Here is a 456,286-nt window from a genome sequence, read left to right as displayed (position 1 = left end):
GCCGGCGCCCCGCGCTGGGCGAGGAATGGTGCGTGTCCCGGAAGCTGTTTCGTTCCGACGGCACGCCGTTGCCGCATGAGCAGTCTCCGATGGCGATCGCGATCCGCGAAGCGCGACCCGTGCATGGCGAGGAGGCGATCGCCGAGCGGCCGGACGGCAGCCGGGTCGCGTTCGCCCCCTTTCCCACGCCACTGTTCGACGATGCCGGCGTCATGGTGGGCGCGGTGAACATGCTGGTGGATATCACCGACCGGAAGAAGATCGAGCGGTCCCTGCAGGAGCTCAACGACACGCTCGAGCAGCGTGTCATCGAGCGCACGCATCTGGCGGAATCGGCTTCACTGGACTTGCGCTACAGCGAGAGGAATTTTGCGTTGCTGGTGGGAAGCATCGTCGACTACGCCATCTTCATGCTGGATCCGGATGGCATCATCAGCAACTGGAATTCGGGGGCCGAGCGGATCAAGGGCTACCGCGCGGAGGAGATCGTCGGAAAGCATTTTTCGTGTTTCTACACGCCGGAGGACCGTGCCAGCGGGTTGCCGGCCAACGCTCTTGCGGTCGCCAGACGCGAGGGCCGCTACAGCGCCGAAGGGTGGCGCGTGCGCAAGGATGGCACCCGTTTCTGGGCCAGCGTGGTGCTTGATCCGATTATCGACCATGGCGAGGTGATTGGTTTCGCCAAGGTCACCCGCGATGTCACCGAGCGGATGGAGAGCGAAGCGGCGTTGATCGAAAGCGAGGGGCGGGCGCGCGGCGTGATCGACACGGCGCTGGACGGTTTCGTGCAGCTGGACGAGAGCGGTCGGGTGGTCGAATGGAATCCGAGGGCGACGGCGATGTTTGGCTGGCCGCGCGAGAAAGCCATGGGTGAGCTGTTGACGGCGCTCATCGTGGCCGACGAGGACCGCGCGCGGCTCGCTGCCAGCCTGCCGCCGAACAGACTGGCGGCCGCCACCGGAGGCAACGAGCAGATCCACGCAATCGATTTCGAAGGAATGAAGATTCCGGTCGAGCTCAGCATCAGTACGCTGGCATCGAACGGCGGGTGCCGCACCAACGTGTTCATCCGCGATCTCAGCGAGAAGATTTTCATCGAATCGCAGTTGCGCCAGTCGCAGAAAATGGAAGCCGTCGGTCAGCTGACCGGCGGCCTCGCGCATGACTTCAACAACCTGCTGCAGGGGATCATCGGTTCGCTCGACATCATTCAGCTGCGCGTGAACGAAGGCCGTGCCGAGGGCATCGGCCGGTTCGTGGACGGGGCGCTGACGTCGGCCTATCGGGCTGCGGCGATGACCCATCGCTTGCTGGCGTTCTCGCGGCAGCAGCCGCTCGATCCGCGCCCGGTTGACGTCAATCCCTTGATGATCTCGATGGAGGACCTGATACAGCGGACCATCGGCGAACAGATCAAGGTGGAGTTCGAGCCTGCCGCCGACCTGTGGCTGACCTTGTGCGATGCAAACCAGCTGGAAAGCGCGGTGTTGAACCTTTCCATCAACGCGCGCGACGCCATGCCCGAGGGCGGTCGCCTGACCATCCGCTCGCGCAATGTCGATATCGATGAAGTGAAGGCGGTCCGGTGGCAGGACGCACCGGCCGGACAGTACGTCTGCATCGAGGTCACCGACACCGGAATCGGCATGCCGCCCGAGGTGGTGGAGCGCGCGTTCGATCCGTTCTTCACGACCAAGCCGCAAGGCCAGGGCACCGGGCTGGGGCTGTCGATGGTGTACGGGTTCGGCCGGCAGTCGAATGGCCATTGCGATATTCGCAGCGCGCCAGGCAAGGGCAGCACGATCAGGTTGTACCTGCCGCGCTACATCGCGGAAGCGGGACACCGCGAAGAAGTGCCTGCACCAGCCCCGCCGGCCGCCGCCGCGGGACGAGGCGAGGTCGTGCTGGTGGTCGAGGACGAGACCGTGGTGCGCCAGGTGATTGTCGAAGTCCTGCATCAACTCGGTTATGGCGCGCTGGAAGCGGCCGACGCCGAAGCCGGGCTGGAACTGCTTCGCTCCAGCGAGCCCATCGCCCTGCTCGTATCGGACGTCGGACTGCCGGGCATGAATGGCCGCGAGCTCGCCGACGCGGCGCTTGGCCTGCGCCCCGGCCTGAGGGTTCTGCTCATGACGGGCTATGCCTCGGAAGCGGCGATGGCGAGCGGATTCGCCGCGCCAGGCATGGAGTTGATCACCAAGCCATTCGCCGTCGAGGCGCTGGCCAGGCGCATGCGCGAAATGATCGAGCTCGCTCATCGGTAGCGGGTGCCGCGCAGGCTGAACGCAGAGCCGATGGGGGCGTCCGGCGAACCCGGAAGTACAGAAAGAAAGAAGCCATCGCAAGGATGGCTTCAGACCTGCATTCGATTGGTGGGCGGTACAAGGATCGAACTTGTGACACCTGCCGTGTGAAGGCAGTGCTCTACCGCTGAGCTAACCGCCCGCCGTGAGCGCGAGATTCTAGGGGCAGCTGCGGGGCGGGTCAATGGCTGGTGCGGACTCGCCTTCCGTGCAACACACGCTGGCTGACGGTCGGCGGGCCGGGAGGCGGTGCACGTGGGTGGCTGTAAACTCGCCGTTCTTTCAATGCCAAAGCGCCCGATCATGGAATTTCTCAGCACCGAACTTGCCCAAATCATCCACGCCTTGCAGCATTTTCAGCTGACGCCCTGGAAGATCATCGGCCTGCTCGGCTCGGTGATGTTCACCAGCCGATGGTTCGTGCAGCTTTACTACACCCGCAAGCACAAGCGGGTGGTGATGCCGCTATCGTTCTGGTGGCTGTCGGTGGTGGGAAGTGCGTTGTTGCTGGCCTATTTCACCATCGGCAAGAACGATTCGGTGGGCATCATCTCGAATTTCTTCCCGGCCTTCGTCTCGATCTACAACCTGATCGTGCATCTGCGCCATCGGAAGAACAGCGTCACCGGCGATACGGTTGCGTGAGTGACCGGGCAGGCTTGTACGCCTGCCCGGAAACGCGCGGCAGAACTCATTCGGTTTCGTAGTCGAGGTTGGAAGAGAGCCAGCGTTCGGCTTCGGCCAGGGTCCATTCCTTGCGCCTGGCGTAGTCCTCGACCTGGTCCTTGCCAAGCCGGCCGACCACGAAGTACTGGCTGCCCGGGTGCGAGTAGTACCAGCCCGAGACGGCGGCGGCGGGGTACATCGAGAAGCCTTCGGTGAGTTCGATGCCGGTGTTGCGGGTGACGTCGAGCAATTTGAACAGGGTGGCCTTCTCGGTGTGTTCGGGGCAGGCGGGGTAGCCGGGGGCCGGGCGGATGCCGCGGTAGTTCTCGGCGATCAGTGCGTCGTTGTCGAGCGACTCGTCCGGTACGAAGCCCCAGAATTCCTTGCGCACGCGCTCGTGCATGTGCTCGGCGAACGCTTCGGCGAGGCGGTCGGCCAGCGCCTTGAGGATGATCGATGAGTAGTCGTCGTAGTCGGCATGGAAGCGGGCCAGATGTTCCTCGATGCCGAGGCCGGCAGTGACGGCGAAGCCGCCGATCCAGTCGGGTTTGTCGAATTCCTTCGGCGTGATGAAGTCGGCGAGGCAGAGGTTGGGGCGCTCGGGTGGCTTGTCGGCCTGCTGGCGCAGGCTGCACAGCCTGGCGAGCCGCTTGGTGCGGCTGGTGTCGGTGTAAACCTCGACGTCATCGCCGATGTTGGCGGCCGGCCACAGGCCGATCACGGCGCGGGCGGTCAGCCACTTCTCGGCGATGATCCTGTCCAGCATGGCCTGCGCATCCCTGAACAGCTCGCTGGCCTGCGGGCCGACCACGGCGTCGGTGAGGATGGCCGGGTAGTGGCCGGCCAGTTCCCACGCCTGGAAGAACGGGGTCCAGTCGATGTAGCGGCGGATGGTGGACAGGTCGTAGTCGTCGAACACGGTGACGCCGGGGCGGTTCGGCTGCGGCGGATCGTAGCTGGCCCAGTCGCAGCGGAAGCGCTGGTCGCGGGCCTTCTCCAGCGACACCAGTTTCTTGCCGGGGCCGCGGTTGCGGTGGCGTTCGCGCACGTCGGCGTACTCGAGGCGGACCTTCTCGAGGAAGTCGCCGACCAGATCCTTGCTGACCAGCGATTGCGCCACGCCGACCGCGCGCGAGGCATCCTTCACCCATACGGTGCCGGCCTTGTAGTGCGGCTCGATCTTGAGCGCGGTGTGCGCGCGCGAAGTGGTGGCGCCGCCGATCAGCAGCGGGATGTGGAAATCCTGGCGCTGCATTTCGCGCGCGACCTGGCTCATCTCCTCCAGCGACGGCGTGATGAGCCCCGAGAGGCCGATCATGTCGGCCTTCTCGGCGATCGCCGTCTCCAGGATCTTCTGCGCCGGCACCATCACGCCGAGATCGATCACCTCGAAGTTGTTGCAGCGGAGCACCACGCCGACGATGTTCTTGCCGATGTCGTGCACGTCGCCCTTGACCGTGGCCATGATGATCTTGCCGTTGTTCTTGCCCATGTCGCCGGTGCGCAGCTTCTCCGCCTCGATGTACGGCAGCAGGTAGGCCACCGCCTTCTTCATCACGCGGGCGGACTTCACCACCTGCGGCAGGAACATCTTGCCGGCGCCGAACAGGTCGCCGACCACGTTCATGCCGTCCATCAGCGGGCCTTCGATCACGTCGAGCGGGCGCGTGGACATCTGGCGCGCCTCTTCGGTGTCCTCGACCACGTACTGGTCGATGCCGTGCACCAGCGCGTGGCTGAGCCGCTCGCGCACCGGCTTCTCGCGCCAGGCCAGCGTCTCGACCACAGCTTCGCCACGCTTGCCCTTGTAGTTGTCGGCGATCTCCAGCAGCCGCTCGGTGGCGTCCTCGCGCCGATTCAGCACCACGTCCTCGACGCGCTCGCGCAGCGGCGGGTCGATGTCGTCCATGATCGTCAGCGCGCCGGCGTTGACGATGCCCATGTCCATGCCCGCCTTGATGGCGTGGTACAGGAATACCGAGTGGATCGCCTCGCGCACGACGTTGTTGCCGCGGAACGAGAACGACACGTTGGAGACGCCGCCGGAGATGTGGCAGTCGGGGAAGCGCCGCTTCAACTCGCGCGTGGCTTCGATGAAGTCCACCGCGTAGTTGTTGTGCTCCTCGATGCCGGTGGCGATGGCGAAGATGTTCGGATCGAAGATGATGTCTTCGGGCAGGAAGTCGAGTTCGGTCGTCAACAACTCATGGGCGCGCGAGCAGATCTCCACCTTGCGCTGGCAAGTGTCGGCCTGGCCCTGCTCGTCGAACGCCATCACCACGGCGGCGGCGCCATACTGCTGCACCTTGCGCGCCTGTTCGAGGAAGGCCGCCTCGCCTTCCTTCATCGAAATGGAGTTGACGATGCCCTTGCCCTGCAGGCAGCGCAGGCCGGCCTCGATCACCGTCCACTTCGACGAGTCGATCATGAACGGCACGCGGGCGATGTCGGGTTCGGACGAGATCAGGTTGACGAAGCGGGTCATCGCCGCCTCGGAGTCGATCAGGCCCTCGTCCATGTTGATGTCGATCACCTGCGCGCCATTGGCGACCTGCTGGCGGGCGACTTCGACGGCCTCGTCGTAGCGGTCTTCCTTGATCAGCTTCTTGAACTGTGCCGAGCCGGTGACGTTGGTGCGCTCGCCGACATTGATGAACAGCAGGTCGGGCGTGATGACCAGCGGTTCGAGGCCGGACAGGCGGGTGTGACGGGCCATGTTATGCAGCCTCCGCGTCGAGCGACGGCAGCGCGCGGGGTGGATGGTTGCGCACCGCTGCGGCGATCGCCCTGATGTGAGCCGGTGTGGTACCGCAACAACCACCGACCAGATTCAGCAGCCCATCGCGGGCGAAGCCGCCGATCACGGCCGCCATGTGCTCGGGTGTCTCGTCGTACTCGCCGAACGCGTTCGGCAGGCCGGCGTTCGGATGTGTGCTGACATAGCTCTCGGCGAGATTCGCCAGCGTCTGGATATGCGGGCGCAGGTCATCGGCACCGAGGGCGCAGTTGAAGCCCACCGACAACGGTCGCGCGTGACGCACGGAGTAGTAGAACGCCTCGGCGGTCTGGCCCGAAAGCGTGCGACCGGAGCGGTCGGTGATGGTGCCGGAGATCATCACCGGCAAGCGGGCGCCACGCTGGTGGAACAGCTCGCTCAGCGCGAACAGCGCGGCTTTCGCGTTCAACGTATCGAAGATCGTCTCGACCATGAGCACGTCGGCGCCACCATCGATCAGGCCGTTGGCGGATTCGGCGTAGTTCTCTGCCAGCTCCTCGAACGTGACGTTGCGGAAGCCGGGATCGTTGACGTCCGGCGACAGCGAGGCGGTGCGGCTGGTGGGGCCGAGCACCCCGATCACGAAGCGTGGGCGATCCGGTGTCTTCGCGCTCATCGCATCGCAGGCGGCGCGCGCCAGACGGGCACCTGCCAGGTTCAGCTCGTAGGCGAGGTGCTGCAGCTTGTAATCGGCCTGGCTGATGCGGGTGGAGTTGAAAGTGTTGGTTTCGATCAGGTCGGCGCCGGCTTCGAGGTAGGCATCGTGCACGCCGCGGATGATCTGCGGCATGGTCAGCGTGAGCAGGTCGTTGTTGCCCTTGAGGTCGCAGCCGCCCGGATGGGCATGGTTGTCATGAACCTGCGCATGGCCATCGTGGCCCTGCTCGAAGCGTTCGCCGCGGAAACCTTGTTCATCCAGTTCGTGCGCCTGCAGCATGGTGCCCATGCCGCCATCGAGAATCAGGATGCGCTGGCGCAGCGCCTGCTCCAGCAGGGCGACGCGATCGGGATGGAGCCAGGGCAGGGTACTCATCGGACTTCCTTTGGTAAGCGGTGCAGCGATGTTCAAGCGGGCTTGCGCGCAAGCAGGCTGATGACTTCGAAATGCGGCGCCTTGCGCTCGCGGCTGAGCCGGTTGCAGCTCATCACGTTGAGTCCGGCGGCACGCGCGTAGCTGTCAAGCTGCTCGGCGCTGAAGCCGAGATTGCGATGATCGAACGGTTCGACCGCGGCACGATGGTCGTGCTGGCCCAACGTGACGGCGAGCAGACGGCCGCCGGGGCGCAGCAGTCGCGCGGCTTCGGCCACGGCCCGGGCGGGATGCTCGGCATAGGTCAGCGCGTGCAGCATCAGCACCAGGTCGAAGCGTTGCTCGCCCAGGTCCAGCGCATGCATGTCGCCTCGACGTACCTGCACGTTGGCGAACGGCTTGAGCCGCTTGGCCGCGGCCTCGACCACACGCTCGCCGGAATCGACGCAGACGATCGCATGCGCGTGCGGCGCCAGCAGCTCGGCGGTGATGCCGTCGCCGGAAGCGATATCCAGCACGTCGCCGGTACCCAGCAGTTGCAGCAGTGAACGCGCCAGTGTTTCCCAGGTGCGGCCCGGCGAATAATGCCGCTCCATGTCGCCGGCCACGGTATCGGCCCAGCCTTCCTCGCGGGCACGGTTGGCCAGTACGCCGGGCAGGCGCGCGGTGTCTTCGCGCAGCAAGGCGTCGTCAATGCTCTCGCGCAGCGAAGCCAGAAGATTGTGCTGCGCCTCGTCGCCTTCATTGTTGGCGCGATAGTAGGCGGACACGCCGGCGCGGCGATCGCGCACCAGCCCGGCTTCCTTCAATTTCGCCAGATGGGTGGACACCCGCGGTTGCGCCAGATGCAGCACCGCGGCCAGCTCGGCCACGGTGAGTTCCTCGTGTTCCAGCAGGGCCAGCAGGCGCACGCGGGTGGGATCGGCCAGCAGCCGGAGCACGCTGGAGGCAGTCGCCAGGTCCATCGGGCATCCTTGTATCGCGATAAAGAGATAACAAGTCTGGCCTTGGTTCGCCGGGTCGTCAAGCGATGCGCAGGCCTTGATTTTCGCGGGAGGCCAGCCCGGGGGCGACGCTTTCCGCTGGCGGTGGGAAGACGCATCGCACACGAGAGCGGGCCCTCCGCGGTGTGGCGCGCATGCGGGGAGGCACGACGCCATCGGCGCCGGCCGCTAGAATAGGCGGCTGGCTGTCGCTTTCACCAGTTTGCGTCTTGATCAGCCGCCTGCACGCGGCGCCCGGGAGTAGTCCATGGATTTCCGTTTCACTGAAGACCAGTTGTCCATCCAGTCGATCGCCCGCGACTTTGCGCAGAAGCGCATCGTGCCGGTGGCGGCGGAACTGGACGCCAAGGGCGAGTTTCCGCTGGAGAACATCCGCGAGATGGGGCAGCTCGGCCTGATGGGCATCGAGGTGCCGGAAGCCTACGGCGGTGCCGGCATGGATCCGGTCGCCTACGTGCTGGCGATGATCGAGATCGCCGCGGCCGATGCCGCCACCTCGACCATCATGTCGGTCAACAATTCGCTGTTCTGCAACGGCATCCTCAAGCACGGCAACGAGGAGCAGAAGCAGAAGTATGTGCGCGCGATCGCCACCGGCGAGGCCATCGGCGCGTACGCGCTGACCGAGCCGCAGTCGGGCTCGGACGCCTCGGCCATGCACACCCGCGCCGCGAAGAACGCCAACGGCGACTGGGTGATCAATGGCAAGAAGAGCTGGATCACCTCCGGCCCCGTGGCGCGCTACATCGTGCTGTTCGCCATCTCCACGCCGGGTATTGGTGCGAAGGGCGTATCGGCTTTCATCGTCGACACCCAGCTGCCTGGCTTCCATGCCGGCAAGAGCGAGCCGAAGCTCGGTATCCGCGCATCGGCCACCTGCGAGATCGAGTTCACCGACTACGTGCTGCCGAAGGAGAACCTGCTCGGCGAGGAGGGCAAGGGTTTCTCCATCGCGATGGGCGTGCTCGACGCGGGGCGCATCGGCATCGCCTCGCAGGCCGTGGGCATCGCACGCGCCGCGTACGAGGCGACCTTGCAGTGGTCGCGCGACCGCAAGGCGTTCGGCGCACCGATCGGCACGTTTCAGATGACCCAGTCGAAGATCGCCGACATGAAATGCAAGCTGGATGCGGCGACCCTGCTGACCCTGCGCGCGGCGTGGTTGAAGGGCGAAACCGAGAAACACGGCGGCCGCTTCGGTACCGAGGCGGCGGTGGCCAAACTCACCGCGTCGGAGGCGGCGATGTGGATCAGCCACCAGGCGGTACAGATCCACGGCGGCATGGGCTACTCAAAGGAAATGCCGCTGGAGCGCTACTTCCGCGATGCCAAGATCACCGAGATCTATGAAGGCACCAGCGAGATCCAGCGGCTGGTGATCGCGCGGGCGGAGACCGGGCTGCGCTGAGCCGGAACTCTCTCCTTGGAGTACCCCGGAAGCTTCTTGACGTACATCAGCGCGACCGGGCCCAGCACCACGACAGACAGCAGCCGGATAGCGGGTCACCTGCCGCAAACTTCGTCCGCGTGGATCGGCGATTCCGATGACCTGCAGCCCCGCAGTGACTGCGGGACTGAAGGTGCCCGAGCGGATCACGCGCCACGGCGCGGATCCGAATCGAACGAGCGCATGTCATTGCCGGCCGACGGGGCCGCTGGCGTATCGCCGTCCAGCTTGTCGCCGAGCAAGCGGCGCACCACCACGTAGAACACCGGGATCAGCAGCACGCCGAGGAAGGTGGCGAACAGCATGCCGCCGATGACGCCGGTGCCGATCGCATGGCGCGCGTTTGCGCCTGCGCCGCTGGAGAAGAACAACGGGGATACGCCCAGGATGAACGCCAGCGAGGTCATCAGGATCGGCCGCAGCCGCAGCCGGGCCGCAGTGACCACCGCGTCCCGCAGGGTCTTGCCTTCCTGCTGCTGTTCCACTGCGAACTCGACGATCAGGATCGCGTTCTTGGCCGCCAGGCCGATCACCGTGATCAGGCCGATCTTGAAGTAGATGTCGTCGGGCAGGCCGCGCAGCAGGGTGAACACCACCGCGCCGAGCAGGCCCAGCGGCACCACCAGCAAGACAGCGACGGGGATCGACCAGCTTTCGTACAACGCCGCCAGCGCCAGGAACACGATCACGATCGACAGCACCATCAGCAACGTGGCCGCGTTGCCGGACAGGATTTCCTGATACGACTGGCCGGTCCAGTCGAAGCCGAAGCCCTTGGGCAGATCGTTGTTGACGATCTTCTCCATCTCGCCCATCGCTTCGCCCGAGGCGTGCCCCGGTGCCGGCGAGCCGACGATCTCGACCGCCGAATAACCGTTGTAGCGGGTCAGCGAGGGAGACGAGACGTTCCAGCGCGTGTGTACCACGTTCGACAGCGGGATCATCTGCGGCGTACTGCTGCCGGTCGGCGTCGGCCCCGGCGTGAAGATGTGCTGCAGCGCTTCCGGGCCCATGCGGTAGGGTGCATCGGCCTGCATGATGACGCGCTTGACGCGGCCGCCGTAGGTGAAGTCGTTGACGTACACCGGCGCCAGCATAAGGCCGATCGCGTTGTAGATGTCGCCCACCGACAGGCCCATCGACTGCGCCTGCACGCGGTCCACATCCAGATGCAACTGCGGTGAATCTTCCAGCGAGTTCGGACGCACGCCGGTCAGCAGCTTGTTCTGGCTGGCCTTGCCGAGCAGGGTGTTACGCGCCTGGGTGAGCGCATCGCGGCCAGCGCCGCCACGATCCTGCAGGTACATGTCGAAGCCGCCGAACTGGCCCAGGCCCTGCACCGTGGGAATGTTGGCGACGAAGATGCGCGCGTCGTGGATCTGCTGCATCTCGCCATTGGCGCGCTGGATGAACTGCGCGGCAGTCACGTCGCGCTTGGCCCAGTCCTTGAGCTTGATGAAGGCCATGCCGGCGTTCTCGCCGGAACCAATGAAACTGAAGCCGGTGACCTGCAGCACGCCTTCCACCGCGCTGTCCTTGCCCAGCACATCGCGCATCTGTTTCATCACCGCGCTGGTGCGCTGCTTGGTGGCGCCCGGCGGCAGCTGGATCACCGACAGCGCGTAACCCTGATCCTCCTCGGGCAGGAAGCTGCCGGGCAGGCGCGTGTACAGGAAGCCGCCGAGTACCGCGATCAGCACGAAGGCCAGCATCCACCGCGGCGCATGCCGCACGGCGCCGCCGACGTGGCCGGTGTAGGTATGAGTGGTCCAGGTGAACAGTTCGTTGAACTTGCGGTAGACGATGTTCTTCCTGTTTTCATGCTCCGGCTTCAGGAAGCTGGCGCACAGTGCCGGAGTGAAGGACAGCGCGAGAAACGCGGAGAAGCCCATCGACACCGCGATGGTCAGCGCGAACTGCTTGTAGATCACGCCGGTGGCGCCGGGCTGCAGCGACGACGGCACGAACACCGCCGCCAGCACCACCGTGATCGCCACCACCGCGCCGGTAATCTGGCCCATCGCCTTGCGCGTGGCATCCTTCGGGGACAGGTTTTCCTCGGTCATGATGCGTTCGACGTTCTCGATCACCACGATCGCGTCGTCCACCACGATGCCGATCGCCAGCACCATGCCGAACAGGGTCAGCTGGTTGATCGTGAAGCCGAGCACCAGCATGCCCAGGAAGGTGCCCAGCAGCGCGACCGGAATCACCAAGGTAGGGATGATGGTGGCGCGGATGTTCTGCAGGAACAGCAGCATCACCAGGAACACCAGGATGATCGCCTCGACCAGCGTGTGCACCACTTCGTTGATCGAGATGGTCACGAAGGTCGTGCTGTCATAGGGGCTGAACCAGCTCACGCCCTGTGGAAAGCTCGGCGCGAGCTCGTCCATCTTGGCGCGCACCGCGGTGGCCACGTCCAGCGCATTGGCGCCGGGCAGCAACTGGATCGCGAACGCGCCGATCGGCTTGCCGTCCCACTGGGTGTCGAAGCCGTAACCGTTCGGGCCGAAGCTGATCCGCGCCACGTCCCCCAGGGTGACGGTGGTGCCGTCGGGGTTGGCGCGCAGGATGATGCCGCCGAACTGCGCGGGGGTGGTGAAGCGTCCTTCGGTGGACACCGTGGCGCTGAAGCCATGGCCCGGCAAGGCCGGGTCGGCGCCAACCGAGCCGGCGGCGAACTGCACGTTCTGAGCCTTGATGGCCGCCAGCACCTGGCTGGCCGACAGACCGTAGCCCTGCAGCTTGTCCGGGTTCAGCCAGATCCGCATCGCGTATTCGGAACCGAACTGCTGGGTACTGCCGACGCCGGGCACGCGCGAAATCTGGTCCAGCACCTGCGAGCCGACGATGTCGTTGAGACGGTCGCGGTCGATGCCCGGATTATCCGATTTCAGCGCCACCACCATCAGGAAGCCCGCGTTGGCCTTGGCCACCACCACGCCCTGCTGGGTCACCTCGGAAGGCAGTCGCGGCGTAGCCAGCGCCACCTTGTTCTGCACCTGCACCTGGGCGATGTCCGGGTCGGTGCCGGTTTCGAAGGTCAGCGTGATGTTGGCGCGGCCGTTGGAACTGGACGACGAATTGAAGTACAGCAGATGGTCGATGCCGGTGAGCTGCTGTTCGATGACCTGGGTAACGGTTTTCTCGGTGGTGTCGGCACTGGCGCCGGGATAGCTGGCGGACACCGTCACCGATGGCGGCGCGATCGTGGGATACGACTCCACGCCCAGGTTGAGGATGGCCAGCACGCCGCCCAGCGAAATCAGGATGGCGACCACCCAGGCGAAGATCGGGCGGTCGATGAAGAAACTCGGCATGGTCTGCGCTCCGTTACTTGCCGCTCGGGGCGGAGCCCGGGGCGTTCGCCGAAGATGATCCGGCGGCGGGCGCGGCATGCCATGGGCTGGCCTTTGCCGGCGCACCGTCCTTCACGTTCTGGATGCCCGACACCACCACCTGGTCACCGGCCTGCAGGCCATCGGTCACCACCCAGTTGCCGGCGTTCATGTCGGTCGTGGTGACGTCCTTGCGCTTGACCTTGCCATCGCCGCCGACGGTCATCACATAGGCGCCTACCGTGTCGCGCTGCACCGCTGCCTGTGGAACCAGAAACACCTTGTGCTGCTGGCCGAGGCTGGCCTTCAGCGTCACGTACATGCCGGGCAGCAGGGTGTGCTTCGGGTTCGGAATCGTGGCGCGCAGGTTGACCGAACCGGTGGCCGGATTGACTGTGGTATCGGAGAAGTCCAGCACGCCAGGTTCGCCGTATGCGCTGCCATCGGGCAGGGTGACCTGCACGCTGGCCTTGTTGGTATCGGCCAGGGTGACGTTGCCGCTGCTCTGTGCGCTGCGCATCTGTTCCAGTGCGGCCACGCTCATGGTGAAGTTCACATACAGCGGATCGATCTGGTCGACGGTGGTTAGCAAGGTGGCCTCGCCGTTGCCGACCAGCGCGCCTTCGGTGACCTGCTGCTGGCCGGCGCGGCCGTCGATCGGCGAGGTCACATTGGCGTAGCCCAGGTTGATGCGGGCGGTCTGCACGTTGGCCTTGGCTGCCTGCACCGCGGCGGCCGAACTGCGCTCGGCAGCCAGCGCATTGTCCAGGTCGGACCTGGACACGTAACCCTTCGGAGCCAGTTCGCTCACGCGCCGCGCGGTGACCTTGTCGTTGGTGTAGGTCGCCTGCGCCTGCCCCAGCGCAGCCGTACTCGCGGCCAGCACCGCTTTCAGCGGGGCCGGATCGATCTGGAACAGCAGCTGGCCCTTCCTGACGTTGGTGCCTTCGTCGTAAGTGCGCTTGAGCAGCACGCCCGGCACGCGGGCACGCACGTCGGCACTGCGATAGGGCGACAGTCGGCCGACCAGATCGCGGGTCAAGGGCGAGTTTTGCGGCTGCACCTTGATCACGCCCACCTCCGGCGGCGGCATCTGGGGCGGCCCCTGTTCCTTGCCTTTGCTGCAGGCGGCCAGCGCCAGCAGGCTCAGGCACAAGAAGGGCGTGCTCAGTAACGAGGACTTCATGAAGAGCTCCAGAACTTGCTTGATCGGGGAATGGGGCTTGATCGGGAAACGGGGCGACAGGCCGCGACACAGCGCTCCGGAAACCAGATACTGCATCGCGGCCTTCGTGTCTCGTGTCATAAGTTGACCCGCGGTCAGCGGATCCGGCCGCCGGCACCCTAGTTGGGCTGCAGCGTGCGCCCGCCGCCGTCGGCCGCAGACTATACCGGGCAGTTTATATTTTAAGGCTGGCGGGAATCCAGCCATTGACAGGCTTTGCCGCGATGTGGACAGCGCCGAGGCGCTGCTGCGGCATCGAGTTTCGCGGCGACCCGTGGGCCATCACGCGCCAGGTCCGCCAGTTCTGGACGAACCCCCACCGTGCTACCTTGAAGCCAATGTCAGTCCGCGAGTCCGCGTGCACGCTTGGTAAAGGCGACGTGCTGATCCCTGGCCTTCGGCTCTGTCAATCGGAACGGGCATGCACTTCGACCTTTTTACGTTGGGCGTCATCGGCGCGGCCGTTGGCATCGCCATCTCGATCAGCTTCACCTTGCTCGGCCTGGTACTGCGCGGCCTGCCGGCGCTGCGCATCTGGGCCAGCGCGTTCTGGGTGCTGACCGCTGCCGCGCTCGCGCAGGGGTTGAACGAGAACGGCAGCCTGCTTTCCGAAGTCGTGGGCAGCGGCATGATCGCGCTGGCCAATGCGCTGATGCTGATGGGCATCGCCATTCACCTGCGCTACCCGCTGCGCTGGCGCTGGCCGATGGCGGTAGTAGGCCTGTTCCTTGCCAACCAGGTCAGCGTGTACCTGTCGCCGCCATCGCAGACCGTATCGGCATTGATGTTCGGCGCCTACAGCGTGGTGTGGGACGTGTGGATGATATGGGTGCTGCTGTGGCGCTCGCCGCGGGACATGCGCAACACCTGCGGTTTCACCGCGCTGATCTTTGCCATCGACGCGCTCTTCTACCTGCTGCGTTCGGTCGTCGTCCTGTTTCCGGAAAGATTCGCGAGTACGGCACTCGATGACCTGCTCACCACGTGGAATTACCTCTTCGGCATCCTGTCATCGTTCCTGCTGAGCACCGGGTTCACCCTGATGCTGGCCGAGCGGTTGACCCTGGACCTGGGCCGGCTCGCGCACACCGACGGCCTCACCGGCCTGCTCAATCGCGGCGCGTTGATCGCTGCGGGCCTGCGCCTGGTCGATGCGTGCCGTGCGCGCGGCCAGGCGTGCTGCGTGCTGATGTTCGACCTGGACAATTTCAAGGCGATCAATGACAGCTGGGGCCACGCCGCGGGCGACGCGGTGCTCAACCATTTCGTCGAGGTGATCCGCGGCACCGGGCTTGCGCAGGGCACCTTGTTCGCCCGCTATGGCGGCGAGGAATTCATACTGGTACTGCCCGCGATCGACCCCGCGCAGGCGGGCGCCATGGCCGAACGCATGCGTGCCGCCGTGGCGATGCAACCGGCGGTGTTCCATGGTCGTCCCATCGACATCACCACCAGCGTCGGTGGCGCCGCGGCGGTCGACGCGAACTTCGAGCAGTTGGTCAGCGCCGCCGATGTCGCGCTGTATCGGGCCAAGCGCCAGGGCCGCAATCAGGTGGCGTGGAATCCGGGCGGAACCGTAGCCTCTGTGGTCGCCTGACTGAAACTTCGCGCCTGGCCGGGTTCTCGCGTATGTTTGCGCATTCCGATAGCCAAAGGCGCGCACCATGACCGCATCGCTGGAGCAGCACCCCGAACATCTCAGGCGCAGCCTGTCGAACCGGCACCTGCAGCTGATCGCCATCGGCGGCGCGATCGGCACCGGCCTGTTCATGGGCTCGGGCAAGACGATCAGCCTGGCCGGGCCGTCGATCCTGCTGGTTTACCTGATCATCGGCGTGATGCTGTTCTTCGTGATGCGGGCGATGGGCGAGCTGCTGCTGTCCAACCTCGAGTACAAATCCTTCATCGACTTCTCCACCGACCTGCTCGGACCGTGGGCCGGCTTCTTCTGCGGCTGGACCTACTGGTTCTGCTGGATCATCACCGCGATCGCCGACGTGATCGCGATCGCCGCGTATGCGCAGTTCTGGTTTCCGGGGCTGGCGCCGTGGATTCCGGCGGTGTTGTGCGTGCTGTTGCTGCTGAGCCTGAACCTGGTGACGGTGAAGCTGTTCGGCGAGATGGAGTTCTGGTTCGCGCTGATCAAGATCATCGCGATCTGCGCGTTGATCGTGACCGGCTTCGCGCTGGTCGCGTGGGGCTTCCGCTCGCCGTCGGGGCACGTGGCTTCGTTCGCCAACCTGTGGAATGACGGCGGCGTGTTCCCGAAGGGGATGAGCGGCTTCTTCGCCGGCTTCCAGATCGCGGTGTTCGCCTTCGTCGGCATCGAGCTGGTCGGCACCACCGCCGCCGAGACGGCCGACCCGAAACGCAACCTGCCCAAGGCGATCAACTCGATCCCGGTACGCATCATCATCTTCTACGTGCTGGCCCTGGTCGCGATCATGGTGGTGACGCCGTGGCGCCTGGTGGAGCCGGGCAAGAGCCCGTTCGTGGAGTTGTTCGTGCTGGCCGGCATCCCGGCCGCGGCCAGTCTGATCAACTTCGTGGTGCTGACCTCGGCCACGTCCTCCGCCAACAGCGGCATCTTCTCCACCAGCCGCATGCTTTACGGTTTGGCCGAGGAGGAGCACGCGCCGAAGGTGTTCGCGCGGTTGTCGCGCGCGGCGGTACCGTCGCTTGGGCTGCTGTTCTCCTGCTTCTGCCTGCTGCTGGGCGCGGCGTTGATCTACCTGATCCCCGACCTGATCACCGCGTTCACCCTGATCACCACGTTGTCCGCGGTGCTGTTCATGTTCGTGTGGTCGCTGATCCTGTTCGCCTACATCGCCTACCGGCGCAAGCGCCCGCAGCTGCACGAGGAATCGATCTACAAGATGCCCGGCGGCGTGGCGATGTGCTACGCCTGCCTGGCGTTCTTCGTGTTCGTGCTGATGCTGCTGAGCCTGCAGCCGGATACCCGCTCGGCGCTGATCGCCAGCCCGGCGTGGTTCGTGCTGCTGGGCATCGGCTACCTGTGGAAGGGACGCCAGGCGCGTCGTACAGCGGTCCGGCCAGCCGGGTGATCTGCCGTCGAAGCATTCGATCAGTCGCGGTCGGGCGCGCCGAGCGGGAAATAGGCGCGGTACGGCCGCGCCTCATCGACGGCACGCGCGAATGACGGGCGCGCCAGCAGGCGCTGCCGGTACGCCGTGAGGTGGGCGTGCTCCGGCGGGATCGGGTGCGCCCAGTCGGCGTAGAACAACGCGGGCGCGGCGGCGCAATCGGCGAGGCTGAAGTCGCCGCCGGCGGCCCAACGACGCGCGGCCATCCTCTGCTCAAGCCAGGCGTAGGCGGTGTCGAGCATCCTGCGCGCCTCGGCCACGCCGAAGCCATCGCGGACGGCTTCCGGGCGCAGGCGGTCGAATACGAGCTTTTGCAGCGGCGTATGGATGTAGTTGTCGAAGAAGCGATCCAGCACCCGCGCCTCGAGCGCAGCCTCGGCGTCGACGGGGATCAGTCGGGCCGCGCCGGGATAGTGCAGATCGAGGTATTCGATGATGATGCTCGACTCGACCACCGAGCGAGCGCCGTCCCGCAGCAGGGGCATGCGTTTCAGCGGCCATAGCCGCGCGAATTCTTCGGTGGTGTCGGCGTCGTCCGGAGCGACCATGCGCCACCCGAACGGGGTGCCGCTTTCATAGAGCGCGATGAGAACCTTCTGGCAGTAGGAAGAGAACGGGTGGGCGTACAGCTCGATGGTCATCGCAGGATTGCCTGTTGGAGGAAGTCTGTTCGGGCGACGAATGGCCGCTCGGGAAATCGACATTCCCCATGCTCGACGGCCCATCGACATCAACCTGGGTATCGCAACCACGACATGCCGTGCTGCCAGCGAGCTGAGAGAGGCTTTCCATGACGTGGCTGCCGATGGGAATTCCCGCTGCGATGCTTCCGGTGGCCATGCCGGCGACGGGGTCGGGCCCCGAACGGGCGCATCGACGCGCGCCATCTCAGGCTGATGGCTGCCGGGAGATGTGCTCGACAACCTGCCGAACGCTGCGCTGGGGCCGAAGAGCGGCGGTGGAGATCCGCAGTGGATATTGACGGCCGATGCCCATACCTTCGAATGGGACAGGTTTGTTGTTGAACCGATGTGTACTACCGGAGGTTTCCATGGCAACGGGTTGGGCAGGCGACGGCGCAGTGCAGGACCAGATCGACGCCACGGTCAACGATGCCGTGCAGCGGGCGCGCCAGCAGCTGCGCAAGGGCCCCGGCCTGAAGCGCTGCGAGGAATGCGATGCGGCGATTCCGGCAGCGCGGCGCAAGGCCGTGCCGGGCGTGCGCCTGTGCGTGGCCTGTCAGGAGGTCCATGACGAGGAAGGCCGCGGCGCCGGTCTCTACAACCGCCGTGGCAGCAAGGACAGTCAGCTGCGTTGAGCGCGTTGGGCCCGAAGCACGCCACCCTTGTCGGCGAGCCTCCTGGAGGGAGTTTCAAGCTCGCCTGTTTCGAGCGGTGAGCTGATGCCTATGAGGCTGCGGTCAGCCGCGTGGCAATGCGCACCTCGCCAGTCAGCACCTTGTGGATGGGACACATATTGGCGATCTGCAGCAGGCGATCGCGCTGCTCGCCGGTCAATGCCCCATGCAGGGCGATTGCACGCGTGATGTCGTTGCCAGCCGCGGGTGTGCCATCGGGATTGAACTGAAGCTCCACGTCTACGCCGGTCAGCGGCCACTGCTTGCGTGCCGCGTACATCTGCAGCGTGATCGCTGTGCACGCGCCGAGCGCCGAAAGCAGCAGCCGGTGCGGTGACGGGCCGGTGTCGCCGCCGCCCGCATCGGACGGCTCGTCCGCCAGCCAGCGGTGCCCGAGATCGTCGGTGAAGGTGACGGCGAACGGGATGGCGCCGGTGGTGGCACGAACGGTGGGAAGAGTCATGGATGCAATCTCCGGTGGCATGCTCGTCTCCGATCATCGCCTCAATCATGGGGGCGTGCCAAACGGAGCGAACCCAGATCGCGACGTAACTTCACTTGTCGAGGCGATTGGCTGCCTGGCGCGTCGCGTCGTCCGGTCCGGTTGCCGCGCGGGCCCCGGTCACGCGGGGCCGCCTGCAGGCACAATGGGTGGAATCGACGGGCCACGCAGGGGGCGGACGATTCAGGCGCAGCCACCTGGGGCGGTGGATTTGTCTGCAGGCGGCAAGTTCGCGCTGGCATCCTTGCATGGCGGGCTGGTGTCCCGCGGTCGCCTCTCGCACAATGTCGCGGTGAAGCGGCTCGCGCAGATGTCCACCGTCGCTGGGCGACACCGGTCCCCCACGCGCTTCGTGGCACAGACAGGCTCCATCGTGGGAACATGCCAGCCGACTCAACCATGATTCGCCGTGGAGACACAGGCCATTCCGATCCCATCGAACCAACCTGAGCTGGCGCCCGGCATCAACTATTTCTTTGCCGTCCTGCCGGATGATCGGGCCAGATCCGAAATCGCTGGCGTGTGCGAGCGCTTTCGCAAATCGCATCGGGTAAGCGGCTCGCCGCTCGCTGTCGAGAGCCTGCACCTGTCGCTGTGTCCGATGGGCAATCCGGAACGATTGCGACAACCGCTGGAAAGCGCGCTGCGGGCGGCGGCGGCCGGCGTCGTTGCCGAAAGCTTCGACGCCACGCTGGATTCGGCGATGCGCTTCAGCGCCAGGGACGGGCAGTTTCCCTTCGTGCTGTGCACCGACGCTGCCACCACCGCGGCCGCGCTGAGCCTGCGCAAGGCGATCGCTGCAGAGCAACTTCGCGTGGGGCTCCAGGTGAGCGGCGTTTCCAGTTTCCTGGCGCACGTCACCCTGTTGCACGGCCACGCGGTCGATGCCGTCGAGGAATCGATTGCGCCTGTTCAATGGCATGTGCACGACTTCGTGCTGATCCGCAGCTTCTTCGGGCAGTCTCGCTACGAGGTGATCGGCCGCTGGCCGCTGGTGGCTCGGGCCGAGCCCGAGGTGCATGATCTTCTGGAGGAAATGGCCAACATGGCGGAGCTGCCCGATCCCGCTGCCGAGGATTGAGTGGCGGGAGCCACCCGGTCCTCCTTCCCAGCGGGGCCAAGCCCGTGACGCGGGCCTCAGCCGCTCGCCGATTCCACGAACGTGACCAGGTTGCCGTCCGGGTCGCTGACCGGAGCGAAACGCACGAAGTGCGTCGCCGTCTGCGGCATCACGTCAATATGGCGCCCCTGCAGATTCGCCAGAACCTCGTCGAGGTCGTCGACCAGGATGCCCACCGATGCACCGCCGGCGCGGTTGCGCCGGTCAGGTAGATCACTTCTCGGCAACACCTGGATCCGCGTGCATCTCGCGATCTGCCATTCGACGCAGGAGGGCCCCGGGCTGTGATCGGGCGCCCGCCCGAACAGGCGCGCGTACCAGGCGCGCGCCGTTGCGAAATCGGTCACGGCGACGGTGGCGAGTACCAGGGGTGCAATCATGACGGATCTCCGCGGCGATGCCCCAACTTAACTGGCGGCGGATGGCAGGCATGTGAAGGGCAGGAAGGCTTGCCGCGCGGCTGTTGCTCGCGCCGTTCCGAGCAGGGTCCCAGCCCAGTGCGGACGGCGGCCCTTGATGGCCGCCGCCCGTGCCCGACTGCTTGAACGGGAATCAGGCAATCGTCAGCGTGACGTCGATGTTGTTGCGCGTTGCATTGGAATACGGGCACACGATGTGCGCCTTCTGCACCAGCGCTTCGGCGTCGGCGCGGGGCAGGCCCGGGATCGCGATGGTCAGCTCGACCTCGATGCCGAAGCCGGTGGGGATCTGGCCGATGCCGACCTGGCCGGTAACCTGCGTATCGGCCGGCAGCTGAAGTTTCTGCTGGGCCGCCACGAACTTCATCGCGCCGAGAAAGCAGGCCGAATAGCCGGCGGCAAACAATTGCTCCGGATTGGTGCCGTTACCACCGGCGCCGCCGAGTTCCTTTGGCGTGGTCAGGCTGATGTCCAGCACATTGTCGGATGAAATGGCGCGACCATCACGACCGCCGGTCGCGGTGGCCTTGGAGCGGTACAGAACTTCTTCGATGGACATGGGTGTCTCCTGCGGGGTGGGTGGGTTGTCGAGATATATAGGCAACTATTAAATAGCACACTATGTTTATGGGTGAAGAAAATGGACCGGTCAGACGCTGCCGGACAACTTGCCGCGCAGGTCCTGCAGCTCGCTTTTCAGGTGCTTCAGCTCGCTGGGCGTGCATCGTGTGGCGCAGAACACCGATTCCTGCACTTTGCCGGCCCTTGCCTGCAATGCCTTGCCGCGCGCAGTCAGCGTGATGACTACGTGCCGCTCGTCCTCGCGCGAGCGGAGACGGGCCACCAGCCCGGCGGACTCCAGGCGCTTGAGCAACGGCGTAAGCGTGGCCGAATCCAGAAACAGCCGCGCGCCGATCTCCGACACGCTCTGGCTCTCGTCCTGCCACAACACCATCATCACCAGGTACTGCGGATAGGTGAGGCCCAACGGCTTGAGCAGCTTGCGATACACCTTGTTCATCGCCAGTCCTGCCGAGTACAGCGCAAAGCACAACTGTGCATCCAGCCTGGGTGCGGATGCCGTGGCAGTGGTCGACGACGGGCGGGAAGTGCTCATGGCTGCGCACGATACATAGCACGCTATATTGTTGCAAGCTATTTGTATCCGGACGTGTGGCAACCGTGGTGAAGCCCGTCCAGGCCGCCACGATCAGCATGGCCGCAGGCAGCCGACAAGGCCGCTGTCGCTGCACTGCCGGGTGCGGCGATCGGCACCGGGTCGGCTCGATCAGTGCGCGCCGCTGGCCATCCTCGCCTCGTACCCGGCAAGCTTGCCGTGCAGGAACGTGGCGGCATCGATGGTGCGCCCATCGTGAAACCGGATCGTGTACTGGATCCCGGATACGGACGAGCCGGTGCCGCAGCACGTGATGAAGTCCTCGGCCGTCTTCACGCGGCTGCCGGCGAAACGCAGTTTGAGACGCATGTGGTCGGCGGCGCGTTTGGCATCGTACTCGGTGCCGTTGCGGATGAAGGTCGCTCCCTGCAGCGTTGCCACTGACTCGATCAGGTAGGCGATCTTCTGCCGCTCGACATCTTGCTGGGCGGACGCCGGCAGTGCCAGCAAGGCAAGAAATATCAGTGCCGCGATCATCCTGTGCATGGATTCACTCTGCTGCCGGTGGCGGGTGCCGCCAGCGTTGGGTTGCGTGGGTCGGGTGCGCCGATCAGAGCATGTCCTCGAGCGCGCGTGGCGAGTCCGCTGCGATGGCCGATGCCGTGAGTGGCTGCCGCAGGCGGTTACGGTCACGGTGTGGCGGCCAAACGACGACACGCGACACAGCTCCCATCCGATCAGTCCAGCGGCGCCATGAGCACCAGCTTCTCCACGGGATAGCCGCGTTGTCGGGCTCGCTCCCTGATGCTTTCGAACAGCCCGCGATACATGTCGGGACGGCGCGCGAGTATCCAAAGGTATTTTCGGCTCGGGCTGCCAACCACGGCCCACTGGTAGTCGGACGCGACCTCGATCACCCAGTACTCGGCCCACGCGCGTGGCAACCAGCCCAGCCAGGCGGGTGCGAAACGCACCTTCAACACGGCGGGTTGGCCGTTGACGACTCTCGCCACGCCATCGACGGTCTGCATGCCGCTGTCGGTCTGGCAGGTATTGTGGACATGGATCGTTCCGTCCGGCATCGGCGTATAGCGGGCGGTGACGGCCCCCAGGCATTCGCGCTGAAAGAACATCGGCAGATGGGCAATCTCATGCCACTGCCCTGCATAGCGATCGAGGTCTAGCGTGCGGACCGGCTGATTGGGTAGCGTCGAGGGGTTGATGGGTGTGGAAGTGGAAGCAGCCATCACGAGGGTCATGAGCAACACGTGGAGCATGCGCGGTTCCTTGGGCGGTGGACCGGAGCAGGTGAGCCGAACGGTATCGCGGCACAGTGCCGGGGGCAATGAGCGAGCAGCGACCGGGCAGCCGAGCAACACGCCACCAACATCGCCATCACGCACTGCCGACTCGCGCGACGCTATACATGGTGAGCCTGCAATGCCGCAGGCTTCAATCCCGGAGATGATGCGTGGACAAGAATCGCGTTGAGGGTACCAAGCACGAGGTCAAGGGTGCGCTGAAGGAAGGCGTCGGCAAGGTCACCGGCAATCGCCTGAAAGAGGCGGCCGGCAACCTGGAGAAGAACGCTGGCAAGCTGCAGAAGGAAGTCGGCAAGGCCGCCGACGAGCAACGCGACGCGGACAAGCGTCGCCACTGATCGACCCAGCCCGGATCAACCGGAAAAGATGGCGCAGCGAGGGCGGCGCCATCGCTGTTTTACAGGTCGGCGTTTTCCAGCCCACACGCCGCGAGATCAATCGCGATAGAGCTTCTGGCAACATTCGCAGAAGAAACTGCGGCGGTTGGTCGTGCCGAGGTAAGCACGGGTGAGTGGAATGTCATGGCGCGGGCAGCGGCTGCGGTTGTGCACCAGCCAGTGCTTGCGCAGCACGAAGGCCCGTTTCCACTCGAGAAACTCGAACGCGTATACGCGCGCCTGCCTGACCAGCTCGCCGAGCTTGCGCGGGGGCAGGGCGCCGATGGTGGACAGCGGATGCACGCGGATCCGGTAGAGCACCTCGTTCTTCATGATGTTGCCCACGCCGGCGAACAGGTTCTGGTCAAGCAGGGCGTCACAGGCCAGCGTATCCGGCATCTTGCGCAGCCGCGCGCGGGCAAGCGCGGGATCCCACTGATCCGACATGACGTCACTGCGCCAGTCATACAGCTCGTCAAGCTCGCCCTCCAGCAGGCGCACCGAGCAACTGTAGAAATTGAGCTCGCCATTGTCGAAGCCGAGGCTGAGCCGCGGCACGGTGTCCTTGCGCTCATCGATGCGATAGCTGCCGAACATCAGCAGGTGCACGCGGATGGCAAAGCCGGGCAATTCGAGCAGCGTCTGTTTTCCGAAGCTGCGGATCGAGCTCACGCGCTGGCCGGGCAGGCGTTGCATGTCGATCTTCGCATTGCCATCGGCGCGCAGGATGGTGCGACCGGCGAAGCGCGCCGCATCGTTGCACAGGATGACGATGGAGGGTCCTTCGGGCATGGCATGTCTCCGGTTGCGGCATCACAGCGTGCGGACGGTCGCGCCCACCTGAAGTGAATGCTCGTCAATCCTGCCGTGCGCTGCGCAGGCCATCCTGCACGGTCAACGCATTGCCCGTCGCATGCCCGAGTGCGGTGTTGTCGAAAATGCACCAGCGCTGAGTCGTCTGTTGACTGGGGCGCTGCAGCCAGCGCTGGATCCGTTCCAGTACGGCGTCGGGGTAGGCGTCGTAGTACATCCGGGGCGAGCCGTGCAAACGCAGATACTGCAACGCATGATCGCCGGCCGGTACGGCAGCGCGCGGGAAGCGAGCAGGGTCGGCGGCCACGCGGGCGATGCCAAGTTCGCGCAATGCGCGGCTCGTGGCATGGCGAAACCAGCTGGCATGACGCGGCTCGCACGCCACAGGACCGGCATGCAGACGCCGCAGCAATTCCAGGAACGGCAACGCGATCGACGGCTCCCAGGCCAGGCTGGGCGGCAACTGCAGCAGCAGGCAGCCGAGTCTGTCTTCCAGTGAGCCGACCTCGTGCAGAAAGGTTTCCAGCAAAGCCCGGCAGTCCTTCAGCTTGGCCAGATGGCTTATCGTGCGCGGCATCTTGACCGCGAAACGGAACGACTCCGGTACCGACGCGGCCCAGCGGCGGTAGGTTGCCGGGCGATGCGGACGATGGAACGACGAGTTGATTTCGACGCCATTGAACACAGTGGCATAGCGTTCCAGCCGACTGCCGCCCGCACCGAACGCCGCGGCATGTGCCGAGGGAATCGACCACCCGGCGCAGCCCACATACACCCGTGGCACGGTGCGGTCGCCTGCTCCGCCGGTATCGAATCTCTTGCGTGGAGAGGCGGTGGCAGCAGGGGACATCGTTCGACTCCGGCATTCGGTCGGAACAGGGTGTCCATGTCGATGTCGGTCGGTTGTGAACCGCGCGGCGCGCAGGGGTCGCGACGGCGGTGGCAGCGAGGCCCGACTGGGCATACCATCGGCGCTCCCCGCAGCCCATCCAAGGAGATCGCGTGCCGCCGATCATTTCCGTGAACCAGCTCTGCAAGACCTACGCGTCCGGATTCCATGCGCTCAAGCAGATCGACCTGGAGATCCGCCAAGGCGAGATCTTTGCATTGCTGGGCCCCAACGGCGCCGGCAAGACCACGCTGATCAGCATCATCTGCGGCATCGTCAATCCCAGCGAAGGCACGGTGCTGGCCGATGGCCACGACGTGGTGCGCGACTATCGCGCTGCGCGCGCCAAGATCGGCCTGGTGCCGCAGGAATTGACCACCGACGCGTTCGAGACGGTATGGAACACGGTCAGCTTCAGCCGCGGCCTGTTCGGCAAGAGCGCGAACCCGGCGCACATCGAGAAGGTGCTGAAGGATCTGTCGCTGTGGAGCAAGAAGGACAGCAAGCTGATGACCCTGTCCGGTGGCATGAAGCGGCGCGTGATGATCGCCAAGGCGTTGTCGCACGAGCCGCGGATCCTGTTCCTGGACGAGCCGACCGCCGGCGTCGACGTGGAGCTGCGGCGGGACATGTGGGCGATGGTGCGTTCGCTGCGGGCGACCGGCGTCACCATCATCCTGACCACCCACTACATCGACGAGGCCGAGGAAATGGCCGACCGCATCGGAGTGATCAACAAGGGCGAGCTCATCCTGGTCGAGAACAAGGCCGAGCTGATGAACAAGCTCGGCCGCAAACAATTGACCCTGCAACTGCAGAGTCCGCTGGAAAGCGTGCCGGCCGCGCTGGCCGGCTATCCGCTGGAGTTGTCCGGCGACGGCCAGCAGCTGATCTACACATTCGACGCCCAGAGCGAACACACCGGCATCGATGTGCTGCTTCGCCGGCTCGGCGAAGCAGGCATCGACTTCAAGGACCTCAAGACCAGCCAGAGTTCGCTGGAGGACATTTTCGTGAACCTGGTGAGGGAGAGCGCATGAACATCTACGCCATCCGCGCGATCTACCTGTTCGAAATGGCGCGTACCTGGCGCACGCTGCTGCAGAGCATCGTCTCGCCGGTGATTTCCACTTCGCTCTACTTCGTGGTGTTCGGCGCGGCGATCGGGTCGCATATGAACGGAATCGATGGCATCAGCTACGGCGCCTTCATCGTGCCGGGACTGATCATGTTGTCGCTGCTCACGCAGAGCATCTCCAACGCCTCGTTCGGCATCTATTTTCCGAAGTTCGTGGGCACCATCTACGAAATCCTGTCGGCGCCGGTTTCGCCGTTCGAGATCGTTGCCGGTTATGTGGGCGCGGCGGCGAGCAAGTCGATCATCCTCGGCCTGATCATCCTGGTCACCGCACGGCTGTTTGTGCCGTTTCACATCGAACATCCGCTGTGGATGCTGGCGTTTCTGCTGCTCACCGCGCTGACCTTCAGCCTGTTCGGTTTCATCATCGGCATCTGGGCGGACAATTTCGAGAAGCTGCAGCTGGTGCCCTTGCTGATCGTGACGCCACTGACCTTTCTTGGCGGCAGCTTCTACTCGATCAACATGCTGCCGCCGTTCTGGCAGAAGGTGACCCTGTTCAATCCTGTGGTGTACCTGATCAGCGGGTTCCGCTGGAGCTTCTACGGCGTGTCCGACGTCAGCCTGGGCCTGAGCGTGGGGATGACCCTGGTGTTCCTCGCTGCCTGTCTCGCGCTGGTGTGGTGGATATTCCGCAGCGGTTATCGACTGAAGGCGTGACCCTGCCGTCGGGGAAGGGCCACCGCGCCGGGTGCTGCTCGCGTGGCGAGGGGAACGCCGGATCTGTTTCGTCAGAAGGCTGGGGAACGAGGCGGGTCCAGACGCCTGAGCGTCGTCATTGCCGCGAATGCGGGCTGACGAAAAGCGTAGTCGTCGCGACGAACCCGGGGGCGATGAACGAATGGCTCCAGGCCCAGTCCAATAGCTCGATGAATTGGCGGAACGGGAAAAGATCATGCGTGGACAATCCTCGGTAGCAGGCTGGATCGGAGCGGTGGTGGTGGTGCTGGGCGTCGTCATCGCCGGCGTATATCTGGCTCGCAGGGCGGGGCAGGCCGGAGGGCCGCCGGCGCAGGCACCGGCGGCTTCCTCCTCGGTGGCCTCCGGCGTGTCTTCCCCGACGATTCAGCACCCGATCACCCAGGCCGCTGTCGAACCCGCCAGGGTCTCGACGGTGGCGTTGCCGACGCTGGCTGACAGCGACGCCAGTGTCGCTGCAGCGCTCGCGGCCTTGGTCAAGGACAGCGATCTGCCGTCGCTGCTGGTGCGCCAGCAGGTCATCGCACGCATCGTGGCGACCATCGACGCCTTGCCGCGGCGCGGCCTGGCCAATTTCATGTCGCCGCTGCTTGCCCCCAGGGGCGCCTTGGTGGTGGACCAGGCGGGGGACACGACCGTGATCGGCGCACAGAACGGCGCGCGCTATGCACCGTACATGCGCATGCTGGATGCGGCCGATCCGCCGGCGCTGGTGGCCTGGTACGTGCACGCCTATCCGCTGTTCCAGCAGGCCTACCAGGAGCTGGGCTATCCGAAAGGCTATTTCAACGACCGCCTGATCGTGGTCATCGACAACCTGCTGGCGGCGCCGGAATCGGATAGGTCGTCCGCGTTGATCCTGTCGAAGGGCTACTACGTCTACGCCGATCCCGCTCTCGAATCGCTGTCCGCCGGACAGAAACTGCTGTTGCGCGCCGGCCCGGCCAACGAGGCGCGGATCAAGGCGAAGTTGCGGGCGATCCGCGGCGCCCTGACCGGCCAGGCATTGCCACGCGTGCCGGCTGCGGCCAGCAGTGCCGACTGAGAAGGCCGGGGAAAGCCCCGTCGGCGCCGGGTGTGCGGGATGCCCTTCGACAACCTGGGGCCTGCCGGACCTGATGCGGACGTCAGCGGTAGGCCTTGCCGTCCTTGTGCGAGTAGTCGGCGGCCTCCGGCCCCAGGTGCAGGTCGATATCGGAATAGTTGCAAGTGTCATCCGCGCAACGGGTGCCGATGTCGAGATAGACGGCCGTGACTTCACCGCGATTGATCATGTGATGGCCGTCGGGCACGTTCTTGGGGAAGGCCGCGCAATCGCCGGCGCGCAGCGGCTGCTCGCCGGCATCGGTCAGCAGGGTCAGCTCGCCGGAGAGGACATACACAAACTCCTCCTCGCGAGTGTGCCAGTGGCGCTGGCTCGACCATGAGCCCGCTGGCAAGTGCATGAGGTTTACGCCGACATCGGTCAGGCCGCCAGCGCGACCCAGCGCCTGCCGGATGCGGGCACTCACAGGCTGCCCATAAGGGGCGGGATAGTCCGAGCCCTGGCGCTCGGGCACGTTGGCGATATCGATTTTCGGCATGGCTTGCTCCAGCAGGAAGGTGGCCTTCATTGTGCCTCCGTGGCGGATCGCCATGCTGCATGCCCGATGATCGGTTTCTGAACATGCGTCGCGCTACAGTGGCGCATCGTCACTGAGTTGCAGAGGCAGCGTATGCGCTGGCTACGGTTGACCTTGCTGGCGGTTGTTTTTGCGCTGCCGATGTCGCGGGCGGGCGCAGCCGGGCCTGTTGTCCCCGGGCACACGGCCATGGTGGCGCGGCTGGCGCTTGATGGCCCGATCGGCCCGGCCGCCGCCGAGTATTTCGATGACGCCTCCCAGCGCGCGGTGGCCGATGGCGCGGTAGCGATCGTGTTGCGGCTGGATACGCCCGGTGGCCTCGACGAGTCGATGCGGCAGATCATCGCCAGCATGCTGGCGTGCAAGCTGCCGGTGCTGGTGTATGTCGCGCCCGGTGGCGCACGCGCGGCCTCGGCTGGCACCTATATCCTGTATGCGGGGCAGATCGCGGCGATGGCCCCGGCCACGCATCTGGGCGCGGCGACGCCGATCCAGCTGGGTGGTACCACGCCAATGCCGGACGCTGCCGACAAGCCGGCCGCGGCCACCTCTTCGATGGAAGGCAGGCCGGCCGAAGGCGACGATGCCGAGTCGCACAAGACGCTCAATGATTCGATCGCCTACATCCGCTCGCTGGCGCAGCTGCGGGGGCGCAACGCGCCGTGGGCCGAACAGGCAGTGCGCGGCGCGGCCACGCTGACCGCCAGCGAAGCGGCACAGCAGCACGTGATCGATTTCGTGGCGACGGACGTTGCCGATCTGCTGGCCAGGGCCGACGGTCGGCGTGTGCAGGTGAACGGCCGCACCGTGACGCTGCAGCTCAAGGGCGCGACCGTGCGCGACTACGTGCCGGGTGCACGCACGCATTTCCTGGCCGTCATCACCAATCCCACCATCGCCTACCTGTTGTTGCTAGGCGGCATCTTCGGACTGCTGCTGGAAGCGCTGCATCCCGGCGCGATGTTGCCGGGTATCGTGGGCGGCATCTGTCTGCTGGTCGGCCTATACGCGTTGCAGCTGCTGCCGGTGAACTACGCCGGGCTGGCGTTGATGGCACTGGGTGTGGCCCTGCTGGTGGCCGAAGCGGTCAATCCCGGCGTGGGTGCGCTCGGTGCCGGCGGGCTGGTTTCGTTCGTGATCGGCTCGGTGATGCTGATGAACACCGGCGTGCCGGGTTACGGCGTCGACCTCGGCGTCATCGGCGGCCTCGCCACCGGCGCGGCCGCCTTGCTGGGCTTGATCGTCTGGCTGGTACTCCGGTCGCGGCGCGCCCATCAGGTCAATGGCGACGTCGCCATGCTCATGGAGTCCGGCGAGCTGCTGGAGCCGGTGGGCGCCGGCGGCGAAGCCTGGGCGATGGTGCGCGGCGAACGCTGGCGTGTACGCTGCGAGAGTGCGTTGCCGGCCGGCGCGCGGGTGCGCGTGGTGCGGCGGCAGGGGCTGCTGCTGTGGATTGAGCCGGTGTGATGGGGGCTTCGGCCAAACGCCCTCCGCCGGTCCTCGAGAGCGCAGCGCCAGAGGTTGGACAGTGGCTTCGATGTCGGGTTCACGGGAGATGATCATGTTCGGATTTGTCGGAATACTGGTAGTCCTTGGCGTGTTGCTGCTGTTTTCCGCGGTCAAGATCCTGCCGGAGTACCAACGCGGCGTGGTGTTGACGCTGGGCCGCTACACCGGCACCAAGGGCCCGGGGCTGGTGCTGCTGATACCCGCGGTGCAGCGGATGATCCGGGTGGACTTGCGGGTGACCGTGATGGACGTGCCGCCGCAGGATGTGATCTCGCGCGACAACGTGTCGGTCCGCGTGAACGCGGTGGTTTACTTCCGGGTCGTGGAGCCGGACAAATCCGTGCTGCAGGTGGAGAACTTCCTGCAGGCCACCAGTCAGCTGGCACAGACCCGGCTGCGTTCGGTGCTCGGCCAGCACGAGCTGGACGAGATCCTGTCGCAGCGCGATTCGATCAACCACACCTTGCAGACGATCCTGGATGAGGCCACCGACCCGTGGGGCATCAAGGTCGCCAACGTCGAGATCAAGGATGTCGACCTCAACGAGACCATGGTGCGCGCGATCGCCCGCCAGGCCGAGGCCGAGCGCGAACGCCGCGCCAAGGTGATCCACGCCGAGGGCGAAATGCAGGCCGCCGAGAAGTTGCGCGATGCTGCCGCGATGCTGTCGCAGCAACCGCAGGCATTGCAGCTGCGCTACCTGCAGACGCTGGCCGACATGTCCAACAACGGCAAATCCTCGACCATCGTGTTCCCGCTGCCGCTGGACCTGATCCGGCCGTTGATGGAGGCGTTTCCGTCCAAGCGGGATTCGGGTACAACAGACTGATTTATCCGCAGGAGCGATCGCGATGGATGCAGCACGTTCACCCGGAAGCCTGGTCTGTGTGGGCCTCGGCATGACCCTGGGCTCCCACCTCGGCCCGCTGGCGCGCAGCCATATCGAACAGGCGGACGTGGTGTTCGCCGCGCTTTCCGACGGCGTGGTGGAGCTGTGGTTGAACCGGATGCACAAGGACGTGCGCAGCCTGCAGCCGTATTACCGCGAGGGCAGCTCGCGCATGAACACCTATTGGCAGATGGTCGAAGCGATGCTCACCGAGATACGCGCGGGCAAGCGGGTATGCGGCGTGTTCTACGGGCATCCCGGCGTGTTTGCCTGGGTGCCGCACAAGGCGATCGAAATCGCCCGCGACGAGGGCTACCGCGCGCACATGGAGCCGGGCGTTTCCGCCGAGGATTGCCTGTACGCCGATCTCGGCATCGACCCGGGCGCTTATGGCTGCCAGCATTTCGAGGCCAGCCAGTTGCTGTTCTACCAGCGCCGCATTGATCCAACTGCCTATTTGATCCTGTGGCAGGTCGGTGTGGTCGGGGATCAGTCGATGACCCGCTTCTCCACCAACGCGGCGTATCGCCAGGTGCTGGTCGACGTGCTGGCGCACGATTACCCGCTGCGGCACGAAGTGATCGTCTACCGCGCCGCCACGTTGCCGATCGAGCGGCCGCGTATCGACCGGATTGCGCTCGGTGCCTTGCCGCAGGCGAAAATCGGCATGGCCGAAACGGTGGTGCTGCCGCCGGCGCGCCCCCTGCAGGCCAACCCCGATATTCTGGCGCGGCTCGATGCGCTGGATCGGGCTGTGGACCTGAAGGCCCACCCCATGCACTAGCCGCGTGGGCAGGGGGCGCGCTAAGCTGCCGAAGGTGGTCCGTTAGGGGAAGCGCGACACGTCGCAGTCGCCATCCGCGGATTCGCGTCTGTGCAGAAATATCGCCGTGGGGGATGACGCAGGTGCATAACTGGTCCGCAAGCGCCCAGTCACACTGAGCCGCTGCGCGTGTCTATACATCACTTTCTTGGGGAGAGACATGTCAGACATTATCGATTTCATGGAAAGGATGGGCGGCGACGCACACCTTTCACAGGCATCCACCGACGAGTTGGCTGCGGCTTTGGCTGACAGCGGGATCACTTCAGAGCAAGGTGCGGCGTTGCTTGCCCGCGACACGCAACGGTTAGGAGAACTGCTGGGGACGAAACCTATTTGCGTTCTGATTTCCCCACCCGGTCCCGGACCAGGCGAGGCACGGCCTCTGGCGCCAGCCGAAATGCCCCCCGCGCCTCAGCCGGAGGATGCGGAGGAAGCCGAAGGTGACTGAAACAGCTGCCGAACGCCGACAACAGGGTGAACAAGCAACCTGGTCCATGGTGATTTAGTCAATGTATTCGCCACGAATATGGTTTTGGGTGCTGCTGCCGATGGCGATTGGCATAGGCGGTATCCCTAGCTATGTGATCGGCGCGAACATGTCTGTGAGCGGCGGCAGTTATTCGGAGTTACTCGATCGCGCCCAATTTCGTGTGTGCGCTACATCGCTCTCTGAGGAGTGTGTGCGGCTGTTGGGTCGGCTGAGTGGCGTCGCTAACCAACTTACGCATGAACAACAGACCCGGCTGCATTACTTGCAGGCATGGCGTGCTGCTCTCGACGGCAATTACCATCGATCAGACATGCTGATCGATGGTATTTTGAATAATTCACGTGATCCGAATTTGCGCTTCAAAACGATGATGCTTTCGGTCAACTCGCTATCGGACCAATCAAAGTTTGAAGAAGCGTTTACCCAGCTGCGACAACTTGTCGCGCTGCTGGAGAATGGAACTGATATCGCCCGGGATGTGCGCGAACAGGGCTATGGAGTTGCTTCCCGACTGTATGCAGACGCCGGTCAATTCGATCTGGCGACTTATTACGCTGAGCAAATCTTCAGGCTGAATTTGGCAAAGACTGGCTATGTTTGCGTGGACGACCATGCCCGTATTGCGGCGTTGTACGGAGATAACAAGTGGGAGAATATCGATGCGTTGATCGCCCAGGGTGTCGACGTTTGCACCAAGGAACGCAACAGCATGTTCGCCAACGGCATTCGCTATGTGGCGGCCAACCTCGATTTGCAGCGCGGACATCCTGAGCGCGCTATTGCGCTGCTAAGCCGACACCATGATGAGGTGCAACGTGACGGTTATCCGCTGCAGTTGGCACAGTTTGAGAGTTTGCTGGCCCAGTCCTACCAACAGACGGGAGATCTGGATGCTGCTCGCCACTGGGCGTTAGCCGCCGTTGGGCATGGCTCCAGCAATCAATACGCTAAATCCGCGAGCGACGCCTTCCGAATCCTTTATCTGTTGGCAAAACAAAAAGGTGATTCGGTTTCTGCGCTGAACTTCCACGAAAAATACATGGCCTCCGACAAGGGCTATCTGGACGAAATCAGTGCGAAGGCGCTGGCGTTCCAGACGGTGCAGCAGCAGGTCATGGCGAAAAAGCTCCAGTTGGATGCGCTGAACAAGCAGAACCAGATACTGCAATTGCAGCAGTCGCTCGACAAGAGCGACTCGGAAATGAGCCGGCTGTACATCATTCTGTTGTTGACGGTGCTGGCCTTCATCGCCTTCTGGACTTACCGGATCAAGCGCTCGCAATTGCGGTTCATGAAGCTGGCCCGCCGCGACGGCCTTACCGGCATCTTCAATCGGCAGCACTTTGTCAGTTCGGCCGAAATGCAGTTGCAGTACTGCAAGAAATCGGCGCGGCAAGCCTGCCTGGTGCTGATCGATCTGGACCACTTCAAGGTCGTCAACGACACGCACGGGCATGCGGTGGGCGACCGCGTACTGAAACGGGCGGTGGCGGCATGCCAGGAGCATCTGCGCTCCACCGACATTTTCGGGCGCCTGGGCGGCGAGGAATTCGGCATCGTGCTGCCCGAGTGCACGCTCGAGCAGGCGCTCAGCCGGGCCGAACAGATCCGCGTGGCGATCGCCACGGCGGCGAGCGGCGAAGATGCCCCCGGCATACCGATTTCCGCCAGCTTCGGCGTGGCCACGATTGCCCGTTCGGGTTACGAGCTGCGCAAGCTGCTGATCGATGCGGACGATGGGCTGTATCGGGCCAAGCGTGAAGGCCGCAACCGGATCAGCGTGTGCGACGACACGCAACCGCGCGAGCGAGTCGGCGGCGCGGCGACCGAGCGGGCATGAGTACAGTTCAAAGCTGAACTCGCCACCCTTATTATTGAGCGGCTGCCGACATCGCGTTACGCCCGCAAGCGCTCGCAAGTTCTTTCAAGTTGCGATGCGCATTACCCATTCCGCCATTGAATCGCTCCTGCGGCCTGCGCCGGAAATGACGGTGCGGGTGGCGCCGCAGCGTGAGTGGATGACGGCGTGTGGCCGTCCGTTGGCGGGCTGTCGGGCGAGTGATCCCCCATGCCGAGCGGCACAGGTTCGACGCCATCGATCGAGCGCACAATCGGCGACACCCTAAGCCCCACTGCGGAGATACGTCATGCGCCAGACTGTGCTTGCTGTGTTGTTGGCCCTTGTGCTTCCTACGGTTGCCTTGGCCCAGGCCCCGAATTCGCATGGCGGCGCGCTCGCTGCCGCGGTGCAGAAGGGCGTTGACGATCCGGCCCGCGCGGCCGACAAGTCGGCCGATGCCCGCCGCAAGGTGGGCCCGGTGATGACTTTTGCCGAGGTCAAGCCGGGTCAGAACATACTCGAACTGATCCCCGGCGGCGGCTATTTCACCCGTGTGTTCAGCGCGATCGTGGGCCCGCAAGGCCATGTCTACACGGTGTGGCCGAACGAGTACGCGAAGGAGGCCGAATCGGATGTGACCGCGATGCGCAAGCTCGCGGCGCAGCCGCATTACGCCAACATCAGCCTGCTTGCCCAGCCGGCGAACCAGCTGAGTGCGCCGGTGCCGGTGGATCTGGTGTTCACCTCGCAGAACTATCACGACTATCCCGACAAGTTCATGGGCAAGGTCGATCCCGCGGTGCTCAACAAGCAGGTGTTCGATGCGCTCAAGCCCGGGGGCCTGTGGGTGATCATCGACCACGTGGCGCCGGCGGGCTCCGGCATGGCCGACACCGACACGCTGCACCGGATTGATCCGGCCATCGTGAGAAAGCAGGCGGAGGCGGCCGGTTTCGTGTTCGACGGCGAGAGCAACGTGCTGCGCAACCCGCGCGATCCGCACACCATCATGGTGTTCGACAAGTCGATACGCGGCCACACCGACCAGTTCATCTACCGCTTCCGCAAGCCGGCAAAATAGGATGCCCCAGCTCAAGCCAGCCGCGCCCCTTGGCCTGCGGCGGGCTTGAGCTGCAGCGGCGATTCGGGGCACCATCAGGCATCGCGGCGGGGTTTCCGCCGAATGTGCGATATCCACAGGAGCCCCGTGAATCCCAATCATCCCGCGTCGCCAAGGCACGATCCGGCGGATGATCCGCCACCGCGGCACCCGTCCGAGCCAGGCGCCGCCGATTGCTGTGGCGAAGGCTGCGTGCGTTGCGTGTACGACCTCTACCAGGACGCGCTCGAACGCTACCAGGCCGAGCTGGCTGCCTGGCGAGCGCGTCAGCCCTGAGTTGCCGGTTTCCAGGAGGCGCCATGTGGAGTGCCGTCACCCGTGAAGTCAGCCCCGCCCTCGGCAAGTGTGAGTTGTCGTACGTCCCGCGCGAAGCGATCGACGTGGCCCGCGCCCGGACGCAGCATCGCGACTACCAGCGCACACTGGAAACGCTGGGGTGCCGCCTGCTGACCCTGCCGGCGGAAGCGGGCTTGCCCGATTCGGTCTTCGTCGAGGACGTGGCGATCGTGCTGGACGAGGTCGCGGTGCTGACCCGTCCTGGCGCATCGTCCCGTCGTGCCGAAGTGGCCAGCGTGGCCGAGGTACTGCGTCGTTATCGGCCGGTACTGGCGATCGATGCACCGGGCACGCTCGACGGCGGCGACGTGCTGCGCGTGGGTCGCACGCTTTATGTCGGCGAATCGGCGCGCAGCAATGCAGAGGGCATCGCACAGTTGCGCGAGCTGCTGGACGGCCATGGCTATGACGTACTGGCCGTGCCGACCCGCGGCTGCTTGCACCTGAAGTCCGCCGTGACCCAGCTCGCCGACGACACCCTGTTGCTGCAGCCGGCGTGGGTCGATCGTCAGCGGTTCGCTGGCTTCCGCGTGATCGAGGTCGACCCCGCCGAACCGCATGCCGCCAACGTGTTGCGCATCGGCGATGTACTGGTGATGCCGGCCAACTTTCCGCGCACGCGGCAGCGGCTTGTCGACGCCGGGCTGGACGTGACCGCCGTCGACGTTTCCGAGTTGCAGAAGGCCGAGGGTGCGGTGACCTGCTGCAGCCTGGTGTTTCGCGTGGAGGCTTGAGCCGATGGGTATCCGCTATCGCCTCGGCCACATCGGGGACGCGCCGGCCATCGGCGCGCTGGCGCGCCGCGTGACCCGGCGCTGGATCCTGCCGCAGCAACCCGCCAGCGCGGCCGGCCCGCTGCTTTACGGCATGAGCGCGAAGGCGATCCGGCAGAAGATGCAGGAGGGCCAGCGCTTTCATCTCGCCTGGCAGGATGGCGTGCGCCTGGTTGGAGTGGCGGCGATGCGCGACGACTGCCACCTGTTCCAGTTTTTCGTGAGTACGCGCCTGCATGGCCGCGGCATCGCGCGCCAGCTGTGGCAGCGCACGATGCGCGATGCGATACGCCGCGCCGGCACGCGGCATTTCACGTTGAAGGCCTCCGCCATGGCGCTGCCGGTCTACCTGCACTTCGGTTTCGTGCCAAGTGGGCCGTTGCTGGTCAGCGACACCGGCCTGGCCACCCAGCCGATGCATCTCGATCTGGCATGAATCGAACGCGCCGTCGTCCTGCATGAACGGCTCGGCGCGCGCCTGCGGCCGGGACAGCCGTGGTTTCAGTCCGGTCGGGCGGGTTGCTTGGCGGCGCCCGCCCCCGGTGGCCAGCGTGAGGACCTAGCCGGTCGCGGTGATGTCGTGGCAGAAGGCAGTGGACCCTGCGAAGGGCCTGCAGCGGCTTTGGATCGCGGATATCACGGGGAGCGGGCTACACTGCGTCAATCACTGATCCGCCTTCCAGGAAAGCCCGTGACCGATGCCATGTACGCCAGCTCCATCCCCGTCTTCAGGCAGATGCTTGGCGGCCTCGCCGCGATCCTGGCCAAGGCCGAGGCGCATGCGGCCGACAAGCACATCGAGCCGGCGGCCTTGATCCAGGCGCGTCTGTTTCCAGACATGTTTCCGCTGGCGAGGCAGGTCCAGATCGCCTGCGATTTCGCGCGGGGCGTGTCGGCACGGCTGGCAGGCGCCGAGGTACCGAAGTTCAACGACGACGAGCAGACCTTTGCGCAACTGCGCGAGCTGATAGCACGCACCATCGGCTTCATCGAGGGTTTGGCCGCGGAACAGTTCGAGGGCAGCTCGCGGCGCGACATCGTGATCCGGCAAGGTACGCCGAAGGAGCGGCGCTTCAGTGGCCAGGCCTATCTGCTCAGTTACGGATTGCCGCAGTTCTTCTTCCATGTCACCACGGCCTATGCCCTGCTGCGGCACAACGGTGTCGAGATCGGCAAGCGCGATTACATGGGCGAGTACTGAGCAGGGCCGAAGCGCATCGTGGGCGATGGCCTGGTTTGCCGCTCGCTCAGACAGGCTTCTTTTCCAGCGGAAATTGCCGTCGGAGATCCTGCTGGCAGCGCGCCAGCAAGGACGGCCCCAGGATATCCGGCCAGCTGTGACTGAGGTCGATATCCGCCGCCAGCCGATCGTGTTCGGCCAACAATTGTGCGCTCGCCAGGGTGTCGGCGACCGCGAGCGACTTGCCCAGGGGCGATCCGGCGGGGGTTGCCGAGGTCAGGCATTCAGTCATCGCATCGATCACCCGCACCGGCAACTCCCAATGCTGGCTGGCCTGCAGCGACAGCCGGGCGGCGAGTTGCGAACAGGCGCCAAGGAAGCCGGAGGAAAGCGGCGCGGCCTCGGTTTCGGCTTCGACAGGCATCAGCTGATCCAGCAGGCGCACCACCGCGCCGGTGCCGGTATGGCAAATGATTCCGGCGAGATAGGCTTCGAACGCATCGCAGCCGCTGCTGCGGCCCAACCAGGCGCAGGCGTGTGCGCAGCGTTCGGCGTGATCCCACAGGCGCTCCCCCGCAGCATGCCCCAGCGCGCCCGCGTTGGCCTGCAGGATCGGCTTCATGACGTGCTGGGTGAGCACCCGGCGCAGCCCGTCCTGACCGAGCAACACCACGGCCTGCTGCAAGCTGGTGATCGGCTGCGCCGCGCGGTAGAAGACGCTGCCAGTGACCCGCATGACCTCGCCGACCATCAGTGGATCGCGGCCCACCAGCTTGGCCAGCTCGCCGCCGGCGGCATTGTCGTTCTTCAGCGTGCGCAGCAGCTGCGGCAGCACGGTCGGCAGGCGCGGCAGGCTGCGCATGTCGAAGCGCGTGCTGAGAAGCTCCAGCCGCTTCAGCGTGGCCAGCTCGGCGGCACTGGGTTCGCTGTTTTCCGCGGGTGGCAGGCCGAGTACGAAGCGGTGAAAGCGGTCGCCGATCTCGGCCGGCGACAACACGTCTGGTGCAGGCTGTGAAAGCGGCGCCGGGGCACGCGTGATCGGCCGCGCGGCAGCGGGCGGCAAACGGCTGACCATGGCCTTGCGGCTGCGGAAAAGGCGCCGCCAGATGTTCACCACCATAGGGTCCCTTCTTGGGCGCCGATTCCGCCAGGTCAGACCTGCTACATCGGCAGCCGGCCTGAAAAATTGAGCCGCCCGCCAGATGGCGAGCGGCTCGGTTGATCTTTGTTCGGTGCCGCCGACAGCAGTGCGCAGTGGCGGCGGTATCGGTGGTTCGGGCATGGTGAAGCGATTACTTGTTCTTCTTCTTTTCCTGCTTGGCGGCCTTCTTTTCCTTCATCGTCTTGGCTGGCTTCTTCTTTTCGCTCTTCTTTGAATCGAGACCCTTGCTCATGCTGCGCTCTCCGTAAGATTAACAAGCTGCGATATGTGACGCGCAGGCAAGTCTAAGCTGTTCCACCGGCTGTTGGGCAGAGTCGGGCAGGGAAGCCGGCGACTGCCGGGTATGGCGGCTTCAGATGCGCTCGCCCGGCGCAAGGTAACGCCATTGCCCCGGCGGCAGCTTCGCCAGCGGAATGCGGCCCACGCGCAGCCGCTTCATTGCCAGCACCTTGAGGCCGACCGCCTGGCACATCGGCTCGATCTGGGTCGGCTGCAGGACCTTGAACGCGAAGCGCAGCCGCTGTTCGCTCTGCCAGCTGACCTTGATCGGCGGCATGGCGTAGTTGTTGAAGCGCAGGCCATGGTTGAGCAGGGCCAGCCCGTTCGGGATCAGCGTGCCCTCCACATCGACGACGAACTCCTGTTCGACCCGCTCGATGTCCTCGGTCAGCTTGCGCGTGACGCGCCAGTCCTGGGTGAAGATCAGCAGGCCGCTGGCATCGGTCGGCATCGGCAACGGTGTGGTCAGCCGCTGCAGGTGCCGCCTGAGCGGGCGTACGCCGGAGGGGTCCTCAGGCCATCGCGTTTCCGGCGTGACCAGCGCGCTGGCCGGATTCGGGCCAGTGCCGGCGTCGTAGCCGACCGGCTTGTGCAGCACCAGGGTGGCCGGTTCGGTGGCAATCAGTCTGGCACCGGGATCGAGCTCGACGGTTTGGGTGTCGACCATGAACTGCGGCTCTTCCACCACGACGCCGTCGACGCGCACCCAGCCGCCCTCGATGTATTGCTCGGCCTCGCGTCGCGAGCACCGGGCCAGCGCAACGACACGTTTGGCGAGGCGAACCGGTTCTGTCATCGAGGTGCCATGCAGTGAGGAGTGCCCATTGTAGGCGCCACGGGCCGGCGGCAACCGCTGGCAATCAGGGGCACCGCCCCCAGATCAGGGGCTTCCGTTATGGCGAGAGCGCGACATGATTCCGTTTTCCATCCTCGACCTGGCGCCGGTCACCGCAGGCAGCGACGCCGCACAGGCGTTCCGCAACACGCTGGATCTGGCCCGGTTGGGCGAGCGGCTTGGCTACCGGCGCTACTGGCTGGCCGAACACCACAACATGCCCGGCATCGCCAGCGCGGCGACCGCCGTGCTGATCGGCCACGTCGCCGGCGGCACCTCGACCATCCGCGTGGGTGCCGGCGGCATCATGCTGCCGAACCATGCGCCGCTGCAGGTGGCGGAGGCGTTCGGCACGCTGGCGTCGCTGTATCCGGGACGCATCGACCTGGGGCTTGGCCGTGCGCCAGGCACCGACCAGGCCACCGCGAAGGCGTTGCGCCGCTATTTCGACAGCGCCGACGCGTTTCCCCAGGACGTGCTGGAACTGCTCGCCTATTTCGAACCGGCCGTGCCCGGCCAGCAGGTGCGTGCCGTGCCCGGCGCCGGCATCGACGTGCCGGTATGGCTGCTCGGCTCCAGCCTGTTCAGCGCGAAGCTGTCGGCGCAGCTCGGCCTGCCGTTCGCATTCGCCTCGCATTTCGCGCCGGACGCGATGGACGACGCGTTGGCGCTGTATCGGCGCGACTTCCAGCCATCGGCACGGTTGCAGCAGCCGTACGCCATGCTCGGGCTCAACGTGGTCGCCGCGGACAGCGACGCCGAGGCGCGCCGTCTGTTCACCACCCAGCAGCAGAGCTTCATCAATCTGCGTCGCGGCCGGCCGGGGCTGATCCCGCCGCCGATCGACGACATCGAGTCGTACTGGACGCCGCCGGAGAAATTGATGGTGGAGCGTGCACTGGCTTGTGCGGTTATCGGTGCGGCCGACACCGTCCAGGGCGGCATCGAGGCGTTCATCGCCCGGCACAAGCCGGACGAACTGCTGATCACTGCCAACGTGTTCGAACATGCGGCGCGGCGGCATTCGTTCGAGATCGCGGCGGCGGTGCGGGATCGGTTGATGGCCGCGGGCTGACCGGTGTCTTCCGGAAAGAAACGGGGAAGGCCGCCGATCGGCCATAATGGGCGTTATTCCACGAATTGTTGAAGCTTCCCCACGCATGAAAACACCCAAGGGCCTGCAGGCACTGATCGAGGAGGGCGTGATCGATCAGGTGCTGCGACCGCTGAAGAGCGGCAAGGAAGCCTCCGTCTACGTCGTCCGCTCGGGCGAGGACATCCGTTGCGCCAAGGTCTACAAGGACATGGCGCAACGCAGTTTCCAGGCGCGCGTGCAATACCAGGAAGGCCGCAAGGTGCGCGGCAGCCGGCAGATGCGGGCGATGGGCAAGGCGACCAAGTTCGGCCGCAAGGAGGCCGAGGCCGCCTGGAAGAATGCCGAGGTCGACGCGCTGTACCAGCTCACCGCCGCCGGCGTGCGGGTGCCGAAGCCGTATGGCTATTTCAACGGCGTGCTGGTGATGGAGCTGGTCACCGACGCGGACGGCTATTCCGCGCCGCGACTCGGCGAGGTGGAACTGTCGGCGGACACCGCCCGCGAATACCACCGTTTCCTGATGCAGCAGGTGGCACGGATGCTGTGCGTGGGACTGATCCACGGCGACCTGTCCGAGTACAACGTGCTGGTGGGGCCGGAAGGCCCGGTGATCATCGACCTGCCGCAGGCGGTCAGCGCGTCGGGCAACAACGCGGCGCGCGCGATGCTGCGGCGTGATGTGGGCAACATCACCATCAGCCTGTCGCGCTTTGCGCCAGAGCTGCTGGACACGTATTACGGCGAGGAGATGTGGGCGCTGTACGAACTCGGCGAGCTGCATCCGGACAGCGAGCTCACCGGCCACTTCGAGTTCGACGAAACCATTGCCGACGTCGACAGCGTGATGCAGTCGATCATCGACGCGCGGGAAGAGGCGATCATCCGCCAGCAGGGCCGCGAAGCGGCTGCACAGGAAGACTGATCGCCGCCGCCGGTCGGGCCACTCAGTTGCCGACTTTCAGCAACTCCACTTCGAACACCAGCGACGCATTCGGCGGGATGTCGTCGCCGGCACCGCGGGCGCCGTAGCCGAGCGCCGCCGGAATCAGCAGGATGCGCTTGCCGCCTTCGCGCATGCCGGCCACGCCCTGGTCCCAGCCGGCGATCACGCTGCCCTGGCCGAGCATGAAGGAGAACGGCTCGCCGTGGTCGCGCGAGCTGTCGAACTTCGCACCGTGCTTGTCCTTGGCGCTGTCGTCGTACAGCCAGCCGGTGTAGTGCACGGTGACCTGCATGCCATCTTTGGCCTCGGTGCCGGTGCCGACTTTCTGGTCGATCGTGGTGAGCTTGTCCACGTTACCGGTGGCTTGCGCAGGTGGCGCGGCCGTCGTGCAGGCGGCGAAGGTGAATACGGCGAGCAGGGGCAGCAACCAGCGCATGGGATGACTCCGGAAATGTGGATGGACGCGGGGTGGATGAAAGCGGAATGTTGATTATCGGGTAATCCATGGCTCAGCTCGCCATCTCGGTTGCGACCATGCGCTTGACCGGATCGACGGCCACCGCCTCGGTGTCGTTCATCACTTGCAGCTGGCCATCCTGGATCAGGCACTGCAGTCGCATGCCACGCTGCAGCAGCGTGACGAGTCGCGCCACCGTCGCTGCGGGGATGTCGAGCACGGTGAGGTTTCGGTTGCGGCTCAGCGCCGCGCCGACCTTGTTCCACCAGATCTCCGCCGCGTTGCCGCCGTAGCTGATCACCACCACCTGGCGCGAGCGGCCGCAGGCCTTGCGGATGCGCGTTTCGTCCGGCTGGCCCACTTCGACCCACAGCTCGATCTCGTCGGTGTACGCCTTGCGCCACAGTGCCGGCTCGTCCTCGTCGCTGATGCCCTTGCCGAACTCCAGCCGCTCGTCCGCATACAGCGCAAACGCGAGCAGGCGCACCATCAGGCGTTCCTCGGTTTCCGACGGATGCCGCGCCAGGGTCAGTGCATGGGTGGCGTAATAATGCCGGTCCATGTCGCTGATCTGCAGTTCGACCTTGTAGATGGTGGAGTTGAGCGCCATGGGCATGCCTTGAGACAACAACCCCCCATTGTACGCCCAGTGAGTTCCGAAGCAGACGGTGTCGCCCATTAAACTGCCACCCATGAGCCCGCCCGCGACAGCTTTCGTCCGCGATCCCCACGCCAGCACCGTGCATCTGCCCCCCGCTGCCTGGGCGACCGTGCTCGATGGCCTGTGCGCGCAGTTCGGCACGGTCAGTCGCGTGCAGTGGCTGGATCGCATGGCGCGTGGACGGGTTCTGGACGGGCGAGGCTGCGCGATCACGCCAGACACGCCGTACCGGGCGGGCTTGCGCGTCCACTATTACCGCGAGGTCGTGGACGAGGTGGCGATCCCGTTCACCGAAACCGTGCTGCACGTGGACGAACATCTGGTGGTGGCGGACAAGCCGCACTTCCTGCCGGTGACGCCGGCCGGTGGGTTTGTCGAGCAGACTTTGCTGCGACGGCTGATTCGCCGACTGGACAACCCCGATCTGGTGCCGCTGCACCGGATCGACCGGCTCACCGCGGGACTGGTGCTGTTCTCGACGAACCGGAGCAGCCGGGCCGCGTATCAGGCGCTGTTCCGCGAGCGCCGGATCGACAAGCGTTACGAGGCGCTGGCGCCGGCGTTGCCGGCATTCGGGTTTCCGCTGCGGCGGCGCTCGCGCTTGGTCGCGGGCGAACCGTTCTTCCGCATGCACGAGGTGGACGGCGAACCGAACAGCGAGACGCGGGTCGACGTGATCGAGCGCGGCGAGAAGAGCTGGCGCTATGCGCTGTTTCCGGTTACTGGCAAAAAGCATCAACTGCGTGTGCACATGGCGGCGCTGGGTGCGCCGATCGTGGGTGACGCGCTGTATCCGGCGTTGGCGGAAAAGGCCGACGACGATTGCCAGCATCCGTTGAAGCTGCTGGCGCACCGCCTGGCGTTCGTCGATCCGCTGTCCGGCGAGCTACGGCGTTTCGAGAGCCGGCTGACGTTGTGATGCCTGGTGTGCCATGGCGCCGACGCGCTTGGGGTAACCATCGGCAGCCATTCCACGCTATCTTCCACCGCAGCATCCGTCCGGGGGAGAAACAAACGTGAGTGCACAGCCCATGTCCAGCGCGACGCCGCGCAACGAACTGACCATGCGTGGCGTGATCATCGGCGTCGTGATCACCGTGGTGTTTACTGCGGCCAACGTGTTCTTCGGCCTCAAGGCCGGCCTGACTTTCGCCACCTCGATACCGGCGGCGGTGATCTCGATGGCGATCCTGCGCTACTTCAAGGGCGCCACAATCCAGGAGAACAACATCGTGCAGACGGTCGCATCGGCGGCCGGCACGTTGTCGTCGATCATCTTCGTGCTGCCGGGCCTGATCCTGATCGGCTGGTGGACCGGCTTCAATTACTGGACGTCGTTCGCGATCTGCGCGCTGGGCGGCATCCTCGGCGTGATGTACTCGATCCCGCTGCGCCGCGCCCTGGTCACCAACTCCGACCTGCCGTATCCCGAAGGCGTGGCCTGTGCCGAAGTGCTGAAGGTCGGTGCCGGCGGCGGCGAGGGCGTCAGCGCGGCTGCTGCCGCCGAGTCCAATCGCGCCGGCCTGCTCGCGGTGCTGTGGGGTTCGATCGTCTCGGCGATGTTCGCGGTGGTGGTGGCAACGCGGGTGTTCGCGGGCGACGTGGTGCACTACTTCCGCGTGCGCGGCGACACCGGTGGCGTGACCGGCTTCGACTTCTTTCTCTCCTTCGCGCTGTTCGGCATCGGTCACCTGGTCGGTTTGTGGGTCGGCATCGCGATGCTGGTGGGTGCGGCAATCGGCTGGGGCTGGGGCGTCCCGCATTTTTCCGCGCTGGTGCCGGCGGTCGATTCGATCAAGGACCTGGCCAATGCCACCTGGAGCCACAAGGTCCGCTTCGTCGGCGCCGGCACCATCGGCGTGGCTGCCGTCTGGACCCTGGCCAAGCTGGTCAAGCCGGTGATCACCGGCCTGACTACCGCGATGGCGGCTTCGCGCGTGCGCGGTGCCGGCAACGCCGCCTCGCTGCCGCGTACCGAGCATGACATCCCGATCGGGCAGGTCGGCCTGATCTCGCTGGTATGCATGCTGCCGATCGGCTGGCTGATCGCCAACTTCGCGACGACCTCAGGCCATGGGCTGGGCGATCACGTGGTTGCCCTGGTGGTGGCCGGGCTGATCTTCGTGGTGTTGATGAGTTTCTTCGTGTCCGCCGTGTGCGGCTACATGGCCGGCCTGATCGGTTCCTCGAACAGTCCGTTGTCGGGCATCGGCATCATCGTGGTGATCAGCGCGGCGTTGCTGCTGGTGTTCGGCATCCGCTCGACGCTGCCGGCCGGCAGCGAGAACGCGCTGGTGGCGTTCGCCCTGTTCATCACCTCGATCGTGTTTGCCGCCGCGGCGATCGCGAACAACAACCTGCAGGACCTGAAAACCGGGCAGCTGGTCGATGCGACGCCGTCGAAACAGCAGTGGGCGCTGGTGATCGGCGTGATTGCCGGCGCGGCGATCATTCCGCCGATCCTCGACCTGCTCAATCACGCTTACGGTTTCGTCGGCGCACCAGGCCCGCAGCGTGCCAATGCGTTGCCCGCGCCGCAGGCCGGGTTGATCTCGGCGCTGGCGCAGGGCGTGATCAAGAACAACATCGACTGGAGCCTGATCGAGATCGGCGCGGCGATCGGCGTGGTGATGATCATCATCGACGAAGTGCTGCGCCGCACGACGAAGTCGGCGCACTTGTCGCCACTGGCGGTAGGCCTGGGCATCTACCTGCCGACACAGAGCACGCTGATGGTGGTGGTCGGCGCGGTGGCCGGCTGGTGGTTCGACCGCCGGGCCGACCGCACGGCGAAGAATCCCGAAGCGACCAAGCAGCTCGGTGTGCTGCTCGCTTCGGGCATGATCGTCGGCGAGGGGCTGCTCGGCGTGGTGATCGCCGCTTTCGTCGCGTTCTCCGGCAAGGACTATCCGCTCGACCTGGTCGGCGACGCCTTCGCGCACGGCCCCGCGTTGTTCATCGGCGGCGCCGCGTTCATCGTGGTGATGCTCTTGCTGTATCGCTGGGTGGGCCGGCTGGGGCAGTCGTCAGCCACGCTGTGAGCTGCCGGGCAGAGCACGGCATGCCTTCTCGGGTGCCGTGTATCGCGGTTTTCCGGCACGCGATCCTGCGATGGCGCAATACTGCGGCCGTGCCCGGGCATCGTGCCCGGCCATCTCCACAGCGAAGTGATTCCGGCCATCTGGATGCCCGGACGCGCGAACTGATCTCGCTGGCGGTGGAGGCAGCTGAATGCGCCGATACACGCCATCAGCCGGCGTGAGGGCGGCGGCCACGTACAATGCCCCTCCGTTTCACTGTTGAAGAATGACGTGACTGCTGCCGGATTCTCCGCGGCCGCGCCGGATGCGGCGCTGGCGGCCCTGTTCGTACCCCTGGAGTCGTCGGAACTGCGCCTGCCGGCCGACGGCCGCGTATTGTTTCTGCGTGCGCGCGCCGGCGTGCGGCTGCGTGAAATGGCGCAGCCCGGCTGGTTGTGTGAGCAGGGTTTCATGCCGTTCGCCGACGAGCTGGCCCGCAACGGCTTGCGCGTGGGTGAGCCGGCGGCAGATGAAGTCTTCCCGCTGGTGCTGGTGCTGCCGCCGCGCCAGCGCGACGAGGCACGTGCGTTGTTTGCCCGTGCCCTGGTGCACACGGCACCGGGCGGCACCGTGCTGGCGGCGATGCCTAATGCCGAGGGCGCGAAGTCGGGCGAGGCGGATCTGGCGAGATTGGCCGGGGCCGTGCAGCATCAGTCCAAGCACAAGTGCCGGGTGTTCTGGAGCACACCTGACGCCGCCGGCATCGATCGGGCCTTGCTGGCCGAGTGGCTGTCGCTGGATGCGCCGCGCGCGATCGTCGACGGTTACGTCAGCCGTCCCGGCCTGTTTGCGTGGAATCGTATCGATCGCGCCTCGGCGCTGCTGGCCGCGCATCTGCCGGATGATCTGCATGGCCGCGTGGCGGACCTCGGCGCCGGTTGCGGCTATCTCGCCAGCCAGGTGATCGCGCGTTGCCCCAACGTCAGCACGATCGACCTGTACGAGGCCGAGGCGCGTGCGCTGGAGCCGGCGCGGATCAATCTGGCCAGGGCGCAGCGCGAGTGCGGCCGCGAACTGGCGGTGGCAGTGCACTGGCACGATGTCACGCGCGGCCTGTCGCGGCGTTACGACGCCATCGTCAGCAATCCGCCGTTTCACCAGGGTCGTGCCGATCTGCCGGAGCTGGGCCGGGCGTTCATCGTCACCGCGGCCGAGGCGCTGCAGCCAAACGGCCGTCTATTCATCGTGGCGAACCGCCACCTGCCGTATGAGGCGATACTGGCGGCGCGTTTTCGCGACGTAAGAACGCTGGTGACGCAAGAGGGATTCAAGGTGATCGAGGCGGTTGGAGTGAAGCCATGAAACTGGTCAAGCTGATTGCGAACCTGGGCTACGGCAGCCGCAAGGATGTGACGCAATTGTTCCGCGCAGGGCGCATCACCGACGCAGATGGCGAGGTGCTGTACGCCGACGACGTGGTGGCTTACGAGACCATCCGCGTCGACGACGAGCCGCTCGATCCGCCGCCGGGCCTGGTGCTGATGATGAACAAGCCGCTAGGCGTCACCTGTTCGCGCAAGGATCCTGGCCGGGTCGTCTACGATCTGCTGCCGCCGCGCTACAGCGTGCGTTCTCCGGTGTTGTCCAGCGTGGGCCGGCTCGACCGCGATACCAGCGGCCTGCTGCTGTTCACCGACGACGGTGCCCTGCTGCACCGGATCATCTCGCCGAAGGCGCAGGTGGCCAAGGTCTACGAGGCCACGCTGGCGCAGGATCTGCGCGGCGACGAAGGCCCGTTGTTCGCCAGCGGCACGCTGATGCTGGAAACGGAGCAGGAACCGCTGGCGCCGGCCATGCTCGAAGTACTGGGGCCGCGGCATGCCCGGCTCACCGTTACCGAAGGCCGTTATCACCAGGTGCGCCGGATGTTCGCCGCCGCCGGCAACCACGTCGAGACGCTGCAGCGCATTTCGGTCGGCGGACTCACGCTGGGCGAACTGCCGCCGGGCGAATGGCGTGCGCTCGACGCCGACGAGGTCGCCTTGATCTTCAACGGCGCCGCCTGACCTGGCGCGACGCAGCTACAGCATGTGCACCGCAGTGGGAATCGTCGCGCCGAACCATTTGTGGCGTTCTTCGCGGCAGCTCGGGCTGCCCATTGCGTACTTGCGGCAGATGGTGGGGCGATCGTCGTAGATGGTGCAGCCGAAGGTGTTCGGATCGACCGCAACGCACCAGCCATCCTCGCCTTTGGCCAGGGTTTCCATGCCATGGGTGTCGCGATCGACCAGCCACGCAGGCACATGGTCTTCCGGCATCAGTACCACGGTGAGGCGGCAGCACACCGCTTCGCAAGTCGTGCATTGCACGCCGGGGTCGATGCTTTCGGCGTAGGGATCGGGGAGATTGTTCACTCGTCAGCATGACAGGGTCAGGTCTGGCACACATGAACCGTCTGCCGTGAAGACGACGTGCCTAGCCGTCGTCGTCGCGCCACAGCGCCTTCCAGCCATCGGTGCCGAGGCGTTGCAGCGTGTCGATGTTGCGCCGGTAGATGCTGTCGGTATCGCTCATTGCCTCCATGGCGCGTTCGATGCTCGATTCACGCAGCAGATGCAACGTGGGATAGGGGGATCGGTTGCTGTAGTTCTCGATCGCATCTGCTGGGCTGTCGGCGAACTGGTAATCGGGATGGAAGCTGGCCACCTGCCATTCGCCTTCCAGGCCCAGCGTCTGTACCGCCGCATCGGCGACGTCGAGAAAGTCGTTGTAGTCGAGAAAGTCGGTGAGCACGAACGGGTGGATCAGCAAGCCGGTTTCGCATTCGTCCGGCGGGAGTGCGTTCAGCGACTGCAGCTCGCCGCACAGCTCGTCGAGCAGCGCATCGGTGTCGCGCGCATGGCTCACCCGCAGGCGCAGCTTGCCCTGCACGTGCGGCGCGCGAGCGAACGGGCAGAGATTGAGCCCGATCACCGCACGCTCCAGCCAGCGAGTGGTGGCGGCGATGTACGGTGCGTCCTCGGGCAGTGCATCGGCGTTGAGGTCGCCTGGCGCGTCGTTCATGTCGGTTTCCCGTTGGCTGGCAGCGCCGACTATAGCGCCGCGCGGGTGTGCTCCCGCATGGGCCGCCGCGTGCCCGGTGTAGCATCGGTCTGTTCGATCATCGTGGGTCGCCGTGTTCAATCTTCGTTTCGACAATGCATTCGTGCGCGACCTGGCCGGCGATCCGGAGCAGGGCCCGCGGCTGCGCCAGGTCGAGGCGGCGCTGTATTCGCGCGTCGATCCGACCCCGGTGGCCGCGCCGCGGCTGCTGGCGCATTCGACCGAGATGGCAACGACGCTGGGGTTCAGCGAGGCGGATGTGGCTACGCCCGGGTTTGCCCGACTGTTCGGCGGCAATGTCCTGCTCGACGGCATGCAGCCGTATGCGGCGAATTACGGCGGGCATCAGTTCGGCCAATGGGCCGGACAACTTGGCGACGGCCGCGCGATCTCGCTGGGCGAAGTGATCAATGCCATCGGTGAGCGCTGGGAGTTGCAGTTGAAGGGTGCGGGTCTGACGCCGTACTCGCGCGGGGCAGACGGCCGCGCCGTGCTGCGTTCGTCCGTGCGCGAATTCCTGTGCAGCGAAGCGATGCATCACCTCGGCGTACCGACCACGCGGGCACTGAGCCTGGTCGGGACCGGCGAGCCGGTGCTGCGCGACATGTTCTACGACGGTCACGCGGCGCCGGAGCCGGGAGCGATCGTCTGTCGTGTGGCGCCGTCGTTCATCCGTTTCGGCAATTTTGAATTGCCTGCCTCGCGCGGCGACACCGCCTTGCTGCGGCAGCTGGCCGACTTCACCATTCGCCGCGACTATCCCGAACTGCAGGGTGAGGGCGAAGCGCTGTACGCGCAGTGGTTCGCCAAGGTGTGCGAACGCACCGCCACGCTGATCGCGCACTGGATGCGGGTGGGTTTCGTGCATGGCGTGATGAACACCGACAACATGTCTATCCTCGGCCTCACCATCGACTACGGCCCATACGGCTGGATCGACAATTACGACGCGGACTGGACGCCGAACACCACCGACGCGCAGCGCCGCCGCTATCGTTTTGGCCAACAGCCGAACGTGGCGTGGTGGAACCTCAGCCGGCTCGCCGGCGCGCTGGCCCCGCTGTTCGATGGCGTGGAGTCGCTGCAGGCCGGGCTGGATCGCTATGCCGCCACATACGCCGCTGCAGATCGTCACAACATCGCCGCCAAGCTCGGCCTGGCCGAATGCCGCGATGGCGACGTGGCGCTGATGCAATCGCTGCATGACATCATGCAGCGTGCCGAGATCGACATGACGCTGTGGTTTCGCGCACTGGCGGACGTCGACCCACACGCACCGACGCTGGCACCGATGCACGACGCGTTCTACGACGAGGCCAAGCGGCGCGAGGCGGCGCCCGCGCTGAACGACTGGCTGGCCCGCTATGTCGCTCGGCTTGCCGATGATCCGCTATCGCCGCAGCAACGTCGCTCGCGCATGCACCTGGCCAACCCCCGCTACGTGCTGCGCAATTACCTGGCCCAACAGGCGATCGATCGCGCGGAGCAGGGCGACCCCGGCGGCATTGCCGAACTGCTCGACGTGATGCGCCATCCGTACGACGATCAGCCCGGCCGCGAGGTGTTCGCGCAGAAGCGCCCGGACTGGGCGCGGCACAGGGCGGGTTGCTCGATGCTGTCGTGCAGTTCCTGAGCCAGAAAGCACAAGGCCAGCGGCGCCGGCCCGTGTACTTGAGAGGGGTGCCATCGAGGTGATTCGAACGTCCGGCCTGACTCTTGGCAGCGTAGAGCTGTACAGGACAAGTCCGGTGACAGCGCCGCTTGCAGACATCATCACCGGTAGTTGGGACAAGTTCGGTCCCGAAAAGCCCGCGAAGGCCAGGCGATCGATGGTGACCCCGGCCCGATTCGAACGGGCGACCTACGCCTTAGGAGGGCGTCGCTCTATCCAGCTGAGCTACGGGGCCAACAGGCCTTGAAGGATACCGGGGACATGGCGAAAGCGAAACCGAAGAGCAGCTTGCCAGGCGTGTATCTGCGCAAAGACGGCCGCCCGCAGTGGGAGGCTGGAATCCGTTGGGCGGATGGCGAGGGCGCGCCGGCGACCGCAGGACCGCACGCGAACCGAGCCATCAGGAGGTGGGCCTTGAGTCCGAGACTCGGTGCGACGCGCGACGCGCATCTGGACGGGATGCGCGATGACCGATGGGTGCCTGGCAGGCAGCAAGGACCGCTGATGCACCCTGGCCATCACGGTGACTGGCGCGACCTTGGCGCCGCATGAAACGCAGCGGCGGGTGGCCGGCGACAAGACGGGTACGCACTCCCCGGGACCGTCGGGGAGGATCAATCGCGCCTATTGACTGCGGCGAAATGGCGCCCCCTTTTCGTCGACTTCCTGGTCGGGGTTGCGGCGCAGCCATAGACTGCCGCCATGGGCTGGCTCGCCCTTCAGGAACCCGGCCAGCGTCTCGGCATGGCACTCGCGGGCGATCGCGCTGCCATAGACGATGCTGTAGTGCGGATTGAACGCGAGGAACGCCTGCAGCATGTATTGCTCGTTCCAGGAGAAGCCCAGCTCCACCACCCATCGCTGCGGGTAGTCGAGCGGCAGGAATATGTCGTGGAAATGGACGTACACACCCGGAGCGAGCACGGGGAGGATTTCAAGGATCAGGCGATTGACGTCGCTGCCGGTCTTGGCCACGTGCGAGGAGTCGATGAACAACACGTCGCCCTCCCTCAGCGTGGCGAAGATGGATTCGTCCACGGCTTGGGCACGCTCCTCGATCAACGCGATCGACCCCGCGGCATGGGCGCGGCGCAAGAAGGGGCGGGGGAACGGCTCCAGGCAAGTGATCGCCGCCGAGCCGCCCAGGAAACGCCGGTTGACGTCCATCATGAGCAGCGTGGAATAGCCCGACCCCACCTCAACGATCCGGCGTGGCCGGATCATCTGCAGCATGCAGAACGCCACGCGTGGATCCTGCCGCTCGAACTGCCCGTTGAAGTCATAGAAGTGGTCCAGCGCGTCATCGTCCGGCCCGCTGGTGGGGTAGTCGAAGGCACCGACCATGCTGGGAAACACGTCGCGTAGCAGCCGCTCATGCTCGGAATGATTGAGGTCTATCCCGCGTAGGTTCCTGGTCGGCGACCAGATCCGGCTGGCGTCCTTGGCTACCTCGTCGGCGTCCACGATGGGCGAGTAGAAGTGGCCATTCGGGAAGGCGGGCTGCGTCATGCAAGGGCATCCATCGCTGGGAAAGTGATGAGTATGCGATAGACCGCCAAGCGCCGCGAAGCTTGCGCCTGATCCACGCCCCCTTTGAAGGTCCTCTCGACGAGGCGTTTCTCGAGGTGCACGCCAGGTGTCCATTTGTTTCGCAGACCAGATGGCCGCCTGCGATGAACCGGCCCGGTGCCTACGCCCCGAGCCACCCGTCCGGCGCCAGGCTGGTGGCCAGCATGACCTCGTTGATGTCCTGGTGCTCGGTCCAGGACGACGCGGTGCGATGGGCCGGATGCAACCAGTACGCATGGATCGCCTGCCGCAGGGGCAGGTAGGCGTGCAGGGCGTCCAGGCGTCGGCGGGTCTGGCCGCTCGCTGGGGCGGCGATCAGTCGCTCGAGCGCGGCCAGGCCGATCGCCAACCCCAGCTCGCGGAAGCCCAGGCGCGCATCGGCCGGTGCATCGAGCGAGCGCTGGCAATGTGGCAGGCCCGCCAGCGCACTGGCGAGCAGTTGATCGAGCAGGGCGCGGTCGCCGTCGGCGCCGGCAGTCGACAGGCGGTCGAGCAGCAGCGCATCGACCAGCAGGCCGCCCAGTCCCAGCGGGTCGGTGGTGGCCAGCGGGCTGCCCTGCACCATCGCGGTGTAGTCGGCGATCGCTTCGTCCAGGGTGGGTCCGGACGTCTCGCCCAAGGCCTGTGCCGTGGCGCGCAGCGCGCGCGCGGTGAGCAGACCGTCGAGCGGATCGTGCTGGCCCATCGAAGCGACCAGGGGGCGGGCGAGGTCCGTACTCATCTTCCAGTACATGCGCCTGCCGCCGCCGTTGGTGAAGGCCCGGTGCGCGGTATCGGCCAGCTCGCGGGCCCAGCGGTTGAAGTGCGCCGCATGGCGCTCTCGCGCGCAGCGGTCGAGGGCATGCATCCAACGGGTCAGGTAGTGGAAGTACTGGCCGTCGCGCTCCCACTCCAGGCGCTCGTCGAACGGCTCGTCGGGGCAGCGTTCGGGCAGCTTCTTGCCGATGCGCAGCCCGGCGCGGACCGGGTGGTCGTCCTCCGCGTCGCCGTGCGGTCCGCGCAGCCAGCCGGTGCGGATATCGTCGGCGCGGAAATGCGCCAGCACCTCGTGCACCTGCGCGACCGTGCGTTCGGCAAGGGCTGTGTAGCGCGCGCCGTCGCCGGCTGCGGCCAGCCCCAGGAAGTTGCAGGTTGCGAACGCGTCGGTCCACAGGTAGCGCACCGCGGGTCCCGGGCCCTCGACGCCCGTGCGCCGGGCGAAGGCATCCATCAAGGCGGCCGCCAAGGTGAAGTCGGAGGTGGACATGGCGCCGGCCTGCCCGGACGTGCCCGAAAGCGGCGGCACCCACGGATTCGAGGCTGTCGACATCGGCGGCGGGCCAGGAGGGACGGGCGGCATCAACTCTGCACCATGCCGGCCGGGTCCTGCGTGCTCCGCTGTGCTGTCGCCACCAGCGCGTCGAGCGTGCCCGGGTAGTGCTCGCTGTCCATGGCCTTGGCGTCGAACGCGAACGTGGCCTGTGGCGCTTTGCCGAGTCGCTTCTGCATGTCGGCGAAAGTGTTCTGCGCGCCGCTGCCGTCCATCGTGCAGAAGAAGGAGACCTGCCGCAGGCGCGCCCCATAGTCCCGCAGGAAGCGGCGTATGGGTGACGCGGCGCCCCCAGCCCACACCGGTGTGCCCAGCAGGACCGACGCGTAGTCCTCCAGCGCGACCGTGACGGGGCCGATCGGGGGAAGGGTGCCCAGCATGCGGTCGAGCATGGCGCGCCAGACAGAGATGCGACCCCGGCCGCGTGTCTCTTCGATCACCAGTTCGTCTGCTCCAAGCCGCGACGCCAGCGCATGGCCGACGCGTGCGGTCTTTCCCGTGCGGCTGTAGTAGGCGACAAGCGTGGGGCTGGCAGGTTTCATGGCGTCACCTCGGCGGACGGGAGCGCGCATGGCCGGCGTTCGTCCGTGTGCGCCATGCTCCGGCGGGTGCGTCGCGGCATCTTGATGCAGGTCAATGGATAGGCGGATGAAAGGAAGGACACCGGGGCCGGAGCGCAGTTGCTTCAAGCAGGCGACTCGGTCCCTTCCTTTGCCGCGCGGGACGCCGAGCTCGCGGCGGGGTCTCCTGGCCAGGCGTGAAAAGGGACCTGACGGGGCGGGATTCAGCTATTCGCAGCCCGTCGACAGGCCCGAAGCGCATGGGTCGACGCGAATGCCCGAAAAGGCGGCGTGGGCTTAACGCGCCATGCCCGCCTTACTTCCCGCAAGCTCCGCCAACGCCTGTTCCGTGACGGTGCGGCGCAGTTGCTTCAGCGCGGGCGATGCCGGATCACTGCCGCCATGCAGGCAGACGTCGACGCGAGGCAAGGGTGGAAGTCCGTGACGGCCGTCCAGGCGGGCCAACGGGGGCGGGATGCCCGCGCTCGTGCGCAAGGTAATGCCAAGGCCGGCGGCGACACCTGCCCAAAGGCTCTGCAGGCTGGTCGTGACGAAGGCCGGCCGCCAGGCCATGCCGGCCTTGTCCAGTGCCTCGGTGCCGGCCTGACGAAAGAAGCACGGCGGGTGGTAGAGCGCCAGATCGATGGCCTGGCCTGATCGCAACCGGTCGCCCGCGTCCTTGCGGCCTACCCATGTCATCGGCAGTGTCGCGAGCAGTTCGGCATCGGCTCGCCGGGCATGGCCCATCGCCAGCACCAGGTCCAGCTCGCCGCGATCCAGCCGCTCCAGCAGCGTGCCGTTGCGTTCGACCGCCACGTCCACCTGCACCGCCGGATAGGCCTTCTTGAATTGCCCCAGCGCCGCCGGCAGCCAGGATTCGGCGAAATCCCCCGGCAAGCCGAACCGCACGATGCCCCCGACCGATGGGCCGTGCACCGCGTGCACCGCCTCGTCGTTGAGCGCAAGGATGCGCAGCGCATACGCATGCACCCGGTCGCCCGCTTCGGTCAACGCAACCCGGCGTCCCTGCTTGCGGAACAACGGCTGTCCCAGTTGCGCCTCCAGCTTGCGCATCTGCTGGCTGACTGCCGATTGCGAGCGGCCCACTCGCTCCGCGGCGCGGGCCAGGCTGCCCAGGCGAAGGATCGCGGCCAGGGTCCGCAAGGCATCCATGTCCAGGTTGGGTAATTGCATACTGAAGAATTTCTGATGGATAGATGGCGAATTATTCTATTTTACGAAACTGTTACAAGTCCTAGGATGCATGACGCCCGCCCCCCGAAGGCTGGCTGCTCCCGATCTGCCTACCCCAAGGAAAACAACGCATGCGCATGCATCCTGCACGAGTTCGTCTTGTCGCCACGGCGTGGCTGGTGGTTGGCCTTGCCGCGGCTACCGGCGCCCTGGCCGATGGCGTCACCGCCGCCTTCCCGCTGGCTGGCACATGGACCCTGGAGGCTGCGGACGCGCTGCATCCGGACGGCTCGCGTACCCGGGATTACGGTGAAGCACCCAAGGGTCTGCTGATGATCGACCGGCGCGGGCATTACTCGCTGCAGATATTCCGCGCCGACCGCCCACGCTTCGCCGCCGGCGCCAAGGCCGCTGGCAGCCCCGACGAATACCGGGGCGCGGTTATGGGGGCGAGCACGCACTTTGGCACGATCGACCTCGACGCCAGGCGGCACCTGCTCGTCTTCCACATCGATGGCGCCTCCTTTCCCAACTGGGAGGGCCAGCAACAGAGCCGCAGCTTCGAACTGCATGGTGACGTGCTGAGTTATCGGGTGCCGCCACGCCAGGATGGCAACGTGCCCATCTCGGTATGGCGGCGCAGCGAGGGGGCAGGTGTCGGCGACGACGCCTGACGGCGGGCCGGCGGCCCGGATGACGGCGCGGCGGCCCTGAAATGGGCGGCGCGGCTCGTTGAGCCTGGGGCCGGGGCGGCCAAGGTCCAAGTGTCCTGGCTAGCTTCTCGCAGGTGATCCGCCTTGACCGCCGCTATTGCACGGTGAAATACACCGCCTGCGGCGTGCCTGCGCGTCCGCTCGCGTCGGTGCCCTGCACGAACACGACGTGGCGGCCCGGGGCCAGTCCGGTCGTCGACAGGCGCAGGGCGGCCGGCTCGGCGGTTTCGTCGAAGCGGCCGTCGCCGGGCACCATCGCGTGGCGGGTGGCATTGGCTGCCCACGGCGTCTGGTCGAGGAACGCCGTGGCCGATCGGATCGCCTGCACGGCCTCGGTGCCATTGCGCGTGCTGAAGCGCGCGTCGTCGAGCGTCGCGTTGACCGTCACCGGCGTGCCCGCGGCGACACGCGTCGGCGACACGCTCAGCTTGGTCGTCGTCGGCCCGGACGGATACAGGTACGGCGCCCAGAGGTTGCGCGCGGCAAAGCGCAAGGCCTGCAGGTTCTTCGGGAGGGTCGAGCTTTCGAAGGTCGAGCAGCTCTCGAAGAACGCGACCCCCAGTTCAATGGTGTAGCTCGGCACGCCGAGCAGGCCGTACATCGTGTCCGTGTCGGTTCCGTCGGCGGCGTACATCCGCGACCACTGCTCGGGCATGTAGCCGTTGTACCAGGCCAGTCGCCGGCCCAGCGTCCGCAGGGCGGTGGCGTTGGGTGACGCCGCGGTGGAGTAGGACCAGGGCCACAGGACCACCCTGCTGTAGCTGTGCAGGTCGAGGAAGATGCCGCGATAGCTGCTCGGTGCGGCACTGCCCGCCGTGTCGCCGCGGCGATCGGGCAGCACGCCACCGCGATACACGCCGGTGCTGTCCGGCGCACCGGCGACGTAACGCAGAAGATCCTGCGATTCGGTTTCCGACAAGCTCCAAGGGCCGCGATACGTACCCGCACAGGCGTTGCCGCTGGAGCCGCCCGGCGTCTCGTTCCACCGGAACGAGAAATTGCGGTTGAGGTCGATGCCGTAGCTCGTCGCGCTGCAGTGGCCGTTGGTATCGTCGACGTTCTTGCGCCACGACAGTCCGCTCTCGGCCTTGACCCGGCCGTCGGGATTGGCCTGGAGGATGAGGTGGAAGCGGAAGTTGTCCAGCAGCCAGGTCGCTTCGGGATCGGTACCGTAACCGTTCACCAGGCCTTCGGCGAAGCGCGTCAGCAGCTCTGCCGGCGTGTATTCGCGCGCATGGATCGATGCGAACACCACCATCGCCGGCTTGCTGCTGAAGCCGGTCGCCCGGTTGCTCAGTTCCAGTGCGCGCATGCGGTGGCCGGTGCCGGGCGCTTCGTTTTCCAGCCAGCTCGGACCGATGTCCACGACCCGCGCCAGCGACGGGTGGGACCGCGCCAGCTGGTCCATCGTCGCGTAGGTTTCGGTGACCGTGCGGTAGCACGGGTAGCCGGAGATGGTCGAGGGGCGGACGCTCGTCCTTCCGTGGCTCCAGTAAGCGTCGGCCAGGCGCATGCGCCGCGTCGCCGGCCCGTCGATCGTCGCGTCGAAGCCGTGCAGGCGCAGCTCACGGAGTTCATCCTGGGTCGCCTCCACCCCGATCGTGTGCGTCTTCTCGTCGATGGCCACGTGCTGGAAGCGCGATGCGACCGTCTGCAGTTGCGCGCGACTGGCGTAATGCATCGTCACGAAAACCAGCGGATCGTCGATCGGGGTCGCTGCTTTCACGCCCGCCGCGGCCAGGGTACCCACCACCAGAAGTGCAAGCGCCTTGTACACGACGGACTCCTGCCTGCAGCCTTGGGCGAGCTGAAATCCTGCAACCCATCCCGGCAATGCCACGTGAAGTCGCCACGCGCGCCCGCCGGGTCAGCCGGTTCAACCCTGGTGAGGCGGACCAGCCGGCTTGATCTGGCGGCAGCATGCCGGTACCCGGCGCAGGGCGCGCGCATAAGGTGCGATGTTGCTCCGGATCACCGCCCACTCCTTGGGGGTCAGCGGCAGCTGCGGATAGGTGCGGTGGTAATAATCCGCCAGATCCGTACCGTTGTACGGCCAGTCGGACCCCGATAGGAAGTGACGCGGACCCACTCGGCGAATCAAGGCGGCCAGCGCGATTTTTTCGGCGTCCGGCGTTTTTCCGGTCCATACACCGGAAAGATCGAACCAGACCTGGCGGAAGGCCTCAGGGTTCGTCTCGATGGCATCGGCAAAGGCGCCAAGAGCCGACAGCGTGGCCTTGTCGACGCCGCCCCATCCGCCGGCATGCGCGATCTGCACGGGTGTGCCGGCTGCCGCTGGCAGTACATCCTTGATGAAGCGGCGCACGTCCGTGGCGCCGTAATCAGCGCGCTGCGTCCGCAGATGGATCAGGATCGCCCAATGATTCCTGGCTGCGGCCGCGAACACCTGGCCCAGCGCGGCAACATCCTTGTCGCGGCGCAAGTCCACGCCTGAACTGGTCAGATGCAACTTCAACCCGGCGACGGCGGCATTGCCCCTCCAGCGAGCGATTTCGGGAAGCGCCGTCGGCCGGAGCGGGTCGACGGCGATGAATGCGCGAAAGCGCGCTGGATGGCGACGAACAAGATCGACAGTCCAGTCGTTCGCCGCGTGCATCAGGCTCGCGGCGTCCGCACGCGGCGGATCGATCATCGGGCTCTCGGCAAGATATCCCGTGGACAACACGAGCGCCCGTTTGATGCCCGCCTTGTCCATCGCCGTCAGCAGGTCGGCCGGAGTGTGGGGCGTGGTAAGGGCCGGATCGCACTTTCCGAAGCGGCTTACGCTCTTGCAGAAGTCCGGCAAGAAGGCCTGGATCGCCGGTGCATTGAGATGGACGTGGTGATCCACAAGCACCGGCACAAGCCTTGGCGATGGCGGCTGGGCTCCCGCCGCGGCGAACGCTGCCGCGCACGATGCAAGACCGAAGGCCGGCAGAAAACCTTTCCGTATCCAACGCATGGGGACCCTTTTCGGCAGGTAGGCGAACGCGATGAACGGTCACCTTCCGTGACGCGCTGGCAGAGCGTAACAAAAGCCGCGCCTCGCGGATGGCGGACGGACAGGCGATGGCCGAGCCCGAAAGGCGTGATGCGGTTGAGCGGATGGAGGAGGAAGGAACTCCACGAGGAGTCAAGTCAGGAGGCGCGGAAACCGTAGCGGTGGAAGTCGCATTCCCTCGTGCCGGGTCTCCGCTCTTGACCGCTGGCGTTCAGAACGGGTGCTGCCGGTAAAATTGCTCGAGCTGCCGATAGACGTCCGGCAAGCCATCGCGCAAGGTTGCCGGTGCCTCGAAGAATTGCTCGCTGGCAACGGCAAAGAACTCGGCCGGGCTTTCAAGGGCATACGGGTCCATCGGCAAGTCGGCACCGTTGCGTTGCTCATCCTTGAGGCGATCCCACGCGTTCGAGAAGACCCGCGACCACACGCGGCGATCCATGCGCCGGTGCAACGGCGGGAAGCCGTTGGCGTCGCCGTTGAGCATGTCGAGCTTGTGTGCCATTTCGTGGATGACCACGTTGTGCCCCGGCCTCCCGCCGCCATGCAGCACCTCCGCCCACGACAGGATCACCGGCCCACGCCCCCAGGCCTCCCCGGCCATCACCGTGTGAGTCTGGTGAACCACGCCTGCGGCATCGGTCTGGGTGCGGCGCGGAATGAACGCGTCCGGATACACGATGATGCTGTGCCAACCGTCGTACCAGTCGAGGCCCAGCTTCAGGATGGGTATGCAGGCATGCGCCGCGAGCAAGACGCGATCGGCGTCGTCCAGATGCAACCCCTGGGTCGGCTCCAGCGACTTGATCTCCAGGAACAGCGTGGCCAGCACGCGCAGCGTGGCCTGGTCGGAAGCGCCCAGCCGACGCGCGGCGGGACAGCGCTGCAACGCGTCCAGCCAGAGCGATTCGGCGATCGGGTGCCGGGCAACGGTGCGCCGGATGCGCCAGTTTCTGATTTTGTCGAGCATGGCCACCTGCTGGAGGGAATCGCAAGGTCAGGAGCATCGGGGCCAATGTGCACTTTCTCAAGAAAGAAGACGGCACCGACCGGCAGGTCATGCACGCCGCTATCGGACCTCGCTTGCAGATGCCTGGTCGGACGAGCCTGTGGACGGCTGCCTGCAGCGGCAAAGGTGTTGGGGCGGATGACCCCGAACAAGGCGCGAAGCAGTCCCTGGGAAAGCGAAGCCGACTTCGTTCCGACGAAGTGGTGCTAAGTTGCACGCACCTTTTGCTATGGCTGCAGGAGTCCCGAATGTCCGTTGTCTCTTTCGCCGGGTTGCCGGCTGGTACGCGTCGTACGGCGGCGCGTCTTGTTCTGGCCGCATCGCTGGCGTTGGCCGCAGGTGCCGCGGGTGCGCAGGAGGCGCCGGGCGCCGAGGTGCCGCCGCCGCAGGACACGCCCTATCCCGGCACGATCGCGATTCATGTCGATGCCAGCGACATCCTGCAGGGCATTTTCCGCACCCACGAAACGATCCCGGTGAAGGCGGGCGCGTTGACACTGCTGTATCCGCAGTGGATTCCCGGCAGCCATTCGCCCACCGGTCCGATCGCCATGCTCGCCGGCCTCAGGCTGACCGCCAACGGCAAGCCGCTGATGTGGAAGCGCGACAAGTACGACGTGTACGCGTTCCATCTCGACGTGCCGGCGGGCGTGTCCACGATCGCTGCGGACTTCCAGTACCTGTCGCCCCGCAGCGGTGGGTTCGAGGTCACCGACCGCATGATGGACATGGCATGGAGCAATGTGGCGCTGTATCCGGCCGGCTATTTTTCGCGCGGCATCACCTTCGCGCCCAGCGTGACGCTGGCGCATGGCTGGCAGTTCGGCACCGCGCTGGAGACGAGCTCGCAGTCGGGGGACACCATCACTTTCAAGCCGGTGACCTTCAACAACTTGGTCGATTCGCCGATCTACGCCGGCCAGCACTTCAAGCGCGTGGATCTCGATCCGGGCGGCGAGGCACCGGTGCACCTGGACATCGTCGCCGACGCGCCGAAGTACCTGCAGATGACGCCCGCGCAGTTGGCGTCGCATCGCGCGCTGGTGACGCAAGCGGTGAAGCTGTTCGGCTCGCACCACTACGACCACTACGATTTCCTGTTCTCCCTGTCCGACGTGTTGGCCGGCAATGGCACCGAGCACCACCAGTCCAGCGAGGACGGCATGGAGGCCGATTACTTCACCGCCTGGAAAGACGCCGCGCCCGGGCGCGACCTGCTGGCACACGAATACGTGCATTCGTGGAACGGCAAGTTCCGCCGACCGGCCGACCTGCGGACCCCCAACTTCAACGTGCCGATGGGCGATTCGCTGCTGTGGGTGTACGAGGGGCAGACGCAGTACTGGGGTTACGTATTGACCGCACGTTCCGGCTTGTGGACGTCCGAACAGTTTCGCGACGCGCTGGCGATGGTGGCGGCCAACTACGACCGCAACCGCGAAGGTTTCCAGTGGCGCACGATCGAGGACACCACCAACGACGCGACGGCCGCGCGCCGCGCGGGCCTGCCGTATCGCAGCTGGCAGATGAGCGAGGAGTACTACAGCGCCGGACAGATGATGTGGCTGGAAGTGGACGCCAAGCTGCGCGCGCTGACGCATGACCGCAGGTCGCTGGACGATTTCGCGCGCGCGTTCTTCGGCGTCGACAACGGCAGCTACGTGACGAAAACCTATACCTTCGACGACGTGGTGGCTGCGTTGAGCGGCGTGGCGAAGTACGACTGGGCGGGTTTCCTGCACGCGCATGTCGATGCACGCAAGCCGCCGTTGCTGGACGGCATCGAGGGCAGCGGCTGGAAGCTGGTCTACACCGACAAGGAAAGCGACTACGAAAAACAGTACAACAGCCGGCCGCAATCGCCGCGTCACATGTACAACTTCGCCTGGTCGATCGGCCTGACGGTGGCCGGGCAGGGGCAGATCAACGACGTGCGCTGGGAGGGTCCGGCGTTCAAGGCCGGAGTGAGCACGGGCGCCACCATCGTCGCGGTAGACGGCCAGGACTATTCCGGCGAGGTGCTGAAACAGGCGATCACGGCGGCCAGGAGCAGCAAGGCGCCGATCACACTCCTGCTGAAGTACCAGGGCAGCTACCGCACGGTGCCGGTGGATTACCACGACGGCTTGCAGTACCCGCATCTGGTGCGCGTCGAGGGCAGGCCCGATTACCTGAGCGAGATCATTGCTGCGCGCAAGTAAGGGCGCTCGGGCCGGGAGGTTCGGATATCAGGCGGCACGCCTGGCGGCCGATGAGCAGCTAGGCGCCCCTTCCTGACACGTTCTGCTACTTCCCGCGCGCCAGCTTCTCTTCCACCGCGCTGAACGCCGAGTGCCCACCAAGCCGTTGATCCGGCATGCCGGTGGCGAACCAGACGACGCCGTTGCCATGCTCGCGATCCACCCACAGCCCTGCCTGAAGGCCGTAGGCGGAGCCGGAATGCCCGATGCGTTCGACGCCGTCGCCGAACGGATCGTCGCGACAGCCCGTGGCCGGTGTGGCCAGGGTTTGCACGGCCATGCCGTACCGGCAGAAGAAACCCCTGCCGCGGTCGTCGGTGTCTTCCTCGTAGGTCAGGCCGTTGCCGTCGCGGTATTGCCAGAGCGGATGGGTCAGCGCCTGCACGGAAGCGGGCGTCAGCAGTTGCACCCCGTCGACCCGGCCGCTGTCCAGCAGCAGGCGCCCGATGCGCGCGAGGCCATTGGCCGAGATGCGCAGACCGCCCTGCGGCGAGAACAGCGCGCCGTTCTCACCTGCGCGCCATTGCGCGAGGTCGCAGCTGCCGTCATGGGCGGGAACCACCGGGCAGCCCGGTTTGCGGCCGTGGTTGTCATCTTTCACCGGCCTGCCATCGGCCTCGTACAGCACCACCGCGCGGGCAGCGGTTGCTTCGCTGCAGGTGTCCCAGTTGAAGCATCCGTCGATGTGCAGCGGCTTCAACACCATGCGTTGCATCAACCGGTCGAAGCGCTCGCCGGTGGCCCGTTCCATCACCTGGGCCACCAGGGGGTAGTTGAGGTTGGCGTAGCGAAAGTAGGTTGCCGGCGCGTGTTGCGTGTCCCAGGCGCGTGGATCCATGAGGATCTGGCGCAGCTGTCCGCCCAGCGGCGTCTGCCAGTAGCCGGCTGCATCGGCAAGGCTGGAACGATGCGACATCAGCAGGCGCAGCGTGATGGGTGTATCGGGAAAGGCCGGGTTGCGCAGCGGCCAGCCCAGTTGCCGGGAGACGTCAGCATCCAGGTCGAGTTTCCCGGCTTCCACCAGACGCATTGCGCCGATGGCGGTGACCAGCTTGGAGATCGAGGCGATGCGTACCGGATCGTCCGCGGTGACCTCGCGTCCGGCAGCCTTGTCGGCGAAGCCGTGGACCTGGATGGACGTGACGGCGTCGCGGTCGAAGCCGACGCGGACCGTGGCGACCGGACTGCCCGCCCATGCCGTGCCGGCGAAAAGAAGCAGGCCGAGCAGACAACCGCTTCCGCCTTCGCGCATCCAGCGAGGGCTCATGGCTCTTGCCTTCGACATGGGGGCCCGCCGGGCATGTTTGGTGAGGGGCGACCCGGCCCGCGGGAGCGGCGGACCGGGCTTTCGTGCGTGGGTCAGCCGCCGCGGGTCGGGCCCGCCACCACCGGCAGCAAGACGGCGCTGTGCCCATCGGGCCCATGCTCGATCGTCACCGTGGCCTTGCGGTAGTCGGATGGTTTGGCGAAGAGAATGTTGGGTACGTAGGTCTGCGGGTTGCGGTCGTAGAGCGGGAACAGACTGGACTGGATCTGCACCATGATCCGGTGGCCGGGCTTGAACGCGTAGTTCACCGTGGGCAGGCGGAACTTGTATTCCTGCACCTCGTTCGCCGGGATCGCCGAGGGATCGGCAAAACTCTGGCGATAGCGGCCACGGAAGATGTCGAGCGAGACCGGCAGCTCGTAGCCGCCCATTTCCGGATCGGCCGGATCGCTGCCGGGGTAGACGTCGATCAGCTTGACCACGAAATCGCCGTCAGTGCCGGTGGTGCGGGCGAAGAGGTCGGCGATCGGTGCGCCCTGGACGCGCACGGTCTTGTTCAGCACCGGCGTGGTGTAGCTGAGGACGTCGGGCCGGGTTTCGGCGAAGCGCTGGTCCTGCACCAGCCAGGTGCGCCAGCGGTCGTTCTTCTGCGGAATCGGGCGCGGCAGGTAAGGCACCGGCTTGGCCGGGTCGGCGACGTAGCTGTCGCTGCCGTCGGTCGGCTGCTCGAAGCCGAGGCCCATGTCGGCCTGCAAGAAGAGCGGGGTGAGCTGCTGTTCGCTGGCCACCTTCCAGTTCGTGAAGTTGTCCCAGCGCTGCTCGACAGGGTTGTAGATCATCGCCTCAGGCAGCGGCGTGGGTAGCGGCGTGCCGCGCAGGTAGTGGTTGAACCAGGGGATCATCACGTTCTGGCGGAACTGCGCGGTGGTGTTGCCCGGCCACTTCAGCGGGCCCATGGCCCAGCCGTCGCGGTTGATCTGGCTGTGCCACCACGGGCCCATCACCAGATGGTTGTTGGCGCCGTGCCCGGCCTGCTTGAGCGCTTCCCACGCATGCACGGCGCCGTAGATGTCCTCCTGGTCCCACAGGCCTTGCAGCCACATCGTGGGCACGCTGGAGGGATGCGCGACGAGCAGCGGGTCGAGCGCCTGCAGCTGCCAGAAGGCGTCGTAGGCGGGGTGCGCGGCGAAGCGGTTCCACCAGGGCAGCTGCTTGAAGCCGTTGGCCTCGGCATAGGCACCGGCGGAACCGGCTTCGAGGAAGTTGGTGTAGTCGTCCTGGTTCTCTCGCGGGATGTTTTCGCCTTCTCCCGTCTTGCTCATCTGGCCGCTGAAGTAGTCGAGGTTGACCTGGCGCAGCGCGCCGTAGTGGTACCAGTCGTCACCCATCCAGCCGTCGATCATCGGGCTTTCCGGCGCGGCGACCTTCAGCGCGGGATGCGGGTGGAGCAGGGCCATGGCGACCGTCCAGCCGTCGTAGGAGGAGCCGATCATGCCGATGTTGCCGTTCGATTCCCGGATGTTCTTCACCAGCCAGTCCATCGTGTCCCAGGCATCGGTGGTGTCGTCGGTCTTGGTCGGGTTGAGCGGCCCCATCGGCGGGCGCGTCATGATGTACTTGCCCTCCGACTTGTATTTGCCGCGGATGTCCTGCCAGACCAGGATCGTGCTGCCATCGGCCCAGTCCTTGTCGCCCGACCACACCGCATCGGCCATGTGCGGGCTGTTGCCGGGCGCCATGCCGCTGGCGTTGTACGGCGTGCGCTCGAGTAGCATCGGCAGGTCGTGCGCGCCCTTCGGAATCAGGATCACGGTGTGCAGCTTCACGCCGTCGCGCATCGGGATCATTACGTCGCGCTTCACGTAGTCGAAGTTGCCTTGCGGCTGCTTCCAGTCGGTGGGGATGTCGGTCCCGGTCTGGATCATGTCGGGCGTGACCTTCGCCGAATGCTGGTCCGTCGGGGGCCTCGCGAACGCGGCGGCTGACAAGAGGCAGGCAAGCGAGACGAGTGCCGAGCCCAGGGTGATTCTCTTCATGTCCAGCGGGTCCTCGTGATGGTGGTCGCGTACGCAATCTACCGCGCTTGCACCCCGCGACTATGAGAGCGGCCACAAGGATTTTGCAATCCGGATGCGGGGAAAGGTGTTCGAAAAGGGGCAGGTCCTTGTCAGGAGCCTGGAGCGGCTTGCCTGGCCCGCCACGCGGCCTGACGCTGCCGGATCGCGTCGTCGGGATTGTCTCGATGATCGGCCTGCGCCAGTGTTCGCCGCCATCGGCCACGACGGGGACAGGCACCGCAGGAATGGCTATGGCCCGCCTTGATCTTTTTCCAGGCAGCGTGGCAACGCAGCCTGGCGTCCCAGCAGGAAGCGTCGTACGGCAGGATCGCTGGCGAGGCCGATCGCGATATCGAACGCGGCGCGAGCCTCGGGGTAGGCATGGATGCTGGCCAGCAACGCCGCGCGCGCTGCCCAGTAGGGCTGGTATTCGACGAGCCGACCGTCGGCGGCGAGCGCATCCACGATATCGAGCGCAACGTGTGGACCTTGCAGCTCCGCGATGGCGAGCGCGCGGTTGAGGGCGACCACCGGCGAACCGGAGAGCGCCAGCAACGCGTCGTAGATCTGCACCTCGGGCGTCCAGTCGATGCGCCCGCTGCGGCGACGTTCGACGTGCGCGGATTGCAGGGCCGCTTCAAGCTGATAACGGCCGATGCGGCCCAGCTTGCTCGCGCGCAACAGGAGCGCTTCGGCCTCGTCGATCATTGCTGCATCCCACAGCACGACGTCCTGCTCGGCCAGCGGCACGTAGCCGCCATCCGCATCGCGGCGCGCACGCCGCCGTGCCTCCGCATGCAGCATGCAGGCCAGCAGGCCCAGCGCTTCCGGTTCCTGCGGCAGCAACCCGGCCACCAGGCCGGCGAGGAACAGCGCTTCGGCCTTGAGATCGCGCCGGATCACGTCGGTGCCGCCCGGATCGCTCCAGCCTTCCGCAAAGGCGGCGTAGATCGCATCCAGCACGCCGTCAAGCCGTCCGGCCAGCTCGTCGCGCGAGGGGATGGCGAAGCGGATGCCAGCCTCGCGGATTTTATGTTTCGCCCGTCCCAGCCGTTTGCCCATGGCATCCGGCGATACGAGGAACGCTGAGCCGATGGTCTTGGCATCCAGCCCCAGCACGGTCTGCAACATCAACGGTGCGCGGACGCCGACATCGATGGCCGGATGCGCGCAGGCGAACAGCAGCGCCAGGCGTTGATCCGGAACCGCCGCGTCATCCATCGCCGTCGATGCGGCCTCGTCGAGCTCCGCCAGGATCTGCAACTGCGCAGCCACTGCTTCGCCGCTGCGGCGGCGCCGGATGCCATCGATCCCCTTGCGCCGCGCCACGGTCAGCAACCACGCCTCCGGATTCGCCGGACAGCCGTTGACTGGCCAGTCCGCCAGCGCCGCGGCAAACGCTTCGGACAACGCATCCTCGGCCGCCGCCACGTCACGCATGGCGGTGGCCAGAAAGGCGACCAGCTTGCCGTAGCTGCGCCGCGCGACGGCATCCGCGGTGCTGCGTGCCTGCGTCGCGCCGTGCAAACCTACATGCTCCAGACGGGCCGCACTTCAATCGTGCCATGGCTCGCGCCGGGGCAGCGTGCCGCCCACGCCAGCGCCGCATCCAGGTCAGGCGTATCGATCAGGTAGTAGCCGGCCAACTGCTCCTTGGAGTCCACATAGGGGCCATCCAGCACCTGCGATTTGCCGTCCGCCACATGCACCGTGGTTGCGGTCGCGCTGTTCTGCAGGCGGTTCGAGCCGACCAGCGCACCCGCCGTCTTCAGCGCCTGCGTATAGGCCCCATAGGCCGCAACGCCCTGTTCCTGTTCGGCTGGCGTCATCTGCGACCAGCCGGTTTCGTTCGAATACAGCATCAACAGGTATTGCATCGGATTCTCCGCAATGGGTGATCGGCGGGCCGTGTGCGCCGCCATTCCCATGACGCGCGGAGTCCGGCGATTTGGACAGGGCCGATGTTATCGAAAAGGGAAGGGGGCTTTGCGGCTGGCGCACGGGCGGCGGGACCGGCGCGAAGGCCATCGGCCGGAAAGGTCGCGCGAATGGCAGGCTGTCCCATCACATCCTGCCATTCGCAAAAGAGGCAGGGACATTTGCCTGGCCATGGCCCGCCTGCACGGGCCGTACGAGGACCGTCGCCGCACGATCGTTGCCCCGGCGTCTGGATGGGGTCGCGCAAGCGCTCGGGAGGGTGTGGCGCCAGCCGGGAGCTTCCTGGATGGAGGCTGCCGGAGGAACAACGGGCGGTCGTTCACGGCGCCATGGCGGAAACCTGATCTGGTAGTTCGCCGGCGCCGTGGTCATCCACGCCGAACGAGTTCGAGTTCGGTGTTGCGGCAACCGGCCAGACGTTCCTTCCGGAGCGAACCTGCGCGCCGGCAGCGCGCAGTGCCTTGCCGTTGGCGCATCAGTGCCACATCCGCTTGCCGCCCGCGGCCGCGGGGTTCATCTCGACGCTGAGGGTGAAAGTGCGCTGTTCGTCCGGCCGCATGGCGCCGACGCCCACCAGCTTGCGTGCGATCTCCTCGCCGCGTTCGTCGCGGATGGTCAGCACCATCGAGTATTCCCACGCGCCGCCGTCGACCGGGTTGCGGAAGCTGCCTTCCACACGCAGCGGCACGGACGCCGGGGTGGCGGTTGCGCTGGCCGCATCGGTGAAGTGCAGCTTGTGGCGGCAGGCGGGGCACACGACCGCACTTTCCAGGATGGTCTCCCGGCAGTGCGGACAGGTGCGCGTCGCTCCGGCCGTGCCTGGCTGCGGGTTGCTCACGGAGCGGTGCCGCCGCGTCCGTGGGTCTGGTGCGCGATGTTGCCGTCCTTCGCATCGTCCCAGCCGAATTCGGCCTGGCCGCGCATGCGCGAGCCCGCTGCCACGCTGAGCGATCCGGCCTTCAGGTCGCCGGTCAGCGCGCCGCTTTGCTGCAGATCCACGTGCGCCGCGGATTCGATGTTGCCGATCAGTTCGCCTGCGATGGTGACCTTCTCGGCGCGCACGCTGCCGGTCACCCGGGCGCCCGGTTCGATGGTGAGGTCGCCGCGCACGTTCACGTCACCCTTGAAGTTGCCGGCGATGCGCACATGGCCCTCACCCTCGATCTTGCCCTCGATGGTGATATCGGGCGCGATCAGCGATTCGGTCTTGGGTTTGGCCGGGGCGGGCGTGGGGCGAAATGCGGGTTGCACCGGCGTTTCCACCCTGGGTTTGGTTTCCGGCGTGTCGATGCGCGACAGGTCCGGCGCTTCGGGAGTTTCGTTGGTGGAGGTCTTGGCGGATTCTTTCCACAGGGCCATGGCGGGACTCCAGTTCGTTCAGACGGAGGGTCAGCCTATCCGCCAAACGGCCCGCAAAACGGGGTCGGCTTCACTTGGCCATGGAATTGCGGGATCGGGTTCAGCTCCTGTTGGCCATTCGCAATCCGCGCGAGCACTCGGCGCCGTCTCGACGATCGTGCGAATGAGCGGCAGCCTCGCCGCAGCTGGCGACTCGGGATCGCGTTGCGCCTGTCGGCGCGGCTTGGCGCAAAAAGCGCGCGGCCGCACCGAAACCGGCGAATCCTGGCAAGGATCAGCTTGGTGCGGGCGCTCGACGCGTGGGTGCATCGAATGCCGAGCGGCGTGCAACAGCGGCAAGCGCGACAAGTGGAATGGCCAGGGCGCGTTTCGATCTCGCTAAACTCGCGTGCCCGGTTCTTCGGTTTTGCCCAAGGGAGCGTCGTTACGATGAACATGCTTGATCGACCGGTCTGGGCCAGCCTGAGTACCGCGCACGCGGGTCTGTCCCTGGGCGATGACATGGCGCGGCGCTACCAGCCGGACATCAACCGCTTTGCGTCGGCGCGCGACGATAGCGATGCTGCGTTGCAGGCCCTGGCTCGTCTCGTGCCGCCGTTCGACCCGGTGTTCGTTCTGCAGGTTCCGGAGATCCATGTTCCTGCCGAGCTGGTCCCCCTCAAGGTGGCCAAGGGCGTACAGATGGTCGCCCATTCCGCGGTTGCGCCACCCGATGGCAGGCCCGAAGGCGTTGTTGCGCTGGGCGATCTGGACGCGGAGGAGATGCTGGCCCTGGCAACGCTTGCCGAACCCGGTCCCTTCCTGCGGCAGACCCATCGCATGGGCAGCTTCGTCGGCATCCGCATCGACGGCCGGCTCGTCGCCATGGCCGGCGAACGGTTTCGTTTTCCGGGCTACACCGAGCTCAGCGGCGTATGCACGCACCCCGATTTCCGCGGCCATGGATTCGCCAGACGCCTGTCCAGACATGTCGCCGCGGCCATTGCAGCGCGCGGCGAAACCGCTTTCCTGCACGCGTGGAAGAACAACCTTGCCGCGATATCGCTCTATGAGGCCCTGGGTTTCCGGTGGCGATGCGACGTGAACGTCACGGTTCTCAAGCGCCGATCGGGTGAGGACCTGCGCTGAAAAGCGCATGGCGCGTGTCGCCGGTTCCTGCCGGCGGATCGTTCCACCCCATGGGAGCGCCTTCTACTTCTTCAGCGCCTTCACCGCGTCCAGCGTCTCCTGCACATGCTTCTTCGGGCTCAGGCTTGAATAGACGTGGGTGATCCTGCCCGACGGGGCGATGACGTAGGAGGTCCGGTCCGACCAGCCTGGCTTCAGCAGCAGCAACGCGTCGTACTGCCTGGCGATCTTCGCGCCGTCATCGGCGGCAACCGGGAACTTGCCGCCGCAGTGCTCGGTTTCCTTCGAGAAATCCGCCAGCTCCGAGATGTTCCCGGCGGTGACGCCGATCACGGTGGCGTGCTGTGCCTTGAACTGGTCGATGGCCTCGGAGAACAGGTGCGCCTCGATGTTGCAACCCGACGTGTGCGCGGCGGGGAAGAAGTAGACCACCACGGGGCCTTTCTTCAGGGCGTCGGCGAGCTTGAACGTGAACGGTTGGCCGGCGAGATAGGCGGGCGCGGAAAAATCGGGTGCCTGGCTGCCTTCCTTCAATGCCGCGAATGCCGGCGATGCGAGGACGGCGGTACCGACGAGGGAGAGGGCTGCGAATTTCAACAGGGCGTTCATGGCGTGATTCCTGCGGGGAGTGACGGGGGTATCAGCAGCTTTATACGCCAGAAATCCCGGGGCGGATGCGCCAGCGCAGAACTTGGCGGGTCCACTGGCCATGGCGGTACGGCGGAACATCGCGAGGGCAGGATGCGGCTTCGCATGATGCCGTCGCGGTTCGCCCTCGGCCGTTTGCGTTCGCGCATCGGGAATCGCGCGCGAATGCGATCCTGCGGTGCGCCTCCGCCTTCCCGGCGGCCTTCAGCCTTTCCTGAGGTGGCCGATAACCCATCAACCGCCCCGGCTGCCGGAACTCCATGCGACACGCGTCTGTCCGCTCTGCCGAACTTGTTCGAGGCCGTTTCCCGCATGTCGGCCGCGACGGTGTTGGTGTCTGCCCAAGGGGGCCCTCGTGCACATGAATCACCACAAACCGCTCACGCAAAGGCCGGCCAATCGCGTTGACTGGAGCGATCCGCACCTGGAATCGCTGCTGCGCAAGACCGAAAGCTGGAAGCTCGACAACCGTGGCGTGTATCCCGAGCAGGAGGTCGAGATCCATATCGGCTGGGGCGCCGCCGTCGGCAAACCCGCCCTTCTGGTCTTGGAGCGTGACCAGGCCATGGTGCTGGCGACCGCCTTTCCGCTGCCGCAGGGCGAACACGTCCGCGTGGATACCCGACTGGGCGAGGGTATCCGCACGGTGTGGGGAGTAGTGGTCGAAGGGCGTCAAGGTCACCGCGCCGAAGATCGGGCCAATGGCATCCACGTGCACTGGCTGCACGTGCGTTGAGCCGGTTTGGTCCCCTCGTGGCGATGACATGGTCGCGCGCTTCACGGGGCGCGCACTGCCGCGCAGGGAGCGGTTGACTTGATGCGTCCATTACCTGACCATAGTCAGATAATGGACGCAGAGCATCTGCAACAGGTTCGCCGCTTCAACCGTGCGGTCACGGGACGGATCGGTGTGCTCAGTGACGACTACCTGGGCAGCGGCCGGGCGCTTGGCGAGGCGCGGCTGATCTTCGAGATCGGTCGGGGAGGCGCCGATATCCGCGACCTGCGTGTACGCCTGTCGCTGGATTCAGGATATCTCAGCCGGCTGTTGCGCTCGCTGGAGAAGCAGGGCCTGGCGACGTCGCAGCGTGCCGCGGGCGACGCACGCGTGCGGCAGGTCAGGCTGACTGCGAAAGGGCGAAAGGAGTGGGCCGCGCTCGATCGGCGTTCGCAGGATGTGGCCGTCTCGTTGCTGACGCCACTGGGCGAGCGGCAGCGGGAGCGGCTGCTTGCCGCGATGGGGGAAGTGGAACGGCTGCTGCGCGCGTCCTCGGTAGTGATCGAGCCTGCCGATCCCGGCAGTGCCGATGCCAGGTTGTGCATCGAGGGGTATTTCAGCGAATTGCAGGAGCGCTTCGAGGCGGGGTTCGATCCCACCCGCAGCATATCGGCCGATCCCGCGGAGCTCGTGCCACCAGCCGGACTGTTGCTGCTCGCGCGTCTGGACGGACAGCCGGTGGGTTGCGCTGCACTCAAGATCAGCGGACGCCGGTTCGGCGAGATCAAGCGCATGTGGGTGGCGCCGTCGGCGCGTGGGCTGGGCATCGCACAACGCCTTCTCGATGCGCTCGAAAAACACGCCGCGGATGCCGGCCTTTCGGTGCTGCGACTGGATACCAACCGCACGCTCGGCGAAGCTCGGGCACTATATGCCCGGAATGGCTACGTGGAGATCGCCCCGTACAACGCCAACCCATATGCCGACCATTGGTACGAGAAGCGCGGGCTGCGGCCGCGGAAATAGCATCAGGAGAACCCCCGCCCAGGTGGCCGCCGTAAAGCGCGGCCGCCTCGCGCGGGCACCCATTCAAGTGACGTGGCGGGCGCGGGTTCACCGGCTCGGTTGCGACGTCGGCCCGGTCTCAGCGGCGCGTGGCCAATACTCCATCCAGCGCCAGCTCTGCCCTGAAGCCGGCTTTCTCCAGCCGCCTCGCCACTTCGCGGGGAACATCCCTGCCGCTGGTGAGCTTGTTCGGGCTGCCGGTGTAATGGAACAGGCGGCCGCCGCGGCGTAGCACGCGCGCCAGCTGGTCGTAGAACGCCTGCGAATACAGTTCGCCGGCAATGCCGAAGCGCGGCGGGTCGTGCAGCAGCGCATCCATCGAAGCATCGGCGATATGGGCGATCGCCTGGGAAACATCGGCTTGGGCGAGCTGCAGGCGACCGCCGCTGACGGAGGTGTCGGGGTCCGGTGACCACGGATTGAGCGTGCGCAGCCACAGCACATCGGCGTTCTTCTCGAACGAGTGGATGCGCGCCACGCCCGCTTCCAGGCAGCAGGCCGCGAAGTAACCCAGGCCGCCGCAGGTGTCGAGCACCCGCTTGCCACGCGGTTCGATCAGCGACACCTTGCGGCGCGCATCCTCGAACGGCGACTCCTTCGACGTGGGCAGCATCTTGATGCCATCGATCTCGAAGGTGGGCGCGCCCCACTCGGTGGGTACCAGCTTGATCAGCGAACCGGCATAACGCGACACCGGCGCGAACTCGTCGCCATCCCAGTAGTGGATCGTGCGGTCCTTCAGCTTGTGCGCGTACGGATAGCGCTGGCCCCGCCACTGCCATGTCTCCGTTTCCAGCAAGGCACTGCCGTTCGAGATGCCCAAGTCGAGCGAGCCGGTCCATGCGTCCGCACCGGCATCGCGTGCGGCCAGCAGTGCTTCGGCAGTGGGGCGCGTGAGCAGGGGGCCGGCATAGTGCGACACGATGGACGATCTCCGGAAGCTCGCCGCAATGCGACGGAGGCGCGGCATCGTAGCGCACCGGCACGGCTGTTGCGGGCAACGCGGCATTTGTCCCATGTGGCGAAGAATGACCTCCGAGGTTATTGCGCAGATGGCGGTGTCCGGCAAGCATGAGCGCCCTTCATCCGTTCATCTGTCGATCCCCCGGGGAGTAAAGCCGCTGTGCGATCCGTCGTCATGTTGTGTGCATTGTTGATCTTCGGTCTGGGCCAGCCCGCGGCGGCCGCGACGAGGCCGCCCGGCGCGGGGTACTCGATCGACCATGTCCTGTTGTGGGGGCGCGGTATCGACCAGGTGAGCGCGGTCATGGCGGTGAAGCTCGGCTTCCAGGTCCGGCCTGGCCGCAACCCCGGTGGCGTGGCCAATCGCTACGTGCGGATGTCCGATGGCAGCTATCTCGAACTGCTGGGCATCACCCGGCCGGATGCCGCGATGGATCCGGGCATGCAGGCGGATCAGGCGAGCCTGCATGGCGGGCCGGGATCGCGTACGTTCGGGCTGCGTTCCACGGAACTCGACGCCACGCGCACGCTGATGCAGCAGCGCGGCCTCCAGCCGACGCCCGTGTTCGCCGCGTCGCTCGACGATCCGGACGGCGACGGCCCGTCCGCGCCGCCACGCTGGCGGCTGTTCGCGTTCGATCGCCAGCCGCTTTCGAGCAATCTGTTCTTCATCGACTACGCCAGGCTCGGCGAGACCGCCGTGCGAGTCGCGGATGATCGTGCCGCCCGCGAGCACCCCAACACGGCGCGCGAGCTGTCCGCGGTGTGGCTGCTATCGTCCGACGCCGACGCGGCCCGCGGGCAGTTCGAGCGCATGGGTTTCACCGGCGCGACGCCGGTTCGCATGGCGCGGATAGCAGCCCGCGGCTGGGCGGTGCCGGTAGGGCGCAAGCGGGTTCTCGTGCTGCAGCCGGACGGCCCGGGAATCGCTGCGGACGCCCTGCGCAAGGGTGGGCCGCAGGTGCTGGGAGCAAGCATCGGGGTGGCGGATCTGGCTCGCGCAAAACGGCAGGTCGAGCGCGGCTACGAAAGAGCGTTGCCTGCTTATCGCGGTGTGCTTGGCGATTCCTTCCTGGCCCCGACGCAGGACGACCTTGCGCTGCTGATCGAGTTTCATGCCATGTCCCGGTAATCGACGCGCATGCTCCGCCGGGAGACCTTCCCGAGCCACGTCGAGGCGACCGACGATCTGGCCCGGACACGACCCGCGAAGTGCCGGCGGACCCTGCCGCGTGCAACGCGCAGTTTGACCGCTGGTTCCCACCTGCCGGTTCCAGCCGGCATGGCCGGGCCGCAAACTGTCCGGCACTGTTCTACAGCTTGCTGTGCTCCACCTGCCGCTCGCGTTGCATCAAGGTCCATTCGGCATGTTCGGTCAGGGCCGCGTCGCCCAGCGAAAGCAGGATCTCGCGCTGCTGGACCGGATCGTCGGTGCGATCCAGCGCAGCGCGGGCGCCGGCGAAGATGCGCCGCATGAAGCGGTACTGGCGGATCAGCTCCTTGTCCGCCTTGCGGTAGGAGTAGGCCTCGCGCACGGCAGCGATGATCGACAGCACGGCCATGATCATCACCAGTGAGACCTTGGCATCCTGTGACAACGCGAGCGCGAACACAGCCAGGAAAACGCTGATCGCCACGCCGCCCCACAAGCTGATCCTGCCGATCGTTTCGGTCATGTGGTGCACGCCGGTGCGCTCGACGATCTTGCGTTCGTAGTAATGCAGTTGCCCGCACGTTCCCGGTTCGCCCACCCATTCGGCGATGACGTCGGCCAGCGCAGCCGAGGTGGCCTGCTGCGGCTGGATCGACGGATGCAGGCTCGCAGCGCGCATGACGTTGCGGATCCAGCCCAGTTCGATGTTCTGCTTCTGCAGGAAATTGTCGTGCGCGAATTCGTGATCGGCATGGGCCGAGATGCCCGCGCGCCGCCAGTACGACTGGATGCGCAGGCCCTCGGCCAGCGCGCGGTAGTCCAGGTACTTGCGGTGCCAGCCGCGATGTTGCGCAAGCAGGGCCACGGCACCGCCGCCGGCGAACAGCAGCAGGAACAGATAGATCAGAAAATCCCGGGCGGGCAGGTGCGCATAGAAGGTAAACGCGATACCCATCAGCGCGGCCAGCGTGTAAGTCAGCCGCATCGCCAGCAGCACGCGTTTCTGGAAATGCAGGGCCAGCCAGTCGGCCGCATGGAAAGTGCGGTCGATGGTCGCCGTGGCGTCCGAGCGGACGCCCGGCGAGGTGGCTTCGATGGCAGCCGCGTAGCGTTCGCAATCGGCGTTGAACTCCGCCATCCGCGCAAACATCAGGCGGAACTCCGCCGGCAGTTCGTCGCTGATGGCGGGCATGTCGGCGTTGCGCCAGCCTGCCTGCAGCGGCAGCAGGCCCGCGGCCGGCGCGCCATCGGGCCGCGCGCGCGAGCAGACGATGTGGTACAGCAGGCTTTCGTCGCCACCGCCAAGCACGTGGCGCGTGCCGCGACGGCGATCGATCACGCCGGGCAGCGTGCCGGTGAGGTGGTAGTCCACGATCTGCGCGGTGCCGCCGAGGTGATCGGATACCTTGCCATCCCAGATCGCCAGCAGGATGTGGCAATGGCTGGCGATGTATACGCCGGCCTTGGCGTACTGCCGATCGCGCGGCGTGCCTTGCGATGCGACCGCATGGTTTGCTGGATCCCCCAGGTTCGACAGCAGCACGATCTCGGCCTGGCTGCAGAGCAGGTCGAAGTTGGCGCGCACCGCGGCGTCCGTAAAGTCATCCACATACAGCTCCCGCGGGAGCGGCAGCGGTGCAATCAGGCGTGCGCCGTGATCGAGCGCTTCCTGCGCGACCAGCTGGTCGCCGCCCTCGGCCAGCGCCGAAAGCACCACCAGCGGCAGGTCGGGCAGATCGCGGCGCAGCCGGGCAAAAAAATCCCGCACGCGTTGCCGGATCGGTTCGATCTCGCACGCAGGGATGTTTCGATGGCTGGTAACACCGACAACCAGGGGCGTCATAGCGGCTTCCGGACGAAGGGGTGCCACGATGGGCAATGCAGCACCACGTGACCGCATGACCGGCCACACGCCTGCCGCGTGCCGTTCCGTGCCACCGGCCCGACCTGCCGCCGGGCTGGTGGCATGACGCGGGCGTGCCTAGCTGGGCTTGATCCGCGGTGCGGTCGTGGTACCGGGCGCGGGCGCCCGCGGCTCGAAATCCGGCTCTGGCTGCCGCCTCGGGTCGTTGCTCTGTTCTTCCTCGGTGTCCGGGGCGTCCCGGTTATCATCGCCGGTCATTGACATGATGATCTCCTGTCGTGGTGGTGGAAGTTGCGGTTCGCCGCGTCCGTACGTGTGCATGTCCGGGTACGCGGTGTGCTCGTCTGACTCCTTGACCTCCAACGCATGCAGCGTTGTCCAGGTGTTCTTGTCTGACGCTGTTCGCCATGAGTTGGCCTAGGGACGCGGATTGCCGCCCGATGCGGCCAGCAGCTCCTGCTGGAAGGCGACATTGACCGGGTAGTCGATCCGTTCGCGTTGCAATAGCTGCAGCAGCGCCGCATCGCGATACCCGCTGCTCCACAGTTGCCGGATCAGCGGTTGTGCCTCGGTCGCCCTGCCGAGCGCCAGCAGCGCGTCGACCTGCAGCGCCAGCAGGCGCGGGTCGCCACGCCCGCTTTTCACCGTCAGCATCGCGCGCAGTGCGTTCTCGCGCCGTGACTTCGCCGCTGGCGCGTCCTCCACCGCGGCGAGCGACAACCGCGCACTCGTCGTGGCCAGCAGGGTCGCGCGATCGTCCGGCTGCTGCGCGAGCAGCGGGTCCAGCACGTGCAGTGCCGCACTGGCCTGCGTGCGCGAGGCGTCTGTCAGCCCTGCGGCACGCGACTGTGCAGCCAACTCGAGCCGCGCCTCGGCAGCCTCGCGCCGCCAGCCAGCGTTGGCGGGATCCTGTTTGGTCAGCGCGGCGAAGGTCGTCAGCGCCCGCGCCGCAAGCGCGCTTGCGGTGGGCAGGTCGCCGCTCAGCCGCCGCAACCGGCCCAGTTGGGTGGCGTACAACGCCGCGTGTTCCTGGAAATCGGTGTTGCTGGGATCGACCGCCTTCAGCTGCGTGGCGATGTCGACGGCTTGCTGCAGGTCTTCCATACCGGTTTCCAGGTCTCCGGCCAGCGCCCGCGTGCGCCCCAGGATGGCGCGCACGGTCAGCATGTTGTCGCGTTGGCTGACGTCCTTGGGATCACGCGCGGCCAGCGCGGCCTCGATAGCGTCGTCGGCGGCGTAGTGCGCCACCGCGGCGGCCAGTTCGCCGCGCAACAGCGCCAGTCTGCCCAGGTTGTTGTAGGCCGAGCCCAGCGTGGCCGCCCATTCCACATGGCGCGGTTGCGCGGCGACCAGTTGCTTCATCAGCGGCAGCATGCCCTGGTACTGGGCCAGGGCTGCATCCAGTTGGCCGCGCGCTTCCAGCACGTGGCCGATGTTGTTGTCGATCGTGGCCAGCTGGAACTTGAGCTGTACCTCGTCCGGCGTCAGTCGGCGGGCGCGCTGCAGCAGGGTCTGCGCGTCAGCGAAGCTCCGCTGCGCGGCGTCCAGTTGCCCTTCGCGCCAGTGCGTCATGCCGATGAACGCCAGGACTTCGGCGCAGGCGAGCTGTCGCCGGACGTTCGCGGGCGCGGCATCGGCAAGCGGTGCCGCCAGCTTCAGGGCGGCCTGGTAAGAGGTCATCGCGGCCGACAGGTGGCCTTGGTCCAGCCGCACGCTGCCGATCCTTTCGAGGGCCTTGATGCGTTGTGCGAGCGTTTCGTCGGTGACGTCGGCAGTAGGCATCGACTGGAAATAGCTCATGGCGTGGTCGTCGACGGCTTCCATGATGTCCAGCCGCGATACCTGCGCCAGCTTGTCGTTGAGATCGCCAAGCATGAAGTCGACCAGGTCTTCGGCCTGCTTCTGCCGGCGTTCGGCGGCGTGGCTGGCAGCCACCGCGGCATTGCGCGCGATCACGGCGGCGATCGCCAGCACCGTCGTCAGCGTCATCACCGCCAGCGCGACCGTGGCCAGCGCCGCCATGCGCCGGATGCGCCGCTGCAACTCGCGCCGTTTCAAGGCGTCGAAGCCGACATCCAGCATGCCGGCGATCAGCTTCAGCTTCGCGTCCGTCTTGCCATCCTTGCCGGGCCGCACATCGGCCGCGATCGGCTCGGTGCGCGCATCGGCCAGCGCACCGTCTTCCGCGAGCGGATGACGCAATGCCGGCGCGAAACACTCCTCGGCTTCGCGCCCTGGCAGGTCGCTGGCGCCAGGCTCGCCGTCGACGATCAGGCAGAAGATGCGCTCGCTGCGGCCGAGCCGCTTGAACGCCAGCACCTCCTGGTCGACCCAGTGCGAAGTGGCCGAACGCGGCGAGCAGATCACCAGCAGGCATGCCGACAGCGCCAGCGCCTCGTTGACCTTGCGGCCTAGGTCGGTAGCGCTGGCCAGCTCGTCGCGGTCGCGAAAGACCGGCGCGAGCCGGGCAGGGGTGATGCCTGCGGCAGTGGTCTGGCCGACCAGCCGCCGGGGGACCACATAGGCTTCCAGCGACTTGTGCAACCACGTCGCCCAGGCCTTGTCCCGGTGGCTGTAGCTGATGAAGGCGCGGTAGCGGAATACCGGCGTGGCGGAGGCTTGCGTCATCACGCACTGGACTCGTGCAAGAGCCATGCAGTCCCTTGCAGGGAAGCCCGTCGCTGCATTGACGAAGCGGCAGACTCCCGCCCCCCGTCGGCTGCCTGCCGGCAGAAGATAGCACCGGGAGCGTGATGGCCGTCATTTTGAGTCCGCCATGGCGGGGTCATGCGCGCGCGGAATGTTGCCGGGTTGCCGCGAACATGCGCAAATGCATGGCCCGGCATGGCGTCACTACTGACATGAAGTTGTCAGCAGCTCCCCTCCACGCTTCCATCTTCTTCCCTGATCAGGTACGTCCATGGCTTCATCGAGCCTCACCCTTTACGTCAGCCGCGCCGCTTTCGGCTTGCCCGATGCCAGCCCGTTCGTCATCAAGACCGAGGTGCAGCTGCAGATGGCTGGCGTGGCCTACGAGCGCGCCTCGGCAATTCCGCCGCAGGCACCGAATGGCAAGCTGCCTTACGTCAACGACCATGATGAGGTGGTGAGCGATTCCACCTTCATCCGTGCGCATGTCGAGCGCAAGTACGCCGTGGATCTGGACGCGGGCCTGGATGCATGCCAGCGCGCGCAGGCCTGGATGATCGAGCGGTTGCTGGAAGACCACCTGTACTTCGCGATGGTGTGGTTCCGCTGGATCGACCCGGACAACTTCGCCAAGGGGCCGGCGCATCTTGCCGATGGCGCGCCCGAGGCCGATCGCGCACAACTGCGCAAGGACATGCAGGCGCGCAAGGTGGCTGAATTGCATGCGCAGGGCCTGGGGCGGCATTCGCCCGCGCAGATCGCCGCGCTCGGCGAGCGCTCCATTGATGCGCTGGCGCAACTGCTGGGCGACCAGCCGTACTTCATGGGCGCGTCGCCCACCGGCGTGGATGCCACCGCATTCGGCATGCTCGCCTGCGTCATCACGCCGTTCTTCGATACGCCGCTGCGCCGCGCGGTGCAGGCGCATTCCAACCTGGTCGCTTACGTGGCCCGCATGATGCAGCGCCATTACCCGCGGCATGCCTGGGACTGATGGCCGATCACGTGGGCGACAGGCGGGGCCGCTCCGGCAAGGCTGGAATCGGCCCCTTTGCGTGCCGCACCGATCGGGCGACATGCGACTGCCGACTGCCGGCGCGTCGCCCGGTCCGGCCCGCGCAACTGCGCAGGCGCGGCAGGCCGCCGGGGGCGAGGCGACTTTCGCACGCCATTCGCCAGTTCCGGCAGGCAGGGCGATGAAGGCGCTGCAGACAGGCCTGCCCGCTCTGCTCGTGCGCGCCAATGCGCAGCCGCCGACCCGTCGTTGATCAGGCGCACGGGACCGCGCATGTCGAAGTTCGGCGGGGCGAGGGTCCGGCTGCCAGGGCCAGGGGGACGAGGAGTTTCAGACGGATCATTCCCCTCATTCCCTTCATGCGCTTCGGCACAAGCTTGCTTTAGATGCGTTGGTCGACGAATGCCTCCGGATGGGCGTGTGTCGACGCTGCGCCAGTCGATCCATCGCGGCTCCGACAACGACAGGTGCCCGCCAGCCAGGCCCGGCTGGCCGCCCGATAGGGCGTTGTACGATGCGGCTCGAAAAACCTCGGCGGAACACACGATGTCGCAGCAAGCACCCCTTCCCGGCTTTGCGCCGGTGGCGGCCACGGACCGGCTGTTTCTGGCGCTCTTTCCGGATCGGGAGATCGCGGCGCAGATAGCCACGCTTGCCGCTGCCCAGTGCGCGCATCACGGCTTGCGCGGCAGGCCGCTGGCCACCGAGCGCTTCCACGTCACGCTGTTCCATCTCGGCGACTCGGCCGGGCTGCGCCAGGATGTGGTGGATGCCGCATCGAGGGCGGCCTCGCGGGTGCAGGCGGCATCATTCGAGCTGGTTTTCGACAGGGTCGCCAGCTTTGCGGGGCGACGGGACAAGTTGCCGTTCGTGCTCAAGGCTGACGGCGGCAATGCGGCGCTGCGTGCGTTCCATGCAGAGCTGGCCGGGCGGCTTCGCGAGGTCGGCCTGGCGCATTTTGCGCGTGAGAGTTTCGAGCCCCATGTCACGCTGGCGTACGACGCGCGCACGATCTCGCCCGAGGCGGTGTCGCCGGTGCGCTGGCGGGCGCGCGAGTTTGTATTGATCCACAGCTTGCTGGGGCAGTCGCGCCATGTTCCGCTGGCGCGCTGGGCGCTCGCGTGATCGGGTTGGCACGTCGGGCGGGGGGCTTGGCGCGCCGGTCGCGAGGCCGCCATCCGTCAGGCTTTGCGTCGGCGCGCGCGATGCACGACCGGCATCAAGGCCAGCACGGTGATGGTCGCAATGCCCGCGCCAGCAAGAAAAGTAGCCCGTGAACCGAAGGCGTCCCACAGCGTGCCGGCCACGGCGCTCGCCGCCAGCAGCGCCAGCCCGCTGACCAGGTTGAACACGCCGAACGCGGTGCCGCGCAGGTTCGCTGGCGCCGCGTCCGCCACCAGGGTGGCGAGCAGGCCCTGGGTCATGCCCATGTGCAAGCCCCACAACACCACGCCAAGCGCCAGGCCGCCCAGGCCGCCGACGAGCGCGAGCACCATATCCGACACCGCCAGCACGGCCACGCCAAGCGCGAGCAGCGTGCCGCGATCGAAGCGGTCGGCCAGCACGCCGACGGGATAGGACGAGAACGCATACACCACATTGAGTACCACCAGCACCAGCGGAATCAGCGCCAGGGCCAACCCCAGTTCCTGCGCGCGCAGGACCAGGAACGCCTCGCTGAAACGCGCCAGCGTGAACACGGCGGCAATCGACACCACGCCCCAGTACAACGGCGGCAGGCGCACCAGCTCGACGCGCGACAGCGGTGCGTGCACGCGCTTTTCCCGTGCCTGCGCGGGCCTGTCGTGCACGACGAACAGCACCAGCGCGAGGGCGGCGAAAGCCGGTGGCAGCGCGGCCCAGAACACCCATCGAATATTGTCGGCGGTCAGCCACATCAGGCCGATCGCCAGCGCCGGCCCGATGAACGCGCCGGCGGTGTCGAGCGATTGACGCAGGCCGAACGAGGCTCCCCGCAGCTCGCTCGGTGCGAGATCGGCGATCAGCGCATCGCGTGGCGCACCGCGAATGCCCTTGCCGATGCGATCGACGAAGCGCGCGGTGATGACCCACCCCACGGTGCCGGCGAGGGGGAACACGGGCTTGGTGAAGGCCGCCATGCCGTAACCGATCGCCACCAGCAGCTTGCGTCGTCCCAGCCAATCGGACAACACGCCGGAGAACACCTTGGTGATCGCCGCGGTGGATTCGGCGACACCCTCGATGAGCCCGACGGTCAGCGCCGAGGTGCCGAGCACGGTGACCAGGTACACCGGCAGCAGCGCATGGATCATCTCCGAGGAGGTATCCATCAGCATGGAAACAAATCCCAGCGCCCAGATGCCCCGTGGTATCCGCCGCAGCGTCGAGCGCCTTCCCGCAACGTCGTTGGCGGATTCGTCTGCGGCAAGGCTCATCGAGACTCTCCATCGCATGGTCCGGAGCTAGAAACTCCGCTTCGAGGCGGAGTTTCCGCCAAGGCGGCTGCCGGCGCACCCGCCGGGCCGTGCGAGGTTCTCCGTGCCGATCAACCCCGACGCCTGCCACTGCCGGGCCGGTTGACGAACTCCGTGCTTCCGAACGGCCTATCCTCCGCAACCGCCGCAACAGATGGATGGCAACTCCACTACCTGGTGCGGCTCTACCTGGCAGCCGGCCTGCTGCATCAGGCCAAGCAGGTCCGTCATGGGGAGGTAGGTGGCGATTCTCAAGATGAAACCATCCCGCGCCATGGCCACTACCACCGCCGGATCCGAGTCATACAGGATGTCCTCGATGGCACCCAGGTCCGGCTTTGTCCCGGACATGTCAATGTGATATTCCATCGCCCGCTCCTCAAGATGTCGCACCAGACTGGCGTCCATGCCCATCATCGCCTCGACCCTGCGTCCGCCACCTTGACCCCGGTCATCGCCGAGCCAGATGCGCAAACAGGCGGTGCCGGACGTGGCGGGTTGCTGGAGCGCTGCATTCGCTGGCCGGTCATCGCGGCGTGTCCCGGTGAAGTGGGGCGGGATGATCAGTGGATCGGGCAGCGGGCCGGAATGTGCGCGGGGAATCGGGGTGTCCCCGTCGCGAAGGCAGGACGGCTCGCCGCAGCTACCCGGACGGCGGCGTGGACGTCGAGAACATCCGCTCGACGATCGGCACCAGCGCGATGGTGAAGCGTTTGGCCTCCGGCGCGGAAAGGTGCGACCACTCCGGCTGCTGGTAATTCTGCAGCTGCGGGTAGTCCGTGAAGTGGATGCCCGGTGCGTGCGTGCGTTGCAGCAGCACATCCCAGGTCCGCGCACGGGGCAGCACCTTTTCCTCCATGGCGTGGAACGGGCCGATGCTCGGCATGCGCACGAACACCACGCTGACGCCACGCGCGCGCAGCGTGGCCACCGCTGCGGCCGCCCGCGCGATCTGCGTGTCGATGACCCGCTGCAGCCCCGCGGGCGTAGCCATTTCCGGCGGCGGCGGCGCGGTGATCATCTGCATCCAGATGCCGCGGGCCAGCGCCCGGTAGCTGGCATCGGTTTCCAATTTTGGCCACATCTGCGTGTTGCGGTCCGCCCCGGAATTGGCCAGCTTGCGTACCGCTGGTCTCGGGTGAGTGCCCGGGCGCACCGGCCACGGCTGACGTTTCAGCACCGTGTCCAGCGCAAAGTCCGGGTCGTCGAAAGCCAGGAACGGCTCGAGCAAATGTGCCGACAGCCAGTGACCCACCCGCTGCGACGGACTCTGTTTGCGCGTATAGGCCAGCACATCGCCGCGGAAGGCCTGGCCGGAAAAGAACAGGCTTGGCGCGACACCGATCAGCAGGCGCCCGGTGAAATGCGGGTCGGCGGCCAGGTCTTCCAGGATCGGCACGGGCGAGGTGCCTTCCAGCGCAAGCTGGATCGGACGTTGGCCGGTGATCTGCTGCCACTGCGGCAGCTGCACGTCGAACAACACGCGCGACGAGCCGATCAGCACGGTCTGGTTGCCTTCGCCGTGATCGATGCGCAAGCGCTGCTGCGCCCACGCGCCATTGCTGTTGCGATAGCTCGGGGCAACGCCGAATGCACGCCAGTGCCATTCCCATGCGCCCAGCGCCAGCAGCGCGAGCACTGCCGCGCCAAGCCAGATCGTTCGCCACGGCTGCGCGGGGATATCGCGTTCCGGCACCGGCTGCGCCACGCCCGGGCGATCGGAGGCAGTGAGACGAACCCGGCCCGGACGCACGCCCGCGTCGCGAGCGACGATGTCAGAACTGGAAATAGATGAAGGCATTGCCTGCCCCCTGTGCGATCACGATGGTGAAAAGCATCACGCCCAGCGCCGCCGACAACGACAAGGCCGGCGCACGTTGCAGCATCGACTCCAGCGTGCGTTCGCGCATCAGCCAGTGCGCGGTCACCAGCCCGCCCACGATCAGCGCCGTCATCACCAGATGCATCGTGGGCAGGATCGGCCCGGCCGCCGCATTGGCGCCGGCCATGCCACGCAGCACGCTCCATGCCTTGGCGAAACTGTGCGCGCGAAAAAACACCCAGGTCACGTTGATCAGTGCATAGGTGAGCAATCCGAACGCCAGCAGCATGCCGGGACCCGGGCGGTAACCGGCAAAGCGCGCACGCAGCATCCGTTCGCTCGACAGGTACACGCCGTGCAGGCCGCCCCAGACCACGAAGGTCCAGCTGGCGCCGTGCCAGAGGCCGCCGAGCAGCATGGTGGTCATCAAGGCGAGATAGGTGCGCGCGGCGCCGTGGCGGTTGCCGCCGAGGGGAATGTAGAGATAGTCGCGCAACCACGACGACAGCGTGATGTGCCAGCGGCGCCAGAAATCGGAGAAGCCGATGGCCGCGTAGGGAAAGCGGAAATTGTCCGGCATCGCAAAGCCCAGGCACATCGCCGCGCCAATGGCGGTCGTCGAGTAGCCCGCGAAGTCGCAGAAGATCTGCCCACTGAAGGCGAGCGTGCCAAACCACGCATCCAGCGCGCCGGGGATCTTGTCGCTGTCATAGATCATCTCCGCAGCCTGGGCCAGAAAGCTGTCGGCCAGCACGATCTTCTGGAACAGCCCCAGCGTCATCAGCGCCAGGCCAAAGCGCAGCTGGCTGGCGCTGGCGCGATGCGGCTGCTCGAACTGCGGCACCAGCTCGGTCGGGCGCATGATCGGGCCGGCCACCAGGTGCGGAAAGAAGGTGACGAACAGCGCATAGTCGAGAAACCGGCGCGCCGGCAGGGCCCGGCGCAGATAGACGTCCAGCGTGTAGGACAGCGTGGCAAAGGTGTAGAACGAGATGCCCACCGGCAGCACGATGTCCCAGGCCGGCGGCACGTAGTGCACGCCGAAGCCCGCCATCAGCGCGCTGAAATTGTCCAGCAGGAAATGGCCGTACTTGAAATAGCCGAGCATGCCCAGATTGGCCACTACCGACAGCAGCATCCACGCCCGCCGCACCAGCGGCCTGCGGGCGTGGACCAGCTGCTGTGCGGCGAACCAGTCGACCACGGTGGAGATCCACAGCAGGATCACGAACGGTGGGTTCCACGCCGCGTAGAACAGATAGCTGGCGATCAGCAGGTTGACTTTCTTGGTGGTCCAACGGAACGGCATCGCGTGCAGCACCAGCACCACGGCGAAGAACGCCATGAAGGTGAGGGAATTGAAAACCATCGAAGGAATCCCCGGGGTGCGCCCGTGAGAGGGCGCGCGACTTCTAGCACTTTAATAAAAGATATGCAACGTCAAAGTGGCCGATAAAGCGTGGTTTGGATCACAATTTAATCATGCGGACGCACGATACCGGCGTCGGGCCATGCTCGGGCGCCGGCGAGGTCGCCTCGAATGTCGGCATCGCGCGCTGATCGCGTTCGCGCCTGCGGCGCATTCGATGTCGTGCGAACTGCCTTGGGCCAGCGCGCCGAGCGGCCCACCTCGTTGCCGCGAAATACCTCAGCTTCGACGCCTGCCGGACAGCACAACGTGCAGGCTCCATTCGACGACATCAGCGTTCGCTGAACCATGCGCACAAGCATGGTGCAACGCCGTGCGGCTCGGGTGGATTCGCCATGGCGCGCGGCGTATCCTTTGAAGGCTTTTTACCTACCATTCTCAATCCTTGTCTCCACTGACCAGTAGATGCCATGAATGCGACCCATGCGGCGAACGAAACTTCCCTTCCGTCTGTAGTGTTGGCAGAGCTGAAAAAGGGCGGTTTCTCGCCTCATCGCCTGAGTGAGGCGCAGGCTTTCTGCAACGCGTTCTTTGCGCGCATCGATGGCAGCGACGTGACCTTGCACACACCGGTGCAATGGGCAGCACTGGTAGGCGGCCTGCTGGAATTCATGCAGCAGCGCCAGCCCGGTTGCGCGTCGATCCGCATCCTCAATGCCGTGGGCCTGCATGCCGGCCGCAGCCTGTTGCAGATCGTCACCGACGACATGCCGTTCCTGGTCGACACGGTCAGCATGATCGTGTCGGCCAAGCTGCAGATCCACGCCGTGATCCATCCGGTACTGAAGGTGAGCCGCGATGACTCGGGCAAATTGCTTGGCCTGGGCGACGAGGCGGGCAGCGCAGAATCCATCATGCATTTCGAGATCGACCGGGTGGCCGATGATGCGGAGCAGGCGCAGTTGATAGCCCAGATCGATGCGGCGCTCGACGACGTGCGTGCGGCGGTGAGCGATTGGGCGGCGATCCGCAACAAGGCGCTGGCGATCGCCAACGAATTGCCCGGGCGCACGTTGCCGATGGACGCCGCCTCGGTACGCGAAGCCAGCGAATTCCTGCGCTGGATCGCCGACGACAACTTCACCTTCCTGGGCTATCGCGAGTACGAAGTGGCCGAGGCCGATGGCGACCGCGTGCTGCGCGCGGTGGATTCGTCGGGTCTGGGCATCCTGCGCAACAACGAGCGCACGATGGCGCCGCGCTCCTTGCGCACGCTGGCTGCCAGCGTCCTGCCGCAGTCCGGCGCCACCGACGCGATCATCCTGACCAAGACCAACGCGCGGTCGCACGTGCACCGCGCCGGTTACATGGATTACATCGGCGTGCTTCAGTTCGGCGCCAACGGGCAGGCCGTGGCCGAGCAGCGCTTCCTCGGTCTGTTCTCGTCCAACGCCTATATGGCGCGTCCGCAGGACGTGCCGCTGGTACGGCACAAGGTGGAGGCCGTGCTGGCGCGCTCGGGGCTGAAGCGCGATTCGTATTCCGGCAAGTCGCTGCGCCACATCCTGGAAACGCTGCAGCGCGAGGAGCTGCTGCAAAGCAGTGAGGATGAACTGTTTGCCACCGCGATGGGCATCCTCGAACTGCGCCAGCGTGCGCGCACGCGGCTGTTCGTGCGGCGCGATCGCTACGGCCGCTTCTTCACCTGCATGGTGTTCGTGCCGCGCGACCGCTTCAACACGTCCGTGCGCGAGCGCATCGAGACCCTGCTGGGTACGGCGCTGCATGCCGAGCAGAGTGATTCCTCGGTGCTGATGGGCGAGGCCGCGCTGGCGCGGCTGACCATCGTGGTACGCCCGAAACTCGGCGACCAGCCCAGCTATGACCTGGCGGCACTGGAGCAGGGTGTGGCCAGCATCGTGCGCAACTGGCACGACGAGGTGCGCGATGCGCTGGTGCAGTTGCGCGGCGACCATGAAGGCGTGGTGCTGGCCAACCGTTACGCCAAGTCCTTGCCGGCCGGCTACGTCGAGGACGTCAGCCCGGCGGTAGCCGCCGAAGATGTCTATCAGCTGTCTTTGCTGGAAGGCGACAACGCGCTGCGCATGTCGTTCTACCATCCGCCGAAGGCGCCCGAAACATTGCGCTTCAAGGTCTACCGGTCCGGTGGCGACATCGCGCTGTCCGAGGTCTTGCCGCAACTGGAAAACCTCGGCCTGCGCGTGCTGACCGAACACGTCTACGACATTCCCGGTGAAGCGCGCCGGTCGATCCAGGACTTCGAAGTGCAGCCGGTGGGCAAGCTCACCTTCACCGTCGAGCAGGTCGGCGCGCTGTTCGAGGATGCTTTCGAGCAGATCTGGCGCGGCCATGCCGAGAACGACGGCTTCAACCGGCTGGTGCTGGCAGCCAAGCTCGGCTGGCGCCAGGTGGCGATGTTGCGCGGCTACTGCAAGTACCTGCTGCAGGCCGGCGCGACGTTCTCGCAGGCGTACATGGAGGAAACCCTCAGCCGCTATCCGGCCATCGCCGGACTGCTGGTGGAGTTGTTCCTGGCGAAGTTCGACCCTCGCCGGGAGGCACTTTCCGCCGATGAGCTGAAAGCCGCCGGCGCTACCCTGGCCACCGAGATGCAGGCACTGATTCCGGCCAACGTGCAGAGCGCGCATCCGTCGTTGATCGGGGGCCTCAGCGCGGCGCTGTCCACAACGCGCGACGAACAGATCCGCACCGTGGAGCACACCATCGGCGTGCTGCTGGAGAACGTCGCCAGCCTCGATGAAGACCGCATCCTGCGCAGCTTCGTGGCGCTGATCCGCGCCACCTTGCGCACCAGCTTCTTCCAGCGGTGGGACGGCGAGCATCGCGGTTACATCAGCTACAAGCTCGATTCGCACATGGTGCCCGAGCTGCCCAAGCCGGTGCCGTATCGCGAGATATGGGTGTGCGCACCGCGCGTCGAAGGCATCCACCTGCGCTTCGGTGCGGTGGCGCGCGGCGGCCTGCGCTGGTCCGACCGGCGCGAGGATTTCCGTACCGAGGTACTGGGTCTGGTCAAGGCGCAGATGGTGAAGAACACGGTCATCGTGCCGGTGGGCTCCAAGGGCGGATTCTTCGTCAAGAAGGCGCCGGTCGGTGGCGATCGCGACGCGCAGCTGGCCGAGGGCATCGCCTGCTATCGCCTGTTCATCAACGGCCTGCTCGACATCACCGACAACCTGGTCGATGGCAGGGTGGTCAATCCCCATGACGTGGTGCGCCACGACGCGGACGACCCGTACCTGGTGGTTGCCGCCGACAAGGGCACGGCCACGTTCTCCGACATCGCCAACGCAATTTCGATCGAACACGACTACTGGCTCGGCGATGCGTTCGCCTCCGGCGGCTCGCATGGCTACGACCACAAGGGCATGGGCATCACGGCCAAGGGCGCGTGGGAATCGGTCAAGCGGCATTTCCGTTCGCTCAACCGCGATTGCCAGAGCCAGGACTTCACCTGCGTCGGCATCGGCGACATGTCCGGCGACGTGTTCGGCAACGGCATGCTGCTGTCCGAGCACATCCGCCTGCTGGCCGCGTTCGACCATCGCCACGTGTTCCTCGATCCGAATCCGGATGCGGCGCGCACGTTCGCCGAGCGCAAGCGCCTGTTCAGCGTGCCGCGCTCGAGCTGGGACGATTACGACAAGTCGCTGATCTCGGCCGGCGGCGGCGTGTATCCGCGCAGCGCCAAGTCGATCCCGATCTCGCCGGAAGTGCGTGCCGTGCTCGGCCTGAAGCCCGACGTCGAACAGCTGGCGCCGAGCGACCTGCTCAGTGCGATCCTCAAGGCGCCGGTCGACCTGCTATGGAACGGCGGCATCGGCACTTATGTGAAGTCCTCCGCCGAAACGCATGCTGACGTGGGCGACCGCGCCAACAACGCGCTGCGCGTCAATGGCGCCGACCTGCGCTGCAAGATCGTGGGCGAGGGCGGCAACCTGGGCTTCACCCAGAAGGGCCGCATCGAGGCAGCGCAGAAGGGCGTGCTGCTGAACACCGACTTCATCGACAACTCCGCCGGCGTGGACACCTCCGACCACGAGGTGAATATCAAGATCCTGCTGAACGATGCCGTGCAGCGCGGCGAGCTGAGCTTCGACGCGCGCAACACGCAGCTCGCCGCGATGACCGACGAGGTGGGCCAACTGGTGCTGTGGGACAACTACCGGCAGAACCAGGCGATCACCCTGATGGAGCACCAGTCGGTGAGCCGCATCGGTTCGATGGCGCATTTCATCCGCACGCTGGAGGCCGAGGGCACGCTGGATCGCCAGGTCGAGAACCTGCCGTCCGAGGCCGAGCTGATCGAACGCAAGACGCGTGGGCTCGGGCTTACCCGGCCGGAGCTGGCTGTGCTGTTGTCGTACGACAAGATCCGCCTGTTCCAGCAGATGCTCGACTCGGACGTGCCGGAAGATCCGTACCTGTCCAAAGAGCTGGTGCGCTACTTCCCGGTGCCGCTGCACGAGAAGTACGCCGAGCACATGCAGCGCCATCGCCTCAAGCGCGAAATCATCGCCACCGCGGTGACCAATTCGACGATCAACCGCATGGGCGCCACCTTCATGATGCGCATGCAGGAAGATACCGGCCAGCGCCCGGCGGCGATCGCCAAGGCATATACCGCGGCGCGCGAGATCCTCGAGGCGCGCGAGCTGTGGGCGCATATCGAGGCGCTCGACAGCAAGGTCGCCGAGGATACCCAGATCGATGCGATCAAGCAGATCTGGTCGCTGCTGCGGCACATGACGCGCTGGTTGCTCAACCGCCCGGGCGGATCGCTGGACATTGCCGCCAACGTGGAGCGTTACCAGGCCGGTGTGTCGGCGCTGCGCAAGGCCTTGCCGGACGTGCTGACGCCCACCGGCAAGGGCGATTTCTCGTGCAGCCAGGAAAAATGGGAAGGTCTCGGCATGCCTGCCGAACTGGCGTTGCGGCTGGCCCGCATGCCCGAACTGCGCGCGGCGCTGGACATGGTCGAGGTGGCGCAGCAGGGCGGTCAGCCGATCGAGAAGGTCGCCGGCGTGTTCTACGAACTGGGTGAGGCGCTGGATCTGGAATGGCTGCGAGATCAGATCGAGGCGCTGCCGGTGGAGGGTCACTGGCATGCGCAGGCGCGTGGCTCGCTGCTGGACGAACTCAACCATCAGCATCGTGCGCTGGCGCTGCAGGTTCTGGCGTTGTCCGGCGATCGCAAGGACATCTCGCCGGTGCAGGCGTGGTTGCAGCGCGACGATGCCGCGCTGCAGTACACCCGCAGCATGCTGGCGGAAATCCTCACCCAGAACGCGGATTACCCGATTGCCTCGGTGGCCGTGCGCCGTCTGGCCCAGCTGGCGCAGGTGCCGGTGAGCTGAGTTCTTCGGGCTCGGTACGTTGAACCATGAGGGCGCCGGACCAGACATGGTCTTGCGCCCTCATGCTGTGTAATCTCGGCTGACTTAAGCCACGGATTCCCGCGCATGCGTTTCGCCTTCGTCGCCAGCGACACCAGCATCGCCCAGCAGGCGCGACGCAAGCTGGTGGATCGTTATGGCGACGTGCCGCCCGAACAGGCCGAGTTGATCGTGGCGCTGGGCGGCGATGGCTTCATGCTGCGCACCCTGCATGCGCGTCGGGCGCTGGAGGTGCCGGTGTATGGCATGAAGCTGGGCCAGGTCGGTTTCCTGATGAACAAGCACAAGCTCGACGGCTTGCCGGAGCGGATCGCGCGCGCGCACACCGCGTCGCTGTTTCCGCTGCAGATGCAGGTCACCGATGCGGCGGGCACCGAGCATACGGCGCTGGCATTCAACGAAGTCTCGCTGCTGCGGCAGAGCAACCAGGCCGCACATCTGGAGGTGCAGCTCAACGACACGGTGAAACTGGCTGCGCTGGTCTGCGACGGCATCATGGTCGCCACTCCGGCGGGTTCCACCGCGTACAACCTGTCCGCGCACGGCCCGATCCTGCCGCTGGACGCGAACGTGCTGGCGCTGACCCCGATCAGCCCGTTCCGGCCGCGTCGCTGGCGCGGCGCGATTCTGCCGCATCGCACCGAAGTCATTCTGCGCGTGCTCGATCCCGGCAAGCGGCCGGTCAGCGCCACCGCCGACTTTCACGAAGTACGCGACGTGCGCACGGTGGCGATCCACCAATCCGGCGGGCAGGGCGTGCGGTTGTTGTTCGATCCGGAACACAATCTGGAACAGCGCATCCTGGATGAGCAGTTCGCGGCCGAATGATCGATGCCTCACCGCATGGCCAGTGCTTCTGCCGATCACCTTTCTTCACCGCTGAACTCGAACACCCCGCCATGACCTCCCCATCGACTTCCGCGCATGATCCCGCCGCCATCAACGACAACCGCCTGGTCGTCGCGATCTCCTCCCGCGCACTGTTCGACCTGGGCGACAGCCACGCGCTGTTCGAGCGCGATGGTCTCGATGCCTACCGCGCCTTCCAGATCGACCACGAAAACGAGATCCTGCAACCCGGCGTGGCCTTCCCGCTGGTGCAGAAACTGCTCGGCCTCAACAAGCTGGCAGGCGACGTGCCGCCGGTCGAGGTGATCCTGCTGTCGCGCAACTCCGGCGACACCGGCCTGCGCATCTTCAACGCGATCCAGCACTACGGCCTGCAGATCAGCCGCGCCGCATTCACCAGCGGCGCGCCGACCTCCGACTACATCGCCCCGTTCAAGGCCGACCTGTTCCTTTCCGCCAACGCCGAAGATGTCGGCCGCGCGCTGGCCGCTGGCGTTGCCGCCGCCACGATCCTGCCCAGCACCGCACCACCGCGAGCCAGCGAGCAACTGCGCATCGCGTTCGATGGCGACGCGGTGCTGTTCGGCGACGAAGGCGAACGCGTGTCGCGCGAAGAGGGCCTGGAAGCGTTCCATCGAAACGAATCCGAACACGCCGCCGAGCCATTGTCGGTTGGCCCGTTCCGCGGCTTCCTCACCGCCTTGCATCGACTGCAAACCGCGTTCCCCGCCGAAGATTCGCCGATCCGAACCGCCCTGGTCACCGCCCGCTCCGCACCCGCGCACAAGCGCGTGATCCTGACCCTGCGCAAGTGGGGCGTACGCATCGACGAGGCGCTTTTCCTCGGCGGCCGCGACAAGGGCCCGTTCCTCGACGCGTTCGGCGCCGACATCTTCTTCGACGACTCGCCGGCCAACGTGGAGTCCGCGCGCAAGCACGTGGCGACCGGGCATGTGCCCCACGGGGTGAGCAATCGTTGACCGGCTTCGCGCAGGCCGCTTCGGGGCCTGCTCAGTGGACGTAGTTGATCGCGATGGCCGGGGTGATCGTGGTTGTCGTGTGGCGGCCGGTGATCACCCGGGTGCCGAGCAGGACACCCAGGTTGGCGCCCCAGCTGTACTCGACCGCGGGCGCAAAGCCGAACGCCTCGCTGGCGCCGGAGCTTCGACGGATGCGTGCCTCGCCGTAGCCGGGCAGCGTGACGCCGTTCACGCGGGTGCCGTGATTGCGGCGATACGTGACGTCGAGCGCCAGCACCCAGCGCCGGCTCAGGCTGTATTCCCAGGCTGCGTTGACGAAGAACGAGTTGCCGGGTCTGGCGCTGCCCCGAAAGCCGTTCGCCGTGCCGTAGACGCTGGCGTCTTCGACGTGCGCCTTGCCGGAAACGGACTGCGCCACGTTCAGGCGCATGCGCAGGATGCGGCCGTTCGCGAGCCAGAAGTATGTTTGCGTGTTGAGCTGCAGCGTGGTGGTGCTGGCACCGCTGCCGAGCCCGTCGCCGGGCCGGTCGTCCAGCCGGTCGTATTTTCCGCTCGGTAGCGTTTGCTGCAGTTGCAGCGAGATCGTCGGTAGCGGGCTGCCCTCGTGGAATTCGGTGAGCCGGTATTGCGCCTGCACGCTGACGTCGCCCAGCCCGATGCCGGAACTGTCGCCCGCGCCATCCATCCGGTTGTAGCCCAGCACGGGAATCAGGCCGACCGTCAGCCGGTCGGTGAGTCCGTAGAGCATGTAGGTCAGCGACCCGAAGCCATCCGAATGCGGTGAGGACACATCGTAGAGATAGGGCTCGATCAGGAAATGGCCGCGCGGCAAGGTCGCGGCCGAATTGGCCAGCATCGGGCCGGTCCACCACGCGTCGTCCAGCGACTGGCGCACGGGCGGCGAGGGCGGCGCGGTGTCCGGGAGTGCTGCGGGATCCGCGGTGGTCTGGGCCCATGCGGCCGGCGTCAGCAAGATGCCGGCCAGCACCCAGCGCAAGGCGCAGCATCGTCGCCTCGGCGACATGATTTTTGCCAGCGTCATCTTCATAGCGTCGTTCCCCCAGGGTTCCGCCATACGATCCGTTATTCGCATCGGCATGGCTATCCGTTTCTTGCTCAGATCCGGTGCCAGCCTTCAAACCCGGTCAGCATCGCCGCGGCAATCAACACCATGCCAACACAGCGCGTCGCCATCATCCCGGCCACCGGCCGGCTTTGCAGCCATAGCCGCGCGCGGTCGGCCATCAGGGCCACGCCGCCGTAAACGCACAGCTGGTTGATCGCGATGATCAGCCACATGACCAGGGCCTGCAGCCAGATCAGGCCGTAGTCCGGGCGCAGGAACTGCGGGAAGATCGCCAGCATGAACAGGTAGGCCTTGGGGTTGAGCAGGCTGGTCAGCATCCCCTGGCGAAAGGTCGCCGCGCGCGAGCGCGACCTGGTATCCGGGCACAGGCCCAACGGGGATGCGCTGCGCATCAGCGAGATGCCGATCCAAGCGATGTACAGCGCGCCGGCGAGCAGCAGCGCGTTGAATGCGCCGGGAATCAGTTTGATCAGCACGCTGATGCCCAAGGCCGTCATCAGCACATGGCAGACCCCACCGGCGACGATGCCGGCCACGGCGGCCAGACCGCGGCTGCGGCCACCGGCCAGCGCGCTGCCCATCACGAAGGCCATGTCCAGGCCCGGCAATACCACGATGCCGAAGACGAGGACAAAGAACAGCCACAGCTGCTCGTAATGGATCACGGCGATACCCCGGTGGTTGCGCCGGGCAGCCAGCGCAGGCGCGAGCGCGGGGTCGGATCCATCACCACGCGTTCCGGGGTGCCGCGCAGCAGTCCGCTGGCGAGCAGCGACTGTTCCGCCGCTGCCAGCCGCGGCGCAAGCCGTTGTTCCAGCGTAGCCTGGTCCTTGACCACGCCAAGCCACACCAGGAACGGACCATCCGTGCGGATCGGCAGCTGCGGAAAGTTGTTCGGCACGTCCAGCGATACCAGCACCCCGGCCGGATGCACGCCCTCGCCGTGGTAGGTGGAGAACGAGGCCTGCGCCCGCTCGGCAAATGCTTCCTCGCTGCCTTTCCTTACCGCGAAGATCTGCGCCACCACGATGCCCTGCGCACCATGGTCTTCGATCACCGGATCGACGGCCGGCAGCACCGTGATGCCCTGATCCGGGTGCAGGGGGCGCAGCAGCGACACGTTGTCGCTGTCCGGCAGGATCGCGTTGACCTTGAGCCGATGCTCCTTCCACAGCGGCCCGTAATAAAACGCCGCGTTGACGATCGGGCGTGCGTTGATGTCGTGGAAGCCGCGCAGCCAGGTGAATCGGTTCGGCTGACCGCGCTCGGTGAACTGGCCGAACACCATTGCGCCGAGCTGCTCGAAGGCTTCGGGGAAGTAGGCGTCGAAGTATTTGACGAAGTGCGCCAGCTCGCCGTCCGCCGTGACATAGCGGCGGAATTCGACGACCTGGTAATCCTTGAGGTGCTGCACGCTTTCCATCATGGGGGCCTCGTTCGCTGGTGTGCCGTGTGCCGGCAGGGCTGCGCCGAACGCGATGCCTGCGACGATGCCGGGCAGCAGTCGTTTTAAATGGTTCATGGGTATCCCTGGCCTGGACGCCGGGTGGCGCAGGCACACGCTAGAACCCATACAGGGCAAATTTCGCCCTGATTTGTCGCTACCATGGCCGCCATGGCGAAACCCACCACCCGCGTGCTGGCGGTGCTCGACCTGCTGCAGAGCCACGGCCGCATGAGCGGGCCCGAACTGGCGCGCCGGGTCGGCGTCGACGTGCGCACGCTGCGGCGCTACATCGTGATGCTGGAGGACCTCGGCATTCCGCTCACCACCGAGCGCGGCCGCCACGGTGCCTACATGCTGGTTGCCGGCTTCAGGCTGCCGCCGATGATGTTCACCAACGACGAGGCGGTGGCGCTGTCGGTGGGCATGGTGGCGGCGCGCGGGCTGGGCCTGGCCGAGGCGGCGCCGGCCGTGGAAAGCGCGCAGGCGAAACTGGCGCGGGTGATGCCGGATGGCCTGAAGCGCCACGTGCGCGCGATCGCCGATACGGTCAAGGTCGACCTGTTGCCGGCCTCGAGTACGCCCGGCAGCAACGCGGCGCTGATCGCACTGACCGGCGCGGCGCAGGCGCAGCGTAGCGTGTCCATGGGTTACGACTCCGCCGCGGGCGCCCACACCGAGCGCGAGTTCGACCCATACGGCCTGGCCTGGCGGGCGGGTGCCTGGTACGCGGTCGGCATGTGCCACCTGCGCCACGGCCTGCGTTCGTTCCGGCTGGACCGGGTCGGCGAGGTGCGCCTGCTCGATCAAGCGTTTCGCCGGCCGCCCGGTTTCGACGCCCTGGATCAGCTGCAGCGGAGCATCGCCACGATACCGCACGCCCATGCGATCGAGGTGCTGCTGCACGCAGATCTGCCGACGGCGCGCAAGGCGTTCTCGCTGGCGTTCGGCCTGCTCGAACCGGTGCCTGGCGGCGTGCTGCTGCGTACCGGCGCCGACGACCTGGGCTGGTTCGCGCGCCAGCTCGCCGGCCTGTCGTTCGGCTTCGAGATCCACGCGCCGGCGGCGTTGCGCACCGAACTTGCGCGCTGTGCCACGCGCCTGCGTGGACTGGCACGTGCGCGCCGGCGCTGACGGCGGCTTTCAGGCGTGGAACGCGCGGCTGTCCGCGGGCGCCTGTTCGCGCTCGTGCATGCCGTAGTCGCGGTCGACGCCAGCCACGCGCAGCCGGTAGTCGCTGAAAATGCCGGCGCGGCCCTGGCCCTGGGCGAGGCGATGCGCTTCCGTCCGGCGCCAGCCCGCCACCGCTTCCTCGTCGCGCCAGAACGACAGCGAGAGGATCTTCCCCGGGGTCGAGAGGCTCTGAAAGCGCTCGATCGAAAGGAAGCCGTCGATGCCGTCGAGCAACGGGCGCAGGCCGGCGGCGATATCCAGATAGTCCTGGCTGCGTCCATCGGCCGGTACGAGTTCGAAGATCACCGCGATCATGGCTGCATCTCCTGCGCGGCGTGGATGAATGCGTTCACGCTCCGGTACAGGGAGTGACGGTTGCGCTCCAGGTGCATCACGTGGCTGCCGTGGTCGATGCGCATGCGCCACTTGAGCGGGCTGGCGCCGAACCTCGCCAGGAGCGCCGTGGCGCCCGCGTCGTCCGTCACCGTGTCGTAGTCGCCGTACACCACGAAGACCGGAACCGTGATGGCCGCCGGGTCGTACGGATAGCCGCCGCCGGATGCGACCGCGTCGATGTCCGCCGCGGGACCGGCGGGAATGCGCAGCTCGCCCGGCGGGTCGCCCGCCACGTGCGGCGCCGACGCGTCGAATTCGCTGGCCCAGCGTCGCGAGACGGCCGGTTCCAGCAAGGTCAGCTCCGGCGGCAGGACATGCTTGAAACGCAGTTGTTGATAGCGTGCCTCGGCGCTGATCGTCCACCACGCTTCTTGCGCGGGGCCGGCCGGCTCGCCCGGCTTCGGCACGACCGGGCCGAACAGGGTGAGCGAGGCCAGCGCGTCGGGATGTTTCGCGGCGAACGTGGCGGCCGGAAGGGTGCCCCAGGAATGCGCGACCAGATGGATGCGGCCCATCCCGCGCGCCTTGCGCAGGTAGTCGACGGCCACGGCGATTTCCCGAGCGGCTTCCGGGGCGCGGGTCACCGGCGCGGCGTCTGCGGCCGTGTGTGCCATGGTCGCGGGGCGGCTGGATGCGCCAAAGCCGACGAAGTCCAGGCCGCAGGCGAGAAACCCCTGCTGCGCCATGAAGTCCATCCAGGAATCCCCCGGCGCGAATTCGAAGCCGAACGCCAGCATGGTCGGGAAGCTGGCGCCATGCACGAACAGTACGCCTTGACCGTTCGCCTGTGCCGGAGCCACGCAGTGCAGCGCGACCTGCTGCCCGGGGTCGTGCGCGATGGGCAGGTGGACGGTGCTTGCGGACATGGCGGAGACCAGTCCGAGTGCCAGTAGTGTGGACATGCTGCTGCCTTCGTGGGCGGGCGATGCAGGCATAGTGGCTCCGGCGCGCCAGCACATGCTTCGGCGGACGGCGAAACATCGGCGCGGACCGCTGGGGCAGCAGATGCCCCGACCGTGCCGGCTTGCGCGTCAGAGCATGCGCACGCGCTTCCACCACTGCGTGACCTGCTCCTCGCGGACGAAGGTGAACAGGCCGGCACCAAGGATGATGGCGATGCCGATCGCCATCGGCCAGTCCAGCCGATCGTGGAAAACTACATAGCCGAGCAGCACCGCCCACACCATCTGGCTGTACTGGGTCGGCGCGACGTGGTTCGCCGGCGCCTTCTGGGTAGCCAGCATCAGCAGCACGGCAGCCACGGCGGCGAGCAGGCCATAGCCGAGCAGGAGCAGCCATTGCCCGGGCTGCGGCCAGCGGAAATCGGCCAGCATCAGCGCGCCGGTGATCAGCGCCGAGCCGACCATGCCGGCGCCATACAAGGTGATGCGTTTTTCGTGCGGGCCAGCGAGGCGCAACGCGATCATCGAGATCGCGCCGGCAAGGCCGCAAATGATGGCGGCCAGGTGGCCAACGCCGAGCACGCGAAAGCCCGGCCGCAATACCACCAGCACGCCGACAAAGCCCGCCACCACCGCCGACCAGCGGCGCCAGCCGACGTGCTCCTTGAGCACCAGCACCGACAGCAGGGTGACAAAGATCGGCAGCAGGAAGATCAGCGCAAAGGCCTCGGCCATCGGCAGGGCGGTGAATGCAATCACCGCGGCGATGCTGCCGACCGCGCTGGCGACGGCACGCACCAGCCACAGGCCCTGTCGCTGCGCGAACATCACCTCACGCCAGCGGTCGCCACCGCCCTTGATGAAGGGCAGCGCGGCGAGGCCCAGCGTGGCACCGAAGAAGACTGCTTCGTAGGCGGGCAGCGAACCGCGCAGCGACTTCACGAAGGCATCGCTGAACGCGTAGGCGGCAAAGGCCATGAAGCCAAGCAGTACACCTTTGAACATGGGCTTCCGGGGAATGGTGAGAGAGGGCCGGCCCCGGCAAGTCGGTTTTGCCGCGTCCCGACCGGCTCCGGGCGCCTGTGCACTGCCGGGTCCCGCGCTACAATAACGGTTTTTACGCATCCGTCTCCGGAGCTCCCATGGCTGTCAGTCTGAATCCGCTCGATCTGTACGATGTCCGTTCTTTGCTCACCGACGAGGAACGCATGGTGCAGGACACCGTCGGCCGCTTCGTCGACGAGCGGGTGCTGCCGATCATCGGCGACTGCTTCGACCAGGCGCGTTTTCCGAAGGAACTGATCCCGGAGATCGCCGCGTTAGGCCTGCTCGGCGCCACGATTCCCGAGGAGTACGGCGGCGCCGGCATGAACGGGGTCAGCTACGGCCTGATCTGCCAGGAGCTGGAGCGCGGCGATTCCGGCCTGCGCAGCTTCGCCTCGGTACAGAGCTCGCTGTGCATGTACCCGATCTACGCCTACGGCAGTGAGGAACAGAAGAGGCAGTACCTGCCTCGGATGTCGGCCGGCGAGGTAATCGGCTGCTTCGGCCTGACCGAACCGCACGGCGGCTCCGACCCGGCCAACATGAAGACCCATGCGAAGAAGGACGGCGGCGACTGGGTCATCAACGGCGCCAAGATGTGGATCACCAACGGCAACCTGGCGCACATCGCGATCGTGTGGGCACAGACCGACGACGGCATCCAGGGCTTCGTGGTGCCGACCGACACGGCCGGCTTCAAGGCGCAGGAAATCCACAAGAAGATGAGCCTGCGCGCCTCGGTCACCAGCGCGCTGTTCTTCGACAACGTGCGCGTGCCGGACAGCGCGCGGCTACCCAACGTGAAGGGTCTGAAAGGTCCGCTGGGCTGCCTGACCCAGGCGCGCTACGGCATCACCTGGGGCCCGATCGGCGCCGCCCAGGCCTGCCTGAAGGAAGTGCTCGATTACACCAAAGAGCGCATCCTGTTCGACCGCCCGCTCGCCTCCAACCAGGCAGTGCAGCTGAAGCTGGCCGACATGGCCCGCCGCATCACCACCGCGCAGTTGCTGTCGCTGCAGTTGGGCCGGCTGAAGGATGCCGGCAAGATGCAGCCGACCCAGGTCTCGCTGGCGAAGTGGAACAACTGCCGCATGGCGATCGACATCGCGCGCCAGTGCCGCGACATCCTCGGCGGCGCCGGCATCACCACCGAGCACGGCGCGATCCGCCACGCGCTGAACCTGGAATCGGTGATCACCTATGAAGGCACCGAGACCGTGCACGAGCTGGTGGTGGGCCGCGAGCTGACCGGCATCAACGCATTCTGAGCGGAGCGTGGGGGCGCATGGACTTCGATTCGCTGCGTATCGAAACCGATCGACTGATCCTGCGTCCGCCGCGGGCGGAGGATTTCGACGCCTACGCGGCCAACATGGCCGACGCCGAGGCGGCGCAGTTCATCGGTGGCCAACAATCGCGCGCCGCCGCCTGGCGCGGTTTCCTGACCCTGGCGGGTGCCTGGTCGATCCAGGGCTTTGCGATGTTCTCGGTGATCGAGAAAAGCACGGGCCAGTGGATCGGGCGGCTCGGGCCATGGCATCCGGCCGACTGGCCCGGCACCGAGGTGGGTTGGGGCCTGGCGCGCGCCGCCTGGGGCAAGGGCTACGCGCTGGAAGGCTGCGTGGCGGCGATCGACTGGACGTTCGATCAGCTGGGCTGGGACGAGATGATCCATTCGATCGATCCCGACAATCGCGCCTCGCAGGCGCTGGCGCAGCGGCTCGGTTCGACTTGCCGCGGCGCGGGCAAGTTGCCGGCGCCGTACGAGGATTCACCGACCGAGATATGGGCACAGACGCGCGAGCAATGGCGACGTCGCCGCGCACAGCCATGAATGCATCCGTCCACGTCGACACGGCAGCGGCATTGCGCGAGGTACTCGCTGCGGCGATACCGGACCTGCATCGCCTTTGCCGCGATCCGTGGACCCTGATCGGCAGCGCCGCGGCACGCCTGGCCGGCGCCGAGGTGGCGGTGGCCGACCTCGATGTGCTGACCAGCGTGCGCGATGCGGAAACCCTGGCCGGGCACTGGCGGGCACAGCGCGATGACGCCTACGTGCCGCGCGGCGAAGAGCGCTTTCGCTCGTGTTTCGCCCGCTTCCGTTTCCGCGGGTTGCCGGTGGAAGTCATGGGCGGCCTCGAACTCTGCGGCGAGCGCGGCTGGGAACCGGTGCGGGTCGACCGGATCGTCACACTGGACGCGGAAGGCCTTGCGGTCCCGGTTCCTGCGGTGGCGGAGCAGATCCGCGTGCTGGAAAGTTTCGGACGTCCCAAGGACCTGCAGCGCGCGGCGCTGTTGAAACGCTTGAGCGAGGAGCGGCAATGATCACCATTTACGGCATGCGCGCCTCCGGCAACTGCTACAAGCTGCAACTGCTGCTGGACCAGCTGGGCCGCGACTACCGCTGGGTCGACGTGGACAGTGCACATGGCGAGACGCGCACGTCGGGTTACCTGGCGAAGAACCCGAACGGCAAGGTGCCGCTGCTGGAACTGGACGACGGCCGCCGGCTGGCCGAATCCGACGCGATTCTCTGTTACCTCGCCGAAGGCACGCCGTTCCTGCCGGACGATCGCTGGCTGCGCGCGCAGACGCTGCAGTGGCTGTTCTTCGAGCAGTACAGCCACGAGCCGTGCATCGCGGTGGCGCGCTTCATCCGCGGCTGGCTGCCGCCCGACCATCCGCGCCAGGCCGAGGTTCCGGCGCTGCTGCAGAAGGGCGCGCAGGTGCTGACGGTGATGGAGCAGCACCTGGCCGGGCGCGAGTGGTTCGTGGGCGACAGCTACGGCATCGCCGACATCGCGTTGTACGCGTATACCCATTGTGCCGGTGACGGCGGTTTCGACTTGGCCGGGTTCCCGAACATCTGCATGTGGCTCGCCCGCGTGCAGGCGCAGCCCGGCCACTCCCCGATGCAGCGTTAGAACCGCTGGCGACACCTACCTTCCACTTTGCCGAAATCGAGCCCATGCCCATTCCGTTTGCCATCAGCGCCCGCCACAAGGGTTTCAACCGTGCCGAGGTCGTCGACCAGAACTTCATCGAGTTCGTGCAGCTGTGGCAGGGCGACGTGCGCGCCGCGCCGCGCGACAGCGAGGCGGTGTTGCCGGGCAGTGCGCTGGATGCGCGCGGTTTTCGCGAACTGCTGGAATCGCAGCTGATCTCCCGCCACCTCGACCTGATGGCGCGCGTGCTGCGCGTGCAGAACAAGGTGTTCTACACGATCGGCTCCAGCGGCCACGAGGGCAACGCGATGGTGGCGCGGCTGGCCCGGCATACCGATCCGGCGTTCCTGCATTACCGCTCGGGCGGCTTCATGGCCGAGCGCTTCCGCAAGATTCCGGGGATGGATCCGGTGATGGATTCGGCACTGAGCTTCGCCGCCAGCAAGGACGATCCGGCTTCCGGCGGCCGCCACAAGGTGTGGGGCAGCAAGCCGTTGTGGGTGCTGCCGCAGACTTCGACGATCGCCTCGCACCTGCCCAAGGCGCTCGGCACCGCGGTGGCGATCGAGCAGGCGCGCCGCATCGGCCACCAGCTGCCGATTCCCGACGACAGCATCGCGATCTGCTCGTTCGGCGACGCCTCCAGCAATCACGCCACCGCGCAGACCTCGTTCAACGCCGCGGCATGGACGGCGTACCAGAAGCTGCCGGCGCCGGTGCTGTTCGTGTGCGAGGACAACGGCATCGGCATCTCGGTGAAGACGCCCAGCGGCTGGATCGCGAACAACTACCAGCATCGCTCCCATCTGGATTACTTCTTCGCCGACGGCCTCGACCTGGCCGAAGGCTACGCCCAGGTGCAGCGTGCGGTGGAACACTGCCGCACGACGCGCCGGCCGACCTTCCTGCATCTCAGGACCACCCGCGTGATGGGCCACGCCGGCACCGACTTCGAGATCGAGTGGCGCTCGATCGAGGAGTTGTTCGCGGTGGAGGCGACCGATCCGCTGCTGCGTTCGGCCGGCATCGCGCTGGAGTCGGGCCTGTACGCGAAGGATGATTTGCTGAACTTGTACGAAGCCACCCGCAAGCGTTGCTTCGCCGCCGCCGAGGATGCGGATTCGCGCCATCGGCTGACTTCGCTGGAAGACGTGATGAAGCCGCTGGCGCCGTATACCCCGGCGGCGGTGAGGGCCGAGGCCACGCGTGCGGACTACGCCGATAAGCGCCTTGCCGTGTTCGGCGGCGAGGCCAAGCTGCCGGAAAACCTGCCGCCGCGGCACATGGCGATCCAGATCGGCCAGGCCCTGCACGACCTGCTGGCGAAGTATCCCGAGGCGCTGCTGTTCGGCGAGGACGTGGCGCAGAAAGGCGGCGTGTACACCGTCACCAAGGGTCTCAACAAGGTCTTCAAGGGCAGCCGCGTGTTCAACACGCTGCTGGACGAGACGATGATCCTGGGCCTGGCCCAGGGTTACGCGAACATGGGCATGCTGCCGCTGCCGGAGATCCAGTACCTGGCGTACTTCCACAACGCCTGCGACCAGATCCGCGGCGAGGCGGCGTCGCTGCAGTTCTTCTCGAACGATCAATACCGCAACCCGATGGTGATGCGCGTTGCCTCGCTGGGCTACCAGAAAGGCTTCGGTGGGCATTTCCACAACGACAACTCGATCACCGCGCTGCGCGACATTCCCGGCCTGGTGGTCGGCTGTCCCAGCCGCGGCGACGATGCCGCGATGATGCTGCGCACGCTGATGGCGCTGGCGAAAGTGGACGGCCGCGTCTGCGCGTTCCTCGAACCGATCGCGCTGTACATGACCAAGGACCTTTACGAAGCCGGCGATGGCCAGTGGCAGTTCGACTATCCGGCGCCGGACCAGGCGATGACGCTGGGCGAGGGCCGCGTGTACGGCGAGGCAGCGAATGATCTGGTGATCTTCACCTTCGGCAACGGCGTGCCGATGGCCTTGCGCGCTGCGCGCACGATCGAGAAGGAACAGGACTGGCAGGTTCGCGTCGTCGACCTGCGTTGGCTGGCTCCGCTCAACGACGCGTTCATCGCGGCGCAGGCCCGGACGGCCAAACGCATCGTGGTGCTGGACGAAGGCCGCAAGAGTGCGGGGGTGGGCGAGGGCGTGATCACTGCCATCGTCGAGGGCGGTTGCGGCGGCACACCGCTGCAGCGGGTGGTCGGCGCCAATACGTTCACTCCCCTGGCTGGTGCGGCCCTGCTGGTGTTGCCGGGTGAGGCGGACGTGGTGGCGGCGGCACGGCAACTGGCGAAGCGCTGAAGCGCCCCAAGCAGGCCAGCGCTACTCGCGCTTTTCCACGACATGCAGATGGGCGGCCGGCGGTACGTTGGACGTCACGTTGCCTTCGCGCAGGCAGACCCGGTTGCGGCCATTGAGTTTGGCTTCGTACATGGCCTGGTCGGCGCGTTCGACCAACGACTCCAGGTCGTCGCCGTCCCGCCGGATGGCCACGCCTATGCTGACACTGAGCAGCAGCGATTCATCGCTGGCGGGAATCTCCAGCCGGTGCACGCGCCGGCAAAGGCGGGTCGCCACATGCATCGCCTGCTGCGGCTCGGTGCCGTCAAGCAGGGCGACGAACTCTTCGCCACCGTAGCGACCCAGCAGGTCGGACGGCCGCAGCTCCGCGGCGAGCGCCCTGGCCACGGCCACCAGCGCACGGTCGCCGGTGTTGTGGCCCTGCCGATCATTGAGCAGCTTGAAGTGATCCAGATCCAGGAAAAGCAAGGCGATCGGATGCGGCGATCCGTTGGCCAGCAGCGCGCTGGCCCGCTCGGTCCAGGCGCGGCGATTGAGCACGCTGGTGAGCGCGTCATGGTCGGCCAGCACGCGTACGATGTCGCGGTCGTGGCGCAGGATGAGGGCGCGGTCGACCAGGCCCAGCGACAAGGCGATCGCTTCGAAAGCGCCGCCGGCGAGGCTGGCATCGTTGAGCCAGTCCAGCTCCGGCAGTGCGCCGCTGACCTGGGCGCTGGTCGCGGCGGTAAGCAGCAACAGCGGTGTCCATCCGATCAGGAAGAACCACGCCTGACGCGAGCCGCGCGCGACGGCGACGATGGCGGCAACCAGCAGCAGCATGGCACCGATCATCAGCAACGGGTTGATCAGGATCTGCGACACCTCCACCAGCAACGCGATGTGGCTGCAGCGCATCAGCACCAGCTGGATCATGCCGACGGCCAGCGCCGTTATCGGCACCCGCAACAGTGGCGCGTAATGTTGCAACTCGCAGAACCGCGTCATGAACAACGACGCGAACGCGACCGACAACGCGACGGCGGCCGGGCCGGCAATCGCGGCGACGCCGGTGAACCAGTCCCACCCCAGTGGATGGAAGATGAAGCCGGTCTGGATGGACTGGATCAACGCGTAGCAAAGAATGTAGCCGCCGTACCAGGCATAAGTGACGTCGCGCAGCATCACCGCGAAGCACAACGCCATCAGCACCATGGCCAGCATCACCGCGAAACATGCACTGGCAAAGGCCAGCCAGGACGCATCGTGCTGCAGGTAGCCGCTCAAGGATTCGATCTGGAAACGCACCGGCCCGCTGAGTGTCGGTGACGGCTCGAAGCGCAGCAGGATCGGTGCCGATGCGGGCTGTGTCGCCGGCACCCGCCATGCCAGCCGGCCATGGCCGTGAAGCGCCTCGCTGAAGTCGTCGAGCGCCAGCGGCTGGATGCCGTTCGCCGTCACTACGCTGACCGTACCCAGCGGCGGCGGATAGATCGTCAGCACGCGTTCCTGGTTGCTCCACGGCGGCTGCGGCATGATGACGACCCAGCTGCCACCCCCGCCGAGCGGGAATCGCTGCAACAGCGACGGGTCGAAGTTTCTCAGCAGCCCGGCGCGGCTGTCGTCCAGCACGACTTGCGCGGTGTCGCCCGCGCGCACCTCTCGCCATCCACCATTCAGCGGCGTGGCGGCCTGGCATACGGCCATGCCAAGCAGCCCCAGCAGGCCGAGCACAGGGCCTAGCCGTGGCCGCCTGCGGCGACCTCGTGCCGGCATTGTGATCAGCCTCTCCATTTGCATCACCCCTTTGTGTCAACCTCATGCGAGGTTGCGAATGAAATCTGCGCGCACTTCCCGGATCACCCGTACCCGGCTCGCGTGCCGGCCAGCCGTGCTGATCGCGCTTGGGTTCCACTGTCCGCCGACGCGTACGGCGCCATGGCAATAGCCGAACCTGCATCACTCGCTGGGTTCATGTCAAGCACGCAGCGTGCCAGCATGATGGCTGGAGAGGCAAGGCGCGGCCGTGCCCACCCAGGTGCAGCCGGAGCGCGCGGCAACGTCGCTGCGTCACGATCGATCTGGCCGGCAGTGGGCAATCCGGACGCTCAGGGTCACTTCGCTGCACGGGCGCCCATGGGTGACGACGCAACGACGACGGCAGCGCGGCCCGAGCGCCGGATGCCACGCCTGATCGGGTCGATCGCGTCGCATGCAGTAACGACCGTGCCAGGATGCCTGGTCGTGTCATCCGGGCCTGCGGGCGCCCAGCAGGACCAGGATTTCCTGGGCACTGCGGATGCGCTCGGTGGCGCCGGGCAAGTCGAGGATCACCTTCAGCTTGTCCTGGCCATCCAGCTTGTATACGCGGGGCAGTTGCTGGATCAGCCTGATGATCGCCATGGGATCCACTTCGGGCTTCTCGCGAAACACGATGCGCCCGCCGCTGGCGCCGAAGTCCAGCTTGCGGATGCCCAGCGGAGTCGCCATCAGTTTCAGGCTGGCCACCGCGAACAGCTGTTTGGTGCTGTCCGGAAGCAGACCGAACCTGTCGATCATCTCCACCTGCAGGTCGCGCAGGTCGTCTTCGGTACGCGCGCTGGCGATGCGTTTGTACAGGGTCAGGCGCGCATGCACGTCGCCGAGATAGTCGTCGGGGATCAGCGCGGGCAGGTGGAGTTCGACCTCGGTTTCGTGTTCGCTGCTGAGGTCGAAATCGGGGATCTTGCCGGATTTCAGCGCGCGCACAGCGCGGTCCAGCAGCTCGGTGTACAGGCCGAAACCGATCTCCTGGATCTGGCCGGATTGTTCGTCGCCGAGCAGCTCGCCGGCACCGCGGATCTCCAGGTCGTGGGTGGCGAGCGTGAAGCCGGCGCCGAGTTCTTCCAGCGAAGCGAGAGCTTCGAGGCGCTTCTGCGCGTCGGCGGTGATCGACTTGCGATCGGGCACGATGAGGTACGCGTAGGCACGATGATGGGAGCGGCCGACGCGGCCACGCAGTTGATGCAACTGCGCCAGCCCGAAACGATCGGCGCGGTCGATGATGATGGTGTTGGCGGTGGGGATGTCGATGCCGGTTTCGATGATGGTGGTGCACACCAGCACGTTGAAGCGCTGGCGATGGAAGTCCGCCATGACGCCTTCCAGCTCCCGTTCCGGCATCTGGCCGTGGGCGATGCGGATGCGCGCCTCGGGCACCAGTTCCTCCAGTTCGCGCACGGTGCGTTCGATGCTCTGCACCTCGTTGTGCAGGAAGTACACCTGGCCGCCGCGCGACAGCTCGCGCTGCAGCGCCTCGCGGATCGTGGCGGGGTCCCACGTCGATACGAAGGTGCGCACGGCTGAGCGGTGGGCCGGCGGGGTGGCGATCAGCGACAGGTCGCGCAGGCCGGCCATGGCCATGTTCAGCGTGCGCGGGATCGGCGTGGCGGTCATCGTCAGCAGGTCGACCTCGGCGCGCAGCTTCTTCAGCTGCTCCTTCTGGCGCACGCCGAAGCGCTGTTCCTCGTCGACGATGACCAGGCCGAGATTCTTGAACTTGACGTCCGGCTGCAGCAACTTGTGGGTGCCCACGATCACGTCGATCTGGCCGTCGGCCAGGCGCTTCAGCGCCTCGTTCACTTCCTTGGTGGACTTGAAGCGCGACAGTACGTCGACCCGCACCGGCCAGTCGGCGAAGCGATCGGCGAAGTTGCGGTAGTGCTGCTGCGCGAGCAGGGTGGTCGGCACCAGCACGGCAACCTGCTTGCCGGCGGTGGCGGTGGCAAACGCGGCGCGCAATGCCACCTCGGTCTTGCCGAAGCCGACATCGCCGCAGATCACCCGGTCCATCGCGCGCGGTGCAGCAAGGTCGCCAAGCACGGCCTCGATCGCGGTTTCCTGGTCGGGCGTCTCCTCGAACGGAAACGTGCTGCCGAATTCCTCCACCAGTTGACGATCGATCGGCATCGATTCCCCGCCGCGCGCCTCGCGCTGGGCGTAGATCGCCAGCAGCTCCGCGGCGACATCGCGCACCTTCTCGGCGGCCTTCCGGCGGGCGCGTTCCCACGCGTCGCCGCCAAGCGAGTGCAGCGGCGCGAGCTCTGGCGCGGTGCCGCTGTACCGGCTGACCAGGCCCAGTTGCGACACCGGCACGTAGAGCTTGTCGCCCTTGGCGTATTCGATGGTGAGGAACTCGCCATCCATGCCGCCCACGTCCATCGAAATCAGGCCCTGGTAGCGCCCCACGCCATGATCGACATGCACGATCGGTGCGCCGAGGGTGAGCTCGGTGAGATCGCGGATGATGCTTTCCGGATCGCGCGCGGTGCCGCGGCGGCGCTTGCGGTCGCGTTCGCTGCGCACGCGCTCGCCGTACAGCTCGCGCTCGGTAAGTACGGTGATCGCGGGTCGGGTGAGTGCGAAGCCCTGTTCCAGTCCGGCGATGGTGATGGCGAAACGCTGTGCATCCGCGGCGAGGAACGTGGTCCAGTCGTCCACGTTGTCGGGCTTCATGCCGCCGCCGGCGAGCGTCTCGATCAACGCCTCGCGCCGTCCGGCCGAATCTGCCGCAACCAGCACGCGACCGGGATAGCTGGCGAGGAAATGCCTGAGCGACGTGCCCGGCTCCTCGCCCTTGCGGTTGAGCGGCAGTTCCGGTGCCGGCTGCGTGCCGGTGTCCATGGCGTGCTCGTGACCGGCATCGACCACTTCCACTCGCAGCTGCTTGTTCAGTCGCTCGCGCAATTGCTCCGGCGGCAGGTACAGCTCGGCCGGTGGGAGCACCGGGCGTTCGATGTCGTGCGCACGCTGGTCGTAGCGTTCGGCCGTCTGCGTCCAGAACTGGTCGGCGGCCTCGCCAGCCCCCTCGCCGAGCACGAACAGCGCGTCATCGGCGAGGTAGTCGAACAGCGTCGCGGTCTGTTGGAAAAACAGCGGCAGGTAGTACTCGATGCCGCCCGGTGTGACGCCTTCCTTCATGTCCTGGTACAGCGGGCAGCGGCGCACATCGATGGGAAAGCGCTCACGCAGGCTGCTGCGGAAGTCCTTCGCGGCCTCCTCGGTCAACGGGAACTCGCGCGCGGGCAGCAGTTCGATCTTCTCCACCTGCTGCTGCGAGCGCTGGGTTTCCGGATCGAAGCTGCGGATCGATTCCACTTCGTCGTCGAACAACTCGATGCGGTACGGCTCGGCGGTGCCCATCGGAAAGATGTCGAGCAGCGCGCCACGCACCGCGAAGTCGCCGGGCTCGGCCACCTGGGGCACATGGCGATAGCCGGACGCCTCCAGCCGGCGCTGTTCGGCTGCGAGATCGAGCTTCTGACGTTTGGCCAGCACCAGTCCGGAGCCGGTGATGTGCGAGCGCGGCGCGATCCGCTGCATCAACGTGGCCACCGGCACCACCAGCACGCCACGCGTCACCCCGGGCAGCTGATACAGCGTGGCAATGCGTTGCGAAACGATCTCCGGGTGCGGACTGAAGGCGTCGTAGGGCAGCGTTTCCCAGTCGGGAAAATGCAGCACCGGCAGGTTGCCGGCGAAGATCTTCAGCTCCGCTTCCAGCGCCTGCGCGCGCAGGGTGTCGCGGGTTACCGCCACCAGCAGGCCATCGTGCGTGCGCGCCGCCTCGGCGATCAGCAGCGCCCGCGCGGAGCCGTGCGGGGTCGTCCAGTAGCGGCGTTGCTTCGGGGTGGTCGGGAGCGGCGGGTGCTTGATCAGGCTGGACATAGGTACGCGTGTTCAGGGCGCAGCCGTCGAGCCGCGCCGGGGAAAGCGGGCAAGTGTAACGCGATGGACCAGCCGGGCCGGGGCCGCTTCGTGCGCCCTGGCGATCAGAGCTTCAGCGTGATCAGCGCAGTGCCTGGTTCGTCGGGTACCATCCGCTGGCTGAAGCCCAGCTCGCGGCACAGATCCAGCATCGGCCGGTTCTCCTGCAGCACATAACCCCACAGCTCGGCGAGGCCCCGGCGACGGCTGTCGTCCACCAGTCGCTGCATCAGCAACGCGCCCAGGCCCAGGCGGCTCCAGTCGCGTTCCACCAGTACCGAGAACTCGGCACTGTCGGTGGTTTCGTCGACGTAGATCCGGCCCACGCCCCGCATCTCGGCCGGCTGCACCGAATCGTCCATGAGTACATAGGCCGTTTCGACCACCGGGTCGATGCAACACAACCGCTGGGCCATCGGCGCCGGCAGCTCGGACATCGCATGGAGGAAGCGGCGACGAATATCCTCCGGCGACAAGCGGGTAAAGCAACGCTGCATCGCCGCCACGTCGCCGGGCTCGATCGTGCGCAACATCAGCTCGCGAGCGTCCTGCGTACGCACCCGTTCACCACCCGCCGAGGGCGCCACGCGCGGACGAGCGAAACGCTCGCTGCTGCGTGGCGGCATCTGGGCGAATCGGGAGGGGGAGGAGAAGTCGATGGCGGGAATCATGGCAGTTCCATACTTTTGCGTATTGTGTGCAACGCAACATGAATTTGCAATGATGATGGGGACGGTCCAACCCAACTAGGCACCGTCCTGGCGCGAACCATGTTGCGGTGCGGTAAGCCCGTCGAGCCACAGACAGTCGCGAAGCCACGCCGCACAATGCGCGCTGGATTTCCACGGAGCACGGCATGATCCCTCAACGGACCCGCGGCCTCACTGCCACCCGGTTGCACGCGCTCTGCCGGCATTGGCCCGGCGTCACGCGCGACACCAAGTGGGGCATCGACATGGTGCTCAGCGTCGGCGGCAAGATGTTCGCCGTAATGCCGTCGGACGGCAGTGAAGGCGGGCGGCTGTCGTTCAAGGTGGCCGACGACCGCTTCCTCGAACTCACCGACCAGCCCGGCATCACCCCGGCGCCGTACCTGGCGCGTGCGCACTGGATCTCGATCACCGAACCGCAGCGTTTCGCCACCACGGAACTGGAGACCTTCATCCTCGACGCCTACATGCTGATCCGGGCGAAGCTGACCAAGAAAATGCAGGCGGAACTGGGGCCGCTGCCGACAGTCAAGGCAGGAAAATGAAACAGCATCTCGGCGCATTGGCGCTGCTGGTCGCCGACTACGACGAGGCGATCGCCTGGTACACCCGCGCGCTCGGCTTCGAACTGGTCGAAGACACCGACATGGGCGCCGGCAAGCGCTGGGTACTGCTGGCGCCGCCCGGTTCCCGCGAAACCCGTCTGCTGCTGGCCAAGGCCAAGGGCGAGGAGCAGGCCTCGCGCATCGGCAACCAGACCGGTGGCCGCGTGTTCCTGCTGCTCCACACCGACGACTTCCAGCGCGACTGGCAACGCATGCGCGCCGCCGGCGTGCACTTCCGCGAAGAACCGCGCCGCGAGGCCTACGGCACGGTGGCGGTGTTCGAGGATCTGTACGGCAATGGCTGGGACTTGCTGGAACTGAAGCGCTGACGCGTTACCAGATCAGGTCGTCCGGTACCTGGAACTGCTTGTAGTACTCGTCGTCCGCGTCTTTGCCGTTGCCGGCTTCGGCGCGGCCGTGATCGAGCACGATCATCGCCGCGTCGCGGGCATGCACCTTGTCAGCCGCGATGCGCGGCAGCAGCTCGTAGCCCTGGTCGTGACGCACGATCACCAGCGTGCCGCTGGCCAGCTGCGCACGCAGCGCTTCGTTCACCAGCACATCCCTGATCTTGTCGCCGTCGGTGAAGCGGTAGGCGATCTCGCCCTCGCGCTTCACCTTGTGCGCCTCGACGATCTGCCGAATCTGCGCGTGCTGTTCGCTGATGCGTACCTGTGCATTACGCTCCGCCGCCAGCGCGCGATCGCGTTCGGCCTTCTCCGCCTGCAACCGCTGCGCCTCCACCTGCTCGGCGCTCGGCGCCGTCGGTCCCTTGCCCTTGTGCTTCTTCGCCTGCTCGCGCACGACCTGCGCGGCCTTGGTCTTGTTGACCAGGCCGGCCTTGAGCAGTTGTTCCTGCAGGGGGTTGCGCATGTCGGAGCGTCAAAGGCTGGGTCGCGGGAGGGAAAGTGTATCGCCGTGGCGGACAGTTCAGTCGACTCAGTCGACGACGAAAAGCCTGGCGCCAGTATCCGTGGACGATCGATGGGGTTCGGCATGATCGGCGACCTGATAGCTCATGCCGGGTCGGAGCGTGAATTTCCGGCCGTCCTCCAGCTCGGTATGCAGCTCGCCATCGACGCACAGCAGGATATGGCCTTTGACGCACCAGTGGTCCGCCAGGTAGCCGGGGGTGTACTCGATCATCCGAACCCGCATGTTCCCGAAGTGCCGGGTCCGCCAATAGGCCAGTCCCGTTTCACCGGGATGTTCGGTGCGCTCGATGCTCGACCAGTCGGTGGTGCTGAATGGCATGTCGGAAAGCTGCATGGGAAGTCCTGTTGCCTTGAATGGTCAATGCGGATTCGCTCAATCTGCAAAATCCGGCTCGAAGAAGCTCCAGCGCACGTCGCCAAACTCCGCCTTCATGGCAGCCTCGACGGTGTTGATCGCCTCGATCAGGTGGTGGTCGCCGGCGGTGGGCTGCATGCGCGCCTTCACCGCCACCATCACGTCGGGGCCCATCTGCAGGGTGAGCAGGTTCAGCACCTCGGCCACTTCCGGGCGGCTCTTCAGGAAGGCCATCAGCTCGTCGCGGCGGCGCGGCTCCATGCCCTGGCCGATCAGCAATGCCTTGACCTCGATCGCTACCAGCACCGCCACCACGATCAGCAGCACGCCGATCGCGATGGTGCCGGCGGCGTCGAACATCAGGTTGCCGGTGAGCATGGTGGCGCCCACGGCGATCGCGGCCAGGCACAGGCCGACAAGAGCAGCGAGGTCCTCGCCGAAGATCACCAGCAGCTCGCTGGAACGCGTCTGGCGGAACCACGTCCACAGATACTGGTCGCCGCGGGCCTTGTTCACTTCCTGCAGGCAGCCGCGCATCGAGATGCCCTCGACCACGATGCCGAACACCAGCACGCCGAGCGCCAGCCACGGCCACTTCAGCGGCTCGGGGCTGGTCAGCTTGTGGATGCCTTCGTAGATCGAAAACATGCCGCCCACGCTGAACAGCAGGATGGCGACGAGGAACGACCAGAAATACAGCGCGCGGCCCCAGCCCAGCGGGAACTCGTCCGACGGCGGGCGCCTGGCCTGGCGGATGCCGAGCAGCAGCAGGCCTTGGTTGCCGCAGTCGGCGAGCGAATGCACCGCCTCGGCCATCATCGCGCCGGAACCGGTGACGAAGGCGGCGAACAGCTTGGCCACGAAGATGGCGAAGTTGGCGCCCAGCGCGAGCAGGATGGCCTTGATCGGGTTGGCGGCGTGGCCGGACATGTTCGGTTCCTTCGACAATGGCCGTGAAGTGTAAGCCACCGCAAGAAAATCCGGCCAGCACCCTTTCGCGGCATGGCAAGATGCCCGCATGAGCTACCGGGAATCCTCGCCATCGCCGTGTCTGCAAGAGTGGATTGCCGCTTATTGGGGCATCGACAGCGCGGTCGACAGCATGCTGGCCGCACAGCGGATTCTCCCGGATGGCTGCGCCGACCTGATCTGCGATTTTTCCGGCACATCGCCACGGATGCGCTGGGTCGGCACGATGACTCGCGCCATCGTGGTTGAGGCCGGCAGCCGCCAGGATCTGTTCGGCATCCGCTTCGTGCCCGGCGGATTGTTTCCGCTGCTGGGCGCGCCGCTATCGCTGCTGACCGACGACAGTGCCGAGTTTTCCGCGCTGCCAGCACAGGCGTGGCGTCCACCGCTGAACGGATGGTGCGACGATCGGGACTTTGCCGCCCGCTGTCGCCGCGCCGATACGAGTCTGATCGCCGCTCTGTCGTCGTTGCGGCTCGACAGCATGACCAGGTTGTTGCAGCGGTTGCAGGGGCGACCGGCACTGCCGTCGGCGACCGCCTTGGCCGACGAGACGGGTGTCGGCCTGCGCACCCTGCAACGACGTTTCATGGAGCATGTTGGTGTCAGTCCAAAGCAACACCTGCGCTGGCTGCGCTTCGAACGGGCGCGGCAGCTGCTGTTGCGAAGCGATCGGCGGTCGGTGGAAATCGCCATGGCGGTGGGCTACAGCGATCAGGCGCATTTCGTGCGTGAATTTCGCCGTTTCGCCGGCGTGACGCCCAGGCGCTGGCGCTGATGGGGTCCCTATCGGGTTGAACATCGTTTCAGGTCGACGCTGAAAAAAAGACTGCCAAATAGCGACCACCAGATCCGCACGCTGACGCGTTTGTTCAATACCGCCACGGCAAACTCGGACATGCTGGTTTCCCACTTGCCCAAGGAGTCCCGTCATGGCGTTACCCGTTTGCCGCAAGATCACACCCGTGTTGTACATCGAAACCATCGCGCCCAGCCTCGCGTTCTGGCGCGACCGGCTGGGCTTCGCGATCACCGCCGAGGTGCCGGGCGAGGGAGGGCCGGCGTTCGTGATCCTGGTTGGCAACGGCATCGAGTTGATGTTGCAGACCACCGCCTCGCTGGCCGCCGATCCGCATGCGGCGGGGATGTCGTGGCGGGGCGACCGCAGTTGCCTGTTCGTCGAGGTGGATGACATCGACGCGCTGGCCACGGCGCTGGACGGTTGCGAGATCGTGGCGTCGCGGCACGAAACATTTTATGGCTCGACCGAGATTGGGTATCACGAACCTGGCGGCCACTTCGTCACGTTCGCGCAGTTCGAGCGCTGAGTTCCGGGCCGGAGCGAGACCGCAAGGCGTCAGTGGATACCGACGCCCACGCCCAGGCCGAAGCGGACGTTGTTGCGGCCCTTGTTCAGTTCCTCGGTCGTCCAGACGTGCGACTGTGCCGTGGTGACCAGCGGGAACACGTAGTCGGCCTGGCCGACCTTGCCGGCGCGGCTGCCGTCGAGCTTGCCGCTGACCGTCATCAGGGCGCCGGTCGGATAATCGAGTGGTTCGGCGTAGCCGGGCAGCACTGCGACGAAGCGGCCGCTGCCGCTGTCGTTCGCCTTCGGCCGCTGCGAGGAATCCAGCGGATAGGCGAGCAGCTCGACTTCGCTGTGATCGGCCAGATTCATCACCTGCACGATGCGGCCGCCCCAGATCACGTCGCCGCCGGCAAAGCGTTCGGGGGATTGCGCCACCTGTTGCGGCGTGGCGACAACCGCGTGGGGAGTGGGCTTGTAGATGGGTGCCGGCGCGCAGGCGGCCAGGATCAGCGGAACCAGCAGGGCAGACAGGCAGAGCAGGGAGCGGGCGGCGTTGCGCATGGCGGACTCCGGTGGCGACGTGATGGGAAAACTCGGGTCGATGCTCGTTACGCTACAGCAAGCCGCGTCAGTGCGGCGTGTGCCGGCAGCCTCAGCGTCGACGCAGGGGCGGTGTGGCGGGGCGCAGCAGTCGCGATGGTGGCAGCGGACCCGGTGCAGCGGGCTCGGCACCTTCCTGCCGCAACCAGTCCAGCTTCCATTCGGCCGGGCGATCCTGCGACAACAAGCTGGCCAGCGCGCGCAGCGGTTCGCGCAGCACATCGTCGAGGTTCCAGGGGGCATTGAGGATCACCACGCCTGAACCATTGAGGCGCAAGGGCGAATCGTCCGGATGCACCAGCAGTTCGATGCGCAGCACGCGTTTCGCATCGCTGCGCTGCAGGCCGCGCAGGAACGGCTGCACCTGGCTGCGCAGCTTGATCGGATACCACACGGCGTACACGCCGGCGGGCCAGCGCTGCAGCGCTTCCTTCAGCGCCTTTTCGATCAGCTTGTATTCGGCGTCCTGCGCCTCGTAGGGCGGGTCGATCAGCACCAGTCCGCGCTTTTCCTTCGGCGGCAACAGCGCTTTCAGCGCCTCGTAGCCGTCGCGTTGGTGCACATGCACCTGCGGATTGCCGCGGAACAGGTCGCGCAACTTGGAGGCTTCCTCCGTGTGCAGCTCGCACAGCTGCGCGCTATCGTCGGGGCGCAGCAGGCGGGCCACCTGCAGCGGCGAACCGGGGTAGTGCTTCAAGCCTTGCTCGTTGCCCTCGGCACCCAGGATGCTGGCGCGCCAGCGTTGCAGCAGCGGCGGTACTTTTTCGGCCGGATGGAGGCGGCCGATGCCGTCCTTGTGCTCGCCGGTCTTTTTCGCCTCGAAGCCGTCCAGTGCATAGCTGCCGCTGCCGGCGTGGGTGTCGATGTAGCAGAACGGCGTCGGCTTGGCCTGCATCGCCTCGACCAGAGCGAGCAGCACGGTGTGTTTCAGGACATCGGCGAAATTGCCGGCGTGATAAGCGTGGCGATAATTCATGGCGTTCACGGCGGGCGGGGTAGCCAAGTATAGATGCCTCGGCAGCGGGCTCCCGGCCATGCCGTGCACGGCCACATAAACCTTTCCTGCACATCGGTCGGCGCAGGCTGCGCCTGTTGCGCGCTGCAACCGGTCGGGCAACGGCCCGACCGCCCATCAAGCGGAGCATCATCATGAAGTTCTCGCCGACAATCATCGTTGCAACGGCCGCATTCGGCCTTTGCATGGCTGTCACCACCGTCTACGCCCAGGATGCCGGAAGCATGAGCCCGGCACCGGCGTCGAGCAGCATGGGGCACATGGACCACGGCCCGATGCACAAGATGCACCACGACCGGAACGACAGCATGCACAAGATGCCCGCCTCGGTGACCTCGGTCGACGCCACCACCGGCTTGGTCGGCGTGGATGCCGGCGGCATGGCGCTGACCGTGCATTTTCCGCCGAAGTCGGTGGCCAACCTCAAGGTCGGCGACAAGATTACGCTGCATATGGGTTACACGAAGTAACCAGCCTGCTTCGATGTCTGGTCTGCCGGCGCGATCGGCAACGGCCAACCGCGCCGGGTTGGCGTGGACGCTGGTCCAGAGTTGAGCGGTGCTCCCGCAGCCCCTAAGCTGCACCGGTGAATCGAGCCTCGCGCCATGTGATGCAGCCGCTGTTCCTCCGGGTGATGGCGGCGCTGGCGTGGCTCATCCTGGTGGCAACCCCCGTGCATGGCTCCCCGCGAGCCGCCATGGGTGTCATGCCGCGTTGCGATCACGCGGTTTTCGCCGCGCACGCCATTGTCCATGACGATCACCCTGCCGCTGCGGCCGGTGCCGATGTCTGCTGTGACAAACACGATGCCGGTGGCCGGGTGCCGCACGAGGCGTGCCCATGCACCTCGCCATGCGCCAGCGCCTTGCCGGCGGCATCCATCACCGGGCTGATTCGCGTGGCCCCCGAAGCGCCGCTGGCCGCACCACGCCGCATTGATGCGCCGCGTGGTGTGCATGCCCCTCTGTTGCGACCTCCAGCGGCCTGACTTTCCGGTGTGTCGATACGTCTGGCCCCGATCGCGCCCCCGTGCGGCGGGCGGGCCGGGCAACCGTGACCGGCGTTGGCATGCAACGCCGCCTGGAGAGACCCATGAAAGCATTTTCCGCTCAAGCCACCGACTTCTCGCGGCGGCGTTTCATCCAGGGCGTTGCCTGGGGTGGCGCAGCCGTCGGCCTCGGCCTGTTGCGCCCATCGAACGCGTGGGCTTTGACCAGCCCCGGCCAACCCGTCGCACCCGGTGGCACCGATTTCGCCCTGGATATCATCGAGGCGCCGGTCAATGTCACCGGCACGGGCCGGCTGGCCACCACGATCGACGGCGGCATCCCCGGGCCGCTGCTGCGCTGGAAGGAAGGCACCACGGTGACGCTGCGCGTGACCAACCGGTTGCGCGTGCCGACCTCGATCCATTGGCACGGCATCATCCTGCCGGCCGGGATGGATGGCGTGCCCGGCATCAGTTTCGATGGCATCGCGCCCGGCGAGGCATTTGTCTACCGGTTCCAGGTGCGCCAGTCAGGCACGTACTGGTATCACTCGCACTCGGGTTACCAGGAGCAGACCGGCGTGTACGGTCCGCTGGTGATCGAGCCGGCCGGCCCGGATCGCCACCCTACCGATCGGGATTACGTCGTGATGCTCAACGACTGGACCGACGAAGATCCCGAACGGATCTACGCCAGGCTCAAGAAGCAGAGCGATTATTACAACTTCGCCCAGCCGACGGTGCCGGACTTTTTTCGCGACCTGCGCGAAAAAGGCCTCGGTCAGGCCATGGCCAAGCGCAGGATGTGGAACGAGATGCGCATGAGCCCGACCGATTTCGGCGACGTGTCCGCTCGTACCTATACCTACCTGATGAACGGTGCGGCACCGGCGGGCAACTGGACCGGCATCTTCAAACCCGGAGAGAAAATCCGGCTGCGATTCATCAATGGCTCCGCGCAGACGATTTTCGACGTGCGCATTCCGGGTTTGAAGATGACGGTGATCTCGGCTGACGGCCAGGACGTCGAGCCCGTGTCGGTCGACGAATTCCGCATCTCGGTGGCCGAAACCTATGACGTGGTCGTTGAGCCGCAGGACGAGCGCGCCTATACGCTGTTCGCCCAGTCGATCGACCGCTCGGGCTATGCCCGCGGCACCCTGGCGCCCCGCGCGGGCATGCAGGCGGAGGTGCCCAAGACCGACCCCGTGCAGTGGCTTGCCACGCAGGACATGATGGGCGCGATGGCGATGGGCGGGTCGGTCCACGGGGCCGCGCAGGCCAAGTCGGGCACGAGCGGGATGCAGGACATGCCCGGCATGGGTCATGGTGCGATGCCTGGCCGGGCCCCCGCTGCGCCGGTGGCGCACCACGCCAGAACCGAATACGGGCCGGGCGTCGACATGCACGTCGACATGCCGCGCACCAACCTCGACGATCCAGGCATCGGCCTGCGCGACAACGGCCGGCGAGTGCTGACCTACGCCGACTTGCACACCACGGGCGGCCCGATCGATGCGCGCGAACCCGGCCGCGAGATCGAGTTGCACCTGACCGGCAACATGGAGCGCTTCATCTGGTCGTTCGACGGCGTGAAGTTCTCCGACGCCAAGCCAGTGCATTTCAATACCGGCGAGCGTCTGCGCATCGTGCTGGTCAACGACACCATGATGAACCACCCGATCCACCTGCATGGCATGTGGAGCGAGCTGGAGAATCCGGACGGCCGGTTCCAGGTGCGCAAGCACACCATCAACGTGCAGCCGGCGCAGCGCATCACCTACGCCGTGTCGGCTGACAATCCCGGCCGCTGGGCCTATCACTGCCATCTGATGTATCACATGGAGGCGGGCATGTTCCGCGAGGTGGTGGTGTCATGAAGGCGCATCGCCATGACGCCTCGTTCGCTCCGCCGCGTTCCGCGTGGCTGATCGCACTGCTGCTGGCATTGCCGCTGACGGCATCGGCCCAAGGCGTACCTGCCTCGTCGAGCAGCACGGCGCCGATGGACATGAATGCCATGCCGGGCATGGCAGCACCGGCCCGGGTCGGCATGGCCACAAGGCGGGCAGCGAAAGCGCCGGGCGCGGAGGCGAAGAAGCACGCGCCTGCCGGATCGACCTCACCGCCCCATGAAATGAAGCGCATGAGCGACATGGATCATGATTCGATGCCTGGCATGGACCACGCCGCCATGCCAGGCATGAACCATGACGCCGGGCGAAACATGGGTTCGATGCCAGGCATGACCATGGCGCCGATGCAGGTTGGCGGTGCGCCGGCCGATGCACGCAGTGACGACTACTCCGACGGCGTCGCGGGTAGCTCCGTGCACGGGTTGCACATGCACGGCAGTGCGCCGTTAGGCATGCTGCTGATTGACCAGCTCGAAGCGTTCCACGGCCGCGATGCCAACGGCCAGAGCTGGGAAGGCGAAGGTTGGTACGGCAACGACGAGAACAAGTTGTGGGTCCGAAGCGAAGGCGTCCGCAGCAGCCGCGGCAGGCTCGAAGACGGTGACCTCGAAGCATTCTGGAACCACAACGTGGCCGCGTTCTGGAGCACCCAACTGGGCTTGCGCCACGATGTCGGATTCGGGCCGTCGCGCCAGTGGGCCGCGCTCGGCATCCAGGGCCTGGCGCCGTACTGGTTCGACATCGAGGCGACTGCGTACGTCGGTCCCTCCGGGCGTGCCGCGGCACGCCTGCGTGCCGGTTACGAGATGCTGTTCACCCAGCGGCTTATCCTGCGGCCGGAGCTGGAGGTCAATCTGCATGGCAAGTCCGACCCGGCGCGCGGTGTCGGCAGCGGCCTCGCGGATGCGAAGCTGGGGTTGCGTCTGCGTTATGAGATCCGGCGGGAATTCGCGCCGTACATCGGCGTAGTCTGGACGCGCCGCTTCGCCGCCACGGCAGACTTCGTCCGCGATGGGCGCCGGGCCGTCTTCGACCAACAATGGGTGGCCGGCGTCCGCATCTGGTTTTGAGGAAAGGTCATGAAACGATTCATCGTCACCCTCGTGATTCTCTGCGTCACCGTCATCGCCGTTGTCGGCGCTTTCGTCGAGTCCGGCGTCTACAACATCGGCGCCGACGACCACCACAGCAGGCCCGTCTACGCACTGATGCAGACCCTGCGTGAGCGCTCGATCGCGCATCACGCGCGGGACATCAAGGTCCCGAACCTCGACGATCAGCAGTTGATCCTCAAAGGTGCCGGTCAGTACGCGGCGATGTGCACCGGCTGCCACCTCAAGCCGGGCATGGCCGATTCCGAGATCCGCCCGGGTCTTTACCCGCAGCCGCCGAATCTGTCGCGGCTGCAGATCGAGCCGCGCGAGGCATTCTGGGTCATCAAACACGGCATCAAGATGAGCGCGATGCCGGCGTGGGGTGCCAGCCATGACGACGCCACGATCTGGAGCATGGTGGCGTTCCTGCAGAAGTTGCCCGGCCTGACGCCGGCGCAGTACGAGGACATCGTCGCCAGGGCGCCACCGGACGAAGACATGGACATGCACGATGACAAGCACGGCGAGGAGCACCCCGCGCACAACGCCGACCCGGAAAAAGCACAGCCATGATCGCGCTGCCGCCGGGATTGCCCTCGAAGCCGGGCCGTGCGATGGCCCTGTCGAGTACGGCACCGTGAATCGGCCACCGCTATCGCCGGAGTCGTGCGCCGCCGAGTGTGCCTCCGTCGCGTCGATCGAGGCGTTCAACAGCGCATGCTTCTGCATGGCGGTCGACCCCCGGGCGCTGCATGCATCCCTTGACGCCGTGCTTGCCGAGCACGGGCTGCCGGCGCTGGCCGAATCGCACCCGCATCTGTTCTCGGCGCTGCCTGTCTACGTGTCGCGTCGGCAGATCCGCCAGATGGCCGAAGTGGTCGCCGCTGTCGAGCAGGCGACCGCGTTGCCGGTCTACCAATCGGCCGTGCTGGCATGGGCACCGGAAATCGCCCGGTTCGATCCGGGCTCGCCGGGTGGGTTGCTGGGACTGGACTTCCATCTGGGCACGGACGGTCCGCGGCTGATCGAGATCAACACCAATCCGGGCGGCGTATTGCTCAGCGCGCTGCTCGCGCAGGCGCAACGCGTGTGCCTGCCCAGGACGACCCAGCCGCCTACCGACGCAGCGCAGGTGGAAGACGCGGTGCAACGATGCATGCTGACCGAGTGGCGGTTGCAACGTGGCTCCGCGCCGATGGGCTTCGTCGCCATCGTCGACGAGTCGCCGAAACAACAATATCTCTACGCGGAATTCGTGCTGTTCCGCGAGCTTTTTCGCCGGCATGGATACCACGCCGAGGTTTGCGCGCCCGAAGCACTGCGGTTCGAACGCGGTCACCTGTGGCTGGGCGACAGCCGGGTCGACCTGGTCTACAACCGGCTGACCGACTTCGCATTGCAGCAGCCGGCGCACGCCGTCGTGCGCGCGGCTTATCTGGCGGGCGCCGTGGCCGTCAGCCCGCATCCGCGCGCGCATGCGCTGTACGCGGACAAACGCAATCTGAGCTTGCTCGGCAACCGCGATTTCCTGGAATCGGCTGGGGCAAGCCCGACTTCGACAGCGATCTTGAGCGCGGCCGTCCCGGAGACTCGCCTGCTTGCGGCGCAGAACCGCGACAGCATGTGGGCCGAGCGGCGCCACTATTTCTTCAAGCCGGCCGCGGGTTTCGGCAGCAAGGCCTCCTACCGCGGCGACAAGCTTACGCGGCGGGTGTGGGACGAGATCGCCGGCGCGAACTATGTGGCGCAGAGGCTCGTCGCACCCAGCGAACGCCTTGCCGCAGCCAATGCGGCCGCCTTCAAGGTCGATATCCGCTGCTATGCCTACCGTGGCGAGGTATTGCTCTACGCCGCGCGCATCTATCAGGGCCAGACCACCAACTTCCGGACTCCCGGTGGCGGGTTTGCTCCGGTGTTGACGGGCAGGGACGATTGAGCGTGCCGGGCCGGCCGCCGACCCGGCCGCGCTTTTGCGGTCAATCCACCATGCTGTGGCTTTCGGCGGTGCCGAGCAGTTCGGGTTGCTTCGTGCCGCGCTGCCCCTGGTTCAGCAGCGGATGCACGAATACTGCTGCAAGGATCACCACCACGCCGGCGTAGAACCAGCGGTCCAGCTGGTGCTGTTCGCCCAGCAGCAGGATCGCCAGCACGATCGCATAGACCGGTTCCAGGTTGGTCACCATCTGCGTGCCGAACGCGCTCAGGTGGCGCAACGCCACCAGCGCCAGCGCAAACGGCAGCAGGGTGCAGCCGAACGACAGCGCCAGCAGCAGCAATGCGTCATGCAGGTTCGGCAGGACGAAAGCCGGGCCGGTGTGCGGCAGCAGCGGTGCCAGCGCGGTGAGGAAGATCGTGCCGGTACCCAGCTCGATGCAGGTCACCGTAAGCGGATCGCCGTGTTCGACCAGGCGCTTGTTGAGCGAGCCGAACAGCGCCACGAACAGGGCCGACAGCACGCCCACCGCAATGCCGGGACGCATGTCATGCGGTACGCCGCCGACCACCATCATCACGCCCGGCACCACCGCCGCGCCGATCAGGAGTTCGCGCGTATCGAACCTGCGCCGGGCTATCCACGGCTCGATGAAAGCCAGGAACACCGGCCCCAGCGCAATGCAGGTTGCACCGACAGAGGCGTTGGACAACTTGATCGCCGCATAGAAGCTCAGCCAGTGCAGCGACACCAGCACGCCGATGCCGGCGTACGCCAGCAGCAGCCGCGGCGGCATTGCGCGCAACCCGCGCCAGACCTTCGGCATCAAAAGCAGGGCAGCTACCACCAGCAGCATGCGCCACCACACCAGCGGCAGCGCCGGCAGCGTGATCAACTTGCCGAGGATTGCGGTGAAGCCCCACAACAACACGCAGAAGTGAATCTGCAGACGGGCCTGGTTGACGGGTTGCATGGGGATTCGCGCGAAAAGGATGGCGGCATTCTAGCGCCGGCATCCGTTGCCCAGAGCGTGCCGCATCGCTACTTCTTTCGTGGCGGGGCCGAGCGGTTGGGTGGAGGCGTGTTGCCGGGGCTATTGCGCAACTGTTGCAGCACATCGCGGCAGGTGTTGTCGCCATCCTTGTCATGGCTGGGCGCGATCAGCGCGAGCAGCGCGACCGGCGCGGCCACCGTAGCGAGCGCGACCGCGCCGGCGCCACGGGCCAGCAACGGGCCTTTCTGCACGCCTACGTCCGGGTTCTTCAGCGTGCCCCTGACGTACAGCGGCGAGCGCAGCGAGAACACGCGGAAGCCCTTGGTATGCGGCTGTACGTCCAGGTCGAGCTTCTCGGTGGCTAGGTTGATCGTGCCGTTCACGTTGATCACGGCATCGCCGGTGTCGAACACGAACAGCTGCATGTCGAACACCCCGTCGTTGGCGGTCATGGCGGTGGCGGCGCAGTTGATCTTCACCGTCTTGTCGCCGAACAGCTTGCCGATGATGATGTTGCCCACGTTGAGTCCGGCGGTTTCCAGCAGGGTCTTGCTGATCGCGCCGTCGTTCATCAGCAGCTTCAGGTTTCCGTCGGCGCTGCCCAGCAGCGCGGCGATCGAGTTGCCGCGGGCATCGAGCTCCACGTCGCCATTGATCTCGCCGAAGCTGGTGCGCATGGACGCAAACGTGGGAAACAGCTGCTTGAGCTTCAGATGCCGCGCATCGAGCTTCAGCAGGCCATGCATGGGAGCCCGGCTGCCATCGAGGGTGAGGTGACTGCTCACCGAGCCGCCGGCGAGGCCGAAGCGCAGCGGGTCGAGATAAAGCGCGCCGTCGGTCATGACCAGATGGGTGCTGAGCGAATCGATAGGCAGCGCTTCGCCGTGCACGATGCGGGCGCCGCGGAAATTCACGTCGGCATCCATGGCCTGCCAGCGATCGGTGCGAAACGGTTCGACCGGCAGCAGCTTGTCGGCAGGTTGCGCAGTGCCGTCGCCGCGCTGCTGCCTGGCGGCGCCGGAGTCGGCGCCGACCAGCGGCGCCAGGTCGGCGAACTGCAGCAGGTTCGAATGCAGGTCGCCGGTCAGTTTGGGTCGCTTGCCGCCGGTGACGAACAACAGGCTGCCGGCCAGGTCGCTGCCGCCCACGCGACCGCTGAAGTCCCGATAGTCGAAGCGGCTTCCATGGCGGTCGAGGGTGGCTATCAGATGGCCCTCGGTGGCGTAAGGCGGCGTGTCGGGCAGGGTGATCCCGGTGATCGGATACAGCTTGGCCATGCTGGAGCCGGAGAACCACAGCCGCACGTCGAGCGCACCCAGGTGCAGAGGATCGGTCAGCGTGCCGACCATCGCGATGTGGCTGTCGCCGATGTGCACGTCGGCCTGCAACGGGAGGGGCTCGCTGGTTTGCTGCAGCGCCAGGACGGCGCCCGTCTTGCCGTGGCCATCGAGCGGGCTGCCCTGGTAGCTGCCCTGGGCGTGCCAGCCGAACTGGTAGGACGTCGTCGCGGTGGCATGGCCGATCTGTTCGCCGCGGTCGTTTCCGCCGGTGCGCCCGGCGATGATCTTCTTCGCGGCGGCGCCGGCAGTTCTGGCGGCTTGCTCGCGCGCATCGGCAGACTGCTGCGCCACGATCTGGTCGTATGGAATCGCGGCCTGCAACGGTTCCACCACGATTTTGAGTTTCACGCGCTTGACGGCATCGTCCAGCGTGATGAAGCCGCGATCGAAACCGATCGTGCCCAGGTCCAACGTCCAGGCGGAAGGCTCCAGCCCCTGCGGTCGCGTGAACGTCCACGTGGCACGCGACGCCTTGTCGCGCTCCAGGTCGACGGTGGGATGCACCAACTGCAGCGACGGCACGTCGATGCGGTGAACCAGCAGCGCCAGCGGCGACAGCCGAAAGTGCAACGCGTCCAGCCGTGCAAACTGCGGTTGCGCCGCCCAGGCAGGATTGCCGATGCTGATCGCGTTGGCGGTGAACTGCGGCCATGGCAGCAGCGACGCCAGCCAGCCGCCGCTGCGGTCGCGCTTCCAGGCCAAGGTGAGATCGCCGTTGATCGCAAAGGGCCGTCCCATGGCCTGGCTCACCTTGTCGTTGATGAAAGGCCGCAAGCGGTTCCAGTCAAACGTGGCGATCACGATCAGCAACGCCACGATCAGCACCACCGCGCTACCGGCGATCCAGCTCACTATCTTCCGACTGCGTTTCATCCTGCTGCTCCGCCAACGCTTCGAGGCACCGCCCGCGTGGCGGGTGCCGGCCTACTCATAGCCGGTGGCATGACAAGGTTATGTCTTGATGCACGGCCACTTCAGGTGGCGTACACGCCGGTGGCCGTGCCGTCGCGCGCGCCTGGCCTGCGCCGATCGAGCCGCGGGCGGGCATGGCTTGCAGCACTGAGCCGACCGGCCTGATCCGATTGCTGCGCACGTCAGGCGGCGACCCGCACGCCAGGGCACCGGCTGATGCGATACACCGCCGCGGGCGGCAGGTTGAGCAAGGCGCTGCCGACGCGTTGTGCCTGCAGGTTCAACTGCGCCAGCAGCGCGGGCGGCAGCGGGCAGCGCGGGCCATAGGTGAACTGGTAGAACATGCCGTCGCTGCGCAACTGGCGTTCGAACACGCCTCGCACGGTGGCGGCGACCTGCGGCGCCGGCATCGACAACAAGGGCAGCCCGCTGACCACCGCGCAGGCACGCTCCTCGCCGAACAGCGATTCGGTGTTTCCCAACTGCGCCGCGTCCATGCGCAGGATCGTAGCCTTCGGATAACGCCGGGCGAGCGCGTCGGCGAACTGGGGGTCGGCCTCGATCAAGGCCAGCCGGTGTGGTGGTACGCCACGCGCCAGCAACGCACGGGTCAATGCGCCGGTGCCCGGTCCCAGTTCGATCACCGGACCACCCATCTGGCTGACCTGGGCGGTCATCAGCCGCGCCAGCGCCGCCCCCGACGGCACTACGGCGCCGATGCTGCGGGGATCGCGCAGCCAGGCACGCAGAAACGCCAGGGTATCGTTCAACGCCATGACATGGCTTCCGCGGTCGGCAGGCAAGGTTGCACGGTAACCGACGCGGCTGAACCGGACGCTGACTGCGGGGCATGGACGGCCATCAATGTTTTGCAGCGGCGGGTTCGCGCTCGCGCACGGGGACGTCGATGCTGCACAGGTCGACCTTGCCGGCAGGCAAGGCGTAGAACGCGTTGCGGCCATGGCGTTTGGCGTCGATCAGCGCCGCGAAGGTGGGACTGTCGGTGCGCAGCACTTCAAGCGCAGGCCGGTTCTTGGGCGGGACGTCGGCGGCGAGCCGCACCGATTCGATGGCGATGCGCTGCGCCGGTTTCGTGTAAAAGCCCATCGGCTCGGCGCCGCGCGGCAGGCCCGACAGCAGCGACATGCCTTCGAGGACGCGGCCGGCGACCGCAAGGTTGCGATCCAGCCGGCGCGGTGCCTGGCCGATCACGGCGTACAGCGAACTGCCGCTGCCGCTTTGCGGATCGACATCGCGCGCCACACCCACCGCGCCATAGCAATGCGTCAGCCACTCCTGCCCGCTGGCAGGATCGCGCGCTGCCGGGAAACCTTCGGAAAAGCCGACTTCGGGTGCGTACACGTCGCCGTCGGGCAATGCAGTCCATGGCAGCTTTGGAGCGATCGAGCGGGTGTATTCCGGCGGCAGCGTCTTGCGGGCCTTGCCGAGCGATCGGATCTTGCTCTTGTCGCCGGTTTCGTCGTCGTTGGGGTCGCCCCACTGGGTGACGAAATTGTCCTGCACCCGGATGATCGCCAGACCGTCGAAGTAGTGCCCGCGCACCAGGGTGCGGATATTGGCCGCGTGCAGCGGCGTGAAATCCGGCGCCAGTTCGATCACCACGCGGCCCTGCGGCAACTGCATGTAGATCAGGTTCTGCGGATCGGGCGTGCGCCACTCGGCCGGTGCGGACTTGGCGAGGATTTCCTTCGCTGTGGGCGTGGCCTTGGCCTGTTCGGCGGCCAGGGCGGGAAACGCCAGCAGAGTGCTGGTCAGCGTAAGCATGGCAACGAGAGTGCGACGGAGCATGGTGTTTCCCCAGGGCAACGACATGGCAGGACAGGCAACTTAGCAGGACCGGCGCGGCATGGCACCCAACTGGAGGCATGCGCGGCTATCCGTGGCCGTGGCCGTGGGGCTGGCGGGTGCGTGGCGGGTTTGCGCATGAAGGGCGAGGCGAGCCCGTGCGCGGCGGGATGGCTGCGGCCGCAGCTGGTCATCTCGAAAACCGGGAGAATCGGATCTGGAAACAGTCCGCAGAAGGAAAGGTGACGCGCCGTGACCCCCAATGATCGAAAAATCGAAAGCGGACATCCAGCGCGCGTGGGTCCACGCCGCGTCCTGACCCCGGCGATGAAATGGCGGCCCGTTCTTGATGGCCCCTGCCTTGGCACTAGTGTGGCCAGCGCGCCGGCTTCGACGTCAAGCGGCCGCAAACTGTTCCCGATAACTCGCCGGCTGCACACGCAAGCGCCGCAGAAATACTCGCCTCATCCGTTCCTCATCACCAAATCCGCATTGATAGGCAATCTGCTTGATGGGGATATGGTTTTCTTCGAGACATCGACAAGCCGCTTCCAGACGAAGATCTTCGATCAGCTTGGCTGGGGTTCGCCCGTAACAGTCGACAAACCTGCGGGCAAACGTGCGTGGTGTCATCGCCATTTGCTCGGCGACGCGCTCAATGCTGAGATCCTCATCAAGGTGTTCAATGATCCAGCTATTTAGAGCTTCTAGTCGGGACTGAATGTTGCGTGCCCCAACACTCACCTGAGCTGCCAAGGTGCGGCTGAATTGTGCCTGGCCGCCGGGGCGATGCAGAAAGACAACGAGGTCCTTGGCAACAGCAAGGCTGAGGCGCCGATCATGATCGGTCTCCACCAGCGTCAGTGCTAGATCGATGCCAGCCGAGATACCTGCTGATGTCCAGATGTTTCCGTCATTAACGTAAATAGGATCGAGCTGCACTTGCACGGCTGGAAACTGCAAGCGCAGGTCATTGACGGATGCCCAGTGCGTAACGGCGCGACGTCCATCCAGAAGATGGGCCGCGGCCAAAATAAAGGCGCCCGTGCAAACGCTGCATATCCGCCGTACGACGGAGGATGCGCTGGCGATCCAGGCGATGAGCACATCATCTCCCATGGCTTCGGCCACCGTTACGCCGCCTCCGACAATGATCGTGTCCAGTTGGTGAAGATCGACCGACACAATCGATTGAGTCTGCATCGACACCCCGGAGGACGTCCTCACCAAGCCACCTTTCGTAGACAGATAAACGACATCGTAAAGTGCAGTGGCTTTACTCGATAGCCGATTGGCGCTGCCGAATACCTCAGCAGGCCCGGCGATGTTCAGCGCAAGCACATCGTCAAACAACACGAACGCAATGGTCTTTGGAGCAAGCATTGGTTTGGCAGGAAAGGAGGTCTGATTAGCTTTGCGCCTCAAGATGGAAGCCGTCAAGATCCATGCCGGTGCTGATTTCGGCTGTCCGAAAAACTGCTGCAGATCGTTGGCATGAGTGCAACAAAGACTCCTAGAGGATGATGCCTGTGAACTACCTATCTAGCGTTGTGGTTATGGCTGCGCTGGCCGTGACGATACCCGCACTGGCCGGCAGCACGCCGACGCTTCGTCCGGAACTTGAGCCTTTGGGCATAGCTGCGGGTACATGGCATTACCACGGTCAGGACAAGGCGGTAGCCGATCAGAAGGCGAGCCAATGGACGTGGCTTCAGGAGTGCGGATGGTCGGCGAACCGGGCCTTCATGACGTGTAGTTTCACCATGAACTCGCCTGACGGGGTCGTTAAGACGCAGTCGGTAAGCACCTACAACTATAAAGACAAAAGCTATTGGCACTACGAAATGTTTGATTCCGATGCCAGTGGTTCCGATCCATTTATTTCACGCATGACCATTGCGAACAATACGTGGATCAACTATGGCAAGTCGAACAAAAAGACCTATCGCGTCGTCTACCATTACACGTCGTCGACGCAGGTTAGCGTGCTCATAGAGCTAACCTCCGACAATGTACATTGGGTTACCGTGGCTCAGGGCGAAGGTGTCAAGACGTCTTGATTCACGAAGCATCCCGGCGGGTATGAGGTTGGCGATCGATCATGCTTTCGCTCTATCACTCTCCTGACTCACGCTCCTCCCGTTTCATATGGTTGCTGGAGGAGCTTGGCGTGGACTATCGACTTGTCTACTGCAGCATTCCCCGTCGTAGCGGCAACGGAGCACCCGATCCTTCCAACCCGCATCCGGACAAACGCGTTCCAGCTTTGGTGCACGATGGCGCATTGATAACCGAGTCGGCAGCTATAGCACTGTACCTTACGGACCTTTATCCGGAGCGGAGGCTTGGTCCGTCTCGCGGCGAGCCAAACAGAGGTGTATACCTTTCATGGCTTGCCTACTACGCGGGCGAAATTGAGCCCGCGTTCGCAGCCAAACTTTCCGGGCAAACGGACAGCGATCCCCTTGCTGCCAAGGCTTATGATCGCGTTATTGCGCGCGTGTCTTCAGCACTTAAGGCAGACGCATTTCTTCTTAATGACAGCTTCAGCGCTGCCGATGTACTTGTGTCAAGTATCTTCGAGTGGTTTCGGGACGCCGTCCCACCGTATGCTGAGCTTGATGACTGGCTTGAAAGACTTGCAGCTCGGCCAGCTGCGAGGCGAGCATTGGCAAAGGATGCTCGCCCCTCAGGCGGCTGAGCGTGTGGGAGCATCGGCAGTATGGTCTGGGGCAGAGTCCCGCATCCTGCTTCTCGTCAGCGCATCACATGAATTCCGGTGCTACGGACTTCCCGGCGCTTTTGCTGATTGCACGTACGTCGCGATAGTAGGATCAGTGGCTTAGCTAGTCGTGTTTTTGCGCGACGGCCTCATTTTGGCAAGCAAAGTGTGCGCGACATTGGCGGCGTACCAATGGCAGGGGCGGCCCATTGAGACGGACGCAACCCCATTGCTCGGGTTCACATCAAGAGGTAGGGGACCTTGAGCTAGGGTGAGCAGCTGTCGCTAGCGTTCATATTCCGCTTCACGACGAAGAGGCCACCTGTGGCGATGAGCTGACCTCAGCCCTTCGCAGCTTGCCAAGCCTGCAAGTTCTCGGGACTACAAGGGCAGATGTCGGCCATCTTGAGACAGTCGTCGCGCTTAACCAGACGGCACAAAGGTGCCATTCGAATCGGCCGCGCTCTCGATGGTCACGTCGGTCTTCTCAATCGTTGCGAATAGGTCGGTCCAGACCCGGAGCTAACCAAGCTTTTCTGATCTGCGACGGCACTCGGAACGATTGGCTGCCGGTTCACGCGCTCAGAAGTTGGCCCACGCTCAGGACACGTACAGGGCTGGGCACTTGGCTGCGTTCTGGGGGAAGCTCCTCCACCTTGAGCCAAGCGGCTGAGGCGGAGGAGCCGGCGCCTACTGCGGCGGCGAGTAGTTTGGCGGATCGCTGTCGCCCTTTTCGGCATTGGTCAGGTCGTGCTGCAGTGCCCCGCGTTCTTCTGGGTCGGTCGCCTTGGCGAGCAGCGCTTTTAGAATGGCGACATAGGCGGTTTGCTGGGCCTTCGCCGCGGGGACCGCGATGTCCGGTTTCACGCCCACGTGTTCCCAGTTCGTGTGGGTCACCGGGTTGATCGCGCGACCGTTCGGGATGAAGGCCGCGAAGCCGTGCGCGAGTTCGACCGGATCGCCGGGATTCGCGCCGCCGCCAGTGGTTTCGCCGACCAGGGTGGCGCGTTTCTGGGTCTGGAAGTCGTAAGCGCATTCTTCGCCGCCGGAGAAGGTGCGGGCGGACGTCAACACATAGACCGGCTTGGCGTAGTGCACGCTGACGCTGGGACTCGTCCAGTACTGGTGCGTGATGTTGTCGTGGCGAAAGTAGAGGTCGTTGAGGTGGCGCTCGTCACCTTCGGCGAAGAAGTGGCTGAGCAAGAAGGCCACGCTGGTCGGCTCGCCGCCACCGTTCCGGCGCAGGTCGAGGATCAGCGCATCGGTTCCCGAGAGCAGCACCATGGCTGATGCGTAGGCGGCGGAAACGATTTCCGTCGGACCGAACCGGCGGATTTCCAGATAGCCGACATTGCCCGGCAGTCGCTCGACGCGTTGGATTCCAAAACCGGAACTGGTTACATCCTGACGCACCTGTTCGATCTCGGCCTTGGCCGCAACTGCATCGTGCGATGCGGGGGCATGGAAGTCCGGGTCGAAGCCGACCCTGAAATGGCCATCCTTACCCAGTTCCTTCAGGTCATGCGTCAACGCTTCGGCGAAGGCGTTCGCGGTCGTGATTGCGGCGTAGTCGCCTTTGGCCAATTTGGCGGCGAGCGCTGCGGACAGTCGGGTCGCCACGTCAGGAAATACGTAATTGGCCTGCAACTGTTTCGTCAGGGCTTCGATGACCTGCTTGCGCTCGGTGTTGTCGATGGTCGGATTGGGCTGATGATCCTGTGCTAGGAGCGTGCCTGCGGAGCTAAGCCCCAGCAGCAGGGACAGGGTGAGGAACCGGATCTTGTTCACGAGTACTCCTTGGATTGACTACTAATAAATTAGTAGTTATGGACAAAAAAACACGGGCGACTAGTGAGCGGCGGGACCGACTTCCAGTGAGGAAACCAGCCACCCCCCTGCATGGCGTTCGCCGGAAACATGGATGTGAGCGTGGCCCTTGGGACCGGTGAGGACAAAGGAAAGGTTGGCATCGCCTTCCGCGTTGTTGGTGTCCGAGAGGTTCAGTGATCCATCCACCGCATCGGATGCGACGCCGACCGGACTGCCGAGGGTGGCGACCACTCGAGGATCTATCGCCACTGTACGCAGCAGGTCCTTGAACGCGTTCGAATCCGTGATCGATGGCGGCGGAGGCGGCAGGGCCATGGGCGGCGGCGGCGGAGGCGGCAGAGCCATGGTCGGTGGCGGCGGTGGCGCAGGCACGTCTGGCGGTGGCGGCGGGGCGCTCAAGGTCGTCACGTCACTCAGCCATGCACGCACGTTGCCATCGATGGGGCGGCTCTGCTGGTCTTCCTTGTAGACCTCGATGATGTGGCCCTGGCGATCCATGCTGATCCGGTAGTAGCGCTGCTTGTCCAGGCCATCGGCGGTGATCTCGCGGAAGTCGCCGGGAGCGAGCGCACCGTCGGTCGACGACTCGATTCTCAGATTCGGCAGCTTGTGCTTTGACACACCAATGCCGGTGGCGAGCAGGCCGCCGGTGCAGAGCAATACGATCAGGCCGGCAGGCACTCGCCAGGGCAGGCGCGAGGGTGGTCCGGACAACAGACGGGAGATGCGTTGCATGAGTGAGCCTCCATGGGCCGCAAGTACGAGATGCGGGAAAGAGAGACGTTGGCGCTCCAGTGTCGCGAGCGCCTCGGCCAAGGCAATGGCGTTCCCGCATGCATCCACTGCCAGGTCATCACAAGCGTGTTCGCGCTCGGCCCGAATGCGCCGACTCAACCACCACGCCGCCGGATGGAAGAACAACAATGATTCGGCCATGCACTGAAGTCCGTTCCACAGCCAATCCGCACGCCGGATATGCGCGAGTTCATGGGCCAGCAGCGCCTCGATCTGATCCGGCCCCAGCCGCGTCAGCATCGACACCGGCAGCCAGATCACCGGACGGAAGAAGCGGACCGTAAACGGCGAAAGCACATTGCCCGACAGACGAACCGCCACCGCACGTGCAATTCCGAGGGCCTGCTGCAGGACGAGAACACGGCGCTGCCAGACCGCCGGCAGTTCATCGAATGCCTGCCGGTCGAGCGCTCCGATCTGCCGCAAGCCGCCGAGCTGACGTACGAGCATCAGCGCCGCACCCAGCAGCCACAGCAGCGACACCCAGCCGGCAACACCATTGGATTCCTGCACGAACACGCCGGTCGTTGTGACCAGATGCGGCCTGGACAGGACTGGAACGAGTCCGATTCCCTGCGTCGTCGCCGGTTCCTCCAGGAACACCGCCATGCTGATCAACGGTGCGATCACCATGGCAAGCAGGAAGACCATCCCCACGACATGCCGAAGTGCTGCACTACGTCGTGGTAGCACGGAAAACGCTGCTGCCGCGAGCAGTGCGAACAACGCGCCCTGCCACAGCGAATTCAGCAGCGCGTTCGCGCAGGCCGGCGCAAGCGCGTATTGGGCGTTCCAGAGCGCGTCCATCGACCTTATTTCCGCTTTGCCTTGGCTTTGGCAATCAGCTTGGCGATCGCATCGAGGTCTTCGCTGCTGGCGGTGTCGTCGTCGAGCGCGCGCTGCACGAGCTTCAAGGCGGAACCGCCAAAAGCGCGCCGCGTGAGGTCTTTCAGCAGCGACGACTGCACCACCGGCTCCGGGTGTGCGGGGACGAAACGGTGGCTGCGTTCGGATTCGTCCCGACGCACCAGTCCCTTCTCGGTCATGATCGTCAGCATCTTCAGCACGGTCGTATAGGCGGTGTCCTTGCTGCGCAGAAGTTCGTCGTGAACCTCGTGCACGGTGGTCGGCGCAGCACGGCTCCAGAGCACGCGCAGGATCGCCAATTCGCCTTCGGTAGGATTGGGGCCAGACATCGACGGACACTCCATGGAAGTTTCTACTGCAACAGTAGTACTACTTGATTAGTATTATGTCAATCGACAGCGGTCCCTCAAGGAAAATTCGACGAGTTTGCAGCGGCTTTGGCAGGAACGGGCATAGAGCCCAGGCTATGGACCATCGACGAGGACAGAGACTTTGAAGACGGACCTTGGTTCAGTGCCTAGAGATTGTTTCGGGCACCGCTCTCTGTAGGTCTTCCCGCGGGGCAATGCCCGCTTTGGGTGGCGACTGCGGCCGTTCCAACTGAGCTACCTGCTGGCAAGGCCAGTTGATCGCCGAAGGCAAACGCTCCTCAGACCAGCATAGCCATTTCAGCAAAACCTAATGCCAGCGTCCGTTGCGTATGCTGACACCAATGTTTGTACAACGTGAACATACATTGGTGTCATGCCCACCAGTCACCTGCGCGCGCAGGCATGACTTCAGGCCCATGCACTAGTGTCAAGTTCGCACTATGGTTCACTCAACGCCAAGTGGCATTGCAGGTGAGCGCCGTGGACGACAGCAGCAGTCAGCTGAAGAAGTTCCAGAAGGAGCTTTCCAGCGGCACCGTATCGCTGGTGCTGCTGGCCGTGCTGGGGCAGTCGCGCCAGCCGATGTACGGCTACCAGATCGCCAAGCGGCTGGAAGAGGTGGGCGAGGGCGTGCTGGCCGGCAAGCAGAGCGCGCTGTATCCGGTGCTGCGCAACCTGGAGGGCGCCGGCCTGCTCGCCAGCGAGGTCGAGCCTTCCGTCAGCGGGCCGCCGCGCCGCTATTACCGCATCACCAAACCGGGGCGCGAGGTATTGCGCGAATGGGTCGCCGCATGGAACGCCACCCGCGATTCCGTCGATAACGTCTTGCAAGGAGGGGTGTAATGAACGCGCCACGCACCATCGTCGAATATCTTGAGCAACTGCGTGCCGCGTTGCGCGGTGCCGACCCGGCCCTCATCCAGGACGCGCTGTACGACGCCGAGGAACACCTGCGCGCCGAACTGGCCGAACAGCCCGGCCGCGGCGAGGCGCAGATGCTGGAACAGGTCGTCGGCAGCTACGGTGCGCCGGACGAAGTGGCCGAGATCTACCGCGACCAGGAGATCAGGATCCAGCGCGCGCTGCGTCCGCCGCCGCCGCCGAAGCGCCGCTCGCTGGCCGGGCGTTTCTTCGGCGTTGCCGCCGATCCGCGCACCTATGGCGCGCTGTTCTACATGCTGTTGTCGCTGGCCACCGGCATCTTCTACTTCACCTGGGCGGTGACCGGGTTGTCGCTGTCGGTGGGGCTGTCGGTGCTGATCATCGGCCTGCCGTTCATCGTGCTGTTCTTCGGCAGCGTGCGCGTGCTGTCGCTGGTGGAAGGACGCATCGTGGAGGCGATGCTCGGCATGCGCATGCCGCGCCGGCCGGTGTACCCGACCCAGGACATGGGCCTGATGAAGCGCATCGGCAGCATGTTCACCGACGTGCATACCTGGACCACTCTTTGCTACATGTGGCTGATGCTGCCGCTGGGCATCGTGTACTTCACGCTGGCCGTCACTTTGCTCAGCGTGTCGGTGGCCTTCATCGGCGCGCCGCTGGCGATGCTGTTCCAGAGCGACTGGCTGCCCGGGCTGTACGTGGGCCACCGGGTCGTCGTGGACTGGGGTTTCGGTTCACATGAACCGGGCTGGGGCGACGCGATCGCGATGTGCGTGATCGGCATCGCGCTGCTGTTCGCCACCCTGCACCTGGCGCGCGGGCTGGGCCGCCTGCACGGGCATGTCGCCAAGCACATGCTGGTGCCGCGCGCGGCGGACTGAGGGTCGCCCGGTTACCATGCATCCTTTGCCGGATCGACTGCCGATGCCCAAGACCTACGACCGCGCCTATTTCGACAAGTGGTACCGCAACCCGCGGCATGCGGTGGGGTCGCCGGCGGAGCTCAAGCGCAAGGTGGCGATGGTGGTGGCGCAGGCCGAGTATTACCTCGGCCGGCCGGTGCGCAACGTGCTCGACGTGGGCTGCGGCGAGGCGACCTGGCGCGCACCGCTGCGCGCGTTGCGGCCGGACATCGCGTATCGCGGACTGGATGCCAGCGAGTACGCGGCGGCGCGCTACGGCCGCAGCCGCAATATCGGCCTGGCGCGCTTCGGCCAGCTCGAACAGCTACGCTTCGACACCCGCTTCGACCTGATCGTATGCACCGACGTGCTGCATTACCTGAAGCCGGCGGAGATCCGCGCCGGTCTGCAGGGCATCGGCGAGATGCTCGAAGGGGTGGCGTTCCTGGAGGTGTTCACCAGCCGCGACGACGTGGCCGGCGACCACCACGGTTTCGTGTCGCGTGCGCCGGCCTGGTACCTGCGCGAATTCGGCAAGGTCGGACTGCTGCCGTGCGGTTCGCATTGCTACCTCGGGCCGCGGCTGGAACGCCACATCGCGGCGCTGGAGCGGGCGCAGCTGCCGGCCTGACCGGGTTCAGCCGGCCACGGTCTTGTGCTTGTAGCGGCACAGGTCGCGGATCACGCAGTGCGGACAGTCCGGCTTGCGTGCCTTGCACACGTAGCGGCCGTGCAGGATCAGCCAGTGGTGGGCGTCGTGCTTGAACTCGGCCGGGATCACCTTCTCCAGCTTGTCCTCGACCGCGCGCACGTCCTTGCCGGGCGCCAGCCCGGTGCGGTTGGCGACGCGGAAGATGTGCGTATCGACCGCAATGGTCGGCTCACCGAAGGCGGTGTTGAGCACCACGTTGGCAGTCTTGCGGCCGACACCGGGCAGCGTTTCCAGCGCCTCCCGACTGTGCGGCACTTCACCGTCGTGCCGCTCGATCAAGAGCCGGCACAGCGCGATCACGTTCTTCGCCTTCGCGTTGTACAGGCCGATCGTGCTGATGTAGCGCTTCAGGCCTTCCTCGCCCAGCTTGAGGATCGCCTGCGGCGTATTCGCTGCGGCATAGAGCTTCCTGGTCGCCTTGTTGACACCGACATCGGTGGCTTGCGCCGACAACACCACCGCGACCAGCAGCTCGAACGGCGTGCTGTAGACGAGCTCGGTGGTCGGGTGCGGATTCAGTTCGCGCAGGCGCGAGAACAGCTCCGCCACGTCGGCACGCTTCATGGCTTCGGCTCCTGCTGCTTCGCCTTGGCGCGGGCCAGCGCTTCCAGCACCGGGTTGCGTTGTACTGAGCCGTCGCCGACGGCTGCCTTGCGCGCCGCCAGCTCCACCTCGCGTGCGATACGAAGGCGATCGAGTCGTGCCTCGCGGCGCTGGAAATGCGCGCGCGCGGCATCGGCATGAGCCATGTCGATCTGCACTTCCGGCATCGGCAGCAGCACGATGCAGTCGACCGGGCAGGCCGGCACGCACAGTTCGCAGCCGGTGCAGTCGTCGGCAATCACCGTGTGCATCAATTTTGCCGCGCCCACGATCGCATCGACCGGGCAGGCCTGGATGCATTTGGTGCAGCCGATGCAATCGGCTTCCACGATGCGCGCCAGCGTGCGCGGCTTCTCGAAGCCGTGCTCGGGATTCAGCGGCAGCACCGGTTGCTGCAACAGTGCGGCGAGCTTCCCGATCCCCGCCGCACCGCCGGGCGGGCACTGGTTGATGGCGGCTTCGCCACGCGCGATCGCCTCGGCATACGGCCGGCAGCCGTGATAGCCGCACTGCTCGCATTGTGTCTGCGGCAACAGTGCGTCGATACGGTCGGCCAGGGTCATGGCGATATCAACGAACGGTGGCGCCCGGCTTCGCACCCTGGTCGGCGTCGAGCAGGAACAGGTCGCTGCCGCCGTCGCCGGCCGACAGGATCATGCCTTCGGACAGGCCGAAGCGCATCTTGCGCGGGGCGAGGTTGGCGATGAACACCACGTTGCGGCCGACCAGCTTTTCCGGTTCGCCGTAGGCGGCGCGGATGCCGGAGAAGATCTGTCGGATGCCCAGCGGGCCGGCATCCAGTTCGAAGCGCAGCAGTTTGTCGGAGCCGTCGACGAATTCGCAGGCATTGACCTTGCCGATGCGCAGGTCGAGCCGGGCGAAGTCGTCGATCGCGATCGTCGCTGGCGCTGCAACGGTTTCGTTGCTGGCGGTGACATTTTCGCTCATGGGTTTGCCGGGTTCCTTCGGTTTCTTGTGCTTGATCGGTGCGGCAACGGGCTCGGCGGGAGCGCCAAGTGAATCCTTCGAGGCCTCGACCATCGCCTCGATGCGCTTGGGATCGATACGGCCGAGCAAGGGCTCGAACAGGTTGATGGCGTGGCTGCGCAAGGTGGCCCGGGCATCGTCGAAGTCGGCGATCGGCGCGGCCAGAAACTGCTCGGCGGCGGCCACGGTGGCCGGCAGTATCGGCTTGAGCATGCCGGCCAGCAGGCGGAACGCGGTCAGCGCGAGCGAGCAAACCTGATGCAGCTCATCGCGCAGCTTTTCGTCCTTGGCCATCGCCCACGGCGCCTTCGCCGCGATGTGGCCGTTGACGATGTCCGCCATCAGCACGAAGCGGCGGGTGACCTCGGCGAAGTCGCCGTTGTCGTACAGCGCGTCGACGCCATCGTAGTGTTCCAGCAGGCTGTTCCACAGTGCGGTTTCCTGTGGGCCGAACTGCGGCGCCAGGCGGCCGCCGAAGAACTTGTGCACGAAGCCGGCGGTGCGGCTGGCGATGTTCACCCACTTGCCGACCAGATGCGAGTTGACGCGCTCCTCGAAGGCCTTGAGGTCGAGATCCACGTCGACCGGCGCGTCGCTGAGCATGGTGGCGAAGTAATAGCGCAGGAATTCGGGATGGAGGCCGACATCGAGATAGGTTCGGGCCTGGATGAAGGTGCCGCGCGACTTCGACATCTTGGCGCCGTTCACGGTCAGGTAGCCGTTCACGTGCAGCGCGGTGGGGGTGCGCAAGCCGGCGCCGTGCAGCATCGCCGGCCAGAACAGACCGTGGAAGTTGATGATGTCCTTGCCGATGAAGTGATGCATCTCGGCGCCGCTGTCCTCGGCGAGGAAGTCGTCGAACTTCAGGTGGGTCCTGTCGCAGAGGGCCTTGAAGCTGGCCAGGTAACCGACCGGCGCGTCCAGCCATACGTAGAGGAACTTGCCCGGCGCGTCAGGGATCGGAAAGCCGAAGTAGGGCGCATCGCGCGAGATGTCCCAGTCCTTCAGGCCGGCGTCCAGCCATTCTTTCAGCTTGGCTACCACCCCACTGTTCGCCACCGGCTTGCCATGCGTGAACCTGCCGGCGAACCACTCGCGCAGCAACGCTTCGAACTTGCCCAGTTCGAAGAAGTAGTGCTCCGAATCGCGCAGCACCGGCGTGGCGCCCGACATCACCGAGTACGGATTGACCAGGTCGGTCGGCGCGTAGGTGGCGCCGCAGTGCTCGCAGTTGTCGCCGTACTGGTCTGGCGTGCCGCAGTTCGGGCAGACGCCCTTGATGTAGCGATCCGGCAGAAACATCTGCTTCTCGGGATCGAACAGCTGCTGGATGCTGCGCCGGGCGATGTAGCCGGCATCGCGCAGGCGCGTATAGATCCGCGTCGACAGCTCGCGGTTCTCTTCCGAATGGGTGGTGTGGTAGTGGTCGAATGCCACACCAAACGCGGCGAAGTCCGCCTCGTGGCCGCCGCGGATGCCGGCGATGAACACTTCGGGCGTCACGCCAGCCTTCTCCGCCGCCAGCATGATCGGCGTGCCATGCGCGTCATCGGCGCAGACGTACACCACCTGGTTGTCGCTCATCCGCTGCGCGCGCACCCAGATATCGGCCTGGATGTAGCCCAGCAGATGCCCCATGTGCAGCGGGCCATTGGCGTAGGGCAGGGCGTTGGTGACGAGGAGGCGGCGACTCATGGCGGGCAATCATTCGGGACGACTGCGCATTATGGCATGGCCGTCCAAATCGCCGCCGCGTCGATGCGCGGCGGTACGCAAGAAAAAGGCGCGCCATGGTCGGCGCGCCTTTTTCGCAACAGGGTGGCGTCGCTGCGATCAGTCCTGGCGTTCCCACACCTGGCTGCGCCCGAGCAGGGCGAAGCCGATGTAGCCGTGCACATCGAGCTTCCGGCCGCCTTCCTTGAGCGTGAGTTTCACCTTGTAGGTCTTGCCGTTCTTGGGGTCGATGATCTTGCCGCCATCCCATACGTCGTCGTCCTTCGTTACCCCCCACATGATGTTCATGCCTTCGATGGGCTGGTCCTTGCGTTCACCGTCGCATTTGGTGCATTTCGGAACCACGCCGTCACGGGCGATGTCTTCCGGCGAGCGGTTCAGCAGTTTCACGATGGTCGCTTTGTACTCGCCGTTGCTCTCGGTGATCTGCACAATCGATTTCGGCTGGTGGGTGGCGTCGTCGATGGTCTTCCAGGTGCCGGCGGGCGTGTCATTGGCCGCCAGTGCGGTGCCGGCGGCCAGCAACAGGCCGGCAGCGAGGGTGAGGCGAAAAACGTGCTTCATGGTGTTCCTCCCGTACGAAAGCGTATGGAGGCAGACTGGCGAGGATGCCTGGACGCGTCAAGCTGCATTGCGCAAACGAGCGCGGCGCAGTGGCGGCGCCATCCGACGCTGATCCAGGTCAGCGGATCGGCCATGTGGGACTGGCATAATGGCCACCCCCGCAACCACCCGAGCCGACATGACCCAGGCGAATGAAGCGCTGGTCCGCCAGATCCTTGGCGAACTGATCGACACCCACACCGGCGCAGCACTGGCCGAGTCCGTGCGCGCGGTGGGCGTGGACGGGGCGAAGGTCTCGCTGGACCTGCAGTTGGGATATCCCGCCGCCGGCGCGCTCGACAGCATGACGGCGCGCGTGCGGCAGGCGCTGGAGGCCGATCCGGCGATCGAGTCGGCCGCAGTCTCGATCACCAGCCGCGTCCACGTGCACAAGGTGCAGGGCACGCTGGGGCCTCTGCCGAACGTGAAGAACATCATCGTGGTGGCCTCGGGCAAGGGCGGCGTGGGCAAGTCGACGGTGTCGGCCAACCTGGCGCTGGCATTGCAGGCCGAGGGCGCGAAGGTCGGTGTGATGGATGCGGACATCTACGGCCCGAGCCAGCCGACCATGCTGGGTGTGCACGGCAAACCGGCCTCGCCGGACGGCAAAAGCATCACCCCGATGCAGGCGCACGGCATGCCGGTGATGTCGATCGGCTTTCTTGTCGAGGAAGACACGCCGATGATCTGGCGCGGGCCGATGGTGACCCAGGCGATGATGCAGCTGCTCACCGACACACGCTGGGAACAGCTCGATTACCTGATCGTGGACCTGCCGCCAGGCACCGGCGACATCCAGCTGACGCTGTCGCAGAAGGTGCCGGTGGCCGGCGCGGTGATCGTCACCACGCCGCAGGACATCGCCCTGCTCGATGCGCGCAAGGCGCTCAAGATGTTCGAAAAGGTCGAGGTGCCGGTGCTCGGCGTGGTGGAGAACATGGCCACCCACATCTGCTCGAACTGCGGCCGCGAGGAACACATCTTCGGCGAGGGCGGCGGCGAGCGGATGTCGGCGCAGTACGGCGTGCCGTACCTGGGTTCGCTGCCGCTGGACATCCGCATCCGCGAGCAGGCCGACAGCGGCAATCCCACGGTGGCGGCGATGCCGGATTCCGATCTGGCGGCGCGCTATCGCGAGATCGCCCGCAACGCCGCCGGCCGGCTGTCGCGGCAGCCCCGCAACAAGTCGCTGGGGCTGGGCAAGATCGTGGTGCAAGGGGCGCCGGCCGCATGACGGCAGCGGCCCGGCGCGTACTCTGCCTGTCCGGCAGCCTGCGCCGGATATCGTCGAATACCGCGGCGCTGGTGGCCGCGCAGCGGTTGGCCCCGTCGACACTGGAACTGGTGGTGTATGACGGACTGGGCGCGCTGCCGCTGTTCAATCCGGATGATGACAACGATCCGTTGGCGCCGCCCGTGCTTGCCCTGCGCGACGCCGTCGGTCGCGCCGATGCCTTGCTGATCGCCTGCCCCGAGTACGCCCACGGCGTGCCGGGTGCCTTCAAGAACCTGCTGGACTGGCTGGTCGGCAGCCTGGAATTTCCGGGCAAGCCGATCCTGCTGCTCAACACCGCGGCGCGCGGTTCGTATCATGCGCAAGAGGCGCTGGCTGAGATCCTCGCCACGATGTCCGCCCAGTTGCTGACGTCGCAACCGCTGCCCGTGGGCTTGCCCGGCGCGGGTTGCACGGCAGAACAGGTGCTGGCGAGTTCGGAGCGCTGTGCGGAATTGCGCGCAGCGCTGGCTTGCCTGACGACCGAGCTGGCTTGATTCGCGCGCATCACGCCCACGCCTTGCGCGCCGCCAGCGTAACCCACAAGCTGGCTACCAGCACCACGATCAAGGGCCACGGCAGTATCGCCGCGCCGGCCCCCTTCAACACCGCGCCGCCCAGTGCCCCCCGCCGGCGATGGCCAGGTTCCAGCCCACCACAACCAGCGACTGCCCTAGGTCGATCTGCTCGCCCGCGCGGCGCGCCACCGCGGTCTGCATCAGGGCCGACACGCCGCCGAAGCCCAACCCCCACAGCGCCACCGCGGCTACCAGCATCGCCTGCGATCGCGGCAGCAGCGCCATTGCCACCACGGCCAGCAGGAACAGCGCCATGCCGGCGGCCACCAGGGCGCGCATCCAGCGGTCGATCAAGGCACCGGTCAGCACCATGCTGACCACTGAGGTGGCGCCGAACAGCAGCAACAGGCGATCGAGCGCGGCCTGCGAACCGGATAGCGCGGTGAACGGCGCGATATAGGTGTACAGGGTGTTCTGCGCCAGCACGGCCAGCAGCATCACCGCATAAACCGCCAGCAGCCCCGGCCGTTTCAGCATGTCACGCAAGCGGCCGCTCTGCTGCTGCGGAATGCCGGGCACCCGCGGCAGCATGAGGCGCGCGCCGGGCACCAGCGCCAGGCTGAGCAGCGACATCAGCCCGAACACCCAACGCCAGCCGATGTGCTGCGCCAGCCAGGTGCCGGCCGGAATGCCGATGGTCATCGCCAGCGGAATACCCACCATCACGATGGAAATGGCGCGGCCCTGCTGCTGCGGCGCCACCATGCGGCTGGCGTAGCCGGCCACCAGCGCCCACAACAGGCCGGCGGCTACGCCATCGACGAAGCGCGCGGCCAGCATCAACGCGTACGAGTCGCTCCACACCATCACGCTGTTGGCCAGCGCGAAACCGAGCATGCTCGCCATCAGCAGCGGTCGCCGTGGCAGGTGGCTGGTGAGCTTGACCATCGGAATGGCGGTGAGCAGCGAGCCCAGCGCGTAGATTGTGGTGAGCTGGCCTACCAGCGATGCGCTGATGTCGAGGTCGCGGCTTATCGAGGGCAGCAGTCCGGCGGCGATGCATTCGGTGAGCACGGTGATGAAGGTGGCGCAGGCCAGTGCCAGCAGGCCGAGCATCGGCAGGCGTTCGCGGGTGGATTCGCCGGCAGCGCGGGGCAGGGCGTCTTCGACAGCGTTCATGGTCGCCGCTCCCGGCTGGGTGCCGTGAGGTGGGCGAAGCTCGAGTTTAGGGACACGGTGTGCTCCGTTCGTTGAGGGGGAGCCACAAGGTAGATAACGCGCATACGCGGAAAAAGACGGCTAGAGTTCTTGGCTTTCCGGATTTGGAGTTCCGTAATCCATGAGAGCAGTGGACAGCCTGAGCAGTCTGCAAACCTTCGTGCAGGTAGCGGACAACCTGAGTTTTGCTGCGGCCGCCCGAATGCAGGGCGTCTCCGCCTCGGCGGTGGGCAAGGCCATCGCGCGGCTGGAGCAGCAACTGGATGTGCGCCTGTTCCATCGCAGTACGCGCAGCGTGGCGCTCACCGCCGAGGGGCAGTTGTTCCTGACGCGCTGCCGCCGTGCGCTGGATGAGCTGGAGCAGGCCGAAGGCGAGCTGTGCAGCCGCTCCACCGAGCCGCGCGGCAACTTGCGCGTGGCCTTGCCGCTGGCGAGCGGCCTCGTGCTGTCGGTGCTGTCCGATTTTGCGCAGGCCTATCCGCAAATCCGTCTGGATCTGGATTTCGACGACCGCCTGGTCAACGTGGTGGAGGAAGGCTTCGACGTGGTGCTGCGGGTGGGCGAACCTGCCGATTCGCGCCTCAGTGCACGGCGCGTGGGCGGCTTTCGCCGACGACTGGTGGCCGCACCCGCCTATCTGGTGCGCAAGGGCGTGCCGCGTGTGCCGGCCGACCTGGTTCACCACGACTGCCTGCACTACCGCTACCCCACCAGCGGCAGGATGGAGGCTTGGCCGTTGCCGCCGGAGACGGAGATCCCGATCAGCATGGTGTGCAACGACATGGATGCCCGCGTGTGTTTCGCCATACGCGGGTGCGGCATCACCTATCTGCCCGAGCACATGGTGAGCGACGAGTTGGCCGCGGGCGAACTGGTGCCGGTGCTGGAGGAGTACACCAACGTGCGCGGCAGCTTTCATCTGTTGTGGCCGTCGGGGCGGCACATGCTGCCGAAGCTGCGCGCGTTCGTGGATTTCGTGGGGGAACGGTTGCTGGCGGAAACCGGCACTGCGAAGGTCGCGGCGTCCCGGTCTCGCGTGTCTCGCGCCGGCGCCAGGCGCACATGAGCGCCTCGGTGCAGCGCAGCGACTGGCGGCCCCCGGGCCGATCCGCTATTTTGCCGCATTCTCCTCCCGCGCCAAAGCTGGGCGGATCACGCAAGCTATGGGAGTCCGAGTGAGCATCAAACCCGACAAGTGGATCCGGCGCATGGCCGAGCAGCACGGCATGATCGAGCCGTTCGAACCCGGCCAAGTCAAGTTGCGCGATGGCCAGAAGCTGGTCTCCTACGGCACCTCGAGCTATGGCTACGACGTGCGTTGCGCCCGGGAATTCAAGATATTCACCAATATCAACTCGACCATCGTCGACCCGAAGGCGTTCGACCCGACCAGTTTCGTCGACGTCGAGGCGGATGTATGCATCATCCCGCCGAACTCGTTTGCGCTGGCGCGCACCGTCGAGTTCTTCCGCATCCCGCGCAAGGTGCTGACCATCTGCCTGGGCAAGAGCACGTACGCACGCTGCGGCATCATCGTCAACGTGACGCCGCTTGAGCCCGAATGGGAAGGCCACGTGACGCTGGAGTTCTCCAACACCACGCCGTTGCCTGCAAAAATCTACGCTAACGAAGGGGTGGCGCAGATGCTGTTTCTGGAGTCGGACGAGGAGTGCGAGACCAGCTACAAGGACCGCGGCGGCAAGTATCAGGGCCAGCAGGGCGTCACCTTGCCGCGCACCTGAATCCGCGAGCTGAACGGCGTGTGCCGGTGGCTCCGCCACACCGGCGCGCCGGCGTTACACTCCAGCCGATACCACCGAACGATTTGCAAGGAGACCCCGCATGATCCGTATTTCCCCATGGCTGACGCGCGCCACCGCTGCGCTCATGCTGGGCAGCCTGCTCGTACTCGCCGGCTGCCATCGCGGCAGCACCAAGGACGAAGCCAGCGCGGCATCGATGAAAGGGCAGTTCGATGCCACCATCAAGGCCTACAAGAGCGGCCAGTTCCTGGTCGATGGTGCCGTGCTTTCGGCGCTGGACACCGGCAGCCATTTCGCCTATCTGAAGGACCAGGGCCAGCTGCCCAAGACCGTATTGCTCGAACGCAGCGACGACTCGAAGATCCGCAAGCAGCATCTTGAATACATGGCGCGCATGCAGCTCGACTACGGCTTCACCGTGTACTACGACGACGATGGCACGCTGAAGAAGATCAACCCGGTGGCGATGAAGGCTCGCACGCTCGAGGATTATCACGCACCGGCAGCGATGCCTGACCAGCTGAAGGGCAAGGACGCCGCTGGCAGCAGCATGGAAGATCAGCAACAGCGGCAACAGCAGCAATATTGATTCCCGGCCCGCTTCGCCGGCGAAAACGCCCACGTCTCGCGACGTGGGCGTTTTTCGTTTCAGCCGGCGTTCGGACGGCCGGCGGCAAGCGCGTTGCGCAGCGGATCGATCCGTGCTTCCCGCGCAGTCGCGTCATATGGCACGGCCTTGCCATGCCCCCAGACCGGGCCTGGCCATGCGGCATCGCCCTCATTGCGGGCGACCACGTGGATGTGCAGCTGCCGCACGATGATGCCGAGCGCTGCAATGTTGAGTTTCTCGCAGGGAGCGACCCGGCGTAGCGCCGCGGCTGCGAGATTGACCTCGCGCCAGAGGGCGAGCTGACCTGCGTCGTCCAGGTCGGCGATCTCGACCAGGCCGGTCTGGCGCGGCACCAGGACCAGCCACGCGTAGCGGGCATCGTTCATCAGACGTACGTCGCATAGGGACAGCGATGCGACCGGACAGGTATCCGCAGCCAGCCGCGGATCCAGGACGAAACCGGCAATGCTCATGCGCCGGCCACGTGCCGGTCGAGGAACGCCAGCGTGCGCTGCATGGCGAGCTTGGCGCTGGACTCGTCGTAGCTCGGGCCGACATCGCGGTTGAACCCATGGCCGGCGGGATAGGTGAAGGTTTCCATCTGCGGCAGCAGTTCGCGATGCTTCGCGACCATCTCCGGCGGGATGCTGGTGTCGTACTCGCCAAAGTGGAACATCACCGGCGCCCTCGGCTGTTCATGCAGGAACGGCAGGTTGCGCGCGCCGTAGTAGCTCACCGAGGGCAGGCCCAGTCGCAACGCGGCTAGCAGCGCCACCGTGCCGCCCCAGCAATAACCGACGGTGCCGATCCTGCCGGACGACGAAATCGCTTCGGCCGCGCTGGCGACGTCCTCCAGCGCGCGCTCCAGCCCCAGTTCGTTGACCAGCTGCTTGCCCCGGGCGGAGCCGGCCCGGTCGTAGCCCAGTTCCACGCCGCTTTCCAGGTGATCGAAGAACGCCGGCGCGATCGCGGTGTAGCCATGCTCGGCAAAGCGGTCCGCGACGCTGCGGATGTGCGCGTTGACGCCGTAGATTTCCTGGATCACCACGATACCGCCCCTGGGCCTGCCCTGCGGTTGCGCCAGATAGGCACCGATGCACTGGGTGCGTGTGGTAGGGAGATTGATCTGCTGGCCCATGATGGTTTCCCGTGCTGGAAGAGGCGCAGCTTAGCGGCCCGGCCGGATTGCCGACGCTGACGTATAATCGCCTGTTTCCCCGCACGTTTCGACGGTAATCCCAACCCATGTCCCAGGCCGCACACAAGATCGGTTTCGTCAGCCTCGGCTGCCCCAAGGCGCTGGTCGATTCCGAGCGCATCCTCACCCAGTTGAAGGTCGAGGGTTACGAAATCGTGCCCAGCTACGGCGAGGCCGACGCCGTGGTGGTGAACACCTGCGGGTTCATCGACGCAGCGGTGCAGGAGTCGCTGGATTCGATCGGCACCGCGCTGAACGAGAACGGCAAGGTCATCGTCACCGGCTGCCTGGGCAAGCGCGAGGGACTGATCCGCGAGGCGTATCCCGACGTGCTGTCCATCAGCGGGCCGCAGGACTACGTCAGCGTGATGAATGCAGTGCATACCGCGCTGCCGCCGCAGCGCAACCGCTTCCTCGACATCGTGCCGGACACCGGCGTCAAGCTGACCCCGAAGCACTATGCGTATCTGAAGATTTCCGAAGGCTGCAACCACCGCTGCAGCTTCTGCATCATTCCGTCGATGCGCGGCAACCTGGTCTCGCGCCCGGTCGACGAGGTATTGCTGGAAGCCGAGCGACTGGTGAAGGGCGGCGTGAAGGAACTGCTGGTGATCTCGCAGGACACCAGCGCGTACGGAGTGGACCTGAAGTATGCCGAGCGCGAATGGCGCGGCAAGTCATACCGCACGCGCATGACCGAGCTGTGCGAAGGCCTGTCGGAACTCGGCGTGTGGACGCGGCTGCACTACGTGTATCCGTATCCGCACGTGGACGAGGTGATGCCGCTGATGGCGGAAGGGAAGATCCTGCCGTACCTGGACATCCCGTTCCAGCACGCCAGCCCTCGCATCCTCAAGTTGATGAAGCGGCCGGGCAACATCGACAAGACGCTGGAGCGCATCCAGAACTGGCGCAAGGCCGTACCCGACCTCACCATCCGCAGCACCTTCATCGTCGGCTTTCCCGGCGAGACCGACGCCGAGTTCGAGGAACTGCTCGGTTTCCTGCGTGAAGCGAAGCTCGATCGCGTCGGTGCCTTCGCCTATTCGCCGGTCGACGGCGCCAGGGCCAACGAGCTGCCTGATCCGGTCTCCGAGGAATTGAAGGAAGATCGCCTCGAACAGTTCATGGCGGTGCAGGCGGAAATCTCCGCCGCCAGGTTGCAGCAGAAGATCGGCCGCACCATTACCGTGCTGGTCGACGAGGCCGGCGCCGACGGTGCCGTGGCGCGCTCCGCGGCGGACGCGCCCGAGATCGACGGCACGGTGCTGATCGCGGACGGCCAGCAGCTGAAGCCCGGCCAGTTCGTTGAGGTCGTGGTGGAGCGCGCCAGCGAGCACGATCTGTACGCGCGTCTCGCTGGCTGATCGCAATGCGCTACCACGCGCCGCTGCGCGAGGCAGTCGATCCGGCGGTGTTCGGGCGGCAGCCGCTGGCGGCGTGGCACGACTATGCCGGCTTGCTGCAGGGCGCGGAATGGCCGTCCATCGAGGCACTCAACAACCGCATTTCCGGCGACGTGACGCAGCGCTTCGTGGCGCAGACTCCCGACCTGCTGGCCGATGGCCTGCACTACGAGCAGCGCATTGCCGAGCGTGGCGAAATCGCCACGCGTGCGGGCAACTGGCACGACCTGCTCAATGCGCTGGTGTGGCTGCGCCATCCGGCGCTGAAGCTGGCGCTGAACCAGCGCCAGATGGCCGAGATCGCCCGCGTGGGGTCGAAGCAGCGCTCGCGCGCGCAGTACGCGATGACCCATTTCGACGAGGGCGGCGTCATCGTCGAAGTGCGCGATCCGGCCTTGCTGGCGTTGTGGGACGCGCACGACTGGCATGGCCTGTTCTGGCGCCGCCGGCAGGCGTGGCTGGATGGTTCGATCCGGCTGGAGCTGTTCGGGCACGCGCTGCTGGAGCTCGCACTGAATCCGGACAAATTGCTGGTGGGCAAGGCCCTGGTATTTGCGTCACGCCGTGCTGCCGGGACGGCGCAGATGTCTGTCCTTTGTGCCGAGGCGATAGCGTCGGGGCGCCTGCTGCACGATCCGCTGGAACTGCGCCCGCTACCGCTGTCCGGGCTGCCGGGCTGGCGCGCCGACAATGAGGACGAGTCGTTCCATCGCAGCACCATCTGCTACCAGCCGCGGCGCGCAGGCCGCGAGTATCCTCCGGCGATCCTGCTGCCACATGCCTGACAGGATGACGGCCCGCGAGGTGTCATGGCGGTATTGCAGCGATCCGTTCCCGGCAAGCCTGTCGAAGATGCCCTCCGACACACGGCAGCCAGCCATGGACGTGATCCGATCCAGCGGCCGGGTCAATTCGTGCCGTCCTCGCCGTAATGCACTGCCAGCATGGAAAACTCGGCGGGCCCTCCCGGCAGCTCGGCAAGAAACTCGTCGCCGACGCGCTTCTTCAGCACCGCCCGCGCCAGCGGCGAGTCGATGCTGATCCAGCCGAGCCTGGCGTCGGTTTCGTCGGGGCCGACGATGCGGTAATGAAGGATCTCGCCGGTGTCCGCGTTCTCCAGTTCGATGCGGGCGCCAAAGAAAACCATGCCGAGATCGCCCGGTACGCCCTCGGCCACCTTGAGCGAGGGAATCCGTTTGCTGAGATAGCGTGCACGGCGATCGATTTCGCCCAGTTGCTTCTTGCGGTAGATGTACTCGGCATTTTCCGAGCGGTCGCCTTCGGCGGCCGCCGCCGCGAGCGCCTTCACCACTTCCGGCCGCAGCACGTGCCACAGGTGATCGAGTTCATGCTTGAGGCGCTCGAAACCTTCGCGGGTGATGATCGCGGTGGAGCCGGGCGAGGGTGGACGCCAGCGGCTCATGCGGGGCTGCCCAGCAGTCGTCGTTGTGCGTCGATCTCCGCGCGAAGCGGATGCTCGGGCCAGGCGGCCACGAGGCGATCGAGCAGGGCTGTCGCCTCGGCGCGCTGGTCGACATGTTCGGCGAGCTTACGGGCGGCCAGCAGGCCATAGTGCGCAGCCTGTGGGTCGCGTGGCCATTGCGCCACGAAGCAGCCGCACAGGTGCAGCGCGAGCCGGCTCATGCCCAGCCGCGCAGCCAGGTCGGCCAGTTCGCCACAGGTTCGTGGGTCGTCCGGAATGAATCCGTCATCGATGCCCCGGCATTCCTGCAGCAGGCCCAGCGCGCGGCGCGATTCGCCTTGGGCGATCAGTGCGGCGATCCAGATCTGGCCGTGTACCAGCAGGCCGTCGCGCAGGTTCTGCCGCTGGAGCAACCGGCGATAGGCCAGGTGCAGCGAAGCCGGCGCAATCCGGTCCTGCATCCGGGCGACCAGCAGCGCGGTGGCCGCGGCGGGATCGGCTGGGGCCAGTGCCTCGACTTCGGCGAGCAAGGTTTCATCGGCATCCTGGCCGCCGGCTCTGGCCAGCTTCGGCGCCTCCGGCTCCAGCCCGAAGCGTTCATGGCGCTGGTGGATCATCGCGCCCATCAGGTGGAAGGCCAGCACGATCAGGTAGGTGTAGGCGAAGGCAAACAGCGGCAACGCGAGCAGCCGCGGCAGCAGTGCGGTGCTGACCGAGGCCAGCACGATCAGCACCCCCAGCAGCAGGTTGATCGCCACGGGAATGAGATAGGCCGCGCCGAAGCTGCCGATGACGCGGGTCCAGTTGAACGGGTTGAGTGCCAGCGCCAGGTTGCCGTCGAACGCCAGCGACATGTCGATCGCGGGCAGCGCCAGTGCAGAGACGATCAGCACCGGCCACAGCAGGCGCGGAAAGAACACGATGGCGATCAGGCACAGCGCGGCGACCAGCAGATGGATCGCGGTCAACCCCCAGCCACTGGCATCGTTGCCATCGCTGCCGACGTCGGGTGGATCGGCGTAGCCATGGGCGGTATGCAGCAGGCAGTCGGCGGCGTAGCGCCAGGTGGCGGCCCACACCAGCGCACTGGCCAGTGCCCCGATGTACGACGGCAACAGGCCGACGTAATGCAGCAAGGCGATGACCACGCAGGTGGGCAGAGCCGCGCCACGCAGCGGATAGCCGAAGCCTGTTCTCAGGCGGTCGCCGAACGGCGTGTCGGCGGCGACGGTTTCAACGCGGGGCATGTCGTCGCGCGCTCAGCGCTTGCCGCCGAAGATGCCGCCCAGCACGCCGCGCAGGATCTGCCGGCCGAGCTGGCTGCCGGCAGTGCGCACCATCTGTTTGCCCATCGTCTCGATCATGCCCTGGCGCCGCTTGGTGCCGAACAGCGCGTCGTGCACGGCGCCACTCCAGCCGGCATCGGCATCCCTGGCGGGAGCGCCGGCGGCCACGGTGGCTGCATCGGCGGCCTTGTCGCTGGCGCGTTTGGCCAGCATCTCGGCGGCTGATTCGCGATTGACGGTGGTGTCGTATTTGCCGCCGACCGGCGAACGCTGGCGGATGGTGGCGCGCTCGGCGTCGGTGATCGCGCCGATGCGGCAGCATGGTGTGGTCACCAGCACCTGTTCCACCGGCGTCGGCACGCCGCCGTTGGCCAGGGTGGAAGCCAGCGCCTCGCCGACGGCGAGCCTGGTGATCGCCTCGACGACGTCGAGCTTCGGGTTGGCCACGAAGGTTTCCGCCGCCGCCCTGATCGCTTTCTGGTCGCGCGGGGTGAACGCGCGCAACGCGTGTTGGATGCGGTTGCCGAGCTGGCCCAGGATCACGCCGGGCACGTCGTCCGGATTCTGCGAACAGAAGTACACGCCGACGCCCTTGGAGCGGATCAGCCGCACCACCTGTTCCACCCGCTGCAGCAGCGCCGGCGAGGCGTCGTCGAACAGCAGGTGTGCCTCGTCGAAGAAGAACACCATCTTCGGCTGGTCGAGATCGCCCACTTCGGGCAACTGCTCGAACAGCTCGGACAGCAGCCACAGCAGGAAGGTGGAGTACAGCCGCGGCTTCATGATCAACTGGTCCGCGGCGAGCACGTTGATGATGCCGCGCCCGCTCATGTCCTGGCGCATCAGGTCGGCCAGCTCCAGCGCCGGTTCGCCGAAGAACTGCTCGGCGCCGTCGCCTTCGAGTTTCAGGACCGCGCGCTGGATCGCCGCGATGCTGGTTGTACTGATCAGACCGTACTGGGTCGAGATGGCTTTGGCATTGTCGGCGGCATACGTGAGCAGGGCGCGCAGGTCGGTCAGGTCGAGCAGCAGCCAGCCCTGGTCGTCGGCCGCCTTGAAGATCACCTCCAGCACGCCTTCCTGGGTGTCGTTCAATTCCAGCACGCGGCCGAGCAGGGTCGGGCCCATCTCGCTGATGGTGGCGCGCACCGGATGGCCCAGCTTGCCATAGATGTCCCAGAACACCACCGGATTGGCCTGAGGCTTCCAGTCGGTGAGCTTGAGCATGGCCAGGCGGGCCTTGAGCTTGTCGCCCGGCTCGCCTGCGGCCATCGCAAGGCCAGCCAGGTCGCCCTTGGCGTCAGCCAGGAAGCAAGGCACGCCAAGTCGCGAAAAGCCTTCGGCCAGCACCATCAGCGAAACGGATTTCCCGGTGCCGGTGGCGCCCGCGATCATGCCGTGGCGATTGCCGTAGTGCGTGTCGAGATTGACGCTGGCATGGTCGTTGCGGCCGATCAGGATGTCAGTCATGGCGTTCCGTCCGTTGGTGATCGGGCGATTGTAGCCAACCCGGCGCGGCTGTCCGCGATGCGCGCGCGTTGAGTCGGGGAGCCACGACCGCTATGGTGGTCGTTTTTCCGCGGGTGAAGTTTCCGATGTCGTTGTGTTCCGTTGTTCGTTCCATGCGCCCGTTGGCGCTTGCCGTGGCGTTCGGTCTGCTGGGCGCCTGCGCCAGCACAGGCAGCAGCAAGACTCCGGCGCCGGTGGACGCGCTTTACGGACAGCTCGACGAGGCCAGCAAGGGCTACGAAACGGCTTTGCAGCAGTCGCGCGAGGGCAACCTGGATGCTTCGCAACTGACGCTGACCCGATCGCTGGACCAGCTGAAGGCCGCCGCGGCCCGCTGCGGCAATACCCCGGGCTGCGATACGCAGCGGTTCTTCTCGGTCTTCGACCGGCTGCTTCGATTGAAGGACGGCGATTTCAGCGGCGACCAGGATCTCAACAGTGACGTGGATCCGGCCCAGCGCTCCCTGCCGACAGGCAAGGCCGGTGCCGCCGCGTTGCCGCAGGCGCAGCGCAGCGTGACCCTGCTGCACGGGCAGAAGCTGTCGGAGTTGATCGCGATGAACGGCCCGGTCAAGGCAGCACTGGAAATGTGGCTGACTCAATGGCGTCCGCAGTTGATGGACGCCTGGGTCAACTACCAGTTCATGCGCTACCAGATGTGGCCGCAGTACGAGAGAGCCGACCTGCCCGAGGCGTTGCTGTTCGGCATGGTGGCCAAGGAGTCCGGCGGCAAGGTGCATGCCGTGTCCCGCTCGGGTGCCGCCGGGCCGCTGCAGTTCATGTATGCCACCGGCATGCGTTTCGGCCTGGGCACCGACAATGGTTTCGACACGCGCTTCGACCCGTCGGCATCGGCCCGCGCCAATGCCGAATACCTCAACGAACAGCTGCGCAAGTTCAACAACAATCTCGAACTCACCATCGGTGCCTACAACACCGGCGAAGGACGCATGGGCCGGCTCGTCGGCGACAACAGCGCGTTGAGTTTCTACGATCCACGCATCTACAACGCGCTGCCGCAGGAAACCCGCGACTACGTGCCTTCGGTGCTGGCAGCAGCCTGGTTGTTCCTGCATCCGCAAAGCTACAACCTGCGTTTTCCCAAGGTCGACGGTGCGCCGGGCTCGATCATCCTGAAGCGGCCGGCGTCGCTGTCCGAACTGACGGTATGCCTGGGTTCGGCCGGTGGCGTGAGCGATGGCTGGTTCCGCACCTTGCGCAATCTCAATCCGAAGCTCGACCCGCAAGTGACCCAGCCGACGGGCACGCGGATGGCATTGCCGAAGAGTCTCGAGAGCGCCTACGCGTCGCGTTGCGTCGATGGTCCCTGGCCGATCCTGGCAGGTGACCTGCATCACGCGGTCATCCCCGTGGTGACGACGCCGATGGCGGCTCCGGCGGCGCCGAGCGAAAGTCGCTACAAGGTGCGCGGCGGCGATTCGCTGGTCAGCATAGTGCGCAAGCTGCATTGCTCAAGCGTGCAGGAAGTGGCCGAGATGAATGGCCTCAAGCACCATCGCATCCGCGCCGGGCAGGTATTGAAACTGCCGGCGTGCCATTGAGCGGCGTGGTTTCGATGCGGGAATGAAACGATCCGGCCGGAGCCGGAGCGGCGCGCGCGGTCGTCGGCGCGCGGTATCCGGGGCGAAGGCCCGCTGACCGGACCAGCAACGAACCTCCAGCTCAGGCGGCAGCGGTTTCGTTCATCCAGCTGTCGACGGAGCTGCCGGCATGGTGAACTTCCTTCAACTCACGCAGCAGCTGCATCAGCTGGCGATGCTGCGGCTGCAGGCTTGCGTGCGGCGAATTCTTGGTCTCGTGGTAGGCCACCGCGAGCCACAGCGCGATACCGCGCAAAACGACCTCGGGGTTGTTGGAACAGGCGCGTTCATAACCGACGTGGGTGCCGTGGCCCCAGGGCAGGTAGCGCGCTTCGGGAGGGGTGCCGTACAGATGGGGGAAGTCGCTGCGCGAAGCCTGGCCGATTTCGCGCAGGGTCAGCGTACTCAGGCGTTCCCGACTGCGCTTGGGCAGGGCCTGGATGCCGCGTTCGATGTCGCGGAATTGGCGACCGAGCTGGCGCGCCCGCATCATCGCGAAAAACGGAGTGAGTAGTTGCATGGAGATCCCTCGACGCTGGAATTCGGCAGCACGCGAGACGTACGGCGTGATGGCGAGCGTAACGAAGCGATCCGGGCAATTGCGCCTAGAACGTCACAAAATGACGCATGACGTCAGTTTTCCCGTGACTGACGTGGTGTGGTTGTGGCTTCAGCCGCCGTGCCCGAGCCGCTGCCCCACCCTCACGGCCTGCTGCGGCTGAAGCGCATCCAGGGTCGAACCCTTGGGCAGTAACAAGATCACGGTGGAGCCCATGTTGAAGCGTGCCATCTCGGCGAAGCGTTCCAAGGTGATGTTCTGGCCGACGAACGACTTGCGCCTGATCGACGAGGCGTACGGAGGGATCACCAGACCGTCCCACACCGTGGCCACCGATGAAACCAGGATCGCGCCGACCATCACCACCACGAACGGGCCGTGCTCGCCATCGAAGTGGCAGACCAGCCGCTCGTTGCGCGCGAACAGCCGCGGGATCGCCGCCACCGCGAACGGCGCCACGCTGAAAATGCGGCCGGGCACATGCACGGTTTCCTTCAGCGTGCCTTTCAGCGGCATGTGCACACGGTGGTAATCGCGCGGTGACAGGTAGACGGTGACGAAGCAGCCATCGCGGTAAGGCGCGGCCGCGGCCTGGTCGCCACCGAGCAGTTCGGCGGCGGTGTACTCCTGCCCCTTGGCCTGGAAGATGCGGCCGTCGACGATCGCGCCGGACTGACTGATGCGCCCGTCGGCAGGCGAGAGCAGGGCGGCCGGGTCGGTATCGGCGCGGCGTGCATCGGGGCGCAGCTTGCGCGTGAAGAACGCATTGAAATGCTGATAGGCGAGCGCATCGGGCTGCGCGGCCTCGGCCATGTCCACGTTGTAATTGCGCACGATGGTGGAGATCAGCCAGTTCTTCCATGGCGCGAATGTCCACCGGGTAGCCCGGTAGACGACCCGCGACAGGAGCCGATGCGGCAAGATGTACTGCAGGAATACGTTGAAAGTCATCCGCCCAGTATAAGGGGTGCCGTACGCCGCAGGCCTTATAATCGCCGGCCATTCCGTTGCACTCTGGATCGCCGTGACCGCCGAACTTGCCACCATCATCGACTTCATCCGTTATGGCGCCAGTCGCTTCTCGGCGGCGGGGCTCACCTTTGGCCACAGCCACGACAACCCGATCGACGAAGCCACGCACCTGATCCTCGCCAGCCTGCACCTGCCGCCCGATATTCCGCCGGCATATGGCGCCGGCCGACTCACCGCGGCCGAGCGCGAGCAAGTGCTGGGGTTGATCGAACGCCGCGTCAGCGAGCGTTTGCCAGTGGCCTATCTGGTCGGCGAGACCTGGTTCGCCGGACTGAAATTCAAGAGCGACCGCCGCGCGCTGGTACCTCGCTCGCCGATCGCCGAGCTGATCGAGTCGGGCTTCGCGCCGTGGCTGGACGAGCGCCACATCGAGCGCGCGCTGGACCTGTGCACGGGTTCAGGCTGCATCGGCATCGCGATGGCGGAGTACAACCCGGAGTGGCAGGTGGACATCGTCGACATCAGCGACGAGGCACTGTCGCTGGCGCGCGAGAACATCGTGTTCCAGCATGTCGAGGGCCGCGTCGAGGCGATCCGGTCGGATCTGTTCGCCGGCGTGGCCGGGCGCAAGTACGACCTGATCGTCTCCAACCCGCCGTACGTCACCGAGGACGAATACGCAGCGTTGCCGGGCGAGTATGCGCACGAACCGAAACTGGGCCTCACTTCCGGCGCCGACGGCCTGGATCTGTGCCTGCGCATGCTGGACGAGGCCGCCGACCATCTCACCGACGATGGCCTTCTGATCGTGGAAGTCGGGGAGAGCGAGCACGCGCTGGCCGCGCTGCTGCCGCAGGTGCCCTTCATCTGGATCGAGTTCAAGGTGGGACAGATGGGTGTGTTCGCACTGGAGCGGCGCGATCTGGTCGAACACGCCGCATCCATCCGGGCGGCGGCCCTGGCGCGCCGCGCCGGCTGAGGCACCCGTAGCATGGACATGAATACCCTGCGCCTGCGACTGGATGCGCTGCGACCGACCGACGCCGAGATGTTGTTCGATTATCGCAGCGACCCGGTCGTTGCCCGTTTCCAGGGCTGGCGCCCGGCCAGCGTGGCCGAAGCCGCGAATTTCATCGGGCGCCAGGCCGGCGCCTCCCTGGACAAGCCGGGTGGCTGGTTTCAGCGCGCAATCCGCCTGCGCGAGGATGGCGCACTGATCGGCGATGTCGGTATACACCTGCCCGCGGAAGCAGAGGGCTCGGTCGAATTCGGCATCAGCCTGGCGCCTGCCCATCAAGGCAGGGGCTACGCCTGCGAGGCTGTGGGCGCGGTGTTCGAACTGGTGTTCGGCGAGCTCGGCCGGCATCGCATCCATGCCTCGGTCGATCCGCGCAACCTCGCCAGCATGGCCATGCTGCGCGCGCTGGGCATGCGGCAGGAGGCCCATCACCGCGAAAGCCTGTGGCTGCACGGCGAATGGGTCGACGACGTGGTGTTCGCGCTGCTGGCCAGCGAGTGGCGTGCCGCGTCAGCGGCCCGCTGACGCGAGGATGCGTCGTCGCGCTAAGCTGTAGCGGTTTCCTTCGGACGTCCAAACCCCGTGTCCAGCAATTCCTTCGGCAAACTGTTCACCGTCACCACCTTCGGCGAAAGCCACGGGCCGGCGATCGGCTGCGTGATCGACGGCTGTCCGCCGGGACTGGCGATCGGCGCCGAGGAATTCCGCAGCGATCTCGATCGCCGCGCCACCGGCCGCAGCCGCTACACCTCGCAGCGGCATGAGGCCGACGAGGTGGAGATTCTCTCCGGCGTATACGAAGGCAGGACCACCGGCACGCCGATCGCGCTGCTGATCCGCAACACCGACCAGCGCAGCAAGGACTACGGCGACATCGCGTCGAGCTTCCGCCCCGGCCACGCCGACTACACCTACTGGCAGAAGTACGGCATCCGCGACCCGCGCGGTGGCGGACGTTCGTCGGCGCGCGAGACCACCATGCGCGTGGCTGCGGCAGTCATCGCCAAGAAGTGGCTGGCCGAGCGTCACGGCGTGCGGGTGCGTGGCTACCTGGCGCAGATCGGCGAGGTCGTGCCGGATGCGTTCGACTGGGACGCGGTGGGACAGAACCCGTTCTTCTGGCCCGATGCGGGCCAGGTACCGGCACTGGAGACTTACATCAACGCGCTGCGCAAGTCCGGCGACTCGGTCGGCGCGCGCGTCAGCGTGGTCGCCGACGGCGTGCCGCCGGGCTGGGGCGAACCGATCTACGGCAAGCTCGACGGCGACCTGGCCAGCGCGCTGATGTCGATCAACGCGGTCAAGGGCGTGGAGATCGGCGACGGTTTCGCCGCCGTCGTCCAGCACGGCAGCGAGCATCGCGATGAAATGAGCATGGACGGCTTTGCGTCCAATCACGCCGGCGGCATTCTTGGCGGCATCAGCAGCGGCCAGCCGGTGACCGCCTCGATCGTGCTCAAGCCCACCTCGAGCATCCTGATTCCCGGCCACAGCGTGAACCTGGCCGGCGAACCGACCGAGGTGGTGACCAAGGGCCGTCACGACCCCTGCGTCGGCATCCGCGCCACCCCGATCGCCGAGGCGATGATGGCGCTGGTGCTGATCGATCACGCGCTGCGCCATCGCGCACAGTGCGGCGACGTGGGCGTCGTGACGCCGCGCATTCCATGACCGGGTGCTGCCAGCGAAACCCTGCCGATGAATGACAAACCGCGCGTCTGGATTTCCCGGCCCACCTTTCCCGGCATCGTTGCCCGGCTCGAACCTCACTTCGAGGTGACGGCCGAGCCGGACGAAGTGTCGTTCAGCCGTGGCGAACTTACGGCCAGGCTGGCCGGGCAGGATGCCGCGATCGTCGGTTTGAAGGAGCGCATCGGCGCGGCGGAAATCGCCGGCGCGACACGGCTGCGCATCGTCGCCAACCTCAGCGTCGGCTACGACAACCTCGATCTGGATGCGCTGAGCGCTGCGGGCATCGCCGTCTCCAATACCGCCGACGTGCTCAACGAGAGCGTCGCCGACTACGCATGGGCGCTGATGCTGGGCGTGGCGCGGCGAATGGGCGCGGCCGAACGCTGGCTGCGTGCGGGACACTGGCATGCCACCGAGTTCAAGGCGTGGCTGGGCATGGACGTGCGTGGTCGCACGCTGGGCATTCTCGGCATGGGGCGCATCGGCCAGGCCATCGCGCGCCGTGCGGTCGGCTTCGGCATGCCGGTGCTGTACCACAACCGCTCGCCGCTGCCTGCGGCAACCGAACGCGCCTGCAACGCGCGCTACGTCGACAAGCAGCAGCTGTTGCGCGAGTCCGATTTCCTGATCCTGGTGCTGCCATTGACCACCCAGACCCGGCACGCGATCGGTGCGCCCGAGCTGGCGCTCATGAAGCCGACCGCCATTTTGCTGAACGTGGCCCGCGGCGGCATCGTGGACGACGCCGCGCTGGCCGTGGCGCTGCGCGAGCGGCGCCTGGCCGGTGCCGGGCTGGATGTGTTCGAGGGCGAACCGACGGTGCATCCGGGCCTGCTCGCACTGGACAACGTCGTGCTGAGCCCGCATATCGCCAGTGCCACGACCGAAACGCGCCGCGCCATGACCTCGGTGGCGGTCGACAATGTCCTGGCCATGTTCGGCCACGGCCCGCATGCCGGGCGCCCCCCCAATATCCTCAACCCGAACGTGCTGTGAGCGGCACGATCCCCCATCCCTGAGCAAATCACCCCATGAGTCAGAAGAGCAGTTACAAAGTCGCCATGGTCGGCGCCACCGGCGCCGTCGGGGAGGCGTTGCTGGCCATCCTCGCCGAGCGAGATTTCCCGGTCAGCGAGCTGGTGCCGCTGGCCAGCGAGCGCTCGGCCGGAGGGAAGGTCACGTTCGCCGGCCAGGAGGTCGCGGTGCAGTTGCTGGACACCTATGACTTCGAGGGCGTCGACATCGCGTTCTTCTCGGCCGGCGGCTCGGTCAGCCGCGAGCACGCGCCGCGTGCAGCGGCGGCCGGTGCGGTGGTGATCGACAACACCTCGGAGTTCCGTTACCAGGACGACATTCCGCTGGTGATCAGCGAGGTCAATCCGCACGCGATCGCGCAATACACCAACCGCGGCATCATCGCGAATCCCAACTGCTCGACCATGCAGATGCTGGTGGCGCTGGCGCCGATCCATCGGGCGGTGCAGATCGAGCGGATCAATGTGGCCACTTACCAGTCGGTATCCGGTGCTGGCCGCACCGGCATGGAGGAACTCGGCAGGCAGACCGCGGCACTGCTGAACTTCCAAAGCGTGGAGCCGGGCAAGAAATTTCCCGCGCAGATCGCGTTCAATGTGATTCCGCAGATCGATGACTTCCAGCCGAACGGCTACACGAAAGAAGAGATGAAGCTGGTGTGGGAAACCCGCAAGATCCTCGAGGACGAGTCGATCCAGGTCAATCCGACCGCGGTGCGCGTGCCGGTGTTCTATGGCCACTCCGAGGCCGTGCACATCGAAACCAGCGACAAGATCACCGCCGAACAGGCCCGCGAACTGCTGCGGCAGGCTCCGGGCGTGGTGCTGGTGGACGAGCGCAAGGCGGGCGGCTATCCGACCCCGGTGGGCGAGGCGGCCGGCACCGATGCGGTGTACGTCGGGCGCATTCGCGAGGACATCTCCCACGAACGCGGACTCGACCTGTGGATCGTGTCGGACAACATCCGCAAGGGCGCGGCGTTGAATGCCGTGCAGATCGCCGAACTGTTGATCGAGGACTATCTCTGACGATGCGCTGTCTGCAACTCATCGGTTTGGCTGGCTTTATCGTGGCCTCGGCGGTCTGGGCTCGCCCTGGCCCGTCGGAGCCGGAGCGCGTCGTGTCGGCGGCACCATTGCCGTCCGCGCTCCATCAAAGCGTCGCCAGGCACCGGGCCGAGGTACGACGGCTGGAGCGGGATCTGGCCAGGCAGGAGTCGGACAGCAAGCAGGCCAGCAGGCGCTTGCAGCAGCAGGATCAGGCCATCGCCGAACTTCAGAAACAGCTGCACGAGCTGCAGGTTGCGGCACCGGCTGACCGGCATTGAAACCGCTGTTGCGGTGAGAACACACCGCAGCAATGCATTGCAAGTATTCGCCGCAGCTATTGTTGATTGGCCTGCATATAACTAAAGTGGCACTTCGTTTGCCGCTGTAGCCGCCACGGCGGCGACATCACAAGAGTTGCGCCAGGATCGTTCGGGGGAACACGCATGAATCGTTCGTTGAAGTTGTCGATGCTGATGGCACTGGCACTGGGTACCAGCCAGGCCATCGCATTGGATCTTGGCCAGATCCAGGTCAAGTCGGCGCTGGGGCAGCCCCTGCTGGCGGAAATTCCCGTGCATCCGGCCAACCCGGCGGAACTGCAGAATCTCACCGTCCGGCTGGCCTCCAGCGAGGAATTTGCCCGCGCCGGCATCGTCGGCGGACGCACGGTCATTCCCCTGCATTTCAGCGTGGCCAACGCCGCTGGCGGAAGGGTCATTCGCATCACCAGCAGTGAGCCGGTGGACGATCCCTATCTCGACCTGCTGCTCGAAGTGAACAGCAACGCCGGCAGGAGCGTGCGCGAGTTCGCCATCCTGCTTGACCCGGCCAGCGCAGCGGCCGTCGCCGCCGCGCCGGCGCAGCGGCCGGCGGCGCCAGTGCGGCCAGCACCATCGCAGCCGGCAACGCCGCGCGTCGCCGCGGCTCCCAGGGCTGCGCCGATCAGCAACGGCCAGTACGGTCCGGTTGCGCGGGGCCAGACCCTGTCATCGATCGCCCGCAGCGCCGCACCGGCCGGGGTGGACGCCCGGCAGATGATGCTGGCGTTGAAGCAGGCCAACCCGGACGCGTTCTACCGCGACAACATCAACGCGCTGAAGAGCGGTGCGATTCTCCGTGTGCCGACCTCCGCCGAAGCGCAGGCCATGACCATCGCCGCGGCGATGGCCGAAGTGCGCCGGCAGAACAGCGACTGGCGCGCCGGAACTCCCGGCACGCCCGCGGTCGTGGCCGATACGGCAACTCGAGCATCCGCTTCCAGTGCGCCCAGCGGCACGGCCAGCGGCGCTGGTGATCGGCTAGCCCTGGTGCAGGCGAAGGACAGCAAGAACGCAGGCGGTCCGGGCAGTAGCGCCGCCAGCAAGGATGACAAGGCCGCCGCCGGCCTCCGCCAGGATCTGCTGCGCAACCAGGAAAGCCTGGCCAGCCTGCAGCAGCAGAGTACCGAGCTGAAGACCCGCCTGAAGGATATGGCGGACATCAACAGCAAGAACGAACACCTGCTGTCGCTGAAGGACAGCGAGATCGCCGACCTGCAGGCCAAGCTGGCTGCGGCGCGCAAATCCGCCGGCCTTCCGGCGGTCACGCCGGCAGCTGCGCCGGCCCCGTCCTCGGCCGCCAGCGCGCAGAAGCCCGCTGCAGCGGAAACCCGCATGGAAACCGCCACGGCCAGCACCGTGGCCATGGCGAATCCGACGCCTGCCGGCGCAACTTCCAGCGTCGTCGCCACTACCACTCCTGCGGCAGCCTCCAGCATCGCTTCCGCGGCCAGCACGTCGGCGCCGGGCGCCGCTGCAGTGGCCCCGGCGCGGGCCAAACCTGTTGCCAAGCCGGTCACCGGGGCCGCGGCGGCCGCGGCAGACGAACAGCCCTGGTACATGCAGACGTGGGCCTGGGGCGCGGGTGCCGCAGCGATCGCGCTGCTGGTGTTGCTGGCGCTGCTCGGCCGTCGCCGCAAGCCGGCTGCCGGGTCGTCGAAGAGCGCTTCCTCGCTGGCCGATCGCTTTGGCTCGGCGCCGTCGGCGGGGAAGGATCTGATCGACGGCGAGGATGTCGATCAGGAGGAGCTGCTGGACCAGCTGGCCGAGCATCCGGACGACATCGGGCTGCATCTGGAGCTGGTCACGCTGTACTACTCGCGGCGCGATGTTGAGCACTTCGAGGCGGCTGCCGAAGCGATGCATGCCCACATCACCGACCCGCAGCAGGACGAGTGGCAGGACGTGATGCACATGGGCGAGGATCTGGTGCCCGGCCATCCGCTGTTCGATCACCACGCCGAGCCGCCGGTGCACGATGAGGCCGAAGCCCATCGCGAATTCGACATCGACGACTATGCGGACGAGCGTGATGCGCCCACCGCGGTGTCGGCGATGCCGCCGCTGCCGCCGGGTGCGCCCAAGAAGGTCAGCGAGTACAACTTCAATTTCGACCTCACCAAGCCGACGGGCGCCGAGCCGCCGCATCTGCCACCGGCGGCGGACGATGCCACCGTCGTGGCACCGCTGGCCGCAGCGGCGGAGGCCAAGGCGCCACCTGCCACCGAAACAAGCTGGCATTTCGACGATGCGGAAAGCATGCACCCGGCTGACGGGCACGATGTCGAAGAATTCAACGATGATCCGATCGACACCAAGCTCGACCTTGCCCGCGCCTATCTCGACATGGGCGATGCCGACGGCGCGCGCGCCATGCTGGGCGAGGTGATGAAGGAAGGCAGCCAGATGCAGCGGGACACCGCCAAGCGCCTGCTGGACAATCTGCACTGATCGGCGTGACTCAGCCTGCAACGAAGTCGGGCCGGCCTTGCCGGCCCGACTTCGTTGCAGGCTGCTAATCTTCGTCATCTTTCATCGAGCTTTTGCACCACTTCATGCGTATCGCCCTGGGCATCGAATACGACGGCACCGATTTCTTCGGCTGGCAGCGGCTGACGCAGGGCCCCAGCGTGCAGGCCAAGCTGGAGCAGGCGTTGTCACGGGTCGCCGCGCATCCGGTCGAGGTCAGCTGTGCCGGGCGCACGGACGCCGGGGTGCATGGCCGCTGCCAGGTCGTGCACTTCGACACGGAGGCGCGCCGCGACATGCGCGGCTGGATTCTCGGCGCCTGTTCCAACTTGCCTGCCAGCGTGGCGGTACTGTGGGCGCGTCCGGTACTGGAGAGCTTCCACGCGCGCTATGCGGCGCGCAGTCGGCGCTATCGTTACCGCATCCTCAACCGCCCCGTGCGCGCGGCACTGGACGCACGCTACGTGACCTGGGAGCGCCTGCCGCTGGATGCCGAGCGCATGCATACGGCTGCGCAGGCGTTGCTTGGCGAGCACGACTTCAGCGCGTTCCGTGCGTTGTCGTGCCAGGCTGCGCACCCGCGCCGCACGATTCTCGCGGTGAGCGTGCGGCGCGAGGGCGAACAGGTCTTCGTCGACGTCGAGGCAAATGCTTTCCTGCATCACATGGTGCGCAATATCGTCGGCTCCCTGCTGATGATCGGCCGTCACGAACAATCCGTCGAATGGATGGCCGAGTTGCTGGCCGGTTGCGATCGCCAGGTGGCTGGCCCGACGGCAGCGGCTTCGGGCCTGACCTTCGTCGGGCCGCGCTACGAGGCGCACTGGGGTCTGCCGCAGGACGTCTGCCTGCCCGGGGCCGACCCATGACCCGCATCAAATGCTGCGGCATGACCCGCGTGGAGGACGCACTGCTCGCTGCGCACCTCGGCGCCGACGCCATCGGGCTGGTGTTCACCGCGCGCAGCAAACGTCAGGTGACGATTGAGCGGGCGCGGGAGATCGTCGCGGCGCTGCCGCCGCTTGTCAGCACGGTCGCGTTGTTCATGGACGACGAGGCCAGTCTGGTGCGGCAGGTTCTTGAGGAAGTGCGGCCGGACCTGCTGCAGTTCCACGGCAGCGAGAAAGACGCCTGGTGCGTGCAGTTTGGCCGTCCATTCATGAAAGCCATCGCGATGGGCGAGGGTGCCGCCGCGTTGCCGCGACTGCGCGATTATCCGCATGCCGCTGGTCTGCTGCTCGATGGCCATGGTTACGGCGAAGCGGGCGGCAGCGGAAAGGCCTTCGACTGGTCGCTGCTGCCTGCGGGGCTGGCACAGCCGGTCATGCTGGCCGGTGGCCTGAGTCCGGAAAACGTCGCCGACGCGGTGCGCGCGATACGCCCATGGGCGGTGGACGTGGCCAGCGGGGTCGAGTCGGCACCCGGCATCAAGGATCCGGACAAGCTCGCAGCTTTCATCCATGCCGTGCGGGCGACGGACGCGGCATGACGAGTACGCCGTCCGCGATCGAGGAGTACGACGATGCGAGCCAGCCCATCGGGCTTGCCGACATCGTCGGTCGCGATCGGCCACTGGTGATCCGCGGCCTGTGCCGGGACTGGCCGCTGGTGAAACTCGCCGCCCAGTCGGATACCGCGTTTGCCCGCGGGCTGGCCGCGCTCGACAACGGCACCGAGGTTGACGCGCTGCTGATGTCGCCCGGGGAAGACGGCGTCATCGGCTACAACGCCGGTTTCGACGGGTTCAATTACGAGCACCACCGCGTCTCGATCACCCAAGGCCTGAAACGGCTGGCGCAGTACAGCCGCCAGGATAATCCGCCTGGGCTGGCGATGCAGAGTGCACCGGTTTCCGCGTGCCTGCCCGGACTGCTGGACAACCACGTCATCCCGTTTCTCGATCCCGTCATCCAGCCGCGCATATGGATCGGGAACAAGGTGACCACCCCTGCCCACTTCGACGAATACCGCAATGTTGCCTGCGTGGTTTGCGGCGTGAGGCGCTTTACGCTTTTTGCGCCCGACCAGGCCCCCAACCTGTATGTGGGGCCACTGGATTTCGCGCCGACCGGCGCCGCCATCAGCATCGCCCGGCTCGACCGCCCCGACGACCAACGGTTCCCGCGACTGAAGCTGGCGCTGGCCCAGGCGCAGGTGGCCGAGTTGCAGCCGGGCGACGCGATCTACATTCCACCGATGTGGTGGCATCACGTCGAGTCGCTTCAACGGATCAATGCGCTGGTGAACTACTGGTGGAAGCCCATGCCGGCCGCCGGTTATGCGCCGGAAACCGCGATGGGATGCCTGCTGCATTGCATCCTCACGTTCAGGTCGCTGCCGCCGGCGGAGCGCGCCGCCTGGAAAGGACTGCTGGATCACTATGTCTTTGACGGGGCGGATCCCGCCGCGCACATTCCTGCCGGGCGTCGCGGCATGCTCGGCACGCTCACTCCCGAAATGGTCGCGAAACTGCGGGAGACCATTCGGCGCTATCTGTGAGGGTGCGCGCCGGCGATGTCGTTGCGTGAGTGGCCCTGTAGGCTCGGATCATGATTTCCCCGACGCCGGGATGCCGCTAAGATGGCTGCTTGCCGCAGTGCGGCATACGTTTTTTGCAGGAGCGCAACCCCGCCGTGCCTGCCTTCCGGATCGAACGAGAGCATGAGCAAGATCGTGGATTTCAACGACTACCCCGATGCACAGGGCCGCTTCGGCAACTACGGCGGCAGCTACGTTGCCGAGACCCTGATGGCACCACTGGCCGAACTGACCGAAGCGTACCTCCGCCTCCGCGATGATCCGCAATTCATCGCCGAACTCGATCGCGACCTGAAGCATTACGTCGGCCGGCCCAGCCCGATCTATCACGCCGAGCGGCTGTCGAAGCACGTCGGCGGCGCACGCATCCTGTTCAAGCGCGAGGACCTGAACCACACCGGCGCGCACAAGATCAACAATACGGTCGGCCAGGCGCTGGTCGCCAAACGCATGGGCAAGCCGCGCATCATCGCCGAGACCGGCGCCGGACAGCATGGCGTGGCCAGTGCCACGGTGGCTGCGCGACTGGGCCTGAGGTGCGTGGTCTATATGGGCGCGGTGGACATCGAGCGGCAGAAGATCAACGTCTACCGCATGAAGCTGCTCGGCGCCGAGGTGGTGCCGGTCACCTCCGGCTCGAAGACGCTGAAGGATGCGCTGAACGAGGCGATGCGCGACTGGGTCACCAACGTCGCCGACACCTTCTACATCATCGGCACGGTGGCCGGCCCGCACCCGTATCCGCTGATGGTGCGCGACTTCAACGCCATCGTGGGGCGCGAGGCGCGCGCGCAGATGCTGGAGGAATATGGCCGCCTGCCCGACGTGCTGACCGCGTGTGTTGGCGGCGGCTCCAACGCGATCGGCCTGTTCCATGCGTTCCTCAATGACGCCGATGTGCGCATCGTCGGCGCCGAGGCGGCGGGCGAGGGCATCGCGACGGGGCATCACGCCGCCTCGCTGGCCGCCGGCCGGCCCGGCGTGCTGCACGGCAACCGCACCTACGTGCTGTGCGACGACAATGGCCAGATCACCGAAACGCATTCCATCTCCGCCGGCCTCGACTATCCGGGTGTCGGCCCCGAGCACGCGTTCCTCAAGGATGCCGGGCGCGCCGAATATGTGGGCGTGACGGACGACGAGGCGATGGAGGCCTTTCATTTGCTGGCGCGCACCGAGGGCATCCTGGCCGCGCTGGAATCCAGCCATGCCGTAGCGCAGGCGATCAAGCTGGCGCGCGGCATGCCGAAGGACGGCATCGTGTTGTGCAACCTCTCCGGTCGCGGCGACAAGGACGTGCACACGATTGCCGCGCGCGAAGGGGTCGAGGTATGAGCCGGATCGACCGTCGCTTCGCCGACCTGAAAGCGGCCGGCCGCACCGGACTGATTCCGTTCGTCACGGCTGGCGATCCGTCACCGCAGCACATGGTGGCGCTGATGCACGCGCTGGTCGATGCCGGCGCCGACCTGATCGAGCTGGGCGTGCCGTTTTCCGATCCGATGGCCGACGGCCCTGTGATCCAGCACGCCAGCGAGCGGGCGATCGCGAAAGGCGTGGGGCTCAATGAAGTGCTCGGCTGGGTTGCCGCGTTTCGCCAGCGCGATGCGGATACACCGATCGTGTTGATGGGTTACCTGAATCCGGTCGAGACCCACGGCTATGCGCGCTTTGCGCGGGAAGCCGTGCACGCCGGCGTCGACGGCGTCCTGCTGGTCGATTGCCCGCTGGAGGAAGCCGCGGTCCTGCAGCCGCTGCGCGAGGCGGGCTTGCAGCAGATCCTGCTCGCCGCGCCGACTACCGCACCTGCACGTCTGGCGCAGCTGTGCGGGGCGGCCGAAGGTTTCCTGTACTATGTTTCGTTTGCCGGCATCACCGGCGCGGCACACTTGAGCACCGGCGACATCGCTGCACGAGTGGCTGATATCCGGGGTCGCGCCAAGGCGCCGGTGGCGGTGGGCTTTGGCATCCGCGATGCGGCGAGTGCGAAGGCGATTGCCGGTTTCGCCGATGCGGTGGTCATCGGCAGCGCGCTGGTGGAGCGCTTGGCCGGGGCAACGGAAGCCGAGGACATGATCGTGCGGGTACGCGGGTTTCTCGCGCCGATCCGCGCCGCGCTCGACGCGCATTGAGAACACGTGCTGCCTGAAGGTGGCGTACTCACGAACAGTCAGGATGATGCGATGAATTGGCTGCAGAAAATCATGAATCCGCGCACCCGCCCGCAAAATCCGAACGGCGGCAAGGGCTCGGTACCCGAGGGTGTGTGGGAGAAGTGCGGCGGTTGCGGCACCGTGCTGTACAAGCCGGAGCTCGAGCGCAACCTGATGGTCTGTCCGAAGTGCGGTCATCATCACTACATCAGCGCGCGCGTGCGGCTCGACGCGCTGCTCGACGAGGGCTCCGCGCAGGAGCTGTGGGCCAGCCTGGAGCCCACCGACCCATTGAAATTCCGTGATACGAAGAAGTACCGCGACCGCATCACCGCAACCCAGAAGAAGCTTGGCGAGAAGGACGCGATGGTCGCCATGAGCGGCAAGCTCAAGGGCCGCCCGCTGATGGCGGTGGCGTTCGAGTTCGCCTACATGGGTGGCTCGATGGGCTCGGTGGTCGGCGAGAAGTTCGCGCGTGCCGCCGAGCGCGCGCTGGCCGACAGGAGCGCCCTGGTGTGCTTCTCCGCCACCGGCGGCGCGCGCATGCAGGAGGCATTGTTCTCGTTGATGCAGATGGCCAAGACCTCGGCCGCGCTGGCGCGCCTGCGCGATGCCGGCGTGCCGTACATCAGCGTGCTGACCAACCCGACTACCGGTGGCGTATCCGCCAGCCTGGCGATGCTGGGCGATATCAATATCGGCGAGCCGAAGGCGCTGATCGGCTTTGCCGGCCCCCGGGTGATCGAGCAGACCGTGCGCGAGACCCTGCCTGAAGGCTTCCAGCGTTCGGAGTTCCTGGTCGACCACGGGGCGATCGACCTGATCGTCGATCGCCGCGAGATGCGCGACAAACTGGCCGACCTGTTGGGCATCCTGATGAAGACGTCGCGCGCTGCCTGATCTGGGCTTTGCAGCGAAACGATGCCGCCGTGAGGCGGCATCGTTGTTTTCATCGGAGAGTTTTCCACAGCAGTTGTGGAAGCGTTCCGGTAAAGCCTGTGGACAAGCCCCGTTTGCGGCTTGCCCATCAGGTACTTGCTACGCGCTGGTCATGGATTGCGCACGACGATTTCGTCCGTGCGCGAACCTGATCGTCGTCGACACCTTGGACTTTTCCACAGTCGTTGTGGAGTACGGCCGGTAAGGCCTGTGGACAAGTGGGCTATCTGACTGACCGCAAAGGGGCTTGTGACGGCGTGCGCAGACGCTGCCCAAGGCTGTCCCGGAGTCGGCAACTCAAATCGGCGACGAGGCGAGCCACAGCGACGCCGTACCAAGGCCGCTGCCGATGGCGATCGCTGCCGCTACGTCACTGGGATAGTGCAACCCCAGGATCACCCGCGAGGCGGCGACCAGGGTGGTGAAGGGCAGCAGCAGCGGAGCGAGCGATGGATACCACGCCAGCGCCACGATGCTGAAGCTTACTGCCTGCAGGGTATGACCCGAGGGGAAACTGAATTCATCCAGTGGCGGCACGTGGGCGGTCACGCCGGGGCAGACGCGATAGGGGCGCGGGCGGCGCGTCCAGCGCTTGAGCAGACGATAGAGCAGCAGCGCGGCGAGTCCGGTGGCGGCCATGTGCACGGCAGCGAGCAGCCCGCGGTGGCCGCCGAGCAACGCCATGACCGTCATCAGCGCGTACCAGAACATGCCATCGCCGAGTCGGCTGATGACACCGAAAAACAGGCCGACCAGTCGACGGGTTCCCCAGCGATTGGCCAGCACGCAGACACGGCCGTCCAGGGCGAACCGTGGTCCGGGCGAAAGCTCAGGCGTGGACGGCGAGGCTTGCGTGCTCATGCAGGTTTTCCTGGGCCATCTCGCGCAGCAGGGTTTCGAAATCGCGGATGACCGCGTCCGGCGAAAGTCCTGCCATCTGGACATGGGCTGCTCGGCCCATGTGCCGGATCAGACCCGGGTTGCTGGCCAGGCGAGCCGCCGCGTCGATGAATGCCTCCGCGTTGCCCGATTCGATGCAGTAGCCGTTGACGCCGTCCACGAGATGTTCGCGTGCGGCGCCTTCGGCATACGCCACCACCGGCAGGCCAGCGGCCATGGCTTCGATGATTACGTTGCCAAAGGTCTCGCTGAGGCTGGGGAACAGGAACAAGTCGGCGCTGGCGTAGTGACGTGCCAGCATCGCGCCGCGTTGCACGCCAGCAAAGATGAAATCCGGATGCGCCGCTTCCAGCGCCGCGCGTGCGGGACCGTCGCCCACCCAGACATAGCGCGCCCGGGGAACACGTTGCTGGATGGCACGGAACGCCTGGACCGTCAGTTCGAGATTCTTTTCGGGCGCCAGGCGCCCCACGTAAAGCACTACCGGCGTGGCGGCATCGACACCCCAGGCGGCGCGCATATCGTCATCGCGATGGCGCGGATGGAAGAGCTGCGTATCAACCGCGCGACGCAACAGCTGCGCATTGGATATGCCCATGTCATGCAACTCCCGTGCAAATGTTTCGGTCGGCACCAGGGTCGCCGCTGCGCGCTGATGAAAGCGGCGCAGATAGCCGCGCACCAACGGCGCAAGCAGGCCCATGCCGTAGTGATCGGCGTAATGGTCGAAGCGGGTATGAAAGCCGCTGACAAGCGGGATACCCAGTCGCCTGGCAGCACGCATCGCGGACCAGCCCAACGGACCTTCGGTGGCGACGTAGATGGCCTCGGGGCGCTGCCGCGACCAATGCCGATGCAGCGCGCGAACAGCCGGCAGGCCGAAGCGCAAGCCGGGGTAGCGGGGCAGGGCGGCACCGCGCATGTGCAGCACGTCGACGCCCGGTTCATCGTGATGGGGTTCGGCTTGCCGTGGCCGAATCAGATCCACGCTATGGCCGCGGCTGGCCAGGCCGGCGGCCAGGCTGTGCACAGTCAGTGCGACGCCATTGATTTCCGGGGGATAGGTTTCGGTGACGATGCCGATGCGCATGAGCTTACCCGTGCTGGCTTGGCCCAGCTTGGTCCGAAGGGGTTGCGGCGGCATGGCGGGTGTGTGACGTTGCAGTGACGTCGGGAAGTTCGATGGGTGGTCCTCGGACCGTGCGCGCGCCTACACTGGCGGGACCTTGTCCCAGTGGAGACTGTTGATGAAGCCCATCCTGCTCGCTCTTGCACTGACCGCATTCGCCGGCACCGCGATCGCCACCGACGCCTCTACCCTGCCGGCCACCAAGGCCGCCCCTGGCGCCGAGGTCTACATCGTTTCACCCAGTGACGGCGCCACCGTGGGGCAGCACGTGGTCGTGCGCTTCGGCCTCAAGGGCATGGGTGTGGCGCCTGCTGGCGTGGTCAAGGAAAACACAGGCCACCATCACCTGCTGGTTGACGTGAAGCAGCTGCCACTGGCCGGCCAGCCGATCGCCAAGGACGACAACCACATCCACTTCGGCGGTGGTCAGACCGAGACCACGCTCACGCTCAAGCCTGGCATGCACACCTTGCAACTGGAGCTGGGTGACGCCAATCACGTCCCGTTCGACCCGGCGGTGGTGTCGAAGAAGATCACCATCCACGTGAAGTGAGAATCGCGTAAGGAAGTCAGTGGCCGAGATAGACCGATACGCCAAGATTGCCCTGCCACTCGGCAGCGGTTCCGCCCAGGCGATGATCGAAACCCGCATCGAACTGCACGCGCGGGTTGACCATCCAGGTCAGCCCGGCGCCTGCAACGGTGCCGCTGGCCTGGCCCGTCGAATGCAGCAAGGCGGCTTCTGTGTAGAGGGTCAGGGTTCGGGTCAGCGTGAAGTTGTCGCTGAATGCCATCGTGGTGCTGTCCTGGCCGCCGCGGCGCACTTCCTCTAAATAGGCGCCCAGTGAGTTGCGCTGGTTCGCCTGCAGATTGAACTGCGCGCCGAGCAGATACTGCCGCTGGTCGCTGCGGAAATCCTTCGCACCATCGGTGAATTCGACACTGCCCAGCAAGCCCCAGCTGAAGGCCTTGCCCGCCGAGGGCAGGGCGAGTTTCAGGCCCAGCCGGGTATCGCCGTGGCCGCGGCTGCGGAAGTGGATGCCATCGGCGCTTTGTCGAAGATCATTCCATGGCGAACTGCCCAGTTGCAGCTCCACCGGGCCGCCGATGCCGAGACGCAGCAGGCTGTCGGCGCTGTACTGCGAGCTGACCGCACCCCCTCCGCTGTCGCGGCTCCAGTCCGGCAGCCCCAGTTCGATCGTCATCTCACCAGCAGCCAGTGCGAGCGGCGTGAAGCCATAGCCGGGGCGGTCGTAGCCGGGGTTGTCCGCCAGTGCCGGCAGGGCGACGCCGAACCAGGCCCACAGCAGCGCGACAAGCGAGCGGGATACGCGGCGCGCCGGTTTCGCCATGGCTCGGTTGCTGTATCGGCTAAAATCCATGACTTGCCCCCGCATCTTTTGAAGATCCCATGACCGTCCGCACCCGCTTCGCTCCCAGCCCCACCGGTTTCCTGCATATCGGCGGCGCCCGCACCGCACTCTACTGCTGGCTGGAATCGCGCCGTCGCGGCGGCGAATTCATCCTGCGCATCGAGGATACCGATCGCGAGCGCTCGACCGATGCCGCAGTGCAGGCGATTCTCGATGCCATGCACTGGCTCGGTCTGGATGCCGATGAAGGTCCGTTCTACCAGACCCGGCGGCTGGATCGTTACAAGCAGGTAGCCGATGAACTGGTTGCTGCCGGCAAGGCGTACTACGCCTACGAAAGCAAGGCCGAGATCGAGGCCATGCGCGAGGCCGCGATGGCGAAGGGCGAGAAGCCGCGCTACAACGGTTACTACCGCGACCGCAACGAGCCCTTTCGTGAAGATCCCAATCGCGTGATCCGATTCCGCAATCCGAGCGAAGGCTCGGTGGTGTTCGACGACAAGGTCAAGGGCCGCATCGAATGGGCGAACAACGAGCTGGACGATCTGGTGATCTTCCGTTCCGACGGCTGGCCGACCTACAACTTCGCCGTGGTGGTCGACGATATCGACATGGGCATCACTGAAGTTATCCGCGGCGACGACCATGTCAACAACACGCCGCGGCAGATCAACATCTATCACGCGCTGGGGGCCAAGGTGCCGGAGTTCGCGCACCTGCCGATGATCCTCGACAAGGAAGGCAAGAAGCTGTCCAAGCGCACCAGTGCGGTCAGCGTGATGGAGTATCGCGACGACGGCTACCTGCCGCATGCGCTGCTCAACTATCTGGTGCGGCTTGGCTGGTCGCATGGCGACCAGGAGATATTCTCTCGCGAAGAGATGATCGCGCTGTTCGACATCGCCGACGTCAACAAGGCCGCTTCGCGCTTCGATACGGAAAAGCTGGCGTGGCTCAATCAGCATTACCTGAAGACCGACGAACCGCAGTCGCTGGCGCCGGAGTTCGCCTGGCATCTGGCGCGTGCGGGCGTGGACACGTCGCATGGTCCGGCACCGGCCGATGTCATCGTGGCGTTGCGCGATCGCGTGCATACGTTCAAGGAAATGGTCGAGAAGGCCATGATCTGGTATGCGCCGATTGCCGAATGGGATGACAAGGCGGTCGCCAAGCATCTGAAGAACGACAGCGCGGTGGCCGTGCTCGAGGCGGCGAAGCCGCTGCTGGCCGGGTGCGAGTGGCGGCCGGAGCCGATCCATCGGGTGATCGAGCAGGTGGCTGCCACGCTCGCACTGGGCATGGGCAAGATCGCCCAGCCGCTGCGGGTGGCGATGACCGGCACGCAGGTCTCGCCGTCGATCGATCACACGATCTATCTGGCTGGCCGCGTCGAAGCGCTCAAGCGCATCGATGACGCGATCGTCATGGCACTCGGTTGATTCTCACCATGTCGCTGACGGACTGACGTCGGCATGGACGAATGGCTGGCCGGGGCTACCCAGGGCATCGACCTCGATGCGCCGGGGGCGTTCTGGCACGTCTTCTTCAACTTGTTGAATACGGTGCCGTGGGCAGCCATGTTCTGGTGGAACCTGTTGTTCGTGGCGGTCGGCGCGTTGCTGGGCCGTTGGCGAGGCCGGTTGCCGGAAGGCATCATGTGGGCAGCGGTGCTGGGTCCGATCGGCTGGATCGTGATCCTGTTGAAGCCCCGCCAGCTGCCACGCTCGAAGCCGCCGCCGTTGCCCCGTTGAGCCCCGCCGGCTCGCCAGAAGGCAGCGGTGTATGATCAAAGAGAGGTATGTCCCTTGAGCCACGACGCCACCGACAATCTGCATACGCACCCCAAGCACCACCACGATGCCAGGGGCTTTGTGCGTGCGGTGGAACATGCCAGCGAAGAGCGCGGCCTGCGGCTGACCCCGCTGCGCAAGGAAGTGTTGGAGCTCATCGCGGCCGCGCACAAACCGGTCAAGGCGTATGACCTCCTTGACCAGCTGCGCGAGAAGCACGGCAACGCTGCACCGCCTACGGTCTATCGCGCGCTCGATTTCCTCCTGGAAAACGGTTTCATCCACAAGCTGGAATCGATCAATGCATTCGTCTCCTGCCATCACCCGGCGGAGGCGCATCAGGTTCCATTCCTGATCTGCGATACCTGCTCAAGTGCGCAGGAAGTCTGCGATGAGCGGGTGGCCGAGCTGATCGAGGCGCAGGCCCGGGTGCTGGGCTTCCGGCCGCAGGCACAGACGCTGGAAGTGCACGGCACCTGCAAGCATTGCAGCAAGGCCTGAACAGCGCGTTTTCCCGGTGTGGCTTCGTCGAGTGTTATAAAGTAACATGATCGCCAACGGCATAAAGTCGCCACCTCTGGCGCCGCCGGGGCAGACTGATGGATTCCGAGCAGGCGAGCAAATCCCGCGCGTGGCGAGTGGCCGATCGCATCGGTGCGACAGCCTCGTTCCTGTGCGCGGTCCATTGCGCGCTGCTGCCCTTCGTGCTCGTGCTGTTGCCGGTCGTGGGGCTGGAGTTTCTGGCCGACCAACGCTTCGAACGTGGCTTCGTGTTGTTCGCCTGCGCGTTGGCGCTGGTGGCGCTGATCCGCGGCTTCCGCCGCCATCAGCGTCCGTTGCCGTTGCTGCTTGCGGTCCCGGGGCTGGTCTTGCTGTTGCTCGGCGTCACTTTTGCCGAAGGCTATTCGGTGATGCTGCATAGCGTGCTGGTGACCTGCGGCGGCCTGTTGCTGGCCAGCGCGCATTTCGTCAATCTGCGCCGGGACAGCAGCCACGGCGACGACCACGTGCACGGCGCGCAATGCGCGCATTGAAGGTTGCACGCATGCGGCACGTCCGGGTATCGGGTGATTGTGTAACGGCAAGCACCGTTCCTAGCATGTGCGGATGAGCATGCCAGCCACCGACCAGCACAACCATTCGCATTCACACGACCATGGCCATTCCGGCGATGCTCGCAGTCGCAAGCTGCTGTTCGCGTTTGTCCTGACTACCGCGATGATGGCTGTCGAAGTCGTCGGTGGCATGTGGTCCGGCTCGCTGGCCTTGCTGGCCGATGCCGGTCACATGATGGTCGATGCGCTGGCCCTGCTGCTGGCGGTAGTGGGTGCATGGATGGCTACCAAGCCGGCGGATGCGCGACGCAGTTACGGCTACGGGCGCATGGAAGTGCTGGTCGGCTTCGTCAATGCGCTGAGCCAGTTCTTGCTGGTCGGCTGGATCATCTATGAGGCGATCAGCCGGTTGCTGCATCCGACGCACATCCTGTCCGGAATGATGCTGCTGGTGGCGGTCGTGGGCTTGCTGGTGAACCTGCTGGTGTTGTGCACGCTGCACGGACATGCGCATGACGATGTCAACCTGGCCGGGGCGAGCCTGCATGTGCTGGGTGATCTGCTGGGTTCGCTGGCCGCGGTGCTGGCGGCGCTGGCGATCCGCTGGCTAGGCTGGCTGTGGGCCGATCCGCTGCTCTCGCTGCTGGTGTCGCTGCTGATCCTCAACAGCGCCTGGCGCCTGCTGCGCTTGTCCGCGCACATCCTGCTCGAAGGCGTGCCCGACGGCATGGACAGCGCTCAGGTGCAGGCGTCGTTGCGTGGCGCCGATCCCTCGATCCGCGACATCCACCATCTGCATGTCTGGCAGCTGGCGTCGGGTTCGCGCATGGCCACCCTGCATGCCGAACTGTACGAGGCCGCCGATAGCGCACAAGCCTTGCAGGCGATCAAGCAGATGCTGCTGGAGCGCTTCCACATCCAGCACGCGACGGTGCAGATCGACCCCGGCAAGTGCCTGGACCGGACGCAGAACTGCTCCGACCACGGTCACCCCTGACTATGGCGGGTCTGGCCAACCTGCTATGATGTCCGATCATTCATCCTACGATTCAAGGAGTTCCCATGGGTAAGGGCGATCGCAAGACCCGTCGCGGCAAGACCTACCGCGGCAGCTATGGCAATACCCGTGCGCACACCGTGTCGCCGGCGGTCGTGGGCGCCAAGCCGACCGTGACCAAGCCGGTCGCTGCAAAGAAGGCTGCGCCGAAAAAGAAATCGGCCTGAGCTTCCAGCTCGGACCGGTTCCACAAGACCCCCGCCTCGGCGGGGGTTTTTGTTGGTGGGCGCGCTCGGGCAGATGCCGGCGGCGAAGCCGCGCAACGGCGGCATCACCGGTGAGGCCGCGAGGTGAAATGCCGCTGCGTCGTGGCGGGTTTGTATCCATGCAGAACCCTGTGTATGATGCGATCCATTGTATTAATGCATTAACACATCATGAAACGTCGATCGCTGGATCCAGAGACACCTGACGAGTCCGCCGAGCTCAGTCTGTGCGAGGCATTGTTGTCCCTGAAGGACGCCAGCGAGATGGCCGCGTTCCTGCGCGACCTGTGCACGCCGGCGGAAATGGAGGTGCTGGTGGATCGCTGGCGGGTGGTGCCGTATCTGCTTGATGGCGTGTCCTACCGGGAGATCCACGAGCGCACCGCGGTGAGCATCACCACAATCGGTCGGGTGGCGCGCTATCTCAATCAGGGCAACGGCGGCTATCTTGCGGCCGCGGCACATGCCTCGCGCCGTCGCCTTCCCGGCAAGAAGGCAAGGGCATGAAGGCCCGCGATCGACTGCGCATCGCGATGCAGAAATCCGGCCGACTCACCGAGCCGGCACTCGACCTTCTCAATCGTTGCGGGCTGAGTTTCCGCCAAAGCCGCGACAAGCTGTTCTGCTTCGGCGACGGCGAGCCGGTCGACCTGCTGCTGGTGCGCGACGACGACATTCCGAGCCTGATCGCGCAGGGGGTGTGCGACCTCGGCATCGTCGGGCGCAACGTACTGAGCGAGTTCCAGCTCACCGCTGGACGCGAGGCCGAGCCACTGGCCGAACTGCGACCGCTCGGTTTCGGCCGTTGCCGGCTGTCGATCGCGGTGCCGCAGGAACTGGATTATCACGAACCGCAGCAGTTGGAGGGCCGGCGCATTGCCACGTCCTATCCGGGCCTGCTCGGCGAATGGTTGCGCGCGCATGGCGTGAATGCCGGCGTGGTGACCCTGACCGGTTCGGTCGAGATTGCGCCGAAGCTGGGTACCGCCGACGCGATCTGCGACCTGGTGCAGAGCGGTGGGACCCTGGTGGCGAACCAGTTGCGCGAAGCCGATGTGCTGCTTGAAAGCGAGGCCGTGCTGGCCGGCCCCCTGACCCTGCCGGTGGACGAGCGCGGCGACATGCTGGAGCTGCTGCTGAAGCGGCTGGACGGGGTGATCCAGGTGCGCGAATCGCGCCTGCTGCTGTTGCAGACCTCGCGGCACACGCTGGAAGCGGTCACCCGCCTGCTGCCGGGCGGCCCGCAGCCGACCCTGCTGGCGGTGGCCGGCCAGCCGGATCAGCTGATGTTGCAGGCGTTGTGCGCCGGCGAGGTGAGCTGGCGGCAACTGGAAGAGATCAAGAAGGCCGGTGCGCGCGAGATGTTCGTGCTGCCGGTGGAGAAAATGCTGGCATGAAACGCCTGGACTGGAACGCACTGGACGAAGCGGCACGCCGCGATGCGCTGGCGCGGCCCGCGCAGTCGCGCGCGGATGAATTGCGCCGCGGTGTCGAGCGGATCATCGCCGCCGTGCGCGAGCACGGCGACACGGCACTGCGCGAACTCAGCGCGAAATACGACCGCTGCACACTGGACGCGATCGAAGTGGACGAGGCCGAGTTCGCGGCGGCCGAGGCTTTTCTCGATCCGGCCCTGAAGGCGGCGATCCGCGAAGCGGCCGCACGCATCGAACTGTTCCATCGTGCGGCGGCACCGCAACCGGTGGCGGTGGATACCGCGCCCGGCGTGCGGGTGGAGCGCATGCTGCGCCCGATCAGCCGGGTCGGCCTGTACGTGCCGGCCGGCAGCGCGCCGCTGCCGTCGACCGCCCTGATGCTGGGCGTGCCGGCGCATATCGCCGGTTGCCGCGAGGTGGTGTTGTGCTCGCCGGCGCGCGTGGATGGGCGCTGCGACGAGGCGGTGCTGTATGCCGCGCGCCTTACCGGCGTGCACAAGGTGTTCAAGCTGGGCGGCGCGCAGGCGATCGCCGCGATGGCCTACGGTACCGCCAGCGTGCCGAAGTGCGACAAGCTGTTCGGTCCCGGCAATGCCTGGGTCACCGAGGCGAAGTTGCAGGTGTCGTCCGATCCGGACGGCGCCGCGATCGACATGCCGGCCGGTCCGTCGGAAGTGCTGGTGATCGCCGACGCCGGCGCGAACCCCGTGTTCGTCGCCGCCGACCTGCTGTCGCAGGCCGAGCACGGGCCGGATTCGCAGGTGATCCTGCTGAGCCCGTCCACCGAGTTGCTGGATCAGGCGGCCGCCGAGGTCGAACGCCAGTGCGCCGAATTGCCGCGCGGCGCGATCGCCCGCCAGGTGTTGGCGCAGAGCCGGCTGATTGCGGTCGACTCGCTGGCGCAGGCGGTTGAAGTAAGCAATCGCTATGCGCCCGAGCACCTGATCCTGCAGGTGGCCGCGCCGCGCGCCTTGCTCGACGGCATCGAGAGCGCCGGCTCGATCTTCCTCGGCCAGTGGACGCCCGAATCGGTGGGCGACTACTGCAGCGGCAGCAACCATGTGCTGCCGACCTACGGCTACGCACGCAGCTACAGCGGGGTGTCGGTGGCCAGCTACCAGAAGCAGATCAGCGTGCAGGAAGTCAGCGAAGAAGGCTTGCGCAATATCGGTCCGTGCACGGCGACGCTGGCGGCGGCCGAACAACTGGAGGCGCACCGCCGCGCGGTGACCTTGCGATTGGCAACATTGGAGGCAAGGTCATGAGCGTGCTCGATCTGGCGCGGCCGGAAATCCGCGCGATGCAGCCGTATTCCTCGGCGCGGATGGAGGCCAGTGGTGGCGAGGTGTTCCTCAACGCGAACGAGTCGGCGTGGGCCCCGGTGGGCGACGACGGCCTCGGCTGCAATCGCTATCCCGAGCCGCAGCCCGCGGCGCTGGTCGATGCGCTGGCTGCACTCTATGGCGTGCGGCGCGAACAGTTGCTGGTCGGCCGCGGCAGCGACGAGGCGATCGACCTGCTGGTGCGCGCGTTCTGCCGCGCCGGCCGCGATGCGATCCTGATCCAGCCGCCGACGTTCGGCATGTACGAGGTGTGCGCGCGGGTGCAGGACGCTGGCGTCGTCGAGGTGCCGCTGGCGAATGATTTCACACTGGATGTAGATGCCGTGCTGACAGCACTGACTCCGGCGGTGAAACTGGTCTTCGTCTGCACGCCGAACAATCCCACCGGCCAGCCGATGCCACGCGCCGCGGTCGAGCGGCTGGCGCAGGCACTGAGCGGTCGCGCCTTGCTGGTGGTGGACGAGGCCTATGTGGAGTTCTGCGACGCGGGCAGTGTGGCGGACCTGATCGATCGCTACGACAACCTTGCCGTGCTGCGCACCTTGTCCAAGGCCTGGGCGCTGGCCGGCGTGCGCATCGGCAGCTTGCTGGCGAACGCCGAGGTGATCGCGCTGCTGCGCCGGATCATGGCGCCGTACCCGTTGCCGCTGCCGTGCGTGGATGCGGCGCTGCTGGCGCTGTCCGGCTGGGGCCGGGCGAACGCGCGCGAGCGCATCGGCATCGTGCGCGGGCAGCGCGCGCGGATGCAGATGGCGCTGCGCCAGTTACCCGGGGTGCGCGAAGTGTTGCCGTCGCAGGCGAACTTCCTTGCCGTGCGCTTCGACGATGCCGGCGCCGCTTACCAGCGCCTGCTCGCGGCCGGTATCGTGGTGCGCGACGTGCGTCGGTATCCAAACCTTGGCGATGCGCTGCGCATCACCATCGGTACGCCGGAGGAAAATGATCGGGTGCTGGCCATATTGAACACTCCGGCCATGGATGGCCGGGGCGTTGCCGGGGAATCGGCATGAACAGGCGCAAGATACTTTTTGTCGATCGCGACGGCTGCCTGATCGAGGAGCCGGCCGACGAGCAGATCGACAGCTACGAGAAGCTGGCCCTGCTGCCGGGCGTGATCGCCGCGCTGCAGCGCTTCGTCGCGGCCGGCTACGAACTGGTGATGGTGACGAACCAGGACGGCTTGGGCACCGACAGTTTCCCCGAACCGCATTTCACCGGGCCGCACGAACTGCTGCTGCGCATCCTAGCCTCGCAAGGCATCTGCTTCCGCGAGGTGCTGATCGACCGCAGCTTCCCGCACGAAGGCCTCGACACGCGCAAGCCCGGCATCGGCCTGCTGCGGCACTACCTCGCCGACGATGGTTGGAGCCGCGCGGCGTCGGCGATGGTGGGCGATCGCGAGACGGACCTGGAGTTAGCCGCGAATCTCGGCGTGCGCGGTATTCGCGTGGGCTCGCGCGGACTCGACTGGGAGGTGCTGGCGCACCAACTGCTGGACGCGCCGCGCACGGCCACAGCGATGCGCAACACGAAGGAAACCCGCATCACGGTCAGCGTCGACCTGGATCGGGCGGCCGAGCCGAAGGTGCATACCGGGTTGGGTTTCTTCGACCACATGCTGGAGCAGATCGGCAAGCACGGCGGCTTCGCGCTGGAGCTGCAATGCGACGGTGACATCCACATCGACGAGCACCACACCATCGAGGACTGCGCGCTGGCGCTGGGTGGCGCCTTGAGGCAGGCACTCGGCGACAAGCGTGGCATCGGCCGCTACGGCTTCACCCTGCCGATGGACGAAGCGCAGGCCAGCGCAGCGCTGGACCTGTCCGGCCGGCCGTACTTCGTGTTCGAGGGCTGTTTCCCGCGCGAGCGCGTGGGCGAGGTGCCGACCGAACTGGTGCCGCATTTCTTCCGTTCGCTGTGCGAGAGCCTGGGCGCAAACCTGCATCTCAGCGTGCGCGGCGACAACGCACACCACATGGTCGAGGCCTGCTTCAAGGTGGTGGCACGCACGTTGCGCCAGGCGATTCGCCGTGAGGGCAGCGAACTGCCCAGCACCAAGGGTGCGCTTTAATGAACGTCGTCCTGGTCGACGCCGGCGGCACCAATATCGGCTCGGTGCGTTATGCGCTGCAGCGGCTGGGTGTGGATGCCGAGCTGACCGCGGACGCGGCGACGATCCGCGCCGCCGACAAGGTGGTCCTGCCCGGCGTGGGCGCGGCTGCTCCCGGCATGGCACGGCTGCGCGAGCTGGGTCTGGTCGAACTGCTGCGTTCGCTGAGCCAGCCGGTGCTCGGTGTCTGCCTGGGCATGCAGCTGTTGTGCGCGCATTCGGAGGAGGGCGATACCGAATGCCTCGGGCTGATTCCGTTGCCGGTGCGCCGTTTCGCCGAAGCCCCCGGCTTGCGCGTGCCGCACATGGGCTGGAACCGCTTGAGCGCGAAGCAGGCGCATCCCCTGCTGGCCGGGCTGGGCGACGATGAGCAGGCGTACTTCGTGCACAGTTATGCGGTGCCGGCGAGTGACTGGACCCTCGTCACCAGCGATTACGGTGGGGCGTTTTCCGCCGTGATCGCGCGCGACAACTACTACGGCATGCAATTCCATCCCGAGCGTTCCGCTGCCGTCGGCGCGAAGCTTCTCAGGAATTTCCTCGAACTATGAACTTCGACGTGATCCCCGCAATCGACCTGCGCGGCGGCCAGGTGGTGCGCCTGAAGCAGGGCGACTACGCGCAGCAGACCACGTATGCGGCCGATCCGCGCGAACTGGCGCAGCGTTATGCCGATGCCGGTGCGCGCTGGCTGCACCTCGTCGACCTGGATGGCGCACGCTCGGGCCAGCTCGATAATCTCGCGGTGATCAGGGCGATTGCCGCGGACGGCATGCAGGTCCAGGCCGGTGGTGGCGTGCGCGACGAGGCAGACTTGCAGCGCCTGTTCGATGCCGGCGTGCAGCGCGCGGTGCTGGGCAGCGTGGCGATCCGCGATCCCGGACTCGTCGCCGGCTGGCTGGACACATACGGTGCCGAACGATTGACCCTCGCGCTCGACACGCGCCGCATCGACGGCCGCTGGACCTTGCCCAGCGCCGGCTGGACCGAAACCGAGGCGCGTACGCTGGACGAGCTGGCGCCGTGGTACGCCGCGCGTGGTGCCCGTCATCTGCTGTGCACCGACATCGACCGCGACGGCATGCTGGCCGGCTTCAACCTCGGTCTCTATCGCCACCTCGCCGACAGCGTGCCGCAACTGGCGGTGCAGGCTTCCGGCGGCGTGCGTTCGCTGGACGATATCCGTGCGGCGTGCGAAGCCGGCGCACGCGGCGTGATTCTCGGTCGCGCGCTGCTGGAAGGCCGCTTCACGGTCGAGGAGGCGCTGGCATGCTGAGCCGTCGGATCATTCCCTGCCTGGACGTGCGCGACGGCAAGGTGGTCAAGGGTGTGCGTTTCCGCGATCACGTGGTGATGGGCGAGATCGTCGACCTCGCGCTGCGCTACCGTGACGAAGGCGCCGACGAGCTGGTGTTCTACGACATCACCGCCAGCCCCGAGGGGCGCAGCGTGGATCGTGGCTGGGTCGAGAAGGTTGCCCGGGTGATCGACATTCCGTTCTGCGTGGCCGGCGGCATCCGCTCGGCCGAGGAGGCGCGCGCGGTGCTGCATGCGGGCGCGGACAAGATCTCGGTGAACTCGCCGGCGCTGGAACGGCCCGGGTTGATCGACGAACTGGCCGCCGCGTTCGGCGTGCAGTGCGTGGTGGTCGGCATCGACTCGCTGCGCGATGCCGACGGCGAATGGCGCGTGCGCCAGTACACCGGCGACCCTGCGAAGGCGCAGGCCCTGCCGCGCCGCACGGTGGACTGGATGGTCGAGGCGCAACGGCGCGGCGCCGGCGAGATCGTGCTGAACTGCATGGGCAGCGACGGCGTGCGCGGCGGCTACGACCTGGAGCAGCTGGCGGCGGCGCGCGCAGTTTGCCATGTGCCGCTGGTCGCCTCCGGCGGCGCCGGTGAGCCGCGGCATTTCCGCGATGCCTTCGTCGAGGCCGACATGGACGGCGCACTGGCGGCCAGCGTGTTCCATTCGGGCGCCATCGCGATACCGCAACTCAAGCAATTTCTGCGCGGCCAGGGTGTGGCCGTTCGTCTCTAAGCACCTGGAGCCTGCCATGGCCACCGAATCCGTCACCGATGTCAGCCGCCTCGACTGGACCAAGGGCGATGGCCTGCTGCCGGCGATCGTGCAGCACTGGCAGAGCGGCGAGGTACTCATGCTCGGCTACATGAATGCTGAGGCGCTGGCGCAGACGCAGGCCAGCGGCAAGGTCACGTTCCACAGCCGCAGCAAGCAGCGGCTGTGGACCAAGGGTGAGAGCTCGGGCCACGTGCTGGCGCTGAAGTCGATCCGCATCGACTGCGACGCCGACACGTTGCTGGTCCAGGCCGAGCCGCATGGCCCGACCTGTCACCTCGGCACGTCCAGCTGCTTCGGCGAAGCCGTGCGGCCACCGCTGGGCTTCCTCGCCGAACTCGACGCGCTGGTCGCGCAGCGCCATGCCGAGCGGCCGGCAGGCAGCTACACCACGAGGCTGTTCGAAGGCGGCATGCGCCGGATCGCGCAGAAAGTCGGCGAAGAAGGCGTCGAGACGGCGTTGGCCGCCGTGGTGCAGGACGATACCGAGCTTCTCGGCGAGGCGGCGGACCTGGTGTTCCATCTCGCCGTGGCGCTGCGCGCGCGCGGGCTCGGCTTGGCCGATGTCGCCCGCGTGCTGGCCGACCGGCATGCGGGGCGTGGCTGAGTCGATCTATCGAGGCGTGGCGGTGGGCGCATTGCCAGCGGGTGTCGCCGGTTTGAATGGCAGCGTCGGCCCAGGTGTGATCCCCTTGCGCCACAGGGCGAGTTGCTTCGCAATGCCGCTGCCGATGTCGATCTGCGGTTCCGACGGCGTCAACTTGTCCTGCCGCTCCCACTGGCGGATCTGGCCGCTGGCCTGCTTGAATGCCTCGACGAAATTGTCGGTGTGGTTCAGCGCGTCGACCAACCAGGCCTTGCCGAAGTAGGTGACGTCCGAATCGCTGCCGCAGCCGAACGAGCTGCGGTCGCCGCGGGCGGCGGTGAGCACCAGGGTGCCGGGGCCGCGCAGCGGCGGCACGAAGCCGCCCGAATAGCAGGCGTTGACCACGACCACCTTCCATTTGAACGGATGCCTGGACAGGATGCTGGCCAGGTCGCTGGCGCCGAGCTGGTCCAGCGGCAGCGGGTCCATGTCGACCAGCAGGCTGTGGTCCTCGCCGCCATGGCTGGTGATGTACAGCAGCAGGATGTCCTGGTCCCGGTGCATCGTCCTGCCCAGGCCTTCGAGCGCGGTTTCCAGGTTGCTCCAGCTGGCCAGCGGCCGGCTGGTCAGGCTGGCCGGATTGTTTCCCAGCACCAGGCTATGGGTAGTGGCGCCGAAGCGTTGCGCGAACAGTTGCGCGGCGTACTCGGCTTCATTGCGGAACACGTCCTCGCCGCCATCGCCGGCGAAGGCGAGCAGGTACAGGTTCGGTTTGCCGGGCACGCGGGGACCGAGTTGCGCCAGCGCGTCGCGCATCATCCGCGGCTGCGCGTACAACACCTGTTCCGGGGTTGGAGCCTGGCTTGGCCAGCTTTCGACAGCGGCCTCGCTGTCCAGGGCCGCGTCCGGGTCCATGCTGGCGGGTGCGGGTGCGGGATGGCCAACGCGCGATGGCATCGCCGGCGGACCGGGCCACCATGTCGCCAGCAGCACTCCGGCGGCGAACGCGAGAAGGATGGTCAGGACGCTGCGCATGGGGGCCCGTGCGGCGGGCTCAGGGCGTGATCGCGTCGAAATCGCGATATACCGGGTGGCGCGGCGACCCGGGCAGGGCCTGGGGCTCGCGCACCAGCCAGCCGGTATGGAAGCCGGCCGCCTGCGCGGCGTCGAGTTCCTCCACGATATCGGACAGGAACAGGATGTGCGCAGGCTGCTCACCGATGGCCTCGGCGATGAGACGATAGGATTCGGCCTCGCGTTTCGGCCCGGTTTCGGTATCGAAGTAGCCGGCGAACAGCGGGGTCAGGTCGCCGGCTTCGCTGTAGCGGAAGAACAGCTGCTGCGCAGGTACCGAACCGGAAGAGTACACATACAGACGCAGTCCATCGGCACGCCAATCGCGCAAGCGGGCGGCGACCTCGGGGTAGATGTGGGCGCGGTAATCGCTGGCGGCATAGCCGTCCTTCCAGATCATGCCCTGAAGCGCCTTCAGCGCGGTGGACTTGCGGTCCTGGTCGATCCACTGCAGCAGCAATTCGATGAAGTCCTGGCGACTGGCTTCGACCAGTCCTGCTTCACGGGCCGTCTCGTGCAGCCAATGCTGCACATCCGGCTGCTCACCATGGGTTTCGATGAAGGCCGGCAACCGTTTGCGTGCATAGGGAAACAGCACGTCGCGCACGAAGCTGATCGAACTGGTGGTGCCTTCGATGTCGGTGACGATGGCGCGGATTTCGATCATGGCCGTTCGACCCGGCATGGCTGCATCCGCGGAAACCTTCCTGCGATATCGTCACCGGTGAACTGTGCGACCCAGCCTTCCTTGTTGGTGAACAGCCGGATTGTTATGAAATAGGGCGACTCGCTCATGTCGAACCAGTGGCGGGTGCCATCCGGTACGCCGATCAGGTCACCCTGTTCGCACAAGATGTCGTAGACCTTGCCGTCGATGTGCAGGGTGAACTGGCCGGCGCCGGCGACGAAGAAGCGCACCTCGTCCTCGCTGTGGGTGTGTTCGCCGAGGAACTTCTGCCGCAACGCGGCGCGTTCGGGATGGTCCGGGGCGAGGCTGATCACGTCGACGGCCTGATAGCCCTCCTCGTCCATCAGCCGGTCGATGTCGCGGCGATACGCCGCGATCACCTCATCCTGGCTGGCGCCCGGCGCAATCGGCTGGTTCGCCTCCCACCGTTCAAAGCGGACGCCGACCTTGGCCAGTGCATCGGCAATCGCGGCGTGTTCGTGGTGCTCCGTCAGGGGCGATTGCGGTTTTGTCTCGTCGAAGATGCGCAGGCGACTCATGATGCCCTCGACTTTCTCAGGTCCAGCTCGCAGCCGAGCAGAAATTCCAGCGCCTCCAGATGGCGCTGGGCTTCGGCCATGTCGCGGCCCCAGGTGTAGATGCCATGGCCGTCGATCAGATAGGCATGCAGCGGCTTGCCGGCGTCCAGCCACGCATCCACCTGGGCAACCAGGTCGGGCATGTGCTGGGTATTCGGGAAGACCGGGATATCCAGCGTGCTCTCGTGCGTGAGGTAGCCCGTGATCGCCTTCTGCAACTCCCAGCCTTGCAGACGGATGACGCCGTCGCCGGCGAACAATCGCGAAACCACGCTCTGCGTGCGTGAATGGGTGTGCAGTACCGCGCCCATCTGCGGCCACCGCCGGTAGATCTGCGTGTGCAGCGCAGTCTCGGCACTGGGGCGTGCGTCGGTGCCGACGGCATGGCCGTCCAGGTCGATCAGCATGATGTCTTCGCGGCCCAGCCGGCCCTTATGCCGGCCGGAAACTGTAATCGCTGCGTGGTCCGCATCGATCCGCATCGAGAAGTTGCTGCTGGTGGCCGGCGTCCAGCCGAGCGCTGCCAGTTCACGCGCGGTCTCCGCGATGGTGTCGGCGCATGCCTCGAACAAGCTGGCCGGGATCGTGCCTGGCAGGGTTTGGCTCATGGTATTTGGACGTCCAAATGAACTTCAACTATAGCACGCGCCGGCCGTGCTCCCGGCTGAAATGAGAGCCATTCGCGCCAGTCAGGAAAAAGTTGCAATGGCAGGCGTAACATTGGCGCGAGTCCAGTGCAGGGTGCGCTGGATAGATACGACGGAGGCTTGCCCATGTCGAACGAAAAAGATATCGAATCGCGTCGCCGATTCCTCAAAGTGGCCGCCGGTACTACCGTGGCCGCCGTAGTCATTGGCGGACTGCCGCGCTTTGCACGCGCCGCCGATCTGCCGGCGCTGACCGAAACTGACCCGACTGCGAAGGCGCTGGGCTACGTCGAGGACGCCAGCAAGACGTCTGATGCCAAGCACAAAGCCGGCGACAATTGCGCCAATTGCCAGTTCTACAGCGGCGGCGCCACCGGTCGTGGGCCGTGTCAGTTGTTCCCGGGCAAATCAGTGAATGCGAAAGGCTGGTGCGTATCGCATACGCCGAAGAAAGCCTGACGGGCGTCCACGGTTCGCCTGATTCAAAGGGGCCGGCACATCGCCGGCCTTTTTTTGCGCGCGCCGGCTGCGCTTGGACGAGGAGCCCAGGCTTGCTCGCAGAGAAGAGAAAGGGGGAAGGCTGCGCGCGTGGCAGACAAAAGTGCGGCCCGGCGTGTCAGGCTGAGGAGCTTACCCACCTGACGCGTCGAGCCGCGATCCGGGGCCCACTGCCAAGTGATCAACCCGCGGACTGAGGATGATACTCCCGCGATTGAGGAATGGGCGAACCTCGCGCTGATTTGTATGGGCCTGGCTCACAAAATAAGCGAAATCAAGCAGTTGCCGTCCGTTTCGTAAAATTTATGTGAGATCAACTGTATTGGCGAGTTGACGGCAGATCCGGTGAATAACCGGAAATTGGCGGTAATTCGGCGAATATTCGCCGAACCCACCATCGGATGGCCACGCTCACTCAGGAAGCGGGATGGCGCAGGTAGCTGTGTCGGCGGCCGTAGAGAAAATAGATGGCGAAGCCGAGTAGCGTCCAGACCCCGAGGATCGCCCAGTTGAACCAGTCCAGGCTGAAAAGCAGCGCGAAACAACTGCCGACTCCCGCCAGGCAGGTAAACCAGACCCAGGGCACGCGGAATGTACGCGGTAGATCCGGCATGGTGTGGCGCAGGATCAACACGCCGGCGCAGACCGCCGAAAATGCGATCAACGTGCCCATCGAGGTGAGGTTGGCGAGCAGGTCGAGCGGAAATATCGCGGCCAGCAGGGCAATCACCGTGCCGGTGATCAGCGTGTTGATGTGTGGTGTGCGATACCGCGGATGCACCTTGCCGAAGACCTTCGGCAGCATGCCGTCACGCGCCATGATCATGAAGATTCGGGGTTGCGCGATGATCATCACCAGGATGACCGAGGACAACCCGATCATGGCGCCGATCTCCACGATCAACCGCAGCCAGTCCAGCTCCGGGTGCGCTGCGACAGCCGTGACCACCGGCTCGGAGGTATCCAGCACGGTGTACGGGACCAGACCCGTCAACACGGCGGCCATCGCCAGGTAGAGCACGGTGCAGATCACCAGCGAGAACAGGATGCCGAAGGGCAGGTCGCGCTGCGGATTCTTGCATTCCTGCGCCGCGGTCGAGGTGGCTTCAAAGCCGATGTAGGCGAAGAACACCATGGCCGCGCCACGCATGATGCCGGACCAGCCGTATTTGCCGTCACCCTGCGCTTCAGGGATGAACGGATGCCAGTTTTCCGGATTCACATAGCGGTAGCCGGCGATAACCACGATCACGATCAGGCCCACCTTGACCAGCACCATCAAGGCATTCAGCCCCGACGATTCGCGTATGCCGATATAGCAGAGCCAGGTCAGCGCCATCACGATCGCCACGGCAGGCAAGTTGAACAGGTGCCCGGTCGCGACCAGATGGCCGCCGGTGAATGCCAGCGGCGCCTCGGTGAGCGCGACGGGCAGGTGTATGCCCATGTGATCGAGCAGACTGGTGAAATAGCCGGTCCAGCTGGCAGCAACCGCGGAGGCGGAGATGCCGTACTCGGCCACCATGTTCCAGCCGATGAACCATGCGGCCAGTTCGCCCAGCGAGGCGTAGGCGTACGAGTACGAACTGCCGGAAATGGGGATGAGCGTGGCGAACTCGGCGTAGCACAGCGCGCTGAAGCCGCTGCAGATCGCGGCAATGACAAATGAGATCAATACTGCCGGGCCCGCGTGTTCGGCGGCGGCTGTGCCCGTGACCACAAAAATGCCGGTGCCGATGACGGCGCCGATGCCCAGAGCGGTAATCCCCCATGGGCCCAGGGTGCGTCGCAATGCCGGGCCGTGGGCACTATCGTCGTTGCTGAAGTTGGTCTTGCGGGCGAGCAACTGCTTGAGCATGGGCTATCGTCTTTGGAAGCGGGGTATCGAGCGCCGCCAGGGCGTCACAAACGCGGCGGCCGGCGTTGTGCGCCGGCCGTCGTTTGTCAGGGAGAGTTCTGGCGAAGTTTGCTGTGTTGGTAGCCGTAGAAGCCGTAGATCAGGAAGCCGATGGCGGTCCAGCTGATCAGCAATGGCCAGCGCACCGCGAATGCCTGCCAGAACAGGATCAGGCAGGCTGCTGCACCCAGCGGACAGATGATCCATGGCAGCGGCACCCGGAATGCACGCGGCAGCTCCGGCCGGGTGCGGCGCAGCACCAGCACGCCGATGCACACCGTGGCGAAGGCCAGCAGGGTGCCCATCGAAACCAGATCGCCCAGCACGTCTACCGGAAAAAGGCCTGCCAACGTGGCGGCGATCACGCCCACAATGATGGTGCCGACGTACGGCGTGCGATGTTTTGGATGCAGGCGGCCCAGCGCCTGGGGCATCAAGCCGTCACGCGACATGGCGTAGAAGATGCGCGGCTGTCCCATCAGCATGACCAGCACTACCGAGCTGAGGCCCGCCAGTGCGGCAAACACCACCAGAATCTTCAGCGAACCCAGCACATAGCTCGCGGTGCCGCCGGCAGCGACATTGCCCAGTACATAGTTGAGTGCGGTGGCAACCGGCTCGGGGGTGTTGAGCATGCGGAACGGCGCAACACCGGTCAGCGTGGCGGCCATGGCGATGTACAACAGGGTGCAGACGAACAGCGAGCCAAGAATGCCGATCGGCATGTCGCGCTGTGGATTCTTTGCTTCACCAGCAGCGGTGGAAACCGCGTCGAAACCGATGTACGCGAAGAACACCAGCGTGGCGCCGCGGATGACGCCGCTCCAGCCGAACTTCGAGCCGCCTTCGTTGGCCGGCACGAACGGGTGCCACAGATCCGTGTTGATGTAGTTGAACATCACTACCAGGAAAAGCAGGATCACGATCACCTTGATCGCCACGATGATCGCGTTGACCGTCGCCGACTGGGTGATGCCGCGATAGCACAGCCAGCTGATCGCAGCCACGATCGCGATCGCCGGCAAGTTGATGAAGGTGCCGGTGGTGATCAGGTGGCCCGCTTCGTTGAAGGTGAACGGAGCGGAGGAGAGCGCGGCCGGCAGCGTGAAGTTCATGCCGGTCAACGAGCTGATCATGCGCAGCATTTCATTGAAGTAGCCCGACCAGCCCACAGCGACGGTTGAAGCCGCGAACAGGTATTCCAGGACCAGGTTCCAGCCGACGAACCAGGCGACCACTTCGCCCAGGGTCGCATAGGAATAGGAGTACGCGCTGCCGGAGACCGGCAGCATCGCGGCAAACTCGGCGTAGCACAGGCCTGCCAGTGCGCAGGCGAAACCCGCCATCAGGAAGCTGATCACCAGCGCAGGGCCTGCAAACTGTGCAGCCGCGGTGCCGGTCAGGACGAAGATGCCGGCGCCGATCACCGCGCCGATGCCGAGCATCACCAGGTGGCGTGCGGTCAGTACGCGTTTCAGCGTGACCTCGCCAGTGGAGCTGCCTTCGACAGGTTCGCCGGCGTCCACGCGGGGCATCGCCTCGATGGTGTGAGTGGCAAACAGACCTTTTATCATCTAGCTCCCCTTCGGTGATGTTGCCCCGTTTCCGCTCTGCGTCGGTGCTCAAGACGGGCGGGGCAATGGCGCGCCAACATAGCCCAGCATTACGGGTTGTACAAGTTTCATTCAGCCGCGGCAGAGCCGTCGCGGCTTGCTTCCACACCATGCCAACGGATATCCATGCAGCAACCCAGCAACCCCATGTTCGCGGCACTTCAGCGTTACCGTGACCAATGGCAGGGTGAGGCGGCGACCATCATCCAGTTCGAAGCATTTCTGCATACGCACGCGAATGCATTCGAACGGAGCAATACGGCAGCCCATTTCACCGGTTCATGCTGGCTGGTCAACGGCGACGGCGCGAAGGTGCTGCTGATGAACCACCGCAAGCTGGACAAGTGGCTGCAGCCGGGCGGACACGCCGACGGCGATAGTGATCTGGCGCGCGTCGCGCTGCGCGAGGCGCAGGAAGAAACCGGCGTGTCGGATCTTCACGTGGAAGGCGGGATCTTCGATCTCGACCGGCATCGCATCCCCGCGCGCGCGCATGAGCCGGAGCATTGGCATTACGACGTTCGTCATGTGGTCCGCGCACGCGGCGATGATCGTTTCGCGATCAACGGGGAATCACATGCACTGGCGTGGCGGTCCGTCGTCGAGGTGGCGAGCGACAGCAGCCTCGACGCCTCACTGCGGCGGATGGCGCAGAAATGGCTGGCGCGGGATGGCGCCCATGTTTAGCCGTACTTCGCGGGCGCCGGATTCAGATGGCCGCATGCACCGCAGGTGCGCGCCTCGCGCGAGCCGTAGAAGCGCTCGAACACGGGAGGAAAGTCGCGTTCGATGCTGTCCAGCGTGAAGTATTCCTCATACAGCTTGTGGTTGCAGCGTTCGCAGAACCACAGCAGGCCATCCCGTTCCCCTTCGACGCGGCGGCGCTCGATCACCAGCCCGATGGAGCCGGCGGCACGGTTCGGGGAATGCGGTACGCGTGGCGGCAGGTAGAAGATTTCGCCGGCGCGCAGCGGGATGTCGCGGGCCACACCATCGTCTTGCACTTTCAGCGTGATCTCGCCCTCGAGTTGATAGAAAAACTCGGGGCCTTCGTCATAGTGATAGTCGGTGCGCGCGTTCGGGCCGCCCACGATCATGATGATGAAGTCGCCGTCGACGATGCACTTGTTGCCCACCGGCGGCTTCAGCAGGTGACGGTGCTCGTCGATCCAGCGCTCGAGGTTGATGGGCGGCAGCAAGGCCATGGCGGTGGTTCCTGGAGAAGTAACGGCACCTTAGCGCCGCCGCGGTCGCAAAAAAAGCCGCGGCGGCTCAGACCTCAAGCGTCGCCAGGTCGCCCTTTTCCTCCAGCCAGGCCTTGCGGTCGCCGGCGCGTTTCTTGGCCAGCAGCATGTCCATCAGCTTGGCGGTGCCGTCGTCGTCGCCGACGGTCAGCTGCACCAGCCGGCGCGTGTCCGGGTGGATCGTCGACTCGCGCAACTGCGGCGGGTTCATCTCGCCCAGGCCCTTGAAGCGGGTGGTGCTGACCGCGCCTTTCATCTTCTCGCGCTCGATCCGCTGCAACATCGCCAGCTTCTCGCTCTCGTCGAGGCAGTAGAACACCTGCTTGCCGACATCGACCCGGAACAGCGGCGGCATCGCCACGAACACATGGCCCTCGCCGACCAGCTTCGGGAAATGGCGCAGGAACAGCGCCGCCAGCAAGGTGGCGATGTGCAGGCCGTCGGAGTCGGCATCGGCGAGGATGATCACCTTGCCATAGCGCAGGCTGGACAGGTCGTCCTTGCCGGGGTCACAGCCGATTGCCACGGCCAGATTGTGCACTTCCTCCGAGGCCAGCACCGAGGTCGATTCCACTTCCCAGGTGTTGAGGATCTTGCCGCGCAGCGGCAGGATCGCCTGGAACTCCTTGTCGCGCGCCTGCTTGGCGCTGCCGCCGGCAGAGTCGCCCTCGACCAGGAACAGTTCCGTGCGGGTGAGGTCGGTGGCGGTGCAGTCGGCCAGCTTGCCGGGCAGTTGCGGGCCCTGGGTGATCTTCTTGCGGACGATCTGCTTGGCCGCCTTCAGCCGCGCGCTGGCGCGTTCGATCGCCAGTTGGGCAATGCGCTCGCCCATCTCCACGTGCTGGTTCAACCACAGGCTGAAAGCGTCGTGGATGACGTTCTCGACCATGCCGGCGGTCTGCCGCGAGGACAGCCGCTCCTTGGTCTGGCCGGCGAACTGCGGATCCTGCAGCCGGGTCGACAGCACGAACGACAGCCGCTCCCATACGTCTTCCGGCGCCAGCTTCACGCCGCGCGGCAGCAGGTTGCGGATGTCGCAGAATTCGCGGATCGCGGTGGTCAGGCCGGTGCGCAGGCCGTTGACGTGGGTACCGCCCTGCGCGGTGGGGATCAGGTTGACGTAGCTCTCCTGCACCAGCTCGCCTTCCGGCAGCCAGGCCAGCGCCACTTCCAGGCCTTCGACGTCGCGTGCCATGCGGTGCACGAACAGCTCGTTCGGCAACGCCTCGATGCCGTCGAGTTCGCCGCGCAGGTAGTCGCGCAGGCCGTCCTCGTAGTGCCATTCGATGACCTCGCCCGAGGCCACATCGGTGAGCTTGACGTTGAGGCCGGCGCACAGCACCGCCTTGGCGCGCAGCAGGTGCTTGAGCTTGCCCAGCGAGATCTTCGGCGAGTCGAAATACTTCGCCTCCGGCCAGAAGCGCAAGGTGGTGCCGCTGCGCTTCTTCGGCACCGTGCCGATGACCTCCAGCGGACTGATCTTGTCGCCGTGGGCGAACACCATCCGATATTCGGAACCGTCGCGGCGGATCGTCACCTCGACCCGGTCGGACAGCGCGTTGACCACCGACACGCCGACGCCGTGCAAACCGCCGGAGAAGTTGTAGTTCTTGCCGCTGAATTTGCCGCCGGCGTGCAGCCGGGTCATGATCAGCTCGACGCCGGAGACGCCTTCCTCCGGGTGGATGTCCACCGGCATGCCGCGGCCATCGTCGCTCACTTCCACCGAGCCGTCGTCGTGCAGTACCACCTCGATGGTCTTCGCATGGCCGGCCAGCGCCTCGTCCACCGAGTTGTCCACCACCTCCTGCACCAGATGGTTCGGGCGGGTGGTGTCGGTATACATGCCGGGGCGGCGCTTGACCGGATCCAGGCCGGAGAGGACTTCGATGTCGGCGGCGTTGTAGCGACTGCTCATGCGTGTGTTTCGATCCGGTAAAGACGGCAAAGCATGGGGCGCGCGGGCGGGCAGGGTCAAGCCGGCCAGGGTCGATCAGCGATAACCTTGCGCCTGCAGCGAGAACAAGTGGGCGTAGTGGCCGGCCAGCGCCATCAGCTGTTCGTGGCTGCCGTGTTCCACGATGCGGCCGTCCTGGATCACGATGATCTGGTCGGCCATGCGCACGGTGGAGAAGCGGTGCGAGATCAGGATCGCGATGCGGTTGCCGGCCAGTTCGCGGAAGTGCTCGAAGATGGTCGCCTCGGCGGCGGCGTCCATCGCCGCGGTGGGTTCGTCCAGCACCAGGATGTCCGCGCGCGAACGCATGAACGCGCGCGCCAGTGCGATCTTCTGCCACTGCCCGCCGGACAGCTCGCGGCCGTCGCGGAACCACTTGCCGAGCTGGGTCTCGAAGCCGGCCGGCAGGCTGTCGATGAACTCGCTGGCCATGCCCTTGTCGCTGGCCTCGCGCCAGCGGGCTTCGTCCTCGAAGTGGCTGACGTCGCCGGCGCCCACGTTCTCGCCCACGCGCATCTGGTAGCGCGCGAAGTCCTGGAAGATCACGCCGATGCGCTGCAACAGGGTGCTTTCGTCCCAGTCGCGCAGGTCGGTGCCGTCGAGCAGGATGCGGCCGCTGTCGGGTGAGTACAGCCGGGTCAGCAGCTTGATCAGGGTGGTCTTGCCCGAACCGTTCTGGCCGACCAGGGCCAGCGATTCGCCGGGGCGGATGTGCAGGTTGATGTCGTGCAGCGTCGGTTCGCTGGCGCCGGGGTAGGTGAAACCGACATGCTCGAAGCGGATGCCGTCATCGGGCCTTGCGCCGCGTTGCGCGATACCCAGCGAAGGCGGCACCGGGGTTTCCAGGTATTCGTACAGGGTGGACAGGTACAGGTTGTCCTCGTACATGCCGCCGATCGCCGACAGCATCGCCGACACCGCTGCCTGGCCCTGGCGGAACAGCATCAGGTACATCGTCATCTGGCCCAGCGTGATGCGCGCGACCACGGTGCTGGCGGCGATCCACGCATAGGCGCCGTACAGCGTGAGCGTGCCGAGCAGGCCCAGCCCGAAGCCCCAGCTCTCGCGGCGCACGGTGAGGTCGCGGTCGTCGCTGTAGAGCTTGTCGAAGATGTCGCGGTAGCGGCCCAGCAGCAGCGGGCCGAGGCCGAACAGTTTCACTTCCTTGGCGTGGTCCTCGCGCGCCAGCACGGTTTCCAGGTACAGCTGCATGCGCGTTTCCGGCGAGCGCCAGCGGAACAGCCGGAACGCGTCGCCGGAAAACTTCGTCTCGGCGAAGAACGACGGCAGTCCGGCCAGCAACAGCACGGCCACCGCCCACGGCGAGAACTGGAACAGCAGGCTGCCGTAGCTGAGCAGCGAGATCGCGTTCTGGCCCAGCCCGAATGTGCGCGTCACCAGCGACAGCGGCCGGCTCGACGCCTCGCGGCGGGCGCGGGTGAGCTTGTCGTAGAACTCCGAATCCTCGAAGTGCGCCAGCTGCAGGGTCAGCGCCTTCTCCAGGATCATCACGTTGACGCGCTGCCCCAGTTGCGCGCGCAGCAGCGACTGGCACATCGACAGCCCGCGCTGCGCACCGGCCAACGCCGCCACCAGCACGCCTTCCAGCGCCACCCACTCGAATACCGGCCGCAACGAGGCATGGCCGCTGGCAGTCCATGACCGGCTGGCGTTCACCACCGCGTCGACGATGTGCGCGCCGACGTAGGCCACGCCAGCCGGCAGCAGGCCGGCGGTGAGCGTCAGCAAGCCCAGCGCGATCGTCAGCGCGCGGCTGGTGCTCCACACCAGTTCCAGCGCCCGACCGCTGTAACGGAACACACCCAGGAAACTGCGGGTGAGTTCGGTCGATTCGACAGGCTCGGCGGAGCGGTGGGGCGGCACGTGGGAAGAGTCTTCAGGTCATCGCGCAGCAGCGCGGAAGTCATGACATGGGGGCCGTGCCGCTTCACGCAAGACGGGCGCGTTGCCCGGGGCGAGTCAATGCAGTTCTACGTCGACGACCTGCTGCGCCGACTGGTACAGCGCCGGGAACAGTTGTTGCAGATGCGCCACCTTGGGCGCGTCGTTGATGACGATGTAGGGACTGTATGGATGCTCGCTGAAGTAGTGCTGGTGGTAAGCCTCGGCCGGATAGAACGCCTTCAGCGGAACCACCTGGGTCACGATTGGCGCCGGAAAGGCTTTCGCCGCGGTCAGCTGCGCGATATAGGAAGCCGCGATCGTCTTCTGCTCGTCGTTGCCGTAGAAGATCGCCGAGCGGTACTGGGTGCCACTGTCCGGCCCCTGCCGGTCGAGCTCGGTCGGATCCAGCGCGACCGAGAAAAACACCTGCAGCAAGGTGCCGTAGCTGACCTGTTTCGGATCGAACTGGACGCGTACCGACTCGGCGTGGCCTGTCGTGCCGCTGCTCACCTGATCGTAGCTGGCCGTGCCGGCGCTTCCGCCGGAATAGCCGGCCACCACCTTGTGCACGCCCCTGACGTGTTCGAACACTGCCTCGATGCCCCAGAAGCAGCCGCCGGCAAACACCGCCGTAGCTTCGCCATGCAGCGGCTTCACGGCATCCACGGCGGGGGCGGGCAGCTTCACACCGTCGCTCGCGGCCGCTGCCGGCGTGCATGCGGTCAGCCCTGCCAGCATCAGGGCAGCGGTGAGAGGAAGTGCGTGGAACAAGGTGCGACGGAGCATGGCGGGCCTCGCTGACGGTGGCGCGTTGTCGGGCTTGTGTCTTTACGTGGGAGCGGCCATGGCGGATGCAAGCGTGCCCGCTACGGCCGTCCCCACCCGATATTTCGCCGCCAGGCCGGCAACGGTTACCTGCGCGGGGTGCCGCGGCCGGCTAAGATGATCGGCCCGATCTCGCAGACGTGACGATGCACGACGCAATCGACCTGCCGGCGTATCTGCGGCGCATCGACCACCAGGGCGCAGTCAGCCCCGACATGCCGACGCTGCAGGCCATCGTCGCCGCCCATGTGGCGGCGATTCCGTTCGAGAACCTCAATCCATGGCTCGGTTTGCCGGTGAGCCTGGAACTGGCCGCGATCGAGCGCAAACTGGTGCGCGGGGGGGCGCGGCGGCTATTGCTTCGAGCAGAACCTGTTGCTCGAAGCTGCGTTGCGGGCGATCGGTTTCGAAGTGTCGGGTCTGATCGCGCGCGTGCTGTGGACGCAGCCGGAGAATGCGGTCACGCCACAGACCCATATGCTGCTTCGCGTCGAGTTGGCTGGCGGGAGCTGGCTGGTCGACGTCGGTTTTGGCGGGCAGACCCTGGTTGGCGTACTGCGGCTGCAGGCGGATATCGAGCAGGCAACCCTGCTGGAACCGTTCCGCCTGGTGCAGCTGGATGGCGATTGGTGCATGCAGTCGCGGGTGCGTGGACAGTGGCTGTCGCTGTATCGCTTCGGCCTGCGCCCGGTGCCGCTGGTCGATTACGTCGTGGCCAATCACTATGTGTCGACGCACCCCAACTCGAACTTCGTCAACCATTTGAATGTGGCGCGCACGACATCGACTGGCCGTCTGAGCTTGCGCGATCGCGAGTTTGCCGTACGGCGCATCGGCCTTGAACCCGAGCGTCACACGCTGGGCGGCGTTGCCGAGATCCGCGAGGTGCTGGAGAACGAATTCCTGATCCGATTGCCGGCGCACCCGCAGCTCGATCGGCGGCTGGACAGTCTGCCGGGCGACCGGCTCGGCTAGGCCTGCGCTTCCGGATCCGCCAATACGCGGATCTCCGCGTCGTCGATGGCCACCACCTGGCCCGCATGGATCTTGCAGGTCTTGCGCAATTCGGTAACGCCGTCGACCTTCACGGCGCCGGTGGCCACGATGGCCTTGCCGGCGCCGCCGCTGTCACACAGGCCCGTCAGCTTGAGCAGCATGTTGAGTTCGACGTACGTGCCTTCCAGTTCGAAATCGATGGTCTGCATGGGAGTCCTGGGAAGATGGGCCGGCTAGGGTGACACGCTTTTCAAGTAGGCAGGAGGCTGTCGTCGAACGCATGGTCGGGCATGGCGAGGAAGGCGAACCAGGGCCGGTCGTTGTCGCTGGCGAAAGTGGCCGCGTCATCCAGCACGCCCAGCAGGATAGTGAAGTCCGCTTCGGTAGCCTGGCGCAGCGCATCGGCATGCTCGAACAGCAACACGTGGCCCCAGCCAGGCATCCAGCCGAGATCGCGCAGGCAGTCGGCCAGCGCGTCCCAGTTGTGGCCGAACGTGGCCGGCAATTGCAGCGACGCCGCGAGGCGCCGCAACAATTCGTCCTTGTCGCGGCAACCGGCCAGGTCGGTGCGGCACACGTGCAATTCGTCGCGGGCGGCGGTCCGGGCAAGACGGTCGAGATCGTCGACGCCCACGAAGTACACCCCGCCTTGCGACGGCTGGGTCAGGTCGAGTTCGAAAGCGCGCTTGCTCATCGGTTCAGTACGAAACGGCGAAAGCTGCGGTAATGATCGCCGGTGTAGTAGTAGACCACCGGCGGGCTGCCCCCGGTGATGATGCGCCGCGGCCCCCGCGCGTGCGCGCCCGGTGTTTCCACGGTGTACTCGTGGTAGTAGCCGCGCGGCTGCTGCGGCAGCAGCCCCTCGTAGTTGCCGAATGTCACGCCGTCCTGGCGATACCCGAAGGGACCGCCGCGGGCGATCCTGTCCAGCGTGGCCCCGGCCTCGTTCGGAAGAAACGAAGGCAATGGCGCCGCGGCGATCGCGCTGGCGGGACGGCTGGCGGCTGGCGCGGCAGGTGGCCGCTGCTGCCACAGCACCAGGGCAAAGACCAGCGCCGCCAGCAGGATCAGGGAATTCAATCGACGCATGAGAAGGGCTGGCTTGAGTGGTTGGAGTCGAACTTGGCGCGGCCCGCGCGCAGGATTGAACCGTCGCGCCGGAGGCTGCCCTGGCGGAGATCAGCGAGCGGCAGCGTCGATGCGCTGCTGCAACGCCATGGCCGCCGCCGGGTTGCGATGCTTGGCGCTGCTGATGAAAAACACGAATACGTCGCGCGGGTTGCCCGCCAGGCGCACCGCCGCTGCGTGCGGCAGTTCGCCGATGTCTTCGCCTGCGGCCCACTGGCAGGCATGGGCCGCCCACTGATCCAGTGCGGATGGCGTGTAGCCGGTGGGGACGTCGGCGGCGCTGCGCATCAATCGCGCGTACACGAAATCGCCGGTGAGGTCGGCGATGGAGGGATAGTCAGGCGAATCGGTGAATACGGTCGGCACGCGATGCGCGCGGGCCAGCGCCACGTAGGCCTCGCAGGCGAAACCTGGATGGCGCACTTCCAGCACATGCCGCAGTGGCCGGCCGTCGAGCTCCCGCGGCAACAGTTCCAGAAAGGCGGCCAGATCATCTGCGTCGAACTGCCGCGATGGCGGCAATTGCCACAGCAGCGGGCCCAGCCGATCGCCCATTTCCGCCAGTCCACCCTGCACAAAGCTGTTGATGCCCTTGCCGGTTTCGGCCAGGCGCCTGCCTTCGGTGACGTAACGCGGCGCTTTCAGCGAGAACACGAAGCCCTCCGGCGTTTCGGCCGCCCATTTGGCATAGGTGGCCGGCTTCTGCGCGCCGTAGTAGGTGCCGTTGATCTCGATGGCGCGCAACTGCCGGCTGGCAAATTCCAGCTCGCGCCGCTGCACCCAGCCGGCCGGATAGAAGTTGTTGCGCCAGGGCGCATAGGTCCAGCCACCGATGCCGACGCGAATGCGGGACGGGGACTCTGGGGTGGCGAGCCGGTCGCCGGCTGGGGCGTGGACGGGCATGGCGTGATCCGTGGGGAAGCGACCGGTTGATCTTGCCACGTCGGCGTCGTCGCGCCGAGCAAGGGCAGGCCTCAAGACGCGCGCCGCCCGCACGGGTTGACCCGGCAACGGGAGCCAGGGGTACGCGTCGACCGGTTGATCGTGGCTTGGAGCGCATGACTTCCTGCGCTGGCCTTGGGCCCGGTTTGCCGGGATAGTTGGCGAATTGCCACCAGCGGAGCCTTCGATGTCCCAGCGTTTCCCTTTCCCGCGTCTGGCGGGTTGCTGCGCGCTGTTCGTTTTCGCCACGGCGGCATGGGCACAGCTGCCCACTGCCCTTGCCGCGCCCACGGTGTCGACCCGCGACATCGTGCAACCGGTCTTGCCGCCGCAGCTGCAGGACTTCGGCGCCTATTATGTCGACAGTGCGCGCAAGACCTTCGACGTTCCGGGCATCGCCGTGGCGATCGTCAAGGACGGCCAGGTGGTGCTGGAGCAGGGCTTCGGCCTGCGCGAGATCGGCAAGCCGGACCCGGTGGACGCGCGCACGCTGTTCGCGATCGCCTCCAACACCAAGGCGTTCACCGCCGCCGCACTGCAGCAGCTGGCGGATGCCGGCAAGGTGAAGATGGACGACCGCGTGATCGACCACCTGCCGTGGTTCCGCATGTCCGACCCGTACGTCACCCACGAGATGCGCATCCGCGACCTGCTGGCGCATCGCAGTGGTCTGTCGTTGGGTGCAGGTGATCTGCTGTACTGGCCGCCCACGTCGTACAGCACGAAGCAAGTGGTCGAGCGGCTGGCCCGTGTGCCAATCAGGAACGGCTTCCGCAGCGGCTACGCCTACGACAACATCCTGTTCGCGGTGGCTACCCTGGTGATCGAGCAGGCTTCCGGCCAGAGCTACGCCGACTACGTGCGCGAGCACCTGTTCAAGCCGGTCGGCATGGACGAGTCGCTGGTCGACATGACCTACCTGAAACCGGGCATGAACGTGGCCACCGGCCACGCCAAGGCCGACTTCAAGGACCTCAAGCCGGTGCCGCCGATGGCCTGGCTCAACGACCCCGGCGCCGGCGGCATCTACTCCAGCGTGCACGATCTGGCGAAGTGGATGAACGTGCAGCTGGCCGGCGGCGTGTTGCCGACGATGGGTGCCGACGGCAAGCTGGCGCGGCTGTTCTCCGAGGACAGCCAGCGCGAGATGTGGAGCGTGCTGACCCCGATCAAGGTCGGCAAGCCACCGATTCCGGAACTGGCGCCGCTGGTGCCGAACTTCTCCGGCTACGGCGAAAGCTGGTTCCTGTCCGACTATCTCGGCAGGAAGCTGGTCTGGCACACCGGCGGCTGGCCCGGCATGGTCTCGCGGGTGACCCTGGTGCCGGAGCTGAAGCTCGGCGTGGTGGTGCTGACCAATGCCGAATCCGGCGCCGCGTTCAACGCGGTGACCTACCGCGTCCTGGATGCGTACCTGAATCCCAAGCACAAGACTGACTGGGTCGCCGCGTACGACAAGGCGGTGAAGAAAGCCGAGGCCAAGGCCGACGACAGCCTGGCCAAGCACGATGCGGCGCGCGACAAGCGCAGCAAGCCTTCGCTGGCGCTGGCGAAGTACGCCGGCACCTACCGCGACCCGTGGTATGGCGACGTCATCGTCAGCCATGAGGGCGGCAAACTGCGCCTGCGTTTCTCGAAGACCGCGCAGCTGGTCGGCACGATGACGCCGTGGCAGCACGACACTTTCACCGTGCGCTGGGACGACCGCACGCTCAACGCCGACGCCTTCATCACCTTCAGTCTGGACGTGGACGGCCATGTCAGCGAGGTGCGCATGCAGCCGATCTCGCCGCTGACCGACTTCAGCTTCGACTTCCAGGACCTGCGCATGGTGCCGGTCGCGGACAAGCCGGATACCGACAAGCATTGAACCGGCCGGGGCCGATCGCGGCCCCGCCTTTCCACCGCCGTGATACTGGGGAATCGATATGCGTGACATGCATCGTGCAGTAGCGATCTTGCTGGCCTGCGGCCTGTTCGCCGGCGTGGCACTGGCGCGCACCGACGCGCCGGTGGCGCACAGCCAGTTCCATGTCCAACTGGGCAGTACGCTGACCCAGCCGGCGTCGGGCCGGTTGCTGCTGTTCGCCACCGACGCCAAGGCGGCCATCGCCGCGGCGAAGGACGGCAAGGTCGAAGAGGTGGATGCCAATCCGTTCGGCGCCACCCAGGCCTCGGTGGCCGCGCGCGAAGTGAGCCGGCTGGTGCCGGGGCAGGGCGTGGACATCGATGCCGATGCGCTGGCGTACCCGGCCGGCTGGTCGCAACTGCCGCCCGGCGACTACTTCGTGCAGGCCGTGCTCGACAGCAACCACGACTACAGCTACGGCGGGCGCGGTGCGGGCGATCTGGTCAGCGAGGTGGTGAAGGTGCATCTGCCAGCCGCGACGCCGCCCAGCCTGAGCCTGGACCGCGTGTTGCCCGCCCACGAGCCGTGGGATCTGCCCATGCGCTACTTCAGCGACACCACCCGCAAGCATCTCGACGAGGCCCGCCGCGCAGCCCAGCCGCTCGATTTCGTCAGCCCGGCGCTGAGCGCGTTCTGGGGACGCCCCATCCACATGCGCGGCTGGGTGCTGTTGCCGCCGGGCTATGACCGCGGCGCGAAGCAGACCTGGCCGGTGGTGTATTCCACCCACGGCTACGGCGGCAGCGCGGCATCGCTCGCCGGCAGCGCCGCGATGGTCTATGGCGCGATGGCCGAGCATCAGATGCCGCCGATGATCTGGGTGTTCCTGGACCAGTCCAGTGCCACCGGCACGCACGAATTCGCCGACTCGGTGAACAACGGCCCGTGGGGCCGGGCGCTGACCACCGAGCTGATCCCGCAGCTGGAGTCGCGTTATCGCATGGATGCGCGACCGTCGGGCCGCTTCCTCACCGGCCATTCCTCCGGCGGCTGGGCCACGCTGTGGCTGCAGACGCGCTATCCGCAGGTCTTCGGCGGCACCTGGTCGACCTCGCCCGACCCCAGCGACTTCCACGATTTCACCGGGGTGGACCTGTACGCGCCGAACGCGAACGTCTATCGCCGGGCGGACGGTTCCGCCTACCCGCTGGTGCGCGACAAGGGCAAGGTGCAGGCCAGCTTCGAGGCGTTCGCGAAGCTAGAGCGCGTGCTGGGCGAGTACGGCGGCCAGATGGCCTCGTTCGAGTGGGTGTTCTCGCCGCGCGGCGCGGATGGCCGGCCGATGCCGATGTTCGATCGCGATACCGGCGCAGTCGATCCGGCCGTGGTGGCCTACTGGCGCGACCACTACGACATCGCCCATCTCGTGCAGGTGAACTGGCCGGGGCTGAAGGCCGACCTGGACGGCAAGGTCCATGTGGTCGTGGGCACCGCCGACACGTTCTACCTCGACGGCGCCGCGCACAAGTTCAAGGCCGTGCTGGACGGCCTGGGCGCGAAGTCGGACTTCCGCTTCCTGCCAGGCAAGACGCACTTCGACCTCTACGCGCAGGGCAAGGATCGTCAGGGGCTGCTCAAGCAGATGGCGTGGGAGATGTATGCGGTGGCGCGGCCGGATTCGAAGCTGAAGCGGCGGGCCGCGGCGGCGCCGTAATCCGGCAACTGCGCAAGATCCGGACCGCGGGGCGGCGAGCGCGCATGCAGACTGCCTCACGCCTGCCACGGAGACTTGCCATGAAAAGCCGCACCCGCAACGACTACCTGCGCCGCATCGATCGTGTCGTCGCCCCGCTGCAGCAGGCGGTGCGAACGGCTGGCCTTCAGCGCTGAAGCCTCTGCCGACGACGGTACCGTGCCGCTCACCTTGGTGGGTGGTGGCCTGTGAGCCCGCCTGCGCCACGTGGGGCGCACGGATCTCTACCTGCCGGTGACGGCGTTGCCGTAGCTCGCCGGCGTCATCCGGGCTGCCACGGGTCGTAGCTGCCGAAGTACCACAGGTGGCCTTCCGGGTCGTGGCAGCTGTAGCCGGCGCCGCCGTAGTCCTTCTCGGCGTAGTCGTCGACGATCACCGCGCCGGCGGCCTTGGCCCGCTGGTAGTGCGACTTGCAGTCGCCGACGGTCACGCAGGCGCATTGCGTTTCGCGGCCGCCGATCTCGTCGGGCTGGGCGATGTGCCGGCCGAACTCGTTGTCGCGCACTTCGCCGAGCATGACCATGCCGTTGCCATAGGTCAGCTGGGCATGTTCCACGCCGCCTTGCTCGTTCTGGTAGACGGCGTGCTTCGCGAAGCCGAACGCCTTGCACAGCCAGTCGATCGCGGCGTGCGCGTCGCGGTAGCGCAGACAGGGAATGATGGTGCTGCCGGACTGGTTTGCTGCGGCCATGGCGATGACTCCGATGCAGAGGGAGGAGACAGGCTAATGTCGCGGCGCGTGGCCGTCTTGTAGATTTTCGCACCCGCTTGCCGGCGGGTCGATCCGCGGCCGGTTCAGTCCAGTGGCAGATGGTTCGGATACGGGCCACGGTGTGCCATGAAAGCCGAGGGCGAAAGGCCGGCGAAGCGGCGGAACTCGTGGCTCAGATGGGCCTGGTCGGAGAACCCGCAGTCGGCTGCGACGGCGCTCCAGTCCACGGTGGCATGCGCGTGGGCGTGCTGCACCACCGCGCGGAAACGCACCAGCCGTGCGTAGTGTTTCGGAGTCATTCCCACCTGCCGGCGAAACAGCTGCAAGAGTCGCCGCTGGGACAGGCCGGTGGCGCTGGCTATCGAAGGAATGCTGGCCAGCTGCGGCACCCGGTCGAGCATGCCCACGGCATGGTGGACCGCAGCATGCACCGTCGTCATGCGTGCGCGCCGGTGCAGCCATGCTTCCAGCAGCGCCAGCCTTTGTGCCGGTGCCGGCGTGTCCAGCAGACGCTGGCGCAGTCGATCGGTGCCCGTGCCGAACAGGTCATGCAGGTCCGTATCCCGCTCGGCCAGCCTGGTCACGTCTTCGCCGGTGAAGGCATGCACGCCGCCCTGGCGGAACACCGCGCCCATCACCCGCACCTGTTCGGCGGTGTCGATGATCTGGCTGCGCGATGACGGACCGCCCAGCACGCAGGCTGACGAGCGGGTGCATTCGCGCCCCTCGTCGTCGGCGTACACGCGGGTCTCGTCTTCGTGCAGGTTGATGATCAGCACGGCACCCGGCTGCGGCAGCACCCGCTCGAAGCGATGCGCCGCGACGGGCATGTCCCAGTCCCAGATCCGCTCGATCAGGCCATCGAGTGGTGCGGCTGGCGTGCTGCAATGAAAGCCCATCGACTTGCTCCTGACGACACGCCTGGAGTGTAGGGTCAGCAGCTCACGGGATGGCAAGTGCCGTTGGCGCGGGCATGGGTCAATCGTGATCGTCGTGGTTGTCGCCCAGCGGCGGCAGCCTGCGCAACACCATGCTCTGCGGGCTGGTCATCGGCAGCTTGGCCACGCGCAGGCGTTCGATCAGCTCGAACAGCAGGTCGCTTTTCACGGCGCCGACTTCGCGCGGGCTGTTGACGTAGGCGATGCAGTTGAACGACATCGCGCCGCCGTTGAGACTTTCCAGTTGCACGTACGGCGCCGGGATGGACAGCGTGCCCTGATGGGCGCGCAGCACTTCCAGAATCAGCTCACGCACCTTGCCTGCGTCGGTATCCAGCGGCATGGGCAGCTTGATCTGCACACGGCCTTGCGCATTGGCCAGGGTCACGTTGCGGACATTCTGGGTAATCAGCTGCGAGTTCGGCACGATCACGGTGGAGCGATCGCCCATCTGGATCTCGGTGGCGCGCACGTTGATGCGGCGGATGTCACCTTCGACGTCGCTGCTGAGGCTGACCCAGTCGCCGACCTTCACTGGCCGCTCGACCAGCAGGATCAGCCCGGAGATGAAGTTCTGCACGATCGCCTGCAGGCCGAAGCCGATGCCCACCGAGAGGGCGCTGACGATCCAGGCGATGCTCTTCAGATCCACGTGCAGCGCCGCCAGCGTCAGCACGAACACCAGCATGCCGCCGAGGTAACCGAGCAAGGTGACGATGGAATCCTGCATGCCTGCTTCCATCGTGGACTTCGGCAGCAGTTGTTCGCGCAGCCAGCGCTTGAGCGTGCGCAGCGCGAACAGGCTGGCTACCAGCACCAGCAGGGCGGTGAAGATGGTGCCCGGCTCGATCGCCAGATCGCCGAGCCTCAGGCTGCTCAAGGTTTGCCCGGCGCTGGCCAGCAGATCTTTCGGGCCGGCGCCGAACGGCGTCAGCACGGTCGCCAGCGCCAGCAGGATCAGGATCACCCGGCTTGCTCCGGCAAGCAGGATGGCCGTCTGTTCCAGCGTATGCGGGGCCAGCTGGAAGGTCGCTTGCAGACGCTGGCCGCCGCGCCCGCGGGGCGACAGCACGGCGTCGATCAGATCGGTCAGCAGCTGGATCAGCAGATACACGGACGCCACGATCACGCCGATCCACAGCATCTGCACGGCGACGAAGAACGCCAGCGCGATGTAGCCGGTGACGACGCCCAGCCAGCTGACCACCACGCCCAGCATCGCCGCGGCGGTCAGCAAGCCGACCCATATCGGCCGCTGTTCCGGCTCGACGCCGGTGATCGCCAGTTCCTTGCGCGCCTTGCGCAAGCGCAGCAGGGCCGCGCAGATCAGCCCGCTGACCACCAGCGCCATCAGCGCGCGCGTGGCGACCGTGGCGGGCAGGCTGGTGCCGATCGTGCGGCTGGTGCGCTCGAACAGCCCGAACAGCAGTGCCGATGCACCCAGCAGCCAGGGAAACGGGCGCAGCCGCTGCGCCGCCAGATCGGGCAGCGCGGGCAGCCGCCACGAGGGTCGCCGCACCGACAGCAGCGCGCGCCCCAGCCCGGTCACGTACGCGGCAAACAACACCAGCCGCACGGCCGATGCCGCCAGTGCATCGAGGTCGGGCTCGAGAATGTCGTTCCAGTTCAGGCCGACGTATACCAGTTGGGCGGCCAGTCCCGTGGTGAACAACGCGGTCAGCGCCACCGCGGTGGCCATCGCGCTACGGCGCAGATGACCGTCCGGCAAGCGCCGCGTGGCCAGCGGCAACAACAGCCTTTCCAGCAGCCAGCGGCCACCGACCAGCAGCAGCACGGCCGCGAACAGGCACCACAGCAACGGCTGCCGGTTCGGCGGCTGCCAGGCCACGATCGCGACGTCTGCATAGCGCGAGCCGAGCCGCTTCAGTCGCACCAGGTCGTCCGGAAGAGTGCGCGCCGGGTCCACCCAGAATGTGCGGCTGAACGGGGTGGCCGTACGCGAAGCCATCTTTGCCTGGAACTGGTCGTTGCGCATGCCGGTCAGTTGCGCGGCCAGCTGCAGCGCGTTCTGGCCAAGCAACTGGGCCTGCTTGATCTGCGCGTCCAGGTTGGCCTGCGCCCTGTCGAGCTGCCGGCGCTGGGCGGCCACCTCGGGCGCCTCGGCGGCGGCGCCCTTGGCGGGCGGAGGCCCCAGGACGGTGAGCTGCGCCTGCAACGCCGTCATCTGCGGCGCCAGACTGCCGGCCAGGTCGCGCGCCTGGTCCTGCACACTCAGCGCAGTGCTGCGCAGGTCGGCCAATGGCACGTCGATGTTCTTGCCCCTCAGCGCCGCCTTCACCGTATCGAGCTGGCTGCCCAGCTGATCCAGCTTCTGGGCGGGCGTGGCTGCGGGCGCGGAAGCGGCCGGTGAAGGGTCGCCACTCTGGGCGGACGACACGGAGCTGGCGAGGGTCAACAGCAGGAACAGCAGGCAACGCAGCAGGATAGGCATCCGGACATGATCGGAGCGCGGCCGCGGGCGGTCAATCGTGCGGCCGAAAATGGCTGGCTGGATGGAAGCCGACGTTCAGGCTGAGCCGTGCCGCCGGCATGGCGTCATCCCGTATTGCCGGTGCTTCCCGCACAATGGCGGCCCTGCGAGGGCTCGGAACACCCATGATCTTCCGCTGGTTCGAATCACTCATCGACGCGTTCAAGGAACCGGTCGACGACAAGCCGCCATCATCGGTATGGCGCTTCTACGCGTTCTACCTGCGCCAGGTGTGGCCGGTGTTCGCGGCGGCGATCGTACTGGGTTTCGCGGTGGCCATCGTCGAGGTGTCGCTGTTCGGCTTCATCGGCCGCATCGTCGACCTCGCCAAGGGTGTGCCGGCGGCGGACTTTTTCCGGCGACACGGCCGTGAATTGTTGTGGATGGGCTTTGTTGCCCTGATCGTGCGGCCGCTGGCGATCGGCACGCACGACTTGCTGGTGAACCAGGCGATCGTGCCAAGCCTGACCAACCGCATCCGCTGGCAGAACCATCGCTACGTGATCCGCCAGAGCCTGGGCTTCTTCCAGAACGACTACGCCGGGCGCATCGCCAACCGGATCATGCAGACCGGCAGTGCGCTGCGCGAATCGGCGGTGCAGATGGTGGATGCGATCTGGTACGTGGCCATCTATACCGGCAGCGCAGTGGTGCTGTTCGCGCAGGCGGACGCCTGGCTGGCAGCGCCGCTGGTGGCCTGGGTGTTCGCGTATGTCGGCCTGCTGGCGTTCTTCGTCCCGCGCCTCAAGCAGCGCTCGTGGCTGGCCTCCGAGGCGCGCTCGAAGCTGATGGGCCGCATCGTCGACGGCTACAGCAACGTGCTGACGCTGAAGCTGTTCGCGCATACGCGGCGCGAGGAAGCCTACGTGGCCGAGGCGATGGCCGAGCAGACCGACAAGCTGCGCCGGATGACCCGCGTCACCACCGCGCTGGATACCAGCATCACCGCGCTCAACGGCTTGCTGATCGTGGGCACGTCGGCGCTGGCGCTGTGGCTGTGGAGCGATGGCCGGATAACGGTGGGCGCGATTGCGCTGTCGACCGGGCTGGTGATCCGCATCAACAACATGTCCGGCTGGATCATGTGGGTGGTCAACGGCATCTTCGAGGACGTCGGCACCGTGCAGGACGGCATCACCACGATCTCGCAACCGCGCGCGGTGCAGGATCATGAGGGTGCGATGCCGCTGGAAGTAACCAGCGGCACGGTACGTTTCGAGCACATCCACTTCCACTACGGCAAGCAGGGCGGGGTGATCGCGGGGCTTGACCTGGACGTGCGCGCGGGCGAGAAGATCGGCGTGGTCGGCCCGTCCGGCGCGGGCAAATCCACCCTCGTCAATGTGCTGCTGCGGCTGTACGACCTCGAAGCCGGGCGCATCCTGATCGACGGCCAGGACATTGCCAGGGTTACCCAGGAGAGCCTGCGTTCTCAGATCGGGGTGGTGACCCAGGACACCTCGCTGCTGCATCGATCGATCCGCGACAATGTCCTGTATGGACGTCCGGACGCCAGCGAGGCGCAAGTCTTCGCCGCCGTGCGCAAGGCGCGCGCCGAGGAGTTCATTCCGCAGCTGATCGATGGCGAAGGCCGCGTCGGCTACGAAGCCCTGGTCGGCGAGCGCGGCGTGAAACTCTCCGGTGGCCAGCGCCAGCGCATCGCGATCGCCCGCGTGCTGCTGAAGGATGCGCCCATCCTGGTGCTCGACGAGGCCACCTCGGCACTCGACTCCGAAGCAGAAGCCGCGATCCAGGACAGCCTCGACATCCTGATGCAGGGCAAGACGGTGATCGCGATCGCGCATCGCCTGTCCACCATCGCCCGGATGGATCGGCTGGTGGTGCTGGACAAGGGCCGCATCGTGGAAAGCGGCACGCACGCCAGGCTGATCGCGCATGGCGGCCTGTACGCGCGACTGTGGCGACGGCAAACGGGCGGATTCGTGGCAGCGGAAGACGCGGTGGAGTGAGCTCCGCGCCGCCAGACAATCATCGTGAAAAATCCCAGGACAACCGCATGATCCCTTCAGTCGTGATTCGCCCGGTGCAAAGGGCTGACTTTCCTTCGTGGAAGCTGCTCTGGGGCGGCTACAACGCCTTCTACGGTCGAAGCGGGCCGACCGCGTTGCCGGATGAGATCATCCGGACGACCTGGTCGCGCTTCTTCGACGTCTACGAGCCGATGCATGCGCTCGTGGCCGAGCACGACGGCAGCCTGCTCGGGCTGGCGCACTTTCTCTATCACCGCAGCACCATCCAGCTCGGCCCGAACTGCTACATGCAGGATCTGTTTACGGTGGAGGCAGCCAGAGGCCTGGGGATCGGCCGTGCTCTCATCAACAAGGTTTACGAACAAGCTGCGCAGGCCGGCTGCGGGCGCGTCTACTGGCAGACCCATGAGACCAACACGGCAGCCATGCAGCTATACGACAAGCTGGCCGAGAAATCGGGGTTCCTCGTGTACCGGAAGCTGCTGTAGGCACGGGGTCGGCAGCGGGCGTTGCGCAAACGGCGGTGCGTGCGTCTCAGAAGCACATCCTGAGCTTGCCGATGCCCTCCCGGATCTCGCGCACACTGGCACCGCTGTAGCCGAGGAGCAGGCCGCTCCTGCCAGGCGGGTTCGCATAGCAAAGGGACAACGGCCTGGCCGAAACGCCGTGATGGGCGGCTTTTCTCGACACCGCCACGTCGTCCATGTCGGGCGGCAGCAACGCCGCCAGCTGCATGCCGGCTTCCGCACCGACGACCTCGAGCTTGTCCGCCATGTATTCGTGGATCGCTTCCAGCAGGGCCGATCGCCGTTCGAGGTAGAGCATGCGCATGCGGCGGATGTGCCGCGCAAAATGTCCCTCGCGGATGAAGTCGGTCATGACGGCCTGGTACAGGGTGGAGGAAAACGTATCGACCGCGTTGCGTGCATCGAAGAAGGCCGGCACCAGATCCTTCGGCACCACCACGTAGCCGAGGCGCAGCGCCGGAAACACGACCTTGCTGAAGGTGCCGACATAGATGACCCTGTCATCGGCGTCCAGCCCCTGCAGCGAAGCGATAGGGCGGCCGCCGAAACGGAACTCGCTGTCGTAATCGTCCTCGATGATCCAGGCCCCGCTGCGCATCGCCCAGTTCAGCAGTTGCATGCGCCGCGCCGCGCTCATGGCCGTGCCCAATGGAAACTGGTGTGAGGGTGTGACGTAGACGGCGCGGGCGCTGCGGCCGCGGCGAATGCCTTCGGCCACGTCGAGGCCTTCCTGGTCGACGGGGACTGGAATGATCCTGGCACCCACGCTCATCAGCGCCTGGCGCGCACCGGGGTAGCCGGGCTCCTCCACCCACACGCGCTCTCCGGGGTTCAGCAGCACATGCGCGCATATCTGCAAGCCCTGTTGCGAGCCGGTGGTCATCAGGATCTGCGACGCATCGCAGCGCACGGCGCGAACGGTGCTCAGATACTCCGCAATCGCCTCGCGCAATGGCATGTGCCCCATCGGGTCGCCATAGACCATCATGTCGACGGATGGTTTTCGTGCATGCCGGTTGACCAGCTTCGACCACGTAGCCGTTGGAAAATGCTCAAGCGCAGGCAAGCCGATTCGAAAAGCGCCCTGGCTGTCCAGCCATGACTGCGCCGGCTCGCGCAGCAACAGCGATCGCCGCGATATCCTGCGCGCAGCCCTGTCCCCGGGGACCTGCAGCGGCGCGTGTCGCGACTTCGGGTGTGCCGATTGCAGCGCCTCCTCGGGAATCGATCGGGCCACGCATGTGCCGGCACCGATGAAAGTCTCCAGATAGCCCTCGGCGTACAGCTGTTCATACGCGCCCAGAACCGGTATGCGCGAAATCTTCAGCTCACTGGCAAGGCTCCTGCTCGATGGCACGCGCTGGCCCGGCCGCAGCTGGCCGTCCACGATCTCCCGTCGGAACCAGTCGGACAGTTGGCGGTGCATCGGGACCGCGCTGTCGGCATCGAGCGCGATCGGCGGCAGGAAACTGGCGGAGATGCGTTGCATGCGGGTTCCTTGCGCAAAAGTGGCTATAGCGTAACTCGGCAAAGTGGATATTCCAGTAGACCACTGTGCCGTCTAACTTTCTCGCGCATCGCATATGATGCGCAGGAAGAATGAACGATGTGGCCGGTTCCGAAGGTGGTCCCGCTTCGACGGGCGATCAGCGCCCTGCTGGCGTGCATGGCGGGAGGTTTTCCGGGTCCCGTTCCGGCATGCGCCCAAGCCGTCGCGCCGGCTCCGGCAAGTACCCCCGCGCCATCCGCCGGCAACCCATCGCTGGACGATGCCTGGTGGACGGGTCCTCTGCTGGCGAACTCGGCGGGAACGCTGCCGCCGGGACATGCCCTGGTCGAACCCTATCTGTACGACAATGCCAGCGCGCATTCGCAGGGCTACGGCTCGCGCACGTACGTGCTCTACGGACTCGCCAACCGCCTCACGGTCGGGGTGATCCCGGTGTTGGGCTACAACACGGTGAGCGGCGGCGCGTCCAGTTCACGCGTGGGGCTGGGCGATTTCACCTTGCTCGCCCAATACCAGCTCACGCAGTTTCACGAAGGCAGCCGGGTGCCGACGGTCTCCATCGAAGTGCAGGAAACCTTCCCCACCGGGAAGTACGAGCGGCTCGGCGACCGACCGGCAGATGGGCTGGGCAGCGGCGCCCATGTGACCACGTTGCAGGTCAATACCCAGACCTACTTCCGGTTGGCGAACGGGCGCCTCTTGCGCATGCGCTTCGATGTGTCACAGGCGTTTTCCAGCCACGCGAATGTCGCCGACGTCAGCGTCTACGGAACCACTCCGGGATTTCGCGGAACGGCCAGGCCCGGAAGTTCCTTCGCCGCCGACCTGGCCTGGGAGTACAGCCTGACGCGCAACTGGGTGTTGGCGCTCGATCTGACCTACAGCCACAGCCGTACAACTTCGGTGATCGGCTACGTGCAGGGGGCGGACTCCAGCAGCGCGCCCGCACCAACGGAAACCCGCCTGGACTCAGGTTCCAGCACCGCGTTCGGATTTGCTCCGGCGGTGGAGTACAGCTGGAACGCCAACGTCGGTGCGATCTTCGGCGTTCGCGTGATCACCGGGCGCAACACGGTAACCACGGTCACCCCGGTCGTGGCGCTCAACATGGTCTATTGAGGGAACTGCGATGAATGCATTCAGAACCGTTCGTGTCGGCCTCCTGGCCTCGATCCTGCTCGTTGGCGCGTTTTCGCTGGAAGGATTCACCAGCCAGCCAGTCGCTGCGTCGGCGGCTAGTCGCGGCTCTGCGGATCGGGACGGGCAACACGATTTCGATTTCGAGATCGGCACCTGGAAAACCCACGTTTCGCGTCTCCAGCACCCACTGACCGGCTCCAAGACCTGGCTCGAGTACGAAGGCACCAGCGTCGTCCGCAAGATATGGGATGGCCGCGCCAACCTGATCGAGCTCGAAGTCGATGGTCGGGCAGGCCACATCGAGCTGCTGTCCCTGCGCCTGTACGACCCCGCGTCCCGCCAGTGGAGCCTCAATACCGCCAGCAGCAGGGGCGGCGGAATGGGCGTGCCGACGGTCGGCGGCTTCAAGAACGGACGCGGCGAGTTCTACGACAAGGAAACGCTGGGAGGGCGCGACATCCTGGTCCGATTTGTCATCGTGAAGGTCACGGCTGACGTGTACCGGTTCGAGCAGGCGTTCTCCGCGGATGGAGGCAAGACCTGGGAGATGAACTGGATTGCGACGGACACGCGAATCAAGGGTGGCGCCGGGCATGCAGGCTGAATTGCGCGCGTAGGCCGCAACGGCTCTCCGGTCGATTTTCCGGAGGGCGGTTCTCGCGGCCGCCGAGCAGGTACCTTGACGCGATCACTTCAGGCGTGTCAGGTGGGCCCTGAATGCGACTGCCCATGTGCGGCCGCCATCGCGGGAGTAGGAAATCTCATAGCGATCGGAGTTGGTACGGATGTCGGACCAGACTCCGCGTACCAGTACCGTGCGACCCTTATAGACAGTCGTGCCGAACAGCTCGCCGCGGCCGTCCTTGAAGCCTCCGATGGTCGGTGCCTCGATCTCTCCCGACGCGCTGTCAATGTAGGTCTGGCTCCATTGCCCGGCCTTCGAGTTGTAGACGAACAGGGACGCGCCTTCCCAATGTCCACTCGGGCCGTCGGCCTCGATTTCCTCAAGCCACGCGCGGCCACCCCAAACCGGCTGCACTGTCTTGGTGCCGTCCATGGTGACCGTGTGAGTCCCGCCATCGAACGGGTCGAGCACCTGCGTGACATGGGTATGCCAACGCCCGCGAACGAAGTCGAAATCATGGGAGCCGTCCCCAGGCGATGCGGCCCGCGCACCCAGGGACGAGCATGCAAGTGCGCCGGCAACCATGACTCCGCGTAACAGCAGTCTCCACATCATTGCGCGCCTCGTTATGGCCAACAAACCCAGGGCAGGACTTTAGGGGGAAACACGCAGCGCCAGCAGGGCCAATCGAAGGAATTCGGGGTGGTCCACTTCGCCGGGCGCGACGGCGGGAGGCCTCGACGACGAGGGAGCACAAGCCACGCAGGACGGCCCCGTCTAGATAGTGCAGCCAGCCATCCTCAGTGCTGGCTTCGCCGTCGAAGTGGCCCGCCTGATTTCCCGAAAGTGGCGTCTATGACACCGGACGCCATTGAAATAATGGATCCACGATCGATCCCTTCATGGCAATTCAGCCTGGTTACTCAATATTTCGGTGAACCCTATGATCAAGCGTGCAGGAACATGGACAACTTCGGTTCTATCGGCAGCGATCCTCTTCGCGGCGGCCGGGCCGATAAAGGCGGCCCCACGGGATGGCCAGCATGACTTCGACTTCAACTTCGGCACGTGGAAGACCCACGTGTCGCGGCTTGTGCATCCGCTGACGGGTTCGACAACCTGGACCGCATACGATGGTGTGTCCGTCGTCCGCAAGGTATGGAACGGTCGCGCCAGCCTGTTCGAACTCGAGGTGGAGGGTCCGGCCGGGCATATCGAAGGCGCCGGGCTTCGCCTGTACAACCCGCAGTCGCATCAGTGGAATCTCAACTGGGCAAACAGCAGCGTCGGCATGCTGGATGGCGCCCCCATGATTGGGGAATTCAAGGACGGGCGCGGAGAGTTCTATGGTCCGGACACCTTCGACGGACGACGTATCCTGGTGCGAAACGGCTTCTCCAACATCACGCCGGACTCGTCCCGTTTCGAGCAGGCGTTCTCCGTCGACGGAGGCAGGACGTGGGAGACAAACTGGGTCATGACCTTCACCCGCTAGAGCCGGGCAGGCGGGTGTGGAGGCGCCATCGTTGTCGGCGACGGGCCGCCCGCTGCATGGCAATTTCTTCGTGAGGGGCTGTCGCGCCGCTGTCCTCGGCACCCATCGGCACCTGCAGCGACTAGAGCACGCGACGCAACGCCTTCAGGCCCTGCTCGATCTCCTGGAGGTCAGCAGCTCCGTAGCCGAAGATCAGGCCTTCCGATGTTGGCGCGCCGGAAAAATAGCGCTCGAATGAATGCAAGTGCACGTTCATGCCCAGCAATCTGTCGGTGACGCGTTCGAGGCGCCGGGACTGCGTCGAGAACGCCGCGACATGCATTCCGTAGTGCGACTGCATCGGTGACAGTTCTTCCGGGAAATCCGACCGGAGTATCTCCCCTAGGAGATCTCGTCGCTTTCCATAAACGCCACGGAGCTTTCGCACATGCCGCGCCAGATGCCCATCCGCGATGAACCGGGCTACCGCCATTTGCGTCAACGTCGGGCAATGCCAATCCAGACAGTTCTTCGCCGTAATCAACGCCCGCATGGCCCACTGGGGCGCCACCACGAATCCCAGTCGCAATGCGGGGAGCATGCACTTGGAGAAGGTGCCGACGTAGAACACGTCATCCGCGGTGGCCGTGGATCGTAGCGCCTGCAATGGCGTGCCGTCGTAGCGGAACTCTCCGTCGTAATCGTCCTCAACGATGACGGCCCCATGCTTGCGGGCAAAGCCGAGCAGCGCCGCCCGCCGCTGCGCTGACATGGACACGCCGAAAGGAAACTGGTGCGAAGGACATACGCAGACAACCTGCACGGGGGTCGGCAGGGCGTCGACCACCAGCCCTTGCGCATCGACCGGTACGGCGACGACCTTGGCTCCGGCGGCGAGAAAGGCAGCACGCATCGGTGGGTAGCCGGGGTCTTCAACGGCAACCGTCGTAACCCCGGGGGTTACCAGTACACGGGCGAGAATATCGAAACCCTGCTGCGCGCCGGCGGTAACCAGCACATCGTCGGGCTCGCACACGACAGCGCGCGAGATGCCGATGTGCGTCGCGATAGCCGTCCGCAGGGGGAAATGTCCCTGATTGCCCTGCGGGCTCTTGAAGGCGGGAGGCTTCAACTCCATGCGCCGGAGCTGCCTGGCACTGACCCGACGAAATATTTCGAAAGGGAACAGTCGGGGATCGACCAACGCGGGCCTGAAATCCAGGAACGCGCCCGCCCCTGGCGCCTTCGCATGCCGCCCGTCGTGCCAGAAGTCGAGCGTGCGGGCGAGCTCCGGTCGCGACCACAGCGAATTCAGGCGTGGATCGGGCGTGTACGGCGCCGGAAAGCGTTCACGCGCCGGACGACGTTGCTTCGGCGCCACATATGTTCCCGACCCTTGGCGGGGCCGTACCAACCCCTCGACTGCCAGCCTTGCATAAGCCCGGGCAGCCGTGTTTCTCGATACACCGAAAAAGACAGCGGACTGGCGCTCCCCCGGAAGCCTCGACCCGGGAACCAACCGGCCGTCAAGGATGGCGTCGCGCAACTGCGCGCAGACGGATTCCGCAGATCGGCGGCTTCCCCTGGGCGGGGCGTCAAAAGCAATTTCGAACAGGCCACTCGTGCCCGGCACATCACTTGCCACGACTTTGTCCCTCCGAATCGGTTCGGCAGCGCGAGGACATGAAGAACCCATCCGGCGTTCCACGCATAACTCGGAGCGCAAGGCTTGCCCTCGCAGCCGAGGGCATAACCTTACGGTAGAACGGCGACCAGCACCCGTTTCATCTCCACCTGCACGTGAGCCTGCGCTTTGAAGCCGGCCGCAGCAGCTGCAGCCGGGCACCCGGACGGACAGCGGAAGCGGCTAGCGCCATGGCCGGAACGCTTTCTCAGGCACGGCTCGGGCGTCATCTGGCGATTCCACGGAGACTTCCCCTCTACGCCACGCGCTTGACGCCCTCGTCCTGGACTTTCCAGGCCAGCCTGCCGTTGGCGCGCAGCGACCGCAGCAAGCCTCAGAGCACACGCCTGCGGCACGCGGAAAGTGCAAGCGCCACAAGGTCACCTGTCCTACTTGCTCTGTCTGCTCTGCATCAGCGCCGTCATGTGCAGCATGAGGAACAGCGGCACCTGAAATGCCGGGATCAGCAGCAACGGCAGGGTTGCCATGGGCGCGGTGCTGATTGCTCCCGGAACCCCGCCGGCCAGTACGGCACTCACGGCGCCCATGCAGACGGCTATGAGCAGGTCCAGCATGCCGAGGACATTCCAACGGACGAACGCGGCGCTCGCGGCGAACCCAGTCTGACGTACAAGCCCGAGAACCATCCACGGCGCGGCAAAGCCGATTGCCATGTCTCCGAGCCCAGCTGTCAGGGCGAACCCGGCAGGGAGCACGTGGTTGGCGTACAGGGCGAGGAAACCGAAACCCTCCCACCGCCATGCCTGCATTCCCGTGATGAGGCGCAGATCGAGCGCAAGAATCAATTCGCGGAACGATTGCGAGAGTCGCGCGCATGCAAGGAACAGCAGCAGCGGAGCAGTGACACTTATCGCAATGGCAATGGGTGGCTTCCCTGGCAGGCCGACGAAAGCCCCGGTTGCGCCGAGCGACACAACCAGCAAGAACCAAACGGATAGAACGAGGACGACGCTTGCACGAACGCTGCGGATCCGCGCGGACGACGAGTCGGCCGGGCGCTGGAAGGCGGTGGTTTCCATGGCTTCTCCAAGTTACTTGCATTTTGCAAGTGTGAGCCCAACGTAGCATCATGACTTGTAATCTGCAAGTAACCTCTTCAGGTCCACGGAGTCCGACAGATGAGCACCCACAAGACCTTTCTGCGCTCCCCCTGTGCGGTGGCCAACTCGCTCGACGTCGTTGGCGACAAGTGGTCGCTGCTCGTGGTGCGCGACCTGCTGCACGGCAAGCACACTTACGGGGAGCTCGCGGATTCACCGGAAGGCATTCCAACGAACATCCTCGCTGATCGCCTCAAGCGCCTCGAAAGTGCCGGCATCATTGACAGGGCGCCCTATCAGGAACGTCCCATCCGGTATTCCTATTCGCTTACGCGCAAAGGAAAGGATCTGGGCGGGGTGCTGCTCGCATTCGTCCAATGGGGCAAACAGCACATCCCGGGTACGGTGGTACTGAGCACTGGCCAGGCGAGTCATGGAGCGGCTGCGTCGGCGAAGTCTTCACGCCGCCGATCCAGTTAAAAGAGGCAATACTCGGGGCCTGTCTGTCCGCCGGCCGGAACTTGGCCGTGGATCATCGATTCGACCAATGGCCTCGCGCTCGAATCTCGCCACCGGGCATTGCGTGGTCCATACCTTCTGCATGGAAGAGGCAGTCGGTACCGCCGCGGATTGATGAGCAGCAAACCTCCGCTTCTGTTCGATCTCCGCTGGCCGCGCAGATCCTCGCGGCGATTCCCGCCAGTTCTGCTTCGATCGGCAGGCGCCGATCGAGCGAGCGGTTCAATGGCCGGGTCCGGTTTTGCACATTCCCCGGGAGGCGTGCGCGCCGTCGTGGCTGGAGGCCGATGAGACGATGGCGGGCAGGGAGACGCGGGCCAGAGAAGCCGCCAAGCGGCGGCAAACCATCTCAAACGAGCAGCTCCGGGTGCGGATTGCGTCCGAACGGTGCCGCGCCTCCCAGGCGCAGCGCAGCCGCGGCATAGGCCCACAATGCCTCGGGCGGCGCGGCATGTTCGGGTGGCGAACCATCGGCATGTTGCCGTCCGGTCGTGCCCGTCTTGACGTATTTTCCGATCACCGTGGCGGTGCCGCCCGGCGCATGATCCGCGCCCGGTAGCGTCCGGCTGAATTCGCCGACCAGCAGTGTCACCACGTTGCGTTCTGGCAACGCCATGACGCGGTCGAGGAATGTGATCAGCGAAGGCGTGATGGGCGCCATGATGTCGCGCGCCAGGGTTCCCATGTCGTCGTGATGGGTATCGAACTGCCGGTCGGGCCGCCCGGTGTACGCAGGCTGCGCGAAGATCACGCCGACGCCTGCGAGGATCAGCGATTCGATACTGGCGAAGGTGGCTCGCTGGCTGTCGATGGCGGTGCTCCCGGCGGGCACGCCATAAGCGCCACGGATGCTCTCAAATGCCGCGGCCGGGAAATGCCGGTGCACGTCTTCGAACCGCATGACCCGTTCGAAGACGGTGCCGCGTTCCGCCCGAGGCGCCGCCGCGACTCCGACGGGCAGGCCGAGACTGTTGACGATGGCACAACGGGCCGCTCCGCCGGGCATGGCCGCGGCCATCTGCAGCAGCAGGCTGCGCGAGTTCTTTTCCAGCATCGCCGCCCGTGCCTCCGCATGCGGGTAGCGACCATGCCGGAAGCCGATCGAAGCCATGTGCGCCAATGCCGATGCCGGCAAGGCGCCGAGCGATCCGGCATCGACGCAAAGGCCGTTCGCCAGTACGCGGACATTGTCGGTGGTTACGCCGTAAGCTCCCCGGGAGAGGAACGAGTCCGCACTGTTGAACAGCCCCGCAGGGCCGCCATTGAGCCAGAGCACGACCAGCGTCGGCCGCTCTCTTCCGGCATGGGCCTGGGCTCGCAGGCCCAACCCGCCCAGCGCGAATGCGCCTGCCAGGGTGGCACCTGCCTTGAGCACTGTGCGCCGCGTGATGATCGGGTCGTTCATGGCTTTTTCTCTACTCGCGCCGGGGGCTCGGCACCGATGGCATGGAGCCCGTTGTCGTGGGCTGACCGTTCGCCCAGAATCAGCCTACGGTGTCCGTATAGCGAAAGGAGGCCATCCAGTGTCGCGTTCCAGACAGCAGGTGGGCCCGAAGCAGGCGTGGCCGGTGACGGCACTCGCCAAGGATTATCCGAAGGGGTGCCAGATACCGAGGCATCGCCATCGGCGCGGGCAGATCATTCATGCAGCGTCGGGCGTCATGCAGGTGACGACGCGCGAGGGAATCTGGATCGTGCCGCCGCAGCGCTCGTTGTGGGTGCCCGCAGGGATGACGCACGAGATCCGCATGGAAGGCCACGTGGCCATACGAACGCTGTACCTCGACCGTGGCAGCAGCATGTCGCTCGGTGCCCATTGCAGGGTTCTGACGGTAACCGGCCTGCTTCGCGAGCTCATGCTGGCGATGGTCCAGGCACACCGGTCCAGAGACAGGGAACGCATGCTGATGATGACGCCGTTGCTGCTGCATGAACTGCAGGGCGCCGAAGAGATGGCCATCCGTATTCCGTCGCCGTCCGATCCGCGCCTGAGGAAAGCGTGCCAGCGCATGCTGGTCGACCCGTCGCGGACGGATACGCTCGACCAGCTTGCGCAGTTTGTCGGCGCCAGCGGCCGAACGCTGGCGCGGTTGTTCGAAAGCGAGTTGAAGATGACCTTCGTGCGTTGGCGGCAACACGTGCGACTGGCCGGGGCGCTGAGCCGGATGAGTGCCGGCCACCCCATCAAGAAAGTCGCGCGCGATGCCGGTTACGCAAGCTGCAGCGCATTCAGCGCGATGTTCCACCGAATCCTCGGCGTCACGCCCACTGGCTACATGAAGCAGATGGACATTTGACTCACCGATCCCGCAGATCTTGCACCTTCAGTCCATGCGCGGCGCAATGCCGCTCGTACTCCGCCAGCTGGGTGCTGGCTGACGCGCGGGCCGTCACGATGCCGTCGGGGCCGAGGAATTCCACCGTGCCCATCACGATCACCATGGCGACCATCGGTTCGTCGCCGACAATTTTCCACCAGTCGACGTTGCCGGGCGGTTCGTAGACATAGTCGCCCGGGCCGATCAGTTCGCCGGTGCACAGCTTGCGCGTGCCTGTGAGGTTGTAGGCATGGATCTCGCCGCTGTGGCGATGCAGAGGCATCACCACTCCAGGCTCCATGCGCAGCAATTCGACGAAGCCGCGGTCGTCGGCGAAGAAGCGCAGCGGCCGCGATGACTTGCCCGGTGTCGCGGAGGGTATCCACTGCTCGCCGGCGGCGCTGCTGAATCGTGCCGGCAGGTAGTCGTGCATGCGATGGGATGGATGGGGCATGCCGAGGAACTCCTTCGATACGCGAATGGGGGCCTGGGTTCGTCTCTGCCGACGATCAGCCGGCCATTGCCGACAGGTAGCGTTCGAACGACGCGTCGACCGCCGCGCGGGCGCCGCCGATGATGTTGCGGCCCCAGGTGTATCCGAACACGTCTTCGAAGGCGCAGCCCTGCAGCCGCGCCCGCATGCCGCGCACGGCGTCGGCCTTCATCGGCATGTAGTTGGGGTAGCTGTGCATGAAGGAGACGTGGCGCCGGTCACTCACCACCTGGGGCGCGTCACCGGAGAACAGCGCACCGCCGGCGCGCGGGCCGTCCTTCCAGTGCAATACCGTGCTGCCGGGGAAATGGCCGCCGCTGCGGATCAGCGTCACGCCATCGGACAACCGGTGGGTGTCGCCGCGCCAGAACCGGATGTTCGGCGATGGCCGGCGCACCCATTCCTTGTCCGCTTCGTGGAGCAGGACCGGGATGTTTCCCAGCGCCTCGCTCCACTCCACCATCGACGAGTAGAAGTGCGGGTGCGAGATGGCGATGATGTCCACGCCGCCGCGCGCCTTGAGCACGCCGACCGCATCGTCGGAGACCAGGCTCAGGCATTCCCACAGTATGTTGCCCGCGTCCGTGGGCAGGTAAAGCGCCCGCTGGTTGATCGCAAAATCCGGCGCAAGCCCGATGCCAAGCAGGCCCGCATCCTCTTCGAACCGCAGCGTATAGCCGGACTTGAGTGCGTCATGCGTCGTCCATGTCTGTCCTTTCGGCCCGACATACTGGCGATCGTCTTCGCAAACCGGGCAGTGCATGGGTGCTGTGGGGGCATGCGCGTACTGGGTACCGCAGGTCTCGCAGATGGGCAGGGTCATGCCGGGCCTCTTCGGGTCGAGCTTTTTGCATCGGGGTGGACATCGATCTCGTTTCGAGGCGCATTCTGGAAGTAATCTGGCGCCTTGATTGATCCACTTCATGGATATTTGATGGAACCAGTTTTTCCTTTTCCCGTCGTGCTTCCGCCGCGCAGCCTGGGCATGCTCACCCAGGCGCTGCACCAGCAACTGCGCGCCGCGATCCTCGACGGGCGACTGCCCGCAGACTCGGCATTGCCCGCCACGCGACGGGTCGCCGAGGCGCTCGGCGTGGCTCGCAACACCGTGGTCACCGCCTACGATCTGCTGATTGCCGAGGGCTATCTGATCCCGCACAAGGGTGCGAAACCGGTGGTCGCCAGCCTCGTCCGTCGACGTGCGACGAAACCGTCGAAGGCCAGGGTCGACATCGAGGAATCGCGGTTCGCACCGGTCTGGCGCGGGCCATTTGTGCAAGCGTCGGCGGCGCGGGCGCTGCCGGTGCGCAGCTTCCGGCTGGGCATTCCAGACCACCGCCATTTCCCGCACGACGTCTGGCGCCGGCTGATGTCCCGTGCATTGCGCAGGAGTTCGCGCGAACCCTTTGCCTATGCGCCGTCCGAGGGCATCCCGGCGTTGCGTGAGGCGATCGCCCGGCACATCGCTTTTGCCCGCGCGGTCGCCTGCGCAGCCGACGACGTGATCGTGACCTCCGGTGCGCAGCAGGCGTTCGACCTGATCGCCCGGCTGCTGGTCACGCCGGGGCAGACGCGGGTGGCGGTGGAGGAACCCGGCTATCCGCCCGTGCGTGCCGCGTTTGCAGCCGCCGGCGCGCGACTGGTGCCGACGCCGGTGGACGACGAAGGCCTGTGCGTCGATCGACTGCCCGCGGACGTGCGCGTCATCAGCGTCACGCCATCGCATCAGTCGCCCACTGGCGTCGCGATGTCGCTGCGCCGGCGCACCGCGTTGCTGGAGTTCGCGCGGCGCCACCACGCGGTGATCGTCGAGGACGACTACGACGGTGAATTCCGCTTCGGCGGACGCCCGCTCGATGCGCTGCAAACCCTGGACTGCGACGCCCTGGTGTTCTACATCGGCACGTTTTCCAAAAGCATGTTCCCCTCGCTGCGCAAGGGCTTCGTCGTCGCGCCGGAGTGGGCCCGCAGCGGGCTGGTCACCGTCAAGCACTGCGCCGACTCCCACTGCGACACCATCACCCAGTCCGTCCTCGCCACCTTCATCCGCGACGGTCACCTGGCCCGCCACGTGCGCCACATGCGACCGATCTATGCCGAACGCCGCGAAGCACTGCTCGACGGCCTGCACCGCGGACTCGGCGAATGGCTGCAACCCATCTCTTCCGAAGCCGGCCTGCACCTCGCCGCACGCATCCGCGACCACCGGCTGGCAGCGAAAATCATGCCGACGATATTGCGCTGCGCCCCCGGCGCGGAAGCGACAGCGGACTATGCGATGACGCGCGATATCGAACCGGCAGTGACGTTCGGCTACGGCGTGATCGATGCGGGCGACATTGCGGCGGCGCTGAAGGACATGCGTCGCGCGCTTGGAAAAGGCGCCGGCCGGTAGACGCCTCGCTGGGCGCTGCTCCAGTTGCTGTCCAGAGTCCGCCTCGGCGCGCCCTACGGAGGCGGCACGGCCGGCCTGCTCAGCAAGCCAAGGGAAAGTGAGGATCGGCAGGCAGCTACAACTGCGATTCCATCGGCCGCACCAGCAGCTCGCCGAGTTTTTGCCGCCATGGCCGTCGCTGCCACATGGTCAAGGTGTAAGGCCTGGAGTGCTGCAGGTCGGCGTCCATCATGGCGGTCATCTGCCGGCCGAATTCGCGGGAGTAGATGTTGAGGCTGGCCTCGTCGTTGAGATCGAACGAACGCATGTCGAAATTGGTGGAGCCGACCGAAACCAGTTCGCCGTCCAGGATCAGCATCTTGTTGTGCATCATCGTGGGCGTGTACTCGTGGATCTCGACGCCGGCGGCGAGCAGGCGGCCCCAGCGGCGTTTGGAGGCCAGCCGTACCAGGCTGGAATCGATGTACCGGCCGGGGACGAGCAGGCGGATGCGGACGCCGCGTTCGCGGGCGGCGACCAGGGCGTCGACCATCAGACGGTCGGGGATGAAATAGGCGGCCTGCAGATCGATCGAGCGCATGGTGGCGGCAACGGCAAGCAAGTACATCAGGCGCATGCTTGCGTTGCCGCCGGCGGGAGAACTGACGAACAGATGCATGCCCTTGTCGCCGGCAGGCTTCAGGACGGGGTAGTACAGGGCGCTGTGCAACACGCGGCCGGTGGTCTTGATCCAGTTGTCCATGAAACCGGATTGCAGCTGACCAACGACCGGGCCTTCCACGCGGAAATGTATATCGCGCCAATGGTCGGGATCCTGCGCGTGGCCTTGCCACTGGTCGGCGATGCCGACGCCGCCGGTGAAGCCGATACGCCCGTCCACGATCAGCAGCTTGCGGTGGGTGCGGTTGTTGAGCCGTGCAATGCTGTACCAGCGCAACGGGTGATAGCGCTCCACCTCGACGCCAGCGTCGGTGAGTTCGTCGATCAGGCGCGCATCCATCTTCGCGCTGCCGGCCCAGTCGAGCATCACGTGTATGGCCACGCCCGCCTGACGGCGTTCCTTCAGCGCATCGGCAAAGGTCTTGCCGATCTCGCCGGACCAGTAGATGTAGGTCTCGAACGTGATGCTGCGGCTGGCGCCACGAATGGCCTCCAGCATCGCGGGGAAGATCTCGGCGCCGTTCTGCAGCACGGTGATCTCGTTGCCGGCGAGCACGGCCGGTCCAAGGATCGCATCCATCTCCAGCCGGAACTGCGGATCATCGATCGCATGACAGTGGCTTACCGGGTGGCGCACGGATTTTTCCGGGCGATGGAAGTTCATCGAGACGATCACCAGGAACGCCGTGATCGCGATGGTGGCGAGTAGCGCGATCCACATGCGTGCGGTTCCTTCGATGGGCGGTGGGTACCCGGGGAATGATCGTGACCCGGCAGTCGCGGCGGGGTGAACCGCCGGTTCGCGGAGAAACGCTTGACTCTGGACCTGGATCATGGGTCTAGACTTAAGCCATGAATACGCATGCCAACCCCCTCACTATCGGTACCGTCGCCAAGCGCGCCGGTGTGGCGATCGACACGATCCGTTACTACGAGCGCGAGGGCCTGCTGCCCGAACCGGAGCGGCGCGCGTCGGGCTATCGCAGCTATGGCGAGGGGGCGATCGCGCGGTTGCGCTTCATCCGGCGGGCCAAGGATCTGGGCTTTACGCTGGACGAAATCCGCGAGTTGCTGGCATTGTCCGCCGATCGCCAGCACGGGGTGAAGGCGGTGAAGCGGCGCGCGCAGCAGCGGCTGGTGGCGATCGAGCAGCGCATTGCCGAACTGCAGCGCGTGCGCGACGGGCTGGCACAGCTGGTGGCGTCGTGTCCCGGGCATGGCAAGCCGGAGGAATGTCCGATCCTGCGCGCCCTGGGCGATGACCGGGTGAAGTCATGAACGGGCAGGGCTCGTGCTGCGGCGGCAGCGGCAAGCCAGCCGATGGCAAGGTGATCGATCCGGTCTGCGGCATGACGGTGGATCCGCAGACCGCGAAGCATCACGCCGAGCACGATGGCCACGCGTATCACTTCTGCTCCGCGCGCTGCCGGGAGAAATTCGTGGCGGATCCGCCGGCTTGTCTGGAGGAGCGCCAGGCGCCGACGGCGCCACGCGGCACGATCTATACCTGCCCCATGCACCCGCAGATCCAGCAGGTCGGTCCCGGCCATTGCCCGCTCTGCGGCATGGCGCTGGAGCCGATGATGCCTACGCTGGACGCGGATGACGGCGGCGAGCTGGCGTCGATGACCAGGCGTTTCCGGGCGCTGCTGGCGTTGACCGTGCCGGTGTTCTTCCTGGCGATGGGGCCGCACCTTTTCGGCTGGCATATGTCCGCGCCGTGGGATGGCGTGGCGGCGTGGATCGAGGCGACGCTGGCCGGCATCGTGGTGCTGTGGGGTGGTGCGCCGTTCTTTGCGCGCGGCTGGCGTTCGCTGAAGCCGTGGAGTCCGAACATGTACACGCTGATCGCGCTGGGCACCGGCGTGGCGTGGTTGTACAGCGCGGTGGCGTTCCTGCTGCCGGGAATTTTCCCGGCCGGTTTCCGCGACATGCATGGCCGGGTCGCGGTGTATTTCGAATCGGCGGCGGTGATCGTCACCCTGGTCACGCTGGGTGACTTCCTGGAACTGCGCGCACGCCGGCGCACCGGCGCGGCGCTGAAGGCGTTGCTGGGACTGGCGCCGAAAACCGCGCGACGGATCGCCGCCGACGGCAGCGAGCGCGATGTGCCGCTGGATGACGTGCATGCCGGCAACGTGTTGCGCGTGCGCCCCGGCGAGAAGGTGCCGGTCGATGGCGTGGTACTGGAAGGCGAAAGCCATGTCGACGAGTCGATGCTCACCGGAGAGCCGATGCCGGTGGCCAAGGCAAAGGACGATCCGCTCACCGGCGGCACGGTAAACCAGGACGGCGGGCTGACCATGCGGGCGCAGAGGGTCGGCGGCGAGACGATGCTGGCGCAGATCGTGGCGCTGGTGGCGCAGGCCCAGCGCAGCCGGGCACCGCTGCAGCGCGTGGCCGATCGGGTGGCGGCGTGGTTCGTGCCTGCGGTGGTGGGCGTCGCACTGCTGGCGTTCGCGGCGTGGGCCATCCTGGGACCCGAGCCGCGGTTCACCCACGCGCTGATCGCCGCGGTGTCGGTGTTGATCATCGCCTGTCCGTGCGCCCTGGGCCTGGCCACGCCGATCTCGATCATGGTGGCCAGCGGCCGCGGTGCGCAGCACGGGGTGCTGTTCAAGGATGCCGGCGCGATCGAAGGCCTGCGCGATATCGACACCCTGGTGGTGGACAAGACCGGCACGCTGACGATGGGCAAACCGGCCTTGACCGAGCTGGTGAGTCTGAGCGGACAGCCGCGCAACCGGCTGCTGGCGCTGGCCGCCGCGCTGGAGCGGCCGAGCGAGCATCCGCTGGCGCGGGCGATCGTGAAGGTGGCGGATGGCGAAGCCGCGCCAGCGCTGGGCGTATCGGGTTTTCGTTCGCTGACCGGTCGCGGTGTGAGCGCCAGCGTGGATCGGGCCAACCTGGAGGATGAATCGCAGAGCGGCAGCGTCGCCTTGGGCAACGCAAGGCTGATGGCCGAGTTGCAGGTAGCAATCAGCGACGATGCCAACGGCCGCGCCGAGCGGTTGCGCGGACAGGGTGCCACGGTGATGTTCCTGTCCATCGACGGCGCGCTCGCTGCCTTGCTGGCGGTGGCCGATCGGATCAAGCCGGATACGCCGGCCGCGATCGCGGCGCTGCACGCAGCCGGCCTGCGCATCGTGATGCTCACCGGCGACAACGCCACCACCGCGCAGGCAGTGGCGGGCGAACTGGGCATCGACGAAGTGCATGCGGACGTGTCGCCGGCCGACAAGGCGGCGGTGGTGAACCGTCTCAAGGCCGAGGGCCGCCGCGTGGCGATGGCTGGCGACGGCATCAACGACGCGCCCGCGCTGGCTGCGGCCGACATCGGCATCGCGATGGGCAGCGGCACCGACGTGGCGATGGAGAGCGCGCAAGTGACCCTGGTCAAGGGCGAACTGGGCGCCATCGTGCGCGCGCGCAGGCTGTCGCAGGCGACCGTGCGCAACATCCGCCAGAACCTGTTCTTCGCCTTCATCTACAACGCGGTCGGCGTGCCGCTGGCGGCGGGTGTGCTGTATCCGTGGTTTGCCATCACGCTGTCGCCGATGGTCGCCGCACTGGCGATGAGCCTGAGCTCGGTGTCGGTGGTGAGCAATGCGCTGCGTTTGCGCCGGGTGCCACTGTAAGGCAGGTTGGCGCACTCTCCCGGAAAATGCAGCGTGATCGGACCACCGCAAGTCGGCGACAATAGGTGCCTGAAGCGAGTGGCACTTACGGAAGCGCGCATTCCCGCCCGCGGGCAGGACAGGGCGCTTTTCGGAAGGACCATTCGGCTCCAGCCAGTACACCAAGAAGCCAGTCCATGCCACGCAGCCTCACCGAATGGTTGACCTATCAGGAACGCGTCAACGTCCACAGCATCGAGCTGGGGCTCGATCGCGTGCGCCAGGTATGGCAGCGGATGGGCGCGCCGGCGCCTGCGCCGAGGGTGATCACGGTCGGCGGCACCAACGGCAAGGGCTCCACCGTGGCCCTGATCGAAGCCATGCTGGCGGCGGCGGGTTTGCGCGTGGGCGCGTTCACCTCGCCGCATCTGCTGGATTACAACGAACGCATACGCCTCGCCGGCGCGAACGCGGATGACGCGGCGTTGATCGCCTCGTTCGAGCGCATCGAGGCGGCACGTGCCGATACGCCGCTGACTTATTTCGAGTTCGGCACGCTGGCCGCGCTGGATCTTTTCGGGCGTGCCGGCGTCGACGTGGCCGTGCTGGAAGTGGGGCTGGGCGGGCGGCTGGACGCGGTCAACATCATCGATGCGGACGTGGCGATCGTGACCACGGTGGACCTGGATCACATGGACTGGCTCGGTCCGGATCGCGACAGCATCGGCCGCGAGAAGGCCGGCATCGCGCGAGCGGGGCAGCCGGCGATCCTGGGCGAGATGAATCCGCCGAAGGGATTGCTCGACGCGCTGGCGGCGTGCGGCGCGCAGGTCGAGCGGGCGGGGCGCGATTTTCACGTTGAACGCCACGACGACGGCTGGCGCTGGCGACACCGCGATGGCAGCGTGCTGGAACTGCCCGAGCCCGCGCTGGCCGCGCCGGTGCAGTTTGCCAATGCGGCGGCGGCGATTGCCGGCTTGCACGCGCTGCAGCTGGAAGGGCTGTCGTTCGCATCGAAGGCGGCGGTTGCCGCGATCAGCACAGGTTTGCACCAGGTGCGGGTGCCGGCGCGGCTGCAGTCGCTGGGCGGCGATCCTAGGCTGATCGTCGACGTGGGCCACAACCCGCAGGCCGCGCGTGCGCTGGCCGAATGGCTGGATGTGCAGCCGGGCCGGCGCGTGCATGCGGTTTACGGCGCGCTCTCCGACAAGGACGTGGCTGGCGTGATCGGCGCGCTCGGGTCGCGCATCGCGCACTGGCACCTGGCCGGGCTGGAGCGCGCCAGCCCGCGCGGGCTGGCGGTAACAGCGCTGGCAGCGATTTTCCGGCAGACCTTGCCGCAGGCGCCATTCGACGCGCACGACGATGTAACTGCAGCGCTGGCCGCGGCCCGCATGACGGCCCAGCCGGGCGAATGCATTCTGGCCTTCGGCTCGTTCTTTGTGGCTGCCGCGGTCGTCGCGGAACGCTCCGCCTGACCATCCGGGATGCCTTGATTCACTGGTTTCCCGGGCCCCCTGCCGTCCTCGCCAGCCCATCCGGTCCAGGGCAGGCTCAGGCCGAAGTAATGGCGCAGGCCCTTCCGGGCCGAATGCGAATCATGGCCTCCGACGCAGGCAGGTATAATCACGGCGATGCACACCGCGTTTGCAGCCTTGGAGCGAAGACTTGAATACACGCCTGCTGGGTGCCGCCGTCCTGATTGCCCTGGCGGTCCTGTTCGTGCCGATGTTCTTTTCCAGTACGCCGCCGGCTGCCGGTGGTGACCAGGCGGTAAGCCTGGCGATACCGCCAGCGCCCGATCGCGACCTGCAGACCCGCACGATGAGCCTGAACCCGGATGCCCCGGCGGGCACCTCGAGTGCCGGCGCGCCGCCGCCCCAGGCCGTGACGCCGGCTTCGGGCGATCAGCTGGCCACGGTGAATATCGGTTCAAACCGGCCGCGCGACGTGGAAACCGATCCCCAAGCCGGCAAGGCCCCGCCACCCACGACGGTGACCACCGGTTCGGGCACTTCGCCCGGCCAGCCGGTGATCGCGCAGCGATCGGCCGTGGACCCCGCCGCGACCAAACCGGCGCCGACGACAGCCGCTCCCATGAAGCCGGCGCCGGTGGCCGCGCTGCCGGCGGCCACGCCAACAACCGCAGCACCCGCCGCGGGCCATGGCAGCTACACGCTCAACCTGAGCGCCTACGCCAGCGCGGCGGGCGCGGCGAGCCTCGAACGCCGCGTGCGCGCACTCGGCTATCCGGTCGCTGGCCACACCATCACCCAGGCTGGCAAGCCGCGCACGCTGGTCATCGCAGGGCCGTTCGAGACACGGGCGGCGGCGGAAGCGGCCCGATTGAAGATCACCCAATCGATTCCCGGCGCGCCGGCACGGCTGGAACAGGACGCCAGCCACGGCGGCGCGCCGATAGCCGACCAGCCGGCCGCCTCGACTGGCGGCGCCGCCGGCAGCAAGGCCGGCGGCTGGGCGGTACAGCTGGCGGCGATGAGCAGCCAGGCCGACGCCAACGCCTTGCGCGACAAACTGCGTGCCAACGGCTTCGACGGCTTCGTCGATTCGGTGCAGGCCGGCGGCAAGAAGCTCTGGCGCGTACGCGCCGGGCCGCAGACGCAGCGCAGCGACGCGCAGCGTGTGCATGATCAGGTCAAGGCCAGGCTGGGCATCGACGGCAACGTCGTTTCGGTGCCCTGACCCCATGCCGCATACAGACCCTGCAGTCGGCCCGGGCATCACGAAACTGGTGACAGGATGAACGAAACCGATTGGGTCATCCTGGCGATCCTGGGCCTGTCGATCCTGGTCGGGTTGTGGCGCGGGCTGGTAGCCGAGCTGCTGTCGCTGGTGATCTGGGTCGCTGCCTTCTGGGTGGCCGCGTCGTTCGGATCGGCGGTGGCGGCGCAACTGGAGCACGTCATTTCGCTGCCGATCGCGCGGATCGTGCTGGGTTACGCGCTGTGTTTCATCGCCGTGCTGATTGTCGGCGCGCTGGTGCGCTTCGCCATGCGGCGGCTCATCTCGGGCACCGGCCTGTCCGGCATCGACCGCCTGTTCGGCATGCTGTTCGGTTTCGTGCGTGGTGTGTTGCTGGTCACGCTGCTGGTGTTTCTGGTTGGCCTCACCCTGTTCACCCGCGAGTCGTGGTGGCAGCAGTCCGCGCTGCTTCCCCAGTTTCAAGGCCTGGCGGCATGGCTGGGCCAGAACATACCTGCCAGCGTGCGCGACCATCTACACCCCGGCGAGGTGCTCGACCGGATCCATCCCGCGGAGGTGCTCGATCGTCTGCCCGGCTTGTCCGGCAGGCTGTCGGCCCCCATGTCGGGCGCTTCTTCGGCACCCGGCGCAGCACGCACGATCCCGGCGCCGGCCACAGCCGCCAGCGCCGCCAGCCATCCCCGGCATCCCTAGTACACGACCATCGAAGCAGGCAGCAAACCATGTGCGGAATCATCGGCATCGTCGGTACTACCGAAGTGGCATCGTCGCTCTACGACGGGCTGACCGTGCTGCAGCATCGTGGCCAGGATGCGGCCGGCATCGCCACGGTGGACGGCTCGCGGCTGCGCCTGCACAAGGGCAACGGGCTGGTGCGCGACGTGTTCAGCCAATCGGCGATGAGCGGTTTGCGCGGGCGCATCGGCATCGGCCACTGCCGTTACCCCACGGCCGGTTCGGAAGGCTCCGCCGAGGCGCAGCCGCTGTACGTGAATTCGCCCTACGGCATCGCCATCGCGCATAACGGCAATCTGGTCAACACCGAAACGCTGCGCCGCGAGATGTTCGAGGACGACCGCCGCCACATCAACACCGATTCCGACTCCGAGGTGCTGTTGAACGTGCTGGCGCACGAGCTGCAGATCCAGGACCGCATGGAACTCACCCCCGATCACCTGTTCAAGGCAGTCGCCGGCATGCATGCGCGCGCCAGCGGCGGCTATGCGTGCGTGGCGCTGGTGCTGGGTTACGGGCTGCTCGCATTCCGCGACCCGCACGGCATCCGCCCGCTGGTGCTGGGCGAGCGCGTCACCGCTGAAGGCCGCGAGTACGCCGTGGCGTCGGAGTCGGTGGCGTTCGACGTGCTCGGCTTCACGCGCGTGCGCGACATCATGCCGGGCGAGGCGGTGATCATCACCGACGACGGCCAGCTGTTCAGCCGCCGCTGCGCCGAGGGCGCGCTGCATACGCCATGCATCTTCGAGTACGTCTACCTGGCGCGGCCCGATTCGATGATCGAGGACGTCTCGGTATACAAGGCGCGCCTGCGCATGGGCGAGAAGCTGGCCGAAAAGATCATGCGCGAGCGGCCCGACCATGGCATCGACGCGGTCATTCCGATTCCCGACACCGCGCGCACCGCGGCCAGCGCGCTGGCCGGGGCGCTCGGCGTGCCGTTCCGCGAGGGCTTCGTCAAGAACCGCTACATCGGCCGCACCTTCATCATGCCGGGGCAGGGGGAGCGCGTGAAGTCGGTGCGCCGCAAGCTCAACGCGATCGACCTGGAATTCCGCAAGAAGAACGTGCTGCTGGTGGACGATTCGATCGTGCGTGGCACCACGTCCAGGCAGATCATCCAGATGGCGCGCGACGCCGGCGCAAAGAATGTCTACTTCGCCTCCGCCGCGCCGCCGGTGCGCTACCCGAACGTCTACGGCATCGACATGCCATCCACTTCCGAGCTGATCGCCGCCGGTCACACCGAGCAGGAAGTGGAAAAAATGCTCGGCGCCGACTGGCTGATCTATCAGGACCTCAAGGATCTGATCCGCGCGGTGCAGGACGGCAACGAGAACCTCAAGCAGTTCGACACGTCGTGTTTCTCCGGCGAGTACGTCACCGGCCTGGATGAGAGCTATCTGGAACAGGTGCAGATGCTGCGTTCGGACGATGCCAAGGCGGCGCGCCGCGTCTGATGGCTGGCGCCGCGCCGAGTTCCGGGCGATCCGGAGCACCTGTGACCGATCTGCACGCCGCGGCCAGGCGTTGCCTGGACGCCACCGATCCGGCCGAAAAATTGCGGCTGACCCACGCGACCTGGCAGGGCCTCCTGGCTGGCGAGCTGCGCGCCTGCGCGGCATCGCCGCCACCCGAACCGATCGGCGCGCCGGGCCGGCCGGCGAAGCCGCGACTGGTCAATGCACGCCAGGTGCCGCAACGCGGCCTCGGCAGTGCGGAGGGCCGTGCCGCGCTGGTGCACGCGGTGGCGCATATCGAGTTCAACGCCATCAACCTGGCGTGGGATGCGGTCTATCGCTACCGCGACAAGCCCGCGGCGTATTACCGCGATTGGGCCAGTTGCGCCCACGACGAGGCACGCCACTTCGCGATGTTGTCAGCCCGTCTGGCCGAGCTCGGCCACGGCTACGGCGACTTCGACGCGCACGATGGCCTGTGGGCGATGGCCGAGAAAACCGCGCATCACGACACCGCCCGCATGGCGCTGGTGCCGCGCGTGCTGGAAGCGCGCGGACTGGATGTCACGCCGGGCATGATCGAGCGCCTGCGCCACCTCGGCGACAGCGGCACGGTGGCGATCCTCGAAGTGATCCTGCGCGAGGAAGTCGCCCACGTGGCAGCGGGCACCCGCTGGTACCGGCACTGCTGCGAGCGCGATGGCCTTGAGCCGGTCGAAACATTCTTCGCGCTGTTGCGCGATTACATGGGCGTCAGCCTGCGCGGCCCCTTCAACCGGCCAGCGCGGCTGCAGGCGGGTTTCCTCGAGGAAGAACTCGAACGCCTGACGGCGATGGCGTTGCTGGCCTGAGCCGCAACGATCCGACCCGGCGTCGGAGCATTCAGGCGAGCCGGACGTCGCTGGCCGGACGCGGTTCGCGGTAGCTGGCGCCCGGATAGAAACCGCTTGCCATGATCGCCGCCAGGGCTGGCGACAGGAACCACTCCGCCAGGGCTCGACGGTTCAAGGCATCTCTTCGCCGGGTTCGGCCAAGGCGGCGAGTGCGGTCGCCACCTTGCACAGGTCTGCGACGAGTTCGGCATAGGCCTCGCGTCGGCGGTCCTCGCGCGGCATGCGCAGGATGGCGGAGGGATGCCAGGTGGCGACACCGCGCGCCCGTGCTCCCATTTCGCGCCATTGGCCACGCTCCGTGCCGATGCGAAACGCATTGCCGAACAACGTCTTCGCCGCCATTGCGCCCAGCCCGACCACCAACCGTGGCTGCACGCGCGACAGCTCCGCCGCCAGCCATTGCCGGCACGCCGCCTGCTCGGCGGCGCTCGCGCTCTTGTGCAGCTTGGCGGTACCGCGAATCTCGTACTTGAAGTGCTTGACGGTGTTGGTGAGGTAAAGCTCGTCGCGATCAAGTCCCGCTTCGGCCATCGCGCGATCGAGCAATTGGCCAGCCGGGCCGACGAACGGTTCGCCGGTCCGATCTTCTTGCGCTCCCGGCTGTTCGCCGATCAGCATCGCCACCGCGTGCGCCGGGCCTCGACCGAAGACGGTGTGCGTAGCGCCGCGCCAGAGCGGGCAGGCACGACACCCGGCAGCCTTGCGACGCAACGTCGCAAGGCTGCCGGCGGGGATCGCGTCGACGGGTTTGGCCAGTGCAATCACCGCCATCGACGATGGGCCGACGTCAACGGAACATGCCAAGCAACCACAGCACGATGACGATCAGCACGATGAGTCCCAGCCCACCCACCGGACGATAGCCCCACGAACGGCTATAGCCCCACGTCGGCAGCGCGCCGATCAGCAGAAGAACGAGGACGATGATGACCAGCAGTGAAAGCGACATATGGCTACTCCCGTGCGCGTGAGATATCCGGTTGCCGCGACCATCGTCGCGACGCCCGCACCATCGCAAGTGATGGGTGCATGAGCCGTCAATCTGTGTCCGGCGAGCTCGCGTGACGCCTGTGTGCACGACGATGACATGGCGATGCGAGACAAGGGCCGGCATGGCCCCGCCCTTTCAGCCGGCGCAAGTGGAAACTCTCGCGGCGATGATGCTTTGCCGACGCATCAATCGAGCGAAGCGCTAAGCGCAGCGGCGATGGCCGCATCGCCATTGAGCAGGTCTTCCCAGTTCAAGGTGACGCCGCGGCGGTGTCCCTTCTCGGCGAGCTTCAATCCGGAGGGGTCGATGGTCAGCGTGTAGCGACGGTCGGCAATCTGCAGTTCGCGCCGCAAGGGCCTGTCGAGTGGGGTCATGTCTGCATGCTCCGAAACACGCCGGTGCGGCGATAGGTGGAGACAAGCTAACCCGTCGATGTGAAGCCAGGGTCGGCGGGTCCACTCACGGTTACGTCGCAGAAAAGTCACATCGGGTCGGCGCCGGCCGCGGCATGCTCGGAACTCGCCACGCGAGAACCGCCATGAGCTTCGACTTGCTGCCTCTGCCAGCCGCCGGCCTGGCCAGTTCCCAGATGCCGCCACTGGGCGATCCCGAACATTCGCCGCCTGGCCCGGCGCGGCCGGGCTCTCCCGACCCGATCCGGCCTGAGCCGCCGGGGCCGCCTCCGAATCTGCCGCCGCTGGACCCGCCGCCCGACCCGGGCCGATCGGTGCCGAGGGCGCTGCGTTCCTACCGCCACGGCCGTGGTTATCGCTGCCGATGAACTTGTCGACCGAAGCGCCCACGGACGAAGGCAGGCGCCGCTGGCCGCCCGACGGCTATCTGTTGCTGGACCGCCGCGGTGATGAGCGTCCGCGGCTGGCATGTCGCTGCACGGTGGCATGCCCGCCCCACTGCAAAGGCGACTGCGGGTGCGAGGCCTGCGCGCTGGGCTGGCTGGTCTACCAGGATCAACAGGCGCTGTGGGATGAGGAGGGCAACCTCGTCAACGTGACCGAACTGGGACCGGCCTGGCAGCGCGTGGCGGACCCGCGCCAGTTGCGGCTGCGTTTTCGTGACGAATGATCCCCCTGCCGGAGTGCTGCCATGCGCGTCGATCGAAGAACCCCAACCCCCGGTTTCCAGTCATCCGTTCCGCCGGTGCTGGATGTCGACCGCGCGCGGACGCCTGCTGCGTTCGACTACGGGCGACGCCCGGGCGAAGGCATGCCGAAGCGAACAAGGTCCAGCCGGGAAGCCAAAGGTGGTGCCGGCGAAAAGCCCCCTGAAAGGGATGGAAGCGCGGATTCGCCGGAATGAACTCGTTCACCGACCGCGACCGCGATGCCGCCGACCTCTTGCCGGACGGCCCGAACGATGTCCGCGCGCAGCGGCTTGGGCGGTGAGGACGGGCTACATCAACCACTCGGCAGCGCGGCTGCCGGCACCTCCCCGCCGCCTGAACCCATCAGCGAGCTCGGCGCCGCGCACGCCATGCGCCCGGGCGCGACGCCTTCCCGCGCCCAGGACTATGCAGACACGGGGCAGGCCGCCACCGGGCCGGGCCTGCACGAGCCGGGCGGCATGAAGCCATGAGCCGGCTTTCGGTCAGACGCCGAACGGATACGTATCCGGCACGCCCTCTCTGCGTTTTTTCACTGCAAGCGGCGTCACCGCGCGGGTGTCGTCGAACCATGCGTACGCGTCGAATTGATCGGGCAGCGAGGCGCTGGAGTAGTGGCTTTGGAGTTCGGTCTGCGGCCGGTAGATGACGCCTATGAAGCGTTCCAGCCGGGGCGGCGCCAGACGCTCGCGAAGCGCGTCATGGATGCCAGGCCGCAGGTCCAGCAAAAAACGCGGCTCGCCGGCCTGGTGCATCGGGTACTCGTAGCTGTCCTCGCGCGCGGGCCGAACCTGCATCACTTCCATCGGCCCATCCCAGTCGTGGGCCGCGGCAACCGTGCCATGGTGGGTGCCGAAGCCGATCAGGGCGGCGGCTCGCCCGAATTTTTCGCGGCAGAGCTGGCCGATGTTCAGTTCGTTGCGGGCCTGGCCCATCTCGGTGGCAGCGGCGTTGCCGACATGCGAATTGTGCGCCCAGACCACCGCGCGCGAAGCCGGGCCGTGCGCATCCAGCACGTGGTTGAGCGTCTCGAACATGTGCGTGTCGCGCAGGTTCCAGCTTTGCACCGAACTCTGGTACAGCGTGCGGTAATAGCGTTCGGCGGTGGTCACCAGGCGCGCGTTCTGCGCCGCGTCCAGAAACAGCACGCCGTCCTCGCGCGCGTAATCCAGACGCTTCCTCAGCAGATCCCGCAACTGCGCCACGACGTCCTCTTCGCACGCTCCATGACGTTGCGTCTGCGCGGTCCGGCCGTAGACCGCGGGATCCTTCTGCCATGGCGTGAGGCACGCATAACGCTCGCGCGCCACCTCGGCAGCCGTGGGATCGACCCGGTCCAGATAACCGAGCACGGCCGCGACCGAGCTGGACAGGCTGTACATGTCCAGTCCGTAGAAGCCGGCCCGCCGCTGCACGGGCTGGGCGTCGTTATGCGCGCGCAGCCACTGCGTGAATGCCTGCACGTCGGTATTGCGCCACATCCAGGTGGGGAACCGCTGAAACGGCGGTTCCGCGGGCGGCGGTGCGGGCCGCTGCCGCACGTAGCGGTCGATGCTGGCCGCGTCCGGCCAATCCGCTTCCACCGCCACGATGGTGAAACCGTGCCGCTCGATCAACCGTCGCGTGATCGCCGCGCGCGCCTGGTAGAACTCGGCGGTGCCGTGGCTGGCCTCGCCCAGCAGCACCACGCGGCGGTCGGCGTAGCGGTCGAACAGGGCGCCGAACTGGGACGAGGCCGGATCGGGCAAGGGCTCGGCCGCGCGGCGGATAGCCTCCGCCAAGCTGCCGCGGCGCGGCACTGTTTTCGGCGCGGCGGGGCGTGCTGGCTGGCTGCCGTCTTCGGCCCAGCCCTGCTTGCCGATCAGCGGCACGAACATCACCGCGCCCAGGTCCTCCTCCTCATAGCGTGTGTCGTCCAGGCGAGTCAGCTTGTACAGGCGTTGACCGCCTGCCCGGTCGCCGATCGGCATGACGAGGCGTCCGCCGATGGCGAGCTGTTGCCGCCACGCTGGCGGCACCTGCGGCCCGCTGGCCGCGGCCACGATGACATCGAACGGCGCGCCGGGCGGCCAGCCCAGCGTGCCGTCGGCCGTATGCACCTCGACCCGGCTGACGCCGAGCTGCTGCAGCCGTTGCCGGGCGCTCTCCGCCAGCGATGGCACGCGCTCGATCGAGTCGACGCGCCGCGCCATCCTGGCCAGCACGGCGGCCACGTAGCCTGAGCCGGTGCCGATCTCCAGCACACTGTCATTCGGCTGGATCTCCGCCGCCTGCAGGGTCAGCGCCACGATGTACGGTTGCGAGATGGTCTGCCCGGCTTCGATCGGCAGCGCCGTGTCATCGTAGGCCAGGGCGCGCATCGCCTCGCCCACGAACGCGTGGCGCGGCACGTGGCGCATCGCCTCCAGCACGGCCTGGTCGTGAATGCCGCGATCGACGAGCTGGCGCTGCAGCATCGCGGAGCGGGCCTGCACGTAATCGCTCATCGCCGAATCCGGTCAGTGCGGCGTGGCGACGCGCGCGGCGACGTCGGCCTTCAGCGAACGCTCGTCGGTGGCTTCCAGATCGGCTTGGGCGACAATGCCGCAGATCGCGCCGTTGGCATCCACGATCGGTACGCGCCGCACCTGCTGGCCAGCCATCAGGCGGGCGCACTCTTCCAATGATGCATCGTCGGAAAGCGTCCACGCCGGAGCCGTCATGCACGATTCCACCGGGGTGTTCCGCGGGTCGCCGCCAGCGGCGACGCAGCGCACCACGATGTCGCGGTCGGTGATCACGCCCACCACCTTGAGTCCGTCGCGGGTCACCGGGATCTCGCCGACGTCCGTCTCCAGCATCAACCGCGCGGCCTCGCTGAGCATGGCATCGGGCGAACAACAGCGTGGCCGGGGCGTCATGATCTGCTGCACCTTCATGGCTTTCTCCGTGGGCCTGGCATCAGGCAACACCACCACTCTGCCGCGGCGGGCCTGAAGGAAAGGCGATCGAACTGTCAACGGCCTCCTGCGTATCCGTTTCGATCAGCTTGCGCCGGGCGCGCCAGGTCTCCGCGGTCTGCGGCTTGATGAACAGCGAGATGATTTCCGGATGCGCCACCTTGGCCTGCTTCTCGATGCGGTCGACGCAGGCTTCGATCTGTGGGGTGGTCAGCGCGTCCTCGAACTCCGCGCTCAGCGCTGCCACCACCTGGTTAGGCCCCATCTGCACGGTCAGCACGCCGTTGGCGCAGCGCACGCCCCTGTCGGCCGCCGCGATCGACAGGATGGCGTCGCTCACTGCGGGGTGGGCGTTCTCGCCGATCAGCAAGCCCTTGGTCTCGCGTGCCAGCAAGGTCGCCGACACGGCGAGCACGCCGGCGATGCCGATCGATGCCACGCCATCGAGCATGGGCAGGTCGAACAATTGCGCACCGGCCAGGCCAACCATCGCCACCAGCAGGCCCAGCAGCGCGGCGCTGTCTTCCAGCAGCACGGTGAAGGTGGTGGGATCCTTGCTCAACCGGAACGCCTCGAAGTATCCCAGTTGGCCCTTGCGCGCGCGAAACTCGCGTAGCGCGATGTACCACGAGCCACTTTCGAACAGGAACGATACGGCCACCACCAGATAGTTCACCAGCGGATGGTCGATGGGCTCCGGCTGGCGGATGTGCATCACGCCTTCATAGAACGACACGCCTGCGCCCATCGCGAGCACCAGCAGGGCCACGATGAAACTCCAGAAGTACAGCTCGCGGCCGTGACCGAATGGATGGGTGCGATCCGCCGGCATGCGGGCGCGGCGCATGCCATGAAGAAGCAGCACCTCATTGACGGTATCGACCAGCGAATGCACGCCCTCGCTGAGCATCGCCGAACTGCCCGTGAACGCGGCCGCCACGAACTTGGCGACGGCGATCAACAGGTTGCCGGCAAGCGCGGTGTAAACGACGGTGTGCGAGCCGGATTCGGACATGGCTCAAGCCTTCGCGTGAAGACGCCGACCAGGCCGCCTGAAGCGGAAATCTGGCAGGGGTGGCGTTGGTGTCCGTCTCCGCCTGCGCGGAAATGACGAGGGCAGGGGACCGCCGGTGGCGAAGGGCATCCTCAAGGCATCAGGCCGGGAATGGCCGCGCCAGGATGTTCATGCCGCCGTTCACGTCCGGGCGACGCTGCCCGGGACGGCGAGATTCGCGCGCAGGCCGGCCACCGCGGCGACGGCCCGGCTGACGGCGTCGAGCAGTTCCTGGATACCGTAGGGCATGGAAAGCAGCTCGCTTCGGGGCGGGGCCCGGTGTGGCCGGCCTTTCACGGCGTCGAACACCAGCACGGTGGCTACGGCGGGGCAGCGTTCCAGGGCGCGCCTGTACACGTCGTCGGACAGTGAGCTGCGCATGTCGGTGATCAGCACATCGATCCTGCTGGCATCGGTCAGGAGGGCGTCGGCGGCGGCGAAGCCGTGCGCGGCCAGCACCCGGTACCCGCCGCACTGCTCCAGCACTTGCCGGGTCAGGTCGAGCACGATGATGTCCTCGTCGATCAGCAGCACGGTCATGGATTTTTTCGCGGCGTGCTCCCGCGGGAGCCTACGCCGGGTCATGAATTCAATCCGCAGGCTGGGCGGGCGTCAACCATCGATGTTTCGCCGCGCAATCCGCCGCCGCCGCCGGCCGGCAACGCCTGGTGGGGAACGATGCGCCAGTGGTCTAGGCGGTAATGCCGGGTCCTGAAGCTGGCCAGTGGTGTGCCGGGCAGCGCCCTCTGGAACAACTCGCTGACGGCATCGCCCGATAGCGAGCAGCCGTTATAGCCGGTCCCGTGCACCGCGATGCATTCGGCGCCGGGAAGCGCGGACTGCCGGATGCGCCGCGCAAGCACCGCGATCGCGGGACTCTGCAGGTAGCAAAGGATTTCCGACAGCACGATGAGGTCGAAGCCTTCGCCCCAATCGCCGCCTGGCAGGTGCGCCTGCTTGAACGTGATATTGCCACGGCATGATTCGCGCGCCGCGGTCAGTGCCCGCATGCTGGTGTCCACGGCGACCACGTCGTCGCAGATGGCTGCCAGGCGTTGGGTAAGCACACCGATCGAACAGCCAAGATCGAGCGCCCTGGCGTAGCGCGGCTGTGCGAGGCTGGCGATGGTGGCTGCGTGTTTTCTCTCTTCGTAGAGGCTGCTCCTGTATCGCCACGGGTCGGCATCGCGCTCGTAGAGTCGCTCGAAGTAGTCACGGTCAAAGGTCTTCGCCGGGCCACGAACGGCCGGCGCCACCGCTACCCGACGGGAGTTTCCCGATGCGTGCATGCGCTGCCATCTCCTGTAGGAAAACGGACGATGAATCAGGCTGTATCAAGAGCCGGTGAGTTTTGCGTGTGCACCATCTGCACGGTGACGCTCGCCCGCCGTGGAGCGACGTCCCCGCGGCTATCCGGGTTTCCCCGGCAAATGTCCGCACGGCGGTCTTCACAGGCGCCATGAGACGCTCGCTTCCCGTCGCGCGACAGCGCGCGGCGCGAACGCCGCACCAGCGTGCTGCCTGCACTTCGCGCCAGGGAAGCCCATGCCCGGCCGTGACCGCAAGGATTCCGCCGGCGAGCGGTTCGCCGTGCGCGGGGCACGCCGCGCATCACGGCAGCAGCCGGCCGCGCAGTCTCAGCGCATCGAACGGGGCCTTGGCCTTGGCGTCGTTGTCGAAATAGCAGTAGACGTCGCGCGACTTGCGCGCGGACGGCGGTTGGCGACTCGCCCGATGACTGGCATCGCGCGGCTGGCTGCCCCGCATCCACGTGCGGATCCGGCGGGCCCAGTTGTCCAGCGCGGCAGCGGAGTATCCGCTGGCGTACAGCACCTGGTCGCCATGCAGCCGCAAGTAGACGAAGCCGGCGGTCACGTCCTGCAGCTTCGGCCATTTCGTGGCAGCATCAGAGATCACCAGTCCAGCCCGGTGCCTGCGCAACAGCTTGATGAAGGCCGGATCGGCGAAGCTTTCATGACGTATTTCGATCGCGTGGCGGAGACGGCGCTTGCGATCCACCGACAGCTCGCCGACATGCTTGATATGGCCGTCATGGCTCGTGGCCATCGTCGCGGCCGTTTCGCTGTCCCTGGGCAGCCGCGCCAGGAAGGCATCAAACAGCTCCTCGTCGTATTTCAGGCTGGGAGGAAATTGCCACAGGATCGGCCCGAGCTTCTCGCGCAGTTCCAGCACGCCGGAGGCGAGGAAGTTCGCCAGCGGCTTTTCCATCTCGCGCAGCCGACGCACGTGCGTGATGAACCGGGGCGCCTTGACGGCGAATACAAAGCCACGCGGTGTGTCGTGGTACCAGGCGCGCCAGCTCTCCGGTCGCTGCAGCGAATAGAACGAGCCGTTGATCTCGATGGTGTCGAGCCGGCGCGAGGCGTAGTGCAGTTCCCGCCGCTGTGCGAGACCGGCCGGGTAGAACCTGCCTCGCCAGGGCGGGTAGCGCCAGCCGGAGATCCCGATGCGCAATCTGGCCATGAAGCGCCCCGCTGCCGAGTGGCATGCGAGGTTAGCGGGCAGGCCGTCGTTCCATGATGAAGGTCAGCCTCTGCTTCCTCGCCGTCATCCCCGCGAAGGCGTGACTGACGATGAGACCGGGTTACGGGGTCGACTTCCCGGTCTCAATGCCGCGCCAGCTTCCACGCGTGCTGCGCGATGCAGTCGTTCTCGCGTGCGGGAACCACGCGGACGGCGAGGTCGCATACCAGCGGCGCGAGCTGATTCAGGATATCGGCGCGCAGCGTCAATGCGTGTTCGCCGATGCCGCCGGTGAACACCAGCAGGTCGATGCCGCCCAGCGCCACGATCATGCCGGCGATGTGCCTGGCCACGGAGCGCGTGAACTGCGCCAGGGCCAGCGCGGCCATCGGCTGCGTCGCCGATTGCGCCAGCAGCTCGCGCGCATCGGCGCTGGTGCCCGACACGCCGCTGAGCCCCGACTGTCGTTCGAACATGTCCTCCAGCGCGGCGATGCTGTAGCGGCCCTCGCGCAGCAGATAGAGCAGGATGCCGGGATCGATGTCACCCGGGCGCGTGGCCATCATCACGCCGCCCGCGGGCGTGAGCCCCATCGAAGTATCCACCGAACAGCCGTCGCGTACGGCGGTGACGCTGCAGCCGCTGCCGAGGTGGGCGATGACTATCCGGGATGGGCAGTCGCGGCCGAGTTGCCGCACGACCGACTCGCACGAGAGCCCATGGAAACCTACCCGTTCCACGCCGCCGTTGCGCAGGGCGGCGGGCAAGGGAAGCACCCGTGACACATCCGGCATGCCGTTGTGGAATACCGTATCCAGGCAGGCGATCTGGGTCGCATCGGGGAACGTCGCCATCGCGTCGACCAGGAGCCGCAACGCCGGCGGCACGTGCAACGGCGCGAACACGCTGGCCGCATCGAGCTGACGCAGCACGCTGTCGTCCACCCGCGCGTGCTGGTGCAACGAGATGCCGCCATGCACGATGCGATGGCCGATCACGGACGGCGGCGGCAGCTCGCGCATCTCGCCCAGAAGAAAGATCGCCTGCAGTGCCGAATCGGCGCGAACCGCACGCCGTTGCAGGCGGCCCCGGGGCGAATCCAGCAGGAAGACGCGCTGGTCGCCATCGCTGGTCATGCTGCCCGACACGCGCTCGACCGGCTCCGTGCCGTCGACGGTATAGAGGCCGAACTTCAGCGACGACGAACCGGCGTTGAGCGCAAGGATGCCAATGTTCCGATCAGGCATCGGCATCGCTTGCTCCGGCGTTGGCAGGCTGCCATCGCCAGTGTCGGATGTCGGGCAGGTCGACGCCGTTCTCGCTGACGTACAGCCGATGCCGCGCGATATCCGACCAATAGCGTTGCCGTGCGGTTTCGTGCTGGCTGGCCAGCCGCGGCACGCGCAGAATCGCATCGAGGGCGAGCTGGAAGCGGTCCAGATTGTTCAGCACCATCATGTCGAACGGCGTGGTGGTGGTGCCTTCCTCGCGATAGCCGCGCACGTGCAGGTTGTCGTGGTTGTGGCGGCGGTAGGTGAGCTTGTGCAACAGGCCTGGATAGCCGTGGTAGGCGAAGATGATCGGTTTGTCGCGCGTGAACAGCCGGTCGAACTCGTCGTCGTCCATCCCGTGCGGATGCCGGTCGGGCGGTTCCAGTGCCAGCAGGTCGACCACGTTGACCACGCGCAGGCGCAGATCGGGCACGTACTCGCGCAGCAGCATCACGGCGGCCAGCGTTTCCACGGTAGGCGCGTCGCCGGCGCAGGCCATGACCAGCTCCGGGTCGTCGTCGCCGGTGCCGGCCCATTCCCAGATGCCGGCGCCCGCGGTGCAATGGATCACTGCCTCCTCGATGTCCAGCCACTGCCATTCCGGTTGCTTTCCGGCCACGATCAGGTTGATGTATTGCCGGCTGCGCAGACAGTGGTCGGTGACCGACAGCAGGCAGTTCGCGTCCGGCGGCAGGTAGATGCGCACGACCTCGGATTTCTTGTTGGCCACGTGATCGATGAAGCCGGGGTCCTGGTGCGAGAAGCCGTTGTGATCCTGGTGCCATACCAGCGAGCTGAGCAGGTAGTTGAGCGATGCGATCGGTGCGCGCCACGGCACCTGGCGGGTCACCTTCAGCCACTTCGCATGCTGGTTGAACATGGAATCGATGATGTGGATGAACGCCTCGTAGCAGTTGAACAGGCCGTGGCGACCGGTCAGAAGATAGCCTTCCAACCAACCTTCGCACTGGTGCTCGCTGAGCACCTCCATCACGCGGCCATCCGGGCTGAGGTTGGTGTCGCTGTCGAGGGTCGGGTCCAGCCAGGTCTTGGCGCTTGTTTCGTATACCGCATCGAGTCGGTTGGAGGCGGTTTCGTCCGGCCCGAACAGGCGGAAGTTGGCGTGCTGCAGGTTCAGCGCCATCACTTCGCGCAGCCACTGGCCGAGCGCGCGGGTAGCCTCCGCCTTGACGGTGCCGTGGCCGGTTTGCGGGATGGCGTAACGGCGCATGTCGGGCATCACCAGCGGCTTCAGCAGGCTGCCGCCGTTGGCGTGCGGGTTTGCCCCCATGCGGCGCTGGCCGGTGGGCGCCAGCGCGGCGAACTCCTCGCGGAAATGGCCCTCGCCGTCAAACAGTTCCTCCGGCCGATAGCTGCGCAGCCATTGTTCCAGCATCTGCAGTTGCTCGGGGCGCTCCGGGTGCGGCAACGGCACCTGGTGCGCGCGCCAGGTGCCTTCCACCGGGTTTCCGTCGAGTTCCTTCGGGCCCGTCCATCCCTTGGGCGAACGCAGCACGATCATCGGCCAGCGCGGCCGCGACGCGGCGGATGCCGGCGCCTGCCGCGCCGCGCGCTGGACGCGGCGGATGCGCCGCACCGCGCGATCGAGCGCGGCGGCGAACGCGCGATGCATGGGCTTCGGATCATCGCCGGCCACGACGATCGGGTCGTAGCCATAGCCGCGGAGCAGTTGCAGCAGTTCCTTCTCCGGGATGCGCGCCAGTACGGTGGGGTTGGCGATCTTGTAGCCGTTGAGGTGGAGGATGGGCAACACCGCGCCATCGCGCACCGGGTTGAGAAACTTGTTCGAATGCCAGCCGGTGGCGACCGGCCCGGTTTCTGCCTCGCCATCGCCGACAACGCACGCCACCACCAGGTCGGGATTGTCGAAGGCGGCGCCGTACGCGTGCGACAGCGAATAGCCGAGCTCGCCACCTTCGTGGATCGAGCCGGGCGTTTCCGGCGCCACGTGGCTGGGTATGCCATACGGCCAGGAAAACTGCCGGAACAATTGCCGCATGCCCTCGCGGTTGCGCTCGATGTGCGGATAGATCTCCGTGTACGAACCTTCCAGATACGTATGCGCCACGATGCCGGGCCCGCCGTGGCCCGGGCCGATCACGTAGATCATGTTCAGGTCGAACTCGCGGATGACCCGGTTGAGATGCACGTAGATGAAGTTCAGCCCCGCCGTGGTGCCCCAGTGGCCGAGCAGGCGCTGCTTGACGTGTGCCGCACTCAGTGGCTCTTCCAGCAGCGGGTTGTCGCGCAGGTAGATCTGTCCCACCGTGAGGTAGTTGGCCGCACGCCAGTAGGCATGCATGCGGCGGAGCTGGTCTTGCGCAAGCGGGCTCATGCGGACACTCAATCCTGTGCCGGCGGCCTGGCGGCCGCGCGGCGCTCTGACGATCGACGCAGACAAGTGCAAGGCGGATGCGACGCGGCATGGACCCGGAGGCCTGGCTTGCAGCCGCCAGCGCATCACGCTAAGCCACCACAGATCATCATTTCGTGACAGGCGAACGATGGGCGGGTGATGAAGCAGGCGTCGCTGCGGCTCGATCCGCCCGTGCATGGCCACATGAAACTTGCGGAACCTTGACGCCGCGTTGATCGGGTCTCGCCGAGGCTGGCGGCTCTTCTTCCCCCCGTCAGGATTCCTTCATGGATGCCATCAAGCTGCTTACCCAGGACCACCAAGCCGTGCGCGAACTGCTCAACCAGCTTGCCGAGTCGAGCACGCGGGCCACCAAGAAGCGGACCGAACTGCTGTCCGAGATCGCCATCCAGTTGAAAGCCCACACCACAATCGAAGAGGAAATCTTCTATCCGGCGTTCAAGGCCGCGGGCGAAAAATCCGACGACGCGACGATGTACTTCGAAGCCCTGGAGGAACATCGCGCCGCCGGCGATCTGGTGTTGCCTGACCTGCTCGGTACGCCGACCGACAGCGAGAAGTTCTCCGGCCGGGCCAAGGTGCTCAAGGAGCTGGTGACGCACCACGCGGACGAGGAAGAGAAAAGCATGTTCAAGCGTGCCAAGCAGCTGATGGACGCCGCCGAGCTGAAGGAGCTCGGCAATAAAATGGAGGCACGCAAGGCGGAGTTGCTGGAACAGTTCGAGGCCGAAGCGAGCGCCGGCACTTGAGCATCGTCAAAGCGTAATGGGTGCATGGGTCGGGGCGCCCCGCAGACGGAGCGTGCGGCGCGGGTCACGTGAGCCACGCTGCCACCCGGGAGCGTCGGCGGGCCGAATGTCCGGGGTGGGCGATCGGGGCTGGGCCCTCTGGATGGCGCCTGCTGCAGCAACACGAACCCGTGGGTATGGGGCGGTCAGCAAGTTCGCCGCCAGTCAGCGCCGACCATGATGTCATTGAGCAATGGTGTTGATTGCCCGCGTGGGCATGGGCTGCCACGCGTTTCGCATGGGCTCCGGTACTCGCCGCGCAGGCTCGCGACAAGGGTGCAACCCTCAAGCCGAACGGCATTGCAGCATTTCTTCCTTGGATTCATGGCTGCCTGTCGGCGGATTCGCCCCCGATCGGGATGCGTCCGGCCGCATGCAGCTGAGGTGATTTAGATCAATACGTCTGGCTGTCTCCTGCGTAGCTTGATAAATCGCGGAAGGAGCAGGGTATCGATTTGCTGACTATGCGTCGCCGCACGCAATCACCAAGGAGAAGCCAACCATGTATTCCTATCGTCGTTTTGCTTATGTCTCGCTTGGGGTGGCACTCATCGCCCTGGGCGGCTGCACTGGTTATGTGAAAAAGGCTGATTTCGATTCGACGGTCAGCGAGCTTCGCGCCAACGACCAGAAGCAGCAGCAGGAGATCGCCGATCTCACGCAGCAAATGCAGCAGCGCTTCGCCGCCTATGACGCCAAGATCGCCCAGATGGGCGGGCGTGTGCGCGTCGACGCCATTTCGCACTTTGCCTTCAACGACGCGACCCTCCGCGACGAGGACAAACCGCTGCTGGATGATTTCGCCAAGATCGTCTCGGCGCATTACCCGCAGGCGATGGTGACGGTGGAAGGTTTCGCCGACGCAGCAGGCGGCAGGAGCTACAACATCCGACTCGGGCATGCGCGTGCCGAGGCGGTGCGTGATTACCTGGTGAAGAGCGGCGGACTGGCTGCCGACAATGTGCGCACGGTCAGCTATGGCAAGGCGGAAAACCGCCAGGTCCTCAAGGGCAAAGGGGGCGATGGCGCCGAGCCGAATCGCCGCGTGACGTTGGTGGTCGACTTTGCCGGATCGCCGGCGGCACCGTGAACACGGGGCCGTCCATGTCAATCGCATGGCGAGGAAGCCGATGACCATGGCCCAGCCGCAAACCGACGGTTTTCTTGACCGCACCGATGCCGGACAGCAACTGGCGCAGGCGCTGTCCTCGCTGCGCGGCCAGCACCCGCTGATACTGGCCATCCCGCGCGGTGGCGTACCGATCGGCAGGATCGTCGCCGACCGTCTGGACGGCGAGTTCGATGTCGTGCTGGTGCGGAAGATCGGTGCGCCTGGCAACCCCGAGTATGCGATAGGCGCCATCGATGAGACCGGGGCGGTGCTGCGGTCCGGCCATGCAGACTTCTTCGATGTGGATGACGACTACATCAAGCGCGAGGCTGCCGAGCAACTGGCCACCATTCGGGCTCGCAGGCAGAGCTACAGCCTGGGCCATGCCGCCATCGATCCGGCCGGACGCATCGCGGTCGTCGTCGACGACGGACTGGCGACGGGGGCCACGATGCGGGCAGCGCTGTTGGCGGTGCGGGCGCGCAAGCCGGCGCGGCTGGTTTGCGCCGTTCCCGTGGCGTCGCCGCGGGGCCTGCAATCGGTGGCGGATGTGGTGGATGATCTCGTCTGCCTGTCCGCGCCGGACCATTTTCGGGCGGTCGGGCAGTTCTACGCGAACTTCCCCGCGGTCGACGACAGCGAAGTGATACGCCTGCTGGTGCGTTCCCCCTCCGAATCGCCCGCGCCCGTGCTCTCCGAGGACGTCCGGATTCCCGTTGATGGCCTGTTGCTCGACGGCCACTTGCAGGTGCCGCAGGGAGCCCATGGCCTGGTCATCTTCACGCATGGCAGCGGCAGCAATCGCCGTAGCCCGCGCAATCGCCTGGTAGCCGATGCCATGCACGCGAAAGGCCTGGCGACCTTGCTGTTCGACTTGCTTGTCGAAGATGAAGCCAGCGACCTGTCCGCACGCTTCGACATCCCCAGGCTCACGGCACGGCTTGACGCCGCCATCCGATGGGCCGCGCATCATTCGCGCACGCAGTCCTTGCCGATCGGCCTGTTCGGCGCCAGTACCGGCGCGGCGGCCGCCCTGGTGCTGGCCGCGCGCTATCCGATGGCGATCAAGGCCGTCGTGTCGCGGGGTGGCCGCCCGGATCTTGCAGGACATGGCGCGCTGGCGCAGGTGCAGGCGCCCACCTTGCTCATCGTTGGCGGTGCGGATCACGAAGTCATCGCACTGAACCGCTCCGCTCTGTTGGTCCTCCCATGCCATGCCGAACTGGTGCTGGTTCCGAACGCCACGCATCTGTTCGAGGAGGAGGGTGCCATCGAGCGGGTAGCGGCACTAGCCACAAGCTGGTTCGTGCAATGGATGCCGGATCAAAGCCGCGACGTCACCGCAGGCGTGCCCTGAATCGATGAGCGGAAATCTTTCTTGAATCGTGCGCACGACGTTGACCTGGATCAAACGCGCCCCGCTTCGACTTCGTACGCTTGCCGCTGATCCCAGCTTGCCGGGAGTGGGGGCGGGGGTTCAACCGAGCGATATCGAATGACCTGTGTGGAGGATTTATTCATGGCAAACCTTACCCGTTGGAGCCCCTTGAAGGCCCTGTCACGGTTCGAGCAGGGCGCTCCGTTTGACGACTTCTTCCGTGGTTTCAGCCTGCGGCCGCAGTGGTCCGAACTCGAGGCGCCGGATGTGCGCATCGACGTTGCCGAAAACGATGGCGGCTATCGCGTCAAGGCGGAAATGCCCGGTGTGGACAAGAACGATATCGACGTCTCGATCAGCGGCAACCAGGTCGCCATCAGCGCCGAAGTGAAGCGTGAGAGCAAGAAGAAGGACGATGAGCGCGATATCTACACCGAGCGCTATTACGGACAGGTCTATCGCTCGTTCAGCCTTCCCGACGAGGTGGACAACGACAAGGCCACGGCCCATTACGAAGGCGGTGTGCTCACCCTGGAACTCCCCAAGAAGGGAAACGGCAGTGCCCGCAAATTGACGATCAGCTGATCGCCTCCCGCGCTGCCCGCTGCCCCGTGGTCATCCCGGCAGAGGGCAGCGTGAGCTTGCGACAGTCACGCGACAACACCGATGCCGAACCCTTCCCATACTGCGCTGGACGTCATGCGTAACGAAGCCATCCGGCTGGATGGCGACGAGCACGATTACGATACGCTGCTCGATGCCATCGGGGAGCGGGGCCTGGTGTTGCTCGGCGAAGCCACGCACGGCACCCAGGAGTTTTACCGGATGCGTGCCGAGCTGACCCTTCGCCTGGTGGTCGAGAAGGGGTTCGATGCGGTCGCCGTGGAGGCGGACTGGCCCGATGCCTATCGCCTGAACCTGTTCGTGCGCGGCGAAGGACACGATCAGGCCGCGCCATCCGCATTCGACGATTTCCAGCGTTTCCCGCGCTGGATGTGGCGCAACGAAGAGGTCCTGCGTTTCGTGGAGCGCCTTCGCGACATCAACTTGACACGGCAGGCCAACGATCGCGTCGGCTTTTACGGCCTCGACATGTACAGCATGTACCGGTCGGCCAACGCCGTCGTCGATTATCTTTCGACGGTGGACGAGGAGCAGGCGGCCATCGCCAGGAAGCAGTACGCGGCACTCGACCATGTTCGCGATCCGCAGCGCTATGGCTATGAGGCAGCGCTGGGCCTTCGTCCGGATTGTCGCGAGGCAGTACGGCAGCGCTTGCTGGATCTGTGGACGCTGGCCCCGGAGTATCCGGCCGCTGATGGCAGGAATGCCATGGATGCGTATTTTTTCGCCGAGCGCAACGCCCAAGTCGTGGCCAGCGCCGAAAGCTATTACCGCGCCATGTTCGGATCGAGGGCGGCGAGCTGGAACGTCCGCGACGAACACATGGTGCAGACCCTGTTCGCGCTGCAGGGACACCTGCGCGCGCTCGGCAGTGCCGGCAAGGTGGTGGTGTGGGCGCACAACTCGCATCTCGGTGACGCGCGCGCCACCGAGATGTCCCGTGGCGGCGAGTGGAACGTCGGCCAGCTGGTGCGCGAGAGGGCGGGCGCCGAGGCGGCCTTGCTGGTTGGTTTCACCACCTATACCGGCACGGTGACGGCGGCCTACGAGTGGGACGGCGAGGCCGAATGCCGCCAGGTCCGGGCGGCGAGAGCGGACAGTTACGAGGGCCTGTTCCATCGCAGCCGGCTGGACCGCTTCTATTTGCCCATGCAGGGAGAAGCGGCGCTCCTGTTGCGTGAGCCCCTGCTCGAGCGAGCCATCGGCGTGCTGTACCGTCCCGATACCGAGTACGAGAGCCACTATTTCATGGCATCGATCGCTGCGCAGTTCGATGCGGTGTTCCACCTCGATGAAACTGCGGCGGTCGAGCCGCTGGACACGGCGGCCTCACGGCTTGAAATGCAACCCGTGTAACGCGCCCGTGCAAGGGCGCTCAGTGGCGCATCAGTACCGGAATCATGGCTTTTTCCAGAACCTCCCTCGTGGCTCCGCCCAGGATCCATTCGCGGAGCCGGGCATGGCCGTAGCCACCCATCACCAGCAGATCGGCCTGGACATCGCCTGCGGCATGGAGCAGATCGCCGCCGATCGCTTCGCCGCGATCGGACAGCACATGAGTCTCCGCGATGACACCATGGCGTTGCAGGTAACCCGTCAGTTCAAACCCCGGCAGCCATTGATCCATGGGGGAAGCCCGATTTCCGCCCCGATTGAGTATGACCACCTTCGCACGGATCAGCATCGGCAGCGCCGCGTGCACGGCTCTCAGCGCTTCGGCCGAACCGTTCCAGGCGATCGCTATGCGATTGAGAACCGGTGGCTTGTCGTGCATCTCCGGCGGCACGATCAGGCAGGGTGCGCCGCCGCATCCCAGCACGATGTCGCCAATGGCCGACGACGAACCCCAGGCCAGGCTGGAGGTACGTCCGAGCACCAGCAGGTCGTGCCAGTTGCCGATCAGCTTCATGCTGTGCGGTACATCGCCATCGGCGACCTGCCAGAAAGCGTCGGTCACGCCCAGTTCGCGCGCGAGCGCCAGGAACGAGGCTTCGGCCGCGGAGGCGTCGCCCATGAGCTGGCGCGCCTCCTCGATCGATTCCAGCACAAGGTCCGGTGCGTCGTACACCGACATCGTGACGTCGGGCGACGGGCAGACGCAGACGCCCGTCACGCTTGCGCCGAACGCAGCCGCCAGGCGGATCGCATATTCCACATGCGGGAACCAGGCCTTGAAGCTTTCGGAGTAGACGACAATGTCTTTCATGGCGTATCCCCGGCGTTTCGTGGCGACTGCTCCGCATCGGCGTGCTCGCCGGAGAATCCGAGTGTCGACAGGCCTTCTTCCAGGAAATCGCTCGCCATCGACATGCCAAGCAGGTAGTCAGCCGTCCGTGCGTTGTGCGCCTCGGCGGCTTCCTCGCGAATCGACCGCCAGTCGGTTGCCGAATTGTTGTCGCGGCCGAGCCACGCCAACGCCACCAGATCGACTTGCTGATCCTCCGGCAAATCGTCGATGACCGTGTGAAGTTCCTGCAGCACGGTCGAGCTCCGGTATTCGTTCTCCTGCTCGCGCAGCACGTCGACATCCTCCGACTCCAGCGGGGAGGGATCCTCCGCCGGTTCGGCGAGCATGTCCCTGCTGTCGTACTCGCGAAGTTTGTCGATGATGAAGTGGACGATGTCGACCGGTATCGACAATGCCGGTTCGGGCGTGTCCATCGGTGGCTCGGCAACGGGCGGGGTCATGGGACTCTTCCGATTCAGGCGGCCAGGTCTGCCGTGACTTTCGGGTAGCCGACCGTCTGGACGAAGGTGATGAATTGCCTGTCAGCCAGGTTCAGGACCCGCGCCAACTTCTCCGAGTCGAACGCGCCGCGGAACACCGTGCCCAGGCCTTCGGATGCGCAAAACAGATAGACATTCTGTCCGATGAAGGCGGCATCGACCGAGGCGTACAGTCGCCGATCCTCGGTGACCACGTCCTGCATCCGCTCGCCGTGCGCCACGTAGACAAGCTCCACGGGAGCTTCGCTGACAAAATCCTGCAGCCCGGTCGTCGCCCGGATATCCGTGGCCAGATAAGGCAACAGCTCATGCTGCCCCGGGGCGTAGATCCACACGCCGTCGGCCATCGCCACATATACGTCGATGACCATGACATGTCGCCAGTAGGGTGCCGTGCGATCACCCGTTTCCGCCCGGTTGATGCCGAATGCCGCCCACAACAGGTCCGACAGCAATCGGACCGGCAGCGCACGGCTGTCGTATTCCCGCGTGGAATGCCGCAACCGCAGGGCATCGATCAGCGGCAGCCCGCCATGCGTCCGCACGGGTGGCAGTGCGCGCGCCTGCGAGAACGGTGATGCCGTATCCGGGGTTGCGCCGACCGCGCTGGCAGGTGTCACGCCTTTGTCGATCTTTTGCTTGAGTGCCATGGCCCTGACTCCCGGTGCTCGGCCGCGCCTCGCATCAACCCACTCGGATTCGCGGAAACGCAAGGGATGTTTACTACCCCATGCGACCGCACTTGTTGATGTGGCTCAATATCCCGCGCCGGGCAGTGGCGCCCGCGACCGGCTGCAGGCACGGTCCATAGACGGCGTGGTCCTTCCGGCTGCACGGGGTCTGCATCAGCGGCTGCCCCATTGATGAAGATCAAGTCGACCGATGTCGAAGCGGCGTAAACGAAGAACGCCACCTATTGCCGGGCCGGCCATCCATGTCCGCTCAAACCACAGGCTTCGAAACATTTCCCCGGCCGCGTCTCGAAGCGGGCCACTTGCGCCGACTCGGCATCGATACCGGGCATGAGCTTGTCGTCTACCTCAACAAGGACTCGCCGATCTGCCGCAGCGAGGGTTTCGGCGCGCATTCCCGCCTTGAGCTGCGCGTGGGCACGCAGCGGGTGCTGGCGACGCTGAATATCGTGCAGGACGGCTTGCTGGGCGCGGACGAGGCGGGGCTGTCCGAGTCGGCATGGCTCGCCTTGCAGCCTGGCCCCGACGAGCGCGTGATCATCGCCCATCCGCCCAGCGTGGATTCGCTGGCTTCGGTGCGGGCGAAGATCTATGGCAGGGAGCTGGATGGGCCCGCACTGCACGGGATCATCCAGGACATCGTCGGAAATCGGTATTCCTCCATCGAAATGGCCGCGTTCATCACCGCCGCCGGCGGCGATCGCCTCAGCCTCGGGGAAGTCGTCGCGCTGACGAAGGCCATGGTGCAGACCGGCGCGCAACTGCGCTGGCGGCAGCCGCTGGTGGTCGACAAGCACTGCATCGGCGGGCTCGCCGGCAACCGCACCACGCCCATCGTGGTGGCGATCGCGGCCGAACTGGGCCTCACGATACCCAAGACGTCCTCGCGTGCGATCACCTCGGCGGCGGGTACCGCCGACACCATGGCGATGCTGGCGCCCGTCGACCTGGACGAAGCGCAGATACGCCGCGTCGTGGAAACCTGCGGCGGCTGCATCGCCTGGGGCGGTGCCATGAACCTGGCTCCCGCCGACGAGAGGCTGATCCGCATCGAGCGCGCACTGGACATCGACAGTGCCGGCCAGCTGGTGGCGTCCGTGCTGTCGAAGAAGATCGCTGCGGGCTCCACCCATGTGGTGATCGACGTGCCGGTCGGGCCGACCGCCAAGGTGCGCGATCACGCGGAGGCGGAGTCGCTGGCCGCGTTGCTGCAGCAGGTCGCGGCCGCGTTCGGCCTGCAGCTGCGCGTGCTGCTCAGCGACGGCAGCCAGCCCGTGGGGCGGGGCATCGGCCCCGCGTTGGAAGCGCACGACGTGCTGGCGGTGCTGCGCAACGAACCTCATGCACCGCCCGACCTGCGCGCCCATGCCCTGGCTATCGCCGCCGCCGTACTGGAGCTGGCCGGCGTTGCGGGTGCCGATGCATCGCTGGCGATGGCGACCACCTGCCTGGAGACGGGCAGGGCATGGCAGCGCTTCCAATCCATCTGCGCCGCGCAGGGTGGCATGCGCACGCCGGGGAAAGCGGCCTACCAGCAAGCTGTTCCGGCCGCGCAGCCGGGACGCGTGACGGCGATCGACAACCGCCGCCTGTCCCGCGTCGCCAAGCTGGCCGGCGCGCCTGCCGCGCCGCTGGCCGGGCTGACGCTGGATGCGCATCTCGGCGAGACGGTGGCGGCCGGGCAGGCGCTTTTCACGCTCCACGCGCAAAGTCCCGGCGAGCTGGCTTACGCCATGGAATACGTCTCTCGCCATCCCTGCATCGTCTGCGTCGAGGCATCCGCATGAACACCCTTGATGGGAGCACGCTCTACGCCATGCCCGGCAACGAGGCCTTTGCCGAATTGCTGTCGCTGCACACGGGTTGTCAACGCCGACAGCTGCTGCTGCACCCCTTCCCGGACGGCGAGACGCTGGTGCAGATGGCGGCACCGGCTCCGGGTGGCGACGCCGTGATCGTGTGCACGCTGGATCGCCCGGATCCCAAGGCGCTGCCGCTGATGATGGCGGCAGCGACCGCGCGCGAACTGGGTGCCGCGCGCGTGGGTCTGGTCGCGCCTTACCTGGCCTACATGCGCCAGGACGCGCGCTTCCATCCCGGCGAAGCCATGTCCGCCAGAATTTTCGGCGACTGGCTGGGTCGCACCTTCGACTGGCTGGTCACGGTGGCCCCGCATCTGCATCGCCACGCGACGCTTGCCGAGGTGTATCCGCGCGCTTCGCAAGTCGTGCATGCGGCGGCGCAGCTGGCCGTCTGGATCGATGCCCATGTGAGACTGCCGCTGATCATCGGGCCGGATCGCGAAAGCACGCAGTGGGTGACCGCGGTGTCCAACCTTCTGTGCGCACCGGTCGTGGTGGCGCGCAAGGAGCGTCATGGCGATCGCGAGGTGGACATCTCCCTGCCGGAAATCGACAACTGGCGTGACCACACGCCGGTCCTGCTCGACGATATCGTCGCCAGCGGCGCGACCATGATCCAGACGCTGCGCTGCCTGCGCGGACGAACCTCATCGCCACCCGTCTGCGTGGTCGTGCATGGCCTGTTCGCCGGTGAAGCGCTCGAAGCCATGCGGGCCGAGGGAGCCGGGCTGATTGTCACCAGCAACAGCGTCGTCACCGGCACGTCGCAGATCGATATCAGCAAGCCGGTCGCCGAGGCGATGGTCAGCCTGTGTGCGACCGGCACCGCCGCGGCAGGCAGCGCGACACCGGCCTGAGCAGGGCCCATCGCTCCGGAAGCACACGTGAATCTGTTGCCTACTCGTAACGCAAGGCTTCGATCGGATTGAGGCGGGCGGCTTTTCGCGCCGGGTAGTAACCGAAGAAGATGCCGACCGCCGCCGAGAACACGAAGCCGCCGAGTACCGCGGCGGGAGACAACAGCGTCGGCCAGTGGGCCACGACCGAGATCAGTTCCGAAATCGTGATGCCCGCGACGATGCCGGCGCAGCCTCCGGTGACGCTGAGAAACACGGCTTCGACCAGAAACTGCAACAGCACGTGCAGGCGCCGGGCACCCACCGCCATGCGCAGGCCGATCTCCCGTGTCCGCTCGGTGACCGACACCAGCAGGATGTTCATGATGCCGATGCCTCCGACCACCAGCGAGATGGAGGCCACCGTCGCCAGCAGCAGGGCCATGACGTGGCTGCTGCTCTCCGCGGTCTGCTGGATCTGGCTCAGATTGCGCACGGCGAAATCGTTGACGTCGCCCGGATGGATGCGATGCCGGCGAACGAGTGTCGCGGTGACCTGGCCAAGCGCGTTCTGTACCAGCGCCTGGTTGGCCGCCTGGACGTAGATCTGGTTGACGTAGCCGGTGAGACGCGGCGTGATTGCATAGGGATTCGTCGGCGGCGGGAAATAGGGATCCCCCGAGCCGGCTGTCGAATTCGGCGCTGCCACGCCCAGGACTTTGCGTTCCGCCGTGATGAACGGAATCATCAGTACATCGTCCTGATCCTGGCCGAAGGAACTCTGCCCCTTGGCGGCGAGAAGGCCGACCACGCGCACCGGTACGCCCTTGACCAGGATCATGGCGCCCACGGGGTTCTCGACGTCGTCGAACAACTGGTGGCGGACGGTCGCACCGAGCAGCGCCACCATGGCCGCACCATCCTGTTCGCCCTGGGTGAATGCGTGCCCCGCGGCGATTTTCCAATTCGCCACCGAGGGGTAATCGGCGGAAACGCCCTGGAGGCTGGTGTTCCAGTTCCTGTCGCCGTATTGGACCTGGCCAACCTGGCGGATCAGATAAGCCACCGCGCCGACGGCGCCATCTTCGCGCCGGATCGCCATGGCATCGGACACGGTGAGCGTCGATGCGCTGCCAAAGCCGGCGCGTACGCCATTGGCCGTGACCGCGCCTGGCACGACCACCAGCATGTTCGTGCCCAGGTTCGCGATCTGTTTCCTCACCGCCTCGTTGGCGCCCTGGCCCACCGCCACCATCGCGATCAGAGCGGCCACGCCGATGAAGACGCCAAGCATGGTCAGTGCCGAGCGCAGCCGGTTGCGCCAGATCGCCTGCGCCGCTGCAGCGACGATCATCCGGGCAAAGCCGGTGCTCCATAACGTGCCACTGGCCGCGCTGCTCCGGGCGACGACATTGCGGGCGGGTAGCAGGCCGGCGGGTTCGTCCGCTCCCGCCACACGCCCGGTGGGCCGGTCGGAGACGATCCGACCGTCGCGCATCGTGATGACCCGATCGGTGAAGCCGGCGATGTCCGCTTCGTGCGTCACCACCACGACGGTGACGCCATGCTCGCGGTTGAGCGTCCGCAGCGTCTGCATGATCTCGTGCGAGGTGCGCGTGTCGAGGTTGCCGGTCGGCTCGTCGGCCAGCAGCAGGCCCGGCTCATTGATCAACGCCCGTGCGATCGCCACCCGTTGCTGCTGGCCACCCGACAATTGGCCGGGGCTGTTGCGTTCCCGTTCGCCCAGTCCGAGGTCATGCAGCATCTGCCGCGCGCGGGCCATGCGCTCGGCGTGCCTGGCCGCTCCCGCACCGGCATAGAACAACGGCAGGGCGACGTTTTCGACCGCGCTGGTGCGTGGCAGCAGGTTGAAACTCTGAAAGACGAAGCCGATGCGATCGCCGCGGATCTGCGCGAGCGCGGGTTCGGCGAGACCGGCGACATCGACGCCTTCGAAGAGATAGCGCCCGCCAGTCGGCTGGTCCAGGCAGCCAAGCAGGTTCATCAACGTCGACTTGCCCGAGCCGGAAGCGCCCACGATGGCGATGAACTCGCCCCGGTTGATGTTCAGGGAGATATCGTCCAGCGCGCGCACCTCGGTATCGCCTGTGCGATAGATGCGGCTGACATGCTGCACGGCGATGACGGACTCGGCCATGGTCGTGGTGGCGTTCATCAGGGGCTGAAACGCGGCGGCGAGCCGGCAGCCGCACGGGGTGGGCTGCGCTGCTCGCCGACAATGACCGCGTCGCCCGGCTTCAGGTCGCCGCCCAGCACCTCGGTGAAGCTGTCGTCGTCGAGACCGAGCATGACCTGGGTCGACACGGGATGCCCATTGACCAGCTTCCACACGCGCTGGGGCTTGCCGGCGCCGCCTTCTTCGGCAGGAGCGGGCGGCGCCAGGTTGCCGGGTACGAAGCGCAGCGCCTGGTCGGGGACGCGCAGCACATGCGTTCGCGCATCGGTGATGATGCGCACCGTCGCCGTCATGCCGGGCTTGAGCAGCAGCGCGGAGTTGTCGATGCCGAGCACCACATCGTAGGTGACGATGTTCTGCACCGTTTGCGGCGCCTGCCGCACCTGCACCACCGTGGCCGCGAACGTCCGGTCCGGAAAACTTTCCACGCTGAAGCTGGCCTTGTTGCCTTCCCTGATCGAGCTGATATCGCTTTCGCTGACATTGGCATCGACCTGCATCCGCGTCAGGTCGGTCGCGATCAGGAACAGGGTCGGCGTCTGGAAGCTCGCCGCCACGGTCTGGCCGATGGTGACGTTGCGGGAAACCACCGTGCCGTCGACGGGGGAGGTGATGTCGGTATAGCCGAGATTGATTTCGGCGGTATGCAGCGAGGCTGCGCGGGCGGCGATCGCCGCCCGATCCAGGGTGATCTGTGCACTGGCCCCGTCGAGCGCGCTGCGGGCCGCGTCAAGGGCGTCCTTCGAGATGTAACCGAGCTTCACCAGTGAGGTGTCGCGCGTGTAAGTGACGTTCGCGTAGGTCCGCGCGGCCTCGTCCTTGATCAGCTGCGCCCTGGCGTTGGCCAGCTCGGCACGGGCCGTATCCACGGCGGCTTGATATGGGCGGGGATCGATCTTCGCGCAGACCTGGCCTTTCCTCACCCGGGTGTTGAAATCGCAATGGAGCTCCCGGATGACGCCGGAGACATACGAGCCGACGATGATGGTCAGGACCGGATTGACGCCGCCCGTGGCGGTGACGGTCCTGGTCACCGAACCGGTCGTGACGGGCGCGGTGACATAACTCACGGTGGACGATGGCGAGAGCATCCGGTAGGCGAGGCCGGCAGCCAATACGAGCAAGGCACACACCGCTGCCACGAGCCAGCGCCGTCGATGTTTCGACGGCGGCGCGCTCGCCGATGGCGTCTTGGTCATCGCGCCCTGACCCGCCGGCGGGCTGGAGGAATCGTTGTCCATGGTGTTGCGTGACCTTCAGGACCTTGGACGCAACATTCCCCCTAATGCGCCTGACGTTCTTGATCTTCGTCAGCTGGCCGTCTTTCTTGTATCCGGACCGGTTGGAAATGCGCCCGCCAGACCTCGTTGCGATCAGGCAGCGGCCGGCCACCGCACCAGTTGACCAGGATCAAGTTCATCCGGGATTGGCGCGGGTAGTTTCCGGCACAGCGCAACGTGCCTGTAACGCATGATTTCGCTGAGGCCACCCAACCATTGAGGAGAATGCAGATGATTCGTCAAGGCGCCATGTTGCTGGCTCTTGCAACGCTTGGGTTCGCTGCGCTGCCTTCGCATCCCGTGCACGCGCAGGCTGCCGATCTCGGATGCACGATGAAATTCTCGTTGACCGAATGGTCCGTCATCTTCAAGCGGGCTCAAGGCAAGGGCGTGATCACCTGCGAGAACGGCGCTTCGAGAAATGTGGAAATTTCTGCCGTGGGCGCCGGCGCTACCGTCGGCAAATTCAAGATCGACAACGGCACCGGAAAGTTCACGCATGTCCACACGCTCGATGATGTACTCGGCAGCTATGTGGCTGGACAGGCACACATGGGGGTCGTCAAGTCAGGCACAGTCCAGCTGATGACCAAGGGCAAGGTTTCACTTGCACTGGCCGGTGCCGGCGAAGGCATCAACCTGGGCGTGGATCTGAGCAAATTCACGATCAAGGCGGCAAAGTAGCCATCACGTCGGACGTTTCGGTCGTGTTCTCCTGAATGAGGCTTTCTCCGTTTCCGGGACGCACCGCGTTGCGCGGACGGTGCGGACGGCTTGCCGCTGTTCCTTGGCTGCAGCGAGGGAGCATGCTCTTGCATACCGGTGCCGGCCATTTGAGCGCATGCGAGGCGCGAGCCGGACTCCTGCGGGCTGTCCTGACGCGTTGCTCATCGATCGCATGAAGCTCAGTGTGCGCGGAACGGTCAGCGCGCGGGTTGGCGAAGCGGCGCCGGCGGCGCAAGGCCGGCCAAATCCGCCGGCGGAGTGCCGTTGCCCTTGGAAGCGGACGCGACACCGGCCGCATTGTCGTCGGAGGTGCCCGTTCCCCCTGCCGCATCCTCGACGATTTTCACCAGGCGCTCGCCGGAAATGGTTTCATCATGCAGCAGCACGTCGGCGGCGCTTTCGAGCGCGGCGCGCTCCCTGGCAAGGATGGTACGTGCCTGCAGGAATGCCGTGTCGATCAGTTCGCGCACGGCCTTGTCGATGGCGGCGGCGGTCTGCTCGCCATATGTGCGTGGGGTCCACGCATCGGTTGGCGTACCAAGCAGGGTCGGCATGTTGTTGCCATAGCTGACCTGACCCAGCTCCGGCACCATGCCATACAGAAGCACCATGCTGCGCGCGATGGCGGTCGCCTTGGCAAGGTCGTCGGCGGCGCCGGTGGAGATCTCGCCAAGCGCCAGCGACTCGGCCGCCCGTCCGCCCAGCAGCACCGTCATCTTGTCGGCCAGTTCGGTGCGCGACATCAGGAAGCGGTCTTCGGTGGGGCGTTGAATGGTGTAGCCGAGTGCGGCGACGCCGCGCGGGATGATCGACACCTTCTGCACCTTGGCGCCGGGCAGGGCCAGTGCGACCAGCGCGTGGCCCAGTTCGTGGTACGCCACGGCGCGGCGCTCCGCGGCATTCAACACCCGGCTCTTTTTTTCCAGGCCCGCGATGATGCGCTCGATCGCCTCGGTCAGGTCGCGGCTCTGGACCGTGTTCGCGCCACGCCGCGTGGCCAGCAGAGCCGCTTCGTTGACCAGGTTGGCCAGGTCGGCCCCGGTAAAACCGATGGTGATCGCGGCGATATCGGCCAGTGCCACCGTCGGATCGAGCTTCACCTTGCGCGTGTGGATGGCGAGTATCGCCAGGCGGCCGGATTTATCCGGGCGATCGACCAGGATCTGGCGATCGAAGCGCCCGGCCCTGAGCAGGGCAGGGTCGAGGATTTCCGGTCGATTGGTGGCAGCCAGCAGCACCACGCCGCTGCTGACGTCGAAGCCGTCGAGTTCGGTCAGCAGTTGGTTGAGCGTCTGCTCTTTCTCGTCCTGGCCGCCGCTGATCGGTGCGGCGCCGCGCGCGCGCCCCAGCGCGTCCAGCTCGTCGATGAAAATGATGCAGGGTGCCTGGGCGCGCGCCCGCTCGAACAGGTCGCGCACGCGCGCGGCGCCGACGCCGACGAACAGCTCCACGAATTCCGAGCCGCTGATGGAAAAGAACGGAACCCCCGCTTCGCCCGCGACGGCACGCGCCAGCAAGGTCTTGCCGGTGCCGGGTGGTCCGACCAGCAGGATGCCCTTGGGGATATGTGCACCCAGCCGACCGTAATCCTGCGGATTCTTGAGGAATAGGATGACTTCCTTGAGCTCCTCCTTCGCCTCGTCCACGCCAGCCACGTCGGCGAAGCTGGTATGGATCGAACGCTCCACGAAGATCTTGGCCTTGTTGCGCCCGATCGCCAGCATGCCGTGTTCGCCGCGACCTTCCAGGACACGTTGCGACAGGAACATCCACAACATGGCGAGGCCGACAAAGGGAAAGGTCCATCTCAGGATGTTTTCGAGCGGGCCCGGCGGCGGTTCCTGATGAAAGTTCACCCTGGCGGCGGCCAGCTCCCGGGCGATGTCGGGGGCGACGCGCACCGTGCTGAAGTAGCGCGTGCGGCCGTTCCTGTCGGGTGTGCGGTAGCTTCCTTCCAGGGAAGTATCCGACACGGTGACGTCCGCGATCTCGCCCGCCTTCAGCGCACTTTCGAACTGGCTGTAGGAAATGCTCTGAACCTGATTGCGGGGGGCGACATAGTTCTCGACGGCGATGGTCGCCGCCACCATCAGCAGCGCATACCAGATCCACTTCCTGTAGGGCGATGGAGGTTTCGTTGCCATGGTCAGGGCACCGGGTACATGGGCGGTCGCGGCGATGGATGGCGATGGCAGCCAACCTTAGATGCGCAGTTGGTGCTCCTGCGTCTGCTCGTCCGCGATGGCTGCATTCATTTCGCGCAGGAGCACGCCCAGGGCCAGGTAGACATCATCCGCCGCCACCAGGCCTGTCAGCACGCCGTATGCGTTGACCAACGGCAATCGACGGATCGCCTTCGTGCGCATGATGGAGATGATCTCGAGCAGATGGTGATCCTTGCCACAGGTCAATGCGGGAGCGCTCATGATGTCGCCGACGACAAGCGAAGCTGCCGGGACGTCGGCGGCGACTACGCTCATCACAATGTCCCGGTCGGTCACGATGCCGACCGGGATGCGTTCGCCGTCGGGTTTCTCGATAACCACCAGCGCGCCTGCGTGGCGCGTGCGCATGAGTTTGGCCGCGTCCGTTACCGATGCACTTGCATGGATGCAGGCGACATCGAGAGTGCAGATATCGGATGCGCGCATGTCTGTCTGCTCCCTTGCTGATCCGTCGACGACCTGTTTGAAAGGGTGCCACGGGGTAGGTATTCAGGATCGCTCCACAAGCTCAACCGAGGCGCCCGCCGCCATGGCGGCGCCGGCTGCGGACCTGCGGATCCGATGGGTTTCATTTGGCGACTCGCAACGGGTGCGGATGTTGACGGAGATCAAATCGATCAAAGTCTCTGGCCGTCGAGCGAGCCGTGGAGCGCAAGCTGTCCGGCTCGATCGGCTTGCCGACAATGGCTTCCTTTCGGGTTTGGGCGAAGGGCGAGCGAAACATCGCTCATGCGGCGGTGGGCATCTCCGGACGCGCCTCGCCTGCGTCGGGTTCGCCGCAATGCTCGAGGATGGATGTGCGGGTTGCTGCCGCCAGCCGCAACGCTTCGCTCCAAGGGTCGGTCGCCGTGTCGGGGTATGCCGCCGCGGCGATCGTGACGGTGACAGCGCCCGGCTGCGGCAGCCGTTCGTCGCCGCGAAGGATCGTGCGCGTTCCCTTCAGGGCCACGGGCACGACGGGCATGTCCGCTTCAACGGCCGCGACAAACGCGCCCAGGCGGAAGTGCACCAGGCCCGGCATGTGCCTGAAGGTGCCTTCCGGAAAGAACAGCACATCGCGGGTGCTGGCCCGCACCTGCTGCACGGCCTGCGCATACGGGTCGGATCGGGCCACGAACATCACGCCGAGGCGGTTCAATGCCCAGCCCAGCACCGGCTGTGTGGCCAATTCCTGTTTCACAATGAACGTCACCGGCCTTGGCAGGGCGCACATCAACACCAGCGCATCGACATAGCTGGCGTGGTTGCAGACGAAGACGCAAGGGCGGCTGGGCGGCGCTTCGAGCTGGTTCACTCGGATCCGGATGCCGGTTGCCGCGGCCAGCATCCGCAGCAGCTGGCGCGACACGCTCCAACGCTTTGCATGAGACAAGGGCAACGCCATGCAAAGCAGTGTCGGGGCGGTCGCGATGCCGAGAACAAGCCATGCGTACGCGGCGTAGGCCAGCGTGCCGGCACGGCGGGCCGCGCGCAGCAGCCGATCGCGCTGGGAGCGGGCCGCGACGGCCAACAGACGCCACCGGTCGGGCGTATCCAGGCGGCCGGTTTCGAACGCGGACCGGCATGCCGAACGGCGCAATTTCCCGCTCGACGTTTTCAATATCGTACCGGGCGCCGCCAGTACGACATCGTCGGCCGGCGCCCCCGCGCACGCCTGCACCGCCGCGTTGACGGCCTGCTGCAGTGCCTGGCGTTGCGCCGGATCCGTCGCGCGGGTTTCGGCAACGACGACCAGGCGTTCGGTGCCCTGGCTGTGGGTGCCGAACGCCGCCACGCGGCCGCGTCGTACGCCCCGTACGTCGCCTACTGCCTGCTCGATGCCTTGCGGATGCAGGTGCTGGCCCGCGCGGATGATCACGTCCTTCACGCGGCCGGTGAGATACAGCTCGCCTTCCGAAAGGAAACCCAGGTCACCGGTATCCCGCCAGCCGTCGTGGAGAAGCTGTCGGGTAAGCGATGGGTTGCGGAAATAGCCGGCGGTGGCCGAAGGGCCTTGAAACTGGATGCGCCCTTGCCGGCCATCGGGCAAGGCGTGGTCGTATTCGTCGACGATGCGCAGCTCGTGCTCGGGCAAGGGCGCTCCGCAGGACACGAATCGCAGCGATGGCTCGCCGGGGTCGTCGGTGGCGACGGCATCGCCACTGCGAAGGAAACGATCTTGGCGAATGCGCAATACGCGGACGCCGCGCCCGGGCGGCGGAAAGGTGAGGCCCAGGCTGTTCTCGGCCAGGCCGTACACCGGAAGCAGCGCGCCCGGCGACAGGCCGAAGCGGGCGAAGCGGGCGATGAAGCGCTCCATGGTTTCCGGAAACACCGGCTCCGCGCCGCAGAAGCAGATGCGCAGGCAGCGGAGGTCCAGCTCCCCTAGCGTGTCTTCCTCGACCCGGTGCAGGCACAGTTCGCAGGCGAAGTTCGGTGCCGCCGACAAGGTGGCCCGGAAGCGGTGGATGGCGCGCAGCCATTGCTCGGGGTGCAGCAGGAACGCCTGCGGCGGCATCAGGATCAGCGGGATGCCGAAATACAGGCTGCCCAGCCATGCGCCGATCAGGCCCATGTCGTGGTAAAGCGGCAGCCAGCTGACGAAGGTGTCCGTTGCCGATGCGCCGACCAGACGGCCCATGATGCGGATATTGGCGAGCAGGTTGTCATGGGTGAGCATCACGCCTTTCGGGTCGGCGGTGCTGCCTGAGGTGTACTGCAACAGGGCCAGGTCGTCGCCACGGTGCGGTACCGGTTCGGGTTGCCCGTGCGCCTCCCGCAACGAGGCGACCGTCAGCAGACGTCCCACGCTGCCGGCGAGTGCGCCGATCGCATGGCGATGCTCGAAAAGGACGGGCGCGACCAGCATCAGGCGCGCACCGCAGTTGCGCAGGATGCCGGTCTGGCGCCGCCAGTATTCGCCCAGTTCGCTGGGTCGCAGTGGCGGATACAACGGCACCGGCACGCCACCGGCCAGCATGACCCCGAAGAAGGCGATCAGCAGGTCGGGATGGGTCGGAAACATCAAGGCCACCGGGTCGCCGGCGCGCAAGCCGGCTTGCTGCAACCCGCAGGCCGTTTCGTTCGCTGCCGCGTATAGCTCGGCGTAGCTCAGCTCGACACCGTCGCCGTCGCCGTCGCCGCCGGCAAAATGCACATGCATCCGGTCCGGGTGTCGCCGGGCATGCCATGCCAGTACCTCCGGCAGCGTGTTGGCGCCGTCGGGCGTTGCAAGAGGTTCCTGCCGCGCCGATGCAAGCGCGGTGTCCACGTCGATGGAAGCCGGCTGGGCGGAAGAGGCGGCAAGAGCACGCAACAGATCGGCGGGTGTCTGCGCCTCCATGGCAAGCCGTTCGGGGATCGTGACGTGCAGACGCTTCTCCAGGCGCGCGAGCAATTCCATGCGCGAGAGGCTGTCCAGGCCCAGGTCGCGGTCCAGCCGCGCGTCGATCCTCACGACAGGCGGGTGCGTTTCCTGCGGGCGCAATTCATGCAGCAGTCCGGCGATCTCTTCGGACACGATATGGCTTGGTGAAAGCGGCGCATCAATCATCGCGACCTCGATGAGGGGGTCGAGCGTCGCAGGAGCGCTCGCAGGCCACGGCCCATGAATAGGGCGCCGGGCCGATCTTCGTATTGACTTGGCTCAACTGCCCGACTCAACCCAGGGCGCTACCAGGGGCTGTCCTTGATGCCCAGGCGATACGAGAGCTGGTTCAGGGCTAGATCCCCCACGAAGGTCACGGCGGCGATGGCTGCCACGTCCGTTGCGCCAAGGCCGGCACAGGTCCCGGTCAGGGCCAGTGCGCCAGCCACGAAGTCGAGTTGATCGAAGGGAATCCAGCGTGTACCCGGACGGATGTGCAACATGCGCTTGATAAGGCTCTTCAGCATGTCGCCCAGCATCGCGCCGCCGCCCAGGCCGAGGCCAAGCAGCAGCCAATGCCGATAGTCGACCAGCGACCACGGCGCGTGGATCCGGGATTGCATTCCGGTCACCAGCACTCCCGTGGCAACTCCGGCCAGAACGCCGAGCACGGTCTTGTGGCTGCCGAGAAGGCGCTCGTGGACAGGTCGATTCCAGCCGCGCCAGTAGCGGGTGAAGGGCGGCGCCATGTTGGCGCAGTAGGCGGGGAGCATGAAGTAGGCGAGTTGCAGCAGGCGGACCCATGGGTCACTCATGAAGCCGTGCTCCTGACCTGTTCACCGTGTTGTTCCGCTCCGCCGGCGAGGCATCGTCGGCGGAACGCATGAACCGCCGCTTGGCCATTTCGACCAGCAGCAGGTAAGTCACCGTCGCCGCGATCAGGAACATGAAGAAGGCAGGCGGCAGCAGCACGAAGCCCAGATCGGTCGCCAGCGGCGTCGCGGGAAGAATCACGCCGATGGCGATGGCCAGCAGCACGCTGACGATCAATGCCTTGCTTGGGCGGCTTCGCAACGGATTGCCCGCGGTGCGGATGACGAACAGCACGAGCGTCTGGGTGGCGAGCGACTCGATGAACCAGCCGGTGTGAAACGCCGCTTCGGACGCATGCAGCCAGCGGAGCAGGACGTAAAAGGTCAGGAAGTCGTAGATGGAACTGATCGGCCCGATGCCGAGCATGAAGCGCCGGATGAGCGCGACACTCCAGCGGCGCGGCCGGCGCAGTTGTGCGCTGTCCACATTGTCCGTGGGGATGGTGGTCTGCGCCATGTCGTACAGGAAATTGTTCAGAAGGATCTGGGTCGGCAGCATCGGCAGGAATGGCAGGAACAGGGCGCCCGCCGCCATGCTGAACATGTTGCCGAAGTTCGAACTCGTGCCCATGAGCAGGTATTTCATGACATTCGTGAACGCTCTTCGCCCTTCGATGACGCCGGCATGCAGTGCCTTCAGGTCGCGCTCGCGCAGCACGATATCCGCCGCCTCCCTGGCGACGTCCACGGCGCTGGCGACTGAAATGCCGACATCGGCGGCATGCAGCGATGGCGCGTCGTTGATGCCGTCCCCAAGGAAACCGACCACGCAATTGCGCGCCTTGAGCGCCAGCACGATACGGTGCTTCTGTGCCGGATTGACTCTCGCGAAGATGCTGGTCCGCTCGGCCAGGATGCCGAGTGCGGTTTCCCCAAGGCCTTCGATCTCCGCGCCGGTGACCAACCGGCTGACGTCGATGCCGACCTGCGCGCAGACATGACGCGCCACGCGCTCGTTGTCTCCGGTCAGGATCTTCACCGTGATGCCGTCCTCGGCCAACGTGCGCAGACATTCCGCTACACCGGGGATGATGGGATCGGCAAACAGCACGAACCCGGCAAGCGTCAGGTCGGCCTCGTCGCTGGTGGCATAGCGCTCCTGCGATGGAACATTGCGATAGGCCACGGCCAGCACGCGCAAACCCTGTTCGCCAAACCCTTCCTGGGTGCGCATGCAGCGTTCCATGGAGGTGGCATCGATCTTCTGTACGAGGCCATCCGCCTCATACCGCGTGCATTGGGCGATCACCGACTCCGGCGCGCCCTTGACGATCAGCAGCCGCTCGTCGTTGTGCTCGACGACCACGGATAGCCGGCGCCGCTCGAAATCGAACGGAATCTCGTCCAGCTTGCGGTAGCCGCTCACCGCAAGCGTCTGGCAGCTCAGTATCGCTGCGTCGAGCGGGCTGCGGATGCCGGTCTCGAACGAGGCATTCAGATAAGCCAGCACGTGCGATCGTTCGGACGCGCCGCCGAACGGATCGACCGACGACGCCAGCGATGTCTCGTTGCTGGTCAGCGTGCCGGTCTTGTCGCTCAGGAGCACCGTCATGCTGCCGAAGTCCTCGATGGCGGCAAGATGCTTGACGATGACCCGCTGGCGCGCCATGCGCACGGCCCCGCGTGCCAGGGTGACCGTGGTGATCATCGGCATGAACTCGGGCGTGAGGCCGACGGCCAGGGCCAGCGCGAACAACATGGTCTCCAGCGGCGGGCGATGCATGGCGATGCCGATGAGCAGCACGGCAAGCAGCAGGAACACCATCGTGTACATGATCAGCCGGGAAAAACCGCTCAGCCCGCGCTCGAACTCCGTGGGCGGCGGACGCTCGGCCAACGCCTCGGCAACATCGCCAAATGCCGTCTGGCGGCCGGTGGCAAAGACGACCGCGGTTGCCGTGCCGGCGACGACCGACGTGCCGAGAAATACCAGGTGTCGCGCATCGGCGCTTCGATCCAGGCCCTCTTGCCCATCGGCCACCGCCTTTTCCACAGGCATCGACTCGCCCGTCAGCGCAGCTTGCAGTACATGCAGGTCGCGCGCGGTCATCAGGCGAGCGTCCGCGGGTACCCGGTCCCCCGCGGCGAGCCGGATCAGGTCGCCTGGCACCAGTTCCTTGCGGGGCCGTTCCTGCCAGCGTCCATCGCGGCAGACCGTGGCCATCGGCGCAATCTCGTCGCGCAGACGATTGGCCGCACGCTGGGAGCGATAGCTCAACGCGAAATTGAGGGTGACGCTGAGGATCACCATGGCCGCGATGATCGCGGCGCCGACGATATCCCCGACGAATCCGGAGACGCCGGCGGCCAGCAGCAGGATGACCACCAGGGGATTGGTGAACAGCAAGAGCAGCGCCGCAATGGGACCGCCATGGCCGACGGCGCGTGCTTCGTTCGGCCCATAACGAGCCCGTCGATCCTGGGCTTCACGTTCCGACAAACCACCTGCGGGCACGCCGGATTGCGCGTCTGCCGGCTGGCCGGGCGAATGCCGCACGGAAGGGGTGGGCAAATTGTCATCATGCATGGTGACAACGCTAAGGAAGGCGCTGAGCCAGCATATTGATACTCGTCAATACAGGCTCTGCCCCGTTTTCGCGGACAGATGAGTCAAGGCCGTCAAGGCCTGATCCCGAACCTCGAACTTCGTTGCATCGGGGGATTGTGGAAGCGTCGTCGAGCGTGGCGACTGCTTGGTGGAGTGGGGCTTCCATTCCTGCTCGCCTGCGTCCGAAGATGCGCGAATGCTTCTTGCAGGACGGTGCAGGACAAACGAAAAGGGCCACCCTGCGAAGGTGGCCCAAGTCGTTGCTTTTCTTGGTCGGGGAGACAGGATTCGAACCTGCGACTTCTACGTCCCGAACGTAGCGCTCTACCAGGCTGAGCTACACCCCGTGGGAAGCCGCGTATCTTAATCGCCGCGTGAGGGCTTGGCAACAGGTTCGATGCGCGCGATGGGGAAAGGACGGCGGAAGGCCGATGGCGTTCTGTTAATCTTGGGGGCTGCCGTCGTGCGCGCTGCCGCGCGACGGAATATTCCCACCGTCAGTAGAGGATTCCATGGCGCTTACCCCGGCCCGCACCATGCCCGGCGTGCTCGAGCTGTTGCCGCTCGACCAGATCGCATTCCAGCGCATGCTCGACGTGATCCGCCGCAACTACGAGCGTTTCGGCTTCCTTCCGGTCGAGACGCCGGTGATCGAGTACTCCGACGTGCTGCTGACCAAGACCGGCGGCGAGACCGAGCGGCAGGTGTATTTCGTGCAGTCGACCGGCGCACTGGGCAAGAGCGACGAAGGCACGCCCGAGCTGGCGCTGCGCTTCGACCTCACGGTGCCGCTGGCGCGCTACGTGGCCGAGCACGAACGCGACCTGAGCTTCCCGTTCCGTCGTTACCAGATGCAGAAGGTGTATCGCGGCGAGCGCGCCCAGCGCGGACGTTTCCGCGAGTTCTACCAGTGCGACATCGACGTGATCGGCAAGGACGCGCTGTCGGTGCGCTACGACGCCGAGATTCCGGCGGTGATCTACAGCGTGTTCCGCGAGCTGGCGATCGGGCCGTTCACCATCCAGCTCAACAACCGCAAGCTGATGCGCGGTTACTTCGAGAGCCTGGGCATCGTCGATGCCGAACAGCAGATGCTGGTGTTGCGCGAAGTGGACAAGCTGGACAAGCGCGGAGCCGATGCGGTGCGTGCCACTCTGACCGGCGAGCCGTTCGGGCTCGCTGGCGAGGCGGTGCAGAAGATCCTCGCCTTCGTGCAGGTACGCTCGACCTCGCTGCAGGACGCGTTCGACAAACTCGACGCGCTCGGCACCGGCCCGGAAGCGATGGAGCAGGGGCGCAGCGAGCTGAAGGAAGTGCTGGGCCTGATCCACGCGTTCGGCGTGCCGCAGACGCACTACGCACTGAACCTGTCGATTGCCCGCGGCCTCGACTACTACACCGGCACGGTCTACGAGACCACGCTGAACGACCACCCGCAGATCGGCTCGATCTGCTCCGGCGGCCGTTATGAAAACCTGGCCGGGCAGTACACCAGGTCGCACTTGCCGGGTGTCGGCATTTCCATCGGACTGACCCGGCTGTATTGGCAACTGCGCGATGCCGGCCTGATCAGCACCGCGACCAGCACGGTCGACGTACTGGTGACCCAGATGGATGCGGCGCAGTTGCCGGTCTACCTGGCACTGGCCAGCGAACTGCGCGGCGCCGGCATCGCCACCGAGGTGGTGCTGGAAGGCGGCAAGCTCGGCAAGCAGTTCAGATACGCCGACCGCGCCGGCATCCGTTTCGTGATCGTGCTTGGCGAGGACGAGATCGCCAGGGGCGTGGTCACGGTGAAGGACCTGCGCCGCGAGGATCAGTTCGAGGTGGCGCGCAGCGAGCTGACCAAGACGCTGCGGGTGGAGCTGGAGCAGGCTGCCGCAATGGGGTGAGGGCGGCTGGCAGGTGGGTTGTTCTTCCGGTGTGCAAACAGGTCTGGAGCAATTTTGTGAGTGAAACGATTCTTCTCGACGGCAGCAGCCTGACGCGTGCGCAGCTGGTCGCGGTGGCGCGCCGGGGCGCCTCGGTAGCGCTGGACCAGACGCAGCTGAAGCGGGTGCAGCGCGCCGCCGATTTTCTTGCCGACAAGGTGAGTTGCGGCGAACCGACCTATGGCGTCACCACCGGTTTCGGCAGCAATGCAGACAAGCTGCTGGGCGCGCATCGCGTGCGCGACGAATTGCCGGGCGGCCATCCGCAAGCACCCGAAGGCACCTTGCTGGAAGAACTGCAGCACAACCTGATCATCACGCACGCGGTCTGTGTCGGAAAGCCGTTCGGCGAGGACGTGGTGCGGGCGATGCTGCTGATCCGCATCAACACGTTGATGCGCGGTCACTCCGGTATTCGCGTGAGCACGCTCGAAGCGCTGACCGCCATGCTCAACGCCGGTGTGGTGCCGGTGGTGCCGGAGAAGGGTTCGGTCGGCGCCAGCGGCGATCTCGCACCGTTGTCGCACCTGGCGATCGTGCTGCTCGGCGGTGGCGAAGCGTTCTATCGGGGCGAGCGGATGTCAGGTGCGGAAGCGCTGCAGCATGCCGGCCTCGCGCCGATCCGGCTGTCGTTCAAGGAAGGGCTGGCGCTCAACAACGGCACTGCGCAGATGCTGGCGACCGGTGTACTGGCGCTGGACATGCTGGAGCGGTTGCTGGATACCGCCGACCTGGCTGCGGCGATGACGCTGGACGCATTCGCGGGCCGCAGCGGCGCGCTGCGGCCGGAGGTGCATGCGCTGCGTCCGCATCCCGGCCAGGTCGAAACCGCGGCGCGCGTGCGCGAGCTGTTGGCGGGTTCCACCCTGGTCGACATTCCGTATCACCTCGTGCCGCGATTCAAGTCGTGGAACGCCGAGGCGTGGAGCGAACCGGACGACCAGGCACTCAGTTTCGACATCGGCTGGGACTGGGTGCCGGCGAACCAGCGCCACGGCCGCGAGGCGTTCTACCGCCGCTTCCTGCCGTTCAAGGGCGGCAAGAAGCACCAGCCGCAGGATGCCTACAGCCTGCGCTGCATGCCGCAGGTACATGGCGCCGTGCGCGATGCGTGGGCGCAGGCGTGCCGGGTGTTCGACATCGAGCTGAACTCGGTCACCGACAATCCGCTGATCTTCCCGGACAACGACGACGCGCAGTTCATCGAGGAGCAGGTGATCTCCGCCGGCCATTTCCACGGCATGCCGCTGGCGCTGGCGATGAGTTACGTGAAGGCGGCGATCCCGGTGCTGGCGTCGATCTCCGAGCGCCGCCTCAACAAGCTGGTCGACTCGGCCACCAATGACGGGCTGCCCGCCTTTCTCACAGGCAACGAGGACGGCACCGATTCGGGCTTCATGATCGTGCAGTACACCGCCGCCGCGCTGGTCAACGACCTCGTCACGCGCGCGCATCCGGCCAGCGTGTATTCGGTGCCGACCAGCGCGAACGCCGAGGACCATGTGTCGATGGGGGCCAACGAGGCGCGCCACGTGCTGGAGATGACCGAGGATCTTTCGCATGTGCTGGCGCTGGAGTTGTACACCGCGGCGCAGGCGCTGGACTATCGTCAGGCGATGCTGAACGCGGCGAGCCGGCTGGCCCGCCGCGGCGGCTGGCGGGCGCTGGCGGCGAAGATCGGCAACGCGCCGCGCGAGGATCAGCCCCACTACGGGCAGTTCGTGGCGGAGGTGCAGCAGCTGGCCGCCGCGCTGGTCAATGCCGGCAGCTTCCATGCCGGCGACAGCGTCCGCGAAGCCCACGCGGTCCTGCGCCAGCACATTGATTTCATGCATCGCGACCGCGCGATGGACGCGGACGTACGCGCGGTCTGCGCCCTGGTGCAGCGGGACGCGTTCCGCTCCGCCGCGTGATCACCATCCACCCTGACGGAACAAGTTCATGAGCCTGATCCAGACCCCCGTTTCCTGCGGTGAGCTGATCGACAAGATCACCATCCTGGAGATCAAGTCCCGGCGCATTGCCGATGCCGCCAAACTGGCCAACGTGCGCAACGAGCTGGACCTGCTCAACGCCACCTGGGGCAACAGCACCGCCTCGCAGACAGACATCGCCGACGAGCGCGCGCGCCTGCTGGCGGTGAACGAATTGCTGTGGGATATCGAGGACAACATCCGCCTGAAGGAACGGGCGCAGGCGTTCGACCAGGAGTTCATCGAGCTTGCTCGCGCGGTGTACTTCCGCAACGACGAGCGCGCCGCGTTGAAGCGCGAGATCAATCTCAAGCTCGGCTCGCAGCTGGTCGAGGAAAAGTCATACCAGGATTACCGGGTCGTCTGACGCCCGCCCGCGGGAGCTTGCTGGCGGGTGGTGCTTCTGCCCGGGTACCGGGAGACCGGGTGCCCGGAGAAAACGCATCGCCGGAGCAGGCTCCTAGAACAACCGCATGTCTTGCGCGGCCGCTTCGTAGCGCTCGATCGTTTCGTCGACGCCGATCAGGTCCATCACGCCGGGCTTCTCGATCTTGCTGCCCCACGGAATCTCGCTGGCCGGCTTGCCGAGAAACCTGCGCGCCGCCTCGTCGTACTTGTTCACGCACCAGCGACGGTCGGAGTACGGCCCGGAGCGCTCCGGGTTGCTTGCCGCGTGCAGGCCCAGCACCTTGGTGCCGACCGCGTTGGCCATGTGCATCGGTCCGGAGTCGGGAGTCAGCAGCAACTGCGCGCGGCTGAGCACAGCCAGCAACCTCTTCAAGGTGTCCTTGCCGGTGAGGTCGAGCGGCTTGCGCTGGCAGTGCGCCAGCACCGCGTCGGCCATGGCGCGTTCGCCCGACGATGGGCCGCCGACCAATGCCACCCGCCAGCCGCGGGCCGCGGCGTGATTCATCACCGCGGCGTAGCGCTCCGGCCGCCAGTTGCGCAACGCGTGGCTGGAGGTGGGGCTGACCAGCAGGGTGGGCACATCGCCTGGCAGTTGTTCCGCTGCCCAGGCGCAGGCTTCTTCGGGGATCGGTATGTCCCAGCGCACCTGCGTCTGCCTTGTCCCCAGCGGTTCGCTGAAGCTGCCTATCGCATCCAGCACATGCTCGCCGCTGCGCGCGGGAATGCGCTCGTTGATGACCAGGCCATGCAGGTCTTTCGAGCGTGCATGGTCGTAGCCGACACGTCGATCGGCCTTGATGCCCAGGCTCAGGAGATTGGAACGCATCGCGACCTGCATCTGCAGCAGCGCATCGAAACGCCGGCCGCGCAGCGCCGCGTGCACCGCGCGCATGCCGGCCCAACCTGCGGTCTTGTCGAACGTGACGAACTCGACCCCAGGCAGGTCGTCGACCAGCCGGCGTTCGAGCTTTCCAATGATCCAGGTCAGCGACGCATGCGGCCATGCCCGCTGCAACGTGCGCACGAGCGGTACCACATGAGTGACGTCGCCAATGGCGGAAGTGCGCAGCAGGCAGATCGAGGCAGCAGCGGTCATCGGGTTCGGGGTCATGGGGCCTGGGTTAGAATCGGGGACAGTCACCGGGCATGATGATGCAGGAACGAACCCACAAGGATGCCGAAGGCGCGATTCTGTTCGACGCCGAGTTGTCGGCACAAGTCGGGCACGAATGGTTTGCGCCGGCGTACTGGCGCGAGCGGAATGCGCTGCGCACGCAGGCCGGCGGCCGCGGCGGCGTGGCGATCATCGTCACGCCCATCGGCGAATGCGTGTTGCGGCACTACCACAGGGGCGGCCTGATCGCGAAGCTGATGGGCGATCGATACCTGTGGACCGGCGCGGACCGGACCCGTCCCTTTGCCGAGTTTCGCCTGCTGGCCGAGATCACCCGGCTGGGTCTGCCGGCACCGGCCGTGGTGGCGGCACGCTATCGCCGGCATGGTCTGTTCTACAGCGCCGAACTGATCACGCGCCGTATCGCCAACGCATCGACGCTGGCCGAATGCCTGGCAGGTGGACGACTGGATGGCGAACTGGCCGAAGAAGCCGGGGCGCTGGTCGCGCGTTTTCACCGCGCCGGCATCTGGCATGCGGATCTGAACGCGCACAACGTATTGGTGGCGTCGGGCGAGCTGTACCTGATCGACTTCGATCGCGGCCGCCTGCGGCCGCCAGCGCCCGCGTGGCAGCAAGCCAATCTGCAACGTCTGCGCCGTTCGCTGCTCAAGCTCGGTGCTGCCCACCCCGATGCGGCCGCGTTCGAGAAAACCATCTGGCAACCTCTGCTCTATCGCTATCAGCGGACCTTGAACGCATGAACTGGCATCTGCATTTCCTGGGCGTGGGCGCTGCACATGCGGTGGAGCTGGGCTCCTCCGCGGTGGTGCTGGAACGCGATGACGAGCCGGTGCTGCTGATCGATTGCGGCGCCGATACGCTGGATCGCTACATGGCGGCCTACGGCGCGCCGCCGCGTGCGTTGTTCATCACGCACACGCACATGGACCATGTGGCCGGGCTGGAGCGGTTGTTCATCAGGCTGTGGTTCGATCCGGTCCTGCGTGGCCAGACGAAGGTATTCGTCCACGCCGCCCTCGTCCCATGGTTGCAGGCGAGGGTGGCCGACTACCCTGGCGCGCTGGCCGAAGGCGGCGTCAACTACTGGGAGGCGTTCCGGTTGCTGCCGTTCACGCGCGGTTTCTGGCTGGACGGACTCTGGTTCGACGTGTTCGCGACGCGCCACCATGTTCCAGGCACGTCCTATGGGCTGGCCTTGGAAGGCAGCTTCGTCTACACGGGTGACACCCGTCCGATTCCGGAAGTGCTGGCGCACCGCACCGGCGGCGACGAGGTGATTGCGCACGACTGCAGTCTGGTCGGCAATCCGTCCCACACCGGCGTCGAGGATCTCGAGCGCGAGTATCCCGATACGTTGCGCCGGCAGTTGCTGCTCTATCACTACGGCAGTGCCGCGGATGCTGCCGTGCTGGCTTCGCGCGGCTACCGTGTCGCCGGTCGAGGTGAGCGCGCGGCCTTGCCAGTCCCGGCGAAGCCTCGGGCCGATGCAGGCTGAACCCGCGCGTGCTCGCTTGCCTGCGAGGGTGCCCTGCCGCTATTCTTGTCGACTCTTCGAAAGGCTGTCTGGCCGACGAAGAGGGTTGCATTGCGGAGAGGTGTCCGAGTGGTTGAAGGAGCACGCCTGGAAAGTGTGTATACGGTAAAACGTATCGCGGGTTCGAATCCCGCTCTCTCCGCCAGTTTCTGAGCAAGTGCGACAGCTTCAGCTGGCGCAACAGCAAAACCAGCAAGCAATGACTGCTTGACGTCCATGGTGGCCCCGTCGGTCCCCCCGCGACGATAGTTCGCAAACTCCGCCAGGTCCGGAAGGAAGCAACGGTAGCGAATGATTCGGGTGCCGGGGTGTGGCTGGCGGGGCCGCCGCCATTTCGGGTGGCCGATTCCCCCTCTCCGTTTACTGACTTACCCCCGCCGACTTGGCACAATCATCCTTCGCCCCAAGGTAGTCAGGCATGTCTTATCAGGTACTCGCCCGCAAGTGGCGTCCGCGCAAGTTCGCCGAGCTGGTCGGGCAGGAACACGTGGTGCGCGCGCTCACCAATGCGCTCGAGACCGGGCGCATGCACCACGCCTACCTGTTCACCGGCACCCGTGGCGTCGGCAAGACCACCATCGCGCGCATCTTCGCCAAGTCGCTGAACTGCGAACGCGGCCAATCGGCCGATCCTTGCGGCGAGTGCTCGGTGTGCACGGCGGTGGACGAAGGGCGCTTCGTCGATCTGCTGGAGATCGACGCGGCCAGCAACACCGGCGTGGACGATGTGCGCGAAGTGATCGAGAACGCGCAGTACGCGCCGTCGCGGGGGCGCTTCAAGGTGTACCTGGTCGACGAGGTGCACATGTTGTCGAAGAACGCGTTCAACGCGCTGCTGAAGACGCTGGAAGAACCGCCGCCGCACGTGAAGTTCCTGCTGGCCACCACCGATCCGCAGAAGCTGCCGGTGACGGTGCTGTCGCGCTGCCTGAAGTTCAATCTGAAGCGCCTGCTGCCGGACCAGATTTCCGGTCAGATGCGGCACATCCTCGCTGCGGAAAACATCGCCTACGAAGACGGCGCCATCGGTGAACTCGCCCGCGCTGCCGATGGTTCGTTGCGCGACGGGCTGTCGCTGCTCGATCAGGCAATTGCCTACGGTGGCGGCGCGCTGCACGCCGACGACGTGCGCACCATGCTGGGCAGCGTAGCGCGCGGACAGGTGCTGGGCGTGCTCGACGCACTCGCCGCCGGCGATGGCGAACGGCTGCTGGCCGAATGCACGCAGATCGCCTCGTACTCGCCGGACTTCGGTGGCGTACTGGATGACATCGCCAGCGTGTTGCACCGGCTGCAGTTGATCCAGCTGATTCCCGGCTATCGGCCGGAGGAAGACAGCGACCATGACAACGCGCTGACCGCACTGGCCGAAGGAATGACGGCCGAAGACGTGCAGCTCTATTACCAGATCGCCACTTCGGGCCGGCGCGATCTGGCGCTGGCACCGGATGCGCGCACCGGCTTCGAAATGGCGCTGCTGCGCATGCTGGCGTTCCGTCCGGGTGATGCCGCAGCGGACGCGCGGGGCGGTGTTCCTGCCGCGGGGGTTCAGACGCCGGCCGTGCCATCGCGTTCCGCCACGGCAGCCGCGGGTCGATCCGCCGTGGTGCCGGAGCGGAAACCGGGCTCCCCGTCCCCTCCCAAGGCGGACGCCCCAACCCCAGCGCCCGCCATCGTTGCCCCTGTGGCGCAGGGTGTCAACGGCCTGCCGGACTGGGAGGCGCTGATCGAGCGTGCCGGCCTGCGTGGTCCATTCGGCCTGCTAGCGCAGAATGCCGTTTTGCGCGAGCGCGACGGCCAGACCCTGGTGCTCGCGCTGCAGCCGGCGCACATGAGTCTGGCGGTCGAGCCGATGGTGAGCCAGATGGAGGAGCGCATCGGCCATGCCCTGGGCGAACGCATCCGCCTGCGCTTCATCAACGGCAGCCTCGGCGCGGTCACGCAGACCCCGGCGGCGCGGGCGGCGCAGGCTCGTGACGCGGCCCAGGCCGGCGCCGAGCAGTCGATCGAGAGCGATCCGCTGGTGCAGTCCCTGAAGCGCGAGTTCGGCGCGCGGGTCGTGCCCCAATCCATCAAACCCTTTGACAACGAATCCGGAGCCGCGTGATGAGAGGACAGATTGGTCAGCTGATGCAGCAGGCACAGCGCATGCAGGAGGACATGAAGCGTGCGCAGGAAGAGATCGCCAAACTCGAAGTCACCGGCAGTGCCGGCGGCGGCCTCGTCAGCGTGGTGATGACCGGCGCGCACGAAGTGCGTCGCGTGCAGATCGACCGGCAGACGTTTGCCGACGACCCGGAGATGGCCGAGGACCTGGTCGCCGCTGCGGTCAACGATGCGGTGAACAAGGTGGCGGAAGTCAGCAAGGGCAAGCTCGGTGGCGTTACCGCCGGGATGAATCTGCCGGCTGGTTTCAAGATGCCGTTTTGAGACCGGGATGACCGGACATTCGTCTGTTGAAAGCCGGGAGGCGGGATTCGCGATGCGGGAGATCAAGAGCATGTCGTGCCCGAGGCCGGTTTCACGAATCCCGCTTTCCGTCTTCCGAAACCCGGGTGTTCGATGAGCGGCTCGCCGTTGCTCGCCGAACTCATCGAAGCGCTGCGCTGCCTGCCTGGCGTGGGCGGCAAGAGTGCACAGCGGATGGCCTTCCATTTGCTGGAGCGCGAGCGGGAGCGCGGACTGAAGCTGGCTGCCGTGATGGAGCAGGCGATGCGGCGCATCGGCCATTGCAGCCGATGCCGCAATTTCAGCGAAGAACCGTTGTGCTCGCTGTGCTCCAGTTCCAGCCGCGAACGCCAGGTGCTGTGCGTGGTGGAATCGCCGACCGACCTGGCGGCCATCGAGCAGGCCACCGGCTACCGCGGCCAGTATTTCGTGCTGATGGGGCGCTTGTCGCCGCTGGATGGTCTGGGGCCGGAGGAACTGGGGCTGGCGCAGTTGACCCAGCGCCTGGGCGAAGGCGAGATCGAGGAGCTGATCATCGCCACCAACCCCACCGTGGAAGGCGAGGCGACGGCGCACTATCTGGCGCAGCTGGCGCGTGCCGGTGGGGTGCGGCCGACCCGATTGGCTCACGGCGTGCCGTTGGGCGGCGAGCTTGAATACGTCGATCGCGGCACCCTGGCGCATGCGTTCGGCAGCCGCCAGTTGCTTGATTGATCCATCACGGGAGTGGCCATGAATGACACCATCTTCGGCAAGATAATCCGCCGCGAAATCCCTGCCGATATCGTCTACGAGAACGCCGACGTGCTGGCGTTCCGCGATCTCAATCCGCAGGCGCCCGTGCATGTGCTGTTCGTTCCGAAGCGGCCCTTGGCGACGCTCAACGATGCGGCCCCGGGCGATGCCGCGCTGCTCGGCAAGCTGCTGCTGGGGGCTGCCGAGTACGCGAAGCGGGAGGGGTTTGCCGAGCAGGGTTATCGTACGGTGATCAACTGCAACGAGGATGGCGGCCAGACCGTGTTTCACCTCCATGTGCATCTGCTGGCGGGACGCCGCCTGCACTGGCCGCCGGGCTGAGCGGAACAACCTCACCTGCGCAGAATGAAAAACGCCGGCGACGATGCCGGCGTTTTCATGGGAACTACTTCTTCGGTGCCGGCGGTGGCGGCGGCGGGCGCACGATGATCACCCTGCGCGGGCCACCCCAGTAGCCGGGGCCACCCCAGTAGCCGGGGCCACCCCAGTACGGCCCGAATCCCGGGCCCCAGAACGGATCGTAGAAGCCCGGCGGGTAGTCCACGATGATGGGGCGTTTTGGCCACAGGTAGACGACATCGGCTTCCACGCGGGGATAGGCGTAGTCGTAGTCGCCGACCTTCTGCGACACCGTGCCGTGCAGGGTGCCGGTGACGGTCAGCTCGCGACCGCGGACGAAAACTTCCGGATCGTAGAAGCCGTCGCGGCAGGCCACGAAGCGACCCTGGTTCTCGCCGGTATTGCCAAGCTTCGGACGTGCCTGGCTGTCCAGCGGTCGTGAGAGCAGATAGAAGCACGTTTGCTGGGGACCAGGCTCGGTCTTGATGATTTCGCCACCCCAGCGCACGCGCGTGCCGCCCGCGCCGCCTTGCTGGGCGCTGGTTGTCGAGACGTTGCTGTAGTTGCCTTCCAGCGGCTTGGGAATCGTCGCGCAGCCGGCCAGCAAGGCGAGTGCGGCAGCGAGCGTGAGTGGGCGGTGCAGGGACATGGGATATCTCCATCATGGGCGACGGCAACGCCGTCACGTCGGCTCTTATTTGACCACGTTGACGACCCGGAAATCCCGCACGGCACGCTGAAAGGCGTACCGGAGTTCAGGCGGCGGTTCGGCGTGGGCGTAACGCAGCTCCAGGTAGCTGTTCATCAATTTCACCAACTCGTCGCGTTGCCCCGGCAAGGCTCGCGCGGCGCGACGCATATAGTGCTGCGGACCTTCTGCCGGCCGTCGCGCAATGCCCTTGCGGGCCAGTTTCCGTTCCAGGTCGCGCAACGCCTCGCGCAAGGGATCGCGCGGCTGTCGCCGCAACAAGGCCCACGCCAACCCGATCGCGATGAACAGCACGCTGGTGATCGCCAGCAGCATGCCCAATATCGCCGTGTCGGCCTCGCCTATGCCGAACGGCGTCAGCAGCCCGCGCTGACGTAGCGCATCAAAGCCGATAACGCCTTTGTCCCACCAGCGGTTGACGATGTCCCAGCGATTGCGCAAGCCCTGCAACCAGTCGTTGCGGTACCAGGCCAGCTGATCTCCCGCCGCCGCAGCGGCGCCCAGCGACACGCGCTCGGGGCGGACCGCGCCGGTGGGGTCAATGCGCACCCATCCGCGGCCAGCCAGCCACACTTCGCTCCACGCATGCGCATCGGAATAGCGCACCAGCAGATAGTTGCCGTATTTGTTCCAGTAGCCGCCCTGGTAGCCGGTGACCACCCGTGCCGGGATGCCGGCTGCGCGCATCAGCACGGTGAAGGCCGAGGAATAGTGTTCACAGAAGCCTTCGTGGGTAGCGAACAGGAAATCGTCCACCGCGTCCCGGCCCAGCGGCGCCGGCGCCAGCGTGTAACGGAAACCACCGTCATGAAACAGGTTGAGCGCGGCTCGGACGATGGCGGCACGGTCGTCGCCATAACGCTCGCGCCATTGCGCCGCCAGCGCGAGCGTGCGTGGATTGAAACCGGCAGGCAGGCGCAGGCCCAGTCGCAGCGAACGCTCGTCCAGTGTCGGCTGCAGCCGGTATCGCCATGCCGAGCGCAGTTGATAGCTGAGCTGATCGCTCACCGGCTTGTCGGCCATTACCTCGCGATCAGGCTGCAGGCGGGCCTGCGCGGGCGCCTGCAGCGGCACATCCAGGGTGGGCAGCACGCGTTGTTGCGTAGGTTGCAGACTGATCTGGTACTGGATCGACGCGTCGACCTCGATCGGCACTGGCGCGCGCGCCCCCCCTTGGCCGGGGTCGATGTAGCGCCAGCTGCGGCCGTCGTAGTTCCACATCACATAGGCGCGGAAGTAACGCAGGTCCGCCGGTGGCGGTAGGCCCTCAAAGCTGACCCGCATGGCCGGATGGTCGTCGGTGAGCAGGTCGGTGAAATTGCCCGGCGACATGCTTTCGCTCAGACCGGTGCGCGCCTGAGCCTGCGAGGGGGCTCCCCATAGCGGAGAGTCCAGTCGGGGTACCAGCAAGAACGACAGCAAGGCCAGCGGCAGAGCCGCGGTCGACAGCGCCAGCGCGGGCAGCAGGGTGCGCGGCAGGCTGGCTGGCCGCTGCCCCGGTTCCAGCGCGCGCAAGGTGGCCAGCGCTGGCAGCAAGCCCAAGGCCACGACGGTGGTGGACACCAGTCCCTGATCGAACAACAGGGCCGTCATCAGCGCGAAACAGGCGAAGCTGATGCCGACGCGAACGTCGCGAGCGGTTTCGGTTTCCAGCAGTTTCAGGACCAGCAGGCCGACCGCCAGCGCCGCGCCGGGCTCGCGTCCGAAAATCCCGCCGTATTGGGCGATCACCGCCAGCGTCAGCAAGGCCAGCAGCGGCAGCTTGAGCCAGCGCGGTACGCGGCCGGAACGCTGGCGTCGCTGCCACCAGCGCCAGCCGAGTATCGAGGCTAGCGCGACGTCGAGCCACCACGGCAGGTGCATGGCGTGCAACCCGAGCACGAACGCCATGGTCAGGCTCAGCAGATCGAAAGCCCGGGCGTCGATCGACGGCTGCGCTGCCTTCTTTCCGGGCGGCTGCGGGCTCATGGCAGTTGTGCCAGCGCGTTCATGCAGCGCGCGTAGTGGAGGGGGCCGCTGCCGCCGGCGATCTCATGGCCGGGCAGCCACAGGCTGTAGCTGCAGCGCTGGGCCTGCGCTTCGTCCAGCCAGCGCGCGAGCCGGGCGATGCGGGCTTCGCTGTCCAGGCCGCCCAGTTGACGCCAGTCCAGCTGCCATTGCGGACGGCTTTGCGGCTGCTCGAAATCCTTCACCAGCAAGTGATCCTGGCGGGCGCTGGCTTTCCACGCGATATGCCGCTGTGGATCGCCGGCGCGGTAGTCCCGCAGTGCCGCCAGTTCATCGCCGCGATGCAGCCGCATGTGGCGCGCATCATCGGCGGGCGCAACGGGCGAGGGGCCCGAAAGTTCCGGCCGCGGCCACACCAGCACCGAATGATCGGGATGCAGCCAGCTCCACGCGCGGAACAAACCCAATGGCCAGCTGCTCCATACGCGCAGGCGCGGCAAAGCCAGCCAACCGCGCCGCGAGGTCGGCAGCGTCAGCTTGATCTGGGTGGTGGCGCGGGCTTCGGTCGCAAAGGCGACGCTGCTGTCTCCCAGATCGAGCCGGATGGCATTGCGCAGGCGGCTGGAATCAAATGCCAGGGTGAGTTCGACAGGCTGGCCGGCAACGGCGTGTCCCGCCCGAATGCGGCTCAGGCGCAACCCGTCGAGACTGCGAAATGCCACCAGCATGCTCGCCGTGCTGGACGCGCCGAGCAGGCAGGTCAGCAGCAGGGCAGCGTTGTTCGCATAGTTCAGCGCACCTACCAGCATGACCGTCAGCAACACCGAAAAGCCGATGCCGAAACCGCTCGGCACGATATAGATGCGCCGCCGATGCAGTTCGATCGGAAGACTTTCGCGGCGACGGTAACGGGTAAGCGCAGGCAGTTGGCGCTCGGCCCAACGCTGGACATGCTGAAGCAGCTCGCGCATCAATCCACCGCCACCTCGGCGAGCAGCTGTCGCGCCAGGGTGTCGCCATTGGCGCCGCGTGCGGCCAGCAGACGGTGCGCCGCCAGCGGTACGAACAAGGCCTGGATGTCCTCAGGCAGCACATGCCTGCGACCGCTGAGCAACGCCCACGCGCGCGCGGCTCCGAGCAGGGCGAGCCCGGCGCGCGGCGACAGCCCTACGCGGATGTCCGCATGGTGACGGCTGGCGGCGAGCAGGGCCTGCAGATAGTCGAGCAGCGCGGGGCTCGCCGTGACCGTCTGCGCCTGGCGGTTCAGTGCGGTCAGCGAGACCCCGTCGAGCTGCGGCGTGAGTTGCGCCAGCAGATCCCGGCGGTCGCTGCCGGTGAGCAGGGCGCGCTCGGCGTCTGCGTCGGGATAGTCCAGCGACAGCCGCAGCATGAAGCGGTCGAGCTGCGAATCAGGCAGCGGGAAGGTGCCGTTGAGGTCGAGCGGGTTCTGCGTCGCCACGACAAAAAAGGGCTGCACCAGCGCATGGGTCTGGCCGTCCACGGTGACCTGATCTTCGGCCATCGCCTCCAGCAGCGCGCTCTGTGTTTTGGGGCTGGCACGATTGATTTCGTCCGCCAGCAGCAGGCCAGTGAAGATCGGGCCCGGATGGAAACGGAACTGGCCGGTCTCGCGCTCGTACACGCTGACCCCGATGATGTCCGACGGCAGCAGGTCACTGGTGAACTGCACGCGCTGGAACTCCAGCGCGAAGGTGGACGCCAGTGCGTGCGCCAGCGTGGTCTTGCCCACGCCGGGCACGTCCTCCAGCAGCAGATGACCACCCGCGATCAGGCAGGTGAACGCCAGCTTCACCTGCCGCGGCTTGCCCAGCAGGACGCGATTGACCTGTGCCATCGCGGCATCAAGGCGTTGCTGCAGGGAACCATCGTGGGGGTGGGACATGGGGCGGATTCTTCGCAAGATGGACAAGACGCGCACTGGTTCGCCCGCGTCGAGCCAGTGTAACTGGCACTGTGCGCCTTGAACGCTTACGGCAACACGATGCCCGCATCGCGCAGCATTCGCGCCAGCGCAATCAGCGGCAACCCGATCAGCGCACTGGGATCGCGATTGTCGATCGACTCGAACAGGCTGATGCCGAGGCCCTCGCATTTGAAGCTGCCGGCACAGTCGAGCGGCCGCTCGCGTTCGATATACCGGGCGATTTCCGGCGCGGCCAGTTCACGAAAGCGCACCCTTGTATGGTCGACATGAGCATGTTGGTGGCCGTCGCGGGTATCGAGCAGGCACAACGCCGTATGAAAATGCACCTCGCGGCCGGAGCTGGCACGGAGCTGCGCGCACGCGCGTTCGGCGGTGCCGGGTTTGTCGAGCACCTGTCCGTCCAGCTCGGCCACCTGATCGGAACCGATGATCAAGCTGTTGTGCTGCCCGCGGGCAGCCGCTGCGGCCTTGGCGATGGCCAGGCGCAGGGCGCGCTCGGCAGGAGCCTCACCGGCCCGCGGCGTTTCGTCGGTGCCCGGCGCGCATTGCTCGAAATCCGGAACCAGCCGGCGCAGCAACTCGGCGCGGTAACGCGAGGTCGAGCCCAGCACGATCCGGGGTTGCACGCTGGTCGAAATCATGTGTCCGATTCGCGCCGGATGTGTTCGCGCATGGCGCTGTTGAGGTCGCGCTGAGCCTGGTTGAGCGCCTGCAACAGGGGTTGCAGGCGGTCGCGCGTGCTGCGCATCGAGCTGGCGGCTTCGTCCAGCTCCTGCTGGCTGGCCTGCGGCGAACGATCGCGGATCCACAGCCGTTGTTGCAGCAGTGCGCGCAGACCGGCATCGATGGCGTGCTGTGCATCCTGTTCGCTGGCAGCGGGCAGGTCGGGGTTGAGCGACATCACCGCGTGCGCCTGTTGCAGGCCGGACCGGCAGGTCTTGAGGTCGGCCTCCAGCCGATCGGCCAGGTCGAGCAGGGTCCGGAGGCTGCTGCCGCGCTGGAGCTGGCGTCGGCGCAGCAGCAGGGCGGTGGCCGCGAGGGCAATCAGCAGCGCCAGCAGCACGGCGGTACCGAGCGTCAGATAGGAGTTCACGGGAGCGGCTCAGGCAGCGAAGGGAACCAGTCTGCCGTATCGGGGCCGGATCAGGCAAAATGGGCGGGCTCGGGTTGCTGCGGTGTCGTGGTAGTTGACTTCAGATGGCTTCGAACCTAACATTTCGCGATTATGTCCGTGACACTGCCAGAGTCCGTGGACGCTTGGCGCATGGTCTCGGCGCGGCGTTCGTTCGAGGGAACGCTACCCATCGCGGCCATGTCACGCCTGTGCGAGGTGCTGGCGAGCACCGATGGCGGGGTGAAGTTCGAGCTGGATTTCGGGCGCGACAGCCTTGGCATCAGCTACGTCGATGTGCGCGCGCAGGCCTCGTTGAGCGTGGTCTGCCAGCGCACGCTGGAGCCGTTTGTGTTGCCGGTCGCCGTGAGCACCCGGCTCGGCCTGATCAAACTGGAGCGCGATGAGGCCGGCTTGCCGCCCGATTGCGAGCCGCTGCTGGTGGCCGAGGATGGCCGATTGAATCCGGCGGATGTGATTGAAGACGAATTGCTGTTGGCGCTGCCGCTGGTTCCGATCAATCCGGACAGCAGCCTGCCCGACGAAGTGACAGGCCAGGAGCCGGAAGATGATTCTGTCGGCGAGGGGCGTTCCGAAAGTCCGTTCGCGGTGTTGCGCGAGCTGAAGAAGTAACCACCGGCCTGGATCGTCCGATCCGGGTCATGTCGCACCAGGTCATCCAGTTTCAATCATCAAGTTTCCGTTGGAGAATTACCATGGCAGTTGCCAAGAGCCGCCGTACCCCGTCCACCCGCGGCATGCGTCGTTCGCACGACGCACTGCAGACCGTGCAGCTGTCCACCGATCCGACCAGTGGCGAAGTGCATCTGCGCCATCACGTCACCAAGGATGGCTATTATCGCGGCAAGAAAGTGATCGAGACCAAGGGTGCGGTGTCGGTCGAGGATTGATCCGGTCCGCGGATCCCCACGGATCCCGGAAGGTGATCAAGCGAGACGGCGCGGCGACGCGCCGTTTTGCGTTCAGGGCGCCGGAATAGCGACCGCCGCCTGAGCCACTGTTTTCGCTGATGGATAGTTGAATGGCCCAGATCTATGCCCGCATCATCGCCACCGGCAGCGCACTGCCCGAGCGCATCGTCACCAATGCCGATCTGGAGAAGATCGTCGACACCAGCGACGAATGGATCCGCACCCGTACCGGTATCCGACAGCGCCATATTGCCGCCGATGGCGAGACCACCGGCGATCTGGCATTTCTCGCGGCGCAACGCGCGCTCGAAGCTGCCGGCGTCAAAGCCTCCGAACTCGATCTGATCATTCTCGGCACGACCACGCCGGACATCATTTTTCCGTCCACCGCCTGCCTGGTTCAGCATCGCCTCGGCGCGAACGGCTGCGCCGCGTTCGACGTCAACGCAGCGTGTTCGGGTTTCGTCTATGCATTGGGTATCGCCGACAAGTTCATTCGCAGCGGGCAGTCCAAGAAGGTGCTGGTGATCGGCGCCGAAACACTGACCCGCATGGTCGACTGGACCGAACGCGAGAGCTGCGTGCTGTTCGGTGATGGCGCCGGTGCCGTCGTGCTGGAAGCCAGCAACGAGCCCGGCATCTACGCGACCTGCCTGCATGCCGATGGCGGCTACAAGCACCTGCTGTACAACCCGGTCGGCGTCTCGGTCGGATTCAAGGATGAGCCCAATCACGGCGTCCGCATCAACATGTCCGGCCGCGAGGTTTTCAAGGTGGCCGTGAAGACGCTCGACTCGCTGGTCGAGGAAACCCTGCAGGCCGCCGGCATGGTCGAGTCGGACATCGACTGGTTGATCCCGCACCAGGCGAACCTGCGCATCATCGAGGCAACCGCCAAGCGGCTCAAGATGTCGATGGATCGCGTTGTGGTGACTGTCGACAAGCATGCGAATACCTCGTCCGGCTCGGTCCCGCTGGCGCTCGACTATGCGGTACGTTCGGGCAAGGTGCAGCGCGGCCAGACCCTGCTGCTCGAGGCGTTCGGCGGCGGCTTCACCTGGGCGTCGGCGCTGCTCCGCTACTGATTTTTTCAGTCGGAACCTGGAAGGGCGTCGCGTCCCTGGCTCTCTGATGTCCCGAGCGTGGGGAGTTAGACGGGCCTGCTCTTCGTTTCTTTTCGATCCGGAAGAAAACCTAATGAACACCACCGCGTATCGCCTCGCTCAAGACCTCGCGTTCGTTTTCCCCGGCCAAGGCTCGCAGTCGGTCGGCATGCTGGCCGAACTGGCTGTCGCGCACGCCGAAGTGCAGGCGACGTTCGAGGAGGCCTCGCAGGGTGCCGGTATCGACTTGTGGGGTCTGACCGCACCAGGGCAGGAAGAAGAACTCAATCGCACCGAAAACACCCAGCCGGCGCTGCTGGCGGCGAGCGTGGCGGTGTGGCGGGTGTGGCAGAAGCTGGGCGGTGCGCAGCCGGCGCAGTTGTCCGGCCACAGCCTGGGCGAGTACAGCGCCCTGGTCTGCGCCGGAGCGCTGTCGCTGCATGACGCGGCGGCACTGGTGGCCGAGCGCGGCCGGCTGATGCAGGCGGCCGTGCCGGCTGGTGTCGGCGCGATGGCCGCGATCCTCGGTGGCGACGATGCGCAGATCGCCGCCGTGTGCGAGGAAGTGGCACAAGGGCAGGTGGTGTCCCCGGCCAACTTCAATTCGCCCGGCCAGCTGGTGATCGCCGGCGACGCCGACGCGGTGGATCGCGCGCTGAGCAGGCTCGCCGAACTGGGCGTGAAGAAGGCGATCAAGCTGGCCGTGTCGGTGCCTTCGCATTGCGCGCTGATGCGCGGGGCCGCCGACGAACTGGGTGGACGCATGGCGAGTATCAGTTGGCAGCTACCGTCCATGCCGGTAATACAGAACGCCGAGGCCCGTAGTTACGACAGCGTCGATGACATCCGCGCTGCCTTGCAGCGTCAGCTGTATTTGCCGGTGCGCTGGGCGGAATGCGTGCAGGCGCTGGCCGCTGGCGGCGCCGTGCGGGTGGCCGAGTGCGGCCCGGGCAAAGTCCTGACCGGCTTGATCAAGCGCATTGACAAGACCATCGAGGCGCGTGCGATCGGCATGCCGACCGACCTGGAAGCCGCACGTGCCGAATGGGCGTGAGCGTGCTTTCCCGATTGACGAATTACCGAGGAACAATTCATGAGCCACACATTGCAGGGTGAAATCGCGCTGGTTACCGGCGCCAGCCGCGGTATTGGTGCGGCGATTGCCGATGAGCTGGCAACGATGGGCGCCACCGTGATCGGCACGGCGACCAGCGAGAGCGGCGCGGCCGCCATCGGCGAGCGGCTGGCCGCGCACAGCGGCCATGGCCGCGTGCTGGATGTCACGGATGGGGCCGCCGTCGAAGCCCTGATCGACGGCATCGGCAAGGAGTTCGGCGCGATCTCGATCCTGGTCAACAACGCCGGCATCACCCGCGACCAGTTGCTTATGCGGATGCGTGAGGAAGACTGGAACATCATTCTCGACACCAACCTCAGCTCGGTCTATCGCACCTCCAAGGCGGTCATGCGCGGCATGATGAAGGCACGCAAGGGGCGCATCATATCGATCGCTTCAGTGATCGGCCTCACCGGCAACCCGGGCCAGGCCAACTACGCGGCGGCCAAGGCGGGCGTCATCGCCTTCTCCAAGTCGCTGGCACGCGAGATCGGCAGTCGCGGCATCACCGTCAACGTGGTGGCGCCGGGCTTCATCGACACGGACATGACCCGCTCGCTGCCGGAAGAGTCGAAACAGGCGCTGCTCGGTCAGATCGCGCTGGGGCGGCTTGGCGAGGTGTCCGATATCGCCAAGGCGGTCGGTTTCCTGGCTTCACCGGCGGCGGCATACATCACCGGCGAAACCCTGCATGTCAATGGCGGCATGTACATGCCGTAGGCGGTGCAGCGGCAGTTGTCGCCAGCGGACGCGTTTTAGGCGACAATTGCGTTTTCGCGCCGGTCCACCAGGGGCTGCGCCCGGGTATCACCGGCGGATCGTGGCGGCCTCGCGGTTTAGCCACTACAATGCGCCGGCCTTTTGCAGGCATTACGCCGGCACAGACAACTAATTACTCCTTGAGAGGTATGGGCAACATGAGCACCATCGAAGAGCGCGTAAAGAAAATCGTCATCGAGCAGTTGGGCGTGAAAGAGGATGAAGTCACGGCGAACGCTTCGTTCGTGGACGATCTGGGCGCAGATTCGCTGGACACAGTGGAACTGGTGATGGCGCTCGAGGAAGAGTTCGAGACGGAGATTCCGGACGAAGATGCCGAGAAGATCACCACCGTGCAGCAGGCCGTCGACTACATCAAGGCCCACTCCAAGGATTGACCGGGCTGGTGCGGGCCGATCGCAGGTTGATCGGCACGGCATCGACTGATCCGGCATGATTCGCCGCATACCGGACGGGCATCCAGCCACTGGCCAGTCCGTCGACGGAATGATTTCGAACGCTGCGCCTTTCCGGCGCAGTTTTCGTTTCTGCATTTTGTAACGTCCGACCCCGTATGGTGCGGTCGATGCCTGCCGTCACATCGGGATGCGCATCGATGGCCGGCATCGCGAAGCATTCGCCGATGGTTTGACGGAACCACGTAAGGAAGACAGCATGAGCAAGCGTCGAGTAGTAGTGACCGGCATGGGCATCATCTCGCCGGTCGGCAACGATATCGCCACCGCCTGGGAGCGTGTCCTCAAGGGCGTCAGCGGGATCGGTCCGGTCACCCATTTCGATACTTCCGCCTATTCCACGCGCATCGCCGGTCAGGTCAGCGGCTTCGATCCGGCCGAATGGATGCCGGTCAAGGACGTCAAGAAGATGGACCCGTTCATCCACTACGGCGTGGCAGCGGGTACCCAGGCGTTGCGGGATTCGGGACTGGAAGTGACCGAGGCAAACGCCCCGCGCATCGGCGTGGCGGTCGGCGCCGGCATCGGCGGTCTGTACACGATCGAAGCCACCACGCTGGAGCTGGCGGCGAAAGGCCCGCGCAGGGTTTCGCCGTTCTACGTGCCCAGCTCGATCATCAACATGGTTTCTGGCCAGCTGTCGATCATGTTCGGTCTGAAGGGACCGAATATCGCCTGCGTCACCGCCTGCACCACAGCCACCCACAACATCGGCCTGGCGATGCGCATGATCCAGTACGGCGATGCGGATGCGATGATCGCCGGGGGTACCGAGTTCGCCACCACCGGCACCGCGATGGCCGGCTTCTGCTCGGCCAAGGCGATGTCGACCCGCAACGACGACCCGGCCAGGGCCAGCCGTCCGTGGGACAAGGATCGCGACGGCTTCGTGCTGTCCGATGGTGCGGGCGTGCTGATGCTGGAAGAGTACGAGCATGCCAAGGCGCGCGGCGCCCGCATCTACGCCGAGCTGGCCGGCTTCGGCATGAGCGGCGATGCGTTTCACATGACCGCGCCCAGCGAGGGCGGCGAGGGCGCGGCGCGCTGCATGCAGAGCGCACTCAACGACGCCCAGCTTGCGCCTGCCGAGGTGCAGTACGTCAACGCGCATGGCACATCCACCCCGCTCGGCGACCTGGGCGAGGTGATGGCGGCGAAGAAGATCTTCGGCGATCACGCCTACAAGCTGGCAATGAGCTCGACCAAGTCGACCACCGGACACCTGCTGGGTGCGGCCGGCGGCGTCGAGGCCATCTTCACCATCCTCGCACTGCGCGATCAGGTGTTGCCACCAACGATCAACCTGGACGAGCCGAGCGAAGGCTGCGACCTGGACTTCGTGCCGCACACTGCACGCGAAGCAAAGGTCGATGTGGCGATTTCCAACTCGTTCGGCTTTGGCGGCACCAACGGCACGCTGGCATTCCGCCGCGTCTGAGTGTGACCTGCCATCGTCGTATTCTGGCCGGCCGGCGCGACTTGCTCGCGCCGGCCGCTTCCTTTCCGCAGCGCTATCCATGCCTGCTGGAAAGCATGGTGCGTGGCACCCCGCAATCGCGTTACGACATCCTGTTCGCATTTCCCGGGGAGCGCCTCACCCTGCACGCGGACGGCCGGCTTTGCGATGGTGCGGACAACGCACGCGCAGGCCGTTTCCTCGATGCGCTGGACGCAGCCTGGCAAGCCGAACGATTGCCGCCCGACGACGATGAGCTGCCGTTTCATGGCGGCTGGGTACTGCTGCTCGCCTACGAGCTGGCTGGCCAGGTCGAGCCGACCTTGAAGTTGCTTCCGCCATCCGTGCTGCCGGTTGCGCTGGCCCTGCGTTGTCCGGCGGCGGTGATCATCGACCACGTGCGTGACTGCACGATCCTGATGGCCGAAGCGGGCCATGAGGATCTGCTCGATGCGCTGGAGAGCGACCTCGCGGTCCCTCCCGCGCTACCGCCCTTGGCCGCACCGATCGCCTGGGAAGAGGATTCACCCCGGCGGTTCCTCGATGGCGTGACACGCATCCATGAGCATCTTTGCGCTGGCGATATCTTCCAGGTGAATCTGTCACGGGCATGGCGCGCGCGTTACGCCGAGCCACCCGTGCCGGCATCGCTGTACGCGGGGTTGCGCCTGGCCAACCCGGCCCCATTCGCCGGGCTGCTGCAGCAGCCGGACTGGGCCGTGCTCAGCTCATCGCCGGAGCGACTGATCGAAGTGCGCGGTGGCGTCGCCCAGACGCGACCCATCGCTGGCACGCGGCCGCGCCTGCCGGGCGACGACGAACCGGCGCGGATCCGCGAGCTGAGCGCGCATCCGAAGGAGCGCGCCGAGCATGTGATGCTGATCGACCTGGAGCGCAACGACCTCGGGCGCGTCTGCGTGCCGGGTACGGTTCAGGTCGATGAGCTGATGGCGGTGGAGAGTTACGCCCATGTTCACCACATTGTCTCCAATGTAAGGGGCCGCCTGCGTGTCGGGGTGACGCCCGGCGAAGTGATCGCCGCCACCTTTCCCGGCGGCACCATTACCGGTTGTCCCAAGGTGCGCTGCATGGAGATCATTGCGGCGCTGGAGGAAGCGCCACGGGGTGCCTATACCGGCGCGCTGGGTTATCTCGATCGCAACGGCGAGCTCGATTTGAACATCCTGATCCGCACCCTGACATTGGCCGGCAACGAGGTGAGCCTGCGCGCCGGTGCCGGCATCGTGGCCGATTCGGTGGCCACGAGCGAACTGGAGGAAACCCGCGCCAAGGCTCGTGGCCTGCTGCGCGCGCTGGGTGTGCCGGACTGATGTACGCGCGCATGCTGATCGATGGTGTGGCGGCGGACCACGTCTCGGCGCAGGATCGTGGCTTCGCCTACGGCGATGGCTTGTTCGAAAGCATCCGTCTGGTCGGTACGGCGGCACCGTTGTGGTCGCGCCACATGCAGCGGCTCACGGAAAGCTGCAAACGATTGTGGATACCGGTGCCTGATACGGATCAACTGGGGCGTGAGGTGCTGGCGGTCACACGCGACATGCCGCAGGCGGTGGTGCGCGTCACCGTCACCCGCGGCATCGGCGAGCGCGGTTACGCGTTGCCTGCGGCATCGCAACCGACGCGCGTCGTGGCTGCATTTCCACCGCCGCAGGCATCGGGCGACATCTACGCGCACGGCGTGCGCATGCGCGTATGCGATATTCGACTGGCCGAACAGCCGCTGCTTGCCGGCATGAAACACCTGAACCGGCTGGAGCAGGTGCTGGCCCGGGCCGAGTGGAACGATCCGGCGATCGCCGAGGGCGTACTGTGCGATAGCCATGGCCGGGTGATTTCGGCGACCATGGCCAATCTGTTTGCGGTCGTCGGCGGCGCGCTGCTGACGCCGGCGCTGGATCGTTGCGGTGTGGCAGGCGTGGCCCGCGCCGAAGTGCTGGCGGCATGTCCATGGACGCGGGTCGGTGAGCTGACGCTGGACGCGCTGCGGGACGCGAGCGAGGTTTTTCTCAGTTCGAGCGTGCGCGGCATCCTGCCGGTACGTTCACTGGATGAGCGGAATTATGTGGTGGGCGGGATCACCCACGAGTTGCAGCAGCATTGGCGCAATCTGGGATTTTCGATGGAGCAGGGCGGATGAGTGACAAACCGATGCGTCGGCGCGGGGGGGCACGTGCGCTGCTGCTGGTGGCATTGCTGGCGCTGGCCGCTGCGCTGGTCTATGGCTGGAACGACTTCAACCGCTTCAGTGGCGCACCACTGAATGTGACAGCACAGGGCGACAGCATCGACGTCAGCCGCGGCAGCAGTTTCAGGAGCATCGTCGGCGAACTGCACAGGCGCCATCTCACCGACGCCAACAGCTTGTACTGGCGGCTGCTGGCCGAGCAGATGCACGTGGCCGGCAAGCTGCACGCCGGCGAGTACGCGCTGAAAGTCGGCCTCACGCCGCGCCAGCTGCTCGCCGACATGGCCGCCGGCAAGGTGCTGCAGCGCAACTTCACCATCGTCGATGGGTGGACTTTCAGCGAGCTGCGCCAGGCCCTGGCCCGGGCGGAGAAGTTGAACCACGACAGCGCCGGCCTCGACGACGCGGCGATCATGCAGAAACTCGGTGCGCCCGGCGAGGCACCGGAAGGGCGTTTTCTACCCGAGACCTACGCCTACGTGAAAGGTGACAGTGATCTGGACATTCTCAAGCGCGCCCATGCCGCAATGGTCAGGACGCTCGCCGCGCTGTGGCCGACGCGCGCGGCGGATCTCCCGCTGGCCACGCCGTACGAGGCGCTGATCCTGGCCTCGATCGTGGAGAAGGAGACCGGTCGAGCGGATGAACGCGCACAGATCGCCGGCGTATTCATCCGGCGCCTGCAGAACCACATGTTGCTGCAGACCGATCCCAGCGTGATCTACGGCATGGGTGCGAGCTATGCCGGCAACATCCGCAAGGGCGATCTGACCGCCAACACACCGTACAACACCTATACCCGTCCGGGCCTGCCGCCGACACCGATCGCGCTGCCGGGCAAGCCGGCGCTGGAAGCGGCACTGCATCCGGCTGGCGGCAACGCGCTGTACTTCGTCGCACGAGGCGATGGCGGCCACGTGTTTGCCGCCGACCTGGCCGAACACAATCGCAATGTCGACTGCTACCAGCGGAAACACTGCCAATGAGCGCGGTGCGCGGAAAATTCATCAGCCTCGAAGGCGGCGAAGGCGCCGGCAAGAGCACCTTGCTGGCCGGCCTGCGCGACTGCATCCAGCAGCGCGGCATCGCGCTGGTGCAGACGCGCGAGCCCGGCGGCACTGCGGCGGGCGAAGCCGTGCGTGCCATCGTGCTTGATCCGGCCCAGCGTGGGCTGGCAGCCGAGACCGAATTGCTGCTCATGTTCGCCTCGCGCGCGCAACTGGTGCGCGAGGTGATCGAGCCGGCGCTGCGCGCCGGGCAATGGGTGTTATGCGATCGCTACGCCGACGCCAGCTATGCCTACCAGGGCGGCGGCCGTGGCCAACCCATGGAGCGCATCGCCGAACTGGAGCGCTGGGCTTGTGCCGGCGTGGTGCCCGACTTGACGCTGCTGCTCGACCTGCCGGTGGCGACCGGGCGCGCGCGCGCGGCGGGCCGCGGCGACGCCGACCGGATCGAGGCCGAAGCCGATGCATTCTTCGAGCGCGCGCGCGCGGTGTATCGCGAACGCGCCGTCGCCGAACCGGATCGTTTCCGGGTCATCGACGCCAGCCAGTCGCCGGCCGCGGTACTGCAGGCAGCTACGCTGGCGGTAGATGTATTGATCGGAGAATCGCCAGCATGACCTTAGTCCCGTGGCATGCCGAACACTGGGCGCGGCTGCAGGCGCGCCGCCAACGCGATGCGTTGCCGCACGCGTTGCTGCTGGTTGGAGCGGTGGGTTTGGGCAAGCGCGCATTCGCTCGACGCTTCGTGCTGGGCCTGTTGTGCAGCGAGCCTGTGGATGGCGATTCCTGCGGCCACTGCCGCAGCTGCCTGCTGTTTGCCGCAGGCACGCATCCCGATGTGATCTCCCTGACTTTTGGCGTGCGCAAGGACGGCGTGCAGCGCAGCGAGATCGTGGTCGATCAGATTCGCGAACTGTCGGCTCGATTGGCCATGAGCAGCCAGTTCGGCGGTTGGCAGGTGGCGACGATAGACCCGGCCGACGCGATGAATGCGGCCGCCGCCAACGCCTTGCTGAAAACGCTGGAGGAACCCGCCGCGCAAACGATGTTGATCCTGCTGGCCGATGCGCCCTGGCGCCTGCCGCAAACCATCCGCAGCCGCTGCCAGCGGATCGAGTTTCATTTGCCAGCCACCGCCGATGCACTGGCATGGCTGCAGGCCGGGCACGAGCCCGATCCGGCCGCCGCACTCGCCGCCGCCGGCGGCAACCCCGGCTTGGCCCAGGCATGGGCGCAGGCCGGCGCGCTCGACCGGCGGCTGGAAGTTCGCAAGGACCTGGCTGCGCTGGCGGCCGGTCGGGGCCAGCCGCTGGAAGTGGTCAAGCGATGGCTGGACAACGAGCCGGCGCAGCGACTGTGGTTCGCCGCCCAGGCGGTCGCCGACGAGGTCAAGGCCCGCTCGGCCCAGGGCGTCGGGCCGCTGGCCAGTGCCATGGATGTCGAGGCGCTCGGAGGCTGGTACAACGCCGTCAATCGCACCCGCGAAAGCTTGCGTGGGCCATTGCGCGGTGACCTTCTGCTGATCGAGTTGCTTGCGCAGTGGCACTGAACGGCAGCGCCGCGGGCTCGCCGGCGACGAGGCCCGGCGCGATGCCGGCGATTTCCGGGCAGACCCGTCTGTTGGTCGTGGCGCCGCACCCCGACGATGAAACCATTGCCACCGGCATGCTGATCCAGCAGGTTCGGGCGGCCGGTGGCGAGGTGGGGATCTTGCTGCTGACCTCGGGCGACAACAATCCCTGGCCACAACGCTGGCTGGAGCGGCGCGTCTGGATCGGTGCCGCCGACCGGCAGCGCTGGGGCCGCCGCCGTCACGGGGAGGTGCTGCAGGCGCTGCAGTGCCTCGGATTACCCATCGAGGCCCTGCAGTTTCTTGGTTGGCCCGACATGGGTGTTACCGATGTTCTGTTGCACTCGGGCGAGGCGGCGGTGGCGACCTTGGCGGGAGCGATCGATCGGTTTCGCCCGACCCTGGTCGCGCTGCCTGCGCTGGGGGATCGCCATCCCGATCACGGCTCGGCGCACGTGATCGTGCGGCTGGCCCTGGCCAGGCAGGCGAAGCCGCCACAGCAGCTGACTTACCTGGTGCACGGCCAGGCGCCGGCCAGCGGCGTCATCGAGATTTCGGGGACCCCCGAGCAGGCGGGCAGCAAGCATGCGGCCCTGGCGGCGCACCGCAGCCAGATGGCGTTGAGTGGCGCCCGCATGCGTCGCCTGGCGGCTCGACCCGAGCGTTATGTCGCCGACGCGGTCCCGTCGGAAGCAACGCCGGTGCTGCCGTGGAAGCCGCCGGCGTGGATGGAGCCATGGCTGCGGTTGAGTGTGGTCAGCGCGGCCGGAACGCTGAGCTGGCGCTGGCGCGAGGCTCCCCTCAAGCGCCACAGCGACGGTACGTGCCAACTGACTCTGCCGGTTGCGGCCGGCCCCCGTTTCGTCCGGCTGGCGTCGAGCCTGCCGGCGCTGTGGATATTCGACCATTGGGGCTGGTGCGAACTCTGAGCCGGCTCCCTGACGCTGCGCTATTGCATAGACCGGTTGACAGAGCTAGCTTCTGGCAGGGGGGATGATGCAGGCGCTGGCCCTCGGTGGCGCCATTCTTGGGACATCATCGAAACCGGTTGCGATCCAGTCCCGTGTTATCGAAGCAAGCTGCCGATGCCGCCTCGGCTGGTCAACTGAATGCAAAACCCGGATCTGAAACCGTTCGATATGCCTGCCGGGCTGGCGCCCACGTCCAGCGAGCATTTCTACGCCGCACTTTTCGACATAGGCCAGTTGCTGGTCCGCTCGCTCGATCCACCCGCGCTCTATGCGGGAGTGATCGAGGTTCTGGAACGCCGCATCGGGGCGCTGCAGGTGATGATCGGCGAGGTTGATCACGGCACCGGCTGGTTTCGGCGGATCGCTCCGGCCCATGTCGCCGCAGGCATGGAGGACATTTTTCCGGATGAGGTGCCGTTCTCGGTCGCCCGTCAGCCGTTCTGGGAGGGCATGCTGCAGCTTGAAAGCGACATCCGGCATGCGTCGGGCTTCGAGATGTGCCACCAAGCTTATGTGCGCCACGGCATCGCTTCGGCTGTTGCCGTACCGGTAATGGTGTTTGGCGAAGTGCGCGCAGGGCTGGTGATACGGTCGGCGCACGTCAGCTTCTTTTCGCCGCGGGTGATCGAGCTGCTGCAGCAGGCCGCGGCGAGCATGGGCCTGGGGCTGGAGGCACATGAGCAGCGCCGGCTGCTGCTGCAATCCGTGCGTGATGAAGCCTGCCAGCGACGCGCATTGCGCTTGCTCAGCGAGACGGTCAAGGTCGTCGCGCACAGCCCGGACGAACCCTCCTTGCTGAGCGGTGCCTGCCGCGTTGCGCGGCGCATCGGCGGCTATCAGTCCGCATGGCTCGCCCTGCTCGACAGCAGCGAAGGGCGGATGCTGCGGCTGGCCGCGCACGATGGGCCGACAGGCGGTTTCGGCGCCTGGCTCGGGCTCGATCTGTCCGATGCCGCAAATGCCGACCACCCGGCCGTCATGGCGATGGCGGCCGGGCTGCCCCAGCTCAGTCATCCATCGCCGGCGGCCCGGCCCGACTGGCCCATGGCCGATGATCTGCCATTGCCGCTCGCCTTGGTGGCGCTGCCGTTGGTGGTGGAAGGTACCGTGGTGGGTGTCTTTGTCATGGCGGCATCCGACGCGGATGCATTTGCGCCAACCGAGCTGCAGGTTTTTTCGGAGATGGCGATCGAGGTGGGGCTGGGAATCCAGATGCAGCGGGCAAAGGCCGCGCGTCTCGCCGCCGAGCAGGACCTGCGGATCAATCTGCAGCACTTTCGCACGGTCCTGTCGAATCAGTACGCGGGCATCCTGGTGATGTCCGAAGACGGCCGCGTCAGCTTCGTCAACGAGGCTTTCTGCCGCCTCTATGGCTTGGCCGAGACTCCGGCCGAACTGGAGAACATGGCCTCGGCGGCGATCTTCGAACGCGTGAAGGACGCCCTGCATGATCCGCAACGCGAATGGCAGCGGGTGCAGGACATCCTGGCCAGGAACGAGCCGGTCAAGGGCGATGAAGTTTCGCTCAGGGATGGCCGCACCTTCCTGCGCGATTTCACGCCGATCACCGTCGATGGCGCTTCGCAGGGCCGGCTGTGGCATCAGCGCGACATCACCGAACAGAAGATGCATGAGGCGAGGGTCGAGCGGCTGGCCTTCTACGACGTGGTCACCGGCTTGCCGAATCGGCGCCTGTTGTTCCAGTTGCTGGAGGAGTCGCGGACGCAGGTGATGCAACAGCGCTCCCTGATGGCCGTTGGCGTGCTCGACCTCGATCGCTTCAAGAGCGTCAACGACACGATCGGCCATGGTGGCGGCGACAGCGTGCTGCTGGAGGCCTCCACGCGAATTCTCGGCATGCTGCGCGAAGAGGACGTGCTGGCCCGCTTCGGCGGCGACGAGTTCGCCCTGGTGATCTCCGGCCTCGACAGCCGCGAACAGCTCGACGTCATCAGCCGCTGCATCCTGCAGGCTTTGCGGGCGCCGTTCCATGTAGTGGGCGAACAGCTGTACCTGTCCGCCAGCATCGGCTGGACCTTGTTCCCGCTGGACGAGTCCGATACGGAAGGCCTGATCCGGCATGCCGACCTGGCGATGTATGCGGCGAAGGAAGAGGGCAAGGACCGTGGCGCCCTGTACGAGCCGGCCATGGAACTGGAGCAGTTGCGCCTGCAGGCCATGCGCGAGCGGATCGCGCAGGCGTTGCAGCAGTCGCATCTGCAACTGCTGTTCCAGCCAATCGTGTACATCGACGGGTTGCCCGGCCTGCACGGCGTGGCCGGCATGGAGGCGCTGCTGCGCCTGGATGACACGGGCACCGGGCTGACCGAGCCGTCCGGTTTCATGCACGTGCTGGACGACCCCCAGCTGGCCCGGCCGATCGGCCGCTACGTGTTGAACGAGGCATTGAGGCGATGCCAGGGCTGGATGCGCGAAGGCGTTTCCATACCGGTCTCGATCAACATCAGCACGCGCCACCTGTTGCATCCGGCCTTCTTCACCGATATCGAGGCCGTGCTGGAAATGTATCCTGACGTGATGGACGTGGGCTTCGGCATCGAGGTGACCGAAACCGGCCCATCGATGGACCATGCCCGCGCCAAGGAGGTCATCGAGGAATGCCGTCGGCGCGGCATCCGGGTCGGGTTGGACGACTTCGGCACCGGCAGCGCCTCGCTCAGCCACATCCAGCAACTGGACATCGAGCACATCAAGCTCGATCAGAGTTTCGTGCGCGACATTCTCAGCGACGAACGCAACATGGCGATCGCGGCAGGCGTCATCACCACAGCGCGCATGCTGGCCAAGACGGTAATCGCCGAGGGCGTGGAGACCTCGGCGCAGGGCGACTTGCTGGCTTCGCTGGGATGCCACCAGTTGCAGGGGTTCTCGATCTCGCGGCCGATGCCTGCCGACGCGGTGCCGGGCTGGGTCGCCGGATGGGTTCCTCCCTCGTCGTGGGGGACGCTCGTCAACGAGCGGCAGTCGTTGTTGTCCGGGCAACCCGACGGCCGATAAGCGGTCGCGCAGTGGTGCGAGTGCGATGCAGCCATTAAGATCAGCCGAGGATCGGGCGCTTCGCGCGCTCGACAGGAGCCAGCATGAAACCCACGGTTGCCCGCCAGGGCATCATTTCACTGAAAATCAAGGACGCGGCCTCGCTGTACAACGCGTACATGCCGTTCCTGAAACACGGCGGACTGTTCGCGGCGACCGCGCAGCCGTACTCGCTCGGTGACGAAGTGGTGTTGCTGGTGACCCTCGCCGAAGAGACCGAGCGGTTGTCCGTGGTCGGCAAGGTGGTCTGGATCAGCCCGGTCGGCGCACAAGGCAATCGCACGGCCGGCATCGGCATTCATTTCAACGAATCAGGTGACGCCGAGGCTGCCCGCAGCCGGATCGAGAACATCCTCGCCGGCACACTGACCTCGGAGCGGGCCACCCAGACCATGTGAGTCCGCCGCGACGATGGTGACGGCGCTATTGCGCATCGCATCGGACGTCAAGGCTTGTTGTACCCATAGGCACTGATACAATGCCGCGGTTCGCGAGCTCGTTTCGCGAAATCTCGGGCGCTTGCGGTTTCCAACCGTCGAGCGTGGGCGAAACGCCCATGGCCTTGCGGCCTGCCGAATCGAAAGTCGCCGGACCGTGAGTTGCTGGATTCCCCGCGGTCACTGATGCGCCCCATGGCGCGGAGGTACGTTGCATCGTGCTTGCCGAATACTGGCCCGTTCTGTTGTTCATCGGCGTTGCCACCGGCCTCGGCCTGGTGTTGCTGGCAGTCGGCCTGCTGGCCGGCCCGCGTCGTCCCGAGGCGGAAAAACTTGCGCCCTACGAGTGCGGCTTCGAGGCATTCGAGGATGCCCGCATGCGCTTCGACGTGCGCTATTACCTGCTCGCCATCCTGTTCATCATCTTCGACCTGGAAATCGCTTTCCTGTTTCCGTGGGCGGTGGTGTTCCAGCAGATCGGCGTGATCGCGCTGGTCGAGATGGCGCTGTTCCTGCTGCTCCTCGTCATCGGCTTTGCCTACGTGTGGAAGAAGGGAGCACTCGAATGGGAGTGATGGATTCCGTCAGCCGGGTGATGCACAACCCGGAGCCGTTGAACCTGGTCGACGACATCCTGCTGCCGGCCGGCGACAATCCGGTGGTACAGCGCGGCTTCGCCACCACCAGCGTCGATGCGTTGATGAACTGGGCGCGTACCGGCTCGATGTGGCCGATGACGTTCGGCCTGGCCTGCTGCGCGGTGGAGATGATGCACGCCGGCATGTCGCGGCTGGACCTGGACCGCTACGGCGTGATCTTCCGGCCCAGCCCGCGCCAGTCCGACGTGATGATCGTGGCCGGCACCCTGGTCAACAAGATGGCCCCGGCGCTGCGCAAGGTTTACGACCAGATGCCCGAGCCGAAGTGGGTGATCTCGATGGGCAGTTGCGCCAACGGCGGTGGCTACTACCACTATTCCTATTCGGTGGTGCGCGGTTGCGATCGCATCGTGCCGGTGGACATCTACGTGCCGGGGTGCCCACCCACGGCCGAAGCGCTGATCCACGGCATCCTGCAGTTGCAGAAGAAAATCCGCCGCACCAGCACCATCGCGCGCTCTTGAACGGCATATTCCGAAGGCGCAGCCCATGACTGACATCCAAAAGACCTCGCTGGCCGGGCAGCTCGCTGCGCGATTCGGCGATACGCTGACCATCGCCACGCTGCGCAACGAGACCGTCGCCGAACTGGCCGCCGCCGATCTGATCGCCGTGGCCACGGCGCTGCGCGACGAGCCGGCGTTCCGCTTCAGCGAGCTGATCGACCTGTGCGGCGTCGACTACCTCGGCTACGGCCAGACCGAGTGGGATACCGAGACGGTCTCCGGCACCGGTTTCTCGCGCGGCGTGGAAGGCCAGGCACAGGGGCGTTTCGACTGGGCCGGACGCCCGCGCGGCAACGGCGAGAACCAGCCGCGCCGTTTCGCCGCGGTGATCCAGCTGCTCTCGATCGAGCACAACCGGCGCCTGCGCCTGCGCGTGTTCTGCGCCGACGACAGCCTGCCGGTGGTGCCGTCGCTGACCATGGTGTGGCCGGGCGTGAACTGGTTCGAGCGCGAGACGTTCGACCTCTACGGCATCATCTTCGACGGCCATCCCGACCTGCGCCGCATCCTCACCGACTACGGTTTCGTCGGCCATCCGTTCCGCAAGGACTTCCCGCTGATCGGCAACGTCGAGGTGCGCTACGACCCCGAGCAGAAGCGCGTGATCTATGAGCCGGTGTCGATCCAGCCGCGCGTGCTGGTGCCGCGCACCATCCGCGACGATGCCGACCTGGCGCAGGCCAAGGCCGAAGCCGCCGACCACTGGCGGGAGAATTGAGCATGCAGGAAATCCGCAACTACACGATGAACTTCGGCCCGCAGCATCCGGCCGCGCATGGCGTGCTGCGCCTGATCATGGAAATGGACGGCGAGACCATCGTCCGCGCCGATCCGCACGTGGGCCTGCTGCACCGTGGCACCGAGAAGCTGGCCGAGTCCAAGCCGTTCAACCAGTCGATCGGCTACATGGACCGGCTCGACTACGTGTCGATGATGTGCAACGAGCACGCCTACGTGCGCGCGATCGAGACCCTGCTGGGGATCGAGGCGCCGGAGCGGGCACAGTACATCCGCACCATGTTCGACGAGATCACGCGCATCCTGAACCACCTGATGTGGATCGGTTCGAACGCGCTCGACCTCGGCGCGATGGCGGTGATCCTGTATGCGTTCCGCGAGCGCGAGGAACTGATGGACGTCTACGAGGCGGTGTCGGGTGCGCGCATGCACGCCACGTACTACCGCCCGGGCGGTGTCTACCGCGACCTGCCGGCGCAGATGTCGCAGTACCGCGAGTCGCCATGGCACAAGGGCAAGGACCTGAAGCGCATCAACAGCTGGCGCGAAGGTTCGATGCTGGACTTCCTCGACGCGTTCACTGCGGACTTCCCGGCCAAGGTCGACGAGTACGAGGAACTGCTCACCAACAACCGCATCTGGAAGCAGCGCACCGTCGGCATCGGCGTGATCAGCCCCGAGCTGGCCCAGCAATGGGGCATGACCGGCGCGATGCTGCGCGGTTCCGGCGTCGAGTGGGACCTGCGCAAGAAGCAGCCATACGCGAAGTATGCCGAGATGGATTTCGACATTCCGGTGGGTGTCAACGGCGACTGCTACGACCGTTACCTGGTGCGTGTGGAAGAGATGCGCCAGTCGAACCGGATCATCCAGCAATGCGTGAAGTGGCTGCGGGCGAATCCGGGCCCGGTGATGGTGAAGAACTTCAAGGTCGCGCCGCCGTCACGGGTCGAGATGAAGGAGGACATGGAAGCCATGATCCATCACTTCAAGCTGTTCACCGAGGGCTACTGCGTGCCGGCGGGCGAAACCTACTGCGCGGTCGAGGCGCCGAAGGGCGAATTCGGCTGCTACCTGGTTTCCGACGGCGCCAACAAGCCATTCCGCGTGCATCTGCGCGCACCGGGCTTTGCCCACCTGTCGTCCATGGACACCATCGTGCGCGGCCACATGCTCGCCGACGTGGTGGCCATGATCGGTACCTATGACCTCGTGTTCGGCGAAGTCGATCGCTGAGCCCGGAGCAAACACACATGAAAGCCACCGGACATTTCGAGCAGGTCAGGAACGTCGACCCGCTCGCCGTACTCACCGAGCACACCCGCCGCCACATCGACGAATGGGTGGCCAAGTTTCCACCGGATCGCAAGCGCTCGGCGCTGATCCAGGCGCTGTTCGGCGCGCAGGAGCAGAACCATGGCTTCCTCACCGACGAACTGATCACCGCTGTCGCGAAATACCTGGACGTGCCCTCGATATGGGCGTACGAGGTGGCCAGCTTCTACTCGATGCTGGAGACCAAGCCGGTCGGCCGCAACAACGTGGCGATCTGCACCAACATCTCGTGCTGGCTCAATGGCGCCGAGGGTCTCGTACGCCACTGCGAGAAGAAGCTGGGCATCAAGCTCGGTGAAAGCACGCCGGACGGCCGCGTCTACCTGAAACGGGAAGAAGAGTGCATCGCCGCTTGCGTGTATGCGCCGGCGATGACGGTGAATGGCCATTATCACGAACATCTCACCACCGAGAAGCTCGACGCCATCCTCGACGGTCTGACCATCGACGGCCCGGCCGCGCATGGTCATGACGCAGAGGGGAGCCACTGATGGCCGTCGGACCCGCCCCGCAGGAACATCAGGTCGTCTACACCACGCTGCATTTCGACAAGCCGTGGGCGATGGACAGCTATGTGCAGATGGACGGCTACAAGGCGTGGCGAAAAATCCTCGCCGAGAAGCCCGACCCAGCCACGCTGATCGATGAGGTCAAGAGATCCAGCCTTCGCGGCCGTGGTGGCGCGGGGTTCCCGACCGGGCTGAAATGGTCGTTCATGCCCAAAGGCACGATGCAGAAGTACATCCTCTGCAATTCGGATGAATCGGAGCCAGGCACCGCGAAGGATCGCGATATTCTTCGCTACAACCCGCATGCGGTCATCGAAGGCCTGGCTATCGCGTGCTATTGCACCGGCTCCACCGTCGCCTACAACTATCTGCGTGGTGAGTTCCACCACGAGCCGTTCGAACACCTGGAAGAGGCATTGAAGGAAGCCTATGCGGCCGGCCTGCTGGGCAAGAACGTGCAGGGCAGCGGTATCGATGTGGACATCTACAACGCGCTGGGCGCCGGTGCCTACATCTGTGGCGAGGAAACCGCGCTGATGGAGTCGCTGGAGGGCAAGAAGGGCATGCCGCGCTTCAAGCCGCCATTCCCGGCGAACTTCGGCCTGTACGGCAAGCCCACTACGATCAACAACACCGAAACTTACGCCTCGGTGCCAGCGATCCTGCGCAACGGCGCGGACTGGTTCCTCAACCTCGGCAAGCCGAACAACGGCGGTCCGAAGATCTTTTCGGTTTCTGGCCACGTCAACAAGCCGGGCAATTTCGAGATACGTCTGGGTACCCCGTTCAAGGACCTGCTGGAGATGGCTGGCGGCGTGCGCAACGGTCACCGGCTCAAGGCGGTGATCCCAGGTGGCTCCTCGATGAAGGTGCTGCCGGCTGACGTCATGCTCGACAGTACGATGGACTACGACTGCCTGCAGAAGGCTGGCTCGGGCCTCGGTTCAGGTGCGGTCATCGTGATGGATGAAACCACCTGCATGGTCAGGGTCTGCCATCGCATCGCACGCTTCTATATGGTCGAATCCTGCGGCCAGTGCACGCCGTGCCGCGAAGGCACCGGCTGGATGTACCGCGTGCTGTCGCGCATCGTCGAGGGCCATGGCACCGACGAGGATCTGCATCGCCTGAAGGCAATTGCGGGTCAGATCGAGGGACACACCATCTGCGCGTTCGGCGAGGCTGCGGCCTGGCCCGTACAGGGTTTCCTGGCGCGCTTCTGGGACGAATTCGAATACTTCGTGAAACACGGCCGCTCGATGGTCGATGAGCCCCTGGCCGAATCCAACCCGGGAGTTGCCGCATGAGTGCGCAGCCCAGCAATACCGCCGCACCCGACCTGATCAGCATCGAGGTCGACGGCAAGCCCACGCAGATCCGCAAGGGCGCGATGATCATCGAGGCGGCGGACGCGATTGGCGTAGCCATCCCACGCTTCTGCTATCACCGCAAACTGCCGATCGCCGCCAACTGCCGCATGTGTCTGGTCGACGTGGAAATGGGCGGCAAGCTCATGCCCAAGCCGCAGCCGGCCTGCGCCACGCCGGTGGCCGAGGGCATGAAGGTGATGACGCGCTCGGACAAGGCGCTGAAGTTCCAGAAAGACGTAATGGAATTCCTGCTGATCAACCATCCGCTCGACTGCCCGATCTGCGATCAGGGCGGGGAGTGCGAATTGCAGGATGTGGCGCTGGGCTACGGCCGCAGCGTATCGCGCTATACCGAGCGCAAGCGCACCGTCGCCGACGAGAATATCGGGCCGCTGGTCGCCACCGAGATGACCCGCTGCATCCAGTGCACGCGGTGCGTGCGCTTCACCAGCGAGATTGCCGGCACCTACGAACTGGGCGGCATGAATCGTGGGGAGAACCTGCAGATCGGCACCTACATCGGCAAGACGGTGGAGACCGAGCTGTCCGGCAACATCATCGATGTCTGCCCGGTCGGCGCGCTCACCAACAAGCCATTCCAGTTCAAGGCCCGTGCGTGGGAACTGATCGCCAGACCGTCGATCGGGTATCACGACGCGCTCGGCTCCAACCTGTGGCTGCATACGCGCCGGGGCGAAGTGTTGCGCACGGTGCCACGCGACAACGAAGCGATCAACGAATGCTGGCTGTCCGATCGGGATCGCTACAGCCACCAGGGTCTTTACGCGACTGACCGCATCCATGCACCGGAAGTGAAGCGCAACGGCCAGTGGCAGGTGACCACTTGGGAAGATGCACTGCAGTTTGCCGGTGAAGCGCTGAGGAAGGGGCCGGGCAGCGAGCTGGGCATCCTGGTGCATCCGGCCAGCTCGAACGAGGAGGGCGACCTGCTGATGCGTCTGGCCCGTGGTCTGGGCAGCGCACACGTCGATCATCGTCTTCGTCAACTCGACTTTGCCGACAACGCCGTGGCCGGCAATTTCGCGCTGCCGGTCACCGGGGTGGCGCAGGTGAAGGCCGCGTTGCTGGTCGGCTCCGATCTGCGGCACGAGATGCCATTGCTCAACCATCGCCTGCATCAGGCGGTGAAGCAGGGCGCGAAGGTCTATGCGGTCAATCCGGCCAGCTTCGATTTCAATTACAGCTTGGCCGGCCAGTCGATCGTTGCGCCGCACGCGCTGGTCGATGCACTGCTGGCGCTGGCCAAGGCGGCGGTAGCCGCCGGCGCAGCGGCACCGGCGACGCTGTCCGATGCGATCAACGCCGTGCCGAGCGATCAGGGCGACAGCGACGCGATCGCTGCGATGAAATCGGGTAGCTCCGTGGTGATTCTGGGCGAAGCTGCGGTCACCCATCCGCATGCCTCGTGGTTGCGCGCCATCGCGCGGTTCATCGCCGATGCCACCGGTGCCGGCTACAACGAGCTGCCGGTGGGCGCGAATGCGATCGGCCTGGGCAAGCTTGGCGTGCTGCCAGGCAACGGCGGGCTGGACGCGCAGGCGATGCTGGCGCAGCCGCGCAAGAGTTACCTCCTGTATGGCGTGGAGCCGCCGCATGACTTCGCCGATGGCGGCGCCGCGCTGAAAGCCTTGCGCGCCGCGGAGCAGGTAGTGGCGTTCAGCGCCTACGCCAGCCCTGCGCTGCGCGAAGTAGCAGGCGTGATCCTGCCGATCGCGTTGCTGCCCGAGATGGATGCCACCCTGGTCAACGTCGATGGTCTGGCGCAGGGGCTGTCCGCCGGGGCCACGGCGCCCGGCCAGGCACGTCCCGGCTGGAGGGTGCTGCGTGCGCTGGGCGGCGCTCTGCAGCTGGCCGGCTTCGAGTTCGACGACCTTGCCGGCTTGCGCGATGGGATCGGCGAACGCGCTGCGGTACCACGCAGCGGCCTGGCCACTCGCACGGCTGCCGACGGCCTGAGCCGCCTTGCCACCTGGCCGATCTATCGGGGCGACGCCGTGCTGCGCCGTGCCACCGCGCTGAATGCGCATCCGCTCAATCGTGCGCCTGCCGTCCGCCTGAATGCAGCTGAGGCACAGCGGCTTGGTCTCGTCGGTGGCGCGCAGGTGCGTATCGGCGAGGTGGCTTTGCCGCTGCTGATCGATGCGGCCGTGCCCGACGGCGCGGCGTGGATCGAGGCCGCCCAGGATCTCACTGCCACGCTGCCGCCGTACGGCGCGGCCATCACCTTGAGCAGGGCATAAGCATCATGGCGGATCAACTTATCAACCAGCTGGTATGGCCAATCGTTTACATACTGTGCATCACGGTCCCGCTGATCATCGCGGTGGCGATGTTCGTGTACTGGGAGCGCAAGGTCATCGGCTGGATGCACGTGCGCCTGGGGCCAAGCAAGATCGGTCCGTTCGGCCTGCTGCAAGCCTTTGCCGACGTGGTGAAGCTGCTGATCAAGGAAGTGATCCTGCCGACCAAGGCGAACCGCTTCCTGTACTTCACGGCGCCGTTGCTGGCGTTGATCCCCGCGCTGGCGGCGTGGGCGGTGATTCCGTTCAGCAGCAAGATGGTGCTGTCGAACGCCAACGCGGGCGTGCTGTATCTGCTGGCGATGACCTCGCTCGGGGTGTACGGCATCATCATCGCGGGCTGGGCTTCCAATTCGCGCTATGCACTGCTCGGCGCGATGCGTTCGGCGGCGCAGGTGATCTCCTACGAACTGGCGATGGGCCTGTGTCTGGTCTGCGTGCTGGTACTGGCGGGCAGCCTGAATCTCACCGACATCGTCAACGCGCAGGCCGGCGGCAAGGGTCTGTTCGACTGGTTCTGGCTGCCGCTGTTGCCGGTTTTCATCATCTATTTCATCTCCGGCGTGGCCGAAACCAATCGCGCACCGTTCGACGTGGCCGAGGGCGAGTCGGAAATCGTCGCCGGTTTCCACGTGGAATATTCCGGCTCGGCCTTCGCGATCTTCTTCCTGGCTGAGTACGCCAACATGATCCTGGTCAGCTTCCTGTCCTCGATCCTGTTCCTCGGCGGCTGGCTCAGCCCGCTGCAAGGCTGGATCCATGCCGACGCACCGGCCTGGATCAACTGGATATGGACTGGCAGCTGGGTCTGGCTGTTCATCAAGGCGTTCGTGATGAGCTTCCTGTTCTTGTGGTTCCGCGCCACGTTCCCGCGCTACCGCTATGACCAGATCATGCGGCTGGGCTGGAAGGTGCTTATCCCGATCGCCATCGTCTGGGTCATGGTTGCCGGCTGCATGAAGTTCTTCGGCTGGGTCAGTATCGGCGTGGGGGCATAACCAATGAATCGCATTACCGGTTATTTCAAGAGTCTGCTGCTGATCGAGCTGTTCCAGGGCATGGGCCTGACCATGGGCTACATGTTCAAGCCGAAGTACACCGTGCGCTATCCGATGGAGCACATCCCGAAGTCGAACCGCTTCCGCGGCCTGCACGCGCTGCGCCGCTATGCAAACGGTGAAGAACGCTGCATCGCGTGCAAGCTGTGCGAAGCGGTGTGCCCGGCGTTGGCGATCACCATCGACTCGGCGCCGCGCGAGAGCGACGGACAACGCCGTACCACGCGCTACGACATCGACCTGTTCAAGTGCATCTTCTGCGGTTTCTGCGAGGAGAGCTGCCCGGTCGATTCGATCGTCGAAACCTCGATCCACGAATACCACTTCGAACACCGTGGCGAGAATGTGGTGAACAAGCAGCAGTTGCTTGCCATCGGTGATCGTTTCGAGCAGCAGATCGCCGCCGACCGTGCACAAGACGCGGCGTATCGCTGAGGCCAACGATGAATCCCCAACTGTTCCAACTCATCTGTTTCTACGCGTTCGGCTTCGTCACGGTGGCCGCCGCGCTGTCGGTGATCATGCTGAAGAACACGGTGCATGCGGTGCTGGCGTTGGTGCTCACCTTCTTCAGCGCAGCGTGCCTGTGGATGCTGATCGATGCCGAGTTCCTGGCGCTGGCGCTGATCGTGGTCTATGTCGGCGCGGTAATGGTCCTGTTCCTGTTCGTGGTGATGATGCTCGACATCGATCAGGAAAAGATGCGCGAGGGCTTCGTGAGGTTCCTGCCCGTCGGCCTGATCGTGGCCGTGGTGATGCTGGTGGAAATGCTCGGTCTGATCGGCGTGCGCGCCATGCATGCGCAGGTCATGGGCGCCAATCCGGCCACCGCCGCCGGCATGTCCAACACGGCGTGGCTGGGTCAGGCGCTATATACGAGATTCCTGCTGCCGTTCGAGATTGCCGCGCTGATCCTTACCGTGGGCGTGGTGGCGGCCGTGGCGTTGACCTTGCGCGAGCGGCGCGACGCGCGTTACGAGTCGGCCAGCCAGCAGGTCAAGGTCGATCCGCGCGATCGCATCCGCATCGTGAAGATGGACGCCGTGCGTCCGCACGAACCGACCGATTCACAGGAGTCCACGCCATGATCACGCTGGCGCATTACATCGTGTTGGGCGCGGTGCTGTTCTGCATCGCCGTCGCCGGGCTGTTCATCAATCGCAAGAACGTGATCGTGCTGCTGATGTCGATCGAGCTGATGCTGCTCGCCGTGAACATGAACTTCGTGGCGTTCTCGCGGTTTCTCGGCGACGTGTCCGGGCAGGTGTTCGTGTTCTTCATTCTCACCGTAGCCGCGGCGGAAGCCGCCATCGGCCTGGCGATCCTCGTGCTGCTGTTCCGCAATCGCAGCACGATCAATATCGCCGACATCGACAGCATGAAGGGTTGATCCGATGCAGCTTTCGACATCCATCCTGCTGACGATCGCCCTCGCGCCACTGGCCGGCTGCCTGCTGGCCGGCTTCCTGGGCAGGTTCCTCGGCCGCGCCGGTTCGCACACCGTCACCATTCTCGGAGTGGCGATTTCCTGCGCGCTGTCGTTCCACGTGCTCTACCAGCTCACCCTGGGTGGCGCCGCGACGTACAACCAGAACATCTACACCTGGTTCCAGATCGGCCACTTCAACGCCAGCGTCGGTTTCCTGGTCGACCGCCTGACCGCGATGATGTTGGTGGTGGTGAGCTTCGTATCACTGCTGGTGCACGTCTACACCATTGGCTACATGGCTGACGACGACGGCTACAAGCGGTTCTTCAGCTACATCTCGCTGTTCACCTTCTCGATGTTCATGCTGGTCATGAGCAACAACTTCATGCAGCTGTTCTTCGGCTGGGAAGCGGTGGGCCTGGTGTCGTACCTGCTGATCGGCTTCTGGTACAAGCGGCCGACCGCGATCTTCGCGAACCTGAAGGCATTCCTGGTCAATCGCGTGGGCGACTTCGGCTTCCTGCTGGGTATCGCGGCGGTGCTGTATTTCCTCGGTACGCTGGATTATGCAACCGCGTTCGGCGCGGCGCCCTCACTGGTCGGCAAGACCCTGCAGATCACCGCAGGCACGCATTGGGATGCCGCCACGGTGATCTGCATCTGCCTGTTCATCGGCGCCATGGGCAAGTCGGCGCAGGTGCCGCTGCACGTGTGGCTGCCCGACTCGATGGAGGGCCCGACCCCGATCTCCGCGCTGATCCATGCGGCCACGATGGTCACCGCCGGCATCTTCATGGTGGCGCGCATGTCACCGCTGTTCGAGCTGTCGTCGACTGCTCTCAGCTTCGTGCTGGTGATCGGTGCGACCACGGCGCTGTTCACCGGCCTGATCGGCATCGTGCAGAACGACATCAAGCGGGTGATCGCGTACTCCACGCTGTCGCAGCTGGGTTACATGACGGTGGCACTCGGCGTGTCGATGTACAGCGGCGCGGTGTTCCATCTGATGACGCACGCGTTCTTCAAGGCGCTGCTGTTCCTCGGCGCCGGCTCGGTGATCATCGCAATGCATCACGAGCAGGACATGCGCTACATGGGCGGCCTGCGCAAGTACATGCCGATCACCTGGATCACGATGTGGATCGGCTCGCTGGCGCTGGTGGCGGTGCCGTTCACCTCGGGATTCTACTCGAAGGACGCGATCATCGAGGCGGTCGGCCTGTCGCATCGCTGGGGCGCGAATTACGCCTACTTCTGCGTGATGGCCGGCGCGCTGGTGACGGGGTTGTATACGTTCCGCCAGATGTACCTCACGTTCCACGGCAAGGAGCGCTTCACCGTGGCCGAACACCACGGCCATGGCCACGATGACCACGACGGTCACGCCCACCACGAGCCCGGTGTGCTGGCGCACCCGCCGAAGGAATCGCCATGGGTGGTGACGCTGCCGCTGGTGCTGCTGGCCATCCCGTCGCTGCTGGTCGGGTTCTTCACGGTGGATCCGGTGCTGTTCGGCAACTGGTTCGGCAGCGCCATCCACGTGGATGAGGCGAACAACGTGCTGGCCGAGCTGGGCCACGAGGTCCATGGGGCCATGGCAATGGCGCTGCACGGGTTTATCCAGTTGCCGTTCCTTCTGGTGGCAATTGCGTTCGTCAGCTGCACGTACATCTATCTGTTCAATCCGGCTTTGGCCGGCCGGATCAAATCTGCGTTGAATCCGTTGTGGACGGTGCTGGACCGCAAGTACTGGGTCGACGACGTGTACTTTGCGCTGTTTGCCCGCGGCGGCGTGATGCTGGGACGCGGCTTCTGGAAAGTGGGTGAACGCGGGGCGATCGATGGCGCCATGGTCAACGGCTCGGTGGGTGTGGTGCATCGCATCGCCGCGATGATGCGTCGCCTGCAGTCTGGTTACCTCTATCACTACGCGTTCGCGATGATTCTCGGCCTGATCCTGCTGCTTGGCGGGTATTGGTTCATTGGTACCGGGCTGGCCGGGCAATAAGGAAACGGGATCCATGTTCAATCACTTGCTAAGCCTGCTGATCTGGCTACCCGTCGTCGGTGCCATCCCGGTGTTGCTTGCCGGTGCGGCACGGCCCAACCTGGTCCGCTGGCTGTCGCTGCTGGTGGCAGCGGCGACTTTCGTCGTCAGCCTGTTTCTGCTGCTGCAGTACCACCCCGATGCAGGCGGCATGCAGCTGACCGAAAGTTACCTGTGGATTGCCTCGTGGGGCGTCCATTACGGACTGGCCGTGGACGGCATCTCGGTGGCGCTGATCGTCATGACGACCTTCGTCGGCATCCTGGTGATCGCCGGCGCATGGGAAGTCATCCAGGACAGACCGCATCAGTACATGGCCGCGATGCTGATGCTGGAAGGCTTGCTGATCGGCGTGTTCTGCGCCACCGACGCGTTGCTGTTCTATGCGCTGTTCGAGGCGATCCTGATCCCCATGTTCATCCTGATCGGCATCTGGGGTGGCCCGCGGCGCGTGTATGCGACGCTGAAGTTCTTCATCTACACGTTCTTCGGCTCGGTCTTCATGCTGATCGCGCTGCTGTACCTGTACCAGAAGGCCGGCACGTTCGATCTGGCCACGCTCGCGGCGCTGCCGCTGACGATGAAGGAGCAGACTTGGGTCTTCTTCGCGTTCCTGATCGCGTTCGCGATCAAGGTGCCCATGGTGCCGGTGCATACCTGGCTGCCGGACGCCCACGTCGAAGCACCGACTGGCGGTTCGGTGGTGCTGGCGGCCGTGATGCTGAAGGTAGGCACTTACGGGATGCTGCGCTTCATCCTGCCGATCGTGCCGGACGCGGGTGCGCACTTCGCCTGGCTGATCATCGTGCTGAGCCTCATCGCGATCGTCTATATCGGCTATGTCGCGCTGGTGCAGGAGGACATGAAGAAGCTGGTGGCGTATTCGTCGGTGGCGCACATGGGCTTTGTCACCCTGGGCATCTTCATCGCGTTCGCGCTGGTGCGCGAGCAGGGCAGCACCGACATGGCTCTGCTCGGCATGCAGGGCGCGATGATCCAAATGATTTCGCACGGCTTCGTTTCCGGCGCGATGTTCACCTGCATCGGCGTGATGTACGACCGCACGCACACGCGCCAGATCAAGGATTACGGCGGCGTCATCAACGTGATGCCGTGGTTCGGCTTCTTCTACGTGCTGTTCGCGATGGCCAATTGCGGCTTGCCTGGCACCAGCGGTTTCGTGGGCGAGTTCATGGTGATCCTGGCCAGCTTCGCGGCCAATCCGTGGATTGCGCTGTTTGCAGCGTTCACGCTGGTCATCGGCGCGGCCTACACGTTGTGGCTGGTCAAGCGCGTGCTGTGGGGCGAGATCACCAATCCGCACGTCGCTGAGATGAAGGAAATCAACGGCCGCGAAACATTCGTGCTGGCCGCCTTTGCCGCCGCCGTGCTGGCGCTGGGCATATGGCCGCAGCCGCTGGTCCATCTGATGGACAGTTCGGTAGCGCAGCTGGTGCAGCAGCTCGCCATTCACAAGATTTGATCGGGATCGAACATGCCAACCTTGAATGACATCCTGATCCTTTTGCCAGAGTTCTATCTGGTGGCGGCGGCGTGCCTGCTGTTGCTGATGGACGCCTTCATGAAGCCGTCGCAGCGACCGCTGCTGCACTGGATATCCATCGTGGTGTTGCTGGTGGCCATCTATCTGGTGATTGTCGGCCAATCGGAACAGGCGATGACCGCGTTCGGCGGCATGTTCGTGCGCGACGACGTGGCCGAGATCCTCAAGGTGTTCGCGCTGGGCACCACCGCCATGGTGTTCGTCTACGCGCGTCCCTACCTGATCGACCGCAAACTGGTCAGCGGTGAGTTCTACACCCTGATGATCTTCGCGGTGATCGGCATCATGCTGCTGGTCTCGGCCGGCAACCTGGTTACCGTGTACCTGGGGCTGGAGCTGTTGTCGCTGTCCTCCTATGCGCTGGTTGCGCTGAATCGGGATGCCAAGCTGCCACCGGAGGCGGCGATCAAGTATTTCGTGCTGGGCGCGCTGGCCTCGGGCATGCTGCTGTATGGCATGTCGATGGTCTACGGTGCCTCCGGCATGGGTGGTACGCCGACGCTTGACCTGGCTCAGCTGCACAACGTGCTGAGCTACACCACGGCGCCGACCCTGCTGCTGTTCGGCCTGATCTTCATGATCGTGGGCATCGGTTTCAAACTCGGTGCGGCGCCGTTCCACATGTGGATTCCCGACGTCTACCAGGGCGCGCCGACGCCGGTCACAACCTTTATCGCCTCGGGGTCCAAGCTGGCCGCCTTCGGCATGGCATACCGCCTGCTCGATTCGGGAATGGGCGATCTGGCGCACCACTGGCAGCTGATGCTCGCGGTGCTGGCGGTGTTGTCACTGACAATCGGCAACCTCGTCGCGATCGTGCAGACCAATCTCAAACGCATGCTGGCGTATTCGACCATCTCGCACATGGGCTATCTGCTGCTGGGGCTTGCCGCGGCAGGTCCCGAAGGGTATGCCGCGGCGATGTTCTACGCGATCTGCTATGCGTTGATGGGTGTGGCCGCGTTTGGCGTCATGCTGGCGCTGAGCCGCGCGGGGTTCGAATGCGAGGAGATCGCGGACTTCAAGGGCCTCAACCAGAGGTCGCCGTGGATGGCATTCGTGATGCTGCTGGCCATGTTTTCGCTGGCCGGCGTCCCGCCACTGTTCGGCTTCTGGGCCAAGGTGCTGGTGCTCGAAGCGGCGATCCATGCGGACATGCTGTGGCTGGCCATCGTCGGCATCGTGTTTGCCATCATCGGCCTGTATTACTACCTTTACGTGATCAAGGTGATGTACTTCGATGCGCCGGTTGAGGGCAGCACGCTGCGTGTCCAGTCGGACAAGCCGCTGCGCGTGGTGCTGTCGCTGAACGCGTTGTCGTTGCTGGTGCTGGGCGTGTACTGGGGTCCGCTGCTTTCCTGGTGCCGCCGCGCGTTCGGGCTTTGATTCCTGCCCGCGTGGCCGCCGGAACACCGAGGCTCGCGCAACTTCGGCGGGAATGTGGGTGTTTTAGGCTTGCAAGAAACCGGCCACCCCGCTAAACTCTTCGGACTCTGATGCGGGGTGGAGCAGTCTGGCAGCTCGTCGGGCTCATAACCCGAAGGTCGCAGGTTCGAATCCTGCCCCCGCTACCAGATCTTTCTTGGTGCAAGAAAGCCTCCTAGTGAGGCTTTTTTGTTGGGCGCACGGATGCGTCATGCCGGATCGCGGTCAGGCGCCGGTGGCGGACGGCTCCGGACGGAGAGGAACATCGGCGGAATAAGGAAATGGGCCGTTGGAGCCCATTTTTTGTTTCCGTCGTTCAGACACGGCGACACGCGGAACGTGAACTCATGGATACAAAGGCATTGGCACAACGCTTCACCGGGGTACTGGCCGATCTGGGCCTGGAGTGCCTTGGGGTGGAGTTCAACCCTTCGCAAGGGCAGAGTACCCTGCGCATCTACCTGGACTTGCTGGACAAGAGCGCGCCCGACGGCGAACGGCGGGAGGTTGGCATCGAGGATTGCGAGACCGCCAGTCGCGAATTGTCCGCGTTGCTCGATGTTGAGGATCCGATCCCCGGCAATTACGTGCTGGAAGTTTCCTCGCCGGGCATCGATCGGCCACTGTTCACCGCCGCGCAGTTTGCGCGGGTTTGCGGGCAGGAAGTGAAGGTGGTGCTGAAGGCGCCTCTTGACGGACGGCGTCGACTGCGCGGCATGTTGAGCTCGGTGGAAGGTGAGCGGATCACGCTCGAAGCCGAGGGCAAGACCATTGAGTTCGAGCATGCGCTGGTGGAAAGCGCACGCGTGGTACCGGATTGGGTGGCGCTCGGTTATGCGCCGCAACCCAAGCCCGGTGGCAAGGCGCCTGGAAAGAAGCGGGCTGAGTGAAAATTGAATAGTGCGGCCACGGATGGCCGCTTTTGATACTGGCGTTCAGGGATGAACGCAAAAGCTAATCGATCGGACGCCACTGGGCGCCTATGGAGTTGCTGCAATGAGCAAAGAACTTTTGCTGGTCGTCGACGCGGTCGCCAATGAAAAGGGCGTGCCGGAAGAAGTGATTTTCGAGGCCATGGAGGCTGCGCTGGCCTCGGCTGCGAAGAAGCGCTATCCCGATGAAGAGCCCGACATCCGCGTATCCATCGACCAGAACACCGGCGAATACCAGACGTTTCGCCGCTGGGAGATCATTGCGGACGATGGCGAGATGGAGTCGCCGTCCTATCAGCTGCGCCTGATGGATGCGCTGGACGAGCGCGCCGACGCCGAAGTGGGCCAGTACATCGAGCAGCAGGTCGAGAACGCCGAGTTCGGCCGTATCGCCGCGCAGGCCGCCAAACAGGTGATCGTGCAGCGCGTGCGCGAAGCCGAGCGCCAGCAGGTGGTGGACGCGTTCGCCGATCGCGTGGGAGAGCTGGTCACCGGCATCGTCAAGCGCGTCGAGCGAGGCAACATCTACCTCGACCTGGGCAGCAATGCCGAGGCGTTCATCCCCCGCGACAAGACGATTCCGCGCGAATCGGCCCGCGTCGGCGACCGCGTTCGCGGTTATCTCTACGAAGTGCGTTCCGAGGCTCGGGGCCCGCAGCTGTTCGTGTCACGCGCCGCGCCGGAATTCATGATCGAGCTGTTCAAGCTGGAAGTGCCGGAAGTCGGCCAGGGCCTGGTCGAGATCAAGGGCTGCGCCCGCGATCCGGGCGACCGCGCCAAGATCGCCGTGCTGGCGCATGACAGCCGCACCGATCCGATCGGCGCGTGCATCGGCATGCGCGGTTCGCGCGTGCAGGCGGTGTCCAACGACCTCAACGGCGAGCGCGTCGACATCATCCTGTGGCACGAGAACCAGGCGCAGTTCGTCATCAATGCGATGGCGCCGGCCGAAGTGCAGTCGATCATCATGGATGAGGAAAAGCACTCGATGGACATCGCGGTGGCCGAAGACAAACTGTCCCAGGCGATCGGTCGCGGCGGCCAGAACGTGCGCCTGGCCAGCAAGCTCACCGGCTGGCAGCTCAACGTGATGACGCAGGATCAGGTCACCGCCAAGAGCGAGTCCGAGCAGGAGGCCGCGCGCCAGCTGTTCATGGACAAGCTCGAAGTGGATCAGGAGATCGCGGTCATCCTGGTGCAGGAAGGCTTTTCCAGCGTCGAGGAAATCGCCTATGTGCCCAGCGCCGAGCTGCTGGCCGTGGAAGGTTTCGACGAAGACATCGTCGAGGAGCTGCGCGCCCGCGCCCGCGATGCGCTGCTGACCGAGGCACTGGCGGTGGAGGAGGGCGTCGACGAACATCAGCCGTCCGACGAGTTGCTGGCGCTGGAAGGCATGGATGAGCCGACGGCTTATGCACTGGCCGCGCGCGAAGTGAGTACGGTCGACGATCTGGCGGATCTTGCGGTGGATGACCTGATCGATATCGAAGGGATGAACGAGGAACGCGCTGCAGCACTGATCATGGCGGCACGTGCACCGATGATCGCGCGGCTGGAGAAAGGCGGCTAACCGCGAACGGCGGCACCCTGGACGGGTGTGCCGAGAAGGGCTTTAAGAAGCCTTTCACCATGGATGGAGGTGGCGGCATGGATAATGTCGCACTGATGATAAGCGCGGGAACGGCGGAGCAAAGAACACGATGTCGGACGTCACGATCAAACAACTCGCCCAGGTGCTGGGCATGCCAGTCGACCGGTTGCTCACGCAGCTGGGCGAGGCGGGCATGAAATTCTCCGATCAGGAGCAAGTCATCAGCAGCACCGAAAAAGTGAAGCTGCTGGGCTTCCTGCGGCGCACGCATGGCAAGAGCGAAGCCGCCGCCGAGGTCGACGACAGCGCGCCACGCCAGATCACCCTCAAGCGCCGCACGGTGGGCGAGCTGAAGGTGGCCACGCCGGGCGGGCGCGGTACTGCAGGCACGGCCAAGACGGTCAACGTCGAGGTTCGTGCCAAGCGCACCTATGTCAAGCGCAGCGTGATCGCCGAGGAAGCCAGCGCCGAACCGGAGCGCGAGGACGCCGTACGCAAGTTGCAGGAGTCGCAGCAGCAGCGCGAACAGGAAGCGCAGGATCGGCTGGATGCCGAGCAGCGCCGTCACGAGGAGGCGCAGCAGCGCGCGCTCGACGAGCAGCAGCGCAAAGACGAGAAGGCACAGCGTCAGGCCCACGTGGCCCCTGCCGCCGAGCCGATCGCCGACACCCGTGCCGAGGCTGCACCGTCGGAACCGGTCGCCGAGGCGGCCGTGTCGGACCTGGTCGACGATGGCGCCGGTTCCGTGCAACGCATGGATCAGCGCGACCTTGGCATGATCCTGCCGCGCATCCATGAGCCGCGCAAACGCGAAAAACTGGTCAAGCCCGTTGTCGTGGCGCCACCTGTGGTCGCCCCGGCGAAACCGGCCGTGCGCGCGCCGTTGACGGCGGGTGCCGCTGCGCCTGCGCCGGCCGCCGCTGGCGATGCAAGCCGCGGCAAACCGAAGCATGCGCGTGAACGCAACGAGAATGCGGGCAGTGCTGGCGGCAAGGACAGTCGCGAGGGCGCCAAGCGTTTCGCTGGCGGCCAGATGCATTTGAGCGAGGCCGATCGTGCGCGTCGCTCATCCTCCAGCAGCAAGCGCGGCAAGCCCGGTCGCAGCAGCGGTCGCGAGATGATGTCCCGTGGCGGCAACCCGCCCAGCGGTCCGCACGGGTTTTCGCGCCCTACTGCTCCGGTGGTGCGCGAGGTGGTCGTCGGGGACACCAATGTCGTTGCCGAGCTGGCGCAGAAGATGGCGGTCAAGGGTTCCGAGGTGGTCAAGGCGCTGTTCAAGATGGGCGTGATGGCGACCATCAACCAGACCATCGACCATGACACCGCCGTGCTGGTGGTGGAGGAACTCGGCCATACGCCGGTTGCCGACAGCCAGAACAACGCCGAGGAGACGCTGGCGGCACACACCCAGAACGTCGAACTGGAAGGCGAGAAGATCACGCGCCCGCCGGTGGTCACGATCATGGGCCACGTCGATCACGGCAAGACCTCGTTGCTCGACTACATCCGGCGCACGAAGGTCGCTTCCGGCGAAGCGGGTGGCATCACCCAGCACATCGGCGCGTATCACGTGGATACGTCCAAGGGTGTCATCACCTTCCTGGATACCCCCGGCCATGCCGCGTTCACCTCGATGCGCGCCCGTGGCGCGCAGTCGACCGACATCGTGATCCTGGTGGTCGCCGCGGACGATGGCGTGATGCCGCAGACCGTAGAAGCGGTGAAGCATGCGCGCGCCGCCAAGGTGCCGCTGATCGTTGCGGTCAACAAGATGGACAAGGACGGCGCCAACCCGGACAACGTGAAGCAGGGTCTGGTGCAGTACGAAGTGGTGCCGGAAGACTGGGGCGGCGACGTCCAGTTCATTCCGGTGTCGGCCAAGACCGGTGCAGGCATCGAGGATCTGCTCGATGCGATCTCGGTGCAGGCCGAGGTGATGGAATTGAAGGCCGTGGCCGATGGCCGCGCCTCTGGCGTGGTGATCGAATCCAGCCTGGATCGTGGCCGTGGACCCGTGGCGACCGTGCTGGTGCAGCAGGGCACGCTGCGCAAGGGCGACTTCATCGTCTGCGGCATCGAGTACGGCCGCATGCGTGCGCTGATCGACGAAACCGGCAAGCAGGTCACCGAAGCCGGCCCGTCGATTCCGGTGCAGGTGCTTGGCCTGTCCGGCGTGCCGGAAACCGGCGACGATTTCGTCTGCGTCGAGGACGAGCGCCTGGCCCGTGAGGTTGCCCAGGAACGTGAACTCAAGCGCCGCGAAACGCGCATGGTCAGCAAGAGCAACCGGCTCGAGGACATCATCGCCAAGATGGGCCAGGGCGTGGAGCAGCAGACGCTCAACATCCTGGTCAAGGGCGACGTGCAGGGTTCGGTCGAGGCGTTGCGCGAGTCGCTGACCCAGATCGGCAACGAGCGGGTCCGGGTCAACGTGGTCTCGTCCGGCGTTGGCGGCATCAACGAATCCGACGCCACGCTGGCAGCGGCCTCGAAGGCGCTGATCATCGGCTTCAACGTGCGCGCCGATGCATCCGCGCGCAAGGTGATCGAGACGGCGGGTCTGGACGTGCGCTACTTCTCGATCATCTATGACGTGATCGATCAGGTTACCCAGGCGGCTACCGGCCTGCTTGGCATGGAAGTACGCGAGGACATCATCGGCACCGCCGAAGTCCGTGACGTGTTCCGCAGCTCCAAGTTCGGCGCGGTGGCCGGTTGCATGGTCACCGAAGGCACGGTCAAGCGCAGCAAGCCGATCCGCGTGCTGCGCGACAACGTGGTGATCTTCGAAGGCGAGCTGGAATCGCTGCGCCGCTTCAAGGAGCTGGTCGACGAAGTGCGCAACGGCATGGAATGCGGTATTGCCGTGAAGCAGTACAACGACGTCAAGCCGGGCGACCAGATCGAGTGCTTCGAACGCACCGAAGTGGCGCGGACGTTGTAGCGCCAACAACGGGAATGGGGAACAAGAGCTGAGAAGCTCCCCCATTCCCCATTCCCCATTCCCCGTTCCCCGTTCCCTTTTCTCATCTGATTTCCAGTCCTATGCCTTCCCGCGATTTCAAACGTACAGACCGCATCGGCGCCGAGTTGCGCCGCGAGCTCGGCTTGCTGGTGCATGCGGCGGTGCGCGATCACGGGCTGCCGTCGGTCAGCGTGTCGGACGTGGAGATCACCCGGGATCTGGATTGGGCCACGGTATGGGTGACCGCGATGTTGCCTGAGCAGGGCTTGCCGGCGGTGAAGGCGCTCAATGCCATCGGCCACGAGATCCGCCATTCGCTGGCGCACAGCGGCATGCGCATGCGGCGGGTGCCGGAGTTGAAGTTCAAGTACGACGACTCGGTCGACAAGGGCGAGCGCATCGAGTCGCTGCTGCGTCAGCAGGCGCGCGATCTGACGCCGCCGGGCGGCGGCAAGCAGGACTGAACGGTCACATTGGGTATCGCCGAACCGATGAGTCGTCTGCCGCGTATCCAGCACCGTGACCTGCACGGCATCGTCTTGCTCGACAAGCCGCCGGGCCTGAGTTCCAACCAGGCGCTGCAGGCCGTGCGCAAGCTGTTGCGGGCAGCCAAGGGCGGCCATACCGGTGCGCTCGACCCGCTGGCCACCGGCTTGCTGCCGTTGTGCTTCGGCGAGGCAACCAAGCTCGCGGGCAGCCTGCTCGGCGCGCGCAAGGCGTATGTTGCCGAGTGCCAGCTTGGGATCAGCACCGATACCGCCGACAGCGAAGGTGATGTCGTGCAGCGGCGCGCGGTGCCGGAACTGGACGTGGTCACCGTCGAGGCTGCGCTGGCCCGGCTGCGCGGCCGTATCCTGCAGGTGCCGCCGATGTATTCGGCGCTGAAGCAGGATGGCGAGCGTCTGTACGCGAAAGCACGGCGTGGCGAAATGGTCGACGTGCCGCCGCGTGAAGTGGACGTGCACCGGCTCGATCTGCTGTCGCGCAACGGCGACACGCTGCAGCTGCTGGTGGAATGCGGCTCCGGCACCTATGTGCGCTCACTCGCAGTGGACCTGGGCGAGAGTCTGGGTTGCGGCGCGCACCTGACCGCGTTGCGGCGCATCTGGGTCGAGCCGTTCCGGGAGCCGCGCATGGTGACGATCGACCAGCTTCAACAGGCGGCGGAGCGGGGCGACGAATGCCTGCTGGCGTGGATGATGCCGGTGTCCGCTGCGCTGTCCGACCTGCCCGTGCTGCGGCTGGATGAAGCACAAAGCATGGCGATCTCCCGCGGCCAGCAGATCGTGCTGCCAGGCCTGCTCGAGGCAGGGCGATGCGCGGCATTTTCCAGCGACGGCGCATTGCTGGCCTTGCTGGAGCCGGACGACAACGGTCGCGCGCGCATCCTGCGCGGCTTCAACCTGCCGCCGGAGTGACGAATTTTCCGCTGCGCACTTGTTGTGACACCGCTCCCATCAGTAGAATAGGCAAGTTATTTCAACGCTTTCATTCATCTAGGCGAAGCTTGTGCTTGCGTCATCGCGATGATGCAAGCACAAGCTTCGCATCGCCTTTCCAAGGAAACGTATACCCATGTCTCTTACCGCAGAACAGACCGGCAAGATCATTGCTGATTTCGGCCGTGTGCCGAACGATACCGGCTCGACCGAAGTCCAGGTGGCGCTGCTGTCCGCCCGCATCGACCATCTCACCGGCCACTTCAAGGAGCACAAGCAGGATCACCATTCCCGCCGTGGTCTGTTGAAGCTGGTCAACCAGCGCAAGCGCCTGCTCAGCTATCTGAAAGATCGCGACCTTGCGCGCTACCAGACCCTGATTGAACGCCTCGGCCTGCGCCGCTAATCCACCGGACGAGGAGTACATCAACGTGGCAAAAGTAACCAAGTCATTCCAGTACGGTAGTCACGAAGTCACGCTGGAGACGGGCGAAATTGCCCGACAGGCGTCCGGCGCGGTGATGGCCAGCATGGGCGGCACCGTGGTGCTGGTCACCGCCGTGGCGGCCACCAAGCAGAAGGAAGGTCAGGATTTCTTCCCGCTCACCGTCGACTACGTCGAGAAGTTCTACTCCGCCGGTCGAATTCCCGGCGGCTTCTTCAAGCGCGAAGGCCGCCCGACCGAGAAGGAAACGCTCACCTCGCGCCTGATCGATCGTCCGGTGCGTCCGTTGTTCCCGGAAGACTTCAAGAACGAAGTGCAGGTCATCGCCCAGGTCGTCTCGCTGAATCCGGAAGTTGATGGCGACATCGTCGCACTGCTCGGCGCCTCGGCTGCGCTGAGCCTCGCCGGTATCCCGTTCAAGGGTCCGATCGGTGCCGCCCGCATCGGTTATGCCAACGGCAAGTACCTGCTGAACCCGTCCGCGACCGAGCTGAAGACCTCCGAGCTGGACCTGGTCGTCGCTGGCACCGCCGGTGCAGTGCTGATGGTGGAGTCGGAAGCGAAGCTGCTGTCCGAAGACGTCATGCTCGGCGCGGTGATGTTCGGCCACCAGCAGATGCAGACCGCGATCCGCGCGATTGCCGAGCTGGCCGCCGAGGCAGCCAAGCCGTCGTGGGATTGGCAGGCACCGGCACGCAACGAGTCGCTGGTTGCCGCGCTCAAGGGCGCCGTCGGCAACAAGCTGGCAGAGGCATTCCAGGTGCGCGACAAGCTGCAGCGCCGCGATGCGATTTCCGCGATCAAGGCCGACGTGCTGGCTGAGCTGAAGGCGCAGGCCGAGGCAAACGCCTGGGCGTCGGGGGAGCTGTCGAAGGAGTTCGGCGAGCTCGAGTATCACACCATGCGCGACAGCGTGCTGAAGACCAAGGTGCGCATCGACGGCCGCCAGCTGGACGACGTGCGCGCCATTACCGCCCGTGTCGGCGTGCTGCCGCGCACGCACGGCTCCGCGCTGTTCACCCGCGGCGAGACGCAGGCGCTGGTCGTCATCACGCTGGGCACCACGCGCGATGCCCAGATCATCGATGCGCCGGGGGGCGAGTCGAAGGATCCGTTCCTGTTCCATTACAACTTCCCTCCGTTCTCGGTGGGTGAGGCCGGCCGTTTCGGCGCGCCGAAGCGCCGCGAGATCGGCCACGGCCGCCTCGCCAAGCGTGGCGTGCAGGCGGTCAAGCCGACGATCGAGGAATTCCCTTACGTGGTGCGCGTGGTCTCGGAGATCACCGAATCCAACGGTTCCTCGTCGATGGCCTCGGTCTGCGGTTCCTCGCTGGCGATGATGGATGCCGGCGTGCCGCTGAAGGCTCCGGTGGCCGGTATCGCCATGGGCCTGGTCAAGGAAGGCAGCGACTTCGTCGTGCTGTCGGACATCCTTGGCGACGAGGATCATCTCGGCGACATGGATTTCAAGGTGGCCGGCAGTGCCGACGGCATTTCCGCGCTGCAGATGGACATCAAGATCGACGGCATCACCGAAGAGATCATGAAGGTGGCGCTGGAACAGGCCAAACGCGGTCGTCTGCACATCCTCGGTGAAATGAGCAAGGCGCTCACCACCGCCCGCACGGAGATGAGCGAGTACGCCCCGCGCCTGATCACCATCAAGATCCACCCGGACAAGATCCGCGAAGTGATCGGCAAGGGCGGCGCCACGATCCGCTCCATCACCGAAGAAACCGGTACCACGATCGACATCAGCGACGACGGCACCATCATCGTCGGCTCGGTCAATCGCGAGGCGGGCGAAGCGGCCAAGAAGCGCATCGAGCAGATCGTTTCCGACGTCGAGCCGGGTCGCATCTACGAGGGCAAGGTCGCCAAGCTGATGGACTTCGGCGCATTCGTCACGATCATGCCGGGCAAGGACGGTCTGGTGCACGTGTCGCAGATCTCCGACGAGCGCGTCGAGAAGGTTTCCGACAAGCTCAAGGAAGGCGACATCGTCAAGGTCAAGGTGCTCGAAGTGGACAAGCAGGGCCGCATCCGGTTGTCGATGAAGGCCGTGACCGAGGACGAGCGCGCCAGCGGCGCCACTGCTTGAGTTTCCGGTAAAGCGATTCCACAAGGCCCGGCTCATGCCGGGCCTTGTGCGTCAGGGGCATGGGCGATCTTGTGCAGCACGCTTTTGCTACGATGTTCGGAACCCTGGGCGAGGACGTACCGATGGCCGATCCGGCAAATGATTTCATCAGGGATTATCAGGCGCTGGCACAGCAGTCCTGGGACGCGTGGACACGCCAGCTGCAACAGCTGCAGCCGTCGCCTGCGGCGGCAAATCCATTCTTTGCGCCGCCGCCAGCGCCCGCTTCCGGCAACGATACACTCGAGCGTACGCTGTCCGGCCTCAAAGGATATTTTGACTGGATGCAGGCCGCAGCCACAGGCGGCGCGGCGGCCCAGCCGGCTGACTGGCGCCAGCAGTTGCAGCAGATGTTCGGCGCAGCCGGCCAGCCGTTTGCGCAGGCATTTGGTGGTATCGACAGCGCCGGCGCGGAAAGCTTTGCGCATCAATGGCAATCCTGGATGCAGGCGGCGCAGCACAGCGGTTTCGGCGATCTGCCGGGCACGCATGGGCCGGTGCCGACCTTTGGCCAGAATCGCGAGCAGCAGATGCAGCAGCAGGCGATGGCTGCCGCTGCGTTGGAATCATTGCAGGCCTCGGCACGCTATCAGTCCTTGATCCAGCGTGCCAACGCGCAGGGCATGCAACGTCTGCAGGACAAGCTGGCCGAGCATGCAGAACCCGGGCGCCAGATTGATTCGTTGAAGGCGTTGTATGACCTGTGGGTGGACGCGGCGGAGGAGTCGTATGCCGAAATCGCGTTGTCCGATGAGTTTCGCGAAGCCTATGGCGAGATGGTCAACACGCAGATGCGCGTGCGCCAGATGCAGCAGCAACAAACCGAACAGATGTGCCGGCAACTCGGCATGCCGACGCGCACCGAAGTATCGAGTCTCGGGGAACGGTTGCAGGCTTTGCGCCGCGAGTTCCGTGCCAGCCGGGGGCCGGCCACCGAAGACCGCGCCGACGAAATCATGACGTTGCGCCGCGAAGTAACCGCGTTGAAGAGGCAGCTCGCCGGCCGCCCGGCGGCGAAGCAGACTGCTCGGGAGAAGCCGTCGGCTTCGGCAGTAAAGAAGGCCATTCCGAAGACGCCGGCAAAACGGGCGGGCAAGGTGGCCAGCAAGGCGGCCAGCAAGGCCAGACCCGCGACCGTCGCCAAGTCGCGGACCATCCCGCGCAAGCGCAAGTAAGGAGACGCCGCCATGTACACGCCGTTGCGCATCGATCCAAGCAAGGCCCTGGGCGATATCGCCACCTTCCAGCGCAAACTGGCCGCCGGCATGGGTCATTTGCGTGGCATGCGTGAGCCCGAGTACGCGAATACCCCGCGCGAGCTGGTCTACAGCGAAGACAAGCTGAAGGTGTGGCACTTCATCGGTCATGGCAAGGCCACCGCGAAGACACCGCTGCTGATCGTGTACGCGCTGGTCAACACGGTATGGATGACCGACCTGCAGGCCGACCGTTCGATGGTGCGCAACTTGCTGGAGCAGGGTGAGGACGTCTACCTGATCGACTGGGGCTATCCCGACGGCGCCGACCGCTGGCTGACCCTGGATGACTACATCAACGGCTACCTGGATCGTTGCGTCGATGCAGTGCGCAAACGCCACGATCTGGATGCGATCAACCTGCTCGGTATCTGCCAGGGCGGCGCGTTCTCGCTGTGCTACGCCGCACTGCACGCGGACAAGGTGAAGAACCTGATCACCATGGTCACGCCGGTGGATTTCCACACGCCCGACAACATGCTGTCGCACTGGTGCCGCAACATGGACGTGGATCTGTTCGTCGATACCATGGGCAATATTCCTGCCGACCTGATGAACTATGTCTATCTCACCTTGAAGCCGGTACGACTGAACCAGCAGAAGTACGTCGGCATGGTTGACATTCTGGACAACCCCACCGAGCTGGAGAACTTCCTGCGAATGGAACGCTGGATCTTCGATTCGCCGGATCAGGCGGGCGAGGCGTTCCGCCAGTTCATCAAGGACTTCTACCAGGGCAACAAGCTGGTCAAGGGCACCCTCGAGATCGGCGGCCGGCCGGTGGATCTGGGCATGATCACCCAGCCGGTGCTGAACATCTTCGCCGAGCAGGATCACCTGGTGCCGCCCGATGCCTCGCGTGCGCTTGGCAAACATGTCGGCACTACCGACTACACCCAGTTGGCGTTCAAGGGTGGCCACATCGGTATCTACGTTTCCGGACGCGCGCAACGCGAAGTGCCGCCGGCAATCCACGAATGGCTGGCGGAGCGGTCCCGCTGAGTTCAACGCGATGGAGGTGGGTGGCAGTTTGCTGATCATCGACGGATGACATGCAAACTGTAGGCACCCATGGCATGGGCGATGACCAGCACCCTGTTGAAGTGCGATGCCTGCCTTCGCAGGAATGGCGATGGTGGGGAAGGGCGGGTGTGCCGGCTTCTCCTGTTTTTGTCATTCCTGCGAAGACAGGGATCGCATTTCGATACGAGGCATGGTCATGGACAGGCGGCTCGCGGCCGGACAGGCCGGCGGCCACGCTTCGGCACCGTCCGGCTGCCAGACATAGAACTCGCCGGAGCGCCGTCCCTTGGTATCGCGCGCGAACAGCAGGGATTTTCCGGTCGGCGAGAATGCCGCGCCGATTTCGCTGCCGTTGACGTTCACCGTCGGCCCGAGGCTACGGCGTTCGCTCCAGCCATTCTCCCGGCGCTCGCTCTGATACAGGCCGCCATCGGCCATCACGATCAGCCGCTGGCCGTCGGGTGAGGGTAGTGGTTCGTACTCATCGCCCGGCGTGTTGATCGCCTTGCCCAGGTTCTCCACCTGCCAGTGGCCCGAGCGATCTTCGCGGGCACGCCAGATGTCGGTCTTGCCGAAACCGCCCGGGCGACCGGAACCGAAGTACAGCCAGCCGTCCGTTGCCGGGCGCGGGAACCATTCCTGGCTTCGCGAATTGACCGGTGGCGGCAACCGTCGCGGCTCGCCCCAGCTGCCCTCATCGCCGCGATCGACCTCCCAGATGTCGAGATCCTTGTGCTTCTGGCCATCGGTCGAACGGGTGGAGATGAAATACAGGCGTTTCCCATCGGAGGTGATGAAAGGGTCGGCCTCCACGCCATCGCCCGCGAAGCTGGCATCGACAGGCGTTCCCCAGCCGTCGGCGTTGCAGTGGCTGAGCATGATTCGCCAGCCGCGGAAGCTCGGTGAGCTGCGCACGAAATAGAAGTCGCCGCGTTCCAGATCGAAGGCGCCGTGCGATTCGAACAACTCCGACGCGATGCGCGGCGGTGTCCACGGCACTGCGGTAGTCGTGGCCGGCGGCTCGGTCGCCCGCACGACGATGCTCGCGCCGAACAGGCCCAGGGCGAGCGAAAGACGCCAGCCGGTTGTGCGGTTCGGGTAGCCCTTGCCGTTCGTCATGCGCGTACTCCCATGGTTTAGTCGGGGCGACTATAAGACGGTTGCAGAGCGGCCGAACGTGCCCGGACGCATGCTACGCTTTCCTTTTCCATGCATGCCGTCCGACAGCCAATGACGATTTCGCCGACGCCGACCTGCGAACACGATTCCATCCGTGCCGTGCAGTGGCAGGACGATCATTTGCGACTGCTCGATCAGCGTCTGCTGCCGGCCGACGAACGCTGGATCGATTGCCGCGATGCGGGGCAGGTCACCCAGGCGATCCGCGATCTGGTGGTGCGTGGAGCACCGGCCATCGGCATCGCTGCAGCCTGGGGCGTGGCGATGGCTGCGCGGCAGGGTGCGGCGCTGGAACCCGTGTTGGCAATGTTGCGTACCGCCCGCCCCACGGCGGTGAACTTGATGTGGGCATTGGACCGGATGAAAAAGCGCATTGCCGCCGGTGCCGATGCCGACGCACTGGTGCGCGAGGCGCAGGCCATCCAGGACGAAGACCTGGCCGCCAACTGGCGCATGGGAGAGCTGGGCGCGTCACTGATCACTGCCGGTTCGGGTGTGTTGACCCATTGCAACACGGGCTCGCTGGCCACGGCCGGTTACGGCACGGCGCTGGGCGTGATCCGTGCGGGTGTGGCGGCGGGGCTGATCGCGCGGGTCTATGCCGGCGAAACCCGGCCATGGCAGCAGGGTGCCCGGCTGACCATGTGGGAGCTGGTGCGCGACGGTATCCCGGCCAAGTTGATCGCCGATTCCGCTGCCGCGCACCTGATGAAATCCGGTGCCGTGCAATGGGTGATCGTGGGTGCCGACCGCATCGCCGCGAACGGCGATACCGCGAACAAGATCGGCACCTACCAACTGGCGATCGTCGCGAAATACCACGGCGTGAAATTCATGGTGGTGGCACCGTCCTCGACGGTCGATATGGCGACCGGCTCCGGCGAGGAAATCGAGATCGAGCTGCGCGACGCGACCGAACTGCTGAGCACGGCCGGCAAACGCACCGTGGTCGATGGTGCGCAGGCGTGGAACCCGGTGTTCGACGTGGCCCCGGCCGAACTGATCGATGCGATCGTCACCGAGCGTGGGGTGATCGAGCGACCGAACAGCATCTCGATGCAGGCGATGTTCGGTTGGTGAAAGCGCTGTTCTCGAGCCGTTTGCAAGCGTGCCCTGAACCCATCGCGTTGCCGGATTTTGCAGCCGGCAATGCAGGCTGTCCGCGCCCATCGGCGCCACGTCGTCACCTCCACTTCCGATCAAATTTTCAGCAGCCCGCGGGATGCTTTCCACGGGTAGTGAAACACTAATGCAAGTTGTTGATTTTAAACAATTAAATACTGACGTTTTGAAGCTGTTCGTGCTATACTCAGCAAGTTGATTTCGGGTCGCTTGCGCATGCGCTGGAGGCGCGGCGCCAGCGTCCTTTTTCCGTTATCAGGGAAGCCGATTCATGGCAGAACTCGCCAAAGAAATCATTCGCGTCAACATCGAAGATGAGATGCGCCAGAGCTACCTCGATTACGCCATGAGCGTGATCGTGGGCCGCGCCTTGCCGGATGTCCGCGATGGTCTGAAACCCGTGCATCGCCGCGTGCTGTTTGCGATGAACGAACTGGGCAATGTGTACAACAAGCCATACAAGAAGTCGGCCCGCGTGGTCGGCGACGTGATCGGTAAATATCATCCGCATGGCGACCAATCGGTCTATGACGCGATCGTGCGCATGGCCCAGCCTTTCTCGCTGCGCTACCTGCTGGTCGACGGCCAGGGCAACTTCGGTTCGGTCGACGGCGATAACGCCGCCGCGATGCGATATACCGAGGTGCGCATGTCGCGCCTTACCCACGAGCTGCTGGCCGACATCGACAAGGACACCGTCGACTTCGGTTTCAACTACGACGAAAGCGAGCGCGAGCCGCTGGTCCTGCCCGCCCGGATCCCGAACCTGCTGATCAACGGCTCAACCGGTATTGCCGTGGGCATGGCCACCAATATTCCGCCGCACAACCTCAACGAGGTGATTGCGGCGACGATGGCCCTGATCGATGAACCGTCGCTTGGCATCGATGAGCTGATGCACTACATCCCTGGGCCGGATTTTCCGACCTACGGCATCATCAACGGTTCGTCCGGCATCATCGAGGCGTACCGCAGCGGCCGCGGCCGCATCCTGGTGCGCGCGAAGGCCGAGGTCGAGACCGAAGCGAACGGCCGCGAGACGATCATCGTCCATGAGCTGCCTTACCAGGTGAACAAGGCGCGCTTGATCGAGAAGATCGCCGAGCTGGTCAAGGAAAAGAAGCTCGAAGGCATCAGCGAGCTGCGCGATGAATCCGACAAGGACGGCATGCGCGTCGTCATCGAGATCCGCAAGGACGCAATGGGCGACGTGGTGCTGAACAACCTGTTCCAGCAAACCCAGATGCAGGTGACGTTCGGCATCAACATGGTCGCGCTGCTGGATGGCCAGCCGAAGTTGCTGAACCTCAAGGACATCCTCGAGGCGTTCATCCGGCACCGTCGCGAGGTGGTCACCCGTCGCACCATCTTCGAGCTGCGCAAGGCGCGTGCTCGTGCGCATATCCTTGAGGGCCTCACCGTCGCACTGGCCAACATCGACGAGATGATCGAGCTGATCAAGACTTCGTCGTCGCCGGCCGAGGCGCGCGAGCGCATGACGGCACGTCGCTGGGAAGCGGGCCTGGTGCGGGCGCTGCTTTCGGCCACCGGCGCCGAGGCGTCGCGACCGGAGGAGATGGACCCGCGCGATGGCCTGAAGGAGGACGGCTACCAGCTTTCCGAAGCGCAGGCGCTGGAGATCCTGGCGATGCGTCTGCATCGCCTGACCGGCCTGGAGCAGGAAAAGCTTTCCGACGAGTACCGGCAGATTCTGGAAACCATCCGCGGCCTGATCGAGATCCTCGAAAATCCCGAACGTCTGCTCGAGGTGATCCGCAGCGAACTCGAAGCTGTCAAGGAGGAGTTCGGCGACGCCCGCCGCACCGAGATCCAGCATTCGCAGGAGGACCTCAACGTCCTCGACCTGATCGCGCCGGAAGACATGGTGGTGACCTTGTCGCATACCGGCTACATCAAGCGCCAACCGGCCAACACGTATCGCGCGCAGAAGCGCGGGGGCAAGGGACGCTCTGCTTCGGCGTTGAAGGACGAGGATGTAGTGGAGCGGTTGTGGGTGGTCAACACGCACGACACCCTGCTCGCGTTCACCAGCACCGGCCGTGTCTACTGGCTCAAGGTTTACCAGATACCCGAGGCCGGTCCCGGTGCACGTGGCAAGCCGATCATCAACCTGCTGCCGCTGGGCGAAGGCGAGAAGGTGCAGGCGGTGTTGCCGATCCGCGAGTACAGCGAGGACAGCTTCGTGTTCTTCGCCACCAGGTTCGGTACGGTCAAGAAGACCCCGCTGACCGAGTTCGCGTTCCAGTTGCAGAAGGGCAAGCTCGCCATCAAGCTGCATGACGGCGATGCGCTGGTCAACGTCGAGATGACCGATGGCAACAGCGACATCCTGCTCTTCGCGTCCAACGGCAAGGTCAACCGTTTCGACGAGAATACCGTGCGCTCGATGGGCCGCACCGCTGCCGGCGTGCGCGGCATGAAGCTGGCCAAGGGTGCGCACGTGGTGTCCCTGATCGTTGCCGCCGAGGGCGACATCCTCACTGCGACGGAACGCGGCTATGGCAAGCGCACCCAACTGGTCGAGTTCACCAAGAAGGGGCGCGGGACCCAGGGCGTGATCGGCATCCAGTGCTCGGAACGCAATGGCGCGCTGGTCGGTGCCGTGCAGGTCACCGAAGCGCACGAGTTGATGCTGATTTCCAATCAAGGCACGCTGGTGCGTACCCGTGTGGCGGAGGTCTCGCAGCTTGGTCGCAATACCCAGGGCGTCACCCTGATCCGGCTGCCTGCCGATGAAACGCTGGTCAGCGTGATGCGGCTGGAGGCCGAAGAGGACAACGGCGAGGAGGCCGAGGTCATCCATGCCAATGCACCGTCCGGTGGCGATGGCTTCGATGAGGTCGAGCCCGCCGGCGCCGGCGAATGAGCCGGACAAAAATCTGAATCGAGGACCCCGGCGATGCCGGGGTTTTTCGTTGCTGGGCCAGTGTTGCCTAACGGGCGATGGCGTCCAGCATCGCCTCGGCGCTGGAAACGCGCAGCTCGCCGGGTGCATCGACCTGCAGCAGACGTACCACACCGTCTTCCGCGTACAGCGCGAAGCGGCGCGCGCGCAGGCCCATGCCGAAGGCACTGCCGTCAAGTTCCAGCCCCAACGCGCGGGTGAAGCTGGCGTTGCCGTCGGCCAGCATGAACAGGCCTGCGGGGACGTCCTGCGAAGCAGCCCATGCCTGCATCACATAAGCATCGTTGACCGCCAGGCACATCACGCTGATGCCCCGCCGCTGAAACTCGGTGAAGTGCTTCGCGTACCCGGGCAGATGCTTGTTGGAGCAGGTCGGGGTGAACGCGCCGGGTACGCCGAACAGCAGCACTTTTCGGCTGGCGAACAAGTCACCGGTCTGAGCCGGGCGGATCTGGCCGTCGGCGATCTGGATGGCGATGTCTGGAACCGTGTCGCCGGGCTGGATGCTCATGGCTGTCTCGGATGGGGGAAGCCCTGAATGCTAATCGCGCGGTCCGGGGTTGTCGCCTTGAATCGTCCGCCAGAGCACCTATTTTCCGAACAAGCGGCGATTGGCCGCCATCCCCAACCAGAGGAGACATACGATGAATCCGGTTCGTCATGGCATCTGGAACACCAACGGCCTGCCCGAGGAAATGCGGCAGGTGTTCGATCGGTTCCTGCAGCCGGAAGACAGCGACGCATCCAACGTCGTCACCAGTCAGTGGGCACCGCGCGTGGACATTCGGGAGGACGAGCAGCGCTTTGTGATCCTGGCCGACATTCCTGGCGTGGATCCGGCCCAGATCGAGGTGAGCATGGAGAAAGGGATCCTCACCATCAAGGGGGAGCGCGAGGCCGCCAGCGCCGAGTCGAACGGCAAGTTCACCCGCGTGGAGCGTGCACGAGGGGCCTTCCATCGCCGTTTCGCACTGCCGGACAGCGCCGATGCCGATGGCATCACCGCGAACGGCAAGTTCGGTGTGCTGGAGATCGCGATACCGAAGAAGGCCCAGGCGACGCCGCGACGCATTACCATCAACGCGAGCCACTGAGACAAGGGGCGGTTGCGAGGTGTCCCGCGGCGGAGTCGATCCGCCGCGGGTTTTTGCGTGAGTCGGGAGTGGCAGGTGGAATTCAAAGACTATTACGAAATCCTGGGCGTGAAGCCGGATGCGAGCGAGGCCGAGATCAAGGCGGCGTATCGCAAGCTGGCGCGCAAGTACCATCCGGACAAGAACAAGGAAGCCGGCGCCGAGGAGAAATTCAAGGCGATCAACGAGGCGAATGAAGTGCTCAAGGACGCCGAGAAGCGGCGTTCCTATGACCAGTTGCGCGCGGGCGGCTATCGCGGCGGCGAGCAGTTTCGGCCCCCTCCGGGTTGGCAGGGCCATGGCCAGGGTTTCGGCGATGCTGGCGACGGCGACTTCAGCGATTTCTTCGAGAGCCTGTTCGGTCGCGGCGCAGCCGCGGGAGGGCAGCGCGGCCAGCCGCGGCCGCGGCGGGGCCAGGATGTTCAGGCCTCGGTGCGGATCGATCTGCAGACCGCGTTCGACGGCGGCCGTACGCGTCTGGCGTTACGCGATCCGGCCGGTGGCGAGCGCGTGCTGGACGTGAAGATTCCGGCCGGCATCAGCCCCGGGCAGGTGATCCGGCTGTCCGGGCAGGGCCAAAGCGGCATGGGCGGCGGGCCGAAGGGTGACCTCCTGCTGGAAGTAGGCATCCACGACGATCCCCGGTTTCGGCTGGAAGGCCGCAATGTGGTGCACGTGCTCCCGATCAGCCCGTGGGAAGCGGCGCTTGGAGCCACGGTGCCGGTGCCGACGCTGGCCGGCGTGGTCGATCTGCGCCTACCGGCAGGTTCGCAATCGGGGCGCAAGCTGCGCCTGAAAGGGCGCGGCATGCCGGGAACGCATCCGGGCGATCAGCTGGTGGAGCTGTCGATCCGCGTTCCGGCGGCCGATGGCGAAGATCAGCGCGCTGCTTATGAGGCGTTGCGCGAACGCTTCAAGGACTATGACCCGCGCCGTTGAATGCGCACTCCACGAACAAGAACGGCGCCTGCAGGCGCCGTTTCTTTTGAGGTCCGGAGGGGTAGATCAGCCCGGCAGGAATTCCTGCAGCGCCTTGAGCAGCTCCTCTTCCTTGATCGGTTTGGTCACATAGGCCTTGGCGCCCTGGCGCATGCCCCACACCTTGTCGGTTTCCTGATCCTTGGTGGTCACCAGGATGATCGGGATGTGCGCCGTTTCGGCATTTTTGCTGATTGTGCGGGTGGCCTGGAAACCGTTGAGGTTGGGCATCACGACATCCATCAGGATCAGGTCAGGCAATTCCTGCTTGGCCACTTCCACGCCGGCGGCGCCGTCTTCGGCGGAAAGGGTTTCATGCCCGAGTTTTTCGACGATTCTCTTGATGCCCAGCAATTGTGACGGGGAATCGTCGACGATCAGGATGCGTGCCATTAGGTGATAGTCCCCTGCGAGTTTTGTAGATTCTAAGCCGTGGTGACCTTACTTCCAAGCGCGGCCTCGTCAAACCCGGACGCGTTTTCCTCAAACGCCGCCGCCGACAAGCACCAGCGTACGCCCGAAGGAGTCGCCCGCCAGCATCCGCGTGAATGTTCCGTGCAGGTCGTCGAGGCCGATTTCGCGTGTGGCGATGCGATCCAGGTACCGTGGCTTCCAGTCGTGAGCCAGATGTCGCCAGATGCGGTCACGCAGATCGCGGGCGGTCCCTGCCGATGCGATGCCGAGCAGACTCGTGCCGCGAATGATGAAGGGCAGCACCGTGCTGCCGAAGGCGACGCCGCCGGCATTGCCGCAGATCGCCACGTTGCCGTAAGGATGAATCAGCGGCAGCAATCCGCTCAGCATGGCACCGCCGACGTTATCCAGCGCGCCGCCGAAGCGGGCCGAATCCATCGGCTTGCCGCTGAAGGCCAGCTGGCGGCGATCGATGCATTCGCTGGCGCCGAGGCCACGCAGGAAATCGAAGTGATCGGCCTTGCCGCTGATTGCATGCACTTCGTAGCCGGCGCGGCTGAAAATATCGATGGCCAGCATGCCGACGCCACCGCTGGCGCCGGTCACCGCGATCGGCCCCAGTGCCGGCCTCTGCCGATTGTCCTGCATGCGCAACAGGGCCAGCGCGGCGGTGAATCCGGCGGTGCCGATGATCATGCTCTCGCGCAGGCTCAAGGAGGCCGGCAGCGGGATTGTCCAACGCGAGTCGAGCCGCGCGTACTCGCCATAACCGCCGTCCCGCGTCTCCGACAGGCCACTGCCGGTGCACAGCACCGCGTCACCTTCCCGGAAGGCGGGATCGGTCGAGGCGACCACGTGGCCAGCCAGGTCGATGCCGCCGTTGAGCGGATAGGTGCGCAGAATCGCGCCCCTGCCGGTGCCGGCCAAGGCATCCTTGTAGTTGACCGAGGAATACGCAACCTTGACCAGCACTTCGCCGGGCGACAGCGCAGCGGTATCCATGCGCTCGATGCCGGCGCGATGGCCAGCGTCGTCGTGATGGATGCGGAAGGCGCGAAAGGCGGTCATCTCGATGTCCTGTGGCAGTTGTTCAGGCGCTGACGCTGCTGGGATCGATCCACTTGGGAATGTAGCTGCCCTGGTAGACCTGCATCCAGTCGAACAGGGCGGTCATGTCGTCGCCGAACCAGATGTTTTCACGCTGCTCGGGGCGCACGAAGTTCTCGTCGACCATGTGTTCCATCATCGTGCGCAGGTCGCGGTAGTAGCCGCGCACGTCGAGGAAGGCGCAGGGATAGCGGTGCAGGCCCAGCTGCGCCCAGGTCAGCATCTCGAACATCTCGTCCATCGTGCCGAAGCCGCCGGGCAGGGCGACGAAGGCGTCAGACAGTTCGTACATGCGCGTCTTGCGCTGGTGCATGGTGTCCACCACCACCAGTTCGCTCAGGCCCGGGTGGGCCACTTCGAGCTCGACCAGCTGGCGCGGGATGACGCCGATGACCTTGCCGCCGCCGGCCAGTACGGCGTCGGCGACCGTTCCCATCAACCCCACCTTGCCGCCACCGTAGACCAGCGCGATGCCGCGCCGGGCCATTTCCTCGCCGAAGGCGCGTGCCTGCTCAGCGTACTCCTGATGTCTGCCGATGCTGGAGCCGCAGTAGACGCAGATGGCGGTAGGTTGGGGCATGGTGCTTGCCTGGGTTGGAGGGGTTGGGCAGGAGCCCGCTGGCGGGCTCCTGCAACAAAAGACGACGGCCCGCCCATGTCGCCACGAGCGGGCCGTTGCGCATCGGCGTGACCGATCAGTTGCCCTTGTGGATCGCGCGCTTGTCGACCGACAACGCCGCCTCGTGTACGGCTTCGGACAGCGTCGGATGCGCGTGGACGATGCGTGCGAGATCCTCGGACGAGCCCTTGAACTCCATCGCCACCACGCACTCGGCGATCAGCTCGGACACGCCGGGGCCGACCATGTGCACTCCGAGGATGCGGTCGGTTTCGGCGTGGGCAATCATCTTCACCTGGCCGATGGCTTCGTTCATCGCGACGGCGCGACCGATCGCGGCGAACGGAAAGCTGCCGGTCCTGTACGGCACGCCTTCGTCCTTCAGCTGCTTCTCGGTCTTGCCGGCCCAGGCGATTTCGGGTTCGGTATAGATCACCCACGGAATCGTGTCGTAGTTGACGTGGCCAGCCTTGCCGGCAATCCACTCGGCTACCGCCATGCCTTCCTCGAAGCCCTTGTGGGCAAGCATCGGGCCGCGTACGGCATCACCGACGGCCCAGACGCCGTCCACACCGGTATGGCAATGCTCGTCCACGATGATGCGGCCGCGCTCGTCCAGCTTCACGCCGGTATCGTCGGCCAGCAGGCCGTCGGTGTAGGCACGGCGGCCCACTGCCACGAGCAGTTTGTCGACCACCAGTTCCTTCTCGCCGTCCTTGTCGGTGTAGACCAGGTGCACGCCGTCCTTCTTCACCTCGGCCTTGCCGAGCTTGGCGCCGAGCTTGATGTCCAGGCCCTGCTTCTTGAATTCACGCTGGGCGACCTTGGCGATGTCGGCGTCGGCAGTGCCGAGGAAATCAGGCAGCGCCTCGAGGATGGTCACTTGGGCGCCGAGCCGGTTCCAGACGCTGCCCAGTTCGAGGCCGATCACGCCGGCGCCGATCACGCCCAGCGTTTTCGGCACCTTGTCGATGTCCAGTGCGCCGGCATTGTCGATGATGTTCTTGCCGTCGAACTTGGCGAACGGCAGCTCGATCGGCACGGAACCGGAAGCCAGGATCACGTTGGTGGCGGAAATGGTCTGCTTCTTTCCGTCGTTGCCGGTGATCTCGACTTCATTGCCCTTGAGGAGCTTGCCTTTGCCGAAGAAGCTGACGATCTTGTTGGTCTTGAACAATTGATCGACGCCGCCGGTGAATTGCTTGACGATCTTGTCCTTGCGGCCGATGAAGGTCGCCATGTCGACCTTGGCGTTCTCCACACTGATGCCGTGGGCCGGCAGGTTGTGCGACAGGTTGAAGAACTGCTTGGACGAATCGAGCAGTGCCTTGGACGGGATGCAGCCCACATTGAGGCAGGTGCCACCCAGCGCAGCCTTGCCATCCTTGCCGACGAACGCATCGACTACGGCACTCTTCAGCCCCAGCTGCGCGGCACGAATGGCGGCGTGATAACCGGCCGGGCCGCCGCCAATGACGATGACATCGAATTTGTCGCTCATGAAAATCTTCCTTTCGGCGAGTGGGTTCACTCGCGGATATGGCGGAGAAGGGCATCAAGGCCGGAAATACGAGGAGAGAACGACGCGCCGTTGCGACTTCAGTACTTTGGGGCTCGTTCTCGATCCGCCTTGATCGCCGGGGCGATCAAGGCGGGCGCGGTCAGAGGCCAAGAAGCATGCGCTGCGGATTCTCCAGCTGGTTCTTGATGTCGACCAGGAACAGCACGGCGTCCTTGCCGTCGATGATGCGGTGGTCGTAGGAGATCGCGATGTACATCATCGGTGCGGCGATGATCTGGCCGTTCTCGACGATGGCGCGTTCCTTGATCGTGTGCATGCCGAGGATGGCGCTCTGCGGCGGGTTGACGATCGGCGTGGACAGCAGCGAACCGAAGGTGCCGCCATTGGTGATGGTGAACGTGCCGCCCTGCAGATCGTCCAGCGACAACTTGTTCGCGCGCGCCTTGGTGGCGTAGTCGGCGATGCCCTTCTCGACGTCGGCGAAGCTCATGTCCTGCACGTCGCGCAGCACCGGGGTGACCAGGCCCTTGTCGGTGGACACCGCGATCGAGATGTCCTGGTAGCCGTGGTAGATCACGTCGTTGCCATCGACCGAGGCGTTGACGTACGGATAGCGTTTGAGCGCCTCGGCGGCGGCCTTGACGAAGAAGCTCATGAAGCCGAGCTTGACGCCATGTTCCTTCTGGAACGCGTCGCCAAGTGCCTTGCGCATCTTCACCACTTCGCTCAGGTTCACTTCGTTGAACGAGGTGAGCATGGCGATCGAGTTCTTCGACTGCATCAGGCGCTCGGCAATGCGTGCACGCATGCGCGTCATCGGCACGCGTTCTTCCGGACGCGCGCCCGGGGTCGGCTTGGCGGCCGGTGCGGCAGCGGCCGGTGCGGCAGCGCCACCCTTGCCGTAGTTGACCAGGTCTTCCTTGGTCACGCGGCCGTCGCGGCCGGTGCCGGCAACCTTGGACGGGTCGATCTTCTCCTCGGTGGCCACGCGCAGGCCGGCCGGCGAGAGATCCTCGGCGCCCTTGGCGGCAGCCTTGGGCGCGGCGGCCGGTGCAGGAGCGGCCGCCGCAGCCGCAGGTGCCGGTGCGGCGGCCGCAGGAGCCGGCGCGGCGGCAGCGGCGCCTTCCTCGATGATCGCGATGATCTGCTCGCTGTTCACCGTGTCGCCGACCTGGTGGCGGATTTCCTTCAGCACGCCATCGACAGGCGCGGGGACTTCCAGCACCACCTTGTCGGTTTCCAGATCGACCAGGTTCTCGTCGCGCTTCACCGCGTCGCCGGCTTTCTTGTGCCAGGTGGCGATGGTGGCGTCGGAGACGGACTCGGGCAGGACGGGTACTTTGAGTTCGATGGACATGCTGTTTCCTTCGGTGAGGCGCTCATCCGTGAGCGCGAAAATCAAAAGCGGTCGTCCTGACCGCACTCATCAACATCATTCCGCGGATTGATCGGTACCGACCGGTGCAGCCAGCGCCTGTTCGACCAGCGCCGCCTGTTCGGCGACATGGGTGTTGTGGTGTCCCGCCGCCGGCGCCGGCGAGCGCGCGCGGCCGGCATACGAGAGGCTGTGGCTGGTTCCCGCGCAGGCCTGAAGGTGGTGGCGGATCTGGAACCAGGCACCCTGGTTCATGGGCTCTTCCTGGCACCAGATCACTTCCTTCGCGGAAGGGTACTTGTCCAGTTCGGCAGCGACTTCGACGCGCGGGAAGGGATACAGCTGCTCGACGCGCACGATCGCCACGTCCTTCAGTCCGCGCTTCTCCGCCTCCTCCAGCAGGTCGTAATAGACCTTGCCGGAACACAGCACGACGCGCTTGACCTTCTTCGGCGGCAGCGCGCGATGTTCGCCGATCACCAGCTGGAAGCTGCCGTTGGCCAGTTCGTCCAGCGTGGACACCGCCAGCTTGTGGCGCAGCAGCGACTTCGGCGTCATCACGATCAGCGGCTTGCGCGCGGCCCGCAACATCTGCCGGCGGATCATGTGGAAATCCTGCGCCGGCGTGGTCGGCACGCACACCTGCATGTTGTCGAACGCGCACAGCTGCAGGAAGCGCTCGAGGCGCGCGGAAGAGTGCTCCGGGCCCTGGCCTTCGTAGCCGTGCGGTAACAGCAGGACCAGGCCGCACAGGCGGTTCCACTTCGCTTCGCCGGAACTGATGAACTGGTCGATCACCACCTGTGCGCCGTTGGCGAAGTCGCCGAACTGGGCTTCCCAGATGTTGAGCATGTCCGGGTCGGTGGTGGAGTGGCCGTACTCGAACGCCATCACCGCCTCTTCGCTGAGCAGCGAGTCGATCACCTCGACATCGGCGCCCGCGCGGACGGTGGCCAGCGGCAGGTAGGTATGACCGTCCTTCTGGTCATGCAGCACGGCGTGGCGATGGAAGAACGTGCCGCGCCCGGAATCCTGCCCGACCAGCCGCATGTCGTGGCCGGCGTCGATCAGCGTGGCGTAGGCAAGGTTCTCGGCGAAACCCCAATCAGCCGGCAGTTCGCCAGCGGCCATCTTGCGGCGGTCGTCGTAGATCTTCGCCACGCGTGCCTGCAGGGTGATGTCGGCGGGCAAGGTGAGGATGTTGCTGGCCAGCTCCCGCAGTTTCTGTTCAGGCACGGTCGTATCGGTGGGCGTCGACAGCTTGCCGCCGATGAAACGGGCCCAATCGACATGGCCGTCGCGGACGGGGGATGCATCCAGCTCGGTCATCGGTGCGCCGGCCTCGAGCCGGTCGCGGTACGCCTCGAACTGCTTCTGCGCGTCGCCCTCGGCCAGCAGGCCTTCCTTGACCAGCTGCTGCTGGTACAGGTCGCGGGTGGTCGGACGCTTGCGGATGATCTGGTACATCACCGGCTGCGTGGCCGCCGGCTCGTCGGCCTCGTTGTGGCCGTGGCGACGATAGCAGACCAGATCGATCACCACGTCGCGGCGGAACTGCTTGCGGAAATCGTAGGCGAGGCGGGTGACCTCGATCACCGCTTCCGGGTCGTCGCCGTTCACGTGCAACACCGGCGCGTTGACCATCTTGGCCAGGTCGGTGCAATACATGGTGGAACGCGCGTCCTGCGGATTGGACGTGGTGAAGCCGACCTGGTTGTTGATGACGATGTGCAGGCTGCCGCCGATCTTGAAGCCGCGGGCCTGCGACATGTTCAGCAGTTCCATGTTGACGCCCTGGCCGGCAAAGGCGGCGTCGCCGTGGATCAGCACGGCCATCGACTGGGTGTGCGCGGTGTCGCGGCGGCGGGTCTGGCGTGCGTGCACCGAACCGCACACCACCGGGTTGACGATTTCCAGGTGCGACGGGTTGAAGGCCAGCGCGACGTGCACGCCGCCCTTGGGTGTCTTGACGTCGGCGGAGAAGCCCATGTGGTACTTCACGTCGCCCGAGTGTGCCGGGTCGTCAGGATGCTCGAACTTGCCTTCGAACTCGTCGAACAGCGTCTTCGGCGGCTTGCCCAGGATGTTGACCAGCACGTTGAGGCGGCCGCGGTGGGCCATGCCGATCACAAGCTCCTTGATGCCGTTGTCGCCGGCTTCGCGCACGACGTCGTCGATCATCGGAATCAGGCTGTCGCCGCCTTCCAGCGAGAAGCGCTTCTGGCCGACATATTTCGTGTGCAGGTAGCGTTCCAGACCTTCGGCGGCGGTGAGGCCGTCCAGCACGCGCTGCTTGCCCGCCTTGTCCAGGCTGCTCCGGCCAGCCTGTTGTTCGAGCCGGCTGTAGATCCAGTTGCGCTGCTCGTGGTTGCTGATGTGCATGAACTCGGCGCCGACCGTGCTGGCGTAGGTCTTTTGCAAGCGTGCCAACAGTTCGCGCAGTTTCAGTCGCTGGCCGCCACCGGCGTAGTTTCCGGTGTCGAATTCGGTGTCCAGGTCGGCGTCGCCCAGGCCGTGAAAGGCGAGGCCCAGATCCGGCGCGGCCATCTTCTCGGTGAGGCCGAGCGGATCGAGGTCGGCGGCGAGATGGCCGCGCGAGCGATAGGCCGTGAGCAGGCGCAGCACGCCGGCCTGCTTGCGCGCGTGTTCGTCGCTCATCGGCACGCCGGTGGCCCCGTTGTGGCGCTGTTTCTGCGCCGCCTCGATGCGCGCAATGGCCGCAACGTGGGAAACATCGCCGGATTCGCGGCCCTTGAAGGACTCGAAATAGCTGGCCCATTCGGCAGGCACCGACGAGGTGTCGGCCAACCAGGCGTCGTACAGCGATTCGACGTAGTCGGCGTTGCCGCCTGCGAGTTGGGAAGATTCGAAGAACTCGCGGATCAGGTTTGTACTCACGTCACCACCGGCAGGGAAGGGATGCTTTGCAGCCATCCGTGTGACCAAGAAAGTCGCGGTTGTGGGCTGGTTTTCAAGCCTGACAAGCCGCTCGAACGGATGACTGGGGAGAATCCGGACAATTATAGCCTTTGGCTGCTGCAACGCGGCAACCCATGGAGCCTTCGAAACTCACCGTCAGCCCGCGTTCGGACTGGCAACCCGCTAGATGCCGAGTGCCTGCAAAACACTGGCGCGCTCGGACCGCGCCCACACTTCATCGAAATGCTGCTGCAGCGGTGCCTGGCCCGCGCGATCGTGCCGGGCCGCGCGGCCCTGCGGCCGGTCAGCTTCCGGGACGAACAGATAGCCACCGGCATCGTTGAGAAGATAGGCCGAGACATAGGCGAGGTCAGCCTCTTCGACCGGCATGCGTATCTGGATCGCGCTGGGCAGGCGTTGTGACAACGCGATCAGTCGATGATCGTTGCGCAAGGCCGCTGCGGGGTCGTGCAGCAGGATGCGGATCTGGGCGCCGCGCCCGGAGATGGCAATGCGCCGCAGCTCGGCCAGTTCGGCCGCGTTGGCATAGGTGTGGTTGTCGAGCAGGGGCAGGTAGATGGCCAGCCGATGGCGTGTATCGATCAACAGTTGCCGGCGCGCGTCGGCCGTTTCGCTGCGCGAGCCAGCCGGCAGCGTGCCGATATCGCGCGATGGTTGCGGCTCGTCGGCCATCGGCGGCAATGGCAGGCGCATGGCCTGATGCACCAACCCGGCATCCTCGAATTCCATGCCATACGCGATGAAGCCTTCGCGTTCGTAGAAGCCGATCGCACTGGCCTGCGCGTCCAGCGCCACGTCGGGCCAGCCGTGCGCACGGGCACGCGCAATCAGCTCGCGCAGCAGCGCCACGCCGACGCCATGGCCGCGCCATTCCCGCAGCACCGCCATGCGGCCGATTTTATGGGCAGGCGTGAGCCGGCCGCAGCCGATCGGGCGTCCAGCTTCATCGCGCGCCAGCACATGCCAGCAGTCGCCATCGAGTCCGTCACGTTCGCGCTGCTCGGGTACGCCCTGCTCCTGGATGAACACGATGTCGCGCAGGTCGAGCAGCGCCGCGCGCTGATCTTCGCGCGACCACTCGGCCATCTCGACGTGGAAGTTCTGCAGCTTCATCGGCGGCGTGATCTTCTCGGCACGAGGTGGCCATCATTGACCAGCGCCAGCAACAGCGCGCGTTCGGCGGCTCCCGTTTTGCCGCTGGGGCGCAGCGTGCGCTGCTCGCACAGCTGTTGGGCCAGCGCGGGCGTGGCCGGGTACGCCTGGCCGCTGACATACAGCGTGCAACGGGATCGGCTGCGGCTCCAGGCCAGCCGCGCCCAGGGGTGCCGCAACAGCGCCGCGCCGGCATCGAGTTGTTTCGCCAGCGCCGTCTCGCTCAGCGGCTTCTCCAGCGGCGCGGGCACCTGCGCGTTGCGGTAGCGGGTGATGAAGCGGCCGAACCAGTCGCGCAGCATTGCGTCGTCCAGCGCTGCGGCAAACGGCAGCGCCGCTCGCAACCGCTCGATCGCGGCGCGGTCGATCTCGCCGGCGGCCTTGGCCGGTTTCAGGTCAGGATCGGCGTAGCGCCATTCTTCCGGCAGTTGCTCGGCGATGTAGTCGGCCAGGTCGCCGGTCAGTTCGGCCTGCGATGGTGCCCGCATGCCGATCGAAAACGTCATGCACGGTCCGCCGAACGCGACGCCGTCGTGTGGCACCCCGGGCGGGAGATACAGCATGTCGCCCGGCTCCAGCAGCCATTCATGAGTGGGTTCGAAGTGGGCGAGCTGCTTCAGCTCGACGTCGGGACGGAATGCCCTGGGCGCCATCGGATCGTCGTTGATGGCCCAGTGGCGCTGACCCAGGCCCTGCAGCAGAAAGACGTCGTACTGGTCGACGTGGGCGCCGACGCCGCCGCCCGGCTCGGCATAGGAAACCATGACGTCGTCGACGCGCCAGCTCGGCAGGAAGTCGAAGTGCTGCAACAGCGCGGCGACGTCCGTGTCCCATTTGTCGACATCCTGCACCAGCAGGGTCCATTGGGTGGGTGGCGTTTTCGCAAAGTCCGCTTCGCTGAGCGGACCGGAGTTGACATGCCAGCGATCGCGCTTTTCATCGTGCACGATCAGCCGGGCCAGCACGGCCGGTTCGCAGGCCAGGCCGGCCAGGTCGTCCGGTTGCAGTGGCGGCTGGAAATCGGCGAAGGCGCGGCGGATGAGCAGCGGCCGCTTCTGCCAGTAGTCGCGCAGGAACCGCGCCGGCGACATGCCCAGCGGCTGGGCGACAGAGCCGCGGACTTCAATCGGGAAAGAGGCTGGTTGGGTCATCCGCGCATTGTAGCGGCGAGCGGCGGCGCCGATGTCAGTGCCATGCCCTCGCGACATTGTTGAGCCCAAGCACCAGCACGGCGGCAGCCGCCAGCAGCGTCGCTGCCCGCGCCGGCATGCGGCGGGCAAACAACGCGCCCAGCGGGGCAGCAACCACGCCGCCGGCGATCAGGCCCAGCACGGCGGTACCGCGCGTGCTGCCCACCTGCATCAGAAAGCTGGCGCTGGCGGCGGCGCTGATCATGCACTTGGCCAGATGCACCGTGCCGATCACCGTGCGCGGCACGGCGCCGCGAGCGACCAGGGTGGTTATGGTCAGCGCGCTCCAGCCGCCGCCGGCCACCGCGTCGGCAAAACCGGCGACCAGGCCCAGCGGGCGCGTGGCGCGCGGCACGGCGTCAACGTGGACACGCTGGTGCCGGTTCCCGGGCAGCAGCAGGAACACTCCCATGCCCAGCAGGTACGGCGTCAGTGCCAGCCTCATCCATGCTGCCGGTACATGGCTGACCATGTAGGCCCCGATCACCGCGCCGACCACGCCAGGGAGCGCCAGCTTCCAGAACAGCCGTCGCCGCACATTGCCGGCGGCCAGGTGGCTGAGGCCGGAGGCACCGCAGGTGAAGGTCTCCGCGTAGTGCACGCTGGCGCTGGCTGCCGCGGGCGGCAGGCCCAGCCACAGCAGCATCGCTGCCGACACCACGCCGTAGGCCATGCCCAGCGCGCCATCGACCAGTTGGGCGCAGGCGCCCACGGCGGCGAACGTGAGGAACTCGGAGAGCGGCGGCATGGGCGGAAGGTCTCCGTGCGCGGTGCGCGATGGGCCCAGTATCGGAGGCGGCTCTCCGGCACGGAAACAAGGGCTCGGCATAAGCTCATTCCGATACCTGCTTTCCCACAGGAACCGGCATGTCTTAGTTTGGACGTCGAGAAGCTTAAACGTCCAAATGGATAACTCGTGAACTACGCCGTCGCACCGAACCTCGCCGCCCCTGGCCTGAATGCGGAAAAACTGGCCCTGCTGGCGCAGGGCATGGAAGGACTGACGGCGGCACAGCTGTACTGGGTGGCTGCCTGGAGTGCTGGCCAGGCGGCGCAGGTGCAACGCTCCGCCCCGCCGGCCCCGTCCGCTGCCGTCCCGGCCAGGGCGGCCGCGCAGCTGACCATCGTCTATGGTAGCCAGACCGGCAACGCGAAGCGCGTCGCCGAGCAGCTGGGCAGGCGATGCGAAGCCGCCGGACTGCCGATGCGCCTGTTGCGTGCCGATGCCTATCCGCAACGCGAGCTGGCGCAGGAGCGGCACCTGGTCATCGTGATCAGTACCCAGGGCGACGGCGAGCCACCGGACGATGCCCGTGGCCTGCTCGAGTTCATCACCGGCAAGCGCGCGCCGAAGCTGCCGGCCTTGCGGTTTGCCGTGCTGGGGTTGGGCGATTCGAGTTATCCGCAATTTTGCGTGATCGGCCGCCAGCTCGATGGGCGCCTCGCGGCACTGGGCGCCAAGCGTTTCGCAGCCTTCGGTGAGGCGGACGTCGAGGTCGGTGCGGTGGCTGGGCCGTGGGTGGAACAGGCGCTTGAACGCGCGCGCGAACTGCTGGAACAGCCCGGGTTGCCCACGCGCGCAACGCGGTTGCACGCGGTGGCGGACCATAGCGGGCACTCGCGCGAGCGTCCCTTCATGGCCATCGTGCTGGCCAACCAGCGCATCGTGGCGCGCGACAGCGGACGCGATGTGCGCCACGTCGAACTGTCGCTGGAGGGTTCCGGGTTGGGCTACGAACCCGGTGACGCGCTGGGCGTGTGGCCGGTCAATCCGCCGGCACTGGTGCAGCAGTGGCTGGATGCGTTGCGGCTCGATGGCACTCAGGTCGTCACGCATCAGGACCGCGCGCTGGCTTTGCGGCAATGGCTGGCGCAGGAGCGCGAGATCACGCGACTCAATCGACCCTTCATCACGGCACTGGCTGCTGCCAGCGGCGACGGCGGCCTTGCGCGCGTACTGCAGCCGGAACACGCCGCGGAGTTCGCGGCGCTGCTGGCCTCCGATCAGCCGATCGACCTGTTGCGCCGCCATCCGGCCACCTGGCAGCCGGAAGTGCTGCTGGCGGCGTTGCGACCGCTGGCACCCCGGCTGTACTCGATCGCCTCCAGTCCGAAGGCGGTGGGCGAGGAAGTGCACATCACGGTCGCCGTGGTCGGCTACGAGGCGTATGGCAGCGCGCATTGGGGCGCCGCATCCAGCCTGCTGGCCGCGACCGGCGAGGACGGCAGGCTGCCCGTCTTCATCGAACCGAACGTGCGATTCCGGCTGCCCGCCGATGGTTCGCGCGACATCATCATGATCGGCCCGGGCACAGGTGTGGCGCCGTTCCGTGGCTTTGTGCAGGAACGGCGGGAAAGTGGCGCAAGTGGCCGCAACTGGCTGTTCTTCGGCAACCGTCATTTTGCCAGCGACTTCCTCTATCAGGTGGAGTGGCAGCAGGCACTGAAGGACGGTTCGCTGGACCGCATCGACCTGGCGTTCTCCCGGGACAACGAACAACGAACCTATGTCCAGCATCGTCTGCGCGAACAGGGTGCCGAGCTGCATGCGTGGCTGAAAGCCGGCGCATACCTCTATGTCTGCGGCGATTCCAGCCACATGGCGCGCGATGTCCAGGCGGCGCTGATCGACGTGATCGCCACGCATGGCAACCATTCTCCGGACGAGGCTAAGGCCTGGCTCGGCGAACTTCTGCAACAGGGCCGCTACGCCCGCGACGTCTACTGACATGACCACCGAACTCTCGCATCTCGAACACGTCAAGGCGGCCAGCCGCTTCTTGCGCGGCGGCATCGCCGAGGGTCTGGCCGATCCGGTCACCGGCGCGATCGGCGACGACGACACCAAGCTGCTGAAGTTCCACGGCAGCTACCAGCAGGACGACCGCGACCTGCGCGAGGAGCGCCGAAAACAGAAACTGGAGCCGGCTTACGCCTTCATGCTGCGCGCGCGCCTGCCAGGCGGCGTGGTGACGCCTGCGCAGTGGCTGGTGTTCGACCGCATCGCGCGCGACTACGCCAGCGGTTCGCTGCGCATCACCACGCGGCAGACGTTCCAGTGGCACGGCATCATCAAGCGCAGGCTCAGGCCGACCATCGCGGCTATCCACGAGGCGCTGGCGACCACCATCGCCGCCTGCGGCGACGTGGTGCGCAACGTGGTGAGCACGGCCAATCCGGTGGAATCGTCAGCGCATGCCCAGGCGCATGCCTGGGCCACCCGGCTGTCCGCCGAGTTGGCGCCGAGGACGCCGGCCTACCACGAGATCTGGCTGGACGGCGGGCAACTCGTCGGCGAGGAACCTGCTGCCGAAGAGCGGGAGCCGCTGTACGGCGCCACCTACCTGCCGCGCAAGTTCAAGATCGGCCTGGCGATCCCGCCGCTCAACGACATCGACGTGTTCGCGCAAGACCTTGGACTGATCGCCATCATCGAGCAGGGCGTGCTGCACGGGTTCGACGTCGCCATCGGCGGCGGCATGGGCGCCAGCCATGGCGATGCCAGCACCTATCCACGGCTGGCCAGCGTGATCGGCTTTGTCACGCCGGAGCAGTTGTTCGCCGTGGCTGAGGCGGTGGTCGGCGTGCAGCGCGACTGGGGCGATCGCGTCGAGCGCAAGCATGCGCGGTTGAAGTACACGCTCGACCATCGCGGCCTGGACGTGTTCAAGGCAGAGCTGGAATCCCGGCTTGGCTACGCGCTGGCGCCGGCGCGCGCGTACCGCTTCGAACACAACGGCGACCGTTACGGCTGGGTCGAGGGCCACGATGGCCACTGGCACCTCACCTTGCATATCGAGTCCGGCCGGCTGGCCGACGTGGGCGAGCGACGCTGGCTCAGCGGCCTGCGCGAACTGGCGCAGGTGCACCGCGGCGACTTCCGGCTGACCTGCAACCAGAACGTGATCGTGGCGAACATCGCCACACACGAACGTGCCCGCATCGACGCCATCGTCCGCGAGTACGGGCTGGACGTTTACGAGAAGCAGGGCGGGATCCGCCGCCACGCCATCGCCTGCGTCGCGCTGCCGACCTGCGGCTTGGCCATGGCCGAGAGCGAACGCTACCTGCCGACGCTGCTGCCCAAGCTGGAGGCGCTGCTGGAGCGCCACGGCCTGGCCGATGCGCCGATCCTGCTGCGCCTGTCCGGCTGCCCCAACGGTTGCTCGCGGCCGTACCTGGGCGAGATCGCGCTGGTGGGGCGCGGGCCAGGCCGCTACGACCTTCGCCTCGGCGCCGATTTCACCGGCCAGCGGCTGAACCAGCTTCATCGCGAGAACGTGGACGAGGCAACGATCCTCGACACGCTCGATCCACTGTTCGCACGTTACGCAGCCGAACGCGGCGAGGGCGAAGGCTTCGGCGATTTCCTGGTGCGCGCCGGCATCCTCACGCCGATCCCCTCGCGACGCATCCCGGTGGAGGTGGTCGCATGAGCGCCGCGCTGGTCGAACAGGCGCCGCACGCCCCCCAGGCGCTGGCCGAGCTGAATGTCGCGCTGGCGCGGCTCACCGCCGAACAGCGTGTGGCCTGGGCGCTGGAACGGGTGCGTGGCGAACATGTGCTGTCGTCGAGCTTCGGTGCGCAGGCGGCGGTCTCGCTGCACATGGTGACGCGGCAGCGGTCGCAGTTGCCGGTGGTGCTGATCGATACCGGTTACCTGTTTCCGGAGACTTATCGCTTCGTCGACGAATTGACCGGACGGCTCGCGCTGAACCTCAAGGTCTATCGCCCGCTCATCGGCACCCGCTGGATGGAGGCGCGTCACGGCCGGCTGTGGGAGCAGGGCGTCGAGGGGCTGGATCGCTACAACCAGCTGCGCAAGGTCGAGCCGATGCAGCGTGCCTTGCGCGAGCTCGATGCCGCTGGCTGGTTCGCCGGCTTGCGTCGGAGCCAGGCGCGCAGTCGCGCCGGGATCGACTTCGTCGAACACAGAAACGGCCGCTGGAAGTTCCACCCGCTGGCCGACTGGAGCGATCGCGACGTCGGCCACTACCTCGCGCGCCATGGCCTCCCGTATCACCCGCTGTGGCATCAGGGCTACGTATCGATCGGCGACACGCACACCAGCCATCGCTGGGAGCCGGGGATGGACGCTGAGGACGCTCGCTTTTTCGGACTCAAACGCGAGTGCGGACTGCACGGCATCGCGTAGCCCGCCAACCATCGCGCCGCGACGGCCTTCCAACAGGTCGTGAAGACAACCTGTCAATGCGATCCACGGAGGGATCGCTTGCGAATCAAGCACGCAGTGGTTGATTCGTCGTGGCCGCTTCCGGGCATGTACCGGAAGCGGCGAGTTGGAAGGGCAGGACTGCCCTTTTCCAACAACCTGCAAACCCCGACTGGAATCTAGCCACCATGAGCCACACCGCGCTCGCCCCGAGCCCCGAGCTTGCTCCCGCTGAAACCCTGATTGCCCCGCACGGCGGCGTGCTGAAGGAGTTGTACCTGCCACCTGCCGAGGCAGAAGCGTTGAAACAGCGCAGTGCCCAGCTGCCCGGCGTGGATCTCGACACGCGCCAGCTGTGCGATCTGGAGTTGTTGCTGAGCGGTGCGTTCTCGCCGCTGGAAGGCTTTCTCGGCCGGCGCGACTACGACCGCGTGGTGGAAGAACTGCGCCTGGCCGACGGCACGCTGTGGCCGATCCCGATCACCCTGGACGTCGACGAGGATTTCGCCGCGCAGCTTTCCACCGGCAGCGAGGTCGCGCTGCGCGACAGCCAGGGCGTACCGCTGGCGGTGCTGGAAGTGCACGACGTCTACTGGCCCGATCGCCTGCACGAAGCGAAGCGCGTGTTCGGCAGCAGCGACCGGCAGCATCCGGGCGTGGCCGAGCTGCTCGATCGCACCAGACCGGTGGCGCTGGGCGGTCGCGTGCGCGGCATCCAGCCACCGGCCCACTACGACTTCGGGGAGCTGCGCGATACTCCGCGAAGCCTGCGCGAGTGGTTTGCGTCGCGCGGCTGGAGCCGCATCGTGGCCTTCCAGACGCGCAACCCGATGCATCGTGCCCACCGCGAGCTGACCCTACGCGCCGCACGGCAGGTCGGTGCGAAGTTATTGATCCAGCCGTCGGTGGGGCGCACCAGGCCGGGCGACGTCGACCATTACACCCGCGTGCGCTGCATCCGCGCGCTGCTGCCGCACTATCCGGCCGACAGCGTCAAGCTGTCGCTGCTGCCACTGGCGATGCGCATGGGCGGCCCGCGCGAGGCGTTGTGGCACGCGATCATCCGCAAGAACTATGGCGCCAGCCATTTCATCGTGGGCCGCGACCACGCCGGCCCCGGCAGGGATTCGAACGGACAGCCGTTCTACGGCCCGTTCGAGGCGCAGCAGTTGCTGGAGAAGCACCAGGACGAGCTGGGCATCCGGATCGTGCCATTCCCGGCGATGGTCTACGTGGCGAACCGCGACGCCTATCTGCCGTCGACCGAAGTGGCCGCGGAAGACGAAGTGCGCGACATATCCGGCACGCAGCTGCGCCAGCACTTGCACGAAGGCAGCGAGATCCCGGCCTGGTTCAGCTTTCCGGACGTGGTGAGGATCCTGCGCGAGCGCCATCCGGTACGCGCACCACGCGGGTTCGCGCTGTTCTTCACCGGATTGTCCGGCGCCGGCAAGTCGACCATTGCGCAGGCGGTGATCGCGCAGCTGCTGGAACACACCAGCCGGCCGGTGACCGTGCTGGACGGCGACGAGGTGCGCAAGCACCTGTCGCGCGGGCTGGGCTTCTCGCGCGAGGATCGCGCCGCCAATGTCACCCGCATCGGCTACGTCGCCAGCGAGATCGTGCGTCATGGCGGCATTGCGGTATGCGCGCCCATCGCGCCGTATGCCGATGCCCGTGCGCAATCCCGCGCACTGGTCGAGGCGCACGGCGACTTCGTCGAGATCCATGTCGCCACCACGCTGGAGGTATGCGAGGCGCGCGACCGCAAGGGCCTCTATGCACAGGCGCGCGCCGGCAGGATCGCCCGGTTCACCGGCATCAGCGATCCCTACGAAGCGCCCGAACAACCGGAGCTGCGCCTCGATGGCAACGCCGCCGAGCCGGCGGCGCTGGCCCGCCAGGTGCTGCTGCTGTTGCGCAACCAGGGCCTGATCGAGGGCTGAGGCCGCGGCGCCCGTCGATGGCGGGCGCCGTTCAATGACCGACCGGTCAGGCCACGTTGGGCGGCGGAACGGTTGGCCGCTCGCGCCAATGCGGCACGGCCGGCCATTCGGGCGGCTGCGTGTCGGTGGCCAGTGCGCGCGCCACCTCGCGGCGATCCAGGTGGGGTGCGAACTGCGTGATGAACTCCAGCACGTAATCGCGCAGCACGCTTTCCCGGCGCAGCACGATCCAGGTCGTGCATGGCGGAAACAGGTGATCGGCCGGCAGCGTGTCCAGGTCGGTGTCGCTGTCGAGCATGGCCATTTCGGCCAGCACGCCGATACCCAGACCGGCGCGGACATAGGTCTTGATCAGGTCGGCGTCGCCGGCGGTCATCGCGATATGCGGACGCAGGCCGATGGCCTCAAATGCCCGGCGCAGCGACGAATCGGCCTTCAGCGAGGATTCGTAGCTGACCAGCGGCAGCGCTGCCAGCTCGTCGAGCGAGGGCGGCCGACCGCTGCTCGTCAGCGGATGGCCCTGCGGCGCAACGATCGCCCGATGCCAGCTGTAGGCCGGCAGCGCGATGCCGGTGTCGGGCGGGGCGCCGGCGCTGCTGATGACCGCGAGATCGACGCGGCCGGCCTCCAGCCGCGCCAGCACCTCCGAGTCGCTGCCCGGCTGCAGGTGCACGCTGACCTGCGGGTAGCGCAGGGTCAGCGCGGCGATGGCAGCGGGCAGGGCGAAACGGGCCTGGGTATGCGTGGTGGCGATGCGCAATTCGCCGCGCGCCTCCTTGCGCAGGTTGGCCGCGATCGAGCGGATGTTGGCGGCCTCGGCGAGGATCGTGCGGGCGCGTTCGAGTACATGCCGGCCGCCGTGGGTCACCGCGTCGAGGCTCTTGCCCTTGCGCACGAACAGCTGGAAGCCCAGCTCGTCCTCAAGCTGCCGCAGTTGCTTGCTCAGGCCAGGCTGAGTGGCGTGGACGCGCTCGGCAGCCAGCGTGATGTTGAGGCCGGAGTCGGCGATGGCAATCAGGTAGCGCAACTGGATCAGCGTCATGGCGATGGGCTCGTGGGCGGTCGGGATCGTCGGGCTGAGGCGCGAGCGGAGCACGGCTACATCGCATCGAACGAGCCAGGATCATGTCTGATGCATGCGTGTGGACGGCTGAACAGATGCCGTCATGGGGCTGGTAGGAATCGATGCATTCGATCATGATCAGACGTCTATACGTCTATTTGCAGGCAAGGTCAAGAGTTGTGCCGTTCTGGCTGTCTTCCATAACGGGGCGGCATATGCACGATGGCGCAGATCATTTGTCGAGATGGATTGTGTTGCGTAGCGTGGCTTTGTCTCCACTGATCGCGAAGCCGGACCCGCCCGAATGAAGCTCTATCCGCTGTTCGCCGATCTGTCCCGCCGCGCCGTGCTTGTCGTGGGCGGCGGGCCGGTGGCCGAGCGCAGGGTCGCCGCCCTGCTCGGCGCTCAGGCGCAGGTCACGGTGAATGCGCCCGCGCTCACGCCGCAATTGCGGCATTGGGTGGCGGCGGGGCGCATCGCCCATCGCCGCGATGCGTTCCAGGAGGGTTGGCTGGATCGGGTCTGGCTGGTGGTAGCGGCCACGTCCGATATCGAGCTGAACCGGCTGATCGCCACTTTCGCCGAGCTGCGGCGCATTTTCGTCAACGTGGTCGATGATGCGGCGCTGTCGACTTTCCACGTGCCGGCGGTGGTGGACCGATCACCGCTGATCATCGCGATCTCCAGCGGTGGCGAGGCGCCGATGTTGGCGCGGCTGCTGCGCGAAAGGCTGGAGACGCTGCTCGATCATTCGCTGGGCGCGCTGGCCACATTGGCCGGGCGCCTGCGCAAGCGCATCCGTGTGCGGTATCCGGACTTGGCGGCACGGCGGCGCTTCTACCAGAGCCTGTTCGCCGGTCCAGCCGCCGCACTGCTGCGCCAGGGCCGGCCGAATGCGGCGAGGCGGGCGGCGGAAGAGGCGCTGCTGGCGGTGCCCGCAGTGTCGGCGGGGTCGGTCGTGCTGGTGGGCGCCGGCCCCGGCGATCCGGGCCTGCTGACCCTGCGGGCCCTGCGCGCGCTCAACGAGGCCGACGTGATCCTGCACGACCGGCTGGTCAGCGCCGAGGTCCTCGACCTGGCGCGCCGCGACGCCGAGCGCATCGAGGTCGGCAAGCAAGCCGGCCATCACCACACCACCCAGGACGGCATCCACGCACTGCTGCTCCAACACGCGCAGGCCGGGCGGCGCGTCGTGCGGCTGAAAGGGGGCGACCCGTTCGTGTTCGGCCGTGGCGGCGAGGAGCTCGAGTTTCTGCGCGAGCACGGGGTTCCCTATGAAGCGGTGCCCGGTATTACCGCCGCCGTGGCCTGCGCGGCGTATGCGGGCGTGCCGCTGACCCATCGCGATCACGCGCAGTCGGTACGTTTCGCCACCGCGCATTGTCAGTCCTCGCACGACACGCCGGACTGGGCCGCACTGGCGCAGGAACGGCAGACGCTGGCGTTGTACATGGGCGTGGCGGAACTGGGTGGACTGCAGGCGCGGCTGATCGAACATGGTCGTGCGCCATCGACCCCGTTCGCGTTGATCGAGAACGGCTCGCGCCCGGACCAGCGCGTCATCACCGGCACGCTGGCCAACCTGGCCGAGCGGGCGGCTTGCCATGCAGTGCGCTCGCCAGCCCTGCTGATCTTGGGCGAAGTGGCCGCGTTGGCGACGTCGCTGGCCTGGTTCGGGCAGCCGCCGCTAGGGGCCGATGTGCGCGCCATCCGCACCCTGCCGGCGGGGCATCCGATCGCTTCCGATGTGCTGGCGGCGGTCCACCGCGCCTGACGAAAATATTCACCTGCGCGGGAGCATGATCGCGCGACGGTTTCCCTCACGCCTGCCGGAGCAGCCACATGATCCACGACAGCATCCTCGACACCATAGGCAACACGCCGATCGTCAAACTCCACCGTCTCGCGCCGAAGCACGTCGAGCTATACGTGAAGGTCGAAGCGTTCAATCCGGCCGGCTCGGTGAAGGACCGGCTTGCCCTGGCGATCATCATCGACGCCGAACAGCGCGGCGCGCTGAAGCCCGGCCAGACCGTGATCGAAGCCACCTCGGGCAACACCGGCGTCGCGCTGGCCGCGATCTGCGCTGCTCGCGGCTATCCGTTCGTGGCCGTAATGGCCGAGACCTTCTCGATCGAGCGGCGCAAGCTGATCCGCGCCTACGGCGGCAAGGTGGTGCTGACGCCAGCTGCCGCGCGCGGCACCGGCATGGTGGAGAAGGCGGTGGAACTGGCGAAGAAACACGGCTGGTTCTTCACCAATCAGTTCGAGAATCCCGCCAATCCGGCGTACCACCGGCAAACCACCGCGCCGGAGATCCTGCGCGACTTCGCCGGTCGCCGGCTGGACTACTTCGTTACCGGCTGGGGCACCGGCGGCACGCTGACCGGCGTCGGCGAAGTGCTCAAGGTGGCGCGCCCGGAAGTGCAGATCATCGCCAGCGAGCCGACCGGAGCCGCGCTGCTCTCCGGCCAGGAATGGCAGCCGCACAAGATCCAGGGCTGGACGCCGGACTTCGTGCCGGCCGTGCTCAACCGCAAGGTGGTCGACCGGATCGTGCTGATCGATGACGTGCTGGCCCGCGACACCTCGCGCGAGCTGGCGCAGCAGGAAGGCATCTTCACCGGCATCTCCTCCGGCGCCACCCTGGCCGCCGCCGTGCAGGTGGCGGCCGATGCGCCGCCCGGTTCGGTCCTGCTGGCAATGCTGCCGGATACCGGCGAGCGCTACCTGTCGACCTTTCTGTTCGAGGGTGTCAACGAGGGCTCGGACGAAGTCTGAGCGCGGTCACGACTGTTCCGCGCGTTTGCGTGCGGTTCCGGATGCGCGTTTGGGCGCACTCGCTTCCCATTCCGCGATCAGCTTCCGGCCCACGCTGGCGAGTGCCTGGATCGCCGGCAGCAGTTCGCGGCCGAGCGGCGTGAGCGCGTACTCGGCCGACGGCGGCGAGGTAGCCAGCACGCGTCGCGTCACCAGTCCGCGCGATTCCAGCTCGCGCAGCCGCGCGCTCAGCACGCGCGCGGAGATGCGCGGGATGTCGTGGCGCAGCTCGCCGAAACGGCGCGGCTCGGCGCTCAGGTACCACACCACGTTCGGCGCCCACGCGCCGCGCAGCAGCGCCAGGCTTTCTGTGAGCGGGCAGGCCGGCGGTGCGGCGACCTTGCTCTTGCGTACGGGCAGGCCCATCGGAATTCCATCGGGGAGTGCGGTAACTGGAGGGATACTACATTTTTCCGCTAACCGATGGTTAGGTGGTATCCATAGGTAACCATGATGGCTAGCATGCCGGCATCGTTGTGGTGCGCAGGCATGCGGTGCCACGGCGACGGTTCTTTCCCACGTACCCATCACGGAGAAAACGCATGAAGCTCTATTATTCGGCGGGCGCCTGCTCGTTGTCGCCGCACATCGTGGCGCTGGAAGCCGGCATCGCGCTGTCGCTGGAAAAGGTCGACGGCAAGGCCAAGCGCACCGAAGGCGGCGCGGATTTCTGGCAGATCAACCCGAAGGGCTACGTGCCGGCGCTGGCGCTGGACAACGGCGAACTGCTGACCGAGGGCCCGGCGATCGTGCAATACCTGGCCGACCTCAAGCCGGCGAGCGGCCTGGCGCCCGCCAACGGCACGCTGGCGCGCTACCGCCTGCAAGAGCTGCTGGGCTATATCAACTCCGAACTGCACAAGACTTACAGCCCGCTGTTCAAGCCGGAGACGCCCGAGCCGACCCGTGCCGAGCGCAAGGCCTACCTGCTCAAGCGCTACCAGTTGATCGAAGACGTGCTGGCGAAGCAGCCGTGGCTGCTGGGCGACCATTTCACCGCAGCGGACGCCTACCTGTTCACCGTCACCAACTGGGCGAAGCACGTCGAGCTGGACCTGTCCGGCTTCCCCGCGTTGCTGGCTTTCCAGAAGCGCGTGGCCGAGCGGCCGGCGGTGCAGAAGGCGATGCAGGCAGAGGGGCTGATCAAGGCGGCGGCCTGATCGGCCATCAGCGCGAGCACAAGTGGCCGGCATCGCGAGGCGCCGGCCATTTGCGCTTCCTCCCCCTGCGGCCTCGCGGGCCATGATGGTGTTGCGACACAACCGTCAGCAGAAGGGGAAGTCTCCATGAGCAGCATGGACAACGGCTCAGACCGTCCCTCAGAGAACCTGGCCAACCATCCGGACGTCCAGACGTGTTTCGGCCGAGCGGCACGAAACGCGAGGACAACACGATGACCAGCATCGGCCCGAAAGCTCAGGGCAGAGCATCCACTTATGCCGAGACGATAAGTTCAAGCTCGCGCAGCTTCTGCTCAAGCTCGCCGATGGTGGCCCAGGGCAGGATGGGCGAATTTTTGCGTTCGTCGGGTGGATGGCTCGGAAGCGAGTCCGACCAGCCGCCACAGCCGATGAGCGGCAGTAGCGGGCGCTTGTGCAACCAGGCAAGACAGACCTCGGAAATGGTGCCTGCGCGACCGCCGACGACAAGGCACGCATCTCCCGAGAGCGCCATGAGGAGATTGCGGGCATCTCCCATGCCGCACGGCACAACGACGGTAGCCGGCCAGTCCGGTGGTGGCATCTGATCCGGTGGCACGATGCTCAGGACCAGGCCGCCGGCGGCGATGGCGCGCTCCGCCGCGACGCGCGTCGCGGGGCTGCCGCAGCCACTGACCAGGGTGATGCCGTGCTGCGCAAGCAATGCGCCTGCCTGACCAGCGAGTTCGTAGGCGGCAGAACCGGGCTCGGCGCTGCCCAACACGCAGACCTGTGGCTTTCGAATGTAGGAGGGCGGCACCGTGGTTGCCTTTGCGGCCGAGCGCTGGAGTTGAGCGGCGTCGAAGCCGTCCGCTTGGACGAACAATCAGGCGCCCCCGTCGGGGTCAGGCGTCTGAATAGACGCTTGGGCGAGTATAGCCCTGGTCGTGATGGACGATCCGTCCAGAAGTGTCGGCAGGACTTTCGACAGGACCCACCCATGGGTTCGCAAATAGGTCTTGCCGTTGACCTGCCAGGGAAGAGCGCTATCGCCCGACGGGGCAAAGACGCGCACCAGCTTGCCGGCGCGGTACTGTTCAATAATGAAGTCGATGTTCTTCAAAGTGGCGGTCCAATGACCCGGCGAACCCGGCGGGAAGTCGTATGGCCGGCGAATGCACGGATCCTCGCCGCTGAGGCGGCCATGCACCCGACGCACAACCGCGCTCAGATATCCTTCGCCAGCGCTGCGGCCAGGCCGATGTAGTTACCGGGCGTCAGGTCGAGCAATCGCTGCTTCGCCTCGGCCGGCAGGTCGAGGCCATCGATGAACTGGCGCATCGAATCCCTGGTGATGCCATGCCCCCGGGTCAGTGCCTTGAGCTGCTCGTACGGTTCGGGCAGGCCGTAGCGGCGCATTACGGTCTGCACGGCTTCGGCCAGCACCTCCCAGCTGCCGTCGAGGTCGGCGGCGATGCGTTCGGCATTGACGTTGAGTTTGCCCAGGCCCTTCTTCAGCGATTCCAGTGCGACCAGGCTGTGGCCGAACGCGGTGCCGAGCGCGCGCAGCACGGTGGAGTCGGTGAGGTCGCGCTGCCAGCGGCTGATCGGCAGCTTCTCGGCGAAGTGGCCGAGCAGGGCGTTGGCGAGGCCGAAGTTGCCCTCGGCGTTCTCGAAGTCGATCGGGTTGACCTTGTGCGGCATGGTCGATGAGCCGACTTCGCCAGCCTTCAGCGTCTGCTTGAAATAGCCCAGCGAGATGTAGCCCCAGACGTCGCGGGCCAGGTCGATGAGGATGATGTTGGCGCGGCGCACCGCATCGCAGTATTCGGCGACGCCGTCGTGCGGTTCGATCTGGGTGGTGTAGGGGTTGTAGCCGAGCCCGAGGCTTTCCACGAAGCGCTGCGAGAACGCGCGCCAGTCCACTTCGGGATAGGTGATGACGTGGGCGTTGTAGTTGCCGACGGCGCCGTTGATCTTGCCGGAGATTTCGACCGCGGCGATCTGCTTGCGCTGGCGCTGCAGGCGCGCCACGACGTTGGCGATCTCCTTGCCCAAGGTGCTGGGCGACGCGGTCTGGCCGTGAGTGCGCGAGAGCAGCGGCAGCACGGCGTTGGCATGGGCCAGCTCACGCAGTTGGGCAATCACCGCGTCGAACTGCGGCAGCAGCACCTGTTTGCGCGCGTCGCGCAGCATCAGTGCGTAGGACAGGTTGTTGATGTCCTCGCTGGTGCAGGCGAAGTGCACGAATTCCTTGGCCTGCGCCAGGCTGGCATCGGCGCCGATCTTTTCCTTGATGAAGTACTCGACCGCCTTCACGTCGTGATTGGTGGTCGCCTCGATCGCCTTGATCCGCTCGCCGTCGACCACGCTGAAGTTCGCCGCGATGGCTTTCAGCGTATGGATCTGGGCTGCGCTGAAGGCGGGCAGTTCGGCGATCTTCGGATCGGCGGCCAGTGCCAGCAGCCATTCGATTTCCACGTGCACGCGACGGTGCATCAGGCCGTACTCGCTGAAGATCGGGCGCAGCGCTTCGACTTTGCCGGCATAGCGGCCGTCCAGTGGTGACAGGGCGGTCAGGGCATGAGAGGGCATCGGGGCATTCCAGCGGGGTGAAACAAGCATTTTACATGCGCGGGCTTTCCCTGTTTCGACCGCCTTGTCGCGCCACCGCCGGGTAGCGGCCTATAGTTGGGAATCTCCAACTGCAGGAATCCGATCATGAGTGGTTTTCGCACCGAGCACGACAGCATGGGCGAGTTGCGGGTGCCAGCCGATGCGCTGTACGGCGCGCAAACCCAGCGCGCGATCGACAATTTCCCGATCTCCGGCCTGCATCTGCCGCGCCAGTTCATCCGTGCGCTGGGGCTGGTCAAGGCCGCGGCGGCCGAGGTCAATCTGGCGATGGGGCATCTGAAGAAGAACCAGGCCGCGGCGATCCGCAAGGCAGCGCTGGCCGTAGCGGACGGCCAGTACGACGCGCACTTTCCGATCGACATCTTCCAGACCGGTTCGGGCACCAGCACCAACATGAATGCGAACGAGGTCATCGCGCATCTGGCGGTGGAAGGCGGCACCAAGGTGCATCCCAACGATCACGTCAACTACGGGCAGAGTTCGAACGACGTGATCCCCACCGCGATCCATGTCAGCGCCACGCTGGCCACCAGCGGGGAGTTGCTGCCGGCGCTGAAGCATCTGAGGAGGGCCATCGACAAGCGGGCGCGCGAGTTGAAAAACACGCCCAAGACCGGCCGTACCCACCTGATGGACGCGATGCCGATCACCTTCGGGCAGGAACTGTCCGGCTGGTCGGCGCAGATCGGTTCGGCGATCGAGCGGATCGAGGACGCGCTGAAGCGCGTGCGGCGGTTGCCGCAGGGGGGGACCGCCGTCGGCACCGGGATCAACGCCGATCCGAAGTTCGGCCCGGCGATGGCGGCACAGCTGAAGAAGATCACCGGCGTGAAGTTTGAATCGGCCGAGAATTATTTCGAGGGCATGGCGGCACAGGATGCGGCGGTGGAACTGTCCGGCCAGCTGAAGACGCTGGCGGTTGCCTTGATGAAGATCGCCAATGATTTGCGCTGGATGAACTCCGGCCCCCTCGCCGGGCTGGGCGAGATCGAACTGCCGGCGTTGCAGCCGGGTTCGTCGATCATGCCGGGCAAGGTCAATCCGGTGATTCCCGAGGCAACCGCGATGGTGGCCGCGCAGGTGATCGGCAACGACGCATCGATCACCATCGCCGGCCAGTCCGGCAACTTCCAGCTCAACGTGATGCTGCCGCTGATCGCCTACAACCTGTTGCAGTCGATCGGGATCCTGGCCAACGTCAGCATGCTGCTGGCCGACAAGGCGATTGCGGGCTTTCAGGTCAACAAGGCGCGGGTGAATCAGGCGCTGGCGATGAATCCGATCCTGGTCACCGCGTTGAATCCGGTGATCGGCTACGAGAAGGGCGCAGCCACCGCCAAGCAGGCCTACAAGCAGCACCGGCCGATCATGGACGTGGCACTGGAAACCACCGGGCTGTCGAAAGACGAGTTGAAGAAGCTGCTCGATCCGCTGGCGCTCACCAAGGGCGGCATCCACGGCTGACCCTGAAAGACGTTCTGCAGGAGCCCGCCCGCGAGCGGGCTCCTGCATCAGGGTCAGTCGGAGAACACCGCGAAGCCTTTCTTGCCGTCCTTGTCCTTCATGTTCTTGCCGCAATCATCGACGTCCTTCTGCTGCATGGTCGCGTAGGGCCTGAATTCGGGCATCGCCGCGGCCAGCTTCTGCTGGGTGGACATCAGGTCGGGCAGACGCTGGCACAACTTGGCGGCGGCGGCCTCGATCTTGTCGGTTTGCGGCCTGATGGCCGCTTCGATGTCCTTGTCGCTTTTGCCGGTGAGCGCGCCCCATACCCCTTCCTTGGCGGCGTTGAGGCCCAGGTCAGCACCTTGTGCGCCGATGTCCATGCCGGTTTCGGCGATGCCGACGATCTGTTTGCGGTAGTCCAGCAGCAGAGTTTGCTGCGCCGGCGTGGCTGCCACCTTCTTGCCGGCGATCAGCAAATCGCCCTGAGGGGTGATCTCGGCCCGGGGGCGCGAGTCCTTGTCGCCGTGGGAACTATCGTTGATGTGAACGCTGTTGACGTCGATGTTCTTGGTGGCCAACTCCCGCTTGGCCTCCTCCATCGCCTTGCGGATTTCTCCGGAAATCCCCGACGAGGTCTTTTCGCCCGCGTCTTTCAGTGACTGCGCCGTGGTGTCAGCAACCCCTGGCTCGGAGTCGGCCTGGCTGGACTGGCTGCACGCGGCCAATGGCAGCAAGAGGGCCAGTGCGAGCGTGCCGAAAGTGATGGACTTCATGGGTGTTTCCTCTCTTCGAATTCAAGCGAATTGGCGTTCATGGGATTCGCCGTGCGGACTGCCTATGGCGCGCCTCAGGCGAAGCTTGCAACGGCATCAGTTGATCAGCAACGGGCGGAGCATGGGCCATGCGTTGTCGAGCATGCGCACCTGTGCGAGCGCGCTTGGATGCACACCATCATCCAGCAGCAGAGCGGGCTTGTCCGAAATGCCGGCCATCAGGGACGGCAGCAGCGGAACGTGCTTCCGTTGCGCAACCCGGGCGTAGACCTGCCGCAGCATGTCGGCGCGATGGTCTTTGTCCAGCTTGGCGGGAATCTCGAATCCGAGCAGGGCGACTTTCGCCCCTGAGGCCTGGGCCATATCGATCAGCCGGGTCATGTTCTGCTCCAGCGTTTGCCGATTCGCGCCGAGGATGGCGTCGTTGGCCCCGAGCTCAAGGATGATCAAGTGTGGATGATGGGTGGCGATCAAGCCAGGTAACTCCTTCAATGCATCCGTCAGGGTCTTGCCGCCGCGGCTGGCATTGACGATCGCAGGCGGAGTGGTCGTGGCGTGGTCGACGCGTTGCTGCAGCAAATTGACCCAGCCCGCTTCGGGCGGGATCCGGTGCGCCGAACTCAGGCTGTCGCCAGTCAGCAGGACCGTCTTTGACAGGTCGGAGTTGCCTGCTGCCGGAAGCGACGACGCATGCGCCAGCGAGACGATCGATGCCATGGCAAGCAGGAGAGACGACAGGAAGCGCATTGGGTATTCCTTTGGGCAGCAGGGGGCCGACGAAGCCGAGGCGGCTTCAGGGCAAAGGATGGTGAAGCAGAACGGTTTGCGATGGGCCGCGGCGGGAATGGTGGCTTCCGTTGCGGTCGGACGGATGGGCCGGTCGGCCCATCCGTCGCATCGCTCAGCTGTCGTCGCGCCAGCGGCGGAACCAGACGGCACCAGCGAGCAGCCCCAGGCCGACCACCACGCCGATCCACAGGTCAGGTGAAGCCAGCAGATGATAGGTGTTGGCCAGGTCCATGAAGCCCATGCTGGGATAGCCGTCGACGTTGCTGGAGATGGCACCGCCATGGGCGTTGAACATGCTGCCGGTGCCAGGGAAGGCGCTGAACAGGCCGCGTTGCACGATGTTTTTCCAGAACCAGGTTGCGGGCAGGTCGAACAAGCCCATGATGCCGAACCAGCTGATGATCAGGCCGCTGGCCACCGGCAAGGCAACCGCCCACAGGAAGGGCTTGTTGCGTGCCCAGGCCGAGCAAAGCAGCAGCCAGCCGATCGAGGGCAGGGCCCACAGTACGTACAGCGGGATGTAGCCGATCAGGTTGAACATGACCCGGAACGGATGCGCCAGTACCAGCAACTGCCACACATTCACGCCGTGGAAGGACAGGGTTGTCGCCAGGATCAGCAACTGCAGCATGCCGACCACGATGCCGACGATCACGGCGATGACCGGTGCCAGCACAGTGGCGCTCACTACCTTGGACAACACGGTGCTGGCGTCTGAAACCGGCAGCGACTTCCAGAACAGGATGCTGCGGTCGCGACGATCGTCGTACAGCGCGCCGAGGCAGTAGAAGAACACAACAATGCCCAGTACCACGGCCAGCAGGCCCATCGCCGAGTACATCGCCAGGTCCAGCGCGAAGCCGACCTTGCTCAGGTCGCCGGCATCCATGTCGGCAATCACCCGCTGCAGGCCGCCGCTCGCTCCGAAACGGATGCCGTGACTGGCGCCCAGGACTTCCGCGGTGATGATGCCCATGATGTTCAGCAGCAGGAACACGCCACCGGTGATGACGGGAGCCCAGAAAAAGCCGCCCCGGTGTTCCCAGAATTCGCGCTTCACAAGCCAGTAGAAGGTTTTCATGCGTAGGTTCCCTTCATGGTGGCGACGAACAGGTCGCTGATGGACGGCCGGCGGGTTTCGCCCAGCTGTTCCAGCACTGCGCGGTTCGCGCCGTCAAACAGAAAAATGCTCTTGCCGAAGACCTGGCGTTCGTCCAGCGGTTTCAGCTGGCGGGCGGCGTCGGCCTTGTCGGCATTGACCATCACTTCGATGAAGCGCTCGCCGACCGCGTCCATGTCGGCATCCAGCACGATCTTGCCGTCGCGGATGAACATCAGGTCGGTGAGGATGTGCTCGACCTCTTCCACCTGATGCGTGGTCACGATGATCGTCTTGTTCTCGTCGAAGTAGTCCTCCAGCAGGTTCTGGTAGAACTGCTTGCGGTAGAGGATGTCCAGGCCCAGCGTCGGTTCGTCGAGGATGAGCAGCTTGGCGTCGATCGCCATCACCAGCGCCAGATGCAGTTGCACGATCATGCCCTTGGACATCTGCCGCACACGCTGGTTGGGCGTGAGCTTGGTGCGCGCCAGGAACGCCTCGCACTTGGAGCGATCGAAACGCGGGTGCACGTTGGCGACGAAATCGACTACTTCCCGCACGCGGATCCAGCGCGGCAGCACGGCCACATCGGCGATGAAGCACACGTCGCCCATCAGCCTGTCGCGTTGCTTGCGCGGGTCGAAACCGAGCACGTTGAGGTCGCCGGTGAAATCCGTGAGACCGAGAATCGCCTTCAGCGCCGTGGTCTTGCCGGCACCGTTGGGGCCGATCAGGCCGACGATGCGGCCGGGCGCGATCTGGAAACTGACATTGTCCAGCGCCAGCGATGACTTGTACCGTTTGCTCAGGCCGCTGGCCGTGATCACCGCGCTCATGATTGTTCTCCCTTGGTCGACTGATCTTTGTCAGTCTGGGCCTCGCGCAGCAGCGTCTTGAGATCCAGACCCAGTCGTTGCAGCCGTGCGAACAGCACCGGCCACTCTTCGCGCAGAAACCGCTCGCGTTCGGATTTCAGCAGCGCCTCGCGAGCGCCTTCGATGACGAACATGCCCAGACCCCTCCGTTTCTCAACCAGTTGTTCGTCGACCAGTTCCTGGTACGCCTTGGATACGGTCAGTGGATTGATCTGATAATCCGCTGCCACCTGGCGTACCGACGGCAGCGGGTCGCCCTCGTTCAAGGCGCCGTCCAGGATCATCGCCACCACGCGTTGCTGCAATTGGCGATAGATCGGGACACTGTCGTTCCAGGTAATGGTCATGTTTATTCCTTGCTGATGCGGCCGAACTTGTTGCCAAACGAATAGTAGGGCATGGCCAATTGCGAACCGAGCAGGCTGAACTGGCTGGTGCCGCCGGCGTTGTCCATGCGGCCCATCGCGGGAACCGCAGTGATGCCGTTGGTCCCGACGTCGGCGAGCAGCACGGCGGCGCGCATCTCTGCGGCGCTGGGACGAACCACGACAGGAGCCAGGTTGGTGACCTTGACGGTATCGGCCTTGGGTGTTTTGTTCGCCGCTGCTGGCTGGGTGTCGACGTTGTAGTCGAGGGCGCTCAGGCTGGCAAAGGTGAGCAGGACGGCGGCGAAGCTGGCGATCAGGTTGTGCGCTTTCATGACAGGCCTCCTTGGTGACCTCGTTAAGTGGTGTTGTAGTGAACTATAACACCGAGTTTCAAGTCGTCAATAGGCAAGGCGCCATGGCGCAACATGACTGATGGCCTATGCGCCTCGGCAGGCGGCTCAACCGGCGCCGGCGCCTGGACCGGCGCATGCCGGCATCACGCCATGGCCGCTCCGCGCGCAACACGGGCTGCGGCGGGCTGTTCGTGGTGCCGACATAGGTCGACCGGAGGCAGGCATGGATCCCGATGTGTCCGGCCGGGTCGGGGTGGCTGCCGATGTCGGCAAGGACAGTGCGGCGGCCCCTGGCTTTCCCGGCCACTGCCGTTCGTCACCGCACAGCGGCAAAGTCGAAGGGCCCGCGGCACAAGCTCCATCAACACAAAGGCCGGCTGCAAAGCCGGCCCCGGTGCTGTTCCACCCTGTCAGTCAATTCCTGGCGCTATACACCTGCTTGCCGCCGACCCAGGTCTGAAGCACCTTGGTGCTCCAGATCTTGCTCGCCGGGTCCTTGAAGATGTCGTGATCGATCAGGATGAAGTCGGCCCACTTCCCCGGCTCCAGCGTACCCAGCGTCTTTTCCGCATGCTCGGCGTACGCTGCGTCGAGGGTGAACGCGCGCAGCGCTTCGGCGGGCGTCATGGCCTGGTCCGGGTACCAGCCGCCAGGTGGCTGGCCGTCATGGTCCTCGCGGGTTATCGCCGAGTACAAGCCATAAAACGGGTTGGGCGACTCCACCGGAAAATCCGAGCCGCCGGCGACGACCGTGCCCTGCTTCAGGAGCCGCTGCCAGGCATAGGCACCCTTGATCCGCCGGGCACCGATGCGGTGTTCGGCCATGTTCATGTCGGAGGTGGCATGGGTCGGCTGCATCGAGGCGATCAGCTGCAGCGGCACGAAGCGCGGGATGTCTTCCAGCGAGATGATCTGCGCATGCTCGACACGGTTGCGCAGCGCGATGCCGTCGGGATGTGTCTTGTAGGCTGCCGTGTAACTGTCGAGCACCTCGCGGTTGGCGCGGTCGCCGATCGCGTGGATGGCAACCTGATAGCCCTTGCCCAGCGCCTTGCCGATATCAGAGGTCAGCTGGTCGGGCTTCAGGAACAGCAGGCCGTGGTTATGCGGGTCATCGGAGTAGGGCGCGAGCATTGCCGCGCCGCGGCTGCCTAGCGCACCGTCGGCAAACAGCTTGACCGTGCGCACGGTGAGGAAGTCGTTGCCGTAGCCGATCAGCGGACCGTCCTTGCTGATGACATCGAAATCGTCCCCGGTGCCCAGGATCATCGCGTAGATGCGCGCGGTGAGCTTGTTCGCGTCGGCGTACTGCCGGTACAGCTGGTAGTTGGCGAGGTCGATGCCCGCGTCGGCAACACCGGTGAGGCCGACGCTGGCCATCTCGGCCAGTGCGGTATCCAGCGCCGCTGCTTTCTGTTGCGCTGTCGGCGCAGGGACCTTGCTGCCGATCAGCACCGTGGCACCGTCGACGAAGACGCCGGCGGGGTTGCCATGGCGGTCGCGCTCGATACGCCCGCCGCTGGGATCTTTCGTGGCCTTGCTGACCCCGGCCAGTTTGATGGCGGCGCTGTTGGCCCAGCTGGCATGTCCGTCAACGCGGCTCAGCCATACCGGACGATCGGGAACCGCCGCGTCCAGTTCCTTCGCGGTGGGAAAGCGGCCAAGTTTCCAGATTTCCTGATTCCAGCCGCCACCGGTGATCCACTTCGCCTCGGGATGCGCCGCGGCGTACGCCTTCAACTTCGCCAGCGCCTCGTCCAGCGACTTCGTGCCGGTGAGATCGGCCTGATTGCGCGCATAGCCCAGTTCAAGCACATGGCCGTGGGCATCGATCAGGCCTGGCAGCAAGGTGGCGCCGTGGCCATCGATCACCTTGGCGTCGCCGGCGCGCTTGGCCAGGTCGGCACTGTCGCCGATGGCAACCACCTTGCCATGGGCGATCAGCATGGCCTGAAAATGCTGCAGCCTGCCGCGGCTGTCCAGCGTATAGCCGTTGACCTGGTTCACCAGCAGATCAGCTGCCCGCGTGGTCGGCGCGAGCGCCAGCAAGGCGAGCAGCGAAAGGCACAGAGAGCGGTTCATGGGCAGGCTTCCATGGAGAACGAAAGGCCAGTGTGTCCGGCCACGATTGTTTTTTCTACCCTGCAGCCTGTCCCTGTCCCGCCTGCCTCCGCAGGAACGCGACGAACGCCGGATCCTTGCCCAGCAGATCGAGTAGGGGAAGCACGACCCGCGGCCCGTTGGCGCTGTTGGTGAAGATCACGGTTGCGGTGCCCTGGGTCGGTTCGACATAGCCGAACGTGAACAGGCCATCGTCCATGCCCGTGTGCATGAGCACGGTTTCCTGGCCAAATTTGAGTACTTCCCAGCCGAGGCCGAATCCGATGTCGGTCGGGCAGTCGTTTCGCATCGCCGGGGTGCAGATCCCGCTCTTGCGGCTCACCAGTATCCGTTCGCGTTCGCCGGCGATGGCATCATTGACGCCTTCGTGCTTCATCACACTGAGCAGGAACCGGGCGTAATCGCCGATTGTCGTGTAGAGCTGATCGGAAGCGAAGAACCGCTCGGCGATGGCCGGCTCCAGCGCCTTGCCTTCCCTGTCGGTTGGCACTGCTATACGTCCGGCAAACCACGAGCGACGGGTGTACGCGGTATCGCGCATGCCGATCGGCTCGAACACGAGGGTCTGCGCCAGCTTCTCGAACGGTATCCCCAGCTTCTTTTCGGTGAAGCGCGCCATGTACTCGAAACCTTCGCCGGAATAGCCGTAAGCCTGACCGGGCGAGCGCTCGAAGGTCAGGACGCCGCCAGTCTCGCGGCGCCAGTTGGGAAACCCCGTCTGGTGGGTGAGAGCCAGCCAGGGCGTCAACTGTTTGCGGCGTTCGTCGGTGGCGATATCGGGATCGACCCAGTACCGGTACATCGGCTCATCGAGCGAAAGGCGACCACGCGATGCAAGCCGCAGTTCGACCTCGGCAGAGACCGGTTTGGTCATCGAGGCGATGTTGTACAGCGTGCGGGTCGTGGCCGGAACGCCCGGGCTTTGCGAACCGTAGGCCACCGCCAGCACGATCTTGCCGTTTTCGATATGCGCGATTGCCACGCTGGGCACGCGTTGCTCGGCCAGAAGCCGTGGAACCGCATCGTCCAGCCGGCTCTGGATGACCGCATCGTTCCGTACCGGGTCTGCGCAGTTGACAGCCATGACTCCCGTGGTGGTCATGGCAAGCAAGCCTGCCAGCGCCATCGCCATGCTCATCGTGTTCGTCCTCGCCATGATGTTTCCTGTGGGTTGAGCGTACGTGCAGCGTCATGCACGACAGTTACTCGCTGGAGCGATGGCCGTAGCTGAGGACTCGCGTGATCTGCCAGGTTGCTCCTTGATGGCGCCACACGATGACGAAATCGGCCATGCCCTCACACGCGCCGGTCTTGAGCATGCAAAAGCGGTGCACTCCCTGTTCGATGGCGCCGAAGCCCTTGATCGGGTAGACCTTCAACGAGCCGGGAACCAGCTCGCGGCGATAATGGCCGCAGACATTCTTCGCGGTGTTCGCAATCATCGCCTTGCGCGTCCACGTCACACCGCCGTTGTCGTGATAGAACTCGATGTCGGGTGCGAAATAGCTGGCGTGCTTCTGCAGTTGCCCTGGATCGCTGCAATGGTTGAAGGCGCCGAAAACGGCAGTATCCAGAGTGGATATGGTGTCGAACAACGCATCCGTGGATGGATTCGTGGCGGGTTGCTGGCTGGCGGCGAACGCGGCGCTCCCGATGGCCAGGAAAGCGGCGGCGGCCATCAATACGGTGGCTTTGCTCATGGATATCTCCGGTTTTCATGCGAGTGGTGGACGTGGGACGAGGCCGCTGCCGCCGGCGGATCGATGCCGGCGAGGCGAGATGAATCGATGCGGCGAATCTGGTTTCGGGGAATCAGCTACGCCCTCGTGGCAGGACGTGGACTGTCGCTTGACCCAGGCTGGTAAAAACCGGCCAGCACGGCCATGGCGGCGGGCGCGACGTTCCCAGCGGCAGGCTGCTGCGCAGCATGGCGTCCGGCACCGCCGCCTTGAAGGCGCAGAAGACGATGCTGGGGACCAGCACGTGCTGTGGATTCATTTGATTCTCCATGCGGGCCCAGTCCGTGCTGTCCCGTTCACGGCCTAAGAGACGAAGCGGGACGCAGCGGTTGCAATGAGCTTGTTGCGACCGCCGAACACGGCAGCGCATCTCCTTCTCGAATGGCGGCTTCGCCATCGCGGCCATTGCGAGCCATGGCCGGCATGGCTTGGCCACCGCTGATGGCTTCCACGGCATCCATGAGGCTGCTCTCCAATCCGTGGCTGCCGGCGCTGTCGGGTCGGATGAGAGTTTCGTGCGAGCTTGAAAGCGGCCTCGCAACGAGAAACTCCGAAGCCTGCGGGGCTGCCCGTTGTCCCGGCTCGTGACAGTGGATCGGCGGCCCTCGTACTATCTATCGATTGGTTGAACTTCCTGTTTCGACCTTGGAGCAACCATGACTTCGCTCGATGGTGTCCTGCACGACCTCAACGATCTCTACTTTTTCGCCGCAGTGGTCGAGCACGGCGGTTTCTCTGCGGCCGGGCGTGCGCTCGGGGTGCCGAAATCGCGGCTGAGCAAACGCGTCGCCCAACTCGAGGAACGTCTTGGCGTGCGCTTGTTGCAGCGGACCACCCGACGTTTCGTGGTGACCGAGGTCGGCGAGCGCTTCTATACGCATTGCCGCGCCGTACTGGAGGAGGCGCAGGCAGCACAGGATGCCGTGGACGAACTGCGCGCCGAGCCACGCGGTATGGTGCGCCTGAGTTGTCCCGTCTCATTGGCGCAGACGGTGCTGGCGCATCTGCTGCCGGATTTTCTGGCGCAGTACCCGAAGATGCAGGTGCGGGTACTGTCCAGCAATCGCCGGGTTGACGTCATCGGTGAAGGCTACGACCTGGCGATCCGCGTGCGCAGCAAGCTGGACACCGATGCGAACCTGGTGATGCGCAGTTTCGGTCAGTCACGCACCAAGCTGGTGGCCAGTCCCGCGCTGCTTGACGTGCAAGGGCGCCCGACCCAACCGGATGAGCTGGCCAAGCTGCCAGCGTTGTCGATGCGCGAGCACGAGGGGGCGCAGGTGTGGGAACTGATCGATACGGACGGCAAGCAGGTCAGTGTGGAAGTGCCGGCGCGGTTGATCACGGGTGATTTCGCCGTGCTGCTGGAGGCCGCCCGCCGCGGCATGGGTGTGGCGTTGCTGCCGGAATTCGTCTGCGCGCCCGCGATCACCCGCGGCGAACTGGAAGTGGTACTGCCGGAATGGAGCGTGCCCGAAGGCACCATGCACTTCGTCTATCCCAGCCGCCGCGGCATGCTGCCGGGCGTGCGCGCACTCGTCGACTTTCTGGCCGCGCGACTGCCGGCGATGACGCTGCTGAAACATGAGCAATGCAAGTCGCGTCCGCTTGACGAGTTGCCCCGGCCATGATTGGTTCGCCGTGATGCACACGGCATCGCCGATAAGCTACGCTTGAAACTTTATGGACATCCAAACGGCCGAACGACGATGATCGAAACCAAGCTGCCGAAAGTCGGCACCACCATCTTCAGCGTGATGAGCCAGCTGGCGCTGGAAAACAAGGCTGTCAACCTGGGTCAGGGCTTTCCCGATTTCGAGCCGCCGCAGGGACTGCGCGATGCACTGACCCGCGCCATGAACGAAGGTCGAAACCAGTATGCGCCGATGCACGGCACGGCGGCGTTGCGTGAGCAGATTGTCTCGAAGGTCGCGCAGTTGTACGGCCGCAGGCTCAATGTCGATACCGACATCACGGTCACGTCCGGCGCTACCGAAGCGATCTTTGCGGCGATTGCCGCTGTCGTGCGTGCGGGCGAGGAAGTGATCGTGTTCGATCCAGCCTACGATTGCTACGAGCCGGCGATCGAGCTGCAGGGCGCACGCGCCGTGCATATCCCGTTGACCGTGCCGGCGTTCGCGATCGACTGGCAGCGCGTGCGCGACGCCGTGACGCCGAAGACGCGGATGATCCTGATCAACAGCCCGCACAATCCGTCCGGCGCCGTGCTGTCGGCGGCCGACCTCGACGAGCTGGCGGCGATCGTGCGCGGCACCGGCATCGTGGTGCTGTCCGACGAGGTGTACGAGCACATCGTGTACGACGGGGCGCAACACGAGAGCGTGTTGCGCCATCCGGAACTGGCCGAGCGCAGCATCGTGGTGTCCTCATTCGGCAAGACCTATCACTGCACCGGCTGGAAGGTCGGTTATGCCGTGGCGCCGGCCGCGCTGTCGGCCGAGTTCCGCAAGGTGCACCAGTACCTCACGTTCTGCACGTTCCATCCGGCGCAGGTGGCATTCGGCGAATTCATGGCCAGCAACCCCGAGCACTATCTGGAATTGCCGGCGTTCTACCAGGCCAAGCGCGATCGTTTCCGCGCGCTGCTGGCGCCGTCGCGCTTCAGGCTTCTCGATGTGCCCGGTGGCTATTTCCAACTGGTCGATTATTCCGCGATCCGCGACGAGGACGATCTCAGTTTCAGCAAATGGCTGGTGCAGCACGGTGGCGTGGCGGCGATCCCGTTGACGCCGTTCTACGAAAGCGCGCCAGGCACGCGCCTGTTGCGGCTGTGCTTCGCCAAGAGCGATGCCACGATGGACGCGGCAGCGGAGCGGTTATGCCAGCTATGAACATGCCAGCTTCAAATATGCATGCACTGAAGGTTTCGCTGGTGCAGGGCGCCACGCGCTGGCATGACGCGCCGGCCAATCGTGACTATTACGGCGCGTTGGTGCGCCAGGCGGTCGGCGCCGACCTGATCGTGTTGCCGGAGACGTTCCTGTCCGGCTTCAGCAACGACACGCGGGTCAGCGCCGACACCATGGACGGCGAGGGCGTGGCCTGGCTGCGCGCGCTGGCGATCGAACTGCGCGCGGTGATCTGCGGTAGCCTGGCGATCCGCGAAAACGATCTCGTCTACAACCGTCTGCTCTGGGTGCAACCGGACGGCAGCTTTGCCCAGTACGACAAGCGTCATCTGTTCCGCATGGCCGGCGAGCACACCCGCTATGGCGGTGGCAACGAGCGACTGGTGGTGGAGCTGAAGGGCTGGCGGATCCTGCCGCAGGTCTGCTACGACCTGCGCTTTCCGGTATGGCTGCGCAATCGCCGGCTGGCCTCCGCCCATGGCGGCATGGATTACGACCTCGCATTGTTTGTAGCAAACTGGCCGGCGCCGCGCCGTGGTCCGTGGCGCACGTTGCTGCGCGCGCGCGCGATCGAGAACCTCAGCTATGTGGTCGGGGTGAATCGGGTCGGTGTGGACGGCAACGAGATTCCGTATGCCGGCGACAGCGCCGTTATCGATCCGGTCGGCGAACCACTGGTCGAGCTGGGTGCGCAGGAGCAGGTGGTGACGGTCGCGCTGGACCCGGCGCCGCTGCTGGCCCACCGCGAACGCTTCCCGGCGTGGATGGACGCCGACGGGTTCTCGCTCGATCCGGGCTGATTCCCTTCATCGTGGCGACGGCGCCGGCCGGGGAACAAAAGCCGCGCTGAAGGCGGCTCGCTATGCAGCGCCCTGCGGCGACCGGAGGATCGCCAGCACCGCTTCTGGCGGCCGACCGAGGGCGGCCTTGCCGTTGGCGACCACGATGGGTCGCTCGATCAGTTTCGGATGCGCCACCATCGCGGCGATCAATGCGGCGTCACCGAGCGCGGGATCATCCAGTCCGAGCGACTGATATTCCGCCTCGCCGGCGCGCACCAGCTCGCGAGCCGTCATGCCCAGCTGTTTCAGCAACACGACCAGTTCGGCCGCACTTGGCGGAGTGTCGAGATAGTTGATCACCTCGATCGTGCCGCCGTGATCTTCCAGCAACGCCAGCGTGGCGCGCGATTTGGAACAGCGGCTGTTGTGGTAGATGCGCACCATGGTGCCCACCTTGCTCAGCGATTGCCCGAGCGATTGCCGCCACGGCCCGGCGGTCGCCCTCCGGCAGCGCCGCCGTGGCCCTGGGGCCGGGCGTTGCCATGCGGGCGATTGCCACCTTGACCCTGCGGCCGACCGGCGCCCTGCGGGCGATTGCCGCCCTGGCCTTGGGGACGCGTACCGCCAAGCCCTTGCGGCCGTGCGTTGCCATGCACGGGGCCGGCCGCCGCACGGTTGCCGCCCTGGCCTTGCGGGCGCCCGCCCGGCGCAGGACGCGAGCCTGTTGCGCGATTGCCGTTGCCCGCGGTGCCACTGCCGAAACCGCTGTAGGGACTGCCGCCCGCCGTCCGGCCTTCACCACCGGGACGTGCGCCGAACGGCTTGCCGCCGGTGGGGCGGCGATTGCCTGCCGCCCCACCGGCAGTGTTGCCACGCGGCGCGCCGGGGCGATCGCTGGTGCCGTCGCGGTTCTCGCCAGCGAACCAGGTGCGCACCGACGGCAACTCCTGACCTGGTGCCACGCGCCGGCCCTTGCCGACGCGATTGGCGCCGCCGGCACCACGTTCGGGACGAACGACGTTGCCGTTGACCTCCTTGCCCTCGCGGCGCGGTGGCTTGCGCCCACGCGTAGGCTCCTCGCGGATGCGGTCGTAGGCGCGCAGTTCGCGCGCTTCGTCCTGACCGCCTGTCCAGGCAGTACCGGCGCCGCGTTCGGGACGATATTCGGTAACGCTGCGGTTGGCACGGCGCTGATGCAATACCGGGCTCAGGGTCAGCACCGGTTGCGGCGCGCCCAGGCCGGTGGTCTGGCGCAGCTGCTTGATGGCTTCCGCATCGAGCGCCTCGCATTCGCCACGACGCAGGTTGCGTGGCAACTCGATGTTGCCGTAACGGATGCGCTTGAGGCGGCTGACCAGAAAACCTTGTGAATCCCACAGTCGGCGCACTTCGCGGTTGCGGCCCTCGCGAATCACTACGCGGAACCAGCTGTGGCTGCCGCCGCGGCTGATCACGGCGATCTCGTCGAAACGGGCAGGGCCATCTTCCAGCTCCACCCCGGCCTTCAGCCGTTCGAGGATCTCGTCGGGCACTTCGCCGTGCACGCGGCACAGGTATTCGCGTTCGAGGCCGCTCTTCGGATGCATCAGGCCATTGGCCAGCTCACCGTCGGTGGTCAGCAACAGCAGGCCGGTGGTGTTGATGTCCAGCCGGCCCACGGCGACCCAGCGCGCGCCTTTCAGGCGCGGCAGCTGTTCGAACACGGTGGGGCGGCCGTCGGGGTCGTCGCGCGTGGTCAGCACGCCCTCCGGCTTGTGGTAGATCACCACCTCGGTCTCGTCGCGGCTGTCGGTGGCGACGACGAACTGCTTGCCGTCCATGACCACGCGGTCGCCGGCTTTCACGCTCATGCCGATCTCGGCGGGCGCGCCATTGAGTTCCACTTCGCCAGCCTGGATGCGCTGTTCGAGCATGCGGCGTGAGCCCAGTCCGGCGTTGGCCAGCACTTTGTGCAGGCGCTCTTCCAGTGCTGGGGTGGCGGCGTCGACGCGCGGTTCGCGCTTCAGGGATAGAACGGATTTCTGCGGCGCAGTCATGCGCGGTACTCCTCGGTATCTTGCTCGGCGGTGTCGGGTTCGACATCCGCGGCGGGGTTCGCTGCCTCATCGGCAGTGGCTATCGGGTTCCCGATGGCGGGGCTCGAATCGGAGCCGGGCTGGTGGGACTCGGGTGAAGCGGTCGACGCCTGGGCGTCGACCGCGATGTCGGCATCTGGCGCATCTGCGGCGTCCGCGGAGGCGTGTCGATCGGTATCGCTGTCGTCGGCGGGTGCCGGCTCGACCGGATTTTCGCCGTGCGTTTCCTCGGCGCGCCGTTCCTCGTCCGGATCGATCGAAAGGTCGCGCATGATGCGGGCAGGGAACGGCTCCGGTTCGAACCGGAGTTGCGGATCTTCCATGTCGCGGATTTCCGACAGGGGCGGCAACTGGTCCAGCGATTTCAGATTGAAGTAGTCGAGGAAGGCGCGGGTGGTACCGAACAAGGCCGGCTTGCCGGGTACGTCGCGGTAGCCGACCACCCGGATCCATTCGCGCTCCTCCATCGTCTTGATGATGTTGGAGGACACCACCACGCCGCGGATCTGCTCGATCTCGGGTCGGGTGATGGGCTGGCGGTAGGCGATCAGGGCCAGCGTTTCCAGCAAGGCGCGCGAATAACGACTGGGCCGCTCGGTCCACATCCGCGAAATCCACGGATGCACGTCCTGGCGGACCTGATAACGGAAGCCGGAGGCGACTTCCTTCAGCTCGATGCCGCGGCCGGTGCAATCGCCTGCCAGCGCTTCCAGCGATCTTGCGATCCGTTCGTGGTCGACGTCGTCGCCCTCGTTGAACAGGTCGCCCAGCTGATGAACAGTCATCGGCTGGCTGGAGGCAAGCAGGGCGGCCTCGATGATGGGTTTGAGTTGCTCGATCTGCATAACCTTGGGTCGGATGCCGATTCAGTGGATGTCGTTCATTCGCCGGACAATTCGATCAGTGCCGATTCGCCCGCCTGTGGGTCGTCTGCCGGGTCGTCGGCGATCTCTTCGGACTGGCTGATCTTCGCCTTGACGTAGATCGGTGCCAGCGGTTCCTCCTGCACGATCTCGACCAGCATTTCCTTGGCCAGCTCCAGCATCGCCAGAAACGTCACCACGATGCCCGGACGCCCCTCGCTGATGTCGAACAGGCTTTCGAAGCGGTGAAAGCTGCTGTCGTCAAGCCGGCTCAACAGCTCGCCCATGCGCTGCCGCACGCTGAGTGCCTCGCGCTTGATCGCGTGATGACCGAACAATTCGGCCCGGTGCATCACGTCCTTGAGCGCCAGCAACAACTCGGTGAGTTCCAGCGGCGGCGGCAACCTGATCACGTTGCGCTCGCCCACCTCGGCATGCACCACCACGCTGTCGCGTTCGATCCGCGGCAGGGCCTCGATATCTTCGGCCGCCCGCTTGAACCGTTCATATTCCTGCAGCCGCCGCACCAGCTCGGCGCGGGGATCCTCTTCCAGCCCTTCCTCGGCTGGCGGTCGCGGCAGCAGCAGCCGCGACTTGATTTCGGCAAGGATCGCGGCCATCAGCAAGTATTCCGCCGCCAGCTCCAGCCGCATCACGTCCCGCATCAGCTCGATGTAGGTCATGTACTGACGGGTGATCTCGGCAACCGGTATGTCCAGGATGTCCAGGTTCTGCCGGCGAATCAGGTACAACAACAGGTCCAGCGGCCCCTCGAACGATTCCAGGATGACCTCGAGCGCGTCCGGCGGGATGTACAGATCCTGGGGCATCTGCAGCATCGGCTGGCCGCGCACGATGGCCAGCGGCATTTCCTGCTGTTGCGGTACCGACGCGAACGCATCCTGCGGTGCGGCGGCCGGGCTATGCGGCTCGACGGGCTCAGTGCTCATCAATGCATGTCATGGGGCCGCCTTCAGCGGCTGGCAGTGCGTTCAACATGATCGGAATCATTCTTGCATCGACACAATTTCTGGAATGTCCGTGCTCGGAACATGGCGGCGACGCGGTATTCCCGGTACTGCGATCTTTCACATCTTCAGCCGGGACGCGGCGGGCGCCTGGGTAGCGACGGGCAAGACGAAGCCACACCTCGGTGGTTCGGTCAGGCAGGTCGCGATCGGCCGTCGCACGCCAACTCCGGGTTGTCAGCCACGGCAAGGGCGCAAGTCAGAGGCGGCGAAGAGTGGCGCCACAGACTGACTACTGGTCGGTTCGAGAGCATCGGGGTGGAAGCCAGGGTCGCCGGGGTGGACGGCAAACGTATTCCATGGAGCCACGCGTGAGTCGAAGAGTAGCGGCTAGGCGGGCGCAAGTCCAGCGAGCCGAGCGCCATCGGTCGGTGGGTGCCCGGTCTGTCCGCGGGAAGGATTCCGCGGCGGCCTCACCGTGGCCATGGTGACGGGCGTCGTGGTGACTTGTGGTGTCCTGGCAAGCGCTTCCGGCGGCAAGCCCTCGGCAGTGCGGGGCGGCATGTGACCTTAATGTGACCAACAGCGGCAATGTTGCCTGCAGCGCCGATGAAGCGGCGGTTGCGGCGGCCCGGGCATCCCGGCCGTTCCACGCGCCGTTCGCGCGACAGCAATCCGATATGGCATGGTTCGGAGGAAGCCCGCCGGGGCAATGGCGGTCGGAAGGCGTGGCTCCGAACGACTGGCACGGCGATTGCTTATGCATGAACATCGCAGCAAGCCAATGCTCCGGCGTCGGACGGAATGGAATCGCTGCATGAGGCAACAGATTGAACTCAGGACGATGTTTGCAGATCGCGTTATTCCGGCGGCGGACGCCAGCGCAATGGGGACGACAGGACCGATGGTGATCGACACGAACGAACCGGATAACGGCCAGCCGGAGCAATTGCGGCCGGCGCGGATGCAGATCGAGACGACGGTGCTGATGAGCCGCCACGGCGAGTCGCATCCGACTGAACTGGTCGACATATCGGCTACAGGCGCCTTGCTGCGTCGTCCGTTGGGCTGGTCGGGCGAGACCGGGCAGGACTGGGTGCTCGACATGATCTTCGGGCACAACCTGCACATCCATCTCGAAGCCGCGATCGTCCGCATCTCCGATCACCACCTCGGCTTTTCATATAGCCGCATTCCGGAAGACAAGCAGGTTCCGCTGTGGAATCTGCTGGGCGGCTATGCCGACATTCTCGAATACTGGAAAGACGGCTGAGCGAAACACGGCTGCTGCAAATGGAACGCCCGCCTCGCGCGGGCGTTCCGGTTTTCCGGAGGCCGATTCAGGTCGGAACCTTGGTCTCGTCGCGCAGTTCGCGTCGAAGGATCTTGCCGACGTTGCTCTTCGGCAGGCTGTCGCGAAACTCGATCAGCTTGGGGCGCTTGTAGCCGGTAAGATTCTCGCGGCAGAACTGCCTGAGCGCTTCCTCGGTGAGGTTCGGATCCTTGCGTACCACGAACAGTTTCACTACCTCGCCGGAATGCTCGTCGGCCACGCCGACCGCCGCCACTTCGAGCACGCCGGGGTGTTCCATCACCGCATCCTCGACTTCGTTCGGGTAAACATTGAAGCCGGATACCAGGATCATGTCCTTCTTCCGGTCGACGATGTAGAAATAGCCGTTCTCGTCCATTCGGGCGATGTCACCGGTATGCAGCCAGCCGTCGGTACCAAGCACCTTGGCGGTCTCGTCCGGTCGCTGCCAGTAGCCCTTCATCACCTGCGGGCCATGCACCATCAGCTCGCCGACCTCGCCCAGAGGCAGCGGTTGGCCGTCCTCCGACCAGATGGCCACGTCCGTCGACGGCACCGGCAGACCGATCGAGCCGTTGTATTCCTTCAGGTCAAGCGGATTGATGCACACCGCTGGCGAGGTTTCGGTCAAGCCGTAGGCCTCGGCGAGCGTGCATCCGGTCACCTTCTTCCAGCGTTCCGCAACCGCGCGCTGCACGGCCATGCCGCCGCCGAGGGTGAGGTGCAGGCGCGAGAAATCCAGCTCGGAAAAGCCGGGCGTGTTGAGCAGGCCGTTGAACAGCGTGTTGACGCCGGTGAGTGCCGTGAATCCGGACTTCTTCAATTCTTTGACGAAGCCCGGCATGTCGCGCGGATTGGTGATCAGCCAGTTCAGGCCGCCGAGACGGGCGAACACCAGGCCGTTGGCGGTCAGCGAAAAGATGTGATAAAGCGGCAGCGCCGTGATGATCACCTCTTCACCCGGTTTGACCAGGCGGGTACCGATCCAGGCGCTGGCCTGCAGCATGTTGGCGATCATGTTGCCATGGGTCAGCATGGCGCCCTTGGCCACACCGGTGGTGCCGCCCGTGTACTGCAGGAAGGCGACATCGTCGTGGCCCAGCCCCACCGGTGGCAGCGGATGCGCCGCGCCGCGCGCCAGCGCATCGCGAAAACGCACGGCCCGCGGCAGGTTGAACGGCGGCACCATCTTCTTGACGTGCTTGAGCACGAAGTTGATCAGCGCACCCTTCGGAAAACCCAGCAAATCGCCGAGACCGGTGGTGATGACGTGCTGTACCCGAGTTTCGGCCACCACGTGCTGCAGGGTTGCGGCGAAGTTGTCCAGCACCACGATCGCCTTGGCGCCGGAATCCTCCAGCTGGTGCTTGAGCTCGCGCGCGGTGTACATCGGATTGGTGTTGACCACCACCAACCCGGCGCGCAGTGCGCCGAACAGGGCGATCGGATACTGCAGGGCGTTCGGCATCATGATGGCGATGCGGTCGCCCTTGCCAAGCTTGAGCTCGCCGGTGAGGTAGCCGGCGAACTGGCGGCTCATCTCGTCGATCTGACCGTAGCTGAGCTGGCGTCCGAAACTGGCGAACGCCGGGCGCCCGCTGAAACGTCCGAAGGCCTCGTCAAGCACGGCCGGGACCGAAGCGTATTCGTTGACGTCAATCTGTTCAGGCACGCCTGCCGGATAGTGATCCAGCCACGGACGTTCGTTGCTCATGCTTGGGTTCCCTGTGTGGTCGACAGCCATGGAATCGGCGGATGGAGCCGGGATGGCGGTACCATCCAGCGTGCGCCATGGCGCGGTTGATTGGAGCATGCGCCCGCGTATAGCGGCAAGCCGCACTGCAACGAGTTGCATTGATGACGCTATCGAACAGAATCACTTGCCTGCTGGTCGCCGTGGCGTTGTGCGCGCTGGCTTTGCCGGGTTGCCGGCGCACACCCGATGAGGCGCAGGTGCGCGCGGCGATAGCAGCAGTCGCGCAGGCGGCGGAGGCCAGTTCGGCCAGCGACCTGGCTGCACGGCTTAGCGAAGACTTCGATGGCAATGCGGGCCAGCTCGATCGCAACCAACTGGCTGGCGTGGTCCGGCTGCTCGCGCTACGCGGTGAACACATCGGTGTGGTGATGGGGCCGGTGTCGGTCGAACACCGCGGCGAACGGATGGTGGCGTCGTTCACGGTCACGCTGACCAGCGGCGGCCAGCTGCTGCCCGACCAGTTGGGCATCTACCAGGTTGAATCGGCGTGGCGCAAGGACGACGGCACATGGCGTTGCTATACGGCGAGCTGGAAACACACGATCTAGAAAAAAGGCGCCCCGGAAACGGGGCGCCTTCCTGGTTCTGCAATGACGCGCTGAAACTCAGGCAGCCTTCTTGGCGGCCAGTTGACGCAGCACATACTGCAGGATGCCGCCATGACGGAAGAACTCGCGCTCTTTCGGCGTCAGCAGCATCACGTTGACAACGAACTGCTTCTTGGCGCCGTCGGCGGCGATGGCTGTGACGGTCGCCTCCCTCGAGTTGCCGTTGTCGAGGCCGGCGATATCGAAGGTTTCCTTGCCGGTCAGGCCCAGCGTCCGAGCGTTCTGTCCATCCTTGAAACTGCATGGCAGTACGCCCATGCCCACCAGGTTGGAACGATGGATGCGCTCGAAACTCTCGGCGATGACTGCCTTCACACCCAGCAGCAGGGTGCCCTTGGCCGCCCAGTCACGCGACGAACCGGTGCCGTACTCCTTGCCGGCCAGCACCACCAGCGGCGTCTTGTCCGCCTTGTATTTCATCGCGGCATCGTAGATCGCCATCTGCTCGCCGGTCGGCACGTACTGGGTAAAGCCGCCCTCCACGCCGTCCAGCATCTGGTTCTTGATGCGGATGTTGGCGAAGGTGCCGCGCACCATCACGTCGTCGTTGCCGCGGCGCGAACCGTAGGAGTTGAAGTCGACGGGCTGCACGCCGCGCGAGATCAGGAAGCGCCCGGCCGGCGAGTCCTTCTTGATCGCGCCGGCCGGCGAGATGTGGTCGGTGGTGATGGAATCGCCGAACAGGCCCAGGCAGCGCGCGCCATGAATGTCCTCCACTGCCGTCAGCGCCATCGTCATGCCGTCGAAGTAGGGCGGGTTCTTGATGTAGGTGGAGGCTTCGTCCCACGCGTACAGGTCGCCGTCCGGCGAGTCGATCGAACTCCAGCGCTCGTCGCCCTTGAACACGTCGGCGTAGTTCTTGCGGAACATGTCCGAGGTGACCGCGCCCGCCATCAAGTCGCTGATTTCCTGGTTGGTCGGCCAGATGTCCTTCAGGAAGACGTCCTTGCCTTCGCTGTCCTTGCCCAGCGGATCGGTGCCCAGGTTGACGTCGAGCGATCCGGCCAGCGCGTAGGCCACCACCAGCGGCGGCGAGGCAAGGTAGTTCATCTTCACTTCGGCGTGCACGCGGCCCTCGAAGTTGCGGTTGCCGGAAATCACGGCGCCGACGGTGAGGTCGCCGTCGCTGATCGCCTTGCTGATCTCCTGCGGCAGCGGGCCGGAGTTGCCGATGCAGGTGGTGCAGCCGTAGCCGACCAGATAGAAGCCGAGCTTGTCCAGTTCGGTCAGCAGGCCGGTCTTTTCGAGGTAGTCGGTGACCACCTTGGAGCCCGGCGCCAGCGAGGTCTTCACCCACGGCTTGGACTTCAGGCCCCTGGCAGCGGCCTTCTTCGCCACCAGGCCGGCGGCCAGCATCACCGCCGGGTTCGAGGTGTTGGTGCACGAGGTGATCGCGGCGATGACCACGGAGCCATCGTTGACGTGGAAGTCCTGGCCATTCATCGACACGTGCTGGCCGGGTGCAGCCTCGCTCTTGTCGTGACCCACGGCGGTGCCGCCACCTTCGTTGGCGAACCGTGCTTCGGCGCCGTTGCGCCTGGAAGTGGTGCTGCCGAGATTGTCGCGGTAGTTCTGCTTGACGTCGGTGAGCAGAACGCGATCCTGCGGGCGCTTCGGACCGGCCATCGACGGCTTGACGTCGGCGAGGTCCAGCTCCAGCGTGGTGGTGAATTCGGCATGCGCGCTGTTCTCGTCATGCCACAGGCCCTGCGCCTTGGCATACGCTTCGACCAGCGCGACCTGGTCATCGCTGCGGCCGGACAGGCGCAGGTAGCGCAGCGACTCGGCATCGATCGGGAAAATGCCGCAGGTGGCGCCGTACTCCGGCGCCATGTTGCCGATGGTGGCGCGATCGGCCAGCGGCAGGTGCTGCAGGCCCGGGCCGAAGAACTCGACGAACTTGCCGACCACGCCCTGCTTGCGCAGCATCTGGGTGACGGTGAGCACCAGGTCGGTCGCGGTGGCGCCTTCCGGCAGACGGCCGGACAGCTTGAAGCCGACCACCTGCGGAATCAGCATGGAGGAGGGCTGGCCGAGCATGGCCGCCTCCGCCTCGATGCCGCCCACGCCCCAGCCCAGCACGCCCAGGCCGTTGATCATGGTGGTGTGCGAATCGGTGCCGAACACGGTGTCCGGGTACGCCCACAGCTGACCGTCGACATCGCTGCCCATGACCACGCGCGCCAGGTGCTCCAGGTTCACCTGGTGCACGATGCCGGTGCGCGGCGGCACCACCTTGAAATCGGCCAGCGCTTTCTGGCCCCAGCGCAGGAAGCTGTAGCGGGCCTGGTTGCGTTTGAACTCGATCTCGACGTTGCGCTCCAGCGCGTCGGCCGTGCCGAACACGTCGACCTGCACCGAGTGATCGATCACCAGCTCCGCCGGCGACAGCGGGTTGATCAGGGTGGGGTCGCCACCGAGGGCCTTCATCGCGTCGCGCATGGCAGCCAGATCGACCACGCACGGTACGCCGGTGAAATCCTGCAGCAATACGCGCGCCGGCATGAAGGAGATCTCGGTATCAGGCTCCTTTTCCGCACTCCAGGTGGCGACGGCCTCGATCTCCTTCGCGGTGACGTCGACGCCGTCCTCATGGCGCAACAGGTTCTCCAGCAGGATCTTCATCGAGTACGGCAGCCGCTTCAGGTCGAAGCGCTGACCCAGTTTCGTCAGGCTCGCAAAGGCGTAGCTCCTGCCGTTGACCTCGAGGGTGTCGCGTACGGCAAAGGTGTCTTTCATGGTCGTGCTCCTGGCTGAATCCTGCGGCTGGGATGACTGGGCGTCGACGGGCGGTGCCCGCCCGCCGGGCAAAGCGCAATTATCGCGCAAACACTGCACGTCCGCGAACCGGAGCGCCCTTCTGATCGCGCCACGGCGGCTCGCGAAGCGCCGCCCGGGATGCGTGTTCCGGCCGACGCGGCGAGTAGACTGCGCCAACGCCTGCGGCAGACAACGCCGCTCAGGATGAAGCCCATGCCCCTCGCAGACAAACGCCTTTGATGACATGCAGCGTTCGATGATTTCGACCACCCTGGCGGCCGTCTCGCTGCGCGACTTGGCGCTGGTGCAGGCGGTGCATCGCCATGGCAGCTTCAACAGCGCGGCCCGCGCCATGCACATCAGTCCGTCCGGCCTGTCGCACCAGGTGCAGAAGGTGGAGCAGGCGCTGGGTGCGCCGCTGTTCGAGCGCGGTGGCCGCAGCATCGTGCCGACTGCCGGCGGTCAGCGGCTGTTGCAGCAGATCGACGCGGTGCTCGCCGCGGGCGAACACCTGCAGCAGGTTGCGCGTGCCGGCGCCGTCGCCTTCGGCGGCGAATTGCGGCTCGGCGTGCCGGCATCGCTGGGACCTTACCTGCTGCCGCATCTGATCGCGCCCTTTCCGCAGCATTTCCCGGGCGCGCGGCTGGGCATCTCCGAAGGCAAGCCGCGGGGCTTGCTGCGGCGGCTGCGCGAGGGCGAGCTCGATGCGGTGCTGGCGCCGCCGGCACCGGCCGTCAGCGGCATCGCGGTGCGCCCGTTGTTCGTCGAGCCGTGGGAGCTGATGCTGCGCGCCGATCACCCGCTGGCCGGGCAGGGCAGCATCGCCCTGACCCAGCTCGATCCTGCCGACGCCACGTTGATGGCGGAAAGCCATGCCGATGGTCTCGACGGTGAAGGCAGCGAGCACGGCCACGTGCAGGACGTCAGCCTCGAAAGCCTCGCCGCCCTGGTCAGCCTGCGGGGCGGCTATGCGCTGGTACCGGCGCTGGCGCACGAGCGACTGGCGTCGATGCCGAACATCGTGCTGGCAAAACTCAAGGGACAGTCGCCCGGACGCGAGATCGCGCTGTACTGGCGCGACGCCTCGCCATGGCATGACGACCTGCAGAACTTTGCCGAACTGCTGCGCAAGCTGGCGCGGCAACGGCCGGGCCTGCGCGTCCGGGGCGTCACGGCCTGAGTTGCAGTGTTCGATGAAGGCCGAGATGCAGAAGGCCGCCTTGCGGCGGCCTTCTGCATTTCACACGGGGCGACGGATCAACCGCGCGACGCCTTCTTGCGGTCACTCTCGCTGAGGTGGCGCTTGCGCAGGCGGATCTCCTTCGGAGTGACCTCGACCAGCTCGTCGTCCTCGATGAATTCCAGCGCCTGCTCCAGCGAGAACTTGATCGCGGGAGTGAGCTGGATGGCGTCGTCCTTGCCCGAGGCGCGCATGTTGGTCAGCGGCTTGGGCTTGATCGCATTGACCGTCAGGTCGTTGTCCTTGGAATGGATGCCGACCAGCTGGCCTTCATACACTTCGTCGCCTTCGGCGGCCAGCAGCTTGCCGCGCTCCTGCAGCGGGCCGAGCGAGTAGGCTGGCGTGCTGCCGGCTGCGTTGGCGATCATCACGCCGTTCTGGCGCTTGGCGATGGCGCCCTCGGCCTTCGGACCGTAATGGTCGAACACGTGGAACAGCAGGCCTGAACCCTGGGTCAGGGTGCGGAACTCGGTCTGGAAGCCGATCAGGCCACGCGCCGGGATCTCATAGTCCAGACGCACGCGACCGCGGCCGTCCGACTCCATGTTCTTGAGCTGGCCCTTGCGCATGCCCAGGCGCTCCATCACGCCGCCCTGGTGGACTTCCTCGACGTCGACCACCAGCTGCTCGATCGGCTCCATCGGCTTGCCGTCGATCTCCTTGATGATGACTTCCGGACGCGACACCGCCAGCTCGTAGCCTTCGCGGCGCATGTTCTCGATCAGCACCGACAGGTGCAGCTCGCCACGGCCGGAGACCAGGAATTTGTCCGGATCGGAACCTTCCTCGACCTTCAGCGCCACGTTGTGCAGCGTCTCGCGCTCGAGGCGCTCGCGCAGCTGGCGGCTGGTGATGAACTTGCCGCCGCTCTTGTCCTTGTTGCCGGCGAACGGCGAATTGTTGACCTGGAAGGTCATGCTGATGGTCGGCTCGTCGACGGTCAGCGCTTCCAGCGCTTCGGGCGTGTCGAGCGCGCACACGGTGTCGGAGATGGAGAGATCCTGAATGCCCGAGATGGCGACGATATCGCCGGCTTCGGCTTCTTCCACTTCGCGCCGCTCCAGGCCCATGAAGCCGAGCACCTGCAGCACCTTGCCGGTGCGCTTCTTGCCGTGGCGGTCGACGATGGAGACCTGCTGATTGGTCTTGACCTTGCCGCGCTGGATGCGGCCGATGCCGATCAGGCCGACATAGCTGTTGTAGTCGAGCTGGCTGATGCGCATCTGGAACGGGCCGTCCGGATCGACGTCGGGCGCGCTCACGTGCTGCATGATCGCTTCGTACAGCGGCGTCATGTCGCCTTCGCGCACGGTGCTGTCGAGGCTCGCATAGCCGTGCAGGGCGGACGCGTACACCACCGGGAAGTCGAGCTGCTCGTTGGTTGCGCCGATGCGATCGAACAGGTCGAAGGTCTGGTCAAGCACCCAATCCGGGCGCGCGCCGGGGCGATCGACCTTGTTGATCACCACGATCGGCTTGAAGCCCATGTCGAAGGCCTTCTGCGTCACGAAGCGGGTCTGCGGCATCGGGCCGTCCATCGCGTCGACCAGGATCAGCACCGAGTCGACCATCGACAGCACGCGCTCCACTTCGCCGCCGAAATCCGCATGGCCCGGCGTGTCGACGATGTTGATGCGGTTGCCGTTCCACTCGATCGCGGTGTTCTTGGCCAGGATGGTGATGCCGCGTTCCTTCTCCTGGTCGTTCGAGTCCATCACGCGCTCGGCCAGCACCGTGCGTTCGGAGAACGTGCCGGACTGCTTGAGCAGGCAATCGACCAGGGTGGTCTTGCCGTGATCGACGTGGGCGACGATGGCGATGTTGCGCAGTTTTTCGATGGACATAGAAAGCACTCGGGTGGCGCTAGTAGCCACCACGTGGGTTATCAGAAGGATTAGCCCATCGATTATACGGATTTACGTGGCAGTTTGCTGCGCTGCCGCGTCAGCCGTTCATGGTGGCTGAGCCCGCGCGCTGCGCCGGCGACGCCGAAGAACGCCTCGACCTTGCTGGACACGCCGGACCGGTCGATCCGGAGATCGCCGGCGTTGCGATGCGCCGGCGCCATGGTGTCATCACGGCGGGCCCGCGCCGACCTTGCGGCACGAACAGCCGCAGCGCGGGCAGCCGGGTTGCTGCCGGTCGGGGAGCGACGCCGTTGTGGTGGCCGCCTAGACCACGCCGGTGAGGTAGTACGCAGCGATCACCACCAGCACCGCCAGCGTCTTGATCAAGGTGATCGCGAAGATGTCCTTGTACGCCTGCCGGTGGGTCAACCCGGTCACCGCCAGCAGGGTGATCACGGCCCCGTTGTGCGGCAGCGTGTCCATGCCGCCGGAGGCCATCGCGGCGACCCGGTGCAGTATCTCCATCGGGATGCCGGCGGCGTTGGCGTTGGCGATGAAGGTCTCGGCCATCGCGCCCAGCGCGATGCTCATGCCGCCGGAAGCCGAGCCGGTGATGCCGGCCAGCGCGGTGACGGTGACCGCCTCGTTGAGCAGCGGATTCGGAATCGCGTGCAGCGCATCGGCGGCCAGCCTGAAGCCGGGCAGGGCGGCGATCACCGCGCCGAAGCCGTACTCCGAGGCCGTATTCATCGAGGCCAGCAGCGCGCCGCCGACGGCCACCTTGCTGCCGTCGGCGAAGTGCCGGACCACCGGCCGCCAGGCGAACGCCAGCACGCACAGGATGCCGACCAGCAACGCGCCCTCGACCGCCCAGATCGCGGCGACCTTGGACACTTCCTGCACCACCGGCTTCGCGTTGCCGACCACGCTGGGCAGGAACGACTGGGTTTCGCCGTACGCACGCGGGATCAGGTCGGTGAACAGCTTGTTGCACACACCGACCAGCACCAGCGGCAGCAGCGCGACCAGCGGATGCGCCAGCTTGCCGCCTTCGAACGGGGCCGGCTCGTTGACCAGGTTGTCGCCATAGCCTTCGCCGGCCGCGGCGGCCTTGCGCCGGCGCCAGTCCAGGTAAGTCAGGCCGACGACCAGGATGAACGCCGCGCCGACCGTGCCCAGCCAGGGCGCCGCCCAGGTGTTGGTGCCGAAGAACGAGGTGGGGATGATGTTCTGGATCTGCGGCGTGCCCGGCAGCGAATCCATGGTGAAGGTGAACGCGCCCAGCGCGATGGTGCCAGGGATCAGCCGCTTGGGGATGTCGGACTGGCGAAAGAGTTCGGCGGCGAACGGGTACACCGCGAACACCACCACGAACAGCGACACGCCGCCGTAGGTCAGCAGCGCACACACCAGCACGATCGACAGGATCGCCCGGCTGCGCCCGACCAGGCCGATGGTCGCCGCCACGATCGACGTGGAGAAACCCGACAGTTCGATCAGCTTGCCGAACACCGCACCCAGCATGAACACCGGGAAGTACAGCTTGAGGAAGCCGACCATCTTGTCCATGAACAGGCCGGTGAACATCGGCGCCACCAGCGACGGATCGGTCAGCAGCACCGCGCCCAGCGCGGCGATCGGCGCGAACAGGATGACGCTGTAGCCGCGATAGGCTGCGAACATCAGGAAGCACAGCGCAGCCAGCACGATCAGAAACGCCATCCGTGAATCTCCGCAATGAGCCCGGCCAGCGACGATGGCCATGGCAGTGGCTGCGGAGTATCCGCAGCAGCGTCCGCCGGCGGCACTGTACGAAGGTACAAGTGCCCGTGGCCCGGCGGATGCCTAAGCTCGCTTCGTCAGCATCCATCATCGATGGCTGCGCTCGCTGCCGACCACCACGGGGAAAGGGGAAACCATGAAACGCACGTATCTGAGTCTGGCGATCGGCCTGGCCACCGGATTGCTGTACACGGCACCGTCGTACGCGCAGCAGGCCGCTGATGCCGGCAGCGAGCCGGCGCAGCCGGGTCAGGCCAAGCAGCTCGAGCAGATCACGGTCACCGCGCGCAAGCGCGAGGAAACCCTGCAGGACGTGCCGATCGCGGTCAGTGCCTTCACCGCGCAGGCGCTGGAAACGCAGAATGTGCAGAACCTGGCCGACCTGCAAGGCAAGGTGCCTTCGCTGCAGATCTACGCCGCCCGCGGTTCCAACACCACGCTCACCGCCTATATCCGCGGCGTCGGCCAGGCCGACCCGACCTGGGGCTTCGACCCGGGCGTGGGCATCTATCTGGACGACGTCTACCTGGCGCGTCCGCAGGGCGCGGTGCTGGACGTGTTCGACGTCAGCCGCATCGAGGTGCTGCGCGGCCCGCAGGGCACGCTGTACGGCAAGAACACCATCGGCGGCGCGATCAAGTACGTCTCCAACCCGCTGCCGGTGAAGACCGGGGGCTCGGTGGAAGCCACCGTGGGCACCCACGGCGAGAAAGACGTCAAGGCCAGTCTCGGCGGCGCCAGTGCGGACCAGGTGTGGCGTGGACGCATCGCCTACGCCAGCGGGCACAACGACGGTTTCGGCGAGGACATCCTCACCGGCAGCCGCAACGGCAACAAGAACACCAATGCCGCGCGCGCCACGATCGGCTTCTTCCCGTCCAGCCAGTTCAACATGCAGCTGTCGGTCGACGGCGTGCGCGACAACTCCAATCCGCGCGGCGCCAGGATGCTCACGGTGAACAAGCTCGACCCGGCCTACCAACCGCTGTCGAGCGACTTCGACACCCGCAGCGGCTTCGCCCAGCTCAACCACACCAAGCTCTACGGCAGCGCACTGACGATGAACTGGATCGCCAGCGCGAACTGGTCGCTGAAATCCGTGACCGCCGTGCGCGGCTCCTCGACCGATACCAACATCGACTTCGACACGTTGCCGGAGAAAATCGCCGACGTGAACGCGGTCTACAAGGATCATCAGTTCAGCCAGGAATTCCAGGCCAACTACGACGCCGGCGGCAGCCTGCACGGCGTGTTCGGCGCGTACTACTTCGACGGCCGCGCCGATGGCGAGATCCACAACATCTTCCTCGGCTCGCCGCCGTACTCCACGCTAGGCCTGTCGCAGTACGGCAGCACCGGCGGCCGCATGGGTACCAAGAGCTATGCGGGCTACGGCGATTTCACCTGGGACATCAATCCGAGCTGGAGCCTGGACGTGGGGCTGCGCTACACCCACGAGACCAAGACCGCGCTGATCCAGAACTTCGGCTTCTCGGACGCCACGTTCACCACGCGCACCAGCACGCTGGCCGACTTCAGCGGCTCGCACGCGACCAGCAACATCTCGCCGAAGGTCTCGCTGGACTGGAGCGTGAACGACCAGGTGAAGCTCTACGCCAGCTACTCGGAGGGTTTCCACTCCGGCGGCTACAACATCCGCGCCAACTGCGTGGCGGTGCCCAGTTCGTGCCGCCCGATCGACGACGAAAAGGTGCAGTCGTTCGAACTGGGCAGCAAGATGACCTTCCTCGACGGCGCGCTGATGATGAACACGGCGCTGTTCCACAACCTCTACACCAACATCCAGCTGTCGGTATTCAGCTCCTACACGCTGCCCAACGGCAGCCAGGGCTTCTTCGGCGATTTCACCAACGCCGGCAAGGGCCACATCGACGGCCTGGAAGAGGAGTTTGCCTGGAAGCCGGCCGAAAACTGGACCCTGCGCGGCAACGTCGCCTACCTGCACACCAAGTACACCGAGTACATGACCCGTGGCGTCAACGTCGCCGACCAGCAGAAGTTCACCAATGCGCCGAAGTGGTCCGGCGGCCTCTCGCTGGAGAACACCACGCCGCTGGCCGGCGGCGGCAGCGTCAGCGCGCGGGTGAACTACACCTACCAGTCCATGGTGTACCCGGAAACCACGCTGTCGCCGCTGATCGCCCAGCCCGCGTACGGCCTGTGGAACGCCGGCGTCATCTGGCAGATCAACCAGCCCTGGTCGCTCAGCTTGCAGGGCAGCAACCTGGCCAACAAGTCCTACCGCACCACCGGCTACAACGTCGGCGCGCTGGGCATCTACACCGGCTTCTACGGTGCCCCGCGGATGGTTACGCTGACCGCGAAGTACCGGTTCTGAGGCGGTCGTTTCTCCCCATCCCCGCGCGAGCGCCAACGTGCTCCCGCGGGGCGTTTTTTCCACTGCCGGCACGGGCCGTGGTGGATGACATCGCGGTTCCGGCCGCGTCCGCGCGGCTCCATGAGCCTGCCGGGCACCTGCCGGTCCGCCAACGGAGAAAAAGCATGCGCAAGACTTTCGGTCTGTTGGCCCTGCTGCTGGTCGCGCCGCTGGCCCGCGCGGGCGACGCGCCGCCGCTGCCCGCCTTGAAGATCGACGCTTCGCGCACCGCCATGGTCGGCCTTTCCTCCGGTGCGTACATGGCCGCACAGGCGCAGCTGGCGTACCCGGAGCTGTTCCCCAACGCGGCCATCGTGGCCGGCGGTCCGTTCGGCTGCGCCGGCGGCAAGCTGGACGTGGCGCTGGGCAGCTGCATGAAGGGCGTGCCCGCGCCCGATGTCGGTGCGCTGGTGGCCGCCGCGACCCGTCGTTCGGCATCCGGCGAGATCGGCGCGCTGAAGGATCTCGCTCACGCCCGCGTCTACCTGCTGCACGGCAGGGACGACGCGTTGGTGGCGCCGGCAGTGGTCGAGGCGGGCGCCCATTTCTACGAGCGGCTGCGCGACGCCACGCCGGGCTTGAAGGGCATGCAGGTGCATGACGATGGTCAGCGTGCGTTCGCGCACAACTTGCCGGTAGCGGCCACCGGCGACGACTGCGACAAATCGGTGGCGCCGTATCTTGGCCATTGCGGTTTCGACGCGGCGGGCGAAATTTTCTCGCGGATGTTCGGCAAGCCGAGGCGCGCGGCGACCGCAGCGCGTGGCGAGCTGCGCACGTTCGACCAGGACGCACTGCGTCCCGATGGCGCCGATGCCTTCCTGGCCAGCACCGGCTACGTCTACCTGCCACCGGCCTGCCTCGCCGGCAAGCCGTGCGGCGTGATGATCGCGCTCCACGGCTGCAAGCAGAATGCGCAGGCTGTGGGCGAGTCGTTCGTCAAGGACGCCGGCTTCAACCGCTGGGCCGACGTCTACGATGTGGCGGTGCTATATCCTCAGACCCGCGCAAGTTTCGCGCCCTTGAATCCGCAAGCATGCTGGGACTGGTGGGGATATTCCGGAGCCGACTACGACAGCCGCCACGGCGTGCAGTTGCGCTGGCTGGTGAACGCGGTGCATGCGTTGGGGTTGCCTGTTCAGCCTTGATGCCGCATCGCTGCGCCTGTTTTCCCTTCCCTGTGGGAGCGGCTTCAGTCGCGATGCTTTGGTTCGGTCGCCCTGATCTGCGAAGAGCATCGCGACTGAAGCCGCTCCCACAGGGAAGCGTGCTGAGGACGATTTCGATCTCGGTCCAAAGGGTCCACCCATGCTGAGCGTCGGCGCCATCGCCTTCGCCGCGCTGTGCTGGCTCGGCCTGCTGTTCGGCGTGGCGCTGCTCGGCGAACGCCGTCCGCATCTGTTCGAGAAGCGCTGGGCGATCGTGTACGCGCTGTCGCTGGCGATCCACTGCACATCGTGGACGTTCTACGGTACGGTGACCCAGGCCAGCCGTTCGGGCTGGTGGCTGCCGCCGACGTTTGTCGGGGCGATCCTGGTCTACCTGTTTGCGCTGAAGTTCCTCGGCCGGCTGGTGCAACTGGTGCGCGAGTACAACGCCGGCTCGCTGGCCGACCTGATCGCGGTGCGGCTGGGTCGGCATTCCGGACTGGCGGCGCTGGTCACCGCGGTCGTGGTGATCGGCATCGTGCCGTACATCGCATTGCAGCTGAAGGCGGTGGCGATGAGCTACGGCATCCTCAGCCAGGGTCAGCTGTCCGAATCCGATCCGTGGCAGGACAGCGCACTGTACGTGGCGCTGTTGATGGCGCTGTTCGCGATGCTGTTCGGCACGCGGCGCGCGTCGACCATGGCGCACAACCGCGGTCTGGTGCTGGCGATGGCGTTCGAGTCGCTGTTCAAGCTGGGCGCGATGCTGGCGCTGGGCACGATGCTGTTCACCGCGCTGCCCGCAGGCCTGCCGGTCAACGTGCCGCCGGCACCGGACAGCGGCGGCTTTCCGGCGTTGATCCTGCTCGGTGCACTGGCGATGTTCACCATGCCGCACCAGTTCTACGCAGGCATCGTGGAATGCCGAAACGACGGCAACCTGCGAACCGCGCGCTGGCTGTTCCCGCTGTACCTGTTGCTGATCTCCCTGCCGATCCTGCCGCTGGCGCGGATGGGCGATGCATGGCTGGGATCGAGTGGCGTGTCGTCGGACATGTATGTGCTGGCGCTGCCGCTGGCGCGCGGCGATCACGGGCTGGCGCTGATCGCGTTCCTCGGCGGCCTCAGTGCGGCCACCAGCATGGTGGTGATCGCGACGCTGACGCTGAGCCTGATGGTGGTCAACCACTTCATCGCGCCAGTGCGCGTGCGCGCCGGCTGGGGCCGCGACGAACACGGCGACCTGCGCGGCGAACTGCTGAACCATCGGCGCGTGGCGATCCTGGTGGTGATCCTGCTGGCTTGGGCGTACAGCCGCGCGCTGGCGCGCAACGAAGCGCTGGCCGATATCGGCGCGATCTCGTTCTCCGCGCTGGCTGGCCTGACGCCGGCGTTGCTGGCGGCGGTGTACCGCCCGCAGCTGGGTTCGCGTGCGGTGATGGCAGGGCTGGCCGTGGGCACGCTGGTGTGGATGTATGCAGTGCTGCCCGCCTTGTTGCCGACCGCGCAGGCGTGGTTGCATGGCGGCCCCTGGGGCCTGCAGTGGCTGGCACCGGACGGCCTGCTCGGGCTGGCCAACTGGAACCGGCTTGGCCGCGCGGTGGTGGCGGGTTTGCTGGTGAACGTGGCGGTGACGCTGGTCGTCGCCGGCTCACGCTATGGCCGCGCCGCGCGCGCGATCAGCGTGGGTGACGTGGGCCTGGTGGAATTGCGTGCGCTGGCCGCGCGCTTCCTGCCGCCCGAGCGCGTGGCGCACCTGTTCAACGACGCGCCGCGAACCGGGTCGTCCGGCGGCGCCCGGGTGGCCGAGGTCGAGCATGAACTGGCTGCGGTGATCGGTGCCGCCTCCGCCCGCCTGTTGCTGGAAGTGGTGCACCGGCAAGGGCGCGACCAGCTCGATACCGTGGCCGCGATCGTCGGCGAGGCGACGCAGGATCTGCGCTTCAACCAGCGCGTGCTGGAGGCGGCGCTGGAGAACATGAGCCAGGGCATCTGCGTGGTCGACGCCGAGCTGCGGCTGGTGGCATGGAACCGCTGCTACGCCGAGCTGTTCGGCTATCCGCCCGGACTGCTGCAGGTCGGGCGCGCGGTGGCGGAGCTGACGCGCTACAACATCGGCCGCGGCATGATCGGCGGCGGTGAACTCGATGAGCGCGTGGAGCGCCGCCTGAGCCACATGCGCGCCGGCACGCGACACCTGTCGGAGCGGCGTTTTCCGGGTGGCAGCGTGGTGGAGATCCGCGGCAACCCGATGCCCGGCGGCGGCTTCGTCGCCACCTTCACCGACGTCACCGCGTTCCGCCAGGCGGAAGATTCGCTCCTGCGCGCCAACGAGACGCTGGAACTGCGCGTGGGCGAACGCACCCGCGCCTTGACGGCCGCCTCCGCCGAGGCGCAGGCCGCGAACGAGGCGAAGAGCCGCTTCCTCGCCGCGGTCACGCATGACCTGATGCAGCCGCTGCACGCGGCGCAGCTGTTCGCCCACGCACTGACCGGGCGTGGCGCCGACAGCAGCACCGCCAACCATCTCAACGGCGCGCTCGCCGCCACCGAAAGCCTGCTCGCCGGACTCCTCGACATCGCGCGCCTGGAAGGCGGACGGCTGCATCCGCAGCCGCGCGACTTTCCGCTGGCGGAGGTGCTCGATCCGCTCGCCGCCGAGTTCCACGCCATCGCGCTCGACCGCGGCGCGCGCCTTGATGTGGTCGGCAGCCGCGCCTGGGTGCAGTCCGATCCGCAATTGCTGCGCCGCGTGCTGCAGAACTTTCTCTCCAACGCGCTGCGTTATGCCGAGCATGGCCGTGTGCTGCTCGGCGCGCGCCGCCACGGTGCGCAACTGCGCGTGGAAGTGTGGGACACCGGCCCCGGCATCGCGGCGGACGAGCGGCAGCTGATCTTCCAGGAGTTCCGCCGCGGCAGCGCCGCGGGCGGGCAGGGACTCGGCCTGGGCCTGTCGATCGCGCAACGCATGGCTGGATTGCTCGGCCATCCCCTGGGCCTGCGCTCGTGGCCCGGCCGCGGCAGCGTGTTCCACCTCGACCTGCCGCTGGTGCAGGCGTCTGTACGGCCCGCGCCGGCGGCGCTCGCGCAACAGCCACTGCCAGCCGGGCGCGCCCTGGTGCTCGACAACGAACCGGCCGCGCTCGCCGCGCTTGCCCACCTGCTCACCCGCTGGGGCTGGCTGGTGCACGCCGCGCGCAATGCCGAGCAGGCACTGGCGGCGCCGTGGCGGCCGGACCTGCACATCCTCGACTTCCATCTGGACGGCGGACGCACCGGGCTGGACGTGTGGGAGCTGCTGTGCGCGCGACACGCCGACGTGCCGACCGTGATGCTGACCGCCGACCGCGACGGCGAGCTGCGCCAGCGATTGCTGGATGCCGGAATCGGCGTGCTCTACAAGCCGCTGAAGCCGCTGGCGCTGCGGCAGGTACTGCAGCGGGCCGCGGCCGGCGTGGCGCGCGCGTGAGCCAACGGGCGCGCCCGTTCGTCGTCTGCGCGGCAATGGAGCATCCGCGCCAACCACGCGGGGTGTGGTGACTGGGCGGACACGGCAGCATGCTGAGGACGCGCCGGCCAGTAGCGCTCAAAGCATCCTTCGCAACGTGTTGTCGCGGACAAGAAAGTGATGCCACAACGAAGCGGCTATATGTGCGCCGATCACCCAGTAGAAAATTTCCCCGAGTGTCTCGTGGATCTCGCCGATGGATTCGTGGGCCGCATGATCCGGACCCACCAGGGCCGGAAGGCTCCAGTTCACCCACGGCAGGCTGACGAGGTCGCCCGCATAGTTGACCTGGAGGATGCCCAGGATGGGCTGGACCAGCAGGAACGCATACAGCGCCAGGTGCAGCACGCGGGCGGCAACGGTGATCAGGGCTTTCGGCGCAGGAACGATAGGCGGCACCGCGGTGGTGAGCCGGGCAAGCATGCGAGGCAGCAACAGCACCAGCACCGCAAGCCCGGCCAGATAGTGCCCTTGCATCATCAGCGAAGGCGCGGCCCCGTTGTCGTCCTCATCGTCGCCGAGATCGACAAGCAGATAGGCCGCCACGATTGCCAGCACGGTCAGCCAATGCGTCCAGCGAACAAGCGCGCTGTAGCGGGTCGCGTTCTGATTCATGGGCCATGCATCCGCAAGTCTACGGCTTGGGCCGGGGAGTGGTTGCCACACTCGGCGGCAGGATCGGCAGCGTGACCACGGGCTGGTCGCCCGTCAGTGCGCCAAGGAACGCCTGGATTTTTCCAACCTCGTCGTCGGTCAGCTTGGCGCCAAGCTGACTGCTCCCCATGATCGCGATCGCCTGCCGCAGATCCCAGACCTTGCCGGTGTGGAAATAGGGAGCGGTAAGGGCGATGTTGCGCAGTGAGGGCACCCGGAACACGTACTCGTCGCTGACGGTCTTGGTCACCGCGAAACGCCCCTTGTCGCCCGGCGGCAGAATCTCGGCGCCGGGGCGCTCGACGACTCCGAACGGGGCGTACATGCCGCCGCCCAGGTTGACGCCGTTATGGCAGGCGGCGCAGCCCTTGCTGATGAACAGCGCCAGTCCCTCTTTCCGTGGGGCATCGAGCGCTTTGTCATCGCCTGCGAGGTAGCGGTCGAACGGCGCATTGGGCGTGATCAACGTCGCCTCGAACACCGCTATGGCTTTGCGAACATTGTCGAGCGTGATCGGGTCGGGTGCACCGGGGTAGGCTTTGGCGAACGCGCTGGCATAGCCCGGGATGCCTGTGAGCTGCTCGACCACATGCGTTTCCGTGGTGCCCATTTCGACCGGGTTGACCATTGGCCCACCGGCTTGCTGTTCGAGATCCTTCGCCCGTCCATCCCAGAATTGCGCGACATCGAACACGGCGTTGTAGACGGTGGGCGCGTTGCGCCCGCCATGCTGCCAGCGATGGCCCAGTGACGTTTCCTGCAGGTCGACGCCACCCATGCCGATCATGTGGCAGGAGTTGCAGCTGATGGCATGGCTTTCCGAGAGTCGCGGCTCGAAGTAGAGCATCTTGCCAAGCGCCACCTTGGCCGGCGTCGAACCATTGCCAGGCAGCGACGGTGCCCTGGCGGGTATCGGCTTGAACAGCCCTTGCGCCTGTTTCATCAGGGCCGATTGCGACCAAGCCGCGCCTGGCCCGCAGCAGACAAGGGCAACCAAGGATGCGATCGCTTTTGAGTACATCGAGGGACCTCCTTCTCTTTGCGCGCGAGCCCTATAAAAATGGGCGTGGCATCCATGGATGTCGTGCCCGGACAGGGAGCCATCCATGGCGATTCGGCATCCCTTTCGATAACCGCTCCCGGAAGTGCGTGCTCGCCTTGGGGATGGTCACGCAGCCAGCGCTGCGCTTAGTTGATCTGGGTCAACAGCTCTGCTGGGTCCGGCCGCGGGCATGCAGGCTGCGAGCCCGACGGCGCGGCGGCGGGGGTCGAACACCGAGGGCGTCGGTGGCTCAACCTATTCTTGCCGGTTCCCCCAGCTCCAACGCCCGCAACACCATTCCCGCCTGCGTTCTGTTCCGCACCCCGAGCTTTTCGAAGATCGCGGTGACGTGGGCCTTGACGGTGCGTTCCTGGATCGCCAGCCGATCGGCGATCTGCTTGTTGAGCAGGCCTTCGGCGAGCAATGCGAGCACCCGGGATTGTTGTTCGGTGAGCCGGGCGAGGCGGCTGGCCAGGCTGGCGTCGGCCGGGTCGGCGGGCAGGGCGGCGACGGCGTCGGCGAGGCCGGGCGGCAGCCAGTTGCCGCAATCGAGCACCTGACGGATCGCCTCGCCGATCTCGGCAGGGCTGGCGCTCTTGGGGATGAAGCCGGCGGCGCCGTGATCAAGCACCCGGCGCACGATGCGCGGCTCGTCGTGGGCGGAAACCACCAGCACCGCGACGCCAGGGTGTTGGCCGCGCAGCGCAGCCAGCCCGGACAGGCCCCGGCTGCCGGGCATGTGCAGATCGAGCAGTACCAGGTCGATGTCCCGCTCGCCGACCAGCGCGGCGAGCGCGGCGGGCAGGTCCGCGGCCTCGTGCACCACGCAATCGGGCAGGCTCTCGCTGGCAGCCAGGCGCAGCGCGGCGCGAAACAAGGGATGGTCGTCGGCGATCAGCAGGCTGGGCATGCCGTGGAACTTAGCGGGCGGCGGCGGCGCCGTCGAGTTGCCGAAGCCAGCCCGGCGTCGTCCAGGTCGGACTTTCGTACGATGGCGCGTGGCGGCGTGCTTGCTATGGTGGCGGAATGAAAAAAGCCGCCGGCCTTTCAGTTCTGCTGTTCTTGCCTGCGTTGGTATCCGTCATGCTGTCGGCTTGTGCCACCAACGCAACAAGAAGAGGCTCTGCCATGCGGGAGATTGATTACGGCGACGTGCGCGTGACCGAACATCGCGGTGATGATGACCTGCTGAGCGCGGGACTGGGGCTGGCCGGCCTGGCCGGTGCGCCGCTGCCGTTCGCCAACCCGCTCGGTCCCACCGCCGAAGAACTGCGCCGGCGCGCGATCCAGTCCAACTGGAAGGGCATTGCCGATCTCGGTCCGCTGGGCGGCTACGGCACGGTGTATGGCGGTGTGCCGGATGTGCCCGGTCGCGAGTATCAGGCGTTTGCGCGTATCCCCGGGGCACGTGCGCCGCATCGTGTGCTTCTGCAATTGCCTGACCATTTCGACCGGCGCAAGCGCTGCCTTGTCGTCACGGCGTCGTCCGGGTCGCGCGGCATTTACGGTTCGATTGCGCTGGCCGGTGCATGGGGTCTGCCGCACGGCTGCGCGGTTGCCTATACCGACAAGGGCGCCGGCACCGGCTATTTCGACTTCGCCGGTCACAGCGGCGTGGCACTCGATGGCCGCCGTGCCAGGCGCGGCGAAGCTGAGCTGGAGTTCCAGCCCTTGCCTGCATCGCCGACGTCCGGCATCGCGGTGAAGCACATGCATTCGGGCGACAACCCGGAGGCCGACTGGGGGCGGCATGTGATCCAGGCCGCGCAGTTCGGGCTGGCCATGCTCGACCGCGCGTTTCCGGACGACGCGCCGTTCACCCCGCATAACACCAAGATCATCGCGACCGGCATTTCCAACGGTGGCGGTGCGGTGTTGCAGGCCGCTGGCCTGGATCGCGACGAAAAAAACGGGGGCGGCTTCTTCGCCGGCGTGGTCGCGCTGGAACCGAACGTGCACGTGGCCGGATACGGCCGCGCGATGTACGACTACGGCACCGAGGCGGCGATCTGGCTGCCATGTGCATTGAGCAGCGAGCGCTTTGCCGCCGCGCCGTTCGCGCGTGGTCCGCGCGGCGTCGTGCCGCCGGCCGGGCCGCTGCGCTGCGCCAGCCTGCGCGCGCAGGGCAAGCTGAGCGGCAATACCCTGGCCGAACAGGCGGAGCAGGGCTACCGGTATCTGCGCACCCGGGGCTGGACCGACGAGGCCATGGAGACCGCCGCCACCTCCACCGCGTTCGACCTCTGGCGGATCATCACGGCGGGCTATGCCTCGGCCTATCTGCGCCGCGGCGCTTCGGACATGCCGTGCGGCTTTCGCTATGCGGCGATCGACGCCAGGGGTGTGGCCGGCGCCTCCGACCCCGCCGCCGAGGCGGCATGGTGGGCGGATGGTTCCGGCATCCCGCCGGGCAACGGCATCGGTCTGTTCGGCGGCACCAACGTCTCCACCGACCCCACGTTGATGGGCAACGAATGTCTGCGTGCGTTGTGGACCGGCGACGATCACGAATCGCAGGCCTTGCGTGCATCCATCGCGGCCACCGTCGCCAGGCTGCCGCGCAGCGATTTGCCGCTGTGGGTGGTGCATGGGGCCAGCGATGGATTGCTGCCGACCGCGTTCAGCTCGGAGCCGTATGTGGCCTGGCTGCGCGAAGAAGGACGCGAGCCGATCTATTGGAAGGTGCCGCACGCGCAACACTTCGATGCCTTCCTGGCATTGCCTGGTTTCGGTGAACGCCACGTGCCGCTGCTGCCGTTTGGTTATGCGGCGCTGGACCGGCTATGGGCGCATCTGTACGAAGGTGCGAGGTGGCCGACCGACGTACCGACCCCGGCGGCCAGGCCTCGCGGCGCGGGCGCGCTGGAGCACGGCATGCTGGGCCTGCCGGACTTCCACTGACATGCTCTTGCGGTGGCGTGCAAGGTCAGCCTCGGGACGGCTGCGCTCCGACCTTGCTGCGCCACGCTCGGGGCGACGGTGCAGCGGCAGCGCAGCCTGAACACCGCGGCCGCTGATTCGCTTGGCCCGGTGGGTTATTCTTGACCACCCTCGCGCCCCGTGCCATGGCGCGGCACAGCTCTTGAACCCAAGGATTTTGCGATGACCATCAACGTCACCTTCACCACCAATCGCGGCCCGATCCACCTGCGCCTGCACGAAGACAAGGCGCCGGTCACGGTCGCCAATTTCGTCAACCTGGCCAAGCGCGGTTACTACGATGGGTTGTCGTTCCATCGCGTGATCGCCGATTTCATGATCCAGGGCGGCTGCCCCGAGGGCAGTGGCCGCGGCGGCCCGGGCTACAAGTTCGAGGACGAATTCAATCCGTCTCTGCGCCACGACAAGCCCGGCGTGCTGTCCATGGCCAATGCCGGTCCACGCACGAATGGCAGCCAGTTCTTCATCACCCATGGCGCCACGCCATGGCTGGACGGCAAGCACAGCGTGTTCGGCGAAGTGGCCGATGCGGCTGACATGGCCGTGGTCAACACGATCCAGCAGGGCGACACGATCGAGAAGGTCACCGTCGAAGGCGATGTCGACGCGCTGCTGGCCGCGCAATCCGATCGCGTGAAAGAGTGGAACGAGGTGCTCGACCAGCGGGGTTGAATGCTTCAGTCGGGCTCGCAAAAAACCGCCGGCTTCCGCCGGCGGTTTTTTTTGGCGGGCTGGCGGGTCGCCGAGGATCACCCCGCGAACTGCGCCCCGCGACAATCATCGGTCAGGCCGACTTGCGTCTGAGCAGTTGGTAGACCAGCAGCAACACGATCGCGCCAATCACCGAGGCGATGAAACCGGCCGATTGTCCCTCCTGATACCAGCCGAACACGTTCTGGCCGATCCATGTCGCCAGCAGCGAGCCGGCAATGCCGATAATGGCGGTGATGATGAAGCCACCTGGGTCCTTGCCCGGCATCAGCAGCTTGGCCACCAGGCCGACAACCAGTCCAATCACGAACACCCAAAGCCAATGCATGCGGATCTCCTTCGAGCGTGAGGTTGCGAAGTACGTTGCGCGGACGGGTGCATCATGCCGTGTTCGCCGCGGCGTTGCAGCGAACCGGCCGTGGAGGGGCACGAGGGTTCCGGCGGCGTGATAAAATCACCACCTTTGCTTCCTCCCCTGCGTGAGATACCCATGCCCCAGCTCGCCCAGCGTGTCGGCCGCGCCAAACCCAGCGCGATCATGGTGATTGCCGAGAAGGCGAAGCAGCTCAAGGCTGCCGGCCGCGACATCATCAGCTTCTCCATCGGCGTACCGAACTTCCTGCCCGGCGAGCATGTGTATGCCGCCGCGCGCGAGTCGCTGTCGCACGACTCCGGCCAGTACGGCAGCAACCGTGGCGCCGAAGTGTTGCTGGATGCGTTCCTCAAACACATCGAGGCGCTGGGCTTCTCCGGCTATACACGGATGAACCTGTCGATCGGCATCGGCGCCAAGCACGTGCTGTACAACCTGGCCGAGGCGCTGCTGGACGAGGGCGACGAGATCTGTTTCGCCGCACCGTACTGGACCACCTACCGCGACATCGCCGACATCGTGGGCGCGAAGGTCAACGTGATGCACTGCGGGCCGGAGCAGAACTACAAGCTCACTCCGACCCAGCTCGACGCGGCGCTGGCGCGCAAGCCGAGGGTGTTCCTGTTCAACAACCCGTCCAACCCCACCGGCATGGTCTACACCGCCGGGGAGATCGCCGCGCTGGCCGACGTGCTGGTGAAGCATCCGGATACCTGGGTGGTTACCGACGACATCTACAACTCGATGGTGTTCGACGGCATCGGCTACCACAACTTCGTGTTCGCCAGGCCTGAGTTGCGCGATCGGGTGGTTTTCGTCGACTCGGTGTCCAAGACCTATGGCATGCCGGGCTGGCGCGTGGGCCTGATCGCCGGGCCGGAGATGGTGGCCAAGGCGATCACCACGCTCAATTCCAACCACATCACCAGCCTGCCGGAAGTGATCACGGCCGCGGCGGTGGCGGCGCTCGGCGGTTCGCAGGACATTCCCAAGGCCAAGTGCGCGGAGTTTGCCGGCAAACGCGACATCGTGGTCGCCGCGCTCGGCGCGATTCCCGGCGTGGTGTGCCCGCGACCGCAGGGCGCGTTCTACGCGTTCCCGGATATCTCGGTGGCGTTCGGCAAGAGCCACCATGGCGTGCCCATCGGCAATGACGTCGAGTTCTGCGCCGCGCTGCTGGAAGCCAAGGGCGTCGCCTGCGTGCCTGGTTCGGCCTTCGGCGAGCCGCGCGCGATGCGCATTTCCTACACCTGCCCGACCGCCCAACTGGAACCGGGCCTGCAGCGTATCCAGGAGTTCTTCGCTGAACTGGCCTGACGATTGCCTGCGAAGAATCTGAACACATCACCCAAGGAGTCAACCCCATGAAAGCCCCCGTTCGAGTTGCCGTCACCGGCGCCGCCGGCCAGATCGGCTACGCCTTGCTGTTCCGCATTGCCGCCGGCGACATGCTGGGTCCGGATCAGCCGGTGATCCTGCACCTGCTGGAAATCACCCCGGCGCTGCCGTCGCTGCAGGGCGTGGTGATGGAGCTGAACGACTGCGCGTTCCCGACCCTGGCCGGCGTGGTCGCCACCGACGACGCGAACGTCGCCTTCAAGGATGTCGATTACGCCTTGCTGGTCGGCGCGCGTCCGCGCGGCCCGGGGATGGAGCGCAAGGATCTGCTGGAGGCGAACGGCGCCATCTTCGGCCCGCAGGGCAAGGCGCTGAACGGTCACGCCAAGCGCGACGTCAAGGTGCTGGTGGTCGGCAACCCGGCCAACACCAATGCGCTGATCGCCCAGCAGAACGCGCCGGATCTGGATCCGAACTGCTTCACCGCAATGGTTCGCCTCGACCACAACCGCGCGCTGTCGCAGCTGGCCGAGAAGACCGCCAGCCACACCACCGACATCAGGAAGATGACCATCTGGGGCAACCACAGCTCGACCCAGTACCCGGACATCCACCACGCCACCGTCAACGGCAAGGCGGCGATGTCGCTGATCGACCAGGCCTGGTACGAGAACGACTTCATCCCGACCGTGCAGCAGCGCGGCGCGGCGATCATCAAGGCGCGCGGCGCCTCGTCGGCGGCTTCGGCTGCCTCGGCCGCCATCGACCACATGCGCTACTGGGCGCAGGGCACCGCCGAGGGCGACTGGGTCTCGATGGGCATCCCGTCCGATGGTTCGTACGGCATCGCGCCGGGCGTGATCTACGGCTACCCGGTGACCGTGAAGGACGGCAAGTACACGATCGTGCAGGGCCTGGCGATCAACGACTTCTCGCGCGGCCGCATGGACGCCACCGACAAGGAACTGCGCGAAGAGCGCGCCGGCGTCGAGCACCTGTTCGCGAAGAAGTAAGCGAGTCCATCAGTGGTAAAGAGGGAAGGGCGGCTCCGGCCGCCCTTCCTTTTTGTAGGCCTGCTTGTCGCCCACGGCGCTTCAGTGTGTCGTCGATGCAAGACTGGCGAGCGCCTCTCGCACATAGTCGAGCAGCGAATTGTCCACCGCGCTGCCGCTGCGCAGGTCGGGCTCTTTTGCATAGGCCTCACGGATGCGCGCGTGGGTGACAGGAGAGTCGCCGGCATAGGCGCGGAACAGTTCCGTCCAGCGCTGGGCCATCTTCTGCACATTCGGATCATTCGCCGGCGTGTTTTCCTCCATGGCCTTGCGCAGATCGGCGATCAGCATCGGCCACGCGTACATCTGCTTGCCATAGTTGGCGAGCATGCGCTCCATGTCGTGCACATCCAGATAGCGCGCGAAGATCGCCAGCCGCGCCGCGACGACCGCTGCTTCCACGAAAGTCTGCAGTGCCTGTGTGATGCCGCTCTGCGCGCGGGCGGCGGGCTCGTTCTCGTTCATGGCGTGCAGGCGCATGAGGAACTCGGGGTTGTTGCCGGTGCCGCGCTCGACCATCGTCATCCAGCGCAGCGCGAGTATCTGCACGTCCGCGTCATCCGTGGTTGCACCAAGGTCCATCGCCGATTGCACGGCGCCGATCAACGCGCTCCATTCCACCTGCACATCCGGGTCAGTGTGCAGTGGCAGGACCTTCAGTTCCTCGGGGGAAAAATACTTCTCATACATCGTCATCAACTCCAGCGTGTCCAGCCAGTCGGCCAGGTCAGGGGACTGTCCGTTCGCCAGCTGTGTGCGCAGATACACCAGTCGCTCACGCAGGTTGGCAGCTTCGCTCAGTTCGCGGTCGATCTGTGCGATCTGGCGGTCGACCACGTCGGCCAATGGCTGTTGTGGTCCGGACAGGGCAGTGCCGATGCCGGTCAGCGACAGGCCAAGCTGACGCAAGGCCTGGATGCGATGCAGGCGTTCGATGTTCGCCCGATCGTAAAGTCGATAGCCGGCAGCGGAACGCACCGAGGGCTTCAGGAGGCCGATGGCGTCGTAGTGATGCAGCGTGCGGACAGTCAGTCCGCAACGCCGTGCAAGTTCGCCCACTGTCCACAACATTGGCTGCCTTCTCCTTCGGTGTGCGCCATGAACACTGGGGGCTCACGTTACGTGAGGGTCAAGTGTTCCGGAAGCAGGTATCGGTTCGGCTAAGACCATGGTCGCGCTGATGTCCCGTACGACTTGGTCTAGGCTGGAGTGGAGCGAGAACCCGGAGGCTGGCATGCGCTACGAGGCGTTCTATCAACAGTCGATCGACGAGCCGGAGCAGTTCTGGGCCGCGCAGGCGCGGCTGATCCACTGGGAGTCGCCGCCGCAGCAGATCCTGGACCAGTCGAATCCGCCGTTCCGGCGCTGGTTCGTCGGCGGCACCACCAATCTCTGCTACAACGCGGTCGATCGGCACCTGGTCGAGCGTGCCGAACAACTGGCGCTGGTGGCGATTTCCAGCGAAACGGACGTCACCCGCGAGTTCTCCTATCGCGAGCTGTATTGGGAGGTGAATGCGTTTGCTGCCGTGCTGCGGTCGCTGGATGTGGGTAAGGGCGATCGGGTGGTGATCTATCTGCCCAACGTGGCCGAAGCGGTATTCGCGATGCTGGCCTGTGCGCGGATCGGCGCGATCCATTCGGTGGTGTTCGGCGGCTTTGCCGCGCACAACCTGGCGCTGCGCATCGACGACGCGCAGCCGAAGCTATTGATTGCCGCCGATTCCGGCATGCGTGGCGGCAAGGTGATCCCGTACAAGCCGCTGGTCGACGCTGCATTGAACGAGGCCTCGGCACCGCCGTCGCAGGTACTGATCGTCGATCGCGGGCTCGATCCGCAGATGACGCGCGTGGCCGGGCGCGACCTCGACTACGCCGGGCTGCGCCGGGCGCACGAAGGCGTCGAAGTGCCGGTGGTCTGGTTGGAATCGAACGAGCCGAGCTATCTGCTATACACCTCCGGCACCACCGGCAAACCGAAAGGCGTGCAACGCGACGTGGGCGGCTACGCGGTGGCGATGGCATTGTCGATCCGTACCGTGTTCGACATCGCGCCGGGGCAGGTGATGTTTTCCACTTCGGACGTGGGTTGGGCGGTGGGGCATTCGTACAACGTCTATGGTCCGCTGATCGGTGGCGCCACTTCGCTGCTGTATGAGGGCACGCCGACGCGGCCGGATCCGGGCATCTGGTGGCAGCTGTGCGAGCGCTACGGTGTGCACACGATGTTCTCTTCGCCCACCGCGATCCGCGTGCTGAAGAAGCAGGACGCGAGCTGGCTGAAGAAATACGACCTGTCGGCACTGAAGTGGCTGTTTCTCGCCGGCGAACCGCTGGATGAGCCGACCGCGCAGTGGATCACCGACGCGCTCGGCGTGCCGGTGATCGACAACTACTGGCAGACCGAGACCGGTTGGCCGGCGATCACGCTGATGCCGGGGCTGGAGTTGAAACCAACCAAGTTCGGGTCACCCGGGTTGCCTGCGCCGGGCTACAAGATGAAGGTGATCGACGAGAACACCGGCAAGGAAGTGGCAGCCGGAGTGAAGGGCGTGCTGGTGTTCCAGCCGCCGCTGCCACCGGGTTGCCTGAGCACGGTCTGGCGCGACGACGACCGCTACGTGCACAGCTACTTCAGCCACTTCAGGGAATTGCTGTACAGCTCGCTGGACTGGGCAATCCGCGACGAGGACGGTTATACGTTCATCCTCGGTCGCACCGACGACGTGATCAACGTGGCCGGCCATCGACTGGGCACACGCGAGATCGAGGAGGTGGTAGCCAGCCATCCGTCGGTGGCCGAGGCGGCAGTGGTTGGGGTGCGTGACGAATTGAAGGGCCAGGTGCCGATCGTGTTCGCCATGCTGAAGCAGAACGCGGGAGCCGATGCGGGTGCCGTGGCGTTGGCAATGCAGCAGCGCGTGGTCGACCAGCTCGGTGGCGTGGCGAAGCCGTCGCGCGTCTACGTGGTGAATGCCTTGCCGAAGACACGTTCCGGTAAGCTGCTGCGTCGATCGCTGCAGGCGCTGGCGGAGCAGCGCGATCCGGGTGACCTGTCCACACTGGATGATCCGGTCGCACTGGACGATATCCGTCGTGCGCTGGAACGAGGGCCCGATCAGGGCAGTTGAGCGCCAACACAAACGGGACGGCGTACGCCGTCCCGTTTGTTTTCTGCTCGGGCGATCAGGCGGCTACCGCTTCTCTTTCCGTCTCCGCGACCGGAAGCGGGCGGCGAATCAGGTGGTCGAACGCGCTCAGCGCGGCGGTGGAACCGGCACCCATCGCGATCACGATCTGCTTGTACGGCACCGTGGTGGCGTCGCCGGCGGCGAATACGCCGGGGAGGGAGGTCTGGCCGCGTTCGTCGATGACGATCTCGCCGCGTGGCGACAGTTCCAGCGTTCCCTTCAGCCATTCGGTGTTCGGCAGCAGCCCGATCTGCACGAAGATGCCTTCCAGTTCGAGCGTGTGCATCTCGTCGCTGATGCGGTCCCTGTAGACGAGCGCAGTGACCCTCTGGCCGTCGCCCAGCACTTCCGTGCCCAGTGCGCTGACGACAATGTCGACGTTCGGCAGGCTGCGCAGCTTGCGCTGCAGGACGTCGTCAGCGCGCAACTTGCTGTCGAACTCGATCAGGGTGACGTGGCTGACGATGCCGGCCAGGTCGATGGCCGCCTCGACGCCGGAGTTGCCGCCACCGATCACCGCCACGCGCTTGCCCTTGAAAAGCGGGCCGTCGCAATGCGGGCAATAGGCGACACCTTTGTTGCGGTACAGGTCTTCGCCCGGTACGCCCATCTGGCGCCAGCGCGCGCCGGTGGACAGGACCACCGTCTTCGATTTAAGCGTGGCGCCGTTGGCCAGCTGCAGTTCAACCAGGCCACCGGTTCCATCGCTGGCGGGGATCAGTTTCTCGGCGCGTTGCAGGTTCATGATGTCCACGTCGTAGTTCCTGACGTGCTGTTCCAGCGCCGCGCCCAGCTTCGGGCCTTCGGTGTAGTCGACCGAGACGAAGTTCTCGATCGACATGGTGTCCAGCACCTGGCCACCGAAGCGCTCGGCTGCCAGGCCGGTTCGGATGCCCTTGCGCGCGGCGTAGATGGCCGCCGCCGCGCCGGCGGGGCCGCCGCCGACCACGAGCACGTCGAACGTGTCCTTGGCCTTGATCTTCTCGGCTTCGCGGGCGCTGGAGCCGGTGTCGATCTTCGCCAGGATCTGCTCCAGGCTCATGCGGCCCTGGTCGAACACCTCGCCGTTGAGGAACACGGTCGGCACCGACATCACCTGGCGCGCCTCGACCTCGTCCTGGTACAGCGCGCCATCGATGGCGACGTGCTGGATGTTCGGGTTCAGCACGCTCATCAGGTTCAGCGCCTGCACCACGTCCGGGCAGTTCTGGCAGGACAGCGAAAAATAGGTCTCGAAGCGATAGTGGCCATCGAGATTGCGCACCTGCTCGATCACGTCCGCGGTGGCCTTGGACGGATGTCCACCGACCTGCAGCAGGGCGAGCACGAGCGAGGTGAACTCATGGCCCATTGGAATGCCGGCAAAGCGCACGCCGATGTCGGTGCCGACGCGGTTGATCGCAAACGAAGGCTTGCGCTCGTCGTCGTCGCGGCGCACCAGACTGATCCGATCGGACAGCGAGGCGATTTCCCCAAGCAGTTCGTTCAGTTCGGCCGACTTGGCGCTGTCATCGAGGGACGCAACGATCTCGATCGGCTGCGCGACCTTCTCCAGATAGGCCTTCAACTGGACATGGAGATTGGCATCCAACATGACGGACTCCGCGGGTTTGTTCGGGGTGAGCGTGGCGAGCACCCGGGCGGACCCGGGCGTCGTTTTGTACTGGCTTTCGGTGAATCGGACCCGGATGGGCTCCGGGTCCGTGGCGCATGGCGCGCCAATACTTAGATCTTGCCGACCAGATCCAGCGACGGCGCCAAGGTCTTCTCGCCTTCCTTCCACTTGGCCGGGCACACTTCACCCGGATGGGCGGCGACATACTGCGCGGCCTTCACCTTGCGCAGTAGCTCCTTGGCGTCACGGCCGATGCCGCCGGCGGTGATCTCGACGATCTGGATCTTGCCCGCCGGATCGATCACGAAGGTGCCGCGGTCGGCAATGCCGTCTGCTTCGATCAGCACGTCGAAATTGCGCGAGAGCGCGTGGGTGGGATCGCCGATCATGGTGTAGTTGATCTTCTTCACGGCGTCGGACGTGTCGTGCCAGGCCTTGTGCGCGAAATGGGTGTCGGTGGAGACCGAATAGACCTCGACGCCCAGCTTCTGGAACTCGGCGTAGTTGTCGGCCAGGTCTTCCAGTTCGGTGGGGCACACGAAGGTGAAGTCGGCCGGGTAGAAGAACACGACGGACCACTTGCCCTTCAGGTCGGCATCACTGACTTCGATGAATTTTCCGCTCTTGAGCGCCTGTGCCTTGAACGGTTTGATTTCGGTGTTGATCAGGGACATCGTGGGTTTCCCGTGCTGGTTGAAAGTGGAAGTGAGGATATGGCGTCGGGCATGATTAATCTAATTGATTGTCAGCATTGCCTCGATTGGCGAGGGCTATGACAACACAGCGTCCGACCTTGTCAGCCTGGTCGACTGCCGACGGCTCGCCTGGCGGGCGCTGGACCCAACTTCCATCGTGATACGCACCATGTTCAGGCGAGGTCTACGCGGACGTGCGGGTCAGTGGTCTGCGCTCGCCGCGGTTCCAGCGCCGCACTGCGCTAAAATGATCGCTTTGACGGAGGCGACATGACTCATCCCGCATCTCCCGGCGCGCGTTTCCGCGCCGCCGTCGCCGAGGAACAACCGCTGCAGGTCGTCGGTGCGATCACTGCCTATGCGGCACGGATGGCCAAGCGCAGCGGCTTCAAGGCGATCTATCTGTCCGGCGGCGGCGTCGCCGCCAATTCGCTGGGCATGCCGGATCTGGGTATCAGTTCGATGGAGGATGTGCTGACCGACCTCCGCCGCATCACCGACGTCTGCGACTTGCCGCTGCTGGTCGATGTAGATACGGGCTGGGGCGGCGCGTTCAACATCGCGCGCACCGTGCGTTCGATGATCAAGGCAGGTGCTGGCGCCTTGCATATCGAGGACCAGGTTGCCGCCAAGCGGTGCGGGCATCGTCCAGGCAAGGCGATTGTGCCGAAAGACGAGATGGTCGATCGCGTCAAGGCTGCGGTGGATGCGCGCAGCGACGAGCAGTTCGTGATCATGGCGCGAACGGACTCCATGGCGGTGGAAGGCCTGGAGTCGGCGATCGAACGGGCCCAGGCCTGCGTCGAGGCCGGCGCCGACATGATCTTCCCCGAGGCGATCTACACGCTGGAGCAGTATCGCCAGTTCAAGGCGGCGGTGAAGGTGCCGATCCTCGCCAACATCACCGAGTTCGGCCAGACCCCGCTGTTCACCCGCGACGAACTGGCCAGTGCGGATGTCGACATCATCCTGTACTGCTGCGGTGCGTACCGGGCAATGAACAAGGCGGCGTTGAATTTCTACGAGACGGTGCGCCGCGATGGCACGCAGAAAGCCGCCGTGCCGACCATGCAGACGCGCGAAGAGCTGTACGACCACCTCGACTACCACGCCTACGAGCGCAAGCTGGACGAACTGTTCGCCGGCGGCAAATCAGACTGATTGACCGACATGTTCCCTTCCTGACTGCGCCAGCGTGCCGGCGCACCTTCATCGATCGAGGTTCCATCCATGAGCGAAACCATGCAAACGCTGCCCAAGGCCAAGAAGTCCGTCGCGCTGTCCGGTGTCGCGGCAGGCAACACCGCGCTGTGCACGGTCGGCCGCAGCGGCAACGACCTGCATTACCGCGGCTACGACATCCACGACCTGGCCGCGAAGGGCTGTTTCGAGGAGGTGGCCTACCTGTTGGTGCACGGCGTGCTGCCGACCTGGACCGAGCTGAACAACTACCGCGCTCGGCTGAAGCGCCTGCGCGGGCTCCCCGCTCCCGTCAAGGCCGCGCTGGAGCTTCTTCCGGCCGCCACGCATCCGATGGACGTGATGCGCACCGGTTGTTCGGTACTCGGCACCGTACTGCCGGAAAAGGACGATCACAACGTCACCGGTGCGCGCGACATCGCCGACCGCCTGATGGCCAGCTTCGGCTCGATGCTGCTGTACTGGTACCACTTCAGCCACAACGGCAAGCGCATCGAAACGCAGACCGACGACGAGTCGATCGCTGCACATTTCCTGCATCTGCTGCACGGCAGGAAGCCGAGCGACCTGCACGCCCAGGCGCTGGACAAGTCGCTGGTGCTGTATGCAGAGCACGAGTTCAACGCGTCGACCTTCGCCGCCCGCGTCATCGCCGGCACCGGATCGGACATGTATTCGGCGCTTACCGGCGCGATCGGCGCGCTGCGCGGTCCGAAGCATGGCGGCGCGAACGAGGTGGCGATGGAAATCATCGCGCGCTATCGCAGCGCGAATGATGCGGAGGCGGATATCCGCGCTCGCGTCGAGCGCAAGGAGATCATCATCGGTTTCGGCCACCCGGTGTATACAGTGTCCGACCCGCGCAACGAGATCATCAAGGAGATTTCGCGCAAGCTGTGCGCGGAAGGCGGCAATCCGACCCTGTTCGATGTCTCCGAGCGCATCGAGAAGGTGATGGGCGAGGTCAAGAAGATGTTCCCGAACCTCGACTGGTTCTCCGCCAGCGTGTATCACATGATGGGCGTGCCCACCGCCATGTTCACGCCGCTGTTCGTGATCGCCCGCACCTCCGGCTGGAGTGCGCACGTGATCGAGCAGCGCGAAGACGGCAAGATCATCCGCCCCAGCGCGAACTACACCGGACCCGAAGATCAGGCCTACGTCCCGATCGACAAGCGCTGAGCTTGTCGCCCGCTGAAGATGAAGAGGGAGCCCCAGCGGCTCCCTTTTCATTTTTCGGGTCCCGGGTGTCGGCATCGCCGCCGCTCATGGCGGCGATGCCAGGCTTGGGCCGGGGGCGAACCGCATGTGTTTCAGCTTTCACCGTGCGCGGGCGGGATTCGATCGGCGCTGCGTTTCAAGCGATTGCGTCGACGCTGCATCAGCCCACCGCCGCCGCAGATGCCAACCACCAGCAGCGCATCCATCGCATACATGACCGGCTGATGCGCGTCGAACCAGCCGCTGACCCAGCGGTCGTGCGTGATCATCCGTCCCGCGGTGAAGGCGATGGCGCCGGCGCCGATGTACATGATGATCGGGAAGCGCTCGATCAACTTCAGGATCAGGGTCGAACCCCAGACCACCAGGGGCACGCTGACGAACAGGCCGATGATGACCAGGCCCAGGTGGCCCTTCGATGCGCCGGCGATCGCCAGTACGTTGTCCATGCCCATCAGCGCATCGGCGACGATGATCGTGCGCAGCGCGTTCCAGAACGAATCGGCGGCGCTGATGTTGGGATCGTCGTCGACATCGTGGGACAGCAGCTTCCACGCGATCGGCAGCAGGAGGACACCGCCGACCAGCATGAGTCCCGGCAGCTTGAGCAGATAGACGACTACGGCGGTGAGCGCAAAGCGAACCGCCACGGCGCCGAACGTACCCCAGAACACGGCCTTGTTCTGCAGCGCTTTCGGCAACCGGCTGGCCGCCATGGCGATGACGATGGCGTTGTCGCCAGCGAGCACCAGATCAAGCAGGATGATGGCCAGCAGGCCGGAAAAGAAGTCGGTACCAGTGAATTCCATGGGGGTTTCCGTGCGCGTCGGACAATGCAGCGAACACGAACGCGCGCGGCCCGTGTCCACCACAAAAGTCTCGTTCGCAGCACGGCTGCCGAGGTGACCGGAGCGAAACATCGCTCGTGCTGACGATCACCACACCGGGGCAGGTGAGCCTGCGCCGGGAACTACTCCCTTCTGGGATGTGTTTGAACAATTGTCGGGGCGTGCGATGTCGCGGTCAAGCAACGAAGACGTCCCAGTCAGCTAAAATGGAGGTTTCCCCTGTTGCGAGATCCGTCATGAGTGCGCACGACATCCGTTCCGCCGTCCGTCCCGATCCCGACCAGCCGCTGGTCGATATCGCCGATTACGTGGTCGATTACCAGATCGATTCGAAGGAGGCTTACGACACCGCGCGCTACATGCTGCTCGATTCGCTGGGCACCGCCATGCTGGCGATGAAGTTCCCCGAATGCGTGAAGCATCTCGGTCCGCTGGTACCCGGCGCCACGCTGCCCGGCGGTGCCCGCGTGCCCGGCACCAGCCATGAGCTCGATCCGGTGCAGGCGGCGTTCGCCATTGGTACGCAGATCCGCTGGCTGGATTTCAACGATACCTGGCTGGCGGCAGAGTGGGGCCACCCTTCGGACAACCTCGGCAGCATCCTGGCCGTAGCCGATTACCTGAGCCGCAAAGCGGAGCGCGAGGGCGGCCAGCCGCTGACCGTACGCGACGTGCTGGGCTATGCAATCAAGGCGCACGAGATCCAGGGGTGCTACGCGTTGCTCAACAGTTTCAACCGGGTGGGCCAGGACCACGTGATCCTCGTGCGGCTGGCCTCCACCGCGGTGACCACCGCGATGCTGGGCGGCGACAAGGAGCAGATCACCACTGCTGTGTCGCATAGCTGGATCGACAACGGCGCGTTGCGTACCTATCGCCACGCACCGAACACCGGCGCTCGCAAGAGCTGGGCGGCCGGCGACGCCTGCCGTCGCGCGGTGACCCACGCGATCAATGCGGTATATCGCGGTGTTGCCGGCTATCCGTCGGCGCTGTCGGCGAAGACCTGGGGTTTCTACGACGTGGCATTCAACGGCAAGCCGTTCGAGTTCGAGCGGCCGTTTGGCAGCTATGTAATGGAGAACGTCCTGTTCAAGATCAGCTACCCCGCCGAGTTTCACGCCCAGACTGCGGTGGAATGCGCGATGCAGCTGCACGACACGGTCGCCGACAGGATCGACCAGGTCGAAAGAATCGTCATCGAGACGCAGGAAGCCGGTTGCCGCATCATCGACAAGACCGGCCCGCTGGCCAACTACGCCGACCGCGATCACTGCATCCAGTACATGGTGGCGGTGCCGCTTATCTTCGGCCGTCTGGTCGCCAGCGATTACAATGACGATATCGCTTCGGATCCGCGGATCGACGCGTTGCGTGACAAGATGACGGTGATCGAAAATCCGCAGTTCACGCGGGATTATTTCGATCCTGCCAAACGCTATATCGGCAATTCGGTGCAGGTATTCTTCAAGGATGGCAGCAGCACCGAAAAGGTCTCGATCGATTATCCGATCGGACACCGCAAGCGCCGTGCCGAGGGCATTCCCGTTTTGCTGCGGAAGTTCGAAGCCGCCATGCGCGGCCATTTGCCTGCGCATAAGGTCAGGGCGATCCTGACGGCAACGGGCAACCCGGAAACCCTTGATGCCATGCCCCTGCAGCAGTTCATGGCGCTCTTCACATTGTAAAGACGGCGTGAGTGGAAGATTAAGCCCAGGGGCACGAGTACATATGGCTACGGATTCGCTCCTTCTGTCCGTGTTCCAGCCATTGACAGGCGTCAACTATTGTCGCAGTGGTGAATTTATATTGGCTCGCCGCAATATGGAAACTTTCCTGAACGAAGACTCACCGGAAGTTGGTTGCCAGGCTATTGGAATGACAACTACTTAACATTTTTGCTACACTCCCGGCCGCTTGTCGCATAAACGCCAAGCAGGGGCTTCAAGAGCTCTGAATGACGTAGTTCAGTTCTGACACGCGACTTCCGGTTGGGGTTGAACGGACGCGAAAAACCTAATAAATGAGGAGACACCTGATGAAACGTAAGGGCTTGTACTTTCTGATTGCGCTGGCCCTGGGCGGCGTAGGTGCCGTTCATGCGCAGGACACCACTGCTGCTCCCGCCGATGCCGCGTCCACCGACATGGCTACCTCGACCTATGACGGCCGCTGGTACATCGCCCCGACCGTGGGCGGTTACTACAACGATACCGACCGCAACACCAACAGCCGCCAGATTTATTACGGGCTGGGTGTTGGCCGTTTCATCGCGCCGAACGCGTCGATCGATCTGTTCATCGACCGCACCAAGCGCGATGCCGATGGTGGTGGTAACTGGTCCAACAACAGCGTCGGCGCCGCCGCACGCTTCTATGCGGGTGACTGGAACGCCTGGCGTCCGTACCTGCTGGCTGGCGTGATGGGCAGCAACCATCACAGCCGCGGTGACAGCGGCTGGTCCCCGGCGGCCGAACTGGGCGGCGGCGTCTCCAAGACGATCACCGACAGCTCCGATGTGCGTATCGAAGCCGGCTATCGTTATGACTGGGACAACAAGACCCAGCCCGCACAGAGCGGTTACGGCGACTGGTTCCTGGGCTTCAGCCTCGTCTCGCGCTTCGGCGCTCCGGCGGCGGCTCCGGCCCCTGTCGCGGCAACTCCGCCCCCGGCTGACTGCACGAAGATGGACTCCGATGGCGACAGCGTGAACGACTGCGACGACAAGTGCCCGGGCACGGCTGCAGGCACGATCGTTGGTCCCGATGGTTGCCCGCAGAAGGTCGTGATCGACCTGCGCGGCGTGAACTTCAAGTACGATCGTCCGAAGAAGGGCGAGACCGATATCGCCAAGTCGCTTGCTGAGCCGAGCGCTGACTCGATCGCGGTCCTGAACCAGGCCGTCGATACCCTGCAGCGTTATCCGCAGGTGCATGTGACGGTTGCCGGCTACACCGACTCGAAGGGTACGGACGAGTACAACCAGAGCCTGTCCGAGCGTCGCGCAAAAATCGTGTATGACTACCTGACCAGCCACGGTATCGATGCCAGCCGCCTGGAAGGCCCGATTGGCCATGGCGAGACCAACCCGATTGGCGACAACGCTACCGACTCCGGTCGTGCGCAGAATCGTCGTACGGAGCTGCAGGTTCAGCAGTAATCGAACCTCGGTAAAGCAAAAAAGAACCCGGCTTCGGCCGGGTTTTTTTTTGCGTTGGCTTCCTTGAACACCGCCGCTGTCCAGGCGACCCGGCGCAAGGGCCGGTATTCGATGCCACGATGATTCTTGTCGCATTGTGGCTCCGGCTTATACGCTAGCGGGATGTCTCGCCTCTCTTTCCGTTCCGCGCATGCCGCGGCAGCCGCAGGCTCCTTGCCCAGGCACGGGCTCGCACGCGTCTTGTCCAAGCGCGGCCTGTGCTCGCGCAGCCAGGCGGAGCAGTGGATACGCGCCGGTCGCGTCAGCGTCGACGGACGTGTCGTCCGCGATCCGTATCACCCGACGCCGATCGATCAGCGCCGGATCGTTGTCGATGGCCATGCCGTTGAATCGGTGGAGAGTGTCTATGTGATGTTCAACAAGCCACGCGGCCTGGTGGTGAGCGCGGCTGACGAGCAGGGCCGCAACACGGTCTACACCGCGCTGGCCGAGGCGGGGCTACCCTGGGTTGGCCCGGTAGGCCGGCTGGACAAGGCGAGCGAGGGTTTGCTGTTGCTCAGCAACGACACCATCTGGGCGGCGGGCATCACGGCTCCGTCCACGCATCTGGACAAGACCTATCACGTTCAGGTCGCCGGCCAGCCGGATGCATCTGCGTTGGCCGCCATGCAGGCGGGCATCAGCGATGGGGGCGAGCTGCTGAAGGCACGATGGGCGAAACTGTTGCGCGTGGGGGAAAGAAATGCCTGGCTGGAGGTCGTGCTGGACGAAGGTCGCAACCGACACATCCGCCGCCTGCTGGCGGCGCTGGGCTTCGATGTGCTGCGTCTGATCCGCGTGGCGATCGGTCCCCTGCCGTTGGGCGAGTTGGCGAAGGGTCAGTGGCGGCGGTTGAGCCCCGACGAAGTGCAGAGTCTCGATGCACGCAAGGACAAAAGCTGATTGGTGACGCTTGGCAGGGCGGTCAGCGCCAGCCCTGCAAGCTCGCTGGTCAGGCGCCGATCACGCCCAGTTCCCGGCCCACCTTTGTGAACGCGGCAATGGCGTGGTCAAGATGGCTGCGGGTATGCGCGGCGCTCATCTGCGTGCGGATGCGCGCCTGGCCCTGCGGCACCACCGGGTAGAAGAAGCCGGTGACGTAGATGCCTTCCTCCAGCAGGACGGCTGCCATGGCCTGCGCCTTCGGCGCGTCGTAGACCATCACCGGCACGATCGGGTGTACGCCCGGCTTGATGTCGAAGCCGGCGGCGGTCATCTGTTCGCGGAAATAGTGCGTGTTTTCCTTGAGCCGGTCGCGCAGATCGCCGGCGCTGGCCAGCATGTCGAACACCTTGATCCCGGCGGCGACCACGTGCGGCGGCAGCGAGTTTGAGAACAGATAGGGGCGCGAGCGCTGGCGCAGCAGTTCGATCACTTCCTTGCGGCCCGTGGTGAACCCGCCCAGCGCACCGCCCAGCGCCTTGCCCAGCGTGCCGGTGAAGATGTCGATCTTGTCCATCACGCCGTTCACCTCGGCCGAGCCGCGGCCGGTGTCGCCGAGGAAGCCGGTGCAGTGGCACTCGTCGATGTGCACCATCGCGTCGTATTTCGTGGCCAATGCGGTGATCTGGTCGAGCTTGGCGATGAAGCCGTCCATCGAGAACGCGCCATCGCTGCTGATCAGCTTGGTGCGCGCGCCGGCGGCATCGGCCGCCTGCAACTGTTTCTCCAGGTCGGCCATGTCGCTGTTGGCGTAGCGGAAGCGCCTGGCCTTGCACAGGCGGATGCCGTCGATGATCGAGGCATGGTTGAGCGCGTCGGAGATCACCGCGTCCTCCTCGCCCAGCAGCGGTTCGTACAGGCCGCCGTTGGCGTCGAAGCAGGCGGCGTAGAGGATGGTGTCCTCGGTACCGAAGAACGCGGCGATCTTCGCTTCCAGCTGCTTGTGCAGATCCTGCGTGCCGCAGATGAAACGCACGCTGGCCATGCCGAAGCCGTGGGTATCCAGCGCGTCCTTGGCGGCCTGGATCACTTCGGGATGATCGGCCAGGCCCAGGTAGTTGTTGGCGCAGAAATTCAACACCTTGCGGCCGCCTTCCAGCTCGATCTCGGCGGACTGCGGCGAGATGATGATGCGTTCGGCCTTGAACAGGCCTTGTTCGCGGATGGCGTCGAGTTCGCTGGCGTAGCGTGCCTTGGCTGAGTAGCTCATGGAGGTTCCGACGATGGGGAAAACCTCATTGTAGAGGACGCCAGCCGGGTGCCGTGTTCCGAGGCAATCAGTGCAGGCGCAGATCCGCGCGTGCTCCGCTCCTGGTCAGGATGCCCCGAGTACCTGCTTTGGGTGGCCTGCGTTCCCGAACCAGCGCTCGGCCGCGCCGATGGCTTCCTGCAAGCGGGCCGGCGTGAACGGTTTGGTGACGATGATGACTCCCTCCGGGGCTCCGTGGAGTACATCGGTCGCGGCATAGCCGGTGATGATGATGGCTGGCAACCGTGGATTGTCGACGCGCAACCGTCGAATGACCTCGACCCCCGAAACCAGCGGCATCGCATAGTCGCTCACGATCAGGTCGATCCTGGCGAGGTCCTGCTGCTGCAGCTCGACCGCCTGGGCGCCGTCGATTGCCGTGGTGACGTGGTGGCCCAAATCGGAAAGGAGGGCGGCGGTCGCCGTACGTACACCTTCGTGATCGTCGACCAGCAGAATATGCCGGGCTCGCGGGGCAGCCTCCTCGACTGACTCCGCCGGGACCACGCGGCCGGCGAGGGCACTCTTCGCCCGGGCGCGAGGGAGCCAGATCGTCATGCAGGTACCGCTGCCCAGCTCGCTTTGGATGCGCAGGGTGCCGCCTGACTGCTGCGCAAAACCATAGACCATGCTGAGCCCGAGGCCGGTGCCTTTGCCCACCGCCTTGGTGGTGAAGAACGGTTCGGCCACCCGGTCCAGCAGCTCGGCCGGAATGCCGTTCCCGGTATCGGCGACCGACACCACCACGTACTGTCCCGCCGCCAGGTCGGTGTCGTCTTCGCCCTTGACAGTCACGTTGTGGCCGCTGATGCGGATGGTGCCGCCTGCGGGCATGGCGTCGCGGGCGTTGATGGCGAGATTCATCAGGGTCAGTTCCAGCTGCGCTTCGTCGGCGTAGGGCCGCCACAGATCGTCAGGCAGTTCCCACTCCAACACCACCATGCCGCCCAGCGTGTGTGCCAGGAGCTGGTTGACCGCGCTGGAGAGCGCGTGCAGATCGATGCAGGTCGGCTCCAGGTTCTGTTTGCGCGCGAACGCCAGCAGGCGAGAGACCACCTCGCTGCCCTGCTGTGCCGCGTGCCGGGTCATGTCGAGGATCGGGCGATGCTCCGGCGCGAGCCGTGCGCGCCGCTGCAGCAACTCCAGCCCGCTGAGCACGGCGGCAAGCAGATTGTTGAAGTCATGCGCGATGCCGCCGCTGAGCTGGCCGATAGCATCCATCTTGCGCACATGCAGAAGCTGCGATTCGAGCTCTTTGCGCTCGGTGACGTCGAGCAGGGTGCCGGCGTACTCCGTCGCCCCGCCCGCATCGTCGCGCAGCAACACCGCCTGGTCGAGGAAGTGCTTGTAGGTGCCGTCGGCACATAGCCAGCGGTATTCCACCGAGTAGCCGCGACCCTCGCCCCCGCTCTCGAAAACGGCGATCGCCCGCTCGCGATCGTCCGGGTGCAGGCGGTCGCGCCACAGCGTCGGCGTGGCGAGAATCTCCTTGAAGTCGAATCCCGTGAGCAATCGAAAATTGCCGGTGATGAACTTGGGGACGCGTGGCGAGGAGTGCGGATCTTCGAGATAGAGAATGATCGGCAATGATTCGATGATGGCCGCCTGGCGCCGCTCCGAGCGACGCAACTCCTGCTCGGCAAACAACAGCTCGGCGTTGGCGCGCAGGTTGGCGTCGAGCAACTGCTGTTCCTGCCTCGCCTTGCGCTGGACCTCGCGGGTCATCTGAAACAGGTCGACGAATACTGCCGCCTTGGATCGCAGCACGATCGGTTCGACCGGCTTGAACACGTAGTCGACGGCACCCATCGAATAGCCGCGCATCAGGTGTTCGTGTTCCTTGTTGATCGCCGAAAGAAAGATGATCGGGATGCGCCTGGTCTGCTCGCGACCGCGAATGATGCGCGCGGTTTCGTAGCCGTCCATGCCAGGCATATAGACGTCCAGAAGAATGACCGCGAACTCCCCCAAGAGCAGGTGGCGCAGCGCATCTTCGCCGGTCCTGGCCAGCACCACGTCGCCAATGTCATCCAGCACGGTCTGGATGGCCAGCAGGTTGCGCTCGTCGTCATCGACGACCAGGATGCGCGCCCGCTCGGGGGTGTCGGTCGGCGCGTGATGATCGCCGTGTGCGGCATGGCTGCTGGTCGACCGCATTTCGGGGTACATGGTCAGGCGTCCCCAGTCGGCATGTGGTCCGGCGAGTGGACCACCCTGACACGCAGCAGGGCCAGCAACAGCTCGACGTCGACCGGCTTGGCGATGTAGTCCGAAGCGCCGGCGTCCAGGCATTTCTGGCGATCGCCCTTCATCGCCTTGGCGGTCACGGCAATCAGTGGCACGCCGGCGATGGCGGGTCGCGCGCGGATCTGCCGCATCGTTTCGTAGCCGTCCATCTCGGGCATCATGATGTCGATCAACGCCACATCGATGTCCGGATTCAGCTCCAGCAGGCTGATGCCATCGCGACCGGTTTCGGCATGCAGCACTTCCACACCATAACTCTCCAGCACGCCGGTCAATGAATAGATGTTGCGTATATCGTCATCGACGATGAGAACCTTCGCCCCAGCCAGTCCGGAGCCAGCGCGCGACGCTGTGCCGGGATCCCCAGGCGCCTGGGCAACGACGTCGGGCCGGCTGGCAAGCGCATCGCGGACGTGGCGTGCCAGCTCGGCGAACACGGTGGCCAGCTGGCTCGAGGTCGCGGGTTTCTCGGTAACGCCGAGCGCTCCCAGAGAGAGTGCCGAGCGGAGTTTTTCCGCGCCCGAAATCACCTGAACCGGGATGTGCATCGTTTGGGGATCATGCTTGAGCAGATCCAGCACCACCAATCCGTCGATGTCGGACAGGCCAAGATCCAGTGTGATCACGTGCGGCTGCAACTTGCGCGCCAGCGCCAGAGTGCCGGCGCCAGCGGTGGCCACCACGCCCTTGAGGCCGGCCTCCCTCGCAATGTCCAGCAGGATGGCGGCGAACGCGGGATCGTCCTCGACGATCAACGCAAAGGGCGAATCGCCCAGCGTTTCGCGGTCGTCGGTCACCTCCATGTGGTTGACCAGGGCATGGGGCAGCGTCGCGTCGCTGGTGTCGTAGCGCGCGCTGCTGGCGCCGGCCGGCAACGCCACCGAACCCACCGCTTCCAACGGCACGAACAGGGTAAACGTGGAGCCTTGGCCGAGGGTGGAACGCACCTGCAGTTCGCCGCCGAGGAGACGGGCGATCTCGCGGCTGATCGACAATCCCAGTCCGGTGCCACCGTACTTGCGGCTGGTGGTGCCATCGGCCTGCTGGAATGCTTCGAAGATCAGTTTCTGCTTGTCCTTCGGGATACCGATACCCGTGTCGGTCACCGCAATGGCGACAGCATGCCGCGCGTTGCGCAGTATCGGGTGATGCGCGTTCCAGCCGCTGCTCACCCGGCTCACCGACAGCGTCACGCTACCGCTGGCGGTGAACTTGAAGGCATTGGAAAGCAGGTTCAACACCACCTGCTGCAGACGTTTCTCGTCGGTGAGGATGGAACCGGGCAGTGCGCTGTCGAACTCCACGCTGAACTGCAGGCTCTTGTCGGCAGCCAGCTGGCGGAAGGTGCGTTCCATATGCTGCTTGAGGCTGATCAGCGGCATGTCGGCGATCTCGATCGACACCGTGCCCGACTCGATTTTCGACAAGTCGAGGATGTCGTTGATCAGGCTGAGCAGATCGGAGCCGGCCGAATGGATGGTGCGCGCGAACTCGGTCTGCTTTTCGTTGAGGTTGCCGTGCGGGTTGTCGGCAAGAAGCCGGGACAGTATCAGCAGCGAGTTCAGCGGGGTGCGCAGTTCGTGGCTCATGTTGGCCAGGAACTCGGACTTGTACTTGGAGGTGAGCGCCAGCTGTTCGGCTTTCTCCTCGACGGCGCGGCGGGCCATGTCGATCTCGAAGTTCTTCGCCTCCACCTGCTTCTTCTCGTTCTCCAGCAGCTGGGCCTTCTCCTTGAGCTCTTCGTTGGTGACGTGCAGCTCTTCCTGCTTGGTGGTGAGTTCGGTCTGGCGTGCCTGCAGCTCCTGGGTCAGCAACTGCGACTGCTTGAGCAGCCCTTCGGTGCGCATGGTCGCGGCGATCGTGTTGAGTACGATACCGACCGATTCCATCAGCTGGTCGAGGAAGCTCTGGTGGGTTTCGTTGAAGCTGTTGAACGAGGCCAGTTCGATCACCGCTTTCACGTCGTCCTCGAACAACGCCGGCAGCACGGTGACACTGGCTGGTGCGGCGTGACCGAGACCCGAGCCGATCCGGATGAATTCGCCGGGTACGTCGGACAGCAGCATGGCGCGCTTGTCCGCCGCGCACTGGCCGATCAGTCCTTCGCGCAGCTTGAACATGGGCTTGAGCGTGCCCTTGTTTTCCGCGCCGTAGCTGGCGACGAGGTCGAGTACGGTCTCGTCGTCCTCGCGGCGTGCGACGTAAAACACGCCGTACTGCGCGTTCACCAGCGGCGCCAGCTCGGACATGATCAGGTTGGACACCGTGGCCAGATCGCGCTCGCCCTGCAGCATGCGCGAAAAGCGGGCGAGGTTGGTCTTCAGCCAGTCCTGCTCCGCGTTCTTCAAGGTCTGGTCCTTGAGGTTGCGGATCATCTCGTTGATGTTGTCCTTCAGCGAGGCCATTTCGCCGGAAGCCTCCACCGCGATCGAGCGGGAGAGGTCGCCCTTGGTTACCGCGGTGGCTACATTGGCGATCGAGCGCACCTGGTTGGTGAGGTTGGCGGCAAGCTGATTCACGTTGTCGGTGAGGTCGCGCCACAGGCCTGCGGCACCGGGTACGCGGGCCTGGCCGCCGAGCTTGCCCTCGATGCCGACCTCGCGCGCCATGTTGGTGACCTGGTCGGCGAAGGTGGCGAGTGTCTCGATCATGCCGTTGAACGTGTCGGCCAGCGCCGCGATCTCGCCCTTGGCGTCCACCGCCAGCTTGCGCTTGAGGTTGCCCTCCGCCACCGCGGTCACCACGTCGGCGATGCCACGCACCTGATTGGTCAGGTTGGTCGCCATCAGGTTGACGTTGTCGGTGAGATCCTTCCAGGTGCCGCCCACCCCGGGTACCTGTGCCTGGCCGCCGAGCTTGCCTTCGGTGCCCACCTCGCGCGCCACGCGGGTCACCTCGGAGGCGAACGAGTTGAGCTGATCCACCATCACGTTGATGGTGTCCTTCAGCGCCAGGATCTCGCCCTTGACGTCCACCGTGATCTTCTTGGAGAGATCGCCGCGCGCCACCGCCGTGGTCACGTCGGCGATGTTGCGCACCTGGCCGGTGAGGTTGTCGGCCATCAGGTTGACGTTGTCGGTGAGGTCCTTCCAGGTGCCAGCCACGCCGCGCACCTGGGCCTGGCCACCGAGCTTGCCTTCGGTACCGACCTCGCGCGCCACGCGGGTCACCTCGGAGGCAAAGGAGTTGAGCTGGTCGACCATGGTGTTGATGGTGTTCTTCAGCTCAAGGATTTCGCCTTTCACATCCACCGTGATCTTCTTGGACAGGTCGCCCAGCGCCACCGCCGTGGTCACCGCGGCAATGTTGCGCACCTGGCCGGTGAGGTTGGCCGCCATCGCGTTGACGTTGTCGGTGAGGTCTTTCCACGTGCCGCCGACGCCGATGACCTGCGCCTGGCCGCCGAGTTTGCCTTCGGAGCCGACTTCGCGCGCCACCCGGGTCACCTCCGAGGCAAACGAGTTGAGCTGATCGACCATCACGTTGATGGTGTCCTTCAACTCGAGGATTTCCCCCTTGACGTCCACGGTGATCTTCTTGGAGAGATCGCCGCGCGCCACCGCCGTGGTCACCTCGGCGATGTTGCGCACCTGGCCGGTGAGGTTGCCTGCCATCAGGTTGACGTTGTCGGTCAAGTCCTTCCACGTGCCGCCGACGCCTTCCACCCGCGCCTGGCCGCCGAGCTTGCCTTCGGAGCCCACTTCGCGCGCCACGCGAGTGACCTCGGACGCGAAGCCGTTGAGCTGGTCGACCATCACGTTGATGGTGTCCTTCAACTCGAGGATTTCGCCCTTGACCTCCACCGTGATCTTCTTGGAGAGATCGCCGCGCGCCACTGCGGTGGTGACCTCGGCGATGTTGCGCACCTGACCGGTGAGGTTGGCTGCCATCAGGTTGACGTTGTCGGTGAGGTCGGCCCAGGTGCCGGCCACGCCGGGCACCTGGGCCTGTCCGCCGAGCTTGCCTTCGGTACCCACCTCGCGCGCCACGCGGGTGACTTCGGAGGCGAAGCCATTCAACTGGTCCACCATCACGTTGATGGTGTTCTTCAGTTCGAGGATTTCGCCCTTGACGTCCACCGTGATCTTTTTCGACAAGTCGCCGGAGGCCACCGCGGTAGTCACTTCGGCGATGTTGCGTACCTGGCCGGTGAGGTTGTCGGCCATCAGGTTGACGTTGTCGGTCAGATCCTTCCAGGTACCGGCCACGCCCGGCACCAGCGCCTGACCGCCGAGCTTGCCCTCGGTGCCCACCTCGCGCGCCACACGGGTGACTTCGGAGGCGAAGCCGTTCAACTGGTCCACCATGGTGTTGATCACGTCCTTGATCTGGAGGATTTCCCCCTTCACGTCGACGGTGATCTTCTGCGTCAGGTCGCCGGTGGCGATCGCGGTGGCGACCTTCGACACGTCGCGCAACTGCACGGTGAGGTTGCCGGCCATCGCGTTGACGTTGTCGGTGAGGTCGGCCCACGAACCGGCCAGGCCCGGCACTCGCGCATGGCTGCCGAGCTTGCCCTCGGTGCCCACCTCGCGGGCCACGCGGGTCACTTCCGAGGCGAACGAGTTGAGCTGGTCCACCATCACGTTGATGGTGTTCTTCAGCTCCAGGATCTCGCCTTTCACCTCGACGGTGATCTTCTTGGACAGGTCGCCGGACGCCACCGCAGTGGTCACCTCGGCGATATTGCGAACCTGCCCGGTGAGGTTGGTGGCCATCGCGTTGACGTTGTCGGTGAGATCCTTCCAGGTGCCCGCTACGCCCTTCACGGTGGCCTGGCCGCCGAGTTTGCCCTCGGTACCGACCTCGCGCGCCACGCGGGTCACCTCCGAAGCGAACGAGGCGAGCTGTTCGACCATGGTGTTCACCACCTTGCCGATGCGCAGAAACTCGCCGCGCAACGGGCGCCCGTCGATCTCCACCGTCATCGACAGCGACAGGTCGCCCTTGGCCACCGCGCCGATCACGCGGGCCACTTCGGCGGTGGGCTGCACCATGTCGTCAATCAGCTCGTTCACCGCCTGAATGGAACTCTCCCATCCGCCGGTGGCGTTGTTGACACGCCCGCGCTGGGTGATCTTGCCCTCCTTGCCGACCACCATCGAGAGGCGTTGGAACTCCTGCGCCATCTGTTCATTGAGGCCGACCACTTCATTGAACAGCTGTGCCAGTTCGGCGTCCTGTCCGGTGAGGTCATCGGGCAAGCGAACGTGGAAGTCGCCGCGGCGCAATCGCCGGAATGCGGCAATCAGCTCGCGGCGATCCAGAAGCTGCTGGGCGGTATCGTGGTTGACGGCAGATTCCGTTGTCGACATGGGGGTACTCGCGAGGTGATGCCGAAGCGCGACGGCTGGGCAAAGGTACGGTGCCAAACTCGGAACGGCAGCAGGGGCCGCCCGCCATTTCGCCACGTTCGGCATGCATGCGATGCTGGTTCTGCCCGGAGCGCGATTGCGTCCACGCTGCGCTGGGCAAGAGGACGCAAGCTGTCTCCCATCATGACCTACCGGCGAGGCGGGCTCAACGCCAGCCCGTTCCATGGGCGGCCACGGTGGTGGCGGGCCGTGAATTTCACGTGAAAATGGCGGGAGGTTGCACGCCGCCGGCCCAGTGCCGATACCGCGCCGGACACTTCAAATATATGCCGCGCTTGTTGCGGTGACCTGGGGTAACGGTCGCCTTGGCAACCGTTGACCCAGGGCCTACCATGTCCAGCCTTCGCCGCAGCGCGCTCGTCTGCCCGTGATTCACCGGACAGCTTCGCGCCGACTCCCAGGCATCAGGGGACACACTCAGCAATGCCGGTTGAAAAGGATGTATCGGAGTTCCTGCGCTCGACATTCCGATCGATCTGGTCGCTGGAACTGCTGTTCCTGCTGGCGGATGACGCCACCCGCTGCTGGTCCTGCCCGGAAATGGTCGCATCACTGCGCGCCAGCGAACTGGTGGTGAACCAGGCAGTCGACAACCTCAACGCGGGGGGGCTACTGGTGCCGGAACCGGGGGATTGTTTTCGCTACGCTCCCGCCTCGAAGGAAGTTCACTTGCTGGTGATCTCGGCGCGGTCACTTTACGCGCACTCTCCCGATGCCGTTCGTCGCATGATCATTCGCTCGCAGTCGAACCACCTGCTCAAGTTCGCCGACGCTTTCAAGTTCAGGAAGGGCTAGCGTGACCCACTATTTTGCCCCAGCGGTCTATCTGCTCTGCTTTCTGGCGGCCAGCCTGTGCGCCATCATGTTGGGGCGCAGCTTTCGTCGAACCCGGAACGCGTTGCTGTTCTGGAGCACGCTGTGCTTCTCGATGCTCGCGCTGAACAACCTCGTGCTGGTGCTGGATCTGGTGGTCTTGCCCCAGCTTGATCTGGCCATTCTGCGAGGGTTGATCTCGCTTGCCGCGATCGCGACCCTGCTGTTCGGCTTCATCTGGAACGGGGAAGGGGAGTAACCGATGGCGACGATCTACTTCCTCTCGGGTGCAGTCGCACTGGGCTACATGCTCGCGGCCATGTTTTTTCTGAGGTTCTGGAAACGCACCACCGACGCGCTCTTCCTTTCCTTCGCCGTGGCCTTCGCCTTGCTGAGCGTCGGCCAAATCGTCATTGCCTCGGCCAACATCTACGCGGAGGACAGCAGCGCGGCGTATCTCGTGCGCCTGTCGGCATTCGCCCTCATCATCCTGGCCGTATGGCGCAAGAACCGGCCATCGCGCTGAGGCGGCGTTGGCGCGGACGGCAGCGCCGCTAACTGTGCCTTGCGCATGGCGCCTGCGGCCGTGTGCGCAGCGCGCGAGCATGTCTTCGCGCGCATGGTTCTGGTCGAGCACAAGCCTGGCTGCGAGCGAGACCCGGCTACACGGAAGGGGCGTGGCCCGTCACCCGCTCCATCGCCTCGAACAGCTTCTCTGCCCCGTAGGGCTTGATCACCGCGGCAGAGTGCGCGTCCAGCGTCAGGCCATGATCCGCGTGTCCGGTGGCGTAAATCACCGGCAGGTTGGGACGGCGGATTCGCACCGCCTGCGCCAGGTCGATCCCCGAGCCATCGGGCAAACCGATATCGGTGATCAGCACGTCGACATTGTCCAGGTCGTGCTGCAGCGCGGTCTTCGCGGACGAGGCTTCGAAAACGTGATGCCCTTTGTGCGAAAGCGTATCGGCCAGCAGCATGCGGATCAGCTGTTCGTCCTCGCACAGCAGGATGCGCAGGGGAGGTAATGAGCGCATTTTCGACTCCGGGTTGTTGGACGGATTCATCGAAGTGTTTCATTCCAGCGAGTGCGGCTGGTGAGCCGGGGCGAACAGCAACTTCCCCTGCCGGGCGAGTCCGTGCCACGACGATGGAACCGGCTCGCAAATATAGACCAAGTAAGACGTCCTGCGGCCCGCTCCAGCCCAAAAGCAGCGTTGGCGCCCCGGCCAAGCCGTTTCGCGCGGCGCGGCGCCACCCAAGCCCCTGGCTTTGCCGGGGCTTGCCGCGATCGGGTTGGCGCCTGCCTGCTGCCGCACCGGAGCGCGCGGCAGACGACCTCGGCGGCGGCGAAACAGGGCTGGCTGGCCGTGCGTTCAGATCCAGGAGCAGACGACCTTGCCGCACGTGCCGGCATCCATCAGGTCGAAACCCTTCTGGAAATCGTCGATGGCGATCTGGTGGGTCAGCACCTTCTGCAACGGGAAGCCGGTGAGTACCATCTGGGTCATCTTGTACCAGGTCTCGTACATGCGCCGGCCGTAGATGCCCTGCAGGGTGAGGCCCTTGAAGATCACCTTGTCCCAGTCGATGCCGGCTCCGCGCGGCATGATGCCCAGCATCGCTACCTTGCCACCGTGGTACATGCATTCCAGCATGTCGTTGAATGCACGCGGGTTGCCGCTCATCTCCATGCCGACGTCGAAGCCCTCGATGTGCAGGTCCTTGACCACGTCGCGCAGCGGCTGCTTCGAGACGTTGACCACGCGCGTTGCACCCATGTCGGCGGCGAGCTTGAGGCGATAGTCGTTGACGTCGGTGACCACCACATTGCGCGCGCCGATGTGTTTGGCGATGCCGGCGGCGATGATGCCGATCGGACCGGCGCCGGTGATCAGCACGTCCTCGCCGATCAGGTCGAATTCCAGTGCGCAGTGCGCGGCGTTGCCGTACGGGTCGAAGAACGCGGCCAGCTCGGATGGGATCTGATCCGGGATCGGCCACAGGTTCGAGGCCGGCATCGTCATGTACTCGGCAAACGCGCCGTTGCGGTTCACGCCGATGCCGATCGTGTTCGGGCACAGGTGCTGGCGGCCGGCCCGGCAGTTGCGGCAGTGGCCGCAGACGATGTGGCCTTCGGCGGAGACGCGGTCGCCGACCTTGTAGCCGGTCACGCCCGGGCCGATCTCCGCGATGCGGCCGACGAATTCGTGGCCGATGGTGAGGCCGGGCTTGATCGTGCGCTGGCTCCACTCGTCCCACTTGTAGATGTGCAGGTCGGTGCCGCAGATCGCGGTTTTCTCGATCTTGATCAGCACCTCGTTGGGGCCGACCACCGGCAGCGGCACTTCTTCCATCCAGATGCCCTGTTCGGGCTTGCGCTTGACCAGGGCCTTCATCGTCTGCGACATGGGAATCCATCGGTAGGCCCAAACAGCCGGGCGGGGAGGCGGCAATTATAGAACCAGCCGGGCGCAGGGCTGCTCTGAGTTGCAAGGCGACGCCGCTTGCTGGCTGCCCGGCACCGTGGCCCCTACACTTTCATGATGTCTATCGATGCCCGCCCGCTCGCCATCTTCCTGATGGGCCCCACCGCCTCGGGCAAGACCGCGCTGGCGTGCGAGCTGAGCGAGCAGTTTCCGCTGGCCCTGGTCAGCGTCGACTCGGCGCTGGTCTATCGCGGGATGGACATCGGTACGGCCAAGCCAGACGCGGCAACGCTGGCCCGCCATCCGCATGCACTGATCGACATTCGCGACCCGGCGCAGCCGTATTCAGCGGCGGACTTCTGCGCCGATGCGTTGCCGGTGATGCGGCAGATCGGCGCGCAGGGCAGGGTGCCGCTGCTGGTGGGTGGAACCGGGCTGTATTTCCGCGCGCTGCACCAGGGGTTGTCCGATTTGCCGCAGGCCGACCCGGCGATCCGCGCGCGACTTTCCGCGGAGGCCGGGCAGACTGGCTGGCCGGCCATGCATCGACAGCTGGCGCAACGGGATCCACTGGCCGCAGCACGGATCGGCCCCAATGACGCGCAACGGCTGCAGCGGGCGCTGGAAGTGATCGAGCTGACCGGCCGGCCGTTGTCCGAATTGCAGCGCGGCAGCGCGGCCACGCCCTTCCCGTGGCGCGTGCTCAAGCTGGCGCTGTTGCCGACGGATCGCCGCACGCTGCACGAGCGCATCGCCAGGCGTTTCGACGCCATGCTGGCGGCGGGGTTTCTCGACGAAGTGCATGCGCTGCGCGCTCGCGGCGACCTGCATGCCGAGCTGCCGGCGATCCGGGCGGTCGGCTACCGGCAGGCGTGGGAGCATCTGGACGGCGTGACCAATGCGGCGGAATTTCGCGACCGCGCCGTTTTTGCCACTCGCCAGCTGGCCAAGCGCCAGATCACCTGGCTGCGCAGCGATTACAGCGCACGCCTGTTCGATCCGGATCAGCCCGCGCTCATCGCGCGCGCCACCGATGCCGTGCAGCTCTTTCTGGGCGCTTCACGCCGGCCGGGCGGACGCTGACCGCCGACTCGTGCCGCCATCGTGACCCAACGCACTTGCGCGGCGTAAAAATCTCCTTTCATCAAGCATTTGAAAGCAGCTAACATCCCCGTCATGTTGGGCCGGGGCGCCGTTGGCGTTTTTTCCCGGACCTGTCCGTGGCAAGGGGAGAACAAGAGATGTCCAAGGGGCAATCGTTGCAGGATCCGTTTCTGAATGCGCTTCGGCGCGAACGCGTGCCGGTCGCCATCTACCTGGTCAATGGCATCAAGCTGCAGGGCACGGTCGAGTCGTTCGACCAGTTCGTGGTGCTGCTGCGCAATCAGGTGAGCCAGATGGTCTACAAGCACGCCATCTCCACCGTGGTGCCCAGCCGCAACGTGCGTATCGGCAATGGCCACGACGGCCATGAAGGCCATGAAGGTCACGACCATCATGCCGACACATCGGCCTCTGCCGACGCGGACGCTTGATAGACGGGCCTCCAGCCCGCATGAAGTGGGTCTGTTTCCAAAGGATCACACCCACTAGTGTTTGACAGAAAAGAGAAAGGCGATCGTGCCGTCCTGGTTCTGCCGCATTCCCGCGGCGAAGGCGATACGGCCCGGCGCGCCGAAGAGTTCGCCGAACTGGTGAAGTCCGCTGGCGCCGAGGTGCGGGGCGTGGTCAGCGCTCGTGTCGAGGACCCCAACCCGCGTTTCTACATCGGCAGCGGCAAGGCCGACGAGGTGGCCGAGGCGGCGCGTGCGCTGGAAGCCGACGTGGTGTTGGTCGACCACGTGCTCACCCCGGTGCAGGAGCGCAACCTCGAAAAGCATCTGGGCATCCGCGTGGTCGACCGCGCCGGCCTGATCCTGGACATCTTCGCCCAGCGTGCGCGCTCGCACGAAGGCAAACTGGAAGTCGAACTGGCCCAGCTCAAGCACCTGGCAACCCGGCTGGTTCGCGGCTGGACCCATCTGGACGCCCAGCGCGGCGGCGCCATCGGCAACCGCGGGCCCGGCGAAACCCAGCTGGAAACCGACCGTCGCCTGATCGGCGTGCGCGTGAAGATGCTCACCAAGCGATTGGAGAAAGTGCAGACCCAGCGCGGCCAGCAGCGTCGCTCGCGCCTGCGCAACACGGTGCCGCAGGTGGCGCTGGTCGGCTACACCAACGCCGGCAAGTCCACCCTGTTCAACGCACTGACCACCGGCGACGTCTACGCGGCCAATCTGCTGTTCGCCACACTCGATCCGACCGTGCGCAAGCTGGAAGACCTCAGCTGCGGCCCGGCCGTGCTGGCCGATACCGTGGGCTTCATCCGCGAGCTGCCGCACGACCTGGTCGCCGCGTTCCGCGCCACCCTGGCCGAAGCGCGCGACGCCGACCTGCTGCTGCATGTCAGCGATGCCGCCGACGAAGAGCGCGACCGCCTGCATCGCGTGGTCGACAACGTGCTGGAGGAAATCGACGCTGGCGACGTGCCGCAGCTGCACGTGATGAACAAGATCGACCTGGCCGGCAGCGAACCACGCATCGACCGCGACGCCGCCGGCAAACCCGTGCGCGTCTGGTTGTCTGCCGCCACCGGGGTCGGTCTCGACCTGCTGCGTCAGGCGCTGGGCGAACTGCTGGGTGGCGAACGCGTGCAGTCGGCATTGCAGTTGCCGCTGACGGCGGGACGGCTGCACGCGCGGCTGAAGGCGGCTGGCGCGATCAGCGGAGAAACGGTGGATGAACACGGCTGGCAGTTGCGCATCGACGCGCCGCGCAGTGTCATCGCGCCGCTCAGCGGTGGCGACCCCGCCGAAACCCTGCTGCTGCGAGGGTTGCTGACTGTGGTGGAATGACCGCTGGTGCGCGGACGGGCCCATCCGGCTCTGCTAATATGTCCAGCGTTTGTGCGGTCCTCACCAACCCGGCCGCGCATCCCATCGAAAGCTCAGGCTGAATCTCATGTGTAACCCGGTTCAACGCGTGTTCCGGCCGCGGTTGCCGGCCTCCCGACGGCTTCAAGGAGACTGACTCGTGGCATGGAATGAACCCGGCAAGAACGGGCAACGTGATCCCTGGAACAGGAAGCGCCCCTCCGGCAAATCGTCCGTGGACGACCTGCTCAATCAGCTGAAGAACCGCATGGGGAGGCTGGGGCAGGGCCCCGGCAGCATCCTCACCGCGGTACTGGTGCTGCTGGTGGTCGGCTTGCTGTTCAGCAGCTACACCATCATCGGTGCGCGCGAGGCCGGCGTGGTATTGCGCTTCGGCCAGTACTCGCGCACGTTGCCGCCGGGCTTCCACCTGAAGCTGCCGCAGCCGATCGAGTCGGTCAACAAGGTCGAGGCCACGCGGATCCGCTCGGTCACCGACAAGGTGGCCATGCTGACCAAGGACGAGAACATCATCACCATCGACTTCACCGTGCAGTACCAGGTGGACGACTCGCGCAAGTATCTGTTCTCGCTGAACGACCCGGACGGCACCATCGGCGCCGCCGCCGAAGCTGCCGTGCGCTCGGTGATCGGCAGCAGCGACATGGACCAGATCCTGTCCGCCGCGGGCGCGAGCCTGGTCAGCCAGGCGCAGGTCGCGCTGCAGAAAACGCTGGACGGCTACGACTCCGGCCTGCGCGTCACCGAGGTCAGCTTCCAGAACGTGGCGCCGCCGAACGAGGTGAAGGACGCCTTCGACGACGTCAACAACGCCCGCGAAGACAAGCAGAGCATCGAGAACGCCGCCCTGGCCTACGCCAGCAAGGTGGTGCCGGTGGCCCGCGGCGACGCCGCGCGCATCGCCGCCGAGGCTTCCGGCTACAAGGCCGAGCGCATCGCCCGCGCACAGGGCGATTCCGCGCGCTTCGATTTGCTGCTGACCCAGTACAAGGCCGCGCCCGAAGTCACCCGCAAGCGGCTGTGGCTGGAAACGATGGAACAGGTGATGGCCAACAACCCCAAGGTGATCGACGGCTCCAACGGCCGCAACATCATCACCCTGCCGCCGCTGCAGGGTGCCCCGGCGGCGCCTGAAAGCGGCTCGGCCACGGTGGGCGCGATCGTGCCGACCACGTCGCCTGCCAACAGCAGCAGTGCCGCCGACAAGGGAGCCCAGCCATGATGAAGATCGGCTCCGCCATCATCGCGATCCTGGTGCTCCTGCTCGGCCTCAACAGCATGTTCGTGGTCGGCGAGGGGCACAGCGCCTTGCTGCTTCAGTTTGGCCGCATCGTGCACACCGACTACCAGCCGGGCCTGCATTTCAAGCTGCCGGTGATCCAGCAGGTGATGCATTTCGACAAACGCATCCTGTCGCTGGACGCGCCGCCGGAGCGCTACTTCACCTCCGAGAAGAAGAGCGTCAATGTCGACTTCTACGTGAAGTGGCGCGTTGCCGACAATGCCGCGTATTACCGCGCCACCGGCGGCGACCAGCTGCAGGCCGCGCAGCGGCTCACCCCGATCGTCAAGGACGCGCTGCGCTTCGAGTTCAACGCCCGCACCTTGCCCGACCTGATCTCCGGTGGTCGCAAGGACATCACCGAACGCGTGCGCGCGCAGACCGATGCGTCGGCGCGCAAGAACCTCGGCATCGCCGTGGTCGACGTGCGCATCAAGCGCATCGACCTGCCCAACGAGGTCAGCGAGTCGGTCTACAAGCGCATGCGCGCCGAGCGCCTGCAACTGGCCAACGAACTGCGCTTCACCGGCCAGGAATCGGCCGAGACGATCCAGGCCGACGCCGATCGCCAGGGCCAGGTGCTGCGTGCCGATGCCCAGCGTGATGCGGCCAAGATCCGTGGCGATGGCGACGCCCAGGCTGCCGCCATCTACGCGCAGGCGTATAGCCAGGATCCGGAGTTCTTCACCTTCTATCGCAGCCTCGCCGCCTATCGGAAATCGTTCGAGGACGGCAAGGGCGTGATGATCATGAAGCCGGACGACGAGTTCCTGCGCTACTTCGGCCAGCCCGCCGCAAAGCGCTGAGTCGGCGGGTTCGGCGTTATCCCGAACCATGCGTCATTCCCGCCTGCGCCGGAATGACGCGCAAGACATTTGACGACGCCCCTCAGCGGGCGTGACCAACGAAACGAGAACCTCCCGGAGTAATGCAGCATGGGCAAGTCAGTAGTCATTCTTGGTGCCCAGTGGGGCGACGAAGGCAAGGGCAAGATCGTCGACCTGCTGACCGAGCGCGTCAGCGCGGTGGCGCGCTTCCAGGGCGGCCACAACGCCGGCCACACGCTGGTGATCAAGGGCAAGAAGACCGTGCTGCACCTGATCCCCTCCGGCATCCTGCGCGACGACGCGCTGTGCCTGATCGGCAACGGCGTGGTGCTGTCGCCCGAAGCGCTGATCCAGGAAATCGCCGAGCTCGAGGCCAACGGCGTCGAGGTGCGTTCGCGCCTGAAGATCAGCCCGGCCACGCCGCTGATCATGCCGTACCACATCGCCGTCGATAAGGCGCGCGAGATCGCTGCCGGCGGCAAGGCCATCGGCACCACCGGCCGCGGCATCGGCCCGGCCTACGAAGACAAGGTCGCCCGCCGCAGCGTGCGGGTGGCCGACCTGATGTACCCGCACGAACTGCCGGCGCTGATCAAGACCGCGGTCGACTACCACAACTTCATCCTCACCCAGTGGCTGAAAGTCGAGCCGGTCGATTACGACACCGTGCTGAAGGACGCGCTGGCCTGGGGCGAGTACATCCGCCCGCTGGTCGACGACGTCGCCACCATCCTGCACGACGTGCGCGCCGAGGGCGGCAACATCCTGTACGAAGGCGCGCAGGGCGCGCTGCTCGACATCGACCACGGCACCTATCCCTACGTCACCTCCAGCAACACCACCATCGGCGGCGCGCTGGCCGGCACCGGCGTGGGCGCGCGCGACATCGACTACGTGCTGGGCATCTGCAAGGCCTATGCGACGCGCGTCGGCAGCGGCCCGTTCCCGACCGAATTGAACGACGACATGGGCGAGCGCCTGCGCAAGGTCGGCAACGAGTTCGGCGCCAGCACCGGCCGCCCGCGCCGCTGCGGCTGGATCGACCTGGTCGCGCTCAAGCGCGCCACCCAGATCAACGGCATCAACGGCCTGGCCATCACCAAGCTCGACGTGCTCGACGGCCTGGAAACCGTCAAGGTCTGCATCGCCTACGAATACCGCGGCAAGCGCCGCGAACTGGCCCCGCTCGACGCCGACGGCTGGGACGAGTGCAAGCCGGTCTACCTGGAATTCCCCGGCTGGCAGGAATCCACCGCCGGCATCCGCGACTGGAACCAGCTGCCGCCCGCCGCCCGCGCCTACCTGCGCGCGGTGGAAGAACTCTCCGGTTGCAAGCTGGCGCTGGTCGCCACCGGTGCGGATCGTGATGACACCATCGTGCTGGATGATCCGTTCGCCTGATCCTGCTGCAGGCGACGCGCGATACAAAAAGCCCCGCATGACGGGGCTTTTTGTTGTCCGCGCCGCAGTCGCGCATCTGCCCGGCGTGCGCTCCTTGCATCGGCATGGCCATGCCGGCTAGGCCGCCGAATCGATGATCTCCTTCAGCGTCTGCTCCACCGCACGCGCCGCCTCGGCGATCCGCGGGTCGTCGTGGGAGATCAGCGACAACTGCGCGGTCGGCGGCACCATGCCGATCCAGGTCTTGCCGTGATCCTCGTAGATCGAGATGCGGCAGGGCAGCGCCATGTTCAGCGACATGTCGATGCCCAGCACCTCCGCCGCCTGCCGCGGATTGCAGACCTCCAGCACCAGGCACTCGTTGGGCAGGTCGAAGCCCTTGTCGGCCAGCGTCTTGCGGAAGTCGTAGTGGTGCAACAGGCCAAAGCCGTGACCCTTTACCGATGCCTGCACGTCCTCGAACGCGCGATCGACCGATTTCAATGTCTGCTTCTTGTACAGCATGGGAGTGCTCCTGCTCCGACGTGGCCGGGTCTGGCGATGGTACGGCCGGGCGTGCATGGCGTGCGTGCACGGCAACGGGCGAGGGCAGGTCGAACCATCACCGCGTTGTGCCAATACCCCCCGCAGGGCGGGCAACAATCTCGCCCCCTGCGACGTGTCACTGACATCATGGGCGCGGTGAAACACCCAAGGGGGACAATATGACCGCACTCACCGACCGCTTCAGCCGCGCCGTCGACTACGCCCGCACTGCCCATGCCGCGCAGTTCCGCAAGGGCTCCAACATCCCGTACATCTACCACCTGCTCGGCGTGGCTAGCCTGGTGATCGAATTCGGCGGCAACGAGGACCAGGCCATCGCCGGCCTGCTGCACGACACCCTGGAGGATTGCGGTGCCGCGCACGAACACGTGATCCGCGCCCAGTTCGGCGACGCCGTCGCCGACATCGTCAAGGCCTGCACCGATGGCACCGCCGAAGGCAAGGCCAGCCACACCGACCCCGACGCCAAACGCCGCGACTGGATCGAACGCAAGCTCGCCTACCTCGCGCATCTGCGGGCGGCATCCGAGCAGACCTTGCTGGTCTCCGCCTGCGACAAGCTGCACAACGCGCGGGCCATCGTGCAGGATCTGGAAAACCCGGACGTGGGCACGCGCGTGTTCGATCGTTTCACCGGTGGGCGCGAGGGTACGCTTGGGTATTACCAGGCGTTGGCGGAAATTTTCTCGTCGCGTGGCGTGCCGGTCGCCACCGTGCTTGATGGCGCGGTGGACTGGATGCATGAGCTGGCGGGGGCGGAGTCGCGCACGACACTTGCGGGCGCATGACGCGACATTGGATCGACCCCGTCTCCGAGGCGACAGCGTATAAACTAAAGGAATCACCTGTGCCACAAGCCAGGTCACAGTAAACAGGGGCGTCGCACCGCATGGCACTTCATCCGGAATTTCCATCCTCGCCGTATGCCATACCCAAGCCGGATCAGCGCTGGTTTCCAGCGTCCGAGGATTTGCGCAAGACGGCTTACGAGAATCTGCTGCCACCGCTGGTGGCCAAGATTCGCGAGGAGGTCAGTGCATGGCGCGACGCGGGCTACCCGGGTGCGTCTGGTACGTCACAGGCGTTGTTGCGCTGGTGGTTTCAGACCCCGCATCAGGTCGAGCAGGCCGACGGCACGCTGACTACGTTCCAGTACTACTTCGCCCAGCGCGAAGCGGTGGAAACGGTCATCTGGCTGTATGACGTCAAGCAGGCGCGCGACAAGTACGACCTGATGCGTTTCGATGCCTCCGGCTCCATATCGGCCAACATGTTCCCCGAAGACTGGCCGCGCTACGTCAGCAAGATGGCCACCGGCTCGGGCAAGACCAAGGTGCTGTCGCTGCTGATCGCATGGTGTTACTTCCACAAGCTTTACGAACCCGACTCCGCACTGGCGCGCAACATGCTGCTTATCGCGCCGAACATCATCGTGCTGGATCGGCTGCGTACCGACTTCGATGGCCTGAAGATCTTCTTCAACGATCCGGTGCTGCCCGACAACGGCCACGACGGTCGCAACTGGCGCGACGATTTCCAGCTCACGCTGCACGTGCAGGACCAGGTACGCATCGTGCGTCCCACCGGCAACCTGTTCCTGACCAATATCCATCGCGTCTACCTTGGCGATGTGACCGAGCCATCGCTCGAAGACGACGACCTGCGCGACTACTTTCTCAGTCCGTTCGGCCCCAAGCCTGTCGGCAAGACCACCGACAGCAATACCGATCTCGGCGAAATCGTGCGCGAGATCGACGAGCTGGCCGTGTTCAACGACGAGGCGCACCACGTCCACGACGAACGCATGGCGTGGTTCAAATCCATCCAGGACATCCATCACCGCATGCTGCAGAAGGATGGCCGCCTGTCGCTGCAGATCGACGTCACCGCCACGCCGAAGCACAACAACGGTGCCATCTTCGTCCAGACCGTATCCGACTACCCGCTGGTCGAGGCGATCCATCAAAACGTGGTCAAGCACCCGGTGCTGCCTGACCGCGCCAGCATCGATCGCCTCGAAGAACAAAAGAGCGCTCTCTTCACCGAGCGCTATGCCGACTACCTGCAACTGGGTGTCGAGGAGTGGCGCAAGAGCTACGCCGAGCACGAGAAGCTGGGCAAGAAAGCCGTGCTGTTCGTGATGGTCGACGATACCCGCAACTGCGATGAAGTCGGCGCCCACCTGGAAAAGATCTGCCCCGAGCTTCAGGGCGGCGTGCTGGTCATCCACACCAAGAACAACGGCGAGATTTCCGAAGCCGCCTCCGGCAAGAAGAACGAAGAACTGGTCGCCCTGCGCAAGGCGTCCAACAGCATCGACGGCTGGGATAGCCCGTACAAGGCCATCGTCTCGGTGCTGATGCTCAAGGAAGGCTGGGACGTACGCAACGTCACCACCATCGTCGGCCTGCGCGCATACACTTCCAAGAGCAATATCCTGCCCGAGCAGACGCTGGGTCGAGGCCTGCGTCGCATGTACTTCGGCAGCAGTGCCAACGAATACGTGTCAGTGATGGGCACGCAGGCCTTCATGGATTTCGTCGAGACCATCAAGACCGAAGGCGTCGAGCTGGAACACGTGCCGATGGGCAAGGGTGCCGAACGCAAGGATTCACTGGTGGTGGAAGTGGATACCGGCAACCCCGCCAAGGACCTCGATGCGCTGGACATCGCCCTGCCGCGACTCACCCGCCGCTACCAGCGCGAATACCGCGATCTGGCCACGCTCGATCCGGCTGGCTTCTACAACGTGCCATTGCCGCTAAAGCCTTTCACCCCGGCAGAAACCCGCCAGATCGTGTTCAAGACCATGCTTGACGACAACGAGCATCACAGCATCGAACTGGACGCCAGCGGTCCGGTCGACTATCGCTCGGTGGTCGCCTTCTTTGCCCGCCAGCTGCTCAAGGACCTGAAGCTGGTTGGCGGCTACGACCTGCTGTACCCGCGTGTGCGCGACTTCATGCGCGATCATCTGTTCGAGGGCAGCCCGGTCGACCTGGAAAATCCCATGGTGCTGCGCAATCTGGCCGAGCCCGCCGCCGGCAAGCTGCTGTTTGACAACTTCACCAAGGCGATCAATGCGCTGACCGTGCGCGACGCCGGCAGCGTCGGCATCGAAGGTTATCTGCGCCTGCGCGACACACGCCCGTTCCGCACCGAGAACCGGCCGTACCTGGTGCCGAAGCGTTCGTTGTTCAACAAGATCGTGGGCGAGCCGAACGCCGGTGGGCTGGAGCTGGCCTTCGCCGCCTTCCTCGATGGCGCAGAGGATGTCGCCGCCTTCGCCAAGAACTACCTCGCCGTCGGCTTCAAGATCGACTACGTCAAGGCCAGCGGCGAGCTGTCCAACTACGTCCCCGATTTCATCGTCAGGACTACCGACGGGATTGTCTGGATCATCGAGACCAAGGGCCGTGCCGAGCTTGACCTGCCGCAGAAGATGCAGCGTTTGGCTGGCTGGTGTGCAGATGCCACGGCCGCCGATGCGGGCACCGTGTACCGCTTCGTCTACGTCGACCAGGCCGGCTTCGAAAAGCATCGGCCCGCGACATTCGCGGCGTTGCCGGCCAGCTTCCGCGACTACCAGCCAGGTTGAACCGCATGGACGAGAACCTTCCACTGCCCACCGGCGAGTTTCTGCTCTACCAGAGCGAAGACGGTCGCACCCGCATCGAATGTCGTTTCGAGGATCGCACGCTGTGGCTCAGTCAGGCGCAGCTCGCCGAGCTGTTCCAGGTCAGCGTGCCGACCGTCAACGAGCATCTCAAGGGCATCTATGCCGATGGCGAGTTGTCGCCTGAACGAACTCTTCGGAGTTTCCGAATGGTTCGCCGCGAGGGCAGCCGGCAGGTCACCCGCAACATCGACCACTACCAACTGGAAGCCATTCTGGCCGTTGGGTACCGGGTTCGCTCCGAGCGCGGAACCCAGTTCCGGCAATGGGCCACCGCGCGGCTGCACGAATACCTGCTCAAGGGCTTCGTCATGGACGACGAGCGGCTGAAGAATCCGCCCGGTCCGGGTGTGCCGGATTACTTCGACGAACTGCTCGAGCGCATTCGCCGCATCCGTGCCAGCGAAAAGCGCATGTACCTCAAGCTGCGCGACATCTTCGCGCTGGCGGCGGACTACCAACCGGACGCCGCGCAAACCCAGCAATTTTTCCAGATCATCCAGAACAAGCTGCACTGGGCGGCTACCGGCAAAACCGCCGCCGAGCTGATCGCCGCCCGCGCCGACCATGCGCAGCCGAACATGGGGCTGACCACCTGGAAGGGTGCCAAGGTGCGCAAGGCCGACGTTACCGTGGCCAAGAACTACCTGCACGAGAACGAGATCGCCGAACTCGACCGCATCGTGGTGATGTACCTGGACTATGCCGATGACCAGGCGCGCCGCCGCCGCATGCTGTACATGCGCGACTGGCGCGAGAAACTCGACGCCTTCCTGGCGTTCAACGAACGCGACATCCTCACCGATGCCGGGCGCGTATCCCGCGCCGTAGCCGACCGTCTGGCGCTGGATCATTACGACCAGTTCGAGACTCGCCGTCTCGCTGCCGAAGCCCAGGCCGACGAGGCGGCGTTCGAGAACGCCATCAAACAACTTCCGGCCAAGTCGCCGCGCAAACCGAAAAAGCAGAACTGAGCCCATGGCCAAGACCAACCCCGCCTACGATCTCACCGACGCCGAGAAGCGCGATCTCGTGCAGCTGATCCAGGCCGGCAAGCCGCTGCCGGAGAAGTACCGCTTCCTCCTGTTCGAGGACAAGCGCGAAGTGGAGCTGGTGTGGAACGGCAAGAACCGCGACGTATGCACTACCGTGCTGCCGTTCCAGACGCTGGAACACGTCGACGAACCACGCGCCGAAACGAAAGTGCAGCACGAGTTGTTCGACTCGCGCGGCCGCCAATCCAAAGGCTGGACCAACAAGCTGATCTGGGGCGACAACAAGCTGATCCTGTCGTCACTCAAGGCCGGTGCGTTGCGCCGGCAGATCGAGGATGCCGGCGGCCTCAAACTCATCTACATCGACCCGCCGTTCGACGTGGGCGCCGATTTCTCGATGGACATCGAGATCGGTGGCGAAACCTTTCACAAGGAGCCGAACCTGCTGGAGCAGATCGCCTATCGCGATACGTGGGGGCGCGGGGCGGATTCGTTTATCAGCATGATCTATGAGCGATTGATCCTGATGCGGGATTTGCTGGCGGAGGACGGGAGCATCTATGTGCATTGCGATTGGCGGGTGAATTCATTTATGAGATTAGCCTTGGACGAAATATTCGGGGCCGACCAATTCTTCAATCAACTGTGTTGGCGTAGAACAACAGCCCACGGAGATGCAAAGCAGGGCGCGCGCCGCTTCGACATCGTTGACGATACGGTTTTGTGCTACGGGAGAAACCGCGATCAGCGTATATGGAACACTCAATATGTTCCGTTCTCAGATGATCAAATTGAACAGCAGTACAACAAGGTCGAAGGTGACGGCAGGCGATACCGTCTTGTAACGCCTACAGCGGCCAAGCCGGGAGGAGATACGCTCTACGACTGGAAAGGAGTTAAGCCACCACAAGGGCGTTACTGGGCCTACTCGCGAGAAAAAATGGCGGAGTTCGATGCGTCCAGAAAGCTCTACTACTCAAGCTCTGGACAGCCATACATTAAGTACTATCTCGACGAGCGTCCCGGCGTAGCAGCATCCACGATCTGGTTTGACATGCTGCTCGCACCGACCGCGAAAGAGCGCGTCGACTATCCGACTCAGAAGCCCGAGAAGTTGCTGGAGCGCATCATCAGAGCAAGCAGCAACGAAGGCGATCTGGTAGCCGACTTCTTCGTTGGCTCCGGCACCGCCGCCGCTGTCGCCGAAAAGCTGGGCCGCAAATGGATCGCCACCGACCTCGGCAAGTTCGCCATTCACACCACGCGTAAACGCCTGATCGGCGTGCAGCGCGAGTTGAAGACGGCCGACAAGGACTTTCGCGCCTTCGAAGTGCTGAACCTGGGCCGCTACGAGCGGCAGGCCTATCTCAATGTCGGTGGTCGCCTCAGCGGCGCGCAGAAGGAACAGGCGCTGGCCGAGAAGGAACGCGAGTTTCGCGAGCTGATCCTGCGCGCGTACAAGGCCGAGGCATTCGCCAGTGACGCGTTCTTCGACGGCAAGCAGGGCGGGCGGCTGGTGGTGGTCGGCCCGATCAACCTGCCGGTAGGTCGCCTGTTTGTCGAAGAGGTGATCATGGAAACGCGCAAGCGCGGTGCCACCCGCGTCGACGTGCTGGCGTTCGAGTTCGAGATGGGCCTGTTTCCGGCGGTGCTGGAAGAGGCGAAAGCCAAGGGCATCGACCTCACGCCCAAGTACATCCCCGCCGACGTGTTCGACAAGCGTGCGGTGGATCGCGGCCAGGTGGTGTTCCACGACATCAGCTTCGTCGAAGCCACCCCGCGCTACGCCAAGGGCAAGACCGCCCGTGACAAGCTCACCGTGAAGATCGAACTGACCGACTTCTCCGTCTACTACAGCCAGGGCGCCGCCGAGGCAGCGATCGCTGCGCTCAAGGAAGGCAAGAGTGACGTCATCTGCGATCAGGGCCAGCTGGTCAAGGTCAGCAAGAGCAAGGAGGGCGTCGTTACGCGCGAGGTGCTCACCAAGACCTGGACGGACTGGGTCGACTACTGGGCTGTGGATTTCGACTACCAGTCGCGCAAGGAAATCATCAAGGTGCCAGTAGGTGCCGACAGTGGCGGCGTGTTGCCCGGGTCCGAGCTGCCGCAAGACGAAATACCGCTCGACTTCGAGGAGCGCTGGACCGGCGGCTATATCTTCGAGAACGAATGGCAAAGCTTCCGCACCCGCAAGAACCGCGACCTCGACCTCACCACCGCCGACCACACTTACGAACGCGCCGGCCGCTACACCGTCGCCGTGAAAGTCGTCGACATCTTCGGCAACGACACCATGACCTTGGTGCCGGTCAACGTGGGGTAGTTTCAATTGAGCACTGGGGGAATATTTTGAGCACGATTCGTAAACGCGTAGCAGATGTTCTTACTGAAGCCATCCAGCACAGTCCCAGCGGATTGCGCTGGGCGGAACTTCACCGTACTGCTGAACGAGCGTTGCCGGGGGAGAATCAAAACTCCATCCATGGGTCGATCCATTACTTCGCAAGCCATCTTCCAGCTGAGATCAGCAAGCCGGAACGAGGCTTGTACGTGTACGGGGCTGAAGCAACGACGTCGCCAGATTTATCCAGCGTTCCCGCCGTGTCGTTAAGCAGACTCAAAGAGGAAGACTTCTATCAGTCTTTTGCGGATTGGCTGAAGGATGAAGTGGAGGAAGCGACGGTTGCGATTCCCCTTGGGGGAAATTCCTTCGGTACGAAATGGGGTACACCTGACGTTATAGCGTTGTTCCAGCCCCGACGCACCGATCCGATCAAGTTCCCCGAAGAAGTTATTGCCGCCGAAATCAAAACGGATACCAGTCAACTCATCGTTGCTTTTGGACAAGCATGTGCCTACAAACTTTTCGCACATCGTGTCTATCTGGTGATTCCGCGCACGGCCCCCAAAGCTGACCTTCAGCGGCTGGACGCTTTGGCTGGTGTCGTTGGCATCGGTTTGGTGAAGTTCAATCCTGACGATGCAGCGAATCCCGAGTTCGTCGTGATGGCACGAGCTGCCAAGCATGAGCCCGACTATTTCTACACAAATCAGGCGATCACCAAATGCACTGAAGCATTAGGACTCTGATCCAGATTCAGCGAAGGTCTGAACTAAGACGATGGATGGCGATGGGCGATATTTTTCAAATCAAGCCGAGCTTTTATGGGGTAGGTATCGACCTGATCGCTTTGTGGAAGCGGATTCGGCGACAGCCACCCAGCGGCGTCGAAAAAGTTGCGCTTCGGTTTATCGAGCTGTTCGAGCAGCACGGCTTGGTCGCCACCCAGATCCCGAGGCTTCTTCCTGGCATTGAGCTGGCGCAGCTGTCCTCACCTGCGAGTTTGCTGCCGGCACTCACCAATGATGTATTGAACGCCGCATGCGCGTTGTTCGGTGTTCGCAGGGAGTGGCTTGAGGGTGTCAGCGAGCAAATCTATGAGCATCGGTATTGCTACAAAAGCCCGGCGCGATTTTTCGATGAGCTGGCTTCCATTGAAAGGCGAGCAATGGTCGCGCCGGTACGTGCGCTGACTACCGAGAAGCAACTCGACCTTCACGCTCCAACCAGTCAGCGGATAGAACTTGTCATGGTTGAGATCGCGGGATGGCTGGGTGACGAAGCGATCGAGAGCTATCGCCCGTTCTCTGACGGATGGGAATGGGGCTATCCACCGTGCAGGTTGCAGTTGAAGGCGATGATCCGGGAGTACGGGTCTCCTGTGCCGCTTTTCCAAGTCACGCAACGTGAAATGGATCTGATCTACTCGGGAGGCATCGTTCCAAAGAGCTTGATGCGCGGAGCGCTTTGTACCGATCCGTCCTTGGATGACTACTGCATTTCCTTTGAACGGAATAGGCAGGCTCGTGAAATAGATGAACTCGAAGAAGTCATTTCGCTTCAACGGCAATGGTTCCCGCGTTGAGCTACAACCGCTGACCAAGACCAGCCGGTGCGACTGCCGCTACGCAAAAAGAGCCACGCATGGCTCCCCCGAGTCTCACTCGCCACTCCCAAAGAGCCAAGTACCACTCTTTTAGTGCTGCGCATGGGACCAAAATACCCACGCTTGGCACTCGGGCGAGCCACCCTTGGCTCTTTTTCATCGGAAGGCGGCGCTTTTTCACTGGCGTTTGGGACTCAACAGCCCCAAGCGTGACTCTCTGCCATCGGCGCCTGGGTCTTCTCCGGCCAAGCGTGGGTCTTTTGGATCGGCGTCTGACTCTTTTAGGGTGGAACGACCCTCTCCAGCATCCCGATCAGGTACGGCCGCGCCGACCACCAGCATTCACGCGCCCGCAAACACGCCCCCCGCCTACGCAGCAGCGCTTTTTCGACCTACACGTGAGGCGTGGGCGAGGGATGGCGGGCACGTTACGCTGCGCCGCCGACCAAGCGGACCGGCTTTCCTGACATCACATCTAAGGAGTGGACATGAGCCAGAACCTGGTCGACATCGACCTCAACCCCGACGTGCTTGCCACCATCGACAACGCCCTCACCGCGCTGGAGACGGGCCTGGCTTCGTTGATCGCGCTGACGCCGGACCAGCGGCACGAGCTGACCAAGATGGGCGACAAGTCCGAGGCGTTCTGCCGGCAGGCTGGCCATGTCTTCGGCGACAACCCGGGTGTGTTGCCGCGCAATTTCGACCTGGCCGGTTACCAGCGCGACCTGGCCACGCTGGATGCGTTGCGCCCGCGGCTGGTGCGCATGGGCAAGCTGCATCAGCGCGGCGTGGATACCGAAATGGCGATCGGCAGCGACCTGATGACCAACGCGCTGGAGGGCTATGCGGTGTTCAAGGTTGCCGGCAAGGGGCAGGGACTGGACGACGCGCGCAAGGCGCTGGCCGCCCGTTTCGCTCGCGGGCCGCGCACGCCCACGCCGCCGAGCGATCCCGCGCCGACCGGCCAGTGACGGCCTGAGCGCAGGTTTCACCTGTCGCGAAACGGAGAGGCCCCGCTTGCGGGGCCTCTTTCGTTCATCACCGCGAACCTCATTCCATAACGGGTGTGAGCGCGCCGACGGATTTGACCAGATCGATAGCCGACTGGCAGTCGCCCTTGTTGACGTAACCCTCGCCCGAATCGGCCATCTTGCGGCCGTTCGCTGCGAAAAGAGTCCAGCGCCAATAGCCTGCAGTGTCCTTGTAGAGCTTGAAATACATGTCGCTCGCCTTGCAGATAACGCCGTATTGGCGCATGGGCAGTTCACCCTCTGCCTGTCTCACATTCAGCGACGCGCCCGGATGTGCGCCTGCGCTGATCGGCTGTCATCACGATGCGCCACTTGCCAGACGTTGACTCCCACTTCGCATCTTCAGCGTTACGGTCGGCGCGACGACGTTTCGCTGGCAGCCAGCACCGTTACGAATGATCGAATGACCGTCTCGTATTTCGCCAAGAGGAACCCCCCATGTCCGACGAACACGCCAAGACACCTGCCGATCACGTCGGCGATACGGTGGCGCAGCTCAAGGAGATGCGGCACTACTCGAAGAACAACGTGGAAACGCTGACGGCGGCCTGGCTGTTGTTCGACGGCGAGCTGTCGAAGCTGAAGCAGACGGAGAAGATCGCCGACCTGATGGATCGGCAGGGGCAGCTGCACGAGGCACTGGAAAACGCGATCGCCGATCTGGAAGAGCTGCTGGAGAAGATCAAGCCCGAGCCGCAGGCCGAGGCATAGCGGAGACGCGATGCAGGGCTGGCATCGCCAGCGCGACAGAACGGGCCCCGGCATCGGGGCCTATTTGCGTGCGGTCGGTCAGTGATGCTGACGATGGATGGCGCGCTTGTTGCGACTTTTGCGCGCGGTTGATGCCTTGGGTTTCGGTCTTCATTGCGTGCGCAACATGCCATCGCCGATGCCGAGACAGAGGCGGCGGGTGAGTCGTTGCAGCAGGGGCATCGGGGCGGCGGCGGGGCAGCTGGTGGGCGGGTCCGGCTCGGTCGGCGGTGCCGGGGAGAGCAGGCGTCGGGCGAGTCGGGGATCGGTGATGTGGCCGTGCAGGATCAGCAGATCGGTCCAGAGGGAACTCATGGGTGTATCCGGTCGATGGGGGCGGAAGCGTAGGGGTGCGTTCAGTCGCAGGTGTCGCCGGCCAGCGTGGTGGCCTGCATCGACGGACGCTGGCTGAAGCGCGCGTACCAGGCGGACAGGCGCGGGCGGCCGTCGGCGAACGGATAGACGTCGCGGAAGGCGATCCAGCTGAGCGCGGTGGCCAGGGCGATGTCGCCCACGTCGGGCAGGGTTTCCGTGGGCGGTGCGTCGCCGATCTCCCGCTCGAGGAAGTCGCAGGCGGCGGCGATCTTGTCCAGCTGGCCTTGCAGCATCGGTGGCCAGCGCGATGCCACGGGCCGCCGCTCGGCTTCCCAGCGCGCGGCGATGCCGGCATCGGCCATGCCCTGCGCCAGCGCCTGCCTGCTGAGGGCATGGAAGTGCGCGGCGGGCTCGTGCGGGATCAGCTTTGCGCCCGCATGCAGGCCGTCGAGGTATTCGCAGATCACGTTGGAGTCGAACAGCGCCGGGCCGTCGTCGACGATCAGCACCGGCACCTTGCCGAGCGGGTTGAGCGCGAACACCTCATCGTTGCGGCGGGTGGGGCTGGTCTCGTGGTGGATCACCTCGATGCGGTGCTGCAGGCCGAGCTCGTAGGCGGCGACGAGCACCTTGCGCGCGTAGGGCGAGTGCGTCTGGTACAGAAGTTTCATCGTGATGCGAGTTTCTGGGAGAGGGAAGGTGGACTGGCGCTCATGCCGCCATCAGCCGTTCGCGCATGGCCGGCGACAGGTTGCCGCCGCAGAGGATCGTCGCCACGCGGCGGCCGGCAAAACGCTCCGGGTCGTCGAGCATGGCCGCCACACCGACGGCGCCGGAGGGTTCCACCGCGACGCCGAGGTGGTGATGGATGAGGCGCATCGCCTCGAAGATCCGCGCGTCGGATACGGCGACGGCGTCGTCGCAGCACGCGCGCAGATGCGCCAGCGTGGCGGCGATCGGCACGCGCACGGCGATGCCGTCGGCGATGGTGTCGGCGTGGTCGGTCCCGATGACCCGGCCGGCGTCGATCGACAGCTTCATCGCCGGCGCGCCGGCGGCCACCACCGCGATGATCTCCGCATGCGGTGCGACGTGCCGGATCGCGGTGCCCACGCCGGCCAGCAGCGCTCCGTTGCCCAGTTGCACCACGATGACGTCGAACGCCGCCGACCCGGCGAGCTCCAGCGCGAGCGTGCCGGCGCCTTCGGCGAGCTCGGCTTCGAGCCCGTCCTCGACGAAACGCAGGCCGCTGGCTGCGGCATGGCAGCGCGCGGCGTCCTTGGCGGCGTCGAAATCGCTGCCGGCCAGCCGCACCTCCGCGCCGAGTTTCCGCATCGCGGCGACCTTTACCGGGTTGGCGGTTTCCGCGGCGAACACGGTGCAGGCATGGCCGCGCCGGATCGCCGCGCGGGCCAGGCCCTGGCCGAAATTGCCGGCGGACGCGCAGACCACGGATTCCCCCGGCTGCAGCGCCAGCGCGGCGAACAACTCGGTGCCGCGGCCCTTGAACGAGCCGATCGGGTTGGCGGTTTCGTCCTTGGCGATCAGCTGGCAGCGCAGCGCCGCGTCAAGGGCGTTGCTGGTGAGCGCCGGCGAATCCAGGAACACCGGATCGATGTGGCGCGATGCGGCAAGGATCCGGTCGAGGCGGGTCAGTGTGGGCATGGACGAGGTTTCGCGATGCGTGGAAGGCGACGACCTATGCTAGGTTTCCGCGGCGCGGCGAAGTGGCGTTGTTGGCCGGCAAAACAGGTTTTCTCCCCGTCCACGAGGTCTTTGCGCCCGATGCCTGCGGAACTCGACAAATTCGATCGCCGGATTCTCGCGATCGTGCAGCGCGACGCGCGGCGCTCCGCCGAGATGATCGGCACGGACGTCGGCTTGTCGGCGTCGGCCGTGCAGCGGCGCCTGGCGCGGCTGCGCGAGGACGGCGTGATCGTGGCGGAAGTGGCGCTGATCGAGCCGCGCAGCGTGGACCAGCGGCTTACCGTGATCGCCGACCTCGAGGTCGAGCGCGAGCGGCCCGAGTTGCTGGCCAGCCTGCGGCAGTGGATCGCTGCCGAGCCGGCGATCCAGCAGGCGTGGTACGTGACCGGCGACAGCGACTACGTGCTGGTGGTGACGGCGCGCGACGTCGGCGACTACGACGCGCTGATGCAGCGGCTGGTGAGCGCCAACGCCAACGTGAAACGCTTCCGCACGCGCGTGGCGCTGGACACGCTCAAGCGCAGCCTGGCCGTGCCGGTGGACGCGACGCCCGGCTGAGGGCCGCGCCAGGCTGCGGCGGGCGCGGAGGCAACAGTCAACGGCGAGATGCCGTCATGGCCTCGACAAAAGGCCCCGCCAAACGGGGCCTTTTGTCTGCGCAACCGATCAGTGGCGCTGCCGATGGATGGCGCGGCTGTTGCGGTTCTCGGCACGGTTGAGGCGACGGGTTTCGGCCTTGGTCAGGTGGCCGTTGTGCTTCGCCTCGTCGGCGCTTTCGCGCTGTGCGATGTTGGCGTCGCGCCTTTCGTCGCGGGCGGCCTGCTTGCCGGTGATGCTGCCGTTGGCAACGCCTTTCGCGATGCGGGCCTGCTGGTTGTCGATGCGCCGGCTGACCTCGTTGACGCGGGGGTGGCCCGGGACGGTAGCAGCGGAGGCCATTGCGCCGGCGCTGGCGAACGCGGTGCAGGCGAACAGGCTGAGCAGGCCGCGGTGAAACATCGAAGCATGATTCATGACGGTGTCCTTCAGGGTGGGATGCCGGCGTTTGTCGTGGTGCCATGCCGTGCCGGTCGAGCGGCGGCATGCCGGACAGAGAACGCAGCGGGTGGCGACGCGTTGACGGAACGCCTGGCGGTTGCAGCGGGCGTGGCAGGGCCCAGTTCGGGCACGTCACCGAGGTGGGCATGCCTGGCCATGTCGATGGGCGGCGAAAGGCGAAGTCGCGACAATCCCAGATCGAGCGGCGAGTGCTTTACGCAAATGACCTCGAAACGTGGGTCGGATGGACGGCACCGGGCATGCGGCACCGCACTCCTTGTGCGGGCATGCCCGGCGAATGCCAACTGCTACGCCAGCGTGCGCAACTTCGCCTCGCGCGCCCACTGCCGCGTCTTGGCCGCCTTGATGAAGCCGGCGCTGTCGCTGGCATCGACCACCCCGGCATCCCTCCGGATGCCGCCGGCTTTCAGCACGGCCTGTGCGCCGGCATCGGCGGCGATGGCCTTGAGATGGCCAAACGCATCGCGCACGAAATCCACCGCGGCGGCTTCCTTCGCCAGCAGTTTGCCGGCCTCGTCGGACAGCACCAGCGCCACGGCGTCGAACACCACCGATGGCGTGCCGGCGAGCTGGCCGTCGGCGGGTTGCTGCCTGCCGTCGCTCAGTCTTGCGCCGCCGACTTTCAGGCACACGAGCTTGACGCTGGCGCCGGCGGACTCGGCCGCCCGGCGCAGCGCCTTGATCGCGGCGGCGTCGGAGCCGTCGTGGATCAGGATGCCGACCGCGCGGCCTTTCAGCGTGTCCTTCATCTTGCCGATGATCTGCAGCGGCGGCGACGGTGGCTGGTCCTTCGCGGGCACCGCCTTGGGCTGGGCCGGCGGCAAGCCGGGTAGGGCCAGGCCGTCGGCGACACGGCGGGCGAGGTCCTCATCGACATTGCGCAGGTGGCCGACCATCGCCTCGCGCACGCGCAGCGTCTCGACCTTGGACAGCTCGAACACCAGCGCGGAGGCGATGTGCGCCTGCTCGAACCCGGTCTGGCTGCGATAGAACTGGCGCGCCTGGCTGTAGTGGTCGGCAAAGCTCTCGGCGCGGATGCGGCCCTTGCTGCCGTCGTCGGCTGGCTCGGCGAAGCTGCGGAAGCCGCGCTCGCTGGCGCGCACCGAGGCGGGATCCAGCGAGCTGGGCTCGTAGTTGACGCGGCCCTTGGGCTGCGCCATCTGCATGTGGCCGTCGCGCTGATGGTTGGCGAACGGGCACTTCGGCGCGTTGATCGGCAGCTGGTGGAAGTTTGGCGAACCCAGCCGCGACAGCTGCGTGTCGAGGTAGGAGAACAGCCGGCCCTGCAGCAGCGGGTCATTGGAGAAGTCGATGCCCGGCACGATGTTGGCGGGGCAGTAGGCCACCTGTTCGGTCTCGGCGAAGAAGTTGTCCGGCCAGCGGTCCAGCACCATGCGGCCGATCACGGTCAGCGGCACCAGTTCCTCCGGAATGATCTTGGTGGCGTCGAGGTGGTCGAACGGGAAGCTGTCGGCCTGGGCCTGGGTGAACAGCTGCACGGCAAGCTCCCACTCCGGGAAGTTGCCTGCCTGGATCGCCTCGAACAGGTCGCGGCGGTGGTAGTCGGGGTCGGCGCCAGCCACCTTCACCGCCTCATCCCACACGTGCGACTGCAAGCCGAGCTTCGGCCGCCAGTGGAACTTCACGAAGGTGCTGTCGCCGCTCTCGTTGATCAGGCGGAAGCTGTGGATGCCGAAGCCCTCGATCATGCGCAGCGAGCGCGGGATCGCGCGGTCGCTCATGGCCCACAGGATCATGTGGATCGCCTCGGGCGTCAGCGAGATGAAATCCCAGAACGTGTCGTGCGCGCTGGCCGCCTGCGGGAAGCCGCGATCCGGCTCCATCTTCACTGCGTGCACCAGGTCGGGGAATTTCATCGCGTCCTGGATGAAGAACACCGGGATGTTGTTGCCGACCAGGTCCCAGTTGCCTTCCTTCGTATAGAACTTCACCGCGAAGCCGCGCACGTCGCGCGGCGTGTCGATCGATCCGGCGCCGCCGGCGACGGTGGAGATGCGGGTGAACAGCGGGGTCTTCTCGCCGACTTCGGTGAGGATCTTCGCGGTGGTGTATTTCTTCAGCGATTTGGTCAACTCGAAGTAGCCGTGCGCGGCCGATCCACGCGCATGCACGATGCGCTCGGGGATGCGCTCGTGGTCGAAGTGGGTGATCTTCTCGCGCAGCACGAAGTCTTCCAGCAAAGTCGGACCGCGCGGCGTGCTGCGCAGCGAGTTCTGGTTGTCCGAGACCGGGATGCCCTGGTTGGTGGTCAGCGACGGGTGGCTCCCGCCGGCCATCTGCTGCAGTTCGTCGCCATGGCCGCGGCGATCGCCGGCGGGCCGGTCGGCGGATGGTTTGGTGGATGGTTTGGTGGGCTGGGCGGACGGTGTCTTCGTAGCCATGGGGGACGCTCCTGCTGGGGATCGTTGGCGCGGCGCGCGGCGCCGCAGTCGAACGCCGATCCTGCGGCGGGGGCCGTCAACGCGCCGTCGTTCCGCGCCCGCTCCGGCGGCCGGGTCGCGCCGAGGCGCAACAACTTTTCGACGTCGCGGAAACCTGCCGGAGCCGACCATAGGGCCACCGTTCCCGCCGCCACAGGAGCACCGCCATGGCCCGCACCGACATGCCCAAGGGCAACAGCAAAAAAGCTTCCACGCCGGCCGCCGGCCGGTCGATTCCGCCTACGACGAAGCCGGCTGCAGGCGGGCGCGCCGCCCGCGCACCGCTCAAGGCCGACGATGCCATCCGCCAGGCCGTGCAGCCAGAAGGCGGCGTGGGTGGCCGCAGCGGCACCGGCCAGCGGCAGCCGCATCACGCTGTCGACGAGGCATCAGGCAAGCAGGCCACGCAGTCGCGGGCATCCGGCGAGACCGAGCTGCCCGAGCCGTCTGCCGGGCCGGGCTATCAAAGCGGTGGCCGGGGGCTGGACCGCGAGCAGCGCGTCGTGGAGCGCAAGCAGCGCGAGAGCGGGGTGGGCAAGACGATGGACCAGGGCCCCGGTCTCGACCCGCCGCCGGGCGCGCCGCTGCACCATCGCCGCTAAGCCGGACCGCGGCCGCAGGCCGGCCGTGAGGGCATGGACTTCGGGAAGGGCTCGGCGCAGCGGGGCTCTTTCCTCCAGGGGATGCGTTGCCGACGCCGGCGCAACACAGGCGTCCGGCGGGAACATGGCATGCCGCATGCAAAGCGGCGCGGCAGTGCCCCCGGCTCGGAGGCGCGCTGCACCATGACTTTCGGCGGTGTCCGCCACCGCGCCGCGCACGTCACTATCCAGGTGCTTCGAGGGGTACTTTCCGGCTTCGCGATGCCGCCGCCAGGCGGTGCGCGTGGCGTGTTCAATTTGCAAGGGAGATGTCATGCGCCGCAATCTTGTTTCCGCCATCGCGCTGGTCCTGGCCGGCGTGTCGATGGCCCCGCTCGCGGCCACTGCCAAGGCACCGTCGGTGCGCGAGGCCACCACCCAGCTGCCGCGTGGCGTAGTGCCGTTGCACTACGACGTGGCGGTGGTGCCGCACGCCGACAAGCTCGGTTTCGATGGCAAGGTCACGATCGCGCTGAACGTGCTCAAGCCCACCAGCAGCATCACGCTCAATGCGATCGACATGACGTTCTCCGAGGCCACGCTGACGCCGACCAAGCTGAAGATCATGGTGGGCAAGCCGAAGGTGTCGGTGGACGCCAAGGCGCAGACGGCCACCTTCACCTTCGATCACCCGGTGCCGGCCGGCGAATACCGCCTGGCCATGAGCTACACCGGCAAGATCGGCACCCAGGCCAACGGCCTGTTCGCGATCGACTACGACACCCAGGCGGGCAAGAAGCGCGCGCTGTACACGCAGTTCGAGAACTCCGACGCGCGCCGCTTCATTCCGTCGTGGGACGAACCGGCGTACAAGGCCACGTTCAACCTCGAAGCGACCGTGCCGAGCGCCGACATGGCGGTGAGCAACATGCCGGTCACGTCGAAGAAGGACCTGGGCAACGGCATGAGCCGCGTGACGTTCGGCCAGTCGCCGAAGATGTCGACCTACCTGCTGTTCTTCGGCGTGGGCGAGTTCGAGCGCGCCACCACCATGGCCGACGGCACCGAGATCGGCGTGATCACGCAGCTGGGCAAGAAGTCGCAGGCCGGTTTCACCCTGAAGTCGGCCAGCGACGTGCTGCGCGAGTACAACGATTATTTCGGCGTGCCATACCCGCTGCCGAAGCTGGACAACATCGCCTCGCCGGGCAGCAGCCAGTTCTTCTCCGCGATGGAGAACTGGGGCGCGATCTACACCTTCGAATACGCCTTGCTGCTGGATCCGAGCTTCTCGACCCAGTCGGACAAGCAGCAGGTGTTCAATACCGCCGCGCACGAAATGGCGCACCAGTGGTTCGGTGACCTGGTGACCATGCGCTGGTGGGACGACCTGTGGCTCAACGAGGGTTTTGCCTCGTGGATGGCCGCGCGCACCACCGAGAAGCTGCACCCGGAATGGCATACCCACCTCGATGCCGTCGGCACCCGCGAAGGCGCGATGTCGCGTGATGCCGTGGCCACCACCCACCCGGTGGTGCAGCATGTGGAGACGGTGGAGCAGGCCAGCCAGGCGTTCGACGCGATCACCTATGCCAAGGGCGAGGCGGTGATCAACATGCTGGAGGCCTACGTCGGCCCCGATGCCTGGCGCAACGGCGTGCGCAGCTACATCAAGGCCCACGCCTACGGCAACACCGTGTCGGACGACCTGTGGAAGGCGGTGCAGGGCGCGGCCGGCAAGCCGGTGACGCAGATCGCGCATGACTTCACGCTGCAGCCGGGCATCCCGCTGATCCGCGTGGCGTCGTCCGCGTGCAGCAACGGCAAGACCACGCTGACCCTGACCCAGGGCGAGTTCACCAAGGATCGCCCGGGCAAGACCCCGCTGAAATGGCACGTACCGGTGATCGCCAAGGCCGTCGGCGCCACCGCGGCCGCGCGCACGGTGGTGGACGGCAAGGCCACGCTGGATGTGTCTGGCTGCGGTCCGGTGCTGGTGAATGCGGGGCAAAGCGGGTACTACCGCACGCTGTACACGCCGGCCGAATTTGCGGCGATCAAGGCCGATTTCGTCAAGCTGGCGCCGATCGACCAGTTAGGCCTGATGGGCGACACCTGGGCGCTGGGCATGGCGGGCCTGCAGCCGGCATCCGGCTACCTCGACCTGGCCCAGGTGACCCCGGCCGACGCCGACCCGCAGATCTGGGGCGACATCGCCGGCGGCTTCTCGGGCCTTCACCAGTACTACCGCGGCGACAAGGCGCGGCAGGCACGCTTCGATGCCTTTGCGATCAAGCAGCTCAAGCCGGTGTTTGCCCGGGTGGGCTGGGAAGCGAAGGCGGACGAGGGCGATCCGACCACGATCCTGCGCACGCAGCTGATCAGCGTGCTGGCCGACCTTGGCGACAGCGACGTGATCAAGGAAGTGCAGCGTCGCTACGCGGCCCAGGCGACCGACCCGAAGGCCGTGCCGCCGGCCTTGCGCAAGACCATTCTCGAGGTGGTGGCACGCAAGGCGGACGCCGCGACCTGGGAAAAGCTGCATGCGATGGCCAAGGCCGAAACCACGCCGCTGATCAAGGATCGCCTGTACCTGTTGCTGTCGAGCGCCGAAGACGATGCACTGGCCCAGCGCGCACTGGACTTGGCGCTGACCGACGAGCCGGGCGCCACCAACAGCGCAGGCATGGTCCGGACTGCCGGTTATCAGCATCCTGACATGGCATGGGCGTTCGCCATGGCGCACCGTCCGCAGATCGACAAGCTGGTCGACTCCACTTCCAGCAGTCGCTACTACCCGGCGATCGGCGCCAGTTCGAACGACCCGGCGATGATCGGCAAGATCAAGGCCTATGCCGACGCGCATATCGCCAAGGGATCGCGCCGCGCGGCCGACACGGTGATCGCCAACATCAACTACCGCATGATGGTGCGCAAGGATCGCCTGCCGGCCATCGATGCCTGGCTGGCGAAGAACGGCGGCTGATCGGCAAAGCCGTCTGGATACGAAGAGAGGCCCCGCATAGCGGGGCTTCTTTTTTTTCACAACGGGCCGCTCGCGCTGCGGCCGGCCGACAGTGTACTTTCGGGCTTGGGCCGGCCGATCGATCGCCGCATCCCTGGTTGCCTTTCCATCCACCGAGCCTGCCGCGATGGTCGATAAATTGAACACCATGGAATTCGACAGTGCCGTCTACAAGACGCTGCTGGAATCGACCCGGGCGATCCCCTGGAAGATCGACTGGGCCAGCAAGCAGTTTGTCTATATCGGTCCCCAGATCGAGGCCTTGCTGGGCTGGGCGCCGTCCAGCTGGGTGACCGTGGGGGATTGGGCCAGCCGCATGCATCCCGAGGACCGCGAGTGGGTGATGAACTATTGCGTGGCGCAGTCGCTGGCAGGCGTGGACCACGAGGCCGACTATCGCGCGCTGACCAGCGACGATCGCTACGTATGGATTCGCGACGTGGTGCATGTGGTACGCAACGACGATGGCACGGTCGCTTCGCTGATCGGCTTCATGTTCGACATCAGCGAACGCAAGCAGACCGAGCAGCAACTCGTCAGCCTGCAGAAGGAGCTGGAGGAGCTTTCATTCCGCGACGGCCTCACCGGCGTTGCGAACCGCCGCCGCTTCGACGCGATCATCGAGCTGGAATGGAGCAACGCGCGGCGCAACCGCCAGCCGTTGTCGCTGATCATGCTGGATATCGACTATTTCAAGCAGTACAACGACCACTACGGCCATCTCGAGGGCGACGTGAGCCTCAAGCGCGTTGCCTGGGTGTTGAGTTCCGCCGCGACACGCGCACGCGACCTGCTGGCGCGCTTCGGTGGCGAGGAGTTCGTGCTGGTACTGCCGGAAACGGACGCCGCCGCTGCGCATTCACTGGCCGAACGGTGCCGCCGACTGGTCTGCGACGAGCACATTGCGCATGAACCCTCTCCGATTGGCCACATGCTGACGATCAGCCAGGGCGTCGGCACGGCAACCCCTGCCCACGATGACGAACTGCTTTCGTTCATCGACATGGTCGACAAGCGGTTGTATCGGGCCAAGCAGCGGGGCAGGGACTGCATCGTCAGCACAAGCTGATTCACGCCGCGGAGCGGGCCATCCGTGAGCAGGTGCCGCTCGACCGAGGCATCGTGCATGCTGCAGACGCGGCAGCTGGTGATCAAGCAGAGTCGTCGTCGCCGGGCGCCGCATCACGTTCACGCCGGAATGCCTTGTTGCGAATGTCGGTGATTGCCTCCACCGGCCCGTTCCGTGCCGAACCAGATCGCCGATCGACCGGCCCGGCGGAGGCGAAGCTGGCGATGCCGCTGGATGACCTGCGCGGATTCCAACGCGCTGCATGAAGAGGCCCCGCATGCGGGGCCTCTTCGGATCAACGGAACAGGCTGCGTGTCACGCCTCGACTTCATCCTTGTATGCATCCACCGGAATGCACGCGCACATGATGTTCTTGTCGCCGTAGATGTTGTCGACGCGTGCCACCGGCGACCAGTACTTCTGCAGCTTGAGGCTGGCCAGCGGGAACGCGGCCAGTTCGCGCGGATAGGCGTGGACCCACTCGCTGGCCGAGACCATGGTGGCGGTGTGCGGCGCGTTCTTCAGCGGGTTGTCCTCGCGGTCGAGCCTGCCGTCCTCGATCGCGCGGATCTCGTCGCGGATCTCGATCATCGCGTCGATGAAACGGTCGAGCTCGTGCAGCGATTCGCTCTCGGT

413 protein-coding genes, 5 tRNA genes, 1 other RNA gene and 1 pseudogene (2 of these 420 only partly in view) are annotated in these 456,286 nt (G+C 65.7%); 228 read left to right on the top strand and 192 right to left on the bottom strand.

The window, feature by feature from the left end:
- On the top strand, positions 1-2,264 hold the 3' portion of the coding sequence (locus tag ACFPME_RS15055) for a PAS domain S-box protein (protein WP_377306471.1). Its footprint begins 892 nt before the window's first position; 2,264 of the gene's 3,156 nt are visible here — the last part of the coding sequence; its start codon lies off the left edge, out of view; the stop codon is at positions 2,262-2,264.
- A gap of 106 nt (positions 2,265-2,370) precedes the next feature.
- Here the strand turns inward: ACFPME_RS15055 and ACFPME_RS15050 are convergent.
- A tRNA-Val gene (locus ACFPME_RS15050) sits at positions 2,371-2,445 on the bottom strand.
- Between the two features lie 161 nt (positions 2,446-2,606).
- Between ACFPME_RS15050 and ACFPME_RS15045 the strand changes: the two genes are divergently transcribed.
- Entirely contained in the window at positions 2,607-2,948 is a 342-nt protein-coding gene (locus tag ACFPME_RS15045) for a lipid-A-disaccharide synthase N-terminal domain-containing protein (protein WP_377306470.1), read from the top strand.
- A 46-nt stretch (positions 2,949-2,994) separates the two neighbouring features.
- On the opposite strand, the gene metH is transcribed toward ACFPME_RS15045, so the two are convergent.
- The 3 genes from metH to ACFPME_RS15030 are packed head-to-tail and all read right to left on the bottom strand — an operon-like array spanning position 2,995 to position 7,740.
- Entirely contained in the window at positions 2,995-5,730 is a 2,736-nt protein-coding gene (gene metH, locus ACFPME_RS15040; RefSeq protein WP_377306791.1) for a methionine synthase, read from the bottom strand.
- Complete coding sequence (locus ACFPME_RS15035) at positions 5,687-6,778, bottom strand: homocysteine S-methyltransferase family protein (protein ID WP_377306469.1); 1,092 nt, start codon at positions 6,776-6,778, stop codon at positions 5,687-5,689. Before ACFPME_RS15035 ends, metH begins: the two co-directional genes overlap by 44 nt.
- A 32-nt stretch (positions 6,779-6,810) precedes the next feature.
- Positions 6,811-7,740: an ArsR/SmtB family transcription factor gene (locus ACFPME_RS15030; RefSeq protein ID WP_377306468.1), complete on the bottom strand. Its 930-nt coding sequence runs from the start codon at positions 7,738-7,740 to the stop codon at positions 6,811-6,813.
- A 286-nt stretch (positions 7,741-8,026) separates the two neighbouring features.
- On the opposite strand from ACFPME_RS15030, the gene ACFPME_RS15025 reads away from it, so the two are divergent.
- Positions 8,027-9,187, top strand: a complete 1,161-nt coding sequence (locus tag ACFPME_RS15025; protein ID WP_377306467.1) for an acyl-CoA dehydrogenase family protein — start codon at positions 8,027-8,029, stop codon at positions 9,185-9,187.
- 185 nt (positions 9,188-9,372) lie between these two features.
- Here ACFPME_RS15025 and ACFPME_RS15020 read toward each other — a convergent pair whose 3' ends face one another.
- Both ACFPME_RS15020 and ACFPME_RS15015 read right to left on the bottom strand, forming a co-directional pair.
- Positions 9,373-12,549: a multidrug efflux RND transporter permease subunit gene (locus ACFPME_RS15020; RefSeq protein WP_377306466.1), complete on the bottom strand. Its 3,177-nt coding sequence runs from the start codon at positions 12,547-12,549 to the stop codon at positions 9,373-9,375.
- Positions 12,550-12,562: 13 nt separating this feature from the next.
- Complete coding sequence (locus ACFPME_RS15015; RefSeq protein WP_377306465.1) at positions 12,563-13,753, bottom strand: efflux RND transporter periplasmic adaptor subunit; 1,191 nt, start codon at positions 13,751-13,753, stop codon at positions 12,563-12,565.
- A gap of 460 nt (positions 13,754-14,213) precedes the next feature.
- Here ACFPME_RS15015 and ACFPME_RS15010 point away from each other — a divergent pair, with 460 nt between their 5' ends.
- Positions 14,214-15,389 (top strand): GGDEF domain-containing protein, encoded by a 1,176-nt coding sequence (locus tag ACFPME_RS15010; protein WP_377306464.1) that lies wholly within the window; start codon positions 14,214-14,216, stop codon positions 15,387-15,389.
- 67 nt (positions 15,390-15,456) lie between these two features.
- Entirely contained in the window at positions 15,457-16,857 is a 1,401-nt protein-coding gene (gene cycA, locus ACFPME_RS15005; RefSeq protein ID WP_377306463.1) for a D-serine/D-alanine/glycine transporter, read from the top strand.
- Positions 16,858-16,877: 20 nt separating this feature from the next.
- Here cycA and ACFPME_RS15000 read toward each other — a convergent pair whose 3' ends face one another.
- Positions 16,878-17,537, bottom strand: a complete 660-nt coding sequence (locus ACFPME_RS15000; RefSeq protein ID WP_377306462.1) for a glutathione S-transferase family protein — start codon at positions 17,535-17,537, stop codon at positions 16,878-16,880.
- Positions 17,538-17,947: 410 nt separating this feature from the next.
- On the opposite strand from ACFPME_RS15000, the gene ACFPME_RS14995 reads away from it, so the two are divergent.
- Entirely contained in the window at positions 17,948-18,214 is a 267-nt protein-coding gene (locus ACFPME_RS14995; RefSeq protein WP_377306461.1) for a DksA/TraR family C4-type zinc finger protein, read from the top strand.
- An 88-nt stretch (positions 18,215-18,302) separates the two neighbouring features.
- Here ACFPME_RS14995 and ACFPME_RS14990 read toward each other — a convergent pair whose 3' ends face one another.
- Positions 18,303-18,716, bottom strand: coding sequence for an OsmC family protein (locus tag ACFPME_RS14990; protein WP_377306460.1), 414 nt, complete (start codon positions 18,714-18,716; stop codon positions 18,303-18,305).
- Positions 18,717-19,164: 448 nt separating this feature from the next.
- Here ACFPME_RS14990 and ACFPME_RS14985 point away from each other — a divergent pair, with 448 nt between their 5' ends.
- Positions 19,165-19,836, top strand: a complete 672-nt coding sequence (locus tag ACFPME_RS14985; protein ID WP_377306459.1) for a 2'-5' RNA ligase family protein — start codon at positions 19,165-19,167, stop codon at positions 19,834-19,836.
- A 56-nt stretch (positions 19,837-19,892) separates the two neighbouring features.
- Here the strand turns inward: ACFPME_RS14985 and ACFPME_RS14980 are convergent, their stop codons facing one another.
- The 5 genes from ACFPME_RS14980 to ACFPME_RS14960 form a co-directional block, all read right to left on the bottom strand.
- Complete coding sequence (locus ACFPME_RS14980; RefSeq protein ID WP_377306458.1) at positions 19,893-20,255, bottom strand: VOC family protein; 363 nt, start codon at positions 20,253-20,255, stop codon at positions 19,893-19,895.
- Between the two features lie 172 nt (positions 20,256-20,427).
- Positions 20,428-20,853, bottom strand: coding sequence for an organic hydroperoxide resistance protein (locus tag ACFPME_RS14975; protein ID WP_377306457.1), 426 nt, complete (start codon positions 20,851-20,853; stop codon positions 20,428-20,430).
- A gap of 90 nt (positions 20,854-20,943) precedes the next feature.
- Positions 20,944-21,411: a MarR family winged helix-turn-helix transcriptional regulator gene (locus ACFPME_RS14970; protein WP_377306456.1), complete on the bottom strand. Its 468-nt coding sequence runs from the start codon at positions 21,409-21,411 to the stop codon at positions 20,944-20,946.
- A gap of 171 nt (positions 21,412-21,582) precedes the next feature.
- Positions 21,583-21,957, bottom strand: a complete 375-nt coding sequence (locus ACFPME_RS14965) for a DUF5329 family protein (protein ID WP_377306455.1) — start codon at positions 21,955-21,957, stop codon at positions 21,583-21,585.
- A 191-nt stretch (positions 21,958-22,148) separates the two neighbouring features.
- Positions 22,149-22,688, bottom strand: coding sequence for a lipocalin family protein (locus ACFPME_RS14960; RefSeq protein WP_377306454.1), 540 nt, complete (start codon positions 22,686-22,688; stop codon positions 22,149-22,151).
- Between the two features lie 194 nt (positions 22,689-22,882).
- Between ACFPME_RS14960 and ACFPME_RS14955 the strand changes: the two genes are divergently transcribed.
- Positions 22,883-23,071 (top strand): CsbD family protein, encoded by a 189-nt coding sequence (locus ACFPME_RS14955; RefSeq protein ID WP_377306453.1) that lies wholly within the window; start codon positions 22,883-22,885, stop codon positions 23,069-23,071.
- 96 nt (positions 23,072-23,167) lie between these two features.
- Here the strand turns inward: ACFPME_RS14955 and ACFPME_RS14950 are convergent, their stop codons facing one another.
- Positions 23,168-23,902: a DNA-formamidopyrimidine glycosylase family protein gene (locus tag ACFPME_RS14950; RefSeq protein WP_377306452.1), complete on the bottom strand. Its 735-nt coding sequence runs from the start codon at positions 23,900-23,902 to the stop codon at positions 23,168-23,170.
- Between the two features lie 64 nt (positions 23,903-23,966).
- On the bottom strand, positions 23,967-24,773 hold the full coding sequence (locus ACFPME_RS14945) for a DUF72 domain-containing protein (RefSeq protein ID WP_377306451.1): 807 nt from the start codon (positions 24,771-24,773) through the stop codon (positions 23,967-23,969).
- Positions 24,774-24,925: 152 nt separating this feature from the next.
- On the opposite strand from ACFPME_RS14945, the gene ACFPME_RS14940 reads away from it, so the two are divergent.
- From ACFPME_RS14940 to ACFPME_RS14930, 3 genes are all read left to right on the top strand, one after another.
- Positions 24,926-25,852, top strand: coding sequence for an ABC transporter ATP-binding protein (locus ACFPME_RS14940; protein ID WP_377306450.1), 927 nt, complete (start codon positions 24,926-24,928; stop codon positions 25,850-25,852).
- Positions 25,849-26,610, top strand: a complete 762-nt coding sequence (locus tag ACFPME_RS14935) for an ABC transporter permease (RefSeq protein ID WP_377306449.1) — start codon at positions 25,849-25,851, stop codon at positions 26,608-26,610. The genes ACFPME_RS14940 and ACFPME_RS14935 overlap by 4 nt, the downstream gene beginning before the upstream one ends.
- A gap of 235 nt (positions 26,611-26,845) precedes the next feature.
- Complete coding sequence (locus ACFPME_RS14930) at positions 26,846-27,694, top strand: DUF3014 domain-containing protein (protein WP_377306448.1); 849 nt, start codon at positions 26,846-26,848, stop codon at positions 27,692-27,694.
- 82 nt (positions 27,695-27,776) lie between these two features.
- Here ACFPME_RS14930 and ACFPME_RS14925 read toward each other — a convergent pair whose 3' ends face one another.
- Positions 27,777-28,286: a cupin domain-containing protein gene (locus ACFPME_RS14925; RefSeq protein WP_377306447.1), complete on the bottom strand. Its 510-nt coding sequence runs from the start codon at positions 28,284-28,286 to the stop codon at positions 27,777-27,779.
- Positions 28,287-28,460: 174 nt separating this feature from the next.
- Here ACFPME_RS14925 and ACFPME_RS14920 point away from each other — a divergent pair, with 174 nt between their 5' ends.
- The 10 genes from ACFPME_RS14920 to ACFPME_RS14875 all read left to right on the top strand — a co-directional run bounded on the left by ACFPME_RS14920 (position 28,461) and on the right by ACFPME_RS14875 (position 37,255).
- Positions 28,461-29,738 (top strand): NfeD family protein, encoded by a 1,278-nt coding sequence (locus ACFPME_RS14920; protein WP_377306446.1) that lies wholly within the window; start codon positions 28,461-28,463, stop codon positions 29,736-29,738.
- 94 nt (positions 29,739-29,832) lie between these two features.
- The gene (locus ACFPME_RS14915; RefSeq protein ID WP_377306445.1) at positions 29,833-30,609 is read left to right on the top strand and encodes a slipin family protein; all 777 of its coding nucleotides are present in this window, start codon (positions 29,833-29,835) and stop codon (positions 30,607-30,609) included.
- 22 nt (positions 30,610-30,631) lie between these two features.
- Entirely contained in the window at positions 30,632-31,453 is an 822-nt protein-coding gene (locus ACFPME_RS14910; protein WP_377306444.1) for an SAM-dependent methyltransferase, read from the top strand.
- Positions 31,454-31,652: 199 nt separating this feature from the next.
- Positions 31,653-31,943 carry a hypothetical protein gene (locus ACFPME_RS14905; protein WP_377306443.1) on the top strand — a complete coding sequence of 97 codons (291 nt, stop codon included), beginning with the start codon at positions 31,653-31,655 and terminating at the stop codon, positions 31,941-31,943.
- Positions 31,944-32,031: 88 nt separating this feature from the next.
- Positions 32,032-33,825: a tetratricopeptide repeat-containing diguanylate cyclase gene (locus ACFPME_RS14900; RefSeq protein WP_377306442.1), complete on the top strand. Its 1,794-nt coding sequence runs from the start codon at positions 32,032-32,034 to the stop codon at positions 33,823-33,825.
- A 307-nt stretch (positions 33,826-34,132) separates the two neighbouring features.
- The gene (locus tag ACFPME_RS14895; protein WP_377306441.1) at positions 34,133-34,906 is read left to right on the top strand and encodes a class I SAM-dependent methyltransferase; all 774 of its coding nucleotides are present in this window, start codon (positions 34,133-34,135) and stop codon (positions 34,904-34,906) included.
- A 126-nt stretch (positions 34,907-35,032) separates the two neighbouring features.
- Positions 35,033-35,221 carry an oxidoreductase-like domain-containing protein gene (locus ACFPME_RS14890; RefSeq protein WP_377306440.1) on the top strand — a complete coding sequence of 63 codons (189 nt, stop codon included), beginning with the start codon at positions 35,033-35,035 and terminating at the stop codon, positions 35,219-35,221.
- 23 nt (positions 35,222-35,244) lie between these two features.
- Complete coding sequence (locus ACFPME_RS14885; RefSeq protein ID WP_377306439.1) at positions 35,245-36,015, top strand: dimethylarginine dimethylaminohydrolase family protein; 771 nt, start codon at positions 35,245-35,247, stop codon at positions 36,013-36,015.
- Between the two features lie 4 nt (positions 36,016-36,019).
- The gene (locus ACFPME_RS14880) at positions 36,020-36,490 is read left to right on the top strand and encodes a GNAT family N-acetyltransferase (protein ID WP_377306438.1); all 471 of its coding nucleotides are present in this window, start codon (positions 36,020-36,022) and stop codon (positions 36,488-36,490) included.
- Between the two features lie 255 nt (positions 36,491-36,745).
- The gene (locus tag ACFPME_RS14875) at positions 36,746-37,255 is read left to right on the top strand and encodes a DUF1993 domain-containing protein (protein WP_377306437.1); all 510 of its coding nucleotides are present in this window, start codon (positions 36,746-36,748) and stop codon (positions 37,253-37,255) included.
- A 46-nt stretch (positions 37,256-37,301) separates the two neighbouring features.
- On the opposite strand, the gene ACFPME_RS14870 is transcribed toward ACFPME_RS14875, so the two are convergent.
- Complete coding sequence (locus ACFPME_RS14870; RefSeq protein ID WP_377306436.1) at positions 37,302-38,354, bottom strand: HDOD domain-containing protein; 1,053 nt, start codon at positions 38,352-38,354, stop codon at positions 37,302-37,304.
- 394 nt (positions 38,355-38,748) lie between these two features.
- The gene (locus ACFPME_RS14865; RefSeq protein ID WP_377306435.1) at positions 38,749-39,471 is read right to left on the bottom strand and encodes an rRNA pseudouridine synthase; all 723 of its coding nucleotides are present in this window, start codon (positions 39,469-39,471) and stop codon (positions 38,749-38,751) included.
- Between the two features lie 115 nt (positions 39,472-39,586).
- Between ACFPME_RS14865 and ACFPME_RS14860 the strand changes: the two genes are divergently transcribed.
- Positions 39,587-40,585: an LLM class flavin-dependent oxidoreductase gene (locus tag ACFPME_RS14860; protein WP_377306434.1), complete on the top strand. Its 999-nt coding sequence runs from the start codon at positions 39,587-39,589 to the stop codon at positions 40,583-40,585.
- A gap of 85 nt (positions 40,586-40,670) precedes the next feature.
- Positions 40,671-41,528, top strand: a complete 858-nt coding sequence (locus ACFPME_RS14855) for a PA4780 family RIO1-like protein kinase (RefSeq protein WP_377306433.1) — start codon at positions 40,671-40,673, stop codon at positions 41,526-41,528.
- A 22-nt stretch (positions 41,529-41,550) separates the two neighbouring features.
- Here ACFPME_RS14855 and ACFPME_RS14850 read toward each other — a convergent pair whose 3' ends face one another.
- On the bottom strand, positions 41,551-41,985 hold the full coding sequence (locus ACFPME_RS14850) for an FKBP-type peptidyl-prolyl cis-trans isomerase (RefSeq protein WP_377306432.1): 435 nt from the start codon (positions 41,983-41,985) through the stop codon (positions 41,551-41,553).
- 73 nt (positions 41,986-42,058) lie between these two features.
- Complete coding sequence (locus ACFPME_RS14845) at positions 42,059-42,616, bottom strand: YaeQ family protein (protein ID WP_377306431.1); 558 nt, start codon at positions 42,614-42,616, stop codon at positions 42,059-42,061.
- A gap of 82 nt (positions 42,617-42,698) precedes the next feature.
- On the opposite strand from ACFPME_RS14845, the gene ACFPME_RS14840 reads away from it, so the two are divergent.
- The 4 genes from ACFPME_RS14840 to ACFPME_RS14825 all read left to right on the top strand — a co-directional run bounded on the left by ACFPME_RS14840 (position 42,699) and on the right by ACFPME_RS14825 (position 47,753).
- Positions 42,699-43,586 (top strand): pseudouridine synthase, encoded by an 888-nt coding sequence (locus ACFPME_RS14840; protein WP_377306430.1) that lies wholly within the window; start codon positions 42,699-42,701, stop codon positions 43,584-43,586.
- Positions 43,587-43,698: 112 nt separating this feature from the next.
- On the top strand, positions 43,699-45,708 hold the full coding sequence (locus ACFPME_RS14835) for an OPT family oligopeptide transporter (protein ID WP_377306790.1): 2,010 nt from the start codon (positions 43,699-43,701) through the stop codon (positions 45,706-45,708).
- Between the two features lie 270 nt (positions 45,709-45,978).
- On the top strand, positions 45,979-47,049 hold the full coding sequence (locus tag ACFPME_RS14830; protein WP_377306429.1) for a class I SAM-dependent methyltransferase: 1,071 nt from the start codon (positions 45,979-45,981) through the stop codon (positions 47,047-47,049).
- Positions 47,046-47,753, top strand: coding sequence for a pseudouridine synthase (locus tag ACFPME_RS14825; protein WP_377306428.1), 708 nt, complete (start codon positions 47,046-47,048; stop codon positions 47,751-47,753). The genes ACFPME_RS14830 and ACFPME_RS14825 overlap by 4 nt, the downstream gene beginning before the upstream one ends.
- Before the next feature lie 15 nt (positions 47,754-47,768).
- On the opposite strand, the gene ACFPME_RS14820 is transcribed toward ACFPME_RS14825, so the two are convergent.
- Positions 47,769-48,101, bottom strand: a complete 333-nt coding sequence (locus ACFPME_RS14820; protein WP_377306427.1) for a YkgJ family cysteine cluster protein — start codon at positions 48,099-48,101, stop codon at positions 47,769-47,771.
- A 61-nt stretch (positions 48,102-48,162) separates the two neighbouring features.
- A complete protein-coding gene (locus ACFPME_RS14815) occupies positions 48,163-48,750 on the bottom strand; it encodes a DUF1415 domain-containing protein (protein ID WP_377306426.1) in 588 nt (195 codons plus the stop codon).
- Between the two features lie 112 nt (positions 48,751-48,862).
- Here ACFPME_RS14815 and ACFPME_RS14810 point away from each other — a divergent pair, with 112 nt between their 5' ends.
- Positions 48,863-50,422 (top strand): protein adenylyltransferase SelO, encoded by a 1,560-nt coding sequence (locus tag ACFPME_RS14810; protein ID WP_377306425.1) that lies wholly within the window; start codon positions 48,863-48,865, stop codon positions 50,420-50,422.
- Positions 50,423-50,619: 197 nt separating this feature from the next.
- Here ACFPME_RS14810 and ACFPME_RS14805 read toward each other — a convergent pair.
- From ACFPME_RS14805 to ACFPME_RS14785, 5 genes are all read right to left on the bottom strand, one after another.
- Positions 50,620-50,696, bottom strand: a tRNA-Arg gene (locus ACFPME_RS14805).
- Positions 50,697-51,085: 389 nt separating this feature from the next.
- On the bottom strand, positions 51,086-51,970 hold the full coding sequence (locus tag ACFPME_RS14800; protein WP_377306424.1) for a class I SAM-dependent methyltransferase: 885 nt from the start codon (positions 51,968-51,970) through the stop codon (positions 51,086-51,088).
- A gap of 181 nt (positions 51,971-52,151) precedes the next feature.
- Positions 52,152-53,276 (bottom strand): hypothetical protein, encoded by a 1,125-nt coding sequence (locus ACFPME_RS14795; protein ID WP_377306423.1) that lies wholly within the window; start codon positions 53,274-53,276, stop codon positions 52,152-52,154.
- A gap of 92 nt (positions 53,277-53,368) precedes the next feature.
- Positions 53,369-53,881: a flavodoxin family protein gene (locus ACFPME_RS14790; protein WP_377306422.1), complete on the bottom strand. Its 513-nt coding sequence runs from the start codon at positions 53,879-53,881 to the stop codon at positions 53,369-53,371.
- A gap of 315 nt (positions 53,882-54,196) precedes the next feature.
- Positions 54,197-55,093, bottom strand: coding sequence for a LysR substrate-binding domain-containing protein (locus ACFPME_RS14785; protein ID WP_377306421.1), 897 nt, complete (start codon positions 55,091-55,093; stop codon positions 54,197-54,199).
- A 131-nt stretch (positions 55,094-55,224) separates the two neighbouring features.
- Between ACFPME_RS14785 and ACFPME_RS14780 the strand changes: the two genes are divergently transcribed.
- Positions 55,225-55,767: a lipocalin-like domain-containing protein gene (locus tag ACFPME_RS14780; RefSeq protein ID WP_377306420.1), complete on the top strand. Its 543-nt coding sequence runs from the start codon at positions 55,225-55,227 to the stop codon at positions 55,765-55,767.
- 133 nt (positions 55,768-55,900) lie between these two features.
- Here ACFPME_RS14780 and ACFPME_RS14775 read toward each other — a convergent pair whose 3' ends face one another.
- From ACFPME_RS14775 to ACFPME_RS14765, 3 genes are all read right to left on the bottom strand, one after another.
- Positions 55,901-57,583: a M14 family zinc carboxypeptidase gene (locus ACFPME_RS14775; RefSeq protein WP_377306419.1), complete on the bottom strand. Its 1,683-nt coding sequence runs from the start codon at positions 57,581-57,583 to the stop codon at positions 55,901-55,903.
- A gap of 99 nt (positions 57,584-57,682) precedes the next feature.
- Positions 57,683-58,768 (bottom strand): amidohydrolase family protein, encoded by a 1,086-nt coding sequence (locus tag ACFPME_RS14770; protein ID WP_377306418.1) that lies wholly within the window; start codon positions 58,766-58,768, stop codon positions 57,683-57,685.
- Positions 58,769-59,018: 250 nt separating this feature from the next.
- Positions 59,019-59,774, bottom strand: a complete 756-nt coding sequence (locus ACFPME_RS14765; protein ID WP_377306417.1) for a M90 family metallopeptidase — start codon at positions 59,772-59,774, stop codon at positions 59,019-59,021.
- A 287-nt stretch (positions 59,775-60,061) separates the two neighbouring features.
- On the opposite strand from ACFPME_RS14765, the gene ACFPME_RS14760 reads away from it, so the two are divergent.
- Positions 60,062-62,014 (top strand): M61 family metallopeptidase, encoded by a 1,953-nt coding sequence (locus tag ACFPME_RS14760; protein WP_377306416.1) that lies wholly within the window; start codon positions 60,062-60,064, stop codon positions 62,012-62,014.
- A gap of 85 nt (positions 62,015-62,099) precedes the next feature.
- Here ACFPME_RS14760 and ACFPME_RS14755 read toward each other — a convergent pair whose 3' ends face one another.
- The 6 genes and pseudogenes from ACFPME_RS14755 to ACFPME_RS14730 all read right to left on the bottom strand — a co-directional run.
- Positions 62,100-63,320: a serine hydrolase domain-containing protein gene (locus ACFPME_RS14755; protein ID WP_377306415.1), complete on the bottom strand. Its 1,221-nt coding sequence runs from the start codon at positions 63,318-63,320 to the stop codon at positions 62,100-62,102.
- 92 nt (positions 63,321-63,412) lie between these two features.
- A complete protein-coding gene (locus ACFPME_RS14750; RefSeq protein ID WP_377306414.1) occupies positions 63,413-65,356 on the bottom strand; it encodes a CocE/NonD family hydrolase in 1,944 nt (647 codons plus the stop codon).
- A gap of 270 nt (positions 65,357-65,626) precedes the next feature.
- A complete protein-coding gene (locus ACFPME_RS14745) occupies positions 65,627-66,904 on the bottom strand; it encodes an RNA polymerase sigma factor (RefSeq protein WP_377306413.1) in 1,278 nt (425 codons plus the stop codon).
- A 2-nt stretch (positions 66,905-66,906) separates the two neighbouring features.
- Positions 66,907-67,254: a YciI family protein gene (locus ACFPME_RS14740; RefSeq protein WP_377306412.1), complete on the bottom strand. Its 348-nt coding sequence runs from the start codon at positions 67,252-67,254 to the stop codon at positions 66,907-66,909.
- Between the two features lie 536 nt (positions 67,255-67,790).
- On the bottom strand, positions 67,791-68,153 hold the full coding sequence (locus tag ACFPME_RS14735; RefSeq protein ID WP_377306411.1) for a hypothetical protein: 363 nt from the start codon (positions 68,151-68,153) through the stop codon (positions 67,791-67,793).
- A pseudogene (locus ACFPME_RS14730) lies at positions 68,150-68,518 on the bottom strand (bactofilin family protein); the annotation flags it as partial. The gene ACFPME_RS14735 and the pseudogene ACFPME_RS14730, both read right to left, overlap by 4 nt.
- Positions 68,519-69,103: 585 nt before the next feature.
- Between ACFPME_RS14730 and ACFPME_RS14725 the strand changes: the two are divergent.
- Complete coding sequence (locus tag ACFPME_RS14725) at positions 69,104-69,802, top strand: GNAT family N-acetyltransferase (RefSeq protein WP_377306410.1); 699 nt, start codon at positions 69,104-69,106, stop codon at positions 69,800-69,802.
- Positions 69,803-69,865: 63 nt separating this feature from the next.
- Here ACFPME_RS14725 and ACFPME_RS14720 read toward each other — a convergent pair whose 3' ends face one another.
- A complete protein-coding gene (locus tag ACFPME_RS14720) occupies positions 69,866-70,411 on the bottom strand; it encodes a peroxiredoxin (RefSeq protein WP_377306409.1) in 546 nt (181 codons plus the stop codon).
- A gap of 400 nt (positions 70,412-70,811) precedes the next feature.
- Here ACFPME_RS14720 and ACFPME_RS14715 point away from each other — a divergent pair, with 400 nt between their 5' ends.
- The gene (locus ACFPME_RS14715) at positions 70,812-71,186 is read left to right on the top strand and encodes a hypothetical protein (protein WP_377306408.1); all 375 of its coding nucleotides are present in this window, start codon (positions 70,812-70,814) and stop codon (positions 71,184-71,186) included.
- A 111-nt stretch (positions 71,187-71,297) separates the two neighbouring features.
- Positions 71,298-72,194, top strand: coding sequence for a bifunctional helix-turn-helix transcriptional regulator/GNAT family N-acetyltransferase (locus ACFPME_RS14710; protein WP_377306407.1), 897 nt, complete (start codon positions 71,298-71,300; stop codon positions 72,192-72,194).
- 118 nt (positions 72,195-72,312) lie between these two features.
- Here the strand turns inward: ACFPME_RS14710 and ACFPME_RS14705 are convergent, their stop codons facing one another.
- Positions 72,313-73,155: a class I SAM-dependent methyltransferase gene (locus ACFPME_RS14705; protein ID WP_377306406.1), complete on the bottom strand. Its 843-nt coding sequence runs from the start codon at positions 73,153-73,155 to the stop codon at positions 72,313-72,315.
- 216 nt (positions 73,156-73,371) lie between these two features.
- Here ACFPME_RS14705 and ACFPME_RS14700 point away from each other — a divergent pair, with 216 nt between their 5' ends.
- Positions 73,372-74,328, top strand: coding sequence for a VOC family protein (locus ACFPME_RS14700; protein ID WP_377306405.1), 957 nt, complete (start codon positions 73,372-73,374; stop codon positions 74,326-74,328).
- 181 nt (positions 74,329-74,509) lie between these two features.
- On the opposite strand, the gene ACFPME_RS14695 is transcribed toward ACFPME_RS14700, so the two are convergent.
- The gene (locus ACFPME_RS14695; protein ID WP_377306404.1) at positions 74,510-76,192 is read right to left on the bottom strand and encodes a hypothetical protein; all 1,683 of its coding nucleotides are present in this window, start codon (positions 76,190-76,192) and stop codon (positions 74,510-74,512) included.
- A gap of 438 nt (positions 76,193-76,630) precedes the next feature.
- Positions 76,631-78,841, bottom strand: coding sequence for a TIR domain-containing protein (locus tag ACFPME_RS14690; RefSeq protein ID WP_377306403.1), 2,211 nt, complete (start codon positions 78,839-78,841; stop codon positions 76,631-76,633).
- Positions 78,842-79,133: 292 nt separating this feature from the next.
- Between ACFPME_RS14690 and ACFPME_RS14685 the strand changes: the two genes are divergently transcribed.
- On the top strand, positions 79,134-79,856 hold the full coding sequence (locus ACFPME_RS14685) for a glutathione S-transferase family protein (RefSeq protein WP_377306402.1): 723 nt from the start codon (positions 79,134-79,136) through the stop codon (positions 79,854-79,856).
- Between the two features lie 567 nt (positions 79,857-80,423).
- Positions 80,424-81,002, top strand: coding sequence for an RNA 2',3'-cyclic phosphodiesterase (gene thpR / locus ACFPME_RS14680; protein ID WP_377306401.1), 579 nt, complete (start codon positions 80,424-80,426; stop codon positions 81,000-81,002).
- A 56-nt stretch (positions 81,003-81,058) separates the two neighbouring features.
- Here thpR and ACFPME_RS14675 read toward each other — a convergent pair whose 3' ends face one another.
- The 4 genes from ACFPME_RS14675 to ACFPME_RS14660 form a co-directional block, all read right to left on the bottom strand.
- Positions 81,059-82,294, bottom strand: coding sequence for an MFS transporter (locus ACFPME_RS14675; protein WP_377306400.1), 1,236 nt, complete (start codon positions 82,292-82,294; stop codon positions 81,059-81,061).
- A 168-nt stretch (positions 82,295-82,462) separates the two neighbouring features.
- Positions 82,463-82,807 (bottom strand): hypothetical protein, encoded by a 345-nt coding sequence (locus ACFPME_RS14670; protein WP_377306399.1) that lies wholly within the window; start codon positions 82,805-82,807, stop codon positions 82,463-82,465.
- A 169-nt stretch (positions 82,808-82,976) separates the two neighbouring features.
- Complete coding sequence (locus ACFPME_RS14665) at positions 82,977-84,134, bottom strand: hypothetical protein (RefSeq protein ID WP_377306398.1); 1,158 nt, start codon at positions 84,132-84,134, stop codon at positions 82,977-82,979.
- Positions 84,109-85,524, bottom strand: a complete 1,416-nt coding sequence (locus ACFPME_RS14660) for an MBOAT family O-acyltransferase (protein ID WP_377306397.1) — start codon at positions 85,522-85,524, stop codon at positions 84,109-84,111. The genes ACFPME_RS14665 and ACFPME_RS14660 overlap by 26 nt, the downstream gene beginning before the upstream one ends.
- 470 nt (positions 85,525-85,994) lie before the next feature.
- On the opposite strand from ACFPME_RS14660, the gene ACFPME_RS14655 reads away from it, so the two are divergent.
- The 3 genes from ACFPME_RS14655 to ACFPME_RS14645 all read left to right on the top strand — a co-directional run bounded on the left by ACFPME_RS14655 (position 85,995) and on the right by ACFPME_RS14645 (position 92,791).
- On the top strand, positions 85,995-90,923 hold the full coding sequence (locus tag ACFPME_RS14655) for an NAD-glutamate dehydrogenase (RefSeq protein WP_377306396.1): 4,929 nt from the start codon (positions 85,995-85,997) through the stop codon (positions 90,921-90,923).
- A gap of 105 nt (positions 90,924-91,028) precedes the next feature.
- On the top strand, positions 91,029-91,790 hold the full coding sequence (locus ACFPME_RS14650; RefSeq protein ID WP_377306395.1) for an NAD kinase: 762 nt from the start codon (positions 91,029-91,031) through the stop codon (positions 91,788-91,790).
- A gap of 71 nt (positions 91,791-91,861) precedes the next feature.
- Positions 91,862-92,791, top strand: coding sequence for a 5'-nucleotidase (locus tag ACFPME_RS14645; RefSeq protein ID WP_377306394.1), 930 nt, complete (start codon positions 91,862-91,864; stop codon positions 92,789-92,791).
- Between the two features lie 31 nt (positions 92,792-92,822).
- Here ACFPME_RS14645 and ACFPME_RS14640 read toward each other — a convergent pair whose 3' ends face one another.
- The 3 genes from ACFPME_RS14640 to ACFPME_RS14630 form a co-directional block, all read right to left on the bottom strand.
- Entirely contained in the window at positions 92,823-93,815 is a 993-nt protein-coding gene (locus ACFPME_RS14640) for a transporter family protein (RefSeq protein WP_377306393.1), read from the bottom strand.
- A 92-nt stretch (positions 93,816-93,907) separates the two neighbouring features.
- Positions 93,908-94,543, bottom strand: a complete 636-nt coding sequence (locus ACFPME_RS14635; protein WP_377306392.1) for a LysE family translocator — start codon at positions 94,541-94,543, stop codon at positions 93,908-93,910.
- Complete coding sequence (locus ACFPME_RS14630; RefSeq protein WP_377306391.1) at positions 94,540-95,400, bottom strand: NIPSNAP family protein; 861 nt, start codon at positions 95,398-95,400, stop codon at positions 94,540-94,542. The genes ACFPME_RS14635 and ACFPME_RS14630 overlap by 4 nt, the downstream gene beginning before the upstream one ends.
- A 93-nt stretch (positions 95,401-95,493) precedes the next feature.
- Here ACFPME_RS14630 and ACFPME_RS14625 point away from each other — a divergent pair, with 93 nt between their 5' ends.
- Complete coding sequence (locus tag ACFPME_RS14625) at positions 95,494-96,456, top strand: helix-turn-helix transcriptional regulator (RefSeq protein ID WP_377306390.1); 963 nt, start codon at positions 95,494-95,496, stop codon at positions 96,454-96,456.
- A 9-nt stretch (positions 96,457-96,465) separates the two neighbouring features.
- Here the strand turns inward: ACFPME_RS14625 and ACFPME_RS14620 are convergent, their stop codons facing one another.
- From ACFPME_RS14620 to ACFPME_RS14610, 3 genes are all read right to left on the bottom strand, one after another.
- Positions 96,466-96,810, bottom strand: a complete 345-nt coding sequence (locus ACFPME_RS14620; RefSeq protein WP_377306389.1) for an antibiotic biosynthesis monooxygenase family protein — start codon at positions 96,808-96,810, stop codon at positions 96,466-96,468.
- Positions 96,807-97,793, bottom strand: coding sequence for an alpha/beta hydrolase (locus tag ACFPME_RS14615; protein WP_377306388.1), 987 nt, complete (start codon positions 97,791-97,793; stop codon positions 96,807-96,809). The genes ACFPME_RS14620 and ACFPME_RS14615 overlap by 4 nt, the downstream gene beginning before the upstream one ends.
- 129 nt (positions 97,794-97,922) lie before the next feature.
- Positions 97,923-98,798: a DMT family transporter gene (locus ACFPME_RS14610; RefSeq protein WP_377306387.1), complete on the bottom strand. Its 876-nt coding sequence runs from the start codon at positions 98,796-98,798 to the stop codon at positions 97,923-97,925.
- Positions 98,799-98,935: 137 nt separating this feature from the next.
- On the opposite strand from ACFPME_RS14610, the gene ACFPME_RS14605 reads away from it, so the two are divergent.
- The 5 genes from ACFPME_RS14605 to ACFPME_RS14585 are packed head-to-tail and all read left to right on the top strand — an operon-like array spanning position 98,936 to position 104,079.
- On the top strand, positions 98,936-100,105 hold the full coding sequence (locus tag ACFPME_RS14605) for an acyl-CoA dehydrogenase family protein (protein WP_377306386.1): 1,170 nt from the start codon (positions 98,936-98,938) through the stop codon (positions 100,103-100,105).
- A 17-nt stretch (positions 100,106-100,122) separates the two neighbouring features.
- Positions 100,123-100,671: a GNAT family N-acetyltransferase gene (locus tag ACFPME_RS14600; RefSeq protein ID WP_377306385.1), complete on the top strand. Its 549-nt coding sequence runs from the start codon at positions 100,123-100,125 to the stop codon at positions 100,669-100,671.
- The gene (locus tag ACFPME_RS14595) at positions 100,668-101,165 is read left to right on the top strand and encodes a nucleotidyltransferase family protein (protein WP_377306384.1); all 498 of its coding nucleotides are present in this window, start codon (positions 100,668-100,670) and stop codon (positions 101,163-101,165) included. The genes ACFPME_RS14600 and ACFPME_RS14595 overlap by 4 nt, the downstream gene beginning before the upstream one ends.
- A complete protein-coding gene (locus ACFPME_RS14590) occupies positions 101,162-101,764 on the top strand; it encodes a glutathione S-transferase family protein (protein WP_377306383.1) in 603 nt (200 codons plus the stop codon). Before ACFPME_RS14595 ends, ACFPME_RS14590 begins: the two co-directional genes overlap by 4 nt.
- A 44-nt stretch (positions 101,765-101,808) precedes the next feature.
- Positions 101,809-104,079 (top strand): thiamine pyrophosphate-dependent enzyme, encoded by a 2,271-nt coding sequence (locus ACFPME_RS14585; protein WP_377306382.1) that lies wholly within the window; start codon positions 101,809-101,811, stop codon positions 104,077-104,079.
- A gap of 21 nt (positions 104,080-104,100) precedes the next feature.
- On the opposite strand, the gene ACFPME_RS14580 is transcribed toward ACFPME_RS14585, so the two are convergent.
- From ACFPME_RS14580 to ACFPME_RS14570, 3 genes are all read right to left on the bottom strand, one after another.
- Positions 104,101-105,849 carry a sensor domain-containing diguanylate cyclase gene (locus ACFPME_RS14580; protein ID WP_377306381.1) on the bottom strand — a complete coding sequence of 583 codons (1,749 nt, stop codon included), beginning with the start codon at positions 105,847-105,849 and terminating at the stop codon, positions 104,101-104,103.
- Positions 105,850-106,302: 453 nt separating this feature from the next.
- A complete protein-coding gene (gene mfd, locus ACFPME_RS14575; protein ID WP_377306380.1) occupies positions 106,303-109,761 on the bottom strand; it encodes a transcription-repair coupling factor in 3,459 nt (1,152 codons plus the stop codon).
- Between the two features lie 104 nt (positions 109,762-109,865).
- The gene (locus tag ACFPME_RS14570) at positions 109,866-110,471 is read right to left on the bottom strand and encodes a GNAT family N-acetyltransferase (protein ID WP_377306379.1); all 606 of its coding nucleotides are present in this window, start codon (positions 110,469-110,471) and stop codon (positions 109,866-109,868) included.
- 185 nt (positions 110,472-110,656) lie between these two features.
- Between ACFPME_RS14570 and ACFPME_RS14565 the strand changes: the two genes are divergently transcribed.
- Entirely contained in the window at positions 110,657-111,055 is a 399-nt protein-coding gene (locus ACFPME_RS14565; RefSeq protein WP_377306378.1) for an MmcQ/YjbR family DNA-binding protein, read from the top strand.
- Positions 111,052-111,444 carry a VOC family protein gene (locus ACFPME_RS14560; protein WP_377306377.1) on the top strand — a complete coding sequence of 131 codons (393 nt, stop codon included), beginning with the start codon at positions 111,052-111,054 and terminating at the stop codon, positions 111,442-111,444. The genes ACFPME_RS14565 and ACFPME_RS14560 overlap by 4 nt, the downstream gene beginning before the upstream one ends.
- Before the next feature lie 4 nt (positions 111,445-111,448).
- Here the strand turns inward: ACFPME_RS14560 and ACFPME_RS14555 are convergent, their stop codons facing one another.
- The 3 genes from ACFPME_RS14555 to ACFPME_RS14545 form a co-directional block, all read right to left on the bottom strand.
- On the bottom strand, positions 111,449-111,988 hold the full coding sequence (locus ACFPME_RS14555) for a DUF2058 domain-containing protein (protein ID WP_377306376.1): 540 nt from the start codon (positions 111,986-111,988) through the stop codon (positions 111,449-111,451).
- Between the two features lie 66 nt (positions 111,989-112,054).
- A complete protein-coding gene (locus ACFPME_RS14550; RefSeq protein WP_377306375.1) occupies positions 112,055-112,384 on the bottom strand; it encodes a DHCW motif cupin fold protein in 330 nt (109 codons plus the stop codon).
- A gap of 39 nt (positions 112,385-112,423) precedes the next feature.
- On the bottom strand, positions 112,424-113,335 hold the full coding sequence (locus tag ACFPME_RS14545) for a cation diffusion facilitator family transporter (protein WP_377306374.1): 912 nt from the start codon (positions 113,333-113,335) through the stop codon (positions 112,424-112,426).
- A gap of 88 nt (positions 113,336-113,423) precedes the next feature.
- On the opposite strand from ACFPME_RS14545, the gene ACFPME_RS14540 reads away from it, so the two are divergent.
- The gene (locus ACFPME_RS14540; RefSeq protein WP_377306373.1) at positions 113,424-114,152 is read left to right on the top strand and encodes a helix-turn-helix domain-containing protein; all 729 of its coding nucleotides are present in this window, start codon (positions 113,424-113,426) and stop codon (positions 114,150-114,152) included.
- 154 nt (positions 114,153-114,306) lie between these two features.
- On the top strand, positions 114,307-114,702 hold the full coding sequence (locus ACFPME_RS14535) for a VOC family protein (protein WP_377306372.1): 396 nt from the start codon (positions 114,307-114,309) through the stop codon (positions 114,700-114,702).
- Between the two features lie 29 nt (positions 114,703-114,731).
- Here the strand turns inward: ACFPME_RS14535 and ACFPME_RS14530 are convergent, their stop codons facing one another.
- Positions 114,732-115,244: a Slp family lipoprotein gene (locus ACFPME_RS14530; RefSeq protein WP_377306371.1), complete on the bottom strand. Its 513-nt coding sequence runs from the start codon at positions 115,242-115,244 to the stop codon at positions 114,732-114,734.
- A 91-nt stretch (positions 115,245-115,335) separates the two neighbouring features.
- Positions 115,336-116,259, bottom strand: coding sequence for a 23S rRNA (adenine(2030)-N(6))-methyltransferase RlmJ (locus ACFPME_RS14525; protein WP_377306370.1), 924 nt, complete (start codon positions 116,257-116,259; stop codon positions 115,336-115,338).
- A gap of 263 nt (positions 116,260-116,522) precedes the next feature.
- On the opposite strand from ACFPME_RS14525, the gene ACFPME_RS14520 reads away from it, so the two are divergent.
- The 6 genes from ACFPME_RS14520 (at position 116,523) to ACFPME_RS14495 (ending at position 122,232) form a co-directional block, all read left to right on the top strand.
- Positions 116,523-116,768 carry a hypothetical protein gene (locus ACFPME_RS14520; protein WP_377306369.1) on the top strand — a complete coding sequence of 82 codons (246 nt, stop codon included), beginning with the start codon at positions 116,523-116,525 and terminating at the stop codon, positions 116,766-116,768.
- 140 nt (positions 116,769-116,908) lie between these two features.
- Positions 116,909-117,286, top strand: a complete 378-nt coding sequence (locus ACFPME_RS14515; protein ID WP_377306368.1) for a hypothetical protein — start codon at positions 116,909-116,911, stop codon at positions 117,284-117,286.
- A 104-nt stretch (positions 117,287-117,390) separates the two neighbouring features.
- Positions 117,391-119,166, top strand: a complete 1,776-nt coding sequence (locus ACFPME_RS14510) for a copper resistance system multicopper oxidase (RefSeq protein ID WP_377306367.1) — start codon at positions 117,391-117,393, stop codon at positions 119,164-119,166.
- 365 nt (positions 119,167-119,531) lie between these two features.
- Positions 119,532-120,272 carry a copper resistance protein B gene (locus tag ACFPME_RS14505; RefSeq protein WP_377306366.1) on the top strand — a complete coding sequence of 247 codons (741 nt, stop codon included), beginning with the start codon at positions 119,532-119,534 and terminating at the stop codon, positions 120,270-120,272.
- A 9-nt stretch (positions 120,273-120,281) separates the two neighbouring features.
- Complete coding sequence (locus ACFPME_RS14500) at positions 120,282-120,869, top strand: c-type cytochrome (RefSeq protein WP_377306365.1); 588 nt, start codon at positions 120,282-120,284, stop codon at positions 120,867-120,869.
- Positions 120,870-120,933: 64 nt separating this feature from the next.
- A complete protein-coding gene (locus ACFPME_RS14495) occupies positions 120,934-122,232 on the top strand; it encodes a hypothetical protein (RefSeq protein ID WP_377306364.1) in 1,299 nt (432 codons plus the stop codon).
- Between the two features lie 40 nt (positions 122,233-122,272).
- Here the strand turns inward: ACFPME_RS14495 and ACFPME_RS14490 are convergent, their stop codons facing one another.
- The 5 genes from ACFPME_RS14490 to ACFPME_RS14470 all read right to left on the bottom strand — a co-directional run bounded on the left by ACFPME_RS14490 (position 122,273) and on the right by ACFPME_RS14470 (position 128,721).
- Positions 122,273-123,202 carry a DMT family transporter gene (locus ACFPME_RS14490; RefSeq protein WP_377306363.1) on the bottom strand — a complete coding sequence of 310 codons (930 nt, stop codon included), beginning with the start codon at positions 123,200-123,202 and terminating at the stop codon, positions 122,273-122,275.
- Between the two features lie 68 nt (positions 123,203-123,270).
- Complete coding sequence (locus ACFPME_RS14485) at positions 123,271-125,436, bottom strand: AsmA family protein (RefSeq protein ID WP_377306362.1); 2,166 nt, start codon at positions 125,434-125,436, stop codon at positions 123,271-123,273.
- 221 nt (positions 125,437-125,657) lie between these two features.
- Positions 125,658-126,251, bottom strand: a complete 594-nt coding sequence (locus tag ACFPME_RS14480; RefSeq protein ID WP_377306361.1) for a class I SAM-dependent methyltransferase — start codon at positions 126,249-126,251, stop codon at positions 125,658-125,660.
- An 85-nt stretch (positions 126,252-126,336) separates the two neighbouring features.
- On the bottom strand, positions 126,337-127,284 hold the full coding sequence (locus tag ACFPME_RS14475) for a peptidylprolyl isomerase (protein WP_377306360.1): 948 nt from the start codon (positions 127,282-127,284) through the stop codon (positions 126,337-126,339).
- Positions 127,285-127,677: 393 nt separating this feature from the next.
- On the bottom strand, positions 127,678-128,721 hold the full coding sequence (locus ACFPME_RS14470) for a GlxA family transcriptional regulator (protein WP_377306359.1): 1,044 nt from the start codon (positions 128,719-128,721) through the stop codon (positions 127,678-127,680).
- Between the two features lie 89 nt (positions 128,722-128,810).
- On the opposite strand from ACFPME_RS14470, the gene ACFPME_RS14465 reads away from it, so the two are divergent.
- Both ACFPME_RS14465 and ACFPME_RS14460 read left to right on the top strand, forming a co-directional pair.
- Entirely contained in the window at positions 128,811-129,341 is a 531-nt protein-coding gene (locus tag ACFPME_RS14465) for a hypothetical protein (protein ID WP_377306358.1), read from the top strand.
- Positions 129,342-129,382: 41 nt separating this feature from the next.
- Positions 129,383-129,982: a glutathione S-transferase family protein gene (locus ACFPME_RS14460; protein WP_377306357.1), complete on the top strand. Its 600-nt coding sequence runs from the start codon at positions 129,383-129,385 to the stop codon at positions 129,980-129,982.
- A 711-nt stretch (positions 129,983-130,693) separates the two neighbouring features.
- Here the strand turns inward: ACFPME_RS14460 and ACFPME_RS14455 are convergent.
- From ACFPME_RS14455 to ACFPME_RS14445, 3 genes are read right to left on the bottom strand one after another with little or no spacing between them, the layout of a single operon-like run.
- A complete protein-coding gene (locus ACFPME_RS14455) occupies positions 130,694-131,791 on the bottom strand; it encodes a S41 family peptidase (protein WP_377306356.1) in 1,098 nt (365 codons plus the stop codon).
- A gap of 60 nt (positions 131,792-131,851) precedes the next feature.
- The gene (locus tag ACFPME_RS14450) at positions 131,852-133,435 is read right to left on the bottom strand and encodes a cytochrome c oxidase assembly factor Coa1 family protein (protein WP_377306355.1); all 1,584 of its coding nucleotides are present in this window, start codon (positions 133,433-133,435) and stop codon (positions 131,852-131,854) included.
- Positions 133,436-133,440: 5 nt separating this feature from the next.
- The gene (locus tag ACFPME_RS14445) at positions 133,441-133,794 is read right to left on the bottom strand and encodes a BlaI/MecI/CopY family transcriptional regulator (RefSeq protein ID WP_377306354.1); all 354 of its coding nucleotides are present in this window, start codon (positions 133,792-133,794) and stop codon (positions 133,441-133,443) included.
- A gap of 552 nt (positions 133,795-134,346) precedes the next feature.
- On the opposite strand from ACFPME_RS14445, the gene ACFPME_RS14440 reads away from it, so the two are divergent.
- The 3 genes from ACFPME_RS14440 to ACFPME_RS14430 are packed head-to-tail and all read left to right on the top strand — an operon-like array spanning position 134,347 to position 136,284.
- Entirely contained in the window at positions 134,347-134,709 is a 363-nt protein-coding gene (locus ACFPME_RS14440; protein WP_377306789.1) for a PadR family transcriptional regulator, read from the top strand.
- Positions 134,709-135,632, top strand: coding sequence for a sensor domain-containing protein (locus ACFPME_RS14435; protein ID WP_377306353.1), 924 nt, complete (start codon positions 134,709-134,711; stop codon positions 135,630-135,632). Before ACFPME_RS14440 ends, ACFPME_RS14435 begins: the two co-directional genes overlap by 1 nt.
- A 43-nt stretch (positions 135,633-135,675) precedes the next feature.
- Positions 135,676-136,284 (top strand): class I SAM-dependent DNA methyltransferase, encoded by a 609-nt coding sequence (locus ACFPME_RS14430; RefSeq protein ID WP_377306352.1) that lies wholly within the window; start codon positions 135,676-135,678, stop codon positions 136,282-136,284.
- Positions 136,285-136,290: 6 nt separating this feature from the next.
- Here the strand turns inward: ACFPME_RS14430 and nth are convergent, their stop codons facing one another.
- From nth to ACFPME_RS14410, 4 genes are all read right to left on the bottom strand, one after another.
- Positions 136,291-136,929 carry an endonuclease III gene (gene nth, locus ACFPME_RS14425; RefSeq protein ID WP_377306351.1) on the bottom strand — a complete coding sequence of 213 codons (639 nt, stop codon included), beginning with the start codon at positions 136,927-136,929 and terminating at the stop codon, positions 136,291-136,293.
- Positions 136,926-137,531 carry an RnfABCDGE type electron transport complex subunit B gene (locus tag ACFPME_RS14420; RefSeq protein ID WP_377306350.1) on the bottom strand — a complete coding sequence of 202 codons (606 nt, stop codon included), beginning with the start codon at positions 137,529-137,531 and terminating at the stop codon, positions 136,926-136,928. The genes nth and ACFPME_RS14420 overlap by 4 nt, the downstream gene beginning before the upstream one ends.
- 7 nt (positions 137,532-137,538) lie before the next feature.
- Positions 137,539-139,650 (bottom strand): methionine--tRNA ligase, encoded by a 2,112-nt coding sequence (gene metG / locus ACFPME_RS14415; protein WP_377306349.1) that lies wholly within the window; start codon positions 139,648-139,650, stop codon positions 137,539-137,541.
- 138 nt (positions 139,651-139,788) lie between these two features.
- Entirely contained in the window at positions 139,789-140,253 is a 465-nt protein-coding gene (locus ACFPME_RS14410) for a DUF2147 domain-containing protein (protein WP_377306348.1), read from the bottom strand.
- Between the two features lie 178 nt (positions 140,254-140,431).
- On the opposite strand from ACFPME_RS14410, the gene apbC reads away from it, so the two are divergent.
- Positions 140,432-141,526 (top strand): iron-sulfur cluster carrier protein ApbC, encoded by a 1,095-nt coding sequence (gene apbC / locus ACFPME_RS14405; protein WP_377306347.1) that lies wholly within the window; start codon positions 140,432-140,434, stop codon positions 141,524-141,526.
- Complete coding sequence (locus tag ACFPME_RS14400; protein WP_377306346.1) at positions 141,523-142,062, top strand: NADPH-dependent FMN reductase; 540 nt, start codon at positions 141,523-141,525, stop codon at positions 142,060-142,062. The genes apbC and ACFPME_RS14400 overlap by 4 nt, the downstream gene beginning before the upstream one ends.
- Positions 142,063-142,167: 105 nt before the next feature.
- On the opposite strand, the gene ACFPME_RS14395 is transcribed toward ACFPME_RS14400, so the two are convergent.
- Entirely contained in the window at positions 142,168-143,262 is a 1,095-nt protein-coding gene (locus tag ACFPME_RS14395; RefSeq protein ID WP_377306345.1) for an MFS transporter, read from the bottom strand.
- Positions 143,263-143,422: 160 nt separating this feature from the next.
- On the opposite strand from ACFPME_RS14395, the gene ACFPME_RS14390 reads away from it, so the two are divergent.
- The 3 genes from ACFPME_RS14390 to ACFPME_RS14380 all read left to right on the top strand — a co-directional run bounded on the left by ACFPME_RS14390 (position 143,423) and on the right by ACFPME_RS14380 (position 145,653).
- Entirely contained in the window at positions 143,423-144,367 is a 945-nt protein-coding gene (locus ACFPME_RS14390) for a LysR family transcriptional regulator (RefSeq protein WP_377306344.1), read from the top strand.
- A gap of 109 nt (positions 144,368-144,476) precedes the next feature.
- The gene (gene dcd, locus ACFPME_RS14385; protein ID WP_377306343.1) at positions 144,477-145,043 is read left to right on the top strand and encodes a dCTP deaminase; all 567 of its coding nucleotides are present in this window, start codon (positions 144,477-144,479) and stop codon (positions 145,041-145,043) included.
- 100 nt (positions 145,044-145,143) lie between these two features.
- Positions 145,144-145,653 (top strand): hypothetical protein, encoded by a 510-nt coding sequence (locus ACFPME_RS14380; RefSeq protein WP_377306342.1) that lies wholly within the window; start codon positions 145,144-145,146, stop codon positions 145,651-145,653.
- A 59-nt stretch (positions 145,654-145,712) separates the two neighbouring features.
- Here the strand turns inward: ACFPME_RS14380 and ACFPME_RS14375 are convergent, their stop codons facing one another.
- Both ACFPME_RS14375 and ACFPME_RS14370 read right to left on the bottom strand, forming a co-directional pair.
- Positions 145,713-146,147, bottom strand: a complete 435-nt coding sequence (locus tag ACFPME_RS14375) for an HIT domain-containing protein (protein ID WP_377306341.1) — start codon at positions 146,145-146,147, stop codon at positions 145,713-145,715.
- Positions 146,144-146,812, bottom strand: a complete 669-nt coding sequence (locus ACFPME_RS14370) for a dienelactone hydrolase family protein (protein WP_377306340.1) — start codon at positions 146,810-146,812, stop codon at positions 146,144-146,146. The genes ACFPME_RS14375 and ACFPME_RS14370 overlap by 4 nt, the downstream gene beginning before the upstream one ends.
- A 107-nt stretch (positions 146,813-146,919) precedes the next feature.
- Between ACFPME_RS14370 and rimO the strand changes: the two genes are divergently transcribed.
- Together rimO and ACFPME_RS14360 are read left to right on the top strand one after the other, a co-directional pair.
- A complete protein-coding gene (rimO, locus tag ACFPME_RS14365) occupies positions 146,920-148,239 on the top strand; it encodes a 30S ribosomal protein S12 methylthiotransferase RimO (protein WP_377306339.1) in 1,320 nt (439 codons plus the stop codon).
- A gap of 5 nt (positions 148,240-148,244) precedes the next feature.
- Entirely contained in the window at positions 148,245-149,063 is an 819-nt protein-coding gene (locus ACFPME_RS14360; RefSeq protein WP_377306338.1) for a DUF3025 domain-containing protein, read from the top strand.
- Between the two features lie 122 nt (positions 149,064-149,185).
- Here the strand turns inward: ACFPME_RS14360 and greB are convergent, their stop codons facing one another.
- Genes greB through ACFPME_RS14345 form a run of 3 tightly spaced genes read right to left on the bottom strand, consistent with a single transcriptional unit; the run spans position 149,186 to position 152,457 of the window.
- Positions 149,186-149,701, bottom strand: coding sequence for a transcription elongation factor GreB (greB, locus tag ACFPME_RS14355; RefSeq protein ID WP_377306337.1), 516 nt, complete (start codon positions 149,699-149,701; stop codon positions 149,186-149,188).
- Positions 149,698-150,948: a tetratricopeptide repeat protein gene (locus ACFPME_RS14350; protein WP_377306336.1), complete on the bottom strand. Its 1,251-nt coding sequence runs from the start codon at positions 150,946-150,948 to the stop codon at positions 149,698-149,700. The genes greB and ACFPME_RS14350 overlap by 4 nt, the downstream gene beginning before the upstream one ends.
- Before the next feature lie 12 nt (positions 150,949-150,960).
- Positions 150,961-152,457 carry a helicase HerA-like domain-containing protein gene (locus tag ACFPME_RS14345; protein WP_377306335.1) on the bottom strand — a complete coding sequence of 499 codons (1,497 nt, stop codon included), beginning with the start codon at positions 152,455-152,457 and terminating at the stop codon, positions 150,961-150,963.
- Between the two features lie 125 nt (positions 152,458-152,582).
- On the opposite strand from ACFPME_RS14345, the gene ACFPME_RS14340 reads away from it, so the two are divergent.
- The gene (locus ACFPME_RS14340; protein ID WP_377306334.1) at positions 152,583-154,058 is read left to right on the top strand and encodes a transglycosylase SLT domain-containing protein; all 1,476 of its coding nucleotides are present in this window, start codon (positions 152,583-152,585) and stop codon (positions 154,056-154,058) included.
- A gap of 121 nt (positions 154,059-154,179) precedes the next feature.
- Here ACFPME_RS14340 and ACFPME_RS14335 read toward each other — a convergent pair whose 3' ends face one another.
- Both ACFPME_RS14335 and asd read right to left on the bottom strand, forming a co-directional pair.
- A complete protein-coding gene (locus ACFPME_RS14335; RefSeq protein ID WP_377306333.1) occupies positions 154,180-154,617 on the bottom strand; it encodes a hypothetical protein in 438 nt (145 codons plus the stop codon).
- Between the two features lie 150 nt (positions 154,618-154,767).
- Entirely contained in the window at positions 154,768-155,607 is an 840-nt protein-coding gene (gene asd, locus ACFPME_RS14330) for an archaetidylserine decarboxylase (protein WP_377306332.1), read from the bottom strand.
- A 73-nt stretch (positions 155,608-155,680) separates the two neighbouring features.
- Between asd and prmB the strand changes: the two genes are divergently transcribed.
- From prmB to accD, 13 genes are all read left to right on the top strand, one after another.
- Positions 155,681-156,607, top strand: coding sequence for a 50S ribosomal protein L3 N(5)-glutamine methyltransferase (gene prmB, locus ACFPME_RS14325; RefSeq protein ID WP_377306331.1), 927 nt, complete (start codon positions 155,681-155,683; stop codon positions 156,605-156,607).
- Positions 156,608-156,619: 12 nt separating this feature from the next.
- Positions 156,620-157,171: a GNAT family N-acetyltransferase gene (locus ACFPME_RS14320; protein WP_377306330.1), complete on the top strand. Its 552-nt coding sequence runs from the start codon at positions 156,620-156,622 to the stop codon at positions 157,169-157,171.
- A 57-nt stretch (positions 157,172-157,228) separates the two neighbouring features.
- Complete coding sequence (aroC, locus tag ACFPME_RS14315) at positions 157,229-158,317, top strand: chorismate synthase (protein WP_377306329.1); 1,089 nt, start codon at positions 157,229-157,231, stop codon at positions 158,315-158,317.
- Positions 158,318-158,344: 27 nt separating this feature from the next.
- Positions 158,345-159,334: a 2-hydroxyacid dehydrogenase gene (locus ACFPME_RS14310; RefSeq protein WP_377306328.1), complete on the top strand. Its 990-nt coding sequence runs from the start codon at positions 158,345-158,347 to the stop codon at positions 159,332-159,334.
- 35 nt (positions 159,335-159,369) lie between these two features.
- Positions 159,370-160,401, top strand: a complete 1,032-nt coding sequence (locus ACFPME_RS14305) for an aspartate-semialdehyde dehydrogenase (protein WP_377306327.1) — start codon at positions 159,370-159,372, stop codon at positions 160,399-160,401.
- Between the two features lie 2 nt (positions 160,402-160,403).
- Positions 160,404-160,700, top strand: a complete 297-nt coding sequence (locus tag ACFPME_RS14300) for a hypothetical protein (RefSeq protein ID WP_377306326.1) — start codon at positions 160,404-160,406, stop codon at positions 160,698-160,700.
- 165 nt (positions 160,701-160,865) lie between these two features.
- On the top strand, positions 160,866-163,190 hold the full coding sequence (locus tag ACFPME_RS14295) for a motility hub landmark protein FimV (RefSeq protein ID WP_377306325.1): 2,325 nt from the start codon (positions 160,866-160,868) through the stop codon (positions 163,188-163,190).
- Between the two features lie 104 nt (positions 163,191-163,294).
- Entirely contained in the window at positions 163,295-164,077 is a 783-nt protein-coding gene (gene truA, locus ACFPME_RS14290) for a tRNA pseudouridine(38-40) synthase TruA (RefSeq protein ID WP_377306324.1), read from the top strand.
- Positions 164,074-164,697, top strand: coding sequence for a phosphoribosylanthranilate isomerase (locus ACFPME_RS14285; RefSeq protein ID WP_377306323.1), 624 nt, complete (start codon positions 164,074-164,076; stop codon positions 164,695-164,697). The genes truA and ACFPME_RS14285 overlap by 4 nt, the downstream gene beginning before the upstream one ends.
- On the top strand, positions 164,694-165,707 hold the full coding sequence (locus ACFPME_RS14280) for a cupin-like domain-containing protein (protein WP_377306322.1): 1,014 nt from the start codon (positions 164,694-164,696) through the stop codon (positions 165,705-165,707). Before ACFPME_RS14285 ends, ACFPME_RS14280 begins: the two co-directional genes overlap by 4 nt.
- 162 nt (positions 165,708-165,869) lie before the next feature.
- Positions 165,870-167,081: a tryptophan synthase subunit beta gene (trpB, locus tag ACFPME_RS14275; protein WP_377306321.1), complete on the top strand. Its 1,212-nt coding sequence runs from the start codon at positions 165,870-165,872 to the stop codon at positions 167,079-167,081.
- Positions 167,078-167,878 (top strand): tryptophan synthase subunit alpha, encoded by an 801-nt coding sequence (gene trpA / locus ACFPME_RS14270; RefSeq protein ID WP_377306320.1) that lies wholly within the window; start codon positions 167,078-167,080, stop codon positions 167,876-167,878. Before trpB ends, trpA begins: the two co-directional genes overlap by 4 nt.
- Positions 167,879-167,929: 51 nt before the next feature.
- Positions 167,930-168,799, top strand: a complete 870-nt coding sequence (gene accD / locus ACFPME_RS14265) for an acetyl-CoA carboxylase, carboxyltransferase subunit beta (RefSeq protein ID WP_377306319.1) — start codon at positions 167,930-167,932, stop codon at positions 168,797-168,799.
- A gap of 336 nt (positions 168,800-169,135) precedes the next feature.
- Here the strand turns inward: accD and ACFPME_RS14260 are convergent, their stop codons facing one another.
- Together ACFPME_RS14260 and ACFPME_RS14255 are read right to left on the bottom strand one after the other, a co-directional pair.
- On the bottom strand, positions 169,136-169,699 hold the full coding sequence (locus ACFPME_RS14260) for a phosphatase PAP2 family protein (protein WP_377306318.1): 564 nt from the start codon (positions 169,697-169,699) through the stop codon (positions 169,136-169,138).
- Positions 169,668-170,828, bottom strand: coding sequence for a glycosyltransferase family 4 protein (locus ACFPME_RS14255; RefSeq protein ID WP_377306317.1), 1,161 nt, complete (start codon positions 170,826-170,828; stop codon positions 169,668-169,670). Before ACFPME_RS14255 ends, ACFPME_RS14260 begins: the two co-directional genes overlap by 32 nt.
- Before the next feature lie 157 nt (positions 170,829-170,985).
- On the opposite strand from ACFPME_RS14255, the gene ACFPME_RS14250 reads away from it, so the two are divergent.
- The gene (locus ACFPME_RS14250) at positions 170,986-171,420 is read left to right on the top strand and encodes a DUF4399 domain-containing protein (protein ID WP_377306316.1); all 435 of its coding nucleotides are present in this window, start codon (positions 170,986-170,988) and stop codon (positions 171,418-171,420) included.
- Positions 171,421-171,436: 16 nt separating this feature from the next.
- Here ACFPME_RS14250 and ACFPME_RS14245 read toward each other — a convergent pair whose 3' ends face one another.
- The gene (locus ACFPME_RS14245) at positions 171,437-172,219 is read right to left on the bottom strand and encodes a transporter (protein WP_377306315.1); all 783 of its coding nucleotides are present in this window, start codon (positions 172,217-172,219) and stop codon (positions 171,437-171,439) included.
- A 59-nt stretch (positions 172,220-172,278) separates the two neighbouring features.
- On the opposite strand from ACFPME_RS14245, the gene gltX reads away from it, so the two are divergent.
- From gltX to hisIE, 15 genes are all read left to right on the top strand, one after another.
- Positions 172,279-173,679 carry a glutamate--tRNA ligase gene (gltX, locus tag ACFPME_RS14240; protein ID WP_377306314.1) on the top strand — a complete coding sequence of 467 codons (1,401 nt, stop codon included), beginning with the start codon at positions 172,279-172,281 and terminating at the stop codon, positions 173,677-173,679.
- A gap of 33 nt (positions 173,680-173,712) precedes the next feature.
- Positions 173,713-173,991 (top strand): hypothetical protein, encoded by a 279-nt coding sequence (locus tag ACFPME_RS14235; protein WP_377306313.1) that lies wholly within the window; start codon positions 173,713-173,715, stop codon positions 173,989-173,991.
- Between the two features lie 54 nt (positions 173,992-174,045).
- On the top strand, positions 174,046-174,531 hold the full coding sequence (locus ACFPME_RS14230) for a transcriptional repressor (protein WP_377306312.1): 486 nt from the start codon (positions 174,046-174,048) through the stop codon (positions 174,529-174,531).
- A gap of 98 nt (positions 174,532-174,629) precedes the next feature.
- On the top strand, positions 174,630-175,064 hold the full coding sequence (locus ACFPME_RS14225) for a MerC domain-containing protein (protein ID WP_377306311.1): 435 nt from the start codon (positions 174,630-174,632) through the stop codon (positions 175,062-175,064).
- A gap of 73 nt (positions 175,065-175,137) precedes the next feature.
- Positions 175,138-176,082 carry a cation diffusion facilitator family transporter gene (locus ACFPME_RS14220; protein ID WP_377306310.1) on the top strand — a complete coding sequence of 315 codons (945 nt, stop codon included), beginning with the start codon at positions 175,138-175,140 and terminating at the stop codon, positions 176,080-176,082.
- A gap of 65 nt (positions 176,083-176,147) precedes the next feature.
- On the top strand, positions 176,148-176,309 hold the full coding sequence (locus ACFPME_RS14215) for a 30S ribosomal protein THX (protein WP_113724308.1): 162 nt from the start codon (positions 176,148-176,150) through the stop codon (positions 176,307-176,309).
- 210 nt (positions 176,310-176,519) lie between these two features.
- Entirely contained in the window at positions 176,520-176,855 is a 336-nt protein-coding gene (locus ACFPME_RS14210) for a YerC/YecD family TrpR-related protein (RefSeq protein WP_377306309.1), read from the top strand.
- On the top strand, positions 176,852-177,745 hold the full coding sequence (hisG, locus tag ACFPME_RS14205; RefSeq protein ID WP_377306308.1) for an ATP phosphoribosyltransferase: 894 nt from the start codon (positions 176,852-176,854) through the stop codon (positions 177,743-177,745). The genes ACFPME_RS14210 and hisG overlap by 4 nt, the downstream gene beginning before the upstream one ends.
- Positions 177,742-179,049: a histidinol dehydrogenase gene (gene hisD / locus ACFPME_RS14200; protein ID WP_377306307.1), complete on the top strand. Its 1,308-nt coding sequence runs from the start codon at positions 177,742-177,744 to the stop codon at positions 179,047-179,049. The genes hisG and hisD overlap by 4 nt, the downstream gene beginning before the upstream one ends.
- Positions 179,046-180,137 carry a histidinol-phosphate transaminase gene (hisC, locus tag ACFPME_RS14195; protein WP_377306306.1) on the top strand — a complete coding sequence of 364 codons (1,092 nt, stop codon included), beginning with the start codon at positions 179,046-179,048 and terminating at the stop codon, positions 180,135-180,137. Before hisD ends, hisC begins: the two co-directional genes overlap by 4 nt.
- The gene (hisB, locus tag ACFPME_RS14190) at positions 180,134-181,201 is read left to right on the top strand and encodes a bifunctional histidinol-phosphatase/imidazoleglycerol-phosphate dehydratase HisB (protein ID WP_377306305.1); all 1,068 of its coding nucleotides are present in this window, start codon (positions 180,134-180,136) and stop codon (positions 181,199-181,201) included. Before hisC ends, hisB begins: the two co-directional genes overlap by 4 nt.
- On the top strand, positions 181,201-181,791 hold the full coding sequence (gene hisH, locus ACFPME_RS14185) for an imidazole glycerol phosphate synthase subunit HisH (protein ID WP_377306304.1): 591 nt from the start codon (positions 181,201-181,203) through the stop codon (positions 181,789-181,791). Before hisB ends, hisH begins: the two co-directional genes overlap by 1 nt.
- Positions 181,788-182,516 carry a 1-(5-phosphoribosyl)-5-[(5-phosphoribosylamino)methylideneamino]imidazole-4-carboxamide isomerase gene (hisA, locus tag ACFPME_RS14180; RefSeq protein WP_377306303.1) on the top strand — a complete coding sequence of 243 codons (729 nt, stop codon included), beginning with the start codon at positions 181,788-181,790 and terminating at the stop codon, positions 182,514-182,516. Before hisH ends, hisA begins: the two co-directional genes overlap by 4 nt.
- Positions 182,510-183,280 carry an imidazole glycerol phosphate synthase subunit HisF gene (gene hisF / locus ACFPME_RS14175; RefSeq protein WP_377306302.1) on the top strand — a complete coding sequence of 257 codons (771 nt, stop codon included), beginning with the start codon at positions 182,510-182,512 and terminating at the stop codon, positions 183,278-183,280. The genes hisA and hisF overlap by 7 nt, the downstream gene beginning before the upstream one ends.
- Before the next feature lie 16 nt (positions 183,281-183,296).
- Positions 183,297-183,926, top strand: coding sequence for a bifunctional phosphoribosyl-AMP cyclohydrolase/phosphoribosyl-ATP diphosphatase HisIE (gene hisIE, locus ACFPME_RS14170; RefSeq protein WP_377306301.1), 630 nt, complete (start codon positions 183,297-183,299; stop codon positions 183,924-183,926).
- 6 nt (positions 183,927-183,932) lie between these two features.
- Here hisIE and ACFPME_RS14165 read toward each other — a convergent pair whose 3' ends face one another.
- The 4 genes from ACFPME_RS14165 to ACFPME_RS14150 are packed head-to-tail and all read right to left on the bottom strand — an operon-like array spanning position 183,933 to position 186,853.
- Positions 183,933-184,940: a C13 family peptidase gene (locus ACFPME_RS14165; protein WP_377306300.1), complete on the bottom strand. Its 1,008-nt coding sequence runs from the start codon at positions 184,938-184,940 to the stop codon at positions 183,933-183,935.
- A gap of 19 nt (positions 184,941-184,959) precedes the next feature.
- Positions 184,960-185,646 carry an acireductone synthase gene (gene mtnC / locus ACFPME_RS14160; protein ID WP_377306299.1) on the bottom strand — a complete coding sequence of 229 codons (687 nt, stop codon included), beginning with the start codon at positions 185,644-185,646 and terminating at the stop codon, positions 184,960-184,962.
- Complete coding sequence (locus ACFPME_RS14155; RefSeq protein WP_377306298.1) at positions 185,643-186,206, bottom strand: 1,2-dihydroxy-3-keto-5-methylthiopentene dioxygenase; 564 nt, start codon at positions 186,204-186,206, stop codon at positions 185,643-185,645. Before ACFPME_RS14155 ends, mtnC begins: the two co-directional genes overlap by 4 nt.
- Positions 186,203-186,853: a methylthioribulose 1-phosphate dehydratase gene (locus ACFPME_RS14150; RefSeq protein WP_377306297.1), complete on the bottom strand. Its 651-nt coding sequence runs from the start codon at positions 186,851-186,853 to the stop codon at positions 186,203-186,205. Before ACFPME_RS14150 ends, ACFPME_RS14155 begins: the two co-directional genes overlap by 4 nt.
- Before the next feature lie 165 nt (positions 186,854-187,018).
- Here ACFPME_RS14150 and ACFPME_RS14145 point away from each other — a divergent pair, with 165 nt between their 5' ends.
- Complete coding sequence (locus tag ACFPME_RS14145) at positions 187,019-187,351, top strand: high-potential iron-sulfur protein (protein WP_377306296.1); 333 nt, start codon at positions 187,019-187,021, stop codon at positions 187,349-187,351.
- A 454-nt stretch (positions 187,352-187,805) separates the two neighbouring features.
- On the opposite strand, the gene ACFPME_RS14140 is transcribed toward ACFPME_RS14145, so the two are convergent.
- Positions 187,806-189,248, bottom strand: coding sequence for an amino acid permease (locus tag ACFPME_RS14140; protein ID WP_377306295.1), 1,443 nt, complete (start codon positions 189,246-189,248; stop codon positions 187,806-187,808).
- Between the two features lie 86 nt (positions 189,249-189,334).
- Positions 189,335-190,861 carry an amino acid permease gene (locus ACFPME_RS14135; RefSeq protein WP_377306294.1) on the bottom strand — a complete coding sequence of 509 codons (1,527 nt, stop codon included), beginning with the start codon at positions 190,859-190,861 and terminating at the stop codon, positions 189,335-189,337.
- 165 nt (positions 190,862-191,026) lie between these two features.
- On the opposite strand from ACFPME_RS14135, the gene ACFPME_RS14130 reads away from it, so the two are divergent.
- Positions 191,027-191,587 (top strand): NUDIX hydrolase, encoded by a 561-nt coding sequence (locus ACFPME_RS14130; protein ID WP_377306293.1) that lies wholly within the window; start codon positions 191,027-191,029, stop codon positions 191,585-191,587.
- Here ACFPME_RS14130 and ACFPME_RS14125 read toward each other — a convergent pair.
- From ACFPME_RS14125 to ACFPME_RS14105, 5 genes are all read right to left on the bottom strand, one after another.
- Positions 191,584-192,105 (bottom strand): 3-hydroxyanthranilate 3,4-dioxygenase, encoded by a 522-nt coding sequence (locus ACFPME_RS14125; protein ID WP_377306292.1) that lies wholly within the window; start codon positions 192,103-192,105, stop codon positions 191,584-191,586. The two genes, ACFPME_RS14130 and ACFPME_RS14125, sit on opposite strands and share 4 nt — an antisense overlap.
- A 67-nt stretch (positions 192,106-192,172) precedes the next feature.
- Positions 192,173-194,062: a DNA topoisomerase IV subunit B gene (gene parE, locus ACFPME_RS14120; RefSeq protein ID WP_377306291.1), complete on the bottom strand. Its 1,890-nt coding sequence runs from the start codon at positions 194,060-194,062 to the stop codon at positions 192,173-192,175.
- A gap of 75 nt (positions 194,063-194,137) precedes the next feature.
- Positions 194,138-195,985, bottom strand: coding sequence for an ABC transporter ATP-binding protein (locus ACFPME_RS14115; RefSeq protein ID WP_377306290.1), 1,848 nt, complete (start codon positions 195,983-195,985; stop codon positions 194,138-194,140).
- Between the two features lie 96 nt (positions 195,986-196,081).
- Positions 196,082-196,792, bottom strand: a complete 711-nt coding sequence (gene msrA / locus ACFPME_RS14110) for a peptide-methionine (S)-S-oxide reductase MsrA (protein ID WP_377306289.1) — start codon at positions 196,790-196,792, stop codon at positions 196,082-196,084.
- A 125-nt stretch (positions 196,793-196,917) separates the two neighbouring features.
- Positions 196,918-197,079, bottom strand: a complete 162-nt coding sequence (locus ACFPME_RS14105) for a hypothetical protein (protein ID WP_377306288.1) — start codon at positions 197,077-197,079, stop codon at positions 196,918-196,920.
- 127 nt (positions 197,080-197,206) lie between these two features.
- Between ACFPME_RS14105 and ACFPME_RS14100 the strand changes: the two genes are divergently transcribed.
- A complete protein-coding gene (locus ACFPME_RS14100) occupies positions 197,207-197,806 on the top strand; it encodes an arylamine N-acetyltransferase family protein (protein WP_377306287.1) in 600 nt (199 codons plus the stop codon).
- On the opposite strand, the gene ACFPME_RS14095 is transcribed toward ACFPME_RS14100, so the two are convergent.
- From ACFPME_RS14095 to ACFPME_RS14080, 4 genes are all read right to left on the bottom strand, one after another.
- Complete coding sequence (locus ACFPME_RS14095; RefSeq protein WP_377306286.1) at positions 197,803-198,036, bottom strand: RNA-binding S4 domain-containing protein; 234 nt, start codon at positions 198,034-198,036, stop codon at positions 197,803-197,805. The genes ACFPME_RS14100 and ACFPME_RS14095 overlap by 4 nt on opposite strands.
- Positions 198,037-198,077: 41 nt before the next feature.
- A complete protein-coding gene (locus ACFPME_RS14090) occupies positions 198,078-198,521 on the bottom strand; it encodes a barstar family protein (RefSeq protein ID WP_377306285.1) in 444 nt (147 codons plus the stop codon).
- Complete coding sequence (locus tag ACFPME_RS14085; protein WP_377306284.1) at positions 198,518-198,916, bottom strand: guanyl-specific ribonuclease; 399 nt, start codon at positions 198,914-198,916, stop codon at positions 198,518-198,520. The genes ACFPME_RS14090 and ACFPME_RS14085 overlap by 4 nt, the downstream gene beginning before the upstream one ends.
- A gap of 90 nt (positions 198,917-199,006) precedes the next feature.
- Positions 199,007-199,858 carry a DUF72 domain-containing protein gene (locus tag ACFPME_RS14080; RefSeq protein ID WP_377306283.1) on the bottom strand — a complete coding sequence of 284 codons (852 nt, stop codon included), beginning with the start codon at positions 199,856-199,858 and terminating at the stop codon, positions 199,007-199,009.
- Between the two features lie 226 nt (positions 199,859-200,084).
- Here ACFPME_RS14080 and ACFPME_RS14075 point away from each other — a divergent pair, with 226 nt between their 5' ends.
- Positions 200,085-201,767, top strand: a complete 1,683-nt coding sequence (locus ACFPME_RS14075; RefSeq protein WP_377306282.1) for a serine hydrolase — start codon at positions 200,085-200,087, stop codon at positions 201,765-201,767.
- A gap of 58 nt (positions 201,768-201,825) precedes the next feature.
- Positions 201,826-203,460 (top strand): alpha/beta hydrolase, encoded by a 1,635-nt coding sequence (locus ACFPME_RS14070; RefSeq protein WP_377306281.1) that lies wholly within the window; start codon positions 201,826-201,828, stop codon positions 203,458-203,460.
- Positions 203,461-203,761: 301 nt separating this feature from the next.
- Here ACFPME_RS14070 and ACFPME_RS14065 read toward each other — a convergent pair whose 3' ends face one another.
- The 3 genes from ACFPME_RS14065 to ACFPME_RS14055 all read right to left on the bottom strand — a co-directional run bounded on the left by ACFPME_RS14065 (position 203,762) and on the right by ACFPME_RS14055 (position 207,601).
- Entirely contained in the window at positions 203,762-204,190 is a 429-nt protein-coding gene (locus ACFPME_RS14065; protein ID WP_377306280.1) for a VOC family protein, read from the bottom strand.
- A gap of 104 nt (positions 204,191-204,294) precedes the next feature.
- Positions 204,295-205,110 carry an AraC family transcriptional regulator gene (locus tag ACFPME_RS14060; RefSeq protein ID WP_377306279.1) on the bottom strand — a complete coding sequence of 272 codons (816 nt, stop codon included), beginning with the start codon at positions 205,108-205,110 and terminating at the stop codon, positions 204,295-204,297.
- A gap of 79 nt (positions 205,111-205,189) precedes the next feature.
- Positions 205,190-207,601 (bottom strand): DUF3772 domain-containing protein, encoded by a 2,412-nt coding sequence (locus ACFPME_RS14055; protein ID WP_377306278.1) that lies wholly within the window; start codon positions 207,599-207,601, stop codon positions 205,190-205,192.
- Positions 207,602-207,768: 167 nt separating this feature from the next.
- Here ACFPME_RS14055 and ACFPME_RS14050 point away from each other — a divergent pair, with 167 nt between their 5' ends.
- Positions 207,769-209,610: an ABC transporter ATP-binding protein gene (locus ACFPME_RS14050; protein ID WP_377306788.1), complete on the top strand. Its 1,842-nt coding sequence runs from the start codon at positions 207,769-207,771 to the stop codon at positions 209,608-209,610.
- On the top strand, positions 209,607-210,119 hold the full coding sequence (locus tag ACFPME_RS14045) for a GNAT family N-acetyltransferase (RefSeq protein WP_377306277.1): 513 nt from the start codon (positions 209,607-209,609) through the stop codon (positions 210,117-210,119). Before ACFPME_RS14050 ends, ACFPME_RS14045 begins: the two co-directional genes overlap by 4 nt.
- A 46-nt stretch (positions 210,120-210,165) precedes the next feature.
- Here the strand turns inward: ACFPME_RS14045 and pdxR (ACFPME_RS14040) are convergent, their stop codons facing one another.
- On the bottom strand, positions 210,166-211,647 hold the full coding sequence (pdxR, locus tag ACFPME_RS14040) for a MocR-like pyridoxine biosynthesis transcription factor PdxR (protein WP_377306276.1): 1,482 nt from the start codon (positions 211,645-211,647) through the stop codon (positions 210,166-210,168).
- 117 nt (positions 211,648-211,764) lie between these two features.
- Here pdxR (ACFPME_RS14040) and ACFPME_RS14035 point away from each other — a divergent pair, with 117 nt between their 5' ends.
- Positions 211,765-212,787, top strand: a complete 1,023-nt coding sequence (locus tag ACFPME_RS14035; RefSeq protein WP_377306275.1) for a transporter family protein — start codon at positions 211,765-211,767, stop codon at positions 212,785-212,787.
- A 10-nt stretch (positions 212,788-212,797) separates the two neighbouring features.
- Complete coding sequence (locus ACFPME_RS14030; protein WP_377306274.1) at positions 212,798-213,412, top strand: hypothetical protein; 615 nt, start codon at positions 212,798-212,800, stop codon at positions 213,410-213,412.
- A gap of 84 nt (positions 213,413-213,496) precedes the next feature.
- On the opposite strand, the gene ACFPME_RS14025 is transcribed toward ACFPME_RS14030, so the two are convergent.
- The gene (locus ACFPME_RS14025; protein WP_377306273.1) at positions 213,497-214,048 is read right to left on the bottom strand and encodes a hypothetical protein; all 552 of its coding nucleotides are present in this window, start codon (positions 214,046-214,048) and stop codon (positions 213,497-213,499) included.
- A 328-nt stretch (positions 214,049-214,376) separates the two neighbouring features.
- Between ACFPME_RS14025 and ACFPME_RS14020 the strand changes: the two genes are divergently transcribed.
- Positions 214,377-214,928: a hypothetical protein gene (locus tag ACFPME_RS14020; protein ID WP_377306272.1), complete on the top strand. Its 552-nt coding sequence runs from the start codon at positions 214,377-214,379 to the stop codon at positions 214,926-214,928.
- A 121-nt stretch (positions 214,929-215,049) separates the two neighbouring features.
- Here ACFPME_RS14020 and pdxR (ACFPME_RS14015) read toward each other — a convergent pair whose 3' ends face one another.
- Both pdxR (ACFPME_RS14015) and ACFPME_RS14005 read right to left on the bottom strand, forming a co-directional pair.
- Entirely contained in the window at positions 215,050-216,603 is a 1,554-nt protein-coding gene (pdxR, locus tag ACFPME_RS14015; RefSeq protein WP_465269174.1) for a MocR-like pyridoxine biosynthesis transcription factor PdxR, read from the bottom strand.
- Positions 216,604-216,980: 377 nt separating this feature from the next.
- On the bottom strand, positions 216,981-217,631 hold the full coding sequence (locus ACFPME_RS14005; RefSeq protein WP_377306271.1) for a hypothetical protein: 651 nt from the start codon (positions 217,629-217,631) through the stop codon (positions 216,981-216,983).
- 99 nt (positions 217,632-217,730) lie between these two features.
- Here ACFPME_RS14005 and ACFPME_RS14000 point away from each other — a divergent pair, with 99 nt between their 5' ends.
- Positions 217,731-218,132, top strand: coding sequence for a winged helix-turn-helix transcriptional regulator (locus ACFPME_RS14000; RefSeq protein WP_377306270.1), 402 nt, complete (start codon positions 217,731-217,733; stop codon positions 218,130-218,132).
- Between the two features lie 388 nt (positions 218,133-218,520).
- Here ACFPME_RS14000 and ACFPME_RS13995 read toward each other — a convergent pair whose 3' ends face one another.
- Positions 218,521-219,576: a DUF1501 domain-containing protein gene (locus ACFPME_RS13995; protein ID WP_377306269.1), complete on the bottom strand. Its 1,056-nt coding sequence runs from the start codon at positions 219,574-219,576 to the stop codon at positions 218,521-218,523.
- 163 nt (positions 219,577-219,739) lie between these two features.
- On the opposite strand from ACFPME_RS13995, the gene ACFPME_RS13990 reads away from it, so the two are divergent.
- The gene (locus tag ACFPME_RS13990; RefSeq protein ID WP_377306268.1) at positions 219,740-220,468 is read left to right on the top strand and encodes an AraC family transcriptional regulator; all 729 of its coding nucleotides are present in this window, start codon (positions 219,740-219,742) and stop codon (positions 220,466-220,468) included.
- Position 220,469: 1 nt separating this feature from the next.
- Here ACFPME_RS13990 and ACFPME_RS13985 read toward each other — a convergent pair whose 3' ends face one another.
- Complete coding sequence (locus ACFPME_RS13985; protein WP_377306267.1) at positions 220,470-220,943, bottom strand: cupin domain-containing protein; 474 nt, start codon at positions 220,941-220,943, stop codon at positions 220,470-220,472.
- A gap of 55 nt (positions 220,944-220,998) precedes the next feature.
- The gene (locus ACFPME_RS13980; protein WP_377306266.1) at positions 220,999-221,805 is read right to left on the bottom strand and encodes an MBL fold metallo-hydrolase; all 807 of its coding nucleotides are present in this window, start codon (positions 221,803-221,805) and stop codon (positions 220,999-221,001) included.
- Between the two features lie 111 nt (positions 221,806-221,916).
- On the opposite strand from ACFPME_RS13980, the gene pdxR (ACFPME_RS13975) reads away from it, so the two are divergent.
- A complete protein-coding gene (pdxR, locus tag ACFPME_RS13975; RefSeq protein ID WP_377306265.1) occupies positions 221,917-223,377 on the top strand; it encodes a MocR-like pyridoxine biosynthesis transcription factor PdxR in 1,461 nt (486 codons plus the stop codon).
- A 115-nt stretch (positions 223,378-223,492) separates the two neighbouring features.
- Here pdxR (ACFPME_RS13975) and ACFPME_RS13970 read toward each other — a convergent pair whose 3' ends face one another.
- The gene (locus ACFPME_RS13970) at positions 223,493-224,758 is read right to left on the bottom strand and encodes a phospholipase D-like domain-containing protein (protein ID WP_377306264.1); all 1,266 of its coding nucleotides are present in this window, start codon (positions 224,756-224,758) and stop codon (positions 223,493-223,495) included.
- A 131-nt stretch (positions 224,759-224,889) separates the two neighbouring features.
- On the opposite strand from ACFPME_RS13970, the gene ACFPME_RS13965 reads away from it, so the two are divergent.
- The 7 genes from ACFPME_RS13965 (at position 224,890) to ACFPME_RS13935 (ending at position 233,424) form a co-directional block, all read left to right on the top strand.
- Positions 224,890-225,315, top strand: a complete 426-nt coding sequence (locus tag ACFPME_RS13965) for a heavy metal-responsive transcriptional regulator (RefSeq protein ID WP_377306263.1) — start codon at positions 224,890-224,892, stop codon at positions 225,313-225,315.
- Positions 225,312-227,675, top strand: coding sequence for a heavy metal translocating P-type ATPase (locus ACFPME_RS13960; RefSeq protein ID WP_377306262.1), 2,364 nt, complete (start codon positions 225,312-225,314; stop codon positions 227,673-227,675). The genes ACFPME_RS13965 and ACFPME_RS13960 overlap by 4 nt, the downstream gene beginning before the upstream one ends.
- 176 nt (positions 227,676-227,851) lie before the next feature.
- A complete protein-coding gene (gene folC, locus ACFPME_RS13955; protein ID WP_377306261.1) occupies positions 227,852-229,132 on the top strand; it encodes a bifunctional tetrahydrofolate synthase/dihydrofolate synthase in 1,281 nt (426 codons plus the stop codon).
- Positions 229,133-229,322: 190 nt separating this feature from the next.
- Positions 229,323-230,357 carry an SPOR domain-containing protein gene (locus tag ACFPME_RS13950; protein WP_377306260.1) on the top strand — a complete coding sequence of 345 codons (1,035 nt, stop codon included), beginning with the start codon at positions 229,323-229,325 and terminating at the stop codon, positions 230,355-230,357.
- A gap of 57 nt (positions 230,358-230,414) precedes the next feature.
- A complete protein-coding gene (locus ACFPME_RS13945; protein ID WP_377306259.1) occupies positions 230,415-231,071 on the top strand; it encodes a CvpA family protein in 657 nt (218 codons plus the stop codon).
- 29 nt (positions 231,072-231,100) lie between these two features.
- Positions 231,101-232,573 (top strand): amidophosphoribosyltransferase, encoded by a 1,473-nt coding sequence (gene purF, locus ACFPME_RS13940; RefSeq protein ID WP_377306258.1) that lies wholly within the window; start codon positions 231,101-231,103, stop codon positions 232,571-232,573.
- Positions 232,574-232,614: 41 nt separating this feature from the next.
- Complete coding sequence (locus ACFPME_RS13935) at positions 232,615-233,424, top strand: ferritin-like domain-containing protein (RefSeq protein ID WP_377306257.1); 810 nt, start codon at positions 232,615-232,617, stop codon at positions 233,422-233,424.
- Between the two features lie 31 nt (positions 233,425-233,455).
- On the opposite strand, the gene ACFPME_RS13930 is transcribed toward ACFPME_RS13935, so the two are convergent.
- The 4 genes from ACFPME_RS13930 to ACFPME_RS13915 all read right to left on the bottom strand — a co-directional run bounded on the left by ACFPME_RS13930 (position 233,456) and on the right by ACFPME_RS13915 (position 234,831).
- Complete coding sequence (locus tag ACFPME_RS13930) at positions 233,456-233,581, bottom strand: hypothetical protein (RefSeq protein ID WP_377306256.1); 126 nt, start codon at positions 233,579-233,581, stop codon at positions 233,456-233,458.
- Positions 233,578-234,237: a UdgX family uracil-DNA binding protein gene (locus tag ACFPME_RS13925; RefSeq protein ID WP_377306255.1), complete on the bottom strand. Its 660-nt coding sequence runs from the start codon at positions 234,235-234,237 to the stop codon at positions 233,578-233,580. The genes ACFPME_RS13930 and ACFPME_RS13925 overlap by 4 nt, the downstream gene beginning before the upstream one ends.
- Positions 234,238-234,253: 16 nt before the next feature.
- Positions 234,254-234,415, bottom strand: a complete 162-nt coding sequence (locus ACFPME_RS13920; protein ID WP_377306254.1) for a DUF3309 family protein — start codon at positions 234,413-234,415, stop codon at positions 234,254-234,256.
- Between the two features lie 227 nt (positions 234,416-234,642).
- Positions 234,643-234,831, bottom strand: a complete 189-nt coding sequence (locus tag ACFPME_RS13915) for a hypothetical protein (RefSeq protein ID WP_377306253.1) — start codon at positions 234,829-234,831, stop codon at positions 234,643-234,645.
- Between the two features lie 403 nt (positions 234,832-235,234).
- Here ACFPME_RS13915 and ACFPME_RS13910 point away from each other — a divergent pair, with 403 nt between their 5' ends.
- Complete coding sequence (locus ACFPME_RS13910) at positions 235,235-235,540, top strand: hypothetical protein (RefSeq protein WP_377306252.1); 306 nt, start codon at positions 235,235-235,237, stop codon at positions 235,538-235,540.
- Positions 235,541-236,062: 522 nt separating this feature from the next.
- On the opposite strand, the gene ACFPME_RS13905 is transcribed toward ACFPME_RS13910, so the two are convergent.
- From ACFPME_RS13905 to ACFPME_RS13870, 8 genes are all read right to left on the bottom strand, one after another.
- Positions 236,063-238,063 (bottom strand): protein-L-isoaspartate(D-aspartate) O-methyltransferase, encoded by a 2,001-nt coding sequence (locus tag ACFPME_RS13905; protein WP_377306251.1) that lies wholly within the window; start codon positions 238,061-238,063, stop codon positions 236,063-236,065.
- Positions 238,064-238,075: 12 nt separating this feature from the next.
- On the bottom strand, positions 238,076-238,495 hold the full coding sequence (locus ACFPME_RS13900) for a CBS domain-containing protein (protein ID WP_377306250.1): 420 nt from the start codon (positions 238,493-238,495) through the stop codon (positions 238,076-238,078).
- A 22-nt stretch (positions 238,496-238,517) separates the two neighbouring features.
- Entirely contained in the window at positions 238,518-239,531 is a 1,014-nt protein-coding gene (locus tag ACFPME_RS13895; RefSeq protein ID WP_377306249.1) for a cation diffusion facilitator family transporter, read from the bottom strand.
- 180 nt (positions 239,532-239,711) lie between these two features.
- Positions 239,712-240,110, bottom strand: coding sequence for a hypothetical protein (locus ACFPME_RS13890; protein ID WP_377306248.1), 399 nt, complete (start codon positions 240,108-240,110; stop codon positions 239,712-239,714).
- 41 nt (positions 240,111-240,151) lie between these two features.
- Complete coding sequence (locus tag ACFPME_RS13885; protein ID WP_377306247.1) at positions 240,152-240,859, bottom strand: class I SAM-dependent DNA methyltransferase; 708 nt, start codon at positions 240,857-240,859, stop codon at positions 240,152-240,154.
- A gap of 322 nt (positions 240,860-241,181) precedes the next feature.
- Entirely contained in the window at positions 241,182-242,054 is an 873-nt protein-coding gene (locus tag ACFPME_RS13880; protein WP_377306246.1) for a DUF72 domain-containing protein, read from the bottom strand.
- 143 nt (positions 242,055-242,197) lie between these two features.
- Positions 242,198-243,301, bottom strand: coding sequence for an acetate/propionate family kinase (locus ACFPME_RS13875; RefSeq protein WP_377306245.1), 1,104 nt, complete (start codon positions 243,299-243,301; stop codon positions 242,198-242,200).
- Positions 243,294-245,681 (bottom strand): phosphoketolase family protein, encoded by a 2,388-nt coding sequence (locus ACFPME_RS13870; protein WP_377306244.1) that lies wholly within the window; start codon positions 245,679-245,681, stop codon positions 243,294-243,296. Before ACFPME_RS13870 ends, ACFPME_RS13875 begins: the two co-directional genes overlap by 8 nt.
- Before the next feature lie 308 nt (positions 245,682-245,989).
- On the opposite strand from ACFPME_RS13870, the gene ACFPME_RS13865 reads away from it, so the two are divergent.
- The 5 genes from ACFPME_RS13865 to ACFPME_RS13845 all read left to right on the top strand — a co-directional run bounded on the left by ACFPME_RS13865 (position 245,990) and on the right by ACFPME_RS13845 (position 250,980).
- On the top strand, positions 245,990-246,472 hold the full coding sequence (locus tag ACFPME_RS13865; RefSeq protein WP_377306243.1) for a hemerythrin domain-containing protein: 483 nt from the start codon (positions 245,990-245,992) through the stop codon (positions 246,470-246,472).
- A gap of 541 nt (positions 246,473-247,013) precedes the next feature.
- Entirely contained in the window at positions 247,014-247,601 is a 588-nt protein-coding gene (locus ACFPME_RS13860) for an OmpA family protein (protein WP_377306242.1), read from the top strand.
- A 46-nt stretch (positions 247,602-247,647) separates the two neighbouring features.
- Positions 247,648-248,979, top strand: coding sequence for a phosphoribosyltransferase family protein (locus ACFPME_RS13855; protein ID WP_377306241.1), 1,332 nt, complete (start codon positions 247,648-247,650; stop codon positions 248,977-248,979).
- 162 nt (positions 248,980-249,141) lie between these two features.
- Entirely contained in the window at positions 249,142-249,585 is a 444-nt protein-coding gene (locus ACFPME_RS13850) for an Hsp20/alpha crystallin family protein (RefSeq protein ID WP_377306240.1), read from the top strand.
- Positions 249,586-249,699: 114 nt separating this feature from the next.
- A complete protein-coding gene (locus ACFPME_RS13845) occupies positions 249,700-250,980 on the top strand; it encodes an erythromycin esterase family protein (protein WP_377306239.1) in 1,281 nt (426 codons plus the stop codon).
- Between the two features lie 19 nt (positions 250,981-250,999).
- On the opposite strand, the gene ACFPME_RS13840 is transcribed toward ACFPME_RS13845, so the two are convergent.
- From ACFPME_RS13840 to ACFPME_RS13830, 3 genes are read right to left on the bottom strand one after another with little or no spacing between them, the layout of a single operon-like run.
- Positions 251,000-251,779 carry a universal stress protein gene (locus tag ACFPME_RS13840; protein WP_377306238.1) on the bottom strand — a complete coding sequence of 260 codons (780 nt, stop codon included), beginning with the start codon at positions 251,777-251,779 and terminating at the stop codon, positions 251,000-251,002.
- 47 nt (positions 251,780-251,826) lie between these two features.
- Entirely contained in the window at positions 251,827-252,312 is a 486-nt protein-coding gene (locus tag ACFPME_RS13835) for a DUF3775 domain-containing protein (protein ID WP_377306237.1), read from the bottom strand.
- A 14-nt stretch (positions 252,313-252,326) separates the two neighbouring features.
- Positions 252,327-253,064, bottom strand: coding sequence for a nitroreductase family protein (locus tag ACFPME_RS13830; protein WP_377306236.1), 738 nt, complete (start codon positions 253,062-253,064; stop codon positions 252,327-252,329).
- Positions 253,065-253,345: 281 nt separating this feature from the next.
- Between ACFPME_RS13830 and ACFPME_RS13825 the strand changes: the two genes are divergently transcribed.
- Positions 253,346-254,830, top strand: a complete 1,485-nt coding sequence (locus tag ACFPME_RS13825) for a thymidine phosphorylase family protein (protein WP_377306235.1) — start codon at positions 253,346-253,348, stop codon at positions 254,828-254,830.
- Positions 254,827-255,762, top strand: coding sequence for a ribose-phosphate diphosphokinase (locus tag ACFPME_RS13820; RefSeq protein ID WP_377306234.1), 936 nt, complete (start codon positions 254,827-254,829; stop codon positions 255,760-255,762). Before ACFPME_RS13825 ends, ACFPME_RS13820 begins: the two co-directional genes overlap by 4 nt.
- Before the next feature lie 40 nt (positions 255,763-255,802).
- On the opposite strand, the gene ACFPME_RS13815 is transcribed toward ACFPME_RS13820, so the two are convergent.
- Both ACFPME_RS13815 and ACFPME_RS13810 read right to left on the bottom strand, forming a co-directional pair.
- On the bottom strand, positions 255,803-257,917 hold the full coding sequence (locus tag ACFPME_RS13815; protein WP_377306233.1) for an ABC transporter permease: 2,115 nt from the start codon (positions 257,915-257,917) through the stop codon (positions 255,803-255,805).
- Complete coding sequence (locus tag ACFPME_RS13810) at positions 257,917-259,179, bottom strand: efflux RND transporter periplasmic adaptor subunit (protein WP_377306232.1); 1,263 nt, start codon at positions 259,177-259,179, stop codon at positions 257,917-257,919. Before ACFPME_RS13810 ends, ACFPME_RS13815 begins: the two co-directional genes overlap by 1 nt.
- Before the next feature lie 270 nt (positions 259,180-259,449).
- Here ACFPME_RS13810 and ACFPME_RS13805 point away from each other — a divergent pair, with 270 nt between their 5' ends.
- Positions 259,450-259,902 (top strand): hypothetical protein, encoded by a 453-nt coding sequence (locus ACFPME_RS13805; protein WP_377306231.1) that lies wholly within the window; start codon positions 259,450-259,452, stop codon positions 259,900-259,902.
- Between the two features lie 239 nt (positions 259,903-260,141).
- Here the strand turns inward: ACFPME_RS13805 and ftsH are convergent, their stop codons facing one another.
- The 6 genes from ftsH to ACFPME_RS13775 form a co-directional block, all read right to left on the bottom strand.
- Positions 260,142-262,088 (bottom strand): ATP-dependent zinc metalloprotease FtsH, encoded by a 1,947-nt coding sequence (ftsH, locus tag ACFPME_RS13800; protein ID WP_377306230.1) that lies wholly within the window; start codon positions 262,086-262,088, stop codon positions 260,142-260,144.
- A gap of 57 nt (positions 262,089-262,145) precedes the next feature.
- The gene (locus ACFPME_RS13795; protein ID WP_377306229.1) at positions 262,146-262,595 is read right to left on the bottom strand and encodes a CBS domain-containing protein; all 450 of its coding nucleotides are present in this window, start codon (positions 262,593-262,595) and stop codon (positions 262,146-262,148) included.
- Between the two features lie 301 nt (positions 262,596-262,896).
- The gene (locus tag ACFPME_RS13790; RefSeq protein ID WP_377306228.1) at positions 262,897-265,668 is read right to left on the bottom strand and encodes an AMP-binding protein; all 2,772 of its coding nucleotides are present in this window, start codon (positions 265,666-265,668) and stop codon (positions 262,897-262,899) included.
- Between the two features lie 152 nt (positions 265,669-265,820).
- Positions 265,821-266,330, bottom strand: a complete 510-nt coding sequence (locus ACFPME_RS13785; protein ID WP_377306227.1) for a CDP-archaeol synthase — start codon at positions 266,328-266,330, stop codon at positions 265,821-265,823.
- Positions 266,323-268,899 (bottom strand): magnesium-translocating P-type ATPase, encoded by a 2,577-nt coding sequence (mgtA, locus tag ACFPME_RS13780; RefSeq protein ID WP_377306226.1) that lies wholly within the window; start codon positions 268,897-268,899, stop codon positions 266,323-266,325. Before mgtA ends, ACFPME_RS13785 begins: the two co-directional genes overlap by 8 nt.
- A 306-nt stretch (positions 268,900-269,205) precedes the next feature.
- Positions 269,206-269,282: transfer RNA gene (locus ACFPME_RS13775), tRNA-Pro, on the bottom strand.
- Positions 269,283-269,447: 165 nt separating this feature from the next.
- On the opposite strand from ACFPME_RS13775, the gene hisS reads away from it, so the two are divergent.
- The 3 genes from hisS to ACFPME_RS13760 are packed head-to-tail and all read left to right on the top strand — an operon-like array spanning position 269,448 to position 273,206.
- Complete coding sequence (gene hisS / locus ACFPME_RS13770) at positions 269,448-270,827, top strand: histidine--tRNA ligase (RefSeq protein ID WP_377306225.1); 1,380 nt, start codon at positions 269,448-269,450, stop codon at positions 270,825-270,827.
- Positions 270,828-270,883: 56 nt separating this feature from the next.
- Positions 270,884-272,779, top strand: coding sequence for an HAL/PAL/TAL family ammonia-lyase (locus tag ACFPME_RS13765; protein ID WP_377306224.1), 1,896 nt, complete (start codon positions 270,884-270,886; stop codon positions 272,777-272,779).
- 28 nt (positions 272,780-272,807) lie between these two features.
- Positions 272,808-273,206: a DUF6165 family protein gene (locus tag ACFPME_RS13760; RefSeq protein ID WP_377306223.1), complete on the top strand. Its 399-nt coding sequence runs from the start codon at positions 272,808-272,810 to the stop codon at positions 273,204-273,206.
- 93 nt (positions 273,207-273,299) lie between these two features.
- On the opposite strand, the gene ACFPME_RS13755 is transcribed toward ACFPME_RS13760, so the two are convergent.
- Entirely contained in the window at positions 273,300-274,343 is a 1,044-nt protein-coding gene (locus tag ACFPME_RS13755; RefSeq protein WP_377306786.1) for a glycosyltransferase family 9 protein, read from the bottom strand.
- 50 nt (positions 274,344-274,393) lie between these two features.
- On the opposite strand from ACFPME_RS13755, the gene ACFPME_RS13750 reads away from it, so the two are divergent.
- From ACFPME_RS13750 to ACFPME_RS13715, 8 genes are all read left to right on the top strand, one after another.
- Positions 274,394-275,125, top strand: a complete 732-nt coding sequence (locus ACFPME_RS13750) for a 3-deoxy-D-manno-octulosonic acid kinase (protein ID WP_377306222.1) — start codon at positions 274,394-274,396, stop codon at positions 275,123-275,125.
- Positions 275,122-275,880 carry an MBL fold metallo-hydrolase gene (locus tag ACFPME_RS13745; RefSeq protein ID WP_377306221.1) on the top strand — a complete coding sequence of 253 codons (759 nt, stop codon included), beginning with the start codon at positions 275,122-275,124 and terminating at the stop codon, positions 275,878-275,880. Before ACFPME_RS13750 ends, ACFPME_RS13745 begins: the two co-directional genes overlap by 4 nt.
- 94 nt (positions 275,881-275,974) lie before the next feature.
- Positions 275,975-276,064, top strand: a tRNA-Ser gene (locus tag ACFPME_RS13740).
- Positions 276,065-276,145: 81 nt separating this feature from the next.
- Positions 276,146-276,242: signal recognition particle sRNA small type (gene ffs / locus ACFPME_RS13735), an RNA gene on the top strand.
- 95 nt (positions 276,243-276,337) lie between these two features.
- Positions 276,338-278,026, top strand: a complete 1,689-nt coding sequence (gene dnaX / locus ACFPME_RS13730) for a DNA polymerase III subunit gamma/tau (protein ID WP_377306220.1) — start codon at positions 276,338-276,340, stop codon at positions 278,024-278,026.
- Entirely contained in the window at positions 278,026-278,349 is a 324-nt protein-coding gene (locus ACFPME_RS13725; protein ID WP_377306219.1) for a YbaB/EbfC family nucleoid-associated protein, read from the top strand. The genes dnaX and ACFPME_RS13725 overlap by 1 nt, the downstream gene beginning before the upstream one ends.
- 132 nt (positions 278,350-278,481) lie before the next feature.
- Positions 278,482-279,081 carry a recombination mediator RecR gene (recR, locus tag ACFPME_RS13720; RefSeq protein ID WP_377306218.1) on the top strand — a complete coding sequence of 200 codons (600 nt, stop codon included), beginning with the start codon at positions 278,482-278,484 and terminating at the stop codon, positions 279,079-279,081.
- Between the two features lie 18 nt (positions 279,082-279,099).
- On the top strand, positions 279,100-279,444 hold the full coding sequence (locus tag ACFPME_RS13715) for a histidine triad nucleotide-binding protein (protein ID WP_377306217.1): 345 nt from the start codon (positions 279,100-279,102) through the stop codon (positions 279,442-279,444).
- Between the two features lie 64 nt (positions 279,445-279,508).
- Here ACFPME_RS13715 and ACFPME_RS13710 read toward each other — a convergent pair whose 3' ends face one another.
- The 6 genes from ACFPME_RS13710 to ACFPME_RS13685 form a co-directional block, all read right to left on the bottom strand.
- On the bottom strand, positions 279,509-280,111 hold the full coding sequence (locus ACFPME_RS13710) for a Slp family lipoprotein (RefSeq protein WP_377306216.1): 603 nt from the start codon (positions 280,109-280,111) through the stop codon (positions 279,509-279,511).
- A 45-nt stretch (positions 280,112-280,156) separates the two neighbouring features.
- Positions 280,157-282,139: a transglutaminase TgpA family protein gene (locus tag ACFPME_RS13705; protein WP_377306215.1), complete on the bottom strand. Its 1,983-nt coding sequence runs from the start codon at positions 282,137-282,139 to the stop codon at positions 280,157-280,159.
- Positions 282,136-283,089, bottom strand: coding sequence for a DUF58 domain-containing protein (locus tag ACFPME_RS13700; RefSeq protein WP_377306214.1), 954 nt, complete (start codon positions 283,087-283,089; stop codon positions 282,136-282,138). The genes ACFPME_RS13705 and ACFPME_RS13700 overlap by 4 nt, the downstream gene beginning before the upstream one ends.
- On the bottom strand, positions 283,089-284,021 hold the full coding sequence (locus tag ACFPME_RS13695) for an AAA family ATPase (protein WP_377306213.1): 933 nt from the start codon (positions 284,019-284,021) through the stop codon (positions 283,089-283,091). The genes ACFPME_RS13700 and ACFPME_RS13695 overlap by 1 nt, the downstream gene beginning before the upstream one ends.
- A gap of 86 nt (positions 284,022-284,107) precedes the next feature.
- Positions 284,108-284,704: a Maf family protein gene (locus ACFPME_RS13690; RefSeq protein WP_377306212.1), complete on the bottom strand. Its 597-nt coding sequence runs from the start codon at positions 284,702-284,704 to the stop codon at positions 284,108-284,110.
- Positions 284,701-285,156 (bottom strand): hypothetical protein, encoded by a 456-nt coding sequence (locus ACFPME_RS13685; RefSeq protein WP_377306211.1) that lies wholly within the window; start codon positions 285,154-285,156, stop codon positions 284,701-284,703. Before ACFPME_RS13685 ends, ACFPME_RS13690 begins: the two co-directional genes overlap by 4 nt.
- Positions 285,157-285,327: 171 nt before the next feature.
- Here ACFPME_RS13685 and ACFPME_RS13680 point away from each other — a divergent pair, with 171 nt between their 5' ends.
- From ACFPME_RS13680 to ACFPME_RS13490, 39 genes are all read left to right on the top strand, one after another.
- Positions 285,328-285,807 (top strand): YceD family protein, encoded by a 480-nt coding sequence (locus ACFPME_RS13680; RefSeq protein ID WP_377306785.1) that lies wholly within the window; start codon positions 285,328-285,330, stop codon positions 285,805-285,807.
- An 83-nt stretch (positions 285,808-285,890) separates the two neighbouring features.
- On the top strand, positions 285,891-286,085 hold the full coding sequence (rpmF, locus tag ACFPME_RS13675) for a 50S ribosomal protein L32 (RefSeq protein ID WP_377306210.1): 195 nt from the start codon (positions 285,891-285,893) through the stop codon (positions 286,083-286,085).
- A 131-nt stretch (positions 286,086-286,216) separates the two neighbouring features.
- Positions 286,217-287,191, top strand: a complete 975-nt coding sequence (locus ACFPME_RS13670) for a beta-ketoacyl-ACP synthase III (RefSeq protein WP_377306209.1) — start codon at positions 286,217-286,219, stop codon at positions 287,189-287,191.
- Between the two features lie 112 nt (positions 287,192-287,303).
- Complete coding sequence (gene fabD, locus ACFPME_RS13665; protein WP_377306208.1) at positions 287,304-288,263, top strand: ACP S-malonyltransferase; 960 nt, start codon at positions 287,304-287,306, stop codon at positions 288,261-288,263.
- 39 nt (positions 288,264-288,302) lie between these two features.
- Positions 288,303-289,046 (top strand): 3-oxoacyl-ACP reductase FabG, encoded by a 744-nt coding sequence (gene fabG / locus ACFPME_RS13660; RefSeq protein ID WP_377306207.1) that lies wholly within the window; start codon positions 288,303-288,305, stop codon positions 289,044-289,046.
- A 197-nt stretch (positions 289,047-289,243) separates the two neighbouring features.
- Positions 289,244-289,483, top strand: a complete 240-nt coding sequence (gene acpP, locus ACFPME_RS13655) for an acyl carrier protein (RefSeq protein ID WP_007805185.1) — start codon at positions 289,244-289,246, stop codon at positions 289,481-289,483.
- Positions 289,484-289,760: 277 nt separating this feature from the next.
- Positions 289,761-290,999 carry a beta-ketoacyl-ACP synthase II gene (gene fabF / locus ACFPME_RS13650; RefSeq protein WP_377306206.1) on the top strand — a complete coding sequence of 413 codons (1,239 nt, stop codon included), beginning with the start codon at positions 289,761-289,763 and terminating at the stop codon, positions 290,997-290,999.
- A gap of 2 nt (positions 291,000-291,001) precedes the next feature.
- The gene (locus tag ACFPME_RS13645; RefSeq protein WP_377306205.1) at positions 291,002-292,348 is read left to right on the top strand and encodes an aminodeoxychorismate synthase component I; all 1,347 of its coding nucleotides are present in this window, start codon (positions 291,002-291,004) and stop codon (positions 292,346-292,348) included.
- Positions 292,348-293,175: an aminodeoxychorismate lyase gene (gene pabC / locus ACFPME_RS13640; protein WP_377306204.1), complete on the top strand. Its 828-nt coding sequence runs from the start codon at positions 292,348-292,350 to the stop codon at positions 293,173-293,175. Before ACFPME_RS13645 ends, pabC begins: the two co-directional genes overlap by 1 nt.
- Entirely contained in the window at positions 293,172-294,209 is a 1,038-nt protein-coding gene (gene mltG, locus ACFPME_RS13635; RefSeq protein ID WP_377306203.1) for an endolytic transglycosylase MltG, read from the top strand. Before pabC ends, mltG begins: the two co-directional genes overlap by 4 nt.
- Positions 294,206-294,847: a dTMP kinase gene (tmk, locus tag ACFPME_RS13630; protein ID WP_377306202.1), complete on the top strand. Its 642-nt coding sequence runs from the start codon at positions 294,206-294,208 to the stop codon at positions 294,845-294,847. Before mltG ends, tmk begins: the two co-directional genes overlap by 4 nt.
- Entirely contained in the window at positions 294,844-295,779 is a 936-nt protein-coding gene (gene holB / locus ACFPME_RS13625; protein WP_377306201.1) for a DNA polymerase III subunit delta', read from the top strand. Before tmk ends, holB begins: the two co-directional genes overlap by 4 nt.
- A complete protein-coding gene (locus ACFPME_RS13620) occupies positions 295,770-296,729 on the top strand; it encodes a PIG-L deacetylase family protein (protein ID WP_377306200.1) in 960 nt (319 codons plus the stop codon). Before holB ends, ACFPME_RS13620 begins: the two co-directional genes overlap by 10 nt.
- Positions 296,730-296,909: 180 nt before the next feature.
- Entirely contained in the window at positions 296,910-299,789 is a 2,880-nt protein-coding gene (locus ACFPME_RS13615) for a bifunctional diguanylate cyclase/phosphodiesterase (RefSeq protein WP_377306199.1), read from the top strand.
- An 83-nt stretch (positions 299,790-299,872) separates the two neighbouring features.
- Positions 299,873-300,226: a PilZ domain-containing protein gene (locus ACFPME_RS13610; protein ID WP_377306198.1), complete on the top strand. Its 354-nt coding sequence runs from the start codon at positions 299,873-299,875 to the stop codon at positions 300,224-300,226.
- A 257-nt stretch (positions 300,227-300,483) separates the two neighbouring features.
- Positions 300,484-300,840 (top strand): NADH-quinone oxidoreductase subunit A, encoded by a 357-nt coding sequence (gene ndhC, locus ACFPME_RS13605; RefSeq protein ID WP_377306197.1) that lies wholly within the window; start codon positions 300,484-300,486, stop codon positions 300,838-300,840.
- Complete coding sequence (locus ACFPME_RS13600; RefSeq protein ID WP_377306196.1) at positions 300,831-301,388, top strand: NuoB/complex I 20 kDa subunit family protein; 558 nt, start codon at positions 300,831-300,833, stop codon at positions 301,386-301,388. The genes ndhC and ACFPME_RS13600 overlap by 10 nt, the downstream gene beginning before the upstream one ends.
- Before the next feature lie 25 nt (positions 301,389-301,413).
- Positions 301,414-302,148 (top strand): NADH-quinone oxidoreductase subunit C, encoded by a 735-nt coding sequence (locus tag ACFPME_RS13595; RefSeq protein ID WP_377306195.1) that lies wholly within the window; start codon positions 301,414-301,416, stop codon positions 302,146-302,148.
- 2 nt (positions 302,149-302,150) lie between these two features.
- Positions 302,151-303,404: an NADH-quinone oxidoreductase subunit D gene (locus ACFPME_RS13590; RefSeq protein WP_377306194.1), complete on the top strand. Its 1,254-nt coding sequence runs from the start codon at positions 302,151-302,153 to the stop codon at positions 303,402-303,404.
- 17 nt (positions 303,405-303,421) lie between these two features.
- Positions 303,422-303,994: an NADH-quinone oxidoreductase subunit NuoE gene (nuoE, locus tag ACFPME_RS13585; RefSeq protein WP_377306193.1), complete on the top strand. Its 573-nt coding sequence runs from the start codon at positions 303,422-303,424 to the stop codon at positions 303,992-303,994.
- On the top strand, positions 303,994-305,319 hold the full coding sequence (gene nuoF / locus ACFPME_RS13580) for an NADH-quinone oxidoreductase subunit NuoF (protein ID WP_377306191.1): 1,326 nt from the start codon (positions 303,994-303,996) through the stop codon (positions 305,317-305,319). Before nuoE ends, nuoF begins: the two co-directional genes overlap by 1 nt.
- Entirely contained in the window at positions 305,316-307,643 is a 2,328-nt protein-coding gene (gene nuoG, locus ACFPME_RS13575) for an NADH-quinone oxidoreductase subunit NuoG (RefSeq protein WP_377306189.1), read from the top strand. Before nuoF ends, nuoG begins: the two co-directional genes overlap by 4 nt.
- Before the next feature lie 5 nt (positions 307,644-307,648).
- A complete protein-coding gene (gene nuoH, locus ACFPME_RS13570; protein ID WP_377306188.1) occupies positions 307,649-308,701 on the top strand; it encodes an NADH-quinone oxidoreductase subunit NuoH in 1,053 nt (350 codons plus the stop codon).
- 3 nt (positions 308,702-308,704) lie between these two features.
- Positions 308,705-309,196, top strand: coding sequence for an NADH-quinone oxidoreductase subunit NuoI (nuoI, locus tag ACFPME_RS13565; RefSeq protein WP_377306187.1), 492 nt, complete (start codon positions 308,705-308,707; stop codon positions 309,194-309,196).
- 8 nt (positions 309,197-309,204) lie between these two features.
- Positions 309,205-309,849: an NADH-quinone oxidoreductase subunit J gene (locus tag ACFPME_RS13560; RefSeq protein ID WP_377306185.1), complete on the top strand. Its 645-nt coding sequence runs from the start codon at positions 309,205-309,207 to the stop codon at positions 309,847-309,849.
- A complete protein-coding gene (gene nuoK / locus ACFPME_RS13555) occupies positions 309,846-310,151 on the top strand; it encodes an NADH-quinone oxidoreductase subunit NuoK (RefSeq protein ID WP_077513500.1) in 306 nt (101 codons plus the stop codon). The genes ACFPME_RS13560 and nuoK overlap by 4 nt, the downstream gene beginning before the upstream one ends.
- Before the next feature lie 4 nt (positions 310,152-310,155).
- On the top strand, positions 310,156-312,198 hold the full coding sequence (gene nuoL, locus ACFPME_RS13550) for an NADH-quinone oxidoreductase subunit L (protein WP_377306182.1): 2,043 nt from the start codon (positions 310,156-310,158) through the stop codon (positions 312,196-312,198).
- Positions 312,199-312,211: 13 nt separating this feature from the next.
- Positions 312,212-313,720 (top strand): NADH-quinone oxidoreductase subunit M, encoded by a 1,509-nt coding sequence (locus tag ACFPME_RS13545; RefSeq protein ID WP_377306180.1) that lies wholly within the window; start codon positions 312,212-312,214, stop codon positions 313,718-313,720.
- 12 nt (positions 313,721-313,732) lie between these two features.
- Entirely contained in the window at positions 313,733-315,187 is a 1,455-nt protein-coding gene (gene nuoN, locus ACFPME_RS13540; RefSeq protein WP_377306178.1) for an NADH-quinone oxidoreductase subunit NuoN, read from the top strand.
- A 111-nt stretch (positions 315,188-315,298) separates the two neighbouring features.
- Positions 315,299-315,375: transfer RNA gene (locus tag ACFPME_RS13535), tRNA-Met, on the top strand.
- Positions 315,376-315,573: 198 nt separating this feature from the next.
- Complete coding sequence (locus tag ACFPME_RS13530; RefSeq protein ID WP_377306784.1) at positions 315,574-316,116, top strand: ribosome maturation factor RimP; 543 nt, start codon at positions 315,574-315,576, stop codon at positions 316,114-316,116.
- A gap of 106 nt (positions 316,117-316,222) precedes the next feature.
- Positions 316,223-317,728: a transcription termination factor NusA gene (nusA, locus tag ACFPME_RS13525; RefSeq protein ID WP_377306176.1), complete on the top strand. Its 1,506-nt coding sequence runs from the start codon at positions 316,223-316,225 to the stop codon at positions 317,726-317,728.
- Between the two features lie 130 nt (positions 317,729-317,858).
- Positions 317,859-320,693, top strand: a complete 2,835-nt coding sequence (gene infB, locus ACFPME_RS13520) for a translation initiation factor IF-2 (RefSeq protein WP_377306174.1) — start codon at positions 317,859-317,861, stop codon at positions 320,691-320,693.
- A 101-nt stretch (positions 320,694-320,794) separates the two neighbouring features.
- Entirely contained in the window at positions 320,795-321,178 is a 384-nt protein-coding gene (gene rbfA, locus ACFPME_RS13515; RefSeq protein ID WP_377306172.1) for a 30S ribosome-binding factor RbfA, read from the top strand.
- Positions 321,179-321,205: 27 nt separating this feature from the next.
- Positions 321,206-322,132: a tRNA pseudouridine(55) synthase TruB gene (gene truB / locus ACFPME_RS13510; RefSeq protein WP_377306170.1), complete on the top strand. Its 927-nt coding sequence runs from the start codon at positions 321,206-321,208 to the stop codon at positions 322,130-322,132.
- Between the two features lie 157 nt (positions 322,133-322,289).
- Complete coding sequence (rpsO, locus tag ACFPME_RS13505) at positions 322,290-322,559, top strand: 30S ribosomal protein S15 (protein ID WP_007513234.1); 270 nt, start codon at positions 322,290-322,292, stop codon at positions 322,557-322,559.
- 25 nt (positions 322,560-322,584) lie between these two features.
- Positions 322,585-324,699, top strand: coding sequence for a polyribonucleotide nucleotidyltransferase (pnp, locus tag ACFPME_RS13500; protein ID WP_377306167.1), 2,115 nt, complete (start codon positions 322,585-322,587; stop codon positions 324,697-324,699).
- 92 nt (positions 324,700-324,791) lie between these two features.
- Entirely contained in the window at positions 324,792-325,913 is a 1,122-nt protein-coding gene (locus tag ACFPME_RS13495; protein ID WP_377306165.1) for a poly(R)-hydroxyalkanoic acid synthase subunit PhaE, read from the top strand.
- Between the two features lie 12 nt (positions 325,914-325,925).
- Entirely contained in the window at positions 325,926-326,996 is a 1,071-nt protein-coding gene (locus ACFPME_RS13490) for a class III poly(R)-hydroxyalkanoic acid synthase subunit PhaC (RefSeq protein WP_377306163.1), read from the top strand.
- Positions 326,997-327,167: 171 nt separating this feature from the next.
- Here ACFPME_RS13490 and ACFPME_RS13485 read toward each other — a convergent pair whose 3' ends face one another.
- A complete protein-coding gene (locus ACFPME_RS13485; RefSeq protein ID WP_377306161.1) occupies positions 327,168-328,136 on the bottom strand; it encodes a TolB family protein in 969 nt (322 codons plus the stop codon).
- 111 nt (positions 328,137-328,247) lie between these two features.
- Here ACFPME_RS13485 and mtnA point away from each other — a divergent pair, with 111 nt between their 5' ends.
- A complete protein-coding gene (gene mtnA / locus ACFPME_RS13480; protein ID WP_377306159.1) occupies positions 328,248-329,276 on the top strand; it encodes an S-methyl-5-thioribose-1-phosphate isomerase in 1,029 nt (342 codons plus the stop codon).
- A gap of 313 nt (positions 329,277-329,589) precedes the next feature.
- Positions 329,590-332,205, top strand: coding sequence for a DNA gyrase subunit A (gyrA, locus tag ACFPME_RS13475; protein ID WP_377306157.1), 2,616 nt, complete (start codon positions 329,590-329,592; stop codon positions 332,203-332,205).
- A 67-nt stretch (positions 332,206-332,272) separates the two neighbouring features.
- Here gyrA and ACFPME_RS13470 read toward each other — a convergent pair whose 3' ends face one another.
- Positions 332,273-332,755, bottom strand: a complete 483-nt coding sequence (locus tag ACFPME_RS13470; RefSeq protein ID WP_377306155.1) for a peroxiredoxin — start codon at positions 332,753-332,755, stop codon at positions 332,273-332,275.
- 133 nt (positions 332,756-332,888) lie between these two features.
- On the opposite strand from ACFPME_RS13470, the gene ACFPME_RS13465 reads away from it, so the two are divergent.
- Positions 332,889-333,338, top strand: coding sequence for an Hsp20/alpha crystallin family protein (locus ACFPME_RS13465; protein ID WP_377306153.1), 450 nt, complete (start codon positions 332,889-332,891; stop codon positions 333,336-333,338).
- A gap of 75 nt (positions 333,339-333,413) precedes the next feature.
- Positions 333,414-334,316, top strand: coding sequence for a DnaJ C-terminal domain-containing protein (locus ACFPME_RS13460; RefSeq protein ID WP_377306151.1), 903 nt, complete (start codon positions 333,414-333,416; stop codon positions 334,314-334,316).
- A 66-nt stretch (positions 334,317-334,382) separates the two neighbouring features.
- On the opposite strand, the gene pilH is transcribed toward ACFPME_RS13460, so the two are convergent.
- The 9 genes from pilH to ACFPME_RS13415 all read right to left on the bottom strand — a co-directional run bounded on the left by pilH (position 334,383) and on the right by ACFPME_RS13415 (position 345,422).
- Positions 334,383-334,748 (bottom strand): twitching motility response regulator PilH, encoded by a 366-nt coding sequence (gene pilH, locus ACFPME_RS13455; RefSeq protein WP_377306148.1) that lies wholly within the window; start codon positions 334,746-334,748, stop codon positions 334,383-334,385.
- A 90-nt stretch (positions 334,749-334,838) separates the two neighbouring features.
- Positions 334,839-335,837: an acrylyl-CoA reductase family protein gene (locus tag ACFPME_RS13450; protein WP_377306146.1), complete on the bottom strand. Its 999-nt coding sequence runs from the start codon at positions 335,835-335,837 to the stop codon at positions 334,839-334,841.
- 22 nt (positions 335,838-335,859) lie between these two features.
- Positions 335,860-336,456 (bottom strand): LOG family protein, encoded by a 597-nt coding sequence (locus ACFPME_RS13445; protein ID WP_377306144.1) that lies wholly within the window; start codon positions 336,454-336,456, stop codon positions 335,860-335,862.
- Between the two features lie 115 nt (positions 336,457-336,571).
- A complete protein-coding gene (gene lpdA / locus ACFPME_RS13440) occupies positions 336,572-337,996 on the bottom strand; it encodes a dihydrolipoyl dehydrogenase (RefSeq protein ID WP_377306142.1) in 1,425 nt (474 codons plus the stop codon).
- A gap of 160 nt (positions 337,997-338,156) precedes the next feature.
- The gene (gene odhB / locus ACFPME_RS13435; RefSeq protein ID WP_377306139.1) at positions 338,157-339,374 is read right to left on the bottom strand and encodes a 2-oxoglutarate dehydrogenase complex dihydrolipoyllysine-residue succinyltransferase; all 1,218 of its coding nucleotides are present in this window, start codon (positions 339,372-339,374) and stop codon (positions 338,157-338,159) included.
- A gap of 75 nt (positions 339,375-339,449) precedes the next feature.
- Complete coding sequence (locus ACFPME_RS13430; protein ID WP_417715024.1) at positions 339,450-342,290, bottom strand: 2-oxoglutarate dehydrogenase E1 component; 2,841 nt, start codon at positions 342,288-342,290, stop codon at positions 339,450-339,452.
- 204 nt (positions 342,291-342,494) lie between these two features.
- Positions 342,495-343,445 (bottom strand): GNAT family N-acetyltransferase, encoded by a 951-nt coding sequence (locus tag ACFPME_RS13425; RefSeq protein ID WP_377306135.1) that lies wholly within the window; start codon positions 343,443-343,445, stop codon positions 342,495-342,497.
- Positions 343,442-344,635, bottom strand: coding sequence for a JmjC domain-containing protein (locus tag ACFPME_RS13420; RefSeq protein ID WP_377306133.1), 1,194 nt, complete (start codon positions 344,633-344,635; stop codon positions 343,442-343,444). The genes ACFPME_RS13425 and ACFPME_RS13420 overlap by 4 nt, the downstream gene beginning before the upstream one ends.
- Before the next feature lie 34 nt (positions 344,636-344,669).
- Positions 344,670-345,422 (bottom strand): sulfite exporter TauE/SafE family protein, encoded by a 753-nt coding sequence (locus ACFPME_RS13415; RefSeq protein WP_377306131.1) that lies wholly within the window; start codon positions 345,420-345,422, stop codon positions 344,670-344,672.
- A gap of 168 nt (positions 345,423-345,590) precedes the next feature.
- On the opposite strand from ACFPME_RS13415, the gene ACFPME_RS13410 reads away from it, so the two are divergent.
- From ACFPME_RS13410 to ACFPME_RS13395, 4 genes are all read left to right on the top strand, one after another.
- Complete coding sequence (locus ACFPME_RS13410) at positions 345,591-347,402, top strand: assimilatory sulfite reductase (NADPH) flavoprotein subunit (RefSeq protein ID WP_377306129.1); 1,812 nt, start codon at positions 345,591-345,593, stop codon at positions 347,400-347,402.
- A 1-nt stretch (position 347,403) separates the two neighbouring features.
- Entirely contained in the window at positions 347,404-349,110 is a 1,707-nt protein-coding gene (gene cysI / locus ACFPME_RS13405) for an assimilatory sulfite reductase (NADPH) hemoprotein subunit (protein WP_377306127.1), read from the top strand.
- Positions 349,107-349,829 carry a phosphoadenylyl-sulfate reductase gene (locus ACFPME_RS13400; protein ID WP_377306125.1) on the top strand — a complete coding sequence of 241 codons (723 nt, stop codon included), beginning with the start codon at positions 349,107-349,109 and terminating at the stop codon, positions 349,827-349,829. Before cysI ends, ACFPME_RS13400 begins: the two co-directional genes overlap by 4 nt.
- A gap of 206 nt (positions 349,830-350,035) precedes the next feature.
- A complete protein-coding gene (locus tag ACFPME_RS13395; protein ID WP_377306123.1) occupies positions 350,036-351,793 on the top strand; it encodes a bifunctional sulfate adenylyltransferase/adenylylsulfate kinase in 1,758 nt (585 codons plus the stop codon).
- 46 nt (positions 351,794-351,839) lie between these two features.
- Here the strand turns inward: ACFPME_RS13395 and ACFPME_RS13390 are convergent, their stop codons facing one another.
- A complete protein-coding gene (locus ACFPME_RS13390) occupies positions 351,840-352,835 on the bottom strand; it encodes a LysR substrate-binding domain-containing protein (RefSeq protein WP_377306121.1) in 996 nt (331 codons plus the stop codon).
- A gap of 325 nt (positions 352,836-353,160) precedes the next feature.
- Between ACFPME_RS13390 and cysG the strand changes: the two genes are divergently transcribed.
- The gene (gene cysG / locus ACFPME_RS13385) at positions 353,161-354,630 is read left to right on the top strand and encodes a siroheme synthase CysG (protein ID WP_377306119.1); all 1,470 of its coding nucleotides are present in this window, start codon (positions 353,161-353,163) and stop codon (positions 354,628-354,630) included.
- 68 nt (positions 354,631-354,698) lie between these two features.
- The gene (cysK, locus tag ACFPME_RS13380) at positions 354,699-355,637 is read left to right on the top strand and encodes a cysteine synthase A (RefSeq protein WP_377306117.1); all 939 of its coding nucleotides are present in this window, start codon (positions 354,699-354,701) and stop codon (positions 355,635-355,637) included.
- 6 nt (positions 355,638-355,643) lie between these two features.
- On the opposite strand, the gene ACFPME_RS13375 is transcribed toward cysK, so the two are convergent.
- Positions 355,644-356,042 (bottom strand): winged helix-turn-helix transcriptional regulator, encoded by a 399-nt coding sequence (locus ACFPME_RS13375; RefSeq protein ID WP_377306115.1) that lies wholly within the window; start codon positions 356,040-356,042, stop codon positions 355,644-355,646.
- A 176-nt stretch (positions 356,043-356,218) separates the two neighbouring features.
- Here ACFPME_RS13375 and gstA point away from each other — a divergent pair, with 176 nt between their 5' ends.
- Complete coding sequence (gene gstA / locus ACFPME_RS13370) at positions 356,219-356,836, top strand: glutathione transferase GstA (RefSeq protein ID WP_377306113.1); 618 nt, start codon at positions 356,219-356,221, stop codon at positions 356,834-356,836.
- Positions 356,837-357,110: 274 nt separating this feature from the next.
- On the opposite strand, the gene ACFPME_RS13365 is transcribed toward gstA, so the two are convergent.
- The 3 genes from ACFPME_RS13365 to purB all read right to left on the bottom strand — a co-directional run bounded on the left by ACFPME_RS13365 (position 357,111) and on the right by purB (position 359,410).
- The gene (locus ACFPME_RS13365) at positions 357,111-357,701 is read right to left on the bottom strand and encodes an SLOG cluster 4 domain-containing protein (protein ID WP_377306111.1); all 591 of its coding nucleotides are present in this window, start codon (positions 357,699-357,701) and stop codon (positions 357,111-357,113) included.
- A complete protein-coding gene (locus ACFPME_RS13360; protein ID WP_377306109.1) occupies positions 357,702-357,938 on the bottom strand; it encodes a hypothetical protein in 237 nt (78 codons plus the stop codon).
- Between the two features lie 104 nt (positions 357,939-358,042).
- On the bottom strand, positions 358,043-359,410 hold the full coding sequence (purB, locus tag ACFPME_RS13355) for an adenylosuccinate lyase (RefSeq protein WP_377306107.1): 1,368 nt from the start codon (positions 359,408-359,410) through the stop codon (positions 358,043-358,045).
- A gap of 126 nt (positions 359,411-359,536) precedes the next feature.
- On the opposite strand from purB, the gene ACFPME_RS13350 reads away from it, so the two are divergent.
- Positions 359,537-360,916 carry a class II fumarate hydratase gene (locus ACFPME_RS13350; protein ID WP_377306105.1) on the top strand — a complete coding sequence of 460 codons (1,380 nt, stop codon included), beginning with the start codon at positions 359,537-359,539 and terminating at the stop codon, positions 360,914-360,916.
- 53 nt (positions 360,917-360,969) lie between these two features.
- Here the strand turns inward: ACFPME_RS13350 and ACFPME_RS13345 are convergent, their stop codons facing one another.
- The 9 genes from ACFPME_RS13345 to ACFPME_RS13305 form a co-directional block, all read right to left on the bottom strand.
- A complete protein-coding gene (locus ACFPME_RS13345) occupies positions 360,970-361,632 on the bottom strand; it encodes a YggN family protein (protein WP_377306103.1) in 663 nt (220 codons plus the stop codon).
- 135 nt (positions 361,633-361,767) lie between these two features.
- The gene (locus ACFPME_RS13340; RefSeq protein WP_377306101.1) at positions 361,768-362,418 is read right to left on the bottom strand and encodes a GDSL-type esterase/lipase family protein; all 651 of its coding nucleotides are present in this window, start codon (positions 362,416-362,418) and stop codon (positions 361,768-361,770) included.
- A 154-nt stretch (positions 362,419-362,572) separates the two neighbouring features.
- Positions 362,573-363,541 carry a hypothetical protein gene (locus ACFPME_RS13335; RefSeq protein WP_377306099.1) on the bottom strand — a complete coding sequence of 323 codons (969 nt, stop codon included), beginning with the start codon at positions 363,539-363,541 and terminating at the stop codon, positions 362,573-362,575.
- The gene (locus ACFPME_RS13330; RefSeq protein WP_377306097.1) at positions 363,538-364,395 is read right to left on the bottom strand and encodes an ABC transporter ATP-binding protein; all 858 of its coding nucleotides are present in this window, start codon (positions 364,393-364,395) and stop codon (positions 363,538-363,540) included. The genes ACFPME_RS13335 and ACFPME_RS13330 overlap by 4 nt, the downstream gene beginning before the upstream one ends.
- Entirely contained in the window at positions 364,392-364,781 is a 390-nt protein-coding gene (locus ACFPME_RS13325; RefSeq protein WP_377306095.1) for a GntR family transcriptional regulator, read from the bottom strand. The genes ACFPME_RS13330 and ACFPME_RS13325 overlap by 4 nt, the downstream gene beginning before the upstream one ends.
- 2 nt (positions 364,782-364,783) lie before the next feature.
- Positions 364,784-365,134 (bottom strand): hypothetical protein, encoded by a 351-nt coding sequence (locus tag ACFPME_RS13320; RefSeq protein WP_377306093.1) that lies wholly within the window; start codon positions 365,132-365,134, stop codon positions 364,784-364,786.
- A gap of 435 nt (positions 365,135-365,569) precedes the next feature.
- Entirely contained in the window at positions 365,570-367,237 is a 1,668-nt protein-coding gene (locus ACFPME_RS13315) for an amidohydrolase (RefSeq protein ID WP_377306091.1), read from the bottom strand.
- 55 nt (positions 367,238-367,292) lie between these two features.
- Positions 367,293-368,414: a serine hydrolase domain-containing protein gene (locus tag ACFPME_RS13310; RefSeq protein ID WP_377306089.1), complete on the bottom strand. Its 1,122-nt coding sequence runs from the start codon at positions 368,412-368,414 to the stop codon at positions 367,293-367,295.
- A 64-nt stretch (positions 368,415-368,478) separates the two neighbouring features.
- Entirely contained in the window at positions 368,479-368,976 is a 498-nt protein-coding gene (locus ACFPME_RS13305; RefSeq protein WP_377306087.1) for a nuclear transport factor 2 family protein, read from the bottom strand.
- 695 nt (positions 368,977-369,671) lie between these two features.
- Here ACFPME_RS13305 and ACFPME_RS13300 point away from each other — a divergent pair.
- From ACFPME_RS13300 to ACFPME_RS13290, 3 genes are all read left to right on the top strand, one after another.
- Positions 369,672-370,646: a LysR substrate-binding domain-containing protein gene (locus tag ACFPME_RS13300; RefSeq protein WP_377306085.1), complete on the top strand. Its 975-nt coding sequence runs from the start codon at positions 369,672-369,674 to the stop codon at positions 370,644-370,646.
- Positions 370,647-370,724: 78 nt separating this feature from the next.
- Complete coding sequence (locus ACFPME_RS13295) at positions 370,725-371,867, top strand: pyridoxal phosphate-dependent aminotransferase (protein ID WP_377306083.1); 1,143 nt, start codon at positions 370,725-370,727, stop codon at positions 371,865-371,867.
- A gap of 17 nt (positions 371,868-371,884) precedes the next feature.
- Positions 371,885-372,685 (top strand): amidohydrolase, encoded by an 801-nt coding sequence (locus tag ACFPME_RS13290; RefSeq protein ID WP_377306081.1) that lies wholly within the window; start codon positions 371,885-371,887, stop codon positions 372,683-372,685.
- A 60-nt stretch (positions 372,686-372,745) separates the two neighbouring features.
- On the opposite strand, the gene arsC is transcribed toward ACFPME_RS13290, so the two are convergent.
- The 4 genes from arsC to ACFPME_RS13270 are packed head-to-tail and all read right to left on the bottom strand — an operon-like array spanning position 372,746 to position 376,555.
- Positions 372,746-373,111 (bottom strand): arsenate reductase (glutaredoxin), encoded by a 366-nt coding sequence (gene arsC / locus ACFPME_RS13285; protein WP_377306079.1) that lies wholly within the window; start codon positions 373,109-373,111, stop codon positions 372,746-372,748.
- Between the two features lie 14 nt (positions 373,112-373,125).
- Positions 373,126-374,703 (bottom strand): pseudouridine synthase, encoded by a 1,578-nt coding sequence (locus tag ACFPME_RS13280; protein ID WP_377306077.1) that lies wholly within the window; start codon positions 374,701-374,703, stop codon positions 373,126-373,128.
- Positions 374,700-375,587, bottom strand: coding sequence for an SMC-Scp complex subunit ScpB (scpB, locus tag ACFPME_RS13275; RefSeq protein ID WP_377306075.1), 888 nt, complete (start codon positions 375,585-375,587; stop codon positions 374,700-374,702). The genes ACFPME_RS13280 and scpB overlap by 4 nt, the downstream gene beginning before the upstream one ends.
- 35 nt (positions 375,588-375,622) lie before the next feature.
- On the bottom strand, positions 375,623-376,555 hold the full coding sequence (locus tag ACFPME_RS13270) for a segregation and condensation protein A (RefSeq protein WP_377306073.1): 933 nt from the start codon (positions 376,553-376,555) through the stop codon (positions 375,623-375,625).
- 922 nt (positions 376,556-377,477) lie between these two features.
- Here ACFPME_RS13270 and ACFPME_RS13265 point away from each other — a divergent pair.
- Positions 377,478-377,846 carry a PilZ domain-containing protein gene (locus ACFPME_RS13265; RefSeq protein WP_377306783.1) on the top strand — a complete coding sequence of 123 codons (369 nt, stop codon included), beginning with the start codon at positions 377,478-377,480 and terminating at the stop codon, positions 377,844-377,846.
- Positions 377,847-377,913: 67 nt separating this feature from the next.
- Here ACFPME_RS13265 and ACFPME_RS13260 read toward each other — a convergent pair whose 3' ends face one another.
- Positions 377,914-379,599: an AMP-binding protein gene (locus ACFPME_RS13260; protein WP_377306071.1), complete on the bottom strand. Its 1,686-nt coding sequence runs from the start codon at positions 379,597-379,599 to the stop codon at positions 377,914-377,916.
- 143 nt (positions 379,600-379,742) lie between these two features.
- Here ACFPME_RS13260 and ACFPME_RS13255 point away from each other — a divergent pair, with 143 nt between their 5' ends.
- Positions 379,743-380,189 carry a hypothetical protein gene (locus ACFPME_RS13255; RefSeq protein ID WP_377306069.1) on the top strand — a complete coding sequence of 149 codons (447 nt, stop codon included), beginning with the start codon at positions 379,743-379,745 and terminating at the stop codon, positions 380,187-380,189.
- Between the two features lie 57 nt (positions 380,190-380,246).
- Here ACFPME_RS13255 and acnA read toward each other — a convergent pair whose 3' ends face one another.
- Complete coding sequence (gene acnA / locus ACFPME_RS13250) at positions 380,247-382,988, bottom strand: aconitate hydratase AcnA (RefSeq protein WP_377306067.1); 2,742 nt, start codon at positions 382,986-382,988, stop codon at positions 380,247-380,249.
- A 265-nt stretch (positions 382,989-383,253) separates the two neighbouring features.
- Between acnA and ACFPME_RS13245 the strand changes: the two genes are divergently transcribed.
- Positions 383,254-384,189: a LysR family transcriptional regulator gene (locus ACFPME_RS13245; RefSeq protein WP_377306065.1), complete on the top strand. Its 936-nt coding sequence runs from the start codon at positions 383,254-383,256 to the stop codon at positions 384,187-384,189.
- A gap of 77 nt (positions 384,190-384,266) precedes the next feature.
- On the opposite strand, the gene typA is transcribed toward ACFPME_RS13245, so the two are convergent.
- The 3 genes from typA to ACFPME_RS13230 all read right to left on the bottom strand — a co-directional run bounded on the left by typA (position 384,267) and on the right by ACFPME_RS13230 (position 387,818).
- Positions 384,267-386,093 (bottom strand): translational GTPase TypA, encoded by a 1,827-nt coding sequence (typA, locus tag ACFPME_RS13240; protein ID WP_377306063.1) that lies wholly within the window; start codon positions 386,091-386,093, stop codon positions 384,267-384,269.
- 62 nt (positions 386,094-386,155) lie between these two features.
- Positions 386,156-386,317, bottom strand: a complete 162-nt coding sequence (locus tag ACFPME_RS13235; protein WP_377306061.1) for a hypothetical protein — start codon at positions 386,315-386,317, stop codon at positions 386,156-386,158.
- Positions 386,318-386,420: 103 nt separating this feature from the next.
- Positions 386,421-387,818 carry a GntP family permease gene (locus ACFPME_RS13230; protein ID WP_377306059.1) on the bottom strand — a complete coding sequence of 466 codons (1,398 nt, stop codon included), beginning with the start codon at positions 387,816-387,818 and terminating at the stop codon, positions 386,421-386,423.
- Positions 387,819-388,014: 196 nt separating this feature from the next.
- Here ACFPME_RS13230 and ACFPME_RS13225 point away from each other — a divergent pair, with 196 nt between their 5' ends.
- From ACFPME_RS13225 to ACFPME_RS13215, 3 genes are all read left to right on the top strand, one after another.
- Complete coding sequence (locus tag ACFPME_RS13225) at positions 388,015-390,237, top strand: TonB-dependent receptor (protein WP_377306057.1); 2,223 nt, start codon at positions 388,015-388,017, stop codon at positions 390,235-390,237.
- A 164-nt stretch (positions 390,238-390,401) separates the two neighbouring features.
- Complete coding sequence (locus ACFPME_RS13220) at positions 390,402-391,424, top strand: extracellular catalytic domain type 2 short-chain-length polyhydroxyalkanoate depolymerase (RefSeq protein ID WP_377306055.1); 1,023 nt, start codon at positions 390,402-390,404, stop codon at positions 391,422-391,424.
- 160 nt (positions 391,425-391,584) lie between these two features.
- Positions 391,585-394,893: a hybrid sensor histidine kinase/response regulator gene (locus ACFPME_RS13215; protein ID WP_377306053.1), complete on the top strand. Its 3,309-nt coding sequence runs from the start codon at positions 391,585-391,587 to the stop codon at positions 394,891-394,893.
- Between the two features lie 117 nt (positions 394,894-395,010).
- On the opposite strand, the gene ACFPME_RS13210 is transcribed toward ACFPME_RS13215, so the two are convergent.
- The 3 genes from ACFPME_RS13210 to ACFPME_RS13200 all read right to left on the bottom strand — a co-directional run bounded on the left by ACFPME_RS13210 (position 395,011) and on the right by ACFPME_RS13200 (position 397,538).
- The gene (locus ACFPME_RS13210) at positions 395,011-395,547 is read right to left on the bottom strand and encodes a cytochrome b (RefSeq protein ID WP_377306051.1); all 537 of its coding nucleotides are present in this window, start codon (positions 395,545-395,547) and stop codon (positions 395,011-395,013) included.
- A 19-nt stretch (positions 395,548-395,566) separates the two neighbouring features.
- Entirely contained in the window at positions 395,567-396,607 is a 1,041-nt protein-coding gene (locus ACFPME_RS13205) for a cytochrome-c peroxidase (protein ID WP_377306782.1), read from the bottom strand.
- Positions 396,608-396,878: 271 nt separating this feature from the next.
- Complete coding sequence (locus ACFPME_RS13200) at positions 396,879-397,538, bottom strand: response regulator (RefSeq protein ID WP_377306049.1); 660 nt, start codon at positions 397,536-397,538, stop codon at positions 396,879-396,881.
- Between the two features lie 116 nt (positions 397,539-397,654).
- Between ACFPME_RS13200 and ACFPME_RS13195 the strand changes: the two genes are divergently transcribed.
- On the top strand, positions 397,655-399,529 hold the full coding sequence (locus tag ACFPME_RS13195; RefSeq protein WP_377306047.1) for a 3-hydroxybutyrate oligomer hydrolase family protein: 1,875 nt from the start codon (positions 397,655-397,657) through the stop codon (positions 399,527-399,529).
- 201 nt (positions 399,530-399,730) lie between these two features.
- The gene (locus ACFPME_RS13190; RefSeq protein ID WP_377306044.1) at positions 399,731-400,240 is read left to right on the top strand and encodes a peptidylprolyl isomerase; all 510 of its coding nucleotides are present in this window, start codon (positions 399,731-399,733) and stop codon (positions 400,238-400,240) included.
- Between the two features lie 112 nt (positions 400,241-400,352).
- On the opposite strand, the gene ACFPME_RS13185 is transcribed toward ACFPME_RS13190, so the two are convergent.
- Positions 400,353-400,607 carry a GlsB/YeaQ/YmgE family stress response membrane protein gene (locus ACFPME_RS13185; RefSeq protein ID WP_377306042.1) on the bottom strand — a complete coding sequence of 85 codons (255 nt, stop codon included), beginning with the start codon at positions 400,605-400,607 and terminating at the stop codon, positions 400,353-400,355.
- A 162-nt stretch (positions 400,608-400,769) separates the two neighbouring features.
- Between ACFPME_RS13185 and ACFPME_RS13180 the strand changes: the two genes are divergently transcribed.
- A complete protein-coding gene (locus tag ACFPME_RS13180; RefSeq protein ID WP_377306040.1) occupies positions 400,770-401,969 on the top strand; it encodes an aminotransferase class I/II-fold pyridoxal phosphate-dependent enzyme in 1,200 nt (399 codons plus the stop codon).
- 47 nt (positions 401,970-402,016) lie between these two features.
- On the top strand, positions 402,017-403,003 hold the full coding sequence (locus tag ACFPME_RS13175; protein WP_377306038.1) for a malate dehydrogenase: 987 nt from the start codon (positions 402,017-402,019) through the stop codon (positions 403,001-403,003).
- Positions 403,004-403,084: 81 nt separating this feature from the next.
- Here ACFPME_RS13175 and ACFPME_RS13170 read toward each other — a convergent pair whose 3' ends face one another.
- Complete coding sequence (locus ACFPME_RS13170) at positions 403,085-404,113, bottom strand: MerR family transcriptional regulator (protein WP_377306036.1); 1,029 nt, start codon at positions 404,111-404,113, stop codon at positions 403,085-403,087.
- A 163-nt stretch (positions 404,114-404,276) separates the two neighbouring features.
- Between ACFPME_RS13170 and prpE the strand changes: the two genes are divergently transcribed.
- A complete protein-coding gene (prpE, locus tag ACFPME_RS13165) occupies positions 404,277-406,172 on the top strand; it encodes a propionate--CoA ligase (protein ID WP_377306781.1) in 1,896 nt (631 codons plus the stop codon).
- 55 nt (positions 406,173-406,227) lie between these two features.
- Here prpE and ahpF read toward each other — a convergent pair whose 3' ends face one another.
- Together ahpF and ahpC are read right to left on the bottom strand one after the other, a co-directional pair.
- Complete coding sequence (gene ahpF, locus ACFPME_RS13160) at positions 406,228-407,826, bottom strand: alkyl hydroperoxide reductase subunit F (RefSeq protein ID WP_377306032.1); 1,599 nt, start codon at positions 407,824-407,826, stop codon at positions 406,228-406,230.
- A gap of 131 nt (positions 407,827-407,957) precedes the next feature.
- Entirely contained in the window at positions 407,958-408,521 is a 564-nt protein-coding gene (gene ahpC, locus ACFPME_RS13155) for an alkyl hydroperoxide reductase subunit C (protein WP_377306030.1), read from the bottom strand.
- Positions 408,522-408,812: 291 nt separating this feature from the next.
- Between ahpC and prpB the strand changes: the two genes are divergently transcribed.
- On the top strand, positions 408,813-409,703 hold the full coding sequence (prpB, locus tag ACFPME_RS13150; protein WP_377306028.1) for a methylisocitrate lyase: 891 nt from the start codon (positions 408,813-408,815) through the stop codon (positions 409,701-409,703).
- 69 nt (positions 409,704-409,772) lie between these two features.
- On the top strand, positions 409,773-410,924 hold the full coding sequence (gene prpC / locus ACFPME_RS13145) for a bifunctional 2-methylcitrate synthase/citrate synthase (RefSeq protein WP_377306026.1): 1,152 nt from the start codon (positions 409,773-409,775) through the stop codon (positions 410,922-410,924).
- A gap of 131 nt (positions 410,925-411,055) precedes the next feature.
- Here the strand turns inward: prpC and ACFPME_RS13140 are convergent, their stop codons facing one another.
- Entirely contained in the window at positions 411,056-411,772 is a 717-nt protein-coding gene (locus ACFPME_RS13140; protein ID WP_377306024.1) for a TerC family protein, read from the bottom strand.
- Positions 411,773-412,047: 275 nt separating this feature from the next.
- Here ACFPME_RS13140 and ACFPME_RS13135 point away from each other — a divergent pair, with 275 nt between their 5' ends.
- The 3 genes from ACFPME_RS13135 (at position 412,048) to ACFPME_RS13125 (ending at position 415,913) form a co-directional block, all read left to right on the top strand.
- A complete protein-coding gene (locus ACFPME_RS13135; RefSeq protein WP_377306022.1) occupies positions 412,048-413,499 on the top strand; it encodes a bifunctional 2-methylcitrate dehydratase/aconitate hydratase in 1,452 nt (483 codons plus the stop codon).
- 350 nt (positions 413,500-413,849) lie between these two features.
- Positions 413,850-414,971, top strand: a complete 1,122-nt coding sequence (locus ACFPME_RS13130) for an OmpA family protein (protein WP_377306020.1) — start codon at positions 413,850-413,852, stop codon at positions 414,969-414,971.
- A gap of 162 nt (positions 414,972-415,133) precedes the next feature.
- Positions 415,134-415,913, top strand: coding sequence for a pseudouridine synthase (locus tag ACFPME_RS13125; RefSeq protein ID WP_377306018.1), 780 nt, complete (start codon positions 415,134-415,136; stop codon positions 415,911-415,913).
- A 49-nt stretch (positions 415,914-415,962) separates the two neighbouring features.
- On the opposite strand, the gene kbl is transcribed toward ACFPME_RS13125, so the two are convergent.
- From kbl to ACFPME_RS13110, 3 genes are all read right to left on the bottom strand, one after another.
- Entirely contained in the window at positions 415,963-417,162 is a 1,200-nt protein-coding gene (gene kbl / locus ACFPME_RS13120) for a glycine C-acetyltransferase (RefSeq protein WP_377306016.1), read from the bottom strand.
- A gap of 105 nt (positions 417,163-417,267) precedes the next feature.
- Positions 417,268-419,370: a response regulator gene (locus ACFPME_RS13115; protein ID WP_377306014.1), complete on the bottom strand. Its 2,103-nt coding sequence runs from the start codon at positions 419,368-419,370 to the stop codon at positions 417,268-417,270.
- Positions 419,371-419,372: 2 nt separating this feature from the next.
- On the bottom strand, positions 419,373-424,763 hold the full coding sequence (locus ACFPME_RS13110; protein WP_377306012.1) for a HAMP domain-containing protein: 5,391 nt from the start codon (positions 424,761-424,763) through the stop codon (positions 419,373-419,375).
- 483 nt (positions 424,764-425,246) lie between these two features.
- Here ACFPME_RS13110 and ACFPME_RS13105 point away from each other — a divergent pair, with 483 nt between their 5' ends.
- From ACFPME_RS13105 to ACFPME_RS13095, 3 genes are read left to right on the top strand one after another with little or no spacing between them, the layout of a single operon-like run.
- Complete coding sequence (locus ACFPME_RS13105; RefSeq protein WP_377306010.1) at positions 425,247-425,618, top strand: hypothetical protein; 372 nt, start codon at positions 425,247-425,249, stop codon at positions 425,616-425,618.
- Between the two features lies 1 nt (position 425,619).
- Positions 425,620-425,895 (top strand): DUF5985 family protein, encoded by a 276-nt coding sequence (locus ACFPME_RS13100; RefSeq protein WP_377306008.1) that lies wholly within the window; start codon positions 425,620-425,622, stop codon positions 425,893-425,895.
- Between the two features lie 3 nt (positions 425,896-425,898).
- Complete coding sequence (locus ACFPME_RS13095) at positions 425,899-426,162, top strand: DUF5985 family protein (RefSeq protein ID WP_377306006.1); 264 nt, start codon at positions 425,899-425,901, stop codon at positions 426,160-426,162.
- 136 nt (positions 426,163-426,298) lie between these two features.
- Here ACFPME_RS13095 and ACFPME_RS13090 read toward each other — a convergent pair whose 3' ends face one another.
- The gene (locus ACFPME_RS13090) at positions 426,299-426,700 is read right to left on the bottom strand and encodes a response regulator (protein WP_377306004.1); all 402 of its coding nucleotides are present in this window, start codon (positions 426,698-426,700) and stop codon (positions 426,299-426,301) included.
- A gap of 309 nt (positions 426,701-427,009) precedes the next feature.
- Complete coding sequence (tdh, locus tag ACFPME_RS13085) at positions 427,010-428,032, bottom strand: L-threonine 3-dehydrogenase (RefSeq protein ID WP_377306780.1); 1,023 nt, start codon at positions 428,030-428,032, stop codon at positions 427,010-427,012.
- A 147-nt stretch (positions 428,033-428,179) separates the two neighbouring features.
- Between tdh and miaA the strand changes: the two genes are divergently transcribed.
- The 6 genes from miaA (at position 428,180) to ACFPME_RS13055 (ending at position 434,505) form a co-directional block, all read left to right on the top strand.
- Positions 428,180-429,145: a tRNA (adenosine(37)-N6)-dimethylallyltransferase MiaA gene (miaA, locus tag ACFPME_RS13080; RefSeq protein WP_377306779.1), complete on the top strand. Its 966-nt coding sequence runs from the start codon at positions 428,180-428,182 to the stop codon at positions 429,143-429,145.
- 158 nt (positions 429,146-429,303) lie between these two features.
- Positions 429,304-429,597: an RNA chaperone Hfq gene (gene hfq, locus ACFPME_RS13075; protein WP_377306002.1), complete on the top strand. Its 294-nt coding sequence runs from the start codon at positions 429,304-429,306 to the stop codon at positions 429,595-429,597.
- A 57-nt stretch (positions 429,598-429,654) separates the two neighbouring features.
- Positions 429,655-430,956 carry a ribosome rescue GTPase HflX gene (hflX, locus tag ACFPME_RS13070; RefSeq protein ID WP_377306000.1) on the top strand — a complete coding sequence of 434 codons (1,302 nt, stop codon included), beginning with the start codon at positions 429,655-429,657 and terminating at the stop codon, positions 430,954-430,956.
- A gap of 178 nt (positions 430,957-431,134) precedes the next feature.
- Complete coding sequence (hflK, locus tag ACFPME_RS13065; protein ID WP_377305998.1) at positions 431,135-432,217, top strand: FtsH protease activity modulator HflK; 1,083 nt, start codon at positions 431,135-431,137, stop codon at positions 432,215-432,217.
- Complete coding sequence (gene hflC, locus ACFPME_RS13060; protein ID WP_377306778.1) at positions 432,217-433,083, top strand: protease modulator HflC; 867 nt, start codon at positions 432,217-432,219, stop codon at positions 433,081-433,083. Before hflK ends, hflC begins: the two co-directional genes overlap by 1 nt.
- Before the next feature lie 129 nt (positions 433,084-433,212).
- Positions 433,213-434,505 (top strand): adenylosuccinate synthase, encoded by a 1,293-nt coding sequence (locus ACFPME_RS13055; protein ID WP_377305996.1) that lies wholly within the window; start codon positions 433,213-433,215, stop codon positions 434,503-434,505.
- Between the two features lie 117 nt (positions 434,506-434,622).
- Here ACFPME_RS13055 and ACFPME_RS13050 read toward each other — a convergent pair whose 3' ends face one another.
- Positions 434,623-435,009, bottom strand: coding sequence for a DUF302 domain-containing protein (locus ACFPME_RS13050; protein ID WP_377305994.1), 387 nt, complete (start codon positions 435,007-435,009; stop codon positions 434,623-434,625).
- Positions 435,010-435,209: 200 nt separating this feature from the next.
- On the opposite strand from ACFPME_RS13050, the gene ACFPME_RS13045 reads away from it, so the two are divergent.
- From ACFPME_RS13045 to ACFPME_RS13015, 7 genes are all read left to right on the top strand, one after another.
- Positions 435,210-435,839, top strand: a complete 630-nt coding sequence (locus tag ACFPME_RS13045; RefSeq protein ID WP_377305992.1) for an HD domain-containing protein — start codon at positions 435,210-435,212, stop codon at positions 435,837-435,839.
- 101 nt (positions 435,840-435,940) lie between these two features.
- Entirely contained in the window at positions 435,941-438,649 is a 2,709-nt protein-coding gene (locus tag ACFPME_RS13040) for a DEAD/DEAH box helicase family protein (RefSeq protein WP_377305990.1), read from the top strand.
- 5 nt (positions 438,650-438,654) lie between these two features.
- A complete protein-coding gene (locus ACFPME_RS13035) occupies positions 438,655-439,701 on the top strand; it encodes a virulence RhuM family protein (RefSeq protein WP_377305988.1) in 1,047 nt (348 codons plus the stop codon).
- A gap of 4 nt (positions 439,702-439,705) precedes the next feature.
- The gene (locus ACFPME_RS13030) at positions 439,706-442,045 is read left to right on the top strand and encodes a DNA methyltransferase (RefSeq protein WP_377305986.1); all 2,340 of its coding nucleotides are present in this window, start codon (positions 439,706-439,708) and stop codon (positions 442,043-442,045) included.
- A gap of 26 nt (positions 442,046-442,071) precedes the next feature.
- A complete protein-coding gene (locus ACFPME_RS13025; protein WP_377305984.1) occupies positions 442,072-442,812 on the top strand; it encodes a hypothetical protein in 741 nt (246 codons plus the stop codon).
- A 41-nt stretch (positions 442,813-442,853) separates the two neighbouring features.
- On the top strand, positions 442,854-443,648 hold the full coding sequence (locus tag ACFPME_RS13020; RefSeq protein ID WP_377305982.1) for a hypothetical protein: 795 nt from the start codon (positions 442,854-442,856) through the stop codon (positions 443,646-443,648).
- Positions 443,649-444,157: 509 nt separating this feature from the next.
- Positions 444,158-444,643, top strand: a complete 486-nt coding sequence (locus ACFPME_RS13015) for a hypothetical protein (RefSeq protein WP_377305980.1) — start codon at positions 444,158-444,160, stop codon at positions 444,641-444,643.
- Positions 444,644-444,722: 79 nt separating this feature from the next.
- Here ACFPME_RS13015 and ACFPME_RS13010 read toward each other — a convergent pair whose 3' ends face one another.
- Positions 444,723-444,929, bottom strand: a complete 207-nt coding sequence (locus tag ACFPME_RS13010; RefSeq protein WP_377305978.1) for a YegP family protein — start codon at positions 444,927-444,929, stop codon at positions 444,723-444,725.
- A gap of 212 nt (positions 444,930-445,141) precedes the next feature.
- Here ACFPME_RS13010 and ACFPME_RS13005 point away from each other — a divergent pair, with 212 nt between their 5' ends.
- Positions 445,142-445,414, top strand: coding sequence for a hypothetical protein (locus ACFPME_RS13005; RefSeq protein WP_377305976.1), 273 nt, complete (start codon positions 445,142-445,144; stop codon positions 445,412-445,414).
- Between the two features lie 150 nt (positions 445,415-445,564).
- On the opposite strand, the gene ACFPME_RS13000 is transcribed toward ACFPME_RS13005, so the two are convergent.
- Genes ACFPME_RS13000 through ACFPME_RS12990 form a run of 3 tightly spaced genes read right to left on the bottom strand, consistent with a single transcriptional unit; the run spans position 445,565 to position 447,433 of the window.
- Entirely contained in the window at positions 445,565-445,768 is a 204-nt protein-coding gene (locus ACFPME_RS13000; RefSeq protein WP_377305974.1) for a hypothetical protein, read from the bottom strand.
- A 41-nt stretch (positions 445,769-445,809) separates the two neighbouring features.
- Entirely contained in the window at positions 445,810-446,439 is a 630-nt protein-coding gene (locus tag ACFPME_RS12995; protein WP_377305972.1) for a glutathione S-transferase family protein, read from the bottom strand.
- Positions 446,440-446,479: 40 nt separating this feature from the next.
- On the bottom strand, positions 446,480-447,433 hold the full coding sequence (locus tag ACFPME_RS12990) for a threonine ammonia-lyase (RefSeq protein WP_377305970.1): 954 nt from the start codon (positions 447,431-447,433) through the stop codon (positions 446,480-446,482).
- A gap of 120 nt (positions 447,434-447,553) precedes the next feature.
- Here ACFPME_RS12990 and ACFPME_RS12985 point away from each other — a divergent pair, with 120 nt between their 5' ends.
- On the top strand, positions 447,554-448,033 hold the full coding sequence (locus ACFPME_RS12985) for an Lrp/AsnC family transcriptional regulator (RefSeq protein ID WP_377305968.1): 480 nt from the start codon (positions 447,554-447,556) through the stop codon (positions 448,031-448,033).
- A 108-nt stretch (positions 448,034-448,141) separates the two neighbouring features.
- Here the strand turns inward: ACFPME_RS12985 and ACFPME_RS12980 are convergent, their stop codons facing one another.
- Both ACFPME_RS12980 and ACFPME_RS12975 read right to left on the bottom strand, forming a co-directional pair.
- Positions 448,142-448,489, bottom strand: a complete 348-nt coding sequence (locus tag ACFPME_RS12980) for a hypothetical protein (RefSeq protein ID WP_377305966.1) — start codon at positions 448,487-448,489, stop codon at positions 448,142-448,144.
- 332 nt (positions 448,490-448,821) lie between these two features.
- Complete coding sequence (locus ACFPME_RS12975; RefSeq protein WP_377306777.1) at positions 448,822-450,831, bottom strand: catalase; 2,010 nt, start codon at positions 450,829-450,831, stop codon at positions 448,822-448,824.
- A gap of 311 nt (positions 450,832-451,142) precedes the next feature.
- Here ACFPME_RS12975 and ACFPME_RS12970 point away from each other — a divergent pair, with 311 nt between their 5' ends.
- From ACFPME_RS12970 to ACFPME_RS12960, 3 genes are all read left to right on the top strand, one after another.
- Positions 451,143-451,577 (top strand): hypothetical protein, encoded by a 435-nt coding sequence (locus ACFPME_RS12970; RefSeq protein WP_377305964.1) that lies wholly within the window; start codon positions 451,143-451,145, stop codon positions 451,575-451,577.
- 313 nt (positions 451,578-451,890) lie between these two features.
- The gene (locus ACFPME_RS12965; protein ID WP_377305962.1) at positions 451,891-454,542 is read left to right on the top strand and encodes a M1 family metallopeptidase; all 2,652 of its coding nucleotides are present in this window, start codon (positions 451,891-451,893) and stop codon (positions 454,540-454,542) included.
- Positions 454,543-454,708: 166 nt separating this feature from the next.
- Positions 454,709-455,650 (top strand): GGDEF domain-containing protein, encoded by a 942-nt coding sequence (locus tag ACFPME_RS12960; RefSeq protein WP_377305960.1) that lies wholly within the window; start codon positions 454,709-454,711, stop codon positions 455,648-455,650.
- A 315-nt stretch (positions 455,651-455,965) separates the two neighbouring features.
- Here the strand turns inward: ACFPME_RS12960 and gcvP are convergent, their stop codons facing one another.
- Positions 455,966-456,286, bottom strand: the 3' end of a protein-coding gene (gene gcvP / locus ACFPME_RS12955) for an aminomethyl-transferring glycine dehydrogenase (protein WP_377305958.1). 2,550 nt of this gene lie beyond the right edge of the window; only the last 321 of its 2,871 coding nucleotides appear in the window; the start codon falls outside the window, past its right edge — the gene reads right to left on this strand; its stop codon occupies positions 455,966-455,968.

Origin of the sequence: Rhodanobacter umsongensis, assembly GCF_042654965.1 — a bacterium.
In the GTDB taxonomy this organism is placed as follows: domain Bacteria; phylum Pseudomonadota; class Gammaproteobacteria; order Xanthomonadales; family Rhodanobacteraceae; genus Rhodanobacter; species Rhodanobacter umsongensis.
This window is presented reverse-complemented; position numbering and strand designations above follow the sequence as displayed.

Excerpts from the sequence above, each read along its gene's own strand:
- ACFPME_RS15045 (WP_377306470.1), top strand. The coding sequence starts at position 2,607 with ATGGAATTTCTCAGCACCGAACTTGCCCAAATCATCCACGCCTTGCAG.
- ACFPME_RS15035 (WP_377306469.1), bottom strand. The coding sequence starts at position 6,778 with ATGAGTACCCTGCCCTGGCTCCATCCCGATCGCGTCGCCCTGCTGGAG.
- ACFPME_RS15030 (WP_377306468.1), bottom strand. The coding sequence starts at position 7,740 with ATGGACCTGGCGACTGCCTCCAGCGTGCTCCGGCTGCTGGCCGATCCC.
- ACFPME_RS15025 (WP_377306467.1), top strand. The coding sequence starts at position 8,027 with ATGGATTTCCGTTTCACTGAAGACCAGTTGTCCATCCAGTCGATCGCC.
- ACFPME_RS15020 (WP_377306466.1), bottom strand. The coding sequence starts at position 12,549 with ATGCCGAGTTTCTTCATCGACCGCCCGATCTTCGCCTGGGTGGTCGCC.
- ACFPME_RS15015 (WP_377306465.1), bottom strand. The coding sequence starts at position 13,753 with ATGAAGTCCTCGTTACTGAGCACGCCCTTCTTGTGCCTGAGCCTGCTG.
- ACFPME_RS15010 (WP_377306464.1), top strand. The coding sequence starts at position 14,214 with ATGCACTTCGACCTTTTTACGTTGGGCGTCATCGGCGCGGCCGTTGGC.
- cycA (WP_377306463.1), top strand. The coding sequence starts at position 15,457 with ATGACCGCATCGCTGGAGCAGCACCCCGAACATCTCAGGCGCAGCCTG.
- ACFPME_RS15000 (WP_377306462.1), bottom strand. The coding sequence starts at position 17,537 with ATGACCATCGAGCTGTACGCCCACCCGTTCTCTTCCTACTGCCAGAAG.
- ACFPME_RS14995 (WP_377306461.1), top strand. The coding sequence starts at position 17,948 with ATGGCAACGGGTTGGGCAGGCGACGGCGCAGTGCAGGACCAGATCGAC.
- ACFPME_RS14990 (WP_377306460.1), bottom strand. The coding sequence starts at position 18,716 with ATGACTCTTCCCACCGTTCGTGCCACCACCGGCGCCATCCCGTTCGCC.
- ACFPME_RS14980 (WP_377306458.1), bottom strand. The coding sequence starts at position 20,255 with ATGATTGCACCCCTGGTACTCGCCACCGTCGCCGTGACCGATTTCGCA.
- ACFPME_RS14975 (WP_377306457.1), bottom strand. The coding sequence starts at position 20,853 with ATGTCCATCGAAGAAGTTCTGTACCGCTCCAAGGCCACCGCGACCGGC.
- ACFPME_RS14970 (WP_377306456.1), bottom strand. The coding sequence starts at position 21,411 with ATGAGCACTTCCCGCCCGTCGTCGACCACTGCCACGGCATCCGCACCC.
- ACFPME_RS14965 (WP_377306455.1), bottom strand. The coding sequence starts at position 21,957 with ATGCACAGGATGATCGCGGCACTGATATTTCTTGCCTTGCTGGCACTG.
- ACFPME_RS14960 (WP_377306454.1), bottom strand. The coding sequence starts at position 22,688 with ATGCTCCACGTGTTGCTCATGACCCTCGTGATGGCTGCTTCCACTTCC.
- ACFPME_RS14950 (WP_377306452.1), bottom strand. The coding sequence starts at position 23,902 with ATGCCCGAAGGACCCTCCATCGTCATCCTGTGCAACGATGCGGCGCGC.
- ACFPME_RS14945 (WP_377306451.1), bottom strand. The coding sequence starts at position 24,773 with ATGTCCCCTGCTGCCACCGCCTCTCCACGCAAGAGATTCGATACCGGC.
- ACFPME_RS14935 (WP_377306449.1), top strand. The coding sequence starts at position 25,849 with ATGAACATCTACGCCATCCGCGCGATCTACCTGTTCGAAATGGCGCGT.
- ACFPME_RS14930 (WP_377306448.1), top strand. The coding sequence starts at position 26,846 with ATGCGTGGACAATCCTCGGTAGCAGGCTGGATCGGAGCGGTGGTGGTG.
- ACFPME_RS14925 (WP_377306447.1), bottom strand. The coding sequence starts at position 28,286 with ATGGCGATCCGCCACGGAGGCACAATGAAGGCCACCTTCCTGCTGGAG.
- ACFPME_RS14920 (WP_377306446.1), top strand. The coding sequence starts at position 28,461 with ATGGTGGCGCGGCTGGCGCTTGATGGCCCGATCGGCCCGGCCGCCGCC.
- ACFPME_RS14915 (WP_377306445.1), top strand. The coding sequence starts at position 29,833 with ATGTTCGGATTTGTCGGAATACTGGTAGTCCTTGGCGTGTTGCTGCTG.
- ACFPME_RS14910 (WP_377306444.1), top strand. The coding sequence starts at position 30,632 with ATGGATGCAGCACGTTCACCCGGAAGCCTGGTCTGTGTGGGCCTCGGC.
- ACFPME_RS14905 (WP_377306443.1), top strand. The coding sequence starts at position 31,653 with ATGTCAGACATTATCGATTTCATGGAAAGGATGGGCGGCGACGCACAC.
- ACFPME_RS14895 (WP_377306441.1), top strand. The coding sequence starts at position 34,133 with ATGCGCCAGACTGTGCTTGCTGTGTTGTTGGCCCTTGTGCTTCCTACG.
- ACFPME_RS14885 (WP_377306439.1), top strand. The coding sequence starts at position 35,245 with ATGTGGAGTGCCGTCACCCGTGAAGTCAGCCCCGCCCTCGGCAAGTGT.
- ACFPME_RS14880 (WP_377306438.1), top strand. The coding sequence starts at position 36,020 with ATGGGTATCCGCTATCGCCTCGGCCACATCGGGGACGCGCCGGCCATC.
- ACFPME_RS14870 (WP_377306436.1), bottom strand. The coding sequence starts at position 38,354 with ATGGTGGTGAACATCTGGCGGCGCCTTTTCCGCAGCCGCAAGGCCATG.
- ACFPME_RS14865 (WP_377306435.1), bottom strand. The coding sequence starts at position 39,471 with ATGACAGAACCGGTTCGCCTCGCCAAACGTGTCGTTGCGCTGGCCCGG.
- ACFPME_RS14860 (WP_377306434.1), top strand. The coding sequence starts at position 39,587 with ATGATTCCGTTTTCCATCCTCGACCTGGCGCCGGTCACCGCAGGCAGC.
- ACFPME_RS14855 (WP_377306433.1), top strand. The coding sequence starts at position 40,671 with ATGAAAACACCCAAGGGCCTGCAGGCACTGATCGAGGAGGGCGTGATC.
- ACFPME_RS14850 (WP_377306432.1), bottom strand. The coding sequence starts at position 41,985 with ATGCGCTGGTTGCTGCCCCTGCTCGCCGTATTCACCTTCGCCGCCTGC.
- ACFPME_RS14845 (WP_377306431.1), bottom strand. The coding sequence starts at position 42,616 with ATGGCGCTCAACTCCACCATCTACAAGGTCGAACTGCAGATCAGCGAC.
- ACFPME_RS14840 (WP_377306430.1), top strand. The coding sequence starts at position 42,699 with ATGAGCCCGCCCGCGACAGCTTTCGTCCGCGATCCCCACGCCAGCACC.
- ACFPME_RS14835 (WP_377306790.1), top strand. The coding sequence starts at position 43,699 with ATGTCCAGCGCGACGCCGCGCAACGAACTGACCATGCGTGGCGTGATC.
- ACFPME_RS14825 (WP_377306428.1), top strand. The coding sequence starts at position 47,046 with ATGAAACTGGTCAAGCTGATTGCGAACCTGGGCTACGGCAGCCGCAAG.
- ACFPME_RS14815 (WP_377306426.1), bottom strand. The coding sequence starts at position 48,750 with ATGAACGACGCGCCAGGCGACCTCAACGCCGATGCACTGCCCGAGGAC.
- ACFPME_RS14800 (WP_377306424.1), bottom strand. The coding sequence starts at position 51,970 with ATGACGCAGCCCGCCTTCCCGAATGGCCACTTCTACTCGCCCATCGTG.
- ACFPME_RS14795 (WP_377306423.1), bottom strand. The coding sequence starts at position 53,276 with ATGTCCACCTCCGACTTCACCTTGGCGGCCGCCTTGATGGATGCCTTC.
- ACFPME_RS14790 (WP_377306422.1), bottom strand. The coding sequence starts at position 53,881 with ATGAAACCTGCCAGCCCCACGCTTGTCGCCTACTACAGCCGCACGGGA.
- ACFPME_RS14785 (WP_377306421.1), bottom strand. The coding sequence starts at position 55,093 with ATGCAATTACCCAACCTGGACATGGATGCCTTGCGGACCCTGGCCGCG.
- ACFPME_RS14780 (WP_377306420.1), top strand. The coding sequence starts at position 55,225 with ATGCGCATGCATCCTGCACGAGTTCGTCTTGTCGCCACGGCGTGGCTG.
- ACFPME_RS14770 (WP_377306418.1), bottom strand. The coding sequence starts at position 58,768 with ATGCGTTGGATACGGAAAGGTTTTCTGCCGGCCTTCGGTCTTGCATCG.
- ACFPME_RS14765 (WP_377306417.1), bottom strand. The coding sequence starts at position 59,774 with ATGCTCGACAAAATCAGAAACTGGCGCATCCGGCGCACCGTTGCCCGG.
- ACFPME_RS14760 (WP_377306416.1), top strand. The coding sequence starts at position 60,062 with ATGTCCGTTGTCTCTTTCGCCGGGTTGCCGGCTGGTACGCGTCGTACG.
- ACFPME_RS14755 (WP_377306415.1), bottom strand. The coding sequence starts at position 63,320 with ATGAGCCCTCGCTGGATGCGCGAAGGCGGAAGCGGTTGTCTGCTCGGC.
- ACFPME_RS14750 (WP_377306414.1), bottom strand. The coding sequence starts at position 65,356 with ATGAAGAGAATCACCCTGGGCTCGGCACTCGTCTCGCTTGCCTGCCTC.
- ACFPME_RS14740 (WP_377306412.1), bottom strand. The coding sequence starts at position 67,254 with ATGCAATACCTGTTGATGCTGTATTCGAACGAAACCGGCTGGTCGCAG.
- ACFPME_RS14725 (WP_377306410.1), top strand. The coding sequence starts at position 69,104 with ATGAACATGCTTGATCGACCGGTCTGGGCCAGCCTGAGTACCGCGCAC.
- ACFPME_RS14720 (WP_377306409.1), bottom strand. The coding sequence starts at position 70,411 with ATGAACGCCCTGTTGAAATTCGCAGCCCTCTCCCTCGTCGGTACCGCC.
- ACFPME_RS14715 (WP_377306408.1), top strand. The coding sequence starts at position 70,812 with ATGAATCACCACAAACCGCTCACGCAAAGGCCGGCCAATCGCGTTGAC.
- ACFPME_RS14710 (WP_377306407.1), top strand. The coding sequence starts at position 71,298 with ATGGACGCAGAGCATCTGCAACAGGTTCGCCGCTTCAACCGTGCGGTC.
- ACFPME_RS14700 (WP_377306405.1), top strand. The coding sequence starts at position 73,372 with ATGTTGTGTGCATTGTTGATCTTCGGTCTGGGCCAGCCCGCGGCGGCC.
- ACFPME_RS14695 (WP_377306404.1), bottom strand. The coding sequence starts at position 76,192 with ATGACGCCCCTGGTTGTCGGTGTTACCAGCCATCGAAACATCCCTGCG.
- ACFPME_RS14690 (WP_377306403.1), bottom strand. The coding sequence starts at position 78,841 with ATGACGCAAGCCTCCGCCACGCCGGTATTCCGCTACCGCGCCTTCATC.
- ACFPME_RS14685 (WP_377306402.1), top strand. The coding sequence starts at position 79,134 with ATGGCTTCATCGAGCCTCACCCTTTACGTCAGCCGCGCCGCTTTCGGC.
- thpR (WP_377306401.1), top strand. The coding sequence starts at position 80,424 with ATGTCGCAGCAAGCACCCCTTCCCGGCTTTGCGCCGGTGGCGGCCACG.
- ACFPME_RS14675 (WP_377306400.1), bottom strand. The coding sequence starts at position 82,294 with ATGAGCCTTGCCGCAGACGAATCCGCCAACGACGTTGCGGGAAGGCGC.
- ACFPME_RS14665 (WP_377306398.1), bottom strand. The coding sequence starts at position 84,134 with ATGCCTTCATCTATTTCCAGTTCTGACATCGTCGCTCGCGACGCGGGC.
- ACFPME_RS14660 (WP_377306397.1), bottom strand. The coding sequence starts at position 85,524 with ATGGTTTTCAATTCCCTCACCTTCATGGCGTTCTTCGCCGTGGTGCTG.
- ACFPME_RS14655 (WP_377306396.1), top strand. The coding sequence starts at position 85,995 with ATGAATGCGACCCATGCGGCGAACGAAACTTCCCTTCCGTCTGTAGTG.
- ACFPME_RS14650 (WP_377306395.1), top strand. The coding sequence starts at position 91,029 with ATGCGTTTCGCCTTCGTCGCCAGCGACACCAGCATCGCCCAGCAGGCG.
- ACFPME_RS14645 (WP_377306394.1), top strand. The coding sequence starts at position 91,862 with ATGACCTCCCCATCGACTTCCGCGCATGATCCCGCCGCCATCAACGAC.
- ACFPME_RS14640 (WP_377306393.1), bottom strand. The coding sequence starts at position 93,815 with ATGTCGCCGAGGCGACGATGCTGCGCCTTGCGCTGGGTGCTGGCCGGC.
- ACFPME_RS14630 (WP_377306391.1), bottom strand. The coding sequence starts at position 95,400 with ATGAACCATTTAAAACGACTGCTGCCCGGCATCGTCGCAGGCATCGCG.
- ACFPME_RS14625 (WP_377306390.1), top strand. The coding sequence starts at position 95,494 with ATGGCGAAACCCACCACCCGCGTGCTGGCGGTGCTCGACCTGCTGCAG.
- ACFPME_RS14620 (WP_377306389.1), bottom strand. The coding sequence starts at position 96,810 with ATGATCGCGGTGATCTTCGAACTCGTACCGGCCGATGGACGCAGCCAG.
- ACFPME_RS14615 (WP_377306388.1), bottom strand. The coding sequence starts at position 97,793 with ATGTCCACACTACTGGCACTCGGACTGGTCTCCGCCATGTCCGCAAGC.
- ACFPME_RS14610 (WP_377306387.1), bottom strand. The coding sequence starts at position 98,798 with ATGTTCAAAGGTGTACTGCTTGGCTTCATGGCCTTTGCCGCCTACGCG.
- ACFPME_RS14605 (WP_377306386.1), top strand. The coding sequence starts at position 98,936 with ATGGCTGTCAGTCTGAATCCGCTCGATCTGTACGATGTCCGTTCTTTG.
- ACFPME_RS14600 (WP_377306385.1), top strand. The coding sequence starts at position 100,123 with ATGGACTTCGATTCGCTGCGTATCGAAACCGATCGACTGATCCTGCGT.
- ACFPME_RS14595 (WP_377306384.1), top strand. The coding sequence starts at position 100,668 with ATGAATGCATCCGTCCACGTCGACACGGCAGCGGCATTGCGCGAGGTA.
- ACFPME_RS14590 (WP_377306383.1), top strand. The coding sequence starts at position 101,162 with ATGATCACCATTTACGGCATGCGCGCCTCCGGCAACTGCTACAAGCTG.
- ACFPME_RS14585 (WP_377306382.1), top strand. The coding sequence starts at position 101,809 with ATGCCCATTCCGTTTGCCATCAGCGCCCGCCACAAGGGTTTCAACCGT.
- ACFPME_RS14580 (WP_377306381.1), bottom strand. The coding sequence starts at position 105,849 with ATGGAGAGGCTGATCACAATGCCGGCACGAGGTCGCCGCAGGCGGCCA.
- mfd (WP_377306380.1), bottom strand. The coding sequence starts at position 109,761 with ATGTCCAGCCTGATCAAGCACCCGCCGCTCCCGACCACCCCGAAGCAA.
- ACFPME_RS14570 (WP_377306379.1), bottom strand. The coding sequence starts at position 110,471 with ATGATTCCCGCCATCGACTTCTCCTCCCCCTCCCGATTCGCCCAGATG.
- ACFPME_RS14565 (WP_377306378.1), top strand. The coding sequence starts at position 110,657 with ATGATCCCTCAACGGACCCGCGGCCTCACTGCCACCCGGTTGCACGCG.
- ACFPME_RS14560 (WP_377306377.1), top strand. The coding sequence starts at position 111,052 with ATGAAACAGCATCTCGGCGCATTGGCGCTGCTGGTCGCCGACTACGAC.
- ACFPME_RS14555 (WP_377306376.1), bottom strand. The coding sequence starts at position 111,988 with ATGCGCAACCCCCTGCAGGAACAACTGCTCAAGGCCGGCCTGGTCAAC.
- ACFPME_RS14550 (WP_377306375.1), bottom strand. The coding sequence starts at position 112,384 with ATGCAGCTTTCCGACATGCCATTCAGCACCACCGACTGGTCGAGCATC.
- ACFPME_RS14545 (WP_377306374.1), bottom strand. The coding sequence starts at position 113,335 with ATGTCCGGCCACGCCGCCAACCCGATCAAGGCCATCCTGCTCGCGCTG.
- ACFPME_RS14540 (WP_377306373.1), top strand. The coding sequence starts at position 113,424 with ATGAGCTACCGGGAATCCTCGCCATCGCCGTGTCTGCAAGAGTGGATT.
- ACFPME_RS14535 (WP_377306372.1), top strand. The coding sequence starts at position 114,307 with ATGGCGTTACCCGTTTGCCGCAAGATCACACCCGTGTTGTACATCGAA.
- ACFPME_RS14530 (WP_377306371.1), bottom strand. The coding sequence starts at position 115,244 with ATGCGCAACGCCGCCCGCTCCCTGCTCTGCCTGTCTGCCCTGCTGGTT.
- ACFPME_RS14525 (WP_377306370.1), bottom strand. The coding sequence starts at position 116,259 with ATGAATTATCGCCACGCTTATCACGCCGGCAATTTCGCCGATGTCCTG.
- ACFPME_RS14520 (WP_377306369.1), top strand. The coding sequence starts at position 116,523 with ATGAGCCCGGCACCGGCGTCGAGCAGCATGGGGCACATGGACCACGGC.
- ACFPME_RS14515 (WP_377306368.1), top strand. The coding sequence starts at position 116,909 with ATGCAGCCGCTGTTCCTCCGGGTGATGGCGGCGCTGGCGTGGCTCATC.
- ACFPME_RS14510 (WP_377306367.1), top strand. The coding sequence starts at position 117,391 with ATGAAAGCATTTTCCGCTCAAGCCACCGACTTCTCGCGGCGGCGTTTC.
- ACFPME_RS14505 (WP_377306366.1), top strand. The coding sequence starts at position 119,532 with ATGACCATGGCGCCGATGCAGGTTGGCGGTGCGCCGGCCGATGCACGC.
- ACFPME_RS14500 (WP_377306365.1), top strand. The coding sequence starts at position 120,282 with ATGAAACGATTCATCGTCACCCTCGTGATTCTCTGCGTCACCGTCATC.
- ACFPME_RS14490 (WP_377306363.1), bottom strand. The coding sequence starts at position 123,202 with ATGCAACCCGTCAACCAGGCCCGTCTGCAGATTCACTTCTGCGTGTTG.
- ACFPME_RS14485 (WP_377306362.1), bottom strand. The coding sequence starts at position 125,436 with ATGAAACGCAGTCGGAAGATAGTGAGCTGGATCGCCGGTAGCGCGGTG.
- ACFPME_RS14480 (WP_377306361.1), bottom strand. The coding sequence starts at position 126,251 with ATGGCGTTGAACGATACCCTGGCGTTTCTGCGTGCCTGGCTGCGCGAT.
- ACFPME_RS14475 (WP_377306360.1), bottom strand. The coding sequence starts at position 127,284 with ATGCTCCGTCGCACTCTCGTTGCCATGCTTACGCTGACCAGCACTCTG.
- ACFPME_RS14460 (WP_377306357.1), top strand. The coding sequence starts at position 129,383 with ATGCTTTCGCTCTATCACTCTCCTGACTCACGCTCCTCCCGTTTCATA.
- ACFPME_RS14450 (WP_377306355.1), bottom strand. The coding sequence starts at position 133,435 with ATGGACGCGCTCTGGAACGCCCAATACGCGCTTGCGCCGGCCTGCGCG.
- ACFPME_RS14435 (WP_377306353.1), top strand. The coding sequence starts at position 134,709 with ATGAACGCGCCACGCACCATCGTCGAATATCTTGAGCAACTGCGTGCC.
- ACFPME_RS14430 (WP_377306352.1), top strand. The coding sequence starts at position 135,676 with ATGCCCAAGACCTACGACCGCGCCTATTTCGACAAGTGGTACCGCAAC.
- nth (WP_377306351.1), bottom strand. The coding sequence starts at position 136,929 with ATGAAGCGTGCCGACGTGGCGGAGCTGTTCTCGCGCCTGCGCGAACTG.
- ACFPME_RS14420 (WP_377306350.1), bottom strand. The coding sequence starts at position 137,531 with ATGACCCTGGCCGACCGTATCGACGCACTGTTGCCGCAGACACAATGC.
- metG (WP_377306349.1), bottom strand. The coding sequence starts at position 139,650 with ATGAGTCGCCGCCTCCTCGTCACCAACGCCCTGCCCTACGCCAATGGC.
- ACFPME_RS14410 (WP_377306348.1), bottom strand. The coding sequence starts at position 140,253 with ATGAAGCACGTTTTTCGCCTCACCCTCGCTGCCGGCCTGTTGCTGGCC.
- apbC (WP_377306347.1), top strand. The coding sequence starts at position 140,432 with ATGACCCAGGCGAATGAAGCGCTGGTCCGCCAGATCCTTGGCGAACTG.
- ACFPME_RS14400 (WP_377306346.1), top strand. The coding sequence starts at position 141,523 with ATGACGGCAGCGGCCCGGCGCGTACTCTGCCTGTCCGGCAGCCTGCGC.
- ACFPME_RS14395 (WP_377306345.1), bottom strand. The coding sequence starts at position 143,262 with ATGAACGCTGTCGAAGACGCCCTGCCCCGCGCTGCCGGCGAATCCACC.
- ACFPME_RS14390 (WP_377306344.1), top strand. The coding sequence starts at position 143,423 with ATGAGAGCAGTGGACAGCCTGAGCAGTCTGCAAACCTTCGTGCAGGTA.
- ACFPME_RS14380 (WP_377306342.1), top strand. The coding sequence starts at position 145,144 with ATGATCCGTATTTCCCCATGGCTGACGCGCGCCACCGCTGCGCTCATG.
- ACFPME_RS14375 (WP_377306341.1), bottom strand. The coding sequence starts at position 146,147 with ATGAGCATTGCCGGTTTCGTCCTGGATCCGCGGCTGGCTGCGGATACC.
- ACFPME_RS14370 (WP_377306340.1), bottom strand. The coding sequence starts at position 146,812 with ATGGGCCAGCAGATCAATCTCCCTACCACACGCACCCAGTGCATCGGT.
- rimO (WP_377306339.1), top strand. The coding sequence starts at position 146,920 with ATGTCCCAGGCCGCACACAAGATCGGTTTCGTCAGCCTCGGCTGCCCC.
- ACFPME_RS14360 (WP_377306338.1), top strand. The coding sequence starts at position 148,245 with ATGCGCTACCACGCGCCGCTGCGCGAGGCAGTCGATCCGGCGGTGTTC.
- greB (WP_377306337.1), bottom strand. The coding sequence starts at position 149,701 with ATGAGCCGCTGGCGTCCACCCTCGCCCGGCTCCACCGCGATCATCACC.
- ACFPME_RS14350 (WP_377306336.1), bottom strand. The coding sequence starts at position 150,948 with ATGCCCCGCGTTGAAACCGTCGCCGCCGACACGCCGTTCGGCGACCGC.
- ACFPME_RS14345 (WP_377306335.1), bottom strand. The coding sequence starts at position 152,457 with ATGACTGACATCCTGATCGGCCGCAACGACCATGCCAGCGTCAATCTC.
- ACFPME_RS14340 (WP_377306334.1), top strand. The coding sequence starts at position 152,583 with ATGTCGTTGTGTTCCGTTGTTCGTTCCATGCGCCCGTTGGCGCTTGCC.
- ACFPME_RS14335 (WP_377306333.1), bottom strand. The coding sequence starts at position 154,617 with ATGCAACTACTCACTCCGTTTTTCGCGATGATGCGGGCGCGCCAGCTC.
- asd (WP_377306332.1), bottom strand. The coding sequence starts at position 155,607 with ATGACTTTCAACGTATTCCTGCAGTACATCTTGCCGCATCGGCTCCTG.
- ACFPME_RS14320 (WP_377306330.1), top strand. The coding sequence starts at position 156,620 with ATGGACATGAATACCCTGCGCCTGCGACTGGATGCGCTGCGACCGACC.
- ACFPME_RS14310 (WP_377306328.1), top strand. The coding sequence starts at position 158,345 with ATGAATGACAAACCGCGCGTCTGGATTTCCCGGCCCACCTTTCCCGGC.
- ACFPME_RS14305 (WP_377306327.1), top strand. The coding sequence starts at position 159,370 with ATGAGTCAGAAGAGCAGTTACAAAGTCGCCATGGTCGGCGCCACCGGC.
- ACFPME_RS14300 (WP_377306326.1), top strand. The coding sequence starts at position 160,404 with ATGCGCTGTCTGCAACTCATCGGTTTGGCTGGCTTTATCGTGGCCTCG.
- ACFPME_RS14295 (WP_377306325.1), top strand. The coding sequence starts at position 160,866 with ATGAATCGTTCGTTGAAGTTGTCGATGCTGATGGCACTGGCACTGGGT.
- truA (WP_377306324.1), top strand. The coding sequence starts at position 163,295 with ATGCGTATCGCCCTGGGCATCGAATACGACGGCACCGATTTCTTCGGC.
- ACFPME_RS14285 (WP_377306323.1), top strand. The coding sequence starts at position 164,074 with ATGACCCGCATCAAATGCTGCGGCATGACCCGCGTGGAGGACGCACTG.
- ACFPME_RS14280 (WP_377306322.1), top strand. The coding sequence starts at position 164,694 with ATGACGAGTACGCCGTCCGCGATCGAGGAGTACGACGATGCGAGCCAG.
- trpB (WP_377306321.1), top strand. The coding sequence starts at position 165,870 with ATGAGCAAGATCGTGGATTTCAACGACTACCCCGATGCACAGGGCCGC.
- trpA (WP_377306320.1), top strand. The coding sequence starts at position 167,078 with ATGAGCCGGATCGACCGTCGCTTCGCCGACCTGAAAGCGGCCGGCCGC.
- accD (WP_377306319.1), top strand. The coding sequence starts at position 167,930 with ATGAATTGGCTGCAGAAAATCATGAATCCGCGCACCCGCCCGCAAAAT.
- ACFPME_RS14260 (WP_377306318.1), bottom strand. The coding sequence starts at position 169,699 with ATGAGCACGCAAGCCTCGCCGTCCACGCCTGAGCTTTCGCCCGGACCA.
- ACFPME_RS14255 (WP_377306317.1), bottom strand. The coding sequence starts at position 170,828 with ATGCGCATCGGCATCGTCACCGAAACCTATCCCCCGGAAATCAATGGC.
- ACFPME_RS14250 (WP_377306316.1), top strand. The coding sequence starts at position 170,986 with ATGAAGCCCATCCTGCTCGCTCTTGCACTGACCGCATTCGCCGGCACC.
- ACFPME_RS14245 (WP_377306315.1), bottom strand. The coding sequence starts at position 172,219 with ATGGCGAAACCGGCGCGCCGCGTATCCCGCTCGCTTGTCGCGCTGCTG.
- gltX (WP_377306314.1), top strand. The coding sequence starts at position 172,279 with ATGACCGTCCGCACCCGCTTCGCTCCCAGCCCCACCGGTTTCCTGCAT.
- ACFPME_RS14235 (WP_377306313.1), top strand. The coding sequence starts at position 173,713 with ATGGACGAATGGCTGGCCGGGGCTACCCAGGGCATCGACCTCGATGCG.
- ACFPME_RS14225 (WP_377306311.1), top strand. The coding sequence starts at position 174,630 with ATGGATTCCGAGCAGGCGAGCAAATCCCGCGCGTGGCGAGTGGCCGAT.
- ACFPME_RS14220 (WP_377306310.1), top strand. The coding sequence starts at position 175,138 with ATGAGCATGCCAGCCACCGACCAGCACAACCATTCGCATTCACACGAC.
- ACFPME_RS14215 (WP_113724308.1), top strand. The coding sequence starts at position 176,148 with ATGGGTAAGGGCGATCGCAAGACCCGTCGCGGCAAGACCTACCGCGGC.
- ACFPME_RS14210 (WP_377306309.1), top strand. The coding sequence starts at position 176,520 with ATGAAACGTCGATCGCTGGATCCAGAGACACCTGACGAGTCCGCCGAG.
- hisG (WP_377306308.1), top strand. The coding sequence starts at position 176,852 with ATGAAGGCCCGCGATCGACTGCGCATCGCGATGCAGAAATCCGGCCGA.
- hisD (WP_377306307.1), top strand. The coding sequence starts at position 177,742 with ATGAAACGCCTGGACTGGAACGCACTGGACGAAGCGGCACGCCGCGAT.
- hisC (WP_377306306.1), top strand. The coding sequence starts at position 179,046 with ATGAGCGTGCTCGATCTGGCGCGGCCGGAAATCCGCGCGATGCAGCCG.
- hisB (WP_377306305.1), top strand. The coding sequence starts at position 180,134 with ATGAACAGGCGCAAGATACTTTTTGTCGATCGCGACGGCTGCCTGATC.
- hisH (WP_377306304.1), top strand. The coding sequence starts at position 181,201 with ATGAACGTCGTCCTGGTCGACGCCGGCGGCACCAATATCGGCTCGGTG.
- hisA (WP_377306303.1), top strand. The coding sequence starts at position 181,788 with ATGAACTTCGACGTGATCCCCGCAATCGACCTGCGCGGCGGCCAGGTG.
- hisF (WP_377306302.1), top strand. The coding sequence starts at position 182,510 with ATGCTGAGCCGTCGGATCATTCCCTGCCTGGACGTGCGCGACGGCAAG.
- hisIE (WP_377306301.1), top strand. The coding sequence starts at position 183,297 with ATGGCCACCGAATCCGTCACCGATGTCAGCCGCCTCGACTGGACCAAG.
- ACFPME_RS14165 (WP_377306300.1), bottom strand. The coding sequence starts at position 184,940 with ATGCGCAGCGTCCTGACCATCCTTCTCGCGTTCGCCGCCGGAGTGCTG.
- mtnC (WP_377306299.1), bottom strand. The coding sequence starts at position 185,646 with ATGATCGAAATCCGCGCCATCGTCACCGACATCGAAGGCACCACCAGT.
- ACFPME_RS14155 (WP_377306298.1), bottom strand. The coding sequence starts at position 186,206 with ATGAGTCGCCTGCGCATCTTCGACGAGACAAAACCGCAATCGCCCCTG.
- ACFPME_RS14150 (WP_377306297.1), bottom strand. The coding sequence starts at position 186,853 with ATGAGCCAAACCCTGCCAGGCACGATCCCGGCCAGCTTGTTCGAGGCA.
- ACFPME_RS14145 (WP_377306296.1), top strand. The coding sequence starts at position 187,019 with ATGTCGAACGAAAAAGATATCGAATCGCGTCGCCGATTCCTCAAAGTG.
- ACFPME_RS14140 (WP_377306295.1), bottom strand. The coding sequence starts at position 189,248 with ATGCTCAAGCAGTTGCTCGCCCGCAAGACCAACTTCAGCAACGACGAT.
- ACFPME_RS14135 (WP_377306294.1), bottom strand. The coding sequence starts at position 190,861 with ATGATAAAAGGTCTGTTTGCCACTCACACCATCGAGGCGATGCCCCGC.
- ACFPME_RS14130 (WP_377306293.1), top strand. The coding sequence starts at position 191,027 with ATGCAGCAACCCAGCAACCCCATGTTCGCGGCACTTCAGCGTTACCGT.
- ACFPME_RS14125 (WP_377306292.1), bottom strand. The coding sequence starts at position 192,105 with ATGGCCTTGCTGCCGCCCATCAACCTCGAGCGCTGGATCGACGAGCAC.
- parE (WP_377306291.1), bottom strand. The coding sequence starts at position 194,062 with ATGAGCAGTCGCTACAACGCCGCCGACATCGAAGTCCTCTCCGGCCTG.
- msrA (WP_377306289.1), bottom strand. The coding sequence starts at position 196,792 with ATGCTCCGTCGCACCTTGTTCCACGCACTTCCTCTCACCGCTGCCCTG.
- ACFPME_RS14105 (WP_377306288.1), bottom strand. The coding sequence starts at position 197,079 with ATGGGCGGCGACGATGGCCTGCAGCGTCGGCATGTCGGGGCTGACTGC.
- ACFPME_RS14095 (WP_377306286.1), bottom strand. The coding sequence starts at position 198,036 with ATGCAGACCATCGATTTCGAACTGGAAGGCACGTACGTCGAACTCAAC.
- ACFPME_RS14090 (WP_377306285.1), bottom strand. The coding sequence starts at position 198,521 with ATGAGCAAGCGCGCTTTCGAACTCGACCTGACCCAGCCGTCGCAAGGC.
- ACFPME_RS14085 (WP_377306284.1), bottom strand. The coding sequence starts at position 198,916 with ATGCGTCGATTGAATTCCCTGATCCTGCTGGCGGCGCTGGTCTTTGCC.
- ACFPME_RS14080 (WP_377306283.1), bottom strand. The coding sequence starts at position 199,858 with ATGCCCGTCCACGCCCCAGCCGGCGACCGGCTCGCCACCCCAGAGTCC.
- ACFPME_RS14075 (WP_377306282.1), top strand. The coding sequence starts at position 200,085 with ATGTCCCAGCGTTTCCCTTTCCCGCGTCTGGCGGGTTGCTGCGCGCTG.
- ACFPME_RS14070 (WP_377306281.1), top strand. The coding sequence starts at position 201,826 with ATGCGTGACATGCATCGTGCAGTAGCGATCTTGCTGGCCTGCGGCCTG.
- ACFPME_RS14065 (WP_377306280.1), bottom strand. The coding sequence starts at position 204,190 with ATGGCCGCAGCAAACCAGTCCGGCAGCACCATCATTCCCTGTCTGCGC.
- ACFPME_RS14060 (WP_377306279.1), bottom strand. The coding sequence starts at position 205,110 with ATGGGCTTTCATTGCAGCACGCCAGCCGCACCACTCGATGGCCTGATC.
- ACFPME_RS14055 (WP_377306278.1), bottom strand. The coding sequence starts at position 207,601 with ATGCCTATCCTGCTGCGTTGCCTGCTGTTCCTGCTGTTGACCCTCGCC.
- pdxR (WP_377306276.1), bottom strand. The coding sequence starts at position 211,647 with ATGCAACGCATCTCCGCCAGTTTCCTGCCGCCGATCGCGCTCGATGCC.
- ACFPME_RS14035 (WP_377306275.1), top strand. The coding sequence starts at position 211,765 with ATGTGGCCGGTTCCGAAGGTGGTCCCGCTTCGACGGGCGATCAGCGCC.
- ACFPME_RS14030 (WP_377306274.1), top strand. The coding sequence starts at position 212,798 with ATGAATGCATTCAGAACCGTTCGTGTCGGCCTCCTGGCCTCGATCCTG.
- ACFPME_RS14025 (WP_377306273.1), bottom strand. The coding sequence starts at position 214,048 with ATGATGTGGAGACTGCTGTTACGCGGAGTCATGGTTGCCGGCGCACTT.
- ACFPME_RS14020 (WP_377306272.1), top strand. The coding sequence starts at position 214,377 with ATGATCAAGCGTGCAGGAACATGGACAACTTCGGTTCTATCGGCAGCG.
- pdxR (WP_465269174.1), bottom strand. The coding sequence starts at position 216,603 with ATGGGTTCTTCATGTCCTCGCGCTGCCGAACCGATTCGGAGGGACAAA.
- ACFPME_RS14005 (WP_377306271.1), bottom strand. The coding sequence starts at position 217,631 with ATGGAAACCACCGCCTTCCAGCGCCCGGCCGACTCGTCGTCCGCGCGG.
- ACFPME_RS14000 (WP_377306270.1), top strand. The coding sequence starts at position 217,731 with ATGAGCACCCACAAGACCTTTCTGCGCTCCCCCTGTGCGGTGGCCAAC.
- ACFPME_RS13995 (WP_377306269.1), bottom strand. The coding sequence starts at position 219,576 with ATGAACGACCCGATCATCACGCGGCGCACAGTGCTCAAGGCAGGTGCC.
- ACFPME_RS13985 (WP_377306267.1), bottom strand. The coding sequence starts at position 220,943 with ATGCCCCATCCATCCCATCGCATGCACGACTACCTGCCGGCACGATTC.
- ACFPME_RS13980 (WP_377306266.1), bottom strand. The coding sequence starts at position 221,805 with ATGACCCTGCCCATCTGCGAGACCTGCGGTACCCAGTACGCGCATGCC.
- pdxR (WP_377306265.1), top strand. The coding sequence starts at position 221,917 with ATGGAACCAGTTTTTCCTTTTCCCGTCGTGCTTCCGCCGCGCAGCCTG.
- ACFPME_RS13970 (WP_377306264.1), bottom strand. The coding sequence starts at position 224,758 with ATGTGGATCGCGCTACTCGCCACCATCGCGATCACGGCGTTCCTGGTG.
- ACFPME_RS13965 (WP_377306263.1), top strand. The coding sequence starts at position 224,890 with ATGAATACGCATGCCAACCCCCTCACTATCGGTACCGTCGCCAAGCGC.
- ACFPME_RS13960 (WP_377306262.1), top strand. The coding sequence starts at position 225,312 with ATGAACGGGCAGGGCTCGTGCTGCGGCGGCAGCGGCAAGCCAGCCGAT.
- folC (WP_377306261.1), top strand. The coding sequence starts at position 227,852 with ATGCCACGCAGCCTCACCGAATGGTTGACCTATCAGGAACGCGTCAAC.
- ACFPME_RS13945 (WP_377306259.1), top strand. The coding sequence starts at position 230,415 with ATGAACGAAACCGATTGGGTCATCCTGGCGATCCTGGGCCTGTCGATC.
- purF (WP_377306258.1), top strand. The coding sequence starts at position 231,101 with ATGTGCGGAATCATCGGCATCGTCGGTACTACCGAAGTGGCATCGTCG.
- ACFPME_RS13925 (WP_377306255.1), bottom strand. The coding sequence starts at position 234,237 with ATGGCGGTGATTGCACTGGCCAAACCCGTCGACGCGATCCCCGCCGGC.
- ACFPME_RS13920 (WP_377306254.1), bottom strand. The coding sequence starts at position 234,415 with ATGTCGCTTTCACTGCTGGTCATCATCGTCCTCGTTCTTCTGCTGATC.
- ACFPME_RS13915 (WP_377306253.1), bottom strand. The coding sequence starts at position 234,831 with ATGACCCCACTCGACAGGCCCTTGCGGCGCGAACTGCAGATTGCCGAC.
- ACFPME_RS13910 (WP_377306252.1), top strand. The coding sequence starts at position 235,235 with ATGAACTTGTCGACCGAAGCGCCCACGGACGAAGGCAGGCGCCGCTGG.
- ACFPME_RS13905 (WP_377306251.1), bottom strand. The coding sequence starts at position 238,063 with ATGAGCGATTACGTGCAGGCCCGCTCCGCGATGCTGCAGCGCCAGCTC.
- ACFPME_RS13900 (WP_377306250.1), bottom strand. The coding sequence starts at position 238,495 with ATGAAGGTGCAGCAGATCATGACGCCCCGGCCACGCTGTTGTTCGCCC.
- ACFPME_RS13895 (WP_377306249.1), bottom strand. The coding sequence starts at position 239,531 with ATGTCCGAATCCGGCTCGCACACCGTCGTTTACACCGCGCTTGCCGGC.
- ACFPME_RS13890 (WP_377306248.1), bottom strand. The coding sequence starts at position 240,110 with ATGACCGTGCTGCTGATCGACGAGGACATCATCGTGCTCGACCTGACC.
- ACFPME_RS13885 (WP_377306247.1), bottom strand. The coding sequence starts at position 240,859 with ATGCACGCATCGGGAAACTCCCGTCGGGTAGCGGTGGCGCCGGCCGTT.
- ACFPME_RS13880 (WP_377306246.1), bottom strand. The coding sequence starts at position 242,054 with ATGGCCAGATTGCGCATCGGGATCTCCGGCTGGCGCTACCCGCCCTGG.
- ACFPME_RS13875 (WP_377306245.1), bottom strand. The coding sequence starts at position 243,301 with ATGCCTGATCGGAACATTGGCATCCTTGCGCTCAACGCCGGTTCGTCG.
- ACFPME_RS13870 (WP_377306244.1), bottom strand. The coding sequence starts at position 245,681 with ATGAGCCCGCTTGCGCAAGACCAGCTCCGCCGCATGCATGCCTACTGG.
- ACFPME_RS13865 (WP_377306243.1), top strand. The coding sequence starts at position 245,990 with ATGGATGCCATCAAGCTGCTTACCCAGGACCACCAAGCCGTGCGCGAA.
- ACFPME_RS13860 (WP_377306242.1), top strand. The coding sequence starts at position 247,014 with ATGTATTCCTATCGTCGTTTTGCTTATGTCTCGCTTGGGGTGGCACTC.
- ACFPME_RS13855 (WP_377306241.1), top strand. The coding sequence starts at position 247,648 with ATGGCCCAGCCGCAAACCGACGGTTTTCTTGACCGCACCGATGCCGGA.
- ACFPME_RS13850 (WP_377306240.1), top strand. The coding sequence starts at position 249,142 with ATGGCAAACCTTACCCGTTGGAGCCCCTTGAAGGCCCTGTCACGGTTC.
- ACFPME_RS13845 (WP_377306239.1), top strand. The coding sequence starts at position 249,700 with ATGCGTAACGAAGCCATCCGGCTGGATGGCGACGAGCACGATTACGAT.
- ACFPME_RS13835 (WP_377306237.1), bottom strand. The coding sequence starts at position 252,312 with ATGACCCCGCCCGTTGCCGAGCCACCGATGGACACGCCCGAACCGGCA.
- ACFPME_RS13820 (WP_377306234.1), top strand. The coding sequence starts at position 254,827 with ATGAACACCCTTGATGGGAGCACGCTCTACGCCATGCCCGGCAACGAG.
- ACFPME_RS13815 (WP_377306233.1), bottom strand. The coding sequence starts at position 257,917 with ATGAACGCCACCACGACCATGGCCGAGTCCGTCATCGCCGTGCAGCAT.
- ACFPME_RS13810 (WP_377306232.1), bottom strand. The coding sequence starts at position 259,179 with ATGGACAACGATTCCTCCAGCCCGCCGGCGGGTCAGGGCGCGATGACC.
- ACFPME_RS13805 (WP_377306231.1), top strand. The coding sequence starts at position 259,450 with ATGATTCGTCAAGGCGCCATGTTGCTGGCTCTTGCAACGCTTGGGTTC.
- ftsH (WP_377306230.1), bottom strand. The coding sequence starts at position 262,088 with ATGGCAACGAAACCTCCATCGCCCTACAGGAAGTGGATCTGGTATGCG.
- ACFPME_RS13795 (WP_377306229.1), bottom strand. The coding sequence starts at position 262,595 with ATGCGCGCATCCGATATCTGCACTCTCGATGTCGCCTGCATCCATGCA.
- ACFPME_RS13785 (WP_377306227.1), bottom strand. The coding sequence starts at position 266,330 with ATGAGTGACCCATGGGTCCGCCTGCTGCAACTCGCCTACTTCATGCTC.
- hisS (WP_377306225.1), top strand. The coding sequence starts at position 269,448 with ATGGCGCTTACCCCGGCCCGCACCATGCCCGGCGTGCTCGAGCTGTTG.
- ACFPME_RS13760 (WP_377306223.1), top strand. The coding sequence starts at position 272,808 with ATGAGCCTGATCCAGACCCCCGTTTCCTGCGGTGAGCTGATCGACAAG.
- ACFPME_RS13755 (WP_377306786.1), bottom strand. The coding sequence starts at position 274,343 with ATGACCGCTGCTGCCTCGATCTGCCTGCTGCGCACTTCCGCCATTGGC.
- ACFPME_RS13750 (WP_377306222.1), top strand. The coding sequence starts at position 274,394 with ATGATGATGCAGGAACGAACCCACAAGGATGCCGAAGGCGCGATTCTG.
- ACFPME_RS13745 (WP_377306221.1), top strand. The coding sequence starts at position 275,122 with ATGAACTGGCATCTGCATTTCCTGGGCGTGGGCGCTGCACATGCGGTG.
- dnaX (WP_377306220.1), top strand. The coding sequence starts at position 276,338 with ATGTCTTATCAGGTACTCGCCCGCAAGTGGCGTCCGCGCAAGTTCGCC.
- ACFPME_RS13725 (WP_377306219.1), top strand. The coding sequence starts at position 278,026 with ATGAGAGGACAGATTGGTCAGCTGATGCAGCAGGCACAGCGCATGCAG.
- recR (WP_377306218.1), top strand. The coding sequence starts at position 278,482 with ATGAGCGGCTCGCCGTTGCTCGCCGAACTCATCGAAGCGCTGCGCTGC.
- ACFPME_RS13715 (WP_377306217.1), top strand. The coding sequence starts at position 279,100 with ATGAATGACACCATCTTCGGCAAGATAATCCGCCGCGAAATCCCTGCC.
- ACFPME_RS13710 (WP_377306216.1), bottom strand. The coding sequence starts at position 280,111 with ATGTCCCTGCACCGCCCACTCACGCTCGCTGCCGCACTCGCCTTGCTG.
- ACFPME_RS13705 (WP_377306215.1), bottom strand. The coding sequence starts at position 282,139 with ATGAGCCCGCAGCCGCCCGGAAAGAAGGCAGCGCAGCCGTCGATCGAC.
- ACFPME_RS13700 (WP_377306214.1), bottom strand. The coding sequence starts at position 283,089 with ATGCGCGAGCTGCTTCAGCATGTCCAGCGTTGGGCCGAGCGCCAACTG.
- ACFPME_RS13695 (WP_377306213.1), bottom strand. The coding sequence starts at position 284,021 with ATGTCCCACCCCCACGATGGTTCCCTGCAGCAACGCCTTGATGCCGCG.
- ACFPME_RS13690 (WP_377306212.1), bottom strand. The coding sequence starts at position 284,704 with ATGATTTCGACCAGCGTGCAACCCCGGATCGTGCTGGGCTCGACCTCG.
- ACFPME_RS13680 (WP_377306785.1), top strand. The coding sequence starts at position 285,328 with ATGGTCTCGGCGCGGCGTTCGTTCGAGGGAACGCTACCCATCGCGGCC.
- rpmF (WP_377306210.1), top strand. The coding sequence starts at position 285,891 with ATGGCAGTTGCCAAGAGCCGCCGTACCCCGTCCACCCGCGGCATGCGT.
- ACFPME_RS13670 (WP_377306209.1), top strand. The coding sequence starts at position 286,217 with ATGGCCCAGATCTATGCCCGCATCATCGCCACCGGCAGCGCACTGCCC.
- fabD (WP_377306208.1), top strand. The coding sequence starts at position 287,304 with ATGAACACCACCGCGTATCGCCTCGCTCAAGACCTCGCGTTCGTTTTC.
- fabG (WP_377306207.1), top strand. The coding sequence starts at position 288,303 with ATGAGCCACACATTGCAGGGTGAAATCGCGCTGGTTACCGGCGCCAGC.
- acpP (WP_007805185.1), top strand. The coding sequence starts at position 289,244 with ATGAGCACCATCGAAGAGCGCGTAAAGAAAATCGTCATCGAGCAGTTG.
- fabF (WP_377306206.1), top strand. The coding sequence starts at position 289,761 with ATGAGCAAGCGTCGAGTAGTAGTGACCGGCATGGGCATCATCTCGCCG.
- pabC (WP_377306204.1), top strand. The coding sequence starts at position 292,348 with ATGTACGCGCGCATGCTGATCGATGGTGTGGCGGCGGACCACGTCTCG.
- mltG (WP_377306203.1), top strand. The coding sequence starts at position 293,172 with ATGAGTGACAAACCGATGCGTCGGCGCGGGGGGGCACGTGCGCTGCTG.
- tmk (WP_377306202.1), top strand. The coding sequence starts at position 294,206 with ATGAGCGCGGTGCGCGGAAAATTCATCAGCCTCGAAGGCGGCGAAGGC.
- holB (WP_377306201.1), top strand. The coding sequence starts at position 294,844 with ATGACCTTAGTCCCGTGGCATGCCGAACACTGGGCGCGGCTGCAGGCG.
- ACFPME_RS13615 (WP_377306199.1), top strand. The coding sequence starts at position 296,910 with ATGCAAAACCCGGATCTGAAACCGTTCGATATGCCTGCCGGGCTGGCG.
- ACFPME_RS13610 (WP_377306198.1), top strand. The coding sequence starts at position 299,873 with ATGAAACCCACGGTTGCCCGCCAGGGCATCATTTCACTGAAAATCAAG.
- ACFPME_RS13600 (WP_377306196.1), top strand. The coding sequence starts at position 300,831 with ATGGGAGTGATGGATTCCGTCAGCCGGGTGATGCACAACCCGGAGCCG.
- ACFPME_RS13595 (WP_377306195.1), top strand. The coding sequence starts at position 301,414 with ATGACTGACATCCAAAAGACCTCGCTGGCCGGGCAGCTCGCTGCGCGA.
- ACFPME_RS13590 (WP_377306194.1), top strand. The coding sequence starts at position 302,151 with ATGCAGGAAATCCGCAACTACACGATGAACTTCGGCCCGCAGCATCCG.
- nuoE (WP_377306193.1), top strand. The coding sequence starts at position 303,422 with ATGAAAGCCACCGGACATTTCGAGCAGGTCAGGAACGTCGACCCGCTC.
- nuoF (WP_377306191.1), top strand. The coding sequence starts at position 303,994 with ATGGCCGTCGGACCCGCCCCGCAGGAACATCAGGTCGTCTACACCACG.
- nuoG (WP_377306189.1), top strand. The coding sequence starts at position 305,316 with ATGAGTGCGCAGCCCAGCAATACCGCCGCACCCGACCTGATCAGCATC.
- nuoH (WP_377306188.1), top strand. The coding sequence starts at position 307,649 with ATGGCGGATCAACTTATCAACCAGCTGGTATGGCCAATCGTTTACATA.
- nuoI (WP_377306187.1), top strand. The coding sequence starts at position 308,705 with ATGAATCGCATTACCGGTTATTTCAAGAGTCTGCTGCTGATCGAGCTG.
- ACFPME_RS13560 (WP_377306185.1), top strand. The coding sequence starts at position 309,205 with ATGAATCCCCAACTGTTCCAACTCATCTGTTTCTACGCGTTCGGCTTC.
- nuoK (WP_077513500.1), top strand. The coding sequence starts at position 309,846 with ATGATCACGCTGGCGCATTACATCGTGTTGGGCGCGGTGCTGTTCTGC.
- nuoL (WP_377306182.1), top strand. The coding sequence starts at position 310,156 with ATGCAGCTTTCGACATCCATCCTGCTGACGATCGCCCTCGCGCCACTG.
- ACFPME_RS13545 (WP_377306180.1), top strand. The coding sequence starts at position 312,212 with ATGTTCAATCACTTGCTAAGCCTGCTGATCTGGCTACCCGTCGTCGGT.
- nuoN (WP_377306178.1), top strand. The coding sequence starts at position 313,733 with ATGCCAACCTTGAATGACATCCTGATCCTTTTGCCAGAGTTCTATCTG.
- ACFPME_RS13530 (WP_377306784.1), top strand. The coding sequence starts at position 315,574 with ATGGATACAAAGGCATTGGCACAACGCTTCACCGGGGTACTGGCCGAT.
- nusA (WP_377306176.1), top strand. The coding sequence starts at position 316,223 with ATGAGCAAAGAACTTTTGCTGGTCGTCGACGCGGTCGCCAATGAAAAG.
- infB (WP_377306174.1), top strand. The coding sequence starts at position 317,859 with ATGTCGGACGTCACGATCAAACAACTCGCCCAGGTGCTGGGCATGCCA.
- rbfA (WP_377306172.1), top strand. The coding sequence starts at position 320,795 with ATGCCTTCCCGCGATTTCAAACGTACAGACCGCATCGGCGCCGAGTTG.
- truB (WP_377306170.1), top strand. The coding sequence starts at position 321,206 with ATGAGTCGTCTGCCGCGTATCCAGCACCGTGACCTGCACGGCATCGTC.
- rpsO (WP_007513234.1), top strand. The coding sequence starts at position 322,290 with ATGTCTCTTACCGCAGAACAGACCGGCAAGATCATTGCTGATTTCGGC.
- ACFPME_RS13495 (WP_377306165.1), top strand. The coding sequence starts at position 324,792 with ATGTTCGGAACCCTGGGCGAGGACGTACCGATGGCCGATCCGGCAAAT.
- ACFPME_RS13490 (WP_377306163.1), top strand. The coding sequence starts at position 325,926 with ATGTACACGCCGTTGCGCATCGATCCAAGCAAGGCCCTGGGCGATATC.
- ACFPME_RS13485 (WP_377306161.1), bottom strand. The coding sequence starts at position 328,136 with ATGACGAACGGCAAGGGCTACCCGAACCGCACAACCGGCTGGCGTCTT.
- mtnA (WP_377306159.1), top strand. The coding sequence starts at position 328,248 with ATGACGATTTCGCCGACGCCGACCTGCGAACACGATTCCATCCGTGCC.
- gyrA (WP_377306157.1), top strand. The coding sequence starts at position 329,590 with ATGGCAGAACTCGCCAAAGAAATCATTCGCGTCAACATCGAAGATGAG.
- ACFPME_RS13470 (WP_377306155.1), bottom strand. The coding sequence starts at position 332,755 with ATGAGCATCCAGCCCGGCGACACGGTTCCAGACATCGCCATCCAGATC.
- ACFPME_RS13465 (WP_377306153.1), top strand. The coding sequence starts at position 332,889 with ATGAATCCGGTTCGTCATGGCATCTGGAACACCAACGGCCTGCCCGAG.
- pilH (WP_377306148.1), bottom strand. The coding sequence starts at position 334,748 with ATGGCACGCATCCTGATCGTCGACGATTCCCCGTCACAATTGCTGGGC.
- ACFPME_RS13450 (WP_377306146.1), bottom strand. The coding sequence starts at position 335,837 with ATGACCGCCTTTCGCGCCTTCCGCATCCATCACGACGACGCTGGCCAT.
- ACFPME_RS13445 (WP_377306144.1), bottom strand. The coding sequence starts at position 336,456 with ATGCCCCAACCTACCGCCATCTGCGTCTACTGCGGCTCCAGCATCGGC.
- lpdA (WP_377306142.1), bottom strand. The coding sequence starts at position 337,996 with ATGAGCGACAAATTCGATGTCATCGTCATTGGCGGCGGCCCGGCCGGT.
- odhB (WP_377306139.1), bottom strand. The coding sequence starts at position 339,374 with ATGTCCATCGAACTCAAAGTACCCGTCCTGCCCGAGTCCGTCTCCGAC.
- ACFPME_RS13425 (WP_377306135.1), bottom strand. The coding sequence starts at position 343,445 with ATGAAGCTGCAGAACTTCCACGTCGAGATGGCCGAGTGGTCGCGCGAA.
- ACFPME_RS13420 (WP_377306133.1), bottom strand. The coding sequence starts at position 344,635 with ATGACCCAACCAGCCTCTTTCCCGATTGAAGTCCGCGGCTCTGTCGCC.
- ACFPME_RS13415 (WP_377306131.1), bottom strand. The coding sequence starts at position 345,422 with ATGCCGCCGCTCTCCGAGTTCCTCACGTTCGCCGCCGTGGGCGCCTGC.
- cysI (WP_377306127.1), top strand. The coding sequence starts at position 347,404 with ATGACCACCGAACTCTCGCATCTCGAACACGTCAAGGCGGCCAGCCGC.
- ACFPME_RS13400 (WP_377306125.1), top strand. The coding sequence starts at position 349,107 with ATGAGCGCCGCGCTGGTCGAACAGGCGCCGCACGCCCCCCAGGCGCTG.
- ACFPME_RS13395 (WP_377306123.1), top strand. The coding sequence starts at position 350,036 with ATGAGCCACACCGCGCTCGCCCCGAGCCCCGAGCTTGCTCCCGCTGAA.
- ACFPME_RS13390 (WP_377306121.1), bottom strand. The coding sequence starts at position 352,835 with ATGACGCTGATCCAGTTGCGCTACCTGATTGCCATCGCCGACTCCGGC.
- cysG (WP_377306119.1), top strand. The coding sequence starts at position 353,161 with ATGAAGCTCTATCCGCTGTTCGCCGATCTGTCCCGCCGCGCCGTGCTT.
- cysK (WP_377306117.1), top strand. The coding sequence starts at position 354,699 with ATGATCCACGACAGCATCCTCGACACCATAGGCAACACGCCGATCGTC.
- ACFPME_RS13375 (WP_377306115.1), bottom strand. The coding sequence starts at position 356,042 with ATGGGCCTGCCCGTACGCAAGAGCAAGGTCGCCGCACCGCCGGCCTGC.
- gstA (WP_377306113.1), top strand. The coding sequence starts at position 356,219 with ATGAAGCTCTATTATTCGGCGGGCGCCTGCTCGTTGTCGCCGCACATC.
- purB (WP_377306107.1), bottom strand. The coding sequence starts at position 359,410 with ATGCCCTCTCATGCCCTGACCGCCCTGTCACCACTGGACGGCCGCTAT.
- ACFPME_RS13350 (WP_377306105.1), top strand. The coding sequence starts at position 359,537 with ATGAGTGGTTTTCGCACCGAGCACGACAGCATGGGCGAGTTGCGGGTG.
- ACFPME_RS13340 (WP_377306101.1), bottom strand. The coding sequence starts at position 362,418 with ATGCGCTTCCTGTCGTCTCTCCTGCTTGCCATGGCATCGATCGTCTCG.
- ACFPME_RS13335 (WP_377306099.1), bottom strand. The coding sequence starts at position 363,541 with ATGAAAACCTTCTACTGGCTTGTGAAGCGCGAATTCTGGGAACACCGG.
- ACFPME_RS13330 (WP_377306097.1), bottom strand. The coding sequence starts at position 364,395 with ATGAGCGCGGTGATCACGGCCAGCGGCCTGAGCAAACGGTACAAGTCA.
- ACFPME_RS13325 (WP_377306095.1), bottom strand. The coding sequence starts at position 364,781 with ATGACCATTACCTGGAACGACAGTGTCCCGATCTATCGCCAATTGCAG.
- ACFPME_RS13320 (WP_377306093.1), bottom strand. The coding sequence starts at position 365,134 with ATGAAAGCGCACAACCTGATCGCCAGCTTCGCCGCCGTCCTGCTCACC.
- ACFPME_RS13315 (WP_377306091.1), bottom strand. The coding sequence starts at position 367,237 with ATGAACCGCTCTCTGTGCCTTTCGCTGCTCGCCTTGCTGGCGCTCGCG.
- ACFPME_RS13310 (WP_377306089.1), bottom strand. The coding sequence starts at position 368,414 with ATGAGCATGGCGATGGCGCTGGCAGGCTTGCTTGCCATGACCACCACG.
- ACFPME_RS13305 (WP_377306087.1), bottom strand. The coding sequence starts at position 368,976 with ATGAGCAAAGCCACCGTATTGATGGCCGCCGCCGCTTTCCTGGCCATC.
- ACFPME_RS13300 (WP_377306085.1), top strand. The coding sequence starts at position 369,672 with ATGACTTCGCTCGATGGTGTCCTGCACGACCTCAACGATCTCTACTTT.
- ACFPME_RS13295 (WP_377306083.1), top strand. The coding sequence starts at position 370,725 with ATGATCGAAACCAAGCTGCCGAAAGTCGGCACCACCATCTTCAGCGTG.
- ACFPME_RS13290 (WP_377306081.1), top strand. The coding sequence starts at position 371,885 with ATGCATGCACTGAAGGTTTCGCTGGTGCAGGGCGCCACGCGCTGGCAT.
- arsC (WP_377306079.1), bottom strand. The coding sequence starts at position 373,111 with ATGGTGCGCATCTACCACAACAGCCGCTGTTCCAAATCGCGCGCCACG.
- ACFPME_RS13280 (WP_377306077.1), bottom strand. The coding sequence starts at position 374,703 with ATGACTGCGCCGCAGAAATCCGTTCTATCCCTGAAGCGCGAACCGCGC.
- scpB (WP_377306075.1), bottom strand. The coding sequence starts at position 375,587 with ATGCAGATCGAGCAACTCAAACCCATCATCGAGGCCGCCCTGCTTGCC.
- ACFPME_RS13270 (WP_377306073.1), bottom strand. The coding sequence starts at position 376,555 with ATGAGCACTGAGCCCGTCGAGCCGCATAGCCCGGCCGCCGCACCGCAG.
- ACFPME_RS13265 (WP_377306783.1), top strand. The coding sequence starts at position 377,478 with ATGGTGATCGACACGAACGAACCGGATAACGGCCAGCCGGAGCAATTG.
- ACFPME_RS13260 (WP_377306071.1), bottom strand. The coding sequence starts at position 379,599 with ATGAGCAACGAACGTCCGTGGCTGGATCACTATCCGGCAGGCGTGCCT.
- ACFPME_RS13255 (WP_377306069.1), top strand. The coding sequence starts at position 379,743 with ATGACGCTATCGAACAGAATCACTTGCCTGCTGGTCGCCGTGGCGTTG.
- acnA (WP_377306067.1), bottom strand. The coding sequence starts at position 382,988 with ATGAAAGACACCTTTGCCGTACGCGACACCCTCGAGGTCAACGGCAGG.
- ACFPME_RS13245 (WP_377306065.1), top strand. The coding sequence starts at position 383,254 with ATGCAGCGTTCGATGATTTCGACCACCCTGGCGGCCGTCTCGCTGCGC.
- typA (WP_377306063.1), bottom strand. The coding sequence starts at position 386,093 with ATGTCCATCGAAAAACTGCGCAACATCGCCATCGTCGCCCACGTCGAT.
- ACFPME_RS13235 (WP_377306061.1), bottom strand. The coding sequence starts at position 386,317 with ATGGCGCCGGCGCATCGCAACGCCGGCGATCTCCGGATCGACCGGTCC.
- ACFPME_RS13230 (WP_377306059.1), bottom strand. The coding sequence starts at position 387,818 with ATGGCGTTTCTGATCGTGCTGGCTGCGCTGTGCTTCCTGATGTTCGCA.
- ACFPME_RS13225 (WP_377306057.1), top strand. The coding sequence starts at position 388,015 with ATGAAACGCACGTATCTGAGTCTGGCGATCGGCCTGGCCACCGGATTG.
- ACFPME_RS13220 (WP_377306055.1), top strand. The coding sequence starts at position 390,402 with ATGCGCAAGACTTTCGGTCTGTTGGCCCTGCTGCTGGTCGCGCCGCTG.
- ACFPME_RS13215 (WP_377306053.1), top strand. The coding sequence starts at position 391,585 with ATGCTGAGCGTCGGCGCCATCGCCTTCGCCGCGCTGTGCTGGCTCGGC.
- ACFPME_RS13210 (WP_377306051.1), bottom strand. The coding sequence starts at position 395,547 with ATGAATCAGAACGCGACCCGCTACAGCGCGCTTGTTCGCTGGACGCAT.
- ACFPME_RS13205 (WP_377306782.1), bottom strand. The coding sequence starts at position 396,607 with ATGTACTCAAAAGCGATCGCATCCTTGGTTGCCCTTGTCTGCTGCGGG.
- ACFPME_RS13200 (WP_377306049.1), bottom strand. The coding sequence starts at position 397,538 with ATGCCCAGCCTGCTGATCGCCGACGACCATCCCTTGTTTCGCGCCGCG.
- ACFPME_RS13195 (WP_377306047.1), top strand. The coding sequence starts at position 397,655 with ATGAAAAAAGCCGCCGGCCTTTCAGTTCTGCTGTTCTTGCCTGCGTTG.
- ACFPME_RS13190 (WP_377306044.1), top strand. The coding sequence starts at position 399,731 with ATGACCATCAACGTCACCTTCACCACCAATCGCGGCCCGATCCACCTG.
- ACFPME_RS13185 (WP_377306042.1), bottom strand. The coding sequence starts at position 400,607 with ATGCATTGGCTTTGGGTGTTCGTGATTGGACTGGTTGTCGGCCTGGTG.
- ACFPME_RS13180 (WP_377306040.1), top strand. The coding sequence starts at position 400,770 with ATGCCCCAGCTCGCCCAGCGTGTCGGCCGCGCCAAACCCAGCGCGATC.
- ACFPME_RS13175 (WP_377306038.1), top strand. The coding sequence starts at position 402,017 with ATGAAAGCCCCCGTTCGAGTTGCCGTCACCGGCGCCGCCGGCCAGATC.
- ACFPME_RS13170 (WP_377306036.1), bottom strand. The coding sequence starts at position 404,113 with ATGTTGTGGACAGTGGGCGAACTTGCACGGCGTTGCGGACTGACTGTC.
- prpE (WP_377306781.1), top strand. The coding sequence starts at position 404,277 with ATGCGCTACGAGGCGTTCTATCAACAGTCGATCGACGAGCCGGAGCAG.
- ahpF (WP_377306032.1), bottom strand. The coding sequence starts at position 407,826 with ATGTTGGATGCCAATCTCCATGTCCAGTTGAAGGCCTATCTGGAGAAG.
- ahpC (WP_377306030.1), bottom strand. The coding sequence starts at position 408,521 with ATGTCCCTGATCAACACCGAAATCAAACCGTTCAAGGCACAGGCGCTC.
- prpB (WP_377306028.1), top strand. The coding sequence starts at position 408,813 with ATGACTCATCCCGCATCTCCCGGCGCGCGTTTCCGCGCCGCCGTCGCC.
- prpC (WP_377306026.1), top strand. The coding sequence starts at position 409,773 with ATGAGCGAAACCATGCAAACGCTGCCCAAGGCCAAGAAGTCCGTCGCG.
- ACFPME_RS13140 (WP_377306024.1), bottom strand. The coding sequence starts at position 411,772 with ATGGAATTCACTGGTACCGACTTCTTTTCCGGCCTGCTGGCCATCATC.
- ACFPME_RS13135 (WP_377306022.1), top strand. The coding sequence starts at position 412,048 with ATGAGTGCGCACGACATCCGTTCCGCCGTCCGTCCCGATCCCGACCAG.
- ACFPME_RS13130 (WP_377306020.1), top strand. The coding sequence starts at position 413,850 with ATGAAACGTAAGGGCTTGTACTTTCTGATTGCGCTGGCCCTGGGCGGC.
- ACFPME_RS13125 (WP_377306018.1), top strand. The coding sequence starts at position 415,134 with ATGTCTCGCCTCTCTTTCCGTTCCGCGCATGCCGCGGCAGCCGCAGGC.
- kbl (WP_377306016.1), bottom strand. The coding sequence starts at position 417,162 with ATGAGCTACTCAGCCAAGGCACGCTACGCCAGCGAACTCGACGCCATC.
- ACFPME_RS13115 (WP_377306014.1), bottom strand. The coding sequence starts at position 419,370 with ATGTACCCCGAAATGCGGTCGACCAGCAGCCATGCCGCACACGGCGAT.
- ACFPME_RS13110 (WP_377306012.1), bottom strand. The coding sequence starts at position 424,763 with ATGTCGACAACGGAATCTGCCGTCAACCACGATACCGCCCAGCAGCTT.
- ACFPME_RS13105 (WP_377306010.1), top strand. The coding sequence starts at position 425,247 with ATGCCGGTTGAAAAGGATGTATCGGAGTTCCTGCGCTCGACATTCCGA.
- ACFPME_RS13095 (WP_377306006.1), top strand. The coding sequence starts at position 425,899 with ATGGCGACGATCTACTTCCTCTCGGGTGCAGTCGCACTGGGCTACATG.
- ACFPME_RS13090 (WP_377306004.1), bottom strand. The coding sequence starts at position 426,700 with ATGAATCCGTCCAACAACCCGGAGTCGAAAATGCGCTCATTACCTCCC.
- tdh (WP_377306780.1), bottom strand. The coding sequence starts at position 428,032 with ATGAAGGCCCTGGTCAAGCGCAAGCCCGAACAGGGCATCTGGATGGAA.
- miaA (WP_377306779.1), top strand. The coding sequence starts at position 428,180 with ATGTCTATCGATGCCCGCCCGCTCGCCATCTTCCTGATGGGCCCCACC.
- hfq (WP_377306002.1), top strand. The coding sequence starts at position 429,304 with ATGTCCAAGGGGCAATCGTTGCAGGATCCGTTTCTGAATGCGCTTCGG.
- hflC (WP_377306778.1), top strand. The coding sequence starts at position 432,217 with ATGAAGATCGGCTCCGCCATCATCGCGATCCTGGTGCTCCTGCTCGGC.
- ACFPME_RS13055 (WP_377305996.1), top strand. The coding sequence starts at position 433,213 with ATGGGCAAGTCAGTAGTCATTCTTGGTGCCCAGTGGGGCGACGAAGGC.
- ACFPME_RS13050 (WP_377305994.1), bottom strand. The coding sequence starts at position 435,009 with ATGCTGTACAAGAAGCAGACATTGAAATCGGTCGATCGCGCGTTCGAG.
- ACFPME_RS13045 (WP_377305992.1), top strand. The coding sequence starts at position 435,210 with ATGACCGCACTCACCGACCGCTTCAGCCGCGCCGTCGACTACGCCCGC.
- ACFPME_RS13040 (WP_377305990.1), top strand. The coding sequence starts at position 435,941 with ATGGCACTTCATCCGGAATTTCCATCCTCGCCGTATGCCATACCCAAG.
- ACFPME_RS13035 (WP_377305988.1), top strand. The coding sequence starts at position 438,655 with ATGGACGAGAACCTTCCACTGCCCACCGGCGAGTTTCTGCTCTACCAG.
- ACFPME_RS13030 (WP_377305986.1), top strand. The coding sequence starts at position 439,706 with ATGGCCAAGACCAACCCCGCCTACGATCTCACCGACGCCGAGAAGCGC.
- ACFPME_RS13020 (WP_377305982.1), top strand. The coding sequence starts at position 442,854 with ATGGGCGATATTTTTCAAATCAAGCCGAGCTTTTATGGGGTAGGTATC.
- ACFPME_RS13015 (WP_377305980.1), top strand. The coding sequence starts at position 444,158 with ATGAGCCAGAACCTGGTCGACATCGACCTCAACCCCGACGTGCTTGCC.
- ACFPME_RS13010 (WP_377305978.1), bottom strand. The coding sequence starts at position 444,929 with ATGCGCCAATACGGCGTTATCTGCAAGGCGAGCGACATGTATTTCAAG.
- ACFPME_RS13005 (WP_377305976.1), top strand. The coding sequence starts at position 445,142 with ATGTCCGACGAACACGCCAAGACACCTGCCGATCACGTCGGCGATACG.
- ACFPME_RS13000 (WP_377305974.1), bottom strand. The coding sequence starts at position 445,768 with ATGAGTTCCCTCTGGACCGATCTGCTGATCCTGCACGGCCACATCACC.
- ACFPME_RS12995 (WP_377305972.1), bottom strand. The coding sequence starts at position 446,439 with ATGAAACTTCTGTACCAGACGCACTCGCCCTACGCGCGCAAGGTGCTC.
- ACFPME_RS12990 (WP_377305970.1), bottom strand. The coding sequence starts at position 447,433 with ATGCCCACACTGACCCGCCTCGACCGGATCCTTGCCGCATCGCGCCAC.
- ACFPME_RS12985 (WP_377305968.1), top strand. The coding sequence starts at position 447,554 with ATGCCTGCGGAACTCGACAAATTCGATCGCCGGATTCTCGCGATCGTG.
- ACFPME_RS12980 (WP_377305966.1), bottom strand. The coding sequence starts at position 448,489 with ATGAATCATGCTTCGATGTTTCACCGCGGCCTGCTCAGCCTGTTCGCC.
- ACFPME_RS12975 (WP_377306777.1), bottom strand. The coding sequence starts at position 450,831 with ATGGCCGGCGGGAGCCACCCGTCGCTGACCACCAACCAGGGCATCCCG.
- ACFPME_RS12970 (WP_377305964.1), top strand. The coding sequence starts at position 451,143 with ATGGCCCGCACCGACATGCCCAAGGGCAACAGCAAAAAAGCTTCCACG.
- ACFPME_RS12965 (WP_377305962.1), top strand. The coding sequence starts at position 451,891 with ATGCGCCGCAATCTTGTTTCCGCCATCGCGCTGGTCCTGGCCGGCGTG.
- ACFPME_RS12960 (WP_377305960.1), top strand. The coding sequence starts at position 454,709 with ATGGTCGATAAATTGAACACCATGGAATTCGACAGTGCCGTCTACAAG.